Consider the following 399,255-nt stretch of genomic DNA (forward strand, 5'->3'; position numbering starts at 1 on the left):
CGTAAATCCTGCCTCCACGGTTTGTCTGGAATACCGCAGAGTCTGATTTTACGACTGCTTCGCAGCCGAACGCAGGCTTCGCCAGCTGCTACAGGTCACCTCAACACTCGTTAAGCCCATCCCGAAACCGAATCGCCAGCTCTTTCAGGTTCTGACGCCAGCTTTCCAATTCTTCCCGACTCAAATCTGACTCCACTTCCTCATCGAGGTTGACCGCAACGATCAACGGCTGCGTCACATCACCCTTGGGTTTGTGCGGCGCTCGTGGCGGCTGAAACAGCGCAGCATGCGCCGCCAGCAGCTTCGCCAGCCAGGTTTCAGGGTTTTGCGCCAATTCCACCAATTCAGCCAGCTCGGGAATGGCAATGGTTTCGAGTACTTCGCGAGTCAGTAGCATTTCCGCCCGTGGCGCATTGGCCTGAGGCAGGCGGTAAAAGCCCGCAATCTCATGACACAAACCAAGCAACGCACCGTACAGGTGAAACAACACCGACTCGCGCCCCGCCTGAACCAGCGCCTGGGAGTTAATCGCCCGCCCCTCTTCGGCTCTGGCCAGCGCTTCCAATGAAAGACCGGCGAAATAAATTTTCTGATTGGTACGGGTATAGAGTTCGTGGGCCATGACGGCAGCCTCCACAACGAAATAATTGCTTCACGCAGGTCAGACAGTGTCATGGATCACCTCCGCTTCCCGCAAGCACAAAACAAAAGGCCGCATGAAAACCCGAGGGTTGTCATGCGGCCTTTTGTGTACAGCGCCTTTTAAGCCTTGGCTGATGGACGCTTGTCTTCAACCGTCCACTTGCCGCCGTCGTAATATGCCTTCCAGCCAGTCGGTTTACCGTCAACCTCAGTCTGCACGTACTGCTCTTTGGTCTTGCGGCTGTAACGGATCACGGCAGGCAGGCCGTCCGGATCCTTCTTCGGCGCTTCGCAGAGGAAGTGGTACTTCGGATCGATCTCGTCCTTGTGCGGCACAATCTCGATCACCAGCGGAGCACGGGTCTCGCGGTTTTTCGGGAACTGGCTCGCCGCCAGGAACAGACCGGAAGCACCGTCACGCAGAATGTAAGTGTCGTTGACCTTCTCGCACTTGAGTTCCGGCATTTTCACCGGATCCATCTTCGGCGGCGCCGCGTCGCCGCTTTTCAGCAGTTTACGAGTGTTCTTGCAGGTCGCGTTGGTACAACCGAAGAACTTGCCGAAACGGCCAGTCTTGAGCTGCATCTCGCTGCCACACTTGTCGCACTCCAGGCTCGGGCCTTCGTAGCCCTTGATGCGATAATTACCCTCTTCGATCTCGAAACCTACGCAATCCGGATTGTTTCCGCAGATGTGCAGTTTGCGCTTCTCGTCCAGCAGGTAGGCATCCATCGCCGTGCTGCAGATCGGGCAACGGTGCTTGCCGCGCAGTACCAGAGACTCCGACTCGCCCTCGTCATCGGCGGCGATTTCATCGCCCGGAACGAGGTTGACGGTAGCCTTGCAACGCTCCTTCGGCGGCAGACTGTAGCCCGAGCAACCGAGGAAAACGCCAGTCGAGGCGGTGCGGATCTGCATCGCACGACCGCACTGGACGCACGGGATGTCGGTCATGACCGGTTCGTTGGCACGCATGCCGCTTTCCGCGCCTTCAGCCACTTCGAGTTTCTTCTTGAAGTCGCCGTAGAACTCGTCGAGCACGTTTTTCCAGTCGCGCTCGCCTTGGGCGACGTCATCGAGGTTCTCTTCCATACCGGCGGTGAAACCGTAATCCATCAGGTTGGAGAAGCTCTCGGACAGTCGCTCGGTAACGATGTCACCCATCTTTTCGGAGTAGAAACGACGGTTATGCAGTGCAACGTAGCCACGGTCCTGGATCGTCGAAATGATCGCCGCGTAGGTCGAAGGACGACCGATACCGCGCTTTTCCATTTCCTTGACCAGGCTCGCTTCGGAATAACGCGCAGGCGGCTTGGTGAAGTGCTGGCTCGGGTCGAGCTTGATCAGCTTCATGACATCGCCCTGGGCCATGTCTGGCAGCACATCGTCGTCGCCCGGCTTGGTCATTTGCGGCATGACGCGGGTGTAGCCATCGAATTTGAGGATACGACCCTTGGCCCGCAGCTCGAAGGTGCCGGCAGTGACGCTGACAGTGGTCGACAGGTATTGCGCCGGCAGCATCTGGCAAGCGACGAACTGGCGCCAGATCAGCTCGTAGAGGCGCTCAGCGTCACGTTCCATACCCACCAGCTTGCTTGGATGGGTATTCACGTCGGAAGGACGAATTGCTTCGTGGGCCTCTTGCGCGCCTTCCTTGCTGCCGTAGACGTTCGGTGCGGCCGGCAGATACTTGCTGCCGAACTCGCCTTCAATGTAAGTACGCGCCATTTCCACGGCATCGACCGAGAGATTGGTCGAGTCGGTACGCATATAAGTGATGTAACCCGCTTCGTACAGACGCTGAGCCATCATCATGGTTTTCTTCACACCAAAGCCCAAGCGATTGCTACCGGCCTGTTGCAGGGTGGAAGTAATGAACGGTGCCGACGGCTTGCTGCTGGTCGGCTTGTCTTCACGTTTGGCAATGGTGTAACTGGAAGCCTTGAGCTTTTCCAGTGCGGCCATGGCGTGGGTTTCGTTGAGCGGCTTGAAGGCTTCGCCGTTTTCACGGGCCACTTCAAAACGCACGTTGGCGCCCTTGGTGGTACCGAGGTCCGCATGGACTTCCCAATACTCTTCCGGGTTGAACGCACGAATTTCGCGCTCACGCTCAACGACCAGCTTCACCGCAACCGATTGCACACGACCTGCGGACAAACCACGGGCGATCTTCTGCCACAGCAGCGGCGAGACCATGTAGCCCACTACGCGGTCGAGGAAACGACGCGCCTGCTGGGCGTTGACCCGATCGATGTCCAGCTCGCCTGGCTGGGAGAAGGCCTCCTGAATCGCCTTCTTGGTGATTTCGTTGAACACCACGCGCTTATAGCGACTGTCATCACCACCGATGGCTTCGCGCAGGTGCCAGGCAATGGCTTCCCCCTCGCGATCCAAGTCGGTTGCGAGATAGATGGTGTCAGCATCTTTGGCGAGCCGGCGCAGCTCTTCGATGACTTTTTCCTTGCCGGGAAGGATCTCGTACTTGGCTTTCCAGCCATGATCCGGATCGACACCCATGCGCGAGACCAGTTGCTTGCGCGCCTTCTCTTTCGGAGAGAGCGCGGGCGCTTCACCTGCGGCGGCCTTGCCACGCTTGGCAGCAGGCTCTTTGCTGGCGCTAGCCGAACCGCTGGTGGGCAGGTCTCGGATATGGCCGATACTCGACTTCACCACGTATTGGTTGCCCAGATACTTGTTGATGGTCTTGGCCTTAGCCGGGGATTCCACAATGACCAGCGATTTGCCCATGGATCAGAAAATTCCTGAATTCTAGAAGTGAAAGGCGGTTGGCGCCTGACGCGGCACCGCTATATATAGTGGCAACAAGGTGAGGTCAAGCGCAGGGTTCTGCGCGACCTGCGCTTATGGCCTGGAAAAAAGGCTTGGTTCGGCCTGAACCAAAGCAAAGCGTGGCACCTGTTCGCCGTCAACTTCGACCGACTCCAGGAACATGCTCAAGGGACGCACCCAAAAGCCGTAATCGCCATACAGAGCTTGGTAGAACACCACTTCTTCTTCGGTTTCGGAATGCCGCGCGACTGCGAAAACACGGTATTGCGGCCCCTTGTAATGCTCATAGAGCCCGGGTAGTAAATTCATGTTCTGGCCCTCCTGCACATAAAAAATAAATCTTCAGAAAAACAAAAACCGGGGCACAAGGCCCCGGCTTCCATCGACGAAACGCTTAAACGCGTTCGAAGACGGTGGCAATGCCCTGGCCGAGACCAATGCACATGGTGGACACACCGAAGGTGCCGCCATTTTGCTTCATCACATTGAGCAAGGTGCCGGAGATACGCGCACCGGAACAACCGAATGGATGGCCCAAAGCAATCGCGCCGCCGTGCAGGTTAACCTTCTCGTTCATCTTGTCGAGCACTTTCAAATCTTTCAGCACCGGCAGCGCCTGTGCAGCGAACGCTTCGTTGAGTTCGAAGAAGTCGATATCAGCAATACCCAAACCTGCGCGCTTCAGTGCTTTCTGTGTTGCCGGTACTGGACCATAGCCCATGATCGCCGGGTCCACACCTGCCACTGCCATCGAGCGAATGACCGCCATTGGCTGGATACCCAGGTCCTGAGCACGCTGCGCCGACATCACGATCATGCACGAAGCACCATCAGTGATCTGCGAGGAAGTACCCGCCGTCACGGTACCACCCTTGGGGTTGAACGCTGGCTTCAATGCCGCCAGGCTTTCCAGGGTAGTTTCCGGACGGATGGTTTCGTCGTAGTCGAACAGTTTCAGGAAACCGTTCTCGTCGTAACCCTGCATCGGGATGATTTCGTCTTTGAACTTGCCTTCGACGGTCGCTTTATGGGCGAGCTGGTGGGAACGCACGCCAAAGGCATCCTGCTGCTCACGGGTGATGCCGTGCATCTTGCCGAGCATTTCTGCGGTCAGGCCCATCATGCCCGAGGCTTTTGCCGCGTACAGCGACATGTGCGGGTTCGGATCGACACCGTGCATCATGCTCACATGGCCCATATGCTCGACGCCGCCAACGACGAACACGTCACCATTGCCGGTCATGATCGCTTGCGCAGCGGTGTGCAACGCACTCATCGACGAGCCACACAGGCGGCTGACCGTCTGGCCGGCAGCGGTGTGAGGGATCTGAGTCATCAGGGACGCCATACGGGCGATGTTCCAGCCCTGCTCCAGGGTCTGGTTGACGCAGCCCCAGATCACGTCTTCGACTTCAGCCGGATCAACCTTGACGTTACGTTCCAGCAGCTTGCTGATCAGGTGCGCCGACATGTCTTCGGCACGGGTGTTGCGGTGCATGCCGCCCTTGGAGCGGCCCATCGGGGTGCGACCGAAGTCGACAATCACGACGTCTCTAGGATTCAAGCTCATATAGTTCACTCTCGCTCTAGTGTGGGCGCTTAACCGAAGAAGCGCTGGCCGTTTTGGGCCATTTCACGCAGCTTCGCGGTCGGGTGGTACAGGGCGCCCAGATCAGCGTACTGGTCAGCCAGGGCAACGAACTCTGCAACACCGATGGAATCGATGTAACGCAGCGCGCCGCCACGGAATGGAGGGAAACCAATACCGTAGACCAGACCCATGTCGGCTTCGGCAGCGGTTTCAACGATGCCGTCTTCCAGGCAACGCACGGTTTCCAGGCAAAGCGGGATCATCATCCAGTTGATGATGTCTTCGTCGGTCACTTCACGCTGCTCGAAGACGATCGGCTTGAGCACTTCCAGCACCGACGGGTCGGCGACCTTCTTCTGCTTGCCGCTCTTGTCGGCCTCATAGGCGTAGAAGCCCTTGCCGTTCTTCTGGCCCAGGCGCTTGGCTTCGTAGAGCACGTCGACGGCCGAGCGGCGGTCGTCCTTCATGCGGTCCGGGAAGCCTTCAGCCATCACGTCACGACCGTGGTGACCGGTGTCGATACCGACAACGTCCATCAGGTACGCAGGACCCATCGGCCAGCCGAATTTTTCCATGATCTTGTCGATACGGACGAAGTCCACACCGGCGCTGACCAGCTTGGCGAAACCGCCGAAATACGGGAACAGGACACGATTGACCAGAAAGCCCGGGCAGTCATTGACGACGATCGGGTTCTTGCCCATTTTCTTGGCGTAGGCAACGGTGGTGGCAACCGCCAGTTCGCTGGACTTCTCACCACGGATCACTTCCACCAACGGCATCATGTGCACCGGGTTGAAGAAGTGCATGCCGACGAAGTTTTCCGGACGCTTGAGGGCCTTGGCCAACAGGCTGATGGAAATAGTCGAGGTGTTCGACGCGAGGATGGTGTCCTCTTTGACCTTGTCTTCGACTTCAGCCAGAACAGCTTGCTTGACCTTAGGGTTCTCGACGACCGCTTCGACCACCAGGTCGACGTGACCGAAATCACCGTAAGACAGCGTAGGACGAATGCCGTTGAGCACTTCAGCCATTTTCGCTGCGGTCATGCGACCTTTATCAACGCGGCTCACCAGCAGCTTGGCGGCTTCCGCCAGGCCCTGCTCGATACCGTGCTCGTTGATGTCCTTCATCAGGATCGGCGTGCCTTTGGAAGCCGATTGGTACGCGATACCGCCGCCCATGATGCCGGCGCCGAGTACGGCAGCCTGCTTCACGTCTTTGGCGACTTCGTCGTAGGCCTTGGCCTTTTTCTTCAGCTCCTGATCGTTCAGGAACAGACCGATCAAGCTCTGCGCAGCAGAGGTCTTGGCCAGTTTCACGAAGCCGGCGGCTTCGATTTCCAGTGCCTTGTCGCGACCGAAGTTCGCGGCTTTCTGGATGGTCTTGATCGCTTCGACCGGCGCCGGGTAGTTCGGGCCCGCCTGACCGGCTACGAAACCTTTGGCGGTTTCGAAAGACATCATTTGTTCGATTGCGTTGAGCTTGAGCTTTTCAAGCTTCGGCTGGCGCTTGGCCTTGTGATCGAACTCGCCGGAAATGGCGCGCTTGATCAGCTCCAGTGCGGCTTCCTGCAGCTTCTCTGGAGCAACCACAGCATCGACGGCGCCGACTTTCAGCGCGTCGTCGGCACGATTTTCCTTACCGGCGGCAATCCATTCGATGGCGTTGTCGGCACCGATGATTCGTGGCAGACGTACAGTACCGCCGAAGCCTGGGTAGATGCCCAGCTTGACTTCCGGCAGGCCGATTTTGGCAGTAGTGGCCATGACGCGGTAATCCGCTGCCAGGCACATTTCCAGACCGCCGCCCAAAGCGATGCCGTTGATCGCGGCGATGGTCGGAACATTCAGGTCTTCGAAATCGCTGAAAATCTTATTCGCTTCGAGGTTGCCTGCAACAAGCTCTGCATCAGGCAGCTTGAAGTTGTCGACGAATTCGGTGATGTCGGCACCGACGATGAACACGTCCTTGCCACTGCTGACGATCACACCCTTGATCGAAGCATCTGCCTTGATAGTGTCTACGGCCTGACGCAATTCGTTCAGGGTTAGACGATTGAACTTGTTGACGGACTCACCCTTGAGGTCGAATTTCAATTCGACGATGCCACTTTCAAGAGCCTTAACCGTGATGGCTTTACCTTCGTAAATCATCAACTGATCTCCACGATATGGAAGCTGAACAGTACACGTCGGACGCTAACTTCTGGCTCGGCATTGACGTTACCGTCGATGCTACGCCAATCCGCCAGGCACACCCGCCAACGCGATAGTCGGGATTCTGTAGGAGCCGTCTGTAATACAAACGCTCATTTCATACGCCCGTTTGATTTGGGTACGCCACCTTCACGGAATTTCAGGCAATTGTCAATCGCCCAAAATGCTGGTTGAAACTCGACTTTGCAGTCATGCCAGCGCTGCAGAGATCATCAACATGCCAATCCATGTTTGATCATTCATAGAGTCAATATTTAGAAAAGTCGCCCTAACCCGCATCGCTCTTCGTTTATCGAGCTAAGCTGGCAAGCACCACAAAGAAAAACATGAACGCTTTGAGCGAATGCCAAGCGTAAGATCAGCGCCACGGAACCTGTGCCGTTGCGATTTAGCGAATTACCGGCCTGCCTGGCCAACTCCAGCCCGATGATGATGTCGGGCTTTTTATTGCCTGCCAATCAAGCGAAGCACCTGTAGCAGCTGCCGCCAGGCTGCGCCCGAGCGCGAAGCGGTCGTAGAATGCTTAACCGCGATCCAATAGAAAGATTCGGGATACCGGTTTTACGACCGCTTCGCGGCCGGACGCAGCCTGGCGGCAGCTGCTACAGGGAAATGCTTTCAGGCGAGCGCTTTGAGAACAGCTGCAATATCCTGCAAAACACTAGCCTCGCCCTTCTCCCCCCAATACAACGCAATCATTTGCTTGTCCGCTTCGATTTTGAACACATTGGCCGGCAACGTTTTGAAATGCTCCAGCAACGCATCATCCTGACAAACTTCTCGCCACTGATTGACCCAGACACCCGGCGCTGTCTGCCAATAACTCCAGCACGCCGCTTGAACGCTGCGTCGCGGCCGATGGTATTGGCCGCAAGGGCTCGGCGGCTCCGGCTCCAGCCAGTGCGGCCATTCCTGAGGGGCCAGTTGCATGGCCAGACCCATGCGTCGCGCCTCCATGCGCAGAGCCATCCGCCCGCTCTGATGGCGCGAAGGTCGCAACCAGGCCAGCGGACTCAGAACCAACGCAAGGATTGACACCACTATCCAGACCGTCATATGTGTACTCCCGATTCTTGAGGAGCGGATTGCGCCACACTGAAACCAATCCGCTTGAAACCAGCCATACTTACCGTCATCGCAATCCTCCGGAGCGCCGTCCATGTCCTATGAACACATCCTGGTCGCTGTTGACCTCACTGAAGAATGCGACCCTGTCATCAAGCGCGCTCGTGAACTGTCAGTCAGCAGCGGCGCCAAACTCTCACTGGTCCATATTGTCGAGCCCATGGCCATGGCTTTTGGCGGCGATGTTCCGATGGACCTTTCGCAATTGCAGCAACAACAGTTCGATCAAGCCAAAGAGCGTCTTGAGCGATTGATCCTGAAATACCCGGAGGCCACCAAGGCCAACAGCCATTTGACCTACGGGCAGCCACGCCAGGAGATCCATCATCTGGCCAAGGAGCAAGGCTGCGACCTGATTGTCGTCGGCAGCCACGGCAGACATGGGCTGGCGCTGCTGCTCGGGTCCACCGCCAATGATGTCCTGCACGGCGCACCCTGCGATGTGCTTGCTGTGCGACTGGTCAAGAGCTGAACCCGAGCCCCTGTAGGAGCGAGCAAGCTCGCTCCTACAGGGGAAACCGTGTTTCATACAAAAAGCCCGGCGCTCACATAGGTGAGGCCGGGCTTTTTTATACAGCTAGCAAATCAATCAGGCATCCAGCTCTGCCCAACGCTCGACTAACACTTCGAGCTCAGCCTGCAATTGCTCAAGCTGAGCGATTACCGCAGCAGTCTGTGCGGCAGGACGCTGATAGAAGCCCGCATCCGCCATTTCAGCCTCGACACCCGCAATTTTCTGCTCTTTGGCTTCAATATCGCCTGGCAAGGCTTCCAGTTCGCGCTGGAGCTTGTAGCTGAGCTTTTTCTTGGCCACTGGTGCTTCTTGAGCAACCACTGGCGCAGGTGCGGCAGTAACGACCGCAGAGTTCAGCTCGGCTTTGCCGGACTTGTTCTCGGTCACGCCCAACAGACGCGGCGAACCGCCCTGACGCAGCCAGTCCTGATAACCACCGACGTATTCACGAACCTTGCCTTCACCTTCGAAGACCAGGGTGCTGGTGACCACGTTATCGAGGAATGCCCGGTCGTGGCTGACCATCAAGACTGTACCCTGGAAGGTCAGCAGGACCTCTTCCAGCAGTTCGAGGGTTTCCACATCCAGGTCGTTGGTCGGTTCGTCGAGTACCAGCAAGTTGGCCGGCTTACTGAACAGCTTGGCCAGCAACAAACGGGCACGCTCACCACCGGACAACGCCTTGACCGGCGTGCGGGCACGCTGCGGGCTGAACAGGAAGTCGCCGAGGTAGCTCAGAACGTGGCGGCTTTGGCCGTCAATGTCGATGAAGTCGCGACCTTCGGCGACGTTATCGATCACGGTCTTTTCCAGATCCAGCTGATGGCGCAGTTGGTCGAAATAGGCCACATCGATTCGCGTGCCCTCCTCAACTTTACCGCTGGTAGGCTGCAAACCACTGAGCATCAGCTTCAGCAATGTGGTTTTGCCAGTACCGTTGGCCCCCAGCAGACCGATACGGTCGCCGCGCTGCAGGACCATGGAGAAATCCTTGATCAGGAACGGGCCATCCGGGTGAGCGAAGCTGACGTTCTCGAGGACCATCACTTGCTTGCCGGACTTGTCGGCAGTGTCCAGCTGAATGTTGGCCTTGCCGGTACGCTCACGACGCTCGCTACGCTCAACGCGCAGGGCCTTCAGGGCACGAACGCGGCCTTCGTTACGGGTGCGACGGGCTTTGATGCCCTGACGGATCCAGACCTCTTCCTGGGCCAGGCGCTTGTCGAACAAGGCGTTGGCGGTCTCTTCGGCTGCCAGAGTGGCTTCCTTGTGAACCAGGAAGCTGGCGTAGTCGCCGTTCCAGTCGATCAGGCCGCCACGGTCCAGTTCGAGGATCCGGGTCGCCAGGTTTTGCAGGAATGAACGGTCGTGCGTGATGAACAGCACGGCGCCCTGGAAATCCTTCAGCGCCTCTTCGAGCCAGGCAATCGCACCAATGTCCAGGTGGTTGGTCGGTTCGTCGAGCAGCAGCAGATCCGGTTCCGATACCAGCGCCTGAGCCAGCAGGACGCGACGACGCCAGCCGCCGGACAATTCGGCGAGGGTCTTGTCGGCCGGCAGTTGCAGACGGCTCAAGGTGCTGTCTACCAATTGCTGCAAGCGCCAGCCGTCACGGGCTTCGAGGTCGTGCTGGACGTGCATCAGTTTGTCCAGATCAGCGTCAGTGACGATGTTCTGGCTGAGGTGGTGATACTGCGCGAGCAGCTCGCCGACGCCGTCCAGGCCCTCGGCAACCACGTCGAACACCGTCCGCTCGTCGGCCAGTGGCAATTCTTGCGGTAATTCGCCGATTTTGAGCCCCGGCGCACGCCAGACGGAGCCGTCATCGGGCTTCTGGTCACCTTTGACCAGCTTCATCATGCTGGATTTGCCAGTGCCGTTGCGGCCGATGATGCACACCCGCTCACCACGGGCGATCTGCCAGGACACCTTGTCCAACAACGGCATAGCGCCGAAAGCAAGGGACACATCGCTGAATTTGAGCAGGGTCATGAGCTTCTCCAAAAACCGGGCGCGCATTCTACCTGACTTGAGGTTTGATGCGGCCGGCATTTTCATCTTCGCAGCACCCTGAACAACAATTACCCGGAACTTGCACCGGCGGACCGGCAAAGCTTTCGCCGGCTGCTGGCAAAAGGCTAAGCTACAGGCAATCAGTGTTGGCACCGTCGGCACTTGCCACGTTTTCTCTGCCCGGACGTCTCATGCGCAGTCGCCTTTTCAGCTTTTTATCTTGTCTGCTTCTCTCTGCCACTACCGTGCAATCCGCCCAGGCGGTGGACCTGTCGCAACAACGCCAGTATTACGATGAAGCCAAGCGCGCCTTGGCCAAGGGTGATTCGGGCCCGTACTTCCGCTACAGCCAAGCGCTCAGCGATTACCCGCTGGAGCCGTACCTGGCCTACGACGAACTGACCGCCCGACTGAAAACCGCCAGCAACGACGAGATCGAGAGATTCCTCGCCGAACACGGTGACCTGCCGCAAGCCAACTGGATGAAACTGCGCTGGCTACGCTGGCTGGCCGAGCGTGGCGACTGGCAACCTTTCGTCAAATACTACGACCCCAAGCTCAATTTCACCGAGCTGGACTGTCTGAATGCTCAATATCAGCTGGGCCACAACCTCAAGGCCGCAGGCTATGCCAACACTGAAAAGCTCTGGCTGACAGGAAAGTCCCAGCCCGCCGCTTGCGACGCACTGTTCGCTCAGTGGGCCGCAGAAGGTCAGCTGACCGAACAGAAACGCTGGCAGCGCGCCAAGCTGGCCGCCGACGCCCGCAACTACCCGCTGGCCAAGAGCCTGGTCAACAGTATGACCACCCTCGCCCCGCAGGGCAGATTGCTGATCGACGTCGCCCAGCGACCGGAACTGCTCAGCCAGCCATCGCGCTTCACGCCCGTCGATGAAGCCATGTCCGACGTCGTCGGTCTGGGCCTGCGCCGCCTGGCACGCCAGGATCCGGACATCGCCATGAGCCTGCTCGACAGCTATGCCAGCAGTATGCACTTCTCACGTGACGAAAAAGTGGCAATCGCCCGGGAAATCGGCCTGACTCTGGCGCGGCGATTCGACAGCCGTGCCCTCGACGTGATGACCAAGTACGACCCTGAACTGCGTGACAACACCGTCTCCGAATGGCGCCTGCGTTTGCTGTTGCGCCTGGCGCGCTGGGATGACGCCTATCAGTTGACCCGCAGACTGCCGCAGGACCTGGCCACCACCAACCGCTGGCGTTACTGGCAGGCTCGCAGCCTGGAACTGGCTCAGCCGCAGAATCCGGAAGCGCTGGTCCTTTATAAGAACCTCGCTCATGAGCGCGATTTCTACGGTTTCCTCGCCGCCGATCGCGCACAGTCGCCGTATTCGCTGATCAACAAACCCCTGGTGCTCAGCCAGGCGATCATCAACAAGGTCCGCAACACCCCGGGCGTGCGTCGCGCCCTGGAATTCCATGCCCGTGGCCAGATCGTCGACGGGCGCCGCGAGTGGTACCACGTCAGCCGTCGCTTCAACCGTGACGAAATGGTCGCTCAGGCCAAACTGGCCTACGACCTGAAATGGTACTTCCCGGCGATCCGTACCATCAGCCAGGCGCAATACTGGGATGATCTGGACATTCGCTTCCCGATGGCCCACCGCGAGACCCTGGTGCGAGAAGCCAGGATCCGCGGCCTGCATTCAAGCTGGGTGTTCGCTATCACTCGCCAGGAAAGCGCGTTCATGGACGACGCTCGCTCCGGTGTCGGCGCCAGCGGCTTGATGCAACTGATGCCCGTTACCGCCAGGGAAACCGCGAGAAAATTCAGCATTCCCCTGGCCTCGTCGCAGCAAATACTGGACCCGGACAAGAACATCCAGCTCGGTGCCGCCTACCTGAGCCAGGTCCACAGCCAGTTCAACGGTAACCGGGTACTCGCCTCCGCCGCCTACAACGCAGGCCCCGCCCGCGTTCGGCAATGGCTCAGAGGCGCCGATCACCTGAGCTTCGATGTCTGGGTTGAAAGCATCCCCTTCGACGAAACCCGCCAGTACGTGCAAAACGTGCTGTCCTACTCGGTGATCTACGGCCAGAAACTCAACGCCCCACAACCACTTGTGGACTGGCATGAGCGGTATTTTGATGATCAATGACCCTGTAGATTGATCGTTCCCACGCTCTGCGCGGGAACGATCATTCACGGTCGGACATCGAGTTCAGGCTTGCCATCATTAAACTGCAACGCCGCCAACTGTGCATACAGCGTATTGCTGGCGATCAGCTCCTGATGGGTGCCGATCGCTACCAGTTTTCCTTGATCCATCACCGCAATACGATCAGCGTTTTTGACCGTGGCCAGGCGATGGGCGATGACCAGGGTGGTGCGGTTTTTCATCAGGCTTGGCAGGGCCTGCTGGATCAAGTGTTCGCTTTGGGCGTCGAGGGCACTGGTGGCTTCGTCCAGCAACAGGATCGGCGCGTCCACCAGCAGCGCCCGGGCGATTGCCAGGCGCTGGCGCTGTCCGCCGGAGAGACCCAGGCCACTGTCGCCGAGGTGGGTCTGGTAGCCGTGGGGCATTTTCTCGATGAATTCATGAGCGTAGGCAATTTTTGCCGCTTCTTGCACCTGGGCCAGGGTCGCCGATGGATTTCCGTAGCGGATGTTCTCTTCGATGCTGCCAAAAAACAACGCGGGGCTTTGCGAAACCAGCGCAAAACAGCGGCGCAGGTCCATGGGGTCGAGCCGGGTCAGTGGGTGCCCATCAAGCAGGATGCGGCCCTGCGTCGGGTCGTAGAAACGCAGCAGCAGATCGTAAACGGTTGATTTGCCAGCACCCGAAGGCCCGACCAGCGCCAGGGTTTCGCCGGCCTGGATGGTCAGATTGAGTCCGTCGATGGCATAGCTTTCCGGGCGCGACGGATAGGAGAAACGCAGGTCCTGCAAAACCAGATTACCTTCGACACGCTCCGGCAATTGGACCCGCCCGGTGACCGGCGCCTGGATGATGTTTTCCGAACGCAACAATTCAGCAATCCGCTCGGCCGCACCCGCCGCCCGCTGCAACTCGCCGATCACTTCGCTCAAGGTGCCAAAGGCACCGCCGACGATCAGGCTGTAAAAGACAAAGGCCGCCAGTTCACCACTGGAAATGCGCCCGGCGATCACGTCCATGCCACCGACCCAGAGCATCACCCCAACAGCACCGAGCACCAGCATGATCACCAGGGTGATCAACCAGGCCCGCTGCATGATGCGTTTACGCGCAGTGTCGAACGCCTCTTCAACGGTCACCGCGAAGCGTTGCTCATCCTGCACCTGATGGTTGTAGGCCTGCACGGTTTTGATCTGTCCAAGGGTTTCGGACACGTAACTGCCGACATCGGCGATACGGTCCTGGCTCAAACGCGACAGGCTGCGCACCCGGCGGCCGAAGATCAGGATCGGCGCCAACACCAGCGGCAAGGCAACCACTACGATACTGGTGAGTTTGGGATTGGTGATGAACAGCAGCACGATGCCGCCGATGACCATCAAGGCATTACGCAGGAACAGCGACAGCGACGAGCCGATCACCGATTGCAGCAGCGTGGTGTCGGCGGTCAACCGCGACTGGATTTCCGAGCTGCGGTTGTCCTCATAGAAGCCCGGGTGCAGGTAGATCAAATGGTTGAACACCTGCCGGCGAATATCCGCCACGCAACGCTCGCCAATCCAGGACACCAGATAGAAACGCACGAAGGTGCCCACCGCCAACCCCATCACCAGCATCAGAAACAAACCGATGGACTGGTTGAGCAGGTGCGGCGACCGGGTCATGAAGCCTTGATCCACCAGCAGGCGAATGCCCTGCCCCATGGACAAGGTGATGCCGGCGGTAACGATCAGGGCGAGCAAAGCGCCAAACGCCGGCCAGCGGTACGGCGCAATGAAATGAGTGGCCAGGCGGATCGCGCGGCGGTGACGGGAAGAGAGCATGAAGATCATCCAATAGCACAACCAGAAAGGATAAACGCCACCAAGCCTACACCGACCAATCCGCCGGTTCTCTGTAAATCACAATGAGTCAGGTTAAATATGACCTCTGACAATAGACCCTAGATGTTATTGGTCTAAAGTCTGTCTGGAAGTTCGAGGACATTTCTGATGGACTGAGGACGCCGCTTGTGAATCCTGTAGGGAGTTGTCACAGCTTGGTCACCTGGCGGTTTTAGAGTAGGCACACAACCTGATGAGGAGACAGGCCATGTCCTTGCAACATAGCAGCGATGACAAAATTCAAGTGATCCGCACCCAGCCAGGTCAATCTCTGGGTTGCTCAATTATCGACGCTAAAGGGCGCGAAGTACCGATCACTGAAGACATGATCCAGAGCGCTTGCCGCGAACTGGAGCAACGATTGGTCAAGCCTGCCAAGCAAGACTGACACATAGCCTCACGTCCTCTTGACCCGGCCTTGATGCCGGGTTTTTTCTGGGCACTTTTTGGGGCCGCTGCGCGACCCATCGCGGGCAAGCCTCGCTCCTACAACAACACCGAAATCCTGTAGGAGCCGAGCTTGCTCGCGATGGGGTCAATCCGCTTCCTAGACTGCCACCGCCCCCAGCGCCAATACGATATTGCGCAGGACATGCGACTCCCCCTTGATCCTTACCGTCAGTCCATCAATCTCCCGCCGCTCTGGATAATGCTTGCGCAAGGCATCAAACGCCGCGCGCTGCTCTTGCACGCTGCCTACCAGACTACGACGAAAATCCGCATCGTCACGGCGCGGGTCGTAAACGCCACGGCACAACATGGCCAAAGCCCAGCCCGGATCGCTGCTGGCATTCAGGCTGACTTCAGCCAACCACGGCGCGGGCAATAATTGATCGAGACGGACCTGAGGCGTCTGCCCCTGGTACTCGCAAAACGCCTGATAGACCTGCGCGGTACCGCGTTGTTTGCCGTCGAGGCTGTAGCCGGCGATATGCGGGGTGGCCAGCACGCAAAGATCAGCCAGCGCCACATCGACCTGCGGCTCGCCCTCCCAGACATCCAGCACCGCTTGCAGGTCTTCACGCTGCAGCAGCACTTCGCGCAGGGCAGCGTTGTCCACTACCGGGCCACGGCTGGCATTGATCAGCCAGGTGCCGGATTTGAGTTGGCTCAACCGTGTTTTATCGAACAAGTGCCAGGTTGGCAGGTCGCCGTTTTTGCTGAGCGGGGTGTGCAGACTGATGACATCGCACTGCTCGACAATCTGTTCCAGGCTGACGTAATCACCCCCTTCAGCGGCTTGCCGTGGTGGATCGCAAACCAGCACGTTCCAGCCCAGCCCTCGTAGCACCTTGACCAGCCGACCACCTACTTCACCGGCGCCGACCACACCATAAGTGCGTCGGGTCAGGTCAGTGCCTTCGATTTCCGCCAACGTCAGCAAACTGCCGAGAACGTAGTCAACTACGCCACGGGCATTACAACCCGGAGCGCTGGACCAGGTGATACCAGCCTGCTGAAAGTAATCAAGATCCAGGTGATCGGTACCGATGGTGCAGGTGCCGACAAAGCGTACGTTGCTGCCTTCGAGCAGCGCACGGTCGACGTTGGTCACCGAGCGCACTAACAGAACATCGGCCTGCTCGATGGCGGCGCGGTCGATGGCGCGCCCCGGCAAGCGACGGATTTCGCCGATACCGGCAAAGAAGGCATCGAGCAGCGGGATATTTTCGTCGGCAACAATCAGCATGGCAGGCTCCTTTCGCGGAGCCGCAGTGTAGGCGTAGTTGAGGGTGAGGGGCCAGTGACGCGAAGAACTCAGTTGCATGCCCTCCCGTAGCAGCTGCATTGAAGCTATGTGTTTTTCCTCACTTACAAATCCGCAACACAGGAGTTTTCCTGACCATTGTGTCAAGGCGTAGAATGCGCCGCCTTGCGCATCAAAACCTCTGGACGCTTCGCTTGTGAATTCCGTGACTGACAGCCCCGCCGCTATTTCCCTCAACCGCCCTGCCCGGGTTCGTCTTGAGCTGCGTAATCTGCTCGGCCTGGCCTTGCCGATCATGATCGCGCAGCTGGCCACTACCGCGATGGGCTTCGTCGATGCGGTGATGGCCGGTCGTGTCGGGCCGCGAGATCTGGCCGCGGTGGCGCTGGGCAACTCGATTTGGGTGCCAGTGTTCCTGCTGATGACTGGTACGCTGCTGGCGACGACGCCGAAAGTCGCGCAACGTTTCGGGGCCGGCACTCACAGCGAGATCGGCCCGATTGTACGTCAGGCGTTATGGCTGGCGTTGGTGGTCGGCTTGATGGCGACACTGATACTGTTCAATGCCGAGCCGGTTTTGCATGTAATGAAGGTCGATCCCGAATTGATCGGCCCTTGCATGGAATACCTGCGCGGCATTGCCACCGGGTTGCCAGCCGTTGCGCTCTACCATGTGCTGCGCTGCTTCAGCGATGGCATGGGCCGCACCCGCCCGAGCATGGTGCTGGGTCTGTGCGGGCTGGCGCTGAATATTCCGCTCAACTATGTGTTCATTTATGGCCACCTCGGCGTGCCGGCCATGGGCGGTGTCGGTTGCGGCTGGGCCACGGCAATCGTGATGTGGGTGATGATGCTCGGCATGGCGTGCTGGACCCGCTGGGCACCGGCGTATCAGTCGAGCCAGTTGTTCAGTCGTTTCGAGTGGCCACAATGGGCAGTGATCAAGCGCCTGCTGAGCATCGGTCTGCCAATCGGTATTGCCGTGTTCGCCGAGTCGAGCATTTTCGCGGTGATCGCCCTGTTGATCGGCAGCCTCGGCGCCACGGTAGTGGCAGGACACCAGATCGCCCTGAACTTCAGCTCGCTGGTGTTCATGATCCCCTACTCCCTCGCAATGGCTGTGACCGTGCGTGTCGGCCAGGCACTGGGGCGTGAAGAGCCCCGTGAGGCGCGCTTTGCCGCCGGTGTCGGCATGGGGACGGCGCTGGCCTATGCCTGCATCTCCGCCAGCATGATGTTGCTGCTGCGTGAGCACATCGCGGCGATCTATACCGCCGACCCGATGGTGACTCAGGTCGCGTCGATGCTGATCATCTATTCGGCGTTGTTCCAGTTCTCGGATGCGATTCAGGTGACTGCGGCCGGCGCCTTGCGCGGTTATCAGGACACTCGGGTGACGATGATCCTGACGCTGTTCGCCTACTGGGGGATTGGCTTGCCGGTGGGTTACGCCCTGGGCCTGACCGACTGGCTCGGTACTGCCAGTGGCCCGAGCGGGCTGTGGCAAGGTTTGATCGTCGGTTTGAGTTGCGCGGCACTGATGCTGTCGATCCGCCTGACACGCAGTGCACGCAAGCGGATCCGGATCAGCCGCTCGAGGGGTTAATCGAGCTTCTTGCGAATCCAGTACAGGTAGGTGCCCGCCTCTTCCCGCTGCTCTACCAGTTCGTGGTCGAGAAACACGCAGAACTTGGGGATGTCGCGACGGGTCGACGGATCGGTGGCGATCACCTTGAGCAGGCCGCCGGGCTGCAGGTCGCGGATGTGCTGATGCAGCATCATCACCGGCTCCGGGCAGTTGAGGCCGGTGGCGTCGAGGATCGCGTCGACGGGCGTATCGATGGTTTGGCTCATACTTCACTCCTGAAACTGGCCGGCATTGTCGCGCAAAGCCGGGTGTAACGTCACTCCCGAAGATCGTTCCCACGCTCTGCGCGGGAATGTAGCCCGTGACGCCGCGCGTCACAGAAGCGGACGCGGAGTGTCCATTGAGGCATTCCCGCGCGGAGCGTGGGAACGATCAAATCGCGAGCAAGCTCGGCGCCTACAAGGGCTCAGCGGGATTTCGGCTTTTTCACATCCAGACGACGCAAATGGCAGGTCACTTCTTCGCGGTCGTGATACAGCTGCTTGCAGCCAATGGCGACGCGGATGCCGCGTTCCTTGAAGCCTTCTTCGATACGTTCGAGCAAGCGCTTTACTTCGGCGTAGCGCTGTTTCATCGGCAGCTTCAGGTTTACCACCGCTTCCCGGCAATGCCCCTCGCCAATCCAGGTTTCCAGGAGCGCCGCGTTGCGCGCAGGCTTCTCGACGATATCGCAGACCATCCAGTCCACTGGTTGCTTGGGTTTGAAGGTGAAACCGTCAGCCATCAAATGTTGAACCAGCCCTGTGTCCATCAAGCTCTCAGCCATCGGACCGTTGTCGATGGCGGTCACCAGCATCCCGCGATTGACCAGTTGCCAGGTCCAGCCGCCAGGTGCGGCACCGAGATCGACACCGGTCATGTCGCTGTGCAAGCGCTCGTCCCACTGATCGCGGGGGATGAAATGGTGCCAGGCCTCTTCCAGCTTCAGCGTCGAACGGCTTGGCGCTTCGCGGGGGAACTTCAGACGTGGGATCCCCATCGGCCACATCGCTGAGTTGTTGCTTTCAGCCAGACCGAGAAACACCTCGCGACCGCTTTTAAAGGTCAGCAATAGTCGAGGTTTGCCAGCGTCTTCCACCAGTTTTCCGGCACTGGTCAGCGCCTTGCGCAACGGGCCTTCGAACTTCTTGCAGAAATTCGACAGTTCTTTACCGTCATTGGTATCGACGACTTCCAGCCATAGGCTGCCGCAGACAGGGAACCTTGCCATATGAGCAAGAATCACGCTGATACGGTCGGTTTCCGGCAAGTCGATAAACATGCCGCGGGCCCATTGCCGCACAAAGATCAGCTCGGCGAAACGCTGACCGTGCATCAGCCGCTCGGCGCCATCGTCTTCGGTGCAGACAAACTCGGCGCAGGCACTGCTGGCCTTGGCCTTGGCATAACCGGCCACATTCAGACGCGCGGCGAGTTCGGATATCTCGGAACAGACTTCGCCTTCGAAGCCGGGCCGGCAATGCATAAAGAGGGTGTTCATTCATACTCCTGGGCAGTTGGCGAACAATTCAGCCACTGCGCGATGTCCAGACCCTAAAGCAAAGCCTGTCACGAAAACCGGCGCATGATAGCCGAGTTCGGAACCCTGGACTTGTCCATAGAGTCCGGTTATTAGCCAGATTCCCCAATCAGAGCTAGGTTAAAGGCTCTGCCCGTCCCGCCAGGTCCGTAGCCGTGCGGACTAAAAGGAGTCATTCAATGCCGTCCCTCGATAGCCTGAAAGCCCTTAAAACATTAAAAGTCGACGACAAGACTTATCACTATTTCAGCCTGCCGGAAGCCGCCAAGTCTCTTGGTGATCTCGACAAACTGCCCATGTCGTTGAAAGTCCTGCTGGAAAACCTGCTGCGCTGGGAAGACGAAAAAACCGTTACCGGCGCCGACCTCAAGGCCCTCGCGGCCTGGCTCAAGGAACGCCGCTCCGACCGGGAAATTCAGTACCGTCCGGCGCGGGTGCTGATGCAAGACTTCACTGGCGTACCCGCGGTGGTCGACCTGGCTGCCATGCGCGCCGCCGTGGCCAAGGCCGGCGGCGATCCGCAACGCATCAACCCGCTGTCGCCGGTGGACCTGGTGATCGATCACTCGGTGATGGTCGACAAATTTGCCAGTGCCAGTGCGTTCAAACAGAACGTCGACATCGAAATGCAGCGCAACGGCGAACGTTATGCCTTCCTGCGTTGGGGCCAAAGCGCCTTTGACAACTTCAGCGTGGTGCCACCGGGCACCGGGATCTGCCACCAGGTCAACCTCGAATACCTCGGCCGCACGGTCTGGACCAAGGATGAAGACAGCCGTACCTATGCCTTCCCGGACACACTGGTCGGTACAGATTCCCACACCACTATGATCAATGGCCTCGGCGTACTCGGCTGGGGTGTCGGCGGTATCGAAGCGGAAGCCGCGATGCTCGGCCAACCGGTGTCGATGCTGATTCCGGAAGTGATCGGCTTCAAGCTGACCGGCAAGCTCAAGGAGGGCATCACCGCCACTGACCTGGTGCTGACCGTCACACAGATGCTGCGCAAGAAAGGCGTGGTCGGCAAATTCGTCGAGTTCTATGGCGACGGCCTCGCCGACTTACCGCTGGCGGACCGCGCAACCATTGCCAATATGGCCCCGGAATACGGCGCTACCTGCGGATTTTTCCCGGTGGATGACGTCACCCTGGACTACCTGCGTTTGTCCGGCCGGTCGACTGAAACCGTAAAACTGGTGGAGGCCTACAGCAAGGTTCAGGGCCTGTGGCGCTTGCCCGGCAAAGAACCGGTATTCACCGATAGCCTGGCGCTGGACATGGGCCGCGTCGAGGCCAGCCTGGCCGGCCCCAAGCGTCCACAGGACCGGGTCTCGCTGCCGAACGTCGGTCAGGCCTTTACCGACTTTCTCGGCCTGCAATACAAACCCACCAGCAAAGAAGAGGGTCGCCTGGAAAGCGAAGGCGGCGGTGGCGTCGCGGTGGGCAGCGCTGAACTTGCAGGCGAAGCGGATTATGACTATGAAGGCCAGACCTATCGCTTGAAAAACGGCGCCGTGGTGATTGCCGCGATCACCTCCTGCACCAACACCTCCAACCCCAGCGTCATGATGGCAGCCGGGTTGGTGGCGAAAAAAGCCGTGGAGAAAGGCCTCAAACGCAAACCCTGGGTCAAGAGTTCCCTGGCACCCGGCTCGAAAGTCGTCACCGACTACTACAACGCCGCGGGCCTGACCCAGTATCTCGATGAACTGGGTTTTTCCTTGGTCGGATACGGCTGCACGACCTGCATCGGTAACTCCGGGCCGTTGTCGGAGCCAATCGAAAAGGCCATTCAAAAGGCAGACCTGACCGTCGCCTCGGTATTGTCCGGCAACCGCAACTTCGAGGGTCGCGTGCATCCCCTGGTGAAAACCAACTGGCTGGCGTCGCCACCGCTGGTGGTGGCCTACGCCCTGGCTGGCAGCGTGCGGATCGATATCAGTAGCGAGCCGCTGGGTATCGGTACCGATGGCCAGCCGGTATACCTGCGCGACATCTGGCCCAGTGCCAAGGAAATCGCCGACGCGGTGGCCCAGGTCAGTACCAAAATGTTCCACAAGGAATACGCCGAAGTGTTTGCCGGTGACGCACAATGGCAAGCCATCGAAGTCCCGCAAGCGGCGACCTATGTCTGGCAGCAGGACTCCACCTACATCCAGCATCCGCCGTTCTTCGATGACATCGCAGGCCCGTTGCCGGTAGTCGCAGACGTCAAGGGCGCGAGGGTTCTGGCGCTGCTCGGCGACTCCGTGACCACCGACCACATCTCCCCTGCCGGTAACATCAAGACCGACAGCCCTGCCGGGAGCTACCTGCGTGAACAGGGTGTGGAGCCGCGCGACTTCAACTCCTATGGCTCACGTCGCGGCAACCATGAAGTGATGATGCGCGGCACCTTCGCCAACATCCGTATCCGCAACGAAATGCTTGGGGGCGAAGAAGGCGGCAACACGATCTACATCCCCACCGGCGAAAAACTGCCGATCTACGATGCGGCCATGCGTTATCAGGCAGCCGGCACTCCACTGGTGGTGATCGCAGGTCAGGAATACGGCACCGGCTCAAGCCGCGACTGGGCAGCCAAGGGCACCAACCTGCTGGGGGTCAAGGCGGTGATCGCTGAGAGTTTCGAGCGTATCCACCGCTCCAACCTGGTGGGCATGGGCGTACTGCCGTTGCAGTTCAAACTTGATCAGAACCGCAAGAGCCTGAAACTGACAGGCAAGGAAACCCTGGATATTCAGGGCTTGACCGGCGTCGAACTGCAACCGCGCATGAACCTCACACTGGTGATCACCCGTGAAGACGGCAGCAGCGAGAAGATCGAAGTGCTGTGCCGGATCGACACTTTGAATGAAGTTGAGTACTTCAAGTCGGGGGGGATCCTGCATTACGTGTTGCGGCAGTTGATCGCGTCGTAATTCCACCTCACCTGAAACACCGCCTTCGGGCGGTGTTTTTGTTTGGCTGATGCGAGTGTTCCTCTGTTTATAATTGCGCCCCCGATAGGTTCGGGCGCATTCGGACGATCCGGGCGACTCAGACCGCTCCAGCTTTTTAAGGTAAGACTCCCGCCTGAAAGGACTTCACATGATCGCTTTGCCATGGCTTTATCTGGCACTCCTCTGCATCGGCTACAGCCTGGCAATGTTTGCCGGACAACTGGAGGTGCAAGCACTGATCGCCGTTGCCTTGCTGCTGTTCGCAGGTTTTGCCGTGCGCCAGCAAAAGAGCCGTTATGGCCGTTATCTCGGACACGGCTTGTTCGTGGTACTGGCCCTCGCGCTGGCTCTGCATTGGCTACCGGGATTCTACAACGGTAGCGTCATTGGCCCCGAAGTCTTTACCGAAGATGCAGTGCCGTTCTCGATGTACCTCAATCTGGACAAACCGCTGATTGGCTTCTGGCTGTTGTTGGTATGCCCATGGATTGTCGGACGGCGCTCCCTGCGTCTTTCGCTGTACGCGACAGCCCTGGCCTTGACCCTGAGTGCACTGGCCGCGCTCGGTGGTGCGGTGTTGCTGGGCATCATTCATTGGGAACCGAAGTGGCCGGATCAAGGTTGGCTTTGGGTACTGAACAACCTGCTGTTGGTGACTCTGGTCGAGGAAGCCCTGTTTCGTGGCTATATTCAGGGCGGTTTGAGCCAGCGCTTCAAACAGCTGCCTTATGGCGAAACCCTTGCACTGATATGCGCGGCGCTGCTCTTTGGCCTGGTGCATCTGGGCGCCGGCTGGCAATGGGTATTGCTGGCGAGTATTGCCGGAGTCGGCTACGGCCTGGCCTACCGTTTTGGCGGACTGAGCGCGGCAATCGCCACGCACTTTGGTTTGAATCTGTTGCACTTCGGGCTGTTTACTTATCCGATGCTGGCTGGATAAGACATTACCGGACCAAACAGGTACTGAAGTACCAGATAACATGAGCTTCAGTACCATTGTCGGTCAGGAAGAACAACTTGGCCGACTCTGCGCAAAATTCTGCAACAGTCCATTCACTATCCATTTCAAGGCGCAAACCGCTCACCTGAGACGCACCACCGATTTTTGAAAAATATTTTCAATAATCCCCAGGCACTGCCGACAACCTGACAAAGCCTTGCGGATTGAAAAACCATGCGTAACAACCAACCCGTTACACAACGTGAACGTACCTTCCCGGCTCAGCAACGGTTGATTTCCACCACCGATGCCAAAGGCGTGATTACCTACTGCAACAACGCTTTCGTTGAAATAAGTGGTTTTTCTCGTGAGGAACTGATCCGTGCACCGCACAACCTGGTACGTCATCCAGACGTCCCGGCAGCGGTGTTTGCGCACATGTGGGGCACTCTGAAGCAAGGCTTGCCCTGGATGGGCATTGTCAAGAATCGCTGTAAATCCGGTGACCACTACTGGGTCAACGCCTACGTCACACCGGTTTTCGAAGGCAATCAGGTGGTCGGTTACGAGTCGGTACGGGTCAAACCCACCGCCGAACAGATCCACCGCGCCGAAGCGCTCTACCAACGTATCAACCAGGGCAAGTCGGCCATTCCTCAAAGTGATAAATGGTTGCCGGTGCTGCAAGACTGGTTGCCGTTCATTCTGGTCAGCCAGCTCAGCTTTCTGATTGGCATCTGGCTCAACTCCCATTGGGGCTTCGCCCTGGCTGCCGGGCTCTCGGTGCCGCTGGGTCTGCTCGGTTTGAGCTGGCAACAACGTGGCCTCAAGCGCTTGCTGCGCCTGGCTGAACAGACCACCTCGGACCCGCTGATCGCACAGATGTACACCGACAGTCGCGGCGCCCAGGCACGCCTGGAGATGTCCATTCTCAGCCAGGAGGCACGCCTGAAAACCTGCCTGACCCGCCTCCAGGACACCGCCGAGCACCTGAACGAGCAAGCCCGTCAATCCGACGCCCTGGCCCACAAGAGCTCCACCGGGCTGGAGCGCCAGCGGGTTGAGACTGAGCAAGTGGCCACTGCCGTCAACCAGATGGCTGCCACCACTCAGGAAGTCGCCAGCCATGTCCAGCGCACCGCCGACGCCACTCAGCAAGCCAATCGCCTGACCAGTCGCGGCCGCGACGTCGCCGGCGAAACCCGCGAAGCCATCCAGCGTCTGTCCCAGGTGGTCGGTGAAACCGGCGCCACGGTAACCCAACTGGCCAAAGACAGCGACGAAATCGGCGGCGTGGTCGATGTGATCAAAGGCATCGCCGACCAGACCAACCTGCTGGCCTTGAACGCCGCCATCGAAGCGGCCCGCGCCGGGGAAATGGGGCGTGGCTTTGCGGTGGTTGCCGATGAAGTACGGCAACTGGCGCAACGTACCAGTGAGTCCACCGGGCAGATACACAGCCTGATCGCCAAACTGCAACAGACCGCCAGCACCGCCGTACAAACCATGGACGCCGGCCATCGCCAGGCTGAAGAAGGTGTCGCGCGGGTACTCGAGGCCGACAAGGCGTTGGTGGGCATCAGCGAAGCGGTGGCCAACATCACCGACATGACCGCTCAGATTGCAGCTGCGACCGAAGAACAAAGCGCCGTGGCTGAAGAGATCAGCCGCAATATCAGCACCATCGCGCAGTTGGCTGATCAGACCTCGGAACAAGCGCAAAACTCGGCACTGCTCAGTGAAGAGTTGACCCGTACAGCGAATACCCAGTATTCGTTGGTGGAACGCTTTAACCGCTGACAGATGCACCCCTACCGATCATTCCCACGCTCTGCGTGGGAATGCATCCCGTGACGCTCTGCGTCACATCCAGAAGCGGAACGCGGAGCGTCCCTGGCGGCATTCCCACGCGGAGGGTGGGAATGATCACTTAACGGAGAAATTCGGCGACCTTTTTGGCAGCAGACTCCAAATGGTGCTCATGGGTAAAGCCCGAGGCCTTCAACGGCTTAAGGTCATGATCCCCCGCCACCAGCCACATCACCTCGATGCTCGGCGACAATACGTAACCCTCCACCGCCTGCCGATTACCCAATGCATCCCGCTCACCCTGAACGATCAAGGTCGGGGTTCTCAATTCGGCCAGATGCTCGACTCGAGGTTTTTCCGGTTTACCCACCGCATAAAACGGATACCCCAGACACACCAGCGCATCCGCCTGCAATTCATCCGCCAGCAAACTGGCCATGCGCCCGCCCATGGACTTGCCGCCGATGACCAAACGCCCAGCGACATGGCGTCGCACTTGGGTATACACCTCGCGCCAGCATTCCAGCAGTTTTGGCGCTGGATCAGGCGGGCGTCTACCGCCGTCCAGGCGTCGTTGGGCCATGTAGGGAAACTCAAAGCGCAGCACGTTGATCCCGCGCCCGGCAAGGCGTGCGGCCATGTCACTCATGAAGCTGCTGTCCATTGGCGCACCGGCACCGTGGGCCAGGATCAGCGTCAGCGGCTCAGCCGTCGCAGCGGATAGTTGCGCGGCATTCCACAGCCAGCCGTGATCCCGCAGGCACTTGCCCCATTGATCCCCGTCAATACTGGCCTTGTGCTCTTTGTCCATGCTTGCCTCGCTTTTAGTCTGCCTATAACTCCAGAAGAAGTGAGCGCGCCGTTGCCGTGCGCAGGCGCTTTCACTTCAGCTGAACCGTGGATGGGGAACCATGAACACTTCTATCAGTACCGCCTATAACTACAAGGTGGTCCGCCAATTCGCCATTATGACGGTGGTGTGGGGCATCGTCGGCATGGGACTCGGGGTTTTTCTCGCTGCCCAATTGGTCTGGCCCGAACTCAACTTCAACCTGCCGTGGACCAGTTTCGGTCGCCTGCGCCCCTTGCACACCAATGCGGTGATTTTCGCCTTCGGTGGCTGCGCGCTGTTTGCCAGTTCCTTCTATTCAGTACAACGCACCTGCCAAACGCAGCTGTTTGCACCGAAAGTCGCCGCATTCACCTTCTGGGGCTGGCAACTGGTGATCCTGCTGGCGGCCATCAGCCTGCCATTGGGTTACACCAGCTCCAAAGAGTACGCCGAGCTGGAATGGCCGATCGACATCCTGATCACCATCGTCTGGGTCGCCTACGCCTATGTGTTCTTCGGCACGCTGATCAAGCGCAAGACCAGGCACATCTATGTCGGGAACTGGTTCTTCGGTGCGTTCATCATCACCGTGGCGATTCTGCATATCGTCAACAATCTGGAAATTCCGGTCAGCCTGACCAAGTCCTACTCGCTCTACGGCGGGGCGACCGATGCCATGGTTCAGTGGTGGTACGGCCACAACGCCGTGGGCTTCTTCCTCACCGCGGGCTTTCTCGGGATGATGTATTACTTCGTGCCCAAGCAGGCCGAGCGTCCGGTCTACTCCTATCGTTTGTCGATCGTGCACTTCTGGGCACTGATCACCCTGTACATCTGGGCCGGCCCGCACCACCTGCACTACACCGCACTGCCGGACTGGGCACAGTCACTGGGCATGGTGATGTCGTTGATTCTGCTGGCGCCCAGCTGGGGCGGGATGATCAACGGCATGATGACCCTGTCGGGCGCCTGGCATAAGTTGCGCAGCGACCCGGTCCTGCGCTTCCTGGTGGTCTCCCTGGCGTTCTACGGCATGTCGACTTTCGAAGGGCCGATGATGGCGATCAAGACCGTCAACGCCCTCTCCCACTACACCGACTGGACCATCGGTCACGTTCACGCTGGCGCTCTGGGCTGGGTAGCGATGATCTCGATCGGCGCGCTGTACCACATGATCCCGAAAATCTTCGGCCGCCCGGCCATGCACAGCATCGGCCTGATCAACGCGCACTTCTGGCTCGCAACCATTGGCACCGTGCTCTACATCGCCTCGATGTGGGTCAACGGCATCGCCCAGGGCCTGATGTGGCGCGCAGTCAATGAAGACGGCACGCTGACCTACTCCTTCGTCGAAACCCTGGTAGCCAGCCATCCAGGCTTCGTCGTGCGGTTGGTGGGGGGCGCGATCTTCTTCAGCGGCATGTTGCTGATGGCCTACAACACCTGGCGCACCGTGCGCGCTGCCGAGCCTGCCGAAGTCGCCACCGCGGCGCAGATGGCCTGAGGAGTCCGCCATGAAACACGAAACAATCGAGAAAAACGTCGGCCTATTGCTGCTGTTGATGGTTCTGGCCGTCAGCATCGGTGGTCTGACCCAGATCGTCCCGCTGTTCTTTCAGGACGTGACCAACAAACCGGTCGAGGGCATGAAGCCCTATACCGCCTTGCAACTGGAAGGTCGCGACATTTATATCCGCGAAGGCTGCGTCGGTTGCCACTCGCAGATGATTCGTCCGTTCCGCGCCGAAACCGAGCGCTACGGCCACTACTCGGTGGCCGGGGAAAGCGTGTGGGATCACCCGTTCCTCTGGGGCTCCAAACGCACGGGGCCAGACCTGGCCCGGGTCGGCGGTCGCTACTCCGAAGACTGGCACCGCGCGCACTTGTACAACCCGCGCAACGTGGTGCCGGAATCGAAGATGCCCGCCTACCCATGGCTGGTGGCCAATCCGCTCGACAGCAGCCACACCGAAACCAAGCTGCGGGTGATGCGCACCCTTGGCGTCCCGTACACCGACGCCGACATTGCCGGCGCCACCGAGACACTCAAGGGCAAGACCGAAATGGACGCACTAGTCGCTTACCTGCAAGTGCTTGGCACTGCGATCAAGAGCAAGAGGTGAGCCATGGGTTTTGAACTCGATAGTGGAATGATCCGCGGCCTCGGCACGCTGGTGGTGATGATCGCCTTCATCGGCCTGTCGCTCTGGGTCTTCAACGCCAGGCGCAATCCAGAGTTCGCTCAGGCGCGCCTGCTGCCGTTTGCCGACGAACCGATGCCCGGTGTGCAAACGCCCGGCCTTCAACCTGATGACGCTCAATTCGAAGAGCACGCGACAAGGAGCATTCGGCCATGACCACCTTCTGGAGTACGTACATCTGCGTACTGACCATTGGCAGCCTGATTGGTCTGACCTGGCTATTGATCGGTACGCGCAAGGGCGAAACCAAAGGCAGTGTCGACCAGACCATGGGCCACAGCTTCGACGGCATCGAGGAGTACGACAACCCGTTACCGCAATGGTGGTTCATGCTCTTCGCCGGCACCCTGGTGTTTGCCGTGGGCTATTTGGTCCTCTACCCCGGCCTGGGCAACTGGAAAGGCGTGCTGCCGGGCTATGAAAATGGCTGGACCGGCGTACACGAATGGGAAAAGGAAATGGACAAGGCCAACGCCAGGTTCGGTCCGATCTTCGCTAAATTCGCCGCTATGCCCCTGGAAGACGTCGCCAAAGATCCGCAAGCATTGAAGATGGGAGGTCGCCTGTTTGCCTCCAACTGCGCGGTTTGCCACGGCTCGGATGCCAAGGGCGCGTTCGGCTTCCCCAACCTCGCCGACAACATCTGGCGCTGGGGCGGCAGCGCCGACACGATCAAAACCACCATCATGGGCGGTCGCATGGCGGCCATGCCGGCCTGGGGTGAAATCCTCGGTGAAACGGGAGTCAAGAACGTGGCGGCCTATGTCCGTCATGAGCTGGCAGGGCTGCCATTGCCTGCCGACAGCGGCGCCGATCTGCAAGCCGGACAGCAAGTATTCAGCACCACCTGTGTAGCCTGTCATGGGGCAAACGGCCAGGGCACTGAAGCCATGGGAGCGCCGAATCTGACGCAACCGGCCGGATTTATCTACGGTACAAGCCTGGCGCAACTGCAACAGACCATTCGTCATGGCCGCCAGGGCCATATGCCGGCGCAGAACGAACTGCTCGGCAACGACAAGGTGCAACTGCTGGCCGCGTATGTTTTCAGCCTGTCGCGCAGTACTGATGAACAGGGGCGTACTGAAAGCAAAAGCGAATAACCGGTGACTGCTTCGCTGCCGCATCCGCTCAGGATGCGGTAGTTCCCTGCCTCTACGCGACCAAGTGTCGCACCCCCCAAATGGTCCGCCTTTCCACTCTCAGGATTCGGGTCTAAGCTTGCCCGTCAGTGGACTGGCACATGTCGGTCACAGGCCAGCTGTAACCGATGGGTTCGACGATTCTGCTCGATGACAGGCCGCAAAGGCTGGTTTATACCGGCTGTCGTGCAAATTACCGCCTGTCACCTGATCTTCTCGTTTCAACACACCTCGTTACAACTAACCTGCACCCCTCGCCTTTTTCATCCACTGCGACATTTTTTCCAAGGGCATTTTTGTCCTTACGCGGCGCATGGAAAGGCCGCAGAATCAGCGTCGGGAAGCATTGACCCAGGTCATGGCGCGTTGCAATGACACCCTGCTTTCTCCATACTTGCGACCGATTTTTACTCCTAATAAAACACCCAAACCGTGGAACCTTAGAATGAGCACAGCAATCAGTCCGACTGCTTATAACTATAAGGTAGTCCGCCAGTTCGCCATCATGACGGTGGTCTGGGGGATCCTTGGCATGGGGCTCGGTGTCTTCATCGCCTCACAGCTCGTATGGCCAGAACTTAACTTTGGCCTGCCGTGGACGACTTTCGGACGCCTACGCCCGTTGCACACCAACCTGGTGATTTTCGCCTTCGGTGGTTGTGCACTGTTTGCCACTTCTTATTACGTCGTGCAGCGAACCTGCCAAACGCGACTGATTTCCGACAGCATGGCCGCCTTCCACTTCTGGGGATGGCAGGCGGTAATCGTCGGCGCGATCGTTACCTTGCCGCTGGGTTACACCACCACCAAGGAATACGCGGAACTGGAATGGCCTCTGGCTATCCTGCTGGCTATCGTCTGGGTCACCTACGCTGTGGTGTTCTTCGGAACCATCGTCAAGCGCAAGACCAAGCACATCTATGTCGGTAACTGGTTCTACGGTGCCTTCATTGTCGTGACGGCCATGCTGCACATCGTCAACCACGCCTCCCTGCCGGTCAGCCTCTTCAAGTCCTACTCGGCCTATGCCGGTGCGACTGACGCGATGATCCAGTGGTGGTACGGCCACAACGCCGTGGGCTTCTTCCTGACCACGGGCTTTCTGGGGATGATGTACTACTTCGTACCCAAGCAGGCCGAGCGTCCGATCTACTCCTATCGCCTGTCGATCGTGCACTTCTGGGCACTGATCACCCTGTACATCTGGGCCGGTCCGCACCACTTGCACTACACCGCTCTGCCGGATTGGGCACAGTCCCTGGGCATGGCGATGTCGATCATCCTGCTGGCGCCAAGCTGGGGCGGCATGATCAACGGCATGATGACCCTGTCGGGCGCCTGGCATAAGCTGCGTACCGACCCGATCCTGCGTTTCCTGGTCGTCTCCCTGGCGTTCTACGGCATGTCGACCTTCGAAGGCCCGATGATGGCCATCAAGACCGTCAACTCGCTGTCCCACTACACTGACTGGACCATCGGCCACGTACACGCCGGTGCTTTGGGCTGGGTTGCGATGATCTCGATCGGCGCCATCTACCACATGATTCCGAAACTGTTCGGTCGTGCACAGATGCACAGCGTCGGCCTGATCAACACCCACTTCTGGCTCGCAACCATTGGCACCGTGCTCTACATCGCTTCGATGTGGGTCAACGGCATCACCCAGGGTCTGATGTGGCGTGCAATCAACGATGACGGCACCCTCACCTACTCCTTCGTCGAAGCGCTGCAAGCCAGCCACCCTGGTTACATCGTTCGTGCCCTGGGCGGTGCGTTCTTTGCCAGCGGCATGCTGTTCATGGCGTACAACGTGTTCCGTACCGTACGCGCCTCGAACCCGGCTGAAGCTGAAGCCGCCGCTCAGATCGCTGTAGTTGGAGCTCACTGATGAATCATGATGTAGTCGAGAAGAATATCGGCCTGCTGGCCTTCTTCATGGTCATCGCCGTCAGCATCGGCGGCCTGACCCAAATCGTTCCGTTGTTTTTCCAGGACGTGACCAACAAGCCGGTTGAAGGCATGAAGCCGCGTCCGGCGCTGGAACTTGAAGGCCGTGACATTTTCATCGCCAACGGTTGTGTCGGCTGCCACTCGCAGATGATCCGCCCCTTCCGCGCTGAAACCGAACGCTATGGCCACTACTCGGTTGCCGGTGAAAGCGTCTGGGATCACCCGTTCCTGTGGGGTTCCAAGCGTACCGGTCCGGACCTGGCCCGGGTCGGCGGTCGTTACTCCGATGACTGGCAGCGTGCGCACTTGTACAACCCGCGCAACGTAGTGCCTGAGTCGAAAATGCCGGCTTACCCGTTCCTCGTGGAAAACAAGCTCGACGGCAAAGACACCGCGAAAAAAATGGAAGTCTTGCGCACGCTCGGCGTCCCTTACACCGACGAAGACATCGCCGGCGCCAAGGATGCGGTGAAGGGCAAAACCGAAATGGACGCGCTGGTGGCCTATCTGCAAGGCCTGGGCACCATCATCAAAAGCAAACGGTGATTTAGATGGATATCGGGATGATTCGTGGCCTGGGCACCGTTGTCGTGATGGTGGCCTTTATCGGTCTGGCGCTGTGGGTGTTCAGCCCCAAACGCAAGTCGGAGTTTGAAGACGCGACCTTGCTGCCTTTCGCGGATGATCCCGAAGCCATCAAGCACGTCGAGCAAGCTTCTAGGAGTAACAAAGAATGACTACGTTCTGGAGTCTGTACGTCACAGTCCTCAGTCTGGGTACCATCTTCGCCCTGACCTGGCTGCTGCTGTCCACCCGTAAGGGCCAGCGCAGCGAAGCCACCGAAGAGACTGTTGGCCACTCCTTCGACGGGATCGAGGAGTACGACAACCCGCTGCCGAAATGGTGGTTCATGCTGTTCGTCGGTACCATCATTTTCGCCCTGGGCTACCTGGCGCTGTACCCGGGCCTGGGTAACTGGAAAGGCCTGTTGCCAGGCTACAGCTACCTCGACAACGACAAGCAGACCGCATTCGCCAATGGTCAGTCCGGCTGGACTGGCGTGCACGAATGGGAAAAGGAAATGGCCAGATCGGACGCCAGGTTCGGTCCGATCTTCGCCAGGTACGCTGCCATGCCGATCGAAGAAGTCGCTAAAGACCCACAAGCCTTGAAGATGGGTGGCCGCCTGTTCGCCTCCAACTGCTCGGTCTGCCACGGCTCCGACGCCAAGGGTGCTTATGGCTTCCCTAACCTGACCGACGAAGACTGGCGTTGGGGCGGCGAGCCACAAACCATCAAGACCACCATCATGGGTGGCCGCCACGCGATGATGCCAGCATGGGGCGAAGTGATTGGCGAGCAAGGCGTCAGCGACGTTGCTGCTTACGTGCTGACCAACCTCGATGGCCGCAAACTGCCAGAAGGTACCAAGGCTGATCCGGTCGCTGGCCAGAAGCTCTTCGCCACCAACTGCGTGGCTTGCCATGGTCCGGAAGGTAAAGGCACCCCAGCGATGGGCGCACCTAACCTGACTCACCCGGCGGCGTTCATCTACGGCTCGAGCTTCGCTCAACTGCAGCAGACCATCCGCTACGGCCGTCAGGGCCAGATGCCTGCCCAGGAGCAACTGCAAGGTAACGACAAGGTTCACCTGCTGGCCGCTTACGTTTACAGCCTGTCCCACGGTGACAAGGCGGCTGACGCCAAGTAAGTCAAACGCTTGATCGCAACAACAAGCGGCCCCGCCAGTGAAGATTGGCGGGGCCGTTTTGTTTGGGGGCCGATGGTGGCACTCGTTGGCGATCAGAACTTGCAAGGCTGCGTTCGGCCCGTAGCAGCTGCCGAGCCCGCGAGGCTGCGTTCGGCTGCGCAGCAGCCGTAGAGTCCCCCCCTCAATCAACCTGACGCACCGCGGTACCTGGCTTTACGACTGCTGCGCAGTCGAACGTAGCCTCGCACCACTCGTCAACTGCTACGGGCAGAATGCAGCCTCGCGGGCTCGGCAGTTGCTACGAAGGATCGGGACCTCCAGACAGGCCAAAGCGACGCAACGCGTACGCTAACTTTCGGCCATAATTCATAAGTCAATTGATTCAAGTCACTACACCATCAATTGGTTTTACCCAACGCGACCAAGGGTCGCACCCTTGATCTAGAGCTACAGGCGTATCATTGCGCCACTGCAACACACTTTCTGACCGCGGTCGGCATGTACTGACCGAGGCATTTTTCCACTGCCGTGGGATGCAACGATGAGCAACCAGATTCCGGTACACGACGTTACCCCGCCTGCCAAAAATCCGAATAACAGCGTCGATCTCTATGCCTCTCGGGAAAAAATCTACACGCGCGCCTTCACCGGCTTGTTCCGCAACCTGCGGATGGCGGGCGGTGCCGCACTGTTTGTGCTGTATTTCGGTACGGTCTGGCTGAACTGGGGCGCTCATCAGGCCGTCTGGTGGAACCTGCCGGAGCGCAAATTCTTTATCTTCGGCGCGACCTTCTGGCCTCAGGATTTCATTCTGCTCTCTGGCCTGCTGATTATCAGCGCCTTTGGCCTGTTCTTCATCACGGTGTATGCCGGGCGCGTCTGGTGCGGTTATACCTGCCCGCAAAGCGTCTGGACCTGGATCTTCATGTGGTGCGAAAAGGTCACCGAAGGCGACCGCAACCAGCGCATCAAGCTCGACAAGGCGCCGATGAGCGCCAACAAGTTCCTGCGCAAGTTCAGCAAACACAGCCTCTGGCTACTGATCGGCTTTGTCACCGGCATGACCTTTGTCGGTTACTTCTCGCCGATTCGTGAATTGACCATCGACTTCTTCACCGGCCAGGCCGATGGCTGGTCGTATTTCTGGGTCGGTTTCTTTACCCTCGCCACTTACGGCAACGCCGGCTGGCTGCGCGAGCAGGTGTGCATCTACATGTGCCCGTATGCGCGCTTCCAGAGCGTGATGTTCGACAAGGACACGCTGATCGTTTCCTACGATCCGCGTCTCGGTGAAGGTCGCGGCCCGCGCAAGAAAGACGCCGACTACAAGGCAATGGGGCTGGGCACCTGCATCGACTGCACCATGTGCGTTCAGGTCTGCCCGACCGGCATCGATATTCGCGACGGCCTGCAGATCGAATGCATTGGCTGCGCCGCGTGTATCGACGCCTGCGACACCATCATGGACAAGATGAACTACCCTCGCGGGCTGATCAGCTACACCACCGAACACAACCTTTCCGGGCAAAAAACCCATAAACTGCGCCCGCGCCTGATCGGCTATGCACTGGTATTGCTGACGATGATCGGCCTGCTGGTGACGGCGTTCTTCATGCGTTCGCTGGTCGGTTTCGACGTCAGCAAGGACCGCGTGCTCTATCGCGAGAACGCCGAGGGGCGGATCGAAAACGTCTACAGCCTGAAAATCATGAACAAGGACCAGCGCGACCACACTTACCTGCTTGAAGCCTCTGGCCTGCCGGATCTCAAGCTGCAAGGCAAGCGTGAGATCAAGGTCAGCGCCGGCGAGATTTTCAGCATGCCGGTCGAGTTATCGAGCGCGCCGGAACAACTGCCGTCGAGTACCAACGAGGTGAAATTCACTCTCAAGGATGCCGATGACGCAGATGTCCATGTTGAAGCCAAGAGCCGATTCATCGGCCCACAAATTCGTTGAGAGAAGTCACCATGCCCGCAGCAACTGCCACAAGCCCTTGGTACAAGCACCTTTGGCCGTGGATCATCATCGGTATTCTGGCCTGTTCGGTCACCCTGACCCTGTCCATGGTGACCATCGCGGTGAACAACCCGGACAACCTGGTCAACGACAACTATTACGAGGCCGGTAAAGGCATCAACCGCTCGCTGGACCGTGAGCTGCTGGCTCAGGCCCTGCTGCTGCGCGCCAGCGTGCATCTGGATGAGGTGACCGGCGAAGTCGACCTGCGCCTGAGCGGCAACAGCCAGCCAAAAACCCTGGAGCTGAACCTGATCTCGCCAACCCAGCCAGAGAAGGATCGCAGGATCACCCTGACTCGCAGCGAAACCGAACAGGGCCGCTATATCGGCCAGTTGAGCGACAAGGTCGAAGGCCGGCGCTTCGTCGAACTGCTCGGTGTGCAGGACGACAAAACCTGGCGCATGTTCGAGGAAGAACAAGTCAACCACGACAAAGACCTGCTGCTCGGTGATGAACCGCTGCAGGGTGCCGAAGACCTGAAGAAGTAAGCCTTACCCTGATCGTTCCCATGCTCTGCGTGGGAACGCAGCCAGGGACGCTCCGCGTCCCAGCCGAAGCGGACGCGGAGCGTCCGGGGAGGCATTCCCACGCAGAGCGTGGGAACGATCATCGGACAACGCCCCATGACCACGCCAACCCCCTGCTATCACTGCGCCCTGCCGGTTCCTGCCGGCAGCCGGTTTACCGCAGTCGTTCTCGGCGAAACCCGCGAGCTTTGCTGCCCTGGCTGTCAGGCTGTGGCCGAGGCGATTGTCGCCGGTGGTCTGGAAGGCTATTACAGCCACCGCAGTGAGGCCTCAGCCAACCCCGAAGCCTTGCCGGTGCAATTGGTGGACGAGCTGGCGCTGTACGATCGCGCCGATGTGCAGGAACCTTTTGTCCGCCACGAAGGTGACCTCGCCGAAACCACCCTGTTGATGGAAGGCATCAGTTGCGCCGCTTGCGGCTGGCTGATCGAGAAACACTTGCGCAGCCTGCCGGCGGTGGCCGAAGCGCGGCTGAACCTGTCCAACCATCGGCTGCACGTGCGCTGGGCCGATAGCCAGTTGCCGCTGAGCAAGGTGCTCGGAGAACTGCGGCACATCGGTTATGCCGCGCATCCGTATCAGGCCGACCGTGCTGCCGAACAACTGGCCAGCGAAAACCGCCTGGCCTTGCGACAATTGGGCGTCGCCGGCCTGCTGTGGTTTCAGGCAATGATGGCGACCATGGCCACCTGGCCGGAATTCAATATCGACCTGAGCCCCGAGCTGCACACCATCTTGCGTTGGGTCGCGCTGTTCCTCACCACCCCGATCGTTTTCTACAGCTGCGTGCCCTTCTTCAAAGGCGCCATACGCGACTTGCGTACCCGCCACCTGACAATGGACGTCTCGGTATCGCTGGCGATTGGCAGCGCGTACATCGCCGGTATCTGGACCTCGATCAGCGGAGCGGGCGAGTTGTATTTCGATGCGGTCGGGATGTTTGCACTGTTCCTGCTGGCCGGTCGTTATCTGGAGCGCCGCGCCCGAGAGCGCACGGCCGCCGCCACCGCGCAGCTGGTCAATTTACTCCCCGCCTCTTGCCTGCGCATGAGCGATGACGGTCAGAGCGAGCGCATCCTGCTCAGCGAATTGCGCCTGGGTGACCGGGTGCTGGTGCATCCCGGGGCCATTCTGCCGGCCGACGGCAGGATCCTCGACGGCCAGTCGAGCATCGATGAGTCGCTGCTGACCGGCGAGTACTTGCCACAGCCGCGCACCGTGAGCGACGCGGTTACTGCCGGCACCCTGAACGTCGAAGGCGCGTTGACCGTCGAAGTGCTGGCCTTGGGTCAAGACACACGCTTGTCAGCCATTGTCCGCCTGCTGGAGCGTGCCCAGGCCGAAAAACCCCGACTGGCGGAAATCGCCGACCGCGCCGCGCAATGGTTCCTGCTGCTTTCACTGCTCGCAGCCGCCGCCATTGGCCTGCTGTGGTGGGAGCTGGATTCATCCCGGGCATTCTGGATCGTCCTGGCGATGCTGGTCGCCACTTGCCCTTGCGCCTTGTCCCTGGCCACGCCGACCGCCCTGACCGCCGCCACTGGCACGTTGCACAAACTCGGCCTGCTGCTGACTCGCGGTCATGTGCTGGAAGGCCTGAACCAGATCGACACGGTCATTTTCGACAAGACCGGCACCCTCACCGAAGGTCGTCTGGCGCTGCGTTCGATCCGAACACTGGGCGCATTGAACAGTGACCAGTGCCTGGGCCTTGCCGCTGCTCTGGAAAACCGCTCAGAACATCCGATCGCCCGCGCCTTTGGCCGCGCGCCCCTGGCCGCCGAAGAAGTCCTCAGCACGCCGGGGCTGGGCCTTGAAGGCCTGGTAGGTGAGCAGCGACTGCGGATCGGCCAACCGGTGTTTGTTTGTGAGCTCAGCGGCTGCTCGATACCGGCGATGCCCGATGAGCCAGGCCAATGGCTGCTGCTCGGCGATAGCCAGGGCGCATTGGCCTGGTTCGTCCTTGACGACCGCTTGCGTGCCGACGCTCCCACCCTGCTCGCCGCCTGCAAGGCCCGTGGCTGGCGCACGCTGCTGCTGTCCGGCGACAGCTCACCGATGGTCGCCAGCGTCGCCTTTGAGCTGGGCATCGACGAAGCCCGTGGCGGTCTGCGTCCCGATGACAAGCTGCAAGTGCTGCAACAGTTGCATAAAGAAGGTCGCAAGGTGTTGATGCTTGGCGACGGGGTGAATGACGTACCGGTGCTGGCCGCCGCGGATATCAGCGTGGCCATGGGTTCGGCCACCGATCTGGCGAAAACCAGCGCCGATGCGGTGCTGCTGTCCAATCGCCTTGACGCGCTGGTGCAAGCGTTCAGCCTGGCTCGACGCACGCGCCGGGTAATCATCGAGAACCTGCTGTGGGCCGGGCTGTACAATGGCCTCATGTTGCCGTTCGCCGCCCTCGGCTGGATCACGCCGGTCTGGGCGGCGATCGGCATGTCGCTCAGTTCGTTGACCGTGGTGTTGAATGCGCTGCGTCTGACTCGTATGCCGAGAACGCCAGCCGCCAACACCACCCCAGCAACCCGCCCGCTGCCGGCCTGAGCCGCGCGGGCATGGAGTTCACATGCCAGCTCTCTACGTGATGATCCCGGCCGCGCTGCTGATCGTGGCCATCGCTATCTACATCTTCTTCTGGGCGGTCGACAGCGGTCAGTACGACGACCTCGACGGCCCGGCCCACAGCATTCTGTTCGACGACCAGGACCCGAACCATCAGGCCGCCGTCGACGAAGCCAGTGGCCACCCGCCTGCCGCCACTGCGTCCCAATCAAAAGACAAGGCCCCGCCCCATGCTTGAGCTGGCTCCGCTTCTGGTTTCCGCAGTGATCCTCGGCTTGCTGGGTGGCGGTCATTGTCTGGGGATGTGTGGCGGCCTGATGGGCGCGCTGACCCTGGCAATTCCCAAGGAGCAACGCAGCCGACGCTTTCGCCTACTGCTGGCGTACAACCTGGGACGAATTCTCAGCTATGCAACGGCCGGCCTGCTGATCGGACTTGCGGGTTGGGCAGTCGCCAGCAGCCCGGCGGCGATGCTCATGCGAGTTCTTGCCGGACTGCTGCTGATCGCCATGGGCCTGTACCTGGCTGGCTGGTGGAGCGGCCTGACCCGTATCGAAAGCCTCGGACGCGGCCTCTGGAAGCATATCCAGCCGATTGCCAACCGCTTGCTGCCGGTGTCGAGCCTGCCCCGTGCCTTGTTGCTGGGCGCGCTTTGGGGCTGGCTGCCATGCGGTTTGGTCTACAGCACGCTGCTCTGGTCCGCCAGCCAGGGCAATGCCCTGGACAGCGCGCTGCTGATGCTCGCCTTCGGGCTCGGTACCTGGCCGGTGCTGCTTGCCACTGGCCTGGCCGCCGAGCGGGTTACGGCACTCTTGCGCAAAAAAAGTGTGCGCATGAGCGGCGGATTGTTGGTGATGCTGTTTGGCATCTGGACGCTGCCGGGGCCGCATCAGCATTGGCTCATGGGGCATTAAATCGGCGGCGCGCCCATCGCGAGCAAGCTCGCTCCTACAGTTGATCTCCGGTGTACACAAATTTTGTGCACGACATCGAGCAAATGTAGGAGCGAGCTTGCTCGCGATGGCGTCATCCCTGGCGAACACAATCTCAGCGCAGAGGCCCAACCACCGTTGATGCAAATCAACATGCCGCTCCTGTGAACCCCCTAGACTCGCGAACACTGCCAGCCTATCCGGGGGAATGCCCGCATGCTCGACGCCATTCGTTGGGACACAGATCTGATCCGCCGCTATGACCTGGCGGGACCGCGCTACACCTCGTACCCGACTGCGGTGCAATTCAACAGTCAGGTCGGCACCTTCGACCTGCTCCACGCCCTGCGCGAAAGCCGCAAGGCACTGCGACCGTTGTCGCTGTATGTGCATGTGCCGTTCTGCGCGAACATTTGCTACTACTGCGCCTGTAACAAGGTCATCACCAAGGACCGTGGTCGTGCCTTGCCCTATTTGCAGCGCCTGGAGCAAGAGATCCAGCTGATTGCCTGCCACCTCGACCCGAACCAGAAGGTCGAGCAACTGCACTTTGGCGGCGGCACTCCGACCTTTCTCAGCCATGACGAGCTGCGCCAACTGATGGCCCGGTTGCGCAAGCACTTCAATCTGCTGGACGATGACTCCGGCGACTACGGCATCGAAATCGATCCTCGGGAAGCCGACTGGTCGACCATGGGCTTGCTCCGCGAACTGGGTTTGAACCGCGTCAGCATCGGCGTGCAGGACCTCGACCCGGCGGTCCAGCGGGCAGTCAATCGCCTGCAAAGCCTGGAAGAAACCCGTGCGGTGATCGACGCCGCCCGTACCTTGCAGTTTCGTTCGATCAACATCGACCTGATCTACGGCCTGCCCAAGCAAACACCGGACAACTTCGCCCGCACCGTGGACGAAGTCATCAACCTGCAACCGGACCGGCTCTCAGTGTTCAACTACGCGCATTTGCCTGAGCGCTTCATGCCGCAACGGCGGATCAACGGCAACGACCTTCCGGCCCCCGCCGAAAAGCTGGAAATGCTGCAACGCACGATCGAGCAGCTGACCGCGGCGGGTTACCGATACATCGGCATGGATCACTTCGCCCTGCCTGACGACGAGCTGGCCATTGCTCAGGAAGAGTCGACCTTGCAACGCAACTTCCAGGGCTATACCACCCATGGTCATTGCGATTTGATCGGCCTCGGCGTATCGGCCATCAGCCAGATCGGTGACCTGTACTGCCAGAACAGCAGCGATCTGAACCACTACCAGAACGCCTTGGGCGGCACGCAACTGGCCACCAGCCGCGGTCTGATATGCAATCGGGACGATCGCCTGCGTCGGGAAGTGATTCAGCAATTGATTTGTCATTTCAGCCTGGAATTCGCGGTGATCGAACAGGCCTTCAATATCGATTTTCGCGGTTACTTCGCCGATCTCTGGCCGCCGTTACAAGCCATGGCCGGGGATGGCCTGATCGAACTCGACAATGAGCGGATCAGCGTGTTGCCAGCCGGGCGGCTGCTGGTACGTTCGGTGTGCATGGTCTTTGATGCGTACCTGGAACAGCAGAATCGCCAACGCTTCTCACGAGTGATTTAGGACTTCATCTCCCAGGTGGCCATCAACCGATCACCCGATACCCTATGACAATATGCCATCATGGCGCAGGCTGGCCTCAACGTCCCCCCGTGGGTTACCCTTACGTCTTATGTGTGTTTTCTCACAAGGATTTAAGAAATGTCCGAGCCAGTTAAGCTGCGCGCTCACAACCAGGCCCATTGCAAGGATTGCAGCCTGGCCCCCCTCTGCCTGCCACTTTCTCTGAATCTGGAAGACATGGATGCGCTGGACGAAATCGTCAAACGTGGTCGCCCGCTGAAAAAAGGCGAATTCCTTTTTCGCCAGGGCGATGAGTTCGATTCCGTCTATGCAGTACGCTCCGGGGCCTTGAAAACCTTCAGCCTGAGCGACAGCGGCGAGGAACAGATTACCGGCTTCCACCTGCCCAGCGAACTGGTCGGCCTGTCGGGCATGGACACCGAAAAACACCCGGTGTCGGCACAAGTGCTGGAAACCACTTCGGTCTGTGAAATCCCCTTCGAACGCCTCGACGAACTGGCACTGCTACTGCCGCAACTGCGCCGCCAGTTGATGCGCGTGATGAGCCGCGAGATTCGTGACGACCAGCAAATGATGCTGCTGCTCTCGAAAAAAACCGCCGACGAGCGCATCGCCACTTTCCTGGTCAACCTGTCGGCGCGTTTCCGCGCTCGCGGGTTCTCGGCCAATCAGTTCCGTCTGAGCATGTCGCGCAACGAAATCGGTAACTACCTGGGTCTGGCGGTGGAAACCGTGTCCCGGGTGTTCACCCGTTTCCAGCAGAACGAGCTGATCGCTGCCGAAGGCAAGGAAGTGCACATTCTCGATCCGATCCAGCTCTGCGCCCTGGCCGGTGGCTCGCTGGAGGGCTGATCCAGCCACCTTGCGGCCGAGCGAACAGGCTCGGCCGGGTTTATACTGTCGAGCTGCCCTTCTCCAGCCCGCCAGGACACTTCGACGATGGTCTTCGACTCCTTCGACATCAAATCCCTGATCCGCCCGGTGATCGACTTCCCCAAGCCTGGGGTGATCTTTCGCGACATCACGCCACTGTTCCAGTCGCCAAAAGCCTTGCGTCTGGTGGCGGACAGCTTTGCCCATCGTTATGTCGAAGCCGACTTCACGCACATCGGCGCGATGGATGCCCGTGGTTTCCTGATCGGCTCGATCCTCGCTTATCAGTTGAACAAACCGCTGATTCTGTTCCGCAAGCAAGGCAAATTGCCCGCCGAAGTACTTAGCGAGGGCTATCAGACTGAATACGGCGAAGCCTTCCTTGAAGTCCACGCCGACAGCCTGTGTGAAGGCGACTCGGTGCTGATGTGCGATGATTTGATCGCCACCGGCGGCACCCTGATTGCCGCAGCCAACCTGGTTCGCCGCATGGGCGCACGGATCTTCGAAGCCGCAGCGATTATCGATCTGCCTGAACTGGGCGGCTCTCAGCGCCTGGAAGACATGGGCATACCGACCTTCTGCCTGACGCAGTTTGCGTTAGCGGATAAGTAAGGCGTCGTCTGTACTGACGCCATCGCGAGCAAGCTCGCTCCTACTGGATCACCTGCGGACACATATTTTGTGTACACCAGTGATTGAATGTAGGAGCGAGCTTGCTCGCGATGGGATGACCGCCACACCGCACTCTCAAAACCTGTCAATGCCCCATCACCCGTGAGACCGACTTGCCCGCGATGGCGATGGGGCTGACACCATCACCTTGACCAATGACTACAATGCGATCGGCTTACGCCCGGCAAACGAATGCGCCAGAGTGCCGCCATCCACCAGCTCCAGTTCGCCACCCAACGGCACGCCATGGGCGATGCGCGAGGTGATCAGGCCTTTGTTGGTCAGCAACTGCGCGATGTAATGGGCCGTGGCTTCGCCTTCAACCGTCGGGTTGGTGGCGAGAATGATTTCGGTGAAGCTGCCCTGCTCTTCGATCCGCGCCATCAATTGCGGAATGCCGATGGCCTCTGGGCCGAGCCCGTCGAGCGGCGACAAATGGCCCTTGAGCACAAAGTAGCGTCCGCGAAAACCGGTCTGCTCTACCGCATACACGTCCATCGGCCCTTCAACCACACACAATATCGTGTCATCGCGGCGCGGATCGGCGCATTGCGGGCAAAGATCGTCTTCAGTGAGCGTGCGGCACAAACGACAATGCCCGACTCCTTCCATGGCCTGGCTCAAGGCCTGAGCCAGCCGCGAACCACCGCTGCGATCACGCTCAAGCAGTTGCAGCGCCATACGCTGGGCAGTTTTCTGACCCACTCCCGGCAAAATGCGCAGAGCATCGATCAGTTGGCGAATCAGGGGGCTGAAGCTCATGGGCAAAGGTCCGACAAAACAACGAGACGCGGTTTATACTCGCGCCTCAGTTCACCGTCAAATACACACGGCGTCCGTTCGCCCGAAGGCGTCACCATTGCCGCTTGTCCGGCCGGGCGAGACCCAGTTTTTCAATCCGGTAGCGTAGCATGTCACGGCTCAAGCCCAGCAAGCGTGCCGACTTGGTGACATTCCAGTCGGTCCTGTCGAGCACTTTCCTGACCATGTCCCGCTCGACTTCCGGCAGGTTCATGGACGTCATGTCTTCACCGTGGTTGTACGCCTCAGATTGAGGTTGAGGCTGTACCGACAGGCTCAGTGGCTCGTCGACCAGGCTCAGGCAGACGTTCAACTGGCTCGGCCCAACCATCTCATGGACAGCCAACAGTACCGTCTGCTCAAGCATGTTGCGCAGTTCACGTACATTGCCGGGCCAGCTGTAACCGCGCAACAGAGCCTCCGCCTGCGGGCTGAAATACAGGTTGGGTTTGCCATAGCGCTTGCCATGATGAGCGAGAAAATGCGTGGCCAGTTTCAACACGTCTTCGCCGCGAGTACTCAGGCGCGGAACCTTGATGGAAATGATGCGTAAACGGAAAAACAAATCCCGGCGAAACTTGCCCTGCTGCACCATCTGTTCGAGGTTGCAGTTGGTCGCGCTGATGATCCGCAAGTCGACCTTGCGCTCCTTGACCGCGCCGATCCGGCGAATGGTGCGGTCTTCCAGCAACTTGAGCAGCTTGGCCTGCAGCAGCAGATCCATTTCACCGATTTCATCGAGAAACAACGTACCGCCATCGGCGGCTTCGACGAGGCCGATCCGACGATCCCTGGCGTCGGTGAATGCACCTTTTTCGTGGCCGAACAATTCGGCTTCCAGAAGGTTGGAGGGAATAGAGGCACAGTTGAACTCGATGAACGGGCCCTTGCTGCGTGGTCCGTCAAAATGCAGCGCGCGGGCCACCAGCTCTTTGCCCGTGCCGGTGTCACCTTCTACCAGCACCGGCGGCAAGTCGCCGCTGGCCATGCGCCGTTCGGCATCGAGCAACTGGCCGATGGTGTTTTTCATCGCCAGCATCACCGGGGAATCGCCGATCAGCGCCTGCACCCCCGACTTCTGCGCCTCGCGTTCCTGATAGAACGTCAGCGTGCGCTCCAGACGGTCAGCGGCCAGCGCCTTGTCCAGCAACAGCTTGAGTTCCGCCAGCGCCACCGGCTTGGTCAGGTAGTGAAAGGCGCCTTCTTTCATCGCCGTCACGGCATCTTCGACATTGCCATAGCCGGTCATCATGATCACTTTCAGGTCCGGCGCGCTGACCCGCAGACGCTGAATCAATTCGTGCCCACTCATGCCGGGCAGCGAGTTATCGGTCAGCACCGCATCCGGCTGACAGGTCTGCAGGCATTCAAGCGCCTCTTCAGCCGAATGGCAGATAGTGACCTCGAAGTCCTTGCGCTCCAGAAACGTCTGAATATTTTCGGCGAGGAGCTGATCATCCTCAACCAACAGAATACTGTGTTCCACGGTCTCCTCCCGTCACCTTGAAAATCAGGCTTATTCGGGTTCCTTCCTGTTCCCGGCTGGTCAGGCTGACCGAGCCATTGAATCGCTCCATGACACGTTTGACCAGCATAAGGCCAACGCCGAGGCCCCCCTGCTTGGTGGTGAAAAACGGTTTGAACGCCATGCGTACTTGCTGCCGGGTCATGCCTTTGCCGGTATCGGTCAAGGTCATTCGCACGTGCCCATCCGCCGCCGGCTCGACCTCGATCATCAGTAATCCCCCGTCCGCCATGGCTTCCAGGGCATTGGCGAACAGACTATTGAGTATCTGGACCAGGTGCATGTGCTGACTGACGACTGAGGGCAGCGGCGGTATCGACAGATGGACCCGGACATTGGCGCTCTTGATTTGCTGGTCGAAGGCCTGCACGACTTCCTCGATGGCCAGTCCCAGGTCGACTGCCTCGCTATCGGAGTTCAACGGTTGCAGCGAGACCAACAACTCGCGTACCCAGCGAGACATGCGATCGACCTGGTTGATGATGTCGGAAATGTTCTTTTGCGCAGGCTGGCTGGAGATTTCCTGGGCCAGTTCGGCACTGGATCGAATGGTCGCCAGCGGATTACGCAGGCTATGGGCGACGGCCGAGGACATTTCACCCAGCGCGACAAAGGTTTCGCTGGTGATCAGTTGTTTCTGTTGCGACTGCAGCATCCGCGCGGCCCGCCGCACGATCCAGAACAGCCCGAAATAGATCAGGCAGCCTCCGAGGATCGTCGCCACCCAGATCAGCTTGAAACCGCGCTGGATACGCAAAACCAGATCCTGAGGTTCCTTGTAGATCTCGACCGTGGCCAGGACCTTGTCACCGGCGGCGTCGAACATTGGAATATAGTGTTCGATAAACAGGTACCTGGGGTGGCGAAGGAACTTCTGCTCCTGACGACTCTCATCGGTCTTATGGTATTCGGATGAAACCTGCACTTTCGATCCGAACGACTCGTCCAGATCCTTGTCGCCCTCGATCCGTACGCCGATCAACGCCGGGTTGGTCGACCAGATGATCGTTCGATCCCGGGCATAGACAGTGGCCATCAGAATGTCCGGCAAGTGTTGGATATGGTCGAGGAACTCCCCCCGGGCCGCGATAATGCGATCGCGATCAAGTTCGGTCCGGGCGCTCAAATCGCGGATATCCAGTAGATTGCCGATGGTCTGGCTTGGCGGAATACCGACGTGTCGGACTTCCGCTGCGCCTATGGTATGGATGAACTGTGCCGTCAGCAGTCCGTCGCGTTGGACACTCTCACTGACCACCAGACGTGTGGAGGTATATCCGAGCCCCACGGCGACGGCGGCGATGATGAACAGGCTGGCCAGGGAGAACCAGTACAGAAGGTTGAACGGTCCCTGGGCGAATATTTTATTGTGCTTGAGCACCTGCATAAGGTACGTCCTGGATGCTTGCCTGGAACCTTATCGTCGACACCCCGTCAGCAGTCGAAAATCATTACCTATAACAGGGCTCGCCTTAATAGTAGTCAGCCGCTACTGGATCATAGGCTGGATTCTCGGCTCGTGGCCGGAATGATCCATGTGATCCATGTGATCCATGTGATCCATTTGGTGTATTTGGTGCACATGCGCCTCGACTGCCTGAACCGTTGGCGGGTGCTGGCGGTCGGTCTCTTCCTGCAAGTACGTCAGCACCGCTGCGGCGGCGGTCTCGTCAAGGCGCAGATTGGGCATGGCCACCCGGCTGTAACGCTCGAACAACTCCAGCGCCAGCGGATCCTTCTCGGCCAGCAGCCGGTCGGGTTCCCTGATCCAGCGACTGAGCCAAAGCGGGTCGCGTTGACGGGTCACGTCCAACAGATCGGGACCTATCGAACGCAGACCAACGCCCTGCCCGTCCAGCACTCCCAGCGTATGGCAGGAAGCGCAGCGGGTGCGAAATAGCTCCTCACCCATGCTCGGCGGGCGAATTTGCGGCGCATCGGCATAGCTGCCCTCTTGGCTTGCGACCTTCCAGTTCTGCAGGCTGTTGCCGAGCTGGTCAGCCAGAATCCACGGATTTTCAAACGGTGAGGCTTTCATCCAGCGGCCGGTGGCCTGGTTGCCGACGATCAGGCTGAGGTTGTGATCCTTGCTGCGGCCGTTGTCGACGCCATCGATAAACAGGCCGAGTTTTTTCCGTAGCTGAGTAATCTCTTCATTGTCGCCGGTCAGGAACAACCAGCCCGGCGCAACCTTGAACTTCTGCGCATAGTTTTTGAGGACTGGCGGTGTATCGGTCTGCGGGTCGATGCTGATGGAGTAGAAAAACACATCGCGCCCTACCCGCTCGCCCAACAACTGTTGAACCTGGCGCAAGCGGGCGGTTTCCAGCGGACACGAGTCGGTGCACGAGGTGAAGATGAAGTTGATCACCACCACCTTGTCCTTGATCAGATCGTCGAAAAAGCGCAGCTGTCGGCCATCCTGATCAGTCAGCAACGTATTGGGGAAATAGTCCGCCCCCCAGGGCGTGGCCGATGGCACGTTATCGGCCAGCGCCAGGCTGCTCAGGGTACAGGTCAGGAGCATCAGGGCTCGCTGCGTCCAGACTGTCCAGCCATGCTGACGATTGAGTTGCATGACATCGCCTCCTCGGTGGCTAGTTGCTGACCTTGACTTGCGGGCCCCAGCCATCACCGTTGCGGCAGGTCGGCAGCGCAGCGGAATTCACGTACCTGACGCCATCCCGGGACGGCAACGGCGTGGGCATCAACTGGAACTGTCCAGGGTGTTCGATATTCCGGCGCAGTAGCATCGAGTTGTCCTCATGCCGGGTGTTATGACAGTGCTCCATGTAGGTGGCGGCAAACTCGCGGAAGTTGATCACGAACTCGACGTTATCCTTGCCATCGTCTTTGCTGCCGATGCGATAGACGTCCTTGCGCGCCCACTTTTCCCACTCCGACGGGGCCTTGCCACCGCGGCTGAGAATGATCCCTTCCTCGAAGTCCACGTGCACCGGGTGCCTCCATCAATGGGACTGGCATAGAGATCCAGGCACCCCATCAGCATCAACATCACACCCGAAAGGCGCGATACAGTGGCTCGAAAAAAGCTCGAACACGGTTGCCTGTCCATCCTCGTCACCCTGAAATCGTGCAGGGGATAAATGCAACTGAGCAAATACCTCGCCAGAGTCGTGACAAAATATGCACAGATAAAAAAATCAATACAAAACAAATGATTAGAAATAATCCAGACTAAACAACAGGGGAAAAAACTGGGGAATGGGCCCCATAGGCGGGGAAACACTTACACCTAAGTTGAGCAACCGGTTTCTGCTGCCACCTTGAATCGCAGGCTCACGCAAGTGCCCTGCTGTTCACGACTGTTCAAGGTGACCGAACCGCCGAAGCGCTCCATGATGCGTTTGACCAGCATCAAACCGACCCCCAATCCGCCCTGCTTGGTGGTATAGAACGGCTTGAACACCATGCGTTTCTGTTGCGCACTCATGCCATTGCCCGTATCGGCGAGGGTCAGCAACAGACCCCCGGCGTTTTGCTGGATCCCGATGCTCAGCACCCCGCCCGCGCTCATGGCCTCCAGCGCGTTGGCGATGACGCTGTTGAGTATCTGACTGAGCAATACCTCCTGGCTGAGCACCAAAGGCACCTGCGCGGGTTCGAAGTTCACCTGAACCCCGGCTCGGGCGATCTGTTGTTCGAATGCCTGAAGGCTGTCACGCACGGTGGCCACCAGATCCACCGCGTCGGCCTCTTCATTGAGCGGGCGTAGCGACTGTAGGAGCTCGCGAACCCATTTCGACATGCGGTCTACCTGGTTGACGATGTCGGTGATGTTCTTGTGCGCCGGACCGGTTTCAATGCCTTGTACCAACTCGGCACTCGAGCGAATGGACGCCAATGGATTTCGCAGGCTATGGGCGACCGCCGAGGACATCTCGCCGAGGGCGACGAAGGTTTCATTGGTGATCAGTTGCTTCTGCTGTGCGGCCAGCAAATCCGCGGCGCGGCGCATGAGCCAATGCAGACCGAAATAGATCAGTGCGCCACTCAGCAGCGTCGCCAGCCAGACCAGGATCAGCCCGCGCATCATTTGGATAATCAGATCCTTGGGCTCCTTGTAGACCTCGACCATGACCATGACCTTGTTCTCGTCGACATCGAAGAGCGGAACGTAGTTCTCGATGAAAAACGAATCCGGGACAACCGGAAATTTCCGCTGCGCCCGAGCGTTGTCGCCGTCATGGTAGCTGATGAAAACATTGGCCTTGAGACGAAAGGCCTCCTCGAGATCATCGTCATCGATGATCCGCTGGCCAATCAACTGCGCATTGGTCGACCAGATGATCGTCCGGTCGGGCGCGTAAACGTTGGCCAGCAACACGTCCGGCAAATGCTCGACATGGTCGAAAAACTGCCAACGCGAGTTCATCCGCTTTTGCACGACGATGTCGGGGTAGTCCTTGTCCTGACGCGGATCGAGCAACTCACCCATGGTCCGCACGTCCGGTATCGAGGTGTACCGCACCTCCGTCGAAGCGATGGCCTGGATGAACTGGGAGGTCAGCAACGCATCACGCTGGACACATTCAACCACCACAAAGCGGGTGGAGAGCCCCCCCAGCACCACTACCACCGAGCCAACGACGACCAGGCTTACCCAGGAAAACCAGCGCAGCAGGATGAAGCGCTGTTGCGCTTCAGCGGGTTGCTCTTTGGTCGCTTCCGGATCGAGCGAGGCAGCGTGCTCGTGTGTCTGCATGATGGATGTCCGGGGGCATTTGCATTGGTTATAGCTCAATGCGCAGCACTGCGTCGGCTTGGTCCGCCCCCGCTTGTCCCCCAACCCGAGGGGGCAGCCACCCAGTCCCGGCGAGACTGCGCCGCGCTCCTACAGTGCCGCGAAGGCTTGAGTACAAGGGTTTGCGGTTAAACCCGCGCATTTGTATGAAGCTGCCGACTCCCCTTGTCAGGACTCAGGGGCTCTGCGGACTCAATGGACTGGACGGACTCAATGGACTCAATGGACTGGACGGACTTAACGGACTCAGCGGACTCAGCGGACTGGACGAGCCTGTCGCCGCGCCACCCGCGTTGTCGAGGAAGTCTTTTTGCGCGATGAACTGCCAGTCTGAGTAATGGTTCATGCCGTTGAAATCGACCCATTCGGCGGGAAAGCCTGCCTGCTTCAGCGGCTGCTCCTGGGACTGGCTGTAGACACCGGTGATGCGGTTGTCGAAACCACGCAACAAACCCCATTCACCGGTGCTGCCGATCGGGTCCGGATAGAGCCGGCGCAAGTGCCGTTTGGGGGACGGAAAGCGGTGATCTTCGAGCAGTTCTTCCAGTTTTTCAGGGTACTGCGCCAGGCCCGGCGAACTGCGGTAATAACTGAGCAGCGCCTGGGCGTACTGAGTGCCGACCCAGAGCAGTTCACGCTCGTGGTCGCGGCGGGCGACGTTCGACCAGACCTGGCCGGTGCTGGCCAATGCCGCGCCCATCAAGACGATCAAAAACAGCATGCCCAGGTAAGTGAACCCCTGTTGACGTTGCCCACTACCACTGCGAATAGAGGCTGCCATCACGCGCCCTCCCGGTGGCTCCGCTCTTGACGTCGGCGACCCCGCCGGCAACACCGGCCGGTGGTGACACCAGTACCCAGAGATCCTTGCGTTGAGTGATCGGGTCCAGCGGCTGGCTGCGCAAGTAGCGCTGCTCCACCAACTGGTCGATGGAATCGGGATAACGCCCGGTGTCGCCGTAGTAGTGATCCAGCGCCTCGCGCATCACCGCCAGGCTCTGGCGCAACGTGGTTTCCCGGGAGTTTTCCAGGCTGGTGAAGTAGCGCGGCACGGCAATCGTCATCAGCGTGGCGATGATGGCCATGACCACCATCAACTCGATCAGGGTAAAACCTTTGCTCTGGCGCATACGTTCACCACTCTTTGTAGGCGATGTCGTTGAGGCCCTTGCCATGGGCCAGCGAATACACGTCGAATACGTCTTCGCCTTCGTGCGGGCTCTGGGCGGAACTGCCATAGGAGCGCAGTCCCCAGCCGTCCTTGTCGTTGTGCTTCGCCGTGACGAAGGGATCGCGCGGCAGACGTCGCAGGAAATAGAACTTGGCGCCTTTGGCGCTGCGCACGTCACGCACGCCCTCCACCAGCACCTGCAGGCTGGGCGGATAGCCGTTGCTGCTGACGGACTTTTCGATGTACCCGGCATCGGACGCACGCTTGTAGGCATCGATGGCATCGCGAATCTGATACAGCGCGGTCTTCAGTTCCTGCTCCTTGCCCCGCCGCACCACGGTTTCGGTCAGGGGCGCAGCGATACCCGCGAGTAGCCCGATCAGCGCCAGCGTGACCACCACTTCGATCAGCGTGAACCCTTGGCTGCGTTTCATGATTCAAGGTCTCGCAGTGGTACGCATTGCTGCCAGCGGTGCGGCGTCAGTGGCCGGCCCATTCGACTCGGACGGTTCCTTCGAACGGTCCAGGTTCTGGGTATGCATGCTGGTCTCGGTGCCGGTCGGGAACTCCATGTCCGAAGGGCTTTGGTAAGGCAGGTTGCGCACAATCCGTGGAGTGATGGACAGCACCAGTTCGGATTTGCCCACCGAATCCTTGTTGCTGCCGAACAGCCGGCCTAGTCCAGGAATGTCACCTAGCCCTGGAATCTTGTTGCCGGTGGCGCCATGGTCATTGCGCACCAGACCGGCCAGCACCTGGGTTTCGCCATCATGCAGACGCAGGGTGGTCTGGGCGTTGCGGGTATCGATCTGGACCGGGATCGTGCCCTGACGGGTCGGTTCCAGCGGCGTGGCGTTGCTGACCTCGAGGGCGATCTTGATCGCCACTTCGTTGTTCAGGTGGACGATGGGGGTTACTTCCAGCTTGAGACCGACATCCAGGTAGGTGACGCTCTCGGTGATCACCGGCCCCTGGGTCGACGGCATCGACGTGGCGCTGATGACCGGCACCCGCTGACCAATGTGGATACGGGCCTGCTCGCGATTGCTGACGCGAATCACGGGACTTGCCAGGGTATTGATGTCGTTGTCCTGGGCATTGATCTTCAATTGCGGTGACGGCGACATGGAGATCCGGCCGGAATTTATGCCGTGCAGTTGGTTGAGAATGCTCACCCCGGTGCCGTCGCCGTTGACCACGCCGAAGGTGTTGGGCCATTGCATGCCAAGGTCGAGAATGCGTTGCCGGGACACTTCCAGGACCTCGACTTCCAGCACCACTTCGGGGTTGGACTGATCCTGGGACTGGAGGAGTTTTTCGGCCATGCGCACCGCATCGGGGGTGTCGCGCATGCTCAGGGTATTGAGGCGCTCATCGACGAATACATCGCGAGTCTTGAGCATGGTCTTGACCATGTTCAGCGCCGTGTTGGCGTCGATGCTGGTCAGGTAAAAGGTGCGCATGACCAGCTCTTGATAGTCTTTGATCTTCTGCGGTGAGTCGGGGTAGATCAGCAGCGTGTTCTCGTTGACCACCTTTTGATGCAGTTGATTCTGTTGCAGCAGCAGCGCCACTGCGTCTTCGATGCGCACATCGCGCACGAAGATGGTGGCTTTCATGTCCGGACGCATGTCCTTGTCGAAGATAAAATTCAGGCCTGCGACCTGGGACAGCACCTCGAAAATGGTCTTCAGGTTGGCGTCACGAAACTCCAGAGTGACCGGGCGATCCATGCGCATGCGCAGTTGCGGATAAGAGACAACGTTGCGGCTTTGTATCTGTTCGATGCTGCGGCGCAGTTCCAGCGCGCTTTCGTTTTTCGGATCGAGGGCAAGAATGTCGTGAGCCTGACGCTGGGCACCGATCACGTCGCCACGGCGCAAGTCGGCTTGCCCCTGACGCAGATAGTCATCCACATTGCGCAACTGATCGAGCTGATGCAGTGAATCGAGGGCACGAACATTATTGGGTTCGATAGTCAGCACTCGCCCGTAGCTCTGTCGTGCAGAAGCGAAGTCACGCTTGGCACGATCCTGATCGGCCTCGGCCAGCAGCGCCTTGACCGAACGGGCATGGCCCGCGCTCAACGCAATGTTCAGTTCGGTATCGCGGGGGTACTTTTTCAACCCTTCCTCAAAACGGGCCAGTCCAGCCTCGTACTGACCATCTTCAATCAGGGCCATGCCCTGTTTTCTGGCGGAGGTGGCACCGCATCCGGCCAGGCTCACGCAAACCGCGAGAACCAGGCAAGGCATGGGCGAGACCCAACGGAGAGACTTCATTGTGCACTCCCTACAGACAGAGTCTGGGACAGATGCAAGGGCAGGTAGACCAGGCTCAGCTCCGTGGCGGAGATGTGCTCGATCCGATAGGTATCGTCGATAACGTCGCCTAGCCGCACGACGTAGAGTTTTTCGCCGCTCTGCAGGAACACCTGCAGGTCGCTGCGATCGTCCATCCGACCGATGAATTGAAAAGGCAGTGGCGGTGCGCTCGGTTTGACTGTCGCTTGCAGTGCTGCAGCCGCTTGTTCATCGGTCAGCGTTGCCAGGGTTGGCGCTGGCTTCCAGCTCTTGGCTGCAAACAGGTCGCGGGTCATGTTCAGGGGTTTTGCCGAAACGGCTGCTGCCTTGTCCGCCGCTGCGCCGGAGTAAACCTTGCCGGCGCTGGCCGGTGCTGCTGCGATTTTTGTCGCCTCGGGCGGATTTTCCCCGTCGTTGAAAAACATCTCCGGCCCCCAGGCGAGCGCACCGGTGATCGCCAGGAAAGCTGCCCAGCCAAAGGCGCGTTTTCTGTTCATTTGGACCTCGACAGATACAGAGTCATGCGGATACGCCCGGTCAGTTCACTGTCGTCGATCCGCTTACGTTGAAAGTCGACATCCTCGAGCACCATCGCCGGCAACTGACCCAACAATTCGTGAAGGAAGCGACGCAGTTGCGGGTAGCTGCCGCGTACCGGCAGGAGAACCTGATAACGCGCCAGATGCGTCTTCGGATCGATCCCCAGGGCGTACTCGCCGCGAGACAGGGTGATGTTCTGTTCGGCTGCCAGCGCATAGATCCGGTCGATGGCCACCGTGGCTTCGGGCTGCGCCGGCAACTGCCGGTGAAACTCGTCCAGTTGACGCTGGGGCACCACGGGCGCGCTGGCGCTGCCCTGTTCGATACGCACCAGATAGTCACCGGCTTCAAGACTGCGTTGACGAACGTTTTCCAGGGCCTGCCAGCCAGGCAACAAGCCCAGCACCCCGAAGGCCATGGCAAACACCATCAGCGACGCTCCCGCAAGCCCGGGCCAGCCGAGGCTCTGCACATACTCGTGGACGATCAATCTAGGGATTGCCATCGCTGATCTCCCAAGTGGCCGACAGGTTGAACTGCACTGCGTGATCGGGCGATTGCGCGAGGATTTCGTGATTGAGCAACGACACGTCGCTCAGTTGCGCGCTGCTCTCCAGACGCCGGTGAAAATCCAGCATGGCCTCCAGATTGCGCGCCTCGGCACTGATACTGATCTGGCCCTTGTGCGCATCGGGAGTCAGCGAGAGCAACGCGACATCCTCCTGCGGCAGCGACTCGAGCATGGTGAATAACCGCTCCCAAGGCCTGCGCATTTGCTGTGAGACCTGGCGCATCTGCGCCAGATTCTGTTCCTGTTCACGGCTTTCGGCAGGCGTCAGGCCGGCCTTGCCGGGAACATCTCCGCCCAATTGGTGCTGGGCCTGCTGCAGCTGTTGCTGCTGGAGTTGTTCCTGTTCGCTGAGGTACCGATACAGTGCGGCGCAAGCCAGCACCAGCAAGACAGCGGCGAGCAGCAGGCTGAAGCCGAGAACCGGAGTGTGCCGACGAGGCTGGAAGTCGAGCAGTAAGGGGCGCATGTCAAGCCACCGCCCGGGACATAGTGAACAACACATCACGCATCAGCATCGGACTCTGGGGCTCGACACACAGTTGCACGACGGCCAGAGCCGGCAAATCGTTCAGACGTCCCGGTGCGTGCAGGTAAACACTCAAGGTCGGTGCGTCAGGGTTGTCTTGCAGTTCGCACTGACGAGCGATAAGCGCCGTCAGGGCCTCGTCGCTGTCGGCGCACCCCATCGAATGCACTGCGTGCCACTGACCGGCACGCTTGAGCAGCAACACACTGCGCAGCGGTTCAGCGACCACAAAAAGCAAGTCGCCCCGCCCCAATTGGCGGTGGAACCGGTTGAAGGCTGTCATCAGATAAGGTTGGACTGAACACAGACGAAGACCGCGTTGAGTGGCCAGCTCCCGCAACCTCAGCAGAAGCTCCTGCGGCAGCGCCGCGGCGACCCGGCTTGAGCCCGCAGCTTCGGGAGATAGCGTAACGCTCCAGCGCTGCGCCGACACACCGTAGATGTCGTCGAAGCAGGCCTGGGCATAAACGAGTAATTCCTTTGGACTACTGATCTGTGCGCTCCAGGGGATCAGGCAGTAGCGTTGGTAATGTGCCGACAGCACCACACACAGTTCAGCGCCCTGAGTGGCATGTTCGCCGAGCAGGCGCTCCAGAGTATCCACGGCCAGTGACCAGTCTACGTAGCGCTCGCCGATCAGGCCAACGCTGCCCAGCCAATGGTTTTCATGGCCATGCCGGTGGCACAGACCAATACCGTTGGCACCCAGCACGGCGATATAAAGATCACGCGATAAAAGTGACACGATTGATCTCCTCCAGTGTCGTGCGCCCTTCGCGCACCAGTTCCAGCGCCGAGCTGCGCAGCAGACGCAAGCCTCGGCTGCAGGCCACAGCCTTGATTTTCGACAGGGGTTGGCGCTCGACAATGAGCTGACGGATTTCGTCGTCCAGGAGCAGCAGTTCTGCGATGGCGGTGCGCCCGCGATAGCCGGTGCCCCGGCAATGACTGCAGCCGACGCCGTGGACAAAGCGGTAATCGGCCACGGCCTGCGGGTCGAGCCCGCAGGCCAGCAGCTCCTCGTTGCCCGGCGTACGCGGGACCGCACACGCCGGGCACACCAGACGAATCAAACGCTGGGCCAGCACGGCATTGAGCGCGGAAACGAAGCTGTAGGGGTCGACCTGCATCTGACTGAAGCGGCCGATGACGTCGAACACGTTGTTGGCGTGAATCGTGGTGAACACCAGGTGCCCGGTGAGAGCCGACTGCACGGCAATCTGCGCGGTATCGGGGTCGCGGATTTCGCCCACCATGATCTTGTCCGGGTCATGACGCAGGATCGAGCGCAGGCCGCGAGCAAACGTCAGGCCTTTCTTTTCGTTGACCGGGATCTGCAAGACACCCGGCAGCTGGTATTCCACCGGATCTTCGATGGTGATGATCTTGTCTACGCCGTGGTTGATCTCGGTGATCATCGCGTAGAGCGTGGTGGTCTTGCCGCTACCGGTGGGCCCGGTGACGAGGATCATTCCATAGGGTTCGGCGGCCAGTCGGCGCAGGCTGCGCAGAGTCTCATCGGCGAAACCCAGGGCCTGCAGCTGTACACCGCTGACCCGGTCGGCCAGGTCCTGTTTATCGAGGACCCGCAGCACCGCATCCTCACCGAAGATGCTCGGCATGATAGACACCCGAAAGTCGATCTGCCGGCCGCTGATGCCGATCTTGAAGCGCCCGTCCTGAGGCACGCGCTTCTCGCCGATGTCCAGTTCGGCCATGACCTTGATCCGCGAGATGACCTGGTCAGCGAACTCGCTGCCTTGAACCTTGCTGATGTTGTTGAGAACGCCGTCGACCCGGTATTTGATCACCAGCCCGTTACCGGTCATGCCCAAATGGATGTCGCTGGCATGTATTTTCAGCGCATCGTAGAGCGTGGAGTTGACCAGTTTGACGACGGCGCTGGCGTCTTCGCTGATGCTGGTCAGCGACAGGCTGTGCAGGTTGTCTTTGTTGTGATCGTTGCTGCCGTCAGCCTGGGCATCCAGCGCATCAACGGCGTGAAAGCTTTCTTCATGCCGGGCCAGGCAAGTCTTGAGGTCAGCAGCATGGACCAGAAAGAGGGGCGCACCTTGCAGGTAATCATCGATCCTGGCAAGGCGCGCCGGGTCGAACGGGTCGGCAAACACGCCAAGCAATTGATCGCCATGCTGCAACAGAATGAACTCGTGCTTGAGCGCCTGGGCCAGGCTGACCCGATCGAACAGTGGCGTGGCCTTGAACAGGCTTGCGCTGTCGAGTATCGGGTAATGCAGGGTTGTGCCCAAACACCGGACAAAGGCTGCCGGGTCCAGTTCGCTAAGGGATTCCAGCGTGTGAAGGGCTCGCTCGCCAGAGCTGGCGGCAAGGGTTCTGGCCTGAGCCAGTTGCTCACTGGTGAAACGCGACGGCGCACGAACGGCCGATGCCGGCTCGGCAGCCAAAGACAGAAACTCCATGACCTGCACTCCAACGTCCCGGGGGCTATTGCCCATTCGGCGCGGCAGGTCATCGGCGGGGGCCTTGAACGCTTATCGCGCCACTATTCCCCGGTAAGCAGTGGCTCGTCGTTGACTGGTGGCGAGGGCGACGACATTCGTCTGCGATCCGCCAGTAACCAGCTACCGTCGTACAACTGCAGGGGGAAATTCTCATTCCTGCTCTGACGTCGTTCGACAAACCCTTCCGACATATTTGCCCCTGCTCGAGGCTCGCGGCGTATACCCACCAGGTCACAGACTGCACGGGCCAGTTCCGCCAACGGGAACGGTTTGAACAGGATATGGCTGACACCCAGCTGCACGGCGCGCTCACAGACCTCATTGGTCGGATGCGCAGTAATCAGCACGAAGTGGCAGTCCCTGTGTTGGCGGACAGCGTCGAGCACCTGAAAACCGTCCATATCGGGCAAACGGAAATCGAGCACTACAACATCGGGTGAAAAACCCTGAACCATTGCTACGGCCTTTCCACCGTCATAGGCGACTCGGACTTCCAGGCCTTGAGCCTCGAGATACGCTCCAAGGTTCTGCGCCAGGATCTGTTCGTCTTCGACTACCAGTACTTTGTTTAACAAGGCAGACTCCTTGAAACTGTTCAGGTCCGATGTCGAACCTGGGAGTGCGTGCCTTACTTAGGCTTACGCACGCTTCATGCCAGGCTTGACGCTGGATTTATGCTCTTGATTTCATAAGAAATTTTTTTCCGCTGTAGCCTGCTTCCCCCAGAGCTGGGGAAGCATGCGGGCCTGTCCAGAACCTTTCCCCAATGTTGGGGGAAGCCTGAGTGATCGTCCATCCGTTTGAGAGCAGGCCTCAGCGATCGTCAATCTGTTCAACATGACTCACCTATCGCAAACGCGCCAGAGCATTCTTTTGCGCCTGGGTCAGGGCCTGCCCGGCCAGCCAGATAGATCCTGGCCATGGCAAGCCTCTGCTGCCGTTCGACATCCTGTCGGGGTTGATTGTTCTCCATGATAATCAACTGCCAGCCAAACTTTGTTTGCGCCGGATCACTAATCTCTCCCGCTGACAGGGAAAAGACCATGGCCTCGAACTCGGTCCCCCTCGTTGAGCGCGAAAAATAGCCAAAATCCCCACCTTTATCATGATCCGGCCTTGCCCCAGGGGCGTCGTGTCGAGCGGGACATGGGGCCACCAAATAGAACTGCAGTAGCTCCAGATCGACGGTGACAATACGCGCTCACCTGCATCACCGCATGGTGCTCGGCAGCAAAGTACCGAGCCGAGGCGTCAGTTCGCCCCCCGCGGCCGACATGCTCAGGCAAATCAGCAGAATCATGCACCGGCGGGCCGTGAGCCACATGGCGTTCACCTGTTCTCAGCGCCCGGCTACAGGCCGGGTGAGCAATTGCTCGAAGCAAACCACCAGGCTGATCCAGTCAAAAAGTCTCATGGCTGGACTCCTGGGCGATGGCGGTTGGCCTGGCATGCAAGCGTTTCTGGCTGAGCTGGTCGATCTCTTTGAGCAGCACTGCCGGATCCGTGAAACCGTAAAAACGAGTCCAGTGGGTGCTCGTACCGTCCCCCACGAGAATCAGCGGTGCATGATTTTCGAAGTTCCCATCGCCACTGCCCAGCCCCTCGAGGGTCGCAGCGATGGCCCCAGGCGCACCCGTCAGCCAGCTCCAGCCCGGCCCGTCCTGAAACTTGCGGGAATAGTCGAGCAACCGCTGCGGACTATCGTGCTGCGGATCGATGCTGATAGACACCAGTTGCACCTCACCTCCGGCCCGCCTGCCCAGTTGTTTTTGCACCTTGCCCATGATTGAGGACACCAGCGGGCAGACCGTGGTGCAGCGGGTGTAGATGAATCCCATGATCACGATGCGGTCGCCCACCAGGTCTCGTTGCAGGCTCACCGACCGACCGTGTTGATCGATCAGCGGCACGTCGACGATTTTCACCACCGCCCCTTGGGGTGAGACCACCGGTGTACCGTGGCTGGCGTACTCGCTATGGTCCTCAGCTGAATGGGCCTGGGCCAGGCTGGTCGAGAGAGCCAGTGTCAGCGTGCAGAAGGTGAGCAAGAGTCGTGAGGTCACTCGTTTCATGATGACGCTCCTTAATAGGTAGACCGGCAGGTTGCCGCGGGTAACACCCGCAGGCTGGTGTAAGTGTTGGTGCCAAAGTCCACCCCCAACGAAGCCGCGCGCTCATGCAGGTACCACGCACTGGCCTTGTCCAGCCCCTCGCGGGACTGGAACCGATTACCCAGCGACACGGTGAAAGGCCCAACCTTTGGCATAGCCAGGCACTGCTGTTGCGCTGGGTTGGGCTCGACCTGTGCCGTGAAGCAGTGAATGATCTGCGGCTGGTTGATCAGAAAAGCCACGTCGAAGCGCCCTGCTGCCGGCAAGCGCACCCGCGTGCTGTAAACCCCGGGTTCGACTTCGTGCAGACTGCGATCGATCACCATCGCCGCCCGGGCGGTATGACCGCGGTTGGGGTAACCGGACATCGGCGCGTTCATACCTTCGGCGTAGAAATAGGTGGTGTTATCCACTGGGTTGACGACGAAGACCGAGTTGTCATCGCGACCCGGCGCCAGGCTCTGGGCCAGCGGCAGGTCACCCGCCTGATGCGGTGCCGCCGGCCCCGCCTCGAAGTCTTGGCTGATGGGCTCGCGGTCCTGCCCCAACGAGCCCAGATTGACCATCGTGACCTTGGGTGAAGACAGCCCGCGGATATAGGCGTATGCGGCGGTGAACGTCACTTGATAGGGTTCGTCGGCCACCTCCAGGCGATGGATCAATGTGTCGCTGGCCGCGTCGATGACCAATGCGCGGTCTTCCAGGCTATTGAGCACAAAAGCAAAGCGCCCGTCGCGGATGAAACGCATCGGGCCTAGCCCCTGACTGTCCTGAATGACTTTGCGCAGCGCCAGACTGTGGGCATCGATCACGCTAATGCTGCCATCCTTGCCGTCGGCCACGTAGACCGCTTCGGACAACGCTGAATAGGCCACGGACAACGGATGCGGTCCGGTGTTGATCTGCCGAAGCAGCTTCAGCGTCGCAATATCGATAACGCTCAGAGTGCCGCTGTCGCCGTTGCTGACGAAGGCGTAGTGCGAATCCTTACTGAAGGCGATCTCATGGTGACCCACACCGGTTGCCAGTTGCGCGAGGGGCTTGAGTGAATAACTGTCGATCACCGTCACGCCGCTACTGCCGGCATCGTGCGTGTCATTGCCAACCCAGAGCAGGCGTTCGTCCGGTTGCAAGGCGACCCGCAGCGGCTCGACCCCGGCAGCCACGTTGCCGGTCACCTGGAATTGCTCTGCATCGATCACGGCGATCTGGCCCGCCGCTGGCATGGAAACGAACACACGCTTGTTGTCGCCGCTGCTGATCCAGTCCATCGGTGGCTGCTTGAGCTCGATTTGCATCGGGGTGCTGGTGGTGTCCACCGAATCCGACGGATCGATCACCGTCAGGCTCGCGTCTTTGTTCAGCACCAACAGGAAGTAACGGGTGAGGTCAAGCAACGGTCGCGCACCGACGCTGCCTTTGAGAAACTTCTCGACCCGTGATTTGCAGCTGTTTTTTGGTTCGGTGTGGCTCAGTCCCAGCAGACCCGGATCGAGCCAGGCGCCGGGCGCAACGCCCGACAGCGGCTGACCCGAGTTACTGTCGGTAACTCTGAAGCGCACGTCGGCGAAGTCACCTTCGATCAGCGTGTCGTCGCCATCAATCGGGCGTATCTGGAACTCGATGGCCACGCCATCGCGAACCAGACGCTGCCCCTCAGGGCCGGCATGCGCCGACGCTGCGTCGTGCCGAATCAATAGCCATCCACCCAGACCAACCACTAACAACGCACTGCACGCTGCGATACATAGTGGGGTTGTTTTATTCACGTCCTGCTCCTTGAAACGCTGGGTCCGAGTGGCTGTATTCGCCTCGGGAAACAGCGGCATTGGTACCGGCCCGGCAGGGAGCCGCTCAGCAGGATGAGCAGATTGAGCCGTTCGGTTGGGTGGGTCCCTTTCATGGTGGAGGGCCTCGCGTCGCGTTCATCGGTGAAATGGACGCAGCAATCACCATGCCAATTAATTTTTTATTTATATTCAATAACTTAAGTAAAAAAACTAACGTTGACTGGGTGAACCTGCCCCCCAAAAAAATGGTTCTCCACGGATTACCGGGAAAGACGCTCTTGATCTTCATGAAAAAGAACCCGCTATCCCGGTAACCGTACGCCATCCGCTTGATGACCTTTATTCGATTGTTTATTCCTTCCAACTGCCCCGTGTGCATCGGCCAGCGAACCCGACTTACGATGCCCCGCCAGTAATTCTTTAGCCGTTTGGCGAACTGGACCAGCGCAGGTATCGCGCTTTCATGGGCGTGGCGCAGCCATTGCTTCCAGGCCGATCTCCAGCCCCAGGCAGTACTCGGCGTCCACAGCGTTTTAAGTTCGGCTTTCATCAGACAGGTCGTCATCAACGCCTGATTAGCCGCCAACAAATCCTGCAAGCGGACCTGCTGTTCCGGCTTTTTCAGGTTCTCCGGGTTGCGCAGCAGCAGCCATCGCGCTTGCTTGATGACCTTACGAGCAGGCTTGTCATGACGCAGCCGATTAGCTTCGTCGACGCGGACCCGATCAATCACCTCTCGGCCATATTTGGCCACCACATGGGAGAGGTCGTAGACCACTCGTGCTTTGGGGCAGTGCTGGCGAACCTCCAGGTCAAAAGCGCTGTTCATGTCCATCGCCACTGCTTCGATTCGAGCGCACCCCTCGGGTCCCAGTTCTTCGAAAAATGGCCTGACCGCCGCCCGGCTGCGGCCTTCGCCAATCCACAGCATGCGTCGTGTATCTGCATCCAGGACAACGCTGGCGTAGCGATCCAGCCAACTGACGGCCTCCATGCGTTTGCCACAGTCACGACAGCCAATACGCCTGAGCAAAACGCTGAGGCGCACGGCACGACCGAGAATGGGCAAATCACGAACGATTCGTTCGCAATACTCATGAGTAGTTGAACAAGGTTTTTGGCACCCGCCACAGGAAGGGAATCGGGTGGCGTGGGGAATCAGATCGATCTGTAGCGCGTCGCCATCAGGCTTGATCGTGACGACAGAAAAGCCCTCCCAAAACGGAAGGAAAGTATTAATATCGCGCATAAGAACGCCGATTTGTTAGATGTGTTTGCTCGCACGAACTTCATCAATCAAATCGGCGTTCTTGTTTCTGTGTTTCCCGGGATTCCGTGAAGAACCAAGAAAAACCGGTTTTCAGGATTCCCCACATGTGGGGAATGCTACAGCGGCGAGTCGACCGCCAACCCCTGCAAGCGCCGGTACTGACGAAGCACACTGGGCACGTAACGCTGGGTTTCGGCGAATGGTGGAATGATCCGACCGCGGCTGAGCACAGCATCGGGGCCAGCGTTGTAGGCGGCCACGGCGAGTGAAATATTGTTGTCGAACATCACCATCAGACGCTTGAGGTAGCGCGCCCCGCCCTGGATATTGGCAGCGGGATCGAGCGCATCGGTTACCCCCATTTCCCTGGCAGTCCGGGGCATCAATTGCATGAGCCCCACTGCACCTTTGACCGAGCGCGCATCCGCGTTGTAGTGCGACTCGGTCTGAATGACCGCATGTAACAGGGCCGGCGGCAAATCGTTGGCTGTAGCGGCAGCGGCGACCATCTCGGCATAGGGCATCTGCGCGATCATTTGCGGCTTCGAAGAAGGCGCTACAGCCGCCACCTTCGGCTCGCTGATGACCTTTTCATAGTGGTGTCCCGGTCGATAGACATTCGACAGCTTATAAGCACCGTCGGCTGAACGTGAGACATAAATGTCCGCCTGGGCAGCGCAGGTCGTGGCTAGCCAGACCAGTAAACCCGTTATCAGTACTCGCATGCTCGATTCTCCCTCGATAATCCCCGCTTTTTGGGGCTGTTGCCCCACTCACCAGGATTCTCAAGGGGTCACGCAAGCTCTGTGCCGCACTGGCGAGCCCAGCAATTACGTGGCCTGCAGAGCAACACAGGACCGCGAGCACAGCAATTGCATAAGCAGACCTACCCACTCAAGGAGGTCAACATGTCCGGTCATCTTCGAAATACCCGACGGCAGCAAAGCGGCTTCACCTTGCTTGAATTGCTGGTGGTACTGGTGGTCCTTGGCCTGCTGGCCGGGATCGTTGCGCCTAAATATTTCAGTCAGCTGGGCCGCTCCGAAGCCAAGGTGGCCAAGGCGCAGATCGAAGGCCTGGGAAAAGCGCTGGATCTGTACCGGCTCGAACTGGGGCACTACCCCAGTAGCGAACAAGGGTTGGCTGCCCTGAATACCGCACCTAGTGACGAACCGCGCTGGGCCGGGCCTTACTTGCAGAAAAAAATCCCGCAGGACCCGTGGGGGCGCAATTACATCTATCGCTGCCCCGGCGAGAACGGCGAATACGATCTGCTGTCGTTGGGCAAGGATGGCCAGCCCGGTGGCGAAGGCGAAAACGCCGAAATCACCAGTTGGCAATGAGTGAGGGCACCGTCATGCGTTTTCATCTGAAGGTCATGGGCAAAGGTGGCATCAGCGCGCTGGTGGTCGATGCGCAAGGCCCCGTCGAAGCCCGACACATGGCCGAGGAACAGGGGCTGCGTTTGATCAGCCTGCGTGCCGAACAGCGTTGGAGGTTTAGCGCCTGGCGGCGTCATGAGGCATTTCCCCTGCTGCTGTTCAGTCAGGAATTGACCACTCTGCTCAACGCGGGCCTGGCGCTGATCGACGCCCTGGAAAGCCTGGCGGAAAAAGAAACCGCACCCCAGGCACGCAAGACCCTCAGCGAACTGGTACGACTGTTATACGAAGGCAAATCCTTTTCCCAGGCCCTGAGCCAGTTGTCGGAAGTGTTCCCTCCGCTGTACATCGCGCTGGTGCAGTCCAGCGAGAAAACCGGCAACGTCAGCGAAGCCCTTGGCCGCTATGTGGTCTACCAACAGCGTATGAATGAGGTTCGGCAAAAGATCGTCAGCGCGTCTATCTATCCGGTGTTGCTGCTGATTGTCGGCGGCGGTGTGGTGCTGTTTCTGATGGGTTACGTCGTGCCGCGCTTCAGTCTGGTCTTTGAAGGACTGGGCTCCAACCTTCCCTGGATGTCGCAGGTGCTGATGTCCAGCGGCATGTTCCTGCACAACCATCAGACCGAGTTCTTCGCCAGCCTGTTCGCAACTATCGTGGCGTTGGGGCTGCTGATGCGTCAGCCGCGCTTTCGCCGCGGCGTCGACCGCGTACTGGAACGTGTACCGGCGATCCATCGGCGGATCGTCATGTACGAATTGGCACGTTTCTACCGCTCACTTGGGATATTGCTGCAAGGCGGTATCCCCATTCTCACCGCCATGGGCATGGTGCGCGGGCTGCTCAATGTCGGCTCCAGAACCCGGCTGGATTCGGCCAGCGAGCGTATCCGGGAGGGGCACGCGCTGTCCGCCGCGCTGGAGCACAACGCGCTGACCACACCGGTTTCGCTGCGTCTGCTGCGGGCCGGTGAGCAATCAGGCAATCTGGGCTACATGATGGAGCGCAGCGCCGACTTCTATGACGAGGAAATCAGCCGCTGGCTCGAATGGTTCGTGCGTCTGTTCGAGCCGCTGCTGATGGCCTTTATCGGCCTGCTGATCGGTGTGATCGTGATTCTCATGTACATGCCGATCTTCGAGTTGGCGTCGAGCATTCACTGAGCCCACCTGCCTCTCTCGAGGCAACCGCCATAAACAAGAATGCCAGGCTCATGGCCTGGCATTCTTGTTGTGCATCCAACTCGCCAAGGCGACTTAGAACGGCAGCTTCATGCCTGGTGGCAATTGCATGCCAGCGGTCATGCCGGACATTTTGTCCTGGCTGTTGGCTTCGATCTTGCGCACAGCGTCGTTGACGGCGGCAGCGAACAAGGCCTCCAGCATTTCCTTGTCATCTTCGCTCAGGCCTTCAACCAGGCTCGGATCCACAGTGACGCGCTTGACGTCATGACGACCGGTCATCACCACCGTTACCATATCGCCACCAGCTTTGCCGGTCACTTCGGCGTTGGCCAGTTCTTCCTGCATCTTGGCCATTTTTTCCTGCATCTGCTGCGCCTGCTTCATCAGGCCGGCCATGCCACCTTTCATCATGGGAATCACCTCAAAGTACTTGGATAAAAACTGCGCCCGGCCGATCAGGCCGGACGCCATTGAGTTATTAGCCCTGACTGACCAGAGCCTCGACAGGTTCAATAGTATCGTTACGGATCACCGCACCGAACTGTTCCATCATTTGCTGGATGAACGGATCACCGTGGATCGACTCTTCGGCCTCGCGCTGACGCTCGCCACGGCGCCGGGACGCTGCCTGGGCCGGGGTTTCCTGCTCGGGCTTGATCAGCTCGATGCTCACGGTCAGCGTGCGCTGGTGATACTGATTCAGCGCATCGTTAAGGCGGCGCTGCTGGGTCGCGTTGAATAGCGCGCTATGCGCCGGGTCCAGGTGCAGCAACCAGTGATCGCCCTCGACTGCAATCAAGGTGCAGTTGGCGGCAATACTGCCAGTCATGCCGGAAATCGGCAGTTTCGGGAACAATTCCAGCCACTCCAGAGCCAGACCGGTCGCCGGTAGCAACGCTGGTGCTGGCTCGGGTTCCGGGGTCGGCTCGGCAGCGTGTTCGCTGGCCAGGTCATCGAGATAGCTGTATGCCGAATCCATGTCCGGCTCGATGTAGTCCTCATCCAGCGGCGGTTCGTCATCCAGATCCATTCCTGGCGTGGCCGCATCGACCTGGGCAACGGAAGGCTCAGGGACAGGTGCTGCCACCCATTCGGGTACATCCGGCACCGCGCTGTCAGGCGTCGGCACAGGCATCGGGGTCAAATCAGGCTGCTCGGCGACGGTCTCAAGCATCGGCTCTACCGCCGGCTGTTGCTCGATCACCGGCTCTACCGGGTCGTTCCAGGGCAGATCCACCACTTCAGCGGCGACAACCGCAGGTTCCACAACCGGCGGCATAAACACCGGTGCAGGCTCCGGCGCCACGACAGGGGCAACCGGCTCTGGAGCTGGCGCCGCAACCGCAGCGACTGGCTCGACCGGTGCAGCGATAACAGGCGCAGCAGGGGCAACAACCACCGGCGTAACGACAGGCGCGGCAGCCACGGAGTTTGCGGAATCAACTGTGGCCTGGCTGATCCCCACTGGCTTTAGCGGCTGCTTCGGCGCGTCCAGTGTGTCTGCCGGGCGGAAGGCCAGCATGCGCAGCAGGACCATTTCAAAACCACCGCGCGGGTCCGGCGCCAGCGGCAAATCGCGGCGGCCGATCAGCCCCATCTGGTAATAGAACTGCACATCTTCGGCCGGCAAGGCCTGGGCCAGCGCCAGTACCCGATCGCGGTCGCCATAGCCGTTGTCGACGCCTTCAGGCAATGCCTGGGCGATAGCGACGCGGTGCAGCACGTTGAGGATTTCCGAAAGCACGCCATTCCAGTCCGGACCGTGCTCGGCCAGACGGCGAACGGCTTCAAGCAGCGCCTTGGCATCGCCGTCGAGCAACGAATGCAGTACGTCGTAGACCTGGCCGTGATCAAGCGTACCGAGCATCGCCCGCACATCGGCGGCCATGACCTTGCCTTCACCGAAAGCGATCGCCTGGTCGGTCAGACTCATGGCGTCGCGCATCGAACCATCGGCAGCGCGGCCCAGCAGCCACAGCGCATCCTCTTCGAACGGTACGTTCTCGACGCCCAGTACATGGGTCAAATGCTCGACCACACGCTCCGGTGTCATGTTTTTCAGGGAGAACTGCAGGCAACGCGACAGTATTGTCGCAGGAAGTTTCTGCGGATCAGTGGTCGCCAGGATGAATTTGACGTACGGCGGCGGCTCTTCGAGGGTTTTCAACAGCGCATTGAACGAATGGCTGGACAGCATGTGCACTTCGTCGATCAGGTAGACCTTGAAGCGCCCGCGGCTTGGCGCGTACTGCACATTGTCCAGCAGCTCACGGGTGTCCTCGACCTTGGTCCGGCTCGCGGCGTCGATCTCGATCAGGTCGACAAAACGCCCTTCATCAATTTCCCGGCATACCGAGCAGGTGCCGCACGGCGTCGACGTGATACCTGTTTCACAGTTCAGGCATTTGGCAATGATCCGCGCAATGGTGGTCTTGCCCACCCCGCGCGTGCCGGTAAAAAGATAGGCGTGGTGCAGCCGCTGGCTGTCCAAGGCATTGATCAGAGCCTTGAGCACATGGGTCTGGCCGACCATTTCGCGGAACGAGCGCGGACGCCATTTACGTGCAAGAACCTGATAACTCATCGAAAACCGTCGCAACTGGGAAGCGGAAGCCGGTAATGCTAGCGGAGCAAGGGCGAAATTGCATCCGGTGCGCTCGTCTAATCTGGCTAAGCTGCTCTAGAGTAGGCTTTTTTCGACCCTTGCCGGGGTCTTGCCGGAGAGTTTATGCATTTAGCCTGGGGAGCTTTGCTGCTGACAACCGCAAGCGGCTTTGCCGCAGAAGCGCCATTGCGTTTCGCGGTTACCGACAGCTGGGCCATGCCCATGGTGCAAATCGAAGACGGCCAGCCGACCCAGGGTATTTTGCATGACATGATGCTGAGCCTGGCGACCCAGGTCGGCCACCCTGCCGAGTTTCACGTGCTGGCCCGTGCCCGGGTGCAAAGCGCCATGGAGCATGGCGACATCGATGTTCGTTGCTATGCCGCGCAATCCTGGCTGCCCAACCCCTCAGGCGACTATCTGTGGAGCATTCCACTGCTGTTTCAGCGCGATCTGCTGGTCAGTACGCAAAACCTGCCAGCGCTCGTGTTACCTGCGAACCTGCCCTTGCAAAATATCGGCACGGTGCTCGGCTACAGCTACCCAAGCCTGCAGCCGCTGTTCGACAATGGCCAACTGCAGCGCGACGATGCACGCAATCAAGAACAGGTATTGGAAAAACTCCTGGCCGGTCGCTATCAGTATGCGGTGAGCAACCAATGGACGCTGGACTGGTTCAATCACAAGCTGATGCCTGACAAACAATTGCATGGAGTCGCGGTGTTACAGGAGCAAAATGTCGGCTGTTATGTACGCAACGACCCGAAATTGCCGGTACAACGTATTCTGCGCACACTGGTGAAGATGAAGATGTCCGGGGAAATCGATGGCATCATCAAACTCTACACCGGCATTAACGAACCGCCGGACGCTGCGCAAAACCGCTCGCAGGCAGTGACGGTCAGACCGCTCGCTCCAGCGCCTGCCATTGCACCGGCGCCTTGAAGGTCGCCACCCAGCCTGGCACTTCGCTGGCGGGCATCGGCCGGGATATGAAATAGCCTTGAGCCACTTCGCAGCCCAGGCGCAGCAATAACTCACCGTGCTCCAGGGTTTCCAGTCCCTCGGCGATCACCTCCCGACCAAAAGCCCGGGCCAGACCAATGACGGCCGTGGTCAGGGCCAGATCATCCTTGTCGCTGAGGATGTCGCGGACAAATGATTTGTCGATCTTGATGGTTTGCGTGCGCAGACGCTTGAGGTAACTCAGCGAAAAGTGACCGGTGCCAAAATCGCCAAGAGAGAACTGCACTCCCAACGCCTGGCACGCCTCAATACACGTACTGACATGCTGGATGTTCTCGATGGCTACCGACTCGACTATTTCCAGGTCGAGCAGCTGTGGTGCCACCCGGGCATGACGCTCGAGCACGCCCTTGAGCCGCTCGACAAAGTCCGCCCGCTGAAAATGCCGGGCAGCGATGTTGATGCTGACTGGCCAGCTCTGTCCCGCCACTTGCCATTGATACAATTGCGTCATGACTTGATCCATCACCCATTCGCCGATGTCGATGATCAGATCCGTTTCCATCACCAGCAGCAAAAACTCCTTGGGCGGCACCATCCCGCTTTGTGGATGTTCCCAGCGCAACAACGCCTCGAAACCGACGACGGAACCGCGGCGCATATTGACCTTGGGTTGAAAGTGCAAACACAGCTCCCCCCTGGCCAGTGCCTGACGCACCCGCTCGACGGTCTGATGGGTCACCTTGACCTCCCTGTCGCGGGACACGTCGAACAAGTGGAACCGATTTCGCCCCCCCTGCTTGGCCACGTACATGGCCTGATCGGCATGACGCAAGAGGGTTTCTGCATCTTCGTTGTCGGCGGGGAATAGCGTGACGCCGATGCTGGCGAACACCTTGATCTCTTTGTCGAGTATCGAATAAGGCGTGGATATCGCTCCCAGCACTCGATTCAATGCAGCGCGTAATTCAGGGATATCGCGCACGTAGCGCAAAATCAGCACGAACTCGTCACCCGCCAACCGCGCCACCACATCCTCACCGCGAATGATCGTGCGCAATCGCTTCGCCACCTCCACCAACAACAAATCACCGCTGGCGTGGCCGTAACCATCGTTGACGGCCTTGAAGCCGTCGAGGTCGAGCATGCATACCGCCAGCGGAATATTCTCCAGCCGGGAATAAGCCAGCGCCTGATCGAGCAGGTCGGACAAGAAGGCACGATTGGGCAGACCGGTCAGCACATCATGGCCAACCCGCCATTGCAGAGAATGCAGGAGCTGACGTTTCTCGCTGATGTCGAAACGAATCGACACATACCTTTGCACCCGCCCGGTCTCATCGTCGAGTAACGGCACCACGGTGCTGTCGACCCAATACAGCGTACCGTCCTTGGCGCGGTTACAAATCTCGCCTTTCCAGACCTTGCCCAGGGCAATGGTGCGCCACATCGAGGTAAAAAAATCGGCAGGATGCAGTCCCGAACTGAGCATCCGGTGGTTTTCGCCCAGCAACTCCTCTCGGCTGTACCCGGAGATCAGACAAAACTGGTCGTTGACATGGGTGATCCGCCCCGCAAGGTCAGTTTCGGAGAAAATGGCGGCTGCATCCACAGCCCTACGGTATCGCTCATCCATGAGTCAGGCTCGCTGTCGCTAGCGGTTGAACCGCTCGACCAGGGCGAACCCGGAGGAGATGCTTTCAGGCTCAGTGCCAAGGCCATTGCAATCGGTGGCGAAAAAAAGCCGCAGCGGATCCGCAAGAGCCTGTTTAACAGAAGGGAATGGCCAATTCAGACGCACGTTAAAACTCCATAGACAACATTCGATATGCCCTGCCCCAGACTTGACTGGCGACCGGATGATTCGCGTCTTTCCCTGACGGCGCAGTACAACCGGGTTGATCGCCCGGTTACCTGCAACACAGCGTTTTATACGGCGTTTCCACTTTGGATCGGTGAAGATCAACCAGGATTAAATCAGGCAAGGCTGGAGCGCGCAGTGTCGGCAACGATTGACGAAGCCCTTTCGCCTCTGCCGGGTCCCTGGTTTAAAGGCACAACGCAAATGCAACGAGTTCCTGTTCCATAAACCCGCCTTCTGGAACCAGATCACCAAACACCAGTCTTAAGTGTCAATTCTACGAAATACATCACATTTTGCAAAGCAAGGTGATGAATCATGGCGTTGTACAATGTAAGGATTTATCGTTAAGTTCTTGATTCTAAATGGGAATTGAGCAATGCACATTTCAAGTTTGGGTCCAGCCATCAGGCGCTACCGCAAGGTAGCAGGGCTTACTCAGGCTGAACTAGGCGAGAAAACCGGTTTTGATCCTAAAACCATCAGCCGCTTCGAAACCGGCACCTATACCCCCAGCGTGGAAGCCCTGTTCCTGCTCGCCGATGTGCTGGGGGTAAAGCTGAAAGCCTTTTTCGCGGATTTAGGCGACGAAGACGAACAGCGAGCTTATTTGTTCGGTGTCATTCACAAAGCCACCCCGAAGGATCTGGGAAAGCTGATAGCAGCGGTAGACCTAGCCTTGTCCAAGCCTTGAGAGCCGAGCAACAAAAAAGAGGAGGCAGACTTATCGATCCCGATAAATCCGCCTCCTCTTTTGCTAATGACTCCTGACAGGAACTGACAGCGCGCAGCACTAGACTTGAGCGCACTGCATAACCCCAATCAGGACACGGGAGTCACCATGAACGCCAGTCACTATCTTCTGCTTTACGTCGACAGCCCCGCGACCAGCGCCAACTTCTACAGTCGCCTGCTGGACAAGCCACCCATCGAACTGTCACCGACCTTCGCGCTCTTTGCTCTGGATTCAGGCCTGAAGCTCGGACTTTGGTCCCGGCATACGGTGGAGCCGGCAGCCCAGGCTGCGGGCGGTGGTGGTGAACTGGCGTTTTCGGTTGCCGACAACCAGAGCGTCGACACCTTGTATACAGAGTGGACCATGCAGGGATTGCCCATAATCCAGGCACCGATTGCGCTGGATTTCGGTTACACCTTCGTTGCGCTGGATCCGGACGGACATCGCTTGCGGGTATTTGCGCTTGCGCCCGAGTGACGCGTCACTGATCACGAAAAAGGACAAATCAGACAGCGTCAAACACTGATCCAGAAGGATCGATGAGCGTACAGAGAGGAGAAAATCGGGGGGCTGCGCAAAGAAGCCTTGCTGAACGAAGGCTTGACGTCAAGGTGGTAACCCCATCAGCCCCCCGACACACAATCTCATCGTTGCGGCTACTCCTGACCAAGCGGTCTTGTAAGCGTGTTAGCCAACTCTCGGAGACTAAAATACGAATGGAACAAGCCGATAACGAACACCCTGCATATACTCTCGATATAAAGGATCGAGAGAAAGATGCGCTTCCTCTCGAAATATTCGAGCGATCAGAAAACAGATAGTTACTGCATAGATAGTGACATTCGCCGGCGATGTATTGGCCAATATATAGCCCGTGTACATCAGACAGTAACTGGCATAGATTGGATGACGCACCACGCGATACATCCACGCAGTCTTGATAACCCGTTTTGCTGCAACGAGTGCAAAGCTGCGATTTAGAGAAATCAAACCCAGCACCTGAATTGTCATGCCCACAACTATCAGAGCACTTGCCGAAGGGAACACCCCCCAAGCCTCCGGGCGGAAAAATAACGGGGCAGAAGTCCCAACCACCGCCATCAACCAGTCGACAGGAATGACCGAAACCGTCTTTGGATCGCTTCGAAAAACGTACAAAACCGCTGTCAGCGTTTCGGAGATACAGAACAAAAGCAGAGTCCACTTATGCGTTTCTTGAAATTGAGTCAAATGAATATAAGCAAAAACACCCCACACCCCCGCGAGGACAACTCCGCTATAAAATCCGACCCGCCTCGACTGCAGTACTGCAGACAATGAACTCATGCCACACACTCCTGCCTGGAAAGCAACCCAAATCCATGTCGAGGCGCCCTGACTTACACGCCCCTGACCCACTGGCATTTTCGATGCTGTGATAGCGTCATCACTGATCATCATAGCCGGGACTGGCGATTAAGCTTCAAGCTCCATCCTGCAAACACTCTAAAAGCAAGATCGAAAGCCGTCCCTGCCTGACTTTCCGACAAGACAAAATTCTGACACTCTCACGATTTTTCGCTAAATACACACCTATCTTTGTGCTCTGGCGTTTTTATGCTTTACAACTTGATCGAATCAAACATTTGTCGCTAATAACAAATAGGACCAAATGGCAAACCGCGCAAATATCGAATCTTCATAACAACATGACCAGATATTCGATTTGCCTAAAGTGATTACTCCGGCAAACACAAGAGCAGCAGCAGGAAATTATTCCTGATCGGGCCACCAAGACTCCTGGTCGTGATAAATGGCTACGGTGAATTTGCTATCCCCCCTCCACTCTCACGACGCACTCAACGCAAGGCAGTTTGCCAACCCAGGCCAGCAGCGAGAAAGCGTGCATACATGCCACAGCAAGGAAACTGGAGCGTGCAGAAAATGAGGAGATGCAGTGAGGCTTTGAAGAGTGCGAACGTGAAGCTGACCCGCCTCGTATGGTGCACCACTTCGGTGTACCTGAACGCTTTCACACTTCGAGATTTTTACTGACAAATCCTTGTAGAATCAAGGATTTAGAGATAGGTGGCGACCCCACCAGCCACACCCCGGCACACAATGTCACCGCTGCAAGTATTGGCTAGCGCCAATGGCTGCTCTTCTCTTCCAGATACTCGACCGGAAACCGGCTGAGGTCTGCGGGCCTTGCCGGGCTTGGCTTCCAGGGTTATCCCTCCTAGAGAGCCCCCTTAGAAATTCCCCGATGGATTCTTGCTGTGAGACCTCGAAGACCTCCAGTGAGCCTTGGGGTGTGGCCCGATTTGTTCCACTTCTTGGACCACTCTGGGGACCACTCATGGCCTACATAGTCCGGCGCAAAGCCACGTATTACCTGAACCTGAGGCTACCAAAGCACCTTGATTCCAAACGGTCCACTTTCCGGTGTTGCCTGCATGTGTAAGCCATCCGCGAAAGCTTCTCACGCTCTTTTTGCTCTACTGATTTAGGTTTCTGGGGACCTTTCCTGAGACCTCGCAGAATGACATTACGCTCCTGATCCTCGCTTTGCTGTGTATTGCTTACTGATGATCATCGATCATCCTACTGGGAGTATCCACGGTCACCATCGAGAAACGCCTCTAAGATTCCATGGGCAATATCAAACCAAGAAATACATAGAGGCGCTTATAGCAAGCATTAAAAACGCTAGGCTGCGTGATACCGAAGAATTCCCAAAAATACAATATCGTTACTTCATCAGACCTGACAGAACAGTAAAACCACCAACGAGAGAAATGAAATAAACCATCCATTGCCCAGTCACACCGAGCGGAAGTTTAATTTTTGCGGCCCCCATCTCCAACCTAATGCCCCCTCTACTTTTATCTGGCTGAATCAGAACGAGCAATGTAGCGACCAAAATACAGAAGAAGAAAACAGAAAATAACATGTAACACGCTCCATCGCCCTCATGCACATGAGGACGTATCGAGCCCAGAACGCACATCTAAAGATGGTTGCTGGCTTCCGCCAGTTAGCGCCGCGCCTCTCGTTGGCAGCACTTCGTTATCTTTCAGTCGTCTAAGCAGCTTGAGCGCATTCACCTGCCTTTCGGCCACCAGCAAAAGCCAGCTTGAGAGGGACGGGAGCGATTAGAACCCACTAAAAAATATAATAATTCTTTCCCTTTGGGAATAGAGGCGCACTTTCAAGCGACTCACTATGGCCTCATCTCCCTGACCACCCAGCATTCGCCCTTGAAGCCGCCGCCGCGCCCTAAGTCCAACCAGCCGCAGCAGGAGGATTCTGAGCCGGCTAACAGCGAATCACTCAGGTCGAATTAAGAACCTACGGATCCCAGCAGTCAGCAAGGCCACGCCGATCCCCAGCAAGAACACCGCGAGACACATCAAAAGCCCTGTGAACAGTCCTCTTATCCACGTCTCGCCTGTATAGATTGCATAGGCATGCTCACGGACAGACCTCCAAGGTCTTCTCAGCGGCCAAGCTGAAACATATGAATGCTGATCCGTCGCTATTCCAGCAGATCCTCCAGCACGTTAAGAAGAGCTCAAAACTTGGCTCAAAGGGGCAACTGACCTTCAACGCGGGGAGATTCCTAAAGGGGTCTGGCAAGGATGCCTTGGAAGCACGTCAGGTGATCGCAGAGATTCGCCGCATGGGTGATATGGCAGCCTCTGACGTGATTCAGCGCCCATCGATTGGAGATACCTTCATCTGGGCAGACTCTGGCAAAGCCTCGCTGATAAGTTTCCTCACGCAGTTCCAGACGTTCTCCATGCGATCCCTCGAAAAGAAGTTCATGAAGGGAGCCAATCGGATTCGGAATGGGGATGTAGACGAAGCTCTTCAAGTTACGATATCGATGGGTCTATCAGGTATGGGGGTTGTCGCATTCGCAGCTATTCGTGGGCAGACCATCACGGACGATGAGAAGCGCCAACAGTTCTATAAGAACTCGATGGGTTACGACTCGGAGAACGGTGAATGGGATCTCTCCACGCTGGCTGTGGGCGCTCTAAAGCGGTCGAGCTACATATGGCTGCTCCGGCGATGGCCTATGACACAATCGGGTCTCCCCTAGGTCTTCCTTATGCAGGTCTAGGCCGGACTACTCGTGAAACTGAGCTGGATGCGGAGGAGAAGCCCAAGGCTTGGCGAGCCCCTACGGTTGGGAATGTTATAGGCAGCTTTCCAGCGGCCAAATTTGCCAGCCAATTAACGGGAGCTGGGGCGAACGCCTCCAGCCTCGTCCGGGGAGATCTTGATGAGTACCAAGTGGAGCGCGAGAAGATCGCACTATTGAGAAACCTCAAAGGGATCCTCCCGAACGACCCTGCCACCCAGGGGGCTCTCGGATGGCTCATGGAACACGGAGTATATGAACGCTGAATCACTCAAAATATAGCAAATAGTCTTACTCCAATGCTTCTGCCTCATAAACCTCATTTTGATCTGCGATAATATCCAGCGCCCTGTGGAGCATCTTATGTACCTTCAGGTGCTCCGCTCTCTTTACTTCCCCTCTTGTTACAGAAGTCTGATCCACATAGGACCATATGTAGGTATCAGCAGCACTGGTCTTGAGGCCTACCGCGCCGACTCGGTACAAACATGACAACATGCTAATCAGCACGTCCGACTCTTTGATACCACTTGAATCATAATACTTCTTCACCGTTTGAACACAAGAATCATTTGGACTCCCATCAACCAAGGAAATCATAACCTCCTCCAACCGAGACTCTCTTACCATAGACTTAGTAAAAGTAGCTTTAATGCCGCGCAAAATCTCAACCGTGTCATCAAAACTAGGATAAACCTCACCCCACTCTTCTTTTAAAGACTTCAACCTTTTTTCAGAGTATTGAGCTTCTGCCGCTAAAAGAGCTCGCCATGAAACCCGTTCTCGCTCATACGCAATTGAAAAACTCTCATTAACAAATTGAAGCACATCCCTAGGGCGGCGCAAAGTTCTCTCAACAATAAACTCGAAAGATGTTTGGCCGCCACCCTTCCGAGGTTTAGGAAAGACATCACCGAACGTAATCAACTGCTTTGTATATTGACTTTTAAACACCTCATTGATACGCAGCTCTACGAGCCGGGCTAGCTCTTCAGGAGACCACTTCAAATACAATAGATACGACTCATACTTCTCTTCCTGAAACCCAGAATCTCGGGTCATATCAAAAACAAGATCAAGCAAATCCTTCCGTAACGCTGCGATAATCTTGATCTGCCTAATTTTTCTAAAAGTCTTAATTTCCTCAATCAACGCACGTATAAATCTAACTCTAGTTTCAGTTGCAGCCCATTCCTCATCCAGCTGGTCAATCAAAAGGAAAAACTTCTTTTGCGGATCTGCAAAAGAATGCTCGGCCAACAAGTCTAAAACCTCATTCAGCTTTCGAATTTGCAGCCCATTCACGACTTGGCTGGCTCTCTGCTTAACTTCCATCTTTTCTTCGTCAGTAAGCTTCCGCGCGCCCTCCAATGATAAATTGACACCCGCATACTCCGCCCCGATTGAGCTCTTTGTATCTGACTCAAGCTTCCTAGTTATCTCCTTTAGATGTTCTTCTGTATCCAACCAAAACTTATCACCCCACTCATTAAAATACTCAATAGCTTTCTTTTTGGCCAGATCCCGACTAAAGCGACTCAGCAGACTCTCAATAAACCCTCTGCCATCTTGCTCAGATTTAATATCATATCTAAGCTTCAAAAATTCAACCGTAAGGACATGCCTCCAAAGCAGCCGATAAAACAGATCCAACTTTATCCCCAAAGCGTCAAAGAACTGAATGATATCGGAGTATTCAAGAAACCTAATTGAAATATCATTCGGATCTAGCTTTACAAACTTTTGAGCCGTAGCGGCCACTTTGTAAAGTAAAGCACTTTTTCCTGATCCAGTCCTGCCTAAAACTATCGACTCAGGAGAATCTACATCCATCAATTGATGCAGATAACCGTTATCTACAAAGCAGCGACTGAGCAGCTCAGTATCCGCCTCAGCGTCTAAGGATCCGACCTTGAGATTTCGCGTGATCTTTATTTTCTTATCGTCCATGTACGCCCCAGCCGCCCCATAAATAAACTTATCACTATAGGTCACCTTAAGAGCTTTTCCAGTAAGTTGATCAAATAAGTAAATTACCTATGGCTACCGCCGTTTTCTTATACAAAGGAATTCCAGCAAAAGTCATTGCCGACCACCCCCTCTACGCTGTGACAGCAAAGGGCAAAGTAATAAGCTATTGGAGAAAGACCCCGTACGAGATACGGTCCAACCTAAACAAAGGTTACCCCTACGTGTGCCTCCAATCGGCCGATCGCTCCAAGTCGAGCAAAATGGTCCATCGGCTAGTCGCAGAGGCTTTCCTTGAGAACCCCGCGGGGAAATCTTTCGTTAACCACAAGGACAGCAACCGAACAAACGCACGGCTCGAAAATCTTGAATGGGTAACAGCCCAAGAGAATTCGAACCATGCCAAGCACGCACCTTACGCTCAGGAGCAGACCCGTAAGACTAACCTCCTTTCAAATCTTGATTTCCACCCTGCCATGCGTGACCGAGCACCCTTCGAGGCTCTGGCTTTACTTTAGGCTGGTCAATCGCCCGCCTACGTGGTGCAGACAGTATCTGGGGTCAGTTTCAAAAAGAAATTTTTAAAGGGACTCGATGCTGCTTCCAAAAGAGAGCTTCGAAAGCAAGGGATTATCATTTGAGCGGCGCCTACCCGTGGCGTAGATCCTGATGAAAGCGTGAAGGTTGCCGCTGAGGACTTCATTGAGGACGCCATGGAAGGTCTTATGAACGTGGTCACGAAGACTTTAGCGCCTGCGGGAGAGGCTCATGCAGTCTTCCCTCAGGGAAGGCCCTCGAAGCTCCTGGGATGATCTGAACTGGATGGATAACAGGTAGATGTGGTATCACCACTGGATCTACCACAAGGAGCGGTACATGAATCCATTTGCATCCACTCAGAACGATATCATCACTCTTGTCAAAGCAGATGGTAGCCGCTTCGGCCCATACAGAACATCCGTTAGCCAGAATGGTTGCACCATTTTCGAGAATGAACTGGATGTAGATGAAGGCGATATAGTAGAACGCGAGCTCCCCGGTAACAAAGTCGAAACCCACACAGTAACAGATGTCCACTATAGCCCCGGCCTAGGCGGTAGTATCCCTCCGCACTGGAAACTGAAGCTGCGAAAGGGACCACCAAAAGAAACCCCTTCGGTGAAACAAACAACCATTCACATAAATAATTCTTCCGGTTTCCAAGTGGGCGATCACAACACCTTACATATCGAACAAGGTGTTGCAGAGCTCATAAAAAAAATTGAGGAAAGTGGAGTCTCTAAGGAAGAGATGGTAGAAGCCAAGAAAGGTGTTGGCGAGATGCTAAAGCATCCTCTAGTAACTTCAATTTTGGGATCAGCTGTTGGCGGTCTCATTAAGCTTCTCGGTTAGCAAACGCCGCCTCCTGGCGAGTCCTTAATAGGATTCATTGAGGGGCTATTTGTCTGAGACACGATAAGCTTTTCTACATAGTTTCTCCCCACCTATAAGAAGGTCAGTTCCTCCCCACCTTTAGAAGAAAGAATCCTAGAAAGAAATACATATAGATAGATAGATAGATAGATAGACCATCCTCAGGAGTTCCCAAGATGAAAGTCTCGGGAGTATCTGAGCTATATCAACTGTGTCCTTCCATGGGATGTGATCAATCAATGATTAACCACCCACACACTGACTGCTGAGATCACTGTATCCAGCCTGCACTGAAATTCCCTTCCAGCCCAACCACCACGGGCACACCCATCGACCCCTTTCTAGAGAATAGAGATTCCCTTGTGGAGTCCTAACGGATGGGCTCATCACATTGATAATCATCAGATCAGGATATTGCATGACAGAACCTCAAGGACGCCTAAAGGACTCCATCACTCCCAACATCAGTCCCTCGATGGTCGGAGAGCGAAGCTCTGAAGGTCTCTTCATCGTTGATGCCCTGACAGGAGAGATCGTTGACCAAGCATTGAACAAGCCAACCGAAACAGTGAAGGTCGCAACGAACGCAGTGGACAAGTACGTGGGGATTGATACCCGATTCCCCTCAGAGGCCAAGGATGTTGCCGAGTTGATTGAAGCGACTGAGGTCCATGACCCATTCCTGAAGAACCTCATGGTGGACTATCAGAAGCTCTTTCAGCTCATGGACCATGGGAAGCCTGTGTCAGAGACGATGGTCTTCCGCTACCTGTGCGAACACCTGACGGCCTGGAACTGCTGGATTGGTAGCATGGACGAACTGGCTAAAGCCTTCCCTCAGCTCTCCCAAAGGTCCCTCTTCAGCATCCTGAAGTGTAGTGGTCTAATGAAACCGGAGGATGGACTCATCAGGAGAACCTCAAAGGGGTCTCGCGGACCATCAATCATCAGGGTCCACCCTTGGTATGCCTTCAGGGGAGCCACTTACATCAGGGACGAGCTGTTAGCCCGCTGGTGCCAGCCAACCTCAAGATTGCTGCAACGCCAACAGGAAAAATGAGCAGACAGCAGGACACGCCCTGAGGAGCTCTCAGAGGGTAAAACAGATAGGGATGCTGACAGATGAGAGTGAGGCCGTTAGGATGGTCTGAGGTGGCCCACTTGGGCGCCCACGCATTGGTCCACTCTAAGGATTTCTCTAGGAATAACTCGTTGCAGATCAACAAGTTAGCGTTAAGGTGGCGACCCCACCAGCCACACCCCGGCACACAATGTCACCGCTGCGGCTGCTCCCTTCCAGGCCTGACCGGGTTCACGGCTGATCGTTGCGGGGGGACCGATGGGGTCACCATAACGACGCTCGCCAGTGGCGAGCCGCGCCATTGTACCGATCTGACAAGAACTTACAACCGTCGGTTTCAGATAAAAAATATGAGCAAGGTCAAGGACCTGCGTTGCTCTGGAAAAGATCGTCCGAACGCGGCCCGAACCTGCGGCAGCGCCTACACCTGCAACACATCATTCGCCCGGCCACCCTCTTGCTGGATGACCAGATGGATAAAGTGCAATTTGGCGATGACCGGCGGTGGCAGGACAAACGGATAGAAATCCGGCTGCCCCATGCTGCGTGACAGCTCATTGAGCATGCCGGCCAATTCGATCCAGGCGTTGATGAAGGACAGGAATGCCGCGCCACCGGGATGCTGCGGGTCGTAGAGTGTCTCGAGCGGGAATGGCTGGTAGTCGAAATCCATCTCCCGGGCGCTCATGCCGAAGCCCAGAGCGGTGTCGACCGCGTCCATCATGTGCAGGTAGTGAGCCCAGGTTTCCGCCCAGTCTTCCCATGGGTGCATGGTGGCGTAGGCGCTGACATAGCCCTGCTGCCAATCGCCCGGCGCGCCGTGCTGGTAATGCCGCTCCAGCGCGTGGACATAGCTGGCGCGCTCGTCACCGAACAGGTTGCGGAATGGTTCGAGCCAGTGACGGCTGGCGATCAGCCGGTCCCAGTAGTAATGCCCCGTTTCATGACGAAAATGCCCGAGCAAGGTGCGATACGGTTCGTGCATTTGCACACGGACCTGTTCCCGATAGACGTCATCCGCCTCTTTGACATCGAGGGTGATCAGGCCGTTGGCGTGGCCGGTGGTCGGCGGTTTTCCTTCAAGATCCATACCGACGAAATCAAAGGAAATACCTATATCTTCATCCTGGGCTTTCGGGATGACCTGCAAACCCAGGCCGAGTAACTGCGCGACGAGGCGACGCTTGGCAGTTTCCACCTTGCGCCAGCGCTCATGATTCTCGGGGATCGACAGGTCGGGAATGGTGCGATTCAGACTACAGGCAACACAGTGAACGCCTGCGCTGTGAGCTGGCAGCAGCCAGTTGCAGGCTGCCGGCGTATCGAGATTGGCGCAGCGGCGCAACAGCCCTGCTTGCGGTTGCGCATCGAGTTGCCAGGTATCCACTTGCGGCCCGGGTTGCAGCGATGACAAGCGCCCCAGTTCCGGCTGATACCCCAGCGCTGCCAGGCAGGCCAGGCATTGACTGTTGCGAAAGAACAGCGACTGTCCGCAGCGACAATGCCAGACCTTACTGTTGCGGCTGCTCTCCCCCATTAAGGGGGCGGTGATGCGTGAGCTCAGCTGTTCGAAGAAGCGGTACATGGCGATCTCTCCCTGGGGCCTGCCAAGACTGGATCATGTTTAGAACCCGATCATTCCCACGCTCTGCGTGGGAATGCCGCCATGGATGCGCAGCAATCGCCTTCGGCTGTGACGCAGAGCGTCACGGGATGCGTTATCACGCGGAGCGTGGGAACGATCAAAAATCACACGGTGATGTTGTGCTTGCCCAGAAACGCGACAAATGCCTCTTCATCCAGCACCTTCAATCCCAGCTCATTGGCCTTGGCCAGTTTGGAGCCGGCACCCGGCCCGGCCACCACGCAATGGGTTTTCGCCGACACCGAGCCTGCCACCTTGGCGCCCAGGCTTTCGAGCTTGTCCTTGGCGATGTCGCGACTCATCAGCTCCAGGGAGCCGGTCAGCACCCAGGTCTGGCCGGCCAGCGGCAGGCCTTCGACGACCTTCTTTTCGCTCTGCCAATGCATGCCAAAGGCTCTGAGCTGCGTCTCGATCTGCAGCGCACGCTCCGCGTGCCCAGGATGATCGAAGAATTCACGCACCGCTTTCGCCTGCTTCTCGGCAAGCGCCTGACGCATGTCCAGCCAGTCGGCCTTGATGACACCTTCGAGCGAACCGAACTTGTCGGCCAGTTTCTGCGCTCCGCCCGGGCCGACCGAAGGAATATGCAACTTGTCGATCAAGCCTCCCAGGGTCGTGCTGGCAGCGAACTCTGCACCCAGCTCACCCTGGTCCTGAATATCCAGGCCACGCGCCAGCAACTGCTCGATCACCGTGGTGTTGTGCTTGTCCTCGAAGAAGCTGTGAATCTCGTAGGCCACTTCCAACCCGACATCCGGCAAGTACGTCAGCACTTCCGGCAATGCTTGCTGAACGCGCTCCAGGGACGCCAGCGAGCGAGCGAGCACCTTGGCGGTCTCTTCGCCGACATCGGGAATACCCAGTGCGTAGATGAAGCGAGCGAGGCCCGGTTTTTTACTGTCGGCGATGGCGCCGAGCAGGTTTTTACTGGACAGCTCGGCGAAGCCTTCAAGGTCGACAATCTGTTCGAAGCTCAAGGTGTAGAGATCCGCCGGCGACGTCACCAGCCCCTCATCCACCAGTTGCTCGACACTCTTTTCGCCCAGACCTTCGATATCCATGGCACGCCGCGAGACGAAATGGATAATTGCCTGCTTGAGCTGTGCTCCACAGGCCAGTCGGCCGACGCAGCGATAGACTGCGCCTTCGCTGACGGTTTCGCGCCCTTTGCTGCGCTTCACAAGCTGCGTGCGCTCGACATGAGAGCCACACACCGGGCAGTGTTCGGGAATCTGCACCGACCGGGCGTTTTCCGGGCGACGTTCGGTAACCACTTGCACCACTTGCGGGATCACGTCACCTGCGCGACGAATGATCACTGTGTCACCGATCATCAGGCCGAGCCGGGCCACTTCATCCATGTTGTGCAACGTGGCATTGGAGACAGTGACGCCTGCGACCTTGACCGGCTTCAAGCGCGCTACGGGAGTCACGGCACCGGTGCGGCCCACCTGGAATTCCACGTCAAGCAGCTCGGTGAGCTCTTCCATCGCCGGAAATTTATGGGCAATAGCCCACCGTGGTTCGCGAGCCCGAAAACCGAGTTCGCGCTGCGACGCCAAGCTGTTGACCTTGAACACCACCCCGTCGATTTCATAGGGCAGCGCATTACGGCGCTCACCGATATCGCGGTAGTAATCCAGGCATTCGTCGATACCCGTGGCCAGTTTCAGTTCGCGACTGACCGGCATGCCCCAGGCTTTCAATTGCAGCAGATTGCCAATATGGGTATCGGCAAACTCGACCGACACCTGTCCGAGGCCGTAGCAACAAAACTCCAATGGACGGCTAGCCGTGATCTTCGAGTCCAGCTGCCGCAGACTGCCGGCAGCGGCGTTGCGTGGATTGGCAAAGGTCTTGCCGCCGACTTCCAGTTGCGTGGCGTTGAGCCGCTCGAAACCGGCCTTTGACATATAGACTTCGCCGCGCACTTCCAGAGTCGCCGGCCAGCCACTGCCTTGCAGCTTCAGCGGGATGTTGCGCACGGTTCGCACATTGACACTGATGTCTTCGCCAGTGGTGCCATCGCCACGGGTCGCGCCACGCACCAGCACGCCATCCTGATACAGCAGGCTGACCGCCAGGCCATCGAGCTTCGGCTCGCAGCTATATTCCACCGCCGCGCCACCACCAAACAAATCGCCGGCTGGCAGGTCGAGGCCTTCGTTCACCCGGCGATCGAACTCGCGCATGTCGGTTTCTTCGAAGGCATTGCCGAGACTGAGCATCGGCACTTCGTGGCGCACCTGAGTGAATGCCAAAAGCGCCGCACTGCCGACTCGCTGGGTCGGCGAGTCACTGGTAACCAGCTCGGGATTCGCCGCTTCCAGCGCCTTGAGTTCATGGAACAGCCGATCGTACTCGGCGTCCGGAATACTCGGCTCGTCGAGGACGTGGTATCGGTAGTTGTGCTGATCCAGCTCAGCGCGCAGTTCCAGGATGCGGTTTTCGACGGCGGTCATGGGTGTTCTCTCATAAAGCAAAAGAGCAGCCGAGGCTGCTCAATCTTCAAAATACGATAGCGTAAGAAGCAAACCCCGTGGCGAGGGGCCTGCTTGGGCCTTAGCGCTTCTGGGTCAGGGCGCGGCGTTCGAATTCGACGATGCGTTGACGGTAGTGCTCGATGGTCTGGGCGGTCAGTACGCTGCGCTGATCGTCCTTGAGTTCGCCATTGAGTTCCTGGGACAGCTTGCGGGCTGCGGCAACCATCACATCGAAAGCCTGCTTTGGATGACGCGGACCTGGCAAACCGAGGAAAAAGCTCACGGCTGGCGTGCTGAAGTGATCGATATCGTCCAGATCGAACACGCCCGGCTTGACCGCGTTCGCCATGGAGAACAGGACTTCGCCATTGCCGGCCATGCTTTCGTGACGGTGGAAGATGTCCATCTCACCAAAACGCAGTCCGCTTTCCAAAATGTTCTGCAACAGCGCCGGACCTTTGAAGCCGCCAGCATCACGGCAGATCACGCTGATCACCAGGACTTCTTCCGCTTGAGGCTGATCTTTTTCTTGAGCCGCACTGGAAGAGCGGGTTTCATTCGGGAAGTCATCGTCACGACTGCTGAAGCTCGGGCCGCCATCCAGGTCGAGGTTGAGATTCAAGTCACCCTGATGCGGTTCACCGCCACGCTTGCCACGCTTGGAACCCGATTCACGGGGTTCACGGGCAGGCATGCTCACCGACGGCAAATCGTGCTCGTCGAGCTGCGGTTCCTTATGGTTATCCAGCACACGCGGCGGGCCCAGCAATTCGGCAGCAGTGTCTTCGTCGGGCAAATTGGACAGGCTCCGGTCCAGACGAAATTTCAGCTTGCCCTTGCCACCGCGCATGCGGCGCCAGCCATCAAAAAGAATACCGGCAATGACCACAATGCCGATGACTATCAGCCACTCGCGCAGACCGATTTCCATGTAATCCCGTGCCTCTATAAAAAATGCTGATGAATAAAGGGCTTAGCAAGCTGCAAACCCCTTTAAAACGTGGCGCCAACTCTATGTTCTGACAGGCGTTTTACCCACGCATACGAAAAATTGACATTAAACTAGCACGACCAAAGATAACTTTACACCGTCTGTCGCAATGGCTTGAGCCAATATGTCGATTGGCCAGCAAGTCGCGGAAAATAAAACCTCCTACAGCCCGTAGAAAATCATATTCCGCACAACGACTTATGCCTCCACCATTGCCATCGCCTCCTCAACATCAACTGCCACAAGGCGTGAACAACCGGGCTCATGCATCGTCACCCCCATCAACTGATCGGCCATTTCCATGGCGATCTTGTTGTGGGTGATATAGATGAATTGCACCGTCTGCGACATCTCTTTCACCAATCGGGCGTAGCGTCCAACGTTAGCGTCATCCAGCGGGGCGTCAACTTCGTCGAGCATGCAGAATGGTGCCGGATTCAATTTGAAGATCGCAAAAACCAGTGCCAGCGCAGTCAGCGCCTTCTCACCACCGGAGAGCAGATGAATGGTGCTGTTCTTCTTTCCGGGTGGACGCGCCATGATCGTTACCCCTGTATCGAGTAGATCTTCGCCCGTCAGTTCCAAATAAGCGCTGCCGCCACCGAAAACTTTTGGAAATAGTGCCTGTAAACCACCATTGATCTGATCAAAGGTATCTTTAAAGCGATTGCGGGTTTCCTTGTCGATCTTGCGAATCACGTTTTCCAGTGTATCGAGGGCTTCGACCAGATCGGTATCCTGAGCATCCAGATAACGCTTGCGCTCGGACTGCTGCTGGTACTCGTCGATGGCCGCGAGGTTGATCGCGCCCAGTCGCTGAATTCGCGCAGCAATACGTTCAAGTTCTTCTTCGGCTTCTTTTTCGTTGGCTTCTGCCACCAGTGTGGCGAGCACTCCGTGCAAGTCGTAGCCATCTTCGAGCAATTGATCCTGCAAGGTCTTGCGGCGCACGGTCAGAGCCTGCCATTCCATGCGCTGCTGCTCGAGCTGACCGCGGATCAACTGCGATTGCTGCTCGGCCTGGCTGCGGCGCTTCTCGGCGTCACGCAATTCGCGGTCGGCATCTTCCAGGGCGATCTGCGCGGTCCTCAGCTCTTCGTCGACGCTCAGGCGCTTGTCGAGCAACTCTTCAAGCTTGAGCCGCAACTCTTCCAGCGGCGCTTCGCCCTCCTCCAGATTAAGGCTGAGCTGTTCGCGCTTTTCGGTCAGACGCTCGGATTGCAATTCCAGCCGCTCCAGCGCCTGACGGGTTGAATCGTACTGCGCCTTGAGCGAGCCCAGACGCACCGCCAATTGGTGCGCGTGGTCTTTATGCTGGCGGGCTTCCTGGCGCACTCGGTCGAGACGCTCACGCAAGCTGTCGCGTTGAGCCAGCAGCAACTCGCGCTGCTCGGTGTCGACCGCCATGCTGTCCAGAGCGTCCTGCAATTGCAGACGCGCCTCGCCAACCTGTTCATGCTCCAGAGCGCGCTGTTCGCCCAGCTCACCGAGTTCTTCATCAAGTCGAGTGCGGCGTAACGTCAACTGCTCGGCCTTGGCTTTACCGGCGGACAGCTGAGCTTTCAATTCGCCCTGCTGGCGCGCTTCGTCCTGCAGCAAACGGCGCAGGTGTTCGCGACCGCCCTCTTGCTGACGTTGCTGGGCGCGCAGGTTTTGCAATGTGGTTTCCAGGGTTTGCACTGTGGCTTCGCGCTCTTCGCGTTCAAGCCCCAGACGCTGGATTTCCTGTCCGCGCGCCAACATGCCGCTCTCGGCTTCACTGGCGCGGCGTACCCGCAAAAAGTGCCGCCCAACCCAGTAGCCGTCACGGCTGATCAGGCTTTCGCCGCTCGACAACTGGCCGCGCAGCGTCAACGCCTGTTCAAGGCTGTCCACCGGTTTGACCTGCCCCAGCCACGGCGACAGATCGATCAGCGCCTCAACCTTGTCGAGCAGACTGCCGGGGATCCGCACACTGTCGCTGGCCGGGCTGAGCAAGCGTAGATCGCCCTGGACAAACCCGGACAGATCGAAACCGGCAAAATCGTCGACCAGCACCGCTTGCAGATCGGCACCGAGCACGGTTTCCACCGCCAGCTCCCAACCCGCCTCTACTTTCAAGCCTTCGGCCAGGCGCGGACGCTCGGCCAGATGTTGTTCGCGCAACCACTCGGCGGCGCCGGTGCCCGGATCAAGCGCTGCTTGCTGCAACGCCTCCAGCGAAGCCAGACGGCCGTTAAGTCGTTGCAAGTCGCCCTGCGCCTGCTGCTGGTTTTGCAGAGCCAGTTGCAGCGCTTGACGCAATTGCTCAAGCCGCTCGACCTGCGCTTCTTCGCTGGCCTGCAACTCTTCGAGTGTTGCCTGGCTGGCGGCGAGCTGTTCGCTGAGGTCGAGTATCGCCGCATCTTCCGGGTCCGCCGACAGCAAGTCACGCTCCTCGGCCAAGCGACGTTGACGATCGGCCAGGCGCTCCATGCTGGTTTCCAGCTGCTGGATCCGCGACTGCTGCACTTCGGCCTGGCGACGCGGCTCGGCGGAGCGCAGGTTGAAACTGTCCCACTGCTCCTGCCAGCCATGCATGGTGGTTTCCGACTCTTCCAACGTAGCGGCGGCTTCTTCAGCGGCGGCACTGGTCACTTCCTGCTCGGGCTCGAGCATCTGCAGCTCTTCGCCCAGGGTCGCCAGCAAGGTGCGGTCGTGGCCCAGATGGGACTCGGTTTCCAGCCGCGAACGCTCGGCTTCGCGCAAGTCGTCCTGCAACTGACGCAAACGTTGTTGGCCGTGCTGAATGCTTTGCTCGACCCGAGCGATGTCGCCGCCGACCGAATAGAAACGCCCTTGCACCAGATTGAAGCGCTCGGAGAGGTCGTGATGGCCGTCGCGCAGTCGCTCGATGCTGGCATCGGCGTTGCGCTGTTCGGCAACCAGGGCTTCGAAACTGATTTCCTGGGTGCCGATAATCGATTCGCGCTGCCCCACCTGCTCGTTCAACGCCTGCCAGCGCAACGCTGACAGTTGAGCCTTGAGCTGACGCTCTTCGCCTTTATATTCCTGATACTTCTCGGCGGCCTGAGCCTGACGGTGCAAACGCTCGAGCTGACGTTCCAGCTCGTCACGCAGGTCGGTCAGGCGGGCGAGGTTTTCGTGAGTGCGGCGGATGCGGTTTTCGGTTTCGCGCCGGCGCTCCTTGTATTTGGAGATCCCCGCCGCTTCTTCGATGAAATTGCGCAGATCCTCGGGCTTGGCCTCGATCAGCTTGGAGATCATCCCCTGCTCGATGATCGAGTAGCTGCGCGGACCCAGGCCGGTGCCAAGGAAGATATCGGTGATGTCTCGACGGCGGCATTTGGCGCCATTGAGGAAGTAGCTGTTCTGGCTGTCGCGGGTGACTTTGCGGCGGATGGAAATCTCCGCATACGCCGCGTATTCCCCGACCAGCGTGCTGTCGGAGTTATCGAAGACCAGTTCGATGCTGGCCTGGCTGACGGGCTTGCGACTGGTGGAGCCGTTGAAGATGACGTCGGTCATCGACTCGCCACGCAGGTTTTTTGCCGAGCTCTCGCCCATCACCCAGCGCACGGCGTCGATGATGTTCGACTTGCCGCAACCGTTGGGCCCGACCACCGCCGCCATGTTACTGGGGAAGTTCACCGTGGTCGGGTCGACGAATGATTTGAACCCCGCCAGTTTGATGCACTTGAGCCGCACGTTCAGGCAACCGTCAACGCTGACAGCACCAGATCGCAACTACGCTGGGCATAAGCCGAGAGCACTACGCGAATCTGCGGCAAGTCACGGGCCAGCACGGCAGCCAGCAGTTGCTCGAACAGGTCCAGGAACCCGCTCATCTCAGCCTTGCGTTGTTCCAGCGCGAGGAAATACGCGCGGCTCATGGCCGGCTGCAGATTTTCGACAGTTTCCTGCAAATACGGGTTATTGGCGAAGGGGTACGCAGCACGCATCACATTGAAGCTGTCTTCGACAAACGTGCGGATGTCCTGACGTTCGTAACTGTCGACCAGCCGCTGCTGGATTTGCAGGAACGGCGCCATATCAGCCTGAACCGCCCAACCGTTGGCAACCGAATTGCCAAGCAGGATGTACAGCTCGCTCATTAGCGTGCACAGGCTCTGCACCTTGTGTCCGGTGAGTTCGGTCACGTGGGCGCCGCGACGCGGCAGGATCGCAACCAGGTGGCGGCGCTCGAGGATCAGCAACGCTTCGCGCACCGATCCGCGGCTGACATTGAGGGCCTGCGTAACCTTCTGTTCCTGGATGCGCTCCCCGGGCTTGAGATCCCCGCGAATGATACGTTCGGCGAGGTAGTGGGCGATTTGCTCGGCGAGGCTGTCCGGCGCCTTGAACGTCATGGTTTTCCTTCAAAATCTTCGATCGGTACAAGCGGCGCAGTGTAGCGCAATTGCCAGGTCATGGCGCAGGGCGCTGAATGGTAATGACCAGGGCGCTGAATCTGGCACGAAATAAGCTAAAAGCACCGTACCCCGGGAGGGTCAATAATGATTGGAGGGGTCGTTAATCGGTAAAACAGTATTTCCTGACCTTTAAGTCAGAAAATCATTGACCGAAAAGTCAGACATGACTAAATTCGGTACAAATCGGTTAACAACAATAATGAGTCTGCGAGGCCTTCCGTGATCCAGTTTTTACTAAACCAGGAACTCCGTAGCGAGCACTCCCTGGACCCGAACCTGACCGTGCTCAATTATCTGCGCGAGCACGTCGGCAAACCCGGCACAAAAGAAGGTTGCGCCAGCGGTGATTGTGGCGCCTGCACCGTGGTCGTCGGCGAGTTGCAGACGCAAGACGACGGCCGCGAGCACATTCGCTATCGCAGCCTCAACTCGTGCCTGACCTTCGTATCGTCGCTGCATGGCAAACAGCTGATCAGCGTTGAAGACCTCAAACACCAGGGTCAGCTTCACAGCGTGCAAAAAGCCATGGTCGAGTGCCACGGTTCGCAATGCGGTTTCTGCACGCCCGGCTTTGTCATGTCATTGTTCGCGCTGCAAAAGAACAGTGATCAGCCGGACTCCCATAAAGCCCACGAAGCGCTGGCAGGCAACCTCTGTCGTTGCACCGGCTATCGACCGATTCTCGCCGCTGCCGAACAGGCTTGCTGCGGCAAGCCGAGCGACCAATTCGATGCCCGCGAAGCCGAAACCATTGCACGCCTGAAAGCCATCGCGCCGACCGAAACCGGCGAACTCAACAGCGGCGATAAACGTTGCCTGGTGCCCTTGACCGTCGCTGATCTGGCCGACCTTTACGATGCCTACCCGCAAGCACGCTTGCTGGCCGGTGGTACCGACCTGGCGCTGGAGGTGACACAGTTCCACCGTGCCTTGCCAGTGATGATCTATGTCGGCAACGTCGCCGAAATGAAGCGCGTCGAACGCTTTGACGATCGCCTGGAAATCGGCGCCGCCACCTCGCTGTCCGATTGCTATGAAGCACTCAAGGCCGAGTACCCGGACTTCGGCGAACTGCTGCAACGCTTCGCCTCGCTGCAAATCCGCAACCAGGGCACGCTGGGCGGCAACATCGGCAACGCCTCACCGATCGGTGACTCGCCACCGCTGCTGATCGCCCTCGGCGCGCAAATTGTTTTGTGCAAAGGCCAAACCCGCCGCACGCTGATGCTGGAAGACTATTTCATCGATTACCGGGTGACCGCGCGCCAGGAAAGCGAGTTCATCGAAAAGATCATCGTGCCCCGCGCCACAACCCAACAGATGTTCCGCGCCTACAAGGTTTCCAAGCGCCTGGACGACGATATCTCTGCGGTCTGCGCGGCATTCAATCTGCGCATTGAAAATGGCGTGGTCGCTGACGCCCGCGTCGCTTTCGGCGGCATGGCCGCAACGCCAAAACGCGCCAAAAGCTGTGAAGCCGCCCTGCTCGGCTCGCCGTGGAACTCAACTACCGTCGAACGCGCCTGCGTCGCTTTGGGCGAGGACTTCACGCCGCTTTCGGACTTCCGCGCGAGCAAGGAATACCGCCTGCTCAGCGCGCAAAACCTGCTGCGCAAATACTTTATCGAACTGCAAACACCGCACATCGAGACTCGGGTGACCGCTTATGTCTAATCATCACGCCGTAGAAAAGACTCAGGCTGAACTCGCCGAACTGTTTGCCCAGGACCTGACCACCGGTGTCGGCCGCAGCGTCAAGCACGATAGCGCGGACAAACATGTGTCCGGTGAGGCGGTGTACATCGACGACCGCCTGGAGTTCCCGAATCAGCTGCACCTGTACGCGCGGCTGTCCGACCGTGCCCACGCGAAAATCATCAGCATCGACACCGCGCCGTGCTACGCCTTTGAAGGCGTGCGCATCGTCATCACCCATGAAGATGTGCCAGGCCTTAAAGACATCGGGCCGCTGCTGCCCGGCGACCCGTTGCTGGCCATCGATGATGTGCAGTTCGTCGGCCAGGTGGTACTGGCTGTAGCGGCCAGAGATCTGGAAACCGCGCGCAAAGCGGCCATGGCCGCGATCATCGAATATGAAGATCTGGAGCCCGTGCTTGACGTGGTCGAAGCGCTGCGCAAACGCCATTTTGTGCTCGATAGCCATACCCATCAGCGGGGCGATTCGGCAACCGCACTCTCTACCGCAGAGCATCGCATCCAGGGCACGCTGCACATCGGCGGCCAGGAACACTTCTATCTGGAAACCCAGGTCTCTTCGGTAATGCCCACCGAAGACGGCGGCATGATTGTTTACTGCTCGACCCAGAACCCCACCGAAGTGCAGAAACTGGTGGCGGAAGTGCTCGACGTATCGATGAACAAAATCGTCGTCGACATGCGCCGCATGGGCGGTGGTTTCGGCGGCAAGGAAACCCAGGCGGCGAGCCCGGCATGCCTCTGCGCCGTGGTTGCGCACCTGACCGGCCAGCCGACCAAAATGCGTCTGCCGCGGGTCGAAGACATGCTGATGACCGGCAAGCGTCATCCGTTCTACATCGAGTACGACGTCGGCTTCGACAGCACTGGCCGCTTACATGGCATTCAACTGGAACTGGCGGGTAACTGCGGCTGCTCGCCGGACCTTTCGGCGTCGATCGTCGACCGCGCAATGTTCCACGCCGACAACTCCTACTACCTGGGCGATGCGACCATCAACGGTCACCGCTGCAAGACCAATATAGCGTCGAACACCGCCTATCGGGGCTTTGGCGGCCCGCAAGGCATGGTCGCCATCGAAGAAGTGATGGACGCCATCGCCCGCCATCTGGCCCTCGATCCTCTGGCGGTGCGCAAGGCCAACTACTATGGCAAGACCGAGCGCAACGTCACCCATTACTACCAGACCGTCGAGCACAACATGCTCGAGGAAATGACCGCTGAACTTGAACAAAGCAGTCAGTACGCCGAGCGGCGTGAAGCGATCCGTCGCTACAACGCCAACAGCCCGATTTTGAAAAAAGGTCTGGCGCTGACACCGGTGAAATTCGGTATTTCCTTCACCGCCAGCTTCCTCAACCAGGCAGGCGCGCTGATCCATATCTACACCGACGGCAGCATCCATTTGAACCACGGCGGCACGGAGATGGGCCAGGGTTTGAACGTCAAAGTCGCGCAGGTTGTGGCCCAGGTGTTCCAGGTCGAGATTGATCGGGTGCAGATCACCGCAACCAATACCGACAAGGTTCCGAACACCTCGCCGACTGCCGCCTCCAGTGGCGCCGACCTGAACGGCAAGGCCGCACAGAACGCCGCTGAAATCATCAAGCAGCGCTTGGTGGAGTTTGCCGCACGCCAATACAAAGTCAGCGAAGAAGACGTTGAATTCCACAACGGCCACGTACGGGTGCGCGATCACATCCTGACCTTCGAAGCGCTGGTCCAGCAGGCGTATTTCGCTCAAGTGTCGTTGTCCAGCACCGGCTTCTACAAGACCCCGAAAATCTATTACGACCGCAGTCAGGCCCGTGGTCGGCCGTTCTACTATTTCGCCTACGGTGCGGCCTGTACCGAAGTGATCGTCGACACCCTGACCGGCGAATACAAGATGCTGCGTACTGACATCCTCCACGACGTCGGCGCCTCGCTGAACCCGGCCATCGATATCGGTCAGGTCGAGGGTGGCTTCATTCAGGGCATGGGCTGGCTGACCATGGAAGAGCTGGTGTGGAATGCCAAGGGCAAACTGATGACCAACGGCCCGGCCAGCTACAAGATCCCGGCGGTCGCGGACATGCCGTTGGACCTGCGAGTGAAACTGGTGGAAAACCGCAAGAATCCGGAAGACACCGTGTTCCACTCCAAGGCCGTCGGCGAACCGCCGTTCATGCTCGGCATCTCCGTCTGGTGCGCGATCAAGGATGCGGTGGCAAGCCTGGGCGATTACCGTCACCAGCCAAAAATCGACGCACCGGCGACCCCGGAGCGGGTGTTATGGGGCTGTGAGCAGATGCGCCAGTTGAAGGCGGCGAAAGCCGTGGAAGCCGAGGCTGAACTGGCTTCTTCGTGATGATCGTTGATCGTTCCCACGCTCTGCGTGGGAATGCAGCCTGTGACGCTCTGCGTCACATTTCAAGAGCGGACGCGGAGCGTCCAGAGATGCATTCCCACGCAGAGCGTGGGAACGATCTGTGAGGTGTGTATGTACAACTGGATCAGCGCACTCGCCGACCTGCAGAACCAGGGCGAACCCTGCGTGTTGGTGACCATCATCGAAGAGCTCGGCTCGACACCGCGTAATGCCGGTTCGAAGATGGTCGTCAGTGCTACGCAGGCTTTCGATACCATCGGCGGCGGGCACCTGGAATACAAGGCAATGCAGGTCGCCCGGGAAATGCTTGCCAGCGGCAAACAGGACACCCACCTGGAGCGCTTCACCCTGGGCGCAAGCCTTGGCCAGTGCTGCGGCGGCGTGACCGTGTTGCTGTTCGAACCGATGGGCCAGGTCCAGGCGCAGATCGCGGTCTTCGGCGCCGGCCATGTTGGTCGGGCGCTGGTACCGCTACTGGCCAGCCTGCCCTGCCGGGTGCGCTGGATCGACTCACGGGAGCAGGAGTTCCCCGAACAAATCCCTCATGGCGTGCTCAAGATCGTCAGCGAAGAGCCGGTGGATGAAATCGACAATCTGCCCGCCGGCAGCTACTGCATCGTCATGACCCATAACCATCAGCTCGATCTGGAATTGACCGCCGCGATCCTCAAGCGCAACGACTTCGCCTACTTCGGCCTGATCGGCTCGAAAACCAAACGGGTCAAGTTCGAACATCGCCTGCGTGACCGCGGTTTCGACAACGCGCTGCTGCAACGCATGCGCTGCCCGATGGGTATCGGCGAAGTCAAAGGCAAGCTGCCTGTGGAAATCGCCATCTCCATCGCCGGCGAAATCATCGCCACCTATAACGCAAATTTCGGCCAGCACACCGCGAAAGCCGAACCCATTGCAAAACTGCTGCCTGCCTCACGCCGCAGCCAAGCCACGAACTGAGAAATCCCATGCCTTTGACTCGCAAAGCCTACCGCGCGGCCATCCTGCACAGTATCGCCGACCCTGCCGTGGTTGGTATCGAAGCCTCTTACGAGTATTTCGAGGACGGCTTGTTGGTGACTGAAAACGGCCAGATCAGCGCCATCGGCCATGCCAGCGAACTACTCGCCAGGCTGCCAGCCGATATCGATGTCACCCATTATCAGGATGCGCTGATCACTCCCGGTTTCATCGATACCCACATCCATTTGCCGCAGACCGGCATGGTCGGTGCCTACGGTGAGCAACTGCTGGACTGGCTCAACACCTACACCTTCCCGTGCGAAAGCCAGTTCGCCGATAAAGCCCACGCCGAAGAAGTCGCGGACATATTCATCAAGGAACTGCTGCGCAACGGCACCACCACCGCGCTGGTATTCGGCAGTGTGCACCCGCAATCGGTGACTTCGTTCTTCCAGGCTGCCGAGCAGCTGAACCTGCGGATGATCGCCGGCAAGGTGATGATGGACCGCAACGCGCCGGACTACCTGACCGACACCGCCGAATCCGGCTACCTCGAAAGCAAAGCGCTGATCGAACGCTGGCACGGCAAGGGCCGCCTGCACTACGCGGTGACCCCGCGCTTCGCGCCAACCAGCACCCCGGAGCAACTGACGCTGGCCGGGCAATTGCTCAGCGAATACCCCGACCTGTACATGCAGACGCACATCAGCGAAAACCTGCAGGAAGTGCAATGGGTCAAGGAATTGTTCCCGCAGCGCAGCGGCTACCTGGACGTGTACGACCACTACAAGCTGCTGGGCGAACGCTCGGTGTTCGCCCACGGCGTGCATCTGTGCGACGACGAATGCGCGCGTCTGGCCGAAACCGGTTCGGCAATCGCCTTCTGCCCGACTTCGAACTTCTTCCTCGGCAGCGGCCTGTTCAACCTGCCGATGGCCGAGAAGCACAAGTTGAATGTCGGACTGGGGACGGATGTCGGCGGCGGCACCAGTTTCTCGTTGCTGCAAACCCTGAACGAAGCGTACAAGGTCATGCAATTGCAGGGTGCACGTCTGAGCCCGTTCAAATCGTTGTACCTGGCCACCCTCGGCGGTGCTCGGGCACTGCGTCTGGAAGACAAAATCGGCACGCTGCAACCGGGTACCGACGCCGACTTCCTGGTACTCGACTACAACGCCACGCCGTTGCTCAGCTATCGCCTGAAACAGGCCAGTAACATCGCCGAGACGTTGTTTGTATTGATGACGCTAGGGGATGACCGGACGGTATTGCAGACCTATGCGGCAGGGAATCTGGTGCATCAGCGCTAGATTTTCCGGACATTGATCGTTCCCATGCTCTGCGTGGGAATGCAGCCCGTGACGCTCTGCGTCACTGGACGCGGAGCGTCCCTGGAGGCGGAGCGTCCCTGGAGGCGTTCCCACGCGGAGCGTGGGAACGATCAAAGATTCAAATCTTCGCCGCGGAACGCCCTGGTTTCTTGATCTGCAACAGATGCGAGAACACTGCGTGCAAGTCGTCCGAGGCGCCTTCTTCGTCGAGGTTGAGCTTGCTGTCGATGTGATCCATGTGATGCATCATCAGGTCCACCGCAAGCGTCGCGTCGCGAGCCTCGATGGCATCGATCAATTGAGTGTGCTCATCGTAGGAGCAGTGCGAGCGGTTGCCGCTTTCGTACTGGGCGATGATCAATGAAGTCTGGGACACCAGGCTGCGCTGGAAGCTGATCAGCGGTGCATTCTTCGCCGCTTCAGCCAGTTTCAAGTGGAACTCGCCGGAAAGCCGGATACCCGCCCCGCGATCGCCACGCGAGAAGCTGTCGCGCTCCTCGTTGACCATCTGCCGCAGCTCGGTCAATTGCTCGGCCGTCGCATGCTGCACCGCCAGCTCGGTAATCGCCCGCTCGACCAAACGTCGTGCAAGGAATACCTGACGGGCTTCCTCGACGCTCGGGCTGGCGACCACCGCACCGCGATTGGGCCGCAACAACACCACGCCTTCATGGGCCAGACGCGACAAGGCGCGGCGGATGATGGTGCGACTGACCCCGAAAATTTCCCCCAGCGCTTCTTCGCTCAACTTGGTGCCGGGCGCCAGACGCTGTTCGAGGATAGCCTCGAAGATATGTGCGTAGACAATATCGTCCTGGGTTCCGCTGCGGCCGGCCTTGCCTGCGCGCGGTTGTTTCTTGAGGGGTTGCAACTGTTCGTTCATGGGCGCTCGAGTGAGGAAAACTGCGGCGAATTAACCGTGACTGTAATACGACACGGCGGGTCGCGGGCAAGTATCGCGTAAAAAACATGGCACATTGTACACAACCGGCTGTGCTAACACGACTGTACGGCAGTTTACGCCCGCGGCTGTATTGCAATGATCAGATACGTTTGAGTTTAGGCTTGAACATAGAATCTGCGGCAGCTCCTGCGCTCTGGCCACGGATCATCTCGACCAAAACAAGGAACACCGCTCCATGAACGACGCCACTCAAGCGCAGTTACGCCCGTTGGCCGACACTTCGCCGTCAGCCATCGTCGCTGGCTTCATCGCGATGATGACCGGCTACACCAGCTCGCTGGTGCTGATGTTTCAGGCTGGCCAGGCGGCCGGACTGACCAGCGGACAGATCTCGTCCTGGATCTGGGCGATCTCGATCGGCATGGCGGTGTGCAGCATCGGTCTGTCCCTGCGCTATCGCACCCCCATCACCATCGCCTGGTCGACCCCGGGCGCGGCGCTGTTGATCACCAGCCTGGGCGGCGTGACCTACGGCGAAGCCATTGGCGCCTATATAACCTGTGCGGTGCTGGTGACCATCTGCGGGCTGACCGGGAGTTTCGAACGCTTGGTCAAGCGTATTCCCGCCTCGCTGGCCGCGGCGTTGCTGGCCGGGATTCTGTTCAAGATCGGCAGCGAAATTTTCGTCGCCGCGCAACACCGCACGGCACTGGTGCTGGGCATGTTTTTCACCTATCTGGTCATCAAGCGCCTGTCGCCCCGCTATGCGGTGCTTGCCGCGTTACTGATCGGCACTGCGCTCTCCAGCCTGATGGGGCTGCTGGACTTCAGCGGCTTCAGCCTTGAGGCCGCCACGCCGATCTGGACCACGCCGCACTTTTCCCTGGCTGCGACCATCAGCATTGGCATTCCACTCTTCGTAGTGGCGATGACCTCGCAGAACATGCCGGGCATCGCCGTGCTGCGCGCCGACGGTTACAACGTGCCAGCGTCGCCACTGATCACCACCACCGGCATTGCTTCACTGCTGCTGGCCCCGTTCGGCTCCCACGGCATCAACCTCGCGGCGATCAGCGCCGCCATTTGCACCGGGCCGCATGCCCATGAAGACCGCAACAAGCGCTACACCGCTGCGGTCTGGTGCGGAATTTTCTACGGGATTGCCGGGGTATTCGGCGCCACACTGGCGGCGCTGTTCGCTGCGTTGCCGAAAGAACTGGTGCTGTCGATTGCCGCCCTGGCCTTGTTCGGCTCGATCATCAACGGCCTGAGCATCGCCATGTACGAAGTGAAAGAACGCGAAGCAGCGCTGATAACCTTCATGGTCACCGCATCGGGACTGACGCTGTTTTCGATTGGTTCGGCGTTCTGGGGGATTGTGGCGGGGGTGTTGACGCTGGTGATTCTGAACTGGCGTAGGGCGTAGCAGCTGGCGAAGCCTGCGTTCGGCCGCGCAGCAGTCGCAATATGGATGTCGCGGTCATTCTGAATAAATGCGCAAACTGATTTTACGACCGCTTCGCGGCCGAACGCAGCCTGGCGGCAGCTGCTACAGAGCAGTATCGAATCAGCGGCCCGGGCGGGCCGCTGATCCATGACATCAGGCTACCGGATTGATTGGTTTTTCCGGGTACCAGACGTCCAGCAGCGGGCTGACTTCAACGCTGGTCAGCTCGGTGCGGGCTTTGAGCCAGGATTCAACCGTGGCGCGTTGCTCTTCGCTGACCGAACCGCGCTTGATCAGGCAAACCAGACCGTAGTCATCGCCGCCAACATAGCCGAGGCCGTTGGCTTCCATCGCTTGATTCAGGAACGCGTCGAGGAAAGCGTCAATAGCTTCATCAGCCAAATCTTCTTTGAAATCCAGGTTCAGCTCGAAACCCAGCTCTTGAAATTCATCGACGCACAGTTTTTTGCGCAGACGCTGGGAACGGTTAGTCGCCATGGAACAATCCTCATAAGTAATAACGGGCGGCACTTTAGCAGTTTAAGCCGCCGATTGCCTGACTCTCTGGGGGCTTGGGCCTACCGCTGGTAAAAAAATAGCGAATTAGGGGGGCAGCCTAAGGCACAAGCCACTCCACCTTGGGGCATAATGCCGACACTTTCATGACCACTGAGGGAATTTATCAACATGCCCTCATCTTTTTCCCCTCGGCTGTAGGGTTTTACTTCACATGATCAAATCTTTGCGTCCATTGCTGCTTGCCAGTCTTCTTTTGCCCCTGGCGCTCCCTGTTTCTGCTGCCCCGATCAATACCGCCCTGTCACCCAACGTTGAAAAGGCCCTCAAGGCCAGCAAGTTGCAGGACAGCGCCTTGTCCCTGGTGATGATCCCGCTCAACGGCCCCGGCACCCCGACCATCTTCAATGCCGACGTCTCGGTCAACCCGGCATCGACCATGAAGCTGGTCACCACCTATGCCGCCCTGGAAATGCTCGGTCCGAACCACCAGTGGAAGACTGAGTTCTACACCGACGGCACCCTCAGTGGCGGCATCCTCAACGGTAACCTGTACCTCAAGGGTGGCGGCGATCCGAAGCTGAACATGGAAAAACTCTGGCTGCTGATGCGTGACCTGCGGGCCAATGGCGTGCAGCAAGTCACCGGCGATCTGGTGCTGGACCGCAACTTCTTCGTACAACCGCAATTGCCGGAGTTCAATGACGACGGCAATGACGAGAACAAACCGTTTCTGGTCAAACCCGATTCATTGATGGTCAACCTCAAGGCGTTGCGCTTTGTCGCTCGCAATGACTCGGGCAAGGTACTGATTTCCGTCGAACCGCCAATCGCCAGCATTCAAATCGACAATCAGGTCAAAGCCATCAACTCCAAGCAGTGCACCGGTAACGTGCGCTACAACCCGGTAACCCGGGCCGACGGCGGCGTGAACGTGACAGTCAACGGCCAGCTGGGCGACGGCTGCAGTTCGCAGACCTACCTGTCTCTGCTCGACCACGCGACCTACACCGCCGGTGCCGTGCGGGCGATTTGGCAGGAATTGGGCGGCAGCATTCAGGGCAAGGATCGTCTGGCCGCCGTGCCTAAAGATGCCAAGGTTCTGGCCCGGGCGTTCTCGCCGGATCTGGCAGAGATCATCCGCGACATCAACAAATACAGTAACAACACCATGGCCCAGCAACTGTTCCTCAGCCTCGGCGCTCAATACCGCAACGATGCCGACGCAGATGACGCCAAAGCCGCCCAACGCGTAGTTCGCCAGTGGCTGGTGAAGAAAGGCATCACTGCGCCGCATCTGGTCATGGAGAACGGTTCCGGCCTGTCTCGCGCCGAACGGGTCAGCGCCCGGGAAATGGGCGCACTGCTGCAGGCGGCCTGGAGAAGCCCTTACTCGGCCGAGTTCATCAGTTCGATGCCGATTGCCGGCACGGACGGCACCATGCGCAAACGCCTGAAACGCACAGCCATGGCCGGTGAAGCGCATATCAAGACCGGCACCCTGAATACCGTACGCGCCATCGCCGGCTTCAGCCGTGACAGCAACGGTAACACCTGGGCAGTGGTGGCGATCCTCAATGATCCGAAACCATTTGGCGCGTCCTCGGTGCTCGATCAGGTACTGCTGGATCTTTACCGTCAGCCGAAATCGGCGGCGACGGCTTCGGCGCTGTAATCCTCAAAACCATTGCTGATCGTTCCCACGCGGGAGCGTGGGAATGATCAGCGCATCAGACCTTAAACCAACTCCGTCTCAACCCGATCCCGCCCCGCCTGCTTGGCCGCATACACACCCGAGTCGGCCCGCAGCAGCAACGCATCAGCTCCCTCACCTGACCGCCAACTGGCAATCCCGAAGCTCGCTGTCACTGAACCTACCCCATCGATCGGTAAACTGCGCAGCCCCTGCCAAAGCTCTACCGCAAGGGTATAAGCCTGCCGCGCATCAGTGTCCGGACACAGCACCATGAACTCCTCGCCGCCTAAACGACAGAACACATCGGTACGCCGCAGCCGCTGGCCGATGCGCTGACAGACGCCTTGCAGCACCCGATCACCCACCGCATGACCGTGCTGATCATTGATACGCTTGAAATGGTCGATATCAAGCATGATGACCGCCAGTTCTCCGACACCGCGCGCAACCCGGGCCATTTCGGTTTTAAGGCGCTCCTGGAAATAACGCCGATTGTGAATCCCGGTCAGGGAGTCGGTAACCGAAAGCGCGCGCAGTTCCTCCTCAACCCGCTTCATATCAGAGATATCCGAGACATAGCCGTGCCAAAGCACCCCGCCACCGGGTAACTCTTCCGGCGTCGCCTCACCACGCACCCAGCGCAGCCCACGCTGGGGCAGCTGCACACGGTACTCCTCACGCCACGGGCTAAGCTTCTGGGCAGAGGAGCGAATCGAGGCGCGGACTCTGGTCGAGTCTTGCGGATAGATTCGCTCGAAGATTGCCTCCGCGTTTGTTTGCAGCACATCCGGCTCAATCTCGTAAATGTCACGAATGCCGTCACTGACATAGATGACGCTGAACTTGCCGTCAGCCGCCATCTTGAATTGGTAAATCCCGCCCGGCACATGTGCGCTGAGCTTCTTCAGCAGACTATCGCGCGCCGCCAGTGCTTCGTGCACCCGCTTACGCTCAGTAATATCGATGCAAATCGCCAGATGCCCGATCCAGAGGCCCAACTCATCGAACACCGGCGCCACCAGCATATTGACCGTCAGACGGGTGCCATCCTCACGCACCAGCGTCCACTCGCGAGCCTCATGCCCACCCTCTTCGCCACCCTCGACGAGCATCGCCTGGCATATCGGGATCGGTTTGCCATAACGCCGACTCAGTTGCTCCGCTCGCGCCTGCAACTCAGTGGCCAGGTGCAGGCTTTCCAGTGTCATGCGTTCCAGCACATCGACACTTCGATAACCGAGCATTTGCTCGGCGCCGGCATTGAAGGTGCTGATCACGCCGCGCAAATCCGTCGCGATAATCGCCACCTGCGTCGCCGCATTCAACACACTGCGCAGCTGCCCATGGGCACCGCGCAGTTCCTGCTCGCGCAGGCGCAATTCACGGGTGCGTTGTTCGACCAGCGCCAAGGCCCGCTGTCGCTGGCTGACCAGGACATAAAGCAAGGCGCTGAGCAGGACGCTGAGCAAACCGCCGGGCACCGCCAGGCTGATGACCGAAAAATGATTGGCCCGCATAAATGCCGCGCTGGGCCGGATATCCACCTGATAATCGTGATCCGCAAAGCGCAGCGTACGAGACGCCAATAACTCACTTTGCACTGGCCGATTATCCGATTCATAGAGCGTTTCGTGCTTATTCCCGGTGGACAGGTCGAGAATGTGTATCGCCAGGTTGTCATGACTCGCCTCAGGCAAACCGTCAGCCACCAACTGACGGATGCTGATCACTGCCATGACGTAGCCATAGGGTTCAGGCGTCGGGCTTGCGCTGGATGAGTGCATGCTGACCGGTGCGACTAACAAGACGCCGCGAGCATAGGCCGGCTCGATCCCGACCAGGTCCATCGGTTGCGAGACCGCCAGAGATCCGTGGTTGCGTGCGCGCTCCAGGGTCGAGCGACGCAAAGGCTGGGCCAGCAAGTCATAGCCCAACGGTACACCGAGAACACTTTGCGTCTGGCTGAACAACACCGGCACGTACTCATCGCGCTCGGCAGCCAGTTGCAATTGACCCGCAGCATTCAATTCACGAATGGAAAAGCCCGCCAGCCCCTGCGCTCGCACGTTGCGCTCGAACAACGAGCGTTCGACGCCAATGACTCGCGGCGCCCAAGAGTAGGCTTGAGTTCGGAGTAACAATGGCTTGGCGTAGCCATCAAATTCCTGGCGGGTTACCGAATCGGAGTAAGTAAAAAATCGCCGCAGACTGTCGAGGCGCTGCTCCTGGTCTTCGAAACGCTCCTCAATTCGGCTGTAACGCTCGCTGACCAGCAACTGAAAGCGCTGACGCAATTGTTGCTGATACAGATTGAACGTCGCCCAGGCCAGCAATCCCGTCAGAATGCCTCCGGCGAGCAATACCAGTATCGCGACCAGCCAGGCCGAAACATCTTCGCTGATGAATCCGAGAATTTTCGGGCGTACGGCATGCAACGACATAAGCAGAACTCAAAACGCCAGCGAGCTTGGGCGTCACATGGGCTTTGACTGAGTTATAGCTATTTGCCACTAATTTGACCAGCGTAAAAAGAGCCAAGAGCCTTTAAAAATCAAGGCTCTATGGATCCAATCACTATTTAGCGGGCGGTAATTTTCCAGGCACGGTGGATTTTTCCGTTACGCGCAAAATCCGGGTCGATAGTTTGTGCGGTGATTTCCTCAACGGCGTAACGCGTTGTGAGGTTTTCCTCAAGCTGGAACTTGCGGAAGTTGTTGGAGAAATACAACACACCGCCTGGGGCAAGACGCGCCATTGCCAGATCGATCAATTGCACCTGATCGCGCTGCACGTCGAAGATCCCTTCCATGCGCTTGGAGTTGGAGAAAGTCGGCGGGTCGATGAAGATCAGATCGAACTCATCGCGGCAGGTATCCAGCCAGGCCATTACGTCGCCCTGCTCCAGACGGTTCTTGTCGGAGAAGCCGTTGAGCGACAGGTTGCGTCGCGCCCAGTCCAGATAGGTTTTCGACAAGTCGACGCTGGTCGTGCTGCGCGCGCCGCCCTTGGCTGCGTGCACGCTGGCCGTCGCGGTGTAGCAATACAGGTTGAGGAAGCGCTTGCCGGCGGCCTCTTTCTGAATCCGCAGGCGCATCGGCCGGTGATCCAGGAACAGCCCGGTGTCGAGGTAGTCGGTCAGGTTGACCAGCAACTTCACGCCGCCTTCGCTGACCTCGGTGAACTTGCCTTGGGCGCTTTGGCGCTCGTACTGCTTGGTGCCGCTCTGGCGCTCGCGACGCTTGACGATCACGCGGCTCTTGTCGATGTTCAGCGCCTGCGGAATGGCCGCCAGGGCATCGAACATACGCGCCGAGGCTTTTTCCGGATCGATCGACTTCGGTGCCGCGTATTCCTGAACATGGACCCAGTCGTGATACAGGTCGATGGCCATCGAGTACTCCGGCATATCGGCATCGTAGACGCGGTAGCAGTCGATACCTTCGCGCTTGACCCACTTGCCCATGGCCTTGAGATTCTTTTGCAGGCGGTTGGCAAACATCTGCCCGCCTTCGCTCAGACGTGCCTGTTCAACTACTGGAGCCGGTGCAGGCGTCGGCTTGATCGGATTGCCGTTCTTATTGTACTGACGCTCTTGCGGCTCGGTCGGCGACTGATCGTAGGCCGCCTGTTCACGTTCGGCCTGACGCTGTTCCGGGGTACGACGCTCACCGGTGACGAACTGATCCGGCAGTACCTTGATCAGCAGCAATTTGCACGGCAAGGCGCCGTTCCAGAACGAATACTGTTTGTGGCTGCGGATGCCCATGCGTTTGCCCAGATCCGGCGCGCCGGTAAACACCGCGGCTTCCCAGTTCAGGCAGGCCTGACGCAGACGTTCGCCGAGATTCTGGTAGAGATAGAGCAGGCTCGCCTCATCACCCAGACGCTCGCCATACGGAGGGTTGCAGATCACCAGGCCTTTCTGGTTCTGGTCCGGACGCGGCTCGAAGGTCGCGACTTCACCCTGGTACACCTTGATCCAGTCGCTCAGGCCAGCACGTTCGATGTTGTTGCGGCCCGGTTGAATCAGTCGTGGGTCGGCTTCGTAACCGCGAATCCACAGCGGTGGCTTGGCCAGACCGGCAGCGGCACGTGCCTTGGCTTCTTCATGGAGCTTTTTCCACAGCGCCGGCACATGGCCGAGCCAGGCGGTGAAGCCCCACTGCTCGCGTCGCAGGTTCGGTGCCATGTCCGCGGCGATCATTGCAGCTTCCACCAGGAAGGTGCCCACACCGCACATCGGGTCAGCCAGCGCGCCGCCGTCGGCAGCAATGCGCGGCCAACCGGCACGAATCAGAATCGCTGCCGCGAGGTTTTCCTTCAGCGGTGCCGCACCTTGCTGCAGACGGTAACCGCGCTGGTGGAGGCTATGGCCAGACAGATCGAGAGACAGAATCGCTTCGCCACGGTCCAGACGCAGGTGAATGCGCAGGTCCGGGTTGATCTTGTCGATGGATGGACGCTCGCCCGACGCAGTGCGCAGCTTGTCGACAATCGCATCCTTGACCTTCAAGGCGCCGAAGTGAGTGTTGTCGATGCCTGAACCGTGACCGCTGAACTCCACGGCCAGGGTGCCATCGTTGAGCATATGGTCCTGCCACTCGACATCCAGCACACCGTGGTAGAGGTCTTCAGCGTCCTTCATCGGGAAGCGCTTGAGGACCAGCAACACCCGGTTGGCCAGACGCGACCACAGACACAGGCGATAAGCCGTCTCCATGCTGGCCATGCCGCGCACGGCGGAGGTGTGCTCGCGCGCTTCCTCAAGGCCAAGCCCGACGGCTTCCTCGATAAGCAGGCCTTCGAGACCTTTAGGGCAAGTGAGGAAGAGTTCGTAACGATCCGACATGGGGAGTTCCAGGGCCTTTAAGCAATGAGTGAACGGGCAACGCATTGCCCGCCCGGTTTTCAATCAAGCGCTTTTCTCGAAGAGCGCTCGCGTGGCACGAAGGTGTGCCGTCCCACCCCGGCTGCTCAGCCAACCAAGAGGTTAAATGAGCTTAGATGCAAGGGCAGATAAAAAATTCGTTGCAACAAAATGTCATTTCTCGACCCTTCGTCGAAAAATACCCGACTGCAACAGGCCGACATTTTCGCGAGTGAATTAACCTCCGAATCTGGCAGGAGGCTGATCATAGCGGGCTTTGCTCAAAAAACAGGTCGCGAAACCCGTCCAGCTTATCGCCTTAACATCATTATCGTTACGTCCTTATGACAAAACGATCATTCCCTCGATGTGACGCATTGGTTAGAACTCAATACAGGTTGACGCCGCAATGACGTCAACACCTTGGCTCGCGACGCCGGCAGCGAGCCACCAACGGCAGAGACTTTCTGCCCGGCCTCGATTGAGGCCGACAGGACATTACACAGTCAACATTGAGGGAAACACCCTATGAGAAGACTTAAGCGTGATCCGTTGGAAAGAGCATTTTTACGCGGATATCAATATGGCGTTGGTGGCAAATCCCGTGAGCTTTGCCCATTTACTCTACCGTCAGTACGCCAAGCGTGGATCAATGGCTGGCGAGAAGGACGCGGCGACAACTGGGACGGTATGACTGGCACTGCGGGGATCCACAGACTCAACGAACTTCACGCCGTCGGCTGAACAGGGCACACATTCCGACACCAACACCTGATTACGCAACGACTTAACCACGCACGTCCCATCCGGACGGCGGGCTTCGGCCCAGGGGCTCCTTCACGGAGCCCTTTTTTATGCCTGAAAAAATCACCTTTGTGGCCGGGGGACTTGCCCCTCGCCACAATGGACCGCCCTTACCGCAATGCCGCGATCGCATCCACCGACTGGCGAATCAACGCCGGGCCCTTGTAGATAAAGCCCGAATACAACTGCACCAGGCTCGCGCCAGCGGCGATTTTCTCAGCCGCGTGCTGGCCTTCGGTGATACCGCCCACAGCGATGATCGGCAAGCGACCGGCCAATTCGCCGGCCAGCACCTTGACGGTGTGGGTGCTCTTGTCGCGAACTGGCGCGCCCGACAGACCGCCTGCCTCGTTGCCATGCTCCATGCCTTCGACGCCGACGCGGCTGAGGGTGGTGTTGGTAGCGATCACCGCATCCATCCCCGTCTCGATCAATGCTTGCGCGACCTGTACGGTTTCTTCATCGGTCATGTCCGGGGCTATCTTGATCGCCAGTGGTACACGCTTGCCGTGACGCTGCGTCAGGTCTTCCTGGCGTTGACGCAGCGCTTCGAGCAACTGCTTGAGCGAATCGCCGAATTGCAGGCTGCGCAGGCCTGGAGTGTTCGGTGAGCTGACGTTGACCGTTACATAGCTGGCATGGGCGTACACCTTGTCCAGACAGATCAGGTAATCATCGACCGCACGCTCGACCGGTGTGTCGAAATTCTTGCCGATATTGATACCCAGAATGCCTTTGTACCTGGCCGCTGCCACCCGTGCCAGCAAGTAATCGACGCCGAGGTTGTTGAACCCCATACGGTTGATGATCGCCTCAGCTTGCGGCAAACGGAAAATCCGTGGTTTCGGATTACCCGGTTGTGGACGTGGGGTGATGGTGCCGATCTCGACAAAGCCGAAGCCCAGCTGGGCAAAACCGTCAATGGCCGCGCCATTCTTGTCCAGGCCCGCTGCCAGACCGACCGGATTGGGGAAATCCAGCCCCATGACATTCACCGGCAGTTGCAAAGGCGCCTTGCACAGCAAGCCATTGAGACCCAAACGCCCGCCCGCACCGATCAGGTCCAGGGACAGATCGTGGGAGGTTTCCGGGGAGAGTTTGAACAATAGCTGGCGGGCCAGGGTATACATGGGCGGGCTTGACTCGGTTGGCGGCGAAATGAGGCGGCGATTATAGCCGGGCAACGGTGCCGCAAGCGAGGCACGCGATGAAATCAATGGAGAGTGGCATATGCCTTGCACCATCGATTGCATCAGCTCTCATGCCAACAGCGGGATGAGTCGAAGGACAACGGCGTCGTCACCCGGCTTTGCTTTGGCAAGGGACCTGGGTACGACGCTTTTTTATGGAAGGTGCACACCTGATGAATGAGTTTCCAGCCAATCCACTGGCCTGGGTCAATGGCAGCGATGCCCCGGAAAAGAGTGCGATCAATCTGGGCTTCATGGCCCTGAGCGATTGTGCCTCGGTGGTGGTCGCCGCCACCCAGGGCTTCGCCCAGCCCTATGGGCTGACCTTGAACCTCAAGCGCCAGCCATCCTGGGCCAACCTGCGGGACAAACTGGTCAGCGGCGAGCTGGATGCCGCTCACAGCCTGTATGGCTTGATCTACGCCGTGCACCTGGGCATCGGCGGCATCGCGGCCAGCGACATGGCGGTGCTCATGGGTCTGAACCAGAACGGTCAAAGCATCAATCTGTCCCACGGCCTGCAAGCCCTTGGCGTGACCAGTCCTGAAGCGCTTCACCTGCACGTGCACCAAAGTCGCGCAAAGCTGACCTTCGCCCAGACGTTCCCCACCGGCACCCACGCCATGTGGCTCTATTACTGGCTCGCCAGCCAAGGCATCCATCCGCTGCAGGATGTCGACAGCGTGGTGGTGCCGCCGCCGCAAATGGTCGCGCATTTGCAGGCCGGGCGCATCGACGGCTTTTGTGTCGGCGAGCCATGGAGCGCCAGTGCAGTGAAGCAGGATCTGGGGTTCACCATGGCCACCAGCCAAACCATCTGGCCCGATCACCCGGAGAAAGTGCTGGGCTGCACCCGCGCATTTGTCGAACAGTACCCCAACACCGCCCGCGCACTGGTCATGGCGATCCTCGAAGCCAGTCGCTTTATCGAACAGAGCACCGAGAACCGTCAAAGCACCGCGCAACTGTTGAGCGGTCGAGAATATCTGGACACGCCCGTAGACTGCATCCAGCCACGCTTGCTCGGCGACTATGCCGATGGCCTCGGCAATCGCTGGCAAGACCCCCATGCACTGCGCTTCCACGGCGCGGGCGAGGTCAACCTGCCATACTTTACAGATGGCATGTGGTTCATGACCCAATTCCGCCGCTGGGGCTTGTTGCGGGACGACCCGGATTACCTCGGCGTCGCTCGCCAGGTTCAGCAACTGGACCTGTACCGCGAGGCGGCCACCGCAGTAGGCGTGAGCCACTCTGGCGAGGCAATGCGCAGCAGCCAATTGATCGACGGCAAGATCTGGGACGGTTCGGACCCGGCCGGTTATGCCCGCAGCTTCACCCTGCACGCCATGAACGCCCCCTCCGCCCTTCTTGCCAGCCGCTGACAGGAGCCTGCGAACATGTTGCGTATCCTGCTGATCAACGACACTGCAAAAAAAGTCGGACGGCTCAAAGCCGCCCTGACCGAGGCCGGGTTTGAAGTTATCGATGAATCCGGCCTGACCATCGACCTGCCGGCGCGCGTCGAAACGGTGCGCCCGGATGTGATTTTGATCGATACCGAGTCACCGAGCCGCGATGTGATGGAACAAGTGGTACTGGTCAGCCGCGACCAGCCACGGCCAATCGTGATGTTTACCGATGAACATGACCCGGACGTGATGCGTCAGGCGATCAAGTCCGGGGTCAGTGCCTACATCGTCGAAGGTATCCTCGCCTCGCGCCTGCAACCGATCCTCGACGTGGCCATGGCCCGCTTTGAAAGCGACCAGGCCTTGCGCGCGCAGCTACTGGCCCGCGACCAGCAACTGGCCGAGCGCAAGCGCATCGAACTGGCCAAGGGCTTACTGATGAAGATGAAGGACTGCAAGGAAGAAGAGGCCTACACCCTGATGCGCCGCCAGGCCATGAGCCGCCAACAGAAGCTGATTCAGGTGGCTGAGCAGATCATCGCCATGAGCGAGTTGCTGGGCTGACAGGATCGCCCCCACGCAGAGCGTGGGAACGATCATCTTGATCCTGGCGCGGCTCTTGCTAGGTAATCCATACAGGTAACCAACGGCGGTTGCCCCACCTACGACAAAGACGTCGCACACCCTACTCGCCCACGCAGCGAATCGGGTTGCGGCGTTTTTTCGTTTTTGGCCCCACAGCCCGGGGCCGGTGGTGCGGCCGTTATGGGCCCCCACCTGAAAGCTCATGACTCCTTTCGAGACTCTTCACAGCTGAGGTGCGCGATGAATTCAAGCTTCTGGAAATCCGGCCATACCCCGACATTGTTCTCGGCCTTCCTCTATTTTGACCTGAGCTTCATGGTCTGGTACCTGCTCGGCCCTTTGGCGGTGCAAATCGCTGCCGACCTGCAACTGACTACCCAGCAACGCGGGCTGGTGGTCGCCACGCCGATTCTGGCCGGTGCGTTTCTGCGCTTTGTGATGGGCTTGCTGGCGGATCGCCTGTCACCGAAAACCGCCGGGCTGATCGGCCAGGTCATCGTGATCTGCGCGCTGTTCGGCGCCTGGAAGCTGGGCATTCACAGCTACGAACAGGCACTGGTGCTTGGCCTGTTTCTCGGTATGGCCGGCGCCTCGTTCGCCGTCGCTCTGCCTCTGGCCTCCCAGTGGTATCCACCGCAGCATCAAGGCAAGGCCATGGGCATTGCCGGTGCGGGCAACTCCGGTACGGTGTTCGCGGCGTTGATCGCCCCGATGCTGGCGGCGGCGTTTGGCTGGAGCAATGTGTTCGGTTTTGCGCTGATCCCCTTGGCCCTGACCCTGATCGTCTTTGCCTGGCTGGCGAAAAATGCCCCGGAGCGGCCAAAAACAAAATCCATGGCTGACTACTTCAAGGCTCTGGGCGACCGCGATAGCTGGTGGTTCATGTTTTTCTACTGCGTGACCTTCGGTGGCTTTATCGGTCTGGCCAGCGCGCTGCCCGGCTACTTCAACGACCAGTACGGCCTGAGTCCGGTCACCGCTGGCTACTACACCGCCGCCTGCGTATTCGGTGGCAGCCTGATGCGCCCGTTGGGTGGCGCCCTGGCGGATCGCTTCGGTGGCATTCGCACCTTGCTCGGCATGTACACCGTGGCGGCAATCTGCATGACTGTGGTGGGTTTCAATCTGCCGAGCTCCTACGCCGCCCTCGCCCTGTTCGTCTGCACCATGCTTGGTCTTGGTGCCGGTAATGGCGCGGTCTTCCAATTGGTACCGCAGCGTTTTCGCCGGGAGATCGGCGTGATGACCGGCCTGATCGGCATGGCTGGCGGCATTGGCGGCTTTGCCCTCGCCGCAGGCATGGGGGCGATCAAGCAGAGCACCGGCAGCTATCAGCTTGCGCTATGGTTATTCGCCAGCCTCGGTGTGTTGGCCTGGTTCGGTCTGCACGGGGTCAAACGCCGTTGGAGAACCACTTGGGGTTCGGCAGCCGTGACCGCGGCAAGGGTCTGACACATCAATGAGCCTGCAACTGAGCTTCGCCCAAGCCAGCGCCATCGGCCCACGCGATGAAAATCAGGACGCCTTGCGTCTGGTCACACCGACCCCGGCGCTGGCGGCCAGCAAGGGCAATCTGTTCGCCATCGCAGACGGCGTCAGCCAGTGCGCCGACGGTGGCCTCGCCGCTCGTTCGACCTTGCAGGCATTGGCGCTGGACTACTACGCCACACCGGAAACCTGGGGCGTGGCGCAAGCCCTCGATCGGTTGCTGCTGGCGCAGAATCGCTGGCTGCAAGCCAACGGTGGCGGGCAGCCATTGCTCACCACCGTCAGCGCACTGGTGCTGCGTGGCCGGCGCTTTACCCTGGCCCATGTCGGCGATTGCCGGGTCTATCGCTGGTACGCCGAGGGGTTGCAGCGCATCACGGATGATCATGTCTGGGAACAACCGGGCATGCAGCATGTACTCAAGCGTGCATTGGGTCTGGATCAACATCTGGTGCTGGACTTTCTCGACGGTGAACTGCGTCAGGGCGAGAGCTTCGTGCTGCTCAGCGACGGCATCTGGGCGGTTCTTGGTGACACGGCGATCACCTCGATCCTGCGTGACCAGCCCGACCTCGACAGCGCCGCGCAGACGCTGGTCAACGCCGCGCATCTGGCAGGCAGTCAGGATAATGCCAGCGCGTTACTGGTGCGGGTCGACGCCCTTGGTGAGGCGACCATCGGTGATGCGCTGATCCATTTACAGCAATGGCCGTTACCGCCCCCCTTGAAACCAGGTCAGTCGTTCGAAGGCTGGCAAGTCGAGACACTGCTCGGGCAGAGCCAGCAGTCCCTGCTCTATCGCGTTCGCGACGCCCAGCAGCAACCCTGGCTGCTGAAAACCTTGCCAGCCCACTTGCATGACGATAACCAGGCCGGGCAAGGCCTGCTGTCTGAAGAGTGGTTTCTGCGGCGGGTCGCCGGTCGACACTTCCCCGAAGTGCATGCCGCCAGTCAGCGTCAGCATTTGTATTACGTGATGCGCGAGTACCCAGGCGCGACCCTGGCCGAACTGTTCGCACAAAACGGCCCGCTGCCATTGGCTCAATGGCAGGAACTGGCCGAGCGCCTGCTGCGGGCGGTGGGCATGCTGCATCGGCGGCAGATCCTGCACCGGGATATCAAACCGGAAAACCTGCTGCTGGGTGAAGACGGCGAATTGCGCCTGCTGGATTTTGGTTTGGCCTATTGCCCTGGCCTCTCGGAGGACCAGGCACACCTGCTTCCGGGAACGCCAAGTTACATCGCCCCGGAAGCCTTCAATGGCGACGCACCCACGGCGCAACAGGATCTGTATGCGGTGGGCGTGACTCTGTATTTCCTGCTGACGGGCCAATATCCCTATGGGGAAATAGAAGCCTTTCAACGACCGCGCTTCGGGATGCCAGTCAGCGCCAACCGCTATCGGCCGGACCTGCCGGACTGGCTGGAGCAAAGCCTGGAGCGCTCGGTTTCAGTCAATCCTGCTCAACGCTTTGAAACAGCGGAGGAATGGTTGCTGCTATTGGAACAGGGCGAACGCCGCAGCTTGAACGTTCGGCCTAGGCCGCTGCTGGAGCGAGAGCCGCTGAAGGTTTGGCGGACCTTGGCGCTGGTGTCGTTGCTGATCAATCTGGTGCTGCTGTATTGGGTGTTTCACGGCTGATATCTCAAAGCCTGCGCAATCCCTGTAGGAGCGAGCCTGCTCGCGATGGACTCAAGGGCGGCGCGTTTATTCAGAAAACACGCGTTATCGTTAACGTCCATCGCGAGCAATCGAGCGTCGACCGGCTGCTCCTACATCTGCGTGCTCCATAAGTGAGCAACGCGCTTTGATTCGGTGCAAAAAGCCGCGTCGCAATGGCTAAGGCCACCCTCAAACCCCAACAAACCCGCCTCTTCCCAAAACTTGGCACAACCGCTGCATTAGCTCCTGCAACAGACATAAAGCCCAGCCTTCAACGATGAAGGTTGCGCTTCCCGAGAGAACGGGATCAGGACAAAGGCGTCCTCGCTAGGTAACTAGCGGGACGCCTTTTTTTGTTTGCGCAAAATTTGTCGAGCCAGCCCGACCGCCCTGATGAGGCAGGCCTGAGCTCCCCGGAGATTTTTATGAAAAAACTCAAACTGGTGATGATCGGCAACGGCATGGCCGGGGTTCGCACCCTGGAAGAGCTGCTCAAGCTGAGTAACGAGCTGTACGACATCACGGTCTTCGGCGCCGAACCCCATACCAACTACAACCGCATTCTGCTGTCGCCAGTGCTCGCCGGTGAGCAGACGTTCGAAGAGATCGTGCTCAACGATTTGAGTTGGTACCTGGAAAACAACATCAAGTTGCTGCTCAACCGCAAAGTGGTGCAGATCGACCGGGTCAAACGCCGGGTGATCGCCGAGGACGGCACCGAAGCCGAATACGACCGCCTGCTGATCGCCACTGGCTCGACGCCGTTCATTCTGCCGATTCCTGGCAATACCTTGCAGGGCGTGATCGGCTACCGCGACATCGCCGACACCCAGGCCATGATCGACACCGCCAAGACCCACAAACACGCGGTGGTCATCGGCGGCGGCCTGCTGGGCCTTGAAGCCGCCAACGGCCTGATGCTGCGCGGCATGCACGTGACCGTGGTGCACATCGGCGAATGGCTGCTGGAGCGGCAATTGGACAAAACCAGTGGCGAGCTGCTGCAAAGCGCCCTGGAAAGCCGTGGTCTGAACTTTCGTCTGTGCGAACAGACCCAGGCCTTGCACGACGCCGGCAACGGTCGGGTCGGCTCGGTGCAGTTCAAGAACGGTGACGTGATTCCTGCCGACCTGGTGGTAATGGCCGCCGGTATTCGGCCGAACACCGAACTCGCGGAAAAATCCGGCATTCCCTGCAATCGCGGGATCCTGGTCAACGACACGCTACAAACCTACGACCCGCGTATCTATGCCATCGGCGAATGCGCCAGCCACCGGGGCATTGCCTACGGCCTGGTCGCGCCGTTGTTCGAGCAGGCGAAAGTCTGCGCCAACCACCTCGCGCAACTGGGGTTCGCCCGCTATCAAGGTTCGGTCACCTCGACCAAGTTGAAAGTCACCGGCATCGACCTGTTCTCCGCCGGTGATTTCATGGGCGGCGAAGGTACCGAAACCATCACCCTTTCCGACCCCATCGGCGGTGTCTACAAGAAACTGGTGATCAAGGATGACGTGCTGGTCGGTGCCTGCCTGTATGGCGACACTGCCGACGGCGGCTGGTATTTCCGGCAGATCCGCGAGAACCATGGCATCAGCGAAATCCGCGACCACCTGATGTTCGGCGAAAACGCCCTCGGCGACGTCGGCCACCAGGGTCAGGACAAAGCCATGAGCATGGCTGACACCGCGGAAGTCTGCGGTTGCAACGGCGTGTGCAAAGGCACCATCGTCAAAGCGATTCAGGAACACGGTCTGTTCAGCGTCGATGAGGTCAAGAAGCACACCAAGGCTGCCAGCTCCTGCGGTTCCTGCGCCGGGTTGGTAGAGCAGATCCTGATCAATACCGTCGGTGGCGCGGCCGACGTCAAACCGAAAAGCGAAAAAGCCATCTGCGGCTGTAGCGATCTCAACCACGGGCAGATCCGTCAGGCCATCCGCGAACAGCACTTACTGACTATCGCTGGCACCATGAGCTACCTGAACTGGCGCACCCCGAACGGCTGCGCCACCTGCCGTCCGGCGCTGAACTACTACCTGATTTCCACCTGGCCAGGCGAAGCCAGGGACGATCCGCAGTCGCGCCTGATCAACGAGCGGGCCCACGCCAACATCCAGAAAGACGGCACCTATTCAGTGGTGCCACGGATGTGGGGCGGCGTGACCAACCCTGCCGAGTTACGGCGCATCGCGGATGTGGCGGACAAGTACAACGTACCAATGGTCAAGGTCACTGGCGGACAGCGCATCGACTTGCTGGGGATCAAGAAGCAAGACTTGCCGGGCGTCTGGAAAGACCTCGATATGCCATCCGGCCACGCCTACGGCAAATCCATCCGCACCGTGAAGACCTGTGTCGGCAGCGAGTTCTGCCGCTTCGGCACGCAAAACTCCACCCAACTGGGCATCGAGCTGGAGCATGACCTGTTCAACATGTGGTCACCGCACAAGGTCAAACTGGCGGTCTCCGGTTGCCCGCGCAACTGCTCGGAAGCCGGGATCAAAGACGTCGGCATCATCGGCGTGGATTCGGGCTGGGAGATGTACATCGGCGGTAACGGCGGGATTAAAACCGAGGTCGCGGAGTTCTTCGTCAAACTGAAAACCGCCGAAGAAGTGCGCGAGTACAACGGCGCTTTCCTGCAGCTTTACCGCGAAGAAGCCTTCTACCTGGAGCGCACCGTGCACTACCTGCAACGGGTCGGCATGGAGCACATCAAGAAGGCTGTGCTGGAAGACCCGCAACGGCGCAAGGCACTCAATGATCGCCTGCAATTCTCCCTGTCGTTCGAGCAGGACCCCTGGAAGGAGCGTCTGGAGCAACCGCTGCTGAAGAAGGAGTTCGACACCATCGCCGTGAAACAACTGGAGGTGCCGGCATGAACTGGCTGGATATCTGCGCACTGGAAGAAATCAACGCCCTGGGTTCACGCATCATCAACGGCCCAAAAGGCGATATCGCGATCTTTCGTACCAGTGATGATGAAGTCTTCGCCCTCGACGACCGCTGTCCGCACAAGGGTGGTCCTCTCTCTCAAGGGTTGATCTATGGCAAACGGGTCGCCTGCCCGCTGCACAACTGGCAGATCGACCTCGAAACCGGCGAAGCCCAGGCCCCGGACATTGGCTGCGCGCACCACCATCTGGCGCGCGTGGAGAATGGCCGGGTCATGCTGGCACTACGGGATGCGAGCTGATGAACCGCCAGACGACCGCCTCGACCTGCTGTTATTGCGGGGTCGGTTGCGGTGTGCTGATCGAGCATGACGGCGAGCACATTCTCGGCGTCAGCGGCGACCCGACACACCCGGCCAACTTCGGCAAACTGTGCAGCAAAGGAGCCAGTCTGCACCTGACTGGCGACCTCGCGGCACGGGCGCTGTACCCGGAACTGCGGCTGGGCAAAAGCCTGGCCCGCAGCCGCACCGATTGGGATACCGCACTGGATCACGCGGCCAATGTGTTTGCCGACACCATCACCGAACACGGCCCGGACAGCGTTGCATTTTACATCTCCGGGCAACTGCTGACCGAGGACTACTACGCCTTCAACAAGCTGGCACGAGCACTGGTCGGCACCAACAATATCGACAGCAATTCACGGCTGTGCATGTCCTCGGCGGTGGTCGGCTACAAACGCAGCCTCGGTGCCGACGCCCCACCGTGCAGCTATGAAGACCTTGAGCTGAGCGACTGCGTGATGATCGTCGGCAGTAACATGGCCTACGCCCACCCGGTACTGTTTCGTCGACTGGAAGAAGCCAAAAGCCGCCGACCTCAGATGAAAGTCATCGTCATCGACCCTCGGCGCACCGATACCTGCGATCTCGCGGACATGCATATGGCGATTCTGCCAGGCACTGATGTCGCGCTGTTTCATGGGATTCTGCATCTGCTGCTGTGGGAAGACTGGGTCGACCGTGACTTCATCAAAGCCCACACCGAAGGCCTGGCTGAACTGAAAAACCTGGTGCGCGATTACACCCCGCAAATGGTTGCCCAACTGTGCGGGATCAGTGTCGAGCAACTGCAGCAATGCGCGGAGTGGATCGGCACCTCACCGAGCTTCCTGTCACTGTGGTGCATGGGGCTCAACCAGTCCACGGCCGGCAGCGCAAAAAACAGCGCGCTGATCAACCTGCACCTGGCCACCGGGCAAATCGGTCGGCCGGGTGCCGGACCGTTCTCCCTGACGGGTCAGCCCAACGCCATGGGCGGTCGCGAGACCGGCAGCCTGTCGAACCTGTTGCCGGGCCACCGCGAGGCCATCAACCCGGAACACCGAGCAGAAGTCGCCGCCTATTGGGGTGTCGAACGCTTGCCCGAAAGTGCCGGGCTGACAGCCATCGAGCTGTTCGAGCACCTCCAGAGCGGCAAGATCAAAGCCCTGTGGATCGCTTGCACCAACCCGGCGCAATCGCTTCCGGATCAGAATGCGGTGCGCGAAGCCTTGAACGCGTGTCCGTTCGTGGTACTGCAGGAAGCCTTTCGCACCACCGAAACCGCGCCGTTTGCCGACCTGTTGTTGCCCGCCGCCAGTTGGGGAGAGAAGGAAGGCACGGTGACCAATTCGGAGCGGCGTATTTCCCACGTTCGCCGCGCCATTGCCGCCCCGGGAGAAGCACGGGCTGACTGGGCGATCACAGTAGACTTCGCTCAGCGCCTGGAGCAGCGCCTGCGCCCGGCACAGCCAAGCCTGTTCGCCTTCAACAATCCGGCGCAGGTATTCGATGAATACAAAGAGCTGACCCGCGACCGCGACCTCGACCTGTCCGGCATCAGCCATGCCCTGCTCGACGAAATCGGTCCACAACAGTGGCCCTTCCCCCATGGGGCACAAATCGGCACGGTGCGCTTGTACGGCGATGGCATATTCCCGACACCCAGCGGTCGGGCGAACTTCGTTGCTGATCCCTACCGCGCCGCCAAAGAGCAACGTGACGCTCGCTTCCCGTTGACCCTGATCACCGGGCGTCTGCGCGATCAATGGCACGGTATGAGCCGCACCGGCACTGCCGCACAACTGTTCGGGCATGTCAGCGAAGCCGTTTTGAGCCTGCACCCCGATGAACTGCATCGGCATCGGCTGCAATCCGGTGATCTGGTCAGCCTCAAAAGCCGTCGCGGTCACGTGATCGTTGCAGTGGGTAGCGATGACAGCGTGCGCCCGGGCCAGGCCTTCTTGCCGATGCATTGGGGCGATCGTTTCCTCAAGGGTGGCATCAATGCCGTCACGCAACCGGCGTTCGACCCCTTGTCCAAACAACCGGAGCTCAAACACAGCGGCGTACGCATCGAGCCGGTGCAGTTGCCCTGGCAGTTGTTTGCCTTGATCGAAGGCGATGTGCAGCAGCATTTCGAGGCCCTGAGACCGCTCTGCGAGGGCTTTGCCTACGTCAGCCTCAGTCTGGCCGGCCGCGAGCGTCCGGCGCTGTTGATTCGTGCCGCCAGCGCTCAGGCGCCGGATCCGCAGTTGCTCAGGGACATTGATCAACTGTTGAGGCTCAACGATGGGCCGGTATTGGCCTATGACGACCCTCGGCGCTCCATCGGTAAACGGGTCCGGATCGAGAACGGGCGAATCACGGCCATACGCCTGGCCGGTGAAACCCTGGCCCGGCATTGGTTACAAAACCTGTGGCTCGAAGGTCGCGCCGACGAGCAATTGCGTCGCTGGCTGCTGGCGCCATTGAGCGCCCCACCAGGCAACAACGCTAGCCACACCTCCAGTAGCAAAACCTTATGCAACTGCAAAAACGTCAGCGAAAGCGCGGTCTGCGCCGGCATCAGTCGCGGTCTGGATTTGAAGGGTTTGAAACAAGAACTGGGCTGCGGCACTCAATGCGGCTCCTGCGTACCGGAAATCAAGCGTCTGTTGGCTGTCACTGCCCAACCGATAGCAATCACTTCGTGAGGAATTGAACATGAGCGCAAAAGTCTGGCTGGTAGGCGCAGGTCCTGGCGATCCTGAATTGCTGACCCTCAAAGCGGTACGGGCACTGGGCGAAGCCGATGTGGTGCTGATCGATGATCTGGTGAACGAGGCCGTTCTGGTTCACTGCCCGACAGCTCGCATCATCCCGGTGGGCAAACGCGGGGGCTGTCGCTCCACGCCGCAAGAGTTCATTCATCGCTTGATGCTGCGCTATGCCCGCCAGGGTAAATGCGTGGTGCGGCTCAAGGGCGGCGATCCGTGCATTTTCGGGCGTGGCGGTGAAGAGGCACAGTGGCTCAGAGTCCATGGGGTTGAAGTCGAAATGGTCAATGGCATCACAGCAGGTCTTGCCGGTGCGACGCAATGCGATATCCCGTTGACACTGCGTGGCATCAGTCGTGGCGTGACCCTGGTGACCGCCCACACTCAGGACGATAGCAGCCTGAACTGGCAGGCCCTGGCCCAAAGCGGCACGACGTTGGTGATTTACATGGGCGTCGCCAAGCTGAGCGAAATTCGCGATCAATTGCTGGCCGGCGGCCTTGCCGCTGACACACCAGTGGCGATGATCGAAAACGCTTCGCTACCCCAGCAAAGGGAATGCCGGAGCGATCTGACAGCCATGCAGGAAGATGCCCTCGTCTTCCAGCTGAAAAGCCCGGCCATTCTGGTGATTGGCGCGGTCGCAGCACGTGAACAATCGTCAAAAGATTGCAGCCTGCGGCAGCGCCTACAGGAACGCGCTTGAGCGCATTCTCGCGCAGGAGTTGCTGAAGCCGCCGATATCTTCAATGCCATTGCAAATCTTCGCTCGACACCAAATCCAGGACAAAGAAAAGCCCGGCCTAAGCCGGGCTTTTCCGAACTACAAAGCTAATTACTTAGCGGTAGCTTCAACCTGCGCTTCTACGCGACGGTTCATAGCACGACCAGCTTCAGTTGCGTTGTCAGCAATTGGGCGGGACTTGCCATAACCAACCGAGTGAACGCGGTTAGTGTCAACACCATCCTTGACCAGGACTTGTTTAACAGCGTCGGCACGACGCTGGGACAGTTTCTGGTTGTAAGCGTCAGGACCGACGTTGTCAGTGTGACCTTCAACAACGGTGGTGGTGTTCGGGTACTGCTTCATGAAGTCAGCCAGGTTCTTCACGTCGCCGTAGCTGTTTGGCTTGACAACAGCCTTGTTGAAGTCGAACTTCACGTCCAGCTGAACACGAACTACTTCAGCAACCGGAGTTTCTGGAGCTGGCTCAGCTACTGGAGCTGCAACTGGAACTGGTGCCGGGGCAGGCTTGGAGCCGCCACCGAAGTTAACACCCAGACCGATCACAGGAGCGTAGTCCCAACGACCGTTGTCCAGCTTGTAGTCGGCTTCAACGCCGGCACGAGCGTACAGGTTGTCGGTGATGTACCACTTGGCGCCAGCGCCAGTGGTCAGGAAGGTGGACTTGTCACGACCAGTGTGGCCATCAGCAGCGACGTTGGTCATGCTGCCGTGGGAAACACCGCCTTCAACGTAAGGGCGCACTGGGCTGCCAACTGGCAGGAAGTGGTACTGGGCCTTCAGACCGAAGTGATCGCCTTTGATCTTCTGGCCGCCAGTGTTGTTGTTCGAACGAGTGTAATCGTCTTTCTCGTAAGTAGCGTTGACCGAAACGTCGTCGGTCAGGAAGTAACCGATCGAAACGCCTGGACGGCGACCGTCTTCAACGTCGTTGATGCTGTCGTTGTACTGCTTCTTGTAGAAAGCCTCACCCTCGACCGCGCCTTGGCCTTGTGCCAGAGCGCCGAACGAAGTAGCGGCAATAAGAGAACCAATGGCCAAGCCCAAGGTGTTTTTCAGTTTCATCCGTTAAATCCCCATCTGGTGATTGTAAAGCAGTCCCGCAAACCGGGGGACAACTCGGCGGCAAGTCTAACAGAACTTGCCTGCACGTAAGAGATATTTGCGCCGAACTAAGTTTCAGCAATGCCTGCAAATTTCTCACGCAATTTATCAAGAGCACGCTTGTACCGCATTTTTGTTGCGCTCAAACCCATGTGCATTATGTCTGCGATCTCCTGAAACTCCAGCTCTGCGACAAATCGTAGCACCAGAATTTCCCGATCGATCGGGTTCACGTACACCAACCAGCGATCAAGTCCACCTTTATCCTCAGGTTTCGGCATCTTCTCTTCAGATGCTTCCTCAAGGGGGTCGAGACTCAAGGCATCCATCAAGCGACGCTTTCGCCGCTCCTTGCGATACTGCGTGATGCACTCGTTGTATGTGATGCTGTACAACCATGTCTTGAACTTCGATTTGCCCTCGAAGTTCTTCAAACCGTACAACACCTTCAACATCACTTCCTGACAGACATCATCTGCATCACGATCGTTCCCTAAATAACGTGCACAAACGTTAAATAGGGTTCTCTGATAGCGCCGCATCAATTCTTCATAGGCGCGCGTTACGTGAAACAGCTCCCCGTGCGAACGCTCAACCAACTCCTCATCGGAGAGCTCTCGGGGGTCGTAGCGCATGGTTAGCGATTGGGTTTTATTCAAAACGAGTCGTGCCGACAGTCAGGTCAATGTCCGCCGCAACCCGTGTGAGCGGGCATTTTGCGGCGGCATACATTAGCAGGGTTTGCCGGGTTAGCGGCTACTAACATGCTGTTCCAGCAGTATCCGATTGGAGAGAGAGACTAGCTCACCCTCATCGGTCAGCAATGTAGTTTTAACCGTGCCGATCTCTTCGATCTGGCCTTCGACCTCACCAACACGTACTTGTTGCCCAACCTCATACAACTCACGCACATAAATTCCCGCAAGAATTTGCCCGGCAATTTCCCGGCTTCCCAACCCCATGGCCAAGGCAACCGCCAGACCAACGGTTATCAGTACAATCACGATCACATGGTTGAGCAGGTCTGTTTTGACCTCCAACTGGCTGATCGCGACCGAAATACTGATGATGATCACCAGGCCCTGAGCAATACGCCCAAGACCGGCGGCGTAATCCAGGCCTACGCCTTCTGCCGCGCCACGTACCAGCCCATTGGCCAGCTGCGCCAGCAACACCCCTACCAGCAACACCAGCGCCGCACCGAATACTTTCGGCACATACAGCGCCAGCATGTCGAGCGTAGCCGAAACCCGCTCAAGGCCGAGTGATTCTGCAGCAGAAACCAGAAAAATCAGCAAAATGAACCAATAAACGATCTTGCCGATCAAGGTCGAGATCGGAACCTGCAGGCCCGCGCGAGACAGCAACTTGGTCAAACCGGTACCGCCCATCAGGCGATCCAGGCCCAGTTTGGCCAGCAATTTGGAGAGCAAGGTGTCGAGCAGCTTGGCCACGACAAAACCCAACAGCAACACAACCAGTGCGCCGAACAGGTTCGGAATGAAGTTCGCTACCTTGGTCCACAACGCAGTCATCGCAGTGACGAGGCTCTGAGTCCAGAGATCAAGTTCCATATTCAATCAGCCTTATCAGCAGTGCGAGCAATAGGTTTACGACGGGAAACCGGCGAGACGTGGGCCGAGCCGTTATTGAGGGCAATCATCAGCGCCGGCAACCAACGCCCCAGCAAACTGAACAGATCACCCGCCCCCACCTGACGGTTGGCGGTTTTCAGTACACGGCCCAGGCAAGCAGCGTCGTCACGGGTGGACGGCGTCGCTTTAAGCATGTCACGCAGAGACTGTTCGAACGGATCGTGCATACGCACCTCTCGAGATGTCTGTGAAAGACGCGATCAAAATTCCTCGGGTCACATGCCCAAACATCAGACCCAACGTAAACGCCGGAACAACCACCATTGACCCAGAGCCACGGAAACCATCATCAGGCAGGCAATGAGGAAGCCATATGGGTTCCCCGAGAAGGGCAATCCACCGACATTTATCCCCAGCAAACCGGTCAGAAAACTCATCGGCAGAAAGATCCAGGTGATAAATCCGAAGCGGTACATCGTGCGATTCATCCGCACGTTCAAACGTCGCTCATCGGTATCCAGCACAAGCCCCACGCGCTCCCGGGTCAATTCCAGCTCTTCCAGATAGCGCGTCAGGCTGTTGTTCAATTCGTTCCAGTAGTCGCCATCGTCATTGACGAACCACGGCAATTTGATCCGGGTAAGCTGACCGAAAATATCCCGCTGCGGAGCGAGGAAACGTTTCAGCCCGGCAGCCCGCCGACGGATCTGCAAAACGGATCCATGCTCCGGCGAATACCGTTCGTCGGAATCCAGCTTTTCTTCTTCATTGTCGACAATTTCCGAGAGATCGCTGACCAGATCCTGGACCTTGTTCGTCAGGTACTGAGCCAGATAAAGGATCAGTTCCGAGGCGCTTTTCGGCCCCTTGCCTTCGGTGAGCTGCACCAATAACTCATCGGTGGCTCGCAATGGCCGCAAGCGCAATGAAATGACGCGCTGGGCGGAAGCGAAGATCCGCACTGAAACCATGTCTTCCGGCTCAGCGCCAGGATTGAGGTTAATCCCGCGCAAAAACAGCAGCAGTTCGCTGTCCGGCAGTGCCAGCAGGCGTGGTCGGGTATTTTCTTCAAGCAACAGATCGCAGCTGAACTCACTCAGACCACTGGATTTACGCAGCCAGGTCTGGGTTTGCGGGTGACTGCGATCCCAGTGCAGCCAGAGGCTTTCGTGAGATTGCAGTTGCAGGTCATCCAGTTCAGTCCGGGCTATCGAACGCGCACCGCCTTTACCATCCAGCACCAGGGCATGAACCAGCCCCCACTGCGCGTTTTCTTCCTCGAACATCCTCACCCCTTCTGTGACTCGATATTTTATTCAGGCATCTTCAGCGGACTTGGCGAGATGATCACGCCGTTGTTATCCGCATAGATGTATTCGCCCGGACGGAACGTCACGCCGGCAAAGGTCACAGCAACGTTGAGATCGCCAATGCCACGCTTGTCGGTCTTCATCGGGTGACTGGCGAGCGCCTGTACGCCCAGATCGGTTTGCGCGATGACGTCGACATCACGGATACAGCCATAGATGACCAGCCCTTCCCAACCGTTTTTCGCGGCTTTCTCGGCCAGCATGTCGCCCAACAACGCACGGCGCAGTGAACCACCGCCATCGACCACCAGTACCTTGCCATTCCCTTTGAGCTCGACCTGCTCCTTGACCAGCGAGTTGTCTTCGAAGCACTTGATGGTAACGATTTCGCCGCCGAAGGAATCACGACCGCCAAAATTGCTGAACATCGGTTCGAGCACCTGCACCAGTTCCGGGTAGGCGTCGCACAGATCGGGAGTAAGGTAATGGTTCATCGAGAAACTCCTGTAAGAGAAAAAACACGAACGGGTGTCAAAAACTACAGAGATACGCTGTTAAAGCGAGCATCGACGCTGGATCTTCAAAACATCACCTTATACGTCGATACCGATACGGTCACCTTCATACGCCAGTTTCAACATGTTCAGGCCAGGGCAGGACGGCTGCAAGGCAAGTCCGCCGGGCAACTGGAACTCCATGCCATGCCGCGCGCAACGCAACACATTGCCCACCACCGTGCCGGCAGACAACGGCGCGCCTCGATGTGGACAGCTGTCCTCAATCAGCAACGGCTGATTGTCCAGCACCAAGAGCAACAGGCTACGCCCGCCGACCTGAAAAGTTCGTCGGTAACCTTCATCCAGATTGATCAGACGCTCAAGCGGCACGAACATAAATGCTGACTCAGTAACTGAATGTGACCAAAACAGCCCAACGCGTCATATCTTAGCCGTAAGCCGACCAGAGCGAAATGCCCTTGTCAGAGCGCACCGCTCAGACCGCAGCGGCGAGACTCGACTCCTGGGTCAGCAACGGAGTTTCCTGATCTTTCAACCAGCGCTCCACCAATGGCCAGACCTCAGTCTGGGCATTTTTACTGACCAGCATCTCCACATGGCCAAAATTGTCGCTAAAGCCCTGCTCCCGTCCCAGGCAAACGAACTGCCGCAGCTCGGAGCCAAACTGATCGAAAAGTTTACGGCAGGCCCACGTCGGGTCTTGATGATCACCCGCTGCGCTCACGCCCAACACCGGCACCTGACTCTCGGCCAGCCCCGCCCACCAGTCCTTCTCCGAGTCACCAAAACGACCGAACAGCCCGTACCAGCGCATGCCTTCCAGGGCCAGCCCAATCGGCTCATCCTCGGGTCCGCGCTTGAGCCGGGAACCCGATATCCGGGCAAATCGCTTCAAAATGAATCGCCCGCTCCACTCCACCGGCGGGATTTTCAATGGCCAGTAAGTACGACTGACCTGGGTGCCGAAAAACGCTGCAGACGCAACGGCAGGCGCGCCCAGATACTGGCCGCCCAACGCCGCCGCCAGCGTGATGCCGCCCAGCGAATGTCCCAACCAATGGGGAATCTGGCCACTTTGCTCACGCACGAACGCGGCAATCGCTGGCAGATCGTAGCGGGCATAGTCGGCGACGCGGTTCTTGCTGTAGTCCTGATTGCGCCGGGACAAGCCGTGACCGCGCATCTCCGGAATCCACACATCAAAACCGGCCCGCGCCAGATAAGCGCCCAGCCCCAGACCTTTGGGCGAGTACCAGAATCGCCGGTTGGAAAAACTGCCATGAAGCAGCACCACCGGGACGCCGCGAACCTCAGGCGCATCCGCCATGCCCAAGCGGGTGACCGCCAGCTCAACGGTGCCATCAGGACTATTGCCAGGCTTCAAACGGTAGACGTCTTCGCTCAGATCACCGCGCCGCTCGGCGCTGATCAGGGCGACAGGAAATAGATTGCTGCTGCTTTGCATAATGCCTTGCACAAAAAAGGGCGGCATTCAGATGGATGCCCGCCCTACTTGAATATCTAAAAAGGCCAATCAATGACCGCAATGTCGATCTGTGTAGGAGCGAGCAAGCTCGCTCCTACAACAACACCATCAGGCCGAGGCCTGACCTTCAGCCAGGAAGAACCAGGTTTCCAGTACGGAATCGGGGTTCAACGAGACGCTTTCGATGCCCTGCTCCATCAGCCATTTGGCCAGATCAGGGTGGTCGGAAGGGCCCTGACCGCAAATACCAATGTATTTGCCAGCCTTGTTGCACGCCTGGATGGCATTGGCCAACAGTTTCTTGACCGCTGGATTTCGCTCGTCGAACAGGTGCGCGATGATCCCGGAGTCACGGTCCAGGCCCAGGGTCAGCTGGGTCAGGTCGTTGGAACCGATGGAGAAGCCATCGAAGAACTCGAGGAACTCTTCGGCCAGAATGGCGTTGGACGGCAGTTCGCACATCATGATGATGCGCAGACCGTTTTCACCCCGCGCCAGACCGTTTTCCGCCAGCAGATCGACGACCTGGCTGGCTTCGCCCAGGGTACGGACGAACGGCACCATGATTTCGACGTTAGTCAGGCCCATCTCGTTGCGAACACGCTTGAGAGCGCGGCATTCGAGCTCGAAGCAGTCACGGAACGATTCGCTGATGTAACGCGATGCGCCACGGAAACCCAGCATCGGGTTCTCTTCTTCCGGTTCGTAGAGCTTGCCGCCGATCAGGTTCGCGTATTCATTGGACTTGAAGTCCGACAGACGCACGATGACCTTTTTCGGCCAGAACGCAGCCGCCAGGGTACTGATGCCTTCGACCAGTTTCTCGACGTAGAAGCCGACCGGGTCGTCGTAGCCGGCGATGCGCTTGTCGACGCTTTCCTTGATCTCCTGCGGCAACCCGGCGTAGTTCAGCAGTGCCTTGGGGTGCACACCGATCATGCGGTTGATGATGAATTCCAGACGGGCCAGACCCACACCGGCGTTCGGCAACTGGGCGAAATCGAAGGCACGATCCGGGTTACCGACGTTCATCATGATCTTGAACGGCAGATCAGGCATGGCGTCGACGGAGTTCTTCTTGATATCGAAGCCCAGCTGGCCTTCGAAGATGAAACCAGTGTCGCCTTCAGCGCAGGACACGGTAACGCCCTGGCCGTCTTTCAACAGTTGGGTGGCATTGCCGCAACCCACCACGGCCGGGATGCCCAGCTCGCGAGCGATGATCGCCGCGTGGCACGTACGCCCGCCACGGTTGGTGACGATGGCGCTGGCGCGCTTCATGACCGGTTCCCAGTCCGGATCGGTCATGTCGGACACCAGAACGTCGCCCGGCTGAACCTTGTCCATCTCGGAAACGTCTCTGATGATCCGCACCTTGCCGGCGCCGATGCGCTGACCGATGGCGCGACCTTCTACCAGCACGGTGCCGGTTTCTTTCAACAGGTAACGTTCCATGACGTTCGCCTGGGTACGGCTCTTCACGGTTTCAGGGCGGGCCTGAACGATGTACAGCTTGCCGTCGTCACCGTCTTTGGCCCATTCGATGTCCATCGGGCACTTGTAGTGCTTCTCGATGATCATCGCCTGCTTGGCCAGTTCGCTGACTTCGGCGTCGGTCAGGCAGAAGCGCGCGCGTTCGGCCTTGTCGACATCGACAGTCTTGACCGAACGACCGGCCTTGGCTTCGTCGCCGTAGATCATCTTGATGGCTTTACTGCCCAGGTTGCGGCGCAGGATTGCCGGGCGACCGGCTGCCAGCGTGCCTTTGTGGACGTAGAACTCATCCGGGTTCACCGCGCCTTGTACGACGGTTTCGCCCAGGCCGTAGGCGCCGGTGATGAACACCACGTCACGGAAGCCCGACTCGGTATCCAGGGTGAACATCACGCCGGCGGTGCCGGTTTCCGAGCGCACCATGCGCTGCACGCCAGCGGACAGGGCGACCAGCTTGTGGTCGAAACCCTGGTGTACACGGTAGGAAATGGCGCGATCGTTGAACAGGGAAGCAAACACTTCCTTGGCAGCGCGAATGACGTTCTCGACGCCACGGATGTTCAGGAAGGTTTCCTGCTGACCGGCGAAAGAGGCGTCCGGCAAGTCTTCGGCGGTCGCCGAGGAGCGCACGGCCACCGCCATGTCGGGGTTGCCGGCCGACAGCGTGGCGAACGCGGTGCGGATTTCGGCGTTGAGCTTCTCCGGAAACTCGGCCTCCATGATCCATTGACGGATTTGCGCGCCGGTTTTGGCCAGGGCATTCACGTCATCGACGTCCAGCGCATCAAGGGCGGCGTGGATCTGGTTGTTCAGACCACTTAACTCAAGGAAGTCACGGTAAGCCTGAGCCGTTGTAGCAAAGCCACCGGGAACCGATACACCGGCACCCGCAAGGTTACTGATCATCTCGCCCAGGGATGCGTTCTTGCCCCCCACATGCTCTACATCATGGACGCCGAGCTTATCGAGGGAAACTACGTACTCTACCAAGGTGATCTCTCCACTAGCTGTGTTGGAAAAGCTCAGAACACCGGCTGCTCAATGGGAGCGTTTGCCGGCGATATGGCCTGGACCTGGAAAATAAGTGAGAATGCGGGCCATCCGAGGCCGACAAACCGCGCCTATCATATCCAAGAATCGTCACCAGCTTAAGGCCCAAGGCGCAAATGAAACGATCTGCTTTCTTTATCTCCGATGGCACGGGCATTACAGCCGAAACCCTGGGTCAAAGCCTGTTGGCGCAGTTCGAAAACATTACCTTCAGCAAAGCCATACGGCCGTACATCGACAGCGTGGATAAAGCGCGGGCCATGGTGCAACAAATCAACAATGCCGCCGAAAAGGACGGATTTCGCCCGATCATCTTCGATACCATCGTCAATCAGGATATTCGTGAGATCCTCGCGACCTCCAATGGTTTCATGATTGACATTTTCTCGACCTTCCTCGCGCCACTGGAGCAGGAGTTGAGCGAGCATTCGTCGTATTCGGTCGGCAAGTCTCATTCCATTGGCCACAACTCCAACTATATGGAACGCATCGAGGCGGTGAACTTCGCCCTCGACAACGACGACGGCGCCCGAACCCACTATTACGACAAGGCCGATCTGATCCTGGTGGGTGTCTCGCGCTGCGGCAAAACCCCGACCTGCCTGTACATGGCCATGCAATTTGGCATCCGCGCGGCCAACTACCCGCTGACCGAAGACGACATGGAGCGTCTGCAACTGCCCGCTGCCCTACGCGCCCATCAGCACAAACTGTTCGGCCTGACCATCGACCCGGACCGCCTCACTGCGATCCGCAACGAGCGCAAGCCTAACAGCCGTTATTCGAGTTATGCCCAGTGCGAATTCGAAGTACGGGAAGTGGAGAATCTGTTCCGCCGCGAGAACATCGCGCATATCAACTCCACACATTTTTCGGTGGAAGAGATTTCGGCGAAGATTCTGGTGGAGAAAGGCGTGGAGCGGCGGTTCAAGTAATTGTTGTATCGCCTGTCAGACCGCTATCGCGAGCAAGCCCGCTCCCACACTAGATCGTGTACTTCCTGTAGGAGCGAGCTTGCTCGCGATGAACGATAACGCGGTGTTATTTCAAGCGCTTAGCCCACTCATTCCCCAGCCCTGAAGCCGTCGCCAGTGCCTTGCTCAAACTGCTGATCAAGATCGTGCGTTCCGGGGCGTGCAGGCGTCAGACCACGAACATATCAACAAAGCGGTTGACCGGGGTCGCTTCAAGTGCAGCCTGGTCCTTGCACAGGGCAAAGATTTCAGCGGTACGTTGCGCGGTGAACCGGGTTGCCAGGTTGGTCTTGAACTTGTCCTCCAGCAATGGAATGCCGTCGGCGCGGCGACGGCGGTGGCCAATCGGGTACTCAACCACGACCTGTTCGGTTTTCGAGCCGTCCTTGAAGAACACTTGCAGGGCGTTGGCGATGGAACGCTTGTCGGCTTCCAGGTATTCGCGGGTGTAACGCGGGTCTTCGACGACGACCATCTTCTCGCGCAGTTCATCGATAATCGGATGGCCGGCGTGAAAATCGTCTTCGTATTGCTCGGCCACCAGGTTACCAAAGGCCAACGGTACGGCAGTCATGTACTGAATGCAGTGGTCGCGGTCAGCGGCGTTGGCCAGCTTGCCGACCTTGGAAATGATGCGGATCGCCGACTCGTGAGTGGTGATGACGATCTTGTCGATATCGCGCAGGCGATCCTTGACCTGAGCGTGCAGGGTCACGGCAGCTTCACAGGCAGTTTGCGCGTGAAACTCGGCCGGGAAGCTGATTTTGAACAGCACGTTCTCCATCACGTAGGTGCCGAATTTCTGCGAGAAGCAGAAGGAACGCTTGTCTTCAGGTTTGAGCGCCAGATCCTTGTTGGTATGGCTGAACAGCACGTCGTAGAACCCCCACTGTTTTGCTGTCAGCACACCCGGGATGCCCATTTCGCCGCGCATGGCAATGTCCGCCAGACGCACGCCACGGCTGGACGCATCGCCCGCCGCCCAGGATTTACGCGAACCGGCGTTCGGCGCGTGACGGTAGGTGCGCAGCGCCTGACCATCGGCGAACGCGTGGGACAACGCGGACAACAGTTGCTCGCGGTTGGCGCCCATCAGTTTCGCGGTGACAGCGGTCGAGGCCACTTTTACCAGGATTACGTGGTCCAGACCTACGCGATTGAAGGAGTTTTCCAGTGCGATCACGCCCTGTATCTCGTGGGCCATGATCATCGCTTCCAGCACGGCGCGAATGGTCAGGGGCGCGTCGCCATTGGCCACACGCTTCTGCGACAGGTAGTCAGCCACGGCCAGGATGCCGCCGAGGTTGTCGGATGGATGACCCCACTCGGCGGCCAGCCAGGTGTCGTTGTAGTCGAGCCAACGAACGATGCAGCCAATGTCCCAGGCAGCCTTGACCGGATCAAGGCGAAAACTGGTGCCTGGTACCCGAGCGCCAAACGGTACGACAGTGCCCTCCACGATCGGCCCCAGGTGCTTGGTGCACTCCGGAAAACGCAGGGCCAGCAGGCCGCAGCCGAGGGTGTCCATCAGGCAGTTGCGGGCAGTGTCCAGCGCTTCTTTGGACTTGATCTTGAAGTTCAGGACGTAGTCGGCAATGTCCTGCAGGACGGTGTCGTAGTCGGGGCGATAGTTCAGGTCGACATTGGCGCTCATGTTTGATTCCCTCTGTTAAGTGTGGGAACACCTGTCTTGGTCCACCTGAAAGAACGGGTCGCCGCCATCGCGAGCAAGCCTGCTCCCACAGGTTTCACCTATATCAGAAAGCATCACCCGGTACGCGCACCCAGCCTTCCATCAGCACACGGGCGCTGCGGCTCATGATGGCCTTGTTCACGGTCCACTCGCCGTTGACCTGGCTGGCCTCCGCGCCTACGCGCAGGGTGCCCGAAGGATGACCGAAGCGCACCGCACTGTGCGCACTGCCGCCGGCAGCGAGGCTCACCAGCGTGCCCGGAATTGCCGCGGCGGTGCCGATGGCCACAGCGGCTGTGCCCATCATGGCGTGGTGCAGCTTGCCCATGGACAGCGCGCGTACGAGCAGGTCCACGTCACCCGCGCAAACCAACTTGCCGCTGGAGGCAAGGTAATCGGCCGGCCTGGCGACGAAGGCGACCTTGGGCGTGTGCTGACGCTTGGCGGCTTCATCAATGTGCTGGATGAGGCCCATGCGCAGTGCGCCGTGTGCACGAATCGTCTCGAACATCGCCAGCGCCTTCGCGTCACCGTTGATGTCGCCCTGCAACTCGGTGCCAGTGTAGCCGATGGCATCCGCGTTGACGAAGATGGTCGGGATCCCGGCATTGATCATCGTCACCTTGAGCGTGCCAAGGCCTGGCACCTGCAGGTCATCGACCAGATTGCCGGTGGGGAACATCGAGCCGCCCGCACCCTTCTCCTCGGCGGCCGGGTCCATGAACTCGAGCTGGACTTCGGCGGCAGGAAAGGTCACGCCGTCGAGCTCAAAATCACCGGTTTCCTGCACCGCGCCGTCAGTGATGGGCACATGGGCGATGATGGTCTTGCCGATATTGGCCTGCCAGATGCGCACCGTCGCCACACCGTTTTGGGGGATGCGGCTGGCGTCCACCAGACCGCTGCTGATGGCAAATGCGCCGACCGCCGCAGAGAGGTTGCCGCAGTTGCCGCTCCAGTCGACGAAGGGCTTGTCGATGGAGACCTGACCGAACAGGTAATCGACGTCGTGGTCGGGCCTTGTGCTCCTGGACAGGATGACCGTCTTGCTGGTGCTCGAGGTCGCAGCCCCCATGCCATCGATCTGCTTGTCATACGGATCCGGGCTACCAATCACCCGTAGCAACAGTGCATCGCGTGCAGCGCCCGGGATCTGGGCAGATTCGGGAAGGTCTTGCAGGCTGAAGAACACGCCTTTGCTGGTGCCGCCTCGCATGTAGGTGGCGGGAATCTTGATTTGCGGTACGTGAGCCATGTTTTTCCTTATAGGCCGGGGCGGGACTTCGACGTCCCGCTCCAGCTCGTCGTATTAGACGGCAACCGCCGACTCGAGGAAGTCCTGGGCGAAACGTTGCAGCACACCACCGGCCTCGTAGATCGAGACTTCTTCGGCGGTATCGAGGCGACAGGTGACCGGCACCTCGAGACACTCACCGTTCTTGCGGTTAATCAGCAGGGTTAGCGTGGCACGCGGGGTACGCTCGCCGATCACGTCGAAGGTTTCGCTGCCGTCGATACCCAGGGTCTTGCGATCTACGCCCGGTTTGAATTCCAGCGGCAGCACACCCATGCCGACCAGGTTGGTACGGTGGATGCGCTCGAAACCTTCGGCGGCGATGGCTTCCACGCCGGCCAGACGCACGCCCTTGGCCGCCCAGTCACGGGAAGAACCCTGACCGTAATCGGCGCCGGCGATGATGATCAGCGGCTGCTTGCGCTCCATGTAGGTCTCGATGGCTTCCCACATGCGCATGACCTTGCCTTCCGGTTCGACGCGAGCCAGGGAACCCTGTTTGACCGCTCCGTTTTCCTTCACCATTTCGTTGAACAGTTTCGGATTGGCGAAGGTTGCGCGTTGCGCGGTCAAGTGATCGCCACGGTGGGTGGCGTAGGAGTTGAAGTCCTCCTCCGGCAGGCCCATTTTCGCCAGGTACTCACCGGCGGCGCTGTCGAGCATGATCGCGTTGGACGGCGACAGGTGATCGGTAGTGATGTTATCCGGCAGCACGGCCAATGGACGCATGCCCTTGAGCGGACGCTCACCGGCCAGCGCACCTTCCCAGTACGGCGGACGGCGGATGTAGGTGCTCATCTCGCGCCAGTCGTACAGCGGCTCGACCTTGGGACCTGTGTCTTCGTGAATCGCGAACATCGGGATATACACCTTGCGGAACTGCTCCGGCTTGACCGACGCCTTGACCACCGCATCGATCTCTTCGTCGCTGGGCCAGATGTCTTTGAGGCGGATTTCCTTGCCATCGGCGGTCAGGCCCAGCACGTCTTTTTCGATGTCAAAACGGATGGTCCCGGCAATGGCGTAAGCCACCACCAGCGGAGGCGAAGCGAGGAACGCCTGCTTGGCGTAGGGGTGAATACGCCCGTCGAAGTTGCGGTTACCCGACAACACGGCGGTGGCGTACAAATCGCGGTCGATGATCTCTTGCTGGATCACCGGGTCCAGCGCGCCAGACATGCCGTTGCAGGTAGTGCAGGCGAACGCCACCACGCCGAATCCCAGTTGCTCCAGCTCTTGAGTCAGGCCAGCTTCGTCCAGGTACAGCGCAACGGTCTTGGAACCCGGGGCGAGAGACGACTTGACCCACGGCTTGCGGGTCAGCCCCAGCTTGTTGGCGTTACGCGCCATCAGGCCGGCGGCGATGACGTTGCGCGGGTTGCTGGTGTTGGTGCAGCTGGTGATGGCGGCAATGATCACCGCGCCATCGGGCATCTGCCCCGGCACATCGTCCCACTGACCGGCAATGCCCTTGGCCGCGAGGTCCGTGGTGGCCACCCGCGCATGGGGATTGCTCGGACCGGCCATATTGCGCACCACCGAAGACAGATCGAAGCGCAGCCCACGCTCATATTGCGCCTGCTTCAGGCTGTCGGCCCAAAGACCGGTCTGTTTGGCGTAGAGCTCTACCAGTTGCACCTGCTGGTCTTCACGGCCGGTGAGTTTCAGGTAGTCGATGGTTTGCTGGTCGATGTAGAACATCGCCGCGGTGGCACCGTATTCCGGGGCCATGTTGGAAATGGTCGCGCGGTCGCCCAAGGTCAGCGCCGAAGCGCCTTCGCCGAAGAATTCCAGCCATGCACCGACGACTTTTTGTTTACGCAAGAACTCAGTCAGCGCCAGCACCATGTCGGTGGCGGTGATGCCCGGTTGCAGCTTGCCCGTCAGCTCGACGCCGACACTTTCCGGCAGGCGCATCCACGAGGCGCGGCCGAGCATCACGCTCTCGGCTTCCAGGCCACCGACGCCGATGGCGATCACCCCAAGGGCATCCACGTGCGGGGTGTGGCTGTCGGTGCCGACGCAGGTATCCGGGAACGCCACGCCGTCGCGCACCTGAATCACCGGAGACATTTTCTCCAGATTGATCTGGTGCATGATCCCGTTGCCCGGCGGAATCACGTCAACGTTCTTGAACGCCTTTTTGGTCCAGTTGATGAAGTGGAAACGGTCTTCGTTGCGTCGGTCTTCGATCGCACGGTTCTTGGTGAACGCGTCCGGGTCGAAGCCACCGCACTCCACAGCCAGCGAGTGATCGACGATCAGCTGGGTCGGCACCACCGGGTTGACCAAGGCCGGGTCGCCACCTTGCAGGGCGATGGCATCACGCAAGCCGGCGAGGTCGACCAGCGCGGTCTGGCCGAGAATGTCATGACACACCACACGGGCCGGGAACCACGGGAAGTCCAGATCGCGCTTGCGTTCGATGAGCTGCTTCAGGGAGTCGGTGAGGGTCGCAGGATCGCAGCGACGCACCAGGTTCTCGGCCAGCACACGGGAGGTGTAAGGCAGTGTGTCGTAGGCACCGGGCTGGATGCCGTCGACAGCCGCGCGGACGTCGAAGTAATCCAGATGGCTGCCGGGCAGCGGTTTGCGAAATTCAGTGTTCATGGGCGTCAGGACTCGATCACGGTAGTTTCAAAGGGAGGCGCCTGGCACCGGGCTTGAAATGAACGCGATCCACTGTAGGAGCGAGCTTGCTCGCGATGACGGACTGACATTCAACATTGATGTCGACAGTTACACCGCTATCGCGAGCAAGCTCGGCTCCTACACAGGGCTCTTCGTTTCATTCAGCAACCGACGCCGATGCCCACCGGTCAGCGTTGCTCGATTGGCACGAACTTGCGCTGTTCGACGCCGACGTACTCGGCACTCGGGCGGATGATGCGGTTGTGGGCGCGCTGCTCGAACACGTGAGCGGCCCAGCCGGTCAGGCGTGAGCAGACAAAAATCGGCGTGAACAACTTGGTCGGGATGCCCATGAAGTGGTACGTCGAGGCATGGTAGAAGTCGGCGTTGGGGAACAGTTTCTTTTGCTCCCACATGGTCTTGTCGATGGCTTCAGAGACCGGGAACAACACCTTGTCGCCCACTTCGTCGGCGAGCTTTTTCGACCAGCCCTTGATCACTTCATTACGCGGGTCGTTGTCTTTATAGATCGCGTGACCAAAACCCATGATCTTGTCTTTGCGCTCGAGCATGCCGAGGGTCCCCTTGATCGCCTCTTCGGGAGACTTGAAGCGCTCGATCATTTCCATTGCCGCTTCGTTGGCGCCGCCGTGCAGCGGGCCGCGCAAGGAGCCGATGGCCGCGGTGATGCAGGAATACAGGTCGGACAAGGTCGACGCGCAGACTCGAGCGGTAAAGGTTGATGCGTTGAACTCGTGTTCCGCGTAAAGGATCAGCGAAACGTTCATGACCTTGACGTGCAACTCGCTCGGCTTCTTATCGTGCAGCAAGTGCAGGAAATGCCCGCCGATGGATTCTTCATCGGTCACGCAGTTAATGCGTTTGCCGTCGTGGCTGAAGCGATACCAGTAGCACATGATCGCCGGGAACGCGGCCAGCAGCCGGTCGGTGGCATCATGTTGTTCAGAGAAGTCTTTCTCCGGTTCGATGTTGCCCAGGAACGAGCATCCGGTGCGCATCACGTCCATCGGGTGAACGTCCGCCGGAATGCGCTCGAGCACCTCCTTCAGCGCTTGCGGCAGGTCACGCAGTTTGCTCAGTTTGCTGATGTAGGCCGCCAGCTGCGCCTTGGTCGGCAGCTCGCCGTACAGCAGCAGGTAGGCCACTTCTTCGAACTGTGCGTCGGCGGCCAGTTCGCGAACGTCATAGCCGCGATAGGTCAGGCCCGCGCCCTCCAGTCCCACGGTGGACAATGCGGTTTGCCCGGCCACCTGGCCCCGTAGCCCGGCGCCACTCAATACTTTTGCTTCGGCCATTGCTTTCTCCAATCTTGAATTTGTTAGGGAATCGGCACGTTTCTAAACGGCTATCTCACTTTCGTAGCAGCTGTCGAGCCTGCGAGGCTGCGTCCGGCTGCGCAGCAGTCGTAAACCCCGACGACGCGGTTCATCTGGAAAACTGCGTCGTCTGACTGGCGAGTCCTTCGGCCTCGAACGCAGCCTCGCGGGCTCGGCAGCTGCTACGGGTCCTACTATTTCTTCGACGCAAACAACGCATCAAGCTTCTGCTCGAAAACGTGGTAATCGATGGCGTCGTACAGCTCCATACGGGTTTGCATAGTGTCGATGACGTTCTGCTGCGTGCCGTCGCGGCGAATGGCGGTGTAGACGTTTTCTGCCGCCTTGTTCATGGCACGGAATGCCGACAGCGGGTACAGCACCAGCGAAACATCGGCGGCTTTCAATTGCTCGACGGTGTACAGCGGCGTCGCGCCGAATTCCGTGATATTGGCCAGAATCGGCGCTTTCACGCGGCTGGCAAACAGCTTGTACATTTCAAGTTCGGTAATGGCTTCCGGGAAAACCATATCGGCGCCGGCCTCGATGCAGGCTGCAGCGCGATCGAGCGCCGACTCCAGGCCTTCCACCGCCAGTGCATCGGTACGCGCCATGATGACGAAGCTGTCATCGGTGCGCGCATCGACGGCGGCCTTGATGCGGTCGACCATTTCCTGCTGGGAAACGATTTCCTTGTTCGGACGGTGGCCGCAGCGCTTGGCGCCGACCTGGTCTTCGATGTGAATCGCCGCGGCGCCGAACTTGATCATCGACTTGACGGTACGCGCCACGTTGAACGCCGAGGAGCCGAAACCGGTGTCCACGTCCACCAGCAGCGGCAGGTCGCAGACGTCAGTGATCCGGCGTACGTCGGTCAACACGTCATCCAGACCGGTAATGCCCAGGTCCGGCACACCGAGGGAGCCGGCAGCCACCCCGCCACCGGACAGGTAGATCGCCTTGAAACCGGCGCGCTTGGCCAGCAAGGCGTGGTTGGCGTTGATCGCGCCGACCACTTGCAGCGGCTGTTCACTGGCGACCGCATCGCGGAAACGCTGGCCTGGAGTGCTCTTGTTGGAACTCATGACTCACCTCGTGGAGTGGCTGTCTGGTTGGCGCTGTCCTGGTAATGACGCGCGATATTGCGTTTGGAAGCGCCGATGTGGCGGCGCATCAACAACTCGGCCAGTTCACCGTCGCGATCAGCAATCGCGTCGAGAATCCGGTGATGTTCGGCGAACGCCTGGCGCGGGCGGTTAGGCGTAGCGGAAAACTGTATGCGGTACATGCGAACCAGCTGGTACAGCTCACCGCAGAGCATCTGGGTCAGGGTGCGGTTGCCCGCGCCCTGAATGATCCGGTAGTGAAAATCGAAATCGCCTTCCTGCTGGTAATAACCGACACCGGCCTGGAACGCCGCATCGCGCTCATGGGTCTCGAGAACCCGGCGCAGCTCGTCGATTTCTTCGACGCTCATGCGCTCGGCGGCCAGACGACAGGCCATGCCTTCCAGGGATTCGCGGATTTCATAGAGTTCGATCAACTCGGCATGACTGAGGGAAACCACCCGCGCGCCGACATGGGGAATACGCACCAGCAGCCGCTGCCCTTCCAGACGGTGGATCGCCTCACGCAATGGCCCGCGGCTGATGCCATAGGTACGCGCCAGCTCCGGCTCGGAAATCTTGCTGCCCGGGGCGATATCGCCTTTGACGATGGCCGCCTGGATACGCCGGAAGACATTCTCGGAGAGGGTCTCCGAATCATCCTGCATCAGAACTGGGGGATCGAGTTGATCCAGCATATTGTCGACACCTTTAAATCCAATGCGACAAAAACTAGCTAATTACCTACAAACAGTCAAAGGAAAAATAGGTATTGTCGACAATCGTCTAATAACCATCTGCACCATAACGATGCAGAACCCCTGCCTATAGCCAACCTGGAGCGCTGGCGCCATAAAACCAGCATGCTAGAATGCCGCCCGCATTTGCCTGTCATCTTTTTATGCCAGGCACACGAGGTTGCGCAGCAATGCCAGTCGCCTTGAACCGAAGATCGCATTGCGACGCTCCAGGATTTATGAGACTCAAGCCCTTCCCTACATTGCTTTGCCTACTCTGCCTGCCCGGTGTGAGCGCTGCCGCCGAGAAAACCGTTTATGGCCTGAATGAATACGCAAAGCTTGCCGGGATCGATCTGGAAGTCGCGGCCAAACTCGACACAGGCGCCAAAACCGCCTCCCTCAGTGCTCGCGATATCAAACGTTTCAAACGTAACGGCGAGTCCTGGGTACGCTTCTACCTGGCCATTGACACCGCCCACTCACACCCGATTGAACGTCCACTGGCGCGGGTCAGCAAGATCAAGCGCCGCGCGGGCGACTACGATCCCTATGAAGACAAGACCTACACCGCCCGCCCGGTGATTGCCCTGGATATCTGCATGGGCAGCGCTTTGCGCAGTATTGAAGTTAACCTGACCGACCGAAGTGCATTCCAATACCCGCTTTTGATCGGATCCGAAGCGCTCAAGCGCTTTGATGCGCTGGTCGACCCCAGTCTCAAATACGCTGCTGGCAAACCCGCCTGCGCCGCCGACGCTCATACCGCAGAGTAATTTCAATGCGCGCTCTTACCCTCCATCTGAAAATCCTGATCGCCATCCTGGTGGTGCTGGGTATTTCAGTCACGGCCTACCAGATTTTCGTGCTCGGCATTCCCGTGACCGAAGACGCCACCGACGACTTGTGGAACATCGATGCCAAGGTTCAGTTCGTCGCCAGTGCCAAGGACCCGATCAAGATTCAGATGTTCGTGCCACCACTGAGCCGCGACTACGTCAGCCTCAACGAGAGCTTTATCTCCAATAACTACGGCGTGGCCGTCAACCGCGTCGACGGCAACCGCAAGGTCACCTGGTCCGCCCGTCGCGCCAAGGGCAATCAGACCCTCTACTACCGCCTGGTGCTGACCAAGCGCTACAGCGGTGAAAAATCCAAGATCAAAGGCCCGACTTTCCGCGACAGTATCCCGGTCGAAGGCCCGGAAAAAATCGCAGCTGAAGCCCTGCTCGCCCCGATTCGCCAGCACTCGGCGGACGTCGAAACCTTCATCGGCGAAGCCATCAAACGTGTCAACAACCTCAATGACGACAACGTCAAACTGCTGCTGGGTGGCGATCCGTCGACGCCGCACAAGGCAAAGATCGTCGAGCTGTTGCTGTCTATCGCCCATGTACCGATGGAAAAAGTCCACACCATTCGCCTGGTGGCGGACCAGCCGCAAACTCCGGAACTGTGGCTGCGCAGCTTCAACGGCACCGACTGGCTGTACTTCAACCCGGATACCGGCGAGCAAGGCCTGCCCACCGACCGCTTGCTGTGGTGGACCGGTGATGACAACCTGATTACCGTCGATGGCGGCAAGAAAGCCACCGTCACCTTCAGCATGAACAACAGCGAAATGAACGCCATACGCCTGGCCAAGCTGACCGACGAAAACTCCGACGCCAACTTCCTCGGATATTCGCTCTACGGTCTGCCGCTGCAAACCCAGCAGACGTTCATGGTCATGGTGATGATCCCGATCGGCGTGCTGGTGATTCTGATCCTGCGCAACCTGATCGGCCTGCAGACCCTGGGCACATTCACCCCGGTACTGATTGCCCTGGCCTTTCGCGAGACGCAGCTGGGCTTCGGTATCGTGCTGTTCACCATCATCACCGCGCTGGGCTTGTCGCTACGCTCGTACCTTGAACACTTGAAACTGCAAATGCTGCCCAGGCTGTCGGTGGTACTGACCTTTGTCGTGGTGCTGATCGCTGCGATCAGCCTCTTCAGCCACAAACTGGGCCTGGAACGCGGCCTGTCGGTAGCGTTGTTCCCGATGGTGATTCTGACCATGACCATCGAACGCCTGTCGATCACCTGGGAAGAGCGTGGTGCCGGCCATGCGATGAAAGTCGCCATTGGTACGCTGTTCGCCGCCTCCCTGGCACACCTGATCATGAGCGTGCCGGAGCTGATCTACTTCGTGTTCACCTTCCCGGCGATTCTGTTCATTATGGTGGGCTTCATGCTGGCCATGGGGCGCTATCGTGGCTACCGCCTCACCGAGCTGGTGCGGTTCAAAGCCTTCCTCAAGGCTGATTCGTAATGTTTGGCCTCTGGAAGACCTGGAAGGCCCTGCAAGCCCGGGGTGTCATGGGGATCAATCGGCGTAACGCAGACTACGTGCTCAAGTACAACAAGCGCAGCCTGTACCCGATTGTCGATGACAAAATCATCACCAAGGAACGTGCGATCAAGGCCGGCATTCAGGTGCCGGAAATGTACGGAGTGATCTCCACCGAAAAGGAAATCGACAAGCTCGACGAGATCATCGGCGGGCGCAGCGACTTCGTCATCAAGCCGGCCCAGGGGGCTGGCGGTGACGGCATCCTGGTGATCGCCGACCGCTTCGAGGGCCGCTATCGCACGGTGTCCGGGAAAATCATCACCCATGAGGAAATCGAACATCAGATTTCCAGCATTCTGACTGGCCTGTATTCCCTGGGCGGTCATCGTGATCGGGCATTGATCGAATACCGCGTAACCCCGGACCAGATCTTCAAAAGTATCAGCTACGAAGGCGTGCCCGATATCCGCGTCATCGTACTGATGGGCTATCCGGTGATGGCCATGTTGCGCCTGCCAACCCGTCAGTCGAATGGCAAGGCCAACCTGCACCAGGGCGCCATCGGCGTCGGTGTCGACATGGCCACCGGCCTGACCCTGCGCGGTACCTGGCTGAACAGCATCATCGCCAAACACCCGGACACCAACAATGCGGTGGACGGCGTGCAGCTGCCTTATTGGGACGGCTTCATGAAGCTGGCGGCCGGTTGCCATGAACTCTGCGGACTGGGCTATATCGGCGTCGATATGGTGCTGGACCAGGAAAAAGGCCCGTTGATTCTCGAACTCAACGCCCGCCCCGGCCTGAACATCCAGATTGCCAACGATTGCGGCCTGACCCTGCGCACCCATGCCGTGGAAGCGCGCCTGGAAGAACTCAAGGCCAGAGGCATCAAGGAAACGCCGGAGGAACGTGTGCGCTTTGCTCAACAACTGTTCGGACATGTACCAGCGGTTGAAGCGCACAACGAGCACTCCTCACACAAGGTCAGGGAATACACCCCGTGACCGCAACCCTGTAGGCGCTGCCGAAGGACGCGGCTACAGCGTTCTTGCGACGTAAAAAGTGCCATCCCCCGACATCCCCTCTAGGAGCAAATCCTGCAGGGGACTACAATCGCCAGCCGCGCACCGATGACTGATCTGCCCCGCATGTTGACCTGCTCCGTACACCCGCTCCCTTATCGCGCCAACCCCGCCGAGTATTTCGCGGCGATTCGGCATGCCCCCGGCGCCGTGCTGCTCGACAGCGGTCGCCCGAGCGCCGAACGCGGACGCTATGACCTGCTCAGTGCCTGGCCGCTGGAGCAGCTAACGGTATTACCGGACGAAAGCGGTGCCCATTTCCTGCAACGGCTACGAAACAACCTGACCCGCCTTGGCAACGCTGCGCTGCCGCAACCGTATCAACTGCCCTTCGTCGGCGGCCTGATCGGCTACCTCAGCTACGACTTTGGCCGCCATCTGGAAACCCTGCCGAACCAGGCCCGCGATGACTTGCGGTTACCCGATGCGCACCTGGGTCTGTACAACTGGGCGTTGATCAGCGATCACTTGTCGGGCACCAGCCAACTGGTGTTTCACCCAAGCCTGGCCGATACAGAACGTCAGCGCCTGATCGAGCTGTTCAGCCAGCCAGCGCACTCGACACCCGAAGCCTTCACGCTAAACGGTCCGATGAGCCCTGACCTCAGTCCCGGCGACTATCAGCAAGCTTTCCTGCGCATCCAGCATTACATTCAGGCCGGCGACTGTTATCAGGTCAACTTTGCCCAACGCTTCCGCGCGCGATGCCAGGGCGACCCGTGGACGGCGTACTGCGCGCTGCGGGCAGCGTGCCCGACGCCCTTCTCCGGTTTCCAGAGCCTGCCCGACGGCGGCGCGGTGCTGAGCCTGTCTCCGGAACGCTTCGTGAAAGTCAGTGACGGCCACGTGGAAACCCGTCCGATCAAAGGCACCCGGCCGCGCGGCAAGGACGCTTTTGAAGACGCGGCCAATGCCACCGAGCTGCTGGCCAGCGCCAAGGATCGTGCGGAAAACCTGATGATCGTCGACCTGCTGCGCAACGATCTGGGCCGCACCTGCCGTATCGGCTCGGTGCGGGTGCCGGAGTTGTTCAGCCTGGAAAGCTACCCGAACGTGCATCACCTGGTCAGCAGCGTCACCGGCGAGTTGGCGGATGATAAAGATGCCCTGGACCTGATCGCCGGCAGTTTCCCCGGCGGCTCGATCACCGGCGCACCGAAAATCCGGGCGATGCAAATCATCGACGAGCTGGAACCGACCCGGCGCGGGTTATATTGCGGCTCGTTGCTGTATCTGGATGTACGCGGGGAAATGGACAGTTCTATCGCCATCCGCAGCTTGCTGGTCAAGGATGAGCAAGTCTGCTGCTGGGGCGGTGGCGGAATCGTCGCGGACTCGGACTGGCAGGCCGAATATCAGGAGTCCATCACCAAGGTGAAGGTGCTGCTGGAAACCTTGCAGGGATTGTGACAGTCGATCGTTCCCATGCTCTGCGTGGGAATGCAGTCTGTGACGCTCTGCGTCACTGTCGAAGCGGACGCAGAGCGTCCAGTGAGGCATTCCCACGCGGAGCGTGGGAACGATCAACACTCAACACCTGCCATCCGATTACAGGCTCAACTCCCGACTCGAAGCTTTCAAGAACTCCTGCTTGAGCTCGGCAAAGGTGTGCACTGCCGGAAACTGCGGGAACTCGCGAATCACGTTTTCCGGCGCATGAAACAGAATCCCTGCGTCGGCCTCGCCCAGCATCGTGGTGTCGTTGTATGAATCACCGGCCGCGATCACTCGGTAGTACAGGCTCTTGAACGCCAGCACCGACTGGCGCTTGGGGTCTTTCTGGCGCAGTTGATAGCCGATTACCCGATCCGTTTCGTCAGTGATCAACCGATGGCAAAGCAGCGTCGGGAAACCCAGTTGACGCATCAGCGGCTGGGAGAACTCATAGAAAGTGTCCGAAAGAATCACCACCTGAAACCGCTCGCGCAGCCAGTTGACGAACTCAATGGCACCGTCCAGCGGCTTGAGGGTCGCGATCACTTCCTGGATATCGGACAGCTTCAAGCCGTGCTCATCAAGAATTCGCAGGCGCTGCTTCATCAGCACGTCGTAATCGGGAATATCCCGAGTGGTTGCCTTGAGGGATTCAATACCGGTTTTTTCGGCAAAGGCGATCCAGATTTCCGGGACCAGCACACCTTCCAGGTCGAGACAGGCAATTTCCACAAGACACTCCCATTTGTATTGATTATTGAGTCGAGGCGAGTAAAAGGACAGCCGAACTCTAGCGACTCGCTCTGACCGACGCAACGCAGAGGAGCGAGCCAGCCACCACAGGTTTTTGTTACCATCGCCAGTATATAGAGCGCTTAGCGCCACCGACCTGTAGGAAACCACCCTGATGAGCCAATCATTCGACGTCGCTGAACTCGCTGCAACCTATGCCAACAAGTCCGCCCAGGACATTCTTAAACTGGCCTTCGCCCAGTTCGGCGACGACTTGTGGATTTCCTTCAGCGGCGCGGAAGACGTGGTGCTGGTGGACATGGCCTGGAAGCTGAACAAAAACGTCAAGGTCTTCAGCCTGGACACCGGTCGTCTGCATCCGGAAACCTACCGGTTCATCGAGCAGGTTCGCGAGCACTACAAGATCCAGATCGAGCTGGTATCGCCGGATCAAAGCAAGCTTGAACCCTTCGTGAAGGAAAAAGGCCTGTTCAGCTTCTACAAGGATGGTCATGGCGAATGCTGCGGCATCCGCAAGATCGAACCACTGCGCCGCAAACTTTCCACCGTCAGCGCCTGGGCTACCGGCCAACGCCGCGACCAGAGCCCCGGCACCCGCAGCCAGGTTGCCGTGCTGGAAATCGACAGTGCCTTCTCCACTCCTGAACGTACCCTCTACAAATTCAACCCGCTGGCACAAATGACCAGTGAAGAGATCTGGGGTTACATCCGCATGCTTGAGCTGCCTTACAACAGCCTGCACGAACGCGGTTTTATCAGCATCGGCTGCGAGCCGTGCACCCGCCCTGTCCTGCCGAACCAACACGAGCGCGAAGGCCGCTGGTGGTGGGAAGAAGCCACGCAGAAAGAATGCGGGCTGCACGCCGGGAATATCATCAGCAAAGCGTAAAGATCGCAACCTGCGGCAGCTCCTGGTGATGTACACACATCCAGTGCAGGAGCTGGCGAAAGCTCGGGCCGCGTTCGGTCGATCTTTTGATGTCCAGCCAGTCAAGACCTGTCCCGCGAAAAACATGTGTACAAGAATGTCACCATAGGTGCCATTTCCGTGTGCACTTTACCTGTCAGCGCCCCAAAAAGTTACATCCTCCCTTCTGAGCTACTGCTCGCCTGTGCAAGCCTGGACACCCTCAAAAAATAAATACCTGTTCAATCAGTCAATTAATATTGATTTTATTTCAGTTACTTACCTTCAAAATATATAAAAACGAAATTAAACACAGAATTCATAGACAGAAATCTGGCATAGAAGTGGCTTAAGAAGACTTGTGTTTTGTATACAATAACCTCAAAACATACACACACTTTATATCCGCACACCTGCCACGGTTAATTCTCCGTCAGGCTGCAGATGCCCAGAACCCAGTGATTCCCGGAACCGTCGGCGAAGATTGCCGAGCCTTGCGCTCATGCACAGTCACCGTCAACCCGGGATCAGGAGCCTGCCGGAATGCGTACAAGCCTCTCTAATAACATCGCACTGGATTTGCCCTCCTCCACCCACAACCACTCTCAATCCAACACCAGTCAAACACTTGGAGCGACGCCACCGCTGAGCCTAAGCCCACGACTGCACAACAAGGACCTGGCACCCACCAAAATCGAAGGCCGACGCTGGGGTCGTTACAGCATCTTTGCGTTGTGGACCAATGACGTGCACAACATCGCCAACTACTCCTTCGCCATCGGCCTGTACGCCCTGGGCCTGGGCGGTTGGCAAATTCTGCTGTCGCTGGGGATTGGCGCGGCGCTGGTGTACTTCTTCATGAACCTGTCCGGCTACATGGGCCAGAAGACCGGCGTGCCATTCCCGGTCATCAGCCGGATCAGTTTCGGTATCCATGGCGCACAAATTCCGGCGCTGATCCGCGCCGTCATCGCCATTGCCTGGTTCGGTATCCAGACGTACCTTGCCTCCGTGGTGTTTCGCGTGCTGCTGACCGCAGTCCACCCAGGCTTTGCCGAGTACGATCACAACTCGATCCTCGGGTTGTCGAGCCTGGGCTGGGTATGTTTCGTGACGATCTGGTTCGTGCAACTGGCGATTCTCGCCTACGGCATGGAGATGGTTCGGCGCTATGAAGCGTTTGCCGGGCCGGTGATTCTGCTGACCGTCGCCGCCCTGGCGGCGTGGATGTACACCCAGGCCAATGCGACCATCGCCTGGTCGATCCGCGAACCACTGACCGGGGCCCAGATGTGGCGCAACATTTTCGCCGGCGGCGCCTTGTGGCTGTCGATCTACGGCACGCTGATCCTCAACTTCTGCGATTTCGCCCGCTCTTCACCGTGCCGCAAGACCATCAAGGTCGGCAACTTCTGGGGCCTTCCGGTGAATATTCTGGTGTTCGCCAGCATCACCGTGCTGCTTTGCGGTGCGCAGTTCCAGATCAACGGACGGATCATCGAAAGCCCGACCGAAATCATCGCCTCGATTCCCAATACGTTTTTTCTGGTACTCGGCTGCCTGGCATTCCTGATCGTCACCGTGGCAGTGAACATCATGGCCAACTTCGTCGCCCCCGCCTTCGTCCTCAGCAACCTGGCGCCCAAGTACCTGAACTTTCGCCGCGCCGGGTTGATCAGCGCGACCATTGCGGTGCTGATCCTGCCGTGGAATCTCTATAACAGCCCGCTGGTGATCGTGTACTTCCTGTCCGGGCTCGGCGCGCTGTTGGGGCCCCTGTACGGGGTGATCATGGTCGACTACTGGCTGGTGCGCAAAGGCCAGGTCAATGTGCCCGAGCTCTACAGCGAAGATCCAAAGGGCGCTTATTACTACAGCGCCGGTGTGAATTTGCGGGCCGTTGCAGCCTTTGTTCCTGCGGCGCTGATTGCCATCACCCTGGCACTGGTTCCGGGCTTTGCCAGCGTATCGCCGTTCTCCTGGCTGTTTGGCGCCGGTATCGCAGGTATTCTTTATCTGATCATCGCCAAGCGGCAACCGCACTACGCGGATGTCAGCGGTGAAGCCATTGCGGTTGAAAACGTCAGCCACTAACTCCAGTGCGGCCCGTTCAACCCGGGCCGTCAAATGACTCTGCTATAAGGACAACCCATGCGAATTCTTGTGGTCAACGTCAACACCACCGAGTCCATCACCCAGGCCATCGCCAGACAGGCGCAAGCTGTGGCCTCGCCCGGCACTGAAATCATCGGTCTGACGCCCTTTTTCGGCGCAGAGTCCATCGAAGGCAATTTCGAAAGCTATCTGGCCGCGATCGCCGTCATGGACCGCGTGCTGTCATACGACCAACCCTATGACGCGGTGATCCAGGCCGGCTACGGGGAGCATGGCCGTGAAGGTCTGCAGGAGTTGCTCAACGTGCCAGTGGTGGACATCACCGATGCAGGCGCGAGCACCGCAATGTTTCTTGGCCACGCCTATTCGGTGGTCACCACACTGGACCGCACCGTGCCGCTGATCGAGGACCGCCTCAAGCTTTCCGGCCTTTATGAACGCTGCGCGTCGGTTCGAGCCAGTGGCCTGGCGGTGCTGGAACTGGAAGAAGACCCAGAGCGCGCTATGGAGGCCATCGTCCGCCAGGCGGAGTTGGCGGTGAGTGAGGACAAGGCTGAAGTGATCTGTCTGGGTTGTGGCGGTATGGCCGGGCTGGATGAACACATTCGTCGGCGTACCGGCGTGCCAGTGGTGGATGGGGTGAGCGCGGCGGTGACCATTGCTGAATCGCTGGTGCGATTGGGGCTTTCCACGTCCAAGGTGCGGACCTATGCCACGCCTCGGCCGAAGACCATTATTGGTTGGCCAGGGCGGTTTGGGCGCTGAGTTTGCCTGAAGAGCGCGTTATCGTTCATCGCGAGCAAGCTCGCTCCTACAAGGCAGCATTTGCGTAGTTCATCGCGAGCAAGCTCGCTCCTACAAGGCAGCATTTGCGTAGGAGCGAGGCTTGCCCGCGATGGCAGCACCTCGGTTCATTGCCAAACTCATAGCGCACTGAACCGTTGCGCCAATTGCTGCTCGGCAAACTGCTCGATGATGAAGTCGACAAACGCCCGGGTCTTGCCCGGCAACAACTTATGCTCGGCGTAATAGATCGAAATATTGCCGTCGTCGACATACCAATCTGGCAACACCCGCTGCAAGGTACCCGCGCTCAAGTAGTTCACGGCGAACGGCAGGCTGACCAAGGCGATACCCAATCCCTGCGTGGCACTGACGCAGGCGGCTTCTGAATCGCTCATGGTCATCCGCGCCGCAAGCGCCAATGGGCTGTGTTGCCGGGTGCGACTGGTCAGTTGCCAAGAGCGCACGCGCCCGGTTTGCGGTGAGCGAATCAGAATTCCGTCGCAATGGCGCAAGTCATCTGGTTCGACAATCGCCTCGCGCCGCTTCAGATAATCCTCGGAGGCCACCAGCACCCTATGGGCCGGCGTCAGTTTGCGCGCTACCACCCCTTGCGGCAGTTCAAAGCCACCGCCAATCGCAGCATCGAAACCTTGGCCGATCAGGTCGACCTGGCGGTTATCAAAATGCCAGTCCGGGTTGATCGCCGGAAAGCGCCGTAGAAACTCCCCCAGCAACGGCACGATGTACAACCGCCCGAACGCCGTGCCCATGCTGACTTTCAGTGTCCCCGCCGGGCGTCCTTGCGCGCTGGCCAGATTAGCCACGGCGTTTTGAATGGTCTGAAGACTGGTACTGACCTCACCGAGGAACAGCTGGCCGGCCTCGGTCAAAGTCAGGTTGCGGGTACTGCGCTGAAACAATCGCACACCGAGCCGGGCCTCGAGCTTGGCGACACTTTTACCCACCGCAGCCGGGGTCAGACTCAAGCGCCGCGCAGCCTCGGCAAAGCTGCCGACCTCTGCGCTACGGACGAAGCATTCGATACTGCTGAAGGTTTCCATGGTCGCCACTATAAACTTTTGGTTTACACAGACTATAGCAATCACCCTCTACTCAGCCGGTAATCCGAGGTCGATACTCGACTCCAACAACAAGGCAGCCCGCCTTGAACTTTTGGAGAACGACATGACCACTCAAAACCTCAGCGGTAAAGTAGCCCTGATCCAGGGCGGCTCTCGCGGCATCGGTGCCGCCATCGTCAAACGCCTGGCGGCTCAAGGCGCAGCCGTTGCCTTCACCTATGTCAGCTCGGCTGCCAAGGCTGAAGAATTACAGAACAGCATCACCTCCACCGGTGGCAAAGCCTTGGCCATCAAGGCTGACAGCGCCGACGCCGTCGCCATCCGCAACGCCGTCAACAGTACCGTCGAAACCTTCGGCAGGCTGGACATCCTGGTCAACAATGCCGGCGTGCTGGCTATCGCGCCGCTGGAGGACTTCAAACTGGAAGACTTCGATCAAACCCTGGCCATCAACGTGCGCAGCGTGTTCATCGCCACTCAGGAAGCCGCCAGACACATGACCGAAGGCGGTCGCATCATCAACATTGGCAGCACCAACGCTGATCGCATGCCCTTCGCCGGTGGTGGCCCGTATGCGATGAGCAAAGCCGCGCTGGTCGGACTGACCAAAGGCCTGGCCCGCGACCTTGGCCCACGGGGTATCACCATCAACAACGTGCAGCCCGGCCCGGTCGACACCGACATGAACCCGGCTCACGGTGATTTCGCCGATAGCCTGATCCCGCTGATGGCGGTAGGTCGTTACGGCAAGGTCGAGGAAATCGCCAGCTTCGTTGCCTACCTGGCAAGTCCGGAAGCCGGCTACATCACCGGTGCCAGCCTGACCATCGACGGCGGCTTCGGCGCCTGATTCGCGGCCATAAAAAACGCCGGGCAACGGTAGTAACGTTGCCCGGCGTTTTGCCATGTAGATGTTACCGGCTCTTCGGTAGCCGCTGTCGCAGGCTGCGGCTACCGAGAACTCATGCCCATTCGAGCACCGGCAACCCACACGCCCCCGGCTGAAACGCCTTCAAGGTTCGAATAATCCCATCTGCATGGGCAAACTTTGCGTCCGCCATCGCCGCATCAGGTACTGCAATCGCCGTCATGCCAGCAGCTTTTGCTGCCGTGACACCAAACGGCGAATCTTCGAACACCAGGCAATCCTTCGGTGCAACCCCCAACCGTTGCGCAGCCGTCAGGAAGATGTCCGGTGCCGGCTTGGCGGCGCCCACTTGCGGATCGTCCGCCGTGACGATGGTGTCGAACAGCGCGAACCAGTCGCCGTGCAACGTGGTTTTCTGTCCAAAAGATTGCCGCGAAGAGCTGGTCCCCACCGCAATCGGGACGTTATTGGCTTTCAAATGTCGGACCAGCTCCTGCGCGCCCGGCATCGCCAATGCACGCGGAAAACGCTCACGCATCAACGGCTCGCGCACCCGCAGAAACTCCTCGGCGGTGATCGGCAAGTCCAGCGCCTCGACAACATACCGCGCCAGATCACCTGCCCCACGGCCGATGATGTTCTGCTTGATGCTCCAGTCGAAGGTCCGGCCATAACGGTCGGCAATGATCTGCGTGACCTCGGTGTAGATCCCCTCGGTGTCCAGCAACAAACCGTCCATATCGAAAATCACGGCCTTGATCGGGCCGAACTCATCCAACTGTGCATTCATCGCATCTGATCCGTTAGCAAAATACATCCCAGGGGCGGCTCAGGTACGGCCGGTGTGTTGATCGATTAACGGGCTCAGCAGGATAGCGAGCCCGGTCCACATGCAGCAACAGTTTGAGACGGCCGAGTTTCGGGAGTCGCCTAGGGTTTGTCATGAGTGCAGCGAAAGCCAAGCGTTTTCGTCCCGATCACTTATAGAAAAATAAAAACCCATTGCAAACCTTATAAAAGACTTATTACCATCCCATGAATCAAATCAACTGGACCAGAAAAGCCGTGAAGCAGTTGCTGAGGTTGCATACCCAGCACCAGGTTCACATCCGCGATGCTGTCACCGAGCTAAAACGCATGCCCGACGTGACCAACGTCAAGGCGCTAGCGAATCACGCTCGTGGATACCGTCAGCGAGTGGGCAATTACAGAGTCCTTTTCGACTGGGACGGCATGATCCAGGTCGTCAGCATTCAAGAGGTAAAAAAACGTGACGAACGCACCTACTGACGTACAAATCATCAACGGCCCGGACGGTAAACCGGCCTTTGTCGTCATTCCCTATGAGCAATACAAGGCTCAACAAGTCGAAGCCGATCTGATCCCGCACGAAGTGGTCAGCCGCATTGTCGATGGCGCCACCCCGATCCGCGCCTGGCGTGAACACTTGAACCTCACCCAGGAAGAAGTGGCAAAACGCATGGGGATTTCACAGCCGGCGTTTGCGCAACAGGAAGCAGTGAACAAACCGCGCCGGGCCACACGGGAGAAAATTGCCCAGGCATTCGGGATCAAGGCAGATCAGCTGGAGCTGTAATCCGGGTAGGCGATCCCTGTACTGCACAGATCAATGACTAACAGAATCAGCCACACAGGCCAGTGTCGCTTAAACAGGCTGCAATGGCATGGTCAGTTCGACCCGCAGGCCGTCGGGTCGGCTGTCGAAATGCAGGACGCAGCCGCAGCGCTGAACAATCGCCTGAACAATCGCAAGGCCAAGACCGCAACCGGTGCTCTTGCTATTGCGCCAGAACCTTTGGGTCAGGTGTTGCAGGTCTTCTTGCGCAATACCCGGGCCATGGTCGCGCACCTGGAAACGCACGCGATTGCCGATGGTTTCCAGCGTCAGCTCGACCGAAGTATCGCCCGGGGTGTGCCGCAGAGCGTTGTCCAACAGGTTGCGCAAAGCGGCAATCGACAGCACGGACGGCATTTGGACCGGTGCCGAAGAAAAATCATCCGGCAAACGCAACTGGATGCGCTGGCGATCGCCACTGGCCGCATCCTGAATGGCCAGACGCGCCACCTGCTCGGCGTTGCACTGCACCCCGTCATCGAACGACAGGCGGCCTTCGACCCGAGCCAGCAGCAACAGTTGCTCAAGGGTTCGATGCAAACGGTCAGCACCTTCTTCGGCCCGCACCAAAGACTGCTCCCGTGCTGCGCCTTCGGTCATTCTTGCCACTTGCAGGTGGGTCTTGATCGCCGTCAGCGGGCTGCGCAGTTCGTGGGCAGCATCGCCGGTCAGGCGACGCTCGCGTTCGATGGTTTTGCCGATCCGCTTCAACAGCTGATTCTGGGTATCGAGCAAGGGTTGCAGCTCGCTGGGCAGCGGCTGGATCTGCAAGGGCTCGAGGGAGTCGGCACTGCGCCGCATCAAGGCATCGCGCATGCGGTTCAGCGGCGCCAGGCCCTGACCGATGCCCAGCCAGAGCAGGCACAGGCAGCCCATCAACGCCACGCCCACTGGTACCGACGCCGCCAGCAGCACCGAGAGGTTCAGTGCCTCTCGCTCGACCTGGCGGTCCGCGGTGGTGATACGCAAATCGCCTCTGGCCAGGGTGAAACTGCGCCAGCGTGCGCCGTCGATCATCTGGTCATGGAAACCCATCTTCTCGGCTTCCAGCTTTTGGTCCGGGGTACTGTGGCTGCGGGCGAGAATTTCGCCGCGCAAAGAGCTGACCTGGCAGGCCATGCCCCCAGGGATATTAAGTTGTTCAGCACTGAAATGTGTGCCCTCGCCTTTGCTCGGCAACGCCGGCAGTTGTTCCAGCAGCCCGGCGACCATACGTGCCGAGGCCACCAGACGCTGATCGAGGGAAAACATCATCTGATTGCGCAGGTCACTGAGCATCCAGGCGGCAGCCAGGGCCCAGATCAGGGCGAAGGCTACCCCGAGGGTCAGGCTCAAGCGCAAACGCAAACTCATCACGGCTATTGCTCCTCGCCGTCCGCCGGCCCAAGGCGATAGCCCAGACCGCGTACCGTTTCGACGATACCATTGCCGAGTTTGCGCCGCAGGTGGTGGATATGCACGTTAAGGGCGTTGCTTTCCAATTCATCGTTGAAGCCGTAGACGCTGTCTTTCAACTGCTCGCTGGACAGTACCCGACCACGATTGTGCAATAACGCCTGCAACAGCGATTGTTCACGCCGCGACAGGTCCACCGGCTGGCCGGCCAGAAAGGTCTCCCGGCTGCTGGGATTGTAAGTCAGGCGCCCATGTTCGATCAGATTGACGCTGCGCCCGGCCACCCGACGCAGCAGAGTGTGCAGGCGAGCGGCCAGCTCACGCAGATCGAACGGTTTGAGCAGGTAGTCATCGGCGCCAGCCTGTAAACCGTCGACGCGGTCAGTCACCGAGTCGCGTGCGGTCAGGATCAGCACCGGCAGCTCCAGCCCTTGATGGCGCAACTGCTGCAACAGCCTCAGGCCGTCCTCGTCCGGCAAGCCGAGGTCAAGCACCATGACGTCGAACTCGGCTACCTTCAGCATTGCCCGGGCAGCTGACGCCGTGGCGACGTGTTCTACCGTCAGGCCCTGGGCCGTGAGACCGGCGACAATACCGCTGGCGATCAGTTCATCATCTTCACAGACAAGTACGTGCATGGTGAGACCTGTAGAAAAGCGCTGATTAAGACGGTACCGGATTAAGCGGACATTATGCCCTGAGCCCGGCAAGCATCAGGAACAGTCCGACAGCCCGACGATAGACGGGTTAATCACCGGTTAATCGCCAACACCCATTGTGCTCATCAACTGCACCGATCCAAGGCTTTATTTCATGCGTCGATTGTTTGTTTTCTTTTTTATGCTTATCTCGGGCCTGGCTCAAGCGGGACCGAATCCGTTCGAGACCAAACCCGATTTTCTGCCAGTTGGAAAAGCCTTCGTATTCACCTCTGAAAAACTTGCTTCGGGTGAAACCCAACTCTTTTGGCAAATTGCCGACGGCTATTACCTGTACCGGCAACGCATGAAGTTCGATGGTCTACCCGACGCGCAAAAGCCGCCGATGCCTGAGGGCGAAGCCCACAGCGATGAGTTCTTCGGCGAACAACAGGTCTATCGCCAGGGCCTGGAACTGCGGATCCCGGCCGGAGCCAGTGGCCAGATCAAGGTCGGTTTTCAGGGCTGCGCCGATGCCGGCTTGTGTTATCCGCCGCAAACCGGGATCGTCGATCTGGGTAACAGCACGACGCTGGCAAACACTACGCAAGCAGCGGATCAAGCGCTTGCCAGCGGCCTGCAACAACGGGCGCTGGGCTGGAGTTTGCTGGTGTTCTTCGGCCTGGGCCTGCTGCTGGCGTTCACCCCGTGTTCTCTGCCAATGTTGCCGATTCTCGCCGGTTTGATTGTCGGCAGTGGCGCCAGTCCCAAACGCGGTTTTGCCCTTGCCGGCAGTTACGTGGTCAGCATGGCGCTGGTGTACGCCGCGATGGGTGTTCTCGCAGCGATGCTTGGCGCAAACCTGCCGGCGCTGTTGCAGCAACCGTGGTTGCTGGGCGGTTTCGCGGCGGTGTTCGTGCTGCTGTCCTTGCCGATGTTCGGTTTCTTTGAACTGCAATTGCCTGTTGCGGTGCGTGATCGTCTGGAGAACGTCGGGCGCACGCGCCGCGGCGGCAGCCTGGTCGGTGCCGGGGTGCTGGGTGCCTTGTCCGGGCTGCTGGTGGGGCCGTGCATGACCGCGCCACTGGCCGGTGCCTTGCTGTACATCGCCCAGAGCGGCAATGCGCTGCATGGCGGGTTGATCCTGTTCGCCATGGGCATGGGCATCGGTGTGCCGCTGTTGCTGCTGGTCACCGTCGGCAATCGCTTCCTGCCCAAGCCCGGAACCTGGATGAACCTGCTCAAGGGCATCTTCGGCTTCCTGTTTCTTGGCACCGCCATCCTGATGATTCGCCCGGTGCTCGATGAGTCGCTGTGGATCGGTTTGTGGGGCGCGTTGTTGCTGGTCATGGCCTATGCCGGCTGGCGGCAAACCGGCGGCTACGGCCGCGCAGCCCATGTGTTTGGCGCAAGTTCGGTGCTGTTTGGGCTGTGGGGCAGCGTATTGTTGATCGGTGCCGCTGGCGGCAGCGAAGACCTGTGGAAACCGTTGCAGGTCTATAGCCCTTCGCGTTCTGTCAGTGTCGCCGGTCTGACGCCACATGAGGCCTTTATCACCGTCAAAAATCCCGCAGCCCTGCAAGACGAACTGAACACCGCCAAGGCGCAAGGCCAATGGGTGTTGCTCGATTACTACGCGGACTGGTGTGTGTCGTGCAAAATCATGGAAAAACAGGTATTTGCCAAGACTCATGTGTTGCAAGCGCTGAAAGATGTCCGTCTACTGCGCCTGGACGTCACCGCCGACAACGCCGCCAGCCGCGAACTGCTCAGCCGTTATAAAGTGCCGGGGCCACCGAGCCTGTTATGGATCGGCCCGGATGGCGAAGAACGCCGCAGCCAGCGCATTACTGGCGAAGTCGATGTCGCTGGCTTTGTGCAACGCTGGAATATCACCCGGGATACCCGTTGATGCTGACTTTTACTATCGGCACTTTTGCTATCGCGCTCAATCACCTGCTGCTGATCAGTGCCCTGGCACTGGCCATGCTGGTCGGTTGGCGAGTCGCCAGGCGTGGTGGTGAAAATCCCGAGTCAGTGCTGTTCAGCCTGTTTCTGTTGGGGATGTTGGCGGCCCGGGTGGGGTTCGTTCTCGTCTACTGGACCCACTACCGCGATGACCCGTGGCAGATCATCGATCTTCGCGACGGTGGTTTCCTGGCCTGGCCTGGCGTTATCGTCCTGCTGCTCAGCGCAGTGGCTTGGTGCTGGCGACGGCCAGCACTTCGGCGTCCACTGGGCGCAAGTGTCGGCACCGGCCTGCTGTTCTGGCTGCTGGCAAGCCTGTCCCTGAGCCTCTACGAGCAAGGCACCCGGTTGCCCGACGTCGCCCTGCGCAATGCCGCTGGGGCAACCGTGCAACTCACCGACTATCACGGTGGGCCATTGGTGATCAACCTTTGGGCCACCTGGTGCCCGCCCTGCCGGCGGGAAATGCCGGTGCTGGAGCGCGCACAGCAGCAACGCCCGGACCTGACCTTTCTGTTCGTCAACCAGGCGGAAAGCATACAAAGCGTCAGCACCTTCCTGGCGACCCAAGGCCTGAGCCTGACTAACGTACTGTTCGATGGCGGCGGCCGACTAGGCCAGGCCGTTGGCTCCATGGCGTTGCCGACGACGCTGTTCTACAGCGCCGACGGTCGCCTGCTCGCCAGCCATTTGGGCGAGTTGTCGGAAGCCAGCCTGGCTCGCGCGCTGGAAAGTTTTGATACCCCGAATTTGACCTCGGCCACGCAGGCCACCCCCTCAAGGAAACTGCCATGCCCCGCATCCGCAACCTGCTGACCCTGACGCTGGGCGCAGCCCTGCTGCAAATCCCGCTGCTTCAGGCCGAGGAGCTGCCGGCAGCAATCCGCAAGATCGAAGAAAAAGGCGCAAAGATCACCGGCAGCTTCGACGCCCCCGATGGCTTGCGTGGCTATGCCGCGCAATACCAGAACCGTGGCATGGCGTTGTACCTGACCCCGGATGGCAAGCATGTGGTGGTCGGCAATCTGTACGACGCCGACGGCAAAGACTTGAGCCAGGCGCCGCTGCAAAAGCTGGTCTACGCGCCGATGGCCAAAGAAGTCTGGGCCAGGATGGAAGCCAGCAACTGGATCGCCGACGGCAGCAAGGATGCACCGCGCATCGTCTACCTGTTCAGCGACCCGAACTGCCCTTACTGCAACATGTTCTGGGAACAGGCCAGGCCTTGGGTGAAAGCCGGCAAGGTCCAGCTGCGACACATCATGGTTGGCATCATCCGCGAAGACAGCCCAGGAAAATCCGCCGCCCTGTTGGCCAGTAAAGACCCGCGCAAAGCCCTGGAAGACCACGAGAAAGCCGGCAAAGAGAGTGCGCTGAAACCTCTGACCACCGTCCCTGCTGCAATCCAGGCCAAGCTCGCCGCCAACATGCAATTGATGGAAGATCTTGAGCTGTCTGCAACGCCGGCGATTTTTTACATGGACGACAAGGGCGAATTGCAACAGCAACAAGGAGCGCCGTCGCCGGACAAACTGCTGAAGATTCTTGGGCCTAAATGAAATACAGATCAAAATAGTCATCGCCTGAGCGGGCGCTATCGTGAGCAAGCGAACGTCGCCCCGCCCCTCCCACACACCTGATCAGCAGTACCCGCATACAGGTGATGAGCGCGACTTCCGCGCTCTTGCCTCGTTCACGAAGCGCGTCATAGCGTGCCTTGAAGTCAGCCTGAATCCAGCTGGCAATAATTAGTCCTCATCCCCCGACAAAAGCCTCGGGCCAATGCCCGTCAGCAAGCCCCACCCCACGCTGCATAGACGGTTAATAATTCTACCTATCATTTGACAATCATTATCATTAAACTTGGTTTGTCACTCGATGTGTAGGGCAGCTCTGACCCCTGGCCGCCCATTAACTTCTTTGCAGCAAGGTGATTTCCATGACGGAAAAAGTATCCACAGGCAAGTGCGATTCACCGTTACTTCAGGCATTCGTCGATAACCGCCTGATCCTGGTCAAGATCGCGGCCCGTATAACCGGCTGCCGATCGCGCGCTGAAGACGTAGTGCAGGACGCGTTTTTCCGACTGCAGTCGGCACCGCAGATCACATCGTCATTCAAGGCCCGGCTCAGCTATCTGTTCCAGATCGTGCGCAACCTGGCGATTGATCACTACCGCAAGCAGGCTCTGGAGCAGAGGTACTCGGGTACAGAAGAGGAAGGCTTGAATGTGGTCATTCACGGCGCTTCACCAGAAACATCGCACATCAATTTTTCAACGCTGGAAAACATCGCTGTCGCGCTGACCGAACTCCCTGACCGCACCCGCTATGCCTTTGAAATGTATCGCCTGCACGGCGTGCCGCAAAAGGACATCGCCAAGGATCTTGGCGTCTCGCCAACCCTGGTGAACTTCATGATTCGCGATGCCCTGGTGCATTGCCGCAAGGTTTCGGGCAGCCGTAGCGATACGTTTGCCCGACATTGATTGCCGAGAGGTTAGCTGTGGCGAAGCGGCTTGCCCTCGCCACAGAACGCCTTCACTTCAACATTTCTCGCCCCCCTGATCCTTATTCGGGACGGGACAGATGCAAGCCAAAAAGCCGGTTTGAGACTCTATTTCAGGTTTTCGGCACTGGCAGGACGGCGATCTTGTACGGATCGAAAATCTTCAGCATCTCGCCGTTTTCCCGCAGACGCTGAAGCAGCTTGCCGAACGCCTCACCGGAAATCGGCGCCGTCGGACGAATCAGCGCGTAGTGGTGATAAACCTGATCAATACGCTCGGAGACCAGCAACTGATCCGCCACCTTTTTATTGCGCAGCAGGTAGTCGCTCAAATATGAACGAGTCACCAGCGCAATATCCGCCCTGCCGCGAAGCACCATCAGCAGATTGCTGTCATGGGAATAGGTCAGTGTGGCGTTGTAGTTGTCGGCGAGGAACTTGGGATCGGCATTGAAGTTGGCAAAGGCGTAGTGATAAGCGCTGAACAGTGCCAGGCGCTTGCCCTTCAAATCGGTGAAATAGTTCTGCTGACGATCGGGTTCGCGTTGTGCGACAAAAACCTCGGCGTCTTCCAGGCCCATGTCGACGCTGGTATGAGCGATATCCTTCCAGCCCCAGTCCGGGTTCTCGAAAATCGCCATATCGGTCCGGCCTTCTTTGAAGTCAGCGAAACGTCGAGGAACCGAAGTGGGCACCAGAGAGAATCGATAGTCACTTTGCAGTTTGTTCAGGGCCTCCACCAATTGCGGCAGCAAGCCTGTATCGTCGCCCTTCTCCGGGCGGACGGTGTACGGTGGAAAATGCGCGGCACCCACCTTGACCTCGAGCGGGTCCGCAGCCCAGGTCGGCAGAACGAAAAGCGCACCGAGCGCCACCAGTAACATCCGCGAAGCCTTCCGCATTGGCGAGGACATCAAGGCAACACACCTCTGCAAATACAATTAATACAACCAAGCTAGGCGGTTTCGCCCACTTAGACAATGTTGTGCAGCGTAATTAAATTAGTTGCGTTAAAGCCGCTGATGGTCTTCAAGCACCAGAATCAACGCCTCATCCGCCAATTGATCGAGGCTCATGGTGCCCTCGGCGCGAAACCAGGTGGTGGTCCAGGACAAAGCTCCGGTCAAGAAGCGCCGGGTGATAAAGACATCGCCCCTGATATAGCCGGCATCCTTGGCCTCACCCAACACTTGCAGCCAGATCTGCTCATAGATATCGCGCAGCGCCAGCACCTGAGCCTGGCCTTCTTCGGACAACGAGCGCCACTCATACACCAGCACCGCCATGGCCTCGCCGCTGCCGCCCATGATCGATTGCAGTTCACAACGGATCAGCGCCAGCACCCGCTCGCGCACGCCGGACGCCTCAGCCAGCGCCGCGCTCATCAACGCGGTGTTGTAGCGGATGGTTTCCTCCATGACCGCGCGCAGAATCTCATCCTTGCTCTTGAAGTGATGAAAAATACTTCCGGACTGAATGCCCACGGCACTGGCCAGATCACGCACGGTGGTGCGCTCATAGCCCTTGTTGCGAAACAGGTGAGCGGCCATTTGCAGCAGTTTGCCGCGGGCACTGTCCGGGTCGGTCAGTTGACCGCTGTCGACCAGCTCGCGCATTACCAGCAGGGCTTTTTGCTCGTCCACGCGTTCTCTCCTGAATTCGCTTTAATCAAGTGTGCTGCCAAACCGGTAAATCGGAGGTTGCGCGGGCAATTTAAGCTGGCGAGGAACACCAAGCAAGCGCTTGGGGAGAAGATAGTCTCGGCATTTACAAACCAAGCGCTTGCTTGGTAGTCTCGATTCACTTCTGTCGGAGGCTGCCATGAGTAAAACGGTTCGCATCGGTTGCGCCAGCGCGTTCTGGGGCGACACTTCTAGCGCCGCCGGGCAGTTGGTGGAAGGTGGCCGTCTGGACTATCTGGTGTTCGACTATTTGGCTGAAATCACCATGTCGCTATTGGCCGCAGCGCGAATGAAAGATCCCCAGGCCGGTTACGCTACCGATTTCGTCGAAGTCCTCAGCCCGTTACTGGCAGACATTTCCCGGCAAAATATCCGCGTCATCAGTAATGCCGGCGGGATCAATCCGTGCGCCTGCGCCGCAGCCTTGCAAACGGCCTGCGATAAAGCCGGAGTCCAACTGAAGATTGCCGTACTGCTCGGTGACGACCTGCAACCGCAGTTCAAACAGCTGAGCAGTCGCGGTATTCATGAAATGTTCAACGGTGCACCATTGCCTTCGATGTGCGTCTCGACCAATGCCTATCTCGGCGCTCCGGGTATTGTCGAAGCGTTACGTCTGGGGGCGGATATCGTCATCACCGGGCGGGTGGTCGACAGCGCCGTGGTCAGCGCTGCGCTGGTGCATGAGTTCGGCTGGTCCTGGCTGGACTACGACAAGTTGGCCCAAGCCGCACTGGCCGGGCATATCATCGAATGCGGCGCCCACTGCACCGGCGGCAACTTCACCGACTGGCGCGATGTACCGGACTACGAGCACATCGGCTTCCCTATCGTCGAAGTCAGCGCCAACAGCCAGTTCATCGTCAGCAAACCCGAAGGCTCCGGCGGGCTGGTCACGCCGCTGACTGTAGGCGAACAATTGCTCTACGAAATCGGTGACCCACGAGCCTATCTGTTGCCCGATGTGGTCTGCGATTTCACCCAGGTCAAACTCCAGCAACAAGGCAAAAACGTCGTGCAGGTTCACGGCGCAAAAGGCTTGCCGCCCACCGACCAGTACAAAGTCAGCGCCACGTATCCGGATGGCTTTCGCTGTACCGCCAGTTGCCTGATTGCCGGGATCGATGCGGTCGCCAAGGCGCGGCGGGTCAGCCAGGCGATCATCGACAAAACCTCGGAAATGTTCAGCCAGCGCGGGTGGGCACCTTACAGTGAAGTAAATATCGAACTGCTAGGCAGCGAGGCAACCTACGGTCCTCATGGCCAACGCCAGGACAGTCGCGAAGTGGTGATCAAACTGGCGGTGCGTCATCCGAGTAAACAGGCACTGATCCTGTTCTCGCGAGAGATCGCCCAGGCCGCCACCGGCATGGCGCCGGGGTTGACCGGGATAGTCGGCGGGCGGCCAACGGTGTATCCGCTGATCCGGCTGTTCTCGTTCCTGATCGACAAATCCGCCTGCGAGCTCAAAATCAAGGTATCCGGGCAACATCATGTCGGCGCCCTGCCTGAGCTCGCCCACCTCGACTTTGCCGACCTCCCCGTCCCCTTCGAGCCCCCCAAGGCCGAGGGTCGCGCCGACGCCAGCGTGGCGTTGGTCAAGCTGGCGGTCGCACGCTCCGGCGACAAGGGCAATCACAGCAATATCGGGGTTATGGCGCGCAAGCAGGAATACCTGCCCTGGATCGCCGAAGCGCTGACCCCGGAAGTGATCGTCGACTGGATGAGTCACGTCCTCGACCCGGTACACGGACGTGTCGAGCGCTGGTATTTACCAGGGACTCACAGCCTGAATTTTTTACTGGAAAACGCCCTCGGCGGCGGCGGTGTCGCCAGCTTGCGGATCGATCCGCAAGGCAAGGCCTTCGCCCAGCAACTGCTGGAAATCCAGATTCCGGTGCCGCAGAACATCGCGGACCTTGTCAACTAGAGGACTGTCGCCATGGCCTATGACTCCATTTTCAAACCCGATTTGTTCGCCGGACAAACCATCATTGTCACCGGCGGCGGCAGCGGTATCGGCCGTTGCACCGCCCACGAACTGGCAGCCCTTGGCGCTCATGTACTGTTGGTCGGACGCAAGGCAGACAAGCTGAAAACCGTCGCGGCGGAAATTCTCGAAGACGGCGGTAAAGCCAGTTACCAGACCTGCGATATCCGTGACGAAGACGCGGTCACCATTCTGATCAGGCAACTTATCAGCAAGCACGGACCGATTCACGGGCTGGTCAACAATGCCGGCGGCCAGTACCCGTCACCGCTGGCATCGATCAATCAGAAGGGCTTCGAAACCATACTGCGGACCAATCTGGTGGGCGGTTTTCTGATGGCCCGGGAAGTGTTCAATCAGTCCATGAGCCAACACGGAGGCGCCATCGTCAATATGATCGCCGACATGTGGGGCGGCATGCCCGGCATGGGCCACTCCGGGGCCGCGCGTTCAGGCATGGACAACCTGACCAAGACCGCCGCCTTCGAGTGGGGTTATGCCGGGGTACGGGTCAATGCCGTGGCACCGGGCTGGGTCGCCTCAAGCAGTATGGACACCTATGAGGGCGCATACAGAGCAGTGATTCCGACCTTGCGCGAACATGTGCCGCTCAAGCGCATCGGCACAGAGTCGGAGGTCAGCGCGGCGATTGTCTTCCTGCTCAGTCCGGCGGCGGCCTTCATCAGCGGCAGCACATTACGCATCGACGGTGCGGCCAGCCTCGGCGGACGTGCATGGCCAATACACAAGGCGAAAAACAGTGAATCCTTCAATGGATTTCACCGTTCTCATTTGCCGGAAGTGCTCAAGGATAAGGAATAACCCATGCCGGTGATTCAATCTCGGCTCGACCCGCACAGCGCGCAGTTCGCGCAGAACCGCGAGGCGATGCTGGTCGGTGTCGCTCAGGTTCGCCAGCTGGAGCAAAACCTGTTGGCCAAGGCAGCCGAGGCCAAACCGAAGTTCGACAAACGCGGGCAGCTGTTACCCCGCGAACGTCTGAACCTGCTGCTTGACCCCGGCGCGCCGTTTCTCGAACTGGCGAGCCTGGCCGGTTACAAGTTGCACGACGACAAGGACGGCAGCCAGGCCGGTGGCGGACTGATCGCCGGGATTGGTTATGTAGCCGGGGTGCGGGTGTTGGTGGTCGCCAACAACAGCGCGATCAAGGGCGGGACCATCTCCCCCAGCGGTCTGAAAAAGTCCCTGCGTCTGCAGCAGGTTGCGATGGAAAACAAACTGCCGATCGTGACGCTGGCGGAAAGCGGCGGTGCCAACCTTAATTACGCAGCGGAGATTTTCGTCGAGGGCGCCCGCAGCTTTGCCAACCAGGCGCGGATGTCGGCCATGGGCCTGCCACAGATCACGGTGGTGCACGGCTCGGCGACAGCTGGCGGCGCTTATCAACCAGGGCTGTCGGACTACGTGGTGGTGGTGCGCGGCAAGGCCAAGCTGTTTCTCGCAGGCCCCCCGCTGCTCAAGGCGGCCACCGGCGAAGTGGCCACCGACGAAGAACTGGGTGGCGCCCAGATGCACGCGCAAATCGCCGGCACCGCCGAGTACCTGGCCGAGAGCGATGCCGACGGTCTGCGCATCGCCCGTGAGATTGTCAGCCTGCTGGCGTGGAATGCGCAGTTGCCTGGGCAGTCGGCCAGGACCTGGGCCGAGCCGCTGTACCCGATCGATGAGTTACTCGGCTTGATCCCCGACGATCCGAAAAAACCCTACGACGTTCGGGAGATCATCGCCCGGGTGGCGGACGGTTCGAGCTTTCTGGAGTTCAAGGGTGAATTCGAACACCAAACCATTTGCGGACACGTGCAGATCCAGGGCCGACCCTGCGGTTTTATCGGCAACAACGGTCCAATCACGCCTAAAGGTGCGAGCAAGGCCGCGCAGTTTATTCAACTCTGCGATCAGAGCCAGACGCCGCTGCTGTTCTTCCACAACACCACAGGATTCATGGTCGGCACCGAGTCAGAACAACACGGCGTGATCAAACACGGCGCGAAGATGATCCAGGCAGTGGCCAATGCCCGCGTAGCTAAACTGACCATCGTCGTCGGCGGCTCCTACGGCGCCGGCAATTACGCGATGTGTGGCCGCGGCCTGGACCCGCGCTTCATCTTTGCCTGGCCTAACAGCCGTACCGCAGTGATGGGCGGCGCCCAGGCCGGCAAGGTGCTGCGCATCGTCACCGAAGCCAGGCAGGTCAAGGATGGCTCGATCACCGACCCGAAGATGCTCGACATGCTCGAACAGGCCGCCGCGCAGAAACTCGACAGCCAGTCCACCGCGCTGTACGGCAGCGCCAACTTGTGGGACGACGGCCTTATCGATCCACGGGATACACGAATTTTGTTGGGTTACTTGTTGGATATTTGCCACGAGGCGCAAGTGCGTCATCTACAACCCAATAGTTTTGGGGTCGCGCGCTTTTGATGATCGTTCCCACGCTCCGCGTGGGAATGCAGCCCGTGACGCTCTGCGTCACAAAAGCGGACGCAGAGCGTCCAGAGAGGCGTTACCACGCAGACGGTTCGACGCCTCGACGTGGGAACGATCGGAGCTTGAGGAGAACAATAAAAATGATCTTCACCCGGGAACACGAAGAACTGCGTCGCACGATACGTAATTTTGTCGATCGCCAGATCAATCCTCACGTCGAAGAATGGGAAAAGGCCGGGCGCTTTCCCATTCATGAGATTTTCCGCAAGGCCGGCGAGTTGGGGCTGTTAGGTATTTCCAAGCCGGAAAAATTTGGCGGCATGGGGCTGGACTACGGCTACTCGATCGTCGCCGCCGAAGAGTTCGGCACCATTCATTGCGGCGGTATACCGATGTCCATCGGAGTGCAGACCGACATGTGCACGCCCGCGCTGGCGCGCTTCGGCTCTGATGAACTGCGCGAAGAATTTCTGCGTCCTGCCATCAGCGGCGAATACGTCGGCTGCATCGGAGTCTCCGAAGTCGGCGCCGGCTCCGACGTCGCCGGGCTGAAAACCACCGCCCGCAAAGACGGCGACGACTATGTGATCAACGGCAGCAAGATGTGGATCACCAACTCGCCAAGCGCCGATTTCATCTGCCTGCTGGCCAACACCTCGGACGACAAACCCCACGTCAACAAATCGCTGATCATCGTGCCGATGAACAGCCCCGGCGTCAGCCTCGGCCCGCATCTGGACAAGCTCGGCATGCGCAGTTCGGAAACCGCCCAGGTGTTTTTCGACAACGTGCGCGTGCCGAAGCGTTACCGTATCGGCCATGAAGGCGCAGGGTTCATGATGCAGATGCTGCAGTTTCAGGAAGAACGCCTGTTCGGTGCTGCGAACATGCTCAAGGGCCTGGAATACTGCGTCGACAGCACCATCGAGTACTGCAAGGAGCGCAAGACGTTCGGCAACGCACTGATCGACAACCAGGTGATTCATTTCCGTCTGGCCGAGTTGCAAACCGAAATCGAATGCCTGCGCGCGCTGGTCTATCAGGCCACCGAGCAATACATCAAAGGTCAGGACGTCACGCGCCTCGCCTCCATGGCCAAGCTCAAGGCCGGGCGTCTGGGCCGGGAAGTCAGCGACAGCTGCCTGCAATATTGGGGCGGCATGGGCTTCATGTGGGACAACCCGGTAGCCCGTGCCTATCGCGATGTGCGGCTGGTCTCGATTGGCGGAGGCGCCGACGAAATCATGCTGGGCATCATCTGCAAACTGATGGGCATCCTGCCCGGGAAAAAACCATGAGCCCGCTACCCGCCTGCGAAACGCTTCTGCTGGAGCCCCACAGCGGCGTGTTGCATATCACCTTGAACCGACCTGAAAGCCGCAACGCCATGAGTTTACAAATGGTCGCGGAGCTGCGCGCAGTGCTGGCGGCGGTGCATGATGACCGGCAGATCCGTGCGCTGGTCATTGGCGGCGCCGACGGCCACTTCTCGGCCGGTGGTGATTTGAAAGACATGGCCAACGCCCGCGCCCAAGGGCCGACGGCTTATCGTGAGCTGAACCGCGCCTTCGGCGCCCTGCTGGAAGAGACTGAACAAGCGCCGCAAGTGGTGATCGCCCTGTTACAAGGCGCGGTTCTGGGCGGTGGTTTCGGTCTGGCCTGTGTCAGCGATATCGCGATAGCCGATCATCAAGCGCAATTCGGCATGCCGGAGACCAGCCTTGGTTTGCTGCCGGCGCAAATCGCGCCGTTCGTGGTCAAGCGCATCGGTTTGACCCAGGCTCGCCGGCTGGCCCTGACCGCGGCACGCTTTGACGGCAACGAAGCTGAGCGTCTGGGTCTGGTGCATTTTGTCGAAAACGATCCGCAAGCCCTGGCCGAACGTCTCGACGAGGTGCTTGCACATGTCTTGTGTTGCGCACCGGGTGCCAATGCCGTAACCAAAGCCCTGCTGCTGGCCAGTTCCGAACAACCTCAGGGGGCATTGCTGGATCAGGCTGCCGATTGGTTCAGCGCTGCCGTGACCGGGCCGGAAGGTATCGAGGGGACCACCGCTTTCCTACAGAAACGCCCACCGGTTTGGGCGCCCTGAAACGGCCTTGTAGGAGCGTCGACCGGCTGCTCCTACAGCGATGACGGCAGCACAAACAACACAGATCCCAAGGAACCGCCCCATGCCCGCCTTGCGCAAAATCCTGATCGCCAATCGCGGTGAAATCGCCTGTCGCATCCAGAGCACGGCCCAGGCGCTGGGTTACCGCACAGTCGCGGTATTCAGTGACGCCGATGCCGACGCACGCCATGTTCGCCTGGCCGACGAAGCGGTGAACATTGGCCCACCACCCGTGCAGCAGTCCTACTTGAACATCGCTGCCATCATCGACGCGGCACAGCGCAGCGGCGCCGATGCGATCCATCCCGGTTACGGTTTTTTATCGGAAAACGCCGCATTCGCCACGGCCTGCAAACGTGCCGGGATCACCTTTATCGGTCCCGGCCCCGAAGCCATTGAGCTGATGGGCAGCAAACGGCTGTCCAAAGTCGCCATGCTCGCCGCGGGCGTACCGTGCATCGGCGGTTATCAAGGCAAGGAACAGGACGATGCCACCCTGAGTCGCGAAGCCGAATGCATCGGTTATCCATTGATGATCAAGGCCAGTGCCGGTGGTGGCGGGCGCGGCATGCGCCTGGTGCATGAGGCCCGCGAATTGCTGGCGAAAATCCGCACCGCGCGCTCCGAAGCCCTGCACGCATTTGGCAGCGACGAGCTGATTCTGGAACACGCACTGATCGAACCGCGACACGTGGAAATCCAACTGTTCGGCGACCAGCACGGCAACCTGATCTACCTTGGCGAGCGCGATTGCTCGATCCAGCGCCGTCATCAGAAAATCATCGAAGAAGCGCCCTGCCCGGTGATGACCGCCGAGTTGCGCCAGGCCATGGGCGAAGCAGCACTCAAGGCCGGTCGCGCGGTGAACTACGTCGGTGCCGGTACGGTGGAGTTTCTGCTGGATCAGCGCGGGCAGTTTTACTTTCTGGAGATGAACACCCGCTTGCAGGTCGAGCATCCGGTGACTGAACTGATTACCGGCCTGGACCTGGTGGCCTGGCAACTGAACGTCGCCGCCGGACTGCCGCTGCCATTGCGTCAGGAGCAGGTCGAACTCAAGGGCCATGCCATTGAAGTGCGGCTGTACGCCGAAGACCCGGCAGAGGATTTTCTGCCACAGGCAGGTCAGGTCGCGCGCTGGGAACCGGTACTGCAGGACCGCGTGCGCTTCGACCATGGCCTGCTCGAGGGCCAGACTATCAGCCCGTTCTATGACCCGCTGCTGGGCAAGATCATCGCCCATGGCGCCACTCGGGAAGAGGCGCGACGCAAGTTACTGCGAGCGGTCGAGGACTGCGTGTTACTGGGCCTGCAGAGCAATCAACGCTTGCTGGCCAATCTGCTTGAACACCCGCAGTTCATTACCGGTGAGTTCAGTACGGCATTCATTGCCCAGCACTTCGCCGACGACCCCAGCTTGCGCCCGCACACACCAACCTTTGAGGAACTGGCCATCGCCGCCGCGTTGTTCTATCAGCATTCGGCCAGTCTCCATTCAACCGAGCTGGCGGGTTGGCGCAACAGCGCCAGTGTTGCGCAGCATTACCGGATCGGCCTGGATGATGTGCAGTGGTCGCTGGAACTGACCGCTTTGGCGTCCAGACAGTTTCAGGTTCAGCAAGCAGGGAAAACACTCGAACTGAAGTTGCTCGATGGCGACGACCGCTGGGTCAATCTTGAAATCAATGGCATCCGCCGCCGTTACGCCTATCGGCTCGACGCCGGGCACTTGTGGTTGTTCACCCGTCCCGGCAGCCTGCACTTGCGCGATCAAACCCAGGCGCTGGTCGGCAGTCAGGCCTGCGTCAGCTCCGGCACCCTGAAAGCACCAATGGATGGCGCCATCATCGACGTCCTGGTCAGAGAAGGCAGCCAGGTCACTAAAGGCCAGCTACTGCTGGTGCTCGAAGCGATGAAGATGGAGCATCCGCTCAAAGCAGGGATCGACGGGGTGATCAAACGAATACAAGTCAGCCTGGGCGATCAAGTAAAAAACCGACAAATACTACTCGAGGTCATCTAGTGGCCTGTACGGTTGGTTCGTTAGTTCGTTAGTTCGTTAGTTCAAATTCGGATGCCAGAAGTCCCTGGCCAAGGCGCTGTGACGAGTCATAGCCCGCTATGGCGAGGAACAGCAACGCAGGATAGGGGCTTGTGGCGCCGAAGTTGACTAACAGAACCAACCACACAGGCCACTAGGCGGATCCGTCGGGTTTGGCTACGCTCAAGCCTCATAAGGACGCGGATATCAGGAAGCCTGCGATGCCTCACTGGCTGGTAATAGACCTTGAAGCGACAACAGATGAAGGAGGCTGGCCTGTGGCCGAGATGGAAATCATCGAAATCGGCGCCACACTGGTGAACCGCGAAGGCCGGGAGCTGGATAGCTTTCAGCGATTCGTGCGCCCGTTGCGTCGGCCACTGCTGACGCCCTTCTGTCGCGAGTTGACGCATATCACCCAGGCCAATATCGACGCCGCCCAGCCCTTGACCGAGGTCTGGCCGCTGTTTGAGCGCTGGCTCGGCCAGCATCAATCGCGTCTCGACGGCTGGGCCAGTTGGGGGGATTACGATCGCAAGCAACTGGAACAGGAATGGCAGCGACTGCAGTTGCACAGTGCGCTGAGCCAGGTGCCCCACATTAACCTCAAGCAGCGCTTTGCCAAGGCCCGTCGACTGGAGCGCCCGCTGGGGCTTAATGGTGCGCTGCAATTGGCCGGGATGCAGTTCAATGGTCAACAGCATCGGGCACTGGAGGATGCACGCAATACCGCACGCCTGTTACCGCTGAGTCTTCCGATCTAAAGCTGAAATACCGCGTCGTAGCAGCTGCCGAGCCTGCGAGGCTGCGTTCGACTGCGAAGCGGTCGTTAAATCAGGCAATGGGTTCTTTCAAGCAAACCGCATACACCGGATTGGCGAGGACTTCGGTCGAGCGCGACCCCGGCTCGAACGCAGCCTCGCAGGCTCGGCAGCTGCTACGATGCGCGTAACACAGCACGCTTATTACCGCTGATTCTTCCGGTCTAGAGGGGTGACGAGCTATTTAGGCTTGTGCATACTGGCCAGCCTTTTTAGCCCATTTCGAGGAATCTCCCATGTTTAAAGTCAACGAGTACTTCGACGGCACCGTCAAGTCGATTGCCTTCGGAACCGCCGAAGGTCCGGCAACTATCGGCGTCATGGCACCGGGCGAATACGAATTCGGCACCAGCCAGCGGGAAATCATGCACGTGGTCTCCGGCGCACTGACCGTCAAACTGCCTGAGAGCAGTGACTGGGAAACTTTCGCCGCTGGCAGCCAGTTCAATGTCCCGGCCAACAGCAAGTTCCAACTGAAAGTCGCAGTCGACACTGCTTACCTGTGCGAATACCGCGGCTAAAACCGATCTGAAACCCGGTTTTTTTTGCGGCGAATACAAAAATGCCCGTATCAAGCGATACGGGCATTTTTTATTCAGGACCGTTCATTATTCGACAATCGTCACCGGCATACCGACTTCAAGCCGGCCATTGCCGTCGTTGACCAGGTTCTGGCCGAACATTGCGCCACCTTCTTGCGCCCGGTATTTTTGAAGCGTGGCCAAGGGCTCACGATCCTCACTGCGCGCACCCGTCTGCGGGTCGATGGTGGTCAGGATGCAGCGCGAGCAAGGCTTGACCACCCGGAACTCGACGTCGCCGATGCGAATCCGCTTCCAGCCATCCTCGGCAAAGGCTTCACTGCCTTCGATCACCAGGTTGGGGCGAAAACGCAGCATTTCCAGCGGGCGGCCGACGCGGCTCGACAAGTCGTCAAGCGAAGCCTGACCGATCAGCAACAGCGGAAAGCCATCGGCAAACGCGACTTGATCGTCGTCTCTACCATAGCCAGCCTGAGTGGTGCGCGCACGCTCGAGCGGCACCTGCACCAGCCGTGTAGGTTTGCCAATGAACTCACTCAGCCAGGCACCCGCCTGATCGCCCGCATCCGGAACCCGCAAGGTGTCGCGCCAGATGGTCACACCGCGCAGTTCAGCGTGGTCGTCGGGTAAAGAGACGTCGATGGGGGAACGGCCTGGAGCACTGAGGGTCAGGCCGCCAGCCGCATTCCACAAGGCCGAGAGCTGGCTCATTTGCGGTACCGCACGCTGGGTCAGGAAATGTCCGCTGGCCTCATCCACCAACATCCAGCGTCGATCCCCGTCCAGCCCCAGTTTATCCAGGGTGATCTGTTGCAACGGTTCGCCCTTGCCGGACTTGAGTGGGTAACGATAAAGCGCGCTGAGACGCAGCATGAGCCAGCTCCCTGTTGGGCCAAAACGCCACCCTATACGAGCTCGATCGCTGAATCAAAGGCAGACTGCGCTGTGCCCCTGTAGGAGCAGCCGATCGACGCTCGATTGGTCCGGGCGGCGTTCCGACGATGGACTCAAGGGCGGCGCGTTTATTCAGCAAGCGCGCGTTATCGTTAACGTCCATCGCGAGCAAGCTCGGCTCCTACAGGTCTGTTTTAGAGGTTCTCAGGCGGGGACTTCGTCCAGCATCAAACGCTGACGGACCACGTCGACCAGTTTGTCCGGCTGGAATTTGGACAAGAAGTTGTCGCAACCAACCTTTTTCACCATCGAATCGTTGAAGCTGCCGGATAACGAGGTGTGAAGTACCACATACAAACCGCGCAGGCGCGGGTCGTTACGGATTTCAGTGGTCAGACGGTAGCCATCCATCTCTGGCATTTCCGCATCGGTGAAGATCATCAGCAGCTTGTCAGTCATGACCACACCGGTGTCGGCCCAGGCCTTGAGCATGTTCAGCGCCTTGAGACCGTCGCTGGCGATGTGCATCTTCACCCCAAGCTGGCCCAGGGTATCGCGCAATTGCGACAAGGCCACCTTGGAATCATCGACCAACAACATTTCGCGACCGCGGGCGCGCGCCAGCACTGGGTGATCGAGCTTGTCGCGAGACACCTTGGCGTTGTACGGCACGATTTCGGCCAGTACTTTTTCCACGTCAATGATCTCGACCAGTTGATCGTCGACCTTGCTGATGGCGGTCAGGTAATGCTGGCGACCGGCGCTGGTCGGCGGTGGCAGAATCGCTTCCCAGTTCATGTTGACGATGCGATCGACCCCACCCACCAGGAACGCCTGCACAGAACGGTTGTACTCGGTCACGATGATCGTGCTATCAGGTCCTGGCACCAGAGGTCGCATGCCGATCGCCTGGGACAGATCAATTACCGGCAGTGTCTGGCCGCGCAGATTGACCACGCCGCAAACAAACGGATGGCGCTGAGGCATCAGCGTCAACTTGGGCAACTGCAACACTTCCTGCACCTTGAAGACGTTGATCGCAAAAAGCTGCCGACCGGCCAGACGGAACATGAGAATTTCCAGGCGATTCTCACCCACCAGCTGCGTGCGTTGATCTACCGTGTCGAGAATGCCAGCCATTAATGACTCCTGGGCGTGTTCTGATGAATTCACTAAAGAGAGTTATCGGCGGATTGCGCCGGACCTTGACCCTCAAACAAAATGACATGCAACAACACCGATATCATACTGACATCATGCTCTACTGGCTTCGTCATTCAATCAGCTGCATTTCCCATCACGTGACCTCGGTGTCTACACAAGGTCCCCTTATCTAAGGGAATCCCCTACTGACAATCAGGTCCGACCTGATACTCGCAGTATCAAATAGCCATTAATGTGATGTCATTCTCATAGCATGAATGGAGTCAGGCTTTTGTCAGTGATTACAGGACCGCGGCCAGGCGCCATTTCCCGTTTACTTGCCTGTGCCATTCGGCCCCTACGGCTGGCTATCTCCAGCCAGTTAAAGATTGCCTCTTCAGGCTTGTTGAATGATTCGCCGAGAACAAACACACTGCTTATCTCAGACCAGCAACAATCAGAAATAGACTACAGACACCGCTCAAAAGTCTGCATTAGATTATGGTCATTCGCCCCACCTGACATGATGTTGTGGAGAAAAGCATGCTGAACGGCGGAAAAGAGTGGCCTCAAAGACTTCCCGAGTTTCTCCTCGAAGCTGAATCGCTATTGGCCAAGTCAGAGGAATGCCTGAGTCATCTGCAACTGATCAGCAATGACAAGGACGCCATCGACTGCATGCTGAGTACTCTGCTCAGGCTTGCCAACAAGGCTGATGCACTGGCAATCCAGGCAGTTTCCGAATTCTCGCGGCATATTCATGGTTTGCTAACCCACGTGCGAAACCATATGGACCTGCACGATCAGGCTCTGGATGCCTTGAAAGACTGCTTTACCTTGATGGCCTGGCAACTCGAACTCATCGATCTTAATACCGGCAAGCTCGGTCTGGATGACAGTGAACAAGTCTCTCTGATCAATGCATTTGCCTTCCAGGTGGGGCAGAGTCAGTCTGGCCCGTCATATCATCCCAAGCCGTTTACGCTGGTTTCTCTCGCAGAGCGCCAAGTGTGAGTGCGTAAAAGATCCGGATATTCAGTGTCAAGGGATCGCCCTGCAACTTGAGCATTACCCGGCAATATCGCCATTGAAGACTTCATATCCATGACCGACAAACACAACTGACTGGCTACTCACTTTCTCAGCCGAGTCTTTGGTGAATGCCCGACAAGAACGGCTACCAACGTCCAAAGAATCTTGAAATCCTGACGCTTTGGACCTGTATCCAGAACGCGGCCAACGGTATCTCAGGTGGTATTATGCCGCCCCTTGGATGACTCACGTCCTTAGTTGACTCACTTAATGGCCAAACCCGCTCAAGGTCCACTTGGCGGGTTTTTTTGTTGGCTGACATAACTAGCTTTGGGAGTTGCAGTCGTTCGGACCCTGCATCCAAATCAAGGAAGGTCGTTGTTGAACGGTTGCAAAGGTCCCTGACTGAGTGTGCGACCTTCTGCGCCGACGGGTTTAATCACCACTAGCGCATCTGCCGCCCGCTGGGTCGTTGCCGTGAGATCAGCCGCCTGTGCGGTCACGCTGTTTTCGTCACCCACTGCGCCTTGCGGAATGAACAGCTCCGGATGATCGAATGGAGCTCGTTCCCATGCGACCCGCGGGTCGGTCAACCCGACTTCCATGAATTTGACCAGTGCGTCAATGTCAGTGGAGGACAGGCTCAGGGGTTTTATATCCGGACTGAGGTTCGAGGCGTTGTGCTGATTTACGCTGGGATGGTCGAATCCGCTGGTGTTGTTCGCATCCTGGCCGCGCTGGTCGCCGCCTCGGTTGTAGAACTCCACGACCTGTTGCAGGGTCGCCCGGCTGCCATTGTGGAAATACGGCCCGGTCAAAGCGATGTTGCGCAGCGTCGGTGTCTTGAAGGTCCCATCGACAGAATCGCGGAAGCCGACTTTGGGCGTGAGCGTCGGGTCACAGGGTATCGCCGAGCTCAATGGCACGTCGAATGTGCAAACGTTGACAGTAAAAGGGTCAGGCACTTTTCCGCCTTGCAGCATGGTGTTGTATTCGCGGGTGAAAGACAGCGGGTTACCAAATGGGTCCGTACCGCCGGCCCCCAAGTCCTCCGAAGTCGGGCGCACACCTGTGTTGAAGAAGCCTCTGTCAAGGAGCGTCGTCAGGTTGTCAGCCATCGTAATACGGTTGACGCGCCCACCGGCCAGGAGCCGCAAACTGCTGGCTGCGTTCGTCAATTCCGGTCCAGCATGGCATTTAACGCACTTGCCCTTGCCAGTGAAAATACCCATGCCAGTGACTTGCTGGGCATTCAATGCCTGACGATTACCGTTCAAGTAGTCATCCAGCGGCGCCTGATCAGAGACCAGGGTGGATTCGTACATCTGGATCGCGAGCCCGAAGAAGAGTGGGAAATTGGCCTCTATCTGGCTATACGGCGTGCTGCCTAGCGAAACCTGCTGAGTCGCGTTCCACAGCCGTGGCTGGAAGACCTTCTGGACCATGTCACGGTAGGTGGGTCGATTTGCGCCGGAAAAAGCGCCCAGTACCGAATCGGTTGGTGCGATCTTCTGTTGGGTGAGCAACTGCCTGTCGAGCATGCGTCGGCCGATGTCCGCGAAGGTGCGCCCGCCGCAGGACATTTCGACTGCGCTGCCGGGAGGTCCTACGGCCTGCGAGGCGGCAGAGGCATCGTTGAGTGCTAGCCGCACCTTGGCCGCAATCCCGCTGGCATCGTTGGTGACGAAGATGCCAGCATCAGGATCGCGATTGCCGAACGGCGAGAAGCCATTGAAGACGTTGTTGGCCCGACCATCCCAGAAATTGCGCACGTTGAAGGCGGCGTTGATCACTGTAGGTGCGTTGCGCCCGGTAGTACGACGGACATTGATGGCACCCACATGGAAAATGCCGTCCGGCAGCTGCGTGCAATTGTCGAAACGCGATTGAGACGCCATGATGAACTTGGCGTCGAACACACCTTGTGAGCCGGTCACATCGTCGGTCGAGTAGAGGATCGTCGAATTGTGATCGAGCGGATTAGCCAGCACATGGGTCGGGAAGTCGGCTTTCTTGAGCGTGTAGTTCGGGCCGCCCTTGCCACCGGATTTGGTTGTGAATGAGGCCACGTCGCCAGGAATGCTGGACGCTGCGAACGGCTTGTTGAAGAGCGACGCGACGTTCGCATCGGTGTTACTCAGGCCGGGATTGAGCTGGTTGGTGATCCGGTGATCGACCCCGGCGTGAAAGTGGCAAGTCGCGCAAGCGGTGGAGCCATCGCTGCCGATGTTCATGTCCCAGAAAAGGGCCTTGCCCAATTGGATCGCCGCTGCGCGATTTTGCACGTAGTCAGTCATCAGATCGACCTTGCGTCCGCCCTCGGTTCCCGACGGGTCGGGCGGCGTCATGCCGCGTAGCGACTGCAGTTTGTTTAATGGCAGCTCGGTTGCTGGCTGTGGCGCTGTTACTGGCGCTGGCGCTTTAGCGGCGAGGGCAATCTTGTAGGGCGGACTGACTGCAACCAGTCCGCCTGCGACCGCGCAGGTCAAGCTGATAGTTCGAAGGATGCTCAAGTGTTTCTTCATGATGACATTACTCGATTCAGTTTGGGGTTGCCGAGTTCGGGGACTTTCCTTTTGCGAGATGAATTCCTGGCCAGAAATATTTCTGTTCGCGCGAGTTATCACGTCGACTCGAAGTTGGCTGGCGTGAAGCGTAGTCAAATTAGGCGAAGCGCTATTTTATATGCTGAATTGAAATGCCCTCCTGTCACAGTGTGGCGGCTACCTAGATTCACTCTAGCTGCAATGGAAAATTTTAGTAGTCAATTTTTTTAAAATCTTGTGTGTCGAGCGAGTCATTCGTTAGTTTAAAAGCCTGCCGGGCGGAGATGAGCAGCGACGGGCAGAAAGAGCGGTCACACACTCCCCCAACTTCGGTATACCCCCCCCACTAATGGGTGCCATTACCCAGCAGTATTCGCGTTTTGATGAACCCTTCACTTCAGGCTAAAGCCAGTGTTTACGGGGCTTTCAGGCTGTCACGCATATTTTGTCACAATGCTGGCAGAGTAATTGCTGAGTGAGTTTGTCCCGTTCATGAAAGGTGGAGAGTCGGGGAGTTGTAAGTGCCCCATTGAGTGATTACATATAACCATCGGCATGAATCATGAAGTACCTCTGTCAACTCAATAGACGTGTTGCGGTCACCCTCTGCAATCGTCTTGGGGAAACTTTCATGAACCACCATAAACACACGTTATTGCAGGTAGCGCTGCACTTGTTATTGGCTTTTATTATTCTATGGATGATGTGCGCCGGCTCTTTCGCGGCCTTATTCAAGGTACCGGAGAATGTCAGGCTAAGCATTATCGACTTGAGTATTTCGCTGACGGTATTGTTCATGCCGTTTTTCGTGGTGCGTGCAGGTTTGCGCTTTAACCCTATACGCAAACACTCTCCCAGGCACAGACCTTTAGTTCGCCGTTTTTTGTGCTTTCTAGCCGGCCTGCTGACGGTAACGCTGGTTGCGGCCGACGAACCTCAGGGCAATGACAATCAAGGTAATGAAAAGTGGCTGGAGCCGGCACGCTCCAAGCTCATGCATGTGAATGGCGGTATGCCGTTCTTTCCGCATCGGGCCAATACCACTGGCAACCTGGTTTTGAATGTGAAGGACTTCGACAATGCCCAGATATGTGGCGCTTGCCATACGGAGATCTACAAGCAGTGGCGCTCGTCGATGATGTCCCAAGCCTGGGATGAACCCATCTATCGGGCCTTGCTCAAGCGTGCGAGCTCGGCCACCGAGGGCAAGGTCGATAACTTCTGCACCGGCTGCCATACCCCGATCGGTCTCACGACCGGGCAGATCAATTCGGAACTCAACCGCTCCTCGATTGAAGACAGCGCGAAGAATCATCCGATGCCTGGGGTCGATTGCGAGACCTGCCACAACATCAGTGCCCGCACGGGCCTCGATAACGGCGCCTATGTCATGAGCCCTCGAGCGCACGGTAAACCGACTAAGTTCGGCCCGCGTAAAGATGCCGTTTCGCCCTATCACGACACCGTGTATTCCCCTCTGCACACGCGCTCGGACTTTTGCGCCACCTGCCACAACGTCACGCACCCGTTCAGCAGTGTGGCGGTCGAGCGCACCTATGACGAATGGCAGGAGAGCTCCTACAGCCTTGACGATAAAACCTGCCAGAGCTGCCATATGTCGAGTTTTGCGGGTAAGGCCGCGATCATGGGGCCAGACCGCGAAAAGGTCGCCTCACATTGGTTCAGCGGAGCCAACTCTATGGTGCTCAAGCATCTCGGTCAGGAAGAGGGCGCGCAACACTCGCGCGACATGCTCGCGCGCGCGGGGGAAATAAAGTTCCAGCAACTGCCGGCAGCCATCATTCCCGGGCAATACACCTCGGTAGCTGTCAAAGTTGCCAATGTCGGCGCCGGGCACAAGCTGCCGACCGGCTTTCCGGAGGGACGGGAGATGTGGATCGATTTCCGGGTGCTCGATGCCAGTGGTCGCGAGCTCTATCGGCTGGGCTCGATCAAGGACGGTAAGACCGAGGACGACACGCGAAACTTCAAAGTGCACCTGGGCGACAAGGACGGCAAAGAATTGGACGTCGATGTCTGGAATGCCACGCAAATTCTCTCGGATAACCGCATTCTGCCCAAGGGCTACGATATTCGGGCGTTCTCCTTCATGGTGCCGACCGACGCCGTCGGGCCGCTCACCTTGACTGCCGAACTGAACTACTGGCCGTTTTCGCAGAAGCTGGCCGACGACCTGGTCGGCAAGGATAAGTTGCAGGTGGAAATCACCCAGATGGCCAAAGTCACGCAGAGCGTCCCCCTGTCGACAAGCCTGCCAGCCGTCGGGCCAGAAACTGCGCACTTTTAGCTGTGCAGTGTCGACGTGGCCCCGATCACCGCGCGTGCTTCGTCTATTTATGCCTTACCGGGGCGCGCGCGGGGCGTTCGACGAAGGTTTGCTGCGCAGCCAGCACCCTTCGCCTGGTGGCACTGAATCTGGCCGCATTGACCAGCGTCTGGGTCCAGCATCGTCACTCGCTGAAATCGATCAAGTTTCAGCCCCAGGAACTGGCCGACCGTCTGTTGGAAGTTAAGGAAAACTCAGGGCCTGGCACTGTTCATCAGCGACGACGGACGGGGCTTTTCTCCGGCACTGAATCCAGGCCAGGAAGGGCAGCGCGCAATGGCCGGCAGGTCGGAGCGGATCGATCATCAGCCTCGATGACTAACCGATTATTGATCATCCCGACAGCTATCGAATCAAGCCGCCCATCCTCCGGTAAATTTTCTGACAGCACACTGCGAATCGGCTTAATTGACCTGAATGAGGTAATCGAAGAACGTTCGTAAGCCATTGTTTTTCGCGCGAACGACGCCTCACACAAGGAAGTGCATGGACATGAACAATGAGAAGCTCTCAAGGGGCTCAAACCCGACTATCGATCAGCTGCAGAGGAGCGCGTTACCCAGCGATGTAAACGCCCGCCGCATGGTTGCTCGCCCGGAATATATGCGCAACGGTCTCGATAAATCGCCTGGCAACGCTAAATCCATCAAGGGCATGCTCGCGTGCTCGGCTGTAGCAGCAGCGCTGCTGGTGCTGATTGCTCTCCTGGCCTGGATTTCCAACAGCCGTTTCGGTCAACTTCTGCAAGCGCTGATCCGCTAGCCCGCTCCAGACTATTACTGCGCCCGGCCCTGTTCAGGCCGGGCCCGGTTGAGCCGCCAAGGCTCACCCCAGCACTTCACTCAACGGAATGAAGTTCACCCAGTCGCCCTCAGCCAGCGTGCGCCCCTCCAGCACTTCAACCAATCCCTCGGCCCAGGCCGCACTGCGTAATACCCCGGAGCTCTGATTTTTATAGATGATTGCTCGCCCATGTTCCAGGCGCCCTCGCAGGTACTCTCGACGGTTGCCCGGCTTGGGCCAGACAAACCCTGCTGGCACCTGGAACTGCAACGGCTGCACCTCCACCACCCCCTGTCGGCGCAACAGATAAGGCCGGGCCAACAACGCAAACGTCACCAGGGTCGACGCAGGATTGCCCGGCAAACCGATCACCGGCACGCCTCTAAAGTGTCCAAAAGTCAGCGGTTTTCCGGGTTTGATAGCCAGTTTCCAAAGCGCCAGCTCACCTTCTTCACGCAGGGCGACACCGAGGAAATCCGCTTCTCCCACCGATACACCACCCGTGGAAAGGATCAGGTCAACATCTGCCAACTCAGCGAGTCGGTTACGGGTGGTCGGTAGATCATCAGGCAAGATTCCGGCATCAACCACTTCGCAACCCAGGCGCTGCAACCAGCTGCACAGCAGCACGCGATTACTGTTGTAGATCTGCCCTGGCCCAAGCGGTTGTCCTGGCTCGATCAGCTCGTCACCAGTAGACAGCACGGCCACCCGCACCCGGCGAATCACATTCAGCTGCGCGCAGCCCAGGGAAGCAGCCAAACCTTGCTCGATCGGTCCCAGGCGAGTGCCCGCCGACAACACCTGTTCACCGACAGTAGTTTCCTGGCCTTGTGGACGAATATTCTGTCCCGCGCGCAGTGTTTCAGTGAAGCGCACGCATCCATCGGCCAGCACTTCAGCATTTTCCTGCATCTCGACGCAGTCGGCCCCTGCGGGCACGGGAGCGCCGGTGAAGATCCTCGCACAGGTGCCCGGTGCCAACGGCTCTGGTGCCTGACCTGCGAATATCCGCTGGCTGACCGCCAGCGCGTCTCCGTTCCAGTCGGCAAGGCGCAACGCATAGCCATCCATCGCGCTGTTAGGCCAGGGCGGGAGATCCAGGGTCGAAATCAAATCGTCAGCCAAAACCCGGCCTTGAACCTGTGCCAATGGCAGCTGCTCGCACTCGCGAATCGGCGAGGCTTGAGCCATGGCCAGCAAGCGCGCCAACGCGTCTTCGACCGGCATCAAGGCTCCGGTCTTGCCCGGCTTACCCACGGGATTCACAGGGTGCGGCCTGCTTCAGATGCGGGACGAAGTTGCACGGCCGATGCCGCGAGTCCAGTTGCTCTGCGAGGATCCCGTCCCATCCGGTGCGAACTGCATTGGTCGAACCTGGCAGGCAACACACCAGCGTGCCATTGGCCAATCCGGCCAAGGCCCGCGATTGCACGGTTGAAGTGCCAATGTCCGCGACCGAAATCTGCCGGAACAACTCGCCGAAACCATCAACCTGTTTATCGAGCAGGCAACTGACCGCTTCCGGCGTGCTATCGCGGCCAGTAAACCCGGTACCGCCGGTAATCAACACCACCTGCACGACGTCTTCGGCTATCCAGGTCGCGACTTGCGCGCGGATTTTGTAGAGATCATCTTTAAGCAGAACCCGCGCGGCCAGGTTATGGCCAGCGGCGCTCAGACGGTCGACGAAGACCTGTCCGGAAGTATCGGTTTCCAGGGTGCGGGTGTCGCTGACAGTCAACACCGCGATGTTCAACGGTGCAAAAGGTACATCAGCCTTGGCTTTCATAGGCTCGATCCAGTTGTAGGAGAAACAGCCCGGTGTTATATCACAGCGTCCTGTTTCGCTGCCCCTGCGGAGACGCTTCATGAATTCGAATACTCAACTGCCGCCCTGCTCCATTCTCCTCCTGGCGGGCGGGCGCGGGCAACGCATGGGCGGTCAGGACAAGGGTTTGCTGGAGTGGCAGGGCCAGCCATTGATTGCTCATCTGCACCGCAAGACGCGCGGGTTGAGTGATGATCTGATTATCTCCTGCAACCGCAACCAGGATAAATACGCGCCCTTTGCCGACCAATTGGTCCAGGACGACAGCGACGAGTTCCCTGGTCCACTGGCCGGTATTCGCGCAGGGCTGGCGGTTGCTCGACATACTCATCTGCTGGTATTGCCCTGCGACGTACCGCAAATTGATGCCAGTCTGCTGAACGCAATGCGCGAAACCGCCAGTCAGCATCCGGACAAACCGCTGATGCTGCGCCATGGGGAGCACTGGGAACCACTGCTGTGCATTATCCCGACGGCGCTTGCGGCTGCTTTCCAAAGCGCTTGGGATGACGGTGAACGCAGCCCGGGCAGACTCATGCGCAGGCTGGGTGCCAACGCCTTGCAGTGCCCCGAAAACGATCACCGCCTGGCCAATTTGAATACCCCTGAGCTGTTACGCCAGCACAACAGCGTGTCGGATTGACGCTAGCCAAGGAGCTTGCGCGCGTTGTATACGTCTCAAATCAGTAATCAAAAATATTCAATTCGGAGACACCAAATGATTCAACGGACACTCGCCACCCTGATGCTTGCACTGGGTCTCGCCACGCTCGCCGGTTGCGCATCGCCCGCTGTGATCACTCTGAATGACGGCCGTGAAATCCAGTCTGTCGACACACCCAGATTCGATAAGGATTCGGGTTTCTACGAGTTCGAACAGCTTGACGGCAAACACACCCGCATCAACAAAAATCAGGTTCGTACCGTTAAAGACCTGTAAGCCCAACGGCGACTGTCAGATATAGATAAAACCCGCCTTGTGCGGGTTTTATCGTTTTTACGGGGAGAAGTCTCGATTAGCGCCTCAATAACCTGACGCAACCGTTACCGGGAATCACCACTGCAAGGTGATTTCGCTTTCAAAATGACGCCCCTGCCCCGTCAGCGGGTCGATAAAGCGCAAACCTTGAGCCAGCAGCTTCAGCGGGTTCGCATAGTCATCTTCGGCATCCTTGAGAACATCGGGATAGAACGGGTCATTACAAATACCCGCCCCCAACGCACTCATGTGCACCCGCAACTGGTGTTTTTTACCTGTGACGGGAGACAACGCGTAACGCCAAAGCTCACCATTTTTCTCGCTGACCGCGACAGCCGTTTCGGTGTTGCTGACCCCAGGGCCTTCCTGCATGCGGAAGAAGGGTTCGCCATCGACCAATCGGCTTTTGTGAACCAATGGGAATGACAACTCCGGCAAAGCTCGGGCAATAGCCTCGTAGCGTTTCTCGATTTTGCGGGTAGGAAACAACGACTGATAAGCCGAACGGCTCTCGGGATTGGCCGAAAACAACACAAGCCCCGCCGTATGCCGGTCGATTCGATGCAACGGCACCAAATGCGGGTTATCCAGACGACGGATCAGACGTCGCAGCAAGGTCTGTTCAACATACTCACCCGCCGGGGTGACCGGTAGAAAGTGCGGTTTATCCGCAACGACCAGATGCTCATCGGCATAGAGAATCGACTCCAGCACCGGGATCGGTTTTTCGTCAGGCACCTCACGAAAATAATGTATCCGCAGACCTTCCCTGTATGGCAAGCCAACGGTAATCGCTACACCATTGCCGTCCAGAACGCGCCCACGAGCGATCCGGTCCAGCCATTGCTCGCGGCTGATAGCACTAAAGTGTTCACACAGGCACTCGAGCACGGTCGGCCATGAGCCCGGAGGCAGATACAACGTACTCGCTTGATTCTGTGCAGCGTTAAAAGATAGCGTAGACATACAAGGGCTCTGGGCATTAGTGCAGGCAGGCATTATCCAGCAAGGGCGCAAGTGAACCTAGGAGAGTTTCGGGCACAGGCAACTCACGGCCCTCAGGCATGAGTCATCCCGGGCTGCGCCGCGGCTTCGGTAAACTCTTTGAGCCAGCGCAGTACATCAACAGCCTCCCAGCGTCCTGGATCATAAAGCGCATACAACACCCCCTGATAACCCACCACATCCAGCTGCCGGTGGTAACCCGCGCGCTGAAACAAGGCTTCGATTTCAGCGAAGCAGGTATTGAAGTGCAGCTTGTTGAAGGGAGTTTTCCCTTCCGTGACCAGACCATCCAGACGCAATTCGAGCACGGCCTCGCGGACGACGTCAGCGGACATCCGGTTCACGCTGCTCTTCAATTGTTCGACATTGACCATGGGATATCCCTCTGTTTTCTTGATTCGCCAGCTGAGAGACATGGCAGAACACTCGATAGCTGTATAGACATACAGTAACCGAATATTACGTCTCTCGCCAACGGATTACAGAAGGATCGACAAGCGCAGAGCCAGTATTGATCAACGCAAAAAAGCTACGACCTGCTCGGCATCGAAGGGCCAATCCAGTTCGGCACCGGTATCGATACGTCGCAGGACCGGGATACGCAAGCCGTAGTCTTCGACCCATGCTTCGTTTTCGGCAATGTCGACCAGTTCCACCAACAAACCGCGCTCGACCAAGGGCATCACTTCGGCTTCGGCAAGTTCACAGAGATGGCAACCAAGGGTGCTGAATAGCTGGCATTCAGAAGGCATGACAAACAGACCACCAAGGAATAGGCATTCATTCTAGGCCCGACGGGAAAACACGTCGAGCCAAGGGATTTACCTGACCGGACATAACCATCAGCCGCCGACATCAGGTAGCTCCACACAAGAATGACGCAGATCATTCTCCCTCAGAGCCGATTGCGCGATGCTCGCGGCTTCTTTGCCTCTACGCTCTGCTAGTCAACGCCCCTGACCGGAGACTTCTGTGTTCGCAAACCTGTTGATCATCCTCGCCTCGTCACTGGTGGTGATTGCACTGTTCCGGCGCCTGCAACTGCCACCGGTGTTGGGCTATCTGTGCGTCGGCCTGCTGGTGGGGCCAACTGCATTCGGCTGGGTGAATGACAGCGAAGAGTTACCGGACCTGGCCGAGCTGGGCGTGGTCTTCCTGCTTTTTTCACTGGGGCTTGAATTCTCCCTGTCTAAAATGCTCGCGTTACGTCACGTGGTCTTCGGTCTGGGCAGCCTGCAGGTGCTGGTTACAGGTGTACTGCTGGGCGGCGTGTTGTTGCTGTCCGGAGTGCCGACTACCTCAGCCTTGTTACTCGGGGCCGGCCTGGCACTGTCTTCGACCGCCATCGTCAGCAAAGAATTGACCGGTCTGGGCGAGATCTTCAGCAGCCACGGCCAGAATGCAATCGGCGTGCTGTTGTTCCAGGATGTGGTCGCGGTGCTCTTGCTGACACTGGTTCCAGTGTTTGCCGGCAGCAGTGATCAGGCCTGGTATTGGGCGCTGCCGACCACCCTGGGGAAAACTGTCGTGCTGTTTGTCGGCCTGCTTTTGGCCAGTCGCTGGTTGCTGCCACGACTGTTCCATGAAGTCGCCGCGTCCCATTCCGCCGAGTTGTTCGTGCTGCTGGCATTGGTCATCGTGCTACTGACCGCCTGGTTGACTCATCTGCTGGGGCTCTCTCCTGCCCTGGGTGCCTTTCTAGCCGGCATGCTGCTGGGGGAAAGCCATTACCGGCATCAGATCGAAGCCGATATCCGGCCGTTCCGCGATATTTTGCTGGGGTTGTTCTTCGTCAGTATCGGCATGTTGATCGACCTGCAGTTATTCGCCAGCCACGGTGTATATATCCTGGGTCTGACGCTGGCGCTGTTGCTGATCAAGGGCGCCGTGGTGACGGCTCTGGTCAAATGGCGCGGTAGCGACGGCGAAACAGCCTGGCGTAGCGGACTGGCACTGGCTCAAGGAGGCGAATTCTGTTTTGCGCTAATGGCGCAGATGCAACAGAGCAATTTGATGCCCACCGACATGAGCGGTCCTCTGCTGGCGGCAACCTTCTGTTCGATGCTGTTGACGCCGCTGCTATTGCGCGCAGCCCCAGGCATCGCCGCCCGCTTGCATCGCAAACCCAATGAGGAGGCGAAACTGGAAGAAATCACCGAGCTGAATGCCGAATTGCACGGGCATGTGGTGATCTGCGGTTATGGTCGTGTGGGCCAGTCCATCGGCCGTTTTCTGCGGCGCGAACAACAGCGATTCATCGCGCTCGATGACGACCCGGTGCGAGTCCAGGAAGCCGCGGCCGGTGAAAGTTGCGTGCACTATGGCGACTCACGTCGCGGCGAGTTGCTCGCGGCCGTCGGACTCGAGCGGGCACGGTTGCTGGTGATTGCCGTGGACAAGACTGACATCGCCTTGATCGTGCTCAAGGAAGCCCGCCGAATCAACGCTGACGTCCCGATTCTGGTTCGAACCCGGGATGACAGCCAATTGGCTGAGTTGAAAGCCGCAGGCGCCAACGAGGTTGTCCCGGAGTTGCTCGAGTCAAGCCTGATGCTGGCCTCTCATGCGCTGATCATGCTCGGATTACCCGAACAACAGGTCCAGGCCAACGTCGACGAAGTCCGGCACAACCGCTATCGCCTTCTGCATGGTTTTTATCACGGCGCGCAGAGCAACCTGCTGGACAACCGGGGGCAGCCCAAGGTGTTGATGCATGCAGTCAATCTCGGTACCGGCGCCCATGCCTGCGGCTTGCCGCTGAACGATCTGGCGCTGGAGCAGCTGGGTGTGGACGTGCAGGCCGTGCAGCGCGGTGGCAACGAACTGGCAACTGACGCTGTCACCCACCTGCAGGCAGGTGACACGGTACTGATGTCCGGCACCTTGTCAGCCCTCGAGGCCTGTGAAGCGCGATTGCTGGGCGGGTAATAAAGCGGATGGAAGGGAAGCACAAGGCCTGTAGGAGCCGAGCTTGCTCGCGATGCAGGCGGCGCGGTGCATCAGGCAAGCCTCGCCATCGTTCATCGCGAGCAAGCTCGGCTCCTGCAGGTAAAGCAATTTCAGATTCGCACAATCAATCCAGGCTCACTGCGCCGATCTTGTGCACGGACAAATCAGCCCCGTAATACTCCTCTTCCTGGCTCAACCGCAGACCATGGAAATACTTGATCGCGCCATACACCGCAAAGCCCCCGGCAAAGGCGATGACGATACCCACAGAGGTTCCAATCAACTGGCTGATCAAACTGACTCCGCCCAGACCTCCCAAAGCGCTCTGACCGAAAATTCCGCAAGCAATCCCGCCCCAGACGCCGCAAAGCCCATGCAACGGCCAGACACCCAACACATCATCAATCTTCCATTTCCCTTGCGCGGCGGTGAAGCACCACACGAACAAAGCCCCGGCAATGGCGCCGGTTACCAGTGCGCCGACCGGGTGCATCAAGTCGGAACCTGCGCAAATCGCCACCAGCCCGGCCAATGGGCCGTTATGCAGGAAACCCGGGTCATTGCGACCGACGATCAGAGCCGCCACGGTGCCGCCGACCATCGCCATCAACGAGTTGACCGCGACCAGGCCACTGAGCCCTTGCAGCGTTTGCGCACTCATCACGTTGAAGCCGAACCAGCCGACAATCAGGATCCACGACCCCAACGCCAGAAACGGAATGCTCGACGGTGCGAAGGCCACCAATCGTCCATCGCGGTAACGGCCCTGCCGCGGCCCCAACAACAGTACCGCCGCAAGCGCCAGCCAACCGCCCATGGCGTGCACCACCACCGATCCTGCGAAGTCATGGAAACTCGCGCCAAAGCGCGCCAGCAACCAGGCTTGCAGACCAAAATTGCCGTTCCACACCAAGCCTTCAAAGAAAGGATAAATGAACGCCACGATCAGCGCCGTCGCACAGAGCTGCGGGGCAAATCTGGCTCGCTCGGCAATCCCCCCGGAGATGATCGCCGGAATCGCCGCAGCAAAGGTCAGCAGGAAGAAAAACTTCACCAGCCCATAACCATGATCGGCACTGATCACCGCCGCTGGCTGCATGAAACTGACGCCATAGGAAATCCAATAGCCTATAAAGAAGTAGGCCAAGGTCGAAATGGCGAAATCGCTGAGGATCTTCGATAACGCGTTGACCTGGTTTTTTTGCCTGACCGTACCCACTTCAAGGAAGGCGAAACCGGCATGCATGGCCAAGACCATGACCGCGCCCATCAGAATGAACAGCGTGTTGGAGCTATGGACCAGACTGTCCACAGCACTTTGCAAATTTTCCATGGAGATGGCAGACCTGAATGCAGGAAAAAGCACCAAAGCAGTTCAAGAACTCCTTTTTCGCACCAAATTGGCACCCGCCTTGGCAACGGCTTTTGTATGGGTGAACCGCTTTGGCGCAGGAATTGCGAACAGGCAATCGCCGCTAGGGGTTTTTCGCGGGTTTTAATTATTTAGGTTAAGGTTTTCATGGCTCGCGCCACATTTACGCCCAGCTTCAGCGCAACATCGCTCGCCTGCGCACCATGACAAAGCAAAAGCTGTACCAGGCAATTGCGCTGAACCTTCCGGCAAGCCTCATACTCGAAACATTCAGAAGCCACCTACGGAGATAACCATGGCCAGCAAAACAGCAAAGACTGCTCAAGAAATACTGATGGCGGATTTTCAAACGCTGGTCAATGACACCGAGAGGTTGCTGGAGCACACCGCGACACTGGCCGGTGATCAAGCTGATGAACTGCGCAGCCAGATCCACGACAGTCTGTTGCGCGCCCGCGAAACCCTGCAACTGACCGAAGACTCCCTGCGCGAACGCAGCAAAGCTGCGGTCACCGCCACCGAAGACTACGTACAGGCCAACCCATGGCAGTCGGTGGGAATTGCCGCCGGGGTAGGCTTTCTGATCGGCCTGCTGGCGACGCGGCGCTAATATGCCTATTGACGAATCCGGCTCGTCCGCAACGGGCCCAAGCACCTCATCCCGGCGCTTGGGTGCCGCTTTCCTGGGTTTGTTGCACAGCCATGTCGAGTTGTTCGGTATCGAGTTGCAAGAGCAAAAATCACGGACCGTAAGCCTGTTGTTGTTCGCAGGTCTGGCACTGGTTTTTGCCTTGCTGTTATTGGTTGGGCTCTCGGTATTGGTATTGATCCTGCTCTGGGACACTTATCGCCTGGCCGCAATTATCGGCCTGTGTGTCTTCTATACGCTCGCCGCACTCTTTTGCGCGCTGCGTATGAAAGCGGCAATCTTCGACGAGTCATCACCCTTCAGTGCCACGCTTGAAGAGTTGGCCAACGACAGGGAGCGCCTGCTGCCATGAGCCTGCCTGAGATACCCCAACTCCATACCCGGCACGAGATGCGCAAGGCCTTGATCCGGTTGCGCATGGAAATGCATCGCCAGGAAATCCGCCATGAATCCCAGAACCTGCTGCGACCCTTACAGCGTGTGCGCGGGATGACACAAAACATGAAGGACGGCTTCGGCATCAAGCACGCGCCGCTCTGGGGCGTTGCCGCAGTGACCTTGCTGGGGTTTCTGACCGGCAAAAGCACCAAGGGCGGTGGCATCAGCAGCCTCACCCGGCTGGTCAGTCTCGGCACCAGCCTGTTGCCGCTGATCAAGCTGGCGATGCAAGGCTCCTCTGGCAAAAGCTAGTCTGGCTGCATTCTTGCAAAGCTCATGGATCAGACCTCTTTATCGCGGGGTCTGGTCCTGCCTGTCTACCTGATAGCCGAGGCACATCCCCAACAAGACCTTACTAAGGAGGCTCTGTGATCGACGGGCAACCGCTTGCCTGCTTTCAGCCATTCATCGACACCGCAACCGGTCGCATTGCCGGAGTCGAAGCCCTGGGCCGCCTGCGTCAGGCCGATGGTCAATTGACCTCGGTCGGGCCGTTGTTTGCAGATCCGCGAACACCTTCTGCCTCGTTACGACGCCTTGATCGACTGGTCCGCGACAACGCTTTGAGTCGCCTGCATGAGGCCCCTCAAGACTGGTTCCTGAGCCTGAATATGTCACCTCGCTGGATCAGCCGCTTACGCTCTGGCCAGGCGCTGCCGAGCCTCAAACAATTGCAGCGGCATGGCGTTGATCCTCGACGCATCGTATTCGAGATCACTGAACTGGGCGGAAACGTCCAGCGTTTGTCTGAGGTTGTGGAGCGTTATCGACAGGCAGGTGCGCGCATCGCGATCGATGATTTCGGTGCCGGCTATTCTCAGCTGGATCGTGTACTGGCGTTACAACCAGACATTCTCAAACTGGATATGCGCTTGTTCCAGGCTGCGGCTCGCGGCGGGCCCAGCAGTGATGTAGTCAAAGCGCTGGCGCAGATGGCAGAAAAAACCGGGTGCTGGATCATCGCTGAAGGTGTGGAAACCGAGGCCGAACTGAATTTCGCCCTGGAATGCGGATCACGCTATGTCCAGGGCTATCTGTTCGCCAAAGCCGAGGTCGGGCTCTTCCCCACCGTTGCGTTCGTCGAACGCTTTGCCCGACTGCGCGAACGTTATGTTCAACAAAAACTGACCGAGCGTGCCCGCTTGATGGTGATGCGCCAACAGCTCGGCGAACTGATGGGCATTCTGCAAGCATGGGCACAGGCTCAAGCGCCACTCAGCCAACTACCCCAACTGCACGCCTTCCCATGGTTGCTGCGCTTTTATCAATGTGACCGCCATGGCACGCAACTCACCCCCAATCTTGAATGGCGCAATAATGCCTGGCAGGCAGACAGCAGTTACCTGGGCCACAACTGGTCCTGGCGGCCGTACTTCTATCACTTGCTGGCAGAGGGCTGGGACGAACGCCGACTGACGCTGTCCAACACCTACCGCGACGCCACCAGCAACCAGTATTGCCTCACCGCCGGCCAATTCTTCGACAACGGTCAGCGCTTACTGCTGATCGATATTGACGCGCTGGGGCTCTAGTTCCACTTGCAGCGAGGTGCGCGAACCGGGAAGCTAGGGTCTGTTGACACTCGCCGGAGAGAACCAGCCTTGGATTGGCAAACCCTGCTTACCCGCGAACGACTCGGAAAGCCGTTGCACAGCCCGGAAGAACTCGGCCGCAGTCCGTTCCATAAAGACCACGACCGCATCATCTTCTCTGGCGCCTTCCGCCGCCTGGGCCGCAAGACTCAGGTGCATCCGGTTTCCAGTAACGATCATATCCATACGCGTCTGACCCACTCCCTGGAAGTAAGCTGTGTGGGTCGCTCACTGGGCATGCGCGTGGGAGAAACGATCCGCAGCGCCCTGCCTGACTGGTGCGAACCCAGCGACTTGGGCATGGTGGTGCAATCGGCCTGCCTGGCTCACGACATCGGCAACCCACCGTTCGGTCACTCGGGCGAAGATGCGATCCGCCATTGGTTCCAGCAGGCCGCAGGCCGCGGCTGGCTTGACGACATGACCGAAGTCGAGCGCAATGACTTCCTCAATTTCGAAGGTAATGCTCAAGGTTTTCGAGTGCTCACCCAACTGGAATACCACCAGTTCGACGGCGGTACGCGGCTGACCTACGCGACACTCGGCACCTACCTGAAATACCCGTGGACCGCCCGTCACGCGGACTCATTGGGCTACAAGAAGCACAAGTTCGGTTGCTATCAGAGCGAGCTGGCGCTGCTGGAGCAGATTGCTCATAAACTCGGCCTGCCTCAGCTTGAGGAACAACGCTGGGCTCGTCATCCTCTGGTCTACCTGATGGAGGCCGCCGACGACATCTGCTACGCCTTGATCGACCTTGAGGACGGCCTGGAGATGGAGCTTCTGGAATATGCCGAAGTCGAGTCTTTGCTGCTGGGGCTGGTCGGTGATGATCTACCGGAAACCTATCGCCTGCTCGGGCCGCAGGATTCGCGTCGGCGCAAGCTCGCGATCCTGCGCGGCAAAGCTATTGAGCACCTGACCAATGCCGCCGCACGAGCGTTTGTTGAACAACAGGATGCGCTATTGGCCGGCACACTCCATGGCGACCTGGTCGAACATATGCACGGTCCAGCCAAGCGTTGCGTTTTGAATGCCAAAGACATGGCACGCAAGAAAATTTTCCAGGACAAGCGCAAGACCTTGCATGAAATCGGGGCTTACACCACGCTGGAAATTCTGCTGAATGCCTTTTGCGGTGCCGCCCTGGAACAGCATGGAGGTCGTACGCCATCCTTCAAAAACCGTCGCATCCTCGACCTGCTGGGTAACAATGCCCCCGACCCGAGCCGGCCTTTGCACGCATCCTTCCTGCGCATGATCGATTTCATTGCTGGCATGACAGACAGTTACGCCAGCGAGATGGCGCGAGAGATGACCGGACGCTCCAGTCCGCAGTAAAAACTATCGGTCAGCCGTGTCAGAAACTCCCTCTGCGGCTGACCGAATTTTCTCAAACTTCGGGTACATCCCAGCACCCAGAGAATCCCCCTACAGTACGTGCTGAGCAAACTGATCGAATTTATCTGCATATTCGCGAAATAATCGCCCTCCATCCTGTACGACATAATGAACCGACCCCATCGTCCACGGACCGTCAATAAAGCAATCCCGAGGCTGGCGAACCATTGCCCGGTCGTTGAACTCGACCAGGATGGGCTCTTGCGCATGGAAAACGATATGCTCAAACACGACGTGCGCATCCTGCTGGTGGAGGACCATCCTTTTCAGCTGACAGCAACCCAATGTCTACTTAACAGTTATGGCTTCCACCAGTTGACCCCGGCCCACAATGCCGAAAGCGCATTAAGGCTAATGCAACAGGCACAAATGCCATTCGAAATTCTCCTGTGTGATCAGTGCTTGCCAGACCTTCTGGGTCTTGAACTGATTGACCTGGCAAGCCGTCAAGGTTTTATACACAGAGCCATCATTTTAAGCAGCCTCACTCTGAATGAACTGAACGAGCTGAAAAACCAGGCGAGTGAGCGCGGCCTGCCACTACTCGGTTACTTGACCAAACCGCTGAACCACCGGGAACTGAAAACGCTACTGGTCTGCGCAGCAATAAATAGCGAACCCACAACAAGCGGCGGCTCACGTGTTTAAGAAACTAGCCACACTTCGAGTAGGAATATTTACGAGCCCCCAGTGAAAAACACCATATTTTAAATCACTTCCACTTACATATCGGTTAAAAATTGAGTCACCATTCCACCAAACCTTGCCCAAGGGTAATCCATCGCCTTTTCTCATGTAGGACTCATCCTATATTGCACCAGCAGACCAGTCAGTTCATGCCTGTGCGCCCCCATCTGAGCTAAGGTGCGCGCTTTATTTGCGCTCGCATGGGATTTGATTATGAACTCGGTTTTTATTGTCGACGACCACCCCGTTATCCGCCTTGCAGTCCGTATATTGTTAGAGCATGAAGGCTATAGAGTAGTCGGTGAGACGGATAATGGAGTTGATGCCATGCAAATGGTCCGGGAATGTATGCCGGACCTGATCATCCTCGACATCAGCATTCCTAAACTCGACGGACTGGAAGTTCTCTCGCGTTTTAATGCAATGAGTACGCCCCTGAAAACGTTGGTTCTGACGGCACAATCACCCTCCCTTTTTGCCATCCGCTGCATGCAATCCGGAGCCTCCGGTTATGTCTGCAAGCAGGAGGACTTGAGCGAATTGATAAGTGCCATCAAAGCGGTCCTCTCCGGTTACAACTACTTTCCGAGTCAGGCCTTGAACCCTGCTCGACTGGATGACAAATCATCTATCGAGCTGGACTTATTTAAATCGGTCAATGACCGAGAGCTCATGGTACTGCAACTATTTGCTCAAGGCCGTACAAACAAGGAAATTGCCAATGGAATGTTTCTTAGCAACAAGACCGTCAGCACCTATAAAAAAAGACTCATGCAAAAGCTCAAAGCCAAGTCCATGGTAGAACTTATCGAGATGGCAAAACGTAATGCGCTAGTGTGAGAAACAGGATGCCCTGGCGTTTAAAGGACTATTTAATATTATTGAGCGCAGGTTTTTGCCTGAGCACCTCTGTGTCCGCTACACAAAACGGCATCGAGCACTACACGCTGCTCAGTCGCTCAGGCGGCGGTCACATGGAAGTCCAACTGGACAGAACACAACTGCTGCCGGTCCAAAACAAGCGCGAACTGGTCCTGGGCACTTCCGCTGCGGATTACCCTCCCTTTGACTTGACCACCAGCGGTCATGACTACGAAGGGCTCACGGCAGATTACGCAGGTATCCTCGCAAAAACGCTGGCCCTGCCCATGAGGGTGCAACGTTTTGCCTCAAGGGAGGCAGCCATAGAGGCACTTGAGAAGGGATACATCGACCTGCTCGGTACCGCTAACGGCTTTGAGGCCAATAACCCGAACCTATTGCTTTCAACGCCCTACGCCGTGGACCAGCCGGTCCTGGTGACTCGAAAAAGAGAAAACCGCTCGCTGACCGATGGCCTCGCGAACATGCGCCTGAGTATGGTCTATCACTACCTGCCGCTGGATGAAATAAAGGCGCTATACCCCAAGGCCATCATCACCACCTTCCCCTCGTATCAGAATGCGATCAACGCCGTTGCCTTTGATCAGGCGGATGTCTTCCTCGGCGACACCATTTCGACTCATTACATGATCAACAAGGGTTATCTGAAAAACATCCAGATGGCCAACTTCGGCAAACACGAGGCCAATGGCTTCGGCTTTGCGGTGCGCAAAGATGACCAGAACCTGCTCACTGTTATCAATGCGATCCTCAAGGCCGTACCACCCGGTGAGCGAGAAAATATCGCTAAACGCTGGAGCGCCGGAAGCGACATTCTTCTCACTGACCACAAACTGCAACTGACCTCTGCAGAAGAGCGCTGGCTGACACAGCATCCGATTGTTCGCGTCGTAGTGAACGAGGCCTTCGCCCCACTCACCTTCTTCGACGCCGATAACAACTTGCGCGGCATCACCGCGGACCTGCTGGAACTGATCAGGCTGCGCACCGGCTTGCGTTTCGAGATTCAGCGTAGCCGCGGTGTCAGCGAAATGATCAAGCAGATTGAAGAGAACAAAGCTGACATCATAGCTGCCATCCCGCCCGGCAATGAACGGGAGAGCAAACTCAGCTTCAGCCGCCCTTATCTGGAAACCTCATATGTACTGCTGACTCAAAAAGGCTCCGCAAGCTTCGCCAACCTTGAGCAACTTCAAGGCAAACGTCTGGCAATCACCCGAGGCGATCCTTTGGTGAGTTTTCTGCGCAGTGAGTTTCCACTCATCCGCCTGGTTGAGACCCGTGACACCTTCAGAGCGACCGAGCTGCTAGCCCAAGGCCAGGTCGAAGGTGCCGTGAATTCACTGGTGATAGCCAACTACTTCGTCTCATCGCAGGCGTTCCAGGACAAGCTCCAGATCAGTGCCACTATCGGGACCCGGCAAGCAGCCTTCTCACTGGCTACGGCACGAAGTGCGACGGAACTGAACTCCATCATCGACAAGGCACTTTTGAGCATTGCGCCGGACGAACTCGGAATCATCAACAGTCGCTGGCGTGGCCATACGACGCCTGCCGACAGTTACTGGCGCAGCTATCACCGCCTGTTTTACCAGATTGTCTTGGGTATCGGTCTGCTGTTGCTGATTTCCCTGGCCTGGAATGCCTATATGCGCAGGCAAATCAAACAGCGGCAAATGGCCGAACGGGCACTCAATGATCAGTTTGAATTCATGCGAGCCCTGGTTAACGGAACGCCGCATCCTATTTACGTGCGTGATCGGGAAGGACGTCTACAAAGCTGCAACGACAGCTATCTGGAAGCCTTTTGCACCACGCGAGAAGAGGTCATTGGCAAAAACGTCATGCAAGGGGGGTTGAGCAACGAATTTGAAGCACGCGAATACCAGGCCGATTATCAACGGGTGGTGGCCGAAGGCATTCCTTTGATCCTCGATCGCACGCTGCATATCGGCAAACGAGAACTGACAATCTACCACTGGATTCTCCCCTACCGTGACTCGACAGGAGAGGTCCGGGGCATCATTGGAGGCTGGATCGACATCAGCGAACGCCGCCAACTGTTCGATGAACTGAGGATGGCTAAAGAACAGGCCGATGACGCAAATCGAGCTAAAAGTACATTCCTGGCAACCATGAGTCATGAAATTCGCACACCAATGAATGCAGTGATAGGCATGCTCGAATTAACCTTGAAACATGCTGACCAGGGTCACCTTGATCGCCCGGCCATTGAAGTAGCGTACAACTCGGCAAAGGATCTGCTGGATCTGATCGGCGATATTCTCGATATCGCCCGCATCGAGTCAGGCCGTTTAAGCCTTGCCCCTGAGCAAGTCAACTTGCGCGCGATCATCGAGTCGGTGATTCGGGTTTTTGACGGACTGGCCAGGCAAAAAAACCTCAACCTGTTACTGGAATTCAATTCGAATGTGCAGGAGACCGATGCACTGATTGATCCTCTGCGTTTCAAACAGATACTGAGCAATCTGGTCAGCAACGCGATCAAATTTACCGAACATGGTCAAGTCAAGATCCGGGTCGATATACAACCCACCGAAGAACCACAACAGATTCAAATACAGTTGCAGGTTCAGGACTCGGGAATTGGTATTAGCGAAGATGACCAACAACGCCTGTTCGAACCCTTTGCTCAGGCTGAAAGCCCCAACCATCTGGCCAGGAGTGGTACTGGTCTGGGCCTGGTCATCAGCCGCAGTTTGTGTGAAATGATGGGGGGGCTTTTGACTTTAACCAGCCAGGCCGGGGTAGGTACTCAAGTTCATGTGTCGTTGAAAATGACCAACCTGCCGCCCAAATTGATGGTCGACGAGGTCGTTCCTGCTCCTCCTGCCGCGTGTGCCGTATTAAACGTCCTGGTGGTCGACGATCACCCCGCAAACCGTTTGCTCATGTGCCAGCAACTTGGGTTCCTTGGTCATCACTATACGGTCGCTCACCAAGGCGCTGCGGGTTTGCGGGCCTGGGCAGACGGGCACTTCGATCTGGTGATCGCGGACTGCAACATGCCCGTCATGAATGGCTATGAACTCACCCGGGCCATCCGTGAGAACGAACAACAGGGGCAGTTGCCCCCGTGCACAATTCTGGGGTTCACCGCCAACGCCCAGCAGGAGGAAAAGCACCGCTGCAAACAGGCCGGGATGAACGATTGCCTGTTCAAACCCATCAGCCTTACCGCGTTGAATCAACGGCTGGCCGAACTCAAGCCATTACCCTTCAACAACGCCTTCAATCCCGATAGCCTGCACTTGATGACCGGAGGGAATCCACAACTCGTTCTACGCTTGCTCACTGAACTTCTAAGCAGCACCCGTCAGGACCGAAAGACACTGCACGCACTCCAGCATGAGGGTGAGAGGCAATCGCTGATCGATATCGCGCACAAGATCAAGGGCGCAGCTCGAATGGTGCAAGCCTTTTCGCTGACTGATCATTGCGAAGCACTTGAGCAATCCTGTATCGAAAATGCCAGCACGGAGAAGGTCGATGCCTGCGCAAAAGCCATTGAGCACTCCATGCTTGAATTGGAGCGAGCGCTACACAGACAAATCCAGCGGCACACTCAGCCCCCCGGACCCGAATCTTGAGAATGAAGCAAACGCCTGTCCGAGACAGACATCCTCAGTAAGCTGCTTAAGGACACTCGACAGAACTCTATTGCCGGTGGCCATCACGAAAAAATGGACGGCACCGGTTATCCCGAACAGTTGAAACGCGAGGAGATGAGTCTGCCGGCGCGAATGATGACAATCGCCGATATTTTCGAGGCGCTGACTGCGGCAGACCGCCCCTGCAAGAAGGCCAGGCGCCTGATCAGCAGTCGCTCAAACGCAGGAAAATAGCCGCCAACTGTTCGATGCCCGCCTGGTCCTGCTCGGTAAAACGCGCCAGTTTCGGGCTGTCCAGATCCAGCACACCAATCAACCGACCCTCTTTGACCAGCGGTACCACCAGTTCACTGTTCGACGCACTGTCGCAGGCTATATGCCCGGCAAACGCATGCACATCCTCGACCCGCTGGGTTTGCAGGGTCGCAGCGGCAGCCCCGCAGACACCGCGCCCGAACGGGATTCGCACACAGGCGATCTGGCCCTGAAACGGTCCGAGTACCAGTTCCTCATTGCGATTGAGGTAGAACCCGGCCCAGTTCAGGTCATCCAGCTGGTTGAACAAAAAGGCCGAAAACTGCGCAGCGTTAGCAATGAAGTCACGCTCATCGGCCAGCAACGATTCCAACTGCGCACACAGGAGCGCATAGCCATCGAGTCCTGCGCCACTTTTCTGCAAATCGATCATGCTTTTTGCTCCAACAACTGTAGCCCTACCCAATACCGCGCAAATTGATATGCGCAACGTCCATTGCGATTGCCCCTTCCGGTCGCCCAGCGGACCGCCAGAATATCAAGCTCGTCGGTACGCTGCCACGCAAGACCGGCTTTACGCGCCAGCTCACCGATCCAGTGTTCGACCACATTGAGAAAGTGTTCCTGGGTGAAAGGATAAAAAGACAACCACAGACCAAAACGGTCCGACAAGGCAATCTTGTCTTCCACCGCCTCATTGGGATGGAGTTCACCATCGACCATCTTCCAGTTCTCGTTGTCGCTCTGTTTCTCCGGGACCAGATGTCGGCGGTTAGAAGTCGCGTACAACAGGACGTTGTCCGGAGCCTGTTCCAGCGAGCCGTCGAGTACACTCTTTAGAATGCGATAATCACCCTCGCCCGCCTCGAACGACAAATCATCACAAAACAAAACGAACCGCTGTGGCAGCTCTTGTAATTGCTCGACCACCCGCGGCAAATCCGCCAGGTGATCGCGCTCAATCTCAATCAGACGTAAACCGGCCTTGGCGTGCTCCGCGAGCAAGGCCCGAACAAGCGAAGACTTACCCGTCCCGCGTGAGCCCCAGAGCAATGCGTGGTTGGCCGGCATGCCATCGAGGAACTGTCGGGTATTGCGACCTAACTGCTCACGTTGTTTATCCACCCCGATCAGATCGGACAAACGCATGTCCAGACTGACCTCCAGCGGCAACAGAAAACCACTGCGCCCTTCGCGCTGCCAGCGGGCGGCCAGACACTGAGTCCAGTCGATGGTTTGTCGCGGCGCGGGCAACAAAGGCTCCAAACGAGCCAGAACCGCATCGGCGCGTTCAAGAAAAGCATTCAATCGGGAATCCACGACTTCTCCTCAGGCACGTTCACAGTAATGATGTTATCCAGACAAACGCAGCATCAAGCACCGGTTCGTAGCTGAATGAAAGACTGACGTCAGGTTCTGCCGATAATCACCACTGTTCAGCTATGATTGATCGGCGAAGGGAAACGGAAAAAATTGGCTCAGCACTCCATGGATATCAAGTTCACCAACCGCCTGTCTTACAAACAAGCCAGGCTCACTGTGCTGGTCGGTTTCATTCTGGGAGCCCTGCTCAGTCTGCTGCAAATAGGCATCGATTATGCCAGCGAAGACGCCTCCATCAACCGGGAAATACGCTCTCTTCTGGAAATCAGCCATAACCCGGCCTCGCGGATCGCCTACAACATCGACGCCGAGCTCGCGCAAGAGTTGACCCTTGGCCTGCTCCGCTCTCCGGCGATCATCAGTGCGCAATTGATCGATAACAACAACACGATCCTTGCCAGTGTAAATCGCCCCGGGATGCAAAGCAGATACCGGCTGATCAGCGACTTTCTCTTTGGTGCCAATCGCCAATTTGAAGACCGGCTCTATCTCGATTACCTGCCCGGCGAATCCCTCGGCACCTTGCATTTGGAGGTTGATACCTACTCTTTCGGCAGCCGCTTCCTGCGCAGAGCCGAGGTGACCCTGCTCAACGGCTTCTTCCGCAGTCTGATCCTGACCGCAATTCTACTGGCGCTCTTCTACGTCATGCTGACCAAACCCCTGGTTCGGGTTATCCGCGCACTCAGCGGCAGTGACCCTCGAAGCACCGACCAGACGCGACTGGATTTCCCACTGGGCCACGAAAACGATGAAATCGGCGTATTGGTCAAAGTCGCCAACCAGCAGTTCGAAAACATGGCCACCGAGATTCAGCAGCGACGCAATGCCGAGAACCGCTTGACCGATTATCTCGGGCAACTGGAGAGCATCGTCTCCGCGCGTACCAGCGAACTGAAAGCGATCAACACTCGCTTGAGCCAATCCAACGAAGAACTCGAAATTGCCCGCAGCACGGCACTCGACATGGCGGAGGCGCGCTCGGTGTTCCTGGCCAATATGAGTCATGAAATTCGCACTCCGCTTAACGGCTTGCTGGGAATGATCGCCCTTTCTCTGGACAGCCCCCTGACTGCCGAGCAACTGCAGCAACTGTCGATTGCCCACGACTCTGGCAAGGTATTGGTGGAGTTACTCAACGATATTCTCGACCTGTCGAAGTTCGACGCCGGTCAACTGGAGCTTGAACGCATCCCCTTCGACCTCGGCGTACTGGTCGAAGACACGGCCAACCTGCTATCGCAGAATGCCGCACCGAGCGTTGAACTGGCCTGCCTGATCGACCCGCAGTTTCCGGCATTGGTGCTGGGTGACCCGACACGTGTACGGCAAATCGTCAGCAACCTCTTGTCCAACGCTCTGAAGTTCACCCGCTTCGGCCGCGTCGATGTACGCCTGAGCACACATGAAGACGGCGTCAGAATCGAAGTCTGCGATACAGGTATCGGCATTGCGCAGGACGCGCAGGTCAAAATATTCCAACCCTTCACCCAGGCAGGAGCCGGCATTACCCGGCAGTTCGGCGGTACCGGCCTGGGTCTCGCCCTGACCTACAACCTCTGCGAAGCCATGCAGGGCCGTCTGAGCATCTGTTCGGAAGCGGGTTTCGGCAGCCAGTTCTGCGCCGACCTGCCGTTACCTTGCCATACCCCCGCACCCACTCCGGCGCCACTGCAAGGAAACGTCATGGCGATCACCGCAGCTGGTAGCGGTCTGGCCGAACTGTTGAACAGTTTGCTGCCCGGATGGGGACTGGACTATCAACGACGCAACATCGATGACTCGCTGATCGGGCTCACACCTGATCTGCTGATCACCGACTGCCCTGAATGCCTGTTAGGGATACGTCCCGCCATCCAGACGCCGATTCTGCTGGTGACCGCCTACGGCAGTTTTATGCCAACCGAAGAAGCCAGCGCTCTGGCACCCTTACAGCAGCAGGCTCGACCGCTGGCACGCAACGCGCTTTATCAAACCCTGCGGCGGACCCTGCAAGCACAGACCACCACCATCAACGAAGCACAGCTTGAAACCCTGTCTCCCCAGCGGCGGGCATGCATCCTGTTGGTGGAAGACAACCCGGTCAACCAGCTCGTGGCCAAAGGAATGCTCGGCAAGCTTGGCTGCGAAGTGACCGTTGCAGCACATGGCGCCGAGGCCCTGGACCAGCTTGAGCACAGTAGTTTCGACCTGGTGTTAATGGACTGCAATATGCCGGTCATGGACGGTTATGAAGCCAGCCGGCAGATCCGCCGCAGTGGTCGCTGGCCTGATCTGCCTATCGTCGCACTGACTGCCAATGCCATGCCCGAGGAGCGAGAACGCTGCCGCGCGGCCGGGATGAGCGACTATCTGGCTAAACCGTTTCGGCGCGAAGAGTTGGCTGCCCTGCTCGAACTATGGGTGCCCGTTACGACAGCGCTTTGATCTGCCCCAATAACTGGTCCAGACCGCTGCGCAGCTCACTCAAGCGATCCAGATCCACACCGCTGTCGCACAACAGACGCGCCTTGAGCGGCGCGACCCGCTCGCGCAGGGCCAACCCGGCACCGGACAGACTCAAGTGAACTTCACGCTCATCGCGCGCCGAACGCTGACGCTGCACTAACGTCATCTGCTCAATGCGTTTGAGCAACGGTGTGAGCGTCCCGGAGTCCAGGGCCAACCGCTCGCCAAGGGCTTTCACCGTCGGTTGCTCAGGCGGCGAATCCTGCCATTCCCACAACACCAGCATGACCAGGTATTGCGGGTAGGTCAGCCCCAACTGGTCGAGCATCGGCTTGTAGGCACGAATGACTGCCCGGGAAGCGGCGTACAGCTTGAAGCACAGCTGGCTGTCGAGTTTGAGCGAATCAGCTGACAGACCATTCATTTGAGCAACGCTTCAATCTCGCTCGTCAGATCCTGCGGCTTGGTCGCCGGAGCAAAACGTTTGACGACCTGACCGTCCTTGCCGATGAGGAACTTGGTGAAGTTCCACTTGATGCCTTGAGAGCCGAGCAGGCCCGGAGCGCGTTTTTTCAACTGCACGAACAATGGATGAGCGTCGCTGCCATTGACCTCGATCTTCTTGAACAGCGGGAAGCTGACACCAAAGTTCAGCTCGCAAAACTCGGAAATGGCCCCCTCATTCCCCGGCTCCTGTTTGCCGAACTGGTTACACGGGAAGCCGAGCACCACCAGACCCTCGTCCTTGTAATTCTGCCAAAGCTCCTCCAGACCTTTATATTGCGGCGTGAAACCGCACTTGCTCGCAGTGTTGACCACCAGGACGGCTTTGCCGGCAAAGTCGGCCAGGGTCTTTTGCTCGCCTTTGATGGTGGTGCAGGGGATGTTCAGCAAATTGTCAGTCATGGCGCAGGCTCCTGAAACGGAAATGTGAGACAACCATAGTGAGCAATTGAATTGCGTGCAATTTAATTATCGGCAACGTCACCCGGGATATCACGGCTGGCGCTAACTATATGTAGGAGCCGAGCTTGCTCGCGATGGATTTGAAGCTGACGCGTTTCGTCAGGAAGTACACGTCATCGTTTACGACCATCGCGAGCAAGCTCGGCTCCTACAGGGGGGCGTACAGCCGATCAGGCTCGCGGAACGAGCTCCAGGCACACCGAATTGATGCAGTAGCGCAAGCCCGTCGGTGGCGGACCATCAGGGAACACATGCCCCAAATGTGCATCGCATTTGGCGCAGACCACTTCGGTACGAACCATGCCGTGGCTCACATCACGAATCTCGACCATGGCGCTCTCGCCTATCGGCTGATAGAAACTCGGCCAGCCGCAGCCAGAATCAAATTTTGCCCTGGAGTCAAACAACGGCTCATTGCAGCAAATGCAGTGATAAACACCATCGGTCCTGGTGCCGTTGTACTTGCCCGAGAACGGTCGTTCGGTGCCTTTGAGGCGACAAACGTTGTACTGCTCCGGATCGAGCATGGCGCGCCATTCTTCAAGGGTTTTTTCCAACTTTTCCATCGTCTTACCTCTGCAACTGAAAAAGCCTGATCTGTATCTTTTCCACGGATCAGGCGGCACGTATGATTGCGCCTCGTCAAACGCCAGTCTGGCAGCCGTGTAACGCGCATTCAAACGGATTTTCACGCTGCGATACCGGTTACAGGCCTGTGTGAGAACGCAGGATTCCCAGTACGGTAGTTCAATGCCGCCTGGATCGTTCATTTTCAGGAACACATCGCCATGCAGGTCAGCAAATCGAACAAGCTCGCCAACGTCTGTTATGACATTCGCGGCCCAGTGCTCAAGCACGCCAAACGTCTGGAAGAGGAAGGCCATCGCATCCTCAAGCTGAATATCGGCAACCCGGCGCCTTTTGGTTTCGAGGCACCGGACGAAATCCTCCAGGACGTCATCCGCAACCTGCCGACCGCGCAAGGCTACAGCGACTCCAAGGGCCTTTTCAGCGCCCGTAAGGCTGTTATGCAGTACTACCAGCAAAAGCAGGTAGAAGGCGTCGGTATTGAAGACATTTACCTGGGCAACGGCGTTTCCGAGCTGATCGTGATGTCGATGCAGGCCCTGCTCAACAACGGTGACGAAGTACTGATCCCGGCACCCGACTATCCGCTGTGGACCGCAGCCGTGACCCTGGCCGGCGGCAATCCGGTGCATTACCTGTGCGACGAGCAAGCCAACTGGTGGCCGGACCTGGCCGACATCAAGGCCAAGATCACCCCGAACACCAAGGCTATGGTGATCATCAACCCGAACAACCCGACCGGCGCGGTGTACTCCAAGGAAGTTCTGTCGGGCATGCTTGAACTTGCCCGCCAGCACAAGCTGGTGGTGTTCTCCGACGAAATCTACGACAAGATTCTCTACGACGATGCCGTGCATGTTTGTACTGCTTCGCTGGCTCCGGATCTGCTCTGCCTGACCTTCAACGGCCTGTCCAAGTCCTACCGTGTAGCGGGTTTCCGTTCCGGCTGGGTCGCCATTTCCGGCCCGAAACACAATGCCCAGAGCTACATCGAAGGCATCGACATGCTGGCCAACATGCGCCTGTGCGCCAACGTGCCTAGCCAGCATGCGATCCAGACCGCCCTCGGTGGCTATCAGAGCATCAATGACCTGGTCTTGCCGGCGGGCCGTCTGCTGGAACAGCGCAACCGTACCTGGGAACTGCTCAACGACATTCCCGGCGTCAGCTGCGTCAAACCGATGGGTGCGCTGTACGCCTTCCCTCGGATCGACCCGAAAATCTGCCCGATCCACAACGATGAAAAATTCGTTCTCGATCTGTTGCTCTCGGAAAAGCTGTTGGTGGTCCAGGGTACCGCCTTCAACTGGCCATGGCCGGACCACTTCCGCGTCGTGACCCTGCCGCGAGTGGATGATCTGGACCAGGCTATTGGCCGGATCGGTAATTTCCTGAAATCTTACCGCCAATAAGCACTGTTACGCTGTGCGACTGTTGCAAAGTCGCACAGCGATTAATTCAGCAACATATCTCCTTTTTCCCTAAACACATGCCCTCCTGTGCCTGTGCTGTTTCCATGGTCTGCCATCGCACCCAACTGCGACGGGACCCTCAGCGCTAAAAGCGCGTGCCCGATCAATGTCGGAAAAACCCTGCAAGGGTCTAAAATCCGACTGTAAGACACAGTTTGAAATAGTCACCTGGTTGAATAGCCCGGTGCCGCACCTTATATACCCCGCAGTACGCTACATATTTAGCATGAGGAGATTTCTACAACCATGATGCGCATATTGCTGTTTTTGGCCACTAACCTGGCGGTCGTGCTGATTGCCAGCATCACCCTGAGCCTTTTCGGCTTCAACGGGTTCATGGCGGCCAACGGGGTTGACCTCAACCTCAATCAGCTGCTGGTTTTCTGTGCGGTCTTTGGTTTCGCGGGTTCCTTGTTCTCGCTGTTCATCTCCAAGTGGATGGCGAAGATGGGCACCAGCACCCAGATCATCAGCCAGCCGCGCACTCGCCATGAACAATGGTTGCTGCAAACCGTCGAGCAGCTGTCCCGCGAAGCCGGGATCAAGATGCCCGAAGTCGGGATTTTTCCGGCTTACGAGGCTAACGCCTTTGCCACTGGCTGGAACAAGAACGACGCACTGGTCGCCGTCAGCCAGGGTCTGCTGGAGCGCTTTTCACCGGATGAAGTGAAAGCGGTGCTGGCCCACGAAATCGGCCATGTAGCCAACGGCGACATGGTGACACTGGCGCTGGTACAAGGCGTGGTGAACACCTTCGTGATGTTTTTCGCGCGAATCATCGGCAACTTCGTCGACAAGGTTATTTTCAAGAACGAAGAAGGCCAGGGCATCGCCTACTACGTGGCGACGATCTTCGCCGAACTGGTACTGGGCTTCCTGGCCAGCGCAATCGTCATGTGGTTCTCGCGCAAACGCGAATTCCGCGCAGACGAAGCCGGCGCCAGCCTGGCCGGCACCAGCGCAATGATCGGCGCCCTGCAGCGCCTGCGTTCGGAGCAAGGCCTGCCGGTACACATGCCGGACACCTTGACTGCCTTCGGTATCAACGGCGGCATCAAGCAGGGCCTGGCTCGCATGTTCATGAGCCACCCACCGCTGGAAGAGCGTATCGACGCACTGCGCCGTCGTGGCTGATAGCCTTCATTGAAGCACCCAAAGGGGCGACGCAAGTCGCCCCTTTTTCGCTTCCAAAGAATTCGACCACTCCAGCGTTTACGACCCGGGTCAGTTCTTCAACAGACGATAAACCCGCTCATCCAGGCGCGTGACACCGCTCTGGAGGAACTTCCAGCTCTCTGCGAGGACGTCTCGTTCTTCTACGACTCGAAGCTGCCAGTAATCGCCAAGCAGGCTTCTTGTTTCAGCATCGACCACCGCAAACGGTGGCCCGGCCATCTGTATCTGGTCGTAGTCCAGAGTAATCAGCAACCCCTTACAACCCGACGGCAGGATCCGGTTCAGATGTGCCGCGTACTGCTCGCGCATTTCCGGTGGCAGGGCAATCAGCGCCGCCCGGTCATACAACGCTGCACAATCAGCCACATGCTCAACTCTCAAGGCAAAGAAGTCCCCGCACCACAACTCTATCGAGCCCACCTGATAGACCGTGAAAGCACCCTGCTGACTGATCTGTGGCTCAAGTTGCTGATCGCTGAAGAAATCCGTCACGGCCTTTTCTGACAACTCGACGCCCAGCACCTGATGACCACAACTGGCGAGCCACACAAGGTCCAGACTTTTCCCACACAATGGCACCAGCACCCGCGAGCCTGCCGCCAACCCCAATTTAGGCCACAACCGCGGCAGGTAGGGGTTTACCTCGGACAGATGAAAGCCGATCTGATTGAGCTCCCAACGCTTGTGCCAAAATTCCGGTTGCATAAATCACCCTGAAAATTCGATCAAAAGGCACTAAAACTTATATTAGATTTAGATCAATGATCTGACTGAAGATGATGTCATCTTAACGCTCAGGAACCTCTTATGCTCCCTAGCCTGTTTATCTCCCATGGCTCGCCAATGCTAGCACTGGAACCCGGTGCCAGCGGCCCGGCTCTGGCACGTCTGGCCGCCGAATTACCCAGACCCAAAGCCATCGTGCTGGTTTCAGCCCACTGGGAAAGCCAGGAGCTGCTGGTCAGTGGCAACCCTCAGCCGGAAACCTGGCATGATTTTGGTGGCTTCCCACCCGAGTTGTTTGCCGTACAGTATCCAGCTCCCGGTGAGCCAGAGCTCGCAGCGCAGGTAGTCGACTTACTCAAAGCCGACGGGCTGCATGCCCGGATTGACGCCAAGCGCCCGTTCGACCATGGCGCCTGGGTTCCACTGTCTCTGATGTATCCGCAAGCCGATATTCCAGTGGTACAAGTTTCGCTTCCAAGTCGTCTTGGGCCAGCCCTGCAAACCCGCGTCGGCCATGCGTTGGCCAGCCTGCGCGAACATGGCGTACTGCTGATCGGCTCCGGCAGCATCACCCACAACCTGCGCGAGCTGGACTGGCACGCCGGCCCGGAAAGCGTAGAGCCCTGGGCCAAAGCCTTTCGCGACTGGGTGATCGACAAACTCGCCGCTGACGACGAAGCAGCCCTGCATGACTATCGCCAGCAAGCGCCCTATGCCGTGCGCAGCCATCCCAGCGACGAGCATTTGCTTCCGCTGTATTTCGCCCGTGGTGCCGGCGGCGACTTCAGTATTGCCCATCAAGGCTTCACCATGGGTGCGCTGGGGATGGACATCTATCGGTTTGGCTAAATGATCGTTCCCACGCTCTGCGTGGAAACGATCAGGCATAAAAAATCCCCGAACCAGTCGGGGATTTTTTATGCTCGATTGATCAGCTCAGCGCGGATCAGTCTTCGCGATAACGACGCAGTTTCAACTGCTTGCCGGCAACGCGAGTGTCCTTCAGTTTGGTCAGCAGACGCTCCAGACCATCTTCCGGCAACTCTACCAGGCTGAAGCTGTCACGCACCTGAATGCGACCGATAGCTTCACGCGCCAGACCACCTTCGTTAAGGATGGCGCCCAGCAGGTTCTTGGCAGCGATACCATCACGCGCGCCCAGCGCGGTACGGCAACGAGCACGGCCTTCAGCCAGCGGAACCGGAGCGCGACGCTCACGATCACCACGGTCCGGACGATCACCGGAACGCTCTGGACGATCGCCACGCGGTGCATTGTTCGGCACCAGTGGACGCTCTTTCTCGATGGCAGCCAGGGTCAGTGCTTGAGCGTTGGTAGCCTTGCGCAGCAGAGCAGCGGCCAGTGCACGCGGGGTGCAACCGATGTCGGCAGTCAGACGATCCAGCAGATCACCGTGAGTCGACTCGGCATCAGCAACCAGCGGCGACAGGCTGTTGGTCAGTTTCTTGATGCGTGCATCGAGAACGGCCTGAGCATCCGGCAGGCGGACTTCAGCAACCTTTTGACCGGTTACACGTTCGATCACTTGCAGCATGCGGCGCTCACGCGGAGTCACCAGCAGCAGTGCACGACCTTCGCGACCGGCACGGCCAGTACGGCCGATACGGTGAACGTAGGACTCTGGATCGTACGGCATGTCCACGTTGAATACGTGGGTGATACGCGGAACGTCCAGACCACGGGCAGCAACGTCGGTCGCCACAACGATGTCCAGACGGCCATCCTTGAGGGACTCGATCACGCGCTCACGCTGGTTCTGGGCAATGTCACCGTTCAGCGCAGCGGCTTTGTAGCCTTTGGCTTCCAGGGCACTGGCCAGGTCCAGGGTCGCTTGCTTGGTACGCACGAACATGATCAGCGCGTCGAAATCTTCCACTTCCAGCAGGCTCAATACAGCCGAGGTCTTCTGGTCAGCGTGAACCAACAGGTGAGCCTGTTCGATCGCGGTAACGGTCTGAGTCTTGGTCTGGATCTTGATGTGCTTCGGATCGCGCAGATGGCGCTCAGCGATGGCACGGATCGACTGCGGCAAGGTGGCCGAGAACAATACGGTCTGACGGGTTTCCGGCATGGCCTTGAAGATAACTTCCAGGTCGTCCATGAAGCCCAGCTTGAGCATTTCGTCGGCTTCGTCGAGAACCAGGTGGTTCACGGTCGCCAATACTTTTTCGTCGCGACGCAGGTGGTCGCACAGACGACCCGGAGTGGCGACAACGATCTGTGCGCCATTACGGATGGCTTTCAATTGCGGGCCCATCGGCGCACCGCCGTAGACAGCCACAACAGTTACGCCCGGCATTTGCTTGGCGTAGGTTTCGAAAGCGGTTGCAACTTGTAGCGCCAACTCACGAGTTGGGGCCAGGATCAGAGCTTGCGGCTCGCGCTTGGACGGATCAATGCGGTGCAGAATCGGCAGGGCGAACGCAGCGGTTTTACCCGTACCGGTTTGCGCCTGGCCAATCATATCGTGACCGGCGAGAATGATCGGGATCGACTGCTGCTGAATGGCCGAAGGCTCTTCATAGCCGGTAGCGACTACTGCAGCGACAATATTGGGATGAAGTTCAAGAGCGGCGAAGCCGCCGATTTCCTGGGTCATGGGTCTGCCTCTAAGTGCATCCGCAAAGACCCATGCTCCAAAGCTGCGCGTGCCGTGTTGAGACTCAAGAGTCGCCCTGGCAGCTTTGTCGGCGGGGATTTGCGAAAACGTTTGAATGAATGGATCGTCAAGGATAGTCCGCAGAGCGAACAAGCAACCGAAGCTGGCTTCGGGGGAATTGCTATACCTAAACGTGGCCCGGTTAAAGGCCGGCGCGCACTATACCGGAATTACTGAAAAAAGGGAGAAGTTTTTATAAGAAAAAGCAGCTGTACGCCTCTCTGTCACGGGCTTTGCGGATAATCCTCCAAGCGTCTACTTTTCAGAGGCCCGGCCCTATTGGTCATGACGCTTAAACGGTTCATCTTTCAGGCTGAGACCTTCGGTCTGAAACACCCTTTTCCGCCCAAGGATATGTCCCATGAATCAGCTCAATCCAAGTCGCGTCAGCCGTGAACAGCGCGGTCATATCCTGTTGATCGGCCTGGACCGCGTTGCCAAACGTAACGCCTTCGACCTCGATCTGCTTAACGAACTCAGCCTGGCCTATGGCGAGTTCGAACGTAATGCCCAGGCTCGGGTAGCCGTGGTGTTCGGTCACGGTGAACACTTTACCGCCGGGCTGGATCTGGCGAATGTCGGTGCCGCTCTGGCCAACGGCTGGCAGGCGCCGACCGGCGGCTGCGATCCATGGGGAGTGTTCGCAGGCCCCAGGGTCAGTAAGCCGGTGATCGTCGCCGTACAAGGCTACTGCCTGACCATCGGCATCGAATTGATGCTGGCTGCCGATATCAACCTGTGCGCCAGCAATACGCGTTTCGCCCAGATGGAAGTCCAGCGCGGGATCTTCCCTTTCGGTGGCGCCACCTTGCGCCTGCATCAAATCGCCGGCTGGGGCAACGCCATGCGCTGGCTGTTGACCGGCGATGAGTTCGACGCTCATGACGCCTTGCGGCTAGGTCTGGTCCAGGAAGTGATGGCCAGCGAAGACCTGTTACCCCGCGCACTGGAGTTGGCCCAACGTATCGCCAGGCAAGCACCCTTGGGCGTTCAGGCGACCTTGATGTCCGCCCGTCAGGCACGCCTTGAAGGCGAAACCGCCGCCGCTCAAGGTTTGCCGCCACTGGTCAAAAAATTGCTGAACAGTGAAGACGCCAAGGAAGGTCTGCGAGCAATGCAGGAACGGCGACCTGGGGTGTTCAAAGGCTGTTGAGATCAGGGCCTGATGTGCCAGCAGTCGTACCGCTATCGCGAGCAAGCTCGCTCCTACATCTGTGTTGTTTCGCACTGGCACAGATTCACTGTAGGAGCGAGCTTGCTCGCGATAACTATTTGACAGACAGCACCTTATGTCGCCGGGCGGATCACCTTGATCAGCGATTGCAGCGAGTAGCCCAGTCGCGGCGCGAGGGCTTCGGCCCGGGCGGTCAGGCCGTCCATATCCAGGGTTTGATCCAGATCCGCGGGAACCATCAGGATCACATTGCCCTCCTTCACCGGCAGCTCCCAATAATGCCGGTGATAAAGACCACGCAGCAAAGCCGCGCCCAATGGCTTGCCGTCATCGGTGGCCCATTGATTGATCACCAACCAGCCACCCGGATTCAGACGTTTCTGACAGTTTGCCAGAAAGCCCCAGGCCAGATGCCCGACGCCCGGACCGACATCAGTGTAGAGGTCGACGAAGATCAGATCCGCGGGCTCGGCAGTGTCGAGCAGCTCCAGGGCATCGCCGACACGGATATAAAGTCGCGGGTCGTCATCCAGACCCAGGTATTCGATGGCCAGGCGCGGAACGTCCGGGCGCAGCTCGATGGCTTCGACATCTTCCAGCGGCAGGAACTTGAGGCAGGCCTGGGTCAGCGTGCCCGCGCCAAGCCCCAGAAACAGTGCACTTTCCGGGGTTTCGTGGCACAGCGCACCGATCAGCATGGCCCGGGTATAGTCGTACTCCAGCCAGCTTGGGTCGGCGGTGAACACGCAACTCTGTTCGATGGCATCGCCAAATTCGAGAAAGCGGTAATCCGCCACTTCCAGCACCCGAATCATGCCAAAGTCATCGTGCACCTCAGCGAGCAGGCGCTCGACGCGCTCCTCAGTCATCTCATCTCCTAACCGCCACCGGGCTCAACCTCGGCAACGCGATAAATCCAGTCGCTCGGCACCGAGCAGGAAAGGCGCGATTGTCCGCGAACCAACGGGAACAGGTCACGCACTAATTACTGATAACATGGATGTCCGACCGTAAAACACTAGAGTCCATGATGAGCCAACCCTGGAGCCCTGACAGCTGGCGCGCCCTGCCGATCCAGCAACAACCCCATTACCCTGACGCTGCGCACTTGTTGCAGGTCGAGCAAAGCCTGGCCAGTTATCCGCCGCTGGTGTTTGCCGGTGAAGCCCGGGAGTTGCGCCGTCAGTTTGCCGAGGTGACTCAGGGTCGGGCATTTCTGCTGCAAGGCGGTGATTGCGCAGAAAGCTTTGCCGAATTCTCTGCAGCAAAAATCCGTGACACCTTTAAAGTATTGCTGCAGATGGCGATTGTCATGACCTTTGCGGCGGGCTGCCCGGTGGTCAAGGTCGGCCGCATGGCCGGGCAATTTGCCAAACCGCGGTCCTCCAACGATGAAACCATCAACGGCGTGACCCTGCCGGCTTACCGTGGCGACATCGTCAACGGCATCGGTTTCGATGAAAAGAGCCGCGTGCCGGATCCGGATCGTTTGCTGCAGGCCTACCATCAGTCCACTGCAACGCTGAACCTGCTGCGCGCCTTTGCTCAGGGCGGTTTTGCCGACCTGCATCAAGTTCATAAATGGAACCTGGATTTTATCGCCAACTCGGCCCTGGCCGAGAAGTACAGCCACCTGGCTGATCGCATTGATGAAACCCTGGCCTTCATGCGCGCCTGTGGCATGGATAGCTCACCACAACTGCGCGAAACCAGCTTTTTCACCGCCCACGAAGCGCTGCTGCTGAACTACGAAGAAGCCTTCGTGCGACGCGACAGCCTGACCAACGATTACTACGACTGCTCGGCGCACATGCTCTGGATCGGCGACCGCACGCGCCAGCTCGACGGCGCCCACGTCGAGTTCCTGCGCGGGGTGAACAACCCGATCGGGGTCAAGGTCGGTCCGAGCATGAACACCGAGGAGTTGATTCGTCTGATCGACATCCTTAACCCGGACAACGATCCCGGCCGCCTCAACCTGATCGTGCGCATGGGCGCGAACAAGGTTGGCGACCATCTGCCGCAGCTGATCCGTTCAGTGGAAAGCGAAGGCAAGAAAGTGCTGTGGAGTTCCGACCCGATGCACGGCAACACGATCAAAGCCAGCAGCGGCTACAAGACCCGCGACTTCGCGCAGATCCTCAATGAAGTGAAACAGTTCTTCCAGGTGCACGAAGCGGAAGGTAGTTATGCCGGCGGTATCCATATCGAAATGACCGGACAGAACGTCACCGAATGTATCGGCGGCGCACGGCCGATTACCGAGGATGGCTTATCGGACCGTTATCACACCCATTGCGACCCACGAATGAATGCCGATCAGTCGCTGGAACTGGCGTTTTTGATTGCCGAGACGTTGAAGCAGGTTCGCCGTTGAGTCAGTAGGTTTTTCGTCACCTGATACACCGCCATCGCGAGCAAGCCCGCTCCCACATTAAATCTGCGTAAACCCATCATTTTGTGATCAACGCAGATCTAGTGTGGGAGCGGGCTTGCTCGCGATGGCGCCGGGTCAGTCACCACTGAGCTCAGTTAACGCCACCCGCAACCGCGCCGCACTGGCACGCGGGCAGTTCAACTGAATTTCCGGCAAGCCCAGCCAGTCGGCCATCTGTCGCAGATTCTTGGCCAACGCCCGCATCCCCTGCTCATCCAGCCCTGGCTCTTCCTCATGCACAGCATGCACCGCCAGCCTTCCCTGAGCCCGTTCAGCCCGTAAATCGACCCGAGCGGCAATTCGTTCGTTGTAAAGAAACGGCAGCACGTAATAGCCATACACCCGTTTGGACTGAGGCGTGTAGATCTCCAGCCGATAGCGAAAATCGAACAAACGTTCGGTGCGGCTACGCTCCCAGATCAGTGAATCAAACGGCGAGAGCAAGGCGCTGACCTCGACTGCGCGCGGGACTTTCGGCACGGGCAGGCAATAGGCCGGTTGCCGCCAACCCTGAACATCGCAAACCACCAACTCACCCGCCTCGACCAACTCAGCCAGACGCGCGCGGCTGTCGACAGGTGAAAGCCGAAAATAATCGCGCAAGTCCTTGTCAGTACCGACCCCCAGCGCACTCGCGGCATGCACAAGCAGCCCGCGCTGGGCCTCGGCTTCACTGAGTAGCGGTTGCTGAAGAGTCGCTGCTGGAATGACCCGCTCGGGTAAATCATAAAGACGCTCGAAACCACGACGCCCTGAAACAGTCACTTCACCGGCGGCAAACAACCACTCCAGCGCATGCTTCTCGGCACTCCAGTCCCACCAGGGGCCCGCCCGCTCCTGACGCGTCGACAAACTGCCAGCGCCGAGAGCCCCTCGCTCCTCAACCAGGGTCAATACTCGACGAATCGTCTCCTGCTGCTCCCGCCCGAATCGGGCCATTTGTTGATAAATGCCCTCCCCTTGCCTCGCCCGCTGCATGCGCCAGCGCATCAAGGGATACATTGATAGCGGCAGCAAAGACGCCTCATGCCCCCAATACTCGAACAATGTGCGCCGTCGGCCCTGACTCCAGGCAGCCTGATCAAGCAAATCGGATGAATACTGACCGAGGCGCGAGTACAGAGGAAGGTAGTGCGAGCGCACCAGAGCGTTGACCGAATCGATCTGCAGGATGCCCAGACGTTCGATCAACCGGTTGAGTTGAGGCGATTTGACCGTCGCTGGCGGCTGGCGCCCGGAGAAACCTTGGGCGGCCAGCGCCAGACGCCGAGCCTGTTTGAGAGAAAAGGACAGTTCTGCGGGCATGTGTATCTCCATGTCTGCTCGCAAACTACCCCACCACGAAGCCGCTTGTGTAGTTGTCCGATAATCATTTGCGCATCGGGTCGTCCCAGAATGGGCGTACGGCTTCCTGCTCGACATCGGCCCGACTGATCCCGATATCCTTCAACGCCTCGTCGCTCATCCTCGCCAGCAACGCACGCTCACGATTGAGCTGATGCCAGCGGGCGATTTTCTCCATCAAAGGACGCAGGGAGAAACCATGGAATGAAAATTTTTCGACCAGTAGATAACCTTTTTGACCTTTCATCATGTTGCCCTCCAGTGGGGATGACTAAAGTCTCGTCCTGGAGCTAAGATCAATCCAACGAATGTTTCTTATGCAATACATCTCAGAGATTGATCAATTGGCCAACTACCCAAGCATCGACACCGAAGTCCTGCGCACCTTCGTCGCGATCGCCGACCAAGGTGGCTTTACCCGCGCCGGTGAATTGGTCAATCGCACCCAATCGGCGGTGAGCATGCAGATGAAGCGTCTTGAAGAAGACGTCCTGCAACGCCAGCTGTTTCAGCGTGATGGGCGCCAGGTACGGCTGACCGCCGAGGGTCAGGTGCTGCTCGGTTACGCCCGGCGCATCCTGAAACTGCACAGTGAAGTGTTCAATACGCTGCGCGAACCGCACATGGTCGGCACCGTGCGCATTGGTACGCCCGATGACTATGTGATGCGCTTTTTGCCGGGGATTTTGTCGCGCTTCGCGCAAGCCTATCCCTTGATCCAGATCGAAGTGCATTGCGAGTCATCAAAACAACTTCTGCAACGCCAGGACCTGGACCTGTCCATCGTCACCCGCGAACCGGGCAGCGAGATTGGCCAGTTGCTGCGCAAGGAGCGTTTTGTCTGGGCCGAGGCACAATGCTTCAGCCCCCACGAACAAACGCCGCTGCCGCTGGCGATGTTCAACAGCGATTGTTTCTGCCGGATTTGGGCCTGCAACGCCCTGGATGCTGCCGGGCGCGACTATCGCATCGCCTATAACAGTTCCAGCCTCTCGGCGCTCATGGCGGTGGTCAGCGCCGGCCTGGCGGTCACCGCGCAACTGGAGAGCCTGATCACCTCGGATATGCGCATCCTCGGTGATGCCGAAGAACTGCCGCTCTTGCCTGAAGCCAGCATCATGCTGGTGCGCAACCTGAACGCACCGTCGCCCATCACCGAGTGCCTGGCCGAGCACATCGTCGAAGGCTTCAAACTTTAAACGTGAGCATCACCGCACAGAACACCAGGAAGCCGCAAAACAGCCCGCGCAAGAGTCGCTCCGGCATGGCGTGGGCAATTTTCACCCCCCAACTGATGCTCAACAAACCGCCGGCCGCCAAGGGCAAACCAATCATCCAGCTCACCTGGTGATGGAGCGCGTAGGTCACCAACGTGACGCCGGTACTCGGCAAGGCCAAGGCCAGGGACAAGCCTTGGGCAATGACCTGGCTGGTGCCGAACAGGCTGGTCAGCACCGGTGTGGCGACCACTGCCCCGCCGACACCAAACAATCCACCCATGGTCCCGGATGCTGCGCCCAACACGCCCAGCCAGGGCCACGAGTAACGCATCTGCGCCGAGACCGGGGCGCTGGCCATGAACACTCGCGCAAGGTTGTAGACTGACAAGGCGATCAGAAACGCGACGAAGCCAATACGCATCACTCGCGCATCGATGCCCACTGCCCAGATTGAACCCAGCCAGGCGAAGCAAAAGCCCATCAAGGCCAGGGGCAACGCGTGGCGCAGCTCAATGCGATTGCGCTGGTGATAGCGCCACAAAGCCAACATCACGTTCGGCACCACCATGACCAACGCCGTGCCTTGAGCAATTTGCTGATCCAGACCGAACAAAACACCGAGCACCGGAATCGCGATCAAGCCGCCGCCGATACCGAACAAACCGCCCACGGTACCCAAGGCTGCGCCAAATGCCAGATACATCACTAACTCAATCACAGGCGATCCCCTCACGTCTGGCTTTGCATGCTACGCAGTCTGTACTGGCGTGGAAACGCACAGAAACGCACAATGGCTATGCCCAATCCGCACAAGCAAACCCCAGGCATGAACCCCAATATCCTCACCGATCAGCTCGGCCTGTTTCTCGATGTACTGGAAACCGGCAGCTTCTCTGCCGCCTCGCGTCGCCATCCGTTGACGCCATCGGCGGTAGCCCGGCGCATCGACAGCCTTGAGAGTGCAGTCGGCAGCCAACTGTTCACCCGTAGCACCCATGCCGTGCGCGCGACACCGGCTGGCCTGGCATTTGCCGAGCGAGCACGACGTATAGTCGCCGAAATACGTCTGGCCCGGGCCGAAGCCGTCTCCCTGAGCAATGCCCCGGAAGGACTGATTCGCGTGGACGCCCCGGCCGCTTTTGGCCGACGCCACCTGGCGCCGGTGATTGCCGACTTCCTGGTGGTCTATCCGGGGCTGGATGTTCAGCTGCACCTGATCGACAGCTTTGTCGATATGCAGGGTTCGAACCTGGGCAAAGTCGATCTGGTGCTGCGGGCCGGGCAAATGGCCGATACCCGATTGGTCGCCACGCCCTTGGCCAGCATGGTGCGGATTGCCTGCGCCAGCCCTGCCTACCTGAAACGCCGCGGCGCGCCGATTCATCCCAAGGAACTGAGCGAGCACGATGGCCTCGACTGGGATGGTCTGGCGCCCCCTTTCGCCTGGCGTTTCGAGCTGGACGGGCAACTGCAACAGCACCGCCCGCAGCGCATGCGCATGAGTGCCAATAATGCCGAAGCGCTGCTCTTCGGCGCGCTTGCAGGGCTGGGCATTGCCCACCTGCCGACCTGGCTGATCAGTGAGCACCTGCTGCGCGGTGAGTTACTACCACTGTTTTGCGAAAGTGGGCTGCCCAAACCGGAAACCACCGGTATTTATGCCTTGCGTCTGGAACAGCAAGCCAACTCCCGCAGTCGGTTGTTGCTGGAGTACCTCAAGGGCCGGTTCAGCCCGATCCCGCCTTGGGATCTGGCACTGCAAAGCGACCTCGGTTGGCGCTGACCCAAAAATTATCTAGCGCATTAAAGATTCACCCGCTAGATTCAGGGCGAGTAACGATCAAGGCCTCAAAATGACTAGCGTTAGCTCCACCCCCGATAACTGCGACCAACTGCTGCTCGACAACCAGCTATGTTTCGCCCTGCACTCCACATCGCTGTTGATGACCAAGGTCTACAAGCCGCTGTTGCAAGCTTTAGGTCTGACCTATCCGCAATACCTGGCGATGATGGTGCTGTGGGAACGCGACGGATTGACCGTAGGCGAGATCAGCACCCGCTTGCTGACGGACCCGGGGTCACTGACACCTCTGCTCAAACGCCTCGAAGCCGAAGGTTTGTTAAGCCGCACCCGCAGCCGTGAAGACGAGCGCGTGGTGATCGTTGAATTGACTGCGCAAGGCCACGCCCTGCGGGACAAGGCGCGGGATATTCCACAATGCATCCTTGGCGCGAGCGGCCAGACCCTGGACCAGATACGCAAGTTGCAGGCCGATTTGCTGGCTTTGCGCAGTCATTTGCAAGACAGCCTGTAAGCGCTCACCCGCGCTTTTGTCACTCCCCCCGCGACTAACGCGAACCTGCGGTGGAATGCGTTGAGCCTGAAATTCCTTAAGCTTACTGGCATCAGGAGCTGGCCGCGAAGGCGCCCTCCCAGCCAAACAAAATTCATCACGACGAAAATTTTCTGAGCGCTACTCAAGCGCTCTAAACCAAGCCTCACGCCGACAGTCATCCTTCAGCTTCTGCGCACTGAACGTTGCTTGCATAAAAATTATATTGCGCGCTAACTATTTGCGAGCTACATTTATCTCGCACTTACTTAGCGCGCAAACATTTAGCGCATACAGCCATCAAAAAAGAGGCTTACACCATGCAAACTCTCTACACCGCTGTTGCAACTGCTACCGGTGGCCGTGATGGCCGTGCTGTTTCCAGCGACAACATCCTCGACGTCAAGCTCTCCACCCCGAAAGAACTTGGGGGAGCCGGCGGCGAGGCAACCAACCCTGAGCAGCTGTTCGCTGCCGGTTACTCCGCCTGCTTCATCGGCGCACTGAAATTCGTTGCCAGCCAGAGCAAACGCAAAATCCCCGACGACGCCTCGATCACCGCCCATGTCGGCATTGGCCAGATTCCGGGTGGCTTCGGACTGGACATAGACCTGCACATCAACCTGCCCGGCCTGGAGCAAGCTGACGCACAAACCCTGGTCGACGCCGCACACCAGGTCTGCCCTTACTCCAACGCCACTCGCGGTAACGTCGATGTGCGCTTGCACGTCACTGTCTGAGTGCTCGCACCCAACAGACGTGTCTAGTCCTGAAATAGGTTTACACCTGTTTCACCCTAACGCTCGATGACGCTGAACTCGCCTTACGCGACGTTCATGGTCTTGATCGTTCCCACGCTCTGCGTGGGAATGCCGCCCCGGACGCTCTGCGTCCGCTGTAGAGGTGACGCAGAGCGTCACCGGATGCATTCCCACGCGGGAGCGTGGGAACGATCAAGTAGCAACGCGCACAAAAAAGCCCGACTCAATGGTCGGGCTTTTTCTTTCCTGCAAAAACTGCGCTTATTTAGCGCGGCCTTTGTAAGAACCGCCTTCGCGGGTATCGATCTCGATTCTGTCACCGATTTCGATGAAGTCAGCAACTTGCAGCTCAGTACCGTTGCTCAGCTTGGCAGGCTTCATGACCTTGCCGGAAGTGTCGCCACGAGCGGAACCTTCGGTGTAGTCGACTACACGCACGATAGTGGTCGGCAGCTCTACGGAAACCAGACGCTCTTCGAAGAAGATCGCTTCACAAACATCGGTCATGCCTTCTTCGACGAATGGCAGAACAGCTTCGATGTCTTCGGCGTTCAGCTCGTACATGGTGTAGTCAGTGGTGTCCATGAACGTGTAGGTGTCGCCGCTGATGAACGACAGAGTCGCTTCTTTGCGGTCGAGGATTACGTCGTCCAGTTTGTCATCGGCGCTGTAAACGATCTCGGTCTTGTAACCGGTCAGCAGGTTTTTCAGCTTGGTCTTCATGATCGCGCTGTTACGACCGGACTTGGTGAATTCAGCTTTCTGAACCAGCCAAGGGTCGTTTTCGAGACGGATCACCGTACCGGGTTTCAGTTCTTTACCAGTTTTCATTACGAATATCCGAATTTGGATGGGGTTTACAAAAATCTAGGCCGCGTATCATATCCAATTTAGGTAAAACTGCACCAGCGCCGCAGCAAGATCCGCTTGCAAGGCCTGTTCCAGACACCATTTTTCGGAATGACTGGCCACTTCCGGCCAGTGCTCAAGCAGGTTTTTCCAGCTTTCGGCCATTTCCGCTCCTGCGTTCCAGGCCTGCCACAGATCATTCACGGCGGCCTTGGCGGCCGGCGACAGGCCTAGTGTATACAGCTCGAGGAAGGCGTCGAGCTTGTCCAGATGAATGTCTTCTTCCTGCCGATAAATGTGCCAGAGCATTGGCCGCCCAGCCCACTGGGCGCGCACGAAAGAGTCCTCGCCGCGTACGGCATTGAAATCACAGCACCACAACAGGCGGTCGTATTCTTCCTGCCGGACGAACGGCAGCACCTGCACCGTCAAGCAATCGCGTACTTGTACCGCGCCAGCCGACAACCCCTCGACACCCAGCCACCGCTCAACGTCACCGAGAATCCGTCCCTCGGGCACCAGCAGATGAGTCGGTTGTGAGTCAGCAGCCATGACGTCGAGCCAACTGGCCAGTCCCGCATTTTCATAGGCGAACAACGAGATCAGCCGCGCGCCCGCTACCGGAGCAACGCCGAGCGCCTGCAAGAAATCTCGCTGGGCCTGAGCATTTTTCTGAAACTGGCGACGCTGCTCGAGCAACCCAGCCTCACGCAGCAAGCCGCCCGTACCGGTCTGAAACCCCGGAAAGAAGAAATACTTCTGCACATGCTTGTACTTCACCGATGGCAAGCCATGACAACCGACAATCCAGTCCTCGGCACTCAAGTAGTCAAGGTTGATCCACAGCGGGGTTTTCTCCCGCGCAGTCATTGCGTCCATGTACGCAGTCGGCAATTGACAGGCAAATGCGGCGATCACCACATCGGCGGCGGCCGTCGATTGCCATACGGCGGACCACTGGCACACCTGGACACCCTGCTGCCACTGCTGAGGGGCATTGATGTCGAGTTGCGGACAAATGCGCTCGAAAGCCCGCAGATCATCGACCCACAGCCGCACCGAGCATTGATGCTCAGCCACTAATTGCCGGGCCAGGCGCCACGTCACGCCGATGTCGCCGTAGTTATCGACGACACTGCAGAAAATATCCCAGGTGACTTTCATTCCGGGCTCCGTTTGGCAAAAGCGCCGATTGTCCGCATAAATCGTTCCGCGCAGAAGGGGTGCAGCCGATTAATCTTCCAGGGCCTGTTGACGCTTGATGGCGGCTCGCCACCAACCGTCAACAGGCTCTGGGGGTGTGCGACAATCATCCCCCCTGCCCGATCAACAGCGCCTGCCAGGAAGCCGCCATGCCCTATCGTCCACGTCCGCATCGTCCAATGCACGTCAGCATTAATCCACTGCAGCTGACCGGCAGCATTGCCTTGGGTCTGTGGCTGGGTTTCATGGCTATCGCATTGACCTGCTGGCTGGCTTCACGCTTTGTGTTCAGTCAGCAACTTGCGCCTGTAGCCGAGGCCGTTCAGCACCTCGCCAAACCACCCGTTACCGAACCGGCGGAGCCGAATCGAATGTTCGAGCAATACCAGGACAACCTGAGCAAGAACGAACAACAACAAGGCCTGGACAATGCCCGCAGCAACCTGCGCATTCAGTCCAACCCTAAATGCCAGTTCTGGCTGCAACAAGACCAGACGGCCCCCAGCGACAAGAGCCGGGCGAACGTCCTGCAATTCTGTGATTGACCATGAATAAACACGCCGTCCACAGCCTGATCCTCGAAAAGCTCAAGGTCGATCTCGATATCGCCCAACGCGCCGCGCAAACTGCCTATGAAACCGCGACCCACGAAGAAAACATCGCCGAAAACAAATACGACACGCTAGGCCTGGAAGCCTCCTATCTGGCTGCCGGTCAGGCCAGGCGTGTGGAAGAAATCAGGCAGGCACTGGTGCTTTGCCAAAACCTGATCCTGCGTCCCTATGACGAGCAACACGGCATCCAGATTGGCACGCTGCTGGGGCTTGAAGACGACAACGGTAATCAGCAATGGCTGTTTTTGGGACCAGATGCGGCCGGATTGAAGGTTTATCTGGTGGGGCAACTGATTACCGTCATCACCCCGCGCTCGCCACTGGGCAAAAGCCTGCTGGGAAAATTCGAGGGTGACGAGGTCGAAATCAACGTGGCGGGAACCCGGCAACAGTTTGCTGTTACCGAGGTGAAATGAGTCGCCTTAGTGAACCGGTAGCTCGACGCCGTCGAACAGTTCTTCCAGTTCCTGCTTGTTGTGGCACTGGATGGCCTTGGCCATGACTTCGCGCGTCAGGTGCGGGGCGAACTTCTCGATGAAGTCGCACATGAAACCACGCAGGAACGTGCCACGGCGGAAACCGATCTTGGTCACGCTGGACTCGAACAGTTCGCTGGCATCGAGCACGACCAGGTCGTTGTCGAGCTTGGTGTCGACCGCCATTTTGGCGACGATACCCACGCCCAGACCGAGGCGCACATAAGTCTTGATCACGTCGGCATCGGCTGCGGTGAATACCACTTTCGGGGTCAGGCCGCGATGGCTGAAGGCTTCGTCGAGTTTGGAACGACCGGTGAAACCGAACACGTAGGTCACGATCGGGTATTCAGCCAGGGTTTCCAGGGTCAGCTTCGGCAGCTTGGTCAGCGGGTGCCCCTGGGGAACAACCACGCAACGGTTCCAGCGATAGCACGGCATCATCACCAGATCACCGAACAGCTCCAGTGCTTCGGTGGCGATGGCGAAATCCACAGTGCCGTCGGCAGCCATTTCGGCGATCTGCATCGGCGAGCCCTGATGCATGTGCAAGGCGACATCCGGGTATTGCTTGATGAAGCCGCTGATGACCGGCGGCAACGCATAACGTGCCTGGGTGTGAGTGGTAGCAATCGACAGGGTGCCTTTCTTCTCATTGGAGAACTCCTGAGCGATTTGCTTGATGCTCTCGACCTTGCGCAGGATCTCGCCAGCCGTGGTGATGATTCGCTCACCGGCCGGGGTGACTCGCGTCAAGTGCTTGCCACTGCGTGCGAAAACCTCGACGCCCAACTCGTCCTCGAGCAGACGGATCTGCTTGCTGATACCCGGTTGTGAGGTGTAGAGACTTTGGGCTGTAGCGGAAACGTTGAGGTCGTGGTGCGCCACTTCCCAGATGTAGCGCAATTGTTGAAGCTTCATATGTATCCCTCAAAGCAGTTAGACGCCACGGGCATCAGCGACGGTATATAACTATATTAATGGTTTGAAGAATAAATCTAGAACTTTTTATCAAAACTGCGAATCCGGCCTCAGACGTCCCCATGCCGCCGACGCTGTAACAGCGGCACCAGATACACCGGTACCTGGGCCAATTGCAGAACCCGCGCGGCGGTCCTCCCCAAAGACGCTTCCCCTCCGGCGCCATGGCTGTGACTACCTACGATCAGCAAATCCACCGAGAGTTTCGAAGCCTGATCGAGAATGACCTGTGACGGGTCACCCTGAAACACTCTGACCGATTGAATCAGCGCCAGGTCCTGCTGCCCCTCCCCTAACTCTTCGCGAAAGCTGTCGAGCACCCGTCGTTCGATGTTGGCCATTACGGTAGTCAAACCCTGACTGTGCAGCTCGTTCAAGGCCTGCTCATCGAGATAACTCTGCAGTACCGATTCGGCGAATAATCCCATGGGTTCAACCGCGTGAACGACATACAAGTCAGCATTGAATGTTCGAGCCAGCTCCAGGGCATGCTGCATCACATAAGGTGCGTACAGACCGAGGTCAGTGGCATACAGCATCGAACGAATCATATGACCTCCTCGATTGCCAACATGGCGGAGATTGATTCAGCTTAGCAGTGCCTTGGCGAGTACGACATCCGGCGCAAAACCCTGAACATTTGGCTTAAACCTTTTGCTCATTGCTGATGCCGTGGGGGACGTGACCGGTGGCGACAACCTCACGGGCCAACTCGCAATGACCGGCCTGATCGTCGAAAAATACGTCAGCGGCGAAAGCTTCAAGAAACGCGGATTTCGCCAGACCGCCAAGGAACAAGGACTCATCCAGACGAATGTCCCACTCGCGCAATGTGCGGATCACCCGCTCATGAGCCGGTGCCGAGCGCGCGGTCACCAATGCCGTGCGAATCGGGCAGGCATCGTCGGGAAACTCTCGCTGCAACAGATTGAGTGCCGCCAGGAAGCCTTTGAACGGCCCCCCGCGCAATGGCTCACGAGCCGACTCACGCTCGCTGGCCTGAAACGCTTCCAGGCCACCCGATTGATATACGCGCTCGGACTCATCGGAAAACAGCACCGCGTCGCCGTCGAAGGCGATACGCAGCTCAGCACTGGCCGCTCGACGAGCGCCGCCGGAGAGAATCGTCGCGGCGGCGAAGCCCGCATCCAGCGCACTGCGAACATCCTCGGCGTGGGTCGACAGAAACAGATCGCAGCCGAACGCCGCCAGATAGGGATACGGACTACGCCCGCCGACGAAAGCCGCACGGGAAATATCCAGACCGTAATGCTGGATCGAGTTGAACACCCGCAAACCGGTGTCGGCACTGTTGCGTGAAACCAGTACCACTTCGACCCGGGCCCGGCCGAGACTGACATTGAGACTCAGGAGTTTTTTCACCAGTGGAAACGCATCCCCCGGCTCGAGGAACTCTTCCTCATGCTCGATCTGATACTGGCGATAAGCTTCGACGCCGTGCGCCAGGTAGACCTTATGACTCTCACTTAAATCGAACAGCGCCCGCGAGGAAATTGCCACCACCAGCTTGTCGCCCATTCCCTTCACCATATTGCGTCTCCTGACTGACAGACTCAGCTGTTACGCCGATCGACAAAACTCAATGCCTGGTACAAGGCTTCGATTTTCGGCAGTTCACAACCTGCGGCCTTGGCGGCAGCCAGAGGTCTGGCATAGATCGCCGACAATTCCAGCGCACGTTTATAAAGATAATCGTGGTACATGCTCGGCCAGTAATCCGGCATTTTTTCCGTCACTTTGAACAGTTGCTCGGCATAACCGGGCGGCATCGTATGACCGCAGGCCAGAGCGCCCTGCACCACCTCGGCCATCAACGCCTGAATCAGCTCGCGACTGCTGACATCGGCCATCAGCGGCGTTGTGCTCGCGCCCAGAAGCACTGACAGACCGTTATACGGTACATTCCAGACCAGTTTTTGCCAGCGTGCCTGCTGCAGATTGGCCATGGCCTGAGAGTCCAGACCGGCCTTGCGAAACAACCCGGCGCCCTCTTCGACGATCGCCTGGCGCGCCTGTTCGTCAACCAGTGCCGGCCCGCTGTGATAACCGATGTTCACCCCACCCAGAGCCTGATGCTCAATTACCCCAGGCGCTGCGCGGTGGACGCAGATAAAGCACAAGCCGCCCAGCAAGTGCAGCGAATCAGGCAACAGTTCGCGCAGGCTGTCTTCGACGTCCAGACCATTCTGCAACAGCAGGACTTTGGCACCAGAAGCCGCAGCCTTGATGATCGCTGGCGCGAGCTCGGCGTTGCTGGTGGTCTTCGTGCCCACCAGCAACCAGTCACAGGGCGGCATGTCTGCTGCCGAGGAATAAGCCTGGGCCGGATTCAGCGTCATCGCGCCATGCACAGCGCTGTTGAGTTTCAGACCATGCCCGGCGACCGCGCAAAATTCGCTGCGCAACAGAAAGTGCACATCAAACCCGGCACGCGCCAGCATCACCCCGTAAAAACCGCCAATCGCCCCGGTCCCGATAATGCCGATACGCGGCGTCTGGACAACTGCCCCCATCATGGCAACTCCTCTGGAATTCGACTCAGCGCCTGACGCAGGCCCTCATTGAGTTCATTACACGTCAACCGCGACTGTAAGGTGCCGTAGAACTCGCCGTCACGCACCACAAACAGCGCCGGCAAATGAAATACCTGATAACGCTCGACTACTCCGCCATTGTTTCCGGCATCGATCCAGCACAGGCGATCGACCGCCAGGTCCAACCCGGGCAGTTGCTGTCGGGCCCAACGGCAACTGGCGCAACCGACACTGGTGAATATCACCAACGACACACCGTTCATCGCCAATAAGCGTTGATCGGAATCGAAATCGGTCAGGTCCAATTCGACCACTATACTGGGTGAAACAATGTCAAATAACCGAGACTTGGAGTCCGCGTTCATGAGACGTTTTCTACCTCATCCTGATGATGTTCCCGTCGAGTTAACCTTGCGTAAACACGAATGTATTTCTCGCCAAACGCTGCACACTATCAGCCTCGGCGGCGTGGCTTGCAATTACCACCGCGCCTGGCGACACGGGACGGCGCTGGAAGTGCGCATGCCAACCCTCGGCGAAAGTGCCTGCTACCTGGGCTATGTGGCCTGGTGCCTGAGACGCAAGCGAGGATTCCTGGTCGGGATCGCTTTTATCGACGAACAGACGCTGTTCTGCGCACGCATGGGCGAACAGGTATGCCAAATGGAGCGTTACTGCCGCTTGCACGAACCCCAGACCGAGCAGCAGAGCATCGACGCACTGGCCCTTGAATGGGTCCAGCAACATGCCGACGAATTCTCCCATGACACCGTCCGCCAGGCATTTATGCAGCCGACACAGGATTAAACCCGCGCCTGCCCATTGTCGAGCAACCGCGTAACGCGCTAAGGTTCGGCTCCCCGACGCGCTTAAATCTGCTGTGCTCCGCCGCGCGGGGATCGCTGGCGGCCGGCACCCGTGACCTGACGAGTAACACGATGGCTGATTTACCGATCAATGACCTTAACGTCGCCTCCAACGAGACCCTGATCACTCCCGATCAGCTCAAGCGTGATATTCCTTTGAGCGACGTTGCCCTGCGCACCGTGACCAAAGGCCGCGAGGTGATTCGCAATATTCTCGATGGGACAGACCACCGCCTGTTCGTTGTCATCGGGCCTTGCTCGATCCACGACATCAAGGCTGCGCACGAATATGCCGAGCGCCTCAAGGTGCTCGCCGCCGAAGTGTCCGACACCCTTTATCTGGTGATGCGGGTCTATTTCGAGAAGCCGCGTACCACTGTTGGCTGGAAAGGCTTGATCAACGATCCGTACCTGGATGACTCGTTCAAGATTCAGGACGGACTGCACATCGGTCGTCAGTTGTTGCTGGATCTGGCTGAAATGGGCCTGCCTACCGCAACCGAAGCCCTTGACCCGATCTCGCCGCAGTACTTGCAGGATCTGATCAGCTGGTCGGCAATCGGCGCACGGACCACCGAATCCCAGACTCACCGTGAAATGGCCTCTGGCCTGTCCTCGGCTGTCGGCTTCAAGAACGGCACCGACGGTGGCCTGACCGTCGCGATCAACGCGCTGCAGTCGGTTTCCAGCCCTCACCGCTTCCTGGGTATCAACCAGGAAGGCGGCGTGTCGATCGTCACCACCAAGGGCAACGCCTACGGGCACGTGGTGCTACGCGGTGGCAATGGCAAGCCGAACTATGATTCGGTCAGCGTAGCGCTATGCGAGCAAGCGCTGAACAAGGCGAAAATCAAACCGAACATCATGGTCGATTGCAGCCACGCCAACTCCAACAAGGATCCGGCGCTGCAACCGCTGGTGATGGAGAACGTCGCCAATCAGATCCTCGAAGGCAACCAGTCGATCATCGGTCTGATGGTCGAAAGCCACCTGAACTGGGGCTGCCAGGCGATTCCGAAAGACCTGGCCGAACTGCAATACGGTGTCTCCATTACCGACGCGTGCATCGACTGGGCCAGTACCGAAAAAACCTTGCGCAGCATGCATGCCAAGCTCAAGGACGTACTGCCCAAACGTGATCGCAGCTGATTACCTGGCGGGCAATTGTGGTGAGGGGGCTTGCCCCCGCAGGAACGCGATCGGGTGTGATACTCGCCGCACAATTCCCTAATCATAAAATCCGGAATCTGTTAAAGATTCCGGATTTTTTTATGCCTGGTGAACCAAATCATCAGATAGCCGTTGCCCCGCCATCCACCGCCAAGGCGTGACCGGTGGTGAAGGCCGCGCCGTCGCTGCACAGATAGAGCACGGCACTGGCGATCTCTTCGACGGTGCCGATGCGACCGACCGGGTGCATGGCGGCGGCGAATTCGGCTTTCTTTGGATCAGCCTCATAGGCACGACGGAACATGTCGGTGTCGATCACTGCCGGGCAAACGGCATTCACGCGGATTTTCTTCTTCGCATATTCGATGGCCGCCGACTTGGTCAGGCCAATCACCGCGTGTTTCGACGCAGCATAGATGCTCATTTTCGGCGCAGCACCGAGGCCCGCCACCGAAGCGGTATTGACGATGGCGCCGCCGCCCTGGGCAAGCATCAACGGCAATTGGTATTTCATGCACAGCCAGACACCCTTGACGTTGACTCCCATGATGGCATCGAACTCATCAAGGGTGCCGTCGGCAAGCTTGCCCTTTTCGATCTCGATCCCGGCATTGTTGAAGGCGTAGTCGACACGACCATAGGCACTCACCGCTTGCTCCATCAGCTCCTTCACATCGGCTTCCAGCGTGACATTGCAGCGAACGAAAACCGCGTTGCCACCCGCGGCGCGAATGAGTTCCACCGTACCCTCGCCTCCCGCTACATCCAGGTCTGCGACCACCACCTTCAAGCCTTCAGCGGCGAACGCCCGGGCCGTTGCGCGACCAATACCGGCCGCTGCGCCAGTGACCAAAGCTACCTGGCCGGAAAACGTCATGCTCATTATTATGTCCTCGATGGAATGCGGGTGATCGCGTTCTCGCAATCTAGCCACAGCCCCATTGGACGCGGCAGCACTATCAGAAGGCCGGTTAAGCCCTTATGAGTTGCAGTGATGTCCATGCCCTATCAACTATCACCCGATTGGATTGACGCGTATTCGCTGCATCAGCAAACCTTGCGACATCAGCCGCGAGGGTCTATCAATCATGCTCCATTGATCATTGAGTGCCTGCCATGACTGCCCAGACCAATCGCCAATTCCTGCTCGCCAAACGCCCGGTGGGCGCGGCGACTCGTGAAACCTTCAGCTATCAGCAAGTTTCGGTCGGCGAACCGGCGACAGGTCAGATCCTGGTCAAAAACGAGTATCTGTCACTGGACCCGGCCATGCGTGGCTGGATGAACGAAGGCAAATCCTATATTGCGCCGGTGGGCATTGGCGAAGTGATGCGTGCGCTGGGTGTTGGCAAGGTCGTGGCCTCGAACAACCCGGGCTTTGCCGTCGGCGACTACGTCAACGGTGCCTTGGGTGTGCAGGATTATTTCCTTGGCGAGCCTCGCGGCTTCTACAAAGTCGATCCGAAACTGGCACCGCTGCCACGCTATTTGTCAGCGTTAGGCATGACCGGGATGACCGCGTACTTCGCCCTCCTGGACGTCGGCGCACCCAAGGCCGGCGACACCGTGGTGCTTTCGGGCGCGGCAGGTGCGGTGGGCAGCATTGCCGGGCAAATTGCCAAAATCAAAGGTTGCCGCGTCATCGGCATCGCCGGTGGTCAGGACAAGTGCAAATTCCTTATCGACGAGCTGGGCTTCGATGGCGCCATCGATTACAAAAACGAAGACGTCATCGCCGGTCTAAAGCGCGAATGTCCAAAAGGTGTCGATGTGTATTTCGATAACGTGGGCGGCGATATTCTCGATGCGGTGCTCAGCTGCCTGAACATGAAGGCCCGCGTGGTGATCTGCGGCGCCATCAGCCAGTACAACAACAAAGAAGCGGTGAAGGGCCCGGCCAACTACCTGTCATTACTGGTCAACCGCGCGCGGATGGAAGGCTTTGTGGTGATGGACTATGCCACTCGGTTCGCCGCCGCAGGACAAGAAATGGCCGGCTGGATGGCCAAGGGGCAACTCAAGAGCAAGGAAGATATCGTCGAAGGACTTGAGACGTTCCCGGAAACGCTGATGAAACTGTTCAGCGGCGAGAATTTTGGCAAGTTGGTGTTGAAGGTGTCTTGAGCCTGATGTGATCGTTCCCACGCTCCAGCGTGGGAATGCAGCCCGTGACGCTCCGCGTCACATCAAGAGCGGACGCAGAGCGTCCAGTGAGGTATTCCCACGCAGAGCGTGGGAACGATCACATCAGGCCAGCTCGGCGACTACCGCCGCCAGCGCCTTGGCCGGATCGGCCGCCTGGCTGATCGGACGACCGATCACCAGGTAGTCGGAACCGGCATCCAGCGCCTGACGCGGCGTGAGGATACGACGCTGATCGTCCAGAGCACTGCCCGCCGGGCGAATCCCCGGGGTCACCAATTGCAGGGACGGATGCGCGGTTTTCAAGGCCCGGGCTTCCAGCGCCGAACAGACCAGACCGTCCATCCCGGCTTTTTCCGCCAATGCCGCCAGACGCAGCACTTGCTCCTGAGGCTCGATATCCAGACCGATTCCCGCCAGGTCCTCGCGTTCCATGCTGGTCAGAACGGTCACACCGATCAACAGCGGCTTGGGCCCGCTGCGCTGGTCGAGCACCTCGCGGCAGGCGGCCATCATGCGCAAACCGCCGGAGCAATGGACGTTGACCATCCACACGCCCATTTCTGCGGCAGCCTTGACCGCCATGGCGGTGGTGTTCGGGATGTCGTGGAACTTCAAATCCAGGAACACTTCGAAGCCCTTGTCACGCAAGGTCCCGACAATCTCCGAGGCACAGCTGGTGAACAGTTCCTTGCCAACTTTGACCCGGCACAGTTTCGGGTCCAACTGATCGGCCAGCTTCAGTGCGGCGTCACGGGTGGGGAAATCCAGGGCGACGATGATAGGAGTCTGGCAGGCGGACATGAGTGTGCTCTCAGGCAAGTCGAAATCGGCGCGCATTGTAGCGGAACCAGCGCCACAGCGGGACCCGATGATCGCTAAATCATCCTCAGCGGTGATGCTTGCCTCAGGATAAACTCCATACAATCCGGCGTAAGCGGCAATTATGTCTAAACAGATACATTCCCGACATCCCTGCAACAATCGCCGAGGCTACCCTCCCCAGCCGCAACATCCCCTTACAGCACTTCCAGCCTCACAGCCGGACGCCTATGCTGAAGCCACAACCTCGCGGCCCATCTTTGTGGTTGGCAGCCTACCTGGCAGACGAACGTACGCATGAATAACCCTGCTCCTTTCAACGACGATCAAAAAGCCGCAACGCCTGGCGACGACAAACGCTGGAACATTCGCGCGCTGATCGTCGACGATGATGTACCGATCCGGGAATTGATGATCGACTATCTGGCACGTTTCAATATTCACGCCAGCGGTGTCACCGATGGCGCCGCGATGCGTCTGGCACTCCAGGCAGAGCATTTCGACCTGGTGGTGCTCGATCTGATGTTGCCGGGTGAGGATGGCCTGTCGCTATGCCGCTGGCTACGTGCCGAGTCAGACATTCCGATTCTGATGCTGACCGCCCGCTGCGAACCTACCGACCGCATTATCGGCCTGGAGCTGGGCGCCGATGACTACATGGCCAAACCCTTCGAACCGCGGGAACTGGTGGCGCGGATCCAGACCATCCTGCGCCGGGTGCGCGATGATCGCAGCGAACAACGGGCCAATATCCGTTTTGACAACTGGCGTCTGAACAGCGTGCTGCGCCAGTTGATTGCCGCCGATGGTCTGGTAGTGCCACTGTCCAACGCCGAGTTCCGTTTGCTCTGGGTGTTCATCGAACGTCCTCGGCGCGTGCTCAGCCGCGAGCAGCTTCTGGATGCGGCCCGTGGTCGCTCCATCGAGGCGTTTGATCGCAGCATCGATTTGCTGGTCTCGCGTCTGCGGCAAAAACTCGGCGATGACCCGAAAGCCCCGCAGCTGATCAAGACCGTTCGCGGTGAAGGTTATCTGTTCGACGCGAGAGACATCGGCTGATGCGTTTGCGCGTCGATACGCTATTCGGCCGTCTGTTTGGCGTACTGCTGATCGCGATCGTGCTCGCTCACCTTTTGGCGTTCTTCTGGTTTCACCATTACGGCCCTCCTCCGCCACCACGACCATCAGCGCCAGGTTCCACTTTCGGCGAGCAGCGCCCGCCCATGCCCGAGCGCTTCGAGCCAAGGCCGCCACGGCCCTGGTTCGGTGGCCCTATCGTGCCGCTGACGTTCCAGTTCATCTCCTTGATCATCGCCGCCTGGTACGGCGCCAAGTTGCTGACCCGACCGATCCAGCGACTGAGCGCCGCTGCGGAACAACTGAGCGAAGACCTCAACAGTCCCCCGCTGGATGAGTCCGGACCGAAGGAAGCTCGTCAGGCGGCCTATACCTTCAACCTGATGCAAAAGCGCATTCGTGAACAGGTGCAGCAGCGGGCACGCATGCTCGGCGCGGTATCCCACGACCTGCGCACGCCTCTATCGCGACTCAAGCTGCGTCTGGAACAGATCGACGACAGCAAGTTGCAAGGACAGATGCGCCAGGATCTCGATGACATGATCAGCATGCTCGACGCCACCCTCAGTTACCTGCACGAGCAGCGCACCAGCGAAGCCCCGCAATGGATGGATGTGCAAGCGCTGGTCGAATCCCTCAGCGAAAACGCTCAGGACCAGGGTGCTGACGTCCAGGCCAGCGGCCATTGCGCACCGCTGCAAGTGCAACCCATGGCCCTGCGCTCATGCCTGAACAACCTGCTGGATAACGCCCTGCGCTACGCCGGGCACGCAGCAATCACGTTGCAGGACAGCCGCGAAGAAGTGCTTATCAAGGTCATCGACCATGGGCCGGGCATTGCTGCGGACAAACGGGAAGCGGTGTTCGAGCCGTTCTATCGCCTGGAAGGTTCTCGCAACCGCAACTCCGGCGGCGTCGGCCTGGGCATGACTATCGCTCGGGAGGCGGCGCAGCGACTGGGTGGTCACCTGGGTCTGGAGGAAACCCCGGGCGGCGGTCTGACCGCCGTGGTGCGCTTGCCTCGGGTCTAGTGGCCTGTGTGGCTAGTTCGTTAGCTCAAATTCGGATGCCGGCGGCCCAGAGCCAAGGCGCTGCGACGAGTCATAGCCCGCTATGGCGAGGAACAGCAACGCAGGATATGGGCTGCTGGCGCCGAAGTTGACTAACAGAACTAGCCACACAGGCCACTAGGTACTGCCTTGTATACCTGTCGGTACAAAACTCACATACCCACGACAACTTCCCCCTTGAGGCTGCATAAGCCGGTGCACCCACCGGTTTTATCCATACGCAAGGAGTGAGCCCATGATTGGTAGCGTCAGCAACTATTCGAGCTATACCAGCACCAGCAGCACCACTGCGACGAACAGCGCCCGCAGTCAGCAATTCCAGAAAGAGCTGTTCGCCAAACTCGACAGCAACTGTGACGGCTCGGTCGATAAGGACGAACTGAAAAGTGCCCTCTCGCAGAAAAGCGATAACGGCGTTCTGGTCAGCCTGACCAAAAACTTCAGCAAGCTGGACAGTGACAGCAGCTCCAGCACCTCTAGCGCCTCCAGCAGCACCGACAGCAGCGCGGCGCTGCTCAAAGCACTAGACACTGACAACAGCGGCGGTATCAGCAGCGATGAGCTCAAGACAGCGCTGCAAGCAGGTCGCAGCCAGGACAACAGATCTCAGAGTAACAAGGCCAATATCGCTGAAGCCTTGAGCAAGATGATCGCCAACCTGAGCAAACAATATCAGCTGAACAACGTGGCGACCGTCGGTACAAACCTGAACGTCGCGACGTGAGTCAAAAGCCAGGTAGCGTCGAGCGTCGACCGGCTGCTCCTACATCAGCATCAGCGCTTGTCGTCCACTCGCGCCTGACTGACACTCCAATCCGTCAACAGGCTATAGGCCACAGCCAGCAAGGTCGGGCCGATGAACAGGCCGATAAAACCAAACGCAATCAATCCGCCAAACACCCCGAGCAGCACGATCACCAGCGGCAGCGTGCCGCCGCGGCTGATCAGGTACGGCTTGAGCACGTTGTCCACGCCACTGATGATCAGCGTCCCCCAGATCCCGAGGAACACCGCCATGCCGTACTCGCCTTTCCAGGCCAGCCACGCGGTAGCGGGAATCCACACCAGCGGCGGCCCCATGGGTATCAGGCTGAGCAGGAAGGTCGCAATGCCGAGCACCAATGCACCGGGCACACCGGCAATCAGGAAACCGATCAACGCCAGGATCGCCTGTGCAGCGGCAGTACCGATAACGCCGTTGACCACCCGCTGCACCGTGCCAGCCACCAGTTCGATGTAGTAACCGGCACGATCACCAATCAGCCGTTCCAGCAAGCGATGGACAAACATCGCCAGTCGCGGCCCGTCTCGATAGAAGAAAAACACGAAGACGATGCTCAAGGTCAGCTCAAGAATCCCGCCCCCGATCTGCGCGCTGCGTGCCAACAACCAGTTGCCGACCTGCCCCAGATACGGTTTGACCGCGACTATCATGGCCGCGCCCTGTTGGTCGATACTGTTCCAGATTCCTACCAGCCGGCTGCCGACAAGGGGGACAGCCGCCAGCCAGGTGGGCGCCTGAGGAAGACCATCGACCTGCACATCTTTGATAAACGCCACGACGTCGCGCACATGATCTGCCAGATTGAAGCCGAGCCAGACCAGCGGAACCGCCACCAGCAACATCCAGCCCGAGGTCAAAAGAGCAGCGGCCAGGGATTCGCGGCCATTCAACCAACGGGTTAGCAAGCGCATCAGTGGCCAACTGGCAAACGCCAGTACCGCGCCCCAGAACATTGCCGACCAGAACGGCGCCATCACCCAGAAACTGGCACCGAACAGCACCAGGAGCAGGATCTGCACCAGCAGGCGATCGTTATTGACCATGAAAGATCTCGTGAAAGATGAACGAATAAGAGAGTAGGCGAACAGCCTGGGGCCGTCCGCCTTGCGGGAGCTTAACGCAGTAATTCGACGTGCAGACCTGCCGCTCGCGCGCTGCCGGTCTCCATTCGCGCCGCTCGCACGCCCTGCCCGATCAGCGCCTGCCGCCAGGCCTCGGCGTTAGGGCCGGAAACACTGACCCGCATCGTCGTATCGAGGTTCAGCCCGCGCGACAGCAAGGTCAACCAGACAGGTAACGGCTCACCGTTCAGCTTCGGAAAATCGAGCTCGCCGGTATCCTTGAGCTGACGCAACAAAGTTGCTGAAGTCGGCATCAACTCGCCAAGCGGTGCGCTGGCGTCAAACTGCTCGACATGCAGGTAAGCCCGGCGATTGCCGCGGGTGATGCTGTACAACGCCACCAGCGAGTTGTCCTGAGGCGCCGCCAGACGCAACAGCAGATAAGCCTGCTGATCGTCGGTGCCATACAACTTGGCGTTGCGGAAGACTTCGTTGGCCCACAGGTTGCTTTCCCCGCAATCACGGGCCTGGCACCAGAACAACAACTCGGCGCCCTGCTTCTGCAAGGCCTCACGGGCTACGGTGAAGGCTTCGGTTGAAGAATGCTCGGGCGGCAATTCGTAGGTCACCGAGGTGGCTTGCCCGCGAACGCTGACCTGGCCGTCGTAGCGCAGCTGACCACTGATTTTACGGATCGCTCCCAATGGGTAGATCCGCTCCACGTCTGCCGCTGGCCGGTAGTCGACGATCTGCGCATCGGCCAAACGCGGCACCAACGGCAAATCGTGACTCCCGGGCACATCGGCGGCGAACAACAAAGGACTGAAACAGCACAGACCGAAAATACGGATTAAACGCATGGGTACTTTCATCGAATCAACATGGCCTGGGCGCCCTTGACGACACTGGCGTCGTCGATGCGTGGTGGCACCTGCAAGCCGCGCTGCACCGCAGGACGGGCCTCCATGGTTGCCATCCAGCGCTGCAAGGCCGGCAAGCCGTCTACCGAGACACCGGACCACTCATACCCTCGGACCCACGGATACGTCGCGATATCGGCAATGCTGTAATCACCGGCCAGAAATTCGACGGCGTTCAGGCGGGTGTTGAGCACTTCATACAAACGGCGGGTTTCATGTTGATAACGGTCGATGGCGCCTTGAAGTTTTTCCGGGAAATAGCGGAAAAACACATTGGCCTGACCTTGCATCGGGCCGATGCCCCCCATCTGGAACATCAGCCACTGCATGACCACCGAACGCCCCTTGGGGTCTTTGGGCATGAGTTGCCCGCTCAGTTCGGCCAGATAGACAAGAATCGCACCGGATTCAAACACGACGAAATCGCCATTGGCACGGTCGACAATCGCCGGAATCCGGCCATTGGGATTGATCTTGAGAAAGTCTGGAGCCTTTTGCTCCTTTTTGTCGAAACTCAAGGCATGCACCGTGTAGGGCATGCCGAGTTCCTCGAGCACGATAGAGACCTTGTGGCCATTCGGGGTCGCAGCGGTGTAGAGATCTATCATGGTTGTCTCCCATTTCAACCCGCCCAGCCTCGACAGTTGCCCGCTGCAAGTCAAGGAACGGCGAAGAACCGATTGAAACAGTCTGCAACAAGGGCGGCGCCGGGCTCATCATTCAGGTGCAAATGATGGCCGCCGGGCAGCTGTTCACGGCTAAAGGGTAGACGCTCCAGCAATTCTGGATGTTGGGCCAGCATGCCATCCTCGGCGATCACCAGTTGGGTCGGGCAACTGATGCGCTGTACGAAGGCCATTGCCTGTTCTTCTGTCAGACGTAGCGGCGAAGCCAGGGTCAAACGGCTGTCGCTGCGCCAGGTATAGCCCCCAGGCACGGGCATGAGTCCGCGCTGGGCCAGCAACTCCGCAGCTTCGCGGCTGACGGCGACCAGGCCTTTCATTCGCGCTTCGATGGCGCGATCCAGCGTGCTGTAGACCGGTTTGCGTTTGTCTTGCAGATTCAGTTGAGCCTGTAGGGCCATACCCAGGCGTTCGGCGGCGTTTTCGCCTTTGGCGGTCGGAGGAATGACTCCGTCGATCAGCGCCAACTGCGTCACACGCTCAGGTAAAGCGCCAGCCAGCACCAGCGAAACAATCGCCCCCAGTGAGTGCCCGAGCAAGGCAAAGCGTTTCCAGCCAAGTTGCTCGGCGACTTGCAGCACGTCGTAAACGTAGTCCCACAGCGCGTAACCGGCACCCGGCGGTCGATGTCCGGAATGACCGTGCCCGGCCATATCCAGAGCAACGATGCGCAACCCCTTTAGCTTCGGCGCCAGGCGCGCGAAGCTGTTGGCGTTGTCCAGCCAGCCATGCAAGGCGATCACTGGCACACCGTCCTCGGGGCCAAACAGATGCGCTGCCAGCTCGATATGCGGCAGGCTCAGACGAACTTCTTCAACAGGAGTTTTCATGCGCAACTCCGCTCACTGCGGCCTTCCCAGCGACTGAACAGACTCTTGAGCAGCGTGGCGGTGTCCTGTGGGCGTTCAAGGGGGAACATATGCCCGCCGGGCATGGTCAGCGACTCGCCGTGAGGCAACCGCCCCACCGAGCTTGCGTGATGGCGCATCACCACACGGCTCTGGCTTCCGCGAACCACCGCCAGCGGCACTTTCAACTGCCGTGCGCGGCCGGGACTGGTATGCGGGACGCCACGGTAGATGCTGATTTCCGTCGCCGGATCGAAACTCAAGCGCAGACGATCACCGACCTTGTGCAGACCATGTTGCAGGTAAGCGTCGAAACATTCCGGATCAAAGCCGCGAAACAGGGTTTTACCGGCGAAGTAGTGCCGCGCGGACTCCATATCAGCGAATTCTTCCCGCCGTCCCAGGGTTCGCCCGGCCGGGGTCAGCCGGTCGATAAAACCGAAGCGCTTGGCTGCGCGTATCACCCACTGATCAGCGCGGGTCAGCACTGGAGAATCAAGCATCACTACGCCGCGATAGAGCTGCGGGCAACGCAAAGCCGCATGCAGATGCAGGACGCCACCGAAGGAATGCCCGACACCCCACACAGGCGCAGGCTGCTGCTCAAGGTGATGAATCAGCTCATCCACCAGATTCTGCCAGTTATCGTCCACCGGGAACCGTGGGTCATGGGCATGCTGCGGCAAATGCGCGACGTCATATTCCGGCGCCAGCGCAGCGAACAACTTGCCGTACGTGGCCGAAGGGAAACCATTGGCGTGAGCAAAAAACACCTGCTGCGACATACCCGCGCATCCATAAACGAAATCAGGTATTGATTGTCCGCAAGACACTGCTCAACAGCAATGACCGTAACTGCCAGGAATGGTGACACTCAGGCCAACGCTATGGGCTTTTCAGCGGGCTGGAGGTGTTTCACCCAGCGGCACCACGGCCATGGTCAGCCGGGAGACGCAGCTGGCCTTGCCTTCATCGCTGATCAGGCGGATGTCCCAGACATGAGTGGTGCGGCCGATATGAATCGCTCGCGCTACCGCTGTCACCCGTCCGCTGCGCAACCCGCGCAAGTGATTGGCGTTGATTTCAAGCCCCACGCAATAGAACTTGCTGGCATCGATACACAGGAAACTGGCCATGGAGCCGACCGTTTCGGCCAGCACCACCGAGGCGCCGCCATGCAGCAAGCCATAGGGCTGATGGGTGCGATGGTCGATGACCATGCTTGCAGTCAGGGACTCTTCATCAAAGGATTCGAAACGGATATCCAGTACTTCGCCAATGGTGTTTTTCTGGATCGCGTTCAGTTGTTCAATGTTGGGAGTGGTACGCCATAGACTCATTGCTACATCCTTTATGGGTTTTATATCGTGTCAATCCTGCCACAGCACCGCTTCGCAACGCTCGCTCCACTCCTGGAAGCGCGCGCCATAGGCAGTCTCGATCACGTTGCGTTTGATTTTCAAGGTTGGAGTCAGGAAACCGTTTTCCACCGCCCAACTGTCTTTTACCACCACCAACCGACGCAAGCGTTCGTGTTGATCGAGCACGCCATTGACCTCTTCAAGCAAGGCTTCCAGGCTGGAATGCAAACCACTGCGAGCCGCACTGGCAGCATCTTGAAGGCCGACCGCCGACAGCACACACAGCCCCAGCGGCGCGCTCAAACCGTCACCAACCACACACACCTGCTCGATTCGTGAATGCACCGCCAGACGGTTTTCGATCGGTGCCGGCGCAACATATTTGCCTTTGCTGGTCTTGAAGATTTCCTTGATCCGTCCGGTCAGCCGAAGATTGCCTTCGGCGTCCTCCTCGCCTTTGTCGCCGGTGCGCAGGAAACCATCTTCGGTGATGGTTTCAGCGGTTTTCTGCGGATCCTTGAAGTAACCGAGCATGGTCGCCCCGCTACGCACCAGCACTTCGCCCGACGGATCGATACGCACCTCGACTTCCGGACAAGGTCCACCGATCCAGCCTGGTTTGTGCGAGCCTCCACGACCGACGTGGGAATAGCCGCAATTCTCGGTCATGCCATAGACCTCCAGCACATCCAGACCGAGCCGTTGGTACCACTCAAGCAAGGTCTGTGGCACCGGCGCGGCACCGGACAAGGCAATGCGCAAGGCATCGAGCCCCAACCCGACAAGCACTTTGTGTCCTACCCACCGGCCAATGACCGGCAAGCCCAGCAGGAAATCCAGGCGTTTGGCGGGCATTTTGCTGTACACGCCCATCTGGAACCTGGTCCAGATCCGCGGCACACCGAACAGCGCGGTAGGCCGGGCGCGCTTCAGGTCAGTGAGGAAAGTGTCCAGGCTCTCGGCAAAAAATACCGTTTGCCCTGTGTAGATCGACGCCAGTTCGACAAACATTCGTTCGGCCACATGGCACAGCGGCAAGTACGACAGCAGTCGATCCGACGCCCCCAGACCAAACAGTTGCGTGCCGTGGGTGGTGGCGAAACCGAGATTACCGAAGCTATGCATCACACCCTTGGGCAGGCCGGTGGTACCAGAGGTGTAAATGATCGTCGCCAATTGCGAGGCCGTGGGCAACGGGTCGTCCTGAATGGGTGAACTGCGTTGCAAGTCGGCCCAGCTGAAATCGAACACCCCTGGCGGACATAGCGGCAGACTGACGGTCGGCATTCCGGGCTTGACCCCGGACGCCATGCCCGGCCAGTCATCCAGCTTGCCGATAAACACCAGCGCCGACTCTGAATGTTCGAGCACCTGGGACACCGAGTCGGCTGTCAGGTTGGGATACAGCGGGACGGACACATGTCCGGCCATCCAGATCGCCAGGTCGGCGACGATCCAGTGCGCGCAGTTTTTTGAAATGATTGCGACGTGACTGCCGGGCGGCAGCTCCCGTGCACGGAGCCAGTGAGCTGCACAGCGGGCCTGATGGCCGACGTCGGACCAGCTCAGGGTTTCGACCTCCCCGCCACCCAGTGGCTGAACCAGAAAACGCTGGCGGGGATGACGAGCTTCACGCTCGTAGAACACTTCCAGCGGCAAACGAAAAGTGCGAGACATACGCCCCCTCCCTTTTGTTTTATGTGGAGGCAAGCGTAGTCAACCAAGCAGTTGCTTGGTTGACTATTTCACAGAGAAGTCAGGGAGCAGAAGTCATGAACCTGTGGCGAGCGGGTCCGACTTTATGCTTACGGATGTTTGACACTCTTGAGAGTCATCAAACCCGCCAGCGGCCAGTCACCTTCGAGTTCGGCGAGGCCAGCGGTGCCCACCCGCTGCAGTTCGCGCCAGTGACCGTGTTGCAGATAGGCAATCAGGTTGCTGACGAGCGGGTTATGGCTGACCAGCAGCACGTTGTCCAACGAGTCGAGCTCATCCACCACCGCCGGCGGATCGTTGTCGGGAGTCAGCCACTTCACGGTGTGGACCTCAGGCTCGAAGCCCAGGGCTTCGCGCACCAATTGCGCGGTCTGCTGCGCCCGAGTGTAAGGGCTGGCGTAGATGGCGCTGATCGGTTGGCCGATCAGCTGCGCAGCGCTGCTCAGCACTTCCTTGCGGCCATTCTCGGTCAGGTTGCGCTCGGCATCGCTGCCGGCGTTGGGCTCGGCTTCACCGTGACGCAGCACCCAGAGTTTCATAGCTTCGGCTCCTCATCCCGTGCCGGATGCGGTGCAGGCGGTACGGCATGCGGCGCTTCGCCTTCGGGTGCGCGGGGGGTCGGCCAATCGGCGAACGGCCAGGGTTTCTGGTCACTGTGGAAACTGCCGAAGCGACCGATCTGCGCCAGGAACTGGCTCAGGCTGTCGCCGAAATTCATCAGGCTGGCACTCGGCGCACCGTAGATCAGCCGGTAAATGAGTTGCACCAGCACCACAGCGCCGAGGATGAATTGTGCCACTTGCCAGACCAGCACATACACCAGCATCCACATCACACGCAGCAAAATGGACTCGTATTTGGCTTCGTTCTTTGGATCGTTCATGTCTCGCTCCTTGTCGTGCTCAATTGAAACCACTGGTGGAGATAAAGTCGACATCGGTTTTCGGCTCGCCGCGCATCAACAACTCGATAATCTGGTTGAGCGTGCGCCCTTCGAACAAAATCGCATGCAACCCGGCGACCAACGGCATGTAGACCCCCAAATCCTGAGCCTTGACCTTGAGCACCTTGAGGGTGTTGACGCCCTCGGCGACTTCGCCCAAACGGGTCACGGCGTCCTCCAGGCTCAAGCCCTGGCCAAGGGCAAAGCCCACTTGATAATTGCGGCTCTTGGGTGACGAGCACGTGACAATCAAGTCGCCAACCCCGGCCAGGCCAAGAAAGGTCATGGGGTTTGCGCCCTGACTGACCGCGAAACGGGTCATCTCCGCCAATGCCCGAGTGATCAGCATACTCTTGGTGTTTTCACCCATGCCCAATGCTACGGCCATGCCGGCAATGATCGCGTAGACGTTTTTCAGTGCCCCGCCCAACTCCACACCAAATCGGTCGGCGCTGGCGTAAACGCGGAAAGTACGGCCATGCAGCGCCGCCTGGACGCGCTGGCAGAGTTCTTCGTCTTCACTGGCGACCACCGTAGCGGTCAATGCGTGCTCGGCCACTTCCCGGGCCAGGTTCGGCCCGGACAACACGCCGATTCGTGCTTGCGGAGCGATTTCTTCAAGAATCTCGCTCATCAACTTGAAGGTCTGTGCCTCAATGCCTTTGGTCAGGCTGACCAGCAGTTTGCCGCTCAGGCGCTCGGCATGGGGAGCCAACACCGAGCGCAACGCGCTGGATGGTAACGCCACGAAACACAAATCGCAGTCGGTCAGCGTCGCCAGCAGGTCAGTGACCGGCTCCACCGCAGGGTGAACCTTGATGCCCTTGAGGTAGCGCGGATTCTCGCGGTGCACCCGAATGGCCTCGGCCTGTTCGGGATCACGCATCCATTGGCGCACCTGGTGACCGTTCTCGGCCAGCAAATTGGCCACGGCGGTACCAAAACTTCCGCCTCCCAGGACCGCAATAGGGCGCTGTTCAGTCATATGCAATCCGTTAATCCATACCAGTGGCGATGCCCGCATTATACGGGGCAGCCTTCAGGCGGCCAGCCCCACAATCAATTACCGCTAGATACCGGGATCTGACTGTCTCGACCTATGAATGGCGGGGGTTATCGACTGGAAAACCCGCCCAGCTCGGTTAACATGCCCGCCTATTACCTGCTATCAAGGCTGTGCCGTGTACCTTGGCCCTTCCAATCCACCCTCATCACCGGTCCTGGCGCTGATGTTCAGCAACCCGCTGTTGGTCGACGATCTGCTTCTTGACAACCGGCCACTGCCGCAAGTGTTGACCGCTACACGCCTGAAACAGTCGCCAGCGGCAGTTCCCGGCAGTATGACGATAATCGACAGTGAGCTGATCAAGACCAGCGGCGCCCGGGTTATCAGCGAACTGTTGCGCCTGGTGCCCGGGATGATGGTCGGCAGTATCAGCGGCAATCAGGCCACGGTGAACTATCACGGTACCAACGCCAGCGCAGCGCGGCGCATGGAGAATTACACCGCTACACAAGCTCCACGCGGGATGCCGACGGAACGGGCTCTGGCCAATCAGGTCCTGGAGCAATGGAAAGGTGGCGCCAGGCAAACCCTGTGCGGCGATATCGACCAAAGCACCCGTGAATCACGCTACGATCTCGAACTGCAGGACACCCTAAGCCTGTCCGATAGCCTGCGGCTGGTCAGCGGGATGAACTATCGTTATGACAAGGCAGACTCCGAGACCTATTTCAATGGCACCCTCGACGACACCATCTGGCGCTTATTCGATCAGCTTGAGTGGAGAGCAAGCGAGCACTGGCTGCTCCAGGGCGGTGCCATGTTCGAAGACACCCGGTTGACTGGCAGTTCGCTGACTCCGCGGGTGGCGGTCAATTATCTGATCAACCCGCGCCACGGCCTGCGCGCCGTGTATTCAGAAGCCATCCGTTCGCCTGACATGTTCGAGAACAATATCAACTGGAGTTATCAGGTCACCAACCTGAACCCCAAAGCCTACGGACAATCCAGCGCCCAATACTTTGTCAAGACTCGCGGCCCGGGCGATCCCGAAAAAGAACGCATGCGTTCGCGAGAATTGGGCTACAACGGCTTTTTTGCCGATATCGGGCTGACCGTCGACATGAAGCTGTTCTACGACGAAATAACCGGAATGATCAGCGAACCGCTGCGTAACAACCAATACATCGCCAGCAACTCGAACGCCTCACGTTTCTCAGGCACCGAAACCCAGCTCGACTGGCGGATGAGCGCCACGTTCTCTACTTCAGCGCGGAGTTAGAGTTCTAGCATGGATGAACGTCCGTCACAGGAGACACCAGCCCCTGGCCATCTGCTCAGATCAGTGTGCCTGGCCTTTGTCTGCCTGTTCGCAAGCGTTACGGTCCGGGCCGCCGACATTTTGCTGACCGGTGCCGAAGATAGCCCCGGCGTGCAGTCCTTCACCCAAGCCTTGAGCCAACTGCGTCCCAAAGACACGGTGCACTTCAGTTCGCTGACTGAACTGCCTGCGCCGAGCAAACTGCCATCAGGCACACGACTGATCCTGCTCGACCTGCCGAGCCTGGACTGGCGCCTGCAAGACGCCCAGGGACCGGCCACATTGGTACTGCGCATCAGTCGGCTGCAAGCACGGCAACGTCTTGGCAACAGCTTGCCTGCCCGACTCAGTCTGCTGTGGAGCGACCCTCCACTGGACCGGCAACTGCGCCTGGCCCAGAGCATCCTGCCGCAAGCCCGGCGAGTTGGCGTGCTCTATCACAGCCACAGCGAATTTCTCTTGAAAGAACTGCGTCAGGCCGCACAACCGCTGGGGCTGGAAATCGTCGCCGAGCGATGGGACAACACCAGTGACAGCCGCCCGCTTCAGGCATTGCTGAAAGACAGCGACGTGCTACTGGGCCTCGACGATTACGACCTGTACAGCCCGAAAACCGCGAAAAATCTGCTACTCAGCAGTTATACCCGGCAACGGGCGCTGATCGGCCCCAATGCCGGCTTCGTCAAGGCCGGTAGCCTGGCCAGCACCTACAGCGATCAAAACGACTGGCTGGCCACTCTCGACACCCTGCTCGACCGCCCGACCGCCAGCTGGCCACGCGCACTGTATCCGCAACGATTCAAAGTATTGAGCAACCCGCAAGTGGCACGCTCACTGGGCATCGAACCGATTGACGAACAGTCTGTCGCGACCCGGTTGGCCGAAGGAGAAAGCCGCCCATGACCTTCCGTCGTCGTTGGGACATCAATACCCGCACCCAGATCATCAGCCTTGGCCCGGCCTTGCTGCTGACATTGCTGCTGATCAGCTTCTTTACCTTCGTGCGGATTCAGGATTTGCGCCAGGAGCTGAACCACACCGGACAACTGATCGCCAACCAACTGGCGCCGGCCACCGAATACGGGGTGATTTCCGGCAACAATGAGGTGCTCGAGAGCTTGTTGAAAGCCACCCTGACGATCTCACATGTGCGTTTTCTGGAAGTACAGGACAGCACCAACAACATACTGGTGTACGTCGAACAGCCCTCGGAAACTGTCAATCGATCGCAACAGGTCGAAGTATTCCAGGCGCCAGTACGCTTGCAACGGATCAAGCTCAACAATGATTTTTTTCAGGACGGCAGTTCACCGGCCATAGCACCTGCCGAGGACTATCTGGGTCGGGTGATCGTCGGTATGTCTAACGATGCCTTCAGTCAGCGCCAGCAGGGAATCCTGCTCAAGGCCGCAATCCTCGCGTTGTTTGCCTTGTTGTTCACCTTCCTGCTCGCCCGCCGCCTGGCCGCACGCCTGTCGCAGCCAATCAGCGCCATGGGTAACGCGGTCAAGGCCATTCAACAGGGCGACTACAGCACCCCGCTGCCGATCGTCGACGATGCCGAACTTGGCAGCCTGTCACGGCATATCAACAACCTCGCCGCCGGTCTCGAGCAAGCCAGCCGCGAACAGCATCAGGCGATGGCCCAACTGATCCAGACCCGCGAAGAAGCGGAAAAGGCCAACAACGCCAAATCCGACTTCCTGGCCATGATGAGCCACGAACTGCGCACGCCAATGAATGGCGTGCTGGGCATGCTGCAATTGCTCGAAACCACCGAGATGACAGAGGAACAGGTCGAATACGCGGCACTTGCCTCAGAGTCCACCGAACACCTGCTCAAGGTGATCAACGACATACTCGACTTCTCGCGCATCGAGCGTGCCGCGCTGGAACTGGAACATATCCCGTTCAACCTTGCCGATCTGATCACCAGTTCCGCCCAGGCATTCCAGCACAGTGCGGTGCAGCGCGGCCTGAGCCTTGAGCTGAGGATCCCGGCCGGCATGGAGTCGCTGCAGGTTCAGGGCGATCCGACGCGAATCCGGCAGATCCTGGTCAACCTGATCGGCAATGCGCTGAAATTCACCGAACAAGGCAGCGTGACAATTGAACCGCAATGGCAATCTCTGGACCATCAGGTGCTGTGGTTTACCTGCAGCGTGCGTGACAGCGGCATCGGTATCCCGGAGCAAAGCCTGGAGCTGATGTTCAATGCGTTTCAACAGGCCGACAGCACGATTTCCCGACGCTATGGCGGCACCGGGCTTGGTCTGCCGATCGCCCGTACACTCGCCGAGCGGATGGGCGGCACTCTGCGCGCCCGGAGCGAGGAGGGACGCGGCTCGGTCTTTACTCTGGAGATACCGTTGGCGCTGTATCAACAAAGCTTGCCGGCACTGACAACGCGGGTACCGTCAGGACATACCCATGGCGAGGGTCGCAATGTGTTGCTGGTCGAGGATAATCCGGTCAACCGGACGGTGATCGAGGCAATGCTGCGCAGTCTGGGCTTTACCGTCAGCGTCGCCACCGACGGCGCACAAGCCATTCGCAGCGCTGAGAGCCTGATATTCGAAGCCATTCTGATGGACTGCCGGCTCCCGCTTATCGACGGCTATGAAGCCACCCGCCAGATCCGCCAACTGCCGGGTTGCGCCGAGCTGCCGATCATCGCCCTGACAGCCAATGCCTTGCAGGGAGACCGTGAAGCCTGTCTTGACGCCGGAATGAATGATTATCTGGCCAAGCCGTTCAAACGTGCTGATTTGCAGCAAATTCTGCAACGCTGGGTGCACTAGGGTCTGTTGACGTTTGGTGACAACCGCGACAGCACCAAACGTCAACAGACCCTGGCACAGAGGTTTCGACGATCTGCGACTGGCGTGAAATGCGAAAGTGCGGCAGTCTTAGGCACCCAAACAGGCCCTGAAACGCGCCTGAATAAAATTTTCAGTGCACAAGTGTACATTCATACCCTTTGTGCTGTGACTTTCACTACAACGCAATAGTCTATGAGTAGGCTGTCGATTCGAGGCATGAACGCTTCGATCGGTCGGGAAGATTTGCCCCACCCTGCCGCATGGGACTATTGAGGAGCTCGCATGACCAAACAAAACGCCTTTACCCGGGAAGATCTGCTGCGCTGCAGTCGCGGTGAGCTGTTCGGCCCAGGTAACGCGCAACTGCCCGCCCCGAACATGCTGATGGTGGATCGCATCACCCATATCAGCGCAGAGGGCGGCAAGTACGGCAAAGGTGAATTGGTCGCCGAGCTGGATATCAATCCGGACCTGTGGTTCTTCGCCTGCCACTTCGAAGGTGACCCGGTGATGCCTGGCTGCCTGGGCCTGGATGCCATGTGGCAACTGGTCGGTTTCTTCCTGGGCTGGCAAGACCTGCCAGGCCGTGGTCGCGCGTTGGGTTCAGGAGAGGTAAAATTCTTTGGCCAGGTCTTGCCGACTGCCAAGAAAGTTACTTACAACATTCAGATCAAACGCGTCATGCGCGGCAAGCTGAACATGGCCATCGCCGATGGTTCTGTCACCGTCGACGGTCGCGAGATCTACACCGCCGAAGGCCTTCGGGTCGGCGTATTTACTTCCACTGACAACTTCTAAGGGTTATCCGCATGCGCCGCGTCGTTATCACTGGTCTGGGCATCGTTTCGTGCCTGGGCAATGACAAAGAGACCGTCTCCGCTAACCTGCGTGCAAGTCGCCCTGGCATCCGTTTCAATCCGGAATATGCCGAAATGGGTCTGCGTAGCCAGGTTTCCGGCTCCATTGACCTTAACCTCGAAGAGCTGATCGATCGCAAGATCTATCGCTTCGTCGGCCACGCAGCGGCTTACGCTTACCTGGCCATGAAAGATGCCATCGCCGACTCCGGCCTGACCGAGGAGCAAGTCTCCAACCCGCGTACCGGCCTGATCGCCGGTTCCGGCGGCGCGTCGACCCTCAACCAGATGGAAGCGCTGGACATCCTGCGCGAGAAAGGCGTCAAGCGTGTCGGCCCATACCGCGTTACGCGGACCATGAGCAGCACGGTTTCCGCTTGCCTGGCCACACCCTTCAAGATCAAGGGCCTGAACTACTCCATCGCTTCTGCCTGTGCCACCAGTGCTCACTGCATCGGTACTGCCATGGAACAGATCCAGATGGGCAAGCAGGACATCGTTTTTGCCGGCGGCGGTGAAGAAGAACATTGGAGCCAATCGTTCCTGTTCGACGCCATGGGCGCACTGTCCAGCCAGTACAACGACACCCCGGAAAAAGCTTCCCGTGCTTACGATGCCAAGCGTGACGGTTTCGTCATCGCTGGTGGTGGCGGCATGGTCGTGGTTGAAGAGCTGGAACATGCTCTGGCTCGCGGCGCGAAGATCTACGCGGAAATCGTCGGCTACGGCGCGACCTCCGACGGCTACGACATGGTCGCTCCAAGCGGCGAAGGCGCCATCCGCTGCATGCAGATGGCCATGTCCACCGTCGACGCACCGATCGACTACCTGAATACCCACGGCACTTCGACTCCGGTCGGCGACGTCGCGGAAATGAAAGGCGTACGTGAAGTCTTCGGCGACAAGGCTCCAGCCATCAGCTCCACCAAGAGCCTGTCCGGTCACTCTCTGGGCGCCGCTGGCGTTCACGAAGCGATCTACTGCATGCTGATGATGGAAGGCAACTTCATGGCGGGCTCCGCCAACATCGACGAACTGGATCCGGAAGTGGCTGACATGCCAATCCTGACCAAGACTCGCGAAGACGCCACCATCAATACCGTGATGAGCAACAGCTTCGGTTTCGGTGGCACCAACGCCACCTTGGTACTGAAGCGCTGGCAGGGTAAGTAAGCCCTCGCCGTCTCGCCACATAAAAACGCCCCGACTGGTTCGGGGCGTTTTTTATTGGGCGGGTTTTAGCTGTTACTTCAGACTTGACTTATTCCGGCTGCGACGGTCAGGTGCTTGCCAAGGTTTGGTGCACAACCTGGTGCGCTGAACGGAGAATGTGGCGGACGAATCTGTGGACAGAGCGAAAAAAGCTGTTGAGTACAGGAAAAATACGTCTGTGATGCGCAAAAGCGCTTTGAAAAAGTGCAATTCAAAGGGCTGCGTGATTTAAGCGAAGCCAAGATTTTATTTACACTCGGACCGCCGAATGTTGCACCCAAAACGGGGAAGGCATTAACTTTCGCCGGCTAATTCAGACCTTAAAGAATTGTCTCATCCTCCAATGCTATCGAAACGATTAAAAAAACCATAAACAACTCTGACGACAAAAAAGAACGTGACCGTCACTACAGCAAAAAACACCGAAACGAATAAGGTTATTCCATTGTAAAGCGCGTCTAATGCGACAGAAGCGAATACAATCATTGGCAAGGTTGCCACAAAAAAATACAACAACGTTTTTGAGTAAAAAGTCGCAGGAAGTAACGCAAACGTAAAAAGGGATGAGTGAATATAGTCCACCGGCAAATCACGCTGGGTAATGAAAGAGAAGGAGTTGAGTGCCAAAAGAAAAGTAACACTGGCAACCACCCCAATCACCAGCGCAAATAAATAAAGCCCAGTGTTAAACACGTTAACAAAAAATGGATGAAAATCAATCCTGTTTGAAATGAGACAGATGACAAACAATAAAAGCATAACCAAAAGGTAATAGACTTGACACCACCTTAACAGTATTAATACAAGCAAATTGATAGGCCGCACCAGCAAAGTATCAATTCTTCCTCGAGTTAGTTGCCGAAAGAAGCCTGTAATTGCCGAGCTAAAAAAATTTACAAGTAAGCTCCCCAACGCATATGACATGAAAAAAATCAGCAGCCAATTGGCATTTTTTTCTTCAGTGACAACAAATGAGCTTATGACCTCGAAAAAGACGAACTGCAGGCTGTAAAGCGTGAGGAGCGCCAAAACTCCGCCGAACAAGTTAGTCTTGTATCTCAGTTCTTCTTTTGCCGAGTTTTTAATCAGGTTGAATATGTGCATTTAACCTCCCGCTCCCGAATACTTGTTGCTGGCAAACTTAAACGTCACCTTACAGACCACTAGCATGATTGAAAACCAAACAATATAAAGGCATAAAAGCTCCAAACCCAACTCACTACTTGGACGCAATAAAAACTCTGCCGGCCCACTGATTATCAGGCGAAAGGGATTATATTGCATTAAAGGCTGGAGGTAGGCAGGCCAATATGCGATGGGTAAAAGGGTTCCACCAATTACGCTCGCCAGAACAACTTGAAAGCTGAGAGTCATATCAGGTCGAGTCAACCAAAATGTAGACAGCGACATCAAAAAGCCCAGCAAAAAACAAAAGAACAAATTTACCAAGCTCAATACAATGAACCCCAAGGGACCAGACCATCCCGAGCCCGAAAATATAACAAATATAGCGATAATCACAATGGGAATATAATAGAGAATACTTTCACCGAGAAAAAGAAAGAGATTGTATTTAAAATAGCTGATAGGCTTTATAAAAATACCTTCTAATTGTCCTTCATGCACATGGCCGGACACTCGAAGAATAAGATCGTAGGAGTTATTCAAGCGATTGAGCGCTAACACAGCAACATAATAGAGGTATGTTTCTTCCAGGCTGTATTGCGGCAGCGAATCAGTGTTCGCTCCCTCATAGACAAAACTCCAAATTGCAAATTGTATGAAAAAAGGTACACCTGTGGCGATTACAAGATCCGTAATCAACATTGACCTATCTCTATACACCGAGAGCAGACCCGTTTGCACAAGTTTAAAATAAGCTGCACTATTCACGAGTCACTCACCAGACCATGTTTTGAAAAGATTCACGACATTGCTCTCAAAGTCCAGAGGTGAGACCTCTAGATCATACACACCTCCCTGAAACATATCGAAAACTGAACCTAAATACACCTTGGGGATAAGGTAGGTCGTTTGATTTGACCCATCGTTGAGGATACTTATGTTTTGAAATTCTCTGACGGCCTTTTTGAACACTAGAAGGCCGGCCTCGCTCTGGGTTACATCCTGAGTACTGACGGTTAACTTTACGTTGGCTTTAAAATTTGCGCTTAATTCGCTCATCGAACCATCAAAACGTATTTTGCCTTTATCGATGATAATGGCATCATCACAGCAGGACTCAATATCTCCCAAATCATGACTTGTAAGAAATACGGAAAGGTTGTCTATCTTTCTTTTATAATTTAGGTACTTCCGTATCTCGTATTTGGATGTAACATCAAGCCCGACTGTGGGCTCATCCAAAAAAATTAGTTTTGGGGAATGTAAAAGATTCAATGTAAGCTCGCACTTCACGCGCTCACCTAAACTAAGATTACGTACCGGTTTATGAAGGACTTTGCTGAGATTCAACGCCTCAGTGAGTTCCGCGAGACGCTCACGGTAATCGCTATCTTTAACATTGTAAATTTTACTATACGTGTCGAAGCTTTTTATGACTGGCAGATCCCACCACAGCGATGTTTTATGACCAAACACAACACCTATTTTATTGAGAAAGCCTTTCTCACGAAGGCTTGGATCGTAGCCAAGAACCCTCACGGAGCCTGAGGAAGGCTTTTGTATTCCACACAAGATCTTTATTAAACTAGACTTACCTGCCCCATTAGGTCCAATAAACCCGACAGCGGCGCCTTTTTGAACAGCAAAATCTATCGAGTTAAGTGCCTGGAAAGTCTCATATTCTGGCTTTATTAATTGCTTGCACCACCCCCCAATACCTACTGTCTCCCTGGCCAAAAAATAATTTTTGTTGACTGACGTTACGCTAATCAAACTGTCCATAAGGGGCCTATAGTTTCTTAGTCAAGTATGGTGGCATACACTGCAGATACCATTGCGCATCAAGAAGTGGTTGTGGATATATTGTTACTCTGAGGGGTGACATCTTTAAACATTCCGTTTGCAATCTCATAAAAACGAGTTCCAATATTTTCAATAAATCTAATATCATGAGAAACAACTATCGCTGCTGGATTAAGACGCTGTATTTCGCTTTCCAGCATTTCTTGAGAGCTTATATCCAAATGATTGGTCGGCTCATCTAAAATCAAAAAGTTCGGATTACTTAAGCGCAGTGTCAACATGGCAAGGCGTGCGCGCTCACCGTAGCTAAGCTGCCCAATTTTCTTTTGAGACTCCTGGTAAGAAAAGCCTGAAGAGGCGAGCCTATTAATAGCTTTCTGTTGGTCGAGCTCAAAATTCTCAGTAACAAACTCTAAAATTCTAGCCTCCAGCGGTAATGAAGAAAATTCTTGATCAAGAACACCTATTTTTACAGAAGGGCCAAGTTTGATACTGAGGTTTGTGTTGGAAAAAATTGTTTTGAGCAAAGTACTTTTACCACAACTATTCGCTCCAGAAATAACCAATCGATCACCTCTGTTTACTATCAATGAATTGATAGTAAACAATAAGGCACCCTCAGCTGAATGCAACTTCAATCCGTCGATGTGTATAAGTTTTTTAGCGTTGAATTCTTCAATTTCCAAGGTGATTTCTTTTTTAAGTGACATGTGTTTCTCTGGCACCGCAGCCTCGAGACTTTTAATTCGCCTCTCCATTTGCTTAGCCTTTTGCAACGCCCTATCACTATAGTTATTCACCCCTAACTGACGTTGGAACTGCGCGCTTTTTTTCAATCTGTGAATTTCATTTATGGCTTCAATTCGGGAGTTTGAAGCGGCCTGTTTTTGTTCTAGAAGTAACTTTCTAGCCTGTGTAAATGAGACACTAAAATGAGAAAAGCATCTATCATGGAGAAACAACGTACTTTGGGTTACCGAGTCTAAAAAATCCCGATTGTGACTGATCACCGCAAATGCAGGTATGACATGACTGTCTCTAAGTAGACAAATGATGTTTGCGATATGAGTCTGGTCCAAATGATTTGTGGGTTCGTCTAGTAACAGTAAATCAGGCTCTAGAAGAACCGCCCTGGCAATCATCAGCACTTTTTTCCAGCCACCGCTCAGCTGACTGACAAGCAGAGGCCGAAAGGGCTTTGGAAAGTTGAACAACTCAAAGATATATTCCGCTTTCCATTTGTCAGTAACAGGGTCAGATAAGCAGTTCTCCAAAATTTCAAAGGCCGTTGATTCATTCCACTGATCGGGAAAGCCCTGCTCTACATACTGACAACGCAGACCTCTTGAGTGGGTAATATTGCCTTCATGATCATCCAACTGCTTTGCAATACACCGAAGCAATGAGCTTTTTCCTGATCCGTTATCGCCAACAATACCTAAGCTATCGCCACTATTGATGGACAAATTAAGATTCGAAAAAAGCGATTTTCCATTAAAGGACAACGATAGGTTTTCTAGCTTAACCAGTGACATAACTAATTTACTTCCCACTCTCGCACGAGGCTTTTACGTTTATACGATTTTTGCTCGGGCATTGTTTCAAGCTCCTGATGCAACAGTGTAATAGAGTAACCAAACAAGTGAGATAACCGATCTCTTAAATGTTGCAATATTTCCGCCATACTTTTATAGGGCATACCAACATAGTACGTGATCAACTCAATTGTTTCCGCGTCTTTTTGTATTAAACGGAACTTTTCTAATGTCTTGTCTGGTGTAATTAAGATATCGTCGACAGCAGCAAGAATAGACGCACTTGGGACAAGTTTATGTTCGCGAGTACGGAAAGCATCATCTCGTCTACCGTTAATCTCATCGAGTGATGTACAGGCGCTGCCACATTCGCAACTTCCTTGAAGCACGGTTTTTCTGGCGATATCACCATGATCAAATCTTATCAACGGCATGAACTCATTATTGAGATCCGTACAAATGACAGTACCAAAATCTTGCTCATCGGCATTTACAATCTCGAGGTACACACCATCTTCAATGACATGGTAATGACCATGGGCGCATTGTATTGCAATGAGCCCTATTTCTTCAGAGCTGTATTCGTCGAATATAGGAATGCCTAAAGCCTTCGAATAATACGACCGTTCAAGCTGCGTGCTGGATTCAGAGTTGGTTAAAATCGCCTCAACGCCACTCAGTTTTAATTCTGTCTTATGCTGAAGTATTAGTGGGAGATAACTGGGTAATATTATGAGCAGTCTGGGGCGCAGAAAAAGCAGATGTTCGCCCAGCGGTGTGTCCGGGAGTAAATCGGGTAATTGAAAGGTTCTATAATCTCCATGAAGTGACGAAAACGCCAACCCTGAGTGATGAAGTACATAAATCCAGTCGTTTTTTTGCAAGGGGGTTTTCAAGCATGAATTATAAAAACGCATCACCTGAACATGGTCCAGAATTATATCGTCGTCATCGCTGTAAACTGTAAACGGCTTTCCGCTTGAACCGGATGTACGTGATGTATGAGCTTGCTCAAGACGCTCCGGAGCGTTCACTCTGTGGTTTGCGTCAAAACTGTTGAGAAGGGTTTTGTTTATTATGGGGAGTTGCTCAAAGTCCGAGAAGCTTGAGATACCTCCAACTTCGTAACCTGCAGCCCCATAAAGCTCACGGTAAAAAGGAACGTTTCTGTACGCATTATCGACTAGTTTTTTTATTTTCAACAACTGGAATTTTTTTATTTCCATTTCTGACTTGCATAAAAACCCGCTCATCAACTCCGATTTTTTTGACCAAAACTCCAAGGCTTTGCCTTGCAATTTATAACTATCTGTTCGAGGCCTTAACGCTTGTGCTGCCAGTTGCTTTATCAGTGCTATGTTGCCGTCTTCTAGTTGTGAACTATAGATTTTTCCCAAGATTTCAAAATTACTCATTGAAAAGCCTATCTGTATTTAGATTGCGATGATCTATTGCTTGCGACAGTTGACCATATTGAACCAATCGACTGTCGAAACACTTAAAAAGCTCTCGCTTCTGTTTTTAGATGTATCGGAGGATCAGCGCCATCATTGGAGTTAACGTATTCTTTGTAGCTAGCGCGATGTTTCTGGCATGGTATTTTTTCTCAACTTTCCATACGAAAAATTCGAGGAGACATAACTGATCGCTGTAAGGACTCAGAGTCAATAAAGACTGGCCGGTAGCGACTGCTCTCCAGATTTTCTTTCATTTCACTTACTGACAATTTATGAGTGTTAGCGTGCCCGACCAACCACACCCAATCTTGTTCATCGACCTCAAAATAGGTAACATGCTCAAAAACCTCGTTCATTCGCTTCCAGGATTTTTTAAGCGTTTCACATCGCCATAAACATGAGTTTCCTGCTTGCGTAATAAAAGCCCCGGTTGGCGTTAACAAATGTCTTATTTGTGTCCAAAATTCAACTTCATATAGCGCTTGTGTATTAATACCTTCATCGGGTATATCCATTACCACCAGATCGTAGGTGTTGCCTGCATTGATTTCTGACTGAATAAAGCGGTATCCGTCATCAATGATGATCCGGATCGATTCCGTACCCGCGAGATAAAGCTCGACATCTTCCGGCGTATACCCGTAAGGAAGATACTTACTGCAGGCTTTCAGGCAGTCCTCATCGATATCAACATGGATGATCTGTTCGACGCCGGCTTGTTGCAGAATATCAATAGCAACCCCTTCAGAGGAACCTATGACCAGCGCTTTTTTCGGCAATGTCGCCATGCTGAGTAATGCGGGCATTACTTGCCCTTCGTGGTAAGCCAGTTGGCTCAACTCCGAGCTTTGTCTCTCGTTATCACAGAACAGAGTAGCGCCATGGGCAGTATTAACAATTTTCAATGTTTGGTATGCTGTTTTCTGTTCGAAAATGGTTTCATAAATTTCCCATACACGAGATACTCCCTTTGAAATCGGCTCGATATGTAACATAGGTTCGATATTGCTGTTCATGTTATATACTCTCCTCATCTGGCGATGACTCCATAGTGTTCGATAATTTATTTCAACCACGAAACTTATTTAGGACGACTGCGCATTCAGGTGTCTTGGAATAACTCTTATATTGAATTCTTTCGCATTCAGGAATTCACAAATGTATCGAAACGCGCGATCAGGATCACATTGCTCACCGCAGGTGAAGATGTCGAGAAATAGAGACCCGCGCTCAGGATAGGAGTGAAATGAGGCGTGGGACTCTTCAAGGAGCAATAGAACGGTTACGCCTTGAGGAATAAACTTCTTTCTGATTTGCCCACAAACGGTTGCTCCCGATTTTTTCACAGCGGTATTGAGTATTTCGGTTAGACGCTCTATATCATCCAGTTGGGAGGGTTCTAGGTTGTGTAACTCACCGAGTAAATGTTTTCCAATGATAGTGTCAGCTTTTTTCATCTATAACCTCTAGAAAGATTGATGGCGAAAGCAAATTTACGGACAGCAGGTATATAAATAAAGTCAAAAAAAGATAAAAAATATTTCAGCCATATTTTGATACTAAGAATTCCTGCTCTCTGATTAAACTCGGGGTGAATGTACTCAGTGCAGCGACGATAGCGTGCTAGTTATAATGCTGATTAATTGTAGACTCTGAAGTGCCCGCAAAAAAACGAGATGCGTTGTTACCGTAAGTGAACGTTATGATAAGCAGCCCAGATATCACTAATAATCGGGAGCAGGTGCACGCACCTTGTCTTTTAGAAATGAGCGCACCTATGTACACGACTCATGGCTTTATCTCCTCAAGCGCAAACTCACGGACCAACGCCGCTGCCCGAGCAAATATTTTATTGACGGCGTTCTGTTCTTGGGCCGCCAAGTGCGAGGTGACAATCAAACTCTGGGGGGGTAGAGAAAGTAGGCCATGTGGATCATCATGTTGCCCTTTATTATCTACCCATTCATTGTAATAGCCATCAATAAAACAGAACGCCGCTTTGTTGCTCTGGAGATAGTCTTTAAGTGCCGCCGGACAAATTATTTTCGAACTGGACATATTGAAAATCGATAGCGTTGGCGACGCGCTCTTTAGCACAGCCCCGTTAATAAGGTGCCTGGTTTCAGGGCATCCAGTCACATGAATGCATAGCACATCAGCCGTTTTAACAATATCCTTCAGAGAACTGTATCGTAAACCCAGTGACGCCTCCAGATCGACTTTCCGGCTTCTAGACCAGTAATGCATGCTTCTACACCCTCGCATGTGAAGATTGCGAGCCATTTCACTACCAATGGCGCCCATTCCAACAAAACCTATATTCAGGTTCGACAATGAAGGCCTAGGTGTTTGAATCCAGCGGGTACCCTCTTTGACACACTCGACACTTTCAAATACTTTTGCTAAACAGCCAGTGATCATGGCCAGCGTAAACTCTGTCACTGCCTGACAATTCATGTTTGGCGTATTGACTAATCGAATGCCTTTTTTTGTCGCATGCTCTATGTCCACGAAGCTGGCGATACCGGTTCCCATCACTATTAAGTTCTCTAGCCGAGCGGCGGCGTCAATCAGGCCAGCAGATAAAAACTCCGGCCCACCCAGAATATAGTCTTGCACGCCAGGTAAGATGTCTAGAATTTGCTGCTCATCAACTGGACATCGAATATGAACGAGTTCGAAGCCGCTTGGAAATTCGTTTTCCCCAATATCAAAATCCCCTGTAACCAGAACCTTTCTCATTCTAGAATCTCCGCTAAACACTCTTTTTTTGAAGCCTTGAACGCCTCAAGATCTGTTAACGCTTGTTTTAAACGCGAAATCGAAAAACCGAATTGCGCATCCGATTTCATGAGAGCAATCCTGATACGGTTATGCCCAGAGACATGATGGCTGTTCCAGTAAAAGTATCTACCTGGCAAGACAGCCACATCATACTTGGCAAGATAATCAGTCAGTTCGAGATCAGAAAGACCCGTTCTCTCGATGTTGAGCCACATGACCGTCATTGTGGAGTCTGGCGCCACCGTCTCAATTGTGACCAAGGAGTTTGCGAGCTCTGACTGTGCGATCTCAATATTTTTAATGACGATTGAATGCATGTAAGAAAGCCCACCATTTTTCAGGGTCGCATCAATAAATGCGATGATCACTCTCAATGAAAAATTTGAGCAACACAGGTACACTTCCTCATAAATATTCCGGATATCACGAGCCAAATCTGCACTATATGAAAGTAGGCTGGCCTTGGTATCCAACGTCGGCCATTGCTTGCCCGTATCTTCCAGAATGACAAATGACAAGCCTTTATCATTAAGAATTGCGTACTCGTCTATGCTAGTCTGGTGGCAGAACCGGAAAGAGGTGTCGAGTATCAAGACCACATCGCGCCGATAGCACATATCAATAATATTCGACATCACGACAGCATCAATAACAAACCCCGTTGGATTATTGGGATTAACCATGAACAAGGCGTCGAGCTGCTTATCCTGGACAAACTCTTCCAGTAAAACCAGATCGGTAAATACAACTTCAGGAATGGCCTCGAGCGCTACTTCCCTACGCCGCAACAATTGAGCAAGGTTATCAAATGTCGGTTCAACGAGCCCGACCTTGTAGTTCATTGACCGCGCCCACGCACCGACGATATCTATGCTATTGGACGCGGTGGGACAAACCGAAAAATACTCGTGTCTCCTCAAACCGTCCAGGGCGAAGTATTCTGCAAATTTATTTTTGAAAAGCTTCTCCATTTCCGGGATGGGAATTTCGACTGCGGAATCCCACAATTCAGGTAACTCCAACAATACAGAATTAAAATGCGTCTTCGCCGAAATATAACTATGGCCATCCGCAAGATTGTATTGGGCAGACAAGCCAAAGACTTCAAGCTCGGTCAAATTATTATTCTTGTGATCAGGTAGAGTTTTCATTTAAGATTATAGCTCCGCTCGACGGCTTATATTTGGGCTATGCAACGCTCTTCTTATCAAATCATTATTCGACGGATTGAACACAAACATATAAGGATTAGATATACATAAAAAGAGATTACTGAAAAAATATTTTCAATTGCTGAACGAATTGTTGAACGCATTCACTCCAAACATTACCCATGGGTTTTTTCCATGCCGTTTGAATTGCTCGAAATCATCGAGGGAAAAAATGCCGTTAAAACAGTCGATGTGACTCAGGGACGTTAAGATTTCATTATAGTTTTTCGTAGGAGCGTCAGGAAACGCCAGTTTACGGCGCTGCGCTATTTCAGGAGGTAGCACGCTGGTAAAGGCTTGTCTCAAAGGCGCTTTTTCAACCCCGTCAATTATTTTTTCTTTTGCCGATAAACTTATGGCAAGACTTGTGACGCTTCTGTCCAAGAAGGGAAGGCGTACTTCGACGGATGAAGCCATGGACAGTCGATCTTCATGGCAGAGCATAGCTCGGAGGTGATTTTTTATTGAAAATTGTGTAAGTACTTCTAATGGATCTTCATCCGTCGTGTCAGGTAGGTGCTCCTCAATGAGCGTTTTTATTTCTGAATGGGTAAGGATCAGACCCAGTCCCGCCTTAATGGCTTTCTCGAAATAATATTCCTGCCATTGATGATTAAGTATCGCGTCGCATTGAGTAGGAAAATCGTAGTGCTGGTTGTAGCCACACCAAAACTCATCTGCCGCCTGACCGTTTAGTGCAACACGCAGCCCCTTTTCTGACACCGTTTTGTAGAGTAAATACTGAGAGATATAAACCTGATCTAAAAGGGGCTCTTCCAAAGAGTAGGTAACTTTAGACAGCAGATTTTTCCCATCATCTTGAGAGACGCAAACTGGCTGTAATGTTGTATTTTTTAGGGTGCTTACCAGTTTTTTTGCACTGGAAAAATCCTCGCTCTCAGTTCCTTGATAATAGGCTGTGAATGCTTTGATGTTGACAGTCTGTTTATCAAGCAGGGTTGTGATTATACTGCTGTCCAATCCACCCGATAAAATCACAGCAGACGGAAATCTAACAGGGATCTGGCTTTTAACCGCGCAAGACAATGCGTTTACAAGGCCCTCGTTGGTATAACAGACCTGAGCAGTGGAATTTATTTTTAAATATTCGACTACTTTCCCGTTCGAATCTACGGCATAAATCATACCGGGCTCAGAATGATGGACATTTTCAAAGTAAGTTTCATCGCGAGGAGCATAAAAACCGAAGATAAAATCTTGCCACACGCGTTTGATATTCGTGTTCAAACAGACACCGGGGATGTGCGAGAGTGCTTTGGACTCCGAACTGATGGCTACCATTCCGCTACTCGTCTGCGTCCAGACCAGTTGCTTTTCTCCATACGGGTCGCGCCCAAATAACAGAACATTCTGTTTGCTGTCGAAAATTACGAATGCATAGCAACCTGTTATTTTACTCAGATAGCTCAGACCAAAATGATATATCGCCTTGATCAGCACCTCACTATCAGAAGTGGTCGCCAGGGTCGCACCCCTTAAAATTAAATCCCGCTTTATCTCTGCTATATTATATACTTCCCCATTATAGGTCATCCTCAAATGCTCAAACTTAATAGGTTGTTGGCTTTTTTGAGGCGTATCAGCAATCGCTAACAGTGTGTGCCCAAGGGCGATTTTTTTATCGTCCGAAATGTAGCTACTATTAAAGTCCGGTCCTCGATGATTTAGCTCTGCAATTGCTTTTTCGATGTAATCGAGTTGTATGTCGGCAGCTGGAGAGTACACAGCGAATATTCCACACATTAGTGTTTTCTCTTTTTAGGGTTTCTCTAGGAGTTGTGCGTATGTAGAATCGTGTTGTGCTCGTCTAGAGACAAGAGTGAAACGAAGTGTCGTTATTCTTCGAATAAAATCAAGATCTCACGACATATCCTGCTGCCTTGCAATATTGTGATTACGTCTAAATATATTAACCGGGTCATATTTCTTCTTTGTCGTGAATAACTTACCTTCATCACTTACAAAAACCAACTTACTATTTTTTTCTTCGCCAGATGTATAGTTCGAATATGAAGAATATCCCCTCCCATATATTATGGAGTCTGCTGCTTCTTTAACCCACCCTATGTACATAGAGTCGTCACTTAAAGACGTCCATCGGGCAGAAAATAGAATGCCATACTCTTTATCCACCAGCGGAAATGCCGACTCTCCGGGTCGTTGCTGCCTCCGAGACGGATTAAAATGCTCGATAGTTATACTGCAACTTGAACCTGGCATCTTCGCCCCCCATACCAATAGCAAATGCGATATATCTGCCCCCATGACTTCAGGACATACTGACTTCCAGTACCCTCTCATCGGCGGTAAAAATCGTTCGTCAGACCAAGACTGCCATGACACATAATCATCCGTCATAAACGCATGCTTTATATTTGGACCCAAATGCTCCTCTAACTTTTTTATTTCCAGGAGATCGGCTGAACCACTTAGACAAAAATCAATGGAAAGCCTACGCCCTCCCTTGACTCCCGACTGCTGTAGCACGGGAGCAACAACCAAATTTGGCGGACAATGTTTATCTAGATAAACAATTAGCTTATTAAAAACATCTTTGATATTGCTATCAAACACCTCTATTGTTCCGCAATAGACAGAGGGCAGCCTCGATAAGCTATACCGAAATTCAAGCACTACACCAAAATTCCCTCCCCCACCCCGGAGTGCCCACAACAAATCTTCATGGCCCGGATCTTCAGCTCTGACGATAGCCCCCGTAGCCAAAAGTACATCCGCACCCACTAAGCTTTCACAAGTAAATCCGAGCGTGCCCAGAAGCCATCCAATCCCTCCCCCTAAGGTCAATCCAGCAATTCCTGTATCACTCACCGTGCCGGTAGGTATTACAAATCCTCTATTGCAAAGTGCATGATCCACATCACTTAAACGAGCACCTGGAAATACACTTGCAATACCTTTTGCCTCATCAACCACGACATCTCTGTAAGGTGAAAAATCAAGAAGTATTCCTCCTTGTGTAGTACCAAACCCTGCAATATGATGTCCGCCGCCCCTGATCGCGAGTTCAATATTATTGAATCCCACAAAACTAACAAGCTCTCTCAACGCCGAACGGTTCATGGTTCGAACGATCATCAGTGGATAGAGGTCATGCATTCGATTATAGACCTGCCTCGCCTCTTCATAGGCACAGTCGCCAGGAAATAGAATACTGACATCCTTGTACTTTCTCAAAAGAGACTTTCCAAAGTCACAGTTATTCATCGATACGAGGCCACGCACTAAACTTCCAAAACCCGCATGAACTACTCATCATGTAACTCCTATGCAACCAAATTATGCCTACCCCTTGAATCCTAGTAATCCGATACATCGATGTAAAGCTCATCGAGCCCTGTACTGTCCATCTAAATATTTCCAGCCATACTGCCACCATCCAATAGTGACGTCATTAGTTCCTTGTAGCTGTAGGATTTCCGCCCTAGGCCAATCATCCATACCCCGCATCAAGCTATTTATTATTTCATCACTTTTCGCGCACAACCAATTTTGCCTTTATGCATAACATAGAGCGTTAGATTACTTTCAAACTATTTCTCCACACCCCCACCCCATCAGCATTTCAAAATCGTCATATTGAAACAACTTGAACACAGTTATGTAGCCGAGCATGATACCAATGGCACTTTTTGACAGAGCATCTTTAGCGCAAGATAACTACTTTGTTTCAAAAGAGTTTCGTATAGAACATGGCGGGCGCTCCATAGGAACGGACGGGGTCAACGCGAAAAAGTGGAACGCCTCAAGGAGCAGATGCTCTATAACTGAATACAGCTTCCTGTCGTGCGATCCGCTCTTGGTGCGCGACCTTTCTCACTGCCTATGAGGTTTCCCATGACCGTTACCGTCAATACCGAATCCAGCGAAGGCTTTCGTCACAGCATCCAGATCGACGACCATCAACTTTTCACCGACCTGCCCAAGGCCCAGGGCGGCGAGAGTTCCGCGCCAGAGCCCCACGATTACTTCGACGCCGCGCTGGGTGCCTGTAAAGCCCTGACCCTCAAGTTCTACGCGCAAAAGAAAGGCATCCCGCTGACCGGGGTCACCGTCGAAGTCAAACATGACAACAGCCAGGAACAGAAAGGCAAATACGCCCTGCAGGTCAAACTTACCCTCAAGGGTGTGCTCACCGACGCTCAGCGCGAAGAACTGCATCGTGTGGCTGATCGCTGCCCGGTGCACAAGCTGATGACTACCAGCGAAGTCACCATCGAGACCCTGTTATCGGAAGGCGCTTTCAGCCAGTAGCGGCAGGTGCCGTCGCAGCGGGTTATGCTCTGTCGTATAACCCGCTGAGCCTGGAACGCACCATGAACACACTGATCGTGATCCGCCCGCGTACCGAGGATGTCGAAGGACAACCGATCCTGCGCCCGCTGCCTTCGGCCAAGTGCCGCAGCGTCGGCCCTTTCGTGTTTTTCGACCACATGCTCAAAACCCGCTATCCGGCAGGCAAAGGCATGAACATCCGTCAGCATCCGCATATCGGCCTGTCCACGCTGACCTACCTGTTCGAAGGGGAAATCCAGCACAAGGACAGCCTCGGCTCGGATCAGCGGGTGAAACAGGGTGACGTCAGCTGGATGACTGCCGGCAGCGCCATCGCCCATGTCGAACGCACCCCCGAATCACTCAAGGCCAGCGGCTTCAGCATGCACGGCTTGCAAATCTGGCTGGCCTCCCCGAAAGAACACGAACAAGGTCCGGGCCATTATAGCCATTACCCGGCCGACAGCCTGCCGACCAGCGACAACCTCGGAGTGAAGATCCGGATGATTGCCGGTACAGGCTTTTGCCTGGAATCACCGGTACCGGTGCTCTCCCCTACGCTGTACGCCGAACTGCGCCTGCAAACGGCGACAACCTTGTTGATCCCCAACGAACATGAAGAGCGCGCGCTGTATGTGCTCGACGGTGACGCACAATTGAACGGCGAGCCTGTTGAAAAACACTCACTGGTGGTTTTACCGGTCGGAGAAGTCATGACCCTGTTCGCGGAGAGCGATTGTCATGCGGTGCTGTTTGGCGGCGCCCCAATGGACGGGCCCCGCCGGATCAACTGGAACTTCGTTGCCAGTGACCCGGCCCTGATCGACCAGGCCCGCGCACGCTGGGCGGCCGGGGATTGGCCGACGGTGCCGGGTGAGAGTGAGCGGATTGAGCTGCCCGTGGGGCGGAGCAAACCGACTCCGCTCTGACGATGATGATGAAGATGAAGATCGTTCCCACGCTCTGCGTGGGAATGCCGCCATGGACGCTCCGCGTCCGCTTCTGAAGCTGTGACGCAGAGCGTCACGGGATGCATTCCCACGCGGAGCGTGGGAACGATCAGCGGTTGCCAGGTCAGCCCTTGAACACTTCATCCAGCAAGTTGTGCATCGATACAAATGCCCGCCTCGCGGTCTTGGCGTCGTACATCATCTTGCCCGGCACATTGGCATGAGGATCAGTGAAGGAATGCACTGCGCCACCGTAGCTGAGCAGTTGCCAGTCGACGCCGGCCGCATTCATCTCATCTTCGAAAGCTGGCAGTTGCTCTTTGGCCACCAATGGATCGCAGGCGCCGTGAAGCACCAGCACCGAACCTTTGATGTTCTTGGCATCCGCCGGATTCGGCGTATCCAGCGTGCCGTGGAACGACACCGCCGCTTTCAACGGCGCGCCTGTGCGGGCCAGTTCCAGCGAGCAGCAACCACCGAAACAGAAACCGAACGCCGCCAATTTCGAGGCATCAACTGCTGCTTCGCCCTGATATTGCAGAGCCTCGAACGCCGCCTGCATACGCTTGCGCAGCAAGGCCCGGTCATTCTTCAACGGCATCATCGCCGCGCCCGCCTCGTCTGCATTTTTTGGACGAACTGACTGACCATAAAGGTCAGCAATCAACACCACATAACCTTTGGCGGCCACAGACTCGGCAATCTTTTCGGCCCCCGTGCTGACGCCCATCCAGTTCGGCGCCATCAACAGGCCCGGGCGTACGCCGTCATGGCTGGTATCGAACACCAGACGGCTTTCATAGGTTTGGCCATCGACCTGATAGACCACGGAACGAATAGTGACTTGGCTCATTTCAGACTCCCGACAGGAACACCCCCAGAATAAAAAAACCCGCTGCGAAGCGGGTTTTTTTTACAACTTTGTTAAACCGACAGCTCAACCAGCAGCTTGTTTAACCGGCGCACATAGGCGGCCGGGTCTTTCAAGCTGTCACCGGCTGCCAGGGCGGCCTGATCGAAGAGGATGTGCGACAGATCGCCGAAACGCTCTTCGCTCTGCTCGTTGTCGAGCTTGCCGATCAACGGGTGAGTCGGGTTGAATTCGAAGATTGGCTTGGAGTCCGGGACTTTCTGGCCGCTGGCTTCGAGAATCTGACGCATCTGCATGCCCAGGTCCTGCTCACCAATGGCCAGGATCGCCGGGGAATCGGTCAGACGATGGGAAACCCGTACTTCGCTGACAGCTTCGCCCAAAGCGGTTTTGATGCGATCGACCAGACCTTCTTTGGTCTTGGCGACTTCTTCGGCAGCCTTCTTGTCCTCTTCCGAGTCCAGGTTGCCCAGGTCCAGATCACCGCGCGCCACGTCGACAAAGCTCTTGCCGTCGAAATCGCTGAGGTAGCTCATCAGCCACTCATCGATACGGTCGGTGAGCAGCAACACTTCGATGCCTTTCTTGCGGAAGACCTCCAGGTGCGGGCTGTTCTTGACGGCTTCGTACTTCTCACCCGTCAGGTAGTAAATCTTGTCCTGACCTTCCTTGGCGCGAGCCAGGTATTCGGTCAGGGCAACCACTTGCTCGCCGCCTTCTTCTTGAGTCGACGCGAAACGCAACAGACCGGCGATTTTCTCTTTGTTGGCGAAGTCTTCAGCCGGGCCTTCTTTCATGACCTGACCGAAGTTCTTCCAGAAGCCTTTGTATTGCTCGGGCTCGTTCTTCGCCAGTTTGTCCAGCATGTCGAGAACGCGCTTGGTCAGCGCCGACTTCATGGAGTCGATGATCGGGTCTTTCTGCAGGATTTCCCGCGACACGTTCAGCGACAGATCGTTGGAGTCGACCACGCCTTTGATGAAGCGCAGGTACAGCGGCAGGAACGACTCAGCCTGATCCATGACGAATACGCGCTGCACATACAGCTTCAGGCCACGTGGCGCCTCACGCTGATACAGGTCGAACGGAGCACGGCCCGGCACATAAAGCAGTGAGCTGTATTCCAGCTTGCCTTCAACCTTGTTGTGGCTCCAGCTCAGCGGGTTCTCGAAATCGTGGGCAACGTGCTTGTAAAACTCCTGGTATTCCGCCTCCGTAACTTCAGTGCGAGGGCGAGTCCACAGAGCACTGGCGCGGTTGACGGTTTCCCATTCAAGCGCTGACCGCTCTGCACCATCTAGAGTTTCGCCTTCAGCAGCAGCCTGCTCTTTAGGCAGCTCGATCGGCAAGGCAATGTGGTCGGAGTACTTCTTGACGATGTTGCGCAGACGCCAGCCATCAGCGAATTCGTTTTCACCGGATTTCAGGTGCAACACGATGCGGGTACCGCGGTCGGCTTTCTCGAGGGTAGCGACTTCGAATTCGCCTTCGCCCCTGGACGACCAATGCACGCCTTCGCTGGCAGCGAGGCCGGCACGACGGCTGAACACATCGACTTTATCGGCAACGATGAAGGCGGAGTAGAAACCGACGCCGAACTGACCGATCAGGTGCGAGTCTTTCTTCTGATCGCCCGAGAGGTGTTTCATGAAATCGGCAGTGCCCGACTTGGCGATGGTCCCCAGGTGGGTGATCACATCTTCGCGGCTCATACCGATACCGTTGTCTTCGAGGGTAACGGTTTTCGCGTCCTTGTCGAAGCTCACACGGATTTTCAGTTCGGCGCCGCCTTCCAGCAAGTCAGGCCTGGACAGCGCTTCGAAACGTAATTTGTCGACCGCGTCAGAGGCGTTCGAGATCAATTCGCGAAGGAAAATTTCCTTGTTGGAATACAACGAATGGATCATGAGGTGCAGCAGTTGCTTCACCTCGGTCTGGAAGCCCAGGGTTTCCTTTTGAGTTTCCACGCTCATGGTCATCAAACTCCAATTGGATGGCATTGGCCGCGCCCCGGAGGGTTGGCGGCGGGATGTCATCAAAGTTGGGGGCTAAGACGGAGATTTCAAGGGCGCGGGCGCGACAGAGGAAACAACCAACGTCGCGCCCTGACTTTCTTCAATCTTGAAATGCGCCCGCGCCGTAGCGATAGGCTCTGCCTCAGCGCTTTGCCACGCGGTGATCGCCACGTTGGCCACCCGTCGCCCCTGACGGCAGACCTGGCATTTGGCATAGGTATCGCGAAACTGCCCGGCGCGCAGATAGTCGAGGGAGAAGTCGATAATCTTCGGTACACTGGGAGACCCGGTGAAGACCAGTAAATGCAACGTCGCGGCCAACTCCATGAAACCGGCAATCACCCCTCCATGAATGGCTGGCAATAACGGGTTACCAATATTGTCTTTGTTGGCCGGCAGGCAAAACAGCAACTCATCGCCCAGGCGCGAGCACTCGACACCGATCAACCTGGCGTAGGGGATCAGCTCCAGCAGCGCGGCGTAATCACCTTGCGCATGAGCCTGCTGCAATTGTGCCTTGAAATTGTCCGTCATACCGCACCGCCACTGATTGCACCGCCAAAGCCTTTTGTTCCTTTGATGCCCTTGCCCATGCGCATAAAGGTCCCCACCACATGGGCAATTGGATGTTCAGGGTCATGCTGATAGGCAAAACCTCGAGCGAATATCACGTCGGTCGTCACTCGATAGCACTGGGCAAAACCATAGACATCCTTATGCGGTTCGGCCGGATGCATATAGTCGATGCGCAGGTCCAGGGTCGGACAGACCTCGAACTCCTGTAACACGCATAAGGTAGCCATGCCACAGGCTGTATCCATCAACGACGTCAATGCCCCGCCGTGAATCACGCCGGTTTGCGGGTTTCCGACAATTTGCGGACTGTAGGGCAATATCAACGTAATGCCGTCCGTCGAGGCGCTGTGAACGCTAAGCCCCAGCACCTGGCAATGACGCAGCGCCGACAGAAAACGCGTCGCGCGCTCAAAAATGGGGTTTTGCGCCATTCGAATAACTCTCTTGTTAGTGTCGAAACGTTGCAATTAATGAACCACGTAAAAGTTCCATAACAAGGGCGCTTAATATATCTGTGTATTTCAAGGAACTTAATCCGTGGAGCGGTGCTCGAAAGGCCAGAAGATATCTTCACTAAGGAGAAACACCCCATGCGTAAGACTTTAGCTATTGCCTTGATGTTGACCGCGACCCTCGGTCTCGCTGCCTGCGGTAAAAAAACCGAGGACAAAGCTCAAGCAACCATCCAACCTGCTGAACAAGCCCAGCAGAAAATGAGCGAAGCTCAGGATAAAGTGAACGAGGCGGCGAAAGAAAACGCCGATGCTGCCAAAAATCAGGCTGATTCCAACAAACCAGCTACCGAAGCGGCCGCTCCGGCAGCGACGCCTAAGACCTACTAATCCGGTTTTAGCGCTTCAAACGTAAAGCCCGCCTGGTGCGGGCTTTACTTTGTCCAAAAAAATTCAAACCAATACAGTGCGAAAGGTCGGACTCAGCATCAATAACAACGAACACACTATCCCGACAAACCAGACCAGACTGCGCTGCCAGGCCTGATCCGCCCAATAGCACAATAAGTAAATGACTCGCGCGATCACAAAGATGATTGCCAACCAGTCGATCAGCCATCCCGCCATCTGCGTGACATGCGCCATCAACACCCCCACCGAAAACAATATGAAGGCTTCAAAACTGTTCTGATGTGCCGCCACTGCGCGTGCACCAAAGCCCGTGAGCTGTGCCTGTTGAGTGCGAGGCAAATGGTTGTTGTAACCGCCCTGCTCTTTCATTGCCCTGGCTACTGGCATACGCGCCACGAAAATCAGCAGCGCACTGATAAACACACACCAGAACGGGATACTCATCAGCTCATCTCCTTGCTCACCTCAGGCAATGGCACCTCTGTAGGGGTATAGACCATGACGTCCAATACGTCGGAATGAAATTCCCGGCGATACAACACCAGCACCACACCGGCACTCATCAACATGAACAGCCAGGGACTGACGAACCAGGCCAGCATGGTCATCCCGAAATAATAAGAACGCAGCCCGAAGTTGAACTGGTTGGCCGCCATGGAAATCACCCGCGCCGCACGCATGGCAAAGGCTTTGCGCTCCAGTTCGGACACATGTCGCTCGCCAATCATCGGCGCCGAGCCGATCAGGATCGCCGCGAAGTTGTACTGACGCATGCACCAGCTGAACGTAAAGAAGGCATAGACAAATACCATCGCCAGGCACAGCAGCTTGATCTCCGACATCCCCTGAGAAGCCTGCTGCACCATCGGAATATCCGCCAGCAGCGACAGCGCTCGCTCGGAAGCGCCGAGCACGGTGAGAATGCCGGCCAGGATGATCAATGTGCTGGAGGCAAAGAACGAGGCGTTGCGCTCCAGATTGCCGATCACACTGGCGTCGGCGATGCGGTTGTCGCGCAATAGCATGCGGCGCATCCAGTCTTCCCGGTACAGGTGCAGCACGCTGGCCAGACACGCTGTATCACGGCCCTTCCAGGTCGCGTAACGGGTGTAGCCGCCCCAGCAGATGACGAACCAGAGCGCGGCGAGGATGTGAATCAAATTGGCTTGAACGAACGACATGCAGGTCCTTGTGAGGTATCGGTAGAAACGAAAACGGCAGGAGCGAGCTTGCTCCGGGCGGCGATCCGACGATAGCGGACTTGTCATCAATATCACTATTGAGTGTTATGCCCTCATCGCGAGCAAGCCCGCTTGCACACTGCTTCGACGTTAGCTCAAGGAAAAAGACACCGCCCCTCGCCCATAAAAAAATGCCCCGTATCGATTGATACAGGGCATTTCCATTTTTTTCAGCGCGCTGCTCAAAGCCCGCTTGTGGCGGGCGCTGGAAACTTAAGCCAAGGCTTCGCTGCGTTTACCCAACAGACGGTCGCAGACCACTGCGGCCACCAGGGTGATCACCGAAGGCACCAGCCACGCCAGACCTTGCTCGCTCAGTGGCAGGTGCGACAGCTGGGTTGGCATCCAGTCAGCCAGGCCTGCGCCTTTCAAGGCGTCGATCATGCCGAACAGGAACGACACCAGCATCACCGGGCCAACGATGCGCCCCTGCTCTTGCCAGAAGTCCTTGCAGAAGCTCAGAGCGACCAAGGCAATGCACGGCGGGTAGATCGCCGTCAGCACCGGGATGGAGAACTGGATCAGCTTGGTCAGGCCCAGGTTAGACACCAGCAACGAGAACGCCGCCAGGATAATCACCAGGGTCTTGTAGGACAGTGGCAGCACCCGGCTGAAGTATTCGGCGCAGGCGCAGGTCAGACCAACCGCCGTTACCAGGCACGCCAGGGAGATCAGCACCGCGAGGAAGCCGCTGCCCAGGGAGCCGAAGGTGTGCTGCACATAAGCATGCAATACCGCCGCGCCATTGGTTGCGCCAGCGGCGACTTCGTGGCTGCCAGAGCCCAGACGGAACAGGCTGATATACACCAGCGCCAGACCCACACCGGCAATCAGGCCGGCAATGATCGCGTAACGGGTGATCAAGCGTGGCGACTCCACGCCACGGGAGCGAATGGCGTTCACGATGACGATACCGAACACCAGAGCGCCCAAGGTGTCCATGGTCAGGTAACCATTGATGAAGCCTTGAGAGAACGGTGCGGCAACATACTCAGGGGTTGCAGTACCGATGTCACCGGCCGGCAAGGCAAAAGCAGCTATGCCCAGCACGGCCAATGCGATGATCTTCAACGGTGCCAGGAAACGCCCCACGGTATCAAGCAGACGGCCTGGATACAGCGAAATGAAGAACACCAACAGGAAATACACCGAGCTGTAGAGGAACAACCCCAGCGGGCTCTCACCAGTCAGCGGCGCCAGACCCACTTCGAAGGACACGGTTGCGGTGCGCGGCGTGGCGAACAATGGACCGACTGCCAGGTAGCACGCGGCGGCCAACAGACCACCGGCGACTTTACCAATCGGGCTGCTCAAAGCATCCATCGCACCACCGACCTTGGCCAGTGCGACGACGGTGATCACCGGCAAACCGACTGCGGTGATCAGAAAACCCAGCGCTGCCATCCAGACATGAGGCCCGGACTGCAAACCGACGATAGGCGGGAAGATGATATTGCCAGCCCCTACGAACAGGGCAAACGTCATAAAACCAAGTGCCAGGATGTCCTGGCCTTTCAACACTTTCATTAAGGAAATACCACACTACTGAATCGGAATTTAGAGAGGGATTTCCCTATGGATGAGGGAAATGCTGTCGGTCCGTATGAGACTGACCCGTTTGGCGTGCAGCTTCCTTGTGGGACGCAGACGCAAAAATGGCTGCTAGCCTAACGAATTTGCACGACAAACGCACTGTTAGGGGGCGAACTATCCGATCTGCGACATTTTCATGTCGCGTTTTTGCATGTAACTGGTTTGTGCCTGCAAGTAGATCGTTCCCACGCTCTGCGTGGGAATGCATCCCGTGACGCTCCGCGTCACATTCAAAGGCGGAAGGAGCGTCCCCGGCGTTCCCACGCGGGAGCGTGGGAACGATCAGACATGCCTGGCGCACAACGACAAAGGCCACCCGAAGGTGGCCTTTGTCTGGTGGAGCGTCAGCTAAGCGCGAGGCTTACTTGACAGCCCAGCCAGTCAGCTCGGCCAGGGCCTTGCCGATGTCTGCCAGCGAACGCACGGTTTTAACGCCTGCGTCTTGCAGAGCAGCGAATTTCTCGTCTGCAGTGCCTTTGCCGCCAGAGATGATTGCGCCAGCATGGCCCATGCGCTTGCCCGCAGGAGCAGTCACACCAGCGATGTAGGAAACAACCGGTTTGGTCACGTGTGCCTTGATGTAGGCAGCCGCTTCTTCTTCAGCCGAACCGCCGATCTCACCGATCATGACGATCGCTTCGGTCTTCGGGTCTTCCTGGAACAGCTTCAGGATGTCGATGAAGTTGGAGCCCGGGATCGGGTCACCACCGATGCCGACGCAAGTCGACTGACCGAAACCGGCGTCAGTAGTCTGCTTCACAGCTTCGTAAGTCAGGGTGCCGGAACGCGAAACGATACCGACCTTGCCTGGCAAGTGAATGTGACCTGGCATGATGCCGATCTTGCATTCGCCTGGAGTGATCACGCCTGGGCAGTTAGGACCGATCAGGATCACACCCAGTTCGTCGCACTTGACCTTGGCATCAAGCATGTCGAGGGTCGGGATGCCTTCGGTGATGCAAACGATCAGCTTGATGCCGCCGAACGCTGCTTCAAGGATGGAATCCTTGCAGAAAGGAGCTGGAACGTAGATCACGCTGGCGGTGGCGCCAGTGGCTGCTACAGCGTCTTTCACAGTGTTGAAGACAGGCAGGTCCAGGTGAGTGGTGCCGCCTTTGCCTGGAGTTACGCCGCCAACCATCTTGGTGCCGTACTCGATGGCTTGCTGGGTGTGGAAACTACCTTGCGAACCGGTAATACCCTGGCAGATAACTTTGGTGTCTTTATTGATCAGGACGCTCATTACTTGCCCTCCGCAGCTTTAACAACTTGTTGAGCAGCGTCGGTCAGGCTGGTAGCAGCGATGATGTTCAAACCGCTTTCTGCCAATACTTTAGCGCCCAGCTCAGCGTTGTTGCCTTCAAGGCGAACAACAACCGGGATTTTCACGCCGACTTCTTTCACTGCGCCGATGATGCCTTCGGCAATCATGTCGCAACGAACGATGCCGCCGAAGATGTTGACCAATACTGCAGCGACGTTAGTGTCGGACAGGATGATCTTGAACGCTTCGGTAACGCGTTCTTTGGTAGCACCGCCGCCCACGTCGAGGAAGTTGGCTGGTTTGCCGCCATGCAGGTTGACGATGTCCATGGTGCCCATGGCCAGGCCAGCACCGTTGACCATGCAACCAATGTTGCCTTCCAGTGCTACGTAGTTCAGTTCGAACTTGGCAGCGTGCGCTTCGCGCGGATCGTCTTGCGACGGATCGTGGAAAGTCTTCAGCTTAGGCTGACGGTACATTGCGTTGGCGTCGATGTTGATCTTGGCATCGAGGCAGTGCAGGTCGCCGTCAGCCTTGATTACCAGCGGGTTCACTTCCAGCAGAGCCAGGTCGTGATCCTTGAACAGCTTGGCCAGACCAACGAAGATCTTGGCGAACTGAGCAACTTGCTTACCTTCCAGACCCAGCTGGAATGCCAGCTCGCGACCCTGGAATGGCTGAGCGCCAACCAGTGGATCGATAGTGGCCTTGAGAATTTTCTCAGGGGTGTCGTGAGCGATTTTCTCGATGTCCACGCCACCTTCGGTGGAAGCCATGAACACGATGCGACGGCTCGAACGGTCAACGACAGCGCCCAGGTACAGCTCTTTAGCGATATCAGTGCACGATTCAACCAGGATCTTGGTGACTGGCTGACCGTTGGCATCAGTCTGGTAAGTCACCAGACGCTTGCCCAACCACTGTTGAGCGAATGCTTTGGCGTCTTCTTTGCTGCGAACCAGCTTGACGCCGCCCGCTTTACCGCGACCACCAGCGTGAACCTGGGCTTTGACAACCCACTCGGTGCCGCCGATTTTGTCGCAAGCTTCTGCTGCCGCTTCCGGAGTGTCTACTGCGAAACCCTGGGATACTGGCAGGCCGTATTCAGCGAACAGCTGCTTACCCTGATACTCATGAAGATTCATGCTTATTACCGTCTTCGTTAGGTACTGCGCATTCGGTGCTGCACTCGTTCAAGTGCCGCACCACCTGTGACTGCTGCTTGCACAGTCTCGACAAACCCCAACCCCGAACGACACTAATGCCGTGCGGGGCCGGTATTGCTGAAACTACGCAAGACTGCGTCCGGCCCAAATTCCGCGGTGAGTCTTGCGCACAAGGCTCACGACGGGCATTGCGCCGTGGTTTCTTATTGTCTTAACGCTTTTTGCGGTTGGCGATGTGAATGGCGCCGCCATTCACTGCCAGCGCTGCTTCGTGCAACGCTTCGGACAGGGTCGGATGGGAGAAAACCATCATGCCCAGGTCCTCGGCACTGGTGCCGAATTCCATGCCGATTGCGCCTTGCTGAACCAGTTCTGCAGCGCTTGGGCCAATCACGTGGACGCCCAATACGCGGTCAGTCTTGGCATCAGCGATGACTTTTACAAAACCGCCGGTATCGTTGGCTGCCATGGCACGACCACTGGCGGCGAACGGGAAGGTGCCGACGTTAACTTCAACGCCTTCAGCTTTCAAGGCCTGCTCGGTTTTACCGACCCACGCGATTTCCGGGTGAGTATAGATAACCGAAGGGATCAGGTCATAGTTCATCTGGGCTTTGTGGCCCTTGATGCGCTCGACAACCATGATGCCTTCTTCCGAAGCCTTGTGCGCCAACATCATGCCGCGAACCACGTCGCCGATCGCGTAAACGCCCGGAACGCTGGTAGCGCACTGGTCGTCAACGAAGATGAAGCCACGTTCGTCGATGGTCACGCCGCAATCGGCAGCCAGCAGATCGGTGGTCACTGGACGGCGACCAACGGCTACGATCAGCTTGTCGAAAGTGATGGTCTGTTCGCCGTTGGCGTCGGTGTAAGTCACCACGACTTCTTCGCCGTTGACTTTGGAACCGGTGACGCGAGCGCCCAGCTTGATATCCAGACCTTGTTTGGTCAGGGTTTTCAGAGCTTCTTTGGCAACGGCGGTGTCAGCAGCCATCAGGAACGTGTCCAGGGCTTCCAGGACAGTCACTTGAGCGCCCAGACGGGACCATACCGAACCCAGTTCCAGACCGATCACGCCAGCGCCGATCACGCCCAGACGCTTTGGAACCGATTGGAATTCCAGAGCACCAGTCGAATCGACGATGACTTTCTGGTCAACCGGAGCCGGTGGAATGTCGATCGGACGCGAGCCCGACGCGAGGATCACGTTTTCGGCTTCGATGATTTCGACAGTGCCGTCAGGCTTGGTCAGTTCGACTTTCTTGCCGGCCAGCAGTTTGCCGTGGCCTTGCAGGGAAGTCACACCGTTAGCCTTGAACAGGGTGGCAACACCGGAGGTCAGGCCTTTGACGATGTTGGCCTTGCGGCCGACCATTGCTGGCACGTCCATGGTCACGCCAGCGTGATTGATGCCGTGGATAGCAAAACCATCCTGGGCTTCGTGGAATTTCCAGGAGCTGTCGAGCAGCGCCTTGGAAGGGATGCAGCCGACGTTCAGGCAAGTACCGCCAAGGGCCAGTTTGCCCTCCTGGTCGGTATATTTCTCGATGCAGGCAGTCTTGAGGCCAAGTTGCGCAGCTTTAATGGCTGCTACATAGCCGCCAGGGCCTGCGCCAATCACTACCACGTCGAATTTCTGAGTCATGTGTCATTCCTTCTCGAATCAAACCGGACGGCCCCTTGCAGGAACCGTCGTGGGACGAAGCTAGGCATTTCAGATGGACCCGCCATCACTGGTGGGCCCAAGCAACGAAATCAGATATCCAGCAGCAGACGAGCCGGATCTTCCAGCAGGTTTTTGATGGTAACCAGGAAAGTCACAGCTTCTTTACCATCGATCAAACGGTGATCGTAGGACAGAGCCAGATACATCATAGGACGGATGACGACCTGACCGTTGATTGCCATCGGGCGCTGCAGGATGTTGTGCATGCCCAGGATAGCCGCTTGCGGCGGGTTGACGATCGGAGTCGACATCATGGAGCCGAAAGTACCACCGTTGGTGATCGTGAACGTACCACCGGTCATCTCGTCCATGGACAGCTTGCCGTCGCGGGCTTTCTTGCCGAAGGTGGCGATGCCGCCTTCGATTTCAGCCAGGCTCATCAGTTCGGCGTTACGCAGAACCGGTACCACCAGACCACGGTCGCTGGATACGGCAACACCGACGTCGGCATAGCCGTGGTAAACGATGTCTGCACCGTCGATCGAGGCGTTGACAGCCGGGAAGCGTTTCAGCGCTTCGGTGGCCGCTTTCACGAAGAACGACATGAAGCCCAGGCGTACGCCGTTGTGGGACTTCTCAAACAGGTCCTTGTACTTCGAACGCAGCGCCATGACTTCGGTCATGTCGACTTCGTTGAACGTAGTCAGCATCGCCATGTTCGACTGGGCTTCTACCAGACGCTTGGCCACGGTGGCCCGCACGCGGGTCATCGGTACGCGCTTCTCGATGCGGTCGCCAGCAGCGAACACAGGAGCAGCGGCAGCCGGAGCAGCGGCCTTGGCAGGTGCAACAGCAGGAGCAGCTTTCTTCGCAGCTACAGCAGCGACCACGTCTTCCTTGGTCACGCGACCGCCTTTACCGGTACCGGCAACACTGGCGATGTTGATGGCGTTTTCTTCTGCCAGCTTGCGGGCAGCTGGAGCTGCGACAGGATCATCTTCGCCAAATGCAGCCGGAGCAGCAGCTTGAGCGGCGGCAGGTGCAGCAGCGGCAGCCGGAGCTGCAGCAGCGCCACCTTCACCGATGGAGCCCAGAACTTCGTCGGACAGAACGGTGTCGCCTTCGTTCTTGACGATAGCGCCCAGCACGCCGTCAGCAGTGGCCAGTACTTCCAGTACGACTTTGTCGGTTTCAATGTCGACGATCAGTTCGTCACGCTTGACGGCGTCGCCCGGTTTTTTGTGCCAGGTGGCAACGGTGCCATCGGCAACCGATTCCGGGAAAGTGGGGGCTTTGATCTCGATAGCCATTATCTGTGGTTCCTTAAATTCGGTTTCAGGTGCGCGAAGGCGTTAAACAGTAAAGGCGTCTTGCAGCAGTTTTTCCTGCTGCTCAGCGTGCATCGATGCGTAACCACAAGCAGGTGCAGCAGAAGCATCACGGCCCGCGTACTCAAGTACGAGAGACTTGTTGTGATTGCCAACGATGCGACGCATGTGGTGTTGACTGCAGTACCAGGCACCCTGGTTCATCGGCTCTTCCTGACACCAAACGATGTGTTTGAGGTTGGTGTAAGGAGCCAGGACTTCGTTCAAGTCGTCCTCAGGGAATGGGTACAGCTGCTCGATACGCACGACGGCGATGTCGTCACGACCTTCGGCACGGCGTTTTTCCAGCAGGTCGTAGTAGACCTTGCCGCTACACAGAACAATGCGCTCGACCTTTTTCGGGTCTTGAACATCGATTTCCGGGATAACGGTCTGGAACGAACCTTCGGCCAGATCCTCCAGAGTCGAGATGGCCAGCTTGTGACGCAGCAGCGACTTCGGAGTCAGGACTACCAGTGGTTTACGCAGCGGGCGAATCACCTGACGGCGCAGCAAGTGGTAGATCTGAGCTGGCGTCGTCGGCAAGCACACCTGAATGTTGTGCTCGGCGCACAGCTGCAGGTAACGCTCCAGACGAGCCGAGGAGTGCTCCGGCCCCTGACCTTCATAACCGTGCGGCAGCAGCATGGTCAGACCGCATAGACGGCCCCACTTGTGCTCGCCACTGGTGATGAACTGGTCGATAACCACTTGGGCACCGTTGGCGAAGTCGCCGAACTGGGCTTCCCAGATAACCAGGGCATTTGGAGTGGTGGTCGAGTAACCGTACTCGAACGCCAGCACCGCTTCTTCGGACAGGAACGAGTCGTACAGGTCAAAACGTGGCTGACCTTCGTACAGGTTCTGCAGTGGAATGTAGCTGCCAGCGTCTTTCTGGTTGTGCAAGACAGCGTGACGGTGCGAGAACGTACCGCGCCCGATGTCCTGACCCGTCATGCGAATCGGGTGACCTTCGAACGCCAGGGTCGCGTACGCCATGGTTTCGGCGTAACCCCAGTTGATCGGCAGGCCGCCGGCTTGCATCTTCTGACGGTCTTCGTAGATCTTGGCAACCTGGCGCTGCACCACAAAGCCTTCCGGAATTTCCAGCAGCTTGGCGGACAGTTCCTGCAAGGTTTTCAGGTCGAAGCGAGTGTCGTGACGCGCGGTCCAGGCGTGGCCCAGGTACGGACGCCAGTCCACGAACAGCTCTTTGTTCGGCTCTTTGACCAGGCTTTTCACTACGTGCAGACCGTTGTCCAGCGCGTTGCGGTATTCGTCGATTTTCGCCTGAACACGCTCTGCGTCCAGCACACCGCTCTGGGTCAGACGATCGGCATACAGCTCACGGGTAGTGCGCTGCTTGGCGATCTGCTGATACATCAGAGGCTGGGTGCCGCTTGGCTCGTCGGCCTCGTTGTGGCCGCGACGACGGTAGCAGAACATGTCGATCACCACGTCGCGCTTGAACTGCATGCGGTAGTCGATGGCCAGCTGGGTCACGAACAATACGGCTTCCGGATCATCACCATTCACATGGAGGATCGGTGCCTGGATCATTTTCGCAACGTCGGTAGCGTACTCGGTGGAGCGGGCATCCAGCGGATTGCTGATGGTGAAACCGACCTGGTTGTTGATCACCAGATGGACCGTGCCGCCAGTCTTGAAGCCGCGGGTCTGCGACATCTGGAAGGTTTCCATGACCACGCCCTGACCTGCGATTGCAGCGTCACCGTGGATGGAAATCGGCAGAACCTTTTCACCGGTAGGGTCGTTACGACGATCCTGACGGGCACGAACCGAACCCTCGACCACCGGAGACACGATTTCCAGGTGGGACGGGTTGAACGCCATCGCCAGGTGAACTTCACCGCCGGTGGTCATGACGTTGGACGAGAAGCCCTGGTGATACTTAACGTCACCGGAACCCAGCTCGACCTTCTTCTTGCCTTCGAACTCGTCGAACAGCTCGCGCGGGTTCTTGCCGAAGGTGTTGACCAGCACGTTCAGACGACCACGGTGGGCCATGCCGATAACGATTTCCTTGGTGCCGTAGGAACCGGAACGCTGGATCAGTTCGTCGAGCAGAGGAATCAGGCTCTCGCCACCTTCCAGACCGAAACGCTTGGTGCCCGGGTATTTGGTGCCCAGGTATTTTTCCAGACCTTCGGCTGCAGTGACACGCTCAAGCAAGTGGCTCTTGATGTCGGCGGAATACGTTGGACGGCCACGTACGCTTTCCAGACGCTGCTGGAACCAGTGACGCTGCTCGGTATCGACGATGTGCGTAAACTCGGCGCCAATGGTGCGGCAATATGTCTGCTGCAACGCTTCGTGAATTTCGCGTAGGCTCGCTTCCTCTTTGCCGATGAACAGGTCGCCGGCACGGAAGGTCGTATCAAGATCGGCATTGGTCAAGCCGTAATGATTGATCGACAGGTCTGCAGGTGCAGGACGCTGCCACAGCCCCAGCGGGTCAAGCTGGGCTGCCTGGTGGCCACGCATACGGTAGGCCTGGATCAATCGCAGCACTTCAACTTGCTTCTTCTCGTGCTCACTGCTCACGCTGCCGGCGGAAACCGGTTGAGCGCGGCGCTGGTTCTTTGCCAGCAAGACGAAATGATCGCGGATTGTCGAGTGCGAAACATCGATGGCAGTGCTGCCGTCGGTAGGCAACTTCTGAAAGTAGGTGCGCCACTCTTCTGGCACAGCGTTAGGGTCGTGCAGGTAGAGCTCGTAGAGCTCTTCCACATAGGCAGCGTTACTACCGGATAGGTAGGCGCTGTTCCACATGCGCTGCATCACGCTTTCTTGCATGCTTGGTCACCCTCGGTTAGGGGAACACCACCGGCGAAGACACCGAGCAAACTTGAAAAAGTCCGAGTGCAGCGACCAAAACAAGCCACTTAGGATCACGCTGATAGTCCGGGTACCAGCCCGGATGCCCCTGCTTGTCTCATTTCTTCAAAATAAGAGCCACAGCTTTTTGAGCTGCCGCTCAGGTTAAAACTACGGCGCCGGTTGAAGCCTGCGCCGCAGCATTTACGGGTACAGCGGTCCTACGGTTACAACAACTGAATCAAATGCCGCTTTGCAGCAGCATGTTACGCACGTGTCCGATGGCCTTAGTCGGGTTCAGGCCTTTCGGACAAACGCTGACGCAGTTCATGATCCCGCGGCAGCGGAATACGCTGAACGGGTCATCCAGCGAAGCCAGACGCTCGGAAGTCCGGGTGTCACGGCTGTCTGCCAGGAAGCGATAAGCTTGCAGCAGCGCAGCTGGACCCAGGAACTTGTCCGGGTTCCACCAGAAGGACGGGCAAGAGGTCGAGCAGCAAGCGCACAGAATGCACTCGTACAGACCATCGAGCTTTTCACGCTCTTCTGGAGACTGCAGACGCTCGATGGCCGGAGCCGGCGTGTCGTTCTGCAGGAATGGCTTAACTTTTTCGTACTGCTTGTAGAAGATGCTCATATCGACGACCAGGTCACGGATAACCGGCAAACCTGGCAGCGGACGAACGATCAACTTGTTGCCTTTTACAACAGCAGACAGCGGCGTGACGCAGGCCAGACCGTTTTTGCCGTTGATGTTCATGCCGTCGGAGCCGCAGACACCTTCACGGCAAGAGCGACGATAGGAGAAACCTTCGTCCTGCTCTTTGATCAGGGCCAGCACGTCCAGCACCATCAGGTCTTTACCGTTGGTATTGACCTGGAATTCCTGCATGAACGGCGCGGCGTCCTGATCAGGGTTGTAACGATAAACACTGACATTCAACATATCGGCCACCCTTAATAAGTCCGAATCATTGGTTCAAAGGTCGGGACTGTTTTTGGCGAGAAGTTCACGGCACGCTTGGCAACGCGCTTCTCACCAGGGAAGTACAGGGTGTGGCACAGCCAGTTGACGTCGTCGCGATCTTCGAAGTCTTCACGGGCGTGAGCACCGCGGGACTCTTTACGGGTTTCTGCTGCAATCGCCGTAGCTTCGGCCACTTCAAGCAGGTTTTGCAGCTCGAGCGCTTCGATACGCGCAGTGTTGAACGCCTGGCTCTTGTCGTTGATCTTGACGTTGGCGATACGGCCACGCAGATCAGCCAGCTGAGCAATACCCTTCTGCATGTATTCACCGGTACGGAATACACCGAAGTAGTTCTGCATGCAGCTTTGCAGCTCTTTACGCAGGGTCGCGACATCTTCGCCTTCGGTACGCGAGTTCAGGCCATCGAGACGCGCCAGAGCAGCGTCGATGTCAGACTGGCGGGCGCGAGTGTAGTCAACGCCTTCTTTCAGGGTTTGTTCCAGGAAGAGACCGGCCGCACGACCGAACACCACCAGATCGAGTAGCGAGTTACCGCCCAGACGGTTCGCACCGTGAACCGAAACGCACGCCACTTCACCGACCGCGAACAGGCCAGGGATGATGGTATCGACGCCGCTGGCGTCCTGAGTGATCGCCTGGCCATGAATGTTGGTGGCAACGCCGCCCATCATGTAGTGGCAGGTTGGAACCACTGGAACCGGAGCAACAACCGGATCAACGTGGGCGAAAGTCTTGGACAGTTCGCAGATGCCTGGCAGACGGCTGTGCAGTACTTCTTCACCAAGGTGATCGAGTTTGAGCAGTACGTGGTCGCCGTCCGGACCACAACCGTTGCCGGCGATGATCTCTTTAACCATGGAGCGGGCTACAACGTCACGACCAGCAAGGTCTTTGGCGTTCGGAGCATAACGCTCCATGAAACGCTCACCGTGCTTGTTGATCAGGTAACCGCCTTCACCGCGGCAGCCTTCAGTAACCAGTACACCGGCGCCGGCGATGCCGGTTGGGTGGAACTGCCACATTTCGATGTCTTGTACCGGCACGCCAGCACGCAGAGCCATGCCGACGCCGTCACCGGTGTTGATCAGGGCGTTGGTGGTGGACGAATAGATACGACCGGCACCGCCAGTCGCCAATACGGTGGCGTTAGCGCGAATGTAGGAGGTTTCACCGGTTTCGATGCAGATCGCGATGATGCCGACGAAGGCGCCATCCTGGTTTTTCACCAGATCCACTGCATAGTATTCGTTGAGGAATACGGTACCCGCTTTCAGGTTTGCCTGATAAAGAGTGTGCAGCAGTGCGTGACCGGTACGGTCGGCAGCAGCACAGGTACGGGCAGCCTGACCGCCCTTGCCGAAGTCTTTCGACTGACCGCCGAACGGACGCTGATAGATGCGGCCCTGCTCGGTACGGGAGAACGGCAAGCCCATGTGCTCGAGCTCGAAGACCGCTTCCGGACCTACGGAACACATGTATTCGATAGCGTCCTGGTCACCGATGTAGTCGGAACCCTTGACGGTATCGTACATGTGCCAGCGCCAGTCATCGTTCGGATCGGCCGAAGCGATGGCGCAGGTAATGCCACCCTGAGCGGATACGGTGTGCGAACGAGTCGGGAAAACCTTGGTGATAACGGCAGTCTTGTGACCACCTTGTGCCAGCTGCAGCGCAGCGCGCATGCCAGCACCGCCGCCGCCAATGATAATGGCGTCGAACGAAAGCGTATTAACTGTGTTAGCCATGAATCAGATACCCCAAAGAATCTGCACGCCCCAGACGAAGTAAGCGAACATCGCAACGCCGCATACTGCCTGGAAGAGGAAACGTATTGCAGTCGCCGACTTGCCGAACGCCATTGGCGTCAGGTAATCGGTAGCGATGGTCCACATGCCAACCCAGGCATGAGCGCCCAGAGCGACCAGAGCCAGCAGACTGAAGATACGCATCCAGTTGTTTGCGAACAGTTCATGCCATTGGGCGTAGCCAAGGCCTGGGTGCGCAATGATGTATCCGATCAGGAAAATGAAGTAAGCCGCGAGAACGACCGCAGACACACGTTGTGCCATCCAGTCATAGAGGCCCGAACGCGAAAGGTTCGTGACATTAGTTACCATATCCAAACTCCTGCCAGAACGATTACCACCACGGAAACGGCGATAACGATTTTCGAGCCTCGTTGGCCGCCTTCCAGCGTCTCACCGATGCCCATATCCATGATCAAGTGGCGCACACCGGCTACCAGGTGATACAGCAAGGCGGACAGGATGCCCCAAATCACTAGCTTGGCTAGCGGACTGGTCAGACACGCTTTCACCTGACCGAAGCCTTCTTCTGAACTCAGCGACTTGTCCAATGCATAAAGCATGATGGCAAGGCTGACAAAGAGGATGACACCGGATATACGGTGAAGAATGGACGTGTAAGCAGTGACTGGGAGTTTGATGGTCCTTAGGTCTAGGTTTACAGGTCGTTGGCTATTCACGGCTTTTTTTCACACTGAAGAGCCCCTAACAATCAGGGCAAAGTTGTTGGGGAGTGCACTGGTCAGGTACCCACCACCCAGGGAGTGCGACCCCCATTAAAGCAGGCCCAAAAGCCCCTGGAGGTCGGAGGCCGAGTATAGACAGTTAGGTCACTAATGACAACGCAATCACCTTCCCCTAATAGCTCATTGCACAAGTGGAATAAAAGGCGTAAATGGCGGGGAATTTCGAGGAAAAAGTCCGGTTAAAGCCTTCTGGGGCAAGACTTTAGGCAAATTGACATTCAAATTTATCTCACTATAGTGGTGCGGGCCCTGCGTGGGGGGTCTGTCTGATGATTTCAAGCATAAATAGGAGGCCACATGGCTGACAAAAAAGCGCAGTTGATCATCGAGGGCGCAGCCCCCGTCGAGCTGCCCATTTTAACCGGCACCGTTGGTCCCGATGTTATCGATGTTCGGGGCCTGACGGCCACGGGCCGTTTCACCTTTGACCCAGGCTTCATGTCGACTGCCTCTTGCGAGTCGAAGATCACCTATATCGACGGCGACAACGGCATCCTGCTACACCGCGGCTACCCGATCGAACAGCTGGCCGAGAAGTCGGACTACCTGGAGACCTGCTATCTGCTGCTCAACGGCGAACTGCCGACCGCAGAGCAGAAGGCCCAGTTCGTCAGCACCGTGAAAAACCACACCATGGTCCACGAGCAGCTGAAGAGCTTCTTCAACGGCTTCCGTCGTGACGCCCACCCGATGGCCGTCATGTGCGGCGTAGTCGGCGCCCTCTCGGCCTTCTACCACGACTCCCTGGACATCAATAACCCGCAGCATCGCGAAATCTCCGCGATCCGCCTGGTTGCCAAGATGCCAACCATGGCAGCGATGGTTTACAAGTACTCCATGGGCCAGCCCATGATGTACCCGCGCAACGACCTGACGTACGCGGAAAACTTCCTGCACATGATGTTCAACACCCCGTGCGAGATCAAACCGATCAGCCCGGTACTCGCCAAGGCCATGGACCGGATCTTCATCCTCCATGCCGACCACGAGCAGAACGCATCGACTTCTACCGTACGCCTGGCGGGCTCTTCGGGTGCCAACCCGTTTGCCTGTATCGCCGCCGGTATCGCTGCACTCTGGGGCCCGGCTCACGGCGGCGCCAACGAAGCAGTGTTGAGCATGCTCGACGAAATTGGCGATGTATCGAACATCGACAAGTACATCGCCAAGGCCAAAGACAAGAACGATCCGTTCAAGTTGATGGGCTTCGGTCACCGGGTTTACAAAAACCGCGACCCACGCGCAACCGTGATGAAGCAGACCTGCGACGAAGTACTGAAAGAGCTGGGCATCACCAACGATCCACAACTCGAACTGGCCATGCGCCTGGAAGAGATCGCCCTGACCGATCCGTACTTCATCGAGCGCTCGCTGTACCCGAACGTCGACTTCTACTCGGGGATCATCCTCAAGGCGATCGGCATTCCAACCAGCATGTTCACCGTGATCTTCGCCCTGGCGCGGACCGTTGGCTGGATCTCCCACTGGAAAGAAATGCTCTCCAGCCCGTACAAGATCGGTCGCCCGCGCCAGCTGTACACCGGCTACGAGTCGCGTGACATCCCCAATCTGGAAGACCGCAAATAAGACCTGTCTTGCGATAACGTCCTGGATTCATCGAGTACGGCCTCTTTAATAGAGGCCGTATTTGTTTGTGTGATGCCCTGCCCCGCCCTCCTGGCATTGCCGCGACCGCCCTACCGCTATCGCGAGCAACCCCACAGTAAATCGATATCCCCCCAACCAAACCACAGGCCGGCTGTCAGGCCGCCATCGCGAGCAAGCTCGGCTCCTACAGAAGTCTTATGCACAACCAACAAAAAATGCCCCGATCTCTCGACCGGGGCATTTCTATTTAACGCAGCTTATATATAGAAGCTCATACATGTCTGTACGTTAGTGCGACACCGCCCCACTCGCGCCCAAACCGGTCTGCGAGCGTACGAATTGCGGGAAGAACAGCGCCCGCTCATTGTCAGCCGCAGCGGACTTGTCAGTGATGGAGAAGAACCAGATCCCGACAAAGGCAATGGCCATCGAGAACAGCGCCGGGTACTCATACGGGAAGATCGCCTTCTCGTGCCCCATGATCTGCACCCAAATGGTTGGACCAAGGACCATCAGACCAACGGCACTGATCAGCCCCATCCAGCCACCGACCATCGCACCGCGAGTGGTCAGCTTCTTCCAGTACATGGAAAGCAGCAGCACCGGGAAGTTGCAGCTGGCAGCGATCGAGAACGCCAGACCCACCATGAACGCGATGTTCTGGCTTTCGAACAGAATACCCAGAACGATCGCCAACACGCCCAAGGCGATGGTGGTGATCTTCGAAACACGGATCTCATCCTTCTCGTTAGCCTTGCCCTTCTTGATCACACTGGCGTACAGGTCGTGAGACACCGCCGTGGCCCCGGCCAGGGTCAGACCGGCAACCACCGCCAGAATGGTGGCGAATGCCACCGCCGAAATGAAGCCGAGGAAGATACTGCCGCCCACCGCATTGGCCAGGTGCACCGCCGCCATGTTGTTGCCGCCCAACAGCGCCCCCGCAGCGTCCTTGAAGGCCGGGTTAGTGCTGACCAGCAGGATAGCGCCAAAGCCGATAATGAACGTCAGAATGTAGAAATAGCCGATGAAGCCTGTGGCGTACAACACACTTTTACGGGCTTCTTTAGCGTCACTCACGGTGAAGAAGCGCATCAGAATATGCGGCAGACCTGCAGTACCGAACATCAGCGCCAGACCGAGGGAGAATGCCGAAACCGGATCCTTCACCAGCCCGCCGGGACTCATGATCGCCTCACCTTTAGGGTGAACCTTGACCGCTTCGGAGAACAGCGTGTTGAAATCGAAGTTGACGTGCTTCATCACCATCAGTGCCATGAACGACGCACCGGACAACAACAGCACGGCCTTGATGATCTGCACCCAGGTGGTCGCCAGCATGCCGCCGAACAACACATAGAGGCACATCAGGATCCCCACCATAATCACTGCGACATGGTAATCGAGCCCGAACAGCAGCTGAATCAGCTTGCCGGCGCCGACCATTTGCGCAATCAGGTAGAACGCCACCACCACCAGCGAACCGCAGGCTGACAGGGTGCGAATCTGGGTTTGCCCAAGGCGGTAGGACGCCACGTCGGCAAAGGTGTATTTACCCAGGTTACGCAGACGCTCGGCGATCAGAAACAAAATGATCGGCCAGCCCACCAGGAAGCCGATCGAATAAATCAGACCATCGTAGCCAGAGGCGAACACCAGCGCGGAAATCCCCAGGAAGGACGCCGCCGACATGTAGTCACCGGCAATCGCCAGACCGTTCTGCAAACCGGTGATCTTGCCACCCGCCGCGTAGTAGTCGGCTGCCGACTTGCTGCGCTTGGATGCCCAATAAGTGATGCACAGCGTCGCACCGACGAAGACCACGAACATCAGGATCGCCGAAACGTTGAGCGGTTGTTTGTGTACTTCGCCGGTGAGCGCCTCGGCAGCCCAAACTGCCGGTGCGAAGGCTGCAATGCCTAAAGCTGCCAATAGACGCCGGATCATTGCTGAGCCTCCTTGAGAATCGCATTGTTCAGGTCGTCGAATTCGCCGTTGGCGCGTCGAACGTAGATTGCAGTGAGGACAAAGGCCGAAACAATCAGCCCGACACCAATCGGTATCCCCCAGGTAATCGATGACCCAGGGCTGATTTTCGCCCCCAGTAAATGCGGCCCGTAGGCAATCAAAAGGATGAAGCCCGAGTAAAGCCCAAGCATGATCGCCGAGAGAATCCAGGCGAACCGCTCTCTTTTGCTGACCAGCTCCTTGAAACGCGGGCTGTTTTGAATCGAGAGGTAAATGCTGTCGTTCATTGTTTTTATCCTCGCAGCACAGATTTAGTTAGAACGTATTCCACTCTATGCCGCTGCGGAACGGGTTCCAGACGACCTTAGTATTAGAACGATATTAGCGCTGCCGCCAATGACTCCCCCCCAAAACAAAAACAGGGGCCTCTTGCGAGCCCCTGTTTGAGCTGTATCCGTAGCAGTTGCCGAAGGCTACGTTCGGCTCGCTCCGCGCTCGGACGCAGGCTATGCCAGCTGCTACGGAGCCCGTCCTTATTTGCCGTTGGTCAAGGTGTTGTAGCTGGTCATCAGGTTGCGGTAGTCAGGGATGTGGTTGGAGAACAAGGTGGCCAGCCCTTCCACATCGTTGCGCCAGTCGCGGTGCAGCTCGCAGGCCAGGCCGAACCAGGTCATCAACTGTGCACCGGATGCCGACATGCGATCCCAGGCCGACTGCCGGGTGAGTTCATTGAAGGTGCCGGAAGCATCGGTAACCACAAACACCTCGAAGCCTTCAGCCAGTGCCGAAAGCGCCGGGAATGCCACGCAGACTTCGGTGACTACGCCGGCGATGATCAGTTGTTTTTTGCCGGTGGCCTTGATCGCCTTGACGAAGTCTTCATTGTCCCAGGCGTTGATTTGCCCTGGGCGGGCAATGTATGGCGCCTCCGGGAACAGCGCTTTCAATTCCGGCACCAGCGGACCGTTGGGGCCGGTCTCGAAACTGGTGGTGAGGATCGTCGGCAGCTTGAAGTACTTGGCCAGATCGGCCAGGGCCAGCACGTTGTTCTTGAACCGGTCCGGTTCGATATCGCGAACCAGCGACAGCAGGCCAGCCTGATGATCGACCAACAGAACGGCGGCGTTGTTTTTATCCAGACGTTTGTAAGAGGTAGTCATTGCAGTAGTCCTCGCTTCTTATCGATGCCGAATAGAAGTCGGCGTCGGGTACTCGGTTAGCGCTGGGAATCCAGCACTTCGTGTTCGTTTGCCACTTGCTGAGCCTTGAGGTAGCTTTCGATCAGCAATTGATAATGCGGCATGGCCTGGGCGTAGACGGCAGCCCACTGCTCGGCGTCGGGGCGGTTCCACGAACCTTGCAGCTCAGAAAGCGTTGCCATGATGTCGATCGGCACCACTCCAGCCTGAGACAAACGAGCAATTGTCAGATCAGTGGCAAGTTTGGAGTGGTTGCCCGAGGCATCAACCACTGCGAATACCTTGTAGCCTTCATGCACCGCGGCGATTGATGGAAAGGCCAGGCAGACGCTGGTCAGCGTGCCTGCGATCACCAGGGTTTTCTTGCCGGTGGCTTTCACTGCCGCGTGAAATTCCGGGTTGTCCCAGGCGTTGATTTCGCCTTTGCGGGCGACGTATTGAGCGTGCGGTGCCTCTTGGTGAATCTCCGGGATCAACGGCCCGTTCGGCCCTTGGGGCACCGAAGCTGTGGTGATCACCGGCATTTTCAACAAGGTCGCGGCTTTGGCCAGGGCGATGGCGTTGGCGCGCAGTTGCGGGACGTCTATATCCTTGACGATCTGGAACAGCCCGCTCTGGTGGTCGATCAACAGCAGCGCACTGTCGTTGGGGTCGATGGTCGGTTTCAGGCCATTGAAGTTGGCCGCATTGGTCATGTTCATGAGTGTTTCCTCTTTATTTTTGGCGACAGCCATCCCTGGCCAGTGAACCGACCTACGTGTCCTGTGTAGAGCGGAGTTGTGTATCAGCCGTGCATCTGGCCGAATTGGCCGGACTGGAAGTCGGCAAAGGCCTGATGGATTTGCGCCTCGGTGTTCATCACGAACGGTCCGTGGCCGACGATGGGTTCATCGATCGGCTCGCCACTGAGCAGCAGCACCACGGCATCGTGATTAGCCTCCAGGCTGATCTGATTACCGTTGCGTTCGAACAAGACCAACTGCCCTTCCCGAACCCGCTCCTGACCGTTGACCTGAACCGTGCCGCGCAGCACCACCAACGCCGTATTGCGACCTTCGTGCAGGTCCAGCGTCAGCGCTTTACCGGCATTCAAGCGAATGTCCCAGACATCGATCGGGGTGAAGGTCCGTGCCGGCCCTTTGTGACCGTCGAATTCACCGGCGATCAGCCTCAGGCTGCCGGCCTGGTCCTTGAGCGCCAGGTTCGGAATATCGCCATCGAGAATGGTCTGGTAGCCGGCGTCAGCCATCTTGTCCCGGGCAGGCAGGTTGACCCACAACTGGACCATTTCCAGAGTGCCGCCACTGCGGGCGAAATCTTCAGAATGGAATTCTTCATGCAGGATCCCCGAAGCTGCGGTCATCCACTGCACGTCGCCAGGACCGATCTTGCCGCCGCTGCCGGTGGAGTCACGGTGTTCCAGCTCGCCCTTGTAGACGATGGTCACGGTTTCGAAACCGCGATGCGGGTGTTGACCCACGCCCCGGCGCTGTGTGGTCGGCGCGAATTCAGCAGGGCCGGCGTGATCGAGCAGCAAGAACGGGCTGACGTGTTTGCCCAGGCTGTCATAGGAAAACAATGTGCGAACCGGGAAACCGTCGCCCACCCAATGCGCTCTTGGGCTGGTGTAGATACCGATGATTTTTTTCATGGTGTGCCTCCGAAAGTGGGTGAGTGAAACCATGGACACACCTTAAATCCGACACCTTTGCTACGCTAGACTGCAAAAATCACCCATAGCGTTCTATTTGGAGAACGATAGTGGAAGACCTGAACACCCTTTACTACTTCACTCAAGTCGTGGAACACGGTGGTTTCGCCGCTGCCGGGCGAGCCTTGTACATGCCCAAGTCAAAACTCAGCCGACGTATTTCGCAGCTGGAAGAACGCCTCGGCGTGCGGCTGATTCACCGCACCAGCCGGCACTGTTCGTTGACCGAGATCGGCCAGGAGTACTACCAGCGTTGCCTGGCCATGCGAGTGGAAGCTGAAAGTGCGGCGGAGGTCATCGAGCGCAACCGCTCCGAACCTCAAGGACTGGTGCGTATCAGTTGTCCGACGGCGCTGCTCAATTCATGGGTGGGGCCGATGCTGACCCGTTACATGCTCAAGTACCCGCGGGTGGAACTGTTTATCGAAAGCACCAACCGTCGAGTCGACTTGATCCACGAAGGGTTCGATATCGCCCTGCGGGTGCGATTTCCGCCACTGGAAAGCAGCGATCTGGTGATGAAAGTGTTGGGCAACAGCACTCAATGCCTGGTGGGTAGCCCGAGCTTTCTGACGCACCTGTCGTCCCCCTCCTCCCCCGCCGACCTCAGCGGCCTGCCGAGCCTGCATTGGGGGACGGCGCAGCGCGAATATCACTGGGAACTGTTCGGCCCGAATGCCGCCAGCGCCGTGATCGGCCATCATCCGCGGATGGTCACTGACGACCTCATTGCCCTGCGCCACGCGGTGCTGGCCGGCATCGGCATTGCCCACCTACCCAGCGTGGTGGTGCGCGAAGATCTCGCCGCTGGCAGGCTTATCCAGCTGGTGCCGGGCTGGACGCCAAAATCCGGCATCGTCCACGTCATATTCCCCTCGCGCCGTGGATTGCTGCCATCGGTGCGGACCTTGATCGATTTCCTCGGTGAAGAGTTCAGTCAGAGCGACATTGCCTGATTCCAAAGGCTCGGGGGTAAGGATCGGCTACCCGAACTCATTCGTGACTTGCGGTAAACATTGCTTTGCCATTTCGGCGGTTTTTCCATGCGATGCAGACCGGGATACTCGTGGCCATTCCCACTGCAACCATTGGAGTCATGCATGTCTATTCCCGCGTTCGGTCTCGGTACTTTTCGTCTACAGGGCCAAGTGGTCATCGATTCGGTGAGCAGCGCTCTTGAGTTGGGCTACCGGGTAATCGACACCGCGCAGATCTACGAGAACGAAGCTGAAGTCGGCCAGGCCATCGCTGCCAGCGGTATCCCTCGCGAAGAGCTGTTCATTACCAGCAAGATCTGGGTTGCCAACTTCGCCAAAGACACGCTGATCGAGAGTCTCAAGGAAAGCCTGCGCAAACTGCAGACCGACTACCTGGACCTGACCCTGATTCATTGGCCATCCCCTGAAGACCAGGTGCCGGTCGCCGAATTCATGGGTGCGCTACTGGAGGCCAGACAGCAAGGCCTGACCCGGCAGATCGGCATTTCCAACTTTACCGTCGACCTGATGAAACAAGCCATCGCCGCCGTCGGTGCGGAGAATATAGCCACCAACCAGATCGAACTTCATCCCTACCTGCAAAACCGCACAGTCGTCGGTTTTGCTCAAAGCCAGGGCATCCAGATCACGTCATACATGACCCTGGCCTACGGTGAAGTCCTGAAAGATCCATTGATTCAGCACATTGCCGATCGGCATCAGGCCACCCCAGCGCAAGTCACGCTCGCATGGGCCATGCAGTCCGGATACGCCGTGATTCCGTCCTCCACCAAGCGCGCCAATCTGCAAAGCAACCTGAAGGCCCGTACCTTGACCTTGAGTGCTGCCGACATGGAGCTGATCAGCACCCTTGAACGAGATTACCGCCTGACCAGCCCCAAAGGCATCGCGCCAATTTGGGATTGAGCCACTGACGCGCGTGCTGTGGTCAGTGCTGCGCCAGGAAGTGAGCCAGGCGCTCCATGGCGTGTTGCAAAGCCGCGACCGCGTGCGTCAGTGACGCGGCGTCGCGTTCGCCTATGGCCCTTTCCAGATGTTCGCAACACAGGATCAAGCGGTGCGCATTGACGACCCGAGCGCCGCCCTTGATCCGGTGTGCCAGATCCCTGAGGCCATCACGGTCGCGGTTGGCGTAAAAATCCCGCAGCCGGGCCAGGTCCTTTTCATTGCTGGAGGCCAGTTCACTCAGCAAATCGTTGATCAACATCCGGTCTGCACCGACCCATTGCTCCAGACTGCTCAGGTCAATTTCAGCAGATGTTTGCCCCGTGGCCTGTTCAAGCGGTATCGACGTCGCGCCTGAAGTCCTGGATGCCAGTCGAGCACTCAGGTCTTGCAGGCTGATGGGTTTGAACAGGCAGTCATCCATCCCCGCCTCCATACAACGAACCTTTTCCTCGCGCTGGGCATTAGCGGTAAAACCAAGGATCAAACAGGCTTCAAGACCGTTGGCCTTCTCTTCATCGCGAATGGCGCCGGTCAGTTCGTAGCCGTTCATGGCCGGCATATTGCAATCGGTGATGACCACATCGAATGGATGATTTCGCCACAGTTCAAGGCCCTGCTCACCGTCCTCGGCCTCCTGCGTACAATGACCCAGATAGCTCAACTGCCGGGCCAGCAACAGACGATTGGCCGGATAGTCGTCGACCACCAGAATATTCAGCGGCTCAGTGGGCAACTGCTCGACCGTGGCGGCTGGTGTCGGTTGAGCCAGCGCCTGCAAAGCCAGCACCTCCAGCGTGACCTCAATCTGCGTCCCTTCGCCCAGAACACTGCTCAGCTGCAATTGGCCACCCATCATTTCACATAGCGAACGGCTGATGACCAACCCCAGGCCCGATCCGCTACGCGCTGATTGGGCGGGGTTGTCAGCCTGAGTGAACGGGCTGAACAAGCGTTGCTGATCATGAAGGCTGATACCGATGCCGGTATCCTCGACCCGTATTCGAATGGCCAAATGCTCTTGGTGAGTTCCAGGTTCGACCTGCACGTTCAAGCGCACTTCACCCCGGTGGGTGAACTTGATGGCGTTGCTCAGTACATTGGAAATAATCTGTTTGAAGCGCAACGGGTCGATCAGCACTTCACGGTCACTCTTGAGGTCCAGATCCAGGACCAATCGCAGGTGCTTGTCCCGTGCCAGCCCTTCGAAGACTCTTGCTACAGACACAACCAGTGTGCGCAGATTGACCCGTTCCCGGGTCAACGAAAGATGCCCTGACTCAATCCGCGCGATGTCTAGAATGTCGCCGATCAAGTCCAGCAAATCACGCGCCGCGGCGGAAGCCACCTCAATCGAAGAACGGTCAGTGACGCCCTTCTCGGCACTTTTCATCGCCAGTTCGAGCATGCCGATCAGCGCGTTCATCGGCGTACGGATTTCATGACTCATGGTCGCCAGAAACGTGGTCTTGGCCCGATTGGCATCGTCCGCGACGTCCTTGGCTTCCTGCAGCTGAAGCAGCAGTTGCTGACGCTTGCGGATCAGGCTGCGCTGATAGGCAATCCAGCCCAACGCAAGCAACAGCAAGCCTGCAGCGAACGCAAACCCCTGAATGATCGCCGCACGATTGCGCAACCAGTAACTGTCTTGCACTGTTGCCTCATTGCGCCAACGATTGGTCAGCTCATCCATTTCTACCGGCGGGATGCTCAACAAGGCTTTATTCAGAATCGAATACAACTCGAGGGCGTCGTGGCTGGTGGCAAAGGTAACGCGCGCCGGTTCCGTGCCCACAGTACTGGTGATATGCAAACGATCGCGGTATCGCCGGGAAATCATGTAACGCGCACTGATCAGTGAGCTCAGCGCGGCATCGGCCTGTCCATTGGCTACCATTTCCATTGCCTGAGCCTGGTTTTCCACATCAATGAAACGGATGCCGGGAGCCGCCGCACGCACAAATTCTCGCAGCCCGTTGCCTTGAACCAGCGCCAGGCTCTTGTCGACCATGTCGTCCAGCGTGCCGGGACTTGTGGGGTCCGTACTTGTGACTAACACAAACGGGTTGACCAGATACGGTCGTGTGAATAGCAAATCGGCCTCGCGCTCTGTGCTGGGCGTAATAACCGCCAGAAGATCGGCCGTGCCATCTTTGACTTTCTCGATTTGCTTGTTCAACGAGCTGCCTCGCAGCACGTCGAATTTCAGCCCGGTGCGCAGGCTGATCCTGGCCAGAACCTGAGCACTGAGCCCACGGAATTCACCTTTTTCATCAAAAAATGAAAGAGGTACGAAGTCATCGATGATCGCTACTTTCAGCCGCGGATTTTTTTCCAGCCAGCGTTGTTCGCTGGCGCTGAAGTGCAATCCTTGCTGGCCGGTCAGGCTCGTGCTGTCGGCGCTCCAGCGACGCAGGATGGCCATGCGCTCGTCGGTCGGAATCGCCGCCAGGGCCGCGTCGATAATACGCCGCAAGCGCTGGTTGTCGCGGCCCATGGCGAAGGCAAAAGGACTCATCTCCAGTTGGGAGAAGTCCGCCAGCTGGACATTGTTCAGGTAATTATTGTTGATCAGGTAATTGGCGCTGATGGAGTCACCGAGGTACACATCGGCCTGACCAAACGCCACGGCACCAATGGCACTCAGGGTCGAGGGGTAAAGTTGCAGGCTGGCATCAGGGTAGTAGGTGCGAACCACCCAGGGCGGCAGGTAGTGATTGAGCATGGCCAGGCGCTTGCCTGCCAGGTCGGCGGGCAAGTCACTGCTGTCGCCAGTGCGGGTGACCAGGGTCGGCAAGTCGTCGGCGTAAGCTCGGGACATGCTCAACTGCGGGTCGACTGCTTCAAAGCCGTTGGCCGTACCTAACAAGTCCAGCTCCCCGCGTTTCAGCGCGGCAATGACGGCCTCACGAGATTCATAGCGCTGCACTTCGATCTTGATGTGCAGCAACTGGGCGAGCAGATCCGCGTAGTCCGCGGTAATTCCTTCAAAGTCGTGGTTATTGAGGGTCAGGTCGAATGGCGCATAGTCCGGCGACGAGGCGCCGAGCTGCAATACGCCCTTCTCCTTTAGCCAGCGCCAGTCCGCCTCATCCAGCTCGACGCGGTAATCCTGAACCGTCGAGCGCCCCAGCAGATGCAAGGCTTGCATCTGGGCACTGGCGCCCGACGAAAGAAACAGCACCTCGAAATACACCAAGGCTACCAGCCCTTTGCGCAGGAGCGTCTTCATTCAGATCACATGATTACGCCTGGCCAAATCCCTCAAATGAACTGCCGACGTCACATTGAGTTTTTCGATCAAGCGGGTTTTGTACGTGCTGACGGTTTTGTGGCTCAAGAGCATCGACACGGCGATTTCCTTGTTACTTAAACCACGGGCGAGTGCTTGAAAAATCGTCAACTCACGGTCCGACAATTTTTCGATCAATTGCATTTCCGTGCACTGGAGATGGTCCGGGTTCACCGAGCTGGAAGGTAAACGAGGGAAGTAGGTATAACCGGACATCACTGCACCGATCGCTTTGCTCAACTCCTCCAGATCATTGGTTTTTGATATGTAGCCCAACGCGCCGCTTCTCATACAGCGGGCGGAATAGAAAACCGGCTCATGGGAGGTGTACACCAACATCCGGCATGGCGACTCCAGGTCCTTGAGCCGGTTCAAGACTTCCAGACCATCGAGTCCGGGCATGGCGATATCCAGCACGACGAGGTCCGGTTTATGTTCGCGGGCCATTTGCACGGCCTCAACGCCATTGCGGGCCTCCAGAATCGCCTGGAACTTTTCCTTCTGAAGCACCATCTTGACCGCGGCTCGAATGACCGGATGATCATCCACAACCAGTGCTTTACTCATGAAAACTCCTATAAAGCATCCCACCGTCAGGCATCTGCGGTTCAACCGCGAGGGACTGACAGGCTGCGCAGCGCCGCTGCGCCTGCGCTAATACTCTTGCACGCCGGGGTGAGCTCAACTACCTGTAAGAAATGACAGTTCAGACGAACGGTAACGTTCCAACCTGCACGCTCAGGTGCGAAATGACGGACGCCAGGTGGCTTGTTGCTAAAGATTGTAGGCGTCAACCTTGCCATTCGCCGATTCAAAACGAGCGATAACAAATCAGGGACTGACGTCCAAAACCATCGGGGAGCAACGTGAGAAGTGAAGGCTTGAACAGGCTCGCGCCCCTGAGCCTTTAACCCGCTTTGTTCTGATAAACATCGTGCAGCCATGGCAGCACAGGTACCTTGGCTTCATGGGGGTGGAGATCGACTATTTCCATCAATTGCCTGACCCACTCAAAGTCCGGCATTCGCGCCTGGATTACCTGCACCCTCCGAGGTTGGCCAACCTTGCTCGCAGTGATGTGTAGCTGCTGGCCATCGTAGACAATCCCACGATGTATCTGCTGATTGTCCCCACAGAACGTCAGCAAATCGAGGTCGACTCCGGCCGTCAATGATGCGCTGATCATCACCAGATCGAACGGCTCGCCAGCGTACTCCACCAGGGTTAACAGCTCTTCTACGCAATGCACCGGAGCGATGCGGAAATACCCCAGCTGATTCAAAATCCGCTCGATTTTCATTCGATGGAAATGCTGCTCATCGGCGATCAGGATTCGTAACGTTTTATTCAACATTTTGGCAACCATGACAAATACGTTCCAGCCGACTTGCGTCAGCCAACTTCCGTGAGGGCAGCAGGCTATGCGAGACACGGCCAGTTTTATGTAGGACTTATCTCAAAGAAACCTGCCATTTCCCTACGGATACGCCTTTGTCCCAAGGTGTTGCTGCGAGGCGGATGAAACTGAATGATGGCAGACGTAACTACTCCGTCGTACTCGGACTCCAGAACGCTTGCACCACCAATGTCGAAGTGGAAATACGCGCCACCAATTCATCCAGCTCATCACCATCGACCGAGGTGGTGGCCAGCGTGGCCTCGATCTCCACCTCGTGGGCGCCGAACGCGTGCACATCGACATCGCTCGCCGGGTAATTGCAGCGTTCCAGCTCGGTTTCGAGCAACGACAGCACGGCCTTTTGCTGCGATCGGCGAGCGATAACGTAGACGATATTGGTGACCTCGGCCGAGACCACGTCCAGTGGCTGGCGGTTGATGTTGTTGACGATCGGCCGCAGCAAGGTGTTCGCCGCGAGGACGAACAGCGTGCCGAGCAGCGCTTCAAGGAGCAGATCGGCACCGGCGCAAGCACCGACTGCGGCCGAGGCCCAGAGGGTCGCTGCGGTGTTCAGGCCACGGACGTTGCCCTCCTCTCGCATGATCACCCCGGCACCGAGAAAGCCGATGCCGGAAACCACATACGCGACCACCCGCACGGCCCCTTCGGCGCCACCGAGACGGTTGGCCATGTCGACGAAAATCGCCGCACCCACCGCCACCAGTACGTTGGTCCGCAGCCCTGCTGTGCGCTGGCGGTACTGGCGTTCAAAACCTATCAGTCCACCGAGGATGAACGCCGCACTGAGGCTGACCAGGGTGTCGACCAGAGAGTCCAGGTTGATATTGTTGATCGCTTGCATGAATGCCTTCCTTGATTCTCGTGGCGAGAGGCTTTCGATCGTTCCCACGCGCAGCAAAGGAATGCAGCCCGTGACGCTGCGCGTCACAATTCAGAGCAGACGCAGAGCGTCCAGTGAGGCATTCCCACGCGGGAGCGTGGGAACGATCATCGGTTTATTGCCAGCCGAACCGGCGGATGTAGAAGCCTTTCACCGCCTGGGTCAGTGCCATGTACGCCAGCAGAATCACCGGCAGGAACACGAAGTACAGCGACGGCAACGCCTGCAGTTTGAAGTAGTGCGCCAACGGCCCCATCGGCAGGAAGATCCCAACCGTCATGATGATCCCGGTCATCACCAGCAACGGCGTGGCTGCGCGGCTTTGCAGGAATGGAATCTTCGGTGTACGGATCATGTGCACGATCAGTGTCTGGGTCAGCAATCCGACCACGAACCAGCCCGACTGGAACAAGGTTTGGTGATCCGGCGTATTGGCATCAAAGACATACCACATCAAGGCGAAGGTCAGCAGATCAAAGATCGAACTGATGGGCCCGAAGAACAGCATGAAACGCCCGACATCGCCCGGCTGCCAGCGTTGTGGTTTTTTCAGCATTTGCTCATCGACGTTATCGAACGGGATGGCGATCTGCGAGATGTCATACAGCAGGTTCTGCACCAGCAGGTGCATCGGCAACATCGGCAGGAACGGAATGAACGCGCTGGCCACCAGCACCGAGAACACGTTGCCGAAATTCGAGCTGGCAGTCATTTTGATGTACTTGAGCATATTGGCGAAGGTCCGACGGCCTTCCAGCACGCCCTCCTCCAGCACCATCAGGCTCTTTTCCAGAAGGATGATGTCGGCCGCTTCCTTGGCGATGTCCACCGCGCTGTCCACCGAAATACCAATGTCGGCGGTGCGTAGCGCCGGCGCATCGTTGATCCCGTCGCCCATGAAACCGACCACATGCCCGTTACCTTTGAGCAGTCGAACGATGCGCTCCTTGTGGGAAGGTGTCAGCTTGGCGAAGACGTTGGTGGTCTCCACCGCGACGGCCAATTGGGCATCGCTCATGCGTTCGATGTCATTGCCCATCAACAGGCCTTGTTGCTCCAGCCCGACTTCACGGCAGATCTTCGCGGTCACCCGTTCGTTGTCGCCGGTCAGCACTTTCACTGCCACGCCGTGGGCTGCCAACGCTTTGAGCGCGGGCGCGGTGCTTTCCTTCGGTGGATCGAGAAACGCTACGTAGCCGATCAGCGTCAGTTCCTGCTCATCCGCCAGGCTATAGATATCGCGCCCGGTTTGCATGGCTCGCGCGGCAACTGCCACCACCCGCAGGCCTTCTTCATTGAGCTCGGCGGTGACCTGACGAATCCGCGCCAGCAACTCATCGGTCAAGGCTTCCTCGGCCTCGCCATGGCGCACACGTTTGCACACCGCCAGCACCTCCTCCACCGCGCCTTTGCAGATCAGCAAATGCGCTTGATCCTGCTCCGCCACCACCACCGACATGCGCCGCCGGGTGAAGTCGAAAGGAATCTCGTCGACCTTCCGGAACGCGGTGCCGACTTTCAGCTCACGGTAGACTTCAACGTGCTCAAGCACCGCCACATCCAGCAGGTTTTTCAGGCCGGTCTGGTAGTAGCTGTTGAGGTAAGCCATTTCCAGCACGTCCTCGGACTCTTTGCCCCAGACGTCGACATGTCGCGCCAAAAAGATCTTGTCCTGGGTCAGGGTGCCGGTCTTGTCGGTGCACAGCACGTCCATGGCGCCGAAGTTCTGGATCGCATCAAGGTGTTTGACGATGACTTTTTTGCGCGACAGAAACACCGCCCCTTTGGCCAGGGTTGAGGTGACGATCATCGGCAGCATTTCCGGGGTCAGGCCCACGGCGATAGACAGCGCGAACAGCAGCGCTTCCATCCAGTCACCTTTAGTGAAACCGTTGATGAACAGCACCAGCGGCGCCATCACGAACATGAAGCGAATCAGCAGCCAGCTGACCTTGTTGACCCCCGTCTGAAACGACGTCGGCGCACGATCAGTGGCACCGACCCGCTGGGCCAGGGCTCCGAAATAAGTGCTGTTGCCGGTGGTCAAAATCACCGCCGTTGCCGCGCCGGAGACCACGTTGGTGCCCATGAACAGGATGTTCGTAAGTTCCAGCGGGTTGCGGGTCTCGCCGTCTTGCTGACGGGGGAACTTCTCTACCGGCATCGATTCGCCGGTCATCGCTGCCTGGCTGACGAACAGGTCCTTGGCGCCGAGCACACGGCAATCAGCGGGGATCATGTCGCCGGCCGAGAGCACGATCAGATCGCCAGGCACCAGTTGTTTGATCGGCAACTCGATGCGCTGCGCGCCTTTGACCGCCACCGAAGCGCCATGGAACCTGCCGAACAACGGCGCAGCTTCAGCGCTGAAATCGCGACGCATCACCGTCGCGGTGTTGCTCACCATCGCCTTGAGGGCATCGGCGGCCTTGTTGGACTTGGCTTCCTGCCAGAAGCGCAGCAGTGTGGAGAGCACGACCATAGAGAAAATGACCGTGGCGGCTTTCATGTCATCGGTCAGCCAGGAGATGACCGCAAGCAACGTCAGCAGCAGGTTGAAGGGGTTTTTGTAGCAGTGCCACAGGTGGGTCCACCATGGCAGGGGTTGCTCGTGCTCGACCTCGTTGAGGCCATATTGCTCACGCAGCGCATTGGCCTCGATATCGCTCAAGCCATCGCTGTGGCTGCCAAGTTTTTCCAGCAATACAGGCGCTTCACTGTTGGCTGCAGCGACCAGGGTTTGCGCCAGAGTCGGCGGTACCTCACGGTTGACGGTGACGTCAGTGAAACTTTCCAACAGCGCCAGTCGGCGGAAGTGCCGGGCAAAGTGCCGGGTCCGCAGGAAGCCGGCAAAGATTTCTTTCAACAGGGTGAGCTTCATGGTGTTACTCCCGCACCGCCTGCGCCTCACCCTCTTTCAGGTGACTACGCAGGCAGCCTTAAATCGGAACAATCAGTCATAATTTTTGTGGTCTCGAGGAAGGGCTTTACGCCCGCAATAATCGCAGTCGTACCGGCAGCGCAGGTCGATGTTGCCGGCGATGAGTCAGAATATTGATGATGCCCATGGCTGTTCCCCCCTAACGGTCAGAGCCAGGAAACCTTCGAGCAGGTATGGCCGACCCGAGGCCTTGCCTGAGTAACAGGCAAAGCGGGTTTGGCCCGCCGGTCAAAAATGACAGGCGCGTCCGTAGCACAGCGATGCGGCTCAAGGCCGGGCATCACGCACTGTTCAGTGTCGATGAGAGAGACGTCGGGATGCAGGCCAGGACTGGCCGCGATCGGAATGCCGCTTCTCGCTTTTCGGCGAGACAACGGCACAGGAGACTGCGCGTTATCTTGCCGAGAATATGCCGGTTACCGAAACCGGCCGACTACTGTCACTCGAACAAGTACCCACTGTGGGTCTCCGCTATTGATGAAAACGCGCGAAGCTTACGCGCCGTTTTCCGGTGAGTAAACCTTCTATACATTTGCGCCTGGTGAATCAGAAAATTCTTCAGGAAGGGTTCAGGTTGGGGGCGAATACGGGTAACCGACTGGCATCAAGGCATGCCGCCGGTGATGATCCTGCAGGTGACTCTTGATCACCCGCAGCACTTTGGCCTCATGCTCATGGATGAAGAAGTGCCCACCCGCCAGCATGTCTATCGAAAAGCTGCCGTGGGTCTCCTTGCTCCAGCCAATCAACTGCTCGGTGCTGGCCCTGTCGGAGGTGCCGCCGAGGACATGCACCGGGCATTTGAGCAGAGGCCGGGCCAGCGGATGGAAACTGCCGCATAACAGAAAGTCCGCGCGCAGGACCGGTAACGCCAGGCTCATCAGTTCTTCATTGGCCAGCACTTCTTCACGGGTCCCTTCAAGGGTGCGCAACTGGTCGATCAGCTGCGCGTCCGTTCTGGGCACGGCCAGTTCCCGATCGTACTCCGCGCGCAGGGTCGGCGCCGCGGTGCCAGAGGCAAACAACGCCACCGGTTCCGAACACCCCAGCGAGCGAAACGCATGGGCCATTTCGTACGCCAGCAAGGCGCCCAGGCTATGGCCGAACAACGCATAGGGCGCCGTCAGGGACGGCTTGCACTCGCTGGCCAGTTGCAGCACCAGCGCACGCATATCGGTCTGTAATGCTTCGTCAAAACGTGCGCCACGGCCCGGCAATTCCACCGGTTGCAAATGCAGCCACTCAGGCAGTTTGCGCCGCCAGCGGCTGTAGACCATGGCACTGGCCCCGGAATACGGCAGGCACAACAGTGTCAGTTTGGTCACCGCGCTTACCTCAATGGGTTGTCTGTAAAGAGAACGGACGAAGGCACGCGTAAATTAGCGATCCTGAATGACTCAACTGCTCAAACATCGGTAACTCTCTACCGCCACACCCAATACCACCACACCCGCTACCTGCGACTCACCGGAAGTCGATACCTGAAAATCGAAAAAACCCGGCACTGGGCCGGGCTTGAACACGCCAACCAATCAAAACTCAGTCGTGTTTGAAGTTGTGCTTGTGTTTGTGCCTCTTGCCACCGGAATGACTCTTGCCACCGTCGTTGGACAAGTTGCTACCCACTGCGCCACCCGCTGCGCCACCGAGGCCGGCACCGATGGTGGATCCGGTCGACCCGCCCACCTTGTTACCTATGATCGAACCACCCGCCGAGCCGAGACCGCCACCAATGGCGGCGTTAGTCTTGCTGCCCTTGCGAGCGCCTACCGCACTCCCCGCTGCGCCGCCAACACCCGCGCCAATCGCCGCACCGGTGCTGCCCCCCATTTGCCGACCAACCATATTCCCTAACGCGCCACCAAGACCACCACCAACGGCGGCCGTACCATCGCCCGCCGCCATCGCACCTTGGGCGAGCAAAAGCCCAATAACCAGAGTAGGCAGTGTTAAACGCATGATGTGAACCTCAAGAATGCTGACTATTGGGAAAATGAATATTTTGGATAATGACATGTCCAGCCTCTGGGTCTACCAGACCTGACTAGTTGTGAAGGTTGGACATTTCGTTTAAGGAAAGAGTTTTCACACAGGCAAAAAAAACCTGTTCGCACCCCGCTTGATCACTCGCTCGCAGGTCCCGCTGACGGGTACCAAACGTTGACCACTACTGAGGTTTTTCGCCATTGCCAATGCGCTTGGCAACATCTATCGCCAGGTCCATCGCGCCCTCCATGTCCAGATTATGGATCTCAGGCCTGTAGCCCTCCACGATTGGTTTCCCGTCCGGCGTGTAAGCGGCAACGAGCAACTGCAGGGAGCCGTCCTTCAGGATCTGCGCCTTCACCTCAATCTTGCATCCATTCGAAAGCGTTTCCACGTAATCCACATGGCGCTCAGTCATAACCGCATCCTTCTGAAGTTTAAATCTCAGTAAGGCATACGCCATCCAGTCACGCCACTCCTGACGACGTATCCCCATGCTTACCGGAACAAAGGGGTAGATCTACTTAATCTACCTCCTTTTCCCAGTCCTGAATCACAGACACACCCCCACTACCTCAGACCTTCTTGGCATAGTTACTTGCACCAAACCAATCCACCACCACCACAGTCTCGTCCCCGACCACCCAAGCGTCGTGACCTCTAGGCAGTGACGTGATGTCTCCCGGCCCTGCAATGATCTCAGTACCGTCATCCATGCGAATGGCAAGCTTACCGGCGACGTGATACTGGAAGTGCGGGGCCTGGCAACTAGGTGTCTGTGCCAAAGGTTGAATGTCATTCGACCAGCGCCACCCAGGTTTGAATGTGAAGCGTCCAACCTCTGAATTGCCAATCTTGAGGATTTCTGCTTTTCCGTGTGGAAACTCGCGGGTTTCATCGGGTTCCGAGAAGGATTTGTGCTCGGTTATTTGCTCATGAGCGAACATGATATGGGCCCTCAATTGAGTGGCTGGAAAGCCTGCAGGCAGCGCAAAAGCGTCTAACCGCCAACAAGCCATCGGCATCGCCCCCCATTGATGCGCCTGATAATTCTAGTCCTTAAATCGTGGGAAGCTGACGATCGAAATCATTGAAATCCCGTTGATCGGGCCCTCGATACTTTTCCAGACATGCCGGGAAAAATGGCGTTGCATTTCATCGCCACAATATTGACGTCGGCACGCGATAAGCGCGCAATACTTCTTCACCGATTGCCGCCAGGGAAAATCAAAATGGCAAACATCACAGTGTTAGCGGGGGATTTCCTGCAGGGTGATGGAGAATATCGAAATGGCACTTTCACCCTCAGAACCCCCCTCAATCGATGGCCTGGAATCACCCTCCCCCTTTCGGCGCTGAAAACGCTGGAGGTTGCCAATGAGGAATCTATAAAGAAAGTCAAAGACGCCATAGGTCTCGGTATAGCAGGCGCAATGTTGCTCGGTCCCATAGGGGCTATCGCCGGTTTTATGTTGGCGGGCAAAGAGACCGAGGTGACTTTTATAGCGACACTCAAGGACGGTCGAAAGCTGCTGGCTGCTGTTGACAGTACGACCTATCAAGAGATTTCACGGCGAGTTCATGCATAGCGTCTTCCTTTGAAAGCACACCGCACCACTGAGGTGGTGCGGCGTACCTCGCGCCCATTTGAACTTCTGCATTGCGCCAAGGGGTTACTGGCTTGGCAGGGGAACTTCTCGCGGCGCTGGTACCAGTTCGGGTATGGCTGGCAGCGTCACGGGTTTGGCGAGACTTCCTTCAATTTGTCCAGACAGGTAAAAGACCCCCGCCATCACCCCGGAGGCAGGGTTCTCAACAAGCTTAAGCCACGCCTGGTCAAAGGCGACGCTCAGGCTTTTGCGAACCTGCGCTTCCAGGTCCGGCCGTTCGCTCTCCTGGGTGATGGCGTGGACACCTGCCACTCCCATGGAAATCAGCGAGCCTACTACCCGGCCGGCTACCACAGCAATAGCGCCTGCAGCACCCCTGCCGGCGAGCTCAGCCTCCAGTTTTGCGCTGGTCTGTTTCGCCACTGACGTAATACCTGCGTCCGATGCCCCCGCTCCCACCCCTCCGGGGGCATTATGGATCCGATTGATCAGGGCTACATAAGCCGGCTGCCTGGCGAGCGGATTGGCGTGGACAATCTGATAGAGCGAAGCGCTGTGGTCGGGTGGGGGCGCCAGCACGATCGCTGGAATGCCTTTGAGCCGCTGGTCGAATTGATCCGCAGAAACATCATAGCGCTGCGCTATTTCCTGAAGTTCTTTGCCCAGGACCTGGACGTAGAGTTGCGTTGCCTGCATCAGAATCGTATCGGGATCGATCTCCACGGCGGCAGGGGCCAGCACGCGATCGTGGTACTGCTCCTGCAAATAGGCAGTCAATCGTTTTGCCGAAGGATCTGTCTCGCCCTTTGCGTTCAGCGTGTACCAGGTCACCTTCATGGACAGCCATTCCTGGGTCCAGTAGTTGGTATACCACGGAATGAAGTCCGACTCGGTGCGCTGGTAGACGAGGTCCCTCCAGTGCTCCATGGAGCCGCGAGCATAAGTTTTGGCTTGCTCTGTCGCGGCTTGCGATGCGGCGACGATGTCCCGATCGACTTGCTGCCAGATACTCTCCGTGATCGGAACCGGCGCAGTCACTTCAGGGACGCGATAGGGTGTGGCGCAACTCACCAACGCAACCATCAAGACGACGATCAGGGATCGCAAATTCAAGATCGCAGCCCCCCAAAACAGACTCGACAACGGTAGCCCATCCGCCATCGCAGATGTTTCAACCAAGCCCTTCACGCTGCTCATACCGGTTTATTTGCTCTGCAATCCTCAACGGGCGCTCTCTTCCCTCCCAACAAGCTGCAGATGGTGCCTTTGCAGCCTTTCCAGCCCCCCCATCCGAACGGAACATTCAGCGCGTCCGCCTACGGTGCATTAAGTATAGGTGGCGAAAAAGGGATCAAAAAAATCCGGTGAGAAGGTACGGTTTCGGCTCACACCCAGGCCAGTCATCCGCTGACGAATGAGGACGGTCCGGACGTCATTGGCATCCTTGAACATGCCCTGAATCCCTGGCGCTGGTCCCAAACCGCCTTTTTTCAGACGACAGAAACCACGAAGCCCCTGACTTTCTCCAGGAAAGTCAGGGGCTTCGCGTGTTTCTAATATGGCGGTGAAGGAGTCCGCCACTTTAGTGTTTCTAGAAGTCCATAGGCGGTTAACTACCTCAATAAAAATTCTATAAAAACATACAGTTGACGAAGATATTTTCTTTTGTGATCCAAGCGTAACTACGGGAAGCCAGGGTCCAAGGTATGGGCTGGAGTATGGGCTGGCATTCATTTAGATTGAGTCGTCAGCCTTTCATAGGAGGTGATCGATGGCATCTCTAACGACCAAAGCGGTAGAAAAAATAGTCAGATCGGGGTTACCCGGAATGACCAACGATGGTGACGGCCTCTACTTAAAACTCGGCCGTACCGGTGGCGCCAGTTGGATCTTTCGCTACAAGCTCGCTGGCAAGAGCCAAGACATGGGACTGGGTAGGCACCCCGAAGTAAGTCTTGCGGTAGCCCGCGAAAAAGCAGCAGAAGTCAGAAAGCTGAGTAAGTCCGGCGTTGATCCGCTTACCTGTCGGGATGAGGAGTTGGAGCGGCAATGGCTGGAAAAAGAAGCTGAACGTTTAGCTCAGGATGCAGCCAGGGCCAGCAAACCCAGAGCATCAACGCCAAAACCGATCGTGCCATCAGTGTATCCCGACTTATAATCCAACATGAAACCTTGCGCCCACTCTTCGGTTTTCGAAGGGGCAGCGGTGCCATCACGGTTGTCGTTATTGAAGTAGTAGTTTTTCACTCCCAAGGTAGCTTTACTATCACGTAGGAAGTCAGCATACGCTTGGGTACTCAGAGCAATACTGCTCAGCGCAAAAATTATAGAAACTTTTTTTCTTATTCACCTATAGCGCTCCGGTTTTTTTATTTTAATCAACACAATCAATACAAAAGACAGCCAATCCGCAACAATACAAACAGATAACTGTCAGACAGCTTTTATCTATATAAAAACATGCAGCACGAAAATTCAAACACTTAAATCTCTACTACCACTTTTCCAGCCATTATTTAACCGACTCCAAAGCATCGCCTATCAATGCTGATAACGCCAATCACATTAAACATACAGCCCCTGACTAAACGGATCACTCAGCAATAATCATTACTACTTCTACGAGCATGCTTTAGACAGGGGAAATGTTGTTCGGTCAATATGTTTTGCTAGTCGGCGGTTTGAGCCAAATCAGCCACTGACCTATTACGTTGTCGATACAAGACCATCGTTGCCGAGAACCCGCACAACGCTGCGAACATCAACCAATATGCCGGAGACGCCTTGTCACCGGTTGCCTGCACCAGAAAGGTCGACATCGCCGGGGTAAACCCACCAAAAATTGCGGTCGCCAGGCTGAAGGCCAAAGAAAAACCCACCACCCGCACATTCTGTGGCATGACTTCAGTCAACGCCGCGACCATTGCACCGTTGTACACGCCGAAGAAGAATGAGAAGTACAGCAAGACCACCAACAACCGCTCAAAACTGGCGGCCTCAGCAAGCCAATGCATGGCCGGATACGCGGTGAAAATGCACAGCAGCGAGATCGCCAACAGCAGTGGACGGCGGCCGATTCGATCTGAAATCGCACCGCCGATGGGCAACCAAATGAAATTGCTGAGGCCCACAAACAACGTCACCACCAGGCTATCAGTGGTGCTCAAGTGCAGCACCGTTCTTCCGAACGTCGGGGTGTATACGGTGATCAGGTAGAAGGTAGTCGTGGTCATCGATGCCAACAGTCCACCCGCCAGCACTGTGCGCCAGTTTTCCCTCATGGAGCGGAACACTTCAGCAGTACTTGGATGATGCGCACGAGCCTTGAACGCTTCGGTTTCCTGCAACGAACGACGAATGATGAAAATGAACGGGATGATCACGCAGCCGATGAAGAACGGAATGCGCCAGCCCCACGCAGCTATCTCGGTTGCATTCAGATAGGCGTTGATCCCATAGCCCAACGCCGCCGCAAGGATGATCGCGATCTGTTGGCTGGCCGACTGCCAACTGGTGTAGAAACCAGTACGGCCCGGCGTTGCGATCTCGGCCAGATAAACCGACACACCGCCCAGTTCTGCGCCAGCCGAGAAGCCCTGAAGCAATCGACCCAACAGCACCAGAATCGGTGCCGCGACTCCAATGCTGGCATACCCCGGTACCAATGCGATCAGAACCGTGCCGCATGCCATGATCGACAGAGTCACAATCAAACCCTTGCGACGACCCACCTTGTCGATGTAAGCGCCAAGCACGATGGCGCCCAATGGACGCATCAGAAAACCCGAACCGAATACGGCGAAGGTCATCATCAGCGAGGCGAACTCACTGCTTGCAGGGAAGAACGTCTGGGATATGTAGGTTGCGTAGAACCCGAACAGAAAGAAGTCGAACTGTTCGAGAAAGTTGCCGCTGGTAACCCTTATGATGGCGCCGAATTTTGACGTCCGGGATCGGGTGTTTTCCGTTTTTATTTTGGTCATGGTTACAGTGATACTCGATATTGTTATTGGAATAGAGGTTGTGACGGTCAGTCACTGCCGGCGTTGATCGGGCTGGGTAGACGTTTTTCGATGGAGTACTTGAGTAGCGCGGCGCTACGGAAGATACCGTGGGCGAATTTGCTGTAGGGCATGGTTAGAAAGAACGCCATAACCAGTCCCAGGTGGATGGCCAGCAGCAGGCCCAAGGCGCTGGTCTCGCGCAAAGCGAGCAATGCCAGGCCGCTGGAACTGACCAGCAACAGCAGCGCGATGAATCCGCGATCCATGGGTTTCTGGTTCTCATCTCCCTGTTCCGGGTTGCGACGCAGATTCATCCATAGCAATCCGGCCGGGCCCACCAACAGGCCGGTACCGCCGAGGATTCCGAGCATCACCGGCAGACTGAAGATTGGGTATGGGGCAGACCAGTCAAGCAGGAGGTGATAGAGCGTGGCCACAGCCGTGGCGGCGAAGCACAGCATGAAGCCGTAGAAGGTGAAGTGGTGGAAGCGACGGCGCCATAAAGTGAATTTGTCATCGTCGTTGTTGCAGCCTTCTGCGTGGCCGCCGTCCAGATACTTGAGCTGTGCGACGTTGGCTGTGGCTTCCAGGGCGGCAGAGGTTTTCAGTGGTAGCGGCGCGTCGGCAGGTGAGACGTTACGCCAGAAGCTTCGTACTCCGATTGTCAGGGCCAGTGCCGCAAAGCCGAACACTGCGCCAAACATTAGGGCCAGTGTGTTGTGCGGGAAAATACCGTAGAAATTGCCACCCGGTATGGCCGTGAACAGATTACCCATCACCACCAGGGTCAAGCACAGAAACAACGCCAACCCGCCACCTGAAGCCAGAGCCAGGGTTAGGCCGTTACGTTGGTAAAGCTTGCCCAACGGCTGCGGCCAAACGTACTCGGCATAAGTGTTCAGACGCACCTTGGCCATTGCTTTAGGCACATTGACTGCAAACTCATGGGGCGCTGCGTACTGGCACGCCGAAAGGCAAGCGCCGCAGTTGTGGCATAGGTTCGCCAGGTAATGGATGTCCGCCTGCGTGAACTCCAGACGCCGGGTCATGGCCGGAAACACCGCACAGAAACCTTCGCAATAGCGACAGGCATTGCAGATGGTCATCTGCCGCTCAACTTCACTTTCCTCCAGATTAAGGACTGGGATCAGTTGGCTGGACGCTTGGGGATCAAACAGTTGCATGACGAGATTCCGATATCACAGTAGAAGGGCCGAAACCCACCGAGGCCGCCGCCTGAACGCCAGCGATACGCCCGAAAGCGGTGCCTATGGCCATGCCGATGCCGGCGGTGTATCCCTTGCCCAGCACGTTGCCCGCCATCATTTCTCCGGCGACAAACAGATTCGGACTGGCTTTACCTTTGAAGTACACAGCAGCAGTTTCGTCGGTGGCCAAGCCCAGGTAGGTGAAGGTCACACCAGGTTTAAGCGGATAGCCATAAAACGGCGGTTTGACCAAAGGCCGTGCCCAGTGTGTCTTGGCAGGTGTCAGGTCATTCGTGTGGCAGTCGTCCAGGGCGGTGTGGTCGAAAGTTCCGACCTGACAGGCACGGTTGTAGTTTTCGATGGTTTGCATGAACTGCGCTTCTGGCAATTCCAGAAGACGCGCGAGCTCTTGCAGTGAGTTGGCCTTGGTACCGGGAAAAACCGGCGGCATGAATCGGCCGATCGCCTGCTGGTCGATGATCGAATACGCCTGCTGGTTGGGTTGACCAGCCACCAGCCGACCCCAGATTGCATAGCGCTTGGGCCAGAAATCTTCGCCTTCGTCGTAGAAGCGCTCGCCGTCGCGGTTGACCACCACGCCCAACGACACGCAGTCGATGCGGGTGCAGATCCCACCGTCGTAAAGCGGCGCCCGGGCGTCGATGGCGACCATGTGCGCCTGTGTCGGATCGCCTATGATGTCAGCGCCGAGATCCTGCATGCGGCGCAGCAACACCCCGGTATTGAAACGCGTGCCACGGATCAGAAAGTTATCCGACGGCCATTCGCCACGTTCGTTTTGGCCCCAGGCCTCGCGCAGCCATTCGCGGTTGGATTCGAAGCCACCTGCTGCCAGCACGCAGGAGCGGGCTTCAACACGTTCGGCAGGCAAATGCTGTCCATCGACCTCGCGCTCGCCTATGTGTGCGGCGACGAATTTTCCATCTTTCAGCTCGATATCGGTTACTTGAGCGTTGTAGCGAATCTTGACGCCTAGGCGTTCAGCGCTACGAAAGTACGCATTGACCAGTGCCTTGCCTCCGCCCATAAAGAACGCATTGGTGCGCGCTACATGCAACGCGCCGGACAGCGGCGGTTGGAAATGCACGCCGTGGGATCGCATCCAGTCGCGACACGAGGAAGAGGCGCGAATGGCAATGCGTGCCAATTTTTCATTGGTGATGCCGCCGGTAACTTTGAGCAAGTCCTGCCAATATTCTTCTTCCGGATACGCGTCGACCAGCACATCCTGCGGCGCATCATGCATACAGCGCAGGTTGCGCGTGTGTTGTGAATTACCACCGCGCCAGACCTTTGGCGAGCCTTCCAGCAACATCACGCTGGCACCGGCTTCCCGCGCCATCAGCGCCGCGCACAAGGCCGCGTTACCGCCACCTATAACCAAAACATCGACCATCGTTTCTCCTCAATTCGCAAGCAGACGGGAACGAGTTGCTGCTGGCAAGTGGGCGAACAGTAGTGCGACGTCCAAGGGGGCGAAAGGCGGGTTTTTACATGGGGGCTTTAGTTTTGCTAAAGGGGGGAGAAGTGAATTCTCTTCGGGCAGCGGCCCCTTTGATCGCAACGGTATGCGAGGCGAACAACTATTGAGTGGGCGGCATTGCCTGTAAGGCATACGTTCGGTGATATTGTTCTAAGTCTCAAATTTCCTCAATCAAACGCGCTCCGGGCCACTGCCGATCATTGACCAAGTGCCGCACTACATCGGTTATCACGACCCGCGTCGCCAGAGCAGCGGGGGATAGTTCGTCGTCAGCAAGAGTCGCCAGCAAATTCCTACGCCCAACGTGCGCATCAGCGATCTGTACCAGCGACAGTCCCGATGCCCCTTCTAATGCTGCGGCGGCACCTGGTTGAATCGTAGCGGCGTGTCCGGCCCGTACCGCGTTCATCAGCACGACTAGTCCGTCTACCTCCATGATGATGTTAGGCGTCACGCCCGAGCGTTCAAATGCGGTCATCAGAGTCGCACGCAGCCCATGTTGGGAGCTGGGCATCACCAGAGGCAGTTGACCAATATCTGCCAGTTGCACGCTGTCGCCGCGCGGTGCGCCTGGCAGTTCTCGGGAGGTAATCACGAATAGTTTTTCGTCCAGCAACGGCGTCACGCTCCAGCGCTTGCCTCCTTCGAGTTGAAACAGGATTGCCAGATCGATCTGCCGCGCATTGAGCTGCGCCGCGAGGTGCCCGGACAGCATCTCCACCAGGTGCAGCTGGATGTCCGGGTAACGCTCGCGCATTGCATTGATCAACGGCAGCGCTAGAACCGTGGCAGTGGTGGGTGGCAGACCGACACTGACGTATCCACTCATGCGCCCGCGATGTGCTGCCAGGATCGCGTTCTCCGCCTGGCGTAAGGTCAACTGGGCGTGGTGCAGGAAGGCGAACCCGGCGCTGGTCGGAGTCACGCCAGTGCTGGTACGGTTTAGCAGGCGAGTCGACAGTTCACTCTCAAGCTTGCCGATCTGCTGGCTTAGCGCTGAGACGCCGACGTCCAGCTCCAATGCAGCACGGCCAAGGCTGCCATGCTCGACGATCTTCACGAAATAGCGCAGTTGCTTGAGTTCCAAGGGGAAGCGACTCCGGACGAAGGATAAACAAGTAGTCTACCTTTTGCCTGAACTTCGTGTCGGCCATCGGCTGGGTGATTACCAATAGGTCGGCTTTTTCCTTTGTCTTTTATTCGTTTAAGGCTGGGAGGTGTTTAGTATCCTGAGCCGCCTGTGCTGGGTATCTACCTATTTATGTTAGGGCAGTCTTGCCCCAGCAGATGGGCGATTCCGCATCAGCGCCTACACTCTGACTCATTATCTCCCTTCGCATCCCCCCAATCCGGGTGACTCAGCACACTGGCCGCCCGCAATGTCCCCCTGCCCCACCGCCCGTTGATCTTGTCCAGCACCGCCCTAATCCTGCTCGCTTCGTTCGGCTGGGACATTGCGAACAGATCATCGGTGTACTCACCCGGTTGGCAAAGATTGAGTAGCAGAACCTTGGTGTTGGCACCGACTCCGAATTGACCTACGTGCCGACGCAAGACTGACCCAACTCCAATCGGCAGAAATCCAGCACAGGAAATGGTTCACGAGGAATCAGACTGGGTCAGTGGCATCTCGGTAACTGGGTCAATTCGGCGTCGGCGCCAACAGACAATCGCTGGCAAGCGTTCGTGCGTTGATGTCGGTCAAATGATGATCCCGATTACAACGAGGCGAGTCAGATCGATCGATGGACCGCTGCTGGGCTGCACCGCTTAGAAACTGTCGAAAAATCAGCCTTTGGTCGTAAAGCACTGAGCCGTCCAGGGTATGGGCCAAAGTATGGGCTGGATTTTTTTTCAGAAACGCAGAAACGAAAAAGCCCCGAATAATCAGGGCTTTAACGTTTAAATGTGGCGGTGAAGGAGAGATTCGAACTCTCGATACAATTTCTTGTATACACACTTTCCAGGCGTGCTCCTTAAGCCACTCGGACACTTCACCGTATCTCTTCAAACATGTTCTGTCTGTCGAGGCGCGCTAATGTAGTCGAAAGCTTTTCCGATGGCAAATATTTTTTTCAGAATTTTCATGCGCTTAGGCATTTATGTCGCTCGGCGCGATTGGACCTTGTGTTCGGCCATGGCAAACCGGCCAATCTCTGGCCTGGCCTTCACCTCTATATAGAGAGCAATACGCCGCCGGCGTGGCCGGCTACGCTTGCCGGGCGGACAAAGGCTGACTCATCAGTCAGTCACGGCGCTTTACCTGACCTACCGCGGTGGGTAACGTCTGCCCCACTTCATTACAAGGAATAGCGTCATGAGTGAGTTGATTTCTTACCACCTCGAAGACGGTATCGCGACCCTGACCTTGAGCAATGGCAAGGTCAATGCCATTTCCCCGGACGTGATAGCTGCTTTCAATGCTGCGCTGGACCAGGCAGAGAAGGATCGTGCGGTAGTGATCATTACCGGTCAGCCAGGGATTCTGTCGGGCGGTTATGACTTGAAGGTGATGACAGCCGGCCCTAAGGAAGCGGTCAGCCTGGTGACGTCGGGGTCGACCCTGGCTCGTCGCCTGTTGTCTCACCCCTTCCCGGTCATTGTCGCCTGCCCCGGGCACGCGGTGGCCAAGGGTGCCTTTATCCTGTTGTCGGCCGATTACCGGATCGGGGTCGAGGGTCCGTTCAGCATTGGCCTGAACGAAGTTCAGATCGGCATGACCATGCACCACGCCGGTATCGAGCTGGCCCGTGATCGCTTGCGCAAGTCGGCATTCCATCGTTCGGTGATCAACGGCGAGATGTTTGACCCGCAAGGCGCGGTGGATGCGGGCTTCCTCGACAAGGTCGTGGCACCGCAAGAGTTGCAAGCCGCTGCGCTGGCAGCCGCGCGTCAATTGAAGAAGATCAACATGACCGCCCACAAGAACACCAAGCTGAAAGTGCGCAAGGCACTGCTGGAGACGCTGGATAACGCGATCATCCAGGATCAGGAACATTTGGGCTAACGCTCGAGCGCATCAATGAGAAAGCCCGGCCTCTATAGCCGGGCTTTTTCTTGTACCCGCCGTTTAAAGTCCCTCGGCCGCTCTAAACCGCATCTGACGCTATAAGTCGGAAACATGCGCTTAAACATCGGCCATCTCCCACGTCTATACAGGCAATTGCCGAAAACAGTGCACATCCGTACACTGCGCCACCTTTTGTCCCGGCGGGCCTGTAAATGCTGTATTTGTTTCGTATGTTATTGATGAGCCTGCACTTTATCAGCGCTGGCGTGCTCGGGGTATTGCTCGGGCTGTGCCGACCGTTCAATCCGGATAACAGTCGTTTGTGCGCCCGTCTCTACGCCTGGCCGGCCATGTGTATTTTGCGCCTGCGGGTAAAGGCCGAGGTCGGTCCACTGATGGACACCCCCCCAGGTTGCGTGATCATCGCCAATCACCAGTCCAACTATGATTTGTTCGTGCTCGGCAACATAGTGCCGCGGCGCACAGTGTGCATCGGCAAGAAGAGCCTGAAATGGGTACCGTTATTCGGGCAGTTGTTCTGGCTCGCGGGGAATGTGCTGATCGACCGTGGCAACGCCCACAAGGCCCGTCAATCAATGCTGACCACCACCCACACGTTGCGGCACAAGGACACCTCGATCTGGGTGTTTCCGGAAGGCACGCGCAACCTCGGCGAAGAGTTGCTGCCATTCAAGAAAGGCGCATTTCAAATGGCCATTGCCGCCGGGGTGCCGATCGTCCCGGTGTGTGTCAGCAGCTATATCAAGCAAATGCGCCTGAACCGTTGGCGCAGCGGCAAAATCCTGATTCGCTCGCTGCCGGCGATTCCCACCGCCGGGTTGAGCCTGGACGATATGCCGATGTTGATCGCCCAGTGCCGCGAGCAGATGCGCGCGTGCATCGAGTCGATGGATCAGCAGCTACAACCGGCCTGATGCCAAGCCCGCCTCGTGCGGGCTTTTTTTTTGCTTGCGAACTACCGCGTTGTTGCTGACTCTGATCAGGTAGAGCACGCTAAGTTGCACCATGCCTGCCACTGCCATTTGATAATAAAAAGCGGACAACCATTATGGGTAGAGTCGTTGCTGCTGCCGTTTACAGCGCTGGTAAGAGAATCACCAACATCACCCTCGATGAAGGCAGTGTCTGGGCCGCAAAACCTGACCATTTCGTCTGGATCGGCCTGGAAGAGCCCACCCCTCAAGAGCTGGCCAGCCTGCAAAAACAGTTCAACCTGCACGAACTGGCCATTGAAGACGCCCTGGAAAAACACAGCCGACCGAAGCTGGAAACCTTCGGTGACGCGCTGTTTATCGTGATTTACTCGCCAATTCGCCACGAGGGCAAACTGGAGTTTATCGAGACTCTCATTTTCGCCGGCAAGGGTTACATTATCACCGCCCGCTACGGCCATTCGGCGTCCTACGCCCATGTGCGTCAACGTTGCGAGGCGCGACCGCTGTTGCTCGGTCATGGCGAAGACTTTGTGCTCTACGCCCTGCTCGATTTCGTCATCGAAAACTATCAGCCGGTCAGCGAGGCGATTCATGCCGAAATCAATGAGCTGGAACGCAACGTGCTGAGCAGTTCACTGAATGAACGCGATATCCAGAATCTGCATGGCTTGCGCCAGGATTTGCTGCGCTTGCGCCGATACGCGGCGCCGATGGTAGAGATCAGCGAAGAACTGCAGAAGCTGACGTTTCCGTTTATCGACAAAAGTATGCGCCCGTACTTCCGCGACGTGCAGATTCATGTGACACGGCAGATGGAAGACCTGGCAACGTTGCGCGATATCGCCAGCCAGACCATCGAGATCGGTGTGTTGCTGGAGGCGTCGCGGCAAAGCGTGGTGCAACGCAAGTTCGCAGCCTGGGCGGCGATTCTGGCGCTCCCGACGGCTATAGCCGGGATTTATGGGATGAACTTCCAGAACATGCCTGAGCTGAGCTGGCACTACGGTTATTTTTCGGTGATGGGGTTTATTGCGGTGGGTTGTGTCGCGTTGTGGGCGAGCTTCAAGCGGTCGGGGTGGCTGTAAGCGCTCTTTTGTAGCCGCTGCCGCACGCTGCGATCGACCGAGGATCGGGCGTGCTTTTCGAACCGCAAAAGCCCCTACGGGACTTATCGCAGCCTGCGGCAGCGGCTACAGGGGCTTAAGCGGATTCAGCCTTCGGCTTATGGGCAACGAATTGCATCATCCACTCTGCCACAGTGGCGCCGTGGTGTTCATGGGCCAGGCTGGCTACGCCTTTCTGGTAGACCTGCTCGCCAAGGTGCTGCTGACGGATCTCCAGCAACGCGCGCGAATAGTCGTGGATGAACTCAGGGTGGCCCTGGAAACACAGAACCTGATCGTTGATGTGATAGGCGGCGAACGGGCAAAAATCGCTGGAGGCGATCACCGTGGCGTTTTCCGGCAGCGCGGTGACCTGATCCTGATGACTGATCAACAAGGTCAGCTCTTCGACCACCGGACTCATCCACGGCGCTTTGGCGGCCAATGTGTAGCTGTGGGTACCGACACCCCAGCCCTGGGTCGCGCGCTCGCTCTTGCCGCCCAGCAGCAACGCCAGCAGCTGATGGCCGAAGCAGATGCCCAGCAGCTTGTCGCCACGCTCGTAGCGCGCCAACAGGTAAGTCTTGAGGGTTTGAATCCACGGATCAGTGCCAAAGGAATCGGCCTTGCTGCCAGTGACCAGATAGGCATCGAAACTCAAATCATCACTGGGGTAGTCGCCTTGCATCACGTTGTAGACGGTGAACTCGGCAGCGATCGGTTGCTGTGAGAACAGGCGCTGAAACATCTGCCCATAACCCTGATATTGATCGACCAGTTCTGGACGCAAGATGTCGGTTTCCAGAATGCAGATGCGTAACGACATAAGAAGTACCTGACACGATTAGGCGATAGTGCACACGTTTGAGCCTGCCTTGAAATGCCGTTGCAAGGCAAGCCCGGAACGTACCGCCGGGCAGTCGGGAACCTTCGGTCAGAACAGCTTCCCTTGAGCCGCTTTCTCCAACAGCAATGCCGGCGGTGCAAAACGTTTGCCATATTGCTCGGCCAGGTACCGGGCGCGGGCAATGAAGTCCTTCAGGCCGTATTGGTTGATGAACTGCAACGCGCCGCCGGTCCAGGCCGCGAAGCCTATGCCGAAGATCGAACCGATGTTGGCGTCGGCCGTCGAGTGCAGCACGCCCTCCTCCACACAGCGCACGGTTTCGATGGCCTGCACGAACAGCAAGCGATCTCGTACGTCTTGCGCTGATATCTGAGCGTCGGCTTTTTCGAAGCGTTTTTTCAACTCCGGCCACAGGTGCTTTGGCCCCCCGGCCGGATAGTCGTAGAACCCCCCACCCGCCGCTTTGCCCGGGCGTTTGTAGTCATCGATCAGTAGATCGATCACGGCAAAGGCCGGATGCTGCGTCAGCGGTTTCCCTTCGGCTTGCAGATCCTTGGCGGTTTGCTGACGGATATGGCTCATCAGGCTCAGGGATACTTCGTCGGAAATCGCCAACGGACCAATAGGCATCCCGGCCTTGCGCGCTTCGGTTTCGATCATCGGTGCCGAAATGCCTTCGCCAAGCATGGCGATGCCTTCGTTGGTGAAGGTGCCGAACACCCGCGAAGTAAAGAACCCACGGCTGTCGTTCACCACAATCGGGGTTTTCTTGATTTGCAGTACGAAATCAAAACCGCGAGCCAGGGTTTCATCACTGGTGTTGACCCCTTTGATTATTTCCACCAGCGGCATTTTTTCTACCGGGCTGAAGAAGTGCAGACCAATAAACTTTTCCTGCTGCGGCACGGCAGCGGCGAGGCCGCTGATGGGTAAGGTAGACGTGTTGGACGCAATGACCGCATCGGCACCGACCACGCGCTGCGCAGCGGACGTAACCCTGGCTTTCAACTCACGATCTTCGAACACCGCTTCGATGATCAGGTCGCAACCGGCCAGGTCAGCATCCTGCTCGGTGGTTTTGATTCGCGCCAGGGTGATTTCCCGCTGCTCGGCAGTCAGTTGCCCGCGAGCGAGTTTTTTGTCGAGCAACGCCGCCGAGTGCGCTTTGCCCTTTTCGGCGGCAGCGAGGTTGATGTCCTTGAGTACCACCTCGATACCGGCCACGGCGCTGACGTAGGCAATCCCGGCGCCCATCATGCCCGCGCCGAGGACACCGACTTTGTGTGTCACATAGGGTGCGAATCCTTGTGGCCGGGAGCTACCGGCATTGATCTGGTTGAGTTGGAACCAGAAAGTGCCAATCATGTTTTTCGCCACCTGGCCGGTGGTCAGCTCGGTGAAGTAGCGGGTTTCGATCAATTGCGCAGTGTCGAAATCGACCTGGGCGCCCTCCACCGCCGCACAGAGGACTTTCTCTGGAGCCGGCAGGCAGCCATAGGTTTTGCTGCGCAGGATCGACGGCGCAATGGCCAGCATCTGCGCCACTTCTGGATGGGACGGTGTACCACCGGGAATCTGGTAACCACTCATGTCCCAGCGCTGCTTGACCGCCGGGTTGGCGACGATCCACGCCCGGGCCTTGGCCAACAGTTCATTGCGGTCAGCTGCCAGCTGATCAATCAATCCGGCCTGCAGTGCTTGTTGCGGTGTGACTTTTTTGCCTTCAAGCAGGTACGGCAAGGCTTTTTCCAGCCCCAGCATGCGCACCATGCGCACCACACCGCCGCCGCCCGGTAGCAGGCCGAGAGTCACTTCCGGCAAACCGATCTGCAGCGACTTGCTGTCCAGCGCCACCCGATGATGGCACGCCAGGCAAATCTCCCAACCACCGCCCAGCGCCGCGCCGTTGATCGCGGCAACCACCGGTTTACCCAAGGTCTCCAGCGTGCGCAGTTGACCTTTGAGCGACAGCACCATGTCGTAGAAGGCTTTGGCTTCGGGCTTGCCCACCTTGATCAGTTCATTGAGGTCGCCACCGGCAAAGAAGGTTTTCTTCGCGGAGGTGATGATCACCCCGGCGATCGACTCTCCGTCGGCTACCAGCTGTGCAACGCTGGCGGCCATGGCATCTCGGTAGACTGCGTTCATGGTGTTGGCTGTCTGGCCCGGCAGGTCGATAGTCAGGACGACGATCTGGTCCTGACCTATTTCGTAACGGATAGCATCAGTCATGAAAGTGCTTCCTTGATGTCAGGGCTCAGAGGCGTTCGATGATGGTGGCAATACCCATGCCGCCGCCGACACAGAGGGTCGCCAGGCCGTAGCGCAGGCGTCGCACTTCCAGTTCATCGAGCAAGGTGCCGAGGATCGCGCAACCGGTCGCGCCAAGCGGGTGGCCCATGGCGATGGAGCCGCCATTGACATTGACCTTGTCCGGGTCGATGGCCATGTCCTTGATGAATTTCAGCACGACCGAAGCAAAGGCCTCGTTGACCTCGAACAGGTCGATGTCTTCGACCCGCAACCCGGCCCTGGCCAGCGCTTTGCGGGTGGCCGGGGCGGGACCGGTAAGCATGATGGTCGGATCGGTACTGATGACCGCCGTGGCGACCACACGCGCGCGCGGCTGCAAACCCAGCTCGCGACCTTTGGATTCAGAGCCAATCAGCATCAGTGCGGCACCGTCGACAATCCCCGAGCTGTTGCCTGGGGTGTGGACATGGTTGATGCGCTCCACATGGCTGTAGACCCGCAACGCCGTAGCGTCGAAGCCCATTTGCCCGATCATTTCAAAACTGGGTTTGAGATTGCCCAGGCCTTCCAGCGTGGAGCCGGCGCGGATGAACTCATCGTGATCGAGCAGGATAATGCCGTTTTGATCCTGCACCGGTATCAACGACTTCTTGAAGGAACCGTCCGCCCTCGCCCGTGCGGCTTTTTGCTGGGAGTGCAGCGCGAAGGTGTCGACATCCTGGCGGCTGAAGCCTTCAAGCGTGGCGATCAGGTCCGCGCCGATGCCCTGGGGCGCGAAATGGCTGTGCATGTTGGTTTGCGGGTCAAGTGCCCAGGCACCGCCGTCGCTGCCCATCGGTACACGCGACATGGACTCGACGCCACCCACCACCACGAGATCCTCGAACCCGGAGCGCACTTTCATGGCGCCGAGATTGACCGCTTCCAGCCCCGAAGCGCAGAAACGGTTGATTTGCAGGCCGGCCACGCTCACCTCCCAATCGGCAACGAAGGCGGCAGTCTTGGCAATATCGGCGCCCTGATCACCGACCGGCGTCACGCAGCCGAGCACAATGTCATCCACCTGGCTGGTATCGAGTTCCGTGCGCTGTTGCAGAGCACTCAGCAACCCGGCCAGCAGGTTCACTGGCTTGACGCTGTGCAAGGCGCCATCGGCCTTGCCTTTGCCACGGGGCGTGCGTAACGCATCGAAAATCAAAGCTTCAGTCATGACGTCCTCGAACCGCAGTACAGGTGAGTAATTGCTGAGTTCTCACATTAGGGTCTGTTGATGTTTGGTGGCGAATCGTCACCAAACATCAACAGACCCTACGCGCAGCAGCGATGGATTCAATGACCGAAGCGCTCACTGACCTTGACGGTCACGCTCAGACGAACGGTAGCGAGCTAATTGAAAACGAGGATTGAGCAACGGAACTGTCTAGCCAAAGGGCGGCCAAGCAACTGGCAATAAACCTCATGCCTTTTTTAAAGCGTTTAGCCAATGGTTGATACGAAATGGATCTAAACCAAGTGCAATGCGGCCCCTAAGGTAAACCGTAGGAGGTGGTCGTCGGGCTTTGCCGAGACCCTCCTCAGAAAGGAAGTACAACGCTTTGCCGTCATGGAGATATGCAGGCAAGCATTTGACGCTCAGGACATAACAAAAAAGGCAGTCAGCCATGTTCAAACAATCGAAAGTACGTCAGGCCGGGCTCATTCTATTCGCCACCACACTGATCCTCATCTTGCCGAACCTCACCAGAGTGATCGGCTAAAGGTGTGGCCGTTTTACAGCGCCGCATTACAATTGTGCCCCGGTTCACTACCGGGGCAGGCGCTTGTGTGCCAACCTTTGGGCAAGATCCGGAAGCTCAAGTGCGCCGTGGTCGATCACGTCTCCCCACCCCAGGACATCCTGCCGGGCGACGAAATTTCTGACGACATTACGGCGATCAATTGAAACCTTTCATTTTGCTTTGGGCCTTGCTGCTCAGCACGCCCCTGTACGCCGCACAACTGGTCCTGGACCTGGGTGCGGGTAGTCGAACCTGGCAAACCGAGGAATTGCTCAAGCACCCTCAAACCCGGACGATCAGAGTTTCTGACGATGTTTCCTACAAGCGAGAGATGAGCTATCGCGCCGTGCCTCTGTCGGCATTGCTGACTGGCATCAACGCTGACGACCATCTGCAAGCAGTAGCGCTTGACGGTTTTGCCGCCGAGCTGGCCGCCGCGCCGTTGCTCAATCGCGACGGTGCTCAGGCCTGGCTCGCGGTGGAAGACCCACAGAAACCCTGGCCGCCATTGGCCGAGGGCAAGCCAAGTGCCGGGCCGTTCTATCTGGTCTGGCTCAACCCGCAAGCCGGCCAGATCAGCCCTGAACAATGGCCCTTCCAGGTTGCCAGTATCAAAAAACTGGCCGCCGTTTCCGAGCGTTTCCCGGCCCTGCGCCCTGATCCGAAGCTGGTGCCCGGTGATCCGGTGAATCAGGGTTTTGCGTTGTTCCAGAAGAACTGTCTGGCCTGCCATCGTCTGAACGGCGCGGGTGACGCGCAGTTTGGTCCTGACCTGAATATCCCGTTCAACCCTACCGAATACTTCGGTGCCGACTTTCTCAAACGCTATATCCGCGATCCGCAAAGCCTGCGCCATTGGCCACAGGCGAAAATGCCCGGCTTCTCCGCAACCGTGCTACCGGATACGGAGCTGGACTTGTTGGTGGGGTATTTGAAGCATATGGCCGGACGTAAGCAGCAGCCATAATGGTTTGAGTCTTGTGTTGCCTGTTCCGGCCTCATCGCGAGCAAGCTCGCTCCTACAAGATAACGCGATGTAGGAGCGAGCTTGCTCGCGATGCGGTATCCCCTTTTATTGCTGCTGAACCGAAATAGTCGGCGTCGGTGAGACGAAGACTTTGGCGTGCATCTGCTCGCAACCACCGCCGCGGCGCATGCCACGTACCGGGCAGGCGTCCAGGTAGTCGAGGCCGACCGCCAGTTTCAAATGACGCTCGGGCCTGGCCAGTTGATTGGTCACATCAAAACTGTACCAGGCATCGTCGAGCCAGGCTTCGGCCCAGGCGTGGCTGGCCAGGTGTTCACTGTTCTCGCTGTACAGATAGCCCGACACATAGCGCGCAGGAATGCCCAGGCTACGCGTGCAGGCGAGAAACGCATGGGTATGGTCCTGACAGACCCCGGCACGTCCGGCGAAGGCCTCCGCGGCGCTGGTTTCGATTTCAGTGGAGCCTGGTGTATAGGTCATATGCTGGTTAAGGCCGTGCATCAAGTCGATCAACCCGCTGCGATCACGGCGTGTGCGGCATTGCTTTTGGGCAAAGGCACGCAAGGCCTCATCCGCCTCGGTCAAGCGCGTGAAACGCAGGAATGGCAGCGCCGACTGGCTCTCATGTTCGGCTTCACGCTTTTCATCGATGTCCACTTGCCCACGGGCGCCGATGATGATCGCTTCATGCGGCTCGTCCATGGTCAACACATGCAGGATATTGCCGAACGGGTCCAATTGGGCACGCACCGGCCGCGGCAGCTCGAGCTGCCAACTGAGGACGTGCTGACGCTCGCTGTCGTGGGGGGTCAGACGTAAATACTGGATGCTCGCCCGCACCTGATCTTCGTAGTGATAGGTGGTCTCGTGGCTAATGGAAAGTCTCATGCAGCCTCCAGGTAGGAACTGTGAATAGCGTTGCCCAACTGGCGCACCAGCGGGATGAATTCGGTAAGCCAGGTGTGCAGGCCTTCGTCGAGGATTTCGTTGATGCCGGTGTAACGCAGACTCGCGTCTATCTCCGCCGCCAGGCGTTGCGCCGGTCGACCGTTGGTGCCCGGCAGGCTGGCGAGGATCTGGTCGATCTCCTCGGTACAGGCACGCAGGGAACGCGGTACATCGGCCCGCAACAGCAACAGCTCGGCAACGTGACGCGCACCGGGCGCGTCGCGGTAGATCTCGGTATAGGCCTCGAACGAGGACAGCGCGCGCAGCAAAGCGCTCCACTGGTAGTAAGCGTGGGCGGTGCCGTCGCTGACCGCTTCGGCCTGATCGCCGGCCATTTCGTAACGAGCATCCAGCAAGCGCAGGGTGTTATCGGCCCGTTCGATAAACGTACCGAGGCGGATAAAACGAAATGCATCGTTACGCATGATGGTGCCGTAGGAAGCACCGCGAAACAGATGGGAACGCTCCTTGATCCACTCGCAAAAACGGCTCATGCCGTAGCGGCTAAGGCCTTGTTCGGCGATACCGCGAATCTCAAGCCAAGTGGCATTGATGTTTTCCCACATGTCGGCGGTGATTCGCCCACGCACCGCATGAGCACTGGCCCGTGCGGCACCCAGGCAGCTGTAGATGCTCGCAGGGTTGGCCGCGTCCAGCGCGAAAAAGTGCAGCAGCCGTTCAGCATGCAACGCACCGTGACGCTCCAGATAGTCATCCAGCGTACCGGTGATCATCAGCGGCATCGCCAGCTCATGCAAACCGTCACCACGGCCGTCCTGCGGCATCAACGACAGCGAATAACTGACATCGAGCATCCGTGCAAGGTTTTCCGCCCGCTCCAGGTAACGCGACATCCAATACAAATCCGAGGCAGTTCTACTTAACATGGCAGGCTTCCTTCAATCCTCGACCACCCAGGTGTCCTTGGTACCGCCACCCTGGGACGAATTCACCACCAGGGATCCTTCGCGCAGTGCGACGCGGGTCAGGCCGCCGGGCACTACCCGGGTTTCCCGGCCAGACAGGACAAACGGGCGCAGGTCGATATGGCGCGGGGCGATGCCGTTTTCGACAAACGTCGGGCAGGTCGACAGGCACAGGGTCGGTTGGGCGATGTAGGCGTGAGGCTTGGCTTTGATCCGCGCGCGGAACGACTCGATTTCCGCCGCCGTCGCCGCGGGCCCCACCAGCATTCCATAACCGCCGGAACCTTGAGTTTCCTTGACTACCAGTTCGGGAAGGTTCGCCAGCACGTGGGACAGCTCCTCGGGTTTGCGGCATTGCCAGGTGGGCACGTTCTTGAGGATCGGCTCCTCGTCCAGATAGAAACGGATCATGTCGGTGACAAACGGATAGACCGACTTGTCGTCTGCCACACCGGTGCCGATGGCATTCGCCAGCACTACATTGCCAGAGCGATAAGAGGACAACAGACCGGGCACGCCGAGCATCGAGTCGGGATTGAACGCCAAGGGGTCGAGGAATGCGTCATCGAGACGACGATAGATCACATCAACGGCCTTCGGCCCGTCGGTAGTGCGCATGAACACACGGTCATCACGCACGAACAGATCAGCCCCCTCGACCAGTTCGACGCCCATCTCCCGAGCCAGAAACGCGTGTTCGAAGAACGCGCTGTTAAAGCGTCCGGGAGTCAATACCACTACGCTGGGGTTCTCCAGCGGGCTGGAGCTTTTCAGGGTGTCGAGCAACAGGTTGGGGTAATGATCGATCGGCGCAATGCGCTGGGCAGCGAACAACTCGGGGAACAACCGCATCATCATCTTGCGGTCTTCGAGCATGTAGCTGACACCGCTGGGCGTGCGCAGGTTGTCTTCGAGCACGTAATAGGTGCCGTCGCCGTCACGCACCAGGTCGACGCCAGAAATATGCGAATAGATATCGCGGTGCAGATACAGCCCTTGCATGGCCAACTGATACTGCTCGTTGGCCAGCACTTGCTCGGCCGGGATGATGCCGGCCTTGATGATGCGCTGCTCGTGATAGAGGTCGGCGAGGAACATGTTCAACGCCTTGACCCGCTGGATGCAGCCACGTTCGACGATCCGCCATTCACTGGCGGGAATACTTCGGGGAATAGTGTCAAAGGGAATCAGGCGCTCCGTCCCCTGCTCATCACCATAGAGTGTGAAAGTAATACCGGCGCGATGAAATAGCAGATCGGCCTCGCGTCGCCGTTGTGCCAAAAGCTCGTCAGGCGTTTCGGCTAACCAACGGGCGAACTCCCGATAATGCGGACGGACCTGGCCGCCGGCATCATACATCTCATCAAAATAGGTGCGGATCATGCCGTACTCCTTGTCACCCGGACACCAAGGCTTCGCAAGGCCCGTGCCAGCGGCATAAACGCTTTAATATCAATCAGTTGGATAATAGCCCGGCAGGTGTCGCACCATTCCCGTGCAGCAAACGCCCCAACTCGATCGCCCCCGCTTCATTGCGAAGCAATGCCTATAGCTATCACCAGCATAGTCAGACTTGATTTCGCTGCACGCGTGAACCTCTGGATAATCCGCGATCTTTTGATCTTCCAACAGCCACAAACGAAATCGGCCGACCCTGAGGTCAGCCGATGCTGAGTGTTGATGCTGTTCATAGGTGTTATGCGAGTAACCCTCGTACCTCCTGCTTCACGCCCCAACCTTCGATAATCCCGCCCAGAGGCTCGACCACCGCCTCGAAATCCTGCTCGAAGTCACCGATGCCGCCGTAGGTGGCATACATCACCTTGCTTAGCTCCAGATGCCAGGCCCCGTCATCACGCACGCTGATCTGAGCATTCAATGACTCACCGCGAAAATGTCCTGCCGCCCTGCGCGCCCGCTCCTCATCCGGGAAAATGGCGTAGAACTCGATGGGATGGAATCGTGAAAAATCAAAACCGCCCTCTTTCATGCGGCGCAGCACGCTGCTGCTGATGTCTTCTTGATAGGCTGTGCTCATGAAACGTCCTCCTCAAACTGATGGATAGACTTTCCGTACTCCCTGCGCTCGCAACCACAATGGTGAAAGCGATACGACAATAAGATTGCCGCCGGGAAACAAGCATGTAGCTGACAAGAGACCAGACCTTAGCGATTCATTCGCTGATCTCGATTGCAGAGTAGCGCGAAGCCAGCCCCTGTGCCAGAGCCTCAAGAAGCCGGGGTGATATCGAGGATTTGAATGCTGTACTGATCTTTCAGGCTTTTGACCGTGGGGTCATCGATACGGCCTTCCAGATCATTGAGATCGAGCTCGGCCGGGACTGGCAGCAACTTTGCAAGTATCAAGTGCGCAGCCTGCTCCATGGTGGGTTCTTGCTCGCAGTCAAACTGCTCGACGGTTTGAACACCATGATCATCAACGAAAGTGACTTCCCACTTTTGCATTGGTGCCTCCTCGATAAAACCCATGGATGGGCTTACATCATCTCGACCTTGAGCAGTGAGCATCGTTCCACCCACAGCACTCAGGGACTTTGCATAAAGAAGGCCGCCAACAGGCGTAATGCCGGTCAGTTAAGGCAGTTGTAGGAGCGAGCTTGCTCCGGGCGGCGTTCCGACGATGGACTTAAGTGCGCCGCGTTTAGCCAGTAAACACGCGTTATCGTTAACGACCATCGCGAGCAAGCTCGCTCCTACAGTGGACCACATTCGCTTAACTGAACTGCATTACGCCAACAGGCGACCTTCTTTCAAAGAGCAACCGGTTCAAGACCTTATGGTTTTTCAGCGCGCTGTTTCAGCGCCTTCAAAGTGTTGAACGGGGCGTCAACGACGAACTTGTTGGCCAGCCACGACGGCACACTGCCGCCCGGTTCGGTGTGAACCTGGTAGGTCACTTCGATCTGATCTGCGCCTTTGGGTACGAACTTCCAGAAGCCTTGGACCTGAGCGACCCGCACGAAACCCTTTTCTTCAGGAATATACGTTGGCACACCTTCCAGTTTGCGGGTCAGGCTGCCATCGGCGCCTTCGACTGTGGTGACGTGCAGTACCGAATCGCGTGGGGTAACCGGCCAGGGCGGACTGAACTGAGTGTAGGTCCAGCTCTGATCGCCTTCGTGCTTGAGCAGTTTCTGCGATTTGCACTCATGAATCCAGGCGCACGCCCCTGAGACATCCTCTTGCAAGGCACGCAGTTTGGCGATGGAGGTCTTCATGATCGTCACGCCGCGATAGGCCTTGTATTGGGAGCCGGCGACTTCACTCAGGGAAATCTTGATCCCGTTTTCATCCTTGGCAGTCTGCCAATCTTCGGCCTGAGCCGTTGCGGCCAGCAGAACAGTCAAACCACACAGCACAGCCATTCGATGCAGCGAACCCATTGTCTTATTCCTTATTGTTGAAGTTCCGTACATTGAAAACACTAAGCCGCCGTCATTTGCTCCCACCAACCCAACAATTTGATAGCTTCTTCACGGCTGCTGCCGCACACCTCGACATCCGCCTGAAAAGCCGCGCAGACCGCCGGCCGCTCGGGCATCCCGAAGATGGCGCACAGGTGCTCGGCAGTAAGGTGCACGCAACGTTCTCCCGCGGCTTTGCCATTGGGCATGCCGGGGATCGGTGAACTGATGGAAGGGGCAATGCAACAGGCGCCACAGCCTTCACGGCAATTCATGACGAACAAACTCCTCGTGACGGCCAAAGTGTTTAATGACGAGCAATAGAGTACCCGCTAAAACAGCCGTTTGAAATTAGCCAGACCGTGGTTTTTTCACTCAAACAGCCGTGACTGACCAGTCTCCGACAAAGCGTCAAGACCGTGGGTCACAGCAAGGTGTTTGTACTTACTGTTTGAACTGGAAATCCAGCGCGGCACCTTCGACCTCGCGACGCTCTTCATTACGTAGCTGCAACCCCATTTCATTGTTGAGCAAGCGACCGTTGAGCTGAAACGGACTGTCCGACTTTGGTTTTGCGCCAAACAACTTTGGCAGTAACGGCTGACGCCTGGTCTGCAGCAGTGCACCCGGGGGCTGCAAATCCCTGACCATATCCTGCGGCAGGCTCAAGTCCAGATTGACCGCAGGCAACGGGGTTTGCACTACTTCACTTGCCGGCTTTGACTTGGAAGCGATGGGCGCACGCCTTTTGACAGGCGCGTGCTTTTTTACCGATGCAGGCTTCTGCGATTTCGCCGTGGAGGCAGCCACAACCGGCTTGTCCTGGCTGGAAGCCGCCATCACCGTCACGTTATTGAAGACACTCAATAAGCAGACTAACAACCAACCAACAGGAAAAATCGCTTTCATAGGCACTACAGCACTAACGGCAGAGGTGGCATATGCTCGCTTGTTGAACGGTCCATGACAAGCTCCCGATAAGCCGACCACTCGACGGGACCTGGCCCCTGTCAGAAACCGCCCGCCGCCTCCTGACAAAGCTGACTTGCGAGCATGCCCAAGGTCATCAGCGTTCGCTCGGCCTCGCGGTTCCACGGAATGCCGCAGTTCAATCGAATGCAGTGATTGAACTGCTCGGTGTTACTGAAAATCAGCCCCGGCGCGATGCTGATGCCCTGTTGCAAGGCGCGCACATGCAGTTCTTGGGTATTGACCCGGCCAGGCAGGCTGACCCAGAGGATAAAGCCGCCGGTGGGTCGGGTCATTTGCGTGCCTTCCGGGAAATACTGCTGCACCGCCAGCTGGAAAGCACTGAGGTTCTTGCGGTACTCCTGACGGATATAGCGCAGATGGCGATCATAACCGCCGTTCTCCAGATAAGACGCGATCCCCATTTGCGTGACGCTGCACGCAGAATGGGTGCTGAAAGTCTGCAAACGCTGGATTTCCTGTTGGTACTTACCGGCGATCATCCAGCCGATCCGTACACCGGGTGACAAGGTCTTGGAAAAGCTCGAGCAGTAGATCACCCGATCCAGCCGGTCGTAGGCCTTCAGTGCCTTGGTACGGCCCTGCTCGAACATCAGTTCGCCGTAAATATCATCCTCGACAACCTGGATATCGAAATCCGATGCCAGACGCAGCAACTGCTTCTGCCGCTCCTCAGGCATGGTGCCGCCCAACGGGTTGCTCAGGCGCGTGGTCAGGACCAGGGCCTTGATCGACCACTGGTTCGCCGCCAATTGCAGCGCTTCAAGGCTCATGCCAATGGCAGGGTCGCTCGGGATCTCGATGACTTTCAGGCCCAGCAGATCGGCCAGTTGCAGCAGTCCGTAATAGGTCGGCGACTCAGCCGCGATCAGATCGCCTGGTCGGGTCAACACCCGCAACGACATCTGCAAGGCGTCGACGCAACCGTGGGTGATCACCACTTCCGATGGATCGACCACCACACCGGCATCACGCATACGAATCGCCACTTGTCGGCGTAACGGTTCAAAACCCGGACTAAACATGTAACTGAAGGCCCGCGGGCTATGAAAGCGCGTGACCTTGGCCAATTGCTGATGCAGAGCACGCACCGGCAGATAGTCGACACTCGGAACGGCGGCCCCCAGCGGAAACACGCCTTCGCGCCGCGACTCGACCAACACCTGCTGAATGATGCTGCTGCGAGTGACCAGACCTGGCCGCTCGACCCGGGCGATATCCGGGGTTGGCGCTGTCAGGGCCGGCGTCTGGTGCACGTAATAACCGGACTGCGGCCTGGCACGAATCAGCCCCTGGTCTTCGAGATTGGCGTAAGCCTGAAGCACCGTCGCATGGCTGACGTTGAGCTGCGAGCTCATCTTGCGTACCGAGGGCACGCGCTCGCCCGGCTGATAGACACCACGACGGATATCCTCAGCCAATTGCTGAGCGATACGTTGATAGAGCAAGAGATTGGTCATGACGCAGCACTCGATTTCACGGGCATTTTATTTTTGTGCAGAACAATACCGGAACAGTTTAGAAGTGTACGGGGACAGTTGCCACAATAGTTGACCGTACAGTGCAGTGTCAGCAAAAACTGTACTGTATTGCGAGCCAATTCGCAGGTACAAAAAAGCCCGGCACCTCAGGTTACCGGGCTTTCAGTGGCGAGGGTCTTAGCGGGAAGCGCCGAGCTGGCCTTTCTCGTCGGAGAACACAATTTCCACGCGGCGATTCTGCGCACGTCCGCGCTCGGAGGCGTTGGCCTCCACCGGATACTCATCGCCGTAGCCTTCGACCTGGATACGCTTGTCCTCGATACCCAGATCAATCAACACGTCGGCAACTGCTTGAGCACGATCGCGAGACAAACTGAGATTGTCCTGCTTGCCGCCGGTGCTGTCGGTATAGCCTTCAATCCGCACTACGCGCTTGGGATTGAGCTGGAGGAACTGAACGATTTTCAGCACCGTGCGATTGGCCGAGTTTTTCAAGTCCGCTTCGCCGGTATCGAACAACACATCCCCCAAGGTCATGACCAGACCGCGATCAGTCTGAGTCGTCGCCAGGCTGATGATCTGCTCTTCCAGCCATTTGCCCTGCTGCTGCACGCTGAGCAGCTTGGCCTCACGCAAGGCCAATTGCAGGCGCTGACGCTCCAGCTCAAGTTTCGCCGTGCGCTCCTGGTTCAGTATCTGTTCGCTGTGTTCTCGGGCAATTTCACTGTAGCGCTGGCTCAGGTAGGCGTAATGCGCCACATCCTTACCGCTGCCCCAGTAGCTAGACAGACGATCGGCGCGAGCCAGAGACTCACCGGCGCGAATCACGTCCTTGGGCGCGACGCGCAGCACATTCGAGTCTTCCTTGACCTTCTGGAAGTCGGCGCTGGCCTGGCGCAAAGCGGCGTCACTGTGCTGGCCGGCACAACCGTACAGGCTCGCGCAACCGGCCAATAGCAGACCACCGAATACTCTGGTCTTCAGGCTCATTGGGCATCTCCCAGTTGCTTGCGCAGGCGAGTGATACGGGTGTTGAGCACCTTCAGTTGTTCCTGGCTTTTCTGGGTCAGGACCCGTGCTTCAGCCAGACGGGCGTCCAGCTCAGCCTGTTCAGCTTGCATGCGCGCGTCCTTGAACGATTGGTGAACCATGTCAGCCTGAGCCTGGGTGAACTTGCCTTCAGCGAGTTTCAGCTCAGCGACGTCTTCAGTTGTCGCGCCCACGGCTTTGGCTTGTTCCAGGGCTTGCCCGGTCAAGCGCATCTGTTCATTCGGCGCCGGATCGGCTGCGCAACCGGCCAGAGCCAGAACGGCCAGGACAGCGAAAAGAGGTCGAATAGTCACTAGAAAATCCCAGGGTGCGTTCTTAATAAAGGGCGGATCGCGTTGATGCTGTGGTCGTGCCAGGCCAGGCGCGGGACGCAGGAAATGCTGTTCGCCTCTTCAAGTCCCGCAACGCAGCATGGCTCGACCACAGCTTCAACCCGAAGGGCCTGGCCCCTATGCTCATTGTTCCTGTCTCACCCCGATTTTGGCGGGGCGACGGCGCGACCGTCATTTATTGAGGACGCACCCTAAAGTTTTGGGCTGACGGGTTGCTGTAACTGTGCCTTCCAGCGCTCTAGATTGCGCTGCAGCACGGCTTCCGTCAGACCGGACGCGGGCAATTCTGTCATCTTTTTGGCCAACTGTCCGCGTAACCATGGGTCGTTGCAGGCAGAGTTATGGGAAACCGCGAGGAACAGGCCCGGTTTATCGATTGGTTGTGGATGGGCCGCCAGATCATTGGCCATCCCCAGAGTCTGGGCCGTCGCCATTCCTGCATAGCGTCCGGCAAGTACGTATTGCACCTCGCCTAAAAGCAGCTTCTGAAAGGCCTCGGTCAGGTTGGGCAGGCGCACAAGGCTCAACTGCGCCTTGGCGAACGCTTCAAACGGCTGGGTCAAACGGGCCTTTTCCGACACAGCGCCAGGATGACCGTGCAAGTCTTTCGCCTCGTTGTAGACCAGCACCGAATCCTTGCGAGTCCAGACCAGATAGTCGTTCTCCACCAACGGTGGATGAATGTAATCCAGCGTTTCCAGTTCATTCACCGTCAACGGTGCATCGGCGTGGATGTCCATACGTCCGCTGCGTACTTCATCCAGGGCTTGCGAGCGCAGGCCTGCGTACAGCAACTCGACCTTGAGCCCCAGCTCTCCCGCGATCTGTTGTAACAGATCGGCGCTGGCACCGATCAAGTGTGTCGGGTCTTGCGGGTCGCGCCACAGATACGGCGGTGCATCCGGGCTGCCGGTCACCACCAGGCGTTCGCATTTGCCTGCTGCGACCGACAGCACAGGCAAAACCGAAAGGCCCACCAGCAATGACAGGCCACTCCAGCGACGCAGATCCATGGCGAATTTCTCCCACTCAAATCAAAGACAATAAAAAGCCCGGCCAAAAGACCGGGCTCCTTATAAGTCAAGCCGCTGGATTAGACCAGCTTCTCAAACTCGGGGATGGCTTCGAACAAGTCCGCGACCAGGCCGTAATCGGCCACCTGGAAGATCGGCGCTTCTTCGTCCTTGTTGATCGCAACGATCACCTTGGAGTCTTTCATGCCGGCCAGGTGCTGGATCGCGCCGGAGATACCGACGGCGATGTACAGCTGTGGTGCAACGATCTTGCCGGTCTGACCGACCTGCATGTCGTTCGGTACGAAACCTGCGTCGACCGCAGCGCGGGAAGCGCCAACAGCAGCGCCCAGCTTGTCGGCCAGGGCGTACAGGTGCTTGAAGTTGTCGCCGTTCTGCATGCCGCGACCGCCGGAAACGACGATCTTGGCAGCGGTCAGTTCCGGACGATCGGACTTGGCCAGTTCTTCGCCAACGAAGCTGGAAGTGCCCGCGTCGTGAGCAGCCGCAACCGCTTCAACGGCAGCCGAACCACCTTCGGCGGCAACCGGGTCGAAACCGGTAGCACGCACGGTGATGACTTTTACCGACGCGTTGGACTGAACGGTAGCGATAGCGTTACCGGCGTAGATTGGGCGCTTGAAGGTGTCGGCGCTTTCAACCGAGATGATCTCGGAGATCTGGTCAACGTCCAGCTGAGCGGCAACGCGCGGCAGGATGTTTTTGCCGTTGGAGGTGGCGGCAGCCAGGATGTGGCTGTAGCCCTTGCCCAACTCCGCTACCAGCGGTGCAACGTTTTCTGGCAGTTGGTGTGCGTAGGCAGCGTTGTCGGCGACCAGCACTTTGGCCACGCCAGCGATTTTGGCGGCAGCTTCAGCTACAGCGCCAACGCCCTGACCGGCAACCAGAACGTGGATGTCACCACCGATTTTGGCGGCAGCCGCCACGGTGTTCAGCGTGGCCGGGGCCACTACTTTGTTGTCGTGTTCGGCGATTACCAAGATAGTCATGATCAGATTACCTTCGCTTCGTTTTTCAGTTTCTCGACCAGTTCAGCCACCGACTTGACCTTGATGCCTGCGCTGCGTGCAGCCGGCGCTTCGACTTTCAGGGTTTTGTTGGTGGAGGCGGTGGAAACGCCCAAAGCGTCAGGAGTCAGCACTTCAAGCGGCTTCTTCTTGGCTTTCATGATGTTTGGCAGGGACGCATAGCGCGGCTCGTTCAAACGCAGGTCGGTGGTGACAATGGCCGGCAGTTTCAGCGAAACGGTCTGTGCACCGCCGTCGATTTCACGGGTCACGGCAACGTTGTCGCCAGTGACTTCGACTTTCGAGGCGAAGGTGCCCTGACCGTAACCGCTCAGTGCAGCGAGCATCTGGCCAGTCTGGTTGTTGTCGCTGTCGATGGCTTGTTTGCCAAGGATCACCAGCTGAGGCTGTTCCTTGTCGACAACAGCCTTGAGCAGCTTGGCAACGGCCAGGGAAGTCAGGTCTTCGGCGGATTCGACGAGGATGGCGCGGTCGGCACCCAGAGCCAGCGCGGTGCGCAGTTGCTCTTGAGCGGTGGACGGGCCGATGGAGACGACGACGATTTCAGTCGCAACACCTTTCTCTTTCAGGCGTACGGCTTCTTCCACTGCGATTTCGCAGAAAGGGTTCATCGACATCTTGACGTTAGCGAGATCGACGCCGGAGTTGTCCGCTTTGACGCGAACCTTGACGTTATAGTCGACCACTCGTTTGACAGCTACAAGAACCTTCATGGATTCCTCGTTACTCTCCGGTGAAAAGAAAGTCGCCTAGGCGAACCTGGCGGTTGATGCTCATCGGGCACAAGGGCACCTCTAAAAACGCCGGCATTTGTAATGGTGACCCAGCTCACGAAGCGTGATGACCGTTCGTCAGTGGTGACTAACGAGTCATTCTGTGTCGCGACGTGTAAACTTCGCGCCAAACCTGCGCTGCGCGTCACCTTGTACTGCCTTCGCCCTGTCTTTAGAGGTGCTCTTGAAACCAACAGTCAGCCTACGGCGAGCGCAAAACCGCCCGTATCTTGACCGGAACACCTATTCCGGTCAATACGCCAAAATGGCCAGTCATAAGCCGCGCTTCTTTGATTTCTCTGGGCTGGAGCAAATTCAAACAAACGTTTGTATTGGACGCTAAGAGTGGTGTAGATATAATGCGCCGCCTAGAGAGAAAGGTGGCTCATCGATTGTCCTCTCCCAGCGTTGTGCAGGGATTCATGGATGCGACACCAAACCTCCAATTAGAAAAAAAACTGTTGAGCCTTGAGTAGGAGATAACCTGTGGAACGCGAATACATGGAATTCGACGTGGTCATCGTCGGTGCCGGCCCCGCTGGTCTTTCCGCCGCCTGCCGATTGAAGCAGAAGGCCACCGAAGCCGGTAAGGAAATTAGCGTCTGCGTGGTCGAAAAAGGCTCCGAAGTCGGCGCTCACATTCTGTCTGGCGCGGTGTTCGAACCTCGGGCGCTGAACGAACTGTTCCCGGACTGGAAAGAACTCGGCGCACCGCTGAACACTCCGGTCACTCGCGATGACATCTTCGTTCTGAAGAACGCCGATGGCGCGATCAAGATTCCAGACCTCTTTGTGCCCAAGACCATGCACAACGAAGGCAACTACATCATCTCCCTGGGCAACCTGTGCCGCTGGTTGGCCCAGCAGGCCGAGAACCTGGGCGTAGAGATCTACCCAGGCTTCGCCGCTCAGGAAGCACTGTTCGACGAAAACGGCGTGGTTCGCGGGATCATCACCGGCGACCTCGGCGTTGACCGTGAAGGCAATCCGAAAGAAGGCCTGTACACCCCCGGCATGGAACTGCGTGGCAAGTACACGCTGTTCGCCGAAGGCTGCCGTGGCCATATCGGCAAGCAACTGATCAAGCGCTTCAACCTCGACACCGATGCCGACGCCCAGCACTACGGCATCGGCCTGAAAGAAATCTGGGAAATCGATCCGGCCAAGCATCAGCCAGGCCTGGTGGTGCACACTGCCGGTTGGCCGCTGGACATCATGGGCACCGAAAACACCGGTGGCTCGTTCCTCTATCACCTGGAAAACAACCAGGTTGTAGTCGGCCTGATCGTCGACCTGTCCTACAGCAACACTTACCTGTCGCCGTTCGACGAGTTCCAGCGCCTCAAGCATCACCCGGTGCTCAAGCAGTACCTGGAAGGTGGCAAGCGCATCAGCTACGGCGCCCGCGCCATCTGCAAAGGCGGCCTGAACTCGCTGCCGAAGATGGTCTTCAAGGGCGGCGCACTGATCGGTTGCGACCTCGGCACCCTGAACTTCGCCAAGATCAAAGGCAGTCACACCGCGATGAAGTCCGGCATGCTCGCCGCTGACGCCGTGGCCGACGCCCTGTTCGCAGGTTCCGAAGGCGCTGATGAACTGAACAGCTACGTTGAATCGTTCAAAGCCAGCTGGCTCTACGAAGAACTGTTCGCCAGCCGCAACTTCGGCCCGGCGATCCACAAGTACGGCGCTATCGTCGGCGGTGGTTTCAACTGGCTCGACCAGAACATCTTCGGCGGCAAACTGCCGTTCACCTTGCACGACACCAAGCCGGACTACGCTTGCCTCAAGCTCGCGGCCGACAGCAAGAAGATCGACTACCCGAAACCGGATGGCAAAATCAGCTTCGACAAACTCAGCTCGGTGTTCATCTCTGGTACTAACCATGAAGAAGAGCAGCCGTGCCATCTGAAGCTGGCCGACCTGAGCATTCCGATCAACAAAAACCTGCCGCTGTACGACGAACCGGCGCAGCGCTACTGCCCGGCCGGCGTCTATGAAGTGATCACCAAGGAAGACGGCGAGAAGCGCTTCCAGATCAACGCCCAGAACTGTGTGCACTGCAAGACCTGTGACATCAAGGACCCTGCGCAGAACATCACCTGGGTTGCGCCGGAAGGCGCGGGTGGGCCGACTTACCCGAATATGTAAGTCGCAGGCTTGAACATCAAGGCTCCCGAAATGGGGGCCTTTTTGTTGACAGGAGAAAACACACCGCCCCTTGTAGCAGCTGGCGAAGCCTGCGTTCGGCCGCGAAGCGGTCGTGAAACTTCAAAACGCGATTACCCTGATAAATTGAGTCGTCTGGCTTGCGACCGCTTCGTCCGAACGCAGCCCGACTCGAACGCAGGCTTCGCCAGCCGCTACATAGACCGAAGCTCATCCCCCGGACTGCGCTCGAAGTAGCGCTTGTACTCGCGACTGAATTGCGACGTGCTCTGATAACCCACCCGATGCGCGACCTGCGCTACGCCCAGACCTTCGGCCAACAACAGCTGCTGAGCCTTGAGCAGCCGCAAGCGCTTGAGATACTGCACCGGCGACAACAAAGTGCTGCGTTTGAAATGCTCATGAAAGGTCGAAGCACTCATGTTGGCGCAACTGGCCAGCGTCTCAACGTTCAACGGTTCGGTGAAATGCGTATGCAAATGGCTTAAGGACGCCGCGATCCGGGCGAACTGCCCTTGCTGCTCGACCAGCGCACGCAATACATCTGCCTGCGGCCCGCGTAACGCGGCGAACAGCAGTTCACGCAAACGCGCGCGGCCCATAATCTGGCACTCCAGCGGATCGTGCAGACAATGCAGCAAGCGCTCCACGCAACCACGCATGCTGTCGTCGAGCACCGCCGAGGTCATGGACTCAGGTGTCTGCGCAGGCATATGGCGGCCCGGTGTCAGCCCCATGGCCAACACCAGTTCGCCAAGCACTGCCCGGTCGATACCGATGGAAATTCCCAGCAGCGGCCCATCCGGCGCGGCAAAGGTTTCGCATTCGAACGGCACCGGCAGTGCCTGGATCAGATAATGCCCGGCGCCATACTCCAGCGTGCGCGGGCCCAGATAAGCCAGTTTGCTGCCCTGAACAATGATCATCAGGCTCGGCTCGTAGATTTGCGGACCGCGCGCCACATCACAACTGGCCCTGAGAATTTGCACCCCGGGCAAGCGAGTCGGGATAAAGCCGTCACGGGTAGCAAGCGGCCGGATCAACGAAACCAGCGTGGCATTGGCGTCGAGATGACGGGTCAACAACATGGCAAAAACTTCACGAAAAAAGGGATGAAAGCATCATCGCAGGTCTGAGCGCCAATGCGACCTATCCACCGAGGATGCCGGAGGAATAGGCATAAGACGCGGAGGAATCGTCATGGCCGGTGAGGCGGACGGCGCGGAAAATCCCCCACCTCCCCCGTAACTGCTTTTGCGAGGTTCACCATGTATACCGCCATCGGTTACGCCGCCCAGTCAGCCACCACTCCCCTAGCCCCGATGACCTTCGAACGTCGCAGCCCGCGTGCCGACGACGTAGCGATCGAGATTCTCTACTGCGGCGTCTGCCACTCCGACATCCACCAGGCCCGCAACGAATGGGGCATCGCCGTTTACCCACTGATGCCCGGCCACGAAATTGTCGGCAAAGTCACCGCCATCGGCGCCAATGTCACCGCCCACAAGGTGGGTGATCTGGTCGGTGTCGGCTGCATGGTCGACTCGTGCCGCCACTGCGAAGCCTGCCATGCCGACCTCGAGCAATATTGCCTCGAAGGTCCGACCCTGACCTACGCGACCCCGGACCGGGTCGACGGCAGCAACACCATGGGCGGTTACTCCGACAGCATCGTAGTCAGCGAGCACTTCGTCGTACGTATCCCCGAGACACTCGACCCGGCCAGCGCTGCGCCGATTCTCTGCGCGGGCATCACCACCTACTCACCGCTCAAACACTACGGCGTGAAAGCCGGCGACAAAGTGGGGATTCTCGGCATGGGCGGCCTCGGTCACATGGGCATCAAGTTTGCCAAAGCCATCGGCGCTGAAGTGACGTTGTTCACCCGCTCAGCGAGCAAGGCCGAAGAAGGTCGTCGCCAGGGTGCGGACCACGTAATCGTCTCCACCGACGCCGAACAGATGAAGGCCGCAGCCGGACAGTTCAACTTTTTGCTCGACACCATTCCGGTGCAGCACGATCTCAACCCCTACCTCGATACGCTGCGCTTCGACGGCGTGCACATCCTCGTCGGCCTGATCGAGCCGATCGATCCGCCCATCCACGCCGCCAAACTGGTACTGGGTCGTCGAGTGCTGGCCGGCTCGTTGATTGGTGGTATCGCAGAAACCCAGGAAGTGCTGGATTTCTGCGCCGAGCACAACATCACCTGCGACATCGAAATGCTCGACATCCGCCAGATCAACGAGGCTTACAGCCGCATGATCGCCGGTGACGTGAAGTACCGCTTCGTCATCGACATGGCGACCTTGAAGGTCTGATCAGACGTTAGCGGCTTATACCTTACCCCCTAACTCTACCGATAGCCGAGCCGTGCCCCCTTTGATCAGGGGAATCAGCTCGGCCATTTTTTCCAGCGGCATGTATGGCACCGTGCTGGCGGTGCTTTGGCTGGGCACGAAGACCTCATCGGCGAAACGGCCCGCTCAAACAACCCACAGGGACGCTGGTCGAGCCGGCCTTCTACGCCGAGCGCAGAGGGGACTATCGTTCACTGCCTTTGATACAGCCGTTTTTTTGAGGGTGCACCAAACGCCTAGACCCAACCACCATCGACGATGAAGTTTTGCGCCGAACACATGGAAGACGCCTCGGAGGCCAGGAAAAGCGCCATGTTTGCTATATGGAAAGGTTCCACGTTACCCGGCAGGCATTGGCTGCGGCTAATCAACTCCCTGGCGGCATCGTCAACCCAGAACGCGAGCTGCTTTTCTGTCATCACCCATCCTGGAACCAGGGTGTTGACCCTGATACGCCATGGCCCCAACTCCCGTGCCAACGCCCTGGTCATGCCGTGGGTTGCCGCTTTACTGGCCGCGTAGACCGGGTATCCACTGGAGGCCATCATCCAGCCAATGGAGCCCAGATTGATGATCGCGCCCTCCCCGGCGGCCTTCATCATGGGGACCACCGCCCGGGCGGCAAAAAAAGCATGCTTCAAATTGACGGAAATCAGTTTGTCGAAAGTCTCCGAGTCAACTTCATCCAAGGTGTGCCTGACATCATTGGCGGCATTGTTCACCAGGACATTCACAGGCCCCAGGGTCTGCGCAAAGCGTCCAATCGCCTCCTTATAAGCGCTCTCGTCAGTGATATCACAGTGAGCGAACTCGACCCTATGGCCCTCAGCCAACAATTGGGCCGCCAACTGCTCACCTTGGCTTTTGGCCATGTCCACGAACGCAACCTTTGCTCCCTGCCGGGCAAAAGCGCAAACCATGGCCTCACCGATCCCCGAGGCACCGCCGGAAATCAATACGGTTTTATCTTTGAGGTCGGTGTACACGGCCGGCACGCCGGCGCCCGTTTCATTAGTCATATGACGGTTACTCCACAGTAGGCACTTCGATTCAAGCAGCGGGACTCATGGTGCGCTCGGGCACTCATGGATCATTTTCGCCAGCCACCAAATTAGTCTTACTTTATATTGCAAAATCAGCCTTTCAGACTATAAATTTACTGCAGTTTCGACAAAATATCGCTAATTAGTAGAACTATTAAACTCAAAACAACAAAAGGACGTTCAACCATGCCGCAATCCCGACACCTGCTTTCCGGCCTCGGCCTTTCCCTGATGATGGCCAGCCTCGGCGTCCAGGCCGGTGGCCTGTCCAGCGAACACAAGGCTTTTGGCAAGACCCATGATGGAACCGCCATCGAGCAATATGTGTTGCGCAACAGCCATGGCATGCAAGCCACGGTCATTACCTACGGCGGCGTCTTGCAATCGTTGAAAGTGCCGGACAAGAACGGCAAGTTCGAAGACGTGGTACTGGGCTTTGACGATGTCCAGGGTTATCAGAGCGGCAAGGCATTCTTCGGCGCGACCATCGGACGCTACGGCAATCGCCTGGCCCAGGGTGCCTTCGAACTGGACGGCAAGCGTTACCAGATGCCGCTCAACGATGGCCCCAACTCGCTGCACGGTGGTGCGCTGGGTTTCGACAAGCGCGTCTGGAAAGCACAACCGGTCAACAGCAAGGATTCGGTCGGTGTGACCTTGAGCTACCTGTCGCCAGACGGTGAGATGGGCTTTCCCGGCAACCTGAAGGTCGAGATCACCTACAGCCTCAACGACCATAACGAGCTGCGCATCGAGTACAAGGCCTCCACCGACAAACCCACGGTGCTGAACCTCACCAACCACAGTTACTTCAATCTCGCCGGGGCCGGTAACGGTGACGTGCTCAAACAGCTCGCCACCTTGCACGCCAGCCATTACACACCGGTCAACGGCACCTTGATTCCAACCGGTGAACTGGCCCCGGTAGCCGGCACACCGATGGACTTTCGGCAACCGACCGCCATCGGCCAGCGCATCAAGGATGATCATCCGCAACTCAAATTCGCCGAGCCGAAACAAGGTGGTTTTGACTTCAACTGGGTCCTGGATGCCAAGGGTGATGTCAGCCAACTCGCCGCCGATGTGCGCGACCCGCAATCCGGCCGTCGCTTGCAGCTCTACACCAGCGAACCCGGGGTGCAGTTCTACACCAGCAACTTCCTCGACGGTTCGGTCAAGGGCAAGGCTGGCAAGGCCTACGGACACTGGAGCGCATTCACCCTGGAAACCCAGCACTACCCCGACTCGCCGAACCAGCCGGGCTTCCCTAGCACACGGCTGGATCCAGGCCAGACGTATGCCCAGAACACCGTCCTGAAGTTCTCGGCCGACTGAACCTGAACCTGAACGCCCCTGAACCTGTAGGAGATGTCGAGCCTTGGCGAGGCTGCGATAGCGGCAGTACAGTCAACGTTGATGTTGCCTGACCCACAGCTATCGCAGCCTCGCCAAGGCTCGACAGCTCCTACATACCCCCCTAGTCCCCAGTGAACACATGGAACGCATTGAACATCCCACATTGAACAACCGCGATCAGCGTTGTTTCATGCGGTCGATCACCACGGCCAACAGCAGAATGGAACCCCGAATCACGTACTGGTAAAACGTGTCGATGTTTTTCAGGTTCATCGCATTCTCGATGATCGCCAGAATCAACACCCCGGCAATCACGTGCCGAATCATGCCGATCCCGCCGCTCAACGACACCCCACCCAGCACGCAGGCGGAAATCACCGTCAATTCGAAACCCTGGCCGATCATCGGCTGGCCGGAGGTCATGCGCGAAGCCAGGATCACCCCGGCCAAGGCACCGATGACCCCGTGCACGGCGAAGATGATGATCTTGGTCCGGTCGACGTTGACCCCGGCCAGCAGCGCCGCTTCCTGGTTGCCGCCAATGGCCATGGTGTTGCGCCCATAGGTGGTGTAATTGAGCAGCCAACCAAAAAACAGGAAACAGCCGATGGTGATCAGGATCGGCACTGGCACGCCGAACAACTGGCCATTGCCATAGATGAAGAACTGATCCTGGGACACGCCGACTGCCTTGCCGTTGGCAAAGATATAGGCCAGGCCACGCACGATTTGCATGGTCGCCAACGTTGTGATCAGCGCGTTGATCCGCAGCTTGGCAATCACGATCCCGTTGATCAGCCCGACAAGCAGCCCCAGCAGCAGCGCTGCGCCGATACCGAGCAACACGCTGTCGGTGTCGCGCATCACCACCGCGGCAACGACCCCGGCACAGGCAATCACCGAGCCCACCGACAAGTCGAAATGTCCGGACGCCAGGCAATACAACATGGTGCACGCGGCGATGCCCGTGGTGGAAATCGCCAACCCCAGGCCGCGCATGTTCAGGGGCGAGAGGAAGTTGTCGATGAGCAGGGTGCAGAGCACAAAGATCCCCAGTGCCGCCAACAGCATCGCCCAATTATCGAGCAGGGCGCGCACATCCAGGGGTTTGTGCGTCGTCGGCAACGCTTTGTTTTGGGTTGTCATAGTCACCTCTCAGTTCACCTGGCCGTCAGCGCGTTGGCGCGGCAAGGCCAGTTGCAGCAAGTTGGATTCATTGGCCTGTTCGCGGTTTTTCTCGCCGCGCATCACGCCTTCGCAAAGCACCAGGACGCGGTCGGAGACGCCCATCACTTCCATCAGGTCGCTGGATACGACGATCACCGCAATCCCGCTGGCGGCCAGGTTATGGATAATCTGGTAAATCTCGGCTTTCGCGCCGATATCGATACCGCGCGTCGGCTCGTCGAGCAGCAGCACCTTCATCGGCATCGACAGCCAGCGACCCAGAATGGCCTTCTGCTGATTGCCCCCCGACAGGTACATGATTTTCTGCGCCGCATGGGGCGTTTTCACTTTCAACGCCTTGATCTGCTTGTCGGCGTTGCTCTTCTCCCAACTGTCGCGCAACAGCCAGCCAAACCGGGAATGAGCGCCGCGTGCGCTGATGTTGATGTTCTCGGCAACGCTCGCAAGCGGCACGATGCCCTCTTTCTTGCGGTCCTCGGGACACAGCAGGACACCGGCGGCAATGGCATCGCGCGGCGAGCGCAGCTTCAGTTCCTCACCGCACAGCCGCAGGCTTCCAGCCGTACTGCGCTCAAGACCGCCAAGCAGGCGCAGCAGCTCGGTGCGCCCGGCACCGACCAGCCCGAACAGGCCGAGAATCTCGCCTTGATACGCCTCGAAACTCACCGCGGAGCGCAAGCCAGGCCCCAACAGACCATCGACCTTGAGCGCCACCTCGCCCCGTTGACGAGGGCGGTAGTCGTAGATGTCCTGAATGTCGCGACCGACCATGCAGGTGACCAACTGATCGTGGGTCAGCTCGCTCATGTCCTCGAACGTGCGCACGTAACGACCGTCCTTGAACACGGTCACCGCATTGCAGATACGGAACACTTCCTCCATGCGATGGGAAACGTACAGCACCACTTTGCCCTCATCCCGCAGGCGCCCGATGATCGCCATCAAGCGCTCGATTTCCCGGGCCGACAGGCTGCTGGTGGGTTCGTCGAAGGCAATCACATGGGCGCCACGGGACAACGCCTTGGCGATCTCCACCAACTGCCGTTGCCCCAGGGACAGACGGCCGAGCTTTTCCAGCGGATCGATTTCATCGGCCAGGCCCTTGAGACAGGCCAGTGCCTGCTCGCGCAACGCACGGCGGTTGATCACACCGAAACGGGTTGGCAAATGCCCGAGAAACAGATTTTCCGCCACGGTCATTTCCGGCACCAGGTGCAACTCCTGGTGGATGACAGCCACTCCGCAGGCAATGCTGTCGGCGGCGCACTTGAAGACCATCGTCTGCTCGCCGATCTGCAGGCTTCCGCTGCTGGGGCTGTAGGCACCGCCGAGGACTTTGAGCAAGGTCGACTTGCCTGCACCGTTTTCGCCCATCAGGGCATGCACCCGCCCCGGGTGGGCAGTAAAGCTGATAGCGTCCAGCGCCTTGACCCCGGGAAAGGTTTTGCCAATGCCGTTGAAGCACAGACTGCCGCTGGCACTGTGCTGTTGTTTGTTCAATTGCGCATGCATAACCACCTCATCACACCGATCAGGCAGCCTTGTCACCAAGGCCGCCGAGGAAAACAACCGACCTCAGTTCCACAGACCGATCTTTTCCAGTTCCTGCTTGAAGTTGTCGCGCGTGATCAGTGTCACCTCGTCCATCGCGGTGTATTTCGCGGGTTCCTTGCCGGTGGTGACCCACTCGAACATCATGCTCGCGGTGTTGTAACCCTCAAGGTGCGGACTGGGCAGCATCGAGCCGAAGAAGCCACTGTTGGGCTTCTTCAATTCGCCGATGGCGTCGGTGCCATTGATACCGATACCAATGACATTGGCTGCGGCAAAACCGGCGCTTTCGGTGGCGCGCACGGCGCCCAGTACGCTGTTGTCGTTCATGCCGCCGACGATCAGTTTTTTCGCCGTACCCGGCAGCTTCACCAGTGCCGAGTTGGTGGCATCCATGCTGCCCGGCACGTCGAGGGTCTTGAGCGGTGCAAACAGGATGTGGTCTTTCGGCAGGCCGGCGTCTTCAAGGGATTTGACTGACCCATCGATACGTTTCTTGCCGGTATCGAGTTCGTTGTAGGTAGTGATCACCGCGTAGGTGTCTTTCCAGTCCCAACCGCGCTTCTTCGCTTCGCCAGCCATGGCGGCGCCCTGCTGCTGGCCCACTTCGAAGGCGGCCATGCCGAGGTAGGGCACATCCTCCATGAACTTGCCGCCGGCATCGACGAAGCGGTCATCCACCGCAATCACTTTCAAATCATTGGCCTTGGCCCTGGCCACGATCGCAGGGCCCAGGGACACATCCGGCGCGCAAATCACGAAGCCCTTGGCGCCGTTGGCGGCGAGGCTGTCGATGGCCGAGAGGGTTTTCTCGCCATCCGGCACGGCGATCTTGATCACGGTAAAGCCCTTGTCCTTACCGGCCTTTTCAGCGAAAGCCCATTCGGTCTGGAACCAGGGCTCCTCCGCTTGCTTGACCAGAAACCCGATCTTCGCGGGCTCGGCGGCCAGCAACAGGCTGCTCATGCTGACGGCCGATGCCGCCAGGGCGATACAGCACAGGGAACGGATTACACGATGACGACGATTCATAAAGTGACTCCTTGTTTTTGTTGTGAGTGCGAGCTGTGAACCAGTGCTGCCTGATGCTTGAAATTTATCCTGCAAATCGGTGACAGATTTTCCCGGCGATATCGACCTCAATGGCCAGCACCGCCCCGTCCAGCGGATGATTGAGCGGGCTTGCGGCGCTGGTGATGTACAAGGTTCGCAGATCCTTGCCACCGAACACGCAACTGGTGGGTCGGCTGACGGGGAGCTCGATCACGCGGTCGACCTCGCCGTCGGGCGCCAACCTGAGCAGGCAACTGCCGTCCCAGCGGGCATTCCAGAGATAGCCTTCGGCGTCCATGGCCGAACCGTCCGGGACACCGCGCGGGTGCGGCCCGAACCACTTCCGGGGCGGATCGAGTTGGCCGTCGATACCGATCGAATACCGATACAGCGTGCCGTCCAGGCTGTCGCCAAAATACACCTGCGTGGCGTCCTCGCTCCAAAGCAAGGTATTGGGAATACCCAGGCCACGCAGTAGAGGCGTGACTCGCGCATCGGCGTCGATACGGAACAAGCCACCGGAACGCCGCAGGACCGGCAGGTCTTCGCCCTGCTCCCCGATGTTGTTCTGCATGGTGCCCAGCCAGAGCCTGCCCCCGGCATCGCAACGGGCCTCGTTGGGACGATTGCCCGGTTGCGAATCGGCGACGCAGAGCAAGGACAGGCGCGGCGCCGCTTGTGTGGAGCTCAGGTCAAGGCGATACACGCCGCTGCTCAGGGTCACCAACGCATCGCCGCTTTCGCAGGGAATGAACGCCGACACAGGCTCCGGCAGTTGCCAGACCTGCAGATTTTCGCCACTCAGGCGTAATGCCTGTTGGCCGGCAATATCGACCCAATACAGGGCCCGGCCGGGCGCGTCCCAGAACGGACCCTCGCCCAGTTGCGCACGGTGTTCGGTCACTGCGGTCCACACCATGAAGCCTCCTGGATAGTTACTGTTTTTCGGGCGCTGACGAGCTTGCGCGCGTTACAGCCGGTCACGCGATGGCTGTCCATCCACCAGACGTTGAATGCGCAACGGGTTGGCATTTTTCAATGCGTCCGGGAGCAAACTGTCGGGGTAGTTTTGAAAGCACACCGGGCGCAGGAAACGGTCGATGGCCAGGGTCCCCACTGACGTGCCACGGGCATCCGAGGTCGCCGGAAAAGGCCCGCCGTGCACCATCGAGTCACAGACCTCGACACCGGTCGGATAACCGTTGAGCAAGATGCGACCGACCTTCTGCTCCAGTAACGGCGTCAGCTCGCTGAACTGCGCGAAGTCCGCGGTTTCGCCAATGATCGTCGCCGTCAGTTGGCCGTGCAGCCCGTGCAATGCGGCGCTGAGTTGCGCCTGATCGGCCACTTCAACGAACACGGTGGTCGGACCGAACACTTCTTCCTGCAGCACTTCATCACCATTGACCAGCAAACTCGCATCAGCCTTGAACAACTGTGGCTGCGCCTGATTACCCGCTTGTGGATGGCCGGCCAGGTGCTCGATGCCAGGGTGCGCAAGGAGCCTTTGCAAGCCTTTGCCATAACTGCTCAACGTGCCGGTGTTGAGCATGGTCTGGGCGGGCTGGTCGCCGATAAGTTGCGCGACCTGCCGAGTGAACGCAGTGAACTGCGGTGAACCGATGCCGATCACCAGGCCCGGGTTGGTACAGAACTGACCGCAGCCTTGCACCACCGAGGCGGTCAGGTCACGGGCGATGGTATCTGCCCGCGCTTGCAGCGCCTGGGGTAACACGATCACCGGGTTGATGCTCGACATCTCGGCGAACACCGGGATCGGTTGCGGGCGTGCCGCCGCCATGTCGCACAGCGCTCGACCGCCCTTGAGCGAGCCGGTGAAACCGACCGCCTGGATTGCCGGATGCTTGACCAACGCCTCACCGACCCCGGCGCCATAGATCATGTTGAATACGCCGGCGGGCATTCCGTTTGCCTCGGCCGCCCGGATGATCGCATCGGCGACCCGTTCGGCGGTCGCCATGTGCCCGCTGTGCGCCTTGAAGACCACGGGACAACCGGCCGCCAGCGCCGCAGCCGTGTCGCCGCCGGCAGTGGAAAACGCCAGCGGAAAATTGCTCGCGCCAAACACCGCCACCGGCCCCAGGCCAATGCGGTACTGACGCAGATCCGGGCGCGGTAACGGTTGGCGATCAGGCAACGCCCGATCGATGCGCGCCCCGTAGAAATCGCCACGATGCAGCACGTCGGCGAACAGCCGCATCTGGCCACTGGTACGCTTGCGCTCGCCCTGGATGCGTGCAACGGGCAACGCGGTTTCACGGCAAACCAGGGCGATGAACTCATCGTCCAGCGCATCCAGTTCATCGGCCACTGACGCCAGGAAATACGCGCGACGCTGCGCACTCAAGGCTCGATAGGCCGGGTAGGCCGTCGCGGCAGCATTGGCGGCGGCATCGACCTCCTGCGCCGTCGCCTGGTGGAAAGCATGGGGCAATGCTTCGCCAGTCTGCGCGTCGAAGCTCTGCAGGGTCACGGTGCCGGTCGCACTGCGCCGGCCGCCGATGTAGTTGTGACCAAGAATCTGAGTCATGCCTGTCTCCTTAAAGTGTGCCTACTTGACCGGGGGCCAGCTCCGCGTCGCCGCTGGCGATACCGTTGATCAAGGGCGCGCCGAACTCCGCCTGACTGATTTCGAACACATCGCCCGGCTGCGTACGGATACCGTCTGCGAAAGACAGGGTCGCGGTGCCGAAGAAGTGAATGTGTACATCCCCCGGCCGCAGGAACTGACGGTATTTAAAGTGGTGGTATTCAAGGTTTTCCAGGCTGTGGCACATATTGGCTTCGCCACTGAGGAACTCGTTCTGCCATACGACCTTGCCATTACGCAAAATGCGACTGCTGCCAGCCAGGTGCTGGGGCAGTTCACCGACCCGCAGTTCAGGACCATAACTGCAATTGCGTAATTTGGAGTGGGCCAGGTACAGGTAATTCCTGCGCTCCATCACGTGATCGGAGAACTCGTTGCCCACGGCAAACCCCAGGCGATAAGGCTTGCCGTCGTGGCCGATGACATACAGGCCGCCGATTTCCGGCTCTTCGCCGGCGTCTTCGGCGAATGGCGGCAGCGCGAATGCCTGACCCGGACGCACGACAGTGCTGCCGTCGCCCTTGTAGAACCATTCCGGTTGCACACCGACCTGACCGGCAGCGGGTTTACCGCCTTCCACGCCCCACTTGAAGATCCGCATGGTGTCGGTCATCGCGCTGTCGTCACCGGCCTGCTGATGCATCTTGTCCCGTGCCGCCGCGCTGCCCAGATGGGTCAGGCCGGTGCCGCTGACCAGCATATGCGCCGGGTCCGGGTGATCCAGTGGCACCAGTATCCTGAGCTCGGCCAGCAATTGCGCATAATCGTGACTCCCCCCCAGGCCGAGGCGCTGGACCTGCTGCCGCAGATCGACGCCCGTCTCGATGGCGGCCAGCGCCAGCTCGCGCACCGTGCGCGCGGATTGCACTTCACGGACCAGACCGTCCTCGACCACGCCGACCCGGCGCTCGCCGTTACTCAATTCGAACTGAACTAAACGCATGAACCTTCTCCTGATCGCGGGCTCAGGAAAAGCTTTGGTTTCAGCGTGATGCGACGAATCGGTCGCAGCTCCTGACCCATGGGATCGATCTCCAATTGTTGTTTTTATGGAAGCTCGGGGACGCCTCTCGCGGAAAACCGCCAGGGTCATACCTCAGTTGCAAACGACTATATAGTATTACTATTTACTCAGCAAGACTTCCAAACCTGGGAATTTACGCTTATGTTAGCGCCAGAAAAGAACAATATAGTCTTACTATAAGAGATCTAGCCATGTCTGATAAAAAACCCGACCTGCGCTCCGCCCAGTGGTTTGGTACCGCCGACAAGAACGGCTTCATGTACCGCAGCTGGATGAAGAACCAGGGCATTGCCGACCATCAGTTCCATGGCAAGCCCATCATCGGGATCTGCAACACCTGGTCGGAGCTGACCCCGTGCAACGCGCACTTCCGCCAGATTGCCGAGCATGTCAAACGCGGGGTGATCGAGGCCGGTGGCTTTCCCGTGGAGTTCCCGGTGTTCTCCAACGGTGAGTCGAACCTGCGCCCCACCGCCATGCTCACCCGCAACCTGGCGAGCATGGACGTCGAGGAAGCCATTCGCGGCAACCCGATCGACGGTGTGGTGCTGCTGACCGGCTGCGACAAGACCACGCCGGCGCTGTTGATGGGCGCCGCCAGTTGCGACGTCCCCGCCATCGTCGTCACCGGCGGGCCGATGCTCAACGGCAAGCACAAGGGCCAGGACATCGGCTCGGGTACCGTGGTGTGGCAACTCAGCGAACAGGTCAAGGCCGGCACCATCAGCATCGACGACTTCCTGGCGGCCGAGGGCGGCATGTCTCGCTCGGCGGGGACCTGCAACACCATGGGCACCGCCTCCACGATGGCCTGCATGGCCGAGGCACTGGGCACCTCCCTGCCCCACAACGCGGCGATTCCGGCGGTGGATGCGCGCCGTTATGTCCTGGCGCACATGTCCGGGATGCGCGCGGTGGAGATGGTTCGCGAAGACCTGAAACTGTCGAAGATCCTCACCAAGGAAGCCTTCGAAAATGCCATTCGCGTCAACGCTGCCATCGGCGGCTCGACCAACGCGGTGATTCACTTGAAAGCCATCGCCGGACGCATCGGCGTCGAGCTTGAACTGGATGACTGGACCCGCATCGGTCGCGGCATGCCGACCATTGTCGACCTGCAACCGTCCGGGCGTTTCCTGATGGAAGAGTTCTACTATGCCGGCGGCCTGCCGGCCGTGCTGCGCCGCCTTGGCGAAGCCAACCTGATTCCTCATCCCGACGCCTTGACCGTCAATGGCAAGTCGATCGGCGACAACACCAGAGAGGCACCGATCTACGGCCAGGACGAAGTGATCCGCCCCCTCTCCAACCCAATCCGTGCGGACGGCGGCATCTGCGTGCTGCGTGGCAACCTGGCCCCTCTCGGCGCCGTGCTCAAGCCTTCCGCCGCCAGCGCCGAACTGATGCAGCATCGCGGCCGTGCGGTGGTGTTCGAGAACTTCGACATGTACAAGGCGCGGATCAACGACCCGGAGCTGGACGTCGATGCCGACTCGATCCTGGTGATGAAAAACTGCGGTCCCAAGGGTTATCCCGGCATGGCGGAAGTAGGCAACATGGGCTTGCCGGCCAAATTGCTGGCCCAAGGCGTCACCGACATGGTGCGGATTTCCGACGCACGCATGAGCGGCACGGCGTACGGCACCGTAGTCTTGCACGTCGCCCCGGAAGCAGCTGCCGGCGGACCTTTGGCCGCCGTGAAAGAAGGCGACTGGATCGAACTCGATTGTGCCAATGGGCGTCTGCACCTGGACATCCCGGACGCCGAGCTGGCGGCGCGCATGGCCGACCTGCAAGCTCCACAGAAACTGATCGTGGGCGGCTATCGCCAGCTGTACATCGACCACGTGCTACAGGCGGACCAGGGCTGCGACTTCGACTTTCTGGTGGGTTGCCGCGGCGCCGAGGTGCCGCGTCATTCACACTGATAGTGAATCGGTTCAGGCGTACAGGAGCGCCTGATAGAGATGGCAGCGATGTTATGATGCCGTGTATTTCGTCAGAGCAGCGCCCCTGTCATGGATCAGCAGTCCCCCAAGCCACGCAAGAGCATGCATGCCCAGATCGTCCAGGAACTGGGCATGCACATTGTCTCCGGACGCCTCAAGCCGGAAGAACGATTGCCCCAGGAGGCAACGCTGTGCGAGACCTATCAGGTCAGTCGGTCGGTGCTGCGCGAAGCCACCCGGGTGCTGAGCGCCAAGGGGCTGGTGTACTCCAAGCCACGGGTCGGCGCGCTAGTGCGCCCACGCTCGAAATGGCACTTGCTGGATCCCGACGTGCTGTCCTGGCTGATGCAGTCCACACCTCACAGCGAGTTCTTCAACACCTTGTCGGGCGTACGCCGAATCCTTGAGCCGGAAATCGCCGCAATGGCCGCCACTACGGCGACCGATGCCGACATCGCGATCATCGAAAAAGCCTACCAGGCCATGGAAACGGCAAAGACCCACGAGAACCTCTTGCAGGCGGACCTGGATTTTCACCATGCGATCGCCGACGCGACCCGCAACGACTTGCTCGCCTACATGTGCAACATGCTTTCGCTGCCGCTGCGCGAGTCAATCAGTATCACCAACCGGCGCCCCGACATTCAAAGGCTCAGCCTGCCCCGGCACAAGGCGATACTGACTGCCATCAAGAATCGTGACGCCCTCGGTGCCCGGCATGCCTCGCTGGTGCAACTTGACGACACCCGCGTCGCTCTGGATACCGTGATGAATGTCCTTACCCCGCTGTAACGCAGGCCCGGCTCAGGCCTTGGCCCCCAACTCGGCGGAAAGCCGGGCGGCGACCTGCTTGATCAGCGGAATCAGCTCGGCCATTTTCTCCAGCGGCATATAGGGTACGGTACTGGCAATACTGATCCCGGCGACGATTCGCCGGCTGGCATCGCGTACCGGCGCCGCGACACAGCGGATCGACGGTTCATTGTCTTCCAGGTCAAAGGCGTAGCCGCCCGCCACATACTCCAGCATGCGCTGCTGGAATTGCTCCCAGGATGGCTCCGGGCGCTGCGGCCATAACTGGTTTTGCCCGCCCGCCGGCAAGCTGGTCCGATACAGGCGCTGCCACTCCTGCGGCGAGTCATCGAGCATGAGCGCCTTGCCGATCCCGGTGCGCGCCAGCGGCATGCGATGACCGACTCGCGAACGCATTTCCGGACCATTGCGCCCCGGATTCTTGTGCAGGTACAGAACGTCATCGTCTTCACGGATCGCCAGGTGAATGGTATCGCCGGTCAACGCCGACAACTCGTCCAGATACGGCCCGGCCAGGGTCACCAGCGGCAGCGCTTCGCGCGCCTGGAAACCCAGCTCGATCAGCTTGGGCCCCAGCAGGTAACCGATTTGCGGCACGACCCGCAGATAGCGCTCCTCCACCAGGCAACTGGCCAGACGATGGGTGGTGCTGCGGGTGGTCCCGATCAGCCGGGCAATTTCCTTGAGGTCGCGAGCACCACTGGCCACGGCCTGAACCACCCCCAGGCCGCGTAGCAGCGTCTGGGTACCTGTCGGCGCGGCGTCCTTGGCGTTTTTTGCGACGTCTTCCTGCATATCTGGCCTTCAACAATCAGCGAGGGAACCGGCGGCATTATGGTCGCCCGGTCTTGCGCTTGCCAGGGTCTGTACGAGAACTCGCCGAGCGGCGATCAGGCAAGGCAAAAACAGGCGAGGAAGCGGAGTTTACGGGTTGTAAATGAGCATTACTCGCTTCGCTCGCCCTTCGGGCCGTCCTTTGGACGTTCTCACTTCGTTCGTCCGAGCGTGTTTTTAACGCAGCATGATCGTCGCGCAGGCAGTTATCGTACAGAGCCTAGAGCTCGATCCGCGCTACCTTGCCCACCAGCACCACATAGGACAGGGCGCCGATCAACGCCAGCGCGGCGATGTAGGTGATCGCCGGGGCGAAGGAGTCGCCGCTGGCGAGAAAGCCGATAACGATCGGCGTGGCGATCGCCGCCAGATTGCCGATGCAGTTGAACACCCCGCCCGTCAGCCCCAACAAGCGTGCCGGTGCCAAGGTCGAGACCAGCGACCAGCTGATCGAAGCCAGCCCGTTGCCGAAAAACGCCAGCGCCAGGAAGGCGATCACCCACGGCGTCGATTCGACAAAGTTGGCACCGATGATCGAGGTGGAAATCAGCAACCCGCCAATGATCGGCAACTTGCGGGCGAAACCGATCGTCGCGCCGCGGCGGATCAGCCAGTCGGAGAAGAACCCCGAGCAGAGCACGCCAATGAACGCCGCGAGAAACGGCAGCGACGCCAGCAGGCCGGACTTGATGAAGTCCATGCCGCGATATTTCACCAGATAGGTCGGAAACCAGGTCAGGAAAAACCACAACGTCGAATTGAGACAGAACTGTCCGAGGTAGATGCCCCACAACTTGCGTTGGCTCAACACAGTGCCCAGGTCCGTCCAGTTGAACGGTGCCTTGCGCCGGGCCGTCTCGGCCTGGATATCGACCAGCCCGCCGCCCTCACGGATGAGCTCGACTTCCGCCAGATTGGCCCCCTTGAAATCCCGTGGCTCGCGATACACCGCGTACCACACGGCCGCCCAGAGAATCCCCACCGCACCAGTGCTGACGAATACCATGTGCCAGCCGTATTGATGTTGCAGCCAGGCCAATACGGGCGTCAGAAAGGCCAGCCCGACGAACTGCCCGGAGGTGTAGAAGCCGATAGCGGTCGCGCGCTCACGCTCGGGAAACCAGGTGGTCACCACCCGGCTGTTGATCGGATAGGCAGGTGCTTCCAGCGCGCCCACGGCCATGCGCAAAACGAACAGCGCGATGAAGCTGGCGGCGAAACCGAGCATCACCGTGGCCACCGACCACAGTAGCAGCGCAACGCTGTAGAGGATGCGCGGCGGCACCCGGTCCACCAGCCAGCCACCGGGGATCTGCATGGCGGCGTAGGTCCAGCCGAACGCGGAGAAGATCAGCCCGACATGGATCGGATCGATGCCCAGTTCACTGGTCAGCGCCGGGGCGGCTATCGACAGGTTGCTGCGGTCCAGGTAGTTGATCACCACGGTGATGAACAGCAGGACCATGATGAAAAAACGCTTGCGGCTCGGCGTCACCAACGACGCCTGCCCAGTGAAAATCTCAGGATGCATGGGGTGCCTCTTCTTATGATTATTGAGGGCGATACAAAGACTTGTGCTGATACCTTGTGGGAGCGAGCTTGCTCGCGATTGGGCCGACGCGGTATGCCTGAACATCCTCGCTGCACATGCCGCCGTCTTCGCGAGCAAGCTCGCTCCCACAGGGGAACTGTGTTGGGTCAGACCACTATTACCACTCGGCAAAACTGCCATCGGCATGGCGCCAGATCGGGTTGCGCCAGCGGTGGCCAATGGCGGCGCGTTCGATGACGTACTCCTCGTTGATCTCGATGCCCAGGCCCGGACCATTCGGGATTTTCACGAAGCCTTTGTCGTAGTCGAACACCCGCGCATCCTTGACGTAATCCAGCAGGTCGTTGCTTTCGTTGTAATGAATACCCAGGCTCTGCTCCTGGATAAACGCGTTGTAGCAAACCGCGTCCAGTTGCAGGCACGCCGCCAGCGCAATCGGACCCAGCGGGCAATGCAGCGCCAACGCCACGTCATAGGCTTCGGCCATGTTGGCGATTTTGCGGGTTTCGGTGATGCCGCCGGCATGGGAAGCATCCGGCTGGATGATGTCGACATAGCCCTCGCTGAGCACCCGTTTGAAATCCCAACGGGAAAACAAACGCTCGCCCAGCGCAATTGGCGTGCTGGTCAGCGGCGCCAACTCTTTCAATGCTTCATAGTTTTCACTGAGTACCGGCTCTTCGATGAACATCAGTTTGTAGGCGTCGAGTTCCTTCATCAGTACCTTGGCCATCGGTTTGTGGACCCGGCCATGGAAGTCCACGCCAATCCCCACATTCGGTCCCACCGCATCACGCACGGCGGCGACGTTGGCCAGCGCCAGGTCGACTTTCTCGAAGCTGTCGACGAATTGCAGCTCTTCGGTGCCATTCATTTTCACCGCGGTGAAACCACGCTCGACGGCGTCCCTGGCAGCCCGGGCGGTGTCGGCCGGACGGTCGCCGCCGATCCACGAATAGACGCGAATCTTGTCACGAACCTGTCCCCCCAGCAGATCACTGACCGACACGCCAAGTGCCTTGCCCTTGATGTCCCACAGCGCCTGATCGATCCCGGCCAGGGCGCTCATGTGCACCGCGCCGCCACGGTAGAAACCGCCGCGATAGAGCACGGTCCAGATGTCTTCGATGTTGCGCGGGTCCTTGCCGATCAGATAGTCCGACAGCTCATCAACGGCCGCCGCGACGGTATGGGCCCGGCCTTCGACCACGGGTTCGCCCCAGCCGGTCACGCCTTCGTCGGTTTCGATTTTGAGGAACAACCAGCGCGGTGGAACGATAAAGGTCGTCAGTTTGGTGATTTTCATCGTCAGCTCTCTTGTTATCAGCTCTTGTAGGAGCAGCCGGTCGACGCTCGATTGCTCGCGATGCAGACGGCGCGGTCTGCCTGTTTCACCGCAGTGATGCCATCGCGAGCAAGCTCGGCTCCTACAGGGATTGTCTTAACGCAACGCGTTCCATGCCTGCACATAAGCCTTGGCGCGGACCGCTACTTCGTCAGGTGTCAGCCCCGGTTTGAACAGCCCGGAGCCCAGACCGAAACCGCTGACGCCCGCCTCGACAAACACCTGCATGTTGTCCGGCGTAATCCCGCCTACCGGAATCAGCAACGTCCCTGCCGGCAGCACCGCCAACCACGCCTTGACCACCGCCGGGCCCATTTGCTCTGCCGGAAACATCTTCAAGACATCGGCGCCTTCGGCCAGTGCGGCAAAGGCTTCGGTCGGCGTGGCAACGCCAGGCGACAAGTACAAACCCGCTGCCTTGGCCGCGCGCAACACCTTGGGATCACTGTGGGGCATGACGATCACCTGCCCGCCGGCCGCCTTCACTTGCAGGACCTGTTCAGGGGTCAACACCGTACCAGCGCCGATCAGGCAATCGGCGGGCAAGATGCTGCGCAGAATGCGGATACTTTCGTACGGTTCAGGGGAGTTGAGTGGCACTTCAATGACGCGAAAACCTGCCTGATACAACACCTCGCCGATGGCCGCCGCCTCTTGCGGGCGCAGGCCGCGAAGGATCGCGATCAGACCGTTTTTCGCCAGTGCTTGCTTGAGCATGTCAGACCTCTTGGTAGTTGAACGCAGACGGTTCAGCCGAGCAGCCCGGCCGCTTCGGCCAAGTGCCATAAACCGCGTTCGGTGGCGTGTTCGGCCAGGCTCACCTGAGCAAAACCGCAGGTATCGAGCGCCCGGCTGTAACGGGCACAGAGCTGGGAGTTGCCGATAAGGATGATCGAGGGCAATTGGGCGCTGTTGCGTCGGCGGCGCTGTACGCCGACAAGGGCCGAGAGCTCATGGCCGATCAACAGACCCGACAGATAGTCGGCTTGCTCGGTGGAACTGAGCTCGCCCGTCAGGCCAAGGCAACGCGCACTGAACAAGGTCGAAAGAGGTCCGATCTCGCCGTCAGCGGACAGCGCCACCTGCACACCACGATCAAATGCCTCGCCATCGAAGGCCGCGCCACGTTGTTGGGTGCGACCCAGAATGCTGTGTTCACTGAGCACAGCGAACAGCTCACCGGTCATGAACGTGTCGAAGTGCACGATGCAGCTGCCGGCCACTTCCACCCATTTCGAATGGCTACCCGGCAAGCCGATCAACAGATTGTCTCCCGCGCCGACAGGCAGACTCTGCAGCACGCCGAGGACCTGGGTCTCTTCGCCGCGCATCACATTCGGCAACCGCGAACGCTCGATCACCCCGGGCACGATATGCACATCGACGCCGCGCAAGCTGTGCAGGGTTTTCAAGGAGGTGCCGAGATTGGCGACATTCGCCGGGGTATCGCGGTAAGCGGCTTCACGCCAACCCTGAGCGCTGCCGACCATGCCACAGGCGATCACTGGAAGACCGGGCTGTGCATCGAGCCAGTCACCGCAGGCGTCATCGAAGGCCAGTTCGAAACCATCGGCGCACATCTGGCCAGCAATCATCCGCGGCGCACCGGGCAACTGCATGATCCCCGACGACAGCGAACGCTGTTCGAGCACCTGGCCGCCGGCAGCGAGTTTGTAAGCCCGAAGTGAGGTTGTCCCCCAATCGAGCGCGATCAATTGCGCCTGCATCGCTTCACCTGAAATTTGTTATTGAGCAGTGAGTGCGTAGAGCTGATGCAGGCGACTATAAACCTGAGAAGACTAATATCTCAATATATAAATTTGCATCCCACATATAGGGAATATTACAGGGTTTGAGGATTGCGCCCATTCACCCCTGGGCAAACTCTCTCAACGCTTCCCCTTCCATGCGATAACGCACCCACTCATCCTGCGGCTGGGCACCGATCGATTTGTAAAATTGAATCGCCGGCTCGTTCCAGTCCAGTACGCTCCATTCGAACCGTCCGCAGTCGTTGGCGCAGGCGATTTGTGCGAGGTGACGCAGGAGTTTTTTTCCCGCTCCGCCGCCACGCTGTTCAGGGTTGATGTAAAGGTCTTCGAGGTAGAGGCAATTGCTCCCCAGCCAGGTCGAGTAGCTGAAGAAGAACACCGCGAAGCCAATCGGCAGCCCGTCCCGCAGACAGATCAGGCCATGGGCGGTGGCGCCTTCGTTGAACAGGCTGCGTTCGATGTCGGCGACGCTGGCGATGACTTCGTGCCTGGCGCGCTCGTAATCCGCCAGTTCGGTGATGAACGCGAGGATTTGCGGGGCATCGCTCGGCACGGCTGGGCGGATTTCGATGGTCATGGACTTTCCTTGTACGGATGTGAAAAAGCCATACTAAGTCGGCGCTGAGCGCTCGTCACATTTCAAATGAAAACCTGGTTTATGGTCATCGGATCAACTGTGGCGAGGGAGCAAGCCACTCCCTCGCCACAGGTCCTGCGCCCGACGTTTAATCGTCTTACTCCTAACGAGATTTTCGAATGATCGCTGCTTTCGCTCCACTGCAAAGCCTTGCCGCAACACTCCTGCCCCACGCGCTTGAGCCGTCCGAGGATGGCGCCCACGATTTGTCGCACCTGCATCGGGTCTGGAACAACGCTCGCGTTATCCACAAAGAGGAAAGTGGCGACCTCGAGGTGCTGCTGGCTGCGGTGCTTTTGCATGATTGTGTCGCAGTGGAGAAGGATTCGCCGTTGAGATCACAGGCCTCGCGTCTGGCGGCACAGAAAGCCTCGCAGGTGTTGGCTGACTTGAGTTGGCCGGAAGATAAAGTCGCCGCGGTCGCCCACGCCATCGAGACCCACAGTTTCTCGGCGGGCATTACGCCAACGACGCTGGAAGCAAGAATCCTGCAGGACGCCGACCGTCTCGATTCCCTTGGAATGCTCGGCGTGGCGCGGACGTTTTATGTCTCCGGGCGAATGGGCAGCGCGTTTTACCACCCGTTGGACCCCAAAGCAGAGTCCCGCGATTACGACGACAAGCGCTTCACGCTCGATCACTTCCAGACCAAGCTGCTGCACCTGGCTGCGGGCTTCCAGACCCGGACTGGCAGCCGGCTGGCGCAGATTCGTCATGAACGATTGAAGCGATTCATGGAGGAGTTTATGGAGGAGATCGGTTTGTGCTGACAGCATCAATCAGTCCTTTACTCCGTTATTGACTAACCCTGAAGTCTGCAAGAACACAACTAACGTCTGCGCCTCGCATGTTAGAAATGCGATTCATGATTCCAGCTGGCAAGAGACGCCTTCATGCAGACCGGTACTCATCAGGACACCATCGTTTCAGGGAAGCTATTCGGCCTGTTTTGCGTTGCCAGTTATCTGCTTTCACTGTCCTATGGTTCGACCTTCCTACTGTCACTGCTGATCAGTTCACGCGGCGGCAACGAGCATGACGCTGGCAGCGTGATCTCGATCGCGATGCTCAGCACCTTTGTGGCGGTGATCCTCTCCGGGCATTTGTCAGACCTGTTGGGCGCTGCACGCTCAATTGCGCTGTTCGGCTGCTTGCTGGTAGTGGCCAGCCTGGGTTTCGCGCTGACGCCTGGGTTCGGGAATGCCTTATTGTTTTTTGGGCTGATGCTTGGCCTCGGCTGGGGCGTGTTTTACACCCTGGGGCCAATCATCGTGGCGATGCTGGTCGAGCCCACTCAGCGCGCCAGGTACTTCGCGCTGCTGTCAGGCAGCATGATGACCGGCATTGGTTCCGGTCCGTTGTTGGGCCGTGCGGCCAGCGTGCTGGGCTATCCCGTCACCACCGCTTTTTACATCGCCGCGCTGGCAAGCCTGATGGGGGTGGTGATGTTCTGGCGATTGGGAGTAGCGCTTAAGCACCGCCCCAATCTGCTGGGAACCGCTGCCGTGTCGAAGATTTCCTGGTCGGCGGCAGCCCAAGTGCTTTCTTCCAAAGCGGTATTTTCGATCATCATGGTCGGCCTGGGCGGATGCGTGTTTGGTGGCCTGTCGAGCTTCCAGACCAGCTATGCCGCCTCCCGTTCACTGGATTATTCACTGTTCTTTTTAGGCTTCATGAGTGCGGCGATCAGCAGCCGCCTGCTGATCGCCAGCATCGTGGTCAAACGCGACGCCTATGAGGCGTCCTGCCTGCTCTGCGGGCTGACAGTGGTGTCGATCGTGATGTTCCGGTTCCTGGTCGACGACGGCTTCAGCTATGTACTGGCGGCGGTCATTCTCGGTGTCGGTTACGGGCTAACCTATTCGGTGATCAACGGCCTCGCCGCCAATGAAGCCCCCGCCGGTACGACCTCGCAATCCCTGTTGCTGTTCAGCCTTGCCTACTTCATAGGTGTGTTCGGCTTTCCACTGTTGGCCGGCAAGATCATCGTCGAACAAGGCATGTCCGCCCTGTTGCTCATGATATTGGCAGTTGCGGTGATGAGTTGGCTGATTACCGTGGGGCGGCTGATCTGGCGCTGGATGAACGTCGAAAAGGCACTGCAGAACGCCTAGACCACTCGTCTAAATTCAGCAACCCATCGAAATCGGGAGCAGACTGGTACGGGTAACGACTCTAGAAGTGGAGGCGACGCCATGAACATGTCAAAACTGCCTGCCCTTGTCCTTGCCGGGTTGCTGTCTTCAGCAGCCTTCGCCGGTTCAACCGCCCCGACCAACCCAGTCTACCGGGCGACATCCCCCGCCACCGCGACCGACCCACGAATTGATCGCAACGATACCCGTAGCCCGGACATCATGAACTCCAGCGTCCCGGACAACGCCAGATTGGGTACCAGCTCTAAAACCACCACCGGTGGCTCGGGCTCTGACCGTGACGGCAGCGCCCGCAAGTAAATCGAAGGCTGCGAAACCTTTCCAGACTGACCCTGTGCACCAGGGTCAGAAGGAGCTGCCGGAGGTTCGGGCCGCGCTCGGACGATCCTGCCCCTACGATCTGGCGATAAACGCATCGACCTCGGCAGTGCCCGGCGAGGTGGCTGGCCCCCAACGCGTGACGCCAGCGCTGCAGCGGCATTGGCGCGACGGGCCGCTTGAGCCGGTGGCAAACCGACGGCCAGCGCAGCGACAAACACCCCGGCATGAGCATCACCGGCACCGTTGCTGTCCACGGCCACGACCCTCCCGACTACCGATATCAATACCCGCACAATGGGGGTGAATCACTTCAAATCGTTTCTGCTGGTTCTGCGCGCCATGACAATTCCTCGCAGGATTGAGGGGCGCGCGGGGAGCACGGTGGCGAACGGATTCACTCTCTAATACGTGGTCACAGCTTGCCGTGCCTACAACGACTCCAACTCGGCCAATGCTTCACGCAACGTCCCCCCGGCTCACGCCAAACTCTTCAGCCAACTGATGCTCCCCCGGCAGCAGTAAGCCGTCCTCCATGAGGCCGCTTTCGATACGCCGAATCAGCTCGTCAACCACTCGTTTTTTCTTGTCAAATCGAACATGTCTAATCATGTACAAATCAATAAACGAAACGAGTCGGCAGTGGCAGCGGATTATTTCAGAGGGATATCCACGGCCGTGCAATCCTGTAGCAGCCGAGCTTGCTCGCGATGGACTCAAGGGCGGTGCGTTGATTCAGAAAACACGCGTTATCGTTAACGTTCATCGCGAGCAAGCTCGGCTCCTACCCCGCGAGACGACCTTACAGTCGATTCAAGGCTCAAGTCCGATAGTAAAGAACTCACCGCCACTCCAGACCCCCAACCAGCGCTGCCCGTCGATTTCCCGTGTCACCGCCAGTTCCACCAGTTGGTAAAACACATTGCGATGGATCAAGGCTTCGAAATTGCTCCGCACATGCACATAGGGTGCAGGCTCTTGAGTGTCGGGATCGATCACCACTCGCAACGCATGCTCAGGACCGGCTTCGGCCTGCTCTTCGACATTCGTGGTGAAACGCAGCAGCTGAGCTTCGCCCTCGCCTTCAACCTCAAGGCTGACGGCGACAAAAGGCGCATCGTCGACCTTGATGCCAACCTTTTCCACCGGGGTAATCAGGAAGTAATCGTCACCATCGCGACGCATGATGGTGGAAAACAGTTTAACCATCGGTTTACGCCCGATGGGCGTGCCAAGGTAATACCAGGTTCCGTCGCGGGCGATCCGCATGTCGATATCGCCGCAAAAGTCGGGGTTCCACAAGTGGACCGGTGGCAAGCCTTTGGATTTGGGAATTTGTCCCAACAGATCATTAGCTTTTTGCGGACCACTCATGTTGTTTTCCTCGTGTATTGCTTAGTCGCTCAAGCCCAACAGGCTACGAGCGTATTGCTCGAGCGGCGGACCCAGCAAATCTTCTGGCTTGTTGTCGTGGAACGTCAGTAAACCACCACGACTGTGAATACGTGCAGTATCGATCAAATACCGGGTGTTGGTCTCGATCAACATGAGCTGAATCACGCCACTGTCGATCCCCATTCGATCCACGGCTTGCTGATCGATCCATTCATCCGAGTTGCCGATCCGGTCGTCAGCCTTGGCGAAACGGGTGTAGAGCAGATAATGCGCACCGGCCGCGCGGGCTTCGGTCATCGCTTCCTCCAGCCCCTCAGGGGATTGGGCGCGACGGACCATGGGGAAGTATTCGACAAACCCGTTGAAGGCTTCTTCGGCGACCACATTTGGCCGCGGATAGGGACTGCCGGGCGGTGCAAAGGCGCCTTGGGCGATATAAATAAAGGAGTCTGGCTGTATGCGGAACGAGTTCGAGCGATGGGTATCACTGTGATCGAGCAAGCCCGCATCGCTCATGTGATAGCGAGCGCCCTCACCCAGATCGCTGACATTCATGCAGCCACCAAGCGCCAAAAAGGCCAGCAGCAAAACCAGGCTACGCATCCTACCCTCCAGATGCCGGTGACGGAAAACCGGCGAATCCTGGCAGGATGCAGCTTCCGCGCCAGCTCAAAGGGGTTTGGGAATGGTGGAGGGATTTGAGAGTGTCAGAAATTTCTTCATCGCTTGCCACTCCGTCATCGCGGGCTTGCTCGCGATGAGGCCATGGCAAACACCGAAGATTCCACAGCAAACCCAAATTTCGGCGAACTCTTTTATCCGCCGATGATTTTCATGATGGTCGCGCCACCGGAAAAGGCCACTTCCTGCTTGTCGCCCAAGGCTTTCACCAATAGGCGTTGCAAGGCTGGCAAAGCCTCGTGGCGAGGCTTGTCCAGCAGGTCGCCGACATAATGGCGATTGCTCGACGAGAGGCAGCCATGCAGCCAGCCGGTGGACGACAAGCGCAGACGTGAACAGGTCCGACAGAACGGCACACTTTCATTGGCAATCACGCCAAAGAAACCCTGGCCCGGAATTTCATAGCGCACCGCCGTGGCATCCACTGGCGCATCAGCCTGGAGGTATTCGTAGCGCTCGCCGATCAGGCTCAACAGCTGTTGCAGGCTGACGAATTGCTGCAAAAAGGCATTCGAATCACTGGCCAAATGACCCATACGCATCAGTTCGATAAAACGCAGTTCATAACCGCGTTCAAGGCAATAATCGAGCAGCGGCATCACCTGATCCAGGTTCTGCCCGCGCAACGGTACCATGTTGACCTTGATCTTGATGCCTGCGGCTTTCGCCTGATCCATACCGTTAAGCACGGTCGCCAGATCGCCGCCGCGTGCAATGCTGCGAAAGGCACCAGGGTCAAGGGTATCCAGGGAAACGTTGATTCGGCGAATTCCGGCATCCACCAGCGACTGCAGTTTGCGCGCCAAGAGCTGGCCGTTGGTAGTCAGGCTGATATCCGCCAGCCCCATCTGCCCCACCGCGCCCATGAAGGTTTCCAGCTTGGGGCTGACCAAGGGTTCGCCGCCGGTAATACGCAGGCGCTCGATGCCGGCCGCTTCAATCAGATAAGCAACGCCACGGGCCATGGCTTCGGCCGACAATTCATCCTGCGCTGCGACCAGTCGCTTGCCGTTCGGCACGCAGTAGGTACACGCATAGTTGCAGGCTGAAGTCAGGCTGATCCGCAAATTGCGAAAATGCCTGCCTTGACGGTCAACGATCATGGATCACTCCGGCGGTAGAAGATTCGGACTTGCTAAAACTTGACTCACAAATCAAGTTTTAGCAAGTCCCTAGCCTGAGTATATTCCTGAGGTACTGCACCCTGTAGCGAAACATGGTGCAATAAAGCAACTGAATGGCTCAGCTGCCGGGAGTGTCGGTATCGCGCTTGCGCTTGTTGCCCATACGCACGCCGATATCCATCAGGAACTGGAAGAAACCTTCCTGATCTTCCAGCACATTGCTCCAGAACGGCGAGTGATACAGCGCCACAGCGCCGTGCACCAGCGCCCAGGATGCGCAATAGTGGAAGTAAGGCGGTACGTCTTCGAGCTTGCCTTCACTGATCCGGCCCTTGATCAACAAGGTCAGTCGTTCGAAGTTGGACGCGCGAATCTTGTGCAGCTCCTCGACCATCTCCGGCACCTGATTGCCCTTGACCACCTTTTCTTCCAGGCGGTCGAACAGCCGGTAACGCTGCGGATCGCGCATGCGGAATTCGAAGTAGGCCCGGGACAGGGCTTCCTTATCCTTGTCGACATCGGCAGAGTGCAGCAGCTCGTTCAGGTCACGCTCGTAGTCGAGCATCAGGCGCAGATAGATCTCTGCCTTGGACTTGAAGTGCTTGTAGATGGTCCCTTTGCCGATACCCACGGCATCAGCGATCATCTCGACGGTGACGCTGTCTTCACCTTGTTCGAGGAACAGCTTTAGCGCGGTATCGAGAATTTCTTGCTCGCGGCGACGAAACTCACGGACCTTACGAGGTTCTTTCTGCATAAGAAAAGGTCTGTAGGGGTCAAAATCGAAGCCGCGTATTATGCCTAACTTGCGCCAAATTGCACGGATCATCCGACCATGTCTACGTTTCTTGATGAATTTGTACAGGCTCCGGGCCTGCGTTATTTGAATCATGCTGCCGTCGCCCCCTGGCCAAATCGAGCTGCCGTGGCAGTCGCGCGTTTCGCTCAGGAGAACGTTTTACTGGGCGCACGGGACTATTCGGACTGGATGACCCTCGAACAACGCTTGCGCGAACGCTTGATGCGCCTGCTTAACGCACCGTCAACGGATGACGTAGCGCTGGTCAAAAATACTTCAGAAGCACTGTCTTTTGTCGCCTTCGGCCTGCAATGGCAAAGTGGCGATCAGATTGTCATTAGTGACGAAGAATTCCCTTCCAACCGTATCGTCTGGGAAGCCCTGGCACCGCAAGGTGTGGAAGTGCTGCAGGTCAGCCTCAAGGGCGCTGACCCCGAAGGTGCCCTGCTGGCCGCCTGCGGCCCGCGCACCCGCCTGATGTCAGTGAGTGCCGTGCAGTTCGCCAGTGGCCTGCGCCTGGACCTGCAGCGCCTTGGCACCGGCTGCAAGCAACAGAACGTGCTGTTCTGCATCGATGCCATCCAGCAACTGGGCGCCCTGCCCTTTGATGTCCAGGCTTACCAATGCGACTTCGCCATGGCAGACGGTCATAAATGGCTCCTGGGGCCTGAAGGCCTGGGCGTGTTCTATTGCCGCAGCGAGCTGCGCGAGCAGCTTGAACTCCATGAGTTCGGCTGGCACATGCTCGAACACATGGGCGACTACAACCGTAGCGACTGGGAGCCCGCGAAAAGCGCGCGTCGCTTCGAGTGTGGCAGCCCGAACATGCTCGGTGCCATGGCGCTGGAAGCCAGTTTATCGCTGCTCGAAGAAGTCGGCATGGAAGAGGTCGCTGCGCTCATTGCCGAACGCATGCAATGGCTACAGGACGGCTTGAGCACAATGGCTGGCGTGCAACTGCATAGCCCGCCGAATCCCGTCCGGCGTGGAGGGATTTTCTCGTTCAGTATCGATGGCATCGATAATCAGCGGGTCTACGAGCAACTCAAGCAGCAACAGGTTGTGTGCATCCCTCGCGGCCCTGGCATTCGCTTTTCCCCACATTTCTACACAGAAAAACGCGTGATCGACGAAACTTTGGCGATTTTGGCAACAATTGCCAAGTAATGAGAACTCAACTGAAGCGCGCGTATTCCAAATCTGTTTAAAAAATAGAGGGGTCAGACTGGACTCAACGCAATAGTGATCAATACTTCAACTGTCGGCGCGACATCTCCCCCAAGTGGCACGCCGATGAAGGTACCAACGGACTGCGTACCTTTGTTTTACTCCTAATGGTCTTAACCCGGATTCCCCCCCCAGAACCCGGGTTTTTTTTGCCTGCGATTTGTGTAGGAGCAGCCGGTCGACGCTCGATTGCTCGCGATGGACGTTAACAATAACGCGTGTTTTCTGAATAAACGCGTCGCTCTTGAGTCCATCGCGAGCAAGCTCGCTCCTACAGGGGGGCTCACGCAGGACCGATGACATGCGCCAACGGAAATAACCGCTTGAAGTTCTCGGTGGTCTGCTCGGCAAAACGCTCGTACGGCTCACCACGCAACATCGCCAGATACTGCGCAACATCTCGTACGTATTGCGGCAGATTCGGCTTGCCCCGATGCGGAATCGGCGCCAGATACGGTGAGTCGGTTTCCACCAGCAAACGGTCGGCCGGCACCTGCCTGGCGACATCACGCAACGCATCGGCATTGCGGAAAGTGACGATGCCGGACAGGGAAATATAGAACCCCAGATCCAGTGCCGCCTTGGCCATTTCCCAATCTTCGGTAAAGCAGTGCAGCACGCCAGCCTGGGGCAGCGCCGCCTCACGCAATAGCTCCAGGGTGTCGGCTCTTGCGCCACGGGTGTGGACGATCACAGGCTTGCCGGTCTGCTGAGCGGCTTGCAGATGCAAGCGAAAGGACGCTTGCTGCAACTCGGCCGCTTCCGGCTCGTAGTGATAATCCAGACCGGTTTCACCAATGGCCACAACCCGCGGGTGGTTGAGCTCGCGTAACAGCCAATCCAATGCAGGTGCCGCACCCGGCTGCACGTCGAGCGGATGGACGCCGACCGAGCAGTCGACATCGGCATAGCGCTCGGCGAGCGCTTTGACGTCAGCTGCGTTTTCGACGCTCACGCCAATACAGAGAAAGTGACCGACGCCGCATTGACGAGCCGCTTCGAGGGCCGCGTCAAGAGAGCCGGCATGTTCGGCAAGGTCGAGGCGATCAAGGTGGCAATGGGAATCTACGAGCATAAGGCTGCAACTACATCGTATGAGTGGGACGGTCGGACTTCAGGGCTCCGGCCGGACGGGTTTCGATTCTGTTTCGAGCGGTGTTGTCACTATCACTGAACTGCATGCCGACACCCGCCGCCGACTACTTGACTCCAGGCCCGTGCGATCAATTCCGGGCAGGCAAATCTGCCCACTGCACCAGTAACGCCTCAAGCAGCAATACGCGATTGAGGTTGGCCTTGCTCAGCACCTTCTGGCGCTGGGCCAGAATCCAGTCCTGAATATTCAGGACCTTTTCCTGAGAAGACTTTTGCGCCAGATATTGCACGACTTTGCGCATATCGGGCAAACCCAGTCCCTCCTCGTCCTGAGTGAGCTGGTAACGCAGGATCAGGCTAGACCAGTCGCAAAACCAGTCGAACAGCAACAGTAGCGAAATGGCGTTCCAGCCCTCAGCCAACTGAGTTGGCGATTGCTGTTGCTTGAGCAGTTTTTTCACGCCCTCTACCACCAGAGCGCGCTGCTCACGTACACCCTGCGCCTGCAAGGTGACGGCGGCCAATGGCGAACCAGCGGCCAGTGTCAGCAGCTCAATGCGTTCCTCTTCAGTGCTGTCAGGCAAAGCCTTGGCCAGCCACTCCAGACTCATCGCCTGGCTCGGCAACGGACAGGCCTGCTGCACGCAGCGACTCTTGACGGTCGGCAACAAACGGCTTGGCTGGTGACTGACCAACAACAACACGGTATCGCCGGAAGGCTCTTCGAGGCTTTTCAGCAAGGCGTTGGCGGCGTTGTTGTTCATCGACTCGACCGGCTCGATCAGTACCACTTTGCGCCCGCCCAACTGCGCGGTCTGCACCACGAAGCTGACCAGTTCACGAACCTGGTCGACCTTGATCGCCTTGTCCGCCTCTTCTGGCTCCAGCACGTAGTTATCCGGATGGCTGCCAGCCTTGAGCAGCATGCAGGATTTGCATTCCCCGCAAGCGTCCAGCCCTTGCGGCTTCTGACAGAGCAAACGAGCCATCAAGCGTTCAGCCAGCGCTCGCTTGCCGATACCCGCCGGGCCGTGCAGCAAGTAGGCATGGGCATGCTGTGCACGGCCCGCCAGTTGCTGCCAGAGGCTGTCCTGCCACGCGAAGGCCTCAGCCACGGTAAAGCCCCAGCAATTGCGGCAACAGGGCGTCCAGTGACCGCTGAACCTGCGCCAGCGGCTGGGCGGCATCCACCAGGTGATAACGCGCCGGATCAGCCTCGGCACGTTTCAGATAAGCACTGCGGACCGCGTCGAAGAACACCCGACCTTCAAGCTCGAAACGGTCCAGCCGCCCCCGAGCACTGGCGCGAGCCAGACCGACCTCGACCGGCAAATCGAACACCAGCGTCAGGTCCGGACGCAGATCACCCTGAACGAAAGTTTCCAGGGTTGCGATGCGCTCCACAGACAAACCGCGGCCACCGCCCTGGTAGGCGTAAGTAGAGTCGGTAAAGCGATCACACAACACCACCACACCCCTGGCCAGCGCCGGGCGAATCACCTCGGCCAGATGCTGGGCACGCGCGGCGAAAACCAGCAGCAGCTCGGTGTCGGCGTTCATCACTTCATCGCCGGGTGTGAGCAATACTTCACGAATCCGCTCGGCCAATGGTGTACCGCCCGGTTCGCGGGTCAGCAACACCTCGATACCTTCGGCGCGCAGACGCTCAGCCAGGTACTCGCGATTAGTGCTTTTGCCGGCGCCTTCCGGGCCTTCCAGGGTAATAAACAGGCCAGTCACAGGCAGTCCTTAATCAGAGTCATTGCGGGCTTTGCGGCTCGGTCACGCCGGGTGCGGGGACCGGGGTCGGTTGTTCGGGAGTCAACACGGGAGCAGCCTGCGGAGTGCTGCTATCAGCAGGCACCACAGGCGCCGGGCTCGAAGCCTCTGGCACCTCCTGATTCGTTATCGGCGCAGGACTGGATCGATAATCAGCGCGCCGCTTGAGCTGGAACTCGCGCACTGCATTATTGTGCGCATCCAGGTCGTCGGAGAACACATGACTGCCATCACCACGAGCCACAAAATACAAACTGTTACCCGGCACCGGATTCAACGCTGCATGGATCGCTTCGCGCCCAACCATCGCAATCGGGGTCGGTGGCAACCCCGGGATCATGTAAGTGTTGTAAGGCGTCGCCTCACGCAAATGCGCACGGGTCAATTTACCGTTGTAGCGCTCGCCCAAACCGTAGATCACCGTAGGATCGGTTTGCAGCAACATGCCAATCTGCATGCGCCGCACGAAGACACCGGCAATCTGCCCACGCTCCTGCGGTACACCGGTTTCCTTCTCCACCAGCGAAGCCATGATCAGCGCTTGATAGGGCTCAGTGTACGGTGCGTCAGCCGCGCGCTTGCTCCATTCTTTGGCGAGAACATCATCCAGACGCTCGTAGGCTTTTTCCATCAGTTCCGCATCGGTCATGCCACGGACAAAACGGTAGGTATCCGGAAAGAACCGTCCTTCGGGAAACACGCCTGCATGACCGAGCTTGTTCATCACTTCGCTATCGCTCAAGCCGGTGAAGGTCTGTTCAAGTTTTTCCTGCTTGGCCAAGGCTGCGCGTACCTGACGAAAATTCCAGCCTTCGACCAGGGTCAGGCTGTACTGCACCACTTCGCCACGCTGCCACAGGCCGATCAGACCCTGGGCGCTCATGCCCGGCGTCATGCGGTACTCGCCACCATGCAGCGGTTGTCCGTCGAGATTCAGCCGCCAGTACAGCCGCAGCCAAAAGGAGTCCTGCAGGACGCCGTCGGCCTGCAGGCGATTGAAGGTTCCGCTCGGTGTCGAACCGGGCGGTACATCAAGCAATTGTTCGTGTGCCAGGTTGAGCGGCTGCTCCAGCGCCGAGTTCAGCTTCCAGGCCGAAGCACCCAGCACCAGTCCCGCCAGAACCAGTCCGGCTTCCAGCAGCAGCAAGAATTTACGTCTCACAAATCAAGCATCCAGTAGCGCGCGGGCAATGCCTTGCAGTTTACGGGTGAGCGGCCCAACCGGCCAGCTCAACGCTGCATAAGCGCGTACCGGCCAAACGCCGTACACGCTATTGCAGACGAAGACTTCGTCGGCCTGTTGCAGCTGGTCGAGACTGATCTCGGTAATCTCTGTGGGAATACCCAGCGACCTGGCTTGAAACAATAATTCAGCTCGCATCACGCCAGCGACGCCGCAGCGACTCAAGTCAGCCGTCAGCAGTCTGTTATCGCGCACCAGAAACAGGTTGCTGAACACCCCTTCGATCACGCGTCCGGAAACGTCCAGCATCAAACCTTCGGCATGCTCGGCATCATGCCACTCGGAGCGGGCGATGACCTGCTCCAGACGATTCAGGTGCTTGAGCCCGGCGAGCAAGGGCTGCTCGCCAAGTCGCGTAGCGCAGGGAAAAAGGCGAATACCCTGCTGACCATAGGCAGGCGGGTATGCCGCAGGCGGATTGCCTTGCAGAATCCGTCGAGCTTGAGCAGCCGGATCGGCAGCGTAGCCGCGCAGACTGTCGCCACGGGTGAGGATCAACTTGAGCACACCCTCGCCCAAGGCTGCGGCATAAGCCAACAGCTCGCTGCGGATCAATGAGTGATCCGCAGCGATGGCCAGACGCGAACAGCCCTCGGCCAGACGCTGCATATGCCGATCCAGCAGCAATGGCTGGCCGGCCTTGACGGCGATCGTCTCGAACAGACCATCACCGTAGGCCAGGCCACGATCTTTGAGCGACAGAGCGTCAGCCGGCTGACCGTCGACCCAGCCCTGCATCAACCGGCGAACCGGCGGAACACCAGGGAACCGTTGGTACCGCCAAACCCGAACGAGTTGGACAGCACGACATCGATATCCATGTCACGTGCGGTATGCGGCACGAAATCAAGGTCGCAGCCTTCATCCGGCTCATCCAGGTTGATGGTCGGCGGCGCGACCTGCCCGTTGATCGCCAGCACACTGAAGATCGCCTCGACAGCACCAGCAGCACCCAGCAGGTGCCCGGTCATGGACTTGGTCGAACTGACGGCCAGCTTGTAGGCGTGCTCACCGAAGACAGTCTTGATCGCCTGGACTTCCGCCAGGTCACCGGCTGAAGTCGATGTGCCATGGGCATTGATGTACTGCACTTGATCAATGTTCAGCCTGGCATCACGCATAGCGTTTGTAATGCAGCGCGCCGCGCCCGCGCCATCGGCTGGCGGCGACGTCATGTGATAAGCGTCGCCGCTCATGCCAAAGCCGATCAACTCGGCATAAATGGTCGCACCACGAGCCTTGGCGTGTTCCAGCTCCTCGAGCACCAGGGCACCGGCACCGTCGGAAAGCACGAAGCCGTCACGGCCCTTGTCCCATGGACGGCTGGCGCGGGTCGGCTCGTCGTTGCGAGTCGACAACGCACGGGCAGCACCGAAGCCGCCCATACCGAGACCGCAGGCGGCCATCTCGGCACCGCCGGCAATCATCACATCGGCTTCGCCGTAAGCAATGTTGCGCGCCGCCATGCCGATGCAGTGCGTACCGGTGGTACAGGCTGTCGAAATGGCGTAATTAGGCCCCTGGGTACCCAGATGGATAGACAGGAAACCGGAAATCATATTGATGATCGAGCCAGGCACGAAGAACGGAGAAATCCGTCGCGGGCCTTGCTCATGCAACGTGCGGCTGGTTTCTTCGATATTGGTCAGACCGCCAATACCCGAACCGATGGCCACACCGATACGCTCACGGTTGGCGTCGGTCACTTCCAGACCGGAGTTACGTACCGCCTGAAACCCGGCAGCCAGACCGTACTGAATGAACAGGTCAAGTTTGCGAGCTTCTTTTACCGACAGGTATTCCTCGACATTGAAGCCCTTTACCGAGCCGCCAAAACGGGTGGAATAGGCAGAAAGGTCGGTGTGTTCGATCAGACCAATGCCACTACGGCCAGCCAGAATGCCCTGCCAGCTGCTCGGTACATCCGTGCCCAGTGGCGACAACATACCCATACCGGTGACTACGACGCGTCTACGCGACACAGCACTCTCCTTCTTCTAATGACGACACTTTGTATCAGGTCTAAAGAAAAAACCGCACGCCATGATGGCAGTGCGGTTTTTCCATGACAGCAAGCGACGACTACAAACTATTAAGCCTGATGGCTAGTAACGTAGTCGATAGCAGCTTGAACGGTAGTGATCTTCTCGGCTTCTTCGTCAGGAATTTCGGTCTCGAATTCCTCTTCCAGAGCCATCACCAGCTCAACGGTGTCAAGGGAGTCGGCACCCAGGTCTTCTACGAAGGAAGCAGTGTTCACAACTTCTTCTTCTTTAACGCCCAGTTGCTCAGCAACGATTTTCTTGACGCGCTCTTCGATGGTGCTCATACCTTGTTTTCACTCCTAATGGACAAATTCAGGCAGCTGGCCAGTGGGTAAGTGTATAGAAAGGCTTTTCAGCTTTTCAACTGAAAGCTTCACTCCTCAAACCCAGCCAGCCATCTGCCTATAAATAGATTGCAGCTTTATAACGGATTTTAGACAGCTCGTATGACATTTTTTTGAAGCAAACCGTCACATTTAACTCATGTACATCCCGCCGTTCACCGGGATTGTAGCCCCAGTAACGTAAGCCGCACCGTCCGAAGCCAGAAAAGCGACCACTTGCGCAATCTCTTGAGCTTGCCCCAGACGGCCCAGCGGAATTTGCGTCAGCAAAGCTTCACGCTGTGCTTCAGGCAATTCGCGGGTCATATCGGTATCGATGAACCCGGGAGCCACCGAGTTTACCGTAATCGACCGCGAGCCGACTTCACGCGCCAGAGCACGACTGAAGCCTTCCAGTCCTGCCTTGGCCGCTGCGTAGTTTACTTGGCCTGCGTTGCCCATGGCACCCACAACCGAGCCGATACTGATAATTCGCCCCCAACGCGCCTTGGTCATGCCGCGCAGAACACCCTTGGACAGGCGGAACAGACTGTTCAGGTTGGTATCGACGACATCATGCCATTCGTCATCTTTCATGCGCATCATCAGATTATCGCGGGTAATACCGGCGTTATTGACCAGAATCGCCGGCGCACCGAACTGCTCCTGAATGCTCGCCAGTACTGCAGCCACGGACTCGTCGCTGGTGACATTGAGTTCCAGGCCTGTGCCTTGAATACCGTTTTCTTTCAGGGTCGCAGCGATACGCTCGGCGCCCGAAGCGGAAGTTGCAGTGCCGATGACTACGGCACCCAGACGACCCAACTCAAGAGCAATAGCTTGACCAATACCGCGGCTGGCACCGGTAACCAGTGCAACTTTACCTTGCAGACTCATGCAGGCTTCTCCTAATTCAAGCCAGCGCTGCACGAGCGGCAGCGAAAGCATCTGGGGTATTCAGGTTAGAGGTCGATACGCCTTCGGCGCAGCGCTTGTTCAGGCCGGCCAACACTTTGCCAGGACCGCATTCGACCAGCTGGGTGGCGCCATTGGCAGCCAGGCACTGGACAGACTCGACCCAACGTACCGGCTTGTAGAGCTGCTCAAGCAGATCACGCTTGAGTGTCTCAAGATCCGCCGCAACACTGGCGCTGACGTTCTGCACCAACGGGATTTGCGGAGCCTGCCAGTTGATCGCAGCGATCGACTCAGCGAAACGCTCGGCAGCCGGACGCATCAATTCGCAGTGGGATGGCACGCTGACCGGCAACGGCATCGCTCGCTTGGCACCACGCGCCTTGCAACCCTCGATGGCGCGCTCGACAGCCGCCCTGGCACCCGCGATCACAACCTGACCCGGCGAGTTGAAGTTGACCGCGCTGACCACTTCACCCTGCGCCGCTTGCGCACAGGCCGCCAGCACATCGGCATCGTCCAGACCGAGAATCGCGGCCATGCCGCCCTGCCCGGCCGGTACGGCCTCTTGCATCAACTGACCGCGACGCTCCACCAGTTTCACAGCATCGCCCAGGCTCAGGCTGCCAGCCGCGACCAGCGCGCTGTATTCGCCCAGGCTATGACCTGCGACATAGGCCGGGCGCGCACCACCTTCAGCCAGCCACAGGCGCCACAACGCGACGGACGCAGTGAGAATGGCCGGCTGGGTTTTATCGGTTTGATTGAGCTGTTCTTCCGGCCCTTGCTGGGTCAGTGCCCACAGGTCATAGCCCAGAGCATCGGAAGCTTCTTTGAATGTTTCAAGGACCAACGGGTATTGCGCGCCCAACTCGGCCAGCATGCCGAGGGACTGCGAACCCTGTCCTGGAAAGACGAATGCGAGGGATGCAGACATGTAACAAGCCCCTAATGATCTTGTCGTCGGAGAATTGACGTCCCATATAAAGGACACAAAAAACTGACAGTTGGATGACTGATTGAACTAAGCGGTCACATTTAAGCATTCTCGAGCGAAAACGCCTAAAGCAACAGATCCTCGAGACGACCGTGCAAGCGCTCCGGCAGGTTTTCCTGGATCTCGATCACGGCCCGCTGAATCGCACTTTGGAACCCCTGCACCCCCGCCGAGCCATGGCTTTTCACAACTATGCCCTGCAAACCGAGAAAGCTCGCACCATTGTGCCGCGCAGGCGCCAGATCAGCCTGCAAGCGTCGCATCAACGGTAGCGCCAACGCACCGACCATTCGCGATACCACGCTCTGCCTGAACAACGCTTCAATTCGCGCCGCAATCATGGTCGCCAGGCCTTCGCTGGACTTGAGCAGGATATTGCCGACGAAACCGTCGCAGACCACGACATCCGCCTCACCACGGTACAACCCATCCCCCTCTACGAAGCCGATGTAGTTCATGCCGCGGGCATTTTGAAGCAGACTCGCCGCCAGCTTGACCTGCTGATTACCCTTGATGTCTTCGGTACCGATATTCAGCAATGCCACCCGCGGACGGACAATACCCAGCGTTTCAGCCGCAACCGACCCCATCACCGCAAATTGCAGAAGATGCTCGGCACTGCAATCGACGTTAGCCCCCAGATCGAGCAATTGGCAATAACCGCGCTGGGTCGGAATGGCTGCAACCATCGCCGGACGATCAATACCCGGCAGGGTTTTCAGCACATAGCGCGACAACGCCATCAGCGCACCCGTATTGCCAGCACTGACGCACGCCTGAACCTTGCCATCTCGCAACAACTCAAGCGCCACACGCATCGAGGAGTCCGGCTTGCCGCGCAGGGCTTGCGATGGCTTTTCATCCATGGCGATCACTTGCGTGGCCGACACGATATTCAAGCGCGCGCGATCCACAGCCGACTGGCTGGCAATCAGTTCTTCTAAAAGGGGGAGTTGACCGACAAGGGTCAGGTGCAGCGAGGGCGTAGCAGACAGACAAGCAAGGCTGGCCTGAACAATGCTGCGGGGACCGAAGTCCCCGCCCATTGCGTCAATCGCGATGACTTGAGCGGACAAGGATTACTCGTCAGCGCCCTTGTCGATCACTTTACGACCACGGTATACGCCTTCTGGCGATACGTGGTGACGCAGGTGAACTTCACCAGTGGTTTTTTCTACAGACAGGGTGCTAGCCTCGAGAGCATCGTGGGAACGACGCATGTCACGGGCAGAGCGGGATTTTTTGTTCTGCTGAACAGCCATAATTGATTAACTCCTAAACGTTTGGGTCACGCTTTAACTGCGCCAATACACTGAACGGGTTGGACCGCGTTACCTCGTCCTCGCTCGGTTCGGGCTCATCGAGACCCGCCGGCTGCTGGCATTCTTCCGGATGATGAGCAGGCACAATGGGCAAGGCGAGCAAAAGCTCCTCCTCGATCAGTGACTGCAGATCCAAAGGATCTTCGCCCAGTTCCAGCACGTCATAACCTTTCGGCAACGACTGGGTATTCGCACCCTCTTTCACCACAGCATAACTGCATTCGCTGTGGATCGGCAGGGTGACCAGCTCAAGACAACGCTGGCAAACCATTTTGACTTCGACATCGATAAAACTGTGGATAACCACAGATTTACGCTCATCTCGCTCAAAAACGAATTTAGCCTGCACCGTACCGACAGTATCGGAAAGCGGGTCGCAGAGTCTCTCCAAATCGGCCAGCAGCAGTTCACCTTGAAGGGTGGTGCCACGATCAGCCAATTTGCGCGGGTCAACGTGAGGTGGAATCGGGTCATTCAACATAGGCGCAGCATTATAGGGATGCCCCCGGCCATGTCAAAGGAAATTCAACCCTGTCCGCCACTTGGAAGCCTCGCTAGAATCCACGGCTATCATCAGGAGAACCGCATGCTGCCTTTATTACTTGCTTCAAGCTCGGCCTATCGTCGTGAATTGCTGGCCCGCTTGCAACTGGCATTTACCTGCAGCTCACCGAATATCGACGAAAGCCACCGCCCGGGCGAGCCCGCCATCGACCTGGTCAAACGCCTGGCCAAAGAGAAAGCCCAGGCTCTGAGCAGCAGCCATCCCGCCCACCTGATCATCGGCTCCGACCAGGTCGCCGTGCTGGACGGCCAGATCATCGGCAAGCCACACACCTTCGAAAAAGCCCGGGAACAACTATTGGCCGCCAGCGGTGCCAGCGTGACCTTTCTGACCGGCCTGGCACTGCTCAACAGCCAGACTGGCCACTGCCAGGTCGACTGCATACCCCTCACCGTTCACATGCGCACACTCGATCAAGCACGTATCGAGCGCTACCTGCTCGCCGAACGGCCCTACGACTGCGCAGGCAGCTTCAAAGCCGAAGGATTGGGCGTGAGCCTGTTTCAGAGCACCGAAGGCAGTGACGCCACCAGCCTGATCGGCCTGCCGCTGATCCGCCTGGTCGATATGCTGCTAGCCGAGGGCGTGCAAATCCCTTGAATTGGCGCCCTACCCCACAGCCACTGGCGAAGCCTGCGTTCGACCGCGAAGCACTCACCAATCCAGATCGCACGAAGCTAACCACCTGCGCTCAACTATAAAAAAACCGGCCACGTGAGCCGGTTTTTATGCTGCGCGTTAATCAGCGCAATGTCGGCCCTTGAAAACCCATCCACATTGCCAAGTGCTCGGCAACGCTGGCTCCGAGCTTTTTCGAGAAGCGATCGAATGTCGACTCCTGAATCGTGAAGTCAACCAGCTCTTTCTCACCAATCACATCCCGCGCCACTGAGCTCGCACTCCCCAGCCCATCGATCAAGCCCAACTCCAGCGCCTGCTCACCCGACCACACCAGGCCAGAGAACAGCTCAGGATGTTCCTTGTCCTTGAGCCGGTCGCCACGCCCCTGCTTGACGCTGGCGATGAACTGGCGATGGGTCGTGTCCAGCACTCCCTGCCAGAATTGGGTTTCCTCAGGCTTTTGCGGCTGGAACGGATCGAGGAACGACTTGTGCTCGCCAGAGGTATACGTCCGACGCTCGACACCAAGCTTCTCCATCGCCCCTACAAAACCATAACCCGCCGCCGTCACACCGATGGAGCCAACCAGACTGGCCTTGTCGGCGTAGATCTGATCCGCAGCACTGGCGATGTAATACGCGCCAGAAGCCCCCAGGTCCGAGATCACCGCATAGACCTTGATCTCAGGATGCAGGCCGCGCAAACGACGAATCTCGTCATAGACATAACCCGACTGCACTGGACTGCCACCCGGACTATTGATCCGCAGCACCACGCCCTTGACCTTCGAATCGTCAAAAGCAGCCCGCAAGCCACCGACAATATTGTCAGCACTGGCGGGCTCCTTGTCGGCAATCATGCCGCTCACATCAATCAGAGCCGTGTAGCCAGAGCCACGCGTTGCGCTTTTTTCCACGTCCATCAGCGGTGTAAACAACGCCATCGCCGCAAACAGATAAACGAAGGTCAGCAGCTTGAAGAAAATCCCCCAGCGCCGCGAGCGCCGTTGCTCTTGCACGCCGGCCAAAAGGGTCTTTTCAAGCAGCTTCCAGCTTTTCTCGTCACCGCCTTCGGCACTCGCCTCGCTTGGCGCCTTCCACTCATCCTTCATACCATTTACCCCAGCAAAAACTTAATTGGCCCGCCGGCTCAGCCAGGCGTGCAGCTCAGAAAAATGATCAATGGCCAGACGCGGCTCGAACACACGCAGGGCATCCATCGATTGAGCACCATAGCTGACCGCAACCGAATCCATACCGGCATTGCGTGCCATCAACAGATCGAACGAAGAGTCGCCCACCATCAACGCCTGCTCGGGACCGACTTCGCAATGGGCGAGAATCTGCTCCAGCATCAACGGATGTGGCTTGCTCGCAGTTTCGTCGGCAGCACGAGTGATATCGAAATAATCCTCCCACCCATGAGACTTCAGCACTCGATCCAAACCTCGACGGGCTTTGCCAGTGGCCACAGCCAGGCGATATCCCTCGCAACGAAAAGCTTCGAGAGACTCGACCACACCGGCAAAGAGTGGCGAAGGCTCGGCCTCGAGCGCAATGTAGTGATCCGCGTAGCGCTGACGGAACGCAACCAGGTCAGCGTCGCCGATTTCCGGGTACAAGGTGCGGATCGCCTCCGGCAAACCCAGACCGATGATGCCTTTGACGGCAAAATCGTCTCGCGGCGGCAAATCCGCTCGCGCAGCCGCTACTTGCATTGCCTCGACAATTCGACCAATGGAGTCGGCCAAGGTGCCATCCCAATCAAAGATCAGTAGCTTGTAATCAGCTAGCACTCAGACGCTCCACGGTCTTGGCCCACATTTCGTCCACCGGCGCCTGCAGTTTGAGTTCGCCGCCATCAGGCAACGGCACGGTCAGCATGTAGGCGTGGAGGAAAAGGCGCTTGCCGCCCATCTCGCGAATCTCTTTACTGAAGTCCTCATCGCCGTATTTGCTGTCACCGGCAATGCAGTGCCCGGCATGCAAGGTGTGCACGCGAATCTGGTGGGTCCTGCCAGTGACAGGCTTGGCTTCGATCATCGTGGCGAATTCACCGAAACGGCGCAGCACCTTGAAGACCGTGAGAGCCTCCTTGCCCTCCTCATTGACTTCAACCATGCGCTCGCCGGAGCGCAGGTTGCTCTTGAGCAACGGCGCACGAACCTGCTTGATCGATGTCGCCCAGTTACCGCGGACCAGCGCCATGTAGCGCTTATCGACACCATCACCACGCAAAGCGGTGTGCAGGTGGCGCAACATGCTGCGTTTTTTCGCAATCATCAGCAGGCCGGAAGTGTCCCGATCCAGGCGATGGACCAACTCCAGCTCTTTAGCATCGGGCCGCAACTGACGGAAGGCTTCGATAACCCCGAAGTTCAGACCGCTGCCGCCGTGGACCGCAATGCCGGCCGGCTTGTTGATCACAATCAGCGCCTTGTCTTCAAAGACAATCGACGCTTCAAGGCGCTGCAACAAACCCTGTGCCAAAGGCACCGGCTCGTCGCGCTCAGGCACGCGCACAGGTGGCACACGGACAATATCGCCCGCCTGCAGCTTGTATTCGGGTTTGATCCGTCCCTTGTTCACGCGCACTTCGCCTTTACGCAAAATGCGGTAAATCAAGGTCTTAGGCACGCCTTTAAGCCGAGCGAGCAGGAAATTATCGATTCGTTGGCCGGCATATTCCGGCGAGACCTCAAGCAGCTGGACGCTGGGGGTCAGGGGGGCAGTAGTCGTCATGCCGGGAATGATAACAATTTTTATGGATTTGAAGCACTTAATGATTGCTGCTATAGTCGCGAACGCCGCCAAAAGCGGCCTGGGCAGCGGACCAACGGTCGAAGACCGACCCTGACCAACGCAATTCATCAGGACGCAAGGCCGTCCTACGGGGCTTTCGCTACAATTATGGAAGGTTCGCGATTGTAACAAGCGCAGGTGACATGAGGCCTGAAGCGAGCGCAAGAAGCAGAGTGATTACTCGTCTTTTGCGCCGATATTCACGGCCAGTTCACAAAGTGCAGTCGATCTCGAATGAGCCTGAGCGAAGGCTTCGGAAACACCGCCTAAATTAGCCATGATGCGTGACCTCCCCTTTCGGAGCTCACGGTAAATGCCAACCCGCTGCGGATTCTGCGCGCGGCAGCACCCGAATTATCAGGGATACGTGTAGGGTGGAGATGCACAACCGTCGGACTGTGTAGCACTAGGCTTATATTTAGACGCTTCATCTCGTCCACCGTCGCCGGTTGATTCCTCCTCCTGACTGAGTGCTTAAGTAGCCACAGCAAGCAGGACGCGTACGTCGCGACTCCGGCCCAATTGGTCGAACCTCGCTAGACACTGGAGTGTCCAACCACTCCTGACGCACCTGACACCGACCGTGAGAAGTCGTGTGTGCCGAACGCCGTTTCCGGCAGCCCGGAAACCGACGGTACTACATGAAAAGAATGCTGATTAACGCAACTCAACCCGAAGAGTTGCGTGTTGCACTGGTAGATGGCCAGCGCCTCTACGACCTGGATATCGAATCCGGTGCACGCGAGCAGAAAAAGGCCAACATCTATAAAGGCCGGATTACTCGCATCGAACCAAGCCTTGAGGCTGCCTTTGTCGATTTCGGCTCTGAGCGCCACGGCTTCCTGCCACTCAAAGAAATCTCCCGCGAATACTTCAAGAAAGCCCCCGAAGGCCGCGTCAACATCAAGGACGTCCTGAGCGAAGGCCAGGAAGTCATCGTCCAGGTCGAAAAAGAAGAACGTGGCAACAAGGGCGCAGCCCTGACCACCTTCATCAGCCTGGCCGGTCGTTATCTGGTTCTGATGCCGAACAACCCGCGTGCCGGCGGTATCTCCCGTCGTATCGAAGGTGAAGAGCGCAACGAACTGCGTGAAGCTCTGAACGGTCTGGTTGCTCCAGCCGATATGGGTCTGATCGTGCGCACTGCCGGCCTTGGCCGCAGCAGCGAAGAAATGCAGTGGGACCTCGATTACCTGCTGCAACTCTGGACCGCCATCAAAGAAGCCTCGCTGGATCGCTCCGCGCCATTCCTGATCTATCAGGAAAGCAACGTGATCATCCGCGCCATCCGCGACTACCTGCGCCAGGACATCGGCGAAGTGCTGATCGACAGCATCGAAGCCCAGGACGAAGCCCTGACCTTCATCCGTCAGGTGATGCCGCAGTACGCCAGCAAGATCAAGCTGTACGAAGACAGCGTACCGCTGTTTAACCGTTTCCAGATCGAAAGCCAGATCGAGACCGCCTTCCAGCGTGTCGTTGAACTGCCTTCCGGCGGCTCCATCGTTATCGATCCGACCGAAGCCCTGGTGTCCATCGACATCAACTCGGCGCGCGCCACCAAAGGCAGCGACATCGAAGAAACCGCTCTGCAGACCAACCTTGAAGCTGCCGAAGAAATCGCCCGTCAGTTGCGCCTGCGTGACATCGGCGGCCTGATCGTCATCGACTTCATCGACATGACCCCAGCCAAGAACCAGCGCGCCGTGGAAGAAAAAGTCCGCGAATGCCTGGAAGCCGACCGCGCTCGCGTACAGGTCGGTCGTATCTCGCGCTTCGGCCTGCTGGAAATGTCCCGTCAGCGCCTGCGTCCATCCCTGGGTGAAAGCAGCGGTATCGTCTGCCCACGCTGCAGCGGCACCGGCATCATCCGTGATGTTGAATCGCTGTCGCTGGCGATCCTGCGCCTGATCGAAGAAGAAGCCCTGAAAGACCGCACCGCCGAAGTTCGTGCCCAAGTGCCGATCCCGGTCGCTGCGTTCCTGCTCAACGAAAAACGCAACTCGATCACCAAGATCGAACTGCGCACCCGTGCACGCATCGTCATTCTGCCGAACGATCACCTCGAAACGCCTCACTTCGAAGTTCAGCGTCTGCGCGATGACAGCCCGGAAGCTCACGTCGGTCAGTCCAGCTACGAAATCGCCGCTGCCGCTGCCGAAGTAGAAGAAGTTCAGCCGGTCGCCGCTACCCGCACCCTGGTTCGCCAGGAAGCCGCGGTGAAAACCGCTCCGGCACGCGCCAATGCTCCAGTTCCGGTTGAAGCCCCCGCCGCACCTGTTGCTGCGCCAGTCCACGTCGCCGAACCAAGCCTGTTCAAAGGTCTGGTGAAGTCGCTGGTCAGTCTCTTCGCTACCAAAGAAGAACCTGCCGCTCCGGTCGTGGTTGAAAAGCCAGTCACCGAACGCCAGCCGCGCAACGAAGAGCGCCGCACCGGTCGTCAGCAGAGCCGCAGCCGTAACGGTCGTCGCGACGAAGAGCGCAAGCCGCGCGAAGAACGTGCACCTCGTGAAGAACGTGCACCTCGTGAAGAGCGCGCGCCTCGTGAAGAACGTGCACCCCGCGAAGTCCGTGAAGAAGTAGCGGCCGTAGCAGCTCGTGAAGAACGTGCACCACGCGCTCCGCGTGAAGAACGTGCCCCACGTGCTCCGCGTGAAGATCGCAAACCGCGCGAAGCTCGTGAAGATCGCCCGGTTCGTGAGCTGCGCGAGCCGCTGGATGCAGCTCCAGCCGCAGTTGCCGAAGAGCGCCCTGCCCGCGCCCCACGCGAAGAGCGTCAACCGCGCCCACCGCGTGAAGAACGTCAACCACGTGTCGAGCAGGCTGCTGTCGCCGTTAGCGAAGAAGAACTGCTGCCGAACGAAGAACAACTGCAGGATGACGGTCAGGAGAACGCCGAAGGCGATCGTCCACGCCGCCGCTCCCGTGGCCAGCGTCGTCGCAGCAACCGTCGTGAGCGTCAACGTGATGCCAACGGCAATGTGATCGAAGGCTCGGAAGAGACCGAAGAAAGCAGCGAAGAACCAAGCGGCGCCGCTCTGGCTGCCGGTCTGGCCGTTACCGCGGCTGTTGCCAGCACTGTGATCAGCGCCCCAGCTGAAGCTCAGGCTCATCAGCAAGCAGAACGCGCTACTGCCGTCACGCTGGAAACTGCTTCGGTTGAAGCGCCAGTGGTTGAAGCGACCACCGCGATTGAAGCGCCTGCCGCTCCTGCCGTTGAAGTTGCTCCGGTTCGTGAAGCACTCGTTGCCGAGCAAGCCGTTGTAGCTGAACAGCCAGTCGTCGCCGCAGAACCTGCGTTCGAAGCTCCGGTTGCTGAAAAAGCCTTTGAGCCGACTTATGACGCTCCAACCCCGTTCGACCGCGTCGCTGAATCGGTTGTCGTTGAAGCTCCAACTCCAGCTCCAGCTCCAGCTCCAGCTCCAGTCGCTGAAGTGGTAAGCGCCGAGCCAGTGGTTGCGGCTCCGGTTGAAGCGCCAGTGGTTGCCGCAGTGACAGAGCCGGTGGTCGAAGCCGCACCGGCAAGCACCCTGACCGCAAGTGGTCGTGCGCCGAACGATCCACGTGAAGTGCGTCGTCGCAAGCGTGAAGCCGAGAGTCTGCAGAAAGAAGCCGAACTGGCTGCAGCTGCTGCACCTGTAGAAGCTGTGATTGCTGCCGAGCCTGCTCCGGTTGTCGCTGAAGTGGCCAAGCAAGCAGCTGTTGAACCTGCCCCGACCATCGACGAAAACCTGCATTCCGTCGAAGAAGTGGTAGAGCAAAAACCCAAAGCCCTGGAAGAAGAGCACGAGCCTAAACCCCTCGCCTGATTCCAACGGCTGTTAAAAAGCCCCGCCTGCTAACGCAGGCGGGGCTTTTTTATGTTTCAGTGATGCGGTGTTTCAGGCATTCCGTGTATTCGTTCATCGCGGGCAAGCCCGGCTCCTGCAGGAGACCGCGCGCCCCTGTAGGAGCCGGGCTTGCCCGCGAAGGCAGTTTAATCACCAACGGAGATTCGGAGTTTAAGTAAAAACCAACGCCGCCGGCACATCCACATCCCACAACACACCAGGATCGTCCACCGGCACTTCCAGCACCCTGGCCGAGGCAAACAAGGGTTTCGCCCCACGATCACCGGACAGACTCATCAAGGCGGCGCCAAACGAGCGCCCAAACCCCACCGGATGACCATATTCAGCGCCATGCACCGGAACACTGATGGCTTCGTCCTGAACCCCCTCCACCACTCGCTGGATACTCGACGACAAGATAAATGGCATATCCCCCAACACCACCAGCCAGCCACCCGAATCGGGACTGGCCGCAACGCCTGCCGCGATGCTGTCACCCATGCCAGCAGCGTCCAGCAGCAACACCTGGCAGCCATAAGCCTGCGCCAGCCGATTCACTTCAGGTCGATTAGCTGTCGTCACCAGCAGCCGCTCACCCAGGCCAGGAGGCAGGCTCAACAACACCTGCTCAATGACCGGTCGAACGACACCGTCACGACCTTCGCACAATGCCAGCAACTTATCCTGTTCAGCACCGGCAACTTGCCGGTAGCGATTGCCCTGCCCTGCGGCAAGCACGATGGCGCATACCGGGGCCTTCAAACCACAGCCTCGCCCAAGGACTGCTTCTGCGGCAGATCAACGCCGTTTTTGATCGCAACAATCTCCGACATCAGCGACAAAGCAATCTCCGCAGGTGTGTGACTGCCAATATGCAAACCAATCGGACCATGCAAGCGGTCTATAGCGTGTTCGGTCAGCCCAAGCACAGCGAGGTTTTCCCGACGCTTCTGGCTATTGACCCGCGACCCCAGCGCACCGACATAAAACGCTTGAGAATTGAGTGCCGTGAGCAGTGCCATATCGTCCAGACGCGGATCATGGGTCAAGGCGACAATCGCCGTGCGCTCGTCGGTTTCGATGCTCAGCACAGCGTCATCCGGCATGCCCGGCACGAAGCGGCCGTGCTGCTCTTCCCAGCCATAGACAAACTCTTTGCGTGGATCACAGATCAGCACCTCGAAATCCAGCAGCCGCGCCATCTCCGCGACATAACGGGACAGCTGACCAGCGCCGATCAACAGCAGCCGCCAACGCGGACCGTAGATTGCGCGCAACGTCTTGCCGTCAAAGCTCAACACATCGCTCTTGCCTGCCGCGTGGAGAACGACCTCGCCGGTGAGCAGATTCAACTCCCGCGCGACAATCTCATGAGCCTCGCAACGCGCCAACAACTCAGCCACCCAGGCCGGATCACCGACTCGCTCTTCGGTCAGCCGCAAAGTGCCACCGCACGGCAAACCAAAACGCGCGGCCTCCTCGCGGCTGACACCGTAGGTCACCAACTGGACTGACGGCCCATCTACTGGCAAACGGCCATCGTGCAAGCGGGCAATCAGGTCGTCCTCGATACAGCCACCGGAGACAGAACCGATTACCACGCCGTCTTCACGCAAGGCCAGCATTGCGCCTGGGGGCCGGGGCGCACTGCCCCAGGTCTGGACCACACTGTAGAGCACCACTCTCTGCCCGGCGCGACGCCATAGCAGCACGCTGCGTAAAACATTCAGGTCGACACTGTCCATCAGGCTTTGGCCTGCTGCCAGCCTTGCAACTGGTAGCGAACCGGCAGACTGCGAATACGCTTTCCTGTCGCGGCAAAGATCGCATTGCACAGTGCCGGAGCGATCGGCGGCACGCCCGGCTCACCGACGCCGCCCAATGGCACGTTACCCGCAGGCGTAACCAGATGCACGGCGACTTCCTTCGGCGCCAGGTTCATGCGCGCCACCTCGTACATGTGGAAATTGTCCTGCTGGACCTTGCCGTCCTTGAAACTGATCTCCCCCAGCACGGCGTTGCCCAGGCCCATCACACAGGCGCCTTCAAACTGTGAGCGAATCCGCTCAGGGTTGATCTGCGGACCACAATCCACCGCGATATCAGCCTTGTGCACGATCAGCGAGCCGTCGTTTTTGACTTCGACCTCAATCACCGCCGCCACGTAGGTAACAAAACTGTAATGCACCGCCAGACCCAAACCACGTCCTTTGGGCAATTGACGGCCCCAACCGGCAGCCTTGGCCGCGGTTTCCAGGACGCCGCGCAAACGCGCGGTATCGATCGGATAATGCTCGGGGGATTCGCCATAGTTCCACTCTTCGCTCAAGGTGCGCGGATCAATCTGGCGATCCGGGCCAAGCAGCTTGAGTTGGTATTTCAGCGGATCCTGCCCGGCCAGATGCGCCAGTTCGTCGACAAAGCTCTGAATGGCAAAGCCATGGGGAATGTTCGACACCGAACGATACCAGCCAACCCGGGTATGGGCGGCCGCTTCAGGGTTTTCCAGGCGCACATTGGGAATGGCATAGGCCATGTTGGTAAAGCCCATGCCCAGTTCGAACGCGCCTTCGTGGTTCATGCCCGGAGCGAACAGCGCGGTGATGCTCGGTGCCACAGTGCGGTGTAGCCAGCCGGACGGCATGCCATCCTTGTTCAGGCCGGCCTTGAGATACTCGGCCGATGCGGTGTGGAAGTAGGAACAGTGAATGTCGTCCTCCCGGGTCCATTGCACCCGCACCGCTTTGCCCGGAAAAGCCTTGGCCAGGATCGCCGCTTCGAGGATGAAGTCGGGTTTGGATTTGCGACCGAAGCCGCCGCCAAGCAGCGTGACGTTGACCGTGACTTTTTCGAAGGGAATGCCCAGGCGCTCAGCGATGCGCTCGCGCGTCACTTGCGGTGCCTGACTTGGCGCCCAGGCCTCGCAGCGGCCGGCGTTGAAGCGAGCGATGGCGACCATCGGTTCCATCGGTGATTGCGCCAGATGCGGCAAGTAGTAAGCCGCTTCCAGGCTGCTGTCAGCGCTATCCATAGCCTCGTCGATGTTGCCGATGTTCCTCACCACTTTGCCCGGTTTCAAGGCTGCGGCTTCCAACTCCTTACGATAGGCAATCGAGTCGTAACCGGCATTGACGCCATCATCCCACTCGATCTTCAGCGCCTCGCGGCCCTTTATTGCAGCCCACGTGTTGCTGGCTATCACCGCAACACCGCCCAACGGCTGAAACTCCGATGGCAGCGGACGGCTTTCGATTTGCATGACCTTGATCACGCCCGGGACTTTCATCGCCGCACTGCCATCGAAGGATTTGACCTTGCCGCCATAGACAGCTGGCCGTGCCACGGTGGCAAACAACATGCCTTCGAAATGCACGTCGGCGCCATAAACGGCACGACCGTTGACAATGTCCACACCGTCTATGGCGCGCGTGGCCTCTTTGCCGATGTAGCGAAATTCCGAAGGCTGCTTGAGGCGCAGACTGTCACGCGTCGGCACCACCAGCGCACTGGCAGCAGCCGCCAGTGCGCCGTAACCCAGTTCACGACCACTGGGTTGGTGAATCACTTTGTGCAATTGCGCACGGCACTCGGCCACCGGTACTTTCCATTGATCGGCCGCGGCTTGTTCAAGCATGGTCCGGGCGGCAGCACCGCAGCGGCGCATCGGCTCGTACCAATGACGCATGCTGCGTGAACCGTCGGTGTCCTGGTTGCCGAAGCGCACTTCATCACCCGGCGCCTGATGGACCTTCACCAACGTCCAATCAGCGTCCAGTTCGTCAGCGACCACCATACTGAGGCTGGTGCGCACGCCCTGGCCCATTTCCGAGCGGTTGCAAACCACCGTCACACTGCCATCGGCGGCAATGCTGACGTAGACCTTGGGATCATCGATCCAGCCATTGGGCATGCCGTCGGCGCCGAACTTCTTCTCTTCGGCAAACGCGTCCTGCCAACCCCAACTGGCTGCCAGCACCAGCGCGCTCGCGGCACCGACACCTTTGAGAAAGCCACGACGGCTGAGGTTGCTCAGGGCAAAGTCATTCGGCAACTGGCTCATGCCTTGGCCTCCCGCAGATGAGTGGCTGCCTGACGGATGGCGGTTTTGATCCGGTTATACGTGCCACAGCGGCAAATATTACCGACCATCGCCTCCTCGATCTGTTCGTCGCTGGGATTGGGATTGACCTTGAGCAAGGCCGTGGCAGACATGATTTGCCCACCCTGGCAGAACCCGCATTGCGCGACCGCCGTCTCCAGCCAGGCTTGCTGAACCACTTGCCCGACCGGGTCGCTGTGGAGATTGTCGATGGTGCTGATGTGCTGGCCGGTCACCGAGCCGATTGGCGTAATGCAACTGCGTGCCGGTGAGCCATCTATATGGATGGTGCAGGCACCGCACAGGCCCATGCCGCAGCCGAACTTGGTGCCGCTGTAACCCGCCACGTCGCGAATAGCCCAGAGCAGCGGCATATCCTCAGTGACATCCAACTGGTGATCCTTACCATTGAGTTTCAGGGTAATCATGGGCGCGCCCGCATATATTCTTGGTTATGGGGTCGAGCAATCTGCCGCGTGATGCCGCGTACTGGTGCATGCAGATCAACTCAGGCTAATCGGCTCACTGATGAAAACAGCCGGTTTTTCATCGGGTCTTACCTGGAAACAAAGAGATGGAACAAAGAGAAACATCGTTAGGAGGTCAAGTTAAACCAGCATTAACAAAAAAGCCCTGCGCACACGAAAGGTTTGCAGGGCTCTGGATTCAGACTTCAAGCGTAGCTCAATACTGATTGGGTTCCATTTCCAGCTGGACCCTGAAACGTTCGGCAATGTCTTTCTGGATTCGTTGCGCGAGGTGCAAAAGCTCCAGCCCGGTCGCCGCTCCGTAATTGACCAGCACCAAGGCCTGCAACCGATGCACACCGGCATCAGCCTCTCGAAAACCCTTCCAGCCAGCTCGCTCGATCAACCAGCCAGCCGCCAGTTTCATTTGCCCGTCAGCTTGTGGATAAGCCACCAGATCGGGGTATTCGCTTTTAAGCTCAGCGACCAAAGCCGCTGCCACCAACGGGTTCTTGAAAAAGCTGCCGGCATTACCGAGCACCGCCGGATCAGGAAGCTTCTCGCCGCGAATACTGCAAATGGCCTGACTGACATCGCTGGCGGTCGGATGGCTGATGCCCTGTTCAGTCAAGCGCTGGCGAACCGGGCCGTATTCGAGGTGCAGATGCTCGACGCGACTCAAGGCCAAGCGCACCCGCAGAATCAACCAACGCCCGGCCTCCTGCTTGAACAGGCTGTCGCGGTAGGCGAATTTGCACTCCTGCCGGCTGAAATCCCGCAGCTCGCCAGTCTGACGGTCCAGCGCGGTCAACCCGGCAAACACGTCCTTGATCTCGACACCGTAGGCACCGATGTTCTGCATCGGCGCGGCACCGACCGTACCGGGGATGAGACTGAGGTTCTCCAGACCGGAGAAACCCTGCTCCAGGGTCCATTGCACGAACGGGTGCCAGGTTTCACCCGCCTCAGCCTCAACGACAACCGTGCTGCCGTCGTCGCTCAACAGGCGAATACCTCGCGTGGCCATGCGCAGCACCAGCGCCTGAATATCTGCGGTGAGCAACAGATTGCTGCCGCCGCCGATCACCAGCAGAGGCAATGCGTGTTCAGCCGCATAAGCCAACCCTTGGCGGACATCGGCGTCGCTATGAGCCTCGGCGAACACCTGCGCACGGACATCGACACCAAAGGTGTTGAACGGTTTGAGAGAAACCTGCGTTTGCAGTTGCAAGGTCATAACCGCCCCTTCAATTCGATCACCAGCAAATCACTGGCACGCTCGATCAAGTCCAGCACCTGCTCGAAACCCTGATCACTGTCGTAATAGGGATCCGGCACTTCATCCACCGGGGATTCATAGCGACGCAGGAACAGGTCCAGCTCAGCCCTGCTGCTGGCCGGCTGCATGGCTTTGAGGTTGCGCAGATTGCTCTGGTCCATCGCCAGAATCAGGTCATAGGTGGCGAAGTCGGCACGGCTCACTTGTTGGGCACGCTGGGCGGACAAATCGTAGCCACGCAACTTCGCGGCCGCTTGGCTGCGTTTGTCCGGCGCCTTGCCGATATGCCAGTCGGCGGTGCCGGCGGAGGCAACTTCCACCTGATCCGCCAGCCCGGCCTCACGCAACTTGCGGCGCAGCACGCCTTCGGCCGTGGGCGAGCGACAAATATTGCCCAGGCAGACAAACAGAACCCGCATCAAGCCTCCAGCAGGCGCCGAACGCGCTCAAGGTCTTGCGCGGTATCGACACCCGCCGGCGGTGCTTCCAGAGCATCGTCAACGTGAATCCGCACGCCATGCCAGAGTGCGCGCAACTGCTCCAGGCACTCAGTGTTTTCCAGCCAGCACGGGCCCCAACTGACGAAGTCATGGAGGAAACCGGCACGGTAGGCGTAGATCCCGATATGTCGACGGTAAGGCACGCCGGCCGGCAATTGCTCCTGGCTCCTGGCGAAGTCATCCCGTGCCCAAGGCAAAGTGGCGCGGCTGAAGGTCAGCGCCAGGCCATTGAGGTCGCTGACGACTTTGACCACATTGGTATTGAACAGGGTTTCAACGTCTTCTATCGGTTCGGCCAGCGTCGACATACGCGCTTCGGGATGGGCTGCCAGATTGGCTGCAACCTGATCGATCACCGCCGGCGGAATCATGGGTTCATCACCCTGCACGTTGACCACGATGGCGTCCGCGGCCAGACCCAGCTTCGTGGCCACCTCAGCCAGACGATCGGTACCGGAGTTATGATCCTCGCGGGTCAACACCACTTCGGCACCGAATGCCTTGCAGGCTTCGACGATGCGCGCATCATCGGTGGCCACCACCACCCGCTGGGCGCTGCTCTTGCAGGCCTGTTCCCAGACGTGCTGGATCATCGGCTTGCCGGCGATCATTTGCAGCGGCTTACCGGGCAGACGTGTGGAGGCGTAACGGGCCGGAATGACGACGGTGAAGACTGTGGTCATTTATCCAGTCGCTCGTCAGCGCTGAGGGTGCGGGCTTCACTTTCGAGCATTACTGGAATGCCATCACGAATCGGATAGGCCAGACCGGCGCCTTTGCTGATCAGCTCGGTTTTATCGGCACTGAGCTTCAGCGGACCTTTGCAGACCGGGCAGGCAAGGATGTCGAGCAATTTGGTGTCCATGAGAATTCCCTGGATAAAAGCGTTTAAGGCAAAAGACGAGCAGGCAACAAGCGCATCAACTGCGTATCGAACCAGGCCACGAAGGCCGGTGACGGCACCGCATCAACCGCCAGGTACCACCAGTCATGTGCCGCGAAAGCGCGGCACTTCACCGCATCCTTCTCGGTCATGACCAGCGGCAATGACGGCATAAAATTCAAAGCCTGCGCGCTGTACTCTGCGTGGTCAGCAAAAGCATGCGGGACTGGCCGCCAGTGTAGCGTTTCAAGAGTGCTGAAGAAACGTTGTGGATTGCCGATACCGGCTACTGCGTGCACGGCCTGCCCTGCCGGGAAGTGGTCGAGCGGGCGTCGCTCGCCGCTCGACAGATTGACCAGTGTGGTGGGTTCAAGTCTGAATCCGAAGCCATCGTCGCGATCCGCCGTAGCACCGTTGTAGAGCAGCGCATCGACGCTCTGCAGGCGCTCGATCGGCTCGCGCAACGGCCCGGCGGGCAGGCAACGACCGTTACCCAAACCGCGGGCCGCATCAATCAGCACCAGTTCAAGGTCCCGGGCCATGCGGTAGTGCTGCATGCCGTCGTCAGAGAGAATCAGATCCAGAGGCTCAGCGGCCAGTAACGCCTGCACCGCGCGGCTGCGATCGGGGTCGATCATCAGCGGCACACCGCTGCGCTGAACGATCAATAGCGGCTCGTCGCCGGCGACATCAGCACTTTGCCCGGCCTCGACTCGCCACGGCAGCTGCGGTGGTTTGGCGCCATAACCGCGGCTGACCACGCCCACCCGCAGACCGCTGCGCTGGCAATGCTTGATCAACCAAAGAATCAGCGGCGTCTTGCCGGTGCCGCCCACCGTGATATTGCCGACCACGACCAACGGCACCGGGGGTTGGTAGATCTCACCCACTCCGGCCAGAAAGCGTTCACGCTTGCGCAGCACCACACGTCGATACAGCCACTCCAACGGCTGCAGCACCTTCAGCGCGGGATGGCCGTTATACCAGGCGGCAAGCAAACGATCGGAAAGTGCCATCAGTGAGCCGGTGCCGCCTCGACGGTGGTCATGCGCAGATGGCTGAAACCGAGCTTGCCGGCAGCATCCATGGCGGTGATCACGGCTTGGTGTTGGGTTTTGCCATCAGCGCTGATCGACAAAGGCAGGTGGGTATCGCCTGCGGACTCTTTCTGCAGCGCCTCCATCAGGCTGGCCAGATCGTTCTTGGGCAGCAATTGATTATTCACCGTGAACACACCGTCGGCACTGATGGCGATATCCAGCTGCTTGGCTTGCTGGTCCTCGGCCGGCGAACCGCTGACAGCTTCCGGCAGCTCAACGCGCAATTGGGTTTCACGGGTAAAAGTGGTGGTCACAACGAAAAACAGCAACAGGATAAACACCACGTCGATCAGCGACGCGAGGTTGATATCGATTGTTTCCCGCTGTTTGCGGCGGAATTTCACGCTCTGCCCTCGACCAGATCAACATCACGGTCGCCCTGCACGACCTCGACCAGTTTGATCGCTTCCTGCTCCATGCCCACCACCAGTTCATCGACCCGGCGTTGCAGGAATCGGTGGAAGAACACCGATGGAATACCGACCATCAGGCCTGCTGCCGTGGTGATCAATGCTTTGGAGATACCACCGGCCAATACCGCGGCGTTGGTGGTCATGCCCGAGCCCATGAATGCGCTGAAAATATCGATCATGCCCAATACCGTACCCAGCAGCCCCAACAATGGCGCCATAGCGGCGATGGTGCCCAGTGCGTTGAGGTAGCGTTCAAGTTCATGAATCACCCGCGCGGCGGCTTCTTCGATGCACTCTTTCATGATCTCGCGGCCATGTTTTGAATTGGCCAGGCCCGCAGCCATGATCTCGCCCAATGGGGAGTTGGCGCGCAGTTCCTTGAGCTTTTCTTTATTGAGTTGCTTGTCCTTGATCCAGACCCAGACCTGCCCGAGCAAATTATCCGGGGTGACGCGGCTGGCTCGCAGGGTCCACAAACGCTCGGCAATGATGGCCAGCGCAGCGATGGAACTCAGAATGATCGGCAACATCATCCAGCCGCCGGATTTGACCAATTCCCACACAGTGACAGTCCCCTCGAAAAAGTGCGCCACTCTAACATAGGGCCTCGACGCACCGAAGACCGTGATGTTGCCTGTCGTCCGGCTTTAATAACTCGCGGTTATTTACTCCCGTCCGGATCACGCCAGAAGCGTCGTTGCTGGCCTATTGCCTCAGGCGGCTTGAAGCTTCCCAACTGAACGCGCAAGGCTCCTTGTTCGGCACTGTCATAAGCAATCATGCCCAGTTTGCGGTAACGCGCCATTACTTGCGGGTGAGGATGACCGAACGAGTTTCCGCGCCCGCGCGAGATCAGCACCGCCGAGGGCGAAAGAGCATTGAGAAATGCCACGGAGGACGAACTGCGACTGCCATGGTGCGGCGCCTGTAGCCAGTCAGTAACAACGGCCAAAGGACTGTCCAGCAGTGCGCGCTCGGCCTGGGCGTCGATATCGCCGGTCAGTAGCAGGCGTTCGCCGTTGGCTTCGACCTGCACTACGCAGGATTTCTGATTACTGTCGGTCGCGGATGACCATTGCCAGAGTTCGAAACTCACCCCGTCCCATTCCCACCTCTTGCCACTCTCACACGACTGCGCTTGCAGCTCGGCAGGCAACGCATCAGGGTCGCCACTCACCACGCGCGCCACCGGCAGCCCTCGCAGAACCGAACGAGCGCCACCGGCATGATCGGCATCGGCGTGACTGAGCAGCATCAGGTCCAGTCCTCGCACGCCCAGCTTGCGCAATGAAGGCAGCACCACCCGTTCTCCGAGATCGAAATCACCGAAACGAGGCCCGGCGTCATACAACAGAGTGTGATGACGAGTGCGCACGATAATGGCCAACCCCTGCCCGACATCCAGTTGCCAGATTTCGGCCTCGCCTTGGGGCACCGTTCTGAGCGGCGCAAAAACCACCAACAACAGCATCGGCCAACCCAACAGCCGCAACGGCAGTCCTTTGGGCAATAGCAGTAGAAAAGCACCGATAACGCTTATCCCCCAGACCCAGAGAGGAATCGCTGCGGGCACCCATGCAGGCGCATACCCCGCCACCAGCGCCAGCCCCTGAAACAGCCAGTCGATCAAGCCGCCCGCCAGCCATAGCAGCCCTTCACCGAGATACGGCAGCGGCAAGAGCAAGGTACCCAACAAGGCCGCAGGCAAAACCACCAGGCTGACCCAAGGCACGGCGAACACATTGGCCAGTGGCCCACTGATGCTGATGGGCAAACCAAGAATCAGCAACACCGGACACAAACCAATAGCAATCAGCCATTGGGCACGGGTCCAGGTTTGCCACCCACTCCAGGCGCCCAAGCGCCCGCTGAACGTAAAAATCAACACCGCCACTGCCGCAAACGACAGCCAGAATCCCGGCTGCAAACTCGCCAGCGGCTCAAGCAACAGGACCACATTCAGCGCCAGCAACAACGGCCACCAGGCCCCCAGATGTCGAAAGCGCAGCCGCCAGAGCAGGACCAGCCCGATCATCACGCACGCTCTGCGTACCGGCACTTCGAACCCCGCCAGCAAGCCGTAACCCAGCGCCGCGCCGAATGCCATCGCGCAGGCCCACGGTAGCCAAGGCAAACGTGTTGGCCACAATCCATACCGCGCCAGCCCGGCGATCAGCATATAAATCGACCCGGCCAGCAGACCAATGTGCTGCCCGGAAATCACCAGCAAATGCACCGTGCCGGTGTCTTGCAGGATCCGCCAATCGGTGGATGTCAGCCCGGCGCCATCACCCAGCACCAAGGCTGCCAACGCACCGGCCCGGCCTTGGGCGTCGACGCTCAAGAGTCGCTGCCGGATGTCGTCGCGCCACGCCCACTGGGCACTTGCGAGCAACTGCCCGTCCTTGACCGTGCCTGTGGCGCCGATTCGTTGCGCCAGCAACCAGGCGTCGTAATCGAAAGCATGGGGATTGCGCAAGCCGCCGGGGCGTTTGAGCTTGACCGCCAGTCGCCAGCGTTCTCCACTGTGGACCGGCGGCCCGCCGTACCAGGCCAGCCGCATCAACTTCGGCAATGGGGTCCGCCGCGATTGCCCACCCTCAAGCTCGAAGCGCACCACACCATCGGCGTTTTGCGGCAAGCCCACCACGCGCCCTTCGAGCCAGCGAGTTTGCCCGTCGAGACTGAGCGCCAGGCGATCATTCAAAGCCCAGTGCGCGCCCGCACACGCCCAACTGAAGCCGAACAGAAAAAATGCCAGTGGATAAGTCCGAAACGGCAAAAGTATCAATCCTGGCACGGGCAATAGCAGCAATAGCCAGATCGGCGGCAGCGCCGGCAAGAAACGCAGGGTCAACAGACCCAACGCGAGCGCAAACATCCCTGTGCGCATAAGTCCGTCCATGAGAATCCTTTTTCTCGGAATAGCCGAGCCGCACGGGCGCAGCTTTATTAATTGTCACAAAGTCTGAATTTTCCATCCGTAGAATCCGGGCATACTTGCCGCTTGAACCGACCGAGATGCCCTATGCCCCGGCGCCTATTCAAACGTTACATGCCAGACCCGACCAGCATCCGGGAACACAAATCCTTACGCTTTCTCGGCACGTTGCTGCACGACCCAAATCTTTGGCACCTCAATCGCCACTCGGTAGCACGCGCGATGGCGGTGGGATTTTTCGCCGCGTTTCTGCCCATTCCATTGCAGATGCTGGTGGCGGCGATTCTGGCGATAACCGTGCGCGGCAATATGCCGATTGCCATCAGCCTGGTCTGGTTGACCAACCCGATTACCATGCCCGCGGTATTTTTCTGCACCTACCAGACCGGCGCCTGGCTAATGAACGTGCCGGCCCGAAGCCTGCCGGACGAGCTGTCCTGGGAGTGGATCAGCGGCGAGTTGTCGACGCTATGGCAGCCTTTCCTGCTGGGCTCAGTGATCACTGGGCTGGTCCTCGGCGCCCTCGCCTATTGCCTGACCATGCTCTACTGGCGCTGGTGGGTCAGCCGGCAATGGACGCGGCGCAAGAAAAGCCGACTGTAAAAATGCAAAAACGGCACCCTTGGGTGCCGTTTCTGTTTTGGAAGGTTGATCAGGGTATGCTGCCTGGCAACAACCGTGGCGAGGCTTTCGCAGGTTACTGACGCATACCGCGACCGCTGACCAGCAGCCGTGCGCAACCGATATACAACACCACCGTCGCGACCAGCATAAAGGCGATGGCCACGCTGATCTTGATATCCGACACTCCAAGGATGCCATAGCGGAAGGCGTTGACCATATGCAGCACCGGGTTGACCAGCGACACGGTCTGCCAGAACGGCGGCAACAATGTGATCGAGTAGAACACCCCGCCCAGATAGGTCAGCGGCGTCAACACGAACGTCGGGATAATCGAGATATCATCGAAGTTGCGTGCAAACACAGCGTTTATGAAGCCCAATAGCGAAAAAATCGTCGCCGTCAGCACCACCACCAGAATGGTCACGCCCAAGTGATGCACCTGCAGATCGGTGAAGAACAACGACAGCAGCGTCACGATCACCCCGACCATCAGCCCGCGCAACACACCACCCAAGGTGTAGCCAATCAGAATGGTGTGCGGCGAAACCGGCGAAACCATCAGTTCTTCGATGGAGCGCTGGAACTTGCTGCCAAAGAAACTCGATACCACGTTACCGTAGGAGTTGGTAATCACCGACATCATGATCAGCCCGGGCACGATGTATTCCATATAGGTGAAACCACCCATATCACCAATCTGCCGACCAATCAGGTTGCCAAAGATCACGAAGTACAAAACCATAGTGATCGCCGGCGGCAGCAGGGTTTGCGGCCAGATCCGGGTAAAGCGCCGGACTTCACGATAGACGATGGTATTGAGCGCAACGAGGTTGGGCTGCAGCTCTGAACTCATACCGCCACCTTCGCCAGATTTTTCTCCACCAGGGACACGAACAACTCCTCAAGGCGATTGGTTTTATTGCGCAGGCTCAGCACTTCGATGTGTTGCGCGGCCAGTTGACCGAACAGCGCAGTGATGCCAACTGATTTATCAACCTGGACTTCCAGGGTGTGACTGTCGACCAGGCGGTTCGGATAGCCGATCAGCTGCGGCGCGACCTTCATGTCGGTTTTCAGATCGAGCAGGAAGGTCTCGACATGCAATTGGCTGAGCAACTGCCGCATGCTGGTGTTCTCGACAATGGTGCCATGGTCGATGATGCCGATATTGCGGCACAGCTGCTCAGCCTCTTCCAGGTAATGAGTGGTGAGGATGATGGTGATGCCTTTCTGATTCAGCTCGGTGAGGAAGGTCCACATCGAGCGACGCAGCTCGATATCCACCCCGGCAGTCGGTTCGTCGAGGATCAGCAGGCGAGGTTCATGCACCAGCGCGCGGGCGATCATCAATCGACGCTTCATGCCGCCGGACAAGGAGCGCGACGGTACATCACGCTTGTCCCACAGGCCTAGCTGGGTCAGGTATTGCTCGGCCCGCTCCTTGGCAATTTTCGGCGGGATGCCGTAGTAGCCAGCCTGAGTCACCACAATGTCGAAGGTCTTTTCGAACTGGTTGAAGTTGAACTCTTGCGGCACCACGCCAATGCAACGCTTGAGCGTGGCGGGCTCACGATCGAGATCATGCCCAAAGATATTCACCGTGCCGCTGGTCTTGTTCACCAGGGTGGAGAGAATGCCGATGGTGGTGGATTTGCCAGCGCCGTTGGGGCCGAGCAAGGCGAAAAAATCACCTTCGGCGACATCCAGATCGATACCACTCAGGGCCTGGAAACCGTTGCCGTAGGTTTTGGTTAGCTGCCGGATGGACAGAGCGGAACTCATATCGGATTTACGCACCAAGAAGGGAAGAAAGTTACAAATAAGGGCGGACCGCACAGAATGCAACGGCGGCGAACAAGGCCAATGGTGCTTGTCGACGCCGCACAAGTACAGTCATGTGTATTGATAGTCGGTATTAAGTCAACGCAGTCATGACGGCTTTCTGATAAGCCGGGCGCTGCTTCAGGCGCTCATACCAGGCCTCCAGGTGGCGCATCTGCGGGCGCTCGATGGGCATTTCAAACCAGGCGTAAATAAAGCTGCCCAGCGGAATATCGCCCATGCCGATTTCATCACCGGACAAATATGGATGCTCGGCCAGCGCCTGATCGACCATCGAAAGCAACTCGGCACAGGTCTTCTGTGCCGCGTTGATCTTGACCCAATCCTGTTGATCCGCCGGGGTGCGCAATACGCCCCAGAACAGATGACGGAACGGTTCGGCCAAGGTCGAGGTGGTCCAGTCCATCCATTTTTCAGCAGCGGCCCGCGCCCGCACATCCACCGGATACCAGGCCGAATCGGCGGCATGCCTGGCGCACAGATAACGCACGATGGTGTTGGATTCCCAGAGCACGAAGCCGTCATCTTCGATTACCGGAATTCGGCCATTGGGGTTCATGGCCCGGTATCCAGGTGTATCGACCACACCAAAGGCACCGCCCGCGTCCAGCGCTTCGTAGGTCAGACCGAGCTCTTCGGCGCACCAGAGTGCCTTTCTGACATTCGACGAATTTTTCCGACCCCAGATCTTCAGCATGACTGCCCCTTGATGGATGAATGCCGGGGCAGTCTACGCCGGATCAGGCGCGACTCAAATCGGTCTGCATATCACCCGGCCGGGCTGGCAACTGATCGCTGAACAAATGCGGATAACATTTTTCCAGATGCTCGAAGAAGAAAACTTCAGGCACATCCGTGAACTGCCCATGGTCCACCAGGTACTCCATCGACTGTTGCCCCTGACGATTGAACGGGTGGAACACGCTGTCATTGACTCCGTCGAACTCAAGCGGTGCCACATCGAACAACTCACAGAGTTGCTGATTGAACGCCGGGGTGGCCTTGACCCAACGGCCCTGCAAATACAGCTCGGTGTAACCGTGCATGGCAAACACATCGCTTCTGAGCAGCGCAAGCAAGCGTGGCGTCGACAGATGATTACGCACATCGGCCAGACCGATCCGTGCAGCAATTGCGCAATGCCGGGCGCATCCGGCGAGCAAGGTCGCCTTGGGCACGCAGTAGCTTTCACCGGTCGCCAGCGCATAACTGCCGCGCAAGGTCTGCGGGTCACGGCTGAAGGTATAAGGGTTGTAGCGCACGGCATCGCGCACGGCGTAATAGAGATTGATCGCCTGTTCGAGCGGGTCACGACTCTCGCCGCGATGCGTTTCGGCGAACTCCACCACCGATGGATGGTCACTATCGATGAAGCGGCCGGGACTCAGATACTCGTGCATGAGAACAATCTCCTGGGGAAGCCACGAGTCTAGCGATAGCCCTGGTACAGAGATAACGACGTTTCGGCCAAATATCAGAGCTTGCCGCTCTGTTAACGCAGGAATTCAACAGTCCGCTATCGAGACAACTTACGAAGTTCACCCGATGTTTCCTACAGATTCAAACACATCGCTCTTAGCACCCTGTTTCGTGGATGCCGTCTAAGCTCTCAGGATGGTTTTGCCCCTGGTTTCACGGAGGATTGAATATGCTGCTGTTGTGGATACTGGTTCTGGTGGTCGGGATCGCCTATCTGGCACATCTCCGCACCACGCCCTTGCCCGCCTTGGGCATGATCGCTGTCTACCTGCTGGCGATGGGCGCCTTCAGCCGTGCACCAGGCTGGCTGTTACTGATTTTCTGGGTGATATTTGCGGCGGTGGCCGCGCCCTTGTTGTTGCCGGACCTGCGACGTAAATACTTCACGGCGCCGCTATTGAGCTGGTTTCAAAAAACCTTGCCGCCAATGTCGCAAACCGAACGCGACGCCATTGATGCCGGCACAGTCTGGTGGGACGGCGAGCTGTTCAGTGGTCGCCCGGACTGGAACAAACTGCTGGCCTACCCAAAGGCGCAACTGAGTGAAGAGGAACAGGCATTCATCGATGGCCCGACCGAAGAGCTCTGCGCCATGGTCAGCGACTGGCAGATCAGCCAGTCCATGGACCTGCCGCCAGAAGCCTGGGATCACATCAAGCAACACGGTTTTTTTGCCCTGATCATTCCCAAGGAGTTCGGCGGTAAAGGCTTCTCAGCCTATGCCCACTCCCAGGTTGCGATGAAACTGGCAACCCGCAGCGGCGACCTGGCCTCCACCGTGATGGTGCCTAACTCCCTCGGCCCGGCCGAACTGCTGCTGCATTACGGCACCGACGAACAGCGCAACCATTATCTGCCCCGCCTCGCCCGTGGCGACGATATCCCCTGCTTTGCCCTGACTGGCCCGCTGGCAGGTTCCGACGCAGGAGCAATGCCCGACACCGGGGTCATTTGCAAAGGTGAATGGGAGGGTAAAGAAACCCTCGGCCTGCGCCTGAACTGGGAAAAGCGTTACATCACCCTCGGCCCGGTTGCCACCTTGCTCGGCCTGGCCTTCAAGGCTTATGACCCGGACCACCTGCTGAGCGAAAATGAAGACCTGGGGATCAGCCTCGCGTTGATTCCGACCGACACTGCTGGCGTAGAAATCGGCCGTCGCCACCTGCCGCTGGGTGCCTCGTTCATGAACGGCCCGAACTCCGGCAAGGACGTCTTCGTGCCGCTGGAGTTCCTCATTGGCGGCCAGGAAATGCTCGGCAAAGGCTGGATGATGCTGATGAACTGCCTGTCGGTCGGGCGCTCGATTTCGCTACCGGCCGTCGGCACCGGCGCGGCCAAGTTCACCAGCCTGGTGACCGGCCAGTATGCGCAGGTTCGCGAGCAGTTCAACGTACCACTGGCGGCCTTCGAAGGGATTCAGGAAGCAATGGCCCGGATCGGCGGCAATGCCTGGCTGATGGACGCCGCACGGATGCTCACCGCCAACGCGGTAGACCTCGGCGAGAAACCCTCGGTACTCTCGGCCATTCTCAAATACCACCTCACCGAACGCGGTCGCGAATGCATTAGCCACGCCATGGACGTCCACGGCGGCAAGGCCATCATCATGGGCCCGAACAACTACCTCGGCCGTAGCTGGCAAGGCGCACCGATCTTCATCACCGTGGAAGGCGCGAACATCCTCTCCCGGAATCTGATGATCTTTGGCCAGGGTGCGATTCGCTGCCATCCATTCGTGCTCAAAGAAATGGCCCTCGCCGGCCGCGAAGACAAACAACAGGCCCTGATCGAATTCGACGGCCTGCTGCTCAAGCACATCGGTTTTGCCGTGAGCAACGCCGCCAGTACCTTGGTGTTGAACCTTGGCCTTGGGCGTTTCGAACACATGCCAGGGGACAAGCTCAGCCAGCGCTACTTCCGCGCCCTCAACCGACAGGCCGCAGCTTTCGCCATGCTCGCCGACTTCAGCATGATGCTGCTGGGCGGCGAACTGAAACGCCGCGAGCGCCTGTCCGCGCGCCTCGGTGATGTGCTCAGCAACCTGTATCTGGCCTCTGCCGCACTCAAGCGTTATCACGACCTCGACTCACCGGAACATCTGCATCCGCTGTTCGTCTGGGCCATGGAAGAAAGCCTCGGCCAGTCCGAACGCGCATTGGACGAACTGCTCACCAACTTCCCGAGCAAGATACTCGGCTGCCTGCTGCGGGTGCTGGTATTCCCGCTCGGTCGTCGGCACAAAGGGCCGTCAGACAAGATGGGAGCTGAAGTCGCGGCGGTCATCTGTCGCGCCAAAGGCGATCCAACCCTGGAAGAGTTACTGGGGGGCTGCTATCGCCCGCAATCGACAGAGGACCCGGTCGGCGCCCTGCAGCATGCCTGCGACTTGCTGAGCGCTGCCCAGCCGCTGCAGAAAAAACTCCAGACGGCGCTCAAAAGTGGTCAGCTCAAACCTGCCGCCGGGGAGCATGCCATCGACGCCGCGCTGGAGGCTGGCGTCTTGCAACCGGTTGAAGTCCAGACCTTGCGTGAAGCAGAAGCGGCACGACGCAAGGTCATCGATGTCGATGACTTTGCCAAAGATGAACTGACGCTCAGCGCGGGTAAAACCCGTTAGACCAGTCCGTATAGCTGTTCAATTATGAAAAGCGGGTGTCGGAGTTATATACTTGCGCGCCCGTTTTGCTTTAGCTCTAGAGGACTCCCGTTATGCTCGACCACACTCTCGCCCTGCTCGCACACTTGCGCAGCATCCTGGTCGCCTTGGGTGAAGCCGAACAGGTTCCGGAAGAAAGCCACGAACTTTTCCTCGAGCGCTTCGACGAACTGATGCTGCAACTGCCGGTCGACCCGATCGAAAGCCAGTACCTGGGGCAAGACATTCTCTGCCAGGTCATCGCGCGTTATCCGCAGATTGCCCATCTGGTGCCACGCGATCTGCTGTGGTACTTCGCCGGCGACTGCCTGCACTTCATGCCCGACGACGAGATCGACCTGTACCAGGCCCTCGAAGATCGTCGTTATGAAGCCGAACAGAACGACGAGCCGTTCGACTGGAACCAGGAAAAACAGCTGCTTTCGATGTCGAACCAGGACGTCAAGCACTGATTCAACGCACAAACGCAAAAGGCCCGCTCGGTTAAACCGGCGGGCCTTTTTATTTGCTGATGAACTGCAGCGTAAGCAAGATCAAAGCAACCCATCGCTTTGCGCAAGCTCATCCGCCAGTGCAGTTTTGCTGGGAACACTCGACTTCCCCGGCTTGCTCAGCGTCGGCTCCTTCTCCAGGCACTCCACCAGATAGTCGATGAACACCCGCAGCTTCGGCGGCAAATAGCGCGTCGGCGAATGAAGAAGCCATGCTCCGCCGTGATACGAGGCGAGAAAGGTCCAGTCCGGCAGCACCTGCACGATCAGCCCCTGCTCCAGCGCATAACGCGCGGTGAAGTACGGCAAGCTGCCAATCCCGATATGCTGGAGCACCGCCTCCAGCCGCACGCCGGTATGGTTAGCCGCATAGCGTCCACGCACCCCCACGGTTACCGCTTTGGTTCCCTGCCTGAACTTCCAGCGCGCATCACTCGGCGTCTCACCCAGATAAATACAACTGTGGCTGAGCAGGTCATGGGGATGGGTAGGTGTCCCGTGCTCGGCCAGATACTGCGGCGTCGCACACAACAAGTGCTCGATACTCAGCAACTGACGCCCCACCAGACCGGCCGGCGGTCGATCCGTGATGCGAATAGCGAGGTCTACGTTATCATCGATCAGGTCCACGTTGCGGTCTTCGAGTAACAACTCCACATCGACCTTCGGATAGCGACGCAAAAACTCCGGCATGTGCGGATGAATAACAAATCGCCCTACCGCCTTGGGCACACTCACTCGCACCAGCCCCTCGGCCTCATGGGTGTACTGGCCGCTGATTTCCATCACCGACCTGGCCGCACTGACCATCTCCTGGCAGCGCTTGAAGACCTCTTCGCCACCGTCGCTAAGCCGCAATTTTCGCGTGGTGCGCTGCAGCAGTCGGATGGCCAGCACCTTCTCCAATCGCGAGATGCTGCGACTTACCGCTGAAGGCGACGAACCCAGTTGCCGGGCGGCTTCCGAGAAACTACCGGTCTCGACAACTTTCACGAAAATCGCCATTTCACCCAGCAAAGGCAGTGGAAGATTTATGCTCACAACGCAAAAGTCCATTGATGTTTGAATGGATTATCACGCAATTCCGGCATCCATATAATAAAAATAGAAATTTCAACAAGAGCACGAGATATGACACTTCGCCTGTTTTTCCATAGCGATGACCTCGAAGCCAATGTGGAAGTCCTGGATTGCACGCCCCACGAGAACGAATTTTCCGTCACCTTGCGCGCAACGCCCTTCCACCCCCAAGGCGGTGGCCAGCCCTTCGATACCGGCTGGATCGGCGAAAGCCAGGTACTGCGCGTCACCCAGGAATCGCAGCGGATCGTGCATTACGTCACCCATCCGGTAACGCCGGGAATAACGCAAGTACGGGTGGATGAGCAGCGTCGTCAGATCAACACCCGGATGCATTCGGCCGGCCATTTGATCGGCCACTTTGCCGAATCACTCGGCTGGATTCCGATCAAAGCCCACCACTGGCCCGGCGAGGGACGAATTACCTTCAAGCCGGGAGAAAGGCCACAGGACTTTGATGTCGACCCCCTGCAGACTGCATTGAATCAATGGATTGCAGATGACCTGCCGCGGCTGATTTCCCAGCGCGAGGGCACCCGCGAAATCGGTTTCGGCGAGCTGCCGGCATATGGCTGCGGCGGCACCCATGTACGTCGTCTACAGGAATTAGGCTCAGTCAAGATCGCTACCCTTTCGCAAAAGAAGGGAACGCTTTCAGTTCACTACAGCGTGGACTGATCCATTGGCGATATCGCTCCAGACGTAATGCTTGACGTCAAGCGTCTCGATACGACGCGCATAAAAAACTCGCCAATGAAGAAACACTCGCCATTCGCGTAAAGAGTCGAGCCTGTTTTTTTGTCGGCTATCGGGGCAATGCCTCACCCATTACTGACTGGAGTTGAAATGCTTTCGAACTACCTGGGCGAGTTTCTCGCACTGGCTACGATCCACTTTCTGGCAGTGGTCGCCCCTGGGCCGGACTTCGCAGTCACCATCCGTCAGAGCGTGCGCTACGGTCGGGTGGTCGGGTTGTACACAGCCATCGGGATCGGCGCAGGCATTTCGGTGCATGTGCTTTACACCTTGCTCGGGGTTGGCGCGCTGATGCACACCACACCGTGGTTGCTGAGCGTCGCCAGGGTCGTCGGCGGCGCCTACATCCTGTATCTAGGGGTGAGCCTTATGCGCAGTAAACCGAAAACCGCTGTTGACGGCAGCAATGCTGCGCCGGAGCAAATGGAACGTCAGACTTTACCCAAAGCCTTCATCACCGGATTCCTGACCAATGCCACCAACCCCAAAGCTACGCTGTTCTTCCTGGCGATCTTCACGACGGTCATCAGCGCTTCGACACCACTGACGATTCAGGCGCTTTACGGAGTCTGGATGTGTTTTGTAAATGCGCTGTGGTTCATCATTGTTGCGCTGTTCTTTTCCAGCGCCCGCGTGCGGTTGCTGTTCATGCGCATGGGTCACTGGTTTGAACGGACCATGGGTGTGATCCTGATTTTGTTCGCTGGGCGACTGATCCTGTCGATGTGATTGGACTCTCAATGCAAAAGGCCCGCTCAGCATGACTGGCGGGCCTTTTTGACATTGTCGCGTTCAGGCTGGATACAAAAGACGCACAAACAAAAACGCCGCTCAGAGAGCGGCGTTTTTGTATAAATGGAGCGGGAAACGAGACTCGAACTCGCGACCCCGACCTTGGCAAGGTCGTGCTCTACCAACTGAGCTATTCCCGCA

The 399,255-nt window shown here is 57.9% G+C and carries 355 protein-coding genes, 2 tRNA genes, 1 other RNA gene and 11 pseudogenes; 137 read left to right on the forward strand and 232 right to left on the reverse strand.

Annotated elements, in window-relative coordinates:
* Nucleotides 1-100: 100 nt before the first annotated feature.
* The 6 genes from AC07VR_RS04555 to AC07VR_RS04580 all read right to left on the reverse strand — a co-directional run bounded on the left by AC07VR_RS04555 (nucleotide 101) and on the right by AC07VR_RS04580 (nucleotide 8,298).
* Nucleotides 101-622 carry a DUF6586 family protein gene (locus AC07VR_RS04555; protein ID WP_495010572.1) on the reverse strand — a complete coding sequence of 174 codons (522 nt, stop codon included), beginning with the start codon at nucleotides 620-622 and terminating at the stop codon, nucleotides 101-103.
* A 140-nt stretch (nucleotides 623-762) separates the two neighbouring features.
* The gene (gene topA / locus AC07VR_RS04560; protein WP_495010573.1) at nucleotides 763-3,390 is read right to left on the reverse strand and encodes a type I DNA topoisomerase; all 2,628 of its coding nucleotides are present in this window, start codon (nucleotides 3,388-3,390) and stop codon (nucleotides 763-765) included.
* Nucleotides 3,391-3,504: 114 nt separating this feature from the next.
* Entirely contained in the window at nucleotides 3,505-3,741 is a 237-nt protein-coding gene (locus AC07VR_RS04565) for a DUF1653 domain-containing protein (RefSeq protein WP_494992307.1), read from the reverse strand.
* Nucleotides 3,742-3,826: 85 nt separating this feature from the next.
* Entirely contained in the window at nucleotides 3,827-5,002 is a 1,176-nt protein-coding gene (fadA, locus tag AC07VR_RS04570) for an acetyl-CoA C-acyltransferase FadA (RefSeq protein ID WP_494992308.1), read from the reverse strand.
* A gap of 29 nt (nucleotides 5,003-5,031) precedes the next feature.
* A complete protein-coding gene (fadB, locus tag AC07VR_RS04575; RefSeq protein WP_494992309.1) occupies nucleotides 5,032-7,179 on the reverse strand; it encodes a fatty acid oxidation complex subunit alpha FadB in 2,148 nt (715 codons plus the stop codon).
* Between the two features lie 681 nt (nucleotides 7,180-7,860).
* Nucleotides 7,861-8,298: a hypothetical protein gene (locus AC07VR_RS04580; protein WP_494992310.1), complete on the reverse strand. Its 438-nt coding sequence runs from the start codon at nucleotides 8,296-8,298 to the stop codon at nucleotides 7,861-7,863.
* Nucleotides 8,299-8,401: 103 nt separating this feature from the next.
* Here AC07VR_RS04580 and AC07VR_RS04585 point away from each other — a divergent pair, with 103 nt between their 5' ends.
* Nucleotides 8,402-8,839, forward strand: coding sequence for a universal stress protein (locus AC07VR_RS04585; protein WP_494992311.1), 438 nt, complete (start codon nucleotides 8,402-8,404; stop codon nucleotides 8,837-8,839).
* 117 nt (nucleotides 8,840-8,956) lie between these two features.
* Here the strand turns inward: AC07VR_RS04585 and AC07VR_RS04590 are convergent, their stop codons facing one another.
* Nucleotides 8,957-10,873 carry an ATP-binding cassette domain-containing protein gene (locus tag AC07VR_RS04590; RefSeq protein ID WP_494992312.1) on the reverse strand — a complete coding sequence of 639 codons (1,917 nt, stop codon included), beginning with the start codon at nucleotides 10,871-10,873 and terminating at the stop codon, nucleotides 8,957-8,959.
* A 212-nt stretch (nucleotides 10,874-11,085) separates the two neighbouring features.
* On the opposite strand from AC07VR_RS04590, the gene AC07VR_RS04595 reads away from it, so the two are divergent.
* On the forward strand, nucleotides 11,086-13,014 hold the full coding sequence (locus AC07VR_RS04595) for a transglycosylase SLT domain-containing protein (protein ID WP_494992313.1): 1,929 nt from the start codon (nucleotides 11,086-11,088) through the stop codon (nucleotides 13,012-13,014).
* 44 nt (nucleotides 13,015-13,058) lie between these two features.
* On the opposite strand, the gene AC07VR_RS04600 is transcribed toward AC07VR_RS04595, so the two are convergent.
* On the reverse strand, nucleotides 13,059-14,837 hold the full coding sequence (locus AC07VR_RS04600; protein WP_495010574.1) for an ABC transporter transmembrane domain-containing protein: 1,779 nt from the start codon (nucleotides 14,835-14,837) through the stop codon (nucleotides 13,059-13,061).
* Nucleotides 14,838-15,105: 268 nt separating this feature from the next.
* Here AC07VR_RS04600 and AC07VR_RS04605 point away from each other — a divergent pair, with 268 nt between their 5' ends.
* A complete protein-coding gene (locus AC07VR_RS04605; protein ID WP_494992315.1) occupies nucleotides 15,106-15,285 on the forward strand; it encodes a PA1571 family protein in 180 nt (59 codons plus the stop codon).
* 159 nt (nucleotides 15,286-15,444) lie between these two features.
* Here the strand turns inward: AC07VR_RS04605 and pdxB are convergent, their stop codons facing one another.
* Nucleotides 15,445-16,587: a 4-phosphoerythronate dehydrogenase PdxB gene (gene pdxB / locus AC07VR_RS04610; protein WP_495010575.1), complete on the reverse strand. Its 1,143-nt coding sequence runs from the start codon at nucleotides 16,585-16,587 to the stop codon at nucleotides 15,445-15,447.
* Nucleotides 16,588-16,801: 214 nt separating this feature from the next.
* On the opposite strand from pdxB, the gene AC07VR_RS04615 reads away from it, so the two are divergent.
* Entirely contained in the window at nucleotides 16,802-18,211 is a 1,410-nt protein-coding gene (locus tag AC07VR_RS04615; protein ID WP_495010576.1) for an MATE family efflux transporter, read from the forward strand.
* Here AC07VR_RS04615 and tusA read toward each other — a convergent pair.
* Complete coding sequence (gene tusA, locus AC07VR_RS04620) at nucleotides 18,208-18,447, reverse strand: sulfurtransferase TusA (RefSeq protein ID WP_419118550.1); 240 nt, start codon at nucleotides 18,445-18,447, stop codon at nucleotides 18,208-18,210. The two genes, AC07VR_RS04615 and tusA, sit on opposite strands and share 4 nt — an antisense overlap.
* A 212-nt stretch (nucleotides 18,448-18,659) precedes the next feature.
* The gene (rlmM, locus tag AC07VR_RS04625; RefSeq protein ID WP_494992318.1) at nucleotides 18,660-19,733 is read right to left on the reverse strand and encodes a 23S rRNA (cytidine(2498)-2'-O)-methyltransferase RlmM; all 1,074 of its coding nucleotides are present in this window, start codon (nucleotides 19,731-19,733) and stop codon (nucleotides 18,660-18,662) included.
* Between the two features lie 218 nt (nucleotides 19,734-19,951).
* Between rlmM and acnA the strand changes: the two genes are divergently transcribed.
* The 3 genes from acnA (at nucleotide 19,952) to AC07VR_RS04640 (ending at nucleotide 25,454) form a co-directional block, all read left to right on the forward strand.
* On the forward strand, nucleotides 19,952-22,693 hold the full coding sequence (acnA, locus tag AC07VR_RS04630; protein ID WP_495010577.1) for an aconitate hydratase AcnA: 2,742 nt from the start codon (nucleotides 19,952-19,954) through the stop codon (nucleotides 22,691-22,693).
* Between the two features lie 169 nt (nucleotides 22,694-22,862).
* Nucleotides 22,863-23,654, forward strand: a complete 792-nt coding sequence (locus AC07VR_RS04635) for a CPBP family intramembrane glutamic endopeptidase (RefSeq protein WP_494992320.1) — start codon at nucleotides 22,863-22,865, stop codon at nucleotides 23,652-23,654.
* 234 nt (nucleotides 23,655-23,888) lie between these two features.
* Nucleotides 23,889-25,454 (forward strand): methyl-accepting chemotaxis protein, encoded by a 1,566-nt coding sequence (locus AC07VR_RS04640; RefSeq protein WP_495010578.1) that lies wholly within the window; start codon nucleotides 23,889-23,891, stop codon nucleotides 25,452-25,454.
* Between the two features lie 130 nt (nucleotides 25,455-25,584).
* On the opposite strand, the gene AC07VR_RS04645 is transcribed toward AC07VR_RS04640, so the two are convergent.
* Entirely contained in the window at nucleotides 25,585-26,274 is a 690-nt protein-coding gene (locus tag AC07VR_RS04645; protein ID WP_494992322.1) for an alpha/beta family hydrolase, read from the reverse strand.
* Between the two features lie 100 nt (nucleotides 26,275-26,374).
* Here AC07VR_RS04645 and ccoN (AC07VR_RS04650) point away from each other — a divergent pair, with 100 nt between their 5' ends.
* The 16 genes from ccoN (AC07VR_RS04650) (at nucleotide 26,375) to AC07VR_RS04725 (ending at nucleotide 42,451) form a co-directional block, all read left to right on the forward strand.
* The gene (gene ccoN / locus AC07VR_RS04650; RefSeq protein WP_494992323.1) at nucleotides 26,375-27,799 is read left to right on the forward strand and encodes a cytochrome-c oxidase, cbb3-type subunit I; all 1,425 of its coding nucleotides are present in this window, start codon (nucleotides 26,375-26,377) and stop codon (nucleotides 27,797-27,799) included.
* A gap of 10 nt (nucleotides 27,800-27,809) precedes the next feature.
* Nucleotides 27,810-28,418: a cytochrome-c oxidase, cbb3-type subunit II gene (gene ccoO / locus AC07VR_RS04655; protein WP_494992324.1), complete on the forward strand. Its 609-nt coding sequence runs from the start codon at nucleotides 27,810-27,812 to the stop codon at nucleotides 28,416-28,418.
* Between the two features lie 3 nt (nucleotides 28,419-28,421).
* Nucleotides 28,422-28,652, forward strand: coding sequence for a cbb3-type cytochrome oxidase subunit 3 (locus tag AC07VR_RS04660; protein ID WP_494992325.1), 231 nt, complete (start codon nucleotides 28,422-28,424; stop codon nucleotides 28,650-28,652).
* Nucleotides 28,649-29,599: a cytochrome-c oxidase, cbb3-type subunit III gene (gene ccoP, locus AC07VR_RS04665; protein ID WP_495010579.1), complete on the forward strand. Its 951-nt coding sequence runs from the start codon at nucleotides 28,649-28,651 to the stop codon at nucleotides 29,597-29,599. Before AC07VR_RS04660 ends, ccoP (AC07VR_RS04665) begins: the two co-directional genes overlap by 4 nt.
* Nucleotides 29,600-30,083: 484 nt before the next feature.
* Nucleotides 30,084-31,526 (forward strand): cytochrome-c oxidase, cbb3-type subunit I, encoded by a 1,443-nt coding sequence (gene ccoN, locus AC07VR_RS04670; protein ID WP_494992327.1) that lies wholly within the window; start codon nucleotides 30,084-30,086, stop codon nucleotides 31,524-31,526.
* Nucleotides 31,526-32,134: a cytochrome-c oxidase, cbb3-type subunit II gene (gene ccoO / locus AC07VR_RS04675; protein ID WP_494992328.1), complete on the forward strand. Its 609-nt coding sequence runs from the start codon at nucleotides 31,526-31,528 to the stop codon at nucleotides 32,132-32,134. The genes ccoN (AC07VR_RS04670) and ccoO (AC07VR_RS04675) overlap by 1 nt, the downstream gene beginning before the upstream one ends.
* Before the next feature lie 5 nt (nucleotides 32,135-32,139).
* Nucleotides 32,140-32,325: a CcoQ/FixQ family Cbb3-type cytochrome c oxidase assembly chaperone gene (locus AC07VR_RS04680; protein WP_003175465.1), complete on the forward strand. Its 186-nt coding sequence runs from the start codon at nucleotides 32,140-32,142 to the stop codon at nucleotides 32,323-32,325.
* Complete coding sequence (gene ccoP / locus AC07VR_RS04685) at nucleotides 32,322-33,299, forward strand: cytochrome-c oxidase, cbb3-type subunit III (protein ID WP_495010580.1); 978 nt, start codon at nucleotides 32,322-32,324, stop codon at nucleotides 33,297-33,299. The genes AC07VR_RS04680 and ccoP (AC07VR_RS04685) overlap by 4 nt, the downstream gene beginning before the upstream one ends.
* Before the next feature lie 541 nt (nucleotides 33,300-33,840).
* Complete coding sequence (gene ccoG, locus AC07VR_RS04690) at nucleotides 33,841-35,256, forward strand: cytochrome c oxidase accessory protein CcoG (RefSeq protein WP_495010581.1); 1,416 nt, start codon at nucleotides 33,841-33,843, stop codon at nucleotides 35,254-35,256.
* Nucleotides 35,257-35,267: 11 nt separating this feature from the next.
* Entirely contained in the window at nucleotides 35,268-35,807 is a 540-nt protein-coding gene (locus tag AC07VR_RS04695) for a FixH family protein (protein ID WP_494992331.1), read from the forward strand.
* 135 nt (nucleotides 35,808-35,942) lie between these two features.
* Nucleotides 35,943-38,393 (forward strand): heavy metal translocating P-type ATPase, encoded by a 2,451-nt coding sequence (locus AC07VR_RS04700; RefSeq protein ID WP_495010582.1) that lies wholly within the window; start codon nucleotides 35,943-35,945, stop codon nucleotides 38,391-38,393.
* A 22-nt stretch (nucleotides 38,394-38,415) separates the two neighbouring features.
* On the forward strand, nucleotides 38,416-38,649 hold the full coding sequence (ccoS, locus tag AC07VR_RS04705) for a cbb3-type cytochrome oxidase assembly protein CcoS (protein WP_494992333.1): 234 nt from the start codon (nucleotides 38,416-38,418) through the stop codon (nucleotides 38,647-38,649).
* Nucleotides 38,642-39,325: a sulfite exporter TauE/SafE family protein gene (locus AC07VR_RS04710; protein ID WP_495010583.1), complete on the forward strand. Its 684-nt coding sequence runs from the start codon at nucleotides 38,642-38,644 to the stop codon at nucleotides 39,323-39,325. Before ccoS ends, AC07VR_RS04710 begins: the two co-directional genes overlap by 8 nt.
* A gap of 234 nt (nucleotides 39,326-39,559) precedes the next feature.
* Nucleotides 39,560-40,942, forward strand: a complete 1,383-nt coding sequence (gene hemN / locus AC07VR_RS04715; RefSeq protein ID WP_495010584.1) for an oxygen-independent coproporphyrinogen III oxidase — start codon at nucleotides 39,560-39,562, stop codon at nucleotides 40,940-40,942.
* Nucleotides 40,943-41,080: 138 nt separating this feature from the next.
* A complete protein-coding gene (gene fnr, locus AC07VR_RS04720) occupies nucleotides 41,081-41,815 on the forward strand; it encodes a fumarate/nitrate reduction transcriptional regulator Fnr (RefSeq protein ID WP_494992336.1) in 735 nt (244 codons plus the stop codon).
* A gap of 87 nt (nucleotides 41,816-41,902) precedes the next feature.
* A complete protein-coding gene (locus AC07VR_RS04725) occupies nucleotides 41,903-42,451 on the forward strand; it encodes an adenine phosphoribosyltransferase (protein WP_494992337.1) in 549 nt (182 codons plus the stop codon).
* A gap of 219 nt (nucleotides 42,452-42,670) precedes the next feature.
* Here the strand turns inward: AC07VR_RS04725 and recR are convergent, their stop codons facing one another.
* The 21 genes and pseudogenes from recR to AC07VR_RS04830 form a co-directional block, all read right to left on the reverse strand.
* Nucleotides 42,671-43,273 carry a recombination mediator RecR gene (gene recR / locus AC07VR_RS04730; protein ID WP_494992338.1) on the reverse strand — a complete coding sequence of 201 codons (603 nt, stop codon included), beginning with the start codon at nucleotides 43,271-43,273 and terminating at the stop codon, nucleotides 42,671-42,673.
* Nucleotides 43,274-43,364: 91 nt separating this feature from the next.
* On the reverse strand, nucleotides 43,365-44,798 hold the full coding sequence (locus AC07VR_RS04735) for a sigma-54-dependent transcriptional regulator (RefSeq protein WP_495010585.1): 1,434 nt from the start codon (nucleotides 44,796-44,798) through the stop codon (nucleotides 43,365-43,367).
* The gene (locus AC07VR_RS04740) at nucleotides 44,773-46,224 is read right to left on the reverse strand and encodes an ATP-binding protein (RefSeq protein WP_494992340.1); all 1,452 of its coding nucleotides are present in this window, start codon (nucleotides 46,222-46,224) and stop codon (nucleotides 44,773-44,775) included. Before AC07VR_RS04740 ends, AC07VR_RS04735 begins: the two co-directional genes overlap by 26 nt.
* Before the next feature lie 102 nt (nucleotides 46,225-46,326).
* Nucleotides 46,327-47,364, reverse strand: a complete 1,038-nt coding sequence (locus AC07VR_RS04745) for an SCO family protein (RefSeq protein WP_494992476.1) — start codon at nucleotides 47,362-47,364, stop codon at nucleotides 46,327-46,329.
* A 70-nt stretch (nucleotides 47,365-47,434) separates the two neighbouring features.
* Nucleotides 47,435-47,806 (reverse strand): annotated as a pseudogene (locus AC07VR_RS04750) (multicopper oxidase domain-containing protein); the annotation flags it as partial.
* A gap of 287 nt (nucleotides 47,807-48,093) precedes the next feature.
* A complete protein-coding gene (locus tag AC07VR_RS04755) occupies nucleotides 48,094-49,563 on the reverse strand; it encodes a sensor histidine kinase (protein ID WP_495010586.1) in 1,470 nt (489 codons plus the stop codon).
* Nucleotides 49,564-49,777: 214 nt separating this feature from the next.
* Nucleotides 49,778-50,383, reverse strand: a complete 606-nt coding sequence (locus tag AC07VR_RS04760; RefSeq protein WP_495010587.1) for a type II secretion system protein — start codon at nucleotides 50,381-50,383, stop codon at nucleotides 49,778-49,780.
* Nucleotides 50,358-50,732 (reverse strand): type II secretion system protein, encoded by a 375-nt coding sequence (locus tag AC07VR_RS04765; RefSeq protein WP_494992343.1) that lies wholly within the window; start codon nucleotides 50,730-50,732, stop codon nucleotides 50,358-50,360. Before AC07VR_RS04765 ends, AC07VR_RS04760 begins: the two co-directional genes overlap by 26 nt.
* A gap of 4 nt (nucleotides 50,733-50,736) precedes the next feature.
* Complete coding sequence (locus AC07VR_RS04770; RefSeq protein WP_494992344.1) at nucleotides 50,737-51,207, reverse strand: type II secretion system protein; 471 nt, start codon at nucleotides 51,205-51,207, stop codon at nucleotides 50,737-50,739.
* Between the two features lie 3 nt (nucleotides 51,208-51,210).
* On the reverse strand, nucleotides 51,211-53,055 hold the full coding sequence (locus AC07VR_RS04775; protein ID WP_494992345.1) for a type II secretion system protein GspD: 1,845 nt from the start codon (nucleotides 53,053-53,055) through the stop codon (nucleotides 51,211-51,213).
* The gene (locus tag AC07VR_RS04780) at nucleotides 53,052-53,573 is read right to left on the reverse strand and encodes a hypothetical protein (RefSeq protein WP_495010588.1); all 522 of its coding nucleotides are present in this window, start codon (nucleotides 53,571-53,573) and stop codon (nucleotides 53,052-53,054) included. The genes AC07VR_RS04775 and AC07VR_RS04780 overlap by 4 nt, the downstream gene beginning before the upstream one ends.
* A complete protein-coding gene (locus AC07VR_RS04785) occupies nucleotides 53,570-54,121 on the reverse strand; it encodes a GspMb/PilO family protein (RefSeq protein ID WP_494992347.1) in 552 nt (183 codons plus the stop codon). The genes AC07VR_RS04780 and AC07VR_RS04785 overlap by 4 nt, the downstream gene beginning before the upstream one ends.
* Nucleotides 54,108-54,653 carry a PilN domain-containing protein gene (locus AC07VR_RS04790; protein ID WP_494992348.1) on the reverse strand — a complete coding sequence of 182 codons (546 nt, stop codon included), beginning with the start codon at nucleotides 54,651-54,653 and terminating at the stop codon, nucleotides 54,108-54,110. Before AC07VR_RS04790 ends, AC07VR_RS04785 begins: the two co-directional genes overlap by 14 nt.
* A gap of 1 nt (nucleotide 54,654) precedes the next feature.
* A complete protein-coding gene (locus AC07VR_RS04795; protein WP_495010589.1) occupies nucleotides 54,655-55,458 on the reverse strand; it encodes a hypothetical protein in 804 nt (267 codons plus the stop codon).
* Complete coding sequence (locus AC07VR_RS04800) at nucleotides 55,439-57,151, reverse strand: GspE/PulE family protein (protein ID WP_495010590.1); 1,713 nt, start codon at nucleotides 57,149-57,151, stop codon at nucleotides 55,439-55,441. The genes AC07VR_RS04795 and AC07VR_RS04800 overlap by 20 nt, the downstream gene beginning before the upstream one ends.
* Before the next feature lie 83 nt (nucleotides 57,152-57,234).
* Complete coding sequence (locus AC07VR_RS04805) at nucleotides 57,235-57,768, reverse strand: response regulator (RefSeq protein WP_494992351.1); 534 nt, start codon at nucleotides 57,766-57,768, stop codon at nucleotides 57,235-57,237.
* Between the two features lie 257 nt (nucleotides 57,769-58,025).
* On the reverse strand, nucleotides 58,026-58,349 hold the full coding sequence (locus AC07VR_RS04810) for a peptidylprolyl isomerase (RefSeq protein ID WP_495010591.1): 324 nt from the start codon (nucleotides 58,347-58,349) through the stop codon (nucleotides 58,026-58,028).
* A gap of 244 nt (nucleotides 58,350-58,593) precedes the next feature.
* Nucleotides 58,594-59,265 carry an SCO family protein gene (locus tag AC07VR_RS04815; protein ID WP_495010592.1) on the reverse strand — a complete coding sequence of 224 codons (672 nt, stop codon included), beginning with the start codon at nucleotides 59,263-59,265 and terminating at the stop codon, nucleotides 58,594-58,596.
* An 11-nt stretch (nucleotides 59,266-59,276) separates the two neighbouring features.
* Entirely contained in the window at nucleotides 59,277-61,073 is a 1,797-nt protein-coding gene (locus tag AC07VR_RS04820) for a cytochrome D1 domain-containing protein (protein ID WP_495010593.1), read from the reverse strand.
* A 277-nt stretch (nucleotides 61,074-61,350) separates the two neighbouring features.
* Nucleotides 61,351-62,343, reverse strand: a pseudogene (locus AC07VR_RS04825) (ISL3 family transposase); the annotation flags it as partial.
* Nucleotides 62,344-62,480: 137 nt separating this feature from the next.
* The gene (locus AC07VR_RS04830; RefSeq protein ID WP_495010594.1) at nucleotides 62,481-63,089 is read right to left on the reverse strand and encodes a lytic transglycosylase domain-containing protein; all 609 of its coding nucleotides are present in this window, start codon (nucleotides 63,087-63,089) and stop codon (nucleotides 62,481-62,483) included.
* Nucleotides 63,090-63,272: 183 nt separating this feature from the next.
* On the opposite strand from AC07VR_RS04830, the gene gspG reads away from it, so the two are divergent.
* Nucleotides 63,273-63,707, forward strand: a complete 435-nt coding sequence (gene gspG / locus AC07VR_RS04835; protein ID WP_494992355.1) for a type II secretion system major pseudopilin GspG — start codon at nucleotides 63,273-63,275, stop codon at nucleotides 63,705-63,707.
* Nucleotides 63,708-63,721: 14 nt separating this feature from the next.
* Nucleotides 63,722-64,909 (forward strand): type II secretion system F family protein, encoded by a 1,188-nt coding sequence (locus AC07VR_RS04840; protein WP_494992356.1) that lies wholly within the window; start codon nucleotides 63,722-63,724, stop codon nucleotides 64,907-64,909.
* A 93-nt stretch (nucleotides 64,910-65,002) separates the two neighbouring features.
* Here AC07VR_RS04840 and AC07VR_RS04845 read toward each other — a convergent pair whose 3' ends face one another.
* Nucleotides 65,003-65,341 carry a YbaB/EbfC family nucleoid-associated protein gene (locus AC07VR_RS04845; RefSeq protein WP_347905073.1) on the reverse strand — a complete coding sequence of 113 codons (339 nt, stop codon included), beginning with the start codon at nucleotides 65,339-65,341 and terminating at the stop codon, nucleotides 65,003-65,005.
* A 67-nt stretch (nucleotides 65,342-65,408) separates the two neighbouring features.
* Nucleotides 65,409-67,514 carry a DNA polymerase III subunit gamma/tau gene (dnaX, locus tag AC07VR_RS04850; protein ID WP_495010595.1) on the reverse strand — a complete coding sequence of 702 codons (2,106 nt, stop codon included), beginning with the start codon at nucleotides 67,512-67,514 and terminating at the stop codon, nucleotides 65,409-65,411.
* A 144-nt stretch (nucleotides 67,515-67,658) separates the two neighbouring features.
* On the opposite strand from dnaX, the gene AC07VR_RS04855 reads away from it, so the two are divergent.
* Entirely contained in the window at nucleotides 67,659-68,480 is an 822-nt protein-coding gene (locus tag AC07VR_RS04855; RefSeq protein ID WP_495010596.1) for a substrate-binding periplasmic protein, read from the forward strand.
* Here the strand turns inward: AC07VR_RS04855 and AC07VR_RS04860 are convergent.
* A complete protein-coding gene (locus AC07VR_RS04860; protein WP_495010597.1) occupies nucleotides 68,437-70,137 on the reverse strand; it encodes a putative bifunctional diguanylate cyclase/phosphodiesterase in 1,701 nt (566 codons plus the stop codon). The two genes, AC07VR_RS04855 and AC07VR_RS04860, sit on opposite strands and share 44 nt — an antisense overlap.
* 604 nt (nucleotides 70,138-70,741) lie before the next feature.
* On the opposite strand from AC07VR_RS04860, the gene AC07VR_RS04865 reads away from it, so the two are divergent.
* Entirely contained in the window at nucleotides 70,742-71,056 is a 315-nt protein-coding gene (locus AC07VR_RS04865) for a helix-turn-helix domain-containing protein (protein WP_494992360.1), read from the forward strand.
* A gap of 147 nt (nucleotides 71,057-71,203) precedes the next feature.
* Entirely contained in the window at nucleotides 71,204-71,575 is a 372-nt protein-coding gene (locus AC07VR_RS04870) for a VOC family protein (protein WP_495010598.1), read from the forward strand.
* Nucleotides 71,576-71,803: 228 nt separating this feature from the next.
* Here the strand turns inward: AC07VR_RS04870 and AC07VR_RS04875 are convergent, their stop codons facing one another.
* Both AC07VR_RS04875 and AC07VR_RS04880 read right to left on the reverse strand, forming a co-directional pair.
* Nucleotides 71,804-72,424, reverse strand: a complete 621-nt coding sequence (locus AC07VR_RS04875) for a methyltransferase family protein (protein WP_495010599.1) — start codon at nucleotides 72,422-72,424, stop codon at nucleotides 71,804-71,806.
* 1,405 nt (nucleotides 72,425-73,829) lie between these two features.
* A complete protein-coding gene (locus tag AC07VR_RS04880; RefSeq protein ID WP_495010600.1) occupies nucleotides 73,830-74,030 on the reverse strand; it encodes a hypothetical protein in 201 nt (66 codons plus the stop codon).
* 567 nt (nucleotides 74,031-74,597) lie between these two features.
* Here AC07VR_RS04880 and AC07VR_RS04885 point away from each other — a divergent pair.
* The gene (locus AC07VR_RS04885; protein ID WP_495010601.1) at nucleotides 74,598-75,185 is read left to right on the forward strand and encodes a hypothetical protein; all 588 of its coding nucleotides are present in this window, start codon (nucleotides 74,598-74,600) and stop codon (nucleotides 75,183-75,185) included.
* A 333-nt stretch (nucleotides 75,186-75,518) separates the two neighbouring features.
* On the opposite strand, the gene AC07VR_RS04890 is transcribed toward AC07VR_RS04885, so the two are convergent.
* Nucleotides 75,519-77,177, reverse strand: coding sequence for a P-loop ATPase, Sll1717 family (locus tag AC07VR_RS04890; RefSeq protein WP_495010602.1), 1,659 nt, complete (start codon nucleotides 77,175-77,177; stop codon nucleotides 75,519-75,521).
* A gap of 281 nt (nucleotides 77,178-77,458) precedes the next feature.
* Between AC07VR_RS04890 and AC07VR_RS04895 the strand changes: the two genes are divergently transcribed.
* From AC07VR_RS04895 to AC07VR_RS04905, 3 genes are all read left to right on the forward strand, one after another.
* The gene (locus tag AC07VR_RS04895; RefSeq protein ID WP_495010733.1) at nucleotides 77,459-77,713 is read left to right on the forward strand and encodes an HNH endonuclease; all 255 of its coding nucleotides are present in this window, start codon (nucleotides 77,459-77,461) and stop codon (nucleotides 77,711-77,713) included.
* 358 nt (nucleotides 77,714-78,071) lie between these two features.
* Nucleotides 78,072-78,587 carry a hypothetical protein gene (locus AC07VR_RS04900; RefSeq protein ID WP_495010603.1) on the forward strand — a complete coding sequence of 172 codons (516 nt, stop codon included), beginning with the start codon at nucleotides 78,072-78,074 and terminating at the stop codon, nucleotides 78,585-78,587.
* A 439-nt stretch (nucleotides 78,588-79,026) separates the two neighbouring features.
* On the forward strand, nucleotides 79,027-79,668 hold the full coding sequence (locus tag AC07VR_RS04905) for a hypothetical protein (RefSeq protein ID WP_495010604.1): 642 nt from the start codon (nucleotides 79,027-79,029) through the stop codon (nucleotides 79,666-79,668).
* 185 nt (nucleotides 79,669-79,853) lie between these two features.
* Here AC07VR_RS04905 and ffs read toward each other — a convergent pair.
* The 6 genes from ffs to AC07VR_RS04935 form a co-directional block, all read right to left on the reverse strand.
* An RNA gene (gene ffs, locus AC07VR_RS04910) (signal recognition particle sRNA small type) lies at nucleotides 79,854-79,950 on the reverse strand.
* Nucleotides 79,951-80,110: 160 nt separating this feature from the next.
* Nucleotides 80,111-81,274: a zinc-binding metallopeptidase family protein gene (locus tag AC07VR_RS04915; RefSeq protein WP_495010605.1), complete on the reverse strand. Its 1,164-nt coding sequence runs from the start codon at nucleotides 81,272-81,274 to the stop codon at nucleotides 80,111-80,113.
* 164 nt (nucleotides 81,275-81,438) lie between these two features.
* A complete protein-coding gene (gene ligA, locus AC07VR_RS04920) occupies nucleotides 81,439-83,796 on the reverse strand; it encodes an NAD-dependent DNA ligase LigA (protein WP_495010606.1) in 2,358 nt (785 codons plus the stop codon).
* Between the two features lie 100 nt (nucleotides 83,797-83,896).
* The gene (gene zipA / locus AC07VR_RS04925; protein ID WP_494992365.1) at nucleotides 83,897-84,748 is read right to left on the reverse strand and encodes a cell division protein ZipA; all 852 of its coding nucleotides are present in this window, start codon (nucleotides 84,746-84,748) and stop codon (nucleotides 83,897-83,899) included.
* Nucleotides 84,749-85,006: 258 nt separating this feature from the next.
* Entirely contained in the window at nucleotides 85,007-88,495 is a 3,489-nt protein-coding gene (smc, locus tag AC07VR_RS04930) for a chromosome segregation protein SMC (protein WP_495010607.1), read from the reverse strand.
* A 2-nt stretch (nucleotides 88,496-88,497) separates the two neighbouring features.
* Nucleotides 88,498-89,157, reverse strand: a complete 660-nt coding sequence (locus tag AC07VR_RS04935; protein ID WP_495010608.1) for a GntR family transcriptional regulator — start codon at nucleotides 89,155-89,157, stop codon at nucleotides 88,498-88,500.
* A gap of 282 nt (nucleotides 89,158-89,439) precedes the next feature.
* Between AC07VR_RS04935 and xdhA the strand changes: the two genes are divergently transcribed.
* The 4 genes from xdhA to guaD all read left to right on the forward strand — a co-directional run bounded on the left by xdhA (nucleotide 89,440) and on the right by guaD (nucleotide 95,574).
* The gene (xdhA, locus tag AC07VR_RS04940; RefSeq protein ID WP_494992368.1) at nucleotides 89,440-90,894 is read left to right on the forward strand and encodes a xanthine dehydrogenase small subunit; all 1,455 of its coding nucleotides are present in this window, start codon (nucleotides 89,440-89,442) and stop codon (nucleotides 90,892-90,894) included.
* Nucleotides 90,887-93,286 (forward strand): xanthine dehydrogenase molybdopterin binding subunit, encoded by a 2,400-nt coding sequence (xdhB, locus tag AC07VR_RS04945; RefSeq protein WP_495010609.1) that lies wholly within the window; start codon nucleotides 90,887-90,889, stop codon nucleotides 93,284-93,286. Before xdhA ends, xdhB begins: the two co-directional genes overlap by 8 nt.
* A gap of 132 nt (nucleotides 93,287-93,418) precedes the next feature.
* Nucleotides 93,419-94,261 carry a xanthine dehydrogenase accessory protein XdhC gene (gene xdhC / locus AC07VR_RS04950; RefSeq protein WP_494992370.1) on the forward strand — a complete coding sequence of 281 codons (843 nt, stop codon included), beginning with the start codon at nucleotides 93,419-93,421 and terminating at the stop codon, nucleotides 94,259-94,261.
* 8 nt (nucleotides 94,262-94,269) lie between these two features.
* On the forward strand, nucleotides 94,270-95,574 hold the full coding sequence (gene guaD / locus AC07VR_RS04955) for a guanine deaminase (RefSeq protein ID WP_494992371.1): 1,305 nt from the start codon (nucleotides 94,270-94,272) through the stop codon (nucleotides 95,572-95,574).
* A 139-nt stretch (nucleotides 95,575-95,713) separates the two neighbouring features.
* Here the strand turns inward: guaD and AC07VR_RS04960 are convergent, their stop codons facing one another.
* Nucleotides 95,714-96,478: a GntR family transcriptional regulator gene (locus AC07VR_RS04960; RefSeq protein ID WP_494992372.1), complete on the reverse strand. Its 765-nt coding sequence runs from the start codon at nucleotides 96,476-96,478 to the stop codon at nucleotides 95,714-95,716.
* Between the two features lie 256 nt (nucleotides 96,479-96,734).
* Between AC07VR_RS04960 and AC07VR_RS04965 the strand changes: the two genes are divergently transcribed.
* Entirely contained in the window at nucleotides 96,735-97,925 is a 1,191-nt protein-coding gene (locus tag AC07VR_RS04965; RefSeq protein ID WP_495010610.1) for a benzoate/H(+) symporter BenE family transporter, read from the forward strand.
* Between the two features lie 174 nt (nucleotides 97,926-98,099).
* Here the strand turns inward: AC07VR_RS04965 and AC07VR_RS04970 are convergent, their stop codons facing one another.
* The gene (locus AC07VR_RS04970) at nucleotides 98,100-98,444 is read right to left on the reverse strand and encodes a YggL family protein (protein WP_494992374.1); all 345 of its coding nucleotides are present in this window, start codon (nucleotides 98,442-98,444) and stop codon (nucleotides 98,100-98,102) included.
* A gap of 232 nt (nucleotides 98,445-98,676) precedes the next feature.
* Between AC07VR_RS04970 and dacB the strand changes: the two genes are divergently transcribed.
* On the forward strand, nucleotides 98,677-100,137 hold the full coding sequence (gene dacB, locus AC07VR_RS04975; protein ID WP_494992375.1) for a D-alanyl-D-alanine carboxypeptidase/D-alanyl-D-alanine endopeptidase: 1,461 nt from the start codon (nucleotides 98,677-98,679) through the stop codon (nucleotides 100,135-100,137).
* A 62-nt stretch (nucleotides 100,138-100,199) separates the two neighbouring features.
* Here the strand turns inward: dacB and AC07VR_RS04980 are convergent, their stop codons facing one another.
* On the reverse strand, nucleotides 100,200-102,599 hold the full coding sequence (locus tag AC07VR_RS04980) for a sensor domain-containing diguanylate cyclase (RefSeq protein WP_495010611.1): 2,400 nt from the start codon (nucleotides 102,597-102,599) through the stop codon (nucleotides 100,200-100,202).
* A 137-nt stretch (nucleotides 102,600-102,736) separates the two neighbouring features.
* Entirely contained in the window at nucleotides 102,737-105,007 is a 2,271-nt protein-coding gene (rlmKL, locus tag AC07VR_RS04985) for a bifunctional 23S rRNA (guanine(2069)-N(7))-methyltransferase RlmK/23S rRNA (guanine(2445)-N(2))-methyltransferase RlmL (protein ID WP_495010612.1), read from the reverse strand.
* Between the two features lie 546 nt (nucleotides 105,008-105,553).
* Between rlmKL and rmf the strand changes: the two genes are divergently transcribed.
* Nucleotides 105,554-105,769 (forward strand): ribosome modulation factor, encoded by a 216-nt coding sequence (gene rmf, locus AC07VR_RS04990; RefSeq protein ID WP_003223300.1) that lies wholly within the window; start codon nucleotides 105,554-105,556, stop codon nucleotides 105,767-105,769.
* 170 nt (nucleotides 105,770-105,939) lie between these two features.
* Here rmf and AC07VR_RS04995 read toward each other — a convergent pair whose 3' ends face one another.
* Nucleotides 105,940-106,959 (reverse strand): quinone-dependent dihydroorotate dehydrogenase, encoded by a 1,020-nt coding sequence (locus tag AC07VR_RS04995; RefSeq protein WP_494992378.1) that lies wholly within the window; start codon nucleotides 106,957-106,959, stop codon nucleotides 105,940-105,942.
* A gap of 233 nt (nucleotides 106,960-107,192) precedes the next feature.
* Between AC07VR_RS04995 and AC07VR_RS05000 the strand changes: the two genes are divergently transcribed.
* From AC07VR_RS05000 to cobA, 8 genes are all read left to right on the forward strand, one after another.
* Nucleotides 107,193-108,404: a CmpA/NrtA family ABC transporter substrate-binding protein gene (locus AC07VR_RS05000; RefSeq protein WP_495010613.1), complete on the forward strand. Its 1,212-nt coding sequence runs from the start codon at nucleotides 107,193-107,195 to the stop codon at nucleotides 108,402-108,404.
* A 15-nt stretch (nucleotides 108,405-108,419) separates the two neighbouring features.
* Nucleotides 108,420-108,995: an ANTAR domain-containing response regulator gene (locus AC07VR_RS05005; protein ID WP_494992380.1), complete on the forward strand. Its 576-nt coding sequence runs from the start codon at nucleotides 108,420-108,422 to the stop codon at nucleotides 108,993-108,995.
* 261 nt (nucleotides 108,996-109,256) lie between these two features.
* Nucleotides 109,257-110,468, forward strand: a complete 1,212-nt coding sequence (locus AC07VR_RS05010) for a nitrate/nitrite transporter (RefSeq protein ID WP_494992381.1) — start codon at nucleotides 109,257-109,259, stop codon at nucleotides 110,466-110,468.
* Between the two features lie 7 nt (nucleotides 110,469-110,475).
* Complete coding sequence (locus AC07VR_RS05015; RefSeq protein WP_494992382.1) at nucleotides 110,476-112,146, forward strand: bifunctional protein-serine/threonine kinase/phosphatase; 1,671 nt, start codon at nucleotides 110,476-110,478, stop codon at nucleotides 112,144-112,146.
* Between the two features lie 446 nt (nucleotides 112,147-112,592).
* Nucleotides 112,593-115,046 (forward strand): nitrite reductase large subunit NirB, encoded by a 2,454-nt coding sequence (nirB, locus tag AC07VR_RS05020; RefSeq protein ID WP_494992383.1) that lies wholly within the window; start codon nucleotides 112,593-112,595, stop codon nucleotides 115,044-115,046.
* The gene (gene nirD, locus AC07VR_RS05025) at nucleotides 115,043-115,360 is read left to right on the forward strand and encodes a nitrite reductase small subunit NirD (RefSeq protein ID WP_494992384.1); all 318 of its coding nucleotides are present in this window, start codon (nucleotides 115,043-115,045) and stop codon (nucleotides 115,358-115,360) included. Before nirB ends, nirD begins: the two co-directional genes overlap by 4 nt.
* Nucleotides 115,360-118,077, forward strand: coding sequence for a nitrate reductase (locus tag AC07VR_RS05030; RefSeq protein ID WP_495010614.1), 2,718 nt, complete (start codon nucleotides 115,360-115,362; stop codon nucleotides 118,075-118,077). Before nirD ends, AC07VR_RS05030 begins: the two co-directional genes overlap by 1 nt.
* Nucleotides 118,078-118,087: 10 nt before the next feature.
* A complete protein-coding gene (gene cobA, locus AC07VR_RS05035) occupies nucleotides 118,088-118,846 on the forward strand; it encodes a uroporphyrinogen-III C-methyltransferase (RefSeq protein WP_494992386.1) in 759 nt (252 codons plus the stop codon).
* A gap of 129 nt (nucleotides 118,847-118,975) precedes the next feature.
* On the opposite strand, the gene AC07VR_RS05040 is transcribed toward cobA, so the two are convergent.
* From AC07VR_RS05040 to ppsA, 9 genes are all read right to left on the reverse strand, one after another.
* Nucleotides 118,976-119,950, reverse strand: coding sequence for an OmpA family protein (locus AC07VR_RS05040; protein WP_494992387.1), 975 nt, complete (start codon nucleotides 119,948-119,950; stop codon nucleotides 118,976-118,978).
* A gap of 107 nt (nucleotides 119,951-120,057) precedes the next feature.
* The gene (sigX, locus tag AC07VR_RS05045; protein WP_494992388.1) at nucleotides 120,058-120,648 is read right to left on the reverse strand and encodes an RNA polymerase sigma factor SigX; all 591 of its coding nucleotides are present in this window, start codon (nucleotides 120,646-120,648) and stop codon (nucleotides 120,058-120,060) included.
* A 90-nt stretch (nucleotides 120,649-120,738) separates the two neighbouring features.
* Nucleotides 120,739-121,563 carry a mechanosensitive ion channel family protein gene (locus AC07VR_RS05050; protein WP_494992389.1) on the reverse strand — a complete coding sequence of 275 codons (825 nt, stop codon included), beginning with the start codon at nucleotides 121,561-121,563 and terminating at the stop codon, nucleotides 120,739-120,741.
* 2 nt (nucleotides 121,564-121,565) lie between these two features.
* Nucleotides 121,566-121,811, reverse strand: a complete 246-nt coding sequence (locus tag AC07VR_RS05055; RefSeq protein WP_494992390.1) for a CrfX protein — start codon at nucleotides 121,809-121,811, stop codon at nucleotides 121,566-121,568.
* A 63-nt stretch (nucleotides 121,812-121,874) separates the two neighbouring features.
* A complete protein-coding gene (locus AC07VR_RS05060; RefSeq protein ID WP_495010615.1) occupies nucleotides 121,875-122,870 on the reverse strand; it encodes a zinc transporter ZntB in 996 nt (331 codons plus the stop codon).
* A 26-nt stretch (nucleotides 122,871-122,896) separates the two neighbouring features.
* Nucleotides 122,897-123,388 carry a ribonuclease E activity regulator RraA gene (gene rraA, locus AC07VR_RS05065; protein ID WP_262112211.1) on the reverse strand — a complete coding sequence of 164 codons (492 nt, stop codon included), beginning with the start codon at nucleotides 123,386-123,388 and terminating at the stop codon, nucleotides 122,897-122,899.
* 99 nt (nucleotides 123,389-123,487) lie between these two features.
* Nucleotides 123,488-123,787, reverse strand: a complete 300-nt coding sequence (locus AC07VR_RS05070) for a Rieske (2Fe-2S) protein (protein WP_494992392.1) — start codon at nucleotides 123,785-123,787, stop codon at nucleotides 123,488-123,490.
* Between the two features lie 100 nt (nucleotides 123,788-123,887).
* Complete coding sequence (locus AC07VR_RS05075; RefSeq protein WP_495010734.1) at nucleotides 123,888-124,877, reverse strand: alpha/beta fold hydrolase; 990 nt, start codon at nucleotides 124,875-124,877, stop codon at nucleotides 123,888-123,890.
* Between the two features lie 129 nt (nucleotides 124,878-125,006).
* Complete coding sequence (gene ppsA / locus AC07VR_RS05080) at nucleotides 125,007-127,382, reverse strand: phosphoenolpyruvate synthase (RefSeq protein ID WP_494992394.1); 2,376 nt, start codon at nucleotides 127,380-127,382, stop codon at nucleotides 125,007-125,009.
* 176 nt (nucleotides 127,383-127,558) lie between these two features.
* On the opposite strand from ppsA, the gene ppsR reads away from it, so the two are divergent.
* On the forward strand, nucleotides 127,559-128,377 hold the full coding sequence (ppsR, locus tag AC07VR_RS05085; RefSeq protein ID WP_494992395.1) for a posphoenolpyruvate synthetase regulatory kinase/phosphorylase PpsR: 819 nt from the start codon (nucleotides 127,559-127,561) through the stop codon (nucleotides 128,375-128,377).
* A 208-nt stretch (nucleotides 128,378-128,585) separates the two neighbouring features.
* On the opposite strand, the gene prpD is transcribed toward ppsR, so the two are convergent.
* The 6 genes from prpD to AC07VR_RS05115 form a co-directional block, all read right to left on the reverse strand.
* On the reverse strand, nucleotides 128,586-130,070 hold the full coding sequence (prpD, locus tag AC07VR_RS05090) for a 2-methylcitrate dehydratase (protein ID WP_495010616.1): 1,485 nt from the start codon (nucleotides 130,068-130,070) through the stop codon (nucleotides 128,586-128,588).
* Between the two features lie 103 nt (nucleotides 130,071-130,173).
* The gene (gene prpF / locus AC07VR_RS05095) at nucleotides 130,174-131,364 is read right to left on the reverse strand and encodes a 2-methylaconitate cis-trans isomerase PrpF (protein ID WP_495010617.1); all 1,191 of its coding nucleotides are present in this window, start codon (nucleotides 131,362-131,364) and stop codon (nucleotides 130,174-130,176) included.
* A 54-nt stretch (nucleotides 131,365-131,418) separates the two neighbouring features.
* The gene (gene acnD / locus AC07VR_RS05100; protein ID WP_495010618.1) at nucleotides 131,419-134,013 is read right to left on the reverse strand and encodes a Fe/S-dependent 2-methylisocitrate dehydratase AcnD; all 2,595 of its coding nucleotides are present in this window, start codon (nucleotides 134,011-134,013) and stop codon (nucleotides 131,419-131,421) included.
* A gap of 209 nt (nucleotides 134,014-134,222) precedes the next feature.
* Complete coding sequence (gene prpC / locus AC07VR_RS05105; RefSeq protein ID WP_495010619.1) at nucleotides 134,223-135,350, reverse strand: bifunctional 2-methylcitrate synthase/citrate synthase; 1,128 nt, start codon at nucleotides 135,348-135,350, stop codon at nucleotides 134,223-134,225.
* A gap of 215 nt (nucleotides 135,351-135,565) precedes the next feature.
* The gene (prpB, locus tag AC07VR_RS05110; protein WP_494992400.1) at nucleotides 135,566-136,456 is read right to left on the reverse strand and encodes a methylisocitrate lyase; all 891 of its coding nucleotides are present in this window, start codon (nucleotides 136,454-136,456) and stop codon (nucleotides 135,566-135,568) included.
* The gene (locus tag AC07VR_RS05115) at nucleotides 136,453-137,175 is read right to left on the reverse strand and encodes a GntR family transcriptional regulator (RefSeq protein WP_494992401.1); all 723 of its coding nucleotides are present in this window, start codon (nucleotides 137,173-137,175) and stop codon (nucleotides 136,453-136,455) included. The genes prpB and AC07VR_RS05115 overlap by 4 nt, the downstream gene beginning before the upstream one ends.
* A 278-nt stretch (nucleotides 137,176-137,453) precedes the next feature.
* On the opposite strand from AC07VR_RS05115, the gene rloA reads away from it, so the two are divergent.
* The 4 genes from rloA to pabB all read left to right on the forward strand — a co-directional run bounded on the left by rloA (nucleotide 137,454) and on the right by pabB (nucleotide 142,044).
* Nucleotides 137,454-137,990, forward strand: coding sequence for a retropepsin-like aspartic peptidase RloA (gene rloA / locus AC07VR_RS05120; RefSeq protein WP_494992402.1), 537 nt, complete (start codon nucleotides 137,454-137,456; stop codon nucleotides 137,988-137,990).
* 5 nt (nucleotides 137,991-137,995) lie between these two features.
* On the forward strand, nucleotides 137,996-139,528 hold the full coding sequence (gene rloB, locus AC07VR_RS05125; protein ID WP_494992403.1) for an osmotic stress tolerance membrane protein RloB: 1,533 nt from the start codon (nucleotides 137,996-137,998) through the stop codon (nucleotides 139,526-139,528).
* Nucleotides 139,528-140,556, forward strand: coding sequence for an alpha-L-glutamate ligase-like protein (locus AC07VR_RS05130; protein WP_494992404.1), 1,029 nt, complete (start codon nucleotides 139,528-139,530; stop codon nucleotides 140,554-140,556). The genes rloB and AC07VR_RS05130 overlap by 1 nt, the downstream gene beginning before the upstream one ends.
* A 144-nt stretch (nucleotides 140,557-140,700) precedes the next feature.
* Nucleotides 140,701-142,044, forward strand: a complete 1,344-nt coding sequence (pabB, locus tag AC07VR_RS05135; protein WP_494992478.1) for an aminodeoxychorismate synthase component I — start codon at nucleotides 140,701-140,703, stop codon at nucleotides 142,042-142,044.
* A gap of 138 nt (nucleotides 142,045-142,182) precedes the next feature.
* On the opposite strand, the gene thrH is transcribed toward pabB, so the two are convergent.
* Complete coding sequence (thrH, locus tag AC07VR_RS05140; RefSeq protein WP_495010620.1) at nucleotides 142,183-142,800, reverse strand: bifunctional phosphoserine phosphatase/homoserine phosphotransferase ThrH; 618 nt, start codon at nucleotides 142,798-142,800, stop codon at nucleotides 142,183-142,185.
* A 175-nt stretch (nucleotides 142,801-142,975) separates the two neighbouring features.
* On the opposite strand from thrH, the gene AC07VR_RS05145 reads away from it, so the two are divergent.
* The 3 genes from AC07VR_RS05145 (at nucleotide 142,976) to AC07VR_RS05155 (ending at nucleotide 146,608) form a co-directional block, all read left to right on the forward strand.
* Complete coding sequence (locus AC07VR_RS05145) at nucleotides 142,976-143,710, forward strand: phosphoadenylyl-sulfate reductase (RefSeq protein ID WP_494992406.1); 735 nt, start codon at nucleotides 142,976-142,978, stop codon at nucleotides 143,708-143,710.
* A 561-nt stretch (nucleotides 143,711-144,271) separates the two neighbouring features.
* Nucleotides 144,272-145,822, forward strand: a complete 1,551-nt coding sequence (locus AC07VR_RS05150) for an NCS1 family nucleobase:cation symporter-1 (protein WP_495010621.1) — start codon at nucleotides 144,272-144,274, stop codon at nucleotides 145,820-145,822.
* Nucleotides 145,823-145,879: 57 nt separating this feature from the next.
* Nucleotides 145,880-146,608, forward strand: a complete 729-nt coding sequence (locus tag AC07VR_RS05155) for an aspartate/glutamate racemase family protein (protein WP_494992408.1) — start codon at nucleotides 145,880-145,882, stop codon at nucleotides 146,606-146,608.
* A gap of 158 nt (nucleotides 146,609-146,766) precedes the next feature.
* Here the strand turns inward: AC07VR_RS05155 and AC07VR_RS05160 are convergent, their stop codons facing one another.
* Complete coding sequence (locus AC07VR_RS05160; RefSeq protein ID WP_494992409.1) at nucleotides 146,767-147,690, reverse strand: LysR family transcriptional regulator; 924 nt, start codon at nucleotides 147,688-147,690, stop codon at nucleotides 146,767-146,769.
* Between the two features lie 124 nt (nucleotides 147,691-147,814).
* On the opposite strand from AC07VR_RS05160, the gene AC07VR_RS05165 reads away from it, so the two are divergent.
* On the forward strand, nucleotides 147,815-148,561 hold the full coding sequence (locus AC07VR_RS05165; protein WP_495010622.1) for a 3-oxoacyl-ACP reductase family protein: 747 nt from the start codon (nucleotides 147,815-147,817) through the stop codon (nucleotides 148,559-148,561).
* Between the two features lie 112 nt (nucleotides 148,562-148,673).
* Here AC07VR_RS05165 and AC07VR_RS05170 read toward each other — a convergent pair whose 3' ends face one another.
* Nucleotides 148,674-149,369, reverse strand: coding sequence for an HAD-IA family hydrolase (locus tag AC07VR_RS05170; protein WP_494992411.1), 696 nt, complete (start codon nucleotides 149,367-149,369; stop codon nucleotides 148,674-148,676).
* Between the two features lie 245 nt (nucleotides 149,370-149,614).
* On the opposite strand from AC07VR_RS05170, the gene AC07VR_RS05175 reads away from it, so the two are divergent.
* Nucleotides 149,615-149,869, forward strand: a complete 255-nt coding sequence (locus AC07VR_RS05175) for a type II toxin-antitoxin system RelE family toxin (RefSeq protein WP_494992412.1) — start codon at nucleotides 149,615-149,617, stop codon at nucleotides 149,867-149,869.
* A complete protein-coding gene (locus AC07VR_RS05180) occupies nucleotides 149,850-150,176 on the forward strand; it encodes a helix-turn-helix domain-containing protein (protein ID WP_494992413.1) in 327 nt (108 codons plus the stop codon). Before AC07VR_RS05175 ends, AC07VR_RS05180 begins: the two co-directional genes overlap by 20 nt.
* Nucleotides 150,177-150,245: 69 nt before the next feature.
* Here the strand turns inward: AC07VR_RS05180 and AC07VR_RS05185 are convergent, their stop codons facing one another.
* Nucleotides 150,246-151,571 (reverse strand): ATP-binding protein, encoded by a 1,326-nt coding sequence (locus tag AC07VR_RS05185; RefSeq protein WP_495010623.1) that lies wholly within the window; start codon nucleotides 151,569-151,571, stop codon nucleotides 150,246-150,248.
* A gap of 2 nt (nucleotides 151,572-151,573) precedes the next feature.
* Complete coding sequence (locus AC07VR_RS05190) at nucleotides 151,574-152,248, reverse strand: response regulator (RefSeq protein ID WP_494992415.1); 675 nt, start codon at nucleotides 152,246-152,248, stop codon at nucleotides 151,574-151,576.
* A gap of 175 nt (nucleotides 152,249-152,423) precedes the next feature.
* On the opposite strand from AC07VR_RS05190, the gene dsbD reads away from it, so the two are divergent.
* The 4 genes from dsbD (at nucleotide 152,424) to AC07VR_RS05210 (ending at nucleotide 156,704) form a co-directional block, all read left to right on the forward strand.
* Nucleotides 152,424-154,160, forward strand: a complete 1,737-nt coding sequence (dsbD, locus tag AC07VR_RS05195) for a protein-disulfide reductase DsbD (protein WP_495010624.1) — start codon at nucleotides 152,424-152,426, stop codon at nucleotides 154,158-154,160.
* The gene (locus tag AC07VR_RS05200) at nucleotides 154,160-155,032 is read left to right on the forward strand and encodes a TlpA family protein disulfide reductase (RefSeq protein WP_494992417.1); all 873 of its coding nucleotides are present in this window, start codon (nucleotides 154,160-154,162) and stop codon (nucleotides 155,030-155,032) included. The genes dsbD and AC07VR_RS05200 overlap by 1 nt, the downstream gene beginning before the upstream one ends.
* Entirely contained in the window at nucleotides 155,008-155,775 is a 768-nt protein-coding gene (dsbG, locus tag AC07VR_RS05205; protein WP_495010625.1) for a thiol:disulfide interchange protein DsbG, read from the forward strand. Before AC07VR_RS05200 ends, dsbG begins: the two co-directional genes overlap by 25 nt.
* Before the next feature lie 380 nt (nucleotides 155,776-156,155).
* On the forward strand, nucleotides 156,156-156,704 hold the full coding sequence (locus tag AC07VR_RS05210) for an RNA polymerase factor sigma-70 (protein ID WP_495010626.1): 549 nt from the start codon (nucleotides 156,156-156,158) through the stop codon (nucleotides 156,702-156,704).
* 133 nt (nucleotides 156,705-156,837) lie between these two features.
* On the opposite strand, the gene AC07VR_RS05215 is transcribed toward AC07VR_RS05210, so the two are convergent.
* Nucleotides 156,838-157,638 (reverse strand): substrate-binding periplasmic protein, encoded by an 801-nt coding sequence (locus AC07VR_RS05215; protein WP_494992420.1) that lies wholly within the window; start codon nucleotides 157,636-157,638, stop codon nucleotides 156,838-156,840.
* 96 nt (nucleotides 157,639-157,734) lie between these two features.
* Complete coding sequence (locus tag AC07VR_RS05220; protein ID WP_494992421.1) at nucleotides 157,735-158,367, reverse strand: TetR/AcrR family transcriptional regulator; 633 nt, start codon at nucleotides 158,365-158,367, stop codon at nucleotides 157,735-157,737.
* A 178-nt stretch (nucleotides 158,368-158,545) separates the two neighbouring features.
* Between AC07VR_RS05220 and AC07VR_RS05225 the strand changes: the two genes are divergently transcribed.
* From AC07VR_RS05225 to ppnP, 8 genes are all read left to right on the forward strand, one after another.
* A complete protein-coding gene (locus AC07VR_RS05225) occupies nucleotides 158,546-160,336 on the forward strand; it encodes an acyclic terpene utilization AtuA family protein (protein ID WP_494992422.1) in 1,791 nt (596 codons plus the stop codon).
* 12 nt (nucleotides 160,337-160,348) lie between these two features.
* Nucleotides 160,349-161,218: an SDR family oxidoreductase gene (locus AC07VR_RS05230; protein WP_495010627.1), complete on the forward strand. Its 870-nt coding sequence runs from the start codon at nucleotides 160,349-160,351 to the stop codon at nucleotides 161,216-161,218.
* A 3-nt stretch (nucleotides 161,219-161,221) separates the two neighbouring features.
* Nucleotides 161,222-162,838, forward strand: a complete 1,617-nt coding sequence (gene atuC / locus AC07VR_RS05235) for a geranyl-CoA carboxylase subunit beta (RefSeq protein ID WP_495010628.1) — start codon at nucleotides 161,222-161,224, stop codon at nucleotides 162,836-162,838.
* 146 nt (nucleotides 162,839-162,984) lie between these two features.
* A complete protein-coding gene (gene atuD, locus AC07VR_RS05240; RefSeq protein WP_494992425.1) occupies nucleotides 162,985-164,142 on the forward strand; it encodes a citronellyl-CoA dehydrogenase in 1,158 nt (385 codons plus the stop codon).
* The gene (locus AC07VR_RS05245) at nucleotides 164,139-164,936 is read left to right on the forward strand and encodes an enoyl-CoA hydratase/isomerase family protein (RefSeq protein WP_495010629.1); all 798 of its coding nucleotides are present in this window, start codon (nucleotides 164,139-164,141) and stop codon (nucleotides 164,934-164,936) included. The genes atuD and AC07VR_RS05245 overlap by 4 nt, the downstream gene beginning before the upstream one ends.
* A gap of 82 nt (nucleotides 164,937-165,018) precedes the next feature.
* Nucleotides 165,019-166,980 (forward strand): acetyl/propionyl/methylcrotonyl-CoA carboxylase subunit alpha, encoded by a 1,962-nt coding sequence (locus AC07VR_RS05250; RefSeq protein WP_495010630.1) that lies wholly within the window; start codon nucleotides 165,019-165,021, stop codon nucleotides 166,978-166,980.
* Between the two features lie 239 nt (nucleotides 166,981-167,219).
* Nucleotides 167,220-167,762 carry a 3'-5' exonuclease gene (locus AC07VR_RS05255; protein ID WP_495010631.1) on the forward strand — a complete coding sequence of 181 codons (543 nt, stop codon included), beginning with the start codon at nucleotides 167,220-167,222 and terminating at the stop codon, nucleotides 167,760-167,762.
* A gap of 293 nt (nucleotides 167,763-168,055) precedes the next feature.
* Nucleotides 168,056-168,340, forward strand: coding sequence for a pyrimidine/purine nucleoside phosphorylase (gene ppnP, locus AC07VR_RS05260; RefSeq protein WP_258699842.1), 285 nt, complete (start codon nucleotides 168,056-168,058; stop codon nucleotides 168,338-168,340).
* Nucleotides 168,341-168,427: 87 nt separating this feature from the next.
* On the opposite strand, the gene AC07VR_RS05265 is transcribed toward ppnP, so the two are convergent.
* Entirely contained in the window at nucleotides 168,428-169,234 is an 807-nt protein-coding gene (locus AC07VR_RS05265; protein WP_494992429.1) for an MOSC domain-containing protein, read from the reverse strand.
* A 225-nt stretch (nucleotides 169,235-169,459) separates the two neighbouring features.
* Complete coding sequence (locus tag AC07VR_RS05270) at nucleotides 169,460-170,395, reverse strand: chemotaxis protein CheV (RefSeq protein WP_494992430.1); 936 nt, start codon at nucleotides 170,393-170,395, stop codon at nucleotides 169,460-169,462.
* Between the two features lie 546 nt (nucleotides 170,396-170,941).
* Between AC07VR_RS05270 and AC07VR_RS05275 the strand changes: the two genes are divergently transcribed.
* The gene (locus AC07VR_RS05275; protein WP_495010632.1) at nucleotides 170,942-171,412 is read left to right on the forward strand and encodes a hypothetical protein; all 471 of its coding nucleotides are present in this window, start codon (nucleotides 170,942-170,944) and stop codon (nucleotides 171,410-171,412) included.
* A gap of 383 nt (nucleotides 171,413-171,795) precedes the next feature.
* On the opposite strand, the gene AC07VR_RS05280 is transcribed toward AC07VR_RS05275, so the two are convergent.
* Entirely contained in the window at nucleotides 171,796-173,955 is a 2,160-nt protein-coding gene (locus tag AC07VR_RS05280; protein ID WP_495010633.1) for a cytochrome-c peroxidase, read from the reverse strand.
* Between the two features lie 652 nt (nucleotides 173,956-174,607).
* On the opposite strand from AC07VR_RS05280, the gene AC07VR_RS05285 reads away from it, so the two are divergent.
* From AC07VR_RS05285 to AC07VR_RS05295, 3 genes and pseudogenes are all read left to right on the forward strand, one after another.
* Nucleotides 174,608-176,284 carry a multiheme c-type cytochrome gene (locus AC07VR_RS05285; protein ID WP_495010634.1) on the forward strand — a complete coding sequence of 559 codons (1,677 nt, stop codon included), beginning with the start codon at nucleotides 174,608-174,610 and terminating at the stop codon, nucleotides 176,282-176,284.
* A 113-nt stretch (nucleotides 176,285-176,397) separates the two neighbouring features.
* Nucleotides 176,398-176,517, forward strand: a pseudogene (locus tag AC07VR_RS05290) (sensor histidine kinase); the annotation flags it as partial.
* A 292-nt stretch (nucleotides 176,518-176,809) separates the two neighbouring features.
* Complete coding sequence (locus tag AC07VR_RS05295) at nucleotides 176,810-177,085, forward strand: hypothetical protein (RefSeq protein WP_495010635.1); 276 nt, start codon at nucleotides 176,810-176,812, stop codon at nucleotides 177,083-177,085.
* A gap of 63 nt (nucleotides 177,086-177,148) precedes the next feature.
* Here the strand turns inward: AC07VR_RS05295 and AC07VR_RS05300 are convergent, their stop codons facing one another.
* Together AC07VR_RS05300 and moaB are read right to left on the reverse strand one after the other, a co-directional pair.
* Nucleotides 177,149-178,336, reverse strand: coding sequence for a molybdopterin molybdotransferase MoeA (locus AC07VR_RS05300; RefSeq protein WP_495010636.1), 1,188 nt, complete (start codon nucleotides 178,334-178,336; stop codon nucleotides 177,149-177,151).
* Nucleotides 178,337-178,358: 22 nt separating this feature from the next.
* The gene (moaB, locus tag AC07VR_RS05305; RefSeq protein ID WP_489071459.1) at nucleotides 178,359-178,898 is read right to left on the reverse strand and encodes a molybdenum cofactor biosynthesis protein B; all 540 of its coding nucleotides are present in this window, start codon (nucleotides 178,896-178,898) and stop codon (nucleotides 178,359-178,361) included.
* A gap of 79 nt (nucleotides 178,899-178,977) precedes the next feature.
* On the opposite strand from moaB, the gene mobA reads away from it, so the two are divergent.
* Nucleotides 178,978-179,580 (forward strand): molybdenum cofactor guanylyltransferase MobA, encoded by a 603-nt coding sequence (gene mobA, locus AC07VR_RS05310; protein ID WP_494992437.1) that lies wholly within the window; start codon nucleotides 178,978-178,980, stop codon nucleotides 179,578-179,580.
* Between the two features lie 75 nt (nucleotides 179,581-179,655).
* Nucleotides 179,656-179,877 carry a YgdI/YgdR family lipoprotein gene (locus AC07VR_RS05315; RefSeq protein WP_495010637.1) on the forward strand — a complete coding sequence of 74 codons (222 nt, stop codon included), beginning with the start codon at nucleotides 179,656-179,658 and terminating at the stop codon, nucleotides 179,875-179,877.
* A gap of 114 nt (nucleotides 179,878-179,991) precedes the next feature.
* Here AC07VR_RS05315 and AC07VR_RS05320 read toward each other — a convergent pair whose 3' ends face one another.
* From AC07VR_RS05320 to AC07VR_RS05330, 3 genes are all read right to left on the reverse strand, one after another.
* The gene (locus AC07VR_RS05320) at nucleotides 179,992-180,882 is read right to left on the reverse strand and encodes a pseudouridine synthase (RefSeq protein WP_495010638.1); all 891 of its coding nucleotides are present in this window, start codon (nucleotides 180,880-180,882) and stop codon (nucleotides 179,992-179,994) included.
* Between the two features lie 92 nt (nucleotides 180,883-180,974).
* On the reverse strand, nucleotides 180,975-181,295 hold the full coding sequence (locus tag AC07VR_RS05325; protein WP_494992440.1) for a transcriptional regulator: 321 nt from the start codon (nucleotides 181,293-181,295) through the stop codon (nucleotides 180,975-180,977).
* 141 nt (nucleotides 181,296-181,436) lie between these two features.
* Nucleotides 181,437-181,673: a glutaredoxin family protein gene (locus tag AC07VR_RS05330; RefSeq protein WP_495010639.1), complete on the reverse strand. Its 237-nt coding sequence runs from the start codon at nucleotides 181,671-181,673 to the stop codon at nucleotides 181,437-181,439.
* 220 nt (nucleotides 181,674-181,893) lie between these two features.
* On the opposite strand from AC07VR_RS05330, the gene AC07VR_RS05335 reads away from it, so the two are divergent.
* Nucleotides 181,894-183,849 carry a monovalent cation:proton antiporter family protein gene (locus AC07VR_RS05335; protein WP_495010640.1) on the forward strand — a complete coding sequence of 652 codons (1,956 nt, stop codon included), beginning with the start codon at nucleotides 181,894-181,896 and terminating at the stop codon, nucleotides 183,847-183,849.
* Nucleotides 183,850-183,994: 145 nt separating this feature from the next.
* On the opposite strand, the gene AC07VR_RS05340 is transcribed toward AC07VR_RS05335, so the two are convergent.
* Complete coding sequence (locus AC07VR_RS05340) at nucleotides 183,995-185,203, reverse strand: ammonium transporter (RefSeq protein WP_494992443.1); 1,209 nt, start codon at nucleotides 185,201-185,203, stop codon at nucleotides 183,995-183,997.
* A 334-nt stretch (nucleotides 185,204-185,537) separates the two neighbouring features.
* Here AC07VR_RS05340 and AC07VR_RS05345 point away from each other — a divergent pair, with 334 nt between their 5' ends.
* The 9 genes and pseudogenes from AC07VR_RS05345 to AC07VR_RS05385 form a co-directional block, all read left to right on the forward strand.
* Nucleotides 185,538-185,852, forward strand: coding sequence for an ElaB/YgaM/YqjD family protein (locus AC07VR_RS05345; protein WP_419116508.1), 315 nt, complete (start codon nucleotides 185,538-185,540; stop codon nucleotides 185,850-185,852).
* A gap of 1 nt (nucleotide 185,853) precedes the next feature.
* On the forward strand, nucleotides 185,854-186,243 hold the full coding sequence (locus AC07VR_RS05350) for a phage holin family protein (protein ID WP_494992444.1): 390 nt from the start codon (nucleotides 185,854-185,856) through the stop codon (nucleotides 186,241-186,243).
* Complete coding sequence (locus tag AC07VR_RS05355; RefSeq protein ID WP_495010641.1) at nucleotides 186,240-186,581, forward strand: hypothetical protein; 342 nt, start codon at nucleotides 186,240-186,242, stop codon at nucleotides 186,579-186,581. The genes AC07VR_RS05350 and AC07VR_RS05355 overlap by 4 nt, the downstream gene beginning before the upstream one ends.
* 116 nt (nucleotides 186,582-186,697) lie before the next feature.
* Complete coding sequence (locus AC07VR_RS05360; protein ID WP_495010642.1) at nucleotides 186,698-187,861, forward strand: EAL domain-containing protein; 1,164 nt, start codon at nucleotides 186,698-186,700, stop codon at nucleotides 187,859-187,861.
* 69 nt (nucleotides 187,862-187,930) lie between these two features.
* A complete protein-coding gene (locus tag AC07VR_RS05365; protein ID WP_494992447.1) occupies nucleotides 187,931-189,262 on the forward strand; it encodes a deoxyguanosinetriphosphate triphosphohydrolase in 1,332 nt (443 codons plus the stop codon).
* A 279-nt stretch (nucleotides 189,263-189,541) separates the two neighbouring features.
* Nucleotides 189,542-189,970, forward strand: a complete 429-nt coding sequence (locus AC07VR_RS05370) for a response regulator (protein ID WP_495010735.1) — start codon at nucleotides 189,542-189,544, stop codon at nucleotides 189,968-189,970.
* A gap of 252 nt (nucleotides 189,971-190,222) precedes the next feature.
* Nucleotides 190,223-190,849 carry a response regulator gene (locus AC07VR_RS05375; RefSeq protein WP_494992449.1) on the forward strand — a complete coding sequence of 209 codons (627 nt, stop codon included), beginning with the start codon at nucleotides 190,223-190,225 and terminating at the stop codon, nucleotides 190,847-190,849.
* A gap of 8 nt (nucleotides 190,850-190,857) precedes the next feature.
* The gene (locus tag AC07VR_RS05380; RefSeq protein ID WP_495010643.1) at nucleotides 190,858-194,502 is read left to right on the forward strand and encodes a transporter substrate-binding domain-containing protein; all 3,645 of its coding nucleotides are present in this window, start codon (nucleotides 190,858-190,860) and stop codon (nucleotides 194,500-194,502) included.
* 69 nt (nucleotides 194,503-194,571) lie between these two features.
* Nucleotides 194,572-194,727, forward strand: a pseudogene (locus tag AC07VR_RS05385) (HD-GYP domain-containing protein); the annotation flags it as partial.
* Between the two features lies 1 nt (nucleotide 194,728).
* Here the strand turns inward: AC07VR_RS05385 and AC07VR_RS05390 are convergent.
* Nucleotides 194,729-195,211: a GAF domain-containing protein gene (locus AC07VR_RS05390; protein ID WP_494992451.1), complete on the reverse strand. Its 483-nt coding sequence runs from the start codon at nucleotides 195,209-195,211 to the stop codon at nucleotides 194,729-194,731.
* Nucleotides 195,208-196,098: an ATP-binding protein gene (locus AC07VR_RS05395; RefSeq protein ID WP_495010644.1), complete on the reverse strand. Its 891-nt coding sequence runs from the start codon at nucleotides 196,096-196,098 to the stop codon at nucleotides 195,208-195,210. Before AC07VR_RS05395 ends, AC07VR_RS05390 begins: the two co-directional genes overlap by 4 nt.
* 168 nt (nucleotides 196,099-196,266) lie before the next feature.
* Here AC07VR_RS05395 and AC07VR_RS05400 point away from each other — a divergent pair, with 168 nt between their 5' ends.
* Nucleotides 196,267-198,588, forward strand: coding sequence for a hybrid sensor histidine kinase/response regulator (locus tag AC07VR_RS05400; protein WP_495010645.1), 2,322 nt, complete (start codon nucleotides 196,267-196,269; stop codon nucleotides 198,586-198,588).
* On the opposite strand, the gene AC07VR_RS05405 is transcribed toward AC07VR_RS05400, so the two are convergent.
* The 3 genes from AC07VR_RS05405 to msrB all read right to left on the reverse strand — a co-directional run bounded on the left by AC07VR_RS05405 (nucleotide 198,572) and on the right by msrB (nucleotide 200,141).
* Nucleotides 198,572-199,033 carry a MarR family winged helix-turn-helix transcriptional regulator gene (locus AC07VR_RS05405; protein ID WP_494992454.1) on the reverse strand — a complete coding sequence of 154 codons (462 nt, stop codon included), beginning with the start codon at nucleotides 199,031-199,033 and terminating at the stop codon, nucleotides 198,572-198,574. The two genes, AC07VR_RS05400 and AC07VR_RS05405, sit on opposite strands and share 17 nt — an antisense overlap.
* Nucleotides 199,030-199,515 carry a glutathione peroxidase gene (locus tag AC07VR_RS05410; RefSeq protein WP_494992455.1) on the reverse strand — a complete coding sequence of 162 codons (486 nt, stop codon included), beginning with the start codon at nucleotides 199,513-199,515 and terminating at the stop codon, nucleotides 199,030-199,032. The genes AC07VR_RS05405 and AC07VR_RS05410 overlap by 4 nt, the downstream gene beginning before the upstream one ends.
* A gap of 230 nt (nucleotides 199,516-199,745) precedes the next feature.
* The gene (gene msrB, locus AC07VR_RS05415; RefSeq protein ID WP_495010646.1) at nucleotides 199,746-200,141 is read right to left on the reverse strand and encodes a peptide-methionine (R)-S-oxide reductase MsrB; all 396 of its coding nucleotides are present in this window, start codon (nucleotides 200,139-200,141) and stop codon (nucleotides 199,746-199,748) included.
* Nucleotides 200,142-200,363: 222 nt separating this feature from the next.
* Here msrB and AC07VR_RS05420 point away from each other — a divergent pair, with 222 nt between their 5' ends.
* Nucleotides 200,364-201,575 (forward strand): pyridoxal phosphate-dependent aminotransferase, encoded by a 1,212-nt coding sequence (locus AC07VR_RS05420; RefSeq protein ID WP_494992457.1) that lies wholly within the window; start codon nucleotides 200,364-200,366, stop codon nucleotides 201,573-201,575.
* A 306-nt stretch (nucleotides 201,576-201,881) separates the two neighbouring features.
* Entirely contained in the window at nucleotides 201,882-202,769 is an 888-nt protein-coding gene (gene htpX, locus AC07VR_RS05425) for a protease HtpX (protein ID WP_494992458.1), read from the forward strand.
* A gap of 90 nt (nucleotides 202,770-202,859) precedes the next feature.
* On the opposite strand, the gene AC07VR_RS05430 is transcribed toward htpX, so the two are convergent.
* Nucleotides 202,860-203,516, reverse strand: coding sequence for a thiopurine S-methyltransferase (locus AC07VR_RS05430; RefSeq protein ID WP_494992459.1), 657 nt, complete (start codon nucleotides 203,514-203,516; stop codon nucleotides 202,860-202,862).
* A gap of 102 nt (nucleotides 203,517-203,618) precedes the next feature.
* Here AC07VR_RS05430 and AC07VR_RS05435 point away from each other — a divergent pair, with 102 nt between their 5' ends.
* On the forward strand, nucleotides 203,619-204,386 hold the full coding sequence (locus AC07VR_RS05435; protein ID WP_495010647.1) for a DODA-type extradiol aromatic ring-opening family dioxygenase: 768 nt from the start codon (nucleotides 203,619-203,621) through the stop codon (nucleotides 204,384-204,386).
* Between the two features lie 97 nt (nucleotides 204,387-204,483).
* Here AC07VR_RS05435 and AC07VR_RS05440 read toward each other — a convergent pair whose 3' ends face one another.
* A complete protein-coding gene (locus AC07VR_RS05440) occupies nucleotides 204,484-206,157 on the reverse strand; it encodes a DEAD/DEAH box helicase (protein WP_495010648.1) in 1,674 nt (557 codons plus the stop codon).
* Nucleotides 206,158-206,578: 421 nt separating this feature from the next.
* On the opposite strand from AC07VR_RS05440, the gene AC07VR_RS05445 reads away from it, so the two are divergent.
* Nucleotides 206,579-207,370, forward strand: coding sequence for a crotonase/enoyl-CoA hydratase family protein (locus tag AC07VR_RS05445; RefSeq protein WP_495010649.1), 792 nt, complete (start codon nucleotides 206,579-206,581; stop codon nucleotides 207,368-207,370).
* Between the two features lie 134 nt (nucleotides 207,371-207,504).
* Here AC07VR_RS05445 and AC07VR_RS05450 read toward each other — a convergent pair whose 3' ends face one another.
* Nucleotides 207,505-208,260: a spermidine synthase gene (locus AC07VR_RS05450; protein WP_495010650.1), complete on the reverse strand. Its 756-nt coding sequence runs from the start codon at nucleotides 208,258-208,260 to the stop codon at nucleotides 207,505-207,507.
* A 161-nt stretch (nucleotides 208,261-208,421) separates the two neighbouring features.
* On the opposite strand from AC07VR_RS05450, the gene AC07VR_RS05455 reads away from it, so the two are divergent.
* A complete protein-coding gene (locus tag AC07VR_RS05455) occupies nucleotides 208,422-209,768 on the forward strand; it encodes a class II 3-deoxy-7-phosphoheptulonate synthase (RefSeq protein WP_494992464.1) in 1,347 nt (448 codons plus the stop codon).
* A gap of 135 nt (nucleotides 209,769-209,903) precedes the next feature.
* On the opposite strand, the gene AC07VR_RS05460 is transcribed toward AC07VR_RS05455, so the two are convergent.
* Nucleotides 209,904-211,133, reverse strand: coding sequence for a winged helix-turn-helix domain-containing protein (locus AC07VR_RS05460; RefSeq protein WP_495010651.1), 1,230 nt, complete (start codon nucleotides 211,131-211,133; stop codon nucleotides 209,904-209,906).
* 64 nt (nucleotides 211,134-211,197) lie between these two features.
* A complete protein-coding gene (locus tag AC07VR_RS05465; RefSeq protein WP_494992479.1) occupies nucleotides 211,198-211,419 on the reverse strand; it encodes a DUF1127 domain-containing protein in 222 nt (73 codons plus the stop codon).
* Nucleotides 211,420-211,489: 70 nt separating this feature from the next.
* On the opposite strand from AC07VR_RS05465, the gene AC07VR_RS05470 reads away from it, so the two are divergent.
* The gene (locus AC07VR_RS05470; protein ID WP_494992466.1) at nucleotides 211,490-212,371 is read left to right on the forward strand and encodes a LysR substrate-binding domain-containing protein; all 882 of its coding nucleotides are present in this window, start codon (nucleotides 211,490-211,492) and stop codon (nucleotides 212,369-212,371) included.
* Here the strand turns inward: AC07VR_RS05470 and AC07VR_RS05475 are convergent.
* Entirely contained in the window at nucleotides 212,361-213,110 is a 750-nt protein-coding gene (locus tag AC07VR_RS05475) for a sulfite exporter TauE/SafE family protein (protein WP_495010652.1), read from the reverse strand. The two genes, AC07VR_RS05470 and AC07VR_RS05475, sit on opposite strands and share 11 nt — an antisense overlap.
* Before the next feature lie 108 nt (nucleotides 213,111-213,218).
* Between AC07VR_RS05475 and AC07VR_RS05480 the strand changes: the two genes are divergently transcribed.
* The 3 genes from AC07VR_RS05480 (at nucleotide 213,219) to AC07VR_RS05490 (ending at nucleotide 215,465) form a co-directional block, all read left to right on the forward strand.
* Nucleotides 213,219-214,175, forward strand: a complete 957-nt coding sequence (locus tag AC07VR_RS05480) for a LysR family transcriptional regulator (RefSeq protein ID WP_495010736.1) — start codon at nucleotides 213,219-213,221, stop codon at nucleotides 214,173-214,175.
* 70 nt (nucleotides 214,176-214,245) lie between these two features.
* Entirely contained in the window at nucleotides 214,246-214,707 is a 462-nt protein-coding gene (locus AC07VR_RS05485; protein WP_494992468.1) for a MarR family winged helix-turn-helix transcriptional regulator, read from the forward strand.
* Between the two features lie 338 nt (nucleotides 214,708-215,045).
* Complete coding sequence (locus AC07VR_RS05490) at nucleotides 215,046-215,465, forward strand: organic hydroperoxide resistance protein (protein WP_495010653.1); 420 nt, start codon at nucleotides 215,046-215,048, stop codon at nucleotides 215,463-215,465.
* Between the two features lie 282 nt (nucleotides 215,466-215,747).
* Here AC07VR_RS05490 and AC07VR_RS05495 read toward each other — a convergent pair whose 3' ends face one another.
* Together AC07VR_RS05495 and earP are read right to left on the reverse strand one after the other, a co-directional pair.
* Entirely contained in the window at nucleotides 215,748-216,317 is a 570-nt protein-coding gene (locus tag AC07VR_RS05495; RefSeq protein ID WP_032626910.1) for an elongation factor P, read from the reverse strand.
* A gap of 48 nt (nucleotides 216,318-216,365) precedes the next feature.
* The gene (gene earP, locus AC07VR_RS05500) at nucleotides 216,366-217,499 is read right to left on the reverse strand and encodes an elongation factor P maturation arginine rhamnosyltransferase EarP (protein WP_495010654.1); all 1,134 of its coding nucleotides are present in this window, start codon (nucleotides 217,497-217,499) and stop codon (nucleotides 216,366-216,368) included.
* 188 nt (nucleotides 217,500-217,687) lie between these two features.
* Here earP and AC07VR_RS05505 point away from each other — a divergent pair, with 188 nt between their 5' ends.
* Complete coding sequence (locus AC07VR_RS05505; protein ID WP_494993867.1) at nucleotides 217,688-218,083, forward strand: hypothetical protein; 396 nt, start codon at nucleotides 217,688-217,690, stop codon at nucleotides 218,081-218,083.
* Nucleotides 218,084-218,085: 2 nt separating this feature from the next.
* Entirely contained in the window at nucleotides 218,086-218,568 is a 483-nt protein-coding gene (locus AC07VR_RS05510; protein ID WP_494993868.1) for a GreA/GreB family elongation factor, read from the forward strand.
* Between the two features lie 6 nt (nucleotides 218,569-218,574).
* On the opposite strand, the gene cysB is transcribed toward AC07VR_RS05510, so the two are convergent.
* The 5 genes from cysB to AC07VR_RS05535 all read right to left on the reverse strand — a co-directional run bounded on the left by cysB (nucleotide 218,575) and on the right by AC07VR_RS05535 (nucleotide 222,529).
* Nucleotides 218,575-219,549, reverse strand: coding sequence for an HTH-type transcriptional regulator CysB (cysB, locus tag AC07VR_RS05515; RefSeq protein WP_494993869.1), 975 nt, complete (start codon nucleotides 219,547-219,549; stop codon nucleotides 218,575-218,577).
* Between the two features lie 110 nt (nucleotides 219,550-219,659).
* Nucleotides 219,660-220,160, reverse strand: coding sequence for a universal stress protein (locus tag AC07VR_RS05520; protein ID WP_494993870.1), 501 nt, complete (start codon nucleotides 220,158-220,160; stop codon nucleotides 219,660-219,662).
* A gap of 94 nt (nucleotides 220,161-220,254) precedes the next feature.
* Nucleotides 220,255-221,160: a 5'-nucleotidase gene (locus AC07VR_RS05525; protein ID WP_494993871.1), complete on the reverse strand. Its 906-nt coding sequence runs from the start codon at nucleotides 221,158-221,160 to the stop codon at nucleotides 220,255-220,257.
* A 23-nt stretch (nucleotides 221,161-221,183) separates the two neighbouring features.
* Nucleotides 221,184-222,146 (reverse strand): putative 2-dehydropantoate 2-reductase, encoded by a 963-nt coding sequence (locus AC07VR_RS05530; protein WP_495010655.1) that lies wholly within the window; start codon nucleotides 222,144-222,146, stop codon nucleotides 221,184-221,186.
* A complete protein-coding gene (locus tag AC07VR_RS05535) occupies nucleotides 222,143-222,529 on the reverse strand; it encodes a thioredoxin family protein (RefSeq protein WP_495010656.1) in 387 nt (128 codons plus the stop codon). The genes AC07VR_RS05530 and AC07VR_RS05535 overlap by 4 nt, the downstream gene beginning before the upstream one ends.
* On the opposite strand from AC07VR_RS05535, the gene AC07VR_RS05540 reads away from it, so the two are divergent.
* Both AC07VR_RS05540 and AC07VR_RS05545 read left to right on the forward strand, forming a co-directional pair.
* The gene (locus AC07VR_RS05540) at nucleotides 222,528-222,971 is read left to right on the forward strand and encodes a PilZ domain-containing protein (RefSeq protein WP_494993874.1); all 444 of its coding nucleotides are present in this window, start codon (nucleotides 222,528-222,530) and stop codon (nucleotides 222,969-222,971) included. The genes AC07VR_RS05535 and AC07VR_RS05540 overlap by 2 nt on opposite strands.
* A 131-nt stretch (nucleotides 222,972-223,102) precedes the next feature.
* The gene (locus AC07VR_RS05545; protein ID WP_494993875.1) at nucleotides 223,103-224,179 is read left to right on the forward strand and encodes a 3-deoxy-7-phosphoheptulonate synthase; all 1,077 of its coding nucleotides are present in this window, start codon (nucleotides 223,103-223,105) and stop codon (nucleotides 224,177-224,179) included.
* 142 nt (nucleotides 224,180-224,321) lie between these two features.
* Here the strand turns inward: AC07VR_RS05545 and AC07VR_RS05550 are convergent, their stop codons facing one another.
* A complete protein-coding gene (locus AC07VR_RS05550; RefSeq protein ID WP_495010657.1) occupies nucleotides 224,322-225,083 on the reverse strand; it encodes an SDR family oxidoreductase in 762 nt (253 codons plus the stop codon).
* A gap of 233 nt (nucleotides 225,084-225,316) precedes the next feature.
* Here AC07VR_RS05550 and AC07VR_RS05555 point away from each other — a divergent pair, with 233 nt between their 5' ends.
* The gene (locus AC07VR_RS05555) at nucleotides 225,317-226,324 is read left to right on the forward strand and encodes an NADP-dependent oxidoreductase (protein ID WP_495010658.1); all 1,008 of its coding nucleotides are present in this window, start codon (nucleotides 225,317-225,319) and stop codon (nucleotides 226,322-226,324) included.
* Nucleotides 226,325-226,447: 123 nt separating this feature from the next.
* Here the strand turns inward: AC07VR_RS05555 and pyrF are convergent, their stop codons facing one another.
* Entirely contained in the window at nucleotides 226,448-227,146 is a 699-nt protein-coding gene (gene pyrF / locus AC07VR_RS05560) for an orotidine-5'-phosphate decarboxylase (RefSeq protein ID WP_494993878.1), read from the reverse strand.
* Between the two features lie 315 nt (nucleotides 227,147-227,461).
* Between pyrF and AC07VR_RS05565 the strand changes: the two genes are divergently transcribed.
* From AC07VR_RS05565 to AC07VR_RS05575, 3 genes are all read left to right on the forward strand, one after another.
* Nucleotides 227,462-228,223: a response regulator gene (locus tag AC07VR_RS05565; RefSeq protein WP_494993879.1), complete on the forward strand. Its 762-nt coding sequence runs from the start codon at nucleotides 227,462-227,464 to the stop codon at nucleotides 228,221-228,223.
* A complete protein-coding gene (locus AC07VR_RS05570) occupies nucleotides 228,223-229,272 on the forward strand; it encodes a sensor histidine kinase (protein WP_494993880.1) in 1,050 nt (349 codons plus the stop codon). Before AC07VR_RS05565 ends, AC07VR_RS05570 begins: the two co-directional genes overlap by 1 nt.
* 274 nt (nucleotides 229,273-229,546) lie before the next feature.
* On the forward strand, nucleotides 229,547-230,035 hold the full coding sequence (locus tag AC07VR_RS05575; RefSeq protein ID WP_495010659.1) for a calcium-binding protein: 489 nt from the start codon (nucleotides 229,547-229,549) through the stop codon (nucleotides 230,033-230,035).
* Nucleotides 230,036-230,085: 50 nt separating this feature from the next.
* Here the strand turns inward: AC07VR_RS05575 and AC07VR_RS05580 are convergent, their stop codons facing one another.
* The 10 genes from AC07VR_RS05580 to AC07VR_RS05625 form a co-directional block, all read right to left on the reverse strand.
* Entirely contained in the window at nucleotides 230,086-231,138 is a 1,053-nt protein-coding gene (locus AC07VR_RS05580; RefSeq protein WP_495010660.1) for an AI-2E family transporter, read from the reverse strand.
* 71 nt (nucleotides 231,139-231,209) lie between these two features.
* Entirely contained in the window at nucleotides 231,210-232,028 is an 819-nt protein-coding gene (locus AC07VR_RS05585; RefSeq protein ID WP_494993883.1) for a DUF4892 domain-containing protein, read from the reverse strand.
* On the reverse strand, nucleotides 232,025-232,684 hold the full coding sequence (locus AC07VR_RS05590) for a glutathione S-transferase family protein (protein ID WP_494993884.1): 660 nt from the start codon (nucleotides 232,682-232,684) through the stop codon (nucleotides 232,025-232,027). Before AC07VR_RS05590 ends, AC07VR_RS05585 begins: the two co-directional genes overlap by 4 nt.
* A gap of 50 nt (nucleotides 232,685-232,734) precedes the next feature.
* Nucleotides 232,735-233,589 carry an alpha/beta hydrolase gene (locus AC07VR_RS05595; protein WP_495010661.1) on the reverse strand — a complete coding sequence of 285 codons (855 nt, stop codon included), beginning with the start codon at nucleotides 233,587-233,589 and terminating at the stop codon, nucleotides 232,735-232,737.
* Nucleotides 233,586-234,392: an alpha/beta fold hydrolase gene (locus AC07VR_RS05600; protein WP_495010662.1), complete on the reverse strand. Its 807-nt coding sequence runs from the start codon at nucleotides 234,390-234,392 to the stop codon at nucleotides 233,586-233,588. Before AC07VR_RS05600 ends, AC07VR_RS05595 begins: the two co-directional genes overlap by 4 nt.
* Nucleotides 234,393-234,503: 111 nt before the next feature.
* Entirely contained in the window at nucleotides 234,504-234,947 is a 444-nt protein-coding gene (locus tag AC07VR_RS05605) for a hotdog fold thioesterase (RefSeq protein ID WP_495010663.1), read from the reverse strand.
* A gap of 30 nt (nucleotides 234,948-234,977) precedes the next feature.
* On the reverse strand, nucleotides 234,978-236,645 hold the full coding sequence (locus AC07VR_RS05610) for an AMP-binding protein (RefSeq protein WP_495010664.1): 1,668 nt from the start codon (nucleotides 236,643-236,645) through the stop codon (nucleotides 234,978-234,980).
* A gap of 128 nt (nucleotides 236,646-236,773) precedes the next feature.
* On the reverse strand, nucleotides 236,774-237,223 hold the full coding sequence (gene sixA / locus AC07VR_RS05615) for a phosphohistidine phosphatase SixA (protein ID WP_494993889.1): 450 nt from the start codon (nucleotides 237,221-237,223) through the stop codon (nucleotides 236,774-236,776).
* Nucleotides 237,220-237,567 (reverse strand): DUF4389 domain-containing protein, encoded by a 348-nt coding sequence (locus AC07VR_RS05620; protein WP_494993890.1) that lies wholly within the window; start codon nucleotides 237,565-237,567, stop codon nucleotides 237,220-237,222. Before AC07VR_RS05620 ends, sixA begins: the two co-directional genes overlap by 4 nt.
* A gap of 19 nt (nucleotides 237,568-237,586) precedes the next feature.
* Nucleotides 237,587-238,612, reverse strand: coding sequence for an NAD(P)H-dependent glycerol-3-phosphate dehydrogenase (locus tag AC07VR_RS05625; RefSeq protein ID WP_495010665.1), 1,026 nt, complete (start codon nucleotides 238,610-238,612; stop codon nucleotides 237,587-237,589).
* A 196-nt stretch (nucleotides 238,613-238,808) separates the two neighbouring features.
* On the opposite strand from AC07VR_RS05625, the pseudogene AC07VR_RS05630 reads away from it, so the two are divergent.
* The 5 genes and pseudogenes from AC07VR_RS05630 to fabB all read left to right on the forward strand — a co-directional run.
* Nucleotides 238,809-239,885 (forward strand): annotated as a pseudogene (locus AC07VR_RS05630) (TonB-dependent receptor domain-containing protein); the annotation flags it as partial.
* Between the two features lie 36 nt (nucleotides 239,886-239,921).
* Nucleotides 239,922-240,854: an ABC transporter substrate-binding protein gene (locus AC07VR_RS05635; protein ID WP_495010666.1), complete on the forward strand. Its 933-nt coding sequence runs from the start codon at nucleotides 239,922-239,924 to the stop codon at nucleotides 240,852-240,854.
* Complete coding sequence (locus AC07VR_RS05640; protein ID WP_494993893.1) at nucleotides 240,851-242,752, forward strand: ATP-binding protein; 1,902 nt, start codon at nucleotides 240,851-240,853, stop codon at nucleotides 242,750-242,752. Before AC07VR_RS05635 ends, AC07VR_RS05640 begins: the two co-directional genes overlap by 4 nt.
* A gap of 303 nt (nucleotides 242,753-243,055) precedes the next feature.
* The gene (fabA, locus tag AC07VR_RS05645) at nucleotides 243,056-243,571 is read left to right on the forward strand and encodes a 3-hydroxyacyl-[acyl-carrier-protein] dehydratase FabA (protein ID WP_494993894.1); all 516 of its coding nucleotides are present in this window, start codon (nucleotides 243,056-243,058) and stop codon (nucleotides 243,569-243,571) included.
* An 11-nt stretch (nucleotides 243,572-243,582) separates the two neighbouring features.
* Complete coding sequence (fabB, locus tag AC07VR_RS05650; RefSeq protein WP_495010667.1) at nucleotides 243,583-244,803, forward strand: beta-ketoacyl-ACP synthase I; 1,221 nt, start codon at nucleotides 243,583-243,585, stop codon at nucleotides 244,801-244,803.
* Nucleotides 244,804-245,175: 372 nt separating this feature from the next.
* Here the strand turns inward: fabB and AC07VR_RS05655 are convergent, their stop codons facing one another.
* From AC07VR_RS05655 to AC07VR_RS05705, 11 genes are all read right to left on the reverse strand, one after another.
* Nucleotides 245,176-245,946 carry an ABC-2 family transporter protein gene (locus AC07VR_RS05655; RefSeq protein WP_495010668.1) on the reverse strand — a complete coding sequence of 257 codons (771 nt, stop codon included), beginning with the start codon at nucleotides 245,944-245,946 and terminating at the stop codon, nucleotides 245,176-245,178.
* Entirely contained in the window at nucleotides 245,947-246,669 is a 723-nt protein-coding gene (locus AC07VR_RS05660) for an ABC-2 family transporter protein (RefSeq protein WP_495010669.1), read from the reverse strand. It lies immediately after the preceding gene.
* Nucleotides 246,670-246,738: 69 nt separating this feature from the next.
* A complete protein-coding gene (locus tag AC07VR_RS05665) occupies nucleotides 246,739-247,749 on the reverse strand; it encodes an ABC transporter ATP-binding protein (protein WP_495010670.1) in 1,011 nt (336 codons plus the stop codon).
* A gap of 59 nt (nucleotides 247,750-247,808) precedes the next feature.
* Nucleotides 247,809-249,305 (reverse strand): ATP-binding cassette domain-containing protein, encoded by a 1,497-nt coding sequence (locus tag AC07VR_RS05670; RefSeq protein WP_495010671.1) that lies wholly within the window; start codon nucleotides 249,303-249,305, stop codon nucleotides 247,809-247,811.
* 2 nt (nucleotides 249,306-249,307) lie between these two features.
* Entirely contained in the window at nucleotides 249,308-250,720 is a 1,413-nt protein-coding gene (locus AC07VR_RS05675; protein WP_495010672.1) for a phenylacetate--CoA ligase family protein, read from the reverse strand.
* 191 nt (nucleotides 250,721-250,911) lie between these two features.
* The gene (locus AC07VR_RS05680; protein ID WP_495010673.1) at nucleotides 250,912-251,778 is read right to left on the reverse strand and encodes a spermidine synthase; all 867 of its coding nucleotides are present in this window, start codon (nucleotides 251,776-251,778) and stop codon (nucleotides 250,912-250,914) included.
* Between the two features lie 69 nt (nucleotides 251,779-251,847).
* Nucleotides 251,848-252,219 carry an adenosylmethionine decarboxylase gene (speD, locus tag AC07VR_RS05685; protein ID WP_495010674.1) on the reverse strand — a complete coding sequence of 124 codons (372 nt, stop codon included), beginning with the start codon at nucleotides 252,217-252,219 and terminating at the stop codon, nucleotides 251,848-251,850.
* Nucleotides 252,220-252,550: 331 nt separating this feature from the next.
* The gene (locus tag AC07VR_RS05690; RefSeq protein WP_495010675.1) at nucleotides 252,551-253,504 is read right to left on the reverse strand and encodes a 2-hydroxyacid dehydrogenase; all 954 of its coding nucleotides are present in this window, start codon (nucleotides 253,502-253,504) and stop codon (nucleotides 252,551-252,553) included.
* Entirely contained in the window at nucleotides 253,501-254,697 is a 1,197-nt protein-coding gene (locus AC07VR_RS05695) for an aminotransferase class I/II-fold pyridoxal phosphate-dependent enzyme (protein ID WP_495010676.1), read from the reverse strand. The genes AC07VR_RS05690 and AC07VR_RS05695 overlap by 4 nt, the downstream gene beginning before the upstream one ends.
* Before the next feature lie 135 nt (nucleotides 254,698-254,832).
* Nucleotides 254,833-256,521: an asparagine synthase (glutamine-hydrolyzing) gene (asnB, locus tag AC07VR_RS05700; RefSeq protein WP_495010677.1), complete on the reverse strand. Its 1,689-nt coding sequence runs from the start codon at nucleotides 256,519-256,521 to the stop codon at nucleotides 254,833-254,835.
* A gap of 117 nt (nucleotides 256,522-256,638) precedes the next feature.
* Nucleotides 256,639-258,003: an FAD-binding oxidoreductase gene (locus tag AC07VR_RS05705; RefSeq protein WP_495010678.1), complete on the reverse strand. Its 1,365-nt coding sequence runs from the start codon at nucleotides 258,001-258,003 to the stop codon at nucleotides 256,639-256,641.
* 630 nt (nucleotides 258,004-258,633) lie between these two features.
* Between AC07VR_RS05705 and AC07VR_RS05710 the strand changes: the two genes are divergently transcribed.
* Nucleotides 258,634-259,050 carry an OsmC family protein gene (locus AC07VR_RS05710; RefSeq protein WP_494993907.1) on the forward strand — a complete coding sequence of 139 codons (417 nt, stop codon included), beginning with the start codon at nucleotides 258,634-258,636 and terminating at the stop codon, nucleotides 259,048-259,050.
* 62 nt (nucleotides 259,051-259,112) lie between these two features.
* The gene (locus AC07VR_RS05715; RefSeq protein ID WP_495010679.1) at nucleotides 259,113-260,000 is read left to right on the forward strand and encodes a pirin family protein; all 888 of its coding nucleotides are present in this window, start codon (nucleotides 259,113-259,115) and stop codon (nucleotides 259,998-260,000) included.
* Nucleotides 260,001-260,145: 145 nt separating this feature from the next.
* On the opposite strand, the gene AC07VR_RS05720 is transcribed toward AC07VR_RS05715, so the two are convergent.
* The 4 genes from AC07VR_RS05720 to AC07VR_RS05735 form a co-directional block, all read right to left on the reverse strand.
* Nucleotides 260,146-260,874, reverse strand: a complete 729-nt coding sequence (locus AC07VR_RS05720) for a dienelactone hydrolase family protein (protein ID WP_495010680.1) — start codon at nucleotides 260,872-260,874, stop codon at nucleotides 260,146-260,148.
* Between the two features lie 71 nt (nucleotides 260,875-260,945).
* Nucleotides 260,946-262,865, reverse strand: a complete 1,920-nt coding sequence (htpG, locus tag AC07VR_RS05725; protein ID WP_495010681.1) for a molecular chaperone HtpG — start codon at nucleotides 262,863-262,865, stop codon at nucleotides 260,946-260,948.
* A gap of 75 nt (nucleotides 262,866-262,940) precedes the next feature.
* Complete coding sequence (locus AC07VR_RS05730; RefSeq protein WP_495010682.1) at nucleotides 262,941-263,441, reverse strand: PaaI family thioesterase; 501 nt, start codon at nucleotides 263,439-263,441, stop codon at nucleotides 262,941-262,943.
* A complete protein-coding gene (locus tag AC07VR_RS05735) occupies nucleotides 263,438-263,914 on the reverse strand; it encodes a PaaI family thioesterase (protein WP_495010737.1) in 477 nt (158 codons plus the stop codon). Before AC07VR_RS05735 ends, AC07VR_RS05730 begins: the two co-directional genes overlap by 4 nt.
* 159 nt (nucleotides 263,915-264,073) lie before the next feature.
* Between AC07VR_RS05735 and AC07VR_RS05740 the strand changes: the two genes are divergently transcribed.
* Nucleotides 264,074-264,325 carry a hypothetical protein gene (locus tag AC07VR_RS05740; RefSeq protein ID WP_495010683.1) on the forward strand — a complete coding sequence of 84 codons (252 nt, stop codon included), beginning with the start codon at nucleotides 264,074-264,076 and terminating at the stop codon, nucleotides 264,323-264,325.
* A 63-nt stretch (nucleotides 264,326-264,388) separates the two neighbouring features.
* Here AC07VR_RS05740 and AC07VR_RS05745 read toward each other — a convergent pair whose 3' ends face one another.
* The 12 genes from AC07VR_RS05745 to sdhC all read right to left on the reverse strand — a co-directional run bounded on the left by AC07VR_RS05745 (nucleotide 264,389) and on the right by sdhC (nucleotide 278,957).
* Nucleotides 264,389-264,790, reverse strand: coding sequence for an MAPEG family protein (locus tag AC07VR_RS05745; protein WP_495010684.1), 402 nt, complete (start codon nucleotides 264,788-264,790; stop codon nucleotides 264,389-264,391).
* Complete coding sequence (locus AC07VR_RS05750) at nucleotides 264,790-265,527, reverse strand: DUF599 domain-containing protein (protein ID WP_494993914.1); 738 nt, start codon at nucleotides 265,525-265,527, stop codon at nucleotides 264,790-264,792. The genes AC07VR_RS05745 and AC07VR_RS05750 overlap by 1 nt, the downstream gene beginning before the upstream one ends.
* 273 nt (nucleotides 265,528-265,800) lie before the next feature.
* Entirely contained in the window at nucleotides 265,801-267,114 is a 1,314-nt protein-coding gene (brnQ, locus tag AC07VR_RS05755; protein WP_495010685.1) for a branched-chain amino acid transport system II carrier protein, read from the reverse strand.
* A gap of 427 nt (nucleotides 267,115-267,541) precedes the next feature.
* The gene (gene sucD, locus AC07VR_RS05760; protein WP_494993916.1) at nucleotides 267,542-268,423 is read right to left on the reverse strand and encodes a succinate--CoA ligase subunit alpha; all 882 of its coding nucleotides are present in this window, start codon (nucleotides 268,421-268,423) and stop codon (nucleotides 267,542-267,544) included.
* Nucleotides 268,423-269,589, reverse strand: a complete 1,167-nt coding sequence (gene sucC / locus AC07VR_RS05765) for an ADP-forming succinate--CoA ligase subunit beta (protein ID WP_008148602.1) — start codon at nucleotides 269,587-269,589, stop codon at nucleotides 268,423-268,425. Before sucC ends, sucD begins: the two co-directional genes overlap by 1 nt.
* Nucleotides 269,590-269,821: 232 nt before the next feature.
* Complete coding sequence (lpdA, locus tag AC07VR_RS05770) at nucleotides 269,822-271,258, reverse strand: dihydrolipoyl dehydrogenase (RefSeq protein ID WP_494993917.1); 1,437 nt, start codon at nucleotides 271,256-271,258, stop codon at nucleotides 269,822-269,824.
* A gap of 110 nt (nucleotides 271,259-271,368) precedes the next feature.
* Entirely contained in the window at nucleotides 271,369-272,589 is a 1,221-nt protein-coding gene (gene odhB / locus AC07VR_RS05775) for a 2-oxoglutarate dehydrogenase complex dihydrolipoyllysine-residue succinyltransferase (protein WP_494993918.1), read from the reverse strand.
* Nucleotides 272,590-272,631: 42 nt separating this feature from the next.
* On the reverse strand, nucleotides 272,632-275,463 hold the full coding sequence (locus AC07VR_RS05780) for a 2-oxoglutarate dehydrogenase E1 component (protein WP_494993919.1): 2,832 nt from the start codon (nucleotides 275,461-275,463) through the stop codon (nucleotides 272,632-272,634).
* A gap of 262 nt (nucleotides 275,464-275,725) precedes the next feature.
* Entirely contained in the window at nucleotides 275,726-276,430 is a 705-nt protein-coding gene (locus tag AC07VR_RS05785; protein WP_494993920.1) for a succinate dehydrogenase iron-sulfur subunit, read from the reverse strand.
* An 11-nt stretch (nucleotides 276,431-276,441) separates the two neighbouring features.
* Nucleotides 276,442-278,217, reverse strand: coding sequence for a succinate dehydrogenase flavoprotein subunit (gene sdhA / locus AC07VR_RS05790; protein ID WP_494993921.1), 1,776 nt, complete (start codon nucleotides 278,215-278,217; stop codon nucleotides 276,442-276,444).
* 3 nt (nucleotides 278,218-278,220) lie between these two features.
* Entirely contained in the window at nucleotides 278,221-278,589 is a 369-nt protein-coding gene (sdhD, locus tag AC07VR_RS05795; RefSeq protein ID WP_494993922.1) for a succinate dehydrogenase, hydrophobic membrane anchor protein, read from the reverse strand.
* Nucleotides 278,583-278,957: a succinate dehydrogenase, cytochrome b556 subunit gene (sdhC, locus tag AC07VR_RS05800; protein WP_494993923.1), complete on the reverse strand. Its 375-nt coding sequence runs from the start codon at nucleotides 278,955-278,957 to the stop codon at nucleotides 278,583-278,585. Before sdhC ends, sdhD begins: the two co-directional genes overlap by 7 nt.
* Before the next feature lie 363 nt (nucleotides 278,958-279,320).
* Here sdhC and gltA point away from each other — a divergent pair, with 363 nt between their 5' ends.
* On the forward strand, nucleotides 279,321-280,610 hold the full coding sequence (gene gltA / locus AC07VR_RS05805; RefSeq protein WP_494993924.1) for a citrate synthase: 1,290 nt from the start codon (nucleotides 279,321-279,323) through the stop codon (nucleotides 280,608-280,610).
* A 309-nt stretch (nucleotides 280,611-280,919) separates the two neighbouring features.
* Here gltA and AC07VR_RS05810 read toward each other — a convergent pair whose 3' ends face one another.
* The 5 genes from AC07VR_RS05810 to AC07VR_RS05830 form a co-directional block, all read right to left on the reverse strand.
* Entirely contained in the window at nucleotides 280,920-282,578 is a 1,659-nt protein-coding gene (locus AC07VR_RS05810) for a cation acetate symporter (RefSeq protein ID WP_494993925.1), read from the reverse strand.
* On the reverse strand, nucleotides 282,575-282,886 hold the full coding sequence (locus tag AC07VR_RS05815; RefSeq protein ID WP_494993926.1) for a DUF485 domain-containing protein: 312 nt from the start codon (nucleotides 282,884-282,886) through the stop codon (nucleotides 282,575-282,577). Before AC07VR_RS05815 ends, AC07VR_RS05810 begins: the two co-directional genes overlap by 4 nt.
* A 246-nt stretch (nucleotides 282,887-283,132) precedes the next feature.
* The gene (gene ycaC, locus AC07VR_RS05820; protein ID WP_494993927.1) at nucleotides 283,133-283,759 is read right to left on the reverse strand and encodes an isochorismate family cysteine hydrolase YcaC; all 627 of its coding nucleotides are present in this window, start codon (nucleotides 283,757-283,759) and stop codon (nucleotides 283,133-283,135) included.
* A gap of 56 nt (nucleotides 283,760-283,815) precedes the next feature.
* Nucleotides 283,816-284,499, reverse strand: a complete 684-nt coding sequence (locus AC07VR_RS05825; protein ID WP_495010686.1) for an isochorismatase family protein — start codon at nucleotides 284,497-284,499, stop codon at nucleotides 283,816-283,818.
* 83 nt (nucleotides 284,500-284,582) lie between these two features.
* The gene (locus AC07VR_RS05830) at nucleotides 284,583-285,449 is read right to left on the reverse strand and encodes a pirin family protein (protein ID WP_495010687.1); all 867 of its coding nucleotides are present in this window, start codon (nucleotides 285,447-285,449) and stop codon (nucleotides 284,583-284,585) included.
* A gap of 107 nt (nucleotides 285,450-285,556) precedes the next feature.
* On the opposite strand from AC07VR_RS05830, the gene AC07VR_RS05835 reads away from it, so the two are divergent.
* Both AC07VR_RS05835 and dkgB read left to right on the forward strand, forming a co-directional pair.
* Nucleotides 285,557-286,465, forward strand: coding sequence for a LysR substrate-binding domain-containing protein (locus AC07VR_RS05835; protein WP_494994079.1), 909 nt, complete (start codon nucleotides 285,557-285,559; stop codon nucleotides 286,463-286,465).
* A gap of 144 nt (nucleotides 286,466-286,609) precedes the next feature.
* On the forward strand, nucleotides 286,610-287,413 hold the full coding sequence (dkgB, locus tag AC07VR_RS05840; RefSeq protein WP_494993930.1) for a 2,5-didehydrogluconate reductase DkgB: 804 nt from the start codon (nucleotides 286,610-286,612) through the stop codon (nucleotides 287,411-287,413).
* 22 nt (nucleotides 287,414-287,435) lie between these two features.
* Here dkgB and AC07VR_RS05845 read toward each other — a convergent pair whose 3' ends face one another.
* From AC07VR_RS05845 to AC07VR_RS05885, 9 genes are all read right to left on the reverse strand, one after another.
* Nucleotides 287,436-290,684: a transporter substrate-binding domain-containing protein gene (locus tag AC07VR_RS05845; protein WP_494993931.1), complete on the reverse strand. Its 3,249-nt coding sequence runs from the start codon at nucleotides 290,682-290,684 to the stop codon at nucleotides 287,436-287,438.
* On the reverse strand, nucleotides 290,685-291,311 hold the full coding sequence (locus tag AC07VR_RS05850; RefSeq protein WP_495010688.1) for a response regulator: 627 nt from the start codon (nucleotides 291,309-291,311) through the stop codon (nucleotides 290,685-290,687).
* 340 nt (nucleotides 291,312-291,651) lie between these two features.
* On the reverse strand, nucleotides 291,652-292,098 hold the full coding sequence (locus tag AC07VR_RS05855; RefSeq protein WP_494993933.1) for a response regulator: 447 nt from the start codon (nucleotides 292,096-292,098) through the stop codon (nucleotides 291,652-291,654).
* 190 nt (nucleotides 292,099-292,288) lie between these two features.
* The gene (locus AC07VR_RS05860; RefSeq protein WP_494993934.1) at nucleotides 292,289-293,005 is read right to left on the reverse strand and encodes an MgtC/SapB family protein; all 717 of its coding nucleotides are present in this window, start codon (nucleotides 293,003-293,005) and stop codon (nucleotides 292,289-292,291) included.
* 154 nt (nucleotides 293,006-293,159) lie between these two features.
* Nucleotides 293,160-295,925, reverse strand: coding sequence for a magnesium-translocating P-type ATPase (mgtA, locus tag AC07VR_RS05865; protein WP_494993935.1), 2,766 nt, complete (start codon nucleotides 295,923-295,925; stop codon nucleotides 293,160-293,162).
* 629 nt (nucleotides 295,926-296,554) lie between these two features.
* Nucleotides 296,555-297,310 (reverse strand): thioesterase II family protein, encoded by a 756-nt coding sequence (locus AC07VR_RS05870; RefSeq protein ID WP_495010689.1) that lies wholly within the window; start codon nucleotides 297,308-297,310, stop codon nucleotides 296,555-296,557.
* Nucleotides 297,311-297,524: 214 nt separating this feature from the next.
* On the reverse strand, nucleotides 297,525-297,944 hold the full coding sequence (locus AC07VR_RS05875; RefSeq protein WP_494993937.1) for a glycine zipper domain-containing protein: 420 nt from the start codon (nucleotides 297,942-297,944) through the stop codon (nucleotides 297,525-297,527).
* A gap of 208 nt (nucleotides 297,945-298,152) precedes the next feature.
* The gene (locus AC07VR_RS05880) at nucleotides 298,153-298,389 is read right to left on the reverse strand and encodes a hypothetical protein (RefSeq protein WP_494993938.1); all 237 of its coding nucleotides are present in this window, start codon (nucleotides 298,387-298,389) and stop codon (nucleotides 298,153-298,155) included.
* 157 nt (nucleotides 298,390-298,546) lie between these two features.
* On the reverse strand, nucleotides 298,547-298,918 hold the full coding sequence (locus AC07VR_RS05885) for a cupin domain-containing protein (protein WP_494993939.1): 372 nt from the start codon (nucleotides 298,916-298,918) through the stop codon (nucleotides 298,547-298,549).
* 285 nt (nucleotides 298,919-299,203) lie between these two features.
* On the opposite strand from AC07VR_RS05885, the gene AC07VR_RS05890 reads away from it, so the two are divergent.
* Nucleotides 299,204-299,560, forward strand: a complete 357-nt coding sequence (locus tag AC07VR_RS05890; protein ID WP_494993940.1) for a hypothetical protein — start codon at nucleotides 299,204-299,206, stop codon at nucleotides 299,558-299,560.
* Between the two features lie 84 nt (nucleotides 299,561-299,644).
* Here the strand turns inward: AC07VR_RS05890 and AC07VR_RS05895 are convergent, their stop codons facing one another.
* Complete coding sequence (locus AC07VR_RS05895) at nucleotides 299,645-300,778, reverse strand: hypothetical protein (protein ID WP_495010690.1); 1,134 nt, start codon at nucleotides 300,776-300,778, stop codon at nucleotides 299,645-299,647.
* 574 nt (nucleotides 300,779-301,352) lie between these two features.
* On the opposite strand from AC07VR_RS05895, the gene AC07VR_RS05900 reads away from it, so the two are divergent.
* Nucleotides 301,353-301,739, forward strand: a complete 387-nt coding sequence (locus tag AC07VR_RS05900; RefSeq protein WP_495010691.1) for an Arm DNA-binding domain-containing protein — start codon at nucleotides 301,353-301,355, stop codon at nucleotides 301,737-301,739.
* On the opposite strand, the pseudogene AC07VR_RS05905 reads toward AC07VR_RS05900, so the two are convergent.
* From AC07VR_RS05905 to AC07VR_RS05935, 7 genes and pseudogenes are all read right to left on the reverse strand, one after another.
* Nucleotides 301,673-301,927, reverse strand: a pseudogene (locus tag AC07VR_RS05905) (OprD family outer membrane porin); the annotation flags it as partial. The gene AC07VR_RS05900 and the pseudogene AC07VR_RS05905 overlap by 67 nt on opposite strands.
* A gap of 323 nt (nucleotides 301,928-302,250) precedes the next feature.
* A complete protein-coding gene (locus tag AC07VR_RS05910; protein ID WP_495010692.1) occupies nucleotides 302,251-303,564 on the reverse strand; it encodes an MFS transporter in 1,314 nt (437 codons plus the stop codon).
* Between the two features lie 47 nt (nucleotides 303,565-303,611).
* Complete coding sequence (gene tcuB, locus AC07VR_RS05915) at nucleotides 303,612-304,769, reverse strand: tricarballylate utilization 4Fe-4S protein TcuB (RefSeq protein WP_494993945.1); 1,158 nt, start codon at nucleotides 304,767-304,769, stop codon at nucleotides 303,612-303,614.
* Nucleotides 304,756-306,210 (reverse strand): FAD-dependent tricarballylate dehydrogenase TcuA, encoded by a 1,455-nt coding sequence (gene tcuA, locus AC07VR_RS05920; RefSeq protein WP_495010693.1) that lies wholly within the window; start codon nucleotides 306,208-306,210, stop codon nucleotides 304,756-304,758. Before tcuA ends, tcuB begins: the two co-directional genes overlap by 14 nt.
* 244 nt (nucleotides 306,211-306,454) lie before the next feature.
* Nucleotides 306,455-307,384, reverse strand: a complete 930-nt coding sequence (locus tag AC07VR_RS05925) for a LysR family transcriptional regulator (protein WP_494993947.1) — start codon at nucleotides 307,382-307,384, stop codon at nucleotides 306,455-306,457.
* A gap of 172 nt (nucleotides 307,385-307,556) precedes the next feature.
* A pseudogene (locus AC07VR_RS05930) lies at nucleotides 307,557-307,818 on the reverse strand (DUF4113 domain-containing protein); the annotation flags it as partial.
* A gap of 388 nt (nucleotides 307,819-308,206) precedes the next feature.
* Nucleotides 308,207-308,296, reverse strand: a tRNA-Ser gene (locus AC07VR_RS05935).
* Between the two features lie 318 nt (nucleotides 308,297-308,614).
* On the opposite strand from AC07VR_RS05935, the gene AC07VR_RS05940 reads away from it, so the two are divergent.
* The 3 genes from AC07VR_RS05940 to AC07VR_RS05950 all read left to right on the forward strand — a co-directional run bounded on the left by AC07VR_RS05940 (nucleotide 308,615) and on the right by AC07VR_RS05950 (nucleotide 311,348).
* A complete protein-coding gene (locus AC07VR_RS05940) occupies nucleotides 308,615-309,304 on the forward strand; it encodes a crotonase/enoyl-CoA hydratase family protein (RefSeq protein ID WP_494993948.1) in 690 nt (229 codons plus the stop codon).
* Between the two features lie 215 nt (nucleotides 309,305-309,519).
* Nucleotides 309,520-310,242 carry a lysophospholipid acyltransferase family protein gene (locus AC07VR_RS05945; RefSeq protein ID WP_495010694.1) on the forward strand — a complete coding sequence of 241 codons (723 nt, stop codon included), beginning with the start codon at nucleotides 309,520-309,522 and terminating at the stop codon, nucleotides 310,240-310,242.
* A gap of 134 nt (nucleotides 310,243-310,376) precedes the next feature.
* A complete protein-coding gene (locus tag AC07VR_RS05950; RefSeq protein ID WP_494993950.1) occupies nucleotides 310,377-311,348 on the forward strand; it encodes a magnesium and cobalt transport protein CorA in 972 nt (323 codons plus the stop codon).
* A gap of 115 nt (nucleotides 311,349-311,463) precedes the next feature.
* On the opposite strand, the gene AC07VR_RS05955 is transcribed toward AC07VR_RS05950, so the two are convergent.
* From AC07VR_RS05955 to AC07VR_RS05965, 3 genes are all read right to left on the reverse strand, one after another.
* Complete coding sequence (locus tag AC07VR_RS05955; RefSeq protein WP_495010695.1) at nucleotides 311,464-312,192, reverse strand: amidotransferase; 729 nt, start codon at nucleotides 312,190-312,192, stop codon at nucleotides 311,464-311,466.
* A 108-nt stretch (nucleotides 312,193-312,300) separates the two neighbouring features.
* On the reverse strand, nucleotides 312,301-314,445 hold the full coding sequence (locus AC07VR_RS05960; RefSeq protein ID WP_495010696.1) for a 3-hydroxyacyl-CoA dehydrogenase NAD-binding domain-containing protein: 2,145 nt from the start codon (nucleotides 314,443-314,445) through the stop codon (nucleotides 312,301-312,303).
* Nucleotides 314,446-314,470: 25 nt separating this feature from the next.
* A complete protein-coding gene (locus AC07VR_RS05965) occupies nucleotides 314,471-315,676 on the reverse strand; it encodes an acetyl-CoA C-acetyltransferase (protein ID WP_494993953.1) in 1,206 nt (401 codons plus the stop codon).
* 728 nt (nucleotides 315,677-316,404) lie between these two features.
* Between AC07VR_RS05965 and AC07VR_RS05970 the strand changes: the two genes are divergently transcribed.
* The gene (locus tag AC07VR_RS05970) at nucleotides 316,405-317,211 is read left to right on the forward strand and encodes a c-type cytochrome (RefSeq protein ID WP_494993954.1); all 807 of its coding nucleotides are present in this window, start codon (nucleotides 316,405-316,407) and stop codon (nucleotides 317,209-317,211) included.
* A gap of 105 nt (nucleotides 317,212-317,316) precedes the next feature.
* Here AC07VR_RS05970 and AC07VR_RS05975 read toward each other — a convergent pair whose 3' ends face one another.
* The 14 genes from AC07VR_RS05975 to AC07VR_RS06040 all read right to left on the reverse strand — a co-directional run bounded on the left by AC07VR_RS05975 (nucleotide 317,317) and on the right by AC07VR_RS06040 (nucleotide 329,159).
* On the reverse strand, nucleotides 317,317-318,120 hold the full coding sequence (locus tag AC07VR_RS05975; protein WP_494993955.1) for a transglutaminase family protein: 804 nt from the start codon (nucleotides 318,118-318,120) through the stop codon (nucleotides 317,317-317,319).
* A complete protein-coding gene (locus AC07VR_RS05980; RefSeq protein WP_494993956.1) occupies nucleotides 318,117-319,067 on the reverse strand; it encodes an alpha-E domain-containing protein in 951 nt (316 codons plus the stop codon). The genes AC07VR_RS05975 and AC07VR_RS05980 overlap by 4 nt, the downstream gene beginning before the upstream one ends.
* A gap of 12 nt (nucleotides 319,068-319,079) precedes the next feature.
* Nucleotides 319,080-320,489: a circularly permuted type 2 ATP-grasp protein gene (locus tag AC07VR_RS05985; RefSeq protein ID WP_494993957.1), complete on the reverse strand. Its 1,410-nt coding sequence runs from the start codon at nucleotides 320,487-320,489 to the stop codon at nucleotides 319,080-319,082.
* A gap of 313 nt (nucleotides 320,490-320,802) precedes the next feature.
* Nucleotides 320,803-321,144 (reverse strand): ribonuclease E inhibitor RraB, encoded by a 342-nt coding sequence (locus AC07VR_RS05990; protein WP_493061445.1) that lies wholly within the window; start codon nucleotides 321,142-321,144, stop codon nucleotides 320,803-320,805.
* Nucleotides 321,145-321,335: 191 nt separating this feature from the next.
* Nucleotides 321,336-321,596, reverse strand: a complete 261-nt coding sequence (locus AC07VR_RS05995; RefSeq protein ID WP_494994080.1) for a hypothetical protein — start codon at nucleotides 321,594-321,596, stop codon at nucleotides 321,336-321,338.
* A gap of 305 nt (nucleotides 321,597-321,901) precedes the next feature.
* Nucleotides 321,902-322,510 (reverse strand): START domain-containing protein, encoded by a 609-nt coding sequence (locus AC07VR_RS06000; RefSeq protein WP_494993959.1) that lies wholly within the window; start codon nucleotides 322,508-322,510, stop codon nucleotides 321,902-321,904.
* 41 nt (nucleotides 322,511-322,551) lie between these two features.
* Complete coding sequence (locus AC07VR_RS06005) at nucleotides 322,552-322,806, reverse strand: YkgJ family cysteine cluster protein (protein ID WP_495010697.1); 255 nt, start codon at nucleotides 322,804-322,806, stop codon at nucleotides 322,552-322,554.
* Nucleotides 322,807-322,975: 169 nt separating this feature from the next.
* Nucleotides 322,976-323,440, reverse strand: a complete 465-nt coding sequence (locus AC07VR_RS06010) for a translation initiation factor 2 (RefSeq protein WP_495010698.1) — start codon at nucleotides 323,438-323,440, stop codon at nucleotides 322,976-322,978.
* A gap of 101 nt (nucleotides 323,441-323,541) precedes the next feature.
* On the reverse strand, nucleotides 323,542-324,981 hold the full coding sequence (locus AC07VR_RS06015; RefSeq protein WP_494993962.1) for an aminotransferase-like domain-containing protein: 1,440 nt from the start codon (nucleotides 324,979-324,981) through the stop codon (nucleotides 323,542-323,544).
* Nucleotides 324,982-325,179: 198 nt separating this feature from the next.
* Nucleotides 325,180-325,992 carry an OmpA family protein gene (locus AC07VR_RS06020; RefSeq protein WP_494993963.1) on the reverse strand — a complete coding sequence of 271 codons (813 nt, stop codon included), beginning with the start codon at nucleotides 325,990-325,992 and terminating at the stop codon, nucleotides 325,180-325,182.
* Nucleotides 325,989-326,345: a DUF4398 domain-containing protein gene (locus AC07VR_RS06025; RefSeq protein ID WP_494993964.1), complete on the reverse strand. Its 357-nt coding sequence runs from the start codon at nucleotides 326,343-326,345 to the stop codon at nucleotides 325,989-325,991. Before AC07VR_RS06025 ends, AC07VR_RS06020 begins: the two co-directional genes overlap by 4 nt.
* A 230-nt stretch (nucleotides 326,346-326,575) precedes the next feature.
* Nucleotides 326,576-327,397 carry a substrate-binding periplasmic protein gene (locus AC07VR_RS06030; RefSeq protein ID WP_495010699.1) on the reverse strand — a complete coding sequence of 274 codons (822 nt, stop codon included), beginning with the start codon at nucleotides 327,395-327,397 and terminating at the stop codon, nucleotides 326,576-326,578.
* 80 nt (nucleotides 327,398-327,477) lie between these two features.
* Nucleotides 327,478-328,407: an electron transfer flavoprotein subunit alpha/FixB family protein gene (locus AC07VR_RS06035; RefSeq protein ID WP_477768316.1), complete on the reverse strand. Its 930-nt coding sequence runs from the start codon at nucleotides 328,405-328,407 to the stop codon at nucleotides 327,478-327,480.
* A gap of 2 nt (nucleotides 328,408-328,409) precedes the next feature.
* The gene (locus AC07VR_RS06040) at nucleotides 328,410-329,159 is read right to left on the reverse strand and encodes an electron transfer flavoprotein subunit beta/FixA family protein (RefSeq protein ID WP_477768317.1); all 750 of its coding nucleotides are present in this window, start codon (nucleotides 329,157-329,159) and stop codon (nucleotides 328,410-328,412) included.
* A 546-nt stretch (nucleotides 329,160-329,705) separates the two neighbouring features.
* On the opposite strand from AC07VR_RS06040, the gene AC07VR_RS06045 reads away from it, so the two are divergent.
* Nucleotides 329,706-331,370 (forward strand): electron transfer flavoprotein-ubiquinone oxidoreductase, encoded by a 1,665-nt coding sequence (locus AC07VR_RS06045; RefSeq protein WP_494993966.1) that lies wholly within the window; start codon nucleotides 329,706-329,708, stop codon nucleotides 331,368-331,370.
* 212 nt (nucleotides 331,371-331,582) lie between these two features.
* On the opposite strand, the gene AC07VR_RS06050 is transcribed toward AC07VR_RS06045, so the two are convergent.
* Nucleotides 331,583-332,476, reverse strand: a complete 894-nt coding sequence (locus tag AC07VR_RS06050; RefSeq protein WP_495010700.1) for an AraC family transcriptional regulator — start codon at nucleotides 332,474-332,476, stop codon at nucleotides 331,583-331,585.
* 180 nt (nucleotides 332,477-332,656) lie between these two features.
* Here AC07VR_RS06050 and AC07VR_RS06055 point away from each other — a divergent pair, with 180 nt between their 5' ends.
* The gene (locus tag AC07VR_RS06055; protein ID WP_495010701.1) at nucleotides 332,657-333,709 is read left to right on the forward strand and encodes an NAD(P)-dependent alcohol dehydrogenase; all 1,053 of its coding nucleotides are present in this window, start codon (nucleotides 332,657-332,659) and stop codon (nucleotides 333,707-333,709) included.
* Nucleotides 333,710-333,724: 15 nt separating this feature from the next.
* On the opposite strand, the pseudogene AC07VR_RS06060 reads toward AC07VR_RS06055, so the two are convergent.
* Nucleotides 333,725-333,838, reverse strand: a pseudogene (locus AC07VR_RS06060) (IclR family transcriptional regulator); the annotation flags it as partial.
* A gap of 146 nt (nucleotides 333,839-333,984) precedes the next feature.
* Nucleotides 333,985-334,767, reverse strand: coding sequence for an SDR family NAD(P)-dependent oxidoreductase (locus tag AC07VR_RS06065; RefSeq protein WP_494993969.1), 783 nt, complete (start codon nucleotides 334,765-334,767; stop codon nucleotides 333,985-333,987).
* A 210-nt stretch (nucleotides 334,768-334,977) separates the two neighbouring features.
* On the opposite strand from AC07VR_RS06065, the gene AC07VR_RS06070 reads away from it, so the two are divergent.
* Entirely contained in the window at nucleotides 334,978-336,126 is a 1,149-nt protein-coding gene (locus AC07VR_RS06070) for an aldose epimerase family protein (RefSeq protein WP_494993970.1), read from the forward strand.
* 198 nt (nucleotides 336,127-336,324) lie between these two features.
* On the opposite strand, the gene araH is transcribed toward AC07VR_RS06070, so the two are convergent.
* The 6 genes from araH to araD1 form a co-directional block, all read right to left on the reverse strand.
* Nucleotides 336,325-337,293, reverse strand: a complete 969-nt coding sequence (gene araH / locus AC07VR_RS06075; protein ID WP_495010702.1) for an L-arabinose ABC transporter permease AraH — start codon at nucleotides 337,291-337,293, stop codon at nucleotides 336,325-336,327.
* A 9-nt stretch (nucleotides 337,294-337,302) separates the two neighbouring features.
* Nucleotides 337,303-338,847, reverse strand: coding sequence for an L-arabinose ABC transporter ATP-binding protein AraG (araG, locus tag AC07VR_RS06080; protein ID WP_495010703.1), 1,545 nt, complete (start codon nucleotides 338,845-338,847; stop codon nucleotides 337,303-337,305).
* A gap of 63 nt (nucleotides 338,848-338,910) precedes the next feature.
* Entirely contained in the window at nucleotides 338,911-339,918 is a 1,008-nt protein-coding gene (locus AC07VR_RS06085) for a substrate-binding domain-containing protein (protein ID WP_495010704.1), read from the reverse strand.
* A gap of 64 nt (nucleotides 339,919-339,982) precedes the next feature.
* On the reverse strand, nucleotides 339,983-340,858 hold the full coding sequence (locus tag AC07VR_RS06090; RefSeq protein ID WP_495010705.1) for an SMP-30/gluconolactonase/LRE family protein: 876 nt from the start codon (nucleotides 340,856-340,858) through the stop codon (nucleotides 339,983-339,985).
* 51 nt (nucleotides 340,859-340,909) lie between these two features.
* Nucleotides 340,910-342,490: an aldehyde dehydrogenase (NADP(+)) gene (locus AC07VR_RS06095; protein WP_494993974.1), complete on the reverse strand. Its 1,581-nt coding sequence runs from the start codon at nucleotides 342,488-342,490 to the stop codon at nucleotides 340,910-340,912.
* A 10-nt stretch (nucleotides 342,491-342,500) separates the two neighbouring features.
* Nucleotides 342,501-343,493, reverse strand: coding sequence for an AraD1 family protein (araD1, locus tag AC07VR_RS06100; RefSeq protein WP_494993975.1), 993 nt, complete (start codon nucleotides 343,491-343,493; stop codon nucleotides 342,501-342,503).
* A gap of 272 nt (nucleotides 343,494-343,765) precedes the next feature.
* Between araD1 and AC07VR_RS06105 the strand changes: the two genes are divergently transcribed.
* Nucleotides 343,766-345,502: an IlvD/Edd family dehydratase gene (locus AC07VR_RS06105; protein ID WP_495010706.1), complete on the forward strand. Its 1,737-nt coding sequence runs from the start codon at nucleotides 343,766-343,768 to the stop codon at nucleotides 345,500-345,502.
* Between the two features lie 90 nt (nucleotides 345,503-345,592).
* Entirely contained in the window at nucleotides 345,593-346,315 is a 723-nt protein-coding gene (locus AC07VR_RS06110; RefSeq protein ID WP_494993977.1) for a FadR/GntR family transcriptional regulator, read from the forward strand.
* Nucleotides 346,316-346,327: 12 nt separating this feature from the next.
* Here AC07VR_RS06110 and AC07VR_RS06115 read toward each other — a convergent pair whose 3' ends face one another.
* The 6 genes from AC07VR_RS06115 to AC07VR_RS06140 all read right to left on the reverse strand — a co-directional run bounded on the left by AC07VR_RS06115 (nucleotide 346,328) and on the right by AC07VR_RS06140 (nucleotide 352,416).
* Complete coding sequence (locus AC07VR_RS06115; protein ID WP_494993978.1) at nucleotides 346,328-347,131, reverse strand: IclR family transcriptional regulator; 804 nt, start codon at nucleotides 347,129-347,131, stop codon at nucleotides 346,328-346,330.
* Between the two features lie 259 nt (nucleotides 347,132-347,390).
* Entirely contained in the window at nucleotides 347,391-348,701 is a 1,311-nt protein-coding gene (locus tag AC07VR_RS06120; protein ID WP_495010707.1) for an MFS transporter, read from the reverse strand.
* A 178-nt stretch (nucleotides 348,702-348,879) separates the two neighbouring features.
* Nucleotides 348,880-350,028 (reverse strand): galactonate dehydratase, encoded by a 1,149-nt coding sequence (gene dgoD / locus AC07VR_RS06125; RefSeq protein ID WP_495010708.1) that lies wholly within the window; start codon nucleotides 350,026-350,028, stop codon nucleotides 348,880-348,882.
* Between the two features lie 135 nt (nucleotides 350,029-350,163).
* Nucleotides 350,164-350,784, reverse strand: a complete 621-nt coding sequence (locus AC07VR_RS06130; RefSeq protein WP_495010709.1) for a 2-dehydro-3-deoxy-6-phosphogalactonate aldolase — start codon at nucleotides 350,782-350,784, stop codon at nucleotides 350,164-350,166.
* A gap of 32 nt (nucleotides 350,785-350,816) precedes the next feature.
* On the reverse strand, nucleotides 350,817-351,794 hold the full coding sequence (locus tag AC07VR_RS06135; protein ID WP_495010710.1) for a 2-dehydro-3-deoxygalactonokinase: 978 nt from the start codon (nucleotides 351,792-351,794) through the stop codon (nucleotides 350,817-350,819).
* A gap of 142 nt (nucleotides 351,795-351,936) precedes the next feature.
* Nucleotides 351,937-352,416: a GNAT family N-acetyltransferase gene (locus tag AC07VR_RS06140; protein WP_494993983.1), complete on the reverse strand. Its 480-nt coding sequence runs from the start codon at nucleotides 352,414-352,416 to the stop codon at nucleotides 351,937-351,939.
* A gap of 179 nt (nucleotides 352,417-352,595) precedes the next feature.
* Here AC07VR_RS06140 and AC07VR_RS06145 point away from each other — a divergent pair, with 179 nt between their 5' ends.
* From AC07VR_RS06145 to AC07VR_RS06155, 3 genes are all read left to right on the forward strand, one after another.
* Entirely contained in the window at nucleotides 352,596-353,246 is a 651-nt protein-coding gene (locus AC07VR_RS06145) for an HD domain-containing protein (RefSeq protein ID WP_494993984.1), read from the forward strand.
* A 123-nt stretch (nucleotides 353,247-353,369) separates the two neighbouring features.
* Nucleotides 353,370-354,590: an MFS transporter gene (locus AC07VR_RS06150; protein WP_494993985.1), complete on the forward strand. Its 1,221-nt coding sequence runs from the start codon at nucleotides 353,370-353,372 to the stop codon at nucleotides 354,588-354,590.
* Nucleotides 354,591-354,671: 81 nt separating this feature from the next.
* Entirely contained in the window at nucleotides 354,672-354,932 is a 261-nt protein-coding gene (locus AC07VR_RS06155) for a hypothetical protein (RefSeq protein WP_495010711.1), read from the forward strand.
* A 93-nt stretch (nucleotides 354,933-355,025) separates the two neighbouring features.
* Here AC07VR_RS06155 and AC07VR_RS06160 read toward each other — a convergent pair.
* The 6 genes and pseudogenes from AC07VR_RS06160 to AC07VR_RS06185 form a co-directional block, all read right to left on the reverse strand.
* Nucleotides 355,026-355,219 (reverse strand): annotated as a pseudogene (locus tag AC07VR_RS06160) (PfkB family carbohydrate kinase); the annotation flags it as partial.
* Nucleotides 355,220-355,390: 171 nt separating this feature from the next.
* Nucleotides 355,391-355,562 (reverse strand): annotated as a pseudogene (locus AC07VR_RS06165) (GntR family transcriptional regulator); the annotation flags it as partial.
* Between the two features lie 201 nt (nucleotides 355,563-355,763).
* Nucleotides 355,764-356,324: a DUF1285 domain-containing protein gene (locus AC07VR_RS06170; protein ID WP_494993987.1), complete on the reverse strand. Its 561-nt coding sequence runs from the start codon at nucleotides 356,322-356,324 to the stop codon at nucleotides 355,764-355,766.
* Nucleotides 356,325-356,345: 21 nt separating this feature from the next.
* On the reverse strand, nucleotides 356,346-356,948 hold the full coding sequence (locus tag AC07VR_RS06175) for a DUF4823 domain-containing protein (RefSeq protein ID WP_494993988.1): 603 nt from the start codon (nucleotides 356,946-356,948) through the stop codon (nucleotides 356,346-356,348).
* A gap of 212 nt (nucleotides 356,949-357,160) precedes the next feature.
* Nucleotides 357,161-358,129, reverse strand: a complete 969-nt coding sequence (locus AC07VR_RS06180) for a GTP 3',8-cyclase MoaA (RefSeq protein WP_495010712.1) — start codon at nucleotides 358,127-358,129, stop codon at nucleotides 357,161-357,163.
* 139 nt (nucleotides 358,130-358,268) lie between these two features.
* On the reverse strand, nucleotides 358,269-358,907 hold the full coding sequence (locus tag AC07VR_RS06185) for a TetR/AcrR family transcriptional regulator (RefSeq protein ID WP_494993990.1): 639 nt from the start codon (nucleotides 358,905-358,907) through the stop codon (nucleotides 358,269-358,271).
* A gap of 78 nt (nucleotides 358,908-358,985) precedes the next feature.
* Between AC07VR_RS06185 and AC07VR_RS06190 the strand changes: the two genes are divergently transcribed.
* On the forward strand, nucleotides 358,986-360,116 hold the full coding sequence (locus AC07VR_RS06190; protein WP_494993991.1) for an aminotransferase class V-fold PLP-dependent enzyme: 1,131 nt from the start codon (nucleotides 358,986-358,988) through the stop codon (nucleotides 360,114-360,116).
* Between the two features lie 343 nt (nucleotides 360,117-360,459).
* Here the strand turns inward: AC07VR_RS06190 and AC07VR_RS06195 are convergent, their stop codons facing one another.
* From AC07VR_RS06195 to AC07VR_RS06255, 13 genes and pseudogenes are all read right to left on the reverse strand, one after another.
* A complete protein-coding gene (locus AC07VR_RS06195) occupies nucleotides 360,460-361,251 on the reverse strand; it encodes a TatD family hydrolase (RefSeq protein WP_494993992.1) in 792 nt (263 codons plus the stop codon).
* A gap of 10 nt (nucleotides 361,252-361,261) precedes the next feature.
* Nucleotides 361,262-361,372: pseudogene (locus tag AC07VR_RS06200) on the reverse strand (PilZ domain-containing protein); the annotation flags it as partial.
* 27 nt (nucleotides 361,373-361,399) lie between these two features.
* Nucleotides 361,400-362,386, reverse strand: coding sequence for a DNA polymerase III subunit delta' (locus tag AC07VR_RS06205; RefSeq protein WP_495010713.1), 987 nt, complete (start codon nucleotides 362,384-362,386; stop codon nucleotides 361,400-361,402).
* A complete protein-coding gene (tmk, locus tag AC07VR_RS06210; RefSeq protein WP_494993994.1) occupies nucleotides 362,379-363,011 on the reverse strand; it encodes a dTMP kinase in 633 nt (210 codons plus the stop codon). The genes AC07VR_RS06205 and tmk overlap by 8 nt, the downstream gene beginning before the upstream one ends.
* A gap of 19 nt (nucleotides 363,012-363,030) precedes the next feature.
* The gene (mltG, locus tag AC07VR_RS06215; RefSeq protein WP_494993995.1) at nucleotides 363,031-364,212 is read right to left on the reverse strand and encodes an endolytic transglycosylase MltG; all 1,182 of its coding nucleotides are present in this window, start codon (nucleotides 364,210-364,212) and stop codon (nucleotides 363,031-363,033) included.
* 3 nt (nucleotides 364,213-364,215) lie between these two features.
* Nucleotides 364,216-365,031, reverse strand: a complete 816-nt coding sequence (gene pabC / locus AC07VR_RS06220; protein ID WP_495010714.1) for an aminodeoxychorismate lyase — start codon at nucleotides 365,029-365,031, stop codon at nucleotides 364,216-364,218.
* Nucleotides 365,031-366,275: a beta-ketoacyl-ACP synthase II gene (fabF, locus tag AC07VR_RS06225; RefSeq protein ID WP_494993997.1), complete on the reverse strand. Its 1,245-nt coding sequence runs from the start codon at nucleotides 366,273-366,275 to the stop codon at nucleotides 365,031-365,033. The genes pabC and fabF overlap by 1 nt, the downstream gene beginning before the upstream one ends.
* Nucleotides 366,276-366,385: 110 nt before the next feature.
* Nucleotides 366,386-366,622 carry an acyl carrier protein gene (acpP, locus tag AC07VR_RS06230; RefSeq protein ID WP_003175607.1) on the reverse strand — a complete coding sequence of 79 codons (237 nt, stop codon included), beginning with the start codon at nucleotides 366,620-366,622 and terminating at the stop codon, nucleotides 366,386-366,388.
* A 192-nt stretch (nucleotides 366,623-366,814) separates the two neighbouring features.
* Nucleotides 366,815-367,558 (reverse strand): 3-oxoacyl-ACP reductase FabG, encoded by a 744-nt coding sequence (gene fabG, locus AC07VR_RS06235; RefSeq protein ID WP_494993998.1) that lies wholly within the window; start codon nucleotides 367,556-367,558, stop codon nucleotides 366,815-366,817.
* Nucleotides 367,559-367,574: 16 nt separating this feature from the next.
* On the reverse strand, nucleotides 367,575-368,513 hold the full coding sequence (fabD, locus tag AC07VR_RS06240; RefSeq protein WP_495010715.1) for an ACP S-malonyltransferase: 939 nt from the start codon (nucleotides 368,511-368,513) through the stop codon (nucleotides 367,575-367,577).
* 125 nt (nucleotides 368,514-368,638) lie between these two features.
* On the reverse strand, nucleotides 368,639-369,649 hold the full coding sequence (plsX, locus tag AC07VR_RS06245) for a phosphate acyltransferase PlsX (RefSeq protein WP_494994000.1): 1,011 nt from the start codon (nucleotides 369,647-369,649) through the stop codon (nucleotides 368,639-368,641).
* A gap of 3 nt (nucleotides 369,650-369,652) precedes the next feature.
* Nucleotides 369,653-369,835 carry a 50S ribosomal protein L32 gene (rpmF, locus tag AC07VR_RS06250; protein ID WP_003179396.1) on the reverse strand — a complete coding sequence of 61 codons (183 nt, stop codon included), beginning with the start codon at nucleotides 369,833-369,835 and terminating at the stop codon, nucleotides 369,653-369,655.
* A 13-nt stretch (nucleotides 369,836-369,848) separates the two neighbouring features.
* Entirely contained in the window at nucleotides 369,849-370,376 is a 528-nt protein-coding gene (locus AC07VR_RS06255; protein ID WP_494994001.1) for a YceD family protein, read from the reverse strand.
* A gap of 105 nt (nucleotides 370,377-370,481) precedes the next feature.
* On the opposite strand from AC07VR_RS06255, the gene AC07VR_RS06260 reads away from it, so the two are divergent.
* On the forward strand, nucleotides 370,482-371,060 hold the full coding sequence (locus tag AC07VR_RS06260) for a Maf family protein (RefSeq protein WP_495010716.1): 579 nt from the start codon (nucleotides 370,482-370,484) through the stop codon (nucleotides 371,058-371,060).
* 142 nt (nucleotides 371,061-371,202) lie between these two features.
* Here the strand turns inward: AC07VR_RS06260 and sppA are convergent, their stop codons facing one another.
* From sppA to rluC, 3 genes are read right to left on the reverse strand one after another with little or no spacing between them, the layout of a single operon-like run.
* Nucleotides 371,203-372,192: a signal peptide peptidase SppA gene (gene sppA / locus AC07VR_RS06265; RefSeq protein WP_495010717.1), complete on the reverse strand. Its 990-nt coding sequence runs from the start codon at nucleotides 372,190-372,192 to the stop codon at nucleotides 371,203-371,205.
* A gap of 21 nt (nucleotides 372,193-372,213) precedes the next feature.
* Complete coding sequence (locus AC07VR_RS06270) at nucleotides 372,214-372,876, reverse strand: HAD-IA family hydrolase (RefSeq protein WP_494994004.1); 663 nt, start codon at nucleotides 372,874-372,876, stop codon at nucleotides 372,214-372,216.
* Complete coding sequence (gene rluC / locus AC07VR_RS06275; RefSeq protein ID WP_495010718.1) at nucleotides 372,866-373,822, reverse strand: 23S rRNA pseudouridine(955/2504/2580) synthase RluC; 957 nt, start codon at nucleotides 373,820-373,822, stop codon at nucleotides 372,866-372,868. Before rluC ends, AC07VR_RS06270 begins: the two co-directional genes overlap by 11 nt.
* Nucleotides 373,823-374,523: 701 nt before the next feature.
* Between rluC and rne the strand changes: the two genes are divergently transcribed.
* Entirely contained in the window at nucleotides 374,524-377,691 is a 3,168-nt protein-coding gene (gene rne / locus AC07VR_RS06280) for a ribonuclease E (protein WP_495010719.1), read from the forward strand.
* A gap of 192 nt (nucleotides 377,692-377,883) precedes the next feature.
* Here the strand turns inward: rne and AC07VR_RS06285 are convergent, their stop codons facing one another.
* From AC07VR_RS06285 to AC07VR_RS06340, 12 genes are all read right to left on the reverse strand, one after another.
* A complete protein-coding gene (locus tag AC07VR_RS06285) occupies nucleotides 377,884-378,474 on the reverse strand; it encodes a nucleotidyltransferase family protein (RefSeq protein ID WP_495010720.1) in 591 nt (196 codons plus the stop codon).
* Nucleotides 378,471-379,457, reverse strand: a complete 987-nt coding sequence (locus tag AC07VR_RS06290) for an XdhC family protein (protein ID WP_495010721.1) — start codon at nucleotides 379,455-379,457, stop codon at nucleotides 378,471-378,473. Before AC07VR_RS06290 ends, AC07VR_RS06285 begins: the two co-directional genes overlap by 4 nt.
* Nucleotides 379,457-381,772 carry a xanthine dehydrogenase family protein molybdopterin-binding subunit gene (locus AC07VR_RS06295; RefSeq protein WP_495010722.1) on the reverse strand — a complete coding sequence of 772 codons (2,316 nt, stop codon included), beginning with the start codon at nucleotides 381,770-381,772 and terminating at the stop codon, nucleotides 379,457-379,459. The genes AC07VR_RS06290 and AC07VR_RS06295 overlap by 1 nt, the downstream gene beginning before the upstream one ends.
* Entirely contained in the window at nucleotides 381,769-382,239 is a 471-nt protein-coding gene (locus tag AC07VR_RS06300; RefSeq protein ID WP_494994010.1) for a (2Fe-2S)-binding protein, read from the reverse strand. Before AC07VR_RS06300 ends, AC07VR_RS06295 begins: the two co-directional genes overlap by 4 nt.
* A gap of 256 nt (nucleotides 382,240-382,495) precedes the next feature.
* Nucleotides 382,496-383,515: a UDP-N-acetylmuramate dehydrogenase gene (gene murB / locus AC07VR_RS06305; RefSeq protein ID WP_495010723.1), complete on the reverse strand. Its 1,020-nt coding sequence runs from the start codon at nucleotides 383,513-383,515 to the stop codon at nucleotides 382,496-382,498.
* On the reverse strand, nucleotides 383,512-383,976 hold the full coding sequence (locus AC07VR_RS06310) for a low molecular weight protein-tyrosine-phosphatase (protein ID WP_495010724.1): 465 nt from the start codon (nucleotides 383,974-383,976) through the stop codon (nucleotides 383,512-383,514). The genes murB and AC07VR_RS06310 overlap by 4 nt, the downstream gene beginning before the upstream one ends.
* Complete coding sequence (gene kdsB, locus AC07VR_RS06315) at nucleotides 383,976-384,740, reverse strand: 3-deoxy-manno-octulosonate cytidylyltransferase (protein WP_495010725.1); 765 nt, start codon at nucleotides 384,738-384,740, stop codon at nucleotides 383,976-383,978. Before kdsB ends, AC07VR_RS06310 begins: the two co-directional genes overlap by 1 nt.
* Nucleotides 384,737-384,922 carry a Trm112 family protein gene (locus AC07VR_RS06320; RefSeq protein ID WP_494994014.1) on the reverse strand — a complete coding sequence of 62 codons (186 nt, stop codon included), beginning with the start codon at nucleotides 384,920-384,922 and terminating at the stop codon, nucleotides 384,737-384,739. Before AC07VR_RS06320 ends, kdsB begins: the two co-directional genes overlap by 4 nt.
* 23 nt (nucleotides 384,923-384,945) lie before the next feature.
* Entirely contained in the window at nucleotides 384,946-385,956 is a 1,011-nt protein-coding gene (gene lpxK, locus AC07VR_RS06325; RefSeq protein ID WP_495010726.1) for a tetraacyldisaccharide 4'-kinase, read from the reverse strand.
* Entirely contained in the window at nucleotides 385,956-386,384 is a 429-nt protein-coding gene (locus tag AC07VR_RS06330; protein ID WP_494994016.1) for an ExbD/TolR family protein, read from the reverse strand. The genes lpxK and AC07VR_RS06330 overlap by 1 nt, the downstream gene beginning before the upstream one ends.
* Nucleotides 386,381-387,016, reverse strand: a complete 636-nt coding sequence (locus AC07VR_RS06335; protein ID WP_495010727.1) for a MotA/TolQ/ExbB proton channel family protein — start codon at nucleotides 387,014-387,016, stop codon at nucleotides 386,381-386,383. Before AC07VR_RS06335 ends, AC07VR_RS06330 begins: the two co-directional genes overlap by 4 nt.
* A 98-nt stretch (nucleotides 387,017-387,114) precedes the next feature.
* Nucleotides 387,115-389,346, reverse strand: coding sequence for a DNA internalization-related competence protein ComEC/Rec2 (locus tag AC07VR_RS06340; RefSeq protein ID WP_495010738.1), 2,232 nt, complete (start codon nucleotides 389,344-389,346; stop codon nucleotides 387,115-387,117).
* Nucleotides 389,347-389,481: 135 nt separating this feature from the next.
* On the opposite strand from AC07VR_RS06340, the gene AC07VR_RS06345 reads away from it, so the two are divergent.
* Complete coding sequence (locus tag AC07VR_RS06345) at nucleotides 389,482-389,997, forward strand: DUF2062 domain-containing protein (protein WP_495010728.1); 516 nt, start codon at nucleotides 389,482-389,484, stop codon at nucleotides 389,995-389,997.
* A 94-nt stretch (nucleotides 389,998-390,091) separates the two neighbouring features.
* Here AC07VR_RS06345 and AC07VR_RS06350 read toward each other — a convergent pair whose 3' ends face one another.
* The 4 genes from AC07VR_RS06350 to AC07VR_RS06365 form a co-directional block, all read right to left on the reverse strand.
* A complete protein-coding gene (locus tag AC07VR_RS06350) occupies nucleotides 390,092-390,871 on the reverse strand; it encodes an ABC transporter permease (protein WP_494994019.1) in 780 nt (259 codons plus the stop codon).
* Nucleotides 390,868-391,800 carry an ABC transporter ATP-binding protein gene (locus tag AC07VR_RS06355; protein WP_495010729.1) on the reverse strand — a complete coding sequence of 311 codons (933 nt, stop codon included), beginning with the start codon at nucleotides 391,798-391,800 and terminating at the stop codon, nucleotides 390,868-390,870. Before AC07VR_RS06355 ends, AC07VR_RS06350 begins: the two co-directional genes overlap by 4 nt.
* Nucleotides 391,801-391,933: 133 nt before the next feature.
* Nucleotides 391,934-392,557, reverse strand: coding sequence for a glutathione S-transferase family protein (locus tag AC07VR_RS06360; RefSeq protein ID WP_494994021.1), 624 nt, complete (start codon nucleotides 392,555-392,557; stop codon nucleotides 391,934-391,936).
* Between the two features lie 43 nt (nucleotides 392,558-392,600).
* Complete coding sequence (locus AC07VR_RS06365; RefSeq protein ID WP_495010730.1) at nucleotides 392,601-393,260, reverse strand: transglutaminase-like domain-containing protein; 660 nt, start codon at nucleotides 393,258-393,260, stop codon at nucleotides 392,601-392,603.
* Between the two features lie 248 nt (nucleotides 393,261-393,508).
* Between AC07VR_RS06365 and AC07VR_RS06370 the strand changes: the two genes are divergently transcribed.
* The gene (locus AC07VR_RS06370) at nucleotides 393,509-395,956 is read left to right on the forward strand and encodes an acyl-CoA dehydrogenase (protein ID WP_495010731.1); all 2,448 of its coding nucleotides are present in this window, start codon (nucleotides 393,509-393,511) and stop codon (nucleotides 395,954-395,956) included.
* A gap of 92 nt (nucleotides 395,957-396,048) precedes the next feature.
* Nucleotides 396,049-396,447, forward strand: coding sequence for a PA2817 family protein (locus AC07VR_RS06375; protein WP_494994024.1), 399 nt, complete (start codon nucleotides 396,049-396,051; stop codon nucleotides 396,445-396,447).
* Nucleotides 396,448-396,528: 81 nt separating this feature from the next.
* Here the strand turns inward: AC07VR_RS06375 and AC07VR_RS06380 are convergent, their stop codons facing one another.
* Nucleotides 396,529-397,527, reverse strand: a complete 999-nt coding sequence (locus AC07VR_RS06380) for a LysR family transcriptional regulator (protein ID WP_494994025.1) — start codon at nucleotides 397,525-397,527, stop codon at nucleotides 396,529-396,531.
* A 90-nt stretch (nucleotides 397,528-397,617) separates the two neighbouring features.
* On the opposite strand from AC07VR_RS06380, the gene AC07VR_RS06385 reads away from it, so the two are divergent.
* Together AC07VR_RS06385 and AC07VR_RS06390 are read left to right on the forward strand one after the other, a co-directional pair.
* Nucleotides 397,618-398,244 (forward strand): alanyl-tRNA editing protein, encoded by a 627-nt coding sequence (locus AC07VR_RS06385; RefSeq protein ID WP_495010732.1) that lies wholly within the window; start codon nucleotides 397,618-397,620, stop codon nucleotides 398,242-398,244.
* Between the two features lie 168 nt (nucleotides 398,245-398,412).
* Nucleotides 398,413-399,051, forward strand: a complete 639-nt coding sequence (locus AC07VR_RS06390; RefSeq protein ID WP_494994027.1) for a LysE family translocator — start codon at nucleotides 398,413-398,415, stop codon at nucleotides 399,049-399,051.
* Nucleotides 399,052-399,178: 127 nt separating this feature from the next.
* Here the strand turns inward: AC07VR_RS06390 and AC07VR_RS06395 are convergent.
* Nucleotides 399,179-399,254: transfer RNA gene (locus AC07VR_RS06395), tRNA-Gly, on the reverse strand.
* Nucleotide 399,255: the final 1 nt, after the last annotated feature.

It is taken from the genome of Pseudomonas sp. GW821-FHT02H09 (assembly GCF_059421425.1).

Excerpts from the sequence above, each read along its gene's own strand:
- AC07VR_RS04555 (WP_495010572.1), bottom strand. The coding sequence starts at position 622 with ATGGCCCACGAACTCTATACCCGTACCAATCAGAAAATTTATTTCGCC.
- topA (WP_495010573.1), bottom strand. The coding sequence starts at position 3,390 with ATGGGCAAATCGCTGGTCATTGTGGAATCCCCGGCTAAGGCCAAGACC.
- AC07VR_RS04565 (WP_494992307.1), bottom strand. The coding sequence starts at position 3,741 with ATGAATTTACTACCCGGGCTCTATGAGCATTACAAGGGGCCGCAATAC.
- fadA (WP_494992308.1), bottom strand. The coding sequence starts at position 5,002 with ATGAGCTTGAATCCTAGAGACGTCGTGATTGTCGACTTCGGTCGCACC.
- fadB (WP_494992309.1), bottom strand. The coding sequence starts at position 7,179 with ATGATTTACGAAGGTAAAGCCATCACGGTTAAGGCTCTTGAAAGTGGC.
- AC07VR_RS04580 (WP_494992310.1), bottom strand. The coding sequence starts at position 8,298 with ATGACGGTCTGGATAGTGGTGTCAATCCTTGCGTTGGTTCTGAGTCCG.
- AC07VR_RS04585 (WP_494992311.1), top strand. The coding sequence starts at position 8,402 with ATGTCCTATGAACACATCCTGGTCGCTGTTGACCTCACTGAAGAATGC.
- AC07VR_RS04590 (WP_494992312.1), bottom strand. The coding sequence starts at position 10,873 with ATGACCCTGCTCAAATTCAGCGATGTGTCCCTTGCTTTCGGCGCTATG.
- AC07VR_RS04595 (WP_494992313.1), top strand. The coding sequence starts at position 11,086 with ATGCGCAGTCGCCTTTTCAGCTTTTTATCTTGTCTGCTTCTCTCTGCC.
- AC07VR_RS04600 (WP_495010574.1), bottom strand. The coding sequence starts at position 14,837 with ATGCTCTCTTCCCGTCACCGCCGCGCGATCCGCCTGGCCACTCATTTC.
- AC07VR_RS04605 (WP_494992315.1), top strand. The coding sequence starts at position 15,106 with ATGTCCTTGCAACATAGCAGCGATGACAAAATTCAAGTGATCCGCACC.
- pdxB (WP_495010575.1), bottom strand. The coding sequence starts at position 16,587 with ATGCTGATTGTTGCCGACGAAAATATCCCGCTGCTCGATGCCTTCTTT.
- rlmM (WP_494992318.1), bottom strand. The coding sequence starts at position 19,733 with ATGAACACCCTCTTTATGCATTGCCGGCCCGGCTTCGAAGGCGAAGTC.
- acnA (WP_495010577.1), top strand. The coding sequence starts at position 19,952 with ATGCCGTCCCTCGATAGCCTGAAAGCCCTTAAAACATTAAAAGTCGAC.
- AC07VR_RS04635 (WP_494992320.1), top strand. The coding sequence starts at position 22,863 with ATGATCGCTTTGCCATGGCTTTATCTGGCACTCCTCTGCATCGGCTAC.
- AC07VR_RS04640 (WP_495010578.1), top strand. The coding sequence starts at position 23,889 with ATGCGTAACAACCAACCCGTTACACAACGTGAACGTACCTTCCCGGCT.
- AC07VR_RS04645 (WP_494992322.1), bottom strand. The coding sequence starts at position 26,274 with ATGGACAAAGAGCACAAGGCCAGTATTGACGGGGATCAATGGGGCAAG.
- ccoN (WP_494992323.1), top strand. The coding sequence starts at position 26,375 with ATGAACACTTCTATCAGTACCGCCTATAACTACAAGGTGGTCCGCCAA.
- ccoO (WP_494992324.1), top strand. The coding sequence starts at position 27,810 with ATGAAACACGAAACAATCGAGAAAAACGTCGGCCTATTGCTGCTGTTG.
- AC07VR_RS04660 (WP_494992325.1), top strand. The coding sequence starts at position 28,422 with ATGGGTTTTGAACTCGATAGTGGAATGATCCGCGGCCTCGGCACGCTG.
- ccoP (WP_495010579.1), top strand. The coding sequence starts at position 28,649 with ATGACCACCTTCTGGAGTACGTACATCTGCGTACTGACCATTGGCAGC.
- ccoN (WP_494992327.1), top strand. The coding sequence starts at position 30,084 with ATGAGCACAGCAATCAGTCCGACTGCTTATAACTATAAGGTAGTCCGC.
- ccoO (WP_494992328.1), top strand. The coding sequence starts at position 31,526 with ATGAATCATGATGTAGTCGAGAAGAATATCGGCCTGCTGGCCTTCTTC.
- AC07VR_RS04680 (WP_003175465.1), top strand. The coding sequence starts at position 32,140 with ATGGATATCGGGATGATTCGTGGCCTGGGCACCGTTGTCGTGATGGTG.
- ccoP (WP_495010580.1), top strand. The coding sequence starts at position 32,322 with ATGACTACGTTCTGGAGTCTGTACGTCACAGTCCTCAGTCTGGGTACC.
- ccoG (WP_495010581.1), top strand. The coding sequence starts at position 33,841 with ATGAGCAACCAGATTCCGGTACACGACGTTACCCCGCCTGCCAAAAAT.
- AC07VR_RS04695 (WP_494992331.1), top strand. The coding sequence starts at position 35,268 with ATGCCCGCAGCAACTGCCACAAGCCCTTGGTACAAGCACCTTTGGCCG.
- AC07VR_RS04700 (WP_495010582.1), top strand. The coding sequence starts at position 35,943 with ATGACCACGCCAACCCCCTGCTATCACTGCGCCCTGCCGGTTCCTGCC.
- ccoS (WP_494992333.1), top strand. The coding sequence starts at position 38,416 with ATGCCAGCTCTCTACGTGATGATCCCGGCCGCGCTGCTGATCGTGGCC.
- AC07VR_RS04710 (WP_495010583.1), top strand. The coding sequence starts at position 38,642 with ATGCTTGAGCTGGCTCCGCTTCTGGTTTCCGCAGTGATCCTCGGCTTG.
- hemN (WP_495010584.1), top strand. The coding sequence starts at position 39,560 with ATGCTCGACGCCATTCGTTGGGACACAGATCTGATCCGCCGCTATGAC.
- fnr (WP_494992336.1), top strand. The coding sequence starts at position 41,081 with ATGTCCGAGCCAGTTAAGCTGCGCGCTCACAACCAGGCCCATTGCAAG.
- AC07VR_RS04725 (WP_494992337.1), top strand. The coding sequence starts at position 41,903 with ATGGTCTTCGACTCCTTCGACATCAAATCCCTGATCCGCCCGGTGATC.
- recR (WP_494992338.1), bottom strand. The coding sequence starts at position 43,273 with ATGAGCTTCAGCCCCCTGATTCGCCAACTGATCGATGCTCTGCGCATT.
- AC07VR_RS04740 (WP_494992340.1), bottom strand. The coding sequence starts at position 46,224 with ATGCAGGTGCTCAAGCACAATAAAATATTCGCCCAGGGACCGTTCAAC.
- AC07VR_RS04745 (WP_494992476.1), bottom strand. The coding sequence starts at position 47,364 with ATGCTCCTGACCTGTACCCTGAGCAGCCTGGCGCTGGCCGATAACGTG.
- AC07VR_RS04755 (WP_495010586.1), bottom strand. The coding sequence starts at position 49,563 with ATGCAGACACACGAGCACGCTGCCTCGCTCGATCCGGAAGCGACCAAA.
- AC07VR_RS04760 (WP_495010587.1), bottom strand. The coding sequence starts at position 50,383 with ATGGCAGCCTCTATTCGCAGTGGTAGTGGGCAACGTCAACAGGGGTTC.
- AC07VR_RS04765 (WP_494992343.1), bottom strand. The coding sequence starts at position 50,732 with ATGCGCCAGAGCAAAGGTTTTACCCTGATCGAGTTGATGGTGGTCATG.
- AC07VR_RS04770 (WP_494992344.1), bottom strand. The coding sequence starts at position 51,207 with ATGAAACGCAGCCAAGGGTTCACGCTGATCGAAGTGGTGGTCACGCTG.
- AC07VR_RS04775 (WP_494992345.1), bottom strand. The coding sequence starts at position 53,055 with ATGAAGTCTCTCCGTTGGGTCTCGCCCATGCCTTGCCTGGTTCTCGCG.
- AC07VR_RS04780 (WP_495010588.1), bottom strand. The coding sequence starts at position 53,573 with ATGAACAGAAAACGCGCCTTTGGCTGGGCAGCTTTCCTGGCGATCACC.
- AC07VR_RS04785 (WP_494992347.1), bottom strand. The coding sequence starts at position 54,121 with ATGGCAATCCCTAGATTGATCGTCCACGAGTATGTGCAGAGCCTCGGC.
- AC07VR_RS04790 (WP_494992348.1), bottom strand. The coding sequence starts at position 54,653 with ATGCGCCCCTTACTGCTCGACTTCCAGCCTCGTCGGCACACTCCGGTT.
- AC07VR_RS04800 (WP_495010590.1), bottom strand. The coding sequence starts at position 57,151 with ATGGAGTTTCTGTCTTTGGCTGCCGAGCCGGCATCGGCCGTTCGTGCG.
- AC07VR_RS04815 (WP_495010592.1), bottom strand. The coding sequence starts at position 59,265 with ATGAAACGAGTGACCTCACGACTCTTGCTCACCTTCTGCACGCTGACA.
- AC07VR_RS04830 (WP_495010594.1), bottom strand. The coding sequence starts at position 63,089 with ATGCGAGTACTGATAACGGGTTTACTGGTCTGGCTAGCCACGACCTGC.
- gspG (WP_494992355.1), top strand. The coding sequence starts at position 63,273 with ATGTCCGGTCATCTTCGAAATACCCGACGGCAGCAAAGCGGCTTCACC.
- AC07VR_RS04840 (WP_494992356.1), top strand. The coding sequence starts at position 63,722 with ATGCGTTTTCATCTGAAGGTCATGGGCAAAGGTGGCATCAGCGCGCTG.
- AC07VR_RS04845 (WP_347905073.1), bottom strand. The coding sequence starts at position 65,341 with ATGATGAAAGGTGGCATGGCCGGCCTGATGAAGCAGGCGCAGCAGATG.
- dnaX (WP_495010595.1), bottom strand. The coding sequence starts at position 67,514 with ATGAGTTATCAGGTTCTTGCACGTAAATGGCGTCCGCGCTCGTTCCGC.
- AC07VR_RS04855 (WP_495010596.1), top strand. The coding sequence starts at position 67,659 with ATGCATTTAGCCTGGGGAGCTTTGCTGCTGACAACCGCAAGCGGCTTT.
- AC07VR_RS04860 (WP_495010597.1), bottom strand. The coding sequence starts at position 70,137 with ATGGATGAGCGATACCGTAGGGCTGTGGATGCAGCCGCCATTTTCTCC.
- AC07VR_RS04865 (WP_494992360.1), top strand. The coding sequence starts at position 70,742 with ATGCACATTTCAAGTTTGGGTCCAGCCATCAGGCGCTACCGCAAGGTA.
- AC07VR_RS04870 (WP_495010598.1), top strand. The coding sequence starts at position 71,204 with ATGAACGCCAGTCACTATCTTCTGCTTTACGTCGACAGCCCCGCGACC.
- AC07VR_RS04875 (WP_495010599.1), bottom strand. The coding sequence starts at position 72,424 with ATGAGTTCATTGTCTGCAGTACTGCAGTCGAGGCGGGTCGGATTTTAT.
- AC07VR_RS04880 (WP_495010600.1), bottom strand. The coding sequence starts at position 74,030 with ATGTTATTTTCTGTTTTCTTCTTCTGTATTTTGGTCGCTACATTGCTC.
- AC07VR_RS04885 (WP_495010601.1), top strand. The coding sequence starts at position 74,598 with ATGAATGCTGATCCGTCGCTATTCCAGCAGATCCTCCAGCACGTTAAG.
- AC07VR_RS04890 (WP_495010602.1), bottom strand. The coding sequence starts at position 77,177 with ATGGACGATAAGAAAATAAAGATCACGCGAAATCTCAAGGTCGGATCC.
- AC07VR_RS04895 (WP_495010733.1), top strand. The coding sequence starts at position 77,459 with ATGGTCCATCGGCTAGTCGCAGAGGCTTTCCTTGAGAACCCCGCGGGG.
- AC07VR_RS04900 (WP_495010603.1), top strand. The coding sequence starts at position 78,072 with ATGAATCCATTTGCATCCACTCAGAACGATATCATCACTCTTGTCAAA.
- AC07VR_RS04905 (WP_495010604.1), top strand. The coding sequence starts at position 79,027 with ATGACAGAACCTCAAGGACGCCTAAAGGACTCCATCACTCCCAACATC.
- AC07VR_RS04915 (WP_495010605.1), bottom strand. The coding sequence starts at position 81,274 with ATGTACCGCTTCTTCGAACAGCTGAGCTCACGCATCACCGCCCCCTTA.
- ligA (WP_495010606.1), bottom strand. The coding sequence starts at position 83,796 with ATGACCGCCGTCGAAAACCGCATCCTGGAACTGCGCGCTGAGCTGGAT.
- zipA (WP_494992365.1), bottom strand. The coding sequence starts at position 84,748 with ATGGAAATCGGTCTGCGCGAGTGGCTGATAGTCATCGGCATTGTGGTC.
- AC07VR_RS04935 (WP_495010608.1), bottom strand. The coding sequence starts at position 89,157 with ATGACGTTCAAGGCGCCGGACAGCCTCGCCGAGCAAATCGCCCACTAC.
- xdhB (WP_495010609.1), top strand. The coding sequence starts at position 90,887 with ATGTCTAATCATCACGCCGTAGAAAAGACTCAGGCTGAACTCGCCGAA.
- xdhC (WP_494992370.1), top strand. The coding sequence starts at position 93,419 with ATGTACAACTGGATCAGCGCACTCGCCGACCTGCAGAACCAGGGCGAA.
- guaD (WP_494992371.1), top strand. The coding sequence starts at position 94,270 with ATGCCTTTGACTCGCAAAGCCTACCGCGCGGCCATCCTGCACAGTATC.
- AC07VR_RS04960 (WP_494992372.1), bottom strand. The coding sequence starts at position 96,478 with ATGAACGAACAGTTGCAACCCCTCAAGAAACAACCGCGCGCAGGCAAG.
- AC07VR_RS04965 (WP_495010610.1), top strand. The coding sequence starts at position 96,735 with ATGAACGACGCCACTCAAGCGCAGTTACGCCCGTTGGCCGACACTTCG.
- AC07VR_RS04970 (WP_494992374.1), bottom strand. The coding sequence starts at position 98,444 with ATGGCGACTAACCGTTCCCAGCGTCTGCGCAAAAAACTGTGCGTCGAT.
- dacB (WP_494992375.1), top strand. The coding sequence starts at position 98,677 with ATGATCAAATCTTTGCGTCCATTGCTGCTTGCCAGTCTTCTTTTGCCC.
- AC07VR_RS04980 (WP_495010611.1), bottom strand. The coding sequence starts at position 102,599 with ATGTCGTTGCATGCCGTACGCCCGAAAATTCTCGGATTCATCAGCGAA.
- rlmKL (WP_495010612.1), bottom strand. The coding sequence starts at position 105,007 with ATGTCGGATCGTTACGAACTCTTCCTCACTTGCCCTAAAGGTCTCGAA.
- rmf (WP_003223300.1), top strand. The coding sequence starts at position 105,554 with ATGAGAAGACTTAAGCGTGATCCGTTGGAAAGAGCATTTTTACGCGGA.
- AC07VR_RS04995 (WP_494992378.1), bottom strand. The coding sequence starts at position 106,959 with ATGTATACCCTGGCCCGCCAGCTATTGTTCAAACTCTCCCCGGAAACC.
- AC07VR_RS05000 (WP_495010613.1), top strand. The coding sequence starts at position 107,193 with ATGAATGAGTTTCCAGCCAATCCACTGGCCTGGGTCAATGGCAGCGAT.
- AC07VR_RS05005 (WP_494992380.1), top strand. The coding sequence starts at position 108,420 with ATGTTGCGTATCCTGCTGATCAACGACACTGCAAAAAAAGTCGGACGG.
- AC07VR_RS05010 (WP_494992381.1), top strand. The coding sequence starts at position 109,257 with ATGAATTCAAGCTTCTGGAAATCCGGCCATACCCCGACATTGTTCTCG.
- AC07VR_RS05015 (WP_494992382.1), top strand. The coding sequence starts at position 110,476 with ATGAGCCTGCAACTGAGCTTCGCCCAAGCCAGCGCCATCGGCCCACGC.
- nirB (WP_494992383.1), top strand. The coding sequence starts at position 112,593 with ATGAAAAAACTCAAACTGGTGATGATCGGCAACGGCATGGCCGGGGTT.
- nirD (WP_494992384.1), top strand. The coding sequence starts at position 115,043 with ATGAACTGGCTGGATATCTGCGCACTGGAAGAAATCAACGCCCTGGGT.
- AC07VR_RS05030 (WP_495010614.1), top strand. The coding sequence starts at position 115,360 with ATGAACCGCCAGACGACCGCCTCGACCTGCTGTTATTGCGGGGTCGGT.
- cobA (WP_494992386.1), top strand. The coding sequence starts at position 118,088 with ATGAGCGCAAAAGTCTGGCTGGTAGGCGCAGGTCCTGGCGATCCTGAA.
- AC07VR_RS05040 (WP_494992387.1), bottom strand. The coding sequence starts at position 119,950 with ATGAAACTGAAAAACACCTTGGGCTTGGCCATTGGTTCTCTTATTGCC.
- AC07VR_RS05050 (WP_494992389.1), bottom strand. The coding sequence starts at position 121,563 with ATGGAACTTGATCTCTGGACTCAGAGCCTCGTCACTGCGATGACTGCG.
- AC07VR_RS05055 (WP_494992390.1), bottom strand. The coding sequence starts at position 121,811 with ATGCACGATCCGTTCGAACAGTCTCTGCGTGACATGCTTAAAGCGACG.
- AC07VR_RS05060 (WP_495010615.1), bottom strand. The coding sequence starts at position 122,870 with ATGTTCGAGGAAGAAAACGCGCAGTGGGGGCTGGTTCATGCCCTGGTG.
- rraA (WP_262112211.1), bottom strand. The coding sequence starts at position 123,388 with ATGAACCATTACCTTACTCCCGATCTGTGCGACGCCTACCCGGAACTG.
- AC07VR_RS05070 (WP_494992392.1), bottom strand. The coding sequence starts at position 123,787 with ATGTTCGTGCCGCTTGAGCGTCTGATCAATCTGGATGAAGGTTACCGA.
- AC07VR_RS05075 (WP_495010734.1), bottom strand. The coding sequence starts at position 124,877 with ATGCAAAGCAGCAGCAATCTATTTCCTGTCGCCCTGATCAGCGCCGAG.
- ppsR (WP_494992395.1), top strand. The coding sequence starts at position 127,559 with ATGAAACGATCTGCTTTCTTTATCTCCGATGGCACGGGCATTACAGCC.
- prpD (WP_495010616.1), bottom strand. The coding sequence starts at position 130,070 with ATGAGCGCCAATGTCGACCTGAACTATCGCCCCGACTACGACACCGTC.
- prpF (WP_495010617.1), bottom strand. The coding sequence starts at position 131,364 with ATGGCTCACGTACCGCAAATCAAGATTCCCGCCACCTACATGCGAGGC.
- acnD (WP_495010618.1), bottom strand. The coding sequence starts at position 134,013 with ATGAACACTGAATTTCGCAAACCGCTGCCCGGCAGCCATCTGGATTAC.
- prpC (WP_495010619.1), bottom strand. The coding sequence starts at position 135,350 with ATGGCCGAAGCAAAAGTATTGAGTGGCGCCGGGCTACGGGGCCAGGTG.
- prpB (WP_494992400.1), bottom strand. The coding sequence starts at position 136,456 with ATGAGTTCCAACAAGAGCACTCCAGGCCAGCGTTTCCGCGATGCGGTC.
- AC07VR_RS05115 (WP_494992401.1), bottom strand. The coding sequence starts at position 137,175 with ATGCTGGATCAACTCGATCCCCCAGTTCTGATGCAGGATGATTCGGAG.
- rloA (WP_494992402.1), top strand. The coding sequence starts at position 137,454 with ATGAGACTCAAGCCCTTCCCTACATTGCTTTGCCTACTCTGCCTGCCC.
- rloB (WP_494992403.1), top strand. The coding sequence starts at position 137,996 with ATGCGCGCTCTTACCCTCCATCTGAAAATCCTGATCGCCATCCTGGTG.
- AC07VR_RS05130 (WP_494992404.1), top strand. The coding sequence starts at position 139,528 with ATGTTTGGCCTCTGGAAGACCTGGAAGGCCCTGCAAGCCCGGGGTGTC.
- pabB (WP_494992478.1), top strand. The coding sequence starts at position 140,701 with ATGTTGACCTGCTCCGTACACCCGCTCCCTTATCGCGCCAACCCCGCC.
- AC07VR_RS05145 (WP_494992406.1), top strand. The coding sequence starts at position 142,976 with ATGAGCCAATCATTCGACGTCGCTGAACTCGCTGCAACCTATGCCAAC.
- AC07VR_RS05150 (WP_495010621.1), top strand. The coding sequence starts at position 144,272 with ATGCGTACAAGCCTCTCTAATAACATCGCACTGGATTTGCCCTCCTCC.
- AC07VR_RS05155 (WP_494992408.1), top strand. The coding sequence starts at position 145,880 with ATGCGAATTCTTGTGGTCAACGTCAACACCACCGAGTCCATCACCCAG.
- AC07VR_RS05160 (WP_494992409.1), bottom strand. The coding sequence starts at position 147,690 with ATGGAAACCTTCAGCAGTATCGAATGCTTCGTCCGTAGCGCAGAGGTC.
- AC07VR_RS05165 (WP_495010622.1), top strand. The coding sequence starts at position 147,815 with ATGACCACTCAAAACCTCAGCGGTAAAGTAGCCCTGATCCAGGGCGGC.
- AC07VR_RS05170 (WP_494992411.1), bottom strand. The coding sequence starts at position 149,369 with ATGAATGCACAGTTGGATGAGTTCGGCCCGATCAAGGCCGTGATTTTC.
- AC07VR_RS05175 (WP_494992412.1), top strand. The coding sequence starts at position 149,615 with ATGAATCAAATCAACTGGACCAGAAAAGCCGTGAAGCAGTTGCTGAGG.
- AC07VR_RS05190 (WP_494992415.1), bottom strand. The coding sequence starts at position 152,248 with ATGCACGTACTTGTCTGTGAAGATGATGAACTGATCGCCAGCGGTATT.
- dsbD (WP_495010624.1), top strand. The coding sequence starts at position 152,424 with ATGCGTCGATTGTTTGTTTTCTTTTTTATGCTTATCTCGGGCCTGGCT.
- AC07VR_RS05200 (WP_494992417.1), top strand. The coding sequence starts at position 154,160 with ATGCTGACTTTTACTATCGGCACTTTTGCTATCGCGCTCAATCACCTG.
- dsbG (WP_495010625.1), top strand. The coding sequence starts at position 155,008 with ATGCCCCGCATCCGCAACCTGCTGACCCTGACGCTGGGCGCAGCCCTG.
- AC07VR_RS05210 (WP_495010626.1), top strand. The coding sequence starts at position 156,156 with ATGACGGAAAAAGTATCCACAGGCAAGTGCGATTCACCGTTACTTCAG.
- AC07VR_RS05215 (WP_494992420.1), bottom strand. The coding sequence starts at position 157,638 with ATGTCCTCGCCAATGCGGAAGGCTTCGCGGATGTTACTGGTGGCGCTC.
- AC07VR_RS05225 (WP_494992422.1), top strand. The coding sequence starts at position 158,546 with ATGAGTAAAACGGTTCGCATCGGTTGCGCCAGCGCGTTCTGGGGCGAC.
- AC07VR_RS05230 (WP_495010627.1), top strand. The coding sequence starts at position 160,349 with ATGGCCTATGACTCCATTTTCAAACCCGATTTGTTCGCCGGACAAACC.
- atuC (WP_495010628.1), top strand. The coding sequence starts at position 161,222 with ATGCCGGTGATTCAATCTCGGCTCGACCCGCACAGCGCGCAGTTCGCG.
- atuD (WP_494992425.1), top strand. The coding sequence starts at position 162,985 with ATGATCTTCACCCGGGAACACGAAGAACTGCGTCGCACGATACGTAAT.
- AC07VR_RS05245 (WP_495010629.1), top strand. The coding sequence starts at position 164,139 with ATGAGCCCGCTACCCGCCTGCGAAACGCTTCTGCTGGAGCCCCACAGC.
- AC07VR_RS05250 (WP_495010630.1), top strand. The coding sequence starts at position 165,019 with ATGCCCGCCTTGCGCAAAATCCTGATCGCCAATCGCGGTGAAATCGCC.
- AC07VR_RS05255 (WP_495010631.1), top strand. The coding sequence starts at position 167,220 with ATGCCTCACTGGCTGGTAATAGACCTTGAAGCGACAACAGATGAAGGA.
- ppnP (WP_258699842.1), top strand. The coding sequence starts at position 168,056 with ATGTTTAAAGTCAACGAGTACTTCGACGGCACCGTCAAGTCGATTGCC.
- AC07VR_RS05265 (WP_494992429.1), bottom strand. The coding sequence starts at position 169,234 with ATGCTGCGTCTCAGCGCGCTTTATCGTTACCCACTCAAGTCCGGCAAG.
- AC07VR_RS05270 (WP_494992430.1), bottom strand. The coding sequence starts at position 170,395 with ATGGCTGGCATTCTCGACACGGTAGATCAACGCACGCAGCTGGTGGGT.
- AC07VR_RS05275 (WP_495010632.1), top strand. The coding sequence starts at position 170,942 with ATGCTGAACGGCGGAAAAGAGTGGCCTCAAAGACTTCCCGAGTTTCTC.
- AC07VR_RS05280 (WP_495010633.1), bottom strand. The coding sequence starts at position 173,955 with ATGAAGAAACACTTGAGCATCCTTCGAACTATCAGCTTGACCTGCGCG.
- AC07VR_RS05285 (WP_495010634.1), top strand. The coding sequence starts at position 174,608 with ATGAACCACCATAAACACACGTTATTGCAGGTAGCGCTGCACTTGTTA.
- AC07VR_RS05295 (WP_495010635.1), top strand. The coding sequence starts at position 176,810 with ATGGACATGAACAATGAGAAGCTCTCAAGGGGCTCAAACCCGACTATC.
- AC07VR_RS05300 (WP_495010636.1), bottom strand. The coding sequence starts at position 178,336 with ATGCCGGTCGAAGACGCGTTGGCGCGCTTGCTGGCCATGGCTCAAGCC.
- moaB (WP_489071459.1), bottom strand. The coding sequence starts at position 178,898 with ATGAAAGCCAAGGCTGATGTACCTTTTGCACCGTTGAACATCGCGGTG.
- mobA (WP_494992437.1), top strand. The coding sequence starts at position 178,978 with ATGAATTCGAATACTCAACTGCCGCCCTGCTCCATTCTCCTCCTGGCG.
- AC07VR_RS05315 (WP_495010637.1), top strand. The coding sequence starts at position 179,656 with ATGATTCAACGGACACTCGCCACCCTGATGCTTGCACTGGGTCTCGCC.
- AC07VR_RS05320 (WP_495010638.1), bottom strand. The coding sequence starts at position 180,882 with ATGTCTACGCTATCTTTTAACGCTGCACAGAATCAAGCGAGTACGTTG.
- AC07VR_RS05325 (WP_494992440.1), bottom strand. The coding sequence starts at position 181,295 with ATGGTCAATGTCGAACAATTGAAGAGCAGCGTGAACCGGATGTCCGCT.
- AC07VR_RS05330 (WP_495010639.1), bottom strand. The coding sequence starts at position 181,673 with ATGCCTTCTGAATGCCAGCTATTCAGCACCCTTGGTTGCCATCTCTGT.
- AC07VR_RS05340 (WP_494992443.1), bottom strand. The coding sequence starts at position 185,203 with ATGGAAAATTTGCAAAGTGCTGTGGACAGTCTGGTCCATAGCTCCAAC.
- AC07VR_RS05345 (WP_419116508.1), top strand. The coding sequence starts at position 185,538 with ATGGCCAGCAAAACAGCAAAGACTGCTCAAGAAATACTGATGGCGGAT.
- AC07VR_RS05350 (WP_494992444.1), top strand. The coding sequence starts at position 185,854 with ATGCCTATTGACGAATCCGGCTCGTCCGCAACGGGCCCAAGCACCTCA.
- AC07VR_RS05355 (WP_495010641.1), top strand. The coding sequence starts at position 186,240 with ATGAGCCTGCCTGAGATACCCCAACTCCATACCCGGCACGAGATGCGC.
- AC07VR_RS05370 (WP_495010735.1), top strand. The coding sequence starts at position 189,542 with ATGCTCAAACACGACGTGCGCATCCTGCTGGTGGAGGACCATCCTTTT.
- AC07VR_RS05375 (WP_494992449.1), top strand. The coding sequence starts at position 190,223 with ATGAACTCGGTTTTTATTGTCGACGACCACCCCGTTATCCGCCTTGCA.
- AC07VR_RS05380 (WP_495010643.1), top strand. The coding sequence starts at position 190,858 with ATGCCCTGGCGTTTAAAGGACTATTTAATATTATTGAGCGCAGGTTTT.
- AC07VR_RS05390 (WP_494992451.1), bottom strand. The coding sequence starts at position 195,211 with ATGATCGATTTGCAGAAAAGTGGCGCAGGACTCGATGGCTATGCGCTC.
- AC07VR_RS05400 (WP_495010645.1), top strand. The coding sequence starts at position 196,267 with ATGGATATCAAGTTCACCAACCGCCTGTCTTACAAACAAGCCAGGCTC.
- AC07VR_RS05405 (WP_494992454.1), bottom strand. The coding sequence starts at position 199,033 with ATGAATGGTCTGTCAGCTGATTCGCTCAAACTCGACAGCCAGCTGTGC.
- AC07VR_RS05410 (WP_494992455.1), bottom strand. The coding sequence starts at position 199,515 with ATGACTGACAATTTGCTGAACATCCCCTGCACCACCATCAAAGGCGAG.
- msrB (WP_495010646.1), bottom strand. The coding sequence starts at position 200,141 with ATGGAAAAGTTGGAAAAAACCCTTGAAGAATGGCGCGCCATGCTCGAT.
- AC07VR_RS05420 (WP_494992457.1), top strand. The coding sequence starts at position 200,364 with ATGCAGGTCAGCAAATCGAACAAGCTCGCCAACGTCTGTTATGACATT.
- htpX (WP_494992458.1), top strand. The coding sequence starts at position 201,882 with ATGATGCGCATATTGCTGTTTTTGGCCACTAACCTGGCGGTCGTGCTG.
- AC07VR_RS05430 (WP_494992459.1), bottom strand. The coding sequence starts at position 203,516 with ATGCAACCGGAATTTTGGCACAAGCGTTGGGAGCTCAATCAGATCGGC.
- AC07VR_RS05435 (WP_495010647.1), top strand. The coding sequence starts at position 203,619 with ATGCTCCCTAGCCTGTTTATCTCCCATGGCTCGCCAATGCTAGCACTG.
- AC07VR_RS05440 (WP_495010648.1), bottom strand. The coding sequence starts at position 206,157 with ATGACCCAGGAAATCGGCGGCTTCGCCGCTCTTGAACTTCATCCCAAT.
- AC07VR_RS05445 (WP_495010649.1), top strand. The coding sequence starts at position 206,579 with ATGAATCAGCTCAATCCAAGTCGCGTCAGCCGTGAACAGCGCGGTCAT.
- AC07VR_RS05450 (WP_495010650.1), bottom strand. The coding sequence starts at position 208,260 with ATGACTGAGGAGCGCGTCGAGCGCCTGCTCGCTGAGGTGCACGATGAC.
- AC07VR_RS05455 (WP_494992464.1), top strand. The coding sequence starts at position 208,422 with ATGAGCCAACCCTGGAGCCCTGACAGCTGGCGCGCCCTGCCGATCCAG.
- AC07VR_RS05460 (WP_495010651.1), bottom strand. The coding sequence starts at position 211,133 with ATGCCCGCAGAACTGTCCTTTTCTCTCAAACAGGCTCGGCGTCTGGCG.
- AC07VR_RS05465 (WP_494992479.1), bottom strand. The coding sequence starts at position 211,419 with ATGAAAGGTCAAAAAGGTTATCTACTGGTCGAAAAATTTTCATTCCAT.
- AC07VR_RS05470 (WP_494992466.1), top strand. The coding sequence starts at position 211,490 with ATGCAATACATCTCAGAGATTGATCAATTGGCCAACTACCCAAGCATC.
- AC07VR_RS05480 (WP_495010736.1), top strand. The coding sequence starts at position 213,219 with ATGAACCCCAATATCCTCACCGATCAGCTCGGCCTGTTTCTCGATGTA.
- AC07VR_RS05485 (WP_494992468.1), top strand. The coding sequence starts at position 214,246 with ATGACTAGCGTTAGCTCCACCCCCGATAACTGCGACCAACTGCTGCTC.
- AC07VR_RS05490 (WP_495010653.1), top strand. The coding sequence starts at position 215,046 with ATGCAAACTCTCTACACCGCTGTTGCAACTGCTACCGGTGGCCGTGAT.
- AC07VR_RS05495 (WP_032626910.1), bottom strand. The coding sequence starts at position 216,317 with ATGAAAACTGGTAAAGAACTGAAACCCGGTACGGTGATCCGTCTCGAA.
- earP (WP_495010654.1), bottom strand. The coding sequence starts at position 217,499 with ATGAAAGTCACCTGGGATATTTTCTGCAGTGTCGTCGATAACTACGGC.
- AC07VR_RS05505 (WP_494993867.1), top strand. The coding sequence starts at position 217,688 with ATGCCCTATCGTCCACGTCCGCATCGTCCAATGCACGTCAGCATTAAT.
- AC07VR_RS05510 (WP_494993868.1), top strand. The coding sequence starts at position 218,086 with ATGAATAAACACGCCGTCCACAGCCTGATCCTCGAAAAGCTCAAGGTC.
- cysB (WP_494993869.1), bottom strand. The coding sequence starts at position 219,549 with ATGAAGCTTCAACAATTGCGCTACATCTGGGAAGTGGCGCACCACGAC.
- AC07VR_RS05520 (WP_494993870.1), bottom strand. The coding sequence starts at position 220,160 with ATGATTCGTTCGATGCTGTATGCCACTGACCTCGGTCTGTACGCACCT.
- AC07VR_RS05525 (WP_494993871.1), bottom strand. The coding sequence starts at position 221,160 with ATGGTGAAGGGAATGGGCGACAAGCTGGTGGTGGCAATTTCCTCGCGG.
- AC07VR_RS05530 (WP_495010655.1), bottom strand. The coding sequence starts at position 222,146 with ATGATGGGGGCAGTTGTCCAGACGCCGCGTATCGGCATTATCGGGACC.
- AC07VR_RS05540 (WP_494993874.1), top strand. The coding sequence starts at position 222,528 with ATGAGACGTTTTCTACCTCATCCTGATGATGTTCCCGTCGAGTTAACC.
- AC07VR_RS05535 (WP_495010656.1), bottom strand. The coding sequence starts at position 222,529 with ATGAACGCGGACTCCAAGTCTCGGTTATTTGACATTGTTTCACCCAGT.
- AC07VR_RS05545 (WP_494993875.1), top strand. The coding sequence starts at position 223,103 with ATGGCTGATTTACCGATCAATGACCTTAACGTCGCCTCCAACGAGACC.
- AC07VR_RS05550 (WP_495010657.1), bottom strand. The coding sequence starts at position 225,083 with ATGAGCATGACGTTTTCCGGCCAGGTAGCTTTGGTCACTGGCGCAGCG.
- AC07VR_RS05555 (WP_495010658.1), top strand. The coding sequence starts at position 225,317 with ATGACTGCCCAGACCAATCGCCAATTCCTGCTCGCCAAACGCCCGGTG.
- pyrF (WP_494993878.1), bottom strand. The coding sequence starts at position 227,146 with ATGTCCGCCTGCCAGACTCCTATCATCGTCGCCCTGGATTTCCCCACC.
- AC07VR_RS05565 (WP_494993879.1), top strand. The coding sequence starts at position 227,462 with ATGAATAACCCTGCTCCTTTCAACGACGATCAAAAAGCCGCAACGCCT.
- AC07VR_RS05570 (WP_494993880.1), top strand. The coding sequence starts at position 228,223 with ATGCGTTTGCGCGTCGATACGCTATTCGGCCGTCTGTTTGGCGTACTG.
- AC07VR_RS05575 (WP_495010659.1), top strand. The coding sequence starts at position 229,547 with ATGATTGGTAGCGTCAGCAACTATTCGAGCTATACCAGCACCAGCAGC.
- AC07VR_RS05580 (WP_495010660.1), bottom strand. The coding sequence starts at position 231,138 with ATGGTCAATAACGATCGCCTGCTGGTGCAGATCCTGCTCCTGGTGCTG.
- AC07VR_RS05585 (WP_494993883.1), bottom strand. The coding sequence starts at position 232,028 with ATGAAAGTACCCATGCGTTTAATCCGTATTTTCGGTCTGTGCTGTTTC.
- AC07VR_RS05590 (WP_494993884.1), bottom strand. The coding sequence starts at position 232,684 with ATGATAGATCTCTACACCGCTGCGACCCCGAATGGCCACAAGGTCTCT.
- AC07VR_RS05595 (WP_495010661.1), bottom strand. The coding sequence starts at position 233,589 with ATGAAAACTCCTGTTGAAGAAGTTCGTCTGAGCCTGCCGCATATCGAG.
- AC07VR_RS05600 (WP_495010662.1), bottom strand. The coding sequence starts at position 234,392 with ATGTCGCAGCAGGTGTTTTTTGCTCACGCCAATGGTTTCCCTTCGGCC.
- AC07VR_RS05605 (WP_495010663.1), bottom strand. The coding sequence starts at position 234,947 with ATGAGTCTATGGCGTACCACTCCCAACATTGAACAACTGAACGCGATC.
- AC07VR_RS05610 (WP_495010664.1), bottom strand. The coding sequence starts at position 236,645 with ATGTCTCGCACTTTTCGTTTGCCGCTGGAAGTGTTCTACGAGCGTGAA.
- sixA (WP_494993889.1), bottom strand. The coding sequence starts at position 237,223 with ATGAAACTCTGGGTGCTGCGTCACGGTGAAGCCGAGCCCAACGCCGGC.
- AC07VR_RS05620 (WP_494993890.1), bottom strand. The coding sequence starts at position 237,567 with ATGAACGATCCAAAGAACGAAGCCAAATACGAGTCCATTTTGCTGCGT.
- AC07VR_RS05625 (WP_495010665.1), bottom strand. The coding sequence starts at position 238,612 with ATGACTGAACAGCGCCCTATTGCGGTCCTGGGAGGCGGAAGTTTTGGT.
- AC07VR_RS05635 (WP_495010666.1), top strand. The coding sequence starts at position 239,922 with ATGGATGAACGTCCGTCACAGGAGACACCAGCCCCTGGCCATCTGCTC.
- AC07VR_RS05640 (WP_494993893.1), top strand. The coding sequence starts at position 240,851 with ATGACCTTCCGTCGTCGTTGGGACATCAATACCCGCACCCAGATCATC.
- fabA (WP_494993894.1), top strand. The coding sequence starts at position 243,056 with ATGACCAAACAAAACGCCTTTACCCGGGAAGATCTGCTGCGCTGCAGT.
- fabB (WP_495010667.1), top strand. The coding sequence starts at position 243,583 with ATGCGCCGCGTCGTTATCACTGGTCTGGGCATCGTTTCGTGCCTGGGC.
- AC07VR_RS05655 (WP_495010668.1), bottom strand. The coding sequence starts at position 245,946 with ATGCACATATTCAACCTGATTAAAAACTCGGCAAAAGAAGAACTGAGA.
- AC07VR_RS05660 (WP_495010669.1), bottom strand. The coding sequence starts at position 246,669 with ATGTTGATTACGGATCTTGTAATCGCCACAGGTGTACCTTTTTTCATA.
- AC07VR_RS05665 (WP_495010670.1), bottom strand. The coding sequence starts at position 247,749 with ATGGACAGTTTGATTAGCGTAACGTCAGTCAACAAAAATTATTTTTTG.
- AC07VR_RS05670 (WP_495010671.1), bottom strand. The coding sequence starts at position 249,305 with ATGTCACTGGTTAAGCTAGAAAACCTATCGTTGTCCTTTAATGGAAAA.
- AC07VR_RS05675 (WP_495010672.1), bottom strand. The coding sequence starts at position 250,720 with ATGAGTAATTTTGAAATCTTGGGAAAAATCTATAGTTCACAACTAGAA.
- AC07VR_RS05680 (WP_495010673.1), bottom strand. The coding sequence starts at position 251,778 with ATGAACAGCAATATCGAACCTATGTTACATATCGAGCCGATTTCAAAG.
- speD (WP_495010674.1), bottom strand. The coding sequence starts at position 252,219 with ATGAAAAAAGCTGACACTATCATTGGAAAACATTTACTCGGTGAGTTA.
- AC07VR_RS05690 (WP_495010675.1), bottom strand. The coding sequence starts at position 253,504 with ATGAGAAAGGTTCTGGTTACAGGGGATTTTGATATTGGGGAAAACGAA.
- AC07VR_RS05695 (WP_495010676.1), bottom strand. The coding sequence starts at position 254,697 with ATGAAAACTCTACCTGATCACAAGAATAATAATTTGACCGAGCTTGAA.
- asnB (WP_495010677.1), bottom strand. The coding sequence starts at position 256,521 with ATGTGTGGAATATTCGCTGTGTACTCTCCAGCTGCCGACATACAACTC.
- AC07VR_RS05705 (WP_495010678.1), bottom strand. The coding sequence starts at position 258,003 with ATGAATAACTGTGACTTTGGAAAGTCTCTTTTGAGAAAGTACAAGGAT.
- AC07VR_RS05710 (WP_494993907.1), top strand. The coding sequence starts at position 258,634 with ATGACCGTTACCGTCAATACCGAATCCAGCGAAGGCTTTCGTCACAGC.
- AC07VR_RS05715 (WP_495010679.1), top strand. The coding sequence starts at position 259,113 with ATGAACACACTGATCGTGATCCGCCCGCGTACCGAGGATGTCGAAGGA.
- AC07VR_RS05720 (WP_495010680.1), bottom strand. The coding sequence starts at position 260,874 with ATGAGCCAAGTCACTATTCGTTCCGTGGTCTATCAGGTCGATGGCCAA.
- htpG (WP_495010681.1), bottom strand. The coding sequence starts at position 262,865 with ATGAGCGTGGAAACTCAAAAGGAAACCCTGGGCTTCCAGACCGAGGTG.
- AC07VR_RS05730 (WP_495010682.1), bottom strand. The coding sequence starts at position 263,441 with ATGACGGACAATTTCAAGGCACAATTGCAGCAGGCTCATGCGCAAGGT.
- AC07VR_RS05735 (WP_495010737.1), bottom strand. The coding sequence starts at position 263,914 with ATGGCGCAAAACCCCATTTTTGAGCGCGCGACGCGTTTTCTGTCGGCG.
- AC07VR_RS05740 (WP_495010683.1), top strand. The coding sequence starts at position 264,074 with ATGCGTAAGACTTTAGCTATTGCCTTGATGTTGACCGCGACCCTCGGT.
- AC07VR_RS05745 (WP_495010684.1), bottom strand. The coding sequence starts at position 264,790 with ATGAGTATCCCGTTCTGGTGTGTGTTTATCAGTGCGCTGCTGATTTTC.
- AC07VR_RS05750 (WP_494993914.1), bottom strand. The coding sequence starts at position 265,527 with ATGTCGTTCGTTCAAGCCAATTTGATTCACATCCTCGCCGCGCTCTGG.
- brnQ (WP_495010685.1), bottom strand. The coding sequence starts at position 267,114 with ATGAAAGTGTTGAAAGGCCAGGACATCCTGGCACTTGGTTTTATGACG.
- sucD (WP_494993916.1), bottom strand. The coding sequence starts at position 268,423 with ATGAGCGTCCTGATCAATAAAGACACCAAAGTTATCTGCCAGGGTATT.
- sucC (WP_008148602.1), bottom strand. The coding sequence starts at position 269,589 with ATGAATCTTCATGAGTATCAGGGTAAGCAGCTGTTCGCTGAATACGGC.
- lpdA (WP_494993917.1), bottom strand. The coding sequence starts at position 271,258 with ATGACTCAGAAATTCGACGTGGTAGTGATTGGCGCAGGCCCTGGCGGC.
- odhB (WP_494993918.1), bottom strand. The coding sequence starts at position 272,589 with ATGGCTATCGAGATCAAAGCCCCCACTTTCCCGGAATCGGTTGCCGAT.
- AC07VR_RS05780 (WP_494993919.1), bottom strand. The coding sequence starts at position 275,463 with ATGCAAGAAAGCGTGATGCAGCGCATGTGGAACAGCGCCTACCTATCC.
- AC07VR_RS05785 (WP_494993920.1), bottom strand. The coding sequence starts at position 276,430 with ATGTTGAATGTCAGTGTTTATCGTTACAACCCTGATCAGGACGCCGCG.
- sdhA (WP_494993921.1), bottom strand. The coding sequence starts at position 278,217 with ATGGCTAACACAGTTAATACGCTTTCGTTCGACGCCATTATCATTGGC.
- sdhD (WP_494993922.1), bottom strand. The coding sequence starts at position 278,589 with ATGGTAACTAATGTCACGAACCTTTCGCGTTCGGGCCTCTATGACTGG.
- gltA (WP_494993924.1), top strand. The coding sequence starts at position 279,321 with ATGGCTGACAAAAAAGCGCAGTTGATCATCGAGGGCGCAGCCCCCGTC.
- AC07VR_RS05810 (WP_494993925.1), bottom strand. The coding sequence starts at position 282,578 with ATGATCCGGCGTCTATTGGCAGCTTTAGGCATTGCAGCCTTCGCACCG.
- AC07VR_RS05815 (WP_494993926.1), bottom strand. The coding sequence starts at position 282,886 with ATGAACGACAGCATTTACCTCTCGATTCAAAACAGCCCGCGTTTCAAG.
- ycaC (WP_494993927.1), bottom strand. The coding sequence starts at position 283,759 with ATGACTACCTCTTACAAACGTCTGGATAAAAACAACGCCGCCGTTCTG.
- AC07VR_RS05825 (WP_495010686.1), bottom strand. The coding sequence starts at position 284,499 with ATGAACATGACCAATGCGGCCAACTTCAATGGCCTGAAACCGACCATC.
- AC07VR_RS05830 (WP_495010687.1), bottom strand. The coding sequence starts at position 285,449 with ATGAAAAAAATCATCGGTATCTACACCAGCCCAAGAGCGCATTGGGTG.
- dkgB (WP_494993930.1), top strand. The coding sequence starts at position 286,610 with ATGTCTATTCCCGCGTTCGGTCTCGGTACTTTTCGTCTACAGGGCCAA.
- AC07VR_RS05845 (WP_494993931.1), bottom strand. The coding sequence starts at position 290,684 with ATGAAGACGCTCCTGCGCAAAGGGCTGGTAGCCTTGGTGTATTTCGAG.
- AC07VR_RS05850 (WP_495010688.1), bottom strand. The coding sequence starts at position 291,311 with ATGAGTAAAGCACTGGTTGTGGATGATCATCCGGTCATTCGAGCCGCG.
- AC07VR_RS05855 (WP_494993933.1), bottom strand. The coding sequence starts at position 292,098 with ATGTTGAATAAAACGTTACGAATCCTGATCGCCGATGAGCAGCATTTC.
- AC07VR_RS05860 (WP_494993934.1), bottom strand. The coding sequence starts at position 293,005 with ATGCAAGCGATCAACAATATCAACCTGGACTCTCTGGTCGACACCCTG.
- mgtA (WP_494993935.1), bottom strand. The coding sequence starts at position 295,925 with ATGAAGCTCACCCTGTTGAAAGAAATCTTTGCCGGCTTCCTGCGGACC.
- AC07VR_RS05875 (WP_494993937.1), bottom strand. The coding sequence starts at position 297,944 with ATGCGTTTAACACTGCCTACTCTGGTTATTGGGCTTTTGCTCGCCCAA.
- AC07VR_RS05880 (WP_494993938.1), bottom strand. The coding sequence starts at position 298,389 with ATGACTGAGCGCCATGTGGATTACGTGGAAACGCTTTCGAATGGATGC.
- AC07VR_RS05885 (WP_494993939.1), bottom strand. The coding sequence starts at position 298,918 with ATGTTCGCTCATGAGCAAATAACCGAGCACAAATCCTTCTCGGAACCC.
- AC07VR_RS05890 (WP_494993940.1), top strand. The coding sequence starts at position 299,204 with ATGGCAAACATCACAGTGTTAGCGGGGGATTTCCTGCAGGGTGATGGA.
- AC07VR_RS05895 (WP_495010690.1), bottom strand. The coding sequence starts at position 300,778 with ATGAGCAGCGTGAAGGGCTTGGTTGAAACATCTGCGATGGCGGATGGG.
- AC07VR_RS05900 (WP_495010691.1), top strand. The coding sequence starts at position 301,353 with ATGGCATCTCTAACGACCAAAGCGGTAGAAAAAATAGTCAGATCGGGG.
- AC07VR_RS05910 (WP_495010692.1), bottom strand. The coding sequence starts at position 303,564 with ATGACCAAAATAAAAACGGAAAACACCCGATCCCGGACGTCAAAATTC.
- tcuB (WP_494993945.1), bottom strand. The coding sequence starts at position 304,769 with ATGCAACTGTTTGATCCCCAAGCGTCCAGCCAACTGATCCCAGTCCTT.
- tcuA (WP_495010693.1), bottom strand. The coding sequence starts at position 306,210 with ATGGTCGATGTTTTGGTTATAGGTGGCGGTAACGCGGCCTTGTGCGCG.
- AC07VR_RS05940 (WP_494993948.1), top strand. The coding sequence starts at position 308,615 with ATGAGTGAGTTGATTTCTTACCACCTCGAAGACGGTATCGCGACCCTG.
- AC07VR_RS05945 (WP_495010694.1), top strand. The coding sequence starts at position 309,520 with ATGCTGTATTTGTTTCGTATGTTATTGATGAGCCTGCACTTTATCAGC.
- AC07VR_RS05950 (WP_494993950.1), top strand. The coding sequence starts at position 310,377 with ATGGGTAGAGTCGTTGCTGCTGCCGTTTACAGCGCTGGTAAGAGAATC.
- AC07VR_RS05955 (WP_495010695.1), bottom strand. The coding sequence starts at position 312,192 with ATGTCGTTACGCATCTGCATTCTGGAAACCGACATCTTGCGTCCAGAA.
- AC07VR_RS05960 (WP_495010696.1), bottom strand. The coding sequence starts at position 314,445 with ATGACTGATGCTATCCGTTACGAAATAGGTCAGGACCAGATCGTCGTC.
- AC07VR_RS05965 (WP_494993953.1), bottom strand. The coding sequence starts at position 315,676 with ATGACTGAAGCTTTGATTTTCGATGCGTTACGCACGCCCCGTGGCAAA.
- AC07VR_RS05975 (WP_494993955.1), bottom strand. The coding sequence starts at position 318,120 with ATGAGACTTTCCATTAGCCACGAGACCACCTATCACTACGAAGATCAG.
- AC07VR_RS05980 (WP_494993956.1), bottom strand. The coding sequence starts at position 319,067 with ATGTTAAGTAGAACTGCCTCGGATTTGTATTGGATGTCGCGTTACCTG.
- AC07VR_RS05985 (WP_494993957.1), bottom strand. The coding sequence starts at position 320,489 with ATGATCCGCACCTATTTTGATGAGATGTATGATGCCGGCGGCCAGGTC.
- AC07VR_RS05990 (WP_493061445.1), bottom strand. The coding sequence starts at position 321,144 with ATGAGCACAGCCTATCAAGAAGACATCAGCAGCAGCGTGCTGCGCCGC.
- AC07VR_RS05995 (WP_494994080.1), bottom strand. The coding sequence starts at position 321,596 with ATGGGTTTTATCGAGGAGGCACCAATGCAAAAGTGGGAAGTCACTTTC.
- AC07VR_RS06000 (WP_494993959.1), bottom strand. The coding sequence starts at position 322,510 with ATGGGTTCGCTGCATCGAATGGCTGTGCTGTGTGGTTTGACTGTTCTG.
- AC07VR_RS06005 (WP_495010697.1), bottom strand. The coding sequence starts at position 322,806 with ATGAATTGCCGTGAAGGCTGTGGCGCCTGTTGCATTGCCCCTTCCATC.
- AC07VR_RS06010 (WP_495010698.1), bottom strand. The coding sequence starts at position 323,440 with ATGAAAGCGATTTTTCCTGTTGGTTGGTTGTTAGTCTGCTTATTGAGT.
- AC07VR_RS06015 (WP_494993962.1), bottom strand. The coding sequence starts at position 324,981 with ATGACCAATCTCTTGCTCTATCAACGTATCGCTCAGCAATTGGCTGAG.
- AC07VR_RS06020 (WP_494993963.1), bottom strand. The coding sequence starts at position 325,992 with ATGAGCCTGAAGACCAGAGTATTCGGTGGTCTGCTATTGGCCGGTTGC.
- AC07VR_RS06030 (WP_495010699.1), bottom strand. The coding sequence starts at position 327,397 with ATGGATCTGCGTCGCTGGAGTGGCCTGTCATTGCTGGTGGGCCTTTCG.
- AC07VR_RS06035 (WP_477768316.1), bottom strand. The coding sequence starts at position 328,407 with ATGACTATCTTGGTAATCGCCGAACACGACAACAAAGTAGTGGCCCCG.
- AC07VR_RS06040 (WP_477768317.1), bottom strand. The coding sequence starts at position 329,159 with ATGAAGGTTCTTGTAGCTGTCAAACGAGTGGTCGACTATAACGTCAAG.
- AC07VR_RS06050 (WP_495010700.1), bottom strand. The coding sequence starts at position 332,476 with ATGTTGTTGACCCGTCATCTCGACGCCAATGCCACGCTGGTTTCGTTG.
- AC07VR_RS06055 (WP_495010701.1), top strand. The coding sequence starts at position 332,657 with ATGTATACCGCCATCGGTTACGCCGCCCAGTCAGCCACCACTCCCCTA.
- AC07VR_RS06065 (WP_494993969.1), bottom strand. The coding sequence starts at position 334,767 with ATGACTAATGAAACGGGCGCCGGCGTGCCGGCCGTGTACACCGACCTC.
- AC07VR_RS06070 (WP_494993970.1), top strand. The coding sequence starts at position 334,978 with ATGCCGCAATCCCGACACCTGCTTTCCGGCCTCGGCCTTTCCCTGATG.
- araH (WP_495010702.1), bottom strand. The coding sequence starts at position 337,293 with ATGACAACCCAAAACAAAGCGTTGCCGACGACGCACAAACCCCTGGAT.
- araG (WP_495010703.1), bottom strand. The coding sequence starts at position 338,847 with ATGCATGCGCAATTGAACAAACAACAGCACAGTGCCAGCGGCAGTCTG.
- AC07VR_RS06085 (WP_495010704.1), bottom strand. The coding sequence starts at position 339,918 with ATGAATCGTCGTCATCGTGTAATCCGTTCCCTGTGCTGTATCGCCCTG.
- AC07VR_RS06090 (WP_495010705.1), bottom strand. The coding sequence starts at position 340,858 with ATGGTGTGGACCGCAGTGACCGAACACCGTGCGCAACTGGGCGAGGGT.
- AC07VR_RS06095 (WP_494993974.1), bottom strand. The coding sequence starts at position 342,490 with ATGACTCAGATTCTTGGTCACAACTACATCGGCGGCCGGCGCAGTGCG.
- araD1 (WP_494993975.1), bottom strand. The coding sequence starts at position 343,493 with ATGCGTTTAGTTCAGTTCGAATTGAGTAACGGCGAGCGCCGGGTCGGC.
- AC07VR_RS06105 (WP_495010706.1), top strand. The coding sequence starts at position 343,766 with ATGTCTGATAAAAAACCCGACCTGCGCTCCGCCCAGTGGTTTGGTACC.
- AC07VR_RS06110 (WP_494993977.1), top strand. The coding sequence starts at position 345,593 with ATGGATCAGCAGTCCCCCAAGCCACGCAAGAGCATGCATGCCCAGATC.
- AC07VR_RS06115 (WP_494993978.1), bottom strand. The coding sequence starts at position 347,131 with ATGCAGGAAGACGTCGCAAAAAACGCCAAGGACGCCGCGCCGACAGGT.
- AC07VR_RS06120 (WP_495010707.1), bottom strand. The coding sequence starts at position 348,701 with ATGCATCCTGAGATTTTCACTGGGCAGGCGTCGTTGGTGACGCCGAGC.
- dgoD (WP_495010708.1), bottom strand. The coding sequence starts at position 350,028 with ATGAAAATCACCAAACTGACGACCTTTATCGTTCCACCGCGCTGGTTG.
- AC07VR_RS06130 (WP_495010709.1), bottom strand. The coding sequence starts at position 350,784 with ATGCTCAAGCAAGCACTGGCGAAAAACGGTCTGATCGCGATCCTTCGC.
- AC07VR_RS06135 (WP_495010710.1), bottom strand. The coding sequence starts at position 351,794 with ATGCAGGCGCAATTGATCGCGCTCGATTGGGGGACAACCTCACTTCGG.
- AC07VR_RS06140 (WP_494993983.1), bottom strand. The coding sequence starts at position 352,416 with ATGACCATCGAAATCCGCCCAGCCGTGCCGAGCGATGCCCCGCAAATC.
- AC07VR_RS06145 (WP_494993984.1), top strand. The coding sequence starts at position 352,596 with ATGATCGCTGCTTTCGCTCCACTGCAAAGCCTTGCCGCAACACTCCTG.
- AC07VR_RS06150 (WP_494993985.1), top strand. The coding sequence starts at position 353,370 with ATGCAGACCGGTACTCATCAGGACACCATCGTTTCAGGGAAGCTATTC.
- AC07VR_RS06155 (WP_495010711.1), top strand. The coding sequence starts at position 354,672 with ATGAACATGTCAAAACTGCCTGCCCTTGTCCTTGCCGGGTTGCTGTCT.
- AC07VR_RS06170 (WP_494993987.1), bottom strand. The coding sequence starts at position 356,324 with ATGAGTGGTCCGCAAAAAGCTAATGATCTGTTGGGACAAATTCCCAAA.
- AC07VR_RS06175 (WP_494993988.1), bottom strand. The coding sequence starts at position 356,948 with ATGCGTAGCCTGGTTTTGCTGCTGGCCTTTTTGGCGCTTGGTGGCTGC.
- AC07VR_RS06180 (WP_495010712.1), bottom strand. The coding sequence starts at position 358,129 with ATGATCGTTGACCGTCAAGGCAGGCATTTTCGCAATTTGCGGATCAGC.
- AC07VR_RS06185 (WP_494993990.1), bottom strand. The coding sequence starts at position 358,907 with ATGCAGAAAGAACCTCGTAAGGTCCGTGAGTTTCGTCGCCGCGAGCAA.
- AC07VR_RS06190 (WP_494993991.1), top strand. The coding sequence starts at position 358,986 with ATGTCTACGTTTCTTGATGAATTTGTACAGGCTCCGGGCCTGCGTTAT.
- AC07VR_RS06195 (WP_494993992.1), bottom strand. The coding sequence starts at position 361,251 with ATGCTCGTAGATTCCCATTGCCACCTTGATCGCCTCGACCTTGCCGAA.
- pabC (WP_495010714.1), bottom strand. The coding sequence starts at position 365,031 with ATGCAGGGCTGGGTCGACGGTCAGCCGGCTGACGCTCTGTCGCTCAAA.
- acpP (WP_003175607.1), bottom strand. The coding sequence starts at position 366,622 with ATGAGCACCATCGAAGAGCGCGTCAAGAAAATCGTTGCTGAGCAACTG.
- fabG (WP_494993998.1), bottom strand. The coding sequence starts at position 367,558 with ATGAGTCTGCAAGGTAAAGTTGCACTGGTTACCGGTGCCAGCCGCGGT.
- fabD (WP_495010715.1), bottom strand. The coding sequence starts at position 368,513 with ATGTCTGCATCCCTCGCATTCGTCTTTCCAGGACAGGGTTCGCAGTCC.
- rpmF (WP_003179396.1), bottom strand. The coding sequence starts at position 369,835 with ATGGCTGTTCAGCAGAACAAAAAATCCCGCTCTGCCCGTGACATGCGT.
- AC07VR_RS06255 (WP_494994001.1), bottom strand. The coding sequence starts at position 370,376 with ATGTTGAATGACCCGATTCCACCTCACGTTGACCCGCGCAAATTGGCT.
- AC07VR_RS06260 (WP_495010716.1), top strand. The coding sequence starts at position 370,482 with ATGCTGCCTTTATTACTTGCTTCAAGCTCGGCCTATCGTCGTGAATTG.
- sppA (WP_495010717.1), bottom strand. The coding sequence starts at position 372,192 with ATGAAGGATGAGTGGAAGGCGCCAAGCGAGGCGAGTGCCGAAGGCGGT.
- rluC (WP_495010718.1), bottom strand. The coding sequence starts at position 373,822 with ATGACGACTACTGCCCCCCTGACCCCCAGCGTCCAGCTGCTTGAGGTC.
- rne (WP_495010719.1), top strand. The coding sequence starts at position 374,524 with ATGAAAAGAATGCTGATTAACGCAACTCAACCCGAAGAGTTGCGTGTT.
- AC07VR_RS06290 (WP_495010721.1), bottom strand. The coding sequence starts at position 379,457 with ATGGACAGTGTCGACCTGAATGTTTTACGCAGCGTGCTGCTATGGCGT.
- AC07VR_RS06295 (WP_495010722.1), bottom strand. The coding sequence starts at position 381,772 with ATGAGCCAGTTGCCGAATGACTTTGCCCTGAGCAACCTCAGCCGTCGT.
- AC07VR_RS06300 (WP_494994010.1), bottom strand. The coding sequence starts at position 382,239 with ATGATTACCCTGAAACTCAATGGTAAGGATCACCAGTTGGATGTCACT.
- murB (WP_495010723.1), bottom strand. The coding sequence starts at position 383,515 with ATGACCTTGCAACTGCAAACGCAGGTTTCTCTCAAACCGTTCAACACC.
- AC07VR_RS06310 (WP_495010724.1), bottom strand. The coding sequence starts at position 383,976 with ATGCGGGTTCTGTTTGTCTGCCTGGGCAATATTTGTCGCTCGCCCACG.
- kdsB (WP_495010725.1), bottom strand. The coding sequence starts at position 384,740 with ATGACCACAGTCTTCACCGTCGTCATTCCGGCCCGTTACGCCTCCACA.
- AC07VR_RS06320 (WP_494994014.1), bottom strand. The coding sequence starts at position 384,922 with ATGGACACCAAATTGCTCGACATCCTTGCCTGCCCGGTCTGCAAAGGT.
- lpxK (WP_495010726.1), bottom strand. The coding sequence starts at position 385,956 with ATGGCACTTTCCGATCGTTTGCTTGCCGCCTGGTATAACGGCCATCCC.
- AC07VR_RS06340 (WP_495010738.1), bottom strand. The coding sequence starts at position 389,346 with ATGCGCACAGGGATGTTTGCGCTCGCGTTGGGTCTGTTGACCCTGCGT.
- AC07VR_RS06345 (WP_495010728.1), top strand. The coding sequence starts at position 389,482 with ATGCCCCGGCGCCTATTCAAACGTTACATGCCAGACCCGACCAGCATC.
- AC07VR_RS06350 (WP_494994019.1), bottom strand. The coding sequence starts at position 390,871 with ATGAGTTCAGAGCTGCAGCCCAACCTCGTTGCGCTCAATACCATCGTC.
- AC07VR_RS06355 (WP_495010729.1), bottom strand. The coding sequence starts at position 391,800 with ATGAGTTCCGCTCTGTCCATCCGGCAGCTAACCAAAACCTACGGCAAC.
- AC07VR_RS06360 (WP_494994021.1), bottom strand. The coding sequence starts at position 392,557 with ATGCTGAAGATCTGGGGTCGGAAAAATTCGTCGAATGTCAGAAAGGCA.
- AC07VR_RS06365 (WP_495010730.1), bottom strand. The coding sequence starts at position 393,260 with ATGCACGAGTATCTGAGTCCCGGCCGCTTCATCGATAGTGACCATCCA.
- AC07VR_RS06370 (WP_495010731.1), top strand. The coding sequence starts at position 393,509 with ATGCTGCTGTTGTGGATACTGGTTCTGGTGGTCGGGATCGCCTATCTG.
- AC07VR_RS06375 (WP_494994024.1), top strand. The coding sequence starts at position 396,049 with ATGCTCGACCACACTCTCGCCCTGCTCGCACACTTGCGCAGCATCCTG.
- AC07VR_RS06385 (WP_495010732.1), top strand. The coding sequence starts at position 397,618 with ATGACACTTCGCCTGTTTTTCCATAGCGATGACCTCGAAGCCAATGTG.
- AC07VR_RS06390 (WP_494994027.1), top strand. The coding sequence starts at position 398,413 with ATGCTTTCGAACTACCTGGGCGAGTTTCTCGCACTGGCTACGATCCAC.